Source organism: Haloarcula sp. H-hyl6 (assembly GCF_056934455.1).
In genome coordinates this window covers 434,756-868,448 of record NZ_JBRIIK010000002.1, presented here as the reverse complement: position 1 = coordinate 868,448, position 433,693 = coordinate 434,756, and the positions used below count along the sequence as shown (strand labels likewise).

The 433,693-nt window shown below is 66.6% G+C and carries 472 protein-coding genes, 9 tRNA genes, 3 rRNA genes, 1 other RNA gene and 4 pseudogenes (2 of these 489 cut by a window edge); 212 read left to right on the top strand and 277 right to left on the bottom strand.

Annotation, left to right across the window (positions count from 1 at the left end):
* The 3 genes from Hhyl6_RS18090 to Hhyl6_RS18080 all read left to right on the top strand — a co-directional run.
* On the top strand, nt 1–158 hold the final stretch of the coding sequence (locus Hhyl6_RS18090; protein ID WP_483740641.1) for an ATP-NAD kinase family protein. It extends 916 nt beyond the left edge of the window; only the last 158 of its 1,074 coding nucleotides appear in the window; its start codon lies off the left edge, out of view; the stop codon is at nt 156–158.
* Nucleotides 159–263: 105 nt separating this feature from the next.
* Nucleotides 264–1,298, top strand: a complete 1,035-nt coding sequence (locus Hhyl6_RS18085) for a PhoU domain-containing protein (protein WP_483740640.1) — start codon at nt 264–266, stop codon at nt 1,296–1,298.
* A gap of 74 nt (nt 1,299–1,372) precedes the next feature.
* Nucleotides 1,373–2,734: an NAD-dependent succinate-semialdehyde dehydrogenase gene (locus Hhyl6_RS18080; RefSeq protein WP_483740639.1), complete on the top strand. Its 1,362-nt coding sequence runs from the start codon at nt 1,373–1,375 to the stop codon at nt 2,732–2,734.
* A 24-nt stretch (nt 2,735–2,758) separates the two neighbouring features.
* Here the strand turns inward: Hhyl6_RS18080 and Hhyl6_RS18075 are convergent, their stop codons facing one another.
* Nucleotides 2,759–3,973, bottom strand: a complete 1,215-nt coding sequence (locus Hhyl6_RS18075) for an LEA/WHy family protein (RefSeq protein WP_483740638.1) — start codon at nt 3,971–3,973, stop codon at nt 2,759–2,761.
* Nucleotides 3,974–4,062: 89 nt separating this feature from the next.
* Here Hhyl6_RS18075 and Hhyl6_RS18070 point away from each other — a divergent pair, with 89 nt between their 5' ends.
* The 5 genes from Hhyl6_RS18070 (at nt 4,063) to Hhyl6_RS18050 (ending at nt 6,958) form a co-directional block, all read left to right on the top strand.
* A complete protein-coding gene (locus tag Hhyl6_RS18070) occupies nt 4,063–4,290 on the top strand; it encodes a DUF7525 family protein (RefSeq protein ID WP_483740637.1) in 228 nt (75 codons plus the stop codon).
* Nucleotides 4,291–4,352: 62 nt separating this feature from the next.
* Nucleotides 4,353–4,577 (top strand): DUF7123 family protein, encoded by a 225-nt coding sequence (locus Hhyl6_RS18065; RefSeq protein ID WP_166970245.1) that lies wholly within the window; start codon nt 4,353–4,355, stop codon nt 4,575–4,577.
* Between the two features lie 38 nt (nt 4,578–4,615).
* Complete coding sequence (locus tag Hhyl6_RS18060) at nt 4,616–5,047, top strand: SRPBCC family protein (RefSeq protein WP_483740636.1); 432 nt, start codon at nt 4,616–4,618, stop codon at nt 5,045–5,047.
* Entirely contained in the window at nt 5,044–5,862 is an 819-nt protein-coding gene (locus Hhyl6_RS18055) for a nitrilase-related carbon-nitrogen hydrolase (RefSeq protein ID WP_483740635.1), read from the top strand. Before Hhyl6_RS18060 ends, Hhyl6_RS18055 begins: the two co-directional genes overlap by 4 nt.
* A gap of 79 nt (nt 5,863–5,941) precedes the next feature.
* Complete coding sequence (locus tag Hhyl6_RS18050; RefSeq protein ID WP_483740634.1) at nt 5,942–6,958, top strand: DUF4349 domain-containing protein; 1,017 nt, start codon at nt 5,942–5,944, stop codon at nt 6,956–6,958.
* 215 nt (nt 6,959–7,173) lie between these two features.
* Here the strand turns inward: Hhyl6_RS18050 and Hhyl6_RS18045 are convergent, their stop codons facing one another.
* The gene (locus Hhyl6_RS18045) at nt 7,174–9,294 is read right to left on the bottom strand and encodes a CDC48 family AAA ATPase (RefSeq protein WP_483740633.1); all 2,121 of its coding nucleotides are present in this window, start codon (nt 9,292–9,294) and stop codon (nt 7,174–7,176) included.
* Between the two features lie 85 nt (nt 9,295–9,379).
* On the opposite strand from Hhyl6_RS18045, the gene Hhyl6_RS18040 reads away from it, so the two are divergent.
* Nucleotides 9,380–9,514, top strand: coding sequence for a DUF7128 family protein (locus Hhyl6_RS18040; RefSeq protein ID WP_255491942.1), 135 nt, complete (start codon nt 9,380–9,382; stop codon nt 9,512–9,514).
* Nucleotides 9,515–9,707: 193 nt separating this feature from the next.
* Here the strand turns inward: Hhyl6_RS18040 and Hhyl6_RS18035 are convergent, their stop codons facing one another.
* Nucleotides 9,708–10,139: a DUF5796 family protein gene (locus Hhyl6_RS18035; protein ID WP_483740632.1), complete on the bottom strand. Its 432-nt coding sequence runs from the start codon at nt 10,137–10,139 to the stop codon at nt 9,708–9,710.
* Between the two features lie 93 nt (nt 10,140–10,232).
* Between Hhyl6_RS18035 and Hhyl6_RS18030 the strand changes: the two genes are divergently transcribed.
* Entirely contained in the window at nt 10,233–11,105 is an 873-nt protein-coding gene (locus tag Hhyl6_RS18030; protein WP_483740631.1) for a shikimate kinase, read from the top strand.
* Nucleotides 11,102–11,395 carry a chorismate mutase gene (locus tag Hhyl6_RS18025; RefSeq protein WP_483740630.1) on the top strand — a complete coding sequence of 98 codons (294 nt, stop codon included), beginning with the start codon at nt 11,102–11,104 and terminating at the stop codon, nt 11,393–11,395. Before Hhyl6_RS18030 ends, Hhyl6_RS18025 begins: the two co-directional genes overlap by 4 nt.
* Nucleotides 11,396–11,437: 42 nt before the next feature.
* On the opposite strand, the gene Hhyl6_RS18020 is transcribed toward Hhyl6_RS18025, so the two are convergent.
* Nucleotides 11,438–11,854: an ester cyclase gene (locus Hhyl6_RS18020; protein ID WP_483740629.1), complete on the bottom strand. Its 417-nt coding sequence runs from the start codon at nt 11,852–11,854 to the stop codon at nt 11,438–11,440.
* Nucleotides 11,855–11,987: 133 nt separating this feature from the next.
* Nucleotides 11,988–12,668, bottom strand: a complete 681-nt coding sequence (locus Hhyl6_RS18015; RefSeq protein WP_483740628.1) for a carbonic anhydrase — start codon at nt 12,666–12,668, stop codon at nt 11,988–11,990.
* Between the two features lie 137 nt (nt 12,669–12,805).
* On the opposite strand from Hhyl6_RS18015, the gene Hhyl6_RS18010 reads away from it, so the two are divergent.
* Nucleotides 12,806–13,717 carry a hypothetical protein gene (locus tag Hhyl6_RS18010; RefSeq protein WP_483740627.1) on the top strand — a complete coding sequence of 304 codons (912 nt, stop codon included), beginning with the start codon at nt 12,806–12,808 and terminating at the stop codon, nt 13,715–13,717.
* On the opposite strand, the gene Hhyl6_RS18005 is transcribed toward Hhyl6_RS18010, so the two are convergent.
* The 6 genes from Hhyl6_RS18005 to Hhyl6_RS17980 all read right to left on the bottom strand — a co-directional run bounded on the left by Hhyl6_RS18005 (nt 13,718) and on the right by Hhyl6_RS17980 (nt 19,053).
* Nucleotides 13,718–13,906 carry a hypothetical protein gene (locus Hhyl6_RS18005; RefSeq protein WP_483740626.1) on the bottom strand — a complete coding sequence of 63 codons (189 nt, stop codon included), beginning with the start codon at nt 13,904–13,906 and terminating at the stop codon, nt 13,718–13,720.
* Nucleotides 13,907–13,961: 55 nt separating this feature from the next.
* Nucleotides 13,962–14,900 carry a DMT family transporter gene (locus Hhyl6_RS18000; protein ID WP_483740625.1) on the bottom strand — a complete coding sequence of 313 codons (939 nt, stop codon included), beginning with the start codon at nt 14,898–14,900 and terminating at the stop codon, nt 13,962–13,964.
* A 46-nt stretch (nt 14,901–14,946) separates the two neighbouring features.
* A complete protein-coding gene (locus Hhyl6_RS17995) occupies nt 14,947–15,996 on the bottom strand; it encodes a flippase-like domain-containing protein (RefSeq protein ID WP_483740624.1) in 1,050 nt (349 codons plus the stop codon).
* Between the two features lie 32 nt (nt 15,997–16,028).
* A complete protein-coding gene (surE, locus tag Hhyl6_RS17990) occupies nt 16,029–16,829 on the bottom strand; it encodes a 5'/3'-nucleotidase SurE (protein WP_483740623.1) in 801 nt (266 codons plus the stop codon).
* A 68-nt stretch (nt 16,830–16,897) separates the two neighbouring features.
* A complete protein-coding gene (locus Hhyl6_RS17985; RefSeq protein ID WP_483740622.1) occupies nt 16,898–18,322 on the bottom strand; it encodes a DUF8157 domain-containing protein in 1,425 nt (474 codons plus the stop codon).
* Nucleotides 18,319–19,053, bottom strand: coding sequence for a prephenate dehydrogenase/arogenate dehydrogenase family protein (locus Hhyl6_RS17980; protein WP_483740621.1), 735 nt, complete (start codon nt 19,051–19,053; stop codon nt 18,319–18,321). The genes Hhyl6_RS17985 and Hhyl6_RS17980 overlap by 4 nt, the downstream gene beginning before the upstream one ends.
* Nucleotides 19,054–19,216: 163 nt before the next feature.
* Between Hhyl6_RS17980 and Hhyl6_RS17975 the strand changes: the two genes are divergently transcribed.
* Together Hhyl6_RS17975 and Hhyl6_RS17970 are read left to right on the top strand one after the other, a co-directional pair.
* Complete coding sequence (locus tag Hhyl6_RS17975) at nt 19,217–19,990, top strand: fumarylacetoacetate hydrolase family protein (RefSeq protein ID WP_483740620.1); 774 nt, start codon at nt 19,217–19,219, stop codon at nt 19,988–19,990.
* Nucleotides 19,991–20,062: 72 nt separating this feature from the next.
* Entirely contained in the window at nt 20,063–21,700 is a 1,638-nt protein-coding gene (locus Hhyl6_RS17970) for a GMC family oxidoreductase (RefSeq protein WP_483740619.1), read from the top strand.
* A 9-nt stretch (nt 21,701–21,709) separates the two neighbouring features.
* Here Hhyl6_RS17970 and Hhyl6_RS17965 read toward each other — a convergent pair whose 3' ends face one another.
* From Hhyl6_RS17965 to Hhyl6_RS17955, 3 genes are all read right to left on the bottom strand, one after another.
* Entirely contained in the window at nt 21,710–23,659 is a 1,950-nt protein-coding gene (locus tag Hhyl6_RS17965; protein ID WP_483740618.1) for a methyl-accepting chemotaxis protein, read from the bottom strand.
* A gap of 178 nt (nt 23,660–23,837) precedes the next feature.
* Nucleotides 23,838–24,293, bottom strand: a complete 456-nt coding sequence (locus Hhyl6_RS17960; protein ID WP_483740617.1) for a transporter — start codon at nt 24,291–24,293, stop codon at nt 23,838–23,840.
* 58 nt (nt 24,294–24,351) lie between these two features.
* Nucleotides 24,352–25,050, bottom strand: coding sequence for a chemotaxis protein CheC (locus tag Hhyl6_RS17955; RefSeq protein WP_483740616.1), 699 nt, complete (start codon nt 25,048–25,050; stop codon nt 24,352–24,354).
* Between the two features lie 146 nt (nt 25,051–25,196).
* On the opposite strand from Hhyl6_RS17955, the gene hisC reads away from it, so the two are divergent.
* The 4 genes from hisC to Hhyl6_RS17935 are packed head-to-tail and all read left to right on the top strand — an operon-like array spanning nt 25,197 to nt 27,958.
* Nucleotides 25,197–26,279: a histidinol-phosphate transaminase gene (hisC, locus tag Hhyl6_RS17950; RefSeq protein WP_483740615.1), complete on the top strand. Its 1,083-nt coding sequence runs from the start codon at nt 25,197–25,199 to the stop codon at nt 26,277–26,279.
* Nucleotides 26,276–26,782, top strand: a complete 507-nt coding sequence (locus Hhyl6_RS17945) for an adenylate kinase family protein (RefSeq protein WP_483740614.1) — start codon at nt 26,276–26,278, stop codon at nt 26,780–26,782. The genes hisC and Hhyl6_RS17945 overlap by 4 nt, the downstream gene beginning before the upstream one ends.
* Nucleotides 26,779–27,387 (top strand): CDP-alcohol phosphatidyltransferase family protein, encoded by a 609-nt coding sequence (locus tag Hhyl6_RS17940; protein WP_483740613.1) that lies wholly within the window; start codon nt 26,779–26,781, stop codon nt 27,385–27,387. Before Hhyl6_RS17945 ends, Hhyl6_RS17940 begins: the two co-directional genes overlap by 4 nt.
* A gap of 43 nt (nt 27,388–27,430) precedes the next feature.
* Nucleotides 27,431–27,958 carry a multiprotein bridging factor aMBF1 gene (locus Hhyl6_RS17935; protein ID WP_483740612.1) on the top strand — a complete coding sequence of 176 codons (528 nt, stop codon included), beginning with the start codon at nt 27,431–27,433 and terminating at the stop codon, nt 27,956–27,958.
* Here the strand turns inward: Hhyl6_RS17935 and Hhyl6_RS17930 are convergent.
* Nucleotides 27,955–28,512: a response regulator transcription factor gene (locus Hhyl6_RS17930; protein WP_483740611.1), complete on the bottom strand. Its 558-nt coding sequence runs from the start codon at nt 28,510–28,512 to the stop codon at nt 27,955–27,957. The genes Hhyl6_RS17935 and Hhyl6_RS17930 overlap by 4 nt on opposite strands.
* A gap of 117 nt (nt 28,513–28,629) precedes the next feature.
* Between Hhyl6_RS17930 and tpiA the strand changes: the two genes are divergently transcribed.
* Nucleotides 28,630–29,277, top strand: coding sequence for a triose-phosphate isomerase (tpiA, locus tag Hhyl6_RS17925; RefSeq protein WP_483740610.1), 648 nt, complete (start codon nt 28,630–28,632; stop codon nt 29,275–29,277).
* 4 nt (nt 29,278–29,281) lie between these two features.
* On the opposite strand, the gene Hhyl6_RS17920 is transcribed toward tpiA, so the two are convergent.
* Nucleotides 29,282–31,021, bottom strand: a complete 1,740-nt coding sequence (locus tag Hhyl6_RS17920; protein ID WP_483740609.1) for a helicase HerA domain-containing protein — start codon at nt 31,019–31,021, stop codon at nt 29,282–29,284.
* 143 nt (nt 31,022–31,164) lie between these two features.
* Between Hhyl6_RS17920 and Hhyl6_RS17915 the strand changes: the two genes are divergently transcribed.
* Nucleotides 31,165–31,512, top strand: coding sequence for a hypothetical protein (locus Hhyl6_RS17915; protein WP_483740608.1), 348 nt, complete (start codon nt 31,165–31,167; stop codon nt 31,510–31,512).
* An 8-nt stretch (nt 31,513–31,520) separates the two neighbouring features.
* Here the strand turns inward: Hhyl6_RS17915 and dinB are convergent, their stop codons facing one another.
* From dinB to Hhyl6_RS17900, 3 genes are all read right to left on the bottom strand, one after another.
* The gene (dinB, locus tag Hhyl6_RS17910) at nt 31,521–32,858 is read right to left on the bottom strand and encodes a DNA polymerase IV (RefSeq protein WP_483740607.1); all 1,338 of its coding nucleotides are present in this window, start codon (nt 32,856–32,858) and stop codon (nt 31,521–31,523) included.
* A gap of 69 nt (nt 32,859–32,927) precedes the next feature.
* Nucleotides 32,928–33,449, bottom strand: coding sequence for a hypothetical protein (locus Hhyl6_RS17905; protein WP_483740606.1), 522 nt, complete (start codon nt 33,447–33,449; stop codon nt 32,928–32,930).
* A gap of 222 nt (nt 33,450–33,671) precedes the next feature.
* Nucleotides 33,672–33,995, bottom strand: a complete 324-nt coding sequence (locus Hhyl6_RS17900) for a DUF7964 domain-containing protein (protein ID WP_483740605.1) — start codon at nt 33,993–33,995, stop codon at nt 33,672–33,674.
* A 501-nt stretch (nt 33,996–34,496) separates the two neighbouring features.
* On the opposite strand from Hhyl6_RS17900, the gene Hhyl6_RS17895 reads away from it, so the two are divergent.
* Nucleotides 34,497–35,534, top strand: coding sequence for a tyrosine-type recombinase/integrase (locus Hhyl6_RS17895; RefSeq protein ID WP_483740604.1), 1,038 nt, complete (start codon nt 34,497–34,499; stop codon nt 35,532–35,534).
* Nucleotides 35,535–35,558: 24 nt separating this feature from the next.
* Here Hhyl6_RS17895 and Hhyl6_RS17890 read toward each other — a convergent pair whose 3' ends face one another.
* The 5 genes from Hhyl6_RS17890 to Hhyl6_RS17870 all read right to left on the bottom strand — a co-directional run bounded on the left by Hhyl6_RS17890 (nt 35,559) and on the right by Hhyl6_RS17870 (nt 37,992).
* Nucleotides 35,559–36,188 carry a hypothetical protein gene (locus Hhyl6_RS17890; RefSeq protein ID WP_483740603.1) on the bottom strand — a complete coding sequence of 210 codons (630 nt, stop codon included), beginning with the start codon at nt 36,186–36,188 and terminating at the stop codon, nt 35,559–35,561.
* Between the two features lie 238 nt (nt 36,189–36,426).
* Nucleotides 36,427–36,607: transfer RNA gene (locus Hhyl6_RS17885), tRNA-Trp, on the bottom strand.
* Between the two features lie 54 nt (nt 36,608–36,661).
* Complete coding sequence (locus Hhyl6_RS17880; RefSeq protein WP_483740602.1) at nt 36,662–36,889, bottom strand: DUF5795 family protein; 228 nt, start codon at nt 36,887–36,889, stop codon at nt 36,662–36,664.
* 38 nt (nt 36,890–36,927) lie between these two features.
* Complete coding sequence (locus tag Hhyl6_RS17875; RefSeq protein WP_483740601.1) at nt 36,928–37,815, bottom strand: DUF5794 domain-containing protein; 888 nt, start codon at nt 37,813–37,815, stop codon at nt 36,928–36,930.
* Nucleotides 37,816–37,821: 6 nt separating this feature from the next.
* Complete coding sequence (locus Hhyl6_RS17870) at nt 37,822–37,992, bottom strand: hypothetical protein (protein ID WP_483740600.1); 171 nt, start codon at nt 37,990–37,992, stop codon at nt 37,822–37,824.
* A gap of 197 nt (nt 37,993–38,189) precedes the next feature.
* On the opposite strand from Hhyl6_RS17870, the gene guaB reads away from it, so the two are divergent.
* Nucleotides 38,190–39,674 carry an IMP dehydrogenase gene (guaB, locus tag Hhyl6_RS17865; protein WP_483740599.1) on the top strand — a complete coding sequence of 495 codons (1,485 nt, stop codon included), beginning with the start codon at nt 38,190–38,192 and terminating at the stop codon, nt 39,672–39,674.
* 81 nt (nt 39,675–39,755) lie between these two features.
* On the opposite strand, the gene Hhyl6_RS17860 is transcribed toward guaB, so the two are convergent.
* Nucleotides 39,756–39,980, bottom strand: coding sequence for a hypothetical protein (locus Hhyl6_RS17860; RefSeq protein ID WP_483740598.1), 225 nt, complete (start codon nt 39,978–39,980; stop codon nt 39,756–39,758).
* A 103-nt stretch (nt 39,981–40,083) separates the two neighbouring features.
* On the opposite strand from Hhyl6_RS17860, the gene Hhyl6_RS17855 reads away from it, so the two are divergent.
* The gene (locus Hhyl6_RS17855) at nt 40,084–40,521 is read left to right on the top strand and encodes a GNAT family N-acetyltransferase (RefSeq protein ID WP_483740597.1); all 438 of its coding nucleotides are present in this window, start codon (nt 40,084–40,086) and stop codon (nt 40,519–40,521) included.
* Nucleotides 40,522–40,528: 7 nt separating this feature from the next.
* On the opposite strand, the gene Hhyl6_RS17850 is transcribed toward Hhyl6_RS17855, so the two are convergent.
* Nucleotides 40,529–40,765 carry a hypothetical protein gene (locus tag Hhyl6_RS17850; protein WP_483740596.1) on the bottom strand — a complete coding sequence of 79 codons (237 nt, stop codon included), beginning with the start codon at nt 40,763–40,765 and terminating at the stop codon, nt 40,529–40,531.
* 179 nt (nt 40,766–40,944) lie between these two features.
* A tRNA-Lys gene (locus tag Hhyl6_RS17845) sits at nt 40,945–41,018 on the bottom strand.
* 344 nt (nt 41,019–41,362) lie between these two features.
* On the opposite strand from Hhyl6_RS17845, the gene Hhyl6_RS17840 reads away from it, so the two are divergent.
* On the top strand, nt 41,363–42,823 hold the full coding sequence (locus Hhyl6_RS17840; protein WP_483740595.1) for a DHH family phosphoesterase: 1,461 nt from the start codon (nt 41,363–41,365) through the stop codon (nt 42,821–42,823).
* Here Hhyl6_RS17840 and Hhyl6_RS17835 read toward each other — a convergent pair.
* Nucleotides 42,820–43,125, bottom strand: coding sequence for a PRC-barrel domain-containing protein (locus Hhyl6_RS17835; protein ID WP_483740594.1), 306 nt, complete (start codon nt 43,123–43,125; stop codon nt 42,820–42,822). The genes Hhyl6_RS17840 and Hhyl6_RS17835 overlap by 4 nt on opposite strands.
* Nucleotides 43,126–43,277: 152 nt before the next feature.
* Between Hhyl6_RS17835 and Hhyl6_RS17830 the strand changes: the two genes are divergently transcribed.
* The 3 genes from Hhyl6_RS17830 (at nt 43,278) to Hhyl6_RS17820 (ending at nt 45,319) form a co-directional block, all read left to right on the top strand.
* Complete coding sequence (locus Hhyl6_RS17830) at nt 43,278–43,709, top strand: SRPBCC family protein (RefSeq protein ID WP_483740593.1); 432 nt, start codon at nt 43,278–43,280, stop codon at nt 43,707–43,709.
* 199 nt (nt 43,710–43,908) lie between these two features.
* Nucleotides 43,909–44,586: a metal-dependent hydrolase gene (locus Hhyl6_RS17825; protein WP_483740592.1), complete on the top strand. Its 678-nt coding sequence runs from the start codon at nt 43,909–43,911 to the stop codon at nt 44,584–44,586.
* Nucleotides 44,587–44,632: 46 nt separating this feature from the next.
* Nucleotides 44,633–45,319, top strand: coding sequence for a protein sorting system archaetidylserine synthase (locus Hhyl6_RS17820; RefSeq protein ID WP_483740591.1), 687 nt, complete (start codon nt 44,633–44,635; stop codon nt 45,317–45,319).
* A gap of 3 nt (nt 45,320–45,322) precedes the next feature.
* On the opposite strand, the gene Hhyl6_RS17815 is transcribed toward Hhyl6_RS17820, so the two are convergent.
* Nucleotides 45,323–46,105 carry an alpha/beta fold hydrolase gene (locus Hhyl6_RS17815; protein ID WP_483740590.1) on the bottom strand — a complete coding sequence of 261 codons (783 nt, stop codon included), beginning with the start codon at nt 46,103–46,105 and terminating at the stop codon, nt 45,323–45,325.
* 149 nt (nt 46,106–46,254) lie between these two features.
* Here Hhyl6_RS17815 and Hhyl6_RS17810 point away from each other — a divergent pair, with 149 nt between their 5' ends.
* Both Hhyl6_RS17810 and Hhyl6_RS17805 read left to right on the top strand, forming a co-directional pair.
* A complete protein-coding gene (locus Hhyl6_RS17810) occupies nt 46,255–46,503 on the top strand; it encodes a DUF7127 family protein (RefSeq protein WP_483740589.1) in 249 nt (82 codons plus the stop codon).
* Nucleotides 46,503–48,770 (top strand): CDC48 family AAA ATPase, encoded by a 2,268-nt coding sequence (locus Hhyl6_RS17805; protein WP_483740588.1) that lies wholly within the window; start codon nt 46,503–46,505, stop codon nt 48,768–48,770. Before Hhyl6_RS17810 ends, Hhyl6_RS17805 begins: the two co-directional genes overlap by 1 nt.
* Before the next feature lie 233 nt (nt 48,771–49,003).
* Here Hhyl6_RS17805 and Hhyl6_RS17800 read toward each other — a convergent pair whose 3' ends face one another.
* Nucleotides 49,004–49,762, bottom strand: a complete 759-nt coding sequence (locus tag Hhyl6_RS17800) for a hypothetical protein (RefSeq protein ID WP_483740587.1) — start codon at nt 49,760–49,762, stop codon at nt 49,004–49,006.
* A 241-nt stretch (nt 49,763–50,003) separates the two neighbouring features.
* Here Hhyl6_RS17800 and Hhyl6_RS17795 point away from each other — a divergent pair, with 241 nt between their 5' ends.
* Complete coding sequence (locus Hhyl6_RS17795) at nt 50,004–50,831, top strand: cytochrome c oxidase subunit 3 (RefSeq protein ID WP_483740586.1); 828 nt, start codon at nt 50,004–50,006, stop codon at nt 50,829–50,831.
* Here the strand turns inward: Hhyl6_RS17795 and Hhyl6_RS17790 are convergent.
* Together Hhyl6_RS17790 and Hhyl6_RS17785 are read right to left on the bottom strand one after the other, a co-directional pair.
* On the bottom strand, nt 50,828–51,337 hold the full coding sequence (locus Hhyl6_RS17790; RefSeq protein ID WP_483740585.1) for a DUF7979 domain-containing protein: 510 nt from the start codon (nt 51,335–51,337) through the stop codon (nt 50,828–50,830). The genes Hhyl6_RS17795 and Hhyl6_RS17790 overlap by 4 nt on opposite strands.
* Before the next feature lie 3 nt (nt 51,338–51,340).
* Nucleotides 51,341–53,614, bottom strand: a complete 2,274-nt coding sequence (locus Hhyl6_RS17785) for a DUF6789 family protein (RefSeq protein ID WP_483740584.1) — start codon at nt 53,612–53,614, stop codon at nt 51,341–51,343.
* 168 nt (nt 53,615–53,782) lie between these two features.
* Here Hhyl6_RS17785 and coxB point away from each other — a divergent pair, with 168 nt between their 5' ends.
* The gene (gene coxB, locus Hhyl6_RS17780) at nt 53,783–54,574 is read left to right on the top strand and encodes a cytochrome c oxidase subunit II (RefSeq protein ID WP_483740583.1); all 792 of its coding nucleotides are present in this window, start codon (nt 53,783–53,785) and stop codon (nt 54,572–54,574) included.
* Here coxB and Hhyl6_RS17775 read toward each other — a convergent pair.
* Nucleotides 54,571–55,491, bottom strand: coding sequence for a hypothetical protein (locus Hhyl6_RS17775; RefSeq protein WP_483740582.1), 921 nt, complete (start codon nt 55,489–55,491; stop codon nt 54,571–54,573). The genes coxB and Hhyl6_RS17775 overlap by 4 nt on opposite strands.
* 212 nt (nt 55,492–55,703) lie before the next feature.
* On the opposite strand from Hhyl6_RS17775, the gene Hhyl6_RS17770 reads away from it, so the two are divergent.
* Both Hhyl6_RS17770 and Hhyl6_RS17765 read left to right on the top strand, forming a co-directional pair.
* Nucleotides 55,704–56,261 (top strand): DUF420 domain-containing protein, encoded by a 558-nt coding sequence (locus tag Hhyl6_RS17770; RefSeq protein WP_483740581.1) that lies wholly within the window; start codon nt 55,704–55,706, stop codon nt 56,259–56,261.
* Entirely contained in the window at nt 56,258–56,581 is a 324-nt protein-coding gene (locus Hhyl6_RS17765; protein ID WP_483740580.1) for a ferritin-like domain-containing protein, read from the top strand. Before Hhyl6_RS17770 ends, Hhyl6_RS17765 begins: the two co-directional genes overlap by 4 nt.
* A gap of 82 nt (nt 56,582–56,663) precedes the next feature.
* Here the strand turns inward: Hhyl6_RS17765 and purF are convergent, their stop codons facing one another.
* The 5 genes from purF to Hhyl6_RS17740 form a co-directional block, all read right to left on the bottom strand.
* Nucleotides 56,664–58,106, bottom strand: a complete 1,443-nt coding sequence (purF, locus tag Hhyl6_RS17760) for an amidophosphoribosyltransferase (RefSeq protein WP_483740579.1) — start codon at nt 58,104–58,106, stop codon at nt 56,664–56,666.
* A gap of 12 nt (nt 58,107–58,118) precedes the next feature.
* Complete coding sequence (locus tag Hhyl6_RS17755) at nt 58,119–58,292, bottom strand: 50S ribosomal protein L37e (protein ID WP_004517916.1); 174 nt, start codon at nt 58,290–58,292, stop codon at nt 58,119–58,121.
* The gene (locus Hhyl6_RS17750) at nt 58,289–58,471 is read right to left on the bottom strand and encodes an LSM domain-containing protein (RefSeq protein ID WP_135303005.1); all 183 of its coding nucleotides are present in this window, start codon (nt 58,469–58,471) and stop codon (nt 58,289–58,291) included. Before Hhyl6_RS17750 ends, Hhyl6_RS17755 begins: the two co-directional genes overlap by 4 nt.
* A gap of 97 nt (nt 58,472–58,568) precedes the next feature.
* On the bottom strand, nt 58,569–59,750 hold the full coding sequence (locus Hhyl6_RS17745; RefSeq protein ID WP_483740578.1) for an AI-2E family transporter: 1,182 nt from the start codon (nt 59,748–59,750) through the stop codon (nt 58,569–58,571).
* Between the two features lie 131 nt (nt 59,751–59,881).
* Nucleotides 59,882–60,940 carry a M28 family peptidase gene (locus tag Hhyl6_RS17740; RefSeq protein ID WP_483740577.1) on the bottom strand — a complete coding sequence of 353 codons (1,059 nt, stop codon included), beginning with the start codon at nt 60,938–60,940 and terminating at the stop codon, nt 59,882–59,884.
* A 77-nt stretch (nt 60,941–61,017) separates the two neighbouring features.
* Here Hhyl6_RS17740 and Hhyl6_RS17735 point away from each other — a divergent pair, with 77 nt between their 5' ends.
* From Hhyl6_RS17735 to Hhyl6_RS17725, 3 genes are all read left to right on the top strand, one after another.
* Nucleotides 61,018–61,266: a hypothetical protein gene (locus Hhyl6_RS17735; RefSeq protein ID WP_483740576.1), complete on the top strand. Its 249-nt coding sequence runs from the start codon at nt 61,018–61,020 to the stop codon at nt 61,264–61,266.
* 72 nt (nt 61,267–61,338) lie between these two features.
* The gene (locus tag Hhyl6_RS17730; RefSeq protein WP_483740575.1) at nt 61,339–62,289 is read left to right on the top strand and encodes a zinc-dependent metalloprotease; all 951 of its coding nucleotides are present in this window, start codon (nt 61,339–61,341) and stop codon (nt 62,287–62,289) included.
* A 102-nt stretch (nt 62,290–62,391) separates the two neighbouring features.
* Entirely contained in the window at nt 62,392–63,483 is a 1,092-nt protein-coding gene (locus Hhyl6_RS17725) for a GNAT family N-acetyltransferase (RefSeq protein ID WP_483740574.1), read from the top strand.
* 25 nt (nt 63,484–63,508) lie between these two features.
* Here Hhyl6_RS17725 and Hhyl6_RS17720 read toward each other — a convergent pair whose 3' ends face one another.
* Both Hhyl6_RS17720 and Hhyl6_RS17715 read right to left on the bottom strand, forming a co-directional pair.
* Nucleotides 63,509–63,841 (bottom strand): hypothetical protein, encoded by a 333-nt coding sequence (locus Hhyl6_RS17720; protein WP_483740573.1) that lies wholly within the window; start codon nt 63,839–63,841, stop codon nt 63,509–63,511.
* A gap of 40 nt (nt 63,842–63,881) precedes the next feature.
* Entirely contained in the window at nt 63,882–64,427 is a 546-nt protein-coding gene (locus tag Hhyl6_RS17715) for a hypothetical protein (protein ID WP_483740572.1), read from the bottom strand.
* Between the two features lie 117 nt (nt 64,428–64,544).
* On the opposite strand from Hhyl6_RS17715, the gene Hhyl6_RS17710 reads away from it, so the two are divergent.
* A complete protein-coding gene (locus Hhyl6_RS17710) occupies nt 64,545–64,925 on the top strand; it encodes a DUF2237 family protein (RefSeq protein ID WP_483740571.1) in 381 nt (126 codons plus the stop codon).
* A gap of 8 nt (nt 64,926–64,933) precedes the next feature.
* Here Hhyl6_RS17710 and Hhyl6_RS17705 read toward each other — a convergent pair whose 3' ends face one another.
* Nucleotides 64,934–65,107 carry a DUF7556 family protein gene (locus Hhyl6_RS17705; protein ID WP_483740570.1) on the bottom strand — a complete coding sequence of 58 codons (174 nt, stop codon included), beginning with the start codon at nt 65,105–65,107 and terminating at the stop codon, nt 64,934–64,936.
* A gap of 262 nt (nt 65,108–65,369) precedes the next feature.
* Between Hhyl6_RS17705 and Hhyl6_RS17700 the strand changes: the two genes are divergently transcribed.
* Nucleotides 65,370–68,138, top strand: a complete 2,769-nt coding sequence (locus Hhyl6_RS17700) for an AAA domain-containing protein (RefSeq protein WP_483740569.1) — start codon at nt 65,370–65,372, stop codon at nt 68,136–68,138.
* Nucleotides 68,139–68,391: 253 nt separating this feature from the next.
* On the opposite strand, the gene Hhyl6_RS17695 is transcribed toward Hhyl6_RS17700, so the two are convergent.
* Together Hhyl6_RS17695 and Hhyl6_RS17690 are read right to left on the bottom strand one after the other, a co-directional pair.
* Nucleotides 68,392–69,984: a PH domain-containing protein gene (locus Hhyl6_RS17695; protein WP_483740568.1), complete on the bottom strand. Its 1,593-nt coding sequence runs from the start codon at nt 69,982–69,984 to the stop codon at nt 68,392–68,394.
* Nucleotides 69,981–70,442, bottom strand: coding sequence for a PH domain-containing protein (locus tag Hhyl6_RS17690; RefSeq protein WP_483740567.1), 462 nt, complete (start codon nt 70,440–70,442; stop codon nt 69,981–69,983). The genes Hhyl6_RS17695 and Hhyl6_RS17690 overlap by 4 nt, the downstream gene beginning before the upstream one ends.
* Nucleotides 70,443–70,744: 302 nt before the next feature.
* Between Hhyl6_RS17690 and Hhyl6_RS17685 the strand changes: the two genes are divergently transcribed.
* A complete protein-coding gene (locus Hhyl6_RS17685; protein ID WP_483740566.1) occupies nt 70,745–71,626 on the top strand; it encodes a hypothetical protein in 882 nt (293 codons plus the stop codon).
* A gap of 67 nt (nt 71,627–71,693) precedes the next feature.
* Here Hhyl6_RS17685 and Hhyl6_RS17680 read toward each other — a convergent pair whose 3' ends face one another.
* Nucleotides 71,694–74,444, bottom strand: a complete 2,751-nt coding sequence (locus Hhyl6_RS17680) for an ATP-dependent helicase (RefSeq protein WP_483740565.1) — start codon at nt 74,442–74,444, stop codon at nt 71,694–71,696.
* Nucleotides 74,445–74,612: 168 nt separating this feature from the next.
* Between Hhyl6_RS17680 and Hhyl6_RS17675 the strand changes: the two genes are divergently transcribed.
* Nucleotides 74,613–75,416 (top strand): ArsR/SmtB family transcription factor, encoded by an 804-nt coding sequence (locus Hhyl6_RS17675; RefSeq protein WP_483740564.1) that lies wholly within the window; start codon nt 74,613–74,615, stop codon nt 75,414–75,416.
* A gap of 301 nt (nt 75,417–75,717) precedes the next feature.
* Nucleotides 75,718–76,476, top strand: coding sequence for an MBL fold metallo-hydrolase (locus Hhyl6_RS17670; protein WP_483740563.1), 759 nt, complete (start codon nt 75,718–75,720; stop codon nt 76,474–76,476).
* Nucleotides 76,477–76,479: 3 nt separating this feature from the next.
* Here the strand turns inward: Hhyl6_RS17670 and Hhyl6_RS17665 are convergent, their stop codons facing one another.
* The 5 genes from Hhyl6_RS17665 to rqcH all read right to left on the bottom strand — a co-directional run bounded on the left by Hhyl6_RS17665 (nt 76,480) and on the right by rqcH (nt 82,746).
* Nucleotides 76,480–77,637: a sensor histidine kinase gene (locus tag Hhyl6_RS17665; RefSeq protein ID WP_483740562.1), complete on the bottom strand. Its 1,158-nt coding sequence runs from the start codon at nt 77,635–77,637 to the stop codon at nt 76,480–76,482.
* Nucleotides 77,638–77,758: 121 nt separating this feature from the next.
* Nucleotides 77,759–78,826, bottom strand: coding sequence for an mRNA surveillance protein pelota (locus Hhyl6_RS17660; RefSeq protein ID WP_483740561.1), 1,068 nt, complete (start codon nt 78,824–78,826; stop codon nt 77,759–77,761).
* Nucleotides 78,827–78,865: 39 nt separating this feature from the next.
* Nucleotides 78,866–79,588: a DUF4013 domain-containing protein gene (locus Hhyl6_RS17655; RefSeq protein ID WP_483740560.1), complete on the bottom strand. Its 723-nt coding sequence runs from the start codon at nt 79,586–79,588 to the stop codon at nt 78,866–78,868.
* A gap of 209 nt (nt 79,589–79,797) precedes the next feature.
* Nucleotides 79,798–80,499, bottom strand: coding sequence for a DUF4013 domain-containing protein (locus tag Hhyl6_RS17650; RefSeq protein ID WP_483740559.1), 702 nt, complete (start codon nt 80,497–80,499; stop codon nt 79,798–79,800).
* A 105-nt stretch (nt 80,500–80,604) separates the two neighbouring features.
* Nucleotides 80,605–82,746 carry a ribosome rescue protein RqcH gene (rqcH, locus tag Hhyl6_RS17645; protein WP_483740558.1) on the bottom strand — a complete coding sequence of 714 codons (2,142 nt, stop codon included), beginning with the start codon at nt 82,744–82,746 and terminating at the stop codon, nt 80,605–80,607.
* A gap of 80 nt (nt 82,747–82,826) precedes the next feature.
* On the opposite strand from rqcH, the gene Hhyl6_RS17640 reads away from it, so the two are divergent.
* Nucleotides 82,827–83,873 carry a hypothetical protein gene (locus Hhyl6_RS17640; RefSeq protein WP_483740557.1) on the top strand — a complete coding sequence of 349 codons (1,047 nt, stop codon included), beginning with the start codon at nt 82,827–82,829 and terminating at the stop codon, nt 83,871–83,873.
* A gap of 9 nt (nt 83,874–83,882) precedes the next feature.
* Here Hhyl6_RS17640 and Hhyl6_RS17635 read toward each other — a convergent pair whose 3' ends face one another.
* Both Hhyl6_RS17635 and Hhyl6_RS17630 read right to left on the bottom strand, forming a co-directional pair.
* Complete coding sequence (locus Hhyl6_RS17635) at nt 83,883–84,917, bottom strand: NAD(P)/FAD-dependent oxidoreductase (RefSeq protein ID WP_483740556.1); 1,035 nt, start codon at nt 84,915–84,917, stop codon at nt 83,883–83,885.
* Nucleotides 84,918–84,986: 69 nt separating this feature from the next.
* Nucleotides 84,987–85,697 carry an MBL fold metallo-hydrolase gene (locus Hhyl6_RS17630; protein ID WP_483740555.1) on the bottom strand — a complete coding sequence of 237 codons (711 nt, stop codon included), beginning with the start codon at nt 85,695–85,697 and terminating at the stop codon, nt 84,987–84,989.
* A 183-nt stretch (nt 85,698–85,880) separates the two neighbouring features.
* Between Hhyl6_RS17630 and Hhyl6_RS17625 the strand changes: the two genes are divergently transcribed.
* Entirely contained in the window at nt 85,881–86,708 is an 828-nt protein-coding gene (locus tag Hhyl6_RS17625; protein ID WP_483740554.1) for a hypothetical protein, read from the top strand.
* A 17-nt stretch (nt 86,709–86,725) separates the two neighbouring features.
* Here the strand turns inward: Hhyl6_RS17625 and Hhyl6_RS17620 are convergent, their stop codons facing one another.
* Nucleotides 86,726–87,187 (bottom strand): SRPBCC family protein, encoded by a 462-nt coding sequence (locus Hhyl6_RS17620; RefSeq protein ID WP_483740553.1) that lies wholly within the window; start codon nt 87,185–87,187, stop codon nt 86,726–86,728.
* A gap of 60 nt (nt 87,188–87,247) precedes the next feature.
* On the opposite strand from Hhyl6_RS17620, the gene Hhyl6_RS17615 reads away from it, so the two are divergent.
* Complete coding sequence (locus Hhyl6_RS17615; protein WP_483740552.1) at nt 87,248–87,622, top strand: DUF7994 family protein; 375 nt, start codon at nt 87,248–87,250, stop codon at nt 87,620–87,622.
* A 134-nt stretch (nt 87,623–87,756) separates the two neighbouring features.
* Here Hhyl6_RS17615 and Hhyl6_RS17610 read toward each other — a convergent pair whose 3' ends face one another.
* The 12 genes from Hhyl6_RS17610 to Hhyl6_RS17555 form a co-directional block, all read right to left on the bottom strand.
* Entirely contained in the window at nt 87,757–89,421 is a 1,665-nt protein-coding gene (locus Hhyl6_RS17610; RefSeq protein WP_483740551.1) for a tRNA uridine(34) 5-carboxymethylaminomethyl modification radical SAM/GNAT enzyme Elp3, read from the bottom strand.
* A gap of 107 nt (nt 89,422–89,528) precedes the next feature.
* Nucleotides 89,529–90,122, bottom strand: coding sequence for an FxLYD domain-containing protein (locus Hhyl6_RS17605; protein ID WP_483740550.1), 594 nt, complete (start codon nt 90,120–90,122; stop codon nt 89,529–89,531).
* 73 nt (nt 90,123–90,195) lie between these two features.
* Nucleotides 90,196–91,935, bottom strand: a complete 1,740-nt coding sequence (locus Hhyl6_RS17600) for a cation:proton antiporter (protein WP_483740549.1) — start codon at nt 91,933–91,935, stop codon at nt 90,196–90,198.
* A 48-nt stretch (nt 91,936–91,983) separates the two neighbouring features.
* Complete coding sequence (locus tag Hhyl6_RS17595) at nt 91,984–92,472, bottom strand: cupin domain-containing protein (RefSeq protein ID WP_483740548.1); 489 nt, start codon at nt 92,470–92,472, stop codon at nt 91,984–91,986.
* Nucleotides 92,473–92,513: 41 nt separating this feature from the next.
* Nucleotides 92,514–94,760: an OB-fold nucleic acid binding domain-containing protein gene (locus Hhyl6_RS17590; RefSeq protein ID WP_483740547.1), complete on the bottom strand. Its 2,247-nt coding sequence runs from the start codon at nt 94,758–94,760 to the stop codon at nt 92,514–92,516.
* Nucleotides 94,761–94,825: 65 nt separating this feature from the next.
* The gene (locus tag Hhyl6_RS17585) at nt 94,826–95,089 is read right to left on the bottom strand and encodes a hypothetical protein (RefSeq protein ID WP_483740546.1); all 264 of its coding nucleotides are present in this window, start codon (nt 95,087–95,089) and stop codon (nt 94,826–94,828) included.
* A gap of 24 nt (nt 95,090–95,113) precedes the next feature.
* Entirely contained in the window at nt 95,114–95,746 is a 633-nt protein-coding gene (locus tag Hhyl6_RS17580; protein ID WP_483740545.1) for a YIP1 family protein, read from the bottom strand.
* Nucleotides 95,747–95,785: 39 nt separating this feature from the next.
* On the bottom strand, nt 95,786–96,370 hold the full coding sequence (locus Hhyl6_RS17575; RefSeq protein ID WP_483740544.1) for a thymidine kinase: 585 nt from the start codon (nt 96,368–96,370) through the stop codon (nt 95,786–95,788).
* A gap of 364 nt (nt 96,371–96,734) precedes the next feature.
* Complete coding sequence (locus tag Hhyl6_RS17570; RefSeq protein ID WP_483740543.1) at nt 96,735–97,313, bottom strand: NADPH-dependent FMN reductase; 579 nt, start codon at nt 97,311–97,313, stop codon at nt 96,735–96,737.
* A 51-nt stretch (nt 97,314–97,364) separates the two neighbouring features.
* The gene (locus Hhyl6_RS17565; protein ID WP_483740542.1) at nt 97,365–99,122 is read right to left on the bottom strand and encodes an alkaline phosphatase D family protein; all 1,758 of its coding nucleotides are present in this window, start codon (nt 99,120–99,122) and stop codon (nt 97,365–97,367) included.
* A 45-nt stretch (nt 99,123–99,167) separates the two neighbouring features.
* The gene (locus Hhyl6_RS17560; RefSeq protein ID WP_483740541.1) at nt 99,168–100,106 is read right to left on the bottom strand and encodes an HhH-GPD family protein; all 939 of its coding nucleotides are present in this window, start codon (nt 100,104–100,106) and stop codon (nt 99,168–99,170) included.
* 45 nt (nt 100,107–100,151) lie between these two features.
* Entirely contained in the window at nt 100,152–102,062 is a 1,911-nt protein-coding gene (locus tag Hhyl6_RS17555; RefSeq protein ID WP_483740540.1) for a sensor histidine kinase, read from the bottom strand.
* Between the two features lie 162 nt (nt 102,063–102,224).
* Here Hhyl6_RS17555 and Hhyl6_RS17550 point away from each other — a divergent pair, with 162 nt between their 5' ends.
* A complete protein-coding gene (locus tag Hhyl6_RS17550; protein WP_483740539.1) occupies nt 102,225–102,554 on the top strand; it encodes a ribbon-helix-helix protein in 330 nt (109 codons plus the stop codon).
* Between the two features lie 5 nt (nt 102,555–102,559).
* Here Hhyl6_RS17550 and Hhyl6_RS17545 read toward each other — a convergent pair whose 3' ends face one another.
* A complete protein-coding gene (locus Hhyl6_RS17545) occupies nt 102,560–103,828 on the bottom strand; it encodes an MgtC/SapB family protein (RefSeq protein WP_483740538.1) in 1,269 nt (422 codons plus the stop codon).
* 82 nt (nt 103,829–103,910) lie between these two features.
* Here Hhyl6_RS17545 and Hhyl6_RS17540 point away from each other — a divergent pair, with 82 nt between their 5' ends.
* On the top strand, nt 103,911–105,191 hold the full coding sequence (locus tag Hhyl6_RS17540; protein ID WP_483740537.1) for an AI-2E family transporter: 1,281 nt from the start codon (nt 103,911–103,913) through the stop codon (nt 105,189–105,191).
* Nucleotides 105,192–105,195: 4 nt separating this feature from the next.
* Here the strand turns inward: Hhyl6_RS17540 and Hhyl6_RS17535 are convergent, their stop codons facing one another.
* A complete protein-coding gene (locus Hhyl6_RS17535) occupies nt 105,196–105,471 on the bottom strand; it encodes a PadR family transcriptional regulator (protein ID WP_483740536.1) in 276 nt (91 codons plus the stop codon).
* A gap of 210 nt (nt 105,472–105,681) precedes the next feature.
* On the opposite strand from Hhyl6_RS17535, the gene Hhyl6_RS17530 reads away from it, so the two are divergent.
* A complete protein-coding gene (locus tag Hhyl6_RS17530; RefSeq protein WP_483740535.1) occupies nt 105,682–105,969 on the top strand; it encodes an amphi-Trp domain-containing protein in 288 nt (95 codons plus the stop codon).
* A 223-nt stretch (nt 105,970–106,192) separates the two neighbouring features.
* On the opposite strand, the gene Hhyl6_RS17525 is transcribed toward Hhyl6_RS17530, so the two are convergent.
* Complete coding sequence (locus Hhyl6_RS17525; RefSeq protein WP_483740534.1) at nt 106,193–106,339, bottom strand: hypothetical protein; 147 nt, start codon at nt 106,337–106,339, stop codon at nt 106,193–106,195.
* Between the two features lie 59 nt (nt 106,340–106,398).
* On the opposite strand from Hhyl6_RS17525, the gene Hhyl6_RS17520 reads away from it, so the two are divergent.
* On the top strand, nt 106,399–107,121 hold the full coding sequence (locus tag Hhyl6_RS17520; protein ID WP_483740533.1) for a DUF7117 family protein: 723 nt from the start codon (nt 106,399–106,401) through the stop codon (nt 107,119–107,121).
* Nucleotides 107,122–107,127: 6 nt separating this feature from the next.
* Here the strand turns inward: Hhyl6_RS17520 and Hhyl6_RS17515 are convergent, their stop codons facing one another.
* The 4 genes and pseudogenes from Hhyl6_RS17515 to glyA all read right to left on the bottom strand — a co-directional run bounded on the left by Hhyl6_RS17515 (nt 107,128) and on the right by glyA (nt 110,516).
* On the bottom strand, nt 107,128–107,607 hold the full coding sequence (locus Hhyl6_RS17515; protein ID WP_483740532.1) for an NUDIX domain-containing protein: 480 nt from the start codon (nt 107,605–107,607) through the stop codon (nt 107,128–107,130).
* Nucleotides 107,608–108,501 carry a bifunctional methylenetetrahydrofolate dehydrogenase/methenyltetrahydrofolate cyclohydrolase gene (locus Hhyl6_RS17510; RefSeq protein ID WP_483740531.1) on the bottom strand — a complete coding sequence of 298 codons (894 nt, stop codon included), beginning with the start codon at nt 108,499–108,501 and terminating at the stop codon, nt 107,608–107,610. It lies immediately after the preceding gene.
* Between the two features lie 104 nt (nt 108,502–108,605).
* Nucleotides 108,606–109,107, bottom strand: a pseudogene (locus Hhyl6_RS17505) (hypothetical protein).
* Nucleotides 109,108–109,268: 161 nt separating this feature from the next.
* Complete coding sequence (gene glyA / locus Hhyl6_RS17500; RefSeq protein WP_483740530.1) at nt 109,269–110,516, bottom strand: serine hydroxymethyltransferase; 1,248 nt, start codon at nt 110,514–110,516, stop codon at nt 109,269–109,271.
* Nucleotides 110,517–110,767: 251 nt separating this feature from the next.
* On the opposite strand from glyA, the gene Hhyl6_RS17495 reads away from it, so the two are divergent.
* The 4 genes from Hhyl6_RS17495 (at nt 110,768) to Hhyl6_RS17480 (ending at nt 115,748) form a co-directional block, all read left to right on the top strand.
* Complete coding sequence (locus tag Hhyl6_RS17495) at nt 110,768–112,741, top strand: hypothetical protein (RefSeq protein ID WP_483740529.1); 1,974 nt, start codon at nt 110,768–110,770, stop codon at nt 112,739–112,741.
* 210 nt (nt 112,742–112,951) lie between these two features.
* The gene (gene tbsP / locus Hhyl6_RS17490) at nt 112,952–113,770 is read left to right on the top strand and encodes a transcriptional regulator TbsP (protein ID WP_483740528.1); all 819 of its coding nucleotides are present in this window, start codon (nt 112,952–112,954) and stop codon (nt 113,768–113,770) included.
* A 31-nt stretch (nt 113,771–113,801) separates the two neighbouring features.
* Nucleotides 113,802–115,514 (top strand): YcaO-like family protein, encoded by a 1,713-nt coding sequence (locus Hhyl6_RS17485; RefSeq protein ID WP_483740527.1) that lies wholly within the window; start codon nt 113,802–113,804, stop codon nt 115,512–115,514.
* 81 nt (nt 115,515–115,595) lie between these two features.
* A complete protein-coding gene (locus Hhyl6_RS17480; RefSeq protein ID WP_483740526.1) occupies nt 115,596–115,748 on the top strand; it encodes a hypothetical protein in 153 nt (50 codons plus the stop codon).
* Nucleotide 115,749: 1 nt separating this feature from the next.
* Here the strand turns inward: Hhyl6_RS17480 and Hhyl6_RS17475 are convergent, their stop codons facing one another.
* The 4 genes from Hhyl6_RS17475 to Hhyl6_RS17460 all read right to left on the bottom strand — a co-directional run bounded on the left by Hhyl6_RS17475 (nt 115,750) and on the right by Hhyl6_RS17460 (nt 118,459).
* Nucleotides 115,750–116,898 (bottom strand): DUF63 family protein, encoded by a 1,149-nt coding sequence (locus Hhyl6_RS17475; RefSeq protein ID WP_483740525.1) that lies wholly within the window; start codon nt 116,896–116,898, stop codon nt 115,750–115,752.
* 88 nt (nt 116,899–116,986) lie between these two features.
* Nucleotides 116,987–117,823, bottom strand: coding sequence for an inositol monophosphatase family protein (locus tag Hhyl6_RS17470; protein WP_483740524.1), 837 nt, complete (start codon nt 117,821–117,823; stop codon nt 116,987–116,989).
* Between the two features lie 55 nt (nt 117,824–117,878).
* Nucleotides 117,879–118,079, bottom strand: a complete 201-nt coding sequence (locus Hhyl6_RS17465; RefSeq protein ID WP_483740523.1) for a hypothetical protein — start codon at nt 118,077–118,079, stop codon at nt 117,879–117,881.
* A gap of 296 nt (nt 118,080–118,375) precedes the next feature.
* Nucleotides 118,376–118,459 (bottom strand) — tRNA-Leu (locus Hhyl6_RS17460).
* 103 nt (nt 118,460–118,562) lie between these two features.
* Here Hhyl6_RS17460 and Hhyl6_RS17455 point away from each other — a divergent pair.
* From Hhyl6_RS17455 to Hhyl6_RS17445, 3 genes are all read left to right on the top strand, one after another.
* Nucleotides 118,563–118,781 (top strand): hypothetical protein, encoded by a 219-nt coding sequence (locus Hhyl6_RS17455; RefSeq protein WP_483740522.1) that lies wholly within the window; start codon nt 118,563–118,565, stop codon nt 118,779–118,781.
* 40 nt (nt 118,782–118,821) lie between these two features.
* The gene (locus Hhyl6_RS17450; protein ID WP_483740521.1) at nt 118,822–119,301 is read left to right on the top strand and encodes a DUF309 domain-containing protein; all 480 of its coding nucleotides are present in this window, start codon (nt 118,822–118,824) and stop codon (nt 119,299–119,301) included.
* Between the two features lie 87 nt (nt 119,302–119,388).
* Nucleotides 119,389–120,177 carry a M14 family metallopeptidase gene (locus tag Hhyl6_RS17445; protein WP_483740520.1) on the top strand — a complete coding sequence of 263 codons (789 nt, stop codon included), beginning with the start codon at nt 119,389–119,391 and terminating at the stop codon, nt 120,175–120,177.
* A gap of 10 nt (nt 120,178–120,187) precedes the next feature.
* Here Hhyl6_RS17445 and Hhyl6_RS17440 read toward each other — a convergent pair whose 3' ends face one another.
* Genes Hhyl6_RS17440 through Hhyl6_RS17430 form a run of 3 tightly spaced genes read right to left on the bottom strand, consistent with a single transcriptional unit; the run spans nt 120,188 to nt 121,676 of the window.
* Entirely contained in the window at nt 120,188–120,817 is a 630-nt protein-coding gene (locus tag Hhyl6_RS17440; RefSeq protein WP_483740519.1) for a cupin domain-containing protein, read from the bottom strand.
* Nucleotides 120,814–121,266, bottom strand: coding sequence for a UPF0179 family protein (locus Hhyl6_RS17435; RefSeq protein ID WP_483740518.1), 453 nt, complete (start codon nt 121,264–121,266; stop codon nt 120,814–120,816). Before Hhyl6_RS17435 ends, Hhyl6_RS17440 begins: the two co-directional genes overlap by 4 nt.
* A gap of 32 nt (nt 121,267–121,298) precedes the next feature.
* Nucleotides 121,299–121,676 (bottom strand): DUF5820 family protein, encoded by a 378-nt coding sequence (locus Hhyl6_RS17430; protein ID WP_483740517.1) that lies wholly within the window; start codon nt 121,674–121,676, stop codon nt 121,299–121,301.
* A 296-nt stretch (nt 121,677–121,972) separates the two neighbouring features.
* Here Hhyl6_RS17430 and Hhyl6_RS17425 point away from each other — a divergent pair, with 296 nt between their 5' ends.
* The 9 genes from Hhyl6_RS17425 to Hhyl6_RS17385 all read left to right on the top strand — a co-directional run bounded on the left by Hhyl6_RS17425 (nt 121,973) and on the right by Hhyl6_RS17385 (nt 133,448).
* Nucleotides 121,973–122,131, top strand: a complete 159-nt coding sequence (locus tag Hhyl6_RS17425; RefSeq protein WP_483740516.1) for a hypothetical protein — start codon at nt 121,973–121,975, stop codon at nt 122,129–122,131.
* On the top strand, nt 122,128–124,200 hold the full coding sequence (locus tag Hhyl6_RS17420) for a PrkA family serine protein kinase (protein WP_483740515.1): 2,073 nt from the start codon (nt 122,128–122,130) through the stop codon (nt 124,198–124,200). The genes Hhyl6_RS17425 and Hhyl6_RS17420 overlap by 4 nt, the downstream gene beginning before the upstream one ends.
* Nucleotides 124,201–126,483 (top strand): PrkA family serine protein kinase, encoded by a 2,283-nt coding sequence (locus Hhyl6_RS17415; RefSeq protein WP_483740514.1) that lies wholly within the window; start codon nt 124,201–124,203, stop codon nt 126,481–126,483.
* Nucleotides 126,474–127,787 (top strand): YeaH/YhbH family protein, encoded by a 1,314-nt coding sequence (locus tag Hhyl6_RS17410; protein WP_483740513.1) that lies wholly within the window; start codon nt 126,474–126,476, stop codon nt 127,785–127,787. The genes Hhyl6_RS17415 and Hhyl6_RS17410 overlap by 10 nt, the downstream gene beginning before the upstream one ends.
* On the top strand, nt 127,784–129,817 hold the full coding sequence (locus tag Hhyl6_RS17405) for a SpoVR family protein (protein WP_483740512.1): 2,034 nt from the start codon (nt 127,784–127,786) through the stop codon (nt 129,815–129,817). Before Hhyl6_RS17410 ends, Hhyl6_RS17405 begins: the two co-directional genes overlap by 4 nt.
* Nucleotides 129,818–129,898: 81 nt before the next feature.
* A complete protein-coding gene (locus Hhyl6_RS17400; protein WP_483740511.1) occupies nt 129,899–131,179 on the top strand; it encodes an outer membrane protein assembly factor BamB family protein in 1,281 nt (426 codons plus the stop codon).
* Nucleotides 131,180–131,251: 72 nt separating this feature from the next.
* Nucleotides 131,252–132,517: a histidinol dehydrogenase gene (gene hisD, locus Hhyl6_RS17395; RefSeq protein ID WP_483740510.1), complete on the top strand. Its 1,266-nt coding sequence runs from the start codon at nt 131,252–131,254 to the stop codon at nt 132,515–132,517.
* A gap of 144 nt (nt 132,518–132,661) precedes the next feature.
* The gene (locus Hhyl6_RS17390; RefSeq protein ID WP_483740509.1) at nt 132,662–133,009 is read left to right on the top strand and encodes a hypothetical protein; all 348 of its coding nucleotides are present in this window, start codon (nt 132,662–132,664) and stop codon (nt 133,007–133,009) included.
* Nucleotides 133,010–133,076: 67 nt separating this feature from the next.
* Nucleotides 133,077–133,448 (top strand): HesB/IscA family protein, encoded by a 372-nt coding sequence (locus Hhyl6_RS17385; protein WP_166970632.1) that lies wholly within the window; start codon nt 133,077–133,079, stop codon nt 133,446–133,448.
* On the opposite strand, the gene Hhyl6_RS17380 is transcribed toward Hhyl6_RS17385, so the two are convergent.
* The 8 genes from Hhyl6_RS17380 to Hhyl6_RS17345 all read right to left on the bottom strand — a co-directional run bounded on the left by Hhyl6_RS17380 (nt 133,445) and on the right by Hhyl6_RS17345 (nt 137,405).
* Nucleotides 133,445–133,645 carry a dodecin gene (locus Hhyl6_RS17380; RefSeq protein WP_483740508.1) on the bottom strand — a complete coding sequence of 67 codons (201 nt, stop codon included), beginning with the start codon at nt 133,643–133,645 and terminating at the stop codon, nt 133,445–133,447. The two genes, Hhyl6_RS17385 and Hhyl6_RS17380, sit on opposite strands and share 4 nt — an antisense overlap.
* 46 nt (nt 133,646–133,691) lie before the next feature.
* Nucleotides 133,692–134,351, bottom strand: coding sequence for a DUF2238 domain-containing protein (locus tag Hhyl6_RS17375; protein WP_483740507.1), 660 nt, complete (start codon nt 134,349–134,351; stop codon nt 133,692–133,694).
* Nucleotides 134,348–134,968 (bottom strand): hypothetical protein, encoded by a 621-nt coding sequence (locus Hhyl6_RS17370; protein ID WP_483740506.1) that lies wholly within the window; start codon nt 134,966–134,968, stop codon nt 134,348–134,350. Before Hhyl6_RS17370 ends, Hhyl6_RS17375 begins: the two co-directional genes overlap by 4 nt.
* A gap of 42 nt (nt 134,969–135,010) precedes the next feature.
* Nucleotides 135,011–135,925 carry a metal-dependent hydrolase gene (locus Hhyl6_RS17365; protein ID WP_483740505.1) on the bottom strand — a complete coding sequence of 305 codons (915 nt, stop codon included), beginning with the start codon at nt 135,923–135,925 and terminating at the stop codon, nt 135,011–135,013.
* Between the two features lie 77 nt (nt 135,926–136,002).
* The gene (locus Hhyl6_RS17360) at nt 136,003–136,545 is read right to left on the bottom strand and encodes a mechanosensitive ion channel domain-containing protein (protein ID WP_483740504.1); all 543 of its coding nucleotides are present in this window, start codon (nt 136,543–136,545) and stop codon (nt 136,003–136,005) included.
* A 30-nt stretch (nt 136,546–136,575) separates the two neighbouring features.
* A complete protein-coding gene (locus tag Hhyl6_RS17355) occupies nt 136,576–136,875 on the bottom strand; it encodes a DUF7116 family protein (RefSeq protein WP_483740503.1) in 300 nt (99 codons plus the stop codon).
* Nucleotides 136,876–136,952: 77 nt separating this feature from the next.
* Entirely contained in the window at nt 136,953–137,192 is a 240-nt protein-coding gene (locus Hhyl6_RS17350) for a DUF5816 domain-containing protein (RefSeq protein WP_483740502.1), read from the bottom strand.
* Between the two features lie 69 nt (nt 137,193–137,261).
* On the bottom strand, nt 137,262–137,405 hold the full coding sequence (locus Hhyl6_RS17345) for a hypothetical protein (protein ID WP_483740501.1): 144 nt from the start codon (nt 137,403–137,405) through the stop codon (nt 137,262–137,264).
* A 138-nt stretch (nt 137,406–137,543) separates the two neighbouring features.
* Between Hhyl6_RS17345 and Hhyl6_RS17340 the strand changes: the two genes are divergently transcribed.
* Both Hhyl6_RS17340 and Hhyl6_RS17335 read left to right on the top strand, forming a co-directional pair.
* Complete coding sequence (locus Hhyl6_RS17340; RefSeq protein WP_483740500.1) at nt 137,544–138,902, top strand: bifunctional metallophosphatase/5'-nucleotidase; 1,359 nt, start codon at nt 137,544–137,546, stop codon at nt 138,900–138,902.
* Between the two features lie 32 nt (nt 138,903–138,934).
* Entirely contained in the window at nt 138,935–139,381 is a 447-nt protein-coding gene (locus Hhyl6_RS17335) for a universal stress protein (RefSeq protein WP_483740499.1), read from the top strand.
* Here Hhyl6_RS17335 and Hhyl6_RS17330 read toward each other — a convergent pair.
* Nucleotides 139,351–140,361, bottom strand: coding sequence for a mechanosensitive ion channel family protein (locus Hhyl6_RS17330; RefSeq protein WP_483740498.1), 1,011 nt, complete (start codon nt 140,359–140,361; stop codon nt 139,351–139,353). The two genes, Hhyl6_RS17335 and Hhyl6_RS17330, sit on opposite strands and share 31 nt — an antisense overlap.
* Nucleotides 140,362–140,438: 77 nt before the next feature.
* On the opposite strand from Hhyl6_RS17330, the gene Hhyl6_RS17325 reads away from it, so the two are divergent.
* On the top strand, nt 140,439–141,185 hold the full coding sequence (locus Hhyl6_RS17325) for a proteasome assembly chaperone family protein (protein WP_483740497.1): 747 nt from the start codon (nt 140,439–140,441) through the stop codon (nt 141,183–141,185).
* Nucleotides 141,186–141,310: 125 nt separating this feature from the next.
* Nucleotides 141,311–141,505: a DUF8106 domain-containing protein gene (locus Hhyl6_RS17320; RefSeq protein ID WP_483740496.1), complete on the top strand. Its 195-nt coding sequence runs from the start codon at nt 141,311–141,313 to the stop codon at nt 141,503–141,505.
* Here Hhyl6_RS17320 and Hhyl6_RS17315 read toward each other — a convergent pair.
* Nucleotides 141,502–142,353: an eIF2B alpha/beta/delta subunit family protein gene (locus Hhyl6_RS17315; protein WP_483740495.1), complete on the bottom strand. Its 852-nt coding sequence runs from the start codon at nt 142,351–142,353 to the stop codon at nt 141,502–141,504. The genes Hhyl6_RS17320 and Hhyl6_RS17315 overlap by 4 nt on opposite strands.
* An 88-nt stretch (nt 142,354–142,441) precedes the next feature.
* Here Hhyl6_RS17315 and Hhyl6_RS17310 point away from each other — a divergent pair, with 88 nt between their 5' ends.
* Nucleotides 142,442–142,876: a type IV pilin domain-containing protein gene (locus Hhyl6_RS17310; protein WP_483740494.1), complete on the top strand. Its 435-nt coding sequence runs from the start codon at nt 142,442–142,444 to the stop codon at nt 142,874–142,876.
* Nucleotides 142,877–142,894: 18 nt separating this feature from the next.
* Here Hhyl6_RS17310 and Hhyl6_RS17305 read toward each other — a convergent pair whose 3' ends face one another.
* The 3 genes from Hhyl6_RS17305 to Hhyl6_RS17295 are packed head-to-tail and all read right to left on the bottom strand — an operon-like array spanning nt 142,895 to nt 146,623.
* Complete coding sequence (locus tag Hhyl6_RS17305; protein ID WP_483740493.1) at nt 142,895–144,349, bottom strand: RtcB family protein; 1,455 nt, start codon at nt 144,347–144,349, stop codon at nt 142,895–142,897.
* Nucleotides 144,350–144,397: 48 nt separating this feature from the next.
* Nucleotides 144,398–145,492, bottom strand: a complete 1,095-nt coding sequence (locus Hhyl6_RS17300) for a DoxX family protein (protein ID WP_483740492.1) — start codon at nt 145,490–145,492, stop codon at nt 144,398–144,400.
* 24 nt (nt 145,493–145,516) lie between these two features.
* The gene (locus Hhyl6_RS17295; protein WP_483740491.1) at nt 145,517–146,623 is read right to left on the bottom strand and encodes a DUF502 domain-containing protein; all 1,107 of its coding nucleotides are present in this window, start codon (nt 146,621–146,623) and stop codon (nt 145,517–145,519) included.
* 90 nt (nt 146,624–146,713) lie between these two features.
* Here Hhyl6_RS17295 and Hhyl6_RS17290 point away from each other — a divergent pair, with 90 nt between their 5' ends.
* The 4 genes from Hhyl6_RS17290 to Hhyl6_RS17275 all read left to right on the top strand — a co-directional run bounded on the left by Hhyl6_RS17290 (nt 146,714) and on the right by Hhyl6_RS17275 (nt 149,880).
* Nucleotides 146,714–147,193: a GNAT family N-acetyltransferase gene (locus Hhyl6_RS17290; protein ID WP_483740490.1), complete on the top strand. Its 480-nt coding sequence runs from the start codon at nt 146,714–146,716 to the stop codon at nt 147,191–147,193.
* A gap of 39 nt (nt 147,194–147,232) precedes the next feature.
* Nucleotides 147,233–148,411 (top strand): DNA primase small subunit PriS, encoded by a 1,179-nt coding sequence (gene priS, locus Hhyl6_RS17285; RefSeq protein WP_483740489.1) that lies wholly within the window; start codon nt 147,233–147,235, stop codon nt 148,409–148,411.
* Nucleotides 148,408–149,310, top strand: coding sequence for a hypothetical protein (locus tag Hhyl6_RS17280; protein ID WP_483740488.1), 903 nt, complete (start codon nt 148,408–148,410; stop codon nt 149,308–149,310). Before priS ends, Hhyl6_RS17280 begins: the two co-directional genes overlap by 4 nt.
* Nucleotides 149,311–149,385: 75 nt before the next feature.
* Nucleotides 149,386–149,880: a TspO/MBR family protein gene (locus Hhyl6_RS17275; protein WP_483740487.1), complete on the top strand. Its 495-nt coding sequence runs from the start codon at nt 149,386–149,388 to the stop codon at nt 149,878–149,880.
* A gap of 20 nt (nt 149,881–149,900) precedes the next feature.
* Here Hhyl6_RS17275 and Hhyl6_RS17270 read toward each other — a convergent pair whose 3' ends face one another.
* Nucleotides 149,901–151,001, bottom strand: a complete 1,101-nt coding sequence (locus tag Hhyl6_RS17270; protein WP_483740486.1) for a S1C family serine protease — start codon at nt 150,999–151,001, stop codon at nt 149,901–149,903.
* Nucleotides 151,002–151,081: 80 nt separating this feature from the next.
* On the opposite strand from Hhyl6_RS17270, the gene Hhyl6_RS17265 reads away from it, so the two are divergent.
* Both Hhyl6_RS17265 and Hhyl6_RS17260 read left to right on the top strand, forming a co-directional pair.
* A complete protein-coding gene (locus Hhyl6_RS17265; RefSeq protein ID WP_483740485.1) occupies nt 151,082–151,342 on the top strand; it encodes a hypothetical protein in 261 nt (86 codons plus the stop codon).
* A 57-nt stretch (nt 151,343–151,399) separates the two neighbouring features.
* The gene (locus Hhyl6_RS17260) at nt 151,400–152,119 is read left to right on the top strand and encodes a metal-dependent hydrolase (protein ID WP_483740484.1); all 720 of its coding nucleotides are present in this window, start codon (nt 151,400–151,402) and stop codon (nt 152,117–152,119) included.
* 3 nt (nt 152,120–152,122) lie between these two features.
* On the opposite strand, the gene Hhyl6_RS17255 is transcribed toward Hhyl6_RS17260, so the two are convergent.
* Nucleotides 152,123–153,022: an NAD(P)-dependent oxidoreductase gene (locus tag Hhyl6_RS17255; protein ID WP_483740483.1), complete on the bottom strand. Its 900-nt coding sequence runs from the start codon at nt 153,020–153,022 to the stop codon at nt 152,123–152,125.
* 99 nt (nt 153,023–153,121) lie between these two features.
* Here Hhyl6_RS17255 and Hhyl6_RS17250 point away from each other — a divergent pair, with 99 nt between their 5' ends.
* Nucleotides 153,122–153,517 (top strand): OsmC family protein, encoded by a 396-nt coding sequence (locus Hhyl6_RS17250; RefSeq protein WP_483740482.1) that lies wholly within the window; start codon nt 153,122–153,124, stop codon nt 153,515–153,517.
* A gap of 71 nt (nt 153,518–153,588) precedes the next feature.
* Nucleotides 153,589–154,026: a DUF5799 family protein gene (locus Hhyl6_RS17245; RefSeq protein WP_483740481.1), complete on the top strand. Its 438-nt coding sequence runs from the start codon at nt 153,589–153,591 to the stop codon at nt 154,024–154,026.
* Here Hhyl6_RS17245 and Hhyl6_RS17240 read toward each other — a convergent pair.
* Nucleotides 154,023–154,172: a DUF7557 family protein gene (locus Hhyl6_RS17240; protein ID WP_483740480.1), complete on the bottom strand. Its 150-nt coding sequence runs from the start codon at nt 154,170–154,172 to the stop codon at nt 154,023–154,025. The genes Hhyl6_RS17245 and Hhyl6_RS17240 overlap by 4 nt on opposite strands.
* A 117-nt stretch (nt 154,173–154,289) precedes the next feature.
* Here Hhyl6_RS17240 and Hhyl6_RS17235 point away from each other — a divergent pair, with 117 nt between their 5' ends.
* Both Hhyl6_RS17235 and Hhyl6_RS17230 read left to right on the top strand, forming a co-directional pair.
* Nucleotides 154,290–155,072, top strand: a complete 783-nt coding sequence (locus Hhyl6_RS17235; protein ID WP_483740479.1) for a class I fructose-bisphosphate aldolase — start codon at nt 154,290–154,292, stop codon at nt 155,070–155,072.
* A gap of 2 nt (nt 155,073–155,074) precedes the next feature.
* A complete protein-coding gene (locus tag Hhyl6_RS17230) occupies nt 155,075–156,202 on the top strand; it encodes a hypothetical protein (protein WP_483740478.1) in 1,128 nt (375 codons plus the stop codon).
* Between the two features lie 6 nt (nt 156,203–156,208).
* Here Hhyl6_RS17230 and pfkB read toward each other — a convergent pair whose 3' ends face one another.
* The 12 genes from pfkB to Hhyl6_RS17170 all read right to left on the bottom strand — a co-directional run bounded on the left by pfkB (nt 156,209) and on the right by Hhyl6_RS17170 (nt 167,793).
* Nucleotides 156,209–157,123 (bottom strand): 1-phosphofructokinase, encoded by a 915-nt coding sequence (gene pfkB, locus Hhyl6_RS17225; protein WP_483740477.1) that lies wholly within the window; start codon nt 157,121–157,123, stop codon nt 156,209–156,211.
* Nucleotides 157,120–157,881, bottom strand: coding sequence for an HTH-type transcriptional regulator GlpR (gene glpR, locus Hhyl6_RS17220; protein WP_483740476.1), 762 nt, complete (start codon nt 157,879–157,881; stop codon nt 157,120–157,122). The genes pfkB and glpR overlap by 4 nt, the downstream gene beginning before the upstream one ends.
* Nucleotides 157,882–157,969: 88 nt before the next feature.
* Nucleotides 157,970–158,953 carry an isocitrate/isopropylmalate dehydrogenase family protein gene (locus Hhyl6_RS17215; RefSeq protein WP_483740475.1) on the bottom strand — a complete coding sequence of 328 codons (984 nt, stop codon included), beginning with the start codon at nt 158,951–158,953 and terminating at the stop codon, nt 157,970–157,972.
* A gap of 48 nt (nt 158,954–159,001) precedes the next feature.
* Nucleotides 159,002–159,397: a hypothetical protein gene (locus Hhyl6_RS17210; RefSeq protein WP_483740474.1), complete on the bottom strand. Its 396-nt coding sequence runs from the start codon at nt 159,395–159,397 to the stop codon at nt 159,002–159,004.
* 48 nt (nt 159,398–159,445) lie between these two features.
* Complete coding sequence (locus Hhyl6_RS17205) at nt 159,446–160,063, bottom strand: hypothetical protein (protein WP_483740473.1); 618 nt, start codon at nt 160,061–160,063, stop codon at nt 159,446–159,448.
* Nucleotides 160,064–160,459: 396 nt separating this feature from the next.
* Entirely contained in the window at nt 160,460–161,158 is a 699-nt protein-coding gene (gene leuD, locus Hhyl6_RS17200) for a 3-isopropylmalate dehydratase small subunit (protein WP_483740472.1), read from the bottom strand.
* Nucleotides 161,155–162,576, bottom strand: coding sequence for a 3-isopropylmalate dehydratase large subunit (gene leuC, locus Hhyl6_RS17195; protein ID WP_483740471.1), 1,422 nt, complete (start codon nt 162,574–162,576; stop codon nt 161,155–161,157). Before leuC ends, leuD begins: the two co-directional genes overlap by 4 nt.
* A complete protein-coding gene (locus tag Hhyl6_RS17190) occupies nt 162,573–162,812 on the bottom strand; it encodes a DUF7989 family protein (protein WP_483740470.1) in 240 nt (79 codons plus the stop codon). The genes leuC and Hhyl6_RS17190 overlap by 4 nt, the downstream gene beginning before the upstream one ends.
* Nucleotides 162,805–163,842, bottom strand: coding sequence for a ketol-acid reductoisomerase (ilvC, locus tag Hhyl6_RS17185; RefSeq protein WP_483740469.1), 1,038 nt, complete (start codon nt 163,840–163,842; stop codon nt 162,805–162,807). The genes Hhyl6_RS17190 and ilvC overlap by 8 nt, the downstream gene beginning before the upstream one ends.
* Nucleotides 163,835–164,422 carry an acetolactate synthase small subunit gene (ilvN, locus tag Hhyl6_RS17180; RefSeq protein WP_483740468.1) on the bottom strand — a complete coding sequence of 196 codons (588 nt, stop codon included), beginning with the start codon at nt 164,420–164,422 and terminating at the stop codon, nt 163,835–163,837. Before ilvN ends, ilvC begins: the two co-directional genes overlap by 8 nt.
* Before the next feature lie 14 nt (nt 164,423–164,436).
* The gene (gene ilvB, locus Hhyl6_RS17175) at nt 164,437–166,209 is read right to left on the bottom strand and encodes a biosynthetic-type acetolactate synthase large subunit (protein WP_483740467.1); all 1,773 of its coding nucleotides are present in this window, start codon (nt 166,207–166,209) and stop codon (nt 164,437–164,439) included.
* A 336-nt stretch (nt 166,210–166,545) separates the two neighbouring features.
* Entirely contained in the window at nt 166,546–167,793 is a 1,248-nt protein-coding gene (locus Hhyl6_RS17170) for a LeuA family protein (protein ID WP_483740739.1), read from the bottom strand.
* 111 nt (nt 167,794–167,904) lie between these two features.
* Here Hhyl6_RS17170 and Hhyl6_RS17165 point away from each other — a divergent pair, with 111 nt between their 5' ends.
* The gene (locus Hhyl6_RS17165) at nt 167,905–168,204 is read left to right on the top strand and encodes a DUF5779 family protein (RefSeq protein ID WP_483740466.1); all 300 of its coding nucleotides are present in this window, start codon (nt 167,905–167,907) and stop codon (nt 168,202–168,204) included.
* Nucleotides 168,205–168,219: 15 nt separating this feature from the next.
* On the opposite strand, the gene Hhyl6_RS17160 is transcribed toward Hhyl6_RS17165, so the two are convergent.
* A complete protein-coding gene (locus tag Hhyl6_RS17160; protein WP_483740465.1) occupies nt 168,220–168,912 on the bottom strand; it encodes a VOC family protein in 693 nt (230 codons plus the stop codon).
* A 156-nt stretch (nt 168,913–169,068) separates the two neighbouring features.
* On the opposite strand from Hhyl6_RS17160, the gene Hhyl6_RS17155 reads away from it, so the two are divergent.
* Both Hhyl6_RS17155 and Hhyl6_RS17150 read left to right on the top strand, forming a co-directional pair.
* Complete coding sequence (locus Hhyl6_RS17155; protein WP_483740464.1) at nt 169,069–169,749, top strand: hypothetical protein; 681 nt, start codon at nt 169,069–169,071, stop codon at nt 169,747–169,749.
* A 58-nt stretch (nt 169,750–169,807) separates the two neighbouring features.
* A complete protein-coding gene (locus Hhyl6_RS17150; RefSeq protein WP_483740463.1) occupies nt 169,808–170,218 on the top strand; it encodes a JAB/MPN domain protein-containing protein in 411 nt (136 codons plus the stop codon).
* On the opposite strand, the gene Hhyl6_RS17145 is transcribed toward Hhyl6_RS17150, so the two are convergent.
* Nucleotides 170,219–170,428 carry a ribbon-helix-helix domain-containing protein gene (locus tag Hhyl6_RS17145; protein ID WP_166970745.1) on the bottom strand — a complete coding sequence of 70 codons (210 nt, stop codon included), beginning with the start codon at nt 170,426–170,428 and terminating at the stop codon, nt 170,219–170,221.
* A 45-nt stretch (nt 170,429–170,473) separates the two neighbouring features.
* Nucleotides 170,474–170,641, bottom strand: a complete 168-nt coding sequence (locus Hhyl6_RS17140) for a hypothetical protein (protein ID WP_483740462.1) — start codon at nt 170,639–170,641, stop codon at nt 170,474–170,476.
* Nucleotides 170,642–170,840: 199 nt separating this feature from the next.
* Here Hhyl6_RS17140 and Hhyl6_RS17135 point away from each other — a divergent pair, with 199 nt between their 5' ends.
* Complete coding sequence (locus Hhyl6_RS17135; protein WP_483740461.1) at nt 170,841–170,990, top strand: FmdB family zinc ribbon protein; 150 nt, start codon at nt 170,841–170,843, stop codon at nt 170,988–170,990.
* Nucleotides 170,991–171,004: 14 nt separating this feature from the next.
* Here the strand turns inward: Hhyl6_RS17135 and Hhyl6_RS17130 are convergent, their stop codons facing one another.
* Nucleotides 171,005–172,180, bottom strand: coding sequence for a M24 family metallopeptidase (locus Hhyl6_RS17130; RefSeq protein ID WP_483740460.1), 1,176 nt, complete (start codon nt 172,178–172,180; stop codon nt 171,005–171,007).
* Nucleotides 172,181–172,286: 106 nt separating this feature from the next.
* Here Hhyl6_RS17130 and Hhyl6_RS17125 point away from each other — a divergent pair, with 106 nt between their 5' ends.
* The 14 genes from Hhyl6_RS17125 (at nt 172,287) to Hhyl6_RS17060 (ending at nt 181,285) form a co-directional block, all read left to right on the top strand.
* A complete protein-coding gene (locus tag Hhyl6_RS17125; protein WP_483740459.1) occupies nt 172,287–172,727 on the top strand; it encodes a luciferase domain-containing protein in 441 nt (146 codons plus the stop codon).
* Between the two features lie 72 nt (nt 172,728–172,799).
* On the top strand, nt 172,800–172,940 hold the full coding sequence (locus tag Hhyl6_RS17120) for a hypothetical protein (RefSeq protein WP_483740458.1): 141 nt from the start codon (nt 172,800–172,802) through the stop codon (nt 172,938–172,940).
* 75 nt (nt 172,941–173,015) lie between these two features.
* Nucleotides 173,016–174,302 carry a 3-phosphoshikimate 1-carboxyvinyltransferase gene (aroA, locus tag Hhyl6_RS17115; protein ID WP_483740457.1) on the top strand — a complete coding sequence of 429 codons (1,287 nt, stop codon included), beginning with the start codon at nt 173,016–173,018 and terminating at the stop codon, nt 174,300–174,302.
* Nucleotides 174,303–174,370: 68 nt separating this feature from the next.
* Nucleotides 174,371–175,570 (top strand): chorismate synthase, encoded by a 1,200-nt coding sequence (gene aroC, locus Hhyl6_RS17110; protein WP_483740456.1) that lies wholly within the window; start codon nt 174,371–174,373, stop codon nt 175,568–175,570.
* 1 nt (nt 175,571) lies between these two features.
* On the top strand, nt 175,572–176,198 hold the full coding sequence (locus Hhyl6_RS17105) for a uracil-DNA glycosylase (protein WP_483740455.1): 627 nt from the start codon (nt 175,572–175,574) through the stop codon (nt 176,196–176,198).
* 88 nt (nt 176,199–176,286) lie between these two features.
* On the top strand, nt 176,287–177,027 hold the full coding sequence (locus tag Hhyl6_RS17100; RefSeq protein ID WP_483740454.1) for a TIGR04282 family arsenosugar biosynthesis glycosyltransferase: 741 nt from the start codon (nt 176,287–176,289) through the stop codon (nt 177,025–177,027).
* Nucleotides 177,028–177,067: 40 nt separating this feature from the next.
* Nucleotides 177,068–177,151, top strand: a tRNA-Ser gene (locus Hhyl6_RS17095).
* 156 nt (nt 177,152–177,307) lie between these two features.
* Complete coding sequence (locus Hhyl6_RS17090) at nt 177,308–178,684, top strand: PGF-pre-PGF domain-containing protein (protein WP_483740453.1); 1,377 nt, start codon at nt 177,308–177,310, stop codon at nt 178,682–178,684.
* Nucleotides 178,685–178,744: 60 nt separating this feature from the next.
* Complete coding sequence (locus tag Hhyl6_RS17085; RefSeq protein WP_483740452.1) at nt 178,745–179,044, top strand: DUF5785 family protein; 300 nt, start codon at nt 178,745–178,747, stop codon at nt 179,042–179,044.
* Between the two features lie 70 nt (nt 179,045–179,114).
* Nucleotides 179,115–179,453 (top strand): DUF7344 domain-containing protein, encoded by a 339-nt coding sequence (locus Hhyl6_RS17080; RefSeq protein WP_483740451.1) that lies wholly within the window; start codon nt 179,115–179,117, stop codon nt 179,451–179,453.
* Between the two features lie 116 nt (nt 179,454–179,569).
* On the top strand, nt 179,570–180,139 hold the full coding sequence (locus Hhyl6_RS17075) for a CBS domain-containing protein (RefSeq protein ID WP_483740450.1): 570 nt from the start codon (nt 179,570–179,572) through the stop codon (nt 180,137–180,139).
* Nucleotides 180,140–180,189: 50 nt separating this feature from the next.
* Nucleotides 180,190–180,657 (top strand): GNAT family N-acetyltransferase, encoded by a 468-nt coding sequence (locus Hhyl6_RS17070; protein WP_483740449.1) that lies wholly within the window; start codon nt 180,190–180,192, stop codon nt 180,655–180,657.
* 30 nt (nt 180,658–180,687) lie between these two features.
* Nucleotides 180,688–180,761: transfer RNA gene (locus Hhyl6_RS17065), tRNA-Thr, on the top strand.
* Between the two features lie 119 nt (nt 180,762–180,880).
* Nucleotides 180,881–181,285 (top strand): universal stress protein, encoded by a 405-nt coding sequence (locus Hhyl6_RS17060; protein WP_483740448.1) that lies wholly within the window; start codon nt 180,881–180,883, stop codon nt 181,283–181,285.
* Nucleotides 181,286–181,332: 47 nt separating this feature from the next.
* Here Hhyl6_RS17060 and Hhyl6_RS17055 read toward each other — a convergent pair whose 3' ends face one another.
* Both Hhyl6_RS17055 and Hhyl6_RS17050 read right to left on the bottom strand, forming a co-directional pair.
* Nucleotides 181,333–183,105: a S8 family serine peptidase gene (locus Hhyl6_RS17055; RefSeq protein WP_483740447.1), complete on the bottom strand. Its 1,773-nt coding sequence runs from the start codon at nt 183,103–183,105 to the stop codon at nt 181,333–181,335.
* A gap of 182 nt (nt 183,106–183,287) precedes the next feature.
* The gene (locus tag Hhyl6_RS17050) at nt 183,288–184,325 is read right to left on the bottom strand and encodes a YihY/virulence factor BrkB family protein (protein ID WP_483740446.1); all 1,038 of its coding nucleotides are present in this window, start codon (nt 184,323–184,325) and stop codon (nt 183,288–183,290) included.
* Nucleotides 184,326–184,476: 151 nt separating this feature from the next.
* On the opposite strand from Hhyl6_RS17050, the gene msrB reads away from it, so the two are divergent.
* Nucleotides 184,477–184,887 (top strand): peptide-methionine (R)-S-oxide reductase MsrB, encoded by a 411-nt coding sequence (gene msrB, locus Hhyl6_RS17045; RefSeq protein ID WP_483740445.1) that lies wholly within the window; start codon nt 184,477–184,479, stop codon nt 184,885–184,887.
* A 25-nt stretch (nt 184,888–184,912) separates the two neighbouring features.
* Here msrB and Hhyl6_RS17040 read toward each other — a convergent pair whose 3' ends face one another.
* From Hhyl6_RS17040 to rpl7ae, 5 genes are all read right to left on the bottom strand, one after another.
* Nucleotides 184,913–185,152, bottom strand: a complete 240-nt coding sequence (locus Hhyl6_RS17040) for a glutaredoxin family protein (RefSeq protein WP_483740444.1) — start codon at nt 185,150–185,152, stop codon at nt 184,913–184,915.
* Nucleotides 185,153–185,220: 68 nt separating this feature from the next.
* The gene (gene ndk / locus Hhyl6_RS17035) at nt 185,221–185,679 is read right to left on the bottom strand and encodes a nucleoside-diphosphate kinase (RefSeq protein ID WP_483740443.1); all 459 of its coding nucleotides are present in this window, start codon (nt 185,677–185,679) and stop codon (nt 185,221–185,223) included.
* A complete protein-coding gene (locus Hhyl6_RS17030) occupies nt 185,679–186,011 on the bottom strand; it encodes a 50S ribosomal protein L24e (protein WP_483740442.1) in 333 nt (110 codons plus the stop codon). Before Hhyl6_RS17030 ends, ndk begins: the two co-directional genes overlap by 1 nt.
* Before the next feature lie 2 nt (nt 186,012–186,013).
* Nucleotides 186,014–186,241, bottom strand: coding sequence for a 30S ribosomal protein S28e (locus tag Hhyl6_RS17025; protein ID WP_254271469.1), 228 nt, complete (start codon nt 186,239–186,241; stop codon nt 186,014–186,016).
* Between the two features lie 11 nt (nt 186,242–186,252).
* Entirely contained in the window at nt 186,253–186,615 is a 363-nt protein-coding gene (gene rpl7ae, locus Hhyl6_RS17020) for a 50S ribosomal protein L7Ae (RefSeq protein ID WP_483740441.1), read from the bottom strand.
* Between the two features lie 284 nt (nt 186,616–186,899).
* On the opposite strand from rpl7ae, the gene tmcA reads away from it, so the two are divergent.
* The 3 genes from tmcA to Hhyl6_RS17005 are packed head-to-tail and all read left to right on the top strand — an operon-like array spanning nt 186,900 to nt 189,801.
* Nucleotides 186,900–189,149 (top strand): tRNA(Met) cytidine acetyltransferase TmcA, encoded by a 2,250-nt coding sequence (gene tmcA, locus Hhyl6_RS17015; RefSeq protein WP_483740440.1) that lies wholly within the window; start codon nt 186,900–186,902, stop codon nt 189,147–189,149.
* Nucleotides 189,146–189,640 (top strand): DUF456 domain-containing protein, encoded by a 495-nt coding sequence (locus tag Hhyl6_RS17010; RefSeq protein ID WP_483740439.1) that lies wholly within the window; start codon nt 189,146–189,148, stop codon nt 189,638–189,640. Before tmcA ends, Hhyl6_RS17010 begins: the two co-directional genes overlap by 4 nt.
* Nucleotides 189,637–189,801, top strand: coding sequence for a DUF8014 family protein (locus Hhyl6_RS17005; RefSeq protein ID WP_483740438.1), 165 nt, complete (start codon nt 189,637–189,639; stop codon nt 189,799–189,801). The genes Hhyl6_RS17010 and Hhyl6_RS17005 overlap by 4 nt, the downstream gene beginning before the upstream one ends.
* On the opposite strand, the gene Hhyl6_RS17000 is transcribed toward Hhyl6_RS17005, so the two are convergent.
* From Hhyl6_RS17000 to Hhyl6_RS16960, 9 genes and pseudogenes are all read right to left on the bottom strand, one after another.
* Nucleotides 189,798–190,529, bottom strand: coding sequence for an N-acetyltransferase family protein (locus Hhyl6_RS17000; protein WP_483740437.1), 732 nt, complete (start codon nt 190,527–190,529; stop codon nt 189,798–189,800). The genes Hhyl6_RS17005 and Hhyl6_RS17000 overlap by 4 nt on opposite strands.
* 76 nt (nt 190,530–190,605) lie before the next feature.
* Entirely contained in the window at nt 190,606–190,965 is a 360-nt protein-coding gene (locus tag Hhyl6_RS16995; protein WP_483740436.1) for a DUF8055 family protein, read from the bottom strand.
* Entirely contained in the window at nt 190,965–192,623 is a 1,659-nt protein-coding gene (locus tag Hhyl6_RS16990) for an FAD-dependent oxidoreductase (protein ID WP_483740435.1), read from the bottom strand. Before Hhyl6_RS16990 ends, Hhyl6_RS16995 begins: the two co-directional genes overlap by 1 nt.
* On the bottom strand, nt 192,616–194,271 hold the full coding sequence (locus tag Hhyl6_RS16985; RefSeq protein WP_483740434.1) for an electron transfer flavoprotein subunit alpha/FixB family protein: 1,656 nt from the start codon (nt 194,269–194,271) through the stop codon (nt 192,616–192,618). Before Hhyl6_RS16985 ends, Hhyl6_RS16990 begins: the two co-directional genes overlap by 8 nt.
* 2 nt (nt 194,272–194,273) lie before the next feature.
* Nucleotides 194,274–195,128, bottom strand: coding sequence for an electron transfer flavoprotein subunit beta/FixA family protein (locus Hhyl6_RS16980; RefSeq protein WP_483740433.1), 855 nt, complete (start codon nt 195,126–195,128; stop codon nt 194,274–194,276).
* A 145-nt stretch (nt 195,129–195,273) separates the two neighbouring features.
* Complete coding sequence (locus Hhyl6_RS16975) at nt 195,274–195,603, bottom strand: 4Fe-4S dicluster domain-containing protein (RefSeq protein ID WP_483740432.1); 330 nt, start codon at nt 195,601–195,603, stop codon at nt 195,274–195,276.
* Nucleotides 195,604–195,653: 50 nt separating this feature from the next.
* Nucleotides 195,654–196,571 (bottom strand): alpha/beta fold hydrolase, encoded by a 918-nt coding sequence (locus Hhyl6_RS16970; RefSeq protein ID WP_483740431.1) that lies wholly within the window; start codon nt 196,569–196,571, stop codon nt 195,654–195,656.
* A 45-nt stretch (nt 196,572–196,616) separates the two neighbouring features.
* Nucleotides 196,617–196,820, bottom strand: a pseudogene (locus Hhyl6_RS16965) (Hsp20/alpha crystallin family protein); the annotation flags it as partial.
* Nucleotides 196,821–196,828: 8 nt separating this feature from the next.
* Complete coding sequence (locus Hhyl6_RS16960) at nt 196,829–198,562, bottom strand: glutamate--tRNA ligase (RefSeq protein ID WP_483740430.1); 1,734 nt, start codon at nt 198,560–198,562, stop codon at nt 196,829–196,831.
* Between the two features lie 128 nt (nt 198,563–198,690).
* Between Hhyl6_RS16960 and Hhyl6_RS16955 the strand changes: the two genes are divergently transcribed.
* Together Hhyl6_RS16955 and Hhyl6_RS16950 are read left to right on the top strand one after the other, a co-directional pair.
* Entirely contained in the window at nt 198,691–199,476 is a 786-nt protein-coding gene (locus Hhyl6_RS16955; protein ID WP_483740429.1) for a helix-turn-helix transcriptional regulator, read from the top strand.
* Between the two features lie 71 nt (nt 199,477–199,547).
* A pseudogene (locus Hhyl6_RS16950) lies at nt 199,548–200,426 on the top strand (complex I NDUFA9 subunit family protein); the annotation flags it as partial.
* A 385-nt stretch (nt 200,427–200,811) separates the two neighbouring features.
* On the opposite strand, the gene Hhyl6_RS16945 reads toward Hhyl6_RS16950, so the two are convergent.
* From Hhyl6_RS16945 to mvk, 6 genes are all read right to left on the bottom strand, one after another.
* Nucleotides 200,812–201,741 (bottom strand): ArsA family ATPase, encoded by a 930-nt coding sequence (locus Hhyl6_RS16945; RefSeq protein WP_483740428.1) that lies wholly within the window; start codon nt 201,739–201,741, stop codon nt 200,812–200,814.
* Nucleotides 201,742–201,803: 62 nt separating this feature from the next.
* Entirely contained in the window at nt 201,804–202,844 is a 1,041-nt protein-coding gene (idsA3, locus tag Hhyl6_RS16940) for a geranylfarnesyl diphosphate synthase (RefSeq protein WP_483740427.1), read from the bottom strand.
* A 4-nt stretch (nt 202,845–202,848) separates the two neighbouring features.
* Nucleotides 202,849–204,195 carry an RNase J family beta-CASP ribonuclease gene (locus Hhyl6_RS16935; RefSeq protein WP_483740426.1) on the bottom strand — a complete coding sequence of 449 codons (1,347 nt, stop codon included), beginning with the start codon at nt 204,193–204,195 and terminating at the stop codon, nt 202,849–202,851.
* 265 nt (nt 204,196–204,460) lie between these two features.
* The gene (locus tag Hhyl6_RS16930) at nt 204,461–205,948 is read right to left on the bottom strand and encodes a midas domain-containing protein (RefSeq protein ID WP_483740425.1); all 1,488 of its coding nucleotides are present in this window, start codon (nt 205,946–205,948) and stop codon (nt 204,461–204,463) included.
* A 49-nt stretch (nt 205,949–205,997) separates the two neighbouring features.
* A complete protein-coding gene (locus Hhyl6_RS16925) occupies nt 205,998–206,738 on the bottom strand; it encodes an isopentenyl phosphate kinase (protein ID WP_483740424.1) in 741 nt (246 codons plus the stop codon).
* Nucleotides 206,735–207,718, bottom strand: coding sequence for a mevalonate kinase (mvk, locus tag Hhyl6_RS16920; protein ID WP_483740423.1), 984 nt, complete (start codon nt 207,716–207,718; stop codon nt 206,735–206,737). Before mvk ends, Hhyl6_RS16925 begins: the two co-directional genes overlap by 4 nt.
* A 145-nt stretch (nt 207,719–207,863) precedes the next feature.
* On the opposite strand from mvk, the gene Hhyl6_RS16915 reads away from it, so the two are divergent.
* The gene (locus tag Hhyl6_RS16915; protein WP_483740422.1) at nt 207,864–208,706 is read left to right on the top strand and encodes a hypothetical protein; all 843 of its coding nucleotides are present in this window, start codon (nt 207,864–207,866) and stop codon (nt 208,704–208,706) included.
* Here the strand turns inward: Hhyl6_RS16915 and Hhyl6_RS16910 are convergent.
* From Hhyl6_RS16910 to Hhyl6_RS16835, 16 genes are all read right to left on the bottom strand, one after another.
* Nucleotides 208,703–210,043 (bottom strand): cytochrome P450, encoded by a 1,341-nt coding sequence (locus Hhyl6_RS16910; protein WP_483740421.1) that lies wholly within the window; start codon nt 210,041–210,043, stop codon nt 208,703–208,705. The two genes, Hhyl6_RS16915 and Hhyl6_RS16910, sit on opposite strands and share 4 nt — an antisense overlap.
* Before the next feature lie 69 nt (nt 210,044–210,112).
* Nucleotides 210,113–210,493 (bottom strand): DUF5518 domain-containing protein, encoded by a 381-nt coding sequence (locus Hhyl6_RS16905; RefSeq protein ID WP_483740420.1) that lies wholly within the window; start codon nt 210,491–210,493, stop codon nt 210,113–210,115.
* Nucleotides 210,494–210,546: 53 nt separating this feature from the next.
* Nucleotides 210,547–210,924, bottom strand: a complete 378-nt coding sequence (locus Hhyl6_RS16900) for a DUF5518 domain-containing protein (protein ID WP_483740419.1) — start codon at nt 210,922–210,924, stop codon at nt 210,547–210,549.
* Between the two features lie 99 nt (nt 210,925–211,023).
* Nucleotides 211,024–211,812, bottom strand: a complete 789-nt coding sequence (rpsB, locus tag Hhyl6_RS16895) for a 30S ribosomal protein S2 (protein ID WP_483740418.1) — start codon at nt 211,810–211,812, stop codon at nt 211,024–211,026.
* A complete protein-coding gene (gene eno / locus Hhyl6_RS16890) occupies nt 211,809–213,014 on the bottom strand; it encodes a phosphopyruvate hydratase (RefSeq protein WP_483740417.1) in 1,206 nt (401 codons plus the stop codon). Before eno ends, rpsB begins: the two co-directional genes overlap by 4 nt.
* Nucleotides 213,011–213,190 carry a DNA-directed RNA polymerase subunit K gene (locus Hhyl6_RS16885; protein ID WP_483740416.1) on the bottom strand — a complete coding sequence of 60 codons (180 nt, stop codon included), beginning with the start codon at nt 213,188–213,190 and terminating at the stop codon, nt 213,011–213,013. The genes eno and Hhyl6_RS16885 overlap by 4 nt, the downstream gene beginning before the upstream one ends.
* The gene (locus Hhyl6_RS16880) at nt 213,187–213,387 is read right to left on the bottom strand and encodes a DNA-directed RNA polymerase subunit N (RefSeq protein ID WP_159901306.1); all 201 of its coding nucleotides are present in this window, start codon (nt 213,385–213,387) and stop codon (nt 213,187–213,189) included. Before Hhyl6_RS16880 ends, Hhyl6_RS16885 begins: the two co-directional genes overlap by 4 nt.
* A gap of 12 nt (nt 213,388–213,399) precedes the next feature.
* The gene (locus tag Hhyl6_RS16875; RefSeq protein ID WP_483740415.1) at nt 213,400–213,798 is read right to left on the bottom strand and encodes a 30S ribosomal protein S9; all 399 of its coding nucleotides are present in this window, start codon (nt 213,796–213,798) and stop codon (nt 213,400–213,402) included.
* The gene (locus tag Hhyl6_RS16870; RefSeq protein WP_483740414.1) at nt 213,792–214,229 is read right to left on the bottom strand and encodes a 50S ribosomal protein L13; all 438 of its coding nucleotides are present in this window, start codon (nt 214,227–214,229) and stop codon (nt 213,792–213,794) included. The genes Hhyl6_RS16875 and Hhyl6_RS16870 overlap by 7 nt, the downstream gene beginning before the upstream one ends.
* A complete protein-coding gene (locus Hhyl6_RS16865; RefSeq protein WP_483740413.1) occupies nt 214,226–214,576 on the bottom strand; it encodes a 50S ribosomal protein L18e in 351 nt (116 codons plus the stop codon). Before Hhyl6_RS16865 ends, Hhyl6_RS16870 begins: the two co-directional genes overlap by 4 nt.
* A gap of 24 nt (nt 214,577–214,600) precedes the next feature.
* Nucleotides 214,601–214,685, bottom strand: a tRNA-Leu gene (locus tag Hhyl6_RS16860).
* A 103-nt stretch (nt 214,686–214,788) separates the two neighbouring features.
* Nucleotides 214,789–215,568 (bottom strand): DNA-directed RNA polymerase subunit D, encoded by a 780-nt coding sequence (locus tag Hhyl6_RS16855; RefSeq protein WP_483740412.1) that lies wholly within the window; start codon nt 215,566–215,568, stop codon nt 214,789–214,791.
* A 3-nt stretch (nt 215,569–215,571) separates the two neighbouring features.
* Nucleotides 215,572–215,964, bottom strand: a complete 393-nt coding sequence (locus Hhyl6_RS16850; protein ID WP_483740411.1) for a 30S ribosomal protein S11 — start codon at nt 215,962–215,964, stop codon at nt 215,572–215,574.
* Nucleotides 215,961–216,473: a 30S ribosomal protein S4 gene (locus tag Hhyl6_RS16845; RefSeq protein ID WP_483740410.1), complete on the bottom strand. Its 513-nt coding sequence runs from the start codon at nt 216,471–216,473 to the stop codon at nt 215,961–215,963. Before Hhyl6_RS16845 ends, Hhyl6_RS16850 begins: the two co-directional genes overlap by 4 nt.
* A complete protein-coding gene (locus Hhyl6_RS16840; protein WP_483740409.1) occupies nt 216,473–217,006 on the bottom strand; it encodes a 30S ribosomal protein S13 in 534 nt (177 codons plus the stop codon). Before Hhyl6_RS16840 ends, Hhyl6_RS16845 begins: the two co-directional genes overlap by 1 nt.
* 23 nt (nt 217,007–217,029) lie before the next feature.
* A tRNA-Ser gene (locus tag Hhyl6_RS16835) sits at nt 217,030–217,114 on the bottom strand.
* Between the two features lie 196 nt (nt 217,115–217,310).
* Here Hhyl6_RS16835 and Hhyl6_RS16830 point away from each other — a divergent pair.
* On the top strand, nt 217,311–217,622 hold the full coding sequence (locus Hhyl6_RS16830; RefSeq protein WP_483740408.1) for a hypothetical protein: 312 nt from the start codon (nt 217,311–217,313) through the stop codon (nt 217,620–217,622).
* Between the two features lie 62 nt (nt 217,623–217,684).
* Entirely contained in the window at nt 217,685–218,752 is a 1,068-nt protein-coding gene (locus tag Hhyl6_RS16825) for an Mrp/NBP35 family ATP-binding protein (RefSeq protein WP_483740407.1), read from the top strand.
* A gap of 47 nt (nt 218,753–218,799) precedes the next feature.
* Here the strand turns inward: Hhyl6_RS16825 and Hhyl6_RS16820 are convergent, their stop codons facing one another.
* From Hhyl6_RS16820 to cofD, 5 genes are all read right to left on the bottom strand, one after another.
* The gene (locus Hhyl6_RS16820) at nt 218,800–218,991 is read right to left on the bottom strand and encodes a 30S ribosomal protein S17e (protein WP_483740406.1); all 192 of its coding nucleotides are present in this window, start codon (nt 218,989–218,991) and stop codon (nt 218,800–218,802) included.
* A gap of 187 nt (nt 218,992–219,178) precedes the next feature.
* Nucleotides 219,179–219,766, bottom strand: coding sequence for a DUF447 domain-containing protein (locus Hhyl6_RS16815; protein ID WP_483740405.1), 588 nt, complete (start codon nt 219,764–219,766; stop codon nt 219,179–219,181).
* Complete coding sequence (locus Hhyl6_RS16810) at nt 219,766–220,605, bottom strand: triphosphoribosyl-dephospho-CoA synthase (protein WP_483740404.1); 840 nt, start codon at nt 220,603–220,605, stop codon at nt 219,766–219,768. The genes Hhyl6_RS16815 and Hhyl6_RS16810 overlap by 1 nt, the downstream gene beginning before the upstream one ends.
* Entirely contained in the window at nt 220,602–221,348 is a 747-nt protein-coding gene (locus Hhyl6_RS16805; RefSeq protein WP_483740403.1) for a tRNA-dihydrouridine synthase, read from the bottom strand. The genes Hhyl6_RS16810 and Hhyl6_RS16805 overlap by 4 nt, the downstream gene beginning before the upstream one ends.
* Nucleotides 221,348–222,340: a 2-phospho-L-lactate transferase gene (cofD, locus tag Hhyl6_RS16800; RefSeq protein ID WP_483740402.1), complete on the bottom strand. Its 993-nt coding sequence runs from the start codon at nt 222,338–222,340 to the stop codon at nt 221,348–221,350. Before cofD ends, Hhyl6_RS16805 begins: the two co-directional genes overlap by 1 nt.
* A gap of 154 nt (nt 222,341–222,494) precedes the next feature.
* On the opposite strand from cofD, the gene Hhyl6_RS16795 reads away from it, so the two are divergent.
* The 5 genes from Hhyl6_RS16795 (at nt 222,495) to Hhyl6_RS16775 (ending at nt 226,344) form a co-directional block, all read left to right on the top strand.
* Nucleotides 222,495–223,034: a protein-tyrosine phosphatase family protein gene (locus tag Hhyl6_RS16795; RefSeq protein WP_483740401.1), complete on the top strand. Its 540-nt coding sequence runs from the start codon at nt 222,495–222,497 to the stop codon at nt 223,032–223,034.
* Nucleotides 223,035–223,097: 63 nt separating this feature from the next.
* Nucleotides 223,098–224,321, top strand: coding sequence for an HD domain-containing protein (locus Hhyl6_RS16790; RefSeq protein WP_483740400.1), 1,224 nt, complete (start codon nt 223,098–223,100; stop codon nt 224,319–224,321).
* A 21-nt stretch (nt 224,322–224,342) separates the two neighbouring features.
* Nucleotides 224,343–225,365 carry an amidohydrolase family protein gene (locus Hhyl6_RS16785; protein WP_483740399.1) on the top strand — a complete coding sequence of 341 codons (1,023 nt, stop codon included), beginning with the start codon at nt 224,343–224,345 and terminating at the stop codon, nt 225,363–225,365.
* Nucleotides 225,366–225,400: 35 nt separating this feature from the next.
* Nucleotides 225,401–225,805: an SHOCT domain-containing protein gene (locus tag Hhyl6_RS16780; protein ID WP_483740398.1), complete on the top strand. Its 405-nt coding sequence runs from the start codon at nt 225,401–225,403 to the stop codon at nt 225,803–225,805.
* 65 nt (nt 225,806–225,870) lie between these two features.
* The gene (locus Hhyl6_RS16775) at nt 225,871–226,344 is read left to right on the top strand and encodes a universal stress protein (protein ID WP_483740397.1); all 474 of its coding nucleotides are present in this window, start codon (nt 225,871–225,873) and stop codon (nt 226,342–226,344) included.
* A gap of 11 nt (nt 226,345–226,355) precedes the next feature.
* Here the strand turns inward: Hhyl6_RS16775 and Hhyl6_RS16770 are convergent, their stop codons facing one another.
* From Hhyl6_RS16770 to Hhyl6_RS16755, 4 genes are all read right to left on the bottom strand, one after another.
* The gene (locus Hhyl6_RS16770; RefSeq protein ID WP_483740396.1) at nt 226,356–227,309 is read right to left on the bottom strand and encodes a biotin--[acetyl-CoA-carboxylase] ligase; all 954 of its coding nucleotides are present in this window, start codon (nt 227,307–227,309) and stop codon (nt 226,356–226,358) included.
* Between the two features lie 57 nt (nt 227,310–227,366).
* Nucleotides 227,367–229,214, bottom strand: a complete 1,848-nt coding sequence (locus tag Hhyl6_RS16765; RefSeq protein ID WP_483740395.1) for an acetyl-CoA carboxylase biotin carboxylase subunit — start codon at nt 229,212–229,214, stop codon at nt 227,367–227,369.
* Between the two features lie 118 nt (nt 229,215–229,332).
* On the bottom strand, nt 229,333–229,638 hold the full coding sequence (locus tag Hhyl6_RS16760; protein ID WP_483740394.1) for a DUF8022 family protein: 306 nt from the start codon (nt 229,636–229,638) through the stop codon (nt 229,333–229,335).
* A 2-nt stretch (nt 229,639–229,640) separates the two neighbouring features.
* Nucleotides 229,641–231,191, bottom strand: a complete 1,551-nt coding sequence (locus Hhyl6_RS16755; protein WP_483740393.1) for an acyl-CoA carboxylase subunit beta — start codon at nt 231,189–231,191, stop codon at nt 229,641–229,643.
* A gap of 113 nt (nt 231,192–231,304) precedes the next feature.
* On the opposite strand from Hhyl6_RS16755, the gene Hhyl6_RS16750 reads away from it, so the two are divergent.
* A complete protein-coding gene (locus tag Hhyl6_RS16750; protein ID WP_483740392.1) occupies nt 231,305–231,928 on the top strand; it encodes a uracil-DNA glycosylase family protein in 624 nt (207 codons plus the stop codon).
* A 1-nt stretch (nt 231,929) separates the two neighbouring features.
* On the opposite strand, the gene Hhyl6_RS16745 is transcribed toward Hhyl6_RS16750, so the two are convergent.
* Entirely contained in the window at nt 231,930–232,718 is a 789-nt protein-coding gene (locus Hhyl6_RS16745; protein WP_483740391.1) for a helix-turn-helix transcriptional regulator, read from the bottom strand.
* Between the two features lie 226 nt (nt 232,719–232,944).
* On the opposite strand from Hhyl6_RS16745, the gene Hhyl6_RS16740 reads away from it, so the two are divergent.
* On the top strand, nt 232,945–233,931 hold the full coding sequence (locus Hhyl6_RS16740) for a DMT family transporter (protein WP_483740390.1): 987 nt from the start codon (nt 232,945–232,947) through the stop codon (nt 233,929–233,931).
* A 45-nt stretch (nt 233,932–233,976) separates the two neighbouring features.
* Nucleotides 233,977–234,429: a DUF555 domain-containing protein gene (locus tag Hhyl6_RS16735; RefSeq protein ID WP_483740389.1), complete on the top strand. Its 453-nt coding sequence runs from the start codon at nt 233,977–233,979 to the stop codon at nt 234,427–234,429.
* A gap of 77 nt (nt 234,430–234,506) precedes the next feature.
* Here the strand turns inward: Hhyl6_RS16735 and Hhyl6_RS16730 are convergent, their stop codons facing one another.
* Nucleotides 234,507–234,743, bottom strand: coding sequence for a UPF0058 family protein (locus Hhyl6_RS16730; RefSeq protein ID WP_483740388.1), 237 nt, complete (start codon nt 234,741–234,743; stop codon nt 234,507–234,509).
* A gap of 188 nt (nt 234,744–234,931) precedes the next feature.
* Between Hhyl6_RS16730 and Hhyl6_RS16725 the strand changes: the two genes are divergently transcribed.
* Complete coding sequence (locus Hhyl6_RS16725) at nt 234,932–235,336, top strand: translation initiation factor IF-2 subunit beta (RefSeq protein WP_483740387.1); 405 nt, start codon at nt 234,932–234,934, stop codon at nt 235,334–235,336.
* Here the strand turns inward: Hhyl6_RS16725 and Hhyl6_RS16720 are convergent, their stop codons facing one another.
* The 5 genes from Hhyl6_RS16720 to Hhyl6_RS16700 all read right to left on the bottom strand — a co-directional run bounded on the left by Hhyl6_RS16720 (nt 235,337) and on the right by Hhyl6_RS16700 (nt 237,774).
* The gene (locus Hhyl6_RS16720; protein ID WP_220618593.1) at nt 235,337–235,516 is read right to left on the bottom strand and encodes a DUF7836 family putative zinc-binding protein; all 180 of its coding nucleotides are present in this window, start codon (nt 235,514–235,516) and stop codon (nt 235,337–235,339) included.
* Between the two features lie 93 nt (nt 235,517–235,609).
* Nucleotides 235,610–236,581: a transcription initiation factor IIB gene (locus Hhyl6_RS16715; RefSeq protein WP_483740386.1), complete on the bottom strand. Its 972-nt coding sequence runs from the start codon at nt 236,579–236,581 to the stop codon at nt 235,610–235,612.
* Nucleotides 236,582–236,796: 215 nt separating this feature from the next.
* Nucleotides 236,797–237,102 carry a DUF8036 family membrane protein gene (locus Hhyl6_RS16710; RefSeq protein WP_483740385.1) on the bottom strand — a complete coding sequence of 102 codons (306 nt, stop codon included), beginning with the start codon at nt 237,100–237,102 and terminating at the stop codon, nt 236,797–236,799.
* A gap of 54 nt (nt 237,103–237,156) precedes the next feature.
* Entirely contained in the window at nt 237,157–237,432 is a 276-nt protein-coding gene (locus tag Hhyl6_RS16705; RefSeq protein ID WP_483740384.1) for an ArsR/SmtB family transcription factor, read from the bottom strand.
* Between the two features lie 57 nt (nt 237,433–237,489).
* Entirely contained in the window at nt 237,490–237,774 is a 285-nt protein-coding gene (locus Hhyl6_RS16700; RefSeq protein WP_483740383.1) for a DUF357 domain-containing protein, read from the bottom strand.
* A gap of 102 nt (nt 237,775–237,876) precedes the next feature.
* Between Hhyl6_RS16700 and Hhyl6_RS16695 the strand changes: the two genes are divergently transcribed.
* The 3 genes from Hhyl6_RS16695 (at nt 237,877) to Hhyl6_RS16685 (ending at nt 239,847) form a co-directional block, all read left to right on the top strand.
* A complete protein-coding gene (locus tag Hhyl6_RS16695) occupies nt 237,877–238,917 on the top strand; it encodes an NAD(P)/FAD-dependent oxidoreductase (protein ID WP_483740382.1) in 1,041 nt (346 codons plus the stop codon).
* A 97-nt stretch (nt 238,918–239,014) separates the two neighbouring features.
* Nucleotides 239,015–239,488: an SRPBCC family protein gene (locus tag Hhyl6_RS16690; RefSeq protein ID WP_483740381.1), complete on the top strand. Its 474-nt coding sequence runs from the start codon at nt 239,015–239,017 to the stop codon at nt 239,486–239,488.
* Nucleotides 239,489–239,559: 71 nt separating this feature from the next.
* Nucleotides 239,560–239,847, top strand: coding sequence for a DUF7545 family protein (locus tag Hhyl6_RS16685; RefSeq protein ID WP_483740380.1), 288 nt, complete (start codon nt 239,560–239,562; stop codon nt 239,845–239,847).
* A 6-nt stretch (nt 239,848–239,853) separates the two neighbouring features.
* On the opposite strand, the gene Hhyl6_RS16680 is transcribed toward Hhyl6_RS16685, so the two are convergent.
* Complete coding sequence (locus Hhyl6_RS16680; protein WP_483740379.1) at nt 239,854–240,528, bottom strand: 2,5-diamino-6-(ribosylamino)-4(3H)-pyrimidinone 5'-phosphate reductase; 675 nt, start codon at nt 240,526–240,528, stop codon at nt 239,854–239,856.
* A gap of 48 nt (nt 240,529–240,576) precedes the next feature.
* Nucleotides 240,577–241,035 (bottom strand): hypothetical protein, encoded by a 459-nt coding sequence (locus Hhyl6_RS16675; RefSeq protein WP_483740738.1) that lies wholly within the window; start codon nt 241,033–241,035, stop codon nt 240,577–240,579.
* A gap of 236 nt (nt 241,036–241,271) precedes the next feature.
* On the opposite strand from Hhyl6_RS16675, the gene Hhyl6_RS16670 reads away from it, so the two are divergent.
* From Hhyl6_RS16670 to Hhyl6_RS16660, 3 genes are read left to right on the top strand one after another with little or no spacing between them, the layout of a single operon-like run.
* A complete protein-coding gene (locus tag Hhyl6_RS16670; RefSeq protein WP_483740378.1) occupies nt 241,272–242,555 on the top strand; it encodes a Single-stranded DNA binding protein in 1,284 nt (427 codons plus the stop codon).
* Nucleotides 242,552–244,192 (top strand): RPA family protein, encoded by a 1,641-nt coding sequence (locus Hhyl6_RS16665; protein WP_483740377.1) that lies wholly within the window; start codon nt 242,552–242,554, stop codon nt 244,190–244,192. Before Hhyl6_RS16670 ends, Hhyl6_RS16665 begins: the two co-directional genes overlap by 4 nt.
* A 52-nt stretch (nt 244,193–244,244) precedes the next feature.
* Entirely contained in the window at nt 244,245–244,994 is a 750-nt protein-coding gene (locus Hhyl6_RS16660) for a metallophosphoesterase (protein ID WP_483740376.1), read from the top strand.
* Nucleotides 244,995–244,996: 2 nt separating this feature from the next.
* On the opposite strand, the gene Hhyl6_RS16655 is transcribed toward Hhyl6_RS16660, so the two are convergent.
* A complete protein-coding gene (locus Hhyl6_RS16655) occupies nt 244,997–245,842 on the bottom strand; it encodes a class 1 fructose-bisphosphatase (protein WP_483740375.1) in 846 nt (281 codons plus the stop codon).
* A 69-nt stretch (nt 245,843–245,911) separates the two neighbouring features.
* Entirely contained in the window at nt 245,912–246,682 is a 771-nt protein-coding gene (locus tag Hhyl6_RS16650) for a creatininase family protein (RefSeq protein WP_483740374.1), read from the bottom strand.
* Between the two features lie 89 nt (nt 246,683–246,771).
* Here Hhyl6_RS16650 and Hhyl6_RS16645 point away from each other — a divergent pair, with 89 nt between their 5' ends.
* Entirely contained in the window at nt 246,772–249,606 is a 2,835-nt protein-coding gene (locus Hhyl6_RS16645; RefSeq protein WP_483740373.1) for a DEAD/DEAH box helicase, read from the top strand.
* A gap of 4 nt (nt 249,607–249,610) precedes the next feature.
* Here Hhyl6_RS16645 and Hhyl6_RS16640 read toward each other — a convergent pair.
* Both Hhyl6_RS16640 and Hhyl6_RS16635 read right to left on the bottom strand, forming a co-directional pair.
* Nucleotides 249,611–250,347 (bottom strand): annotated as a pseudogene (locus tag Hhyl6_RS16640) (sporulation protein).
* Between the two features lie 45 nt (nt 250,348–250,392).
* Nucleotides 250,393–251,013 carry a zinc ribbon domain-containing protein gene (locus tag Hhyl6_RS16635; RefSeq protein WP_483740372.1) on the bottom strand — a complete coding sequence of 207 codons (621 nt, stop codon included), beginning with the start codon at nt 251,011–251,013 and terminating at the stop codon, nt 250,393–250,395.
* A 214-nt stretch (nt 251,014–251,227) separates the two neighbouring features.
* Here Hhyl6_RS16635 and Hhyl6_RS16630 point away from each other — a divergent pair, with 214 nt between their 5' ends.
* The 3 genes from Hhyl6_RS16630 to Hhyl6_RS16620 all read left to right on the top strand — a co-directional run bounded on the left by Hhyl6_RS16630 (nt 251,228) and on the right by Hhyl6_RS16620 (nt 254,223).
* Complete coding sequence (locus Hhyl6_RS16630; RefSeq protein ID WP_483740371.1) at nt 251,228–252,022, top strand: twin-arginine translocation signal domain-containing protein; 795 nt, start codon at nt 251,228–251,230, stop codon at nt 252,020–252,022.
* 74 nt (nt 252,023–252,096) lie between these two features.
* Nucleotides 252,097–253,851, top strand: coding sequence for a MutS-related protein (locus Hhyl6_RS16625; protein WP_483740370.1), 1,755 nt, complete (start codon nt 252,097–252,099; stop codon nt 253,849–253,851).
* Between the two features lie 63 nt (nt 253,852–253,914).
* Nucleotides 253,915–254,223, top strand: coding sequence for a DUF6199 family natural product biosynthesis protein (locus Hhyl6_RS16620; protein WP_483740369.1), 309 nt, complete (start codon nt 253,915–253,917; stop codon nt 254,221–254,223).
* Nucleotides 254,224–254,550: 327 nt separating this feature from the next.
* Here Hhyl6_RS16620 and Hhyl6_RS16615 read toward each other — a convergent pair whose 3' ends face one another.
* Nucleotides 254,551–254,859: a hypothetical protein gene (locus Hhyl6_RS16615; protein WP_483740368.1), complete on the bottom strand. Its 309-nt coding sequence runs from the start codon at nt 254,857–254,859 to the stop codon at nt 254,551–254,553.
* Nucleotides 254,860–255,635: 776 nt separating this feature from the next.
* On the opposite strand from Hhyl6_RS16615, the gene Hhyl6_RS16610 reads away from it, so the two are divergent.
* On the top strand, nt 255,636–256,298 hold the full coding sequence (locus tag Hhyl6_RS16610; protein WP_483740367.1) for a halocyanin domain-containing protein: 663 nt from the start codon (nt 255,636–255,638) through the stop codon (nt 256,296–256,298).
* Nucleotides 256,299–256,349: 51 nt separating this feature from the next.
* On the top strand, nt 256,350–256,760 hold the full coding sequence (locus Hhyl6_RS16605; protein ID WP_483740366.1) for an archease: 411 nt from the start codon (nt 256,350–256,352) through the stop codon (nt 256,758–256,760).
* Here the strand turns inward: Hhyl6_RS16605 and Hhyl6_RS16600 are convergent.
* Genes Hhyl6_RS16600 through Hhyl6_RS16580 form a run of 5 tightly spaced genes read right to left on the bottom strand, consistent with a single transcriptional unit; the run spans nt 256,757 to nt 262,706 of the window.
* Nucleotides 256,757–257,947 (bottom strand): zinc ribbon domain-containing protein, encoded by a 1,191-nt coding sequence (locus tag Hhyl6_RS16600; protein WP_483740365.1) that lies wholly within the window; start codon nt 257,945–257,947, stop codon nt 256,757–256,759. The genes Hhyl6_RS16605 and Hhyl6_RS16600 overlap by 4 nt on opposite strands.
* A 43-nt stretch (nt 257,948–257,990) precedes the next feature.
* On the bottom strand, nt 257,991–259,091 hold the full coding sequence (locus Hhyl6_RS16595) for a double zinc ribbon domain-containing protein (protein ID WP_483740364.1): 1,101 nt from the start codon (nt 259,089–259,091) through the stop codon (nt 257,991–257,993).
* Between the two features lie 48 nt (nt 259,092–259,139).
* The gene (locus tag Hhyl6_RS16590) at nt 259,140–260,234 is read right to left on the bottom strand and encodes a PP2C family protein-serine/threonine phosphatase (protein ID WP_483740363.1); all 1,095 of its coding nucleotides are present in this window, start codon (nt 260,232–260,234) and stop codon (nt 259,140–259,142) included.
* Between the two features lie 2 nt (nt 260,235–260,236).
* Nucleotides 260,237–261,469, bottom strand: a complete 1,233-nt coding sequence (locus tag Hhyl6_RS16585) for a protein kinase domain-containing protein (RefSeq protein ID WP_483740737.1) — start codon at nt 261,467–261,469, stop codon at nt 260,237–260,239.
* 52 nt (nt 261,470–261,521) lie between these two features.
* Entirely contained in the window at nt 261,522–262,706 is a 1,185-nt protein-coding gene (locus tag Hhyl6_RS16580; protein ID WP_483740362.1) for a vWA domain-containing protein, read from the bottom strand.
* 127 nt (nt 262,707–262,833) lie between these two features.
* Between Hhyl6_RS16580 and Hhyl6_RS16575 the strand changes: the two genes are divergently transcribed.
* The gene (locus Hhyl6_RS16575; protein WP_220618629.1) at nt 262,834–263,262 is read left to right on the top strand and encodes a CopG family ribbon-helix-helix protein; all 429 of its coding nucleotides are present in this window, start codon (nt 262,834–262,836) and stop codon (nt 263,260–263,262) included.
* Here Hhyl6_RS16575 and Hhyl6_RS16570 read toward each other — a convergent pair whose 3' ends face one another.
* The 4 genes from Hhyl6_RS16570 to Hhyl6_RS16555 all read right to left on the bottom strand — a co-directional run bounded on the left by Hhyl6_RS16570 (nt 263,263) and on the right by Hhyl6_RS16555 (nt 266,635).
* Nucleotides 263,263–263,871: a hypothetical protein gene (locus Hhyl6_RS16570; protein ID WP_483740361.1), complete on the bottom strand. Its 609-nt coding sequence runs from the start codon at nt 263,869–263,871 to the stop codon at nt 263,263–263,265.
* Nucleotides 263,861–264,961, bottom strand: coding sequence for a DUF3179 domain-containing protein (locus Hhyl6_RS16565; protein ID WP_483740360.1), 1,101 nt, complete (start codon nt 264,959–264,961; stop codon nt 263,861–263,863). The genes Hhyl6_RS16570 and Hhyl6_RS16565 overlap by 11 nt, the downstream gene beginning before the upstream one ends.
* A 66-nt stretch (nt 264,962–265,027) precedes the next feature.
* On the bottom strand, nt 265,028–265,672 hold the full coding sequence (locus Hhyl6_RS16560) for an alpha/beta hydrolase (RefSeq protein ID WP_483740359.1): 645 nt from the start codon (nt 265,670–265,672) through the stop codon (nt 265,028–265,030).
* Between the two features lie 123 nt (nt 265,673–265,795).
* Nucleotides 265,796–266,635, bottom strand: a complete 840-nt coding sequence (locus Hhyl6_RS16555) for a VOC family protein (protein ID WP_483740358.1) — start codon at nt 266,633–266,635, stop codon at nt 265,796–265,798.
* Nucleotides 266,636–266,728: 93 nt separating this feature from the next.
* Between Hhyl6_RS16555 and Hhyl6_RS16550 the strand changes: the two genes are divergently transcribed.
* The 4 genes from Hhyl6_RS16550 (at nt 266,729) to Hhyl6_RS16535 (ending at nt 271,619) form a co-directional block, all read left to right on the top strand.
* Nucleotides 266,729–268,825, top strand: a complete 2,097-nt coding sequence (locus tag Hhyl6_RS16550) for a beta-glucosidase (RefSeq protein WP_483740357.1) — start codon at nt 266,729–266,731, stop codon at nt 268,823–268,825.
* A 186-nt stretch (nt 268,826–269,011) separates the two neighbouring features.
* Nucleotides 269,012–270,028 carry an ABC transporter substrate-binding protein gene (locus Hhyl6_RS16545; RefSeq protein ID WP_483740356.1) on the top strand — a complete coding sequence of 339 codons (1,017 nt, stop codon included), beginning with the start codon at nt 269,012–269,014 and terminating at the stop codon, nt 270,026–270,028.
* Between the two features lie 26 nt (nt 270,029–270,054).
* On the top strand, nt 270,055–270,861 hold the full coding sequence (locus Hhyl6_RS16540) for an ABC transporter permease (RefSeq protein WP_483740355.1): 807 nt from the start codon (nt 270,055–270,057) through the stop codon (nt 270,859–270,861).
* Complete coding sequence (locus tag Hhyl6_RS16535; RefSeq protein WP_483740354.1) at nt 270,852–271,619, top strand: ABC transporter ATP-binding protein; 768 nt, start codon at nt 270,852–270,854, stop codon at nt 271,617–271,619. Before Hhyl6_RS16540 ends, Hhyl6_RS16535 begins: the two co-directional genes overlap by 10 nt.
* A 19-nt stretch (nt 271,620–271,638) precedes the next feature.
* Here the strand turns inward: Hhyl6_RS16535 and Hhyl6_RS16530 are convergent, their stop codons facing one another.
* The 9 genes from Hhyl6_RS16530 to Hhyl6_RS16490 form a co-directional block, all read right to left on the bottom strand.
* Nucleotides 271,639–272,001, bottom strand: coding sequence for a DsrE family protein (locus Hhyl6_RS16530; RefSeq protein ID WP_483740353.1), 363 nt, complete (start codon nt 271,999–272,001; stop codon nt 271,639–271,641).
* 128 nt (nt 272,002–272,129) lie between these two features.
* A 5S ribosomal RNA gene (rrf, locus tag Hhyl6_RS16525) occupies nt 272,130–272,252 on the bottom strand.
* A 130-nt stretch (nt 272,253–272,382) separates the two neighbouring features.
* Nucleotides 272,383–275,310, bottom strand: a 23S ribosomal RNA gene (locus Hhyl6_RS16520).
* A 371-nt stretch (nt 275,311–275,681) separates the two neighbouring features.
* Nucleotides 275,682–277,152, bottom strand: a 16S ribosomal RNA gene (locus tag Hhyl6_RS16515).
* The 16S, 23S and 5S rRNA genes sit together here, the layout of an rRNA operon.
* 585 nt (nt 277,153–277,737) lie before the next feature.
* On the bottom strand, nt 277,738–278,034 hold the full coding sequence (locus Hhyl6_RS16510; RefSeq protein WP_166970987.1) for a translation initiation factor eIF-1A: 297 nt from the start codon (nt 278,032–278,034) through the stop codon (nt 277,738–277,740).
* A 154-nt stretch (nt 278,035–278,188) separates the two neighbouring features.
* Nucleotides 278,189–278,425, bottom strand: a complete 237-nt coding sequence (locus tag Hhyl6_RS16505) for a UPF0058 family protein (protein ID WP_483740352.1) — start codon at nt 278,423–278,425, stop codon at nt 278,189–278,191.
* 834 nt (nt 278,426–279,259) lie between these two features.
* Nucleotides 279,260–279,412 carry a hypothetical protein gene (locus Hhyl6_RS16500; RefSeq protein ID WP_483740351.1) on the bottom strand — a complete coding sequence of 51 codons (153 nt, stop codon included), beginning with the start codon at nt 279,410–279,412 and terminating at the stop codon, nt 279,260–279,262.
* Nucleotides 279,413–279,461: 49 nt separating this feature from the next.
* Nucleotides 279,462–280,304: a beta-keto acid cleavage family enzyme gene (locus tag Hhyl6_RS16495; protein WP_483740350.1), complete on the bottom strand. Its 843-nt coding sequence runs from the start codon at nt 280,302–280,304 to the stop codon at nt 279,462–279,464.
* Nucleotides 280,301–280,489 (bottom strand): hypothetical protein, encoded by a 189-nt coding sequence (locus Hhyl6_RS16490; protein WP_483740349.1) that lies wholly within the window; start codon nt 280,487–280,489, stop codon nt 280,301–280,303. The genes Hhyl6_RS16495 and Hhyl6_RS16490 overlap by 4 nt, the downstream gene beginning before the upstream one ends.
* Nucleotides 280,490–280,613: 124 nt before the next feature.
* On the opposite strand from Hhyl6_RS16490, the gene Hhyl6_RS16485 reads away from it, so the two are divergent.
* The 3 genes from Hhyl6_RS16485 (at nt 280,614) to Hhyl6_RS16475 (ending at nt 284,260) form a co-directional block, all read left to right on the top strand.
* Nucleotides 280,614–281,567, top strand: coding sequence for a ring-cleaving dioxygenase (locus Hhyl6_RS16485; RefSeq protein ID WP_483740348.1), 954 nt, complete (start codon nt 280,614–280,616; stop codon nt 281,565–281,567).
* A 9-nt stretch (nt 281,568–281,576) separates the two neighbouring features.
* Complete coding sequence (locus tag Hhyl6_RS16480; RefSeq protein ID WP_483740347.1) at nt 281,577–282,794, top strand: iron-containing alcohol dehydrogenase family protein; 1,218 nt, start codon at nt 281,577–281,579, stop codon at nt 282,792–282,794.
* Between the two features lie 209 nt (nt 282,795–283,003).
* Nucleotides 283,004–284,260: an MFS transporter gene (locus Hhyl6_RS16475; RefSeq protein WP_483740346.1), complete on the top strand. Its 1,257-nt coding sequence runs from the start codon at nt 283,004–283,006 to the stop codon at nt 284,258–284,260.
* Nucleotides 284,261–284,265: 5 nt separating this feature from the next.
* On the opposite strand, the gene Hhyl6_RS16470 is transcribed toward Hhyl6_RS16475, so the two are convergent.
* Nucleotides 284,266–285,690, bottom strand: coding sequence for an FAD-dependent oxidoreductase (locus Hhyl6_RS16470; RefSeq protein ID WP_483740345.1), 1,425 nt, complete (start codon nt 285,688–285,690; stop codon nt 284,266–284,268).
* 48 nt (nt 285,691–285,738) lie between these two features.
* On the bottom strand, nt 285,739–285,867 hold the full coding sequence (locus Hhyl6_RS16465) for a hypothetical protein (protein ID WP_483740344.1): 129 nt from the start codon (nt 285,865–285,867) through the stop codon (nt 285,739–285,741).
* Between the two features lie 91 nt (nt 285,868–285,958).
* Here Hhyl6_RS16465 and Hhyl6_RS16460 point away from each other — a divergent pair, with 91 nt between their 5' ends.
* The gene (locus Hhyl6_RS16460; protein WP_483740343.1) at nt 285,959–286,333 is read left to right on the top strand and encodes a winged helix-turn-helix transcriptional regulator; all 375 of its coding nucleotides are present in this window, start codon (nt 285,959–285,961) and stop codon (nt 286,331–286,333) included.
* Nucleotides 286,334–286,396: 63 nt separating this feature from the next.
* Here the strand turns inward: Hhyl6_RS16460 and Hhyl6_RS16455 are convergent, their stop codons facing one another.
* Nucleotides 286,397–286,582: a DUF7331 family protein gene (locus Hhyl6_RS16455; protein WP_483740342.1), complete on the bottom strand. Its 186-nt coding sequence runs from the start codon at nt 286,580–286,582 to the stop codon at nt 286,397–286,399.
* Between the two features lie 147 nt (nt 286,583–286,729).
* On the opposite strand from Hhyl6_RS16455, the gene Hhyl6_RS16450 reads away from it, so the two are divergent.
* Together Hhyl6_RS16450 and Hhyl6_RS16445 are read left to right on the top strand one after the other, a co-directional pair.
* A complete protein-coding gene (locus Hhyl6_RS16450; protein ID WP_483740341.1) occupies nt 286,730–287,593 on the top strand; it encodes an SDR family oxidoreductase in 864 nt (287 codons plus the stop codon).
* Nucleotides 287,586–288,581: a patatin-like phospholipase family protein gene (locus Hhyl6_RS16445; RefSeq protein ID WP_483740340.1), complete on the top strand. Its 996-nt coding sequence runs from the start codon at nt 287,586–287,588 to the stop codon at nt 288,579–288,581. The genes Hhyl6_RS16450 and Hhyl6_RS16445 overlap by 8 nt, the downstream gene beginning before the upstream one ends.
* A gap of 10 nt (nt 288,582–288,591) precedes the next feature.
* Here the strand turns inward: Hhyl6_RS16445 and Hhyl6_RS16440 are convergent, their stop codons facing one another.
* Entirely contained in the window at nt 288,592–288,891 is a 300-nt protein-coding gene (locus Hhyl6_RS16440) for a HalOD1 output domain-containing protein (RefSeq protein ID WP_483740339.1), read from the bottom strand.
* Between the two features lie 141 nt (nt 288,892–289,032).
* Here Hhyl6_RS16440 and Hhyl6_RS16435 point away from each other — a divergent pair, with 141 nt between their 5' ends.
* The 4 genes from Hhyl6_RS16435 (at nt 289,033) to Hhyl6_RS16420 (ending at nt 290,768) form a co-directional block, all read left to right on the top strand.
* On the top strand, nt 289,033–289,443 hold the full coding sequence (locus Hhyl6_RS16435; protein ID WP_483740338.1) for a CoA-binding protein: 411 nt from the start codon (nt 289,033–289,035) through the stop codon (nt 289,441–289,443).
* Between the two features lie 113 nt (nt 289,444–289,556).
* Complete coding sequence (locus Hhyl6_RS16430; RefSeq protein WP_483740337.1) at nt 289,557–289,862, top strand: HalOD1 output domain-containing protein; 306 nt, start codon at nt 289,557–289,559, stop codon at nt 289,860–289,862.
* A gap of 288 nt (nt 289,863–290,150) precedes the next feature.
* Nucleotides 290,151–290,384 carry a BolA/IbaG family iron-sulfur metabolism protein gene (locus Hhyl6_RS16425; protein WP_483740336.1) on the top strand — a complete coding sequence of 78 codons (234 nt, stop codon included), beginning with the start codon at nt 290,151–290,153 and terminating at the stop codon, nt 290,382–290,384.
* Nucleotides 290,385–290,429: 45 nt separating this feature from the next.
* Nucleotides 290,430–290,768, top strand: coding sequence for a glutaredoxin family protein (locus Hhyl6_RS16420; RefSeq protein WP_483740335.1), 339 nt, complete (start codon nt 290,430–290,432; stop codon nt 290,766–290,768).
* Nucleotides 290,769–290,858: 90 nt separating this feature from the next.
* On the opposite strand, the gene Hhyl6_RS16415 is transcribed toward Hhyl6_RS16420, so the two are convergent.
* Nucleotides 290,859–291,032 (bottom strand): DUF5786 family protein, encoded by a 174-nt coding sequence (locus tag Hhyl6_RS16415; protein ID WP_483740334.1) that lies wholly within the window; start codon nt 291,030–291,032, stop codon nt 290,859–290,861.
* Between the two features lie 211 nt (nt 291,033–291,243).
* Between Hhyl6_RS16415 and Hhyl6_RS16410 the strand changes: the two genes are divergently transcribed.
* The gene (locus tag Hhyl6_RS16410; RefSeq protein WP_483740333.1) at nt 291,244–293,166 is read left to right on the top strand and encodes a beta-CASP ribonuclease aCPSF1; all 1,923 of its coding nucleotides are present in this window, start codon (nt 291,244–291,246) and stop codon (nt 293,164–293,166) included.
* 3 nt (nt 293,167–293,169) lie between these two features.
* On the opposite strand, the gene Hhyl6_RS16405 is transcribed toward Hhyl6_RS16410, so the two are convergent.
* Nucleotides 293,170–294,216 carry a DHH family phosphoesterase gene (locus Hhyl6_RS16405; protein ID WP_483740332.1) on the bottom strand — a complete coding sequence of 349 codons (1,047 nt, stop codon included), beginning with the start codon at nt 294,214–294,216 and terminating at the stop codon, nt 293,170–293,172.
* Between the two features lie 107 nt (nt 294,217–294,323).
* Here Hhyl6_RS16405 and Hhyl6_RS16400 point away from each other — a divergent pair, with 107 nt between their 5' ends.
* Nucleotides 294,324–294,878 (top strand): VIT1/CCC1 transporter family protein, encoded by a 555-nt coding sequence (locus Hhyl6_RS16400; protein WP_483740331.1) that lies wholly within the window; start codon nt 294,324–294,326, stop codon nt 294,876–294,878.
* A 14-nt stretch (nt 294,879–294,892) separates the two neighbouring features.
* On the opposite strand, the gene Hhyl6_RS16395 is transcribed toward Hhyl6_RS16400, so the two are convergent.
* Together Hhyl6_RS16395 and Hhyl6_RS16390 are read right to left on the bottom strand one after the other, a co-directional pair.
* Nucleotides 294,893–295,762, bottom strand: a complete 870-nt coding sequence (locus Hhyl6_RS16395; protein ID WP_483740330.1) for a universal stress protein — start codon at nt 295,760–295,762, stop codon at nt 294,893–294,895.
* An 82-nt stretch (nt 295,763–295,844) separates the two neighbouring features.
* Nucleotides 295,845–298,421, bottom strand: coding sequence for a cation-translocating P-type ATPase (locus Hhyl6_RS16390; RefSeq protein WP_483740329.1), 2,577 nt, complete (start codon nt 298,419–298,421; stop codon nt 295,845–295,847).
* A gap of 86 nt (nt 298,422–298,507) precedes the next feature.
* Here Hhyl6_RS16390 and Hhyl6_RS16385 point away from each other — a divergent pair, with 86 nt between their 5' ends.
* Both Hhyl6_RS16385 and Hhyl6_RS16380 read left to right on the top strand, forming a co-directional pair.
* Nucleotides 298,508–298,798 (top strand): DUF211 domain-containing protein, encoded by a 291-nt coding sequence (locus Hhyl6_RS16385; protein WP_483740328.1) that lies wholly within the window; start codon nt 298,508–298,510, stop codon nt 298,796–298,798.
* A gap of 4 nt (nt 298,799–298,802) precedes the next feature.
* Nucleotides 298,803–299,384, top strand: coding sequence for a VIT1/CCC1 transporter family protein (locus Hhyl6_RS16380; protein ID WP_483740327.1), 582 nt, complete (start codon nt 298,803–298,805; stop codon nt 299,382–299,384).
* On the opposite strand, the gene Hhyl6_RS16375 is transcribed toward Hhyl6_RS16380, so the two are convergent.
* The 8 genes from Hhyl6_RS16375 to Hhyl6_RS16340 form a co-directional block, all read right to left on the bottom strand.
* A complete protein-coding gene (locus Hhyl6_RS16375) occupies nt 299,381–299,830 on the bottom strand; it encodes a pyridoxamine 5'-phosphate oxidase family protein (RefSeq protein ID WP_483740326.1) in 450 nt (149 codons plus the stop codon). The two genes, Hhyl6_RS16380 and Hhyl6_RS16375, sit on opposite strands and share 4 nt — an antisense overlap.
* A gap of 24 nt (nt 299,831–299,854) precedes the next feature.
* Nucleotides 299,855–300,745 carry a universal stress protein gene (locus tag Hhyl6_RS16370; protein ID WP_483740325.1) on the bottom strand — a complete coding sequence of 297 codons (891 nt, stop codon included), beginning with the start codon at nt 300,743–300,745 and terminating at the stop codon, nt 299,855–299,857.
* 327 nt (nt 300,746–301,072) lie between these two features.
* Nucleotides 301,073–302,281, bottom strand: a complete 1,209-nt coding sequence (locus tag Hhyl6_RS16365) for an orc1/cdc6 family replication initiation protein (RefSeq protein ID WP_483740324.1) — start codon at nt 302,279–302,281, stop codon at nt 301,073–301,075.
* Between the two features lie 391 nt (nt 302,282–302,672).
* Nucleotides 302,673–303,386, bottom strand: a complete 714-nt coding sequence (locus Hhyl6_RS16360; RefSeq protein ID WP_483740323.1) for an ABC transporter ATP-binding protein — start codon at nt 303,384–303,386, stop codon at nt 302,673–302,675.
* Nucleotides 303,383–304,216: an ABC transporter ATP-binding protein gene (locus Hhyl6_RS16355; protein ID WP_483740322.1), complete on the bottom strand. Its 834-nt coding sequence runs from the start codon at nt 304,214–304,216 to the stop codon at nt 303,383–303,385. The genes Hhyl6_RS16360 and Hhyl6_RS16355 overlap by 4 nt, the downstream gene beginning before the upstream one ends.
* Nucleotides 304,209–305,435 (bottom strand): branched-chain amino acid ABC transporter permease, encoded by a 1,227-nt coding sequence (locus tag Hhyl6_RS16350; RefSeq protein ID WP_483740321.1) that lies wholly within the window; start codon nt 305,433–305,435, stop codon nt 304,209–304,211. The genes Hhyl6_RS16355 and Hhyl6_RS16350 overlap by 8 nt, the downstream gene beginning before the upstream one ends.
* Before the next feature lies 1 nt (nt 305,436).
* Nucleotides 305,437–306,396 carry a branched-chain amino acid ABC transporter permease gene (locus Hhyl6_RS16345; RefSeq protein ID WP_483740320.1) on the bottom strand — a complete coding sequence of 320 codons (960 nt, stop codon included), beginning with the start codon at nt 306,394–306,396 and terminating at the stop codon, nt 305,437–305,439.
* Nucleotides 306,397–306,404: 8 nt separating this feature from the next.
* Nucleotides 306,405–307,730 carry an ABC transporter substrate-binding protein gene (locus Hhyl6_RS16340; RefSeq protein ID WP_483740319.1) on the bottom strand — a complete coding sequence of 442 codons (1,326 nt, stop codon included), beginning with the start codon at nt 307,728–307,730 and terminating at the stop codon, nt 306,405–306,407.
* Nucleotides 307,731–307,899: 169 nt separating this feature from the next.
* Here Hhyl6_RS16340 and Hhyl6_RS16335 point away from each other — a divergent pair, with 169 nt between their 5' ends.
* On the top strand, nt 307,900–308,727 hold the full coding sequence (locus tag Hhyl6_RS16335; protein WP_483740318.1) for a proline dehydrogenase family protein: 828 nt from the start codon (nt 307,900–307,902) through the stop codon (nt 308,725–308,727).
* Here the strand turns inward: Hhyl6_RS16335 and Hhyl6_RS16330 are convergent, their stop codons facing one another.
* On the bottom strand, nt 308,728–309,447 hold the full coding sequence (locus Hhyl6_RS16330; RefSeq protein ID WP_483740317.1) for a helix-turn-helix domain-containing protein: 720 nt from the start codon (nt 309,445–309,447) through the stop codon (nt 308,728–308,730).
* 161 nt (nt 309,448–309,608) lie between these two features.
* On the opposite strand from Hhyl6_RS16330, the gene Hhyl6_RS16325 reads away from it, so the two are divergent.
* The gene (locus tag Hhyl6_RS16325) at nt 309,609–311,132 is read left to right on the top strand and encodes an aldehyde dehydrogenase family protein (protein WP_483740316.1); all 1,524 of its coding nucleotides are present in this window, start codon (nt 309,609–309,611) and stop codon (nt 311,130–311,132) included.
* Nucleotides 311,133–311,165: 33 nt separating this feature from the next.
* On the opposite strand, the gene Hhyl6_RS16320 is transcribed toward Hhyl6_RS16325, so the two are convergent.
* Both Hhyl6_RS16320 and Hhyl6_RS16315 read right to left on the bottom strand, forming a co-directional pair.
* Nucleotides 311,166–311,768: a class I SAM-dependent methyltransferase gene (locus Hhyl6_RS16320; RefSeq protein WP_483740315.1), complete on the bottom strand. Its 603-nt coding sequence runs from the start codon at nt 311,766–311,768 to the stop codon at nt 311,166–311,168.
* Between the two features lie 88 nt (nt 311,769–311,856).
* The gene (locus Hhyl6_RS16315) at nt 311,857–312,579 is read right to left on the bottom strand and encodes a profilin-fold protein (protein WP_483740314.1); all 723 of its coding nucleotides are present in this window, start codon (nt 312,577–312,579) and stop codon (nt 311,857–311,859) included.
* 98 nt (nt 312,580–312,677) lie between these two features.
* Between Hhyl6_RS16315 and Hhyl6_RS16310 the strand changes: the two genes are divergently transcribed.
* The 8 genes from Hhyl6_RS16310 to katG all read left to right on the top strand — a co-directional run bounded on the left by Hhyl6_RS16310 (nt 312,678) and on the right by katG (nt 322,483).
* Entirely contained in the window at nt 312,678–314,006 is a 1,329-nt protein-coding gene (locus Hhyl6_RS16310) for an APC family permease (RefSeq protein ID WP_483740313.1), read from the top strand.
* Entirely contained in the window at nt 314,003–315,631 is a 1,629-nt protein-coding gene (locus Hhyl6_RS16305) for an ABC transporter substrate-binding protein (RefSeq protein ID WP_483740312.1), read from the top strand. Before Hhyl6_RS16310 ends, Hhyl6_RS16305 begins: the two co-directional genes overlap by 4 nt.
* 126 nt (nt 315,632–315,757) lie before the next feature.
* Nucleotides 315,758–316,000 carry a hypothetical protein gene (locus Hhyl6_RS16300; RefSeq protein ID WP_483740311.1) on the top strand — a complete coding sequence of 81 codons (243 nt, stop codon included), beginning with the start codon at nt 315,758–315,760 and terminating at the stop codon, nt 315,998–316,000.
* A gap of 76 nt (nt 316,001–316,076) precedes the next feature.
* Nucleotides 316,077–317,645 (top strand): SLC13 family permease, encoded by a 1,569-nt coding sequence (locus Hhyl6_RS16295; protein WP_483740310.1) that lies wholly within the window; start codon nt 316,077–316,079, stop codon nt 317,643–317,645.
* A gap of 103 nt (nt 317,646–317,748) precedes the next feature.
* Entirely contained in the window at nt 317,749–318,000 is a 252-nt protein-coding gene (locus Hhyl6_RS16290) for a hypothetical protein (protein WP_483740309.1), read from the top strand.
* Nucleotides 318,001–318,061: 61 nt separating this feature from the next.
* Complete coding sequence (locus Hhyl6_RS16285) at nt 318,062–319,609, top strand: SLC13 family permease (RefSeq protein WP_483740308.1); 1,548 nt, start codon at nt 318,062–318,064, stop codon at nt 319,607–319,609.
* A gap of 77 nt (nt 319,610–319,686) precedes the next feature.
* On the top strand, nt 319,687–320,061 hold the full coding sequence (locus Hhyl6_RS16280; protein WP_483740307.1) for a tautomerase family protein: 375 nt from the start codon (nt 319,687–319,689) through the stop codon (nt 320,059–320,061).
* A 283-nt stretch (nt 320,062–320,344) separates the two neighbouring features.
* Nucleotides 320,345–322,483: a catalase/peroxidase HPI gene (gene katG, locus Hhyl6_RS16275; protein ID WP_483740306.1), complete on the top strand. Its 2,139-nt coding sequence runs from the start codon at nt 320,345–320,347 to the stop codon at nt 322,481–322,483.
* A 252-nt stretch (nt 322,484–322,735) separates the two neighbouring features.
* On the opposite strand, the gene Hhyl6_RS16270 is transcribed toward katG, so the two are convergent.
* The 3 genes from Hhyl6_RS16270 to Hhyl6_RS16260 all read right to left on the bottom strand — a co-directional run bounded on the left by Hhyl6_RS16270 (nt 322,736) and on the right by Hhyl6_RS16260 (nt 324,716).
* Nucleotides 322,736–323,809, bottom strand: a complete 1,074-nt coding sequence (locus Hhyl6_RS16270; protein ID WP_483740305.1) for a DUF7972 family membrane protein — start codon at nt 323,807–323,809, stop codon at nt 322,736–322,738.
* Entirely contained in the window at nt 323,806–324,018 is a 213-nt protein-coding gene (sp36, locus tag Hhyl6_RS16265; RefSeq protein WP_483740304.1) for a Sp36 family protein, read from the bottom strand. Before sp36 ends, Hhyl6_RS16270 begins: the two co-directional genes overlap by 4 nt.
* Before the next feature lie 335 nt (nt 324,019–324,353).
* Nucleotides 324,354–324,716, bottom strand: a complete 363-nt coding sequence (locus Hhyl6_RS16260) for a hypothetical protein (RefSeq protein ID WP_483740303.1) — start codon at nt 324,714–324,716, stop codon at nt 324,354–324,356.
* Nucleotides 324,717–324,901: 185 nt separating this feature from the next.
* Here Hhyl6_RS16260 and Hhyl6_RS16255 point away from each other — a divergent pair, with 185 nt between their 5' ends.
* On the top strand, nt 324,902–325,405 hold the full coding sequence (locus Hhyl6_RS16255; RefSeq protein WP_483740302.1) for a GNAT family N-acetyltransferase: 504 nt from the start codon (nt 324,902–324,904) through the stop codon (nt 325,403–325,405).
* A gap of 48 nt (nt 325,406–325,453) precedes the next feature.
* Here Hhyl6_RS16255 and Hhyl6_RS16250 read toward each other — a convergent pair whose 3' ends face one another.
* Together Hhyl6_RS16250 and Hhyl6_RS16245 are read right to left on the bottom strand one after the other, a co-directional pair.
* Nucleotides 325,454–326,587 (bottom strand): CBS domain-containing protein, encoded by a 1,134-nt coding sequence (locus tag Hhyl6_RS16250; RefSeq protein WP_483740301.1) that lies wholly within the window; start codon nt 326,585–326,587, stop codon nt 325,454–325,456.
* A gap of 125 nt (nt 326,588–326,712) precedes the next feature.
* Nucleotides 326,713–327,501 carry a YihY/virulence factor BrkB family protein gene (locus Hhyl6_RS16245; RefSeq protein ID WP_483740300.1) on the bottom strand — a complete coding sequence of 263 codons (789 nt, stop codon included), beginning with the start codon at nt 327,499–327,501 and terminating at the stop codon, nt 326,713–326,715.
* Between the two features lie 285 nt (nt 327,502–327,786).
* Between Hhyl6_RS16245 and Hhyl6_RS16240 the strand changes: the two genes are divergently transcribed.
* Nucleotides 327,787–328,110, top strand: coding sequence for an amphi-Trp domain-containing protein (locus Hhyl6_RS16240; RefSeq protein WP_483740299.1), 324 nt, complete (start codon nt 327,787–327,789; stop codon nt 328,108–328,110).
* 426 nt (nt 328,111–328,536) lie between these two features.
* Nucleotides 328,537–329,055: a hypothetical protein gene (locus Hhyl6_RS16235; RefSeq protein WP_483740298.1), complete on the top strand. Its 519-nt coding sequence runs from the start codon at nt 328,537–328,539 to the stop codon at nt 329,053–329,055.
* A 44-nt stretch (nt 329,056–329,099) separates the two neighbouring features.
* Here the strand turns inward: Hhyl6_RS16235 and Hhyl6_RS16230 are convergent, their stop codons facing one another.
* The 3 genes from Hhyl6_RS16230 to gvpA all read right to left on the bottom strand — a co-directional run bounded on the left by Hhyl6_RS16230 (nt 329,100) and on the right by gvpA (nt 330,694).
* Nucleotides 329,100–329,756: a helix-turn-helix domain-containing protein gene (locus tag Hhyl6_RS16230; protein ID WP_483740297.1), complete on the bottom strand. Its 657-nt coding sequence runs from the start codon at nt 329,754–329,756 to the stop codon at nt 329,100–329,102.
* Between the two features lie 104 nt (nt 329,757–329,860).
* The gene (gvpO, locus tag Hhyl6_RS16225; RefSeq protein ID WP_483740296.1) at nt 329,861–330,388 is read right to left on the bottom strand and encodes a gas vesicle protein GvpO, halophile-type; all 528 of its coding nucleotides are present in this window, start codon (nt 330,386–330,388) and stop codon (nt 329,861–329,863) included.
* 24 nt (nt 330,389–330,412) lie between these two features.
* The gene (gene gvpA / locus Hhyl6_RS16220) at nt 330,413–330,694 is read right to left on the bottom strand and encodes a gas vesicle protein GvpA (protein WP_483740295.1); all 282 of its coding nucleotides are present in this window, start codon (nt 330,692–330,694) and stop codon (nt 330,413–330,415) included.
* 197 nt (nt 330,695–330,891) lie between these two features.
* Here gvpA and Hhyl6_RS16215 point away from each other — a divergent pair, with 197 nt between their 5' ends.
* The 8 genes from Hhyl6_RS16215 to Hhyl6_RS16180 all read left to right on the top strand — a co-directional run bounded on the left by Hhyl6_RS16215 (nt 330,892) and on the right by Hhyl6_RS16180 (nt 336,284).
* Nucleotides 330,892–331,539, top strand: a complete 648-nt coding sequence (locus Hhyl6_RS16215) for a GvpL/GvpF family gas vesicle protein (RefSeq protein ID WP_483740294.1) — start codon at nt 330,892–330,894, stop codon at nt 331,537–331,539.
* 1 nt (nt 331,540) lies between these two features.
* Complete coding sequence (gvpG, locus tag Hhyl6_RS16210) at nt 331,541–331,792, top strand: gas vesicle protein GvpG (protein ID WP_483740293.1); 252 nt, start codon at nt 331,541–331,543, stop codon at nt 331,790–331,792.
* A 112-nt stretch (nt 331,793–331,904) separates the two neighbouring features.
* Nucleotides 331,905–332,789, top strand: a complete 885-nt coding sequence (locus Hhyl6_RS16205) for a hypothetical protein (protein WP_483740292.1) — start codon at nt 331,905–331,907, stop codon at nt 332,787–332,789.
* Complete coding sequence (gvpJ, locus tag Hhyl6_RS16200; RefSeq protein ID WP_483740291.1) at nt 332,782–333,159, top strand: gas vesicle protein GvpJ; 378 nt, start codon at nt 332,782–332,784, stop codon at nt 333,157–333,159. The genes Hhyl6_RS16205 and gvpJ overlap by 8 nt, the downstream gene beginning before the upstream one ends.
* Nucleotides 333,146–333,514, top strand: a complete 369-nt coding sequence (locus tag Hhyl6_RS16195) for a gas vesicle protein K (RefSeq protein WP_483740290.1) — start codon at nt 333,146–333,148, stop codon at nt 333,512–333,514. The genes gvpJ and Hhyl6_RS16195 overlap by 14 nt, the downstream gene beginning before the upstream one ends.
* Nucleotides 333,507–334,346 carry a gas vesicle protein GvpL gene (gene gvpL / locus Hhyl6_RS16190; protein ID WP_483740289.1) on the top strand — a complete coding sequence of 280 codons (840 nt, stop codon included), beginning with the start codon at nt 333,507–333,509 and terminating at the stop codon, nt 334,344–334,346. Before Hhyl6_RS16195 ends, gvpL begins: the two co-directional genes overlap by 8 nt.
* A gap of 35 nt (nt 334,347–334,381) precedes the next feature.
* Nucleotides 334,382–334,675 carry a gas vesicle protein GvpM gene (gene gvpM / locus Hhyl6_RS16185; RefSeq protein ID WP_483740288.1) on the top strand — a complete coding sequence of 98 codons (294 nt, stop codon included), beginning with the start codon at nt 334,382–334,384 and terminating at the stop codon, nt 334,673–334,675.
* Nucleotides 334,676–334,802: 127 nt separating this feature from the next.
* A complete protein-coding gene (locus Hhyl6_RS16180; protein WP_483740287.1) occupies nt 334,803–336,284 on the top strand; it encodes a glutamate-cysteine ligase family protein in 1,482 nt (493 codons plus the stop codon).
* A gap of 377 nt (nt 336,285–336,661) precedes the next feature.
* On the opposite strand, the gene Hhyl6_RS16175 is transcribed toward Hhyl6_RS16180, so the two are convergent.
* The gene (locus tag Hhyl6_RS16175) at nt 336,662–337,327 is read right to left on the bottom strand and encodes a helix-turn-helix domain-containing protein (protein WP_483740286.1); all 666 of its coding nucleotides are present in this window, start codon (nt 337,325–337,327) and stop codon (nt 336,662–336,664) included.
* Nucleotides 337,328–338,446: 1,119 nt separating this feature from the next.
* Here Hhyl6_RS16175 and Hhyl6_RS16170 point away from each other — a divergent pair.
* The 5 genes from Hhyl6_RS16170 to Hhyl6_RS16150 all read left to right on the top strand — a co-directional run bounded on the left by Hhyl6_RS16170 (nt 338,447) and on the right by Hhyl6_RS16150 (nt 347,285).
* On the top strand, nt 338,447–339,460 hold the full coding sequence (locus tag Hhyl6_RS16170) for a tyrosine-type recombinase/integrase (protein ID WP_483740285.1): 1,014 nt from the start codon (nt 338,447–338,449) through the stop codon (nt 339,458–339,460).
* Between the two features lie 170 nt (nt 339,461–339,630).
* Entirely contained in the window at nt 339,631–340,743 is a 1,113-nt protein-coding gene (locus Hhyl6_RS16165) for a hypothetical protein (RefSeq protein ID WP_483740284.1), read from the top strand.
* A gap of 287 nt (nt 340,744–341,030) precedes the next feature.
* The gene (locus Hhyl6_RS16160) at nt 341,031–342,947 is read left to right on the top strand and encodes a DNA helicase UvrD (RefSeq protein WP_483740283.1); all 1,917 of its coding nucleotides are present in this window, start codon (nt 341,031–341,033) and stop codon (nt 342,945–342,947) included.
* Nucleotides 342,940–343,848 (top strand): RecB family exonuclease, encoded by a 909-nt coding sequence (locus Hhyl6_RS16155; RefSeq protein WP_483740282.1) that lies wholly within the window; start codon nt 342,940–342,942, stop codon nt 343,846–343,848. The genes Hhyl6_RS16160 and Hhyl6_RS16155 overlap by 8 nt, the downstream gene beginning before the upstream one ends.
* Nucleotides 343,845–347,285 (top strand): ATP-dependent helicase, encoded by a 3,441-nt coding sequence (locus Hhyl6_RS16150; protein WP_483740281.1) that lies wholly within the window; start codon nt 343,845–343,847, stop codon nt 347,283–347,285. Before Hhyl6_RS16155 ends, Hhyl6_RS16150 begins: the two co-directional genes overlap by 4 nt.
* Before the next feature lie 71 nt (nt 347,286–347,356).
* On the opposite strand, the gene Hhyl6_RS16145 is transcribed toward Hhyl6_RS16150, so the two are convergent.
* Nucleotides 347,357–347,776: a hypothetical protein gene (locus Hhyl6_RS16145; RefSeq protein WP_483740280.1), complete on the bottom strand. Its 420-nt coding sequence runs from the start codon at nt 347,774–347,776 to the stop codon at nt 347,357–347,359.
* Nucleotides 347,777–347,961: 185 nt separating this feature from the next.
* On the opposite strand from Hhyl6_RS16145, the gene Hhyl6_RS16140 reads away from it, so the two are divergent.
* A complete protein-coding gene (locus Hhyl6_RS16140; RefSeq protein WP_483740279.1) occupies nt 347,962–348,102 on the top strand; it encodes a hypothetical protein in 141 nt (46 codons plus the stop codon).
* A 137-nt stretch (nt 348,103–348,239) separates the two neighbouring features.
* Here Hhyl6_RS16140 and Hhyl6_RS16135 read toward each other — a convergent pair whose 3' ends face one another.
* The 4 genes from Hhyl6_RS16135 to Hhyl6_RS16120 are packed head-to-tail and all read right to left on the bottom strand — an operon-like array spanning nt 348,240 to nt 353,694.
* Nucleotides 348,240–349,295, bottom strand: a complete 1,056-nt coding sequence (locus tag Hhyl6_RS16135; protein ID WP_483740278.1) for a hypothetical protein — start codon at nt 349,293–349,295, stop codon at nt 348,240–348,242.
* Nucleotides 349,295–349,783: a hypothetical protein gene (locus tag Hhyl6_RS16130; RefSeq protein ID WP_483740277.1), complete on the bottom strand. Its 489-nt coding sequence runs from the start codon at nt 349,781–349,783 to the stop codon at nt 349,295–349,297. The genes Hhyl6_RS16135 and Hhyl6_RS16130 overlap by 1 nt, the downstream gene beginning before the upstream one ends.
* Nucleotides 349,784–349,828: 45 nt before the next feature.
* Nucleotides 349,829–351,652, bottom strand: coding sequence for a HEAT repeat domain-containing protein (locus tag Hhyl6_RS16125; RefSeq protein WP_483740276.1), 1,824 nt, complete (start codon nt 351,650–351,652; stop codon nt 349,829–349,831).
* The gene (locus tag Hhyl6_RS16120) at nt 351,613–353,694 is read right to left on the bottom strand and encodes a vWA domain-containing protein (RefSeq protein WP_483740275.1); all 2,082 of its coding nucleotides are present in this window, start codon (nt 353,692–353,694) and stop codon (nt 351,613–351,615) included. Before Hhyl6_RS16120 ends, Hhyl6_RS16125 begins: the two co-directional genes overlap by 40 nt.
* A 270-nt stretch (nt 353,695–353,964) precedes the next feature.
* Here Hhyl6_RS16120 and Hhyl6_RS16115 point away from each other — a divergent pair, with 270 nt between their 5' ends.
* A complete protein-coding gene (locus tag Hhyl6_RS16115; protein ID WP_483740274.1) occupies nt 353,965–355,596 on the top strand; it encodes an ATP-binding protein in 1,632 nt (543 codons plus the stop codon).
* Nucleotides 355,597–355,986: 390 nt separating this feature from the next.
* Here Hhyl6_RS16115 and Hhyl6_RS16110 read toward each other — a convergent pair.
* A tRNA-Arg gene (locus Hhyl6_RS16110) sits at nt 355,987–356,061 on the bottom strand.
* 191 nt (nt 356,062–356,252) lie between these two features.
* Between Hhyl6_RS16110 and Hhyl6_RS16105 the strand changes: the two genes are divergently transcribed.
* Entirely contained in the window at nt 356,253–356,894 is a 642-nt protein-coding gene (locus Hhyl6_RS16105; RefSeq protein ID WP_483740273.1) for an RAD55 family ATPase, read from the top strand.
* 15 nt (nt 356,895–356,909) lie between these two features.
* Here the strand turns inward: Hhyl6_RS16105 and Hhyl6_RS16100 are convergent, their stop codons facing one another.
* On the bottom strand, nt 356,910–357,206 hold the full coding sequence (locus tag Hhyl6_RS16100) for a DUF5798 family protein (RefSeq protein WP_483740272.1): 297 nt from the start codon (nt 357,204–357,206) through the stop codon (nt 356,910–356,912).
* A gap of 79 nt (nt 357,207–357,285) precedes the next feature.
* On the opposite strand from Hhyl6_RS16100, the gene Hhyl6_RS16095 reads away from it, so the two are divergent.
* Together Hhyl6_RS16095 and ffs are read left to right on the top strand one after the other, a co-directional pair.
* A complete protein-coding gene (locus Hhyl6_RS16095) occupies nt 357,286–357,699 on the top strand; it encodes a DUF7548 family protein (protein ID WP_483740271.1) in 414 nt (137 codons plus the stop codon).
* Between the two features lie 63 nt (nt 357,700–357,762).
* Nucleotides 357,763–358,075, top strand: an RNA gene (gene ffs / locus Hhyl6_RS16090) — signal recognition particle sRNA.
* Nucleotides 358,076–358,265: 190 nt separating this feature from the next.
* Here ffs and Hhyl6_RS16085 read toward each other — a convergent pair.
* From Hhyl6_RS16085 to Hhyl6_RS16070, 4 genes are all read right to left on the bottom strand, one after another.
* Nucleotides 358,266–358,913, bottom strand: a complete 648-nt coding sequence (locus Hhyl6_RS16085) for a methyltransferase domain-containing protein (RefSeq protein WP_483740270.1) — start codon at nt 358,911–358,913, stop codon at nt 358,266–358,268.
* Between the two features lie 574 nt (nt 358,914–359,487).
* Nucleotides 359,488–360,369, bottom strand: a complete 882-nt coding sequence (locus tag Hhyl6_RS16080; protein WP_483740736.1) for a mechanosensitive ion channel family protein — start codon at nt 360,367–360,369, stop codon at nt 359,488–359,490.
* Entirely contained in the window at nt 360,369–360,617 is a 249-nt protein-coding gene (locus tag Hhyl6_RS16075) for a YhbY family RNA-binding protein (RefSeq protein ID WP_483740269.1), read from the bottom strand. Before Hhyl6_RS16075 ends, Hhyl6_RS16080 begins: the two co-directional genes overlap by 1 nt.
* 50 nt (nt 360,618–360,667) lie before the next feature.
* Complete coding sequence (locus Hhyl6_RS16070; protein ID WP_483740268.1) at nt 360,668–360,955, bottom strand: ribonuclease P protein component 4; 288 nt, start codon at nt 360,953–360,955, stop codon at nt 360,668–360,670.
* Between the two features lie 93 nt (nt 360,956–361,048).
* On the opposite strand from Hhyl6_RS16070, the gene Hhyl6_RS16065 reads away from it, so the two are divergent.
* Both Hhyl6_RS16065 and Hhyl6_RS16060 read left to right on the top strand, forming a co-directional pair.
* The gene (locus Hhyl6_RS16065) at nt 361,049–362,098 is read left to right on the top strand and encodes a glycosyltransferase family 4 protein (RefSeq protein WP_483740267.1); all 1,050 of its coding nucleotides are present in this window, start codon (nt 361,049–361,051) and stop codon (nt 362,096–362,098) included.
* A 77-nt stretch (nt 362,099–362,175) separates the two neighbouring features.
* The gene (locus Hhyl6_RS16060; RefSeq protein WP_483740266.1) at nt 362,176–363,135 is read left to right on the top strand and encodes a hypothetical protein; all 960 of its coding nucleotides are present in this window, start codon (nt 362,176–362,178) and stop codon (nt 363,133–363,135) included.
* A 4-nt stretch (nt 363,136–363,139) separates the two neighbouring features.
* On the opposite strand, the gene Hhyl6_RS16055 is transcribed toward Hhyl6_RS16060, so the two are convergent.
* Nucleotides 363,140–364,660 (bottom strand): MFS transporter, encoded by a 1,521-nt coding sequence (locus Hhyl6_RS16055; RefSeq protein ID WP_483740265.1) that lies wholly within the window; start codon nt 364,658–364,660, stop codon nt 363,140–363,142.
* On the opposite strand from Hhyl6_RS16055, the gene Hhyl6_RS16050 reads away from it, so the two are divergent.
* Nucleotides 364,565–365,668, top strand: coding sequence for a glycosyltransferase (locus Hhyl6_RS16050; protein ID WP_483740264.1), 1,104 nt, complete (start codon nt 364,565–364,567; stop codon nt 365,666–365,668). The two genes, Hhyl6_RS16055 and Hhyl6_RS16050, sit on opposite strands and share 96 nt — an antisense overlap.
* Nucleotides 365,669–365,690: 22 nt before the next feature.
* Here Hhyl6_RS16050 and Hhyl6_RS16045 read toward each other — a convergent pair whose 3' ends face one another.
* From Hhyl6_RS16045 to gatC, 4 genes are all read right to left on the bottom strand, one after another.
* Entirely contained in the window at nt 365,691–365,891 is a 201-nt protein-coding gene (locus Hhyl6_RS16045; protein WP_483740263.1) for a hypothetical protein, read from the bottom strand.
* 55 nt (nt 365,892–365,946) lie between these two features.
* Nucleotides 365,947–366,126, bottom strand: a complete 180-nt coding sequence (locus Hhyl6_RS16040) for a hypothetical protein (protein WP_483740262.1) — start codon at nt 366,124–366,126, stop codon at nt 365,947–365,949.
* A 73-nt stretch (nt 366,127–366,199) separates the two neighbouring features.
* Nucleotides 366,200–367,483 (bottom strand): Asp-tRNA(Asn)/Glu-tRNA(Gln) amidotransferase subunit GatA, encoded by a 1,284-nt coding sequence (gene gatA, locus Hhyl6_RS16035; RefSeq protein ID WP_483740261.1) that lies wholly within the window; start codon nt 367,481–367,483, stop codon nt 366,200–366,202.
* Between the two features lies 1 nt (nt 367,484).
* On the bottom strand, nt 367,485–367,763 hold the full coding sequence (gene gatC / locus Hhyl6_RS16030; protein WP_483740260.1) for an Asp-tRNA(Asn)/Glu-tRNA(Gln) amidotransferase subunit GatC: 279 nt from the start codon (nt 367,761–367,763) through the stop codon (nt 367,485–367,487).
* A 223-nt stretch (nt 367,764–367,986) separates the two neighbouring features.
* Between gatC and Hhyl6_RS16025 the strand changes: the two genes are divergently transcribed.
* Genes Hhyl6_RS16025 through Hhyl6_RS16015 form a run of 3 tightly spaced genes read left to right on the top strand, consistent with a single transcriptional unit; the run spans nt 367,987 to nt 369,919 of the window.
* Complete coding sequence (locus tag Hhyl6_RS16025; RefSeq protein ID WP_483740259.1) at nt 367,987–368,961, top strand: transcription initiation factor IIB; 975 nt, start codon at nt 367,987–367,989, stop codon at nt 368,959–368,961.
* A 41-nt stretch (nt 368,962–369,002) separates the two neighbouring features.
* Nucleotides 369,003–369,479 (top strand): NUDIX hydrolase, encoded by a 477-nt coding sequence (locus tag Hhyl6_RS16020; RefSeq protein WP_483740258.1) that lies wholly within the window; start codon nt 369,003–369,005, stop codon nt 369,477–369,479.
* Nucleotides 369,480–369,508: 29 nt separating this feature from the next.
* Nucleotides 369,509–369,919, top strand: coding sequence for a universal stress protein (locus Hhyl6_RS16015; RefSeq protein ID WP_483740257.1), 411 nt, complete (start codon nt 369,509–369,511; stop codon nt 369,917–369,919).
* Here the strand turns inward: Hhyl6_RS16015 and Hhyl6_RS16010 are convergent, their stop codons facing one another.
* The 6 genes from Hhyl6_RS16010 to Hhyl6_RS15985 form a co-directional block, all read right to left on the bottom strand.
* Nucleotides 369,920–371,011 carry an asparagine synthase C-terminal domain-containing protein gene (locus Hhyl6_RS16010; RefSeq protein WP_483740256.1) on the bottom strand — a complete coding sequence of 364 codons (1,092 nt, stop codon included), beginning with the start codon at nt 371,009–371,011 and terminating at the stop codon, nt 369,920–369,922. It abuts the gene before it with no gap.
* 3 nt (nt 371,012–371,014) lie between these two features.
* Complete coding sequence (locus tag Hhyl6_RS16005) at nt 371,015–371,701, bottom strand: PHP domain-containing protein (RefSeq protein ID WP_483740255.1); 687 nt, start codon at nt 371,699–371,701, stop codon at nt 371,015–371,017.
* A gap of 278 nt (nt 371,702–371,979) precedes the next feature.
* Nucleotides 371,980–373,203, bottom strand: coding sequence for a TIGR04347 family pseudo-SAM/SPASM protein (locus Hhyl6_RS16000; protein ID WP_483740254.1), 1,224 nt, complete (start codon nt 373,201–373,203; stop codon nt 371,980–371,982).
* On the bottom strand, nt 373,200–373,514 hold the full coding sequence (locus Hhyl6_RS15995; RefSeq protein ID WP_483740253.1) for an Htur_1727 family rSAM-partnered candidate RiPP: 315 nt from the start codon (nt 373,512–373,514) through the stop codon (nt 373,200–373,202). Before Hhyl6_RS15995 ends, Hhyl6_RS16000 begins: the two co-directional genes overlap by 4 nt.
* A gap of 188 nt (nt 373,515–373,702) precedes the next feature.
* The gene (locus Hhyl6_RS15990; RefSeq protein WP_483740252.1) at nt 373,703–375,979 is read right to left on the bottom strand and encodes a nitric-oxide reductase large subunit; all 2,277 of its coding nucleotides are present in this window, start codon (nt 375,977–375,979) and stop codon (nt 373,703–373,705) included.
* Between the two features lie 265 nt (nt 375,980–376,244).
* Nucleotides 376,245–377,396, bottom strand: a complete 1,152-nt coding sequence (locus Hhyl6_RS15985; protein WP_483740251.1) for a multicopper oxidase domain-containing protein — start codon at nt 377,394–377,396, stop codon at nt 376,245–376,247.
* A gap of 205 nt (nt 377,397–377,601) precedes the next feature.
* Here Hhyl6_RS15985 and Hhyl6_RS15980 point away from each other — a divergent pair, with 205 nt between their 5' ends.
* From Hhyl6_RS15980 to Hhyl6_RS15970, 3 genes are all read left to right on the top strand, one after another.
* Nucleotides 377,602–377,979 carry a helix-turn-helix domain-containing protein gene (locus Hhyl6_RS15980; RefSeq protein WP_483740250.1) on the top strand — a complete coding sequence of 126 codons (378 nt, stop codon included), beginning with the start codon at nt 377,602–377,604 and terminating at the stop codon, nt 377,977–377,979.
* Nucleotides 377,976–378,278 (top strand): DUF7521 family protein, encoded by a 303-nt coding sequence (locus Hhyl6_RS15975; RefSeq protein ID WP_483740249.1) that lies wholly within the window; start codon nt 377,976–377,978, stop codon nt 378,276–378,278. Before Hhyl6_RS15980 ends, Hhyl6_RS15975 begins: the two co-directional genes overlap by 4 nt.
* A gap of 89 nt (nt 378,279–378,367) precedes the next feature.
* Nucleotides 378,368–378,658 (top strand): DUF7521 family protein, encoded by a 291-nt coding sequence (locus Hhyl6_RS15970; RefSeq protein ID WP_483740248.1) that lies wholly within the window; start codon nt 378,368–378,370, stop codon nt 378,656–378,658.
* 5 nt (nt 378,659–378,663) lie between these two features.
* Here Hhyl6_RS15970 and Hhyl6_RS15965 read toward each other — a convergent pair whose 3' ends face one another.
* Entirely contained in the window at nt 378,664–379,980 is a 1,317-nt protein-coding gene (locus Hhyl6_RS15965) for a hypothetical protein (protein WP_483740247.1), read from the bottom strand.
* Nucleotides 379,981–380,069: 89 nt separating this feature from the next.
* Between Hhyl6_RS15965 and Hhyl6_RS15960 the strand changes: the two genes are divergently transcribed.
* Together Hhyl6_RS15960 and Hhyl6_RS15955 are read left to right on the top strand one after the other, a co-directional pair.
* Nucleotides 380,070–380,336, top strand: a complete 267-nt coding sequence (locus tag Hhyl6_RS15960; RefSeq protein ID WP_483740246.1) for a DUF2249 domain-containing protein — start codon at nt 380,070–380,072, stop codon at nt 380,334–380,336.
* A complete protein-coding gene (locus Hhyl6_RS15955) occupies nt 380,333–380,611 on the top strand; it encodes a glutamyl-tRNA reductase (RefSeq protein ID WP_483740245.1) in 279 nt (92 codons plus the stop codon). The genes Hhyl6_RS15960 and Hhyl6_RS15955 overlap by 4 nt, the downstream gene beginning before the upstream one ends.
* Nucleotides 380,612–380,615: 4 nt before the next feature.
* On the opposite strand, the gene Hhyl6_RS15950 is transcribed toward Hhyl6_RS15955, so the two are convergent.
* The 4 genes from Hhyl6_RS15950 to Hhyl6_RS15935 all read right to left on the bottom strand — a co-directional run bounded on the left by Hhyl6_RS15950 (nt 380,616) and on the right by Hhyl6_RS15935 (nt 382,125).
* Nucleotides 380,616–381,032 (bottom strand): thiol-disulfide oxidoreductase DCC family protein, encoded by a 417-nt coding sequence (locus Hhyl6_RS15950; protein WP_483740244.1) that lies wholly within the window; start codon nt 381,030–381,032, stop codon nt 380,616–380,618.
* Between the two features lie 119 nt (nt 381,033–381,151).
* Entirely contained in the window at nt 381,152–381,469 is a 318-nt protein-coding gene (locus Hhyl6_RS15945) for a cupin domain-containing protein (protein ID WP_483740243.1), read from the bottom strand.
* The gene (locus Hhyl6_RS15940; protein WP_483740735.1) at nt 381,466–381,702 is read right to left on the bottom strand and encodes a DUF2249 domain-containing protein; all 237 of its coding nucleotides are present in this window, start codon (nt 381,700–381,702) and stop codon (nt 381,466–381,468) included. Before Hhyl6_RS15940 ends, Hhyl6_RS15945 begins: the two co-directional genes overlap by 4 nt.
* A 51-nt stretch (nt 381,703–381,753) precedes the next feature.
* The gene (locus tag Hhyl6_RS15935) at nt 381,754–382,125 is read right to left on the bottom strand and encodes a cupin domain-containing protein (protein ID WP_483740242.1); all 372 of its coding nucleotides are present in this window, start codon (nt 382,123–382,125) and stop codon (nt 381,754–381,756) included.
* A gap of 89 nt (nt 382,126–382,214) precedes the next feature.
* Between Hhyl6_RS15935 and Hhyl6_RS15930 the strand changes: the two genes are divergently transcribed.
* The 5 genes from Hhyl6_RS15930 (at nt 382,215) to Hhyl6_RS15910 (ending at nt 386,905) form a co-directional block, all read left to right on the top strand.
* Nucleotides 382,215–382,775, top strand: a complete 561-nt coding sequence (locus Hhyl6_RS15930) for a DUF7998 family protein (RefSeq protein WP_483740241.1) — start codon at nt 382,215–382,217, stop codon at nt 382,773–382,775.
* Nucleotides 382,776–382,830: 55 nt separating this feature from the next.
* Complete coding sequence (locus tag Hhyl6_RS15925; RefSeq protein WP_483740240.1) at nt 382,831–383,139, top strand: hypothetical protein; 309 nt, start codon at nt 382,831–382,833, stop codon at nt 383,137–383,139.
* Nucleotides 383,140–383,182: 43 nt separating this feature from the next.
* Nucleotides 383,183–383,773, top strand: a complete 591-nt coding sequence (locus Hhyl6_RS15920) for a TetR/AcrR family transcriptional regulator (RefSeq protein WP_483740239.1) — start codon at nt 383,183–383,185, stop codon at nt 383,771–383,773.
* Between the two features lie 65 nt (nt 383,774–383,838).
* Nucleotides 383,839–386,004: a phosphoribosylformylglycinamidine synthase subunit PurL gene (purL, locus tag Hhyl6_RS15915; RefSeq protein ID WP_483740238.1), complete on the top strand. Its 2,166-nt coding sequence runs from the start codon at nt 383,839–383,841 to the stop codon at nt 386,002–386,004.
* A gap of 187 nt (nt 386,005–386,191) precedes the next feature.
* The gene (locus Hhyl6_RS15910) at nt 386,192–386,905 is read left to right on the top strand and encodes a hypothetical protein (protein ID WP_483740237.1); all 714 of its coding nucleotides are present in this window, start codon (nt 386,192–386,194) and stop codon (nt 386,903–386,905) included.
* Between the two features lie 33 nt (nt 386,906–386,938).
* Here the strand turns inward: Hhyl6_RS15910 and Hhyl6_RS15905 are convergent, their stop codons facing one another.
* Nucleotides 386,939–387,130 (bottom strand): DUF7550 family protein, encoded by a 192-nt coding sequence (locus tag Hhyl6_RS15905; RefSeq protein WP_483740236.1) that lies wholly within the window; start codon nt 387,128–387,130, stop codon nt 386,939–386,941.
* A gap of 105 nt (nt 387,131–387,235) precedes the next feature.
* Between Hhyl6_RS15905 and Hhyl6_RS15900 the strand changes: the two genes are divergently transcribed.
* From Hhyl6_RS15900 to Hhyl6_RS15890, 3 genes are all read left to right on the top strand, one after another.
* Complete coding sequence (locus Hhyl6_RS15900) at nt 387,236–388,324, top strand: outer membrane protein assembly factor BamB family protein (protein WP_483740235.1); 1,089 nt, start codon at nt 387,236–387,238, stop codon at nt 388,322–388,324.
* A gap of 82 nt (nt 388,325–388,406) precedes the next feature.
* Nucleotides 388,407–389,222: an imidazole glycerol phosphate synthase subunit HisF gene (gene hisF / locus Hhyl6_RS15895; protein WP_483740234.1), complete on the top strand. Its 816-nt coding sequence runs from the start codon at nt 388,407–388,409 to the stop codon at nt 389,220–389,222.
* Between the two features lie 237 nt (nt 389,223–389,459).
* Nucleotides 389,460–390,320, top strand: a complete 861-nt coding sequence (locus tag Hhyl6_RS15890; RefSeq protein WP_483740233.1) for a hypothetical protein — start codon at nt 389,460–389,462, stop codon at nt 390,318–390,320.
* Between the two features lie 15 nt (nt 390,321–390,335).
* On the opposite strand, the gene Hhyl6_RS15885 is transcribed toward Hhyl6_RS15890, so the two are convergent.
* The 3 genes from Hhyl6_RS15885 to Hhyl6_RS15875 all read right to left on the bottom strand — a co-directional run bounded on the left by Hhyl6_RS15885 (nt 390,336) and on the right by Hhyl6_RS15875 (nt 392,381).
* Nucleotides 390,336–390,620, bottom strand: a complete 285-nt coding sequence (locus Hhyl6_RS15885; protein WP_483740232.1) for a DNA-directed RNA polymerase subunit L — start codon at nt 390,618–390,620, stop codon at nt 390,336–390,338.
* Nucleotides 390,621–390,738: 118 nt separating this feature from the next.
* The gene (locus Hhyl6_RS15880; protein WP_483740231.1) at nt 390,739–391,002 is read right to left on the bottom strand and encodes a DUF7410 domain-containing protein; all 264 of its coding nucleotides are present in this window, start codon (nt 391,000–391,002) and stop codon (nt 390,739–390,741) included.
* The gene (locus tag Hhyl6_RS15875; protein ID WP_483740230.1) at nt 390,999–392,381 is read right to left on the bottom strand and encodes a hypothetical protein; all 1,383 of its coding nucleotides are present in this window, start codon (nt 392,379–392,381) and stop codon (nt 390,999–391,001) included. The genes Hhyl6_RS15880 and Hhyl6_RS15875 overlap by 4 nt, the downstream gene beginning before the upstream one ends.
* Nucleotides 392,382–392,484: 103 nt before the next feature.
* Here Hhyl6_RS15875 and Hhyl6_RS15870 point away from each other — a divergent pair, with 103 nt between their 5' ends.
* Together Hhyl6_RS15870 and Hhyl6_RS15865 are read left to right on the top strand one after the other, a co-directional pair.
* On the top strand, nt 392,485–393,348 hold the full coding sequence (locus Hhyl6_RS15870) for a cytochrome c oxidase subunit 3 (protein ID WP_483740229.1): 864 nt from the start codon (nt 392,485–392,487) through the stop codon (nt 393,346–393,348).
* A gap of 31 nt (nt 393,349–393,379) precedes the next feature.
* Entirely contained in the window at nt 393,380–393,622 is a 243-nt protein-coding gene (locus Hhyl6_RS15865) for a DUF7385 family protein (RefSeq protein WP_483740228.1), read from the top strand.
* Nucleotides 393,623–393,652: 30 nt separating this feature from the next.
* Here the strand turns inward: Hhyl6_RS15865 and Hhyl6_RS15860 are convergent, their stop codons facing one another.
* Nucleotides 393,653–394,438 (bottom strand): metal-sulfur cluster assembly factor, encoded by a 786-nt coding sequence (locus Hhyl6_RS15860; RefSeq protein ID WP_483740227.1) that lies wholly within the window; start codon nt 394,436–394,438, stop codon nt 393,653–393,655.
* Nucleotides 394,438–395,496 (bottom strand): amidohydrolase family protein, encoded by a 1,059-nt coding sequence (locus Hhyl6_RS15855; RefSeq protein WP_483740226.1) that lies wholly within the window; start codon nt 395,494–395,496, stop codon nt 394,438–394,440. The genes Hhyl6_RS15860 and Hhyl6_RS15855 overlap by 1 nt, the downstream gene beginning before the upstream one ends.
* Before the next feature lie 166 nt (nt 395,497–395,662).
* Here Hhyl6_RS15855 and Hhyl6_RS15850 point away from each other — a divergent pair, with 166 nt between their 5' ends.
* The gene (locus tag Hhyl6_RS15850; protein WP_483740225.1) at nt 395,663–396,703 is read left to right on the top strand and encodes an NAD(P)-dependent alcohol dehydrogenase; all 1,041 of its coding nucleotides are present in this window, start codon (nt 395,663–395,665) and stop codon (nt 396,701–396,703) included.
* A gap of 12 nt (nt 396,704–396,715) precedes the next feature.
* On the opposite strand, the gene Hhyl6_RS15845 is transcribed toward Hhyl6_RS15850, so the two are convergent.
* On the bottom strand, nt 396,716–397,012 hold the full coding sequence (locus Hhyl6_RS15845) for a DUF7562 family protein (RefSeq protein ID WP_483740224.1): 297 nt from the start codon (nt 397,010–397,012) through the stop codon (nt 396,716–396,718).
* 294 nt (nt 397,013–397,306) lie between these two features.
* Here Hhyl6_RS15845 and Hhyl6_RS15840 point away from each other — a divergent pair, with 294 nt between their 5' ends.
* Nucleotides 397,307–398,152 carry a DUF6544 family protein gene (locus tag Hhyl6_RS15840; RefSeq protein ID WP_483740223.1) on the top strand — a complete coding sequence of 282 codons (846 nt, stop codon included), beginning with the start codon at nt 397,307–397,309 and terminating at the stop codon, nt 398,150–398,152.
* Between the two features lie 149 nt (nt 398,153–398,301).
* Here the strand turns inward: Hhyl6_RS15840 and Hhyl6_RS15835 are convergent.
* The 10 genes from Hhyl6_RS15835 to Hhyl6_RS15790 all read right to left on the bottom strand — a co-directional run bounded on the left by Hhyl6_RS15835 (nt 398,302) and on the right by Hhyl6_RS15790 (nt 406,750).
* A tRNA-Thr gene (locus Hhyl6_RS15835) sits at nt 398,302–398,375 on the bottom strand.
* 122 nt (nt 398,376–398,497) lie between these two features.
* Complete coding sequence (locus Hhyl6_RS15830; RefSeq protein WP_483740222.1) at nt 398,498–398,911, bottom strand: universal stress protein; 414 nt, start codon at nt 398,909–398,911, stop codon at nt 398,498–398,500.
* A gap of 1 nt (nt 398,912) precedes the next feature.
* Nucleotides 398,913–399,659: an ABC transporter ATP-binding protein gene (locus Hhyl6_RS15825; RefSeq protein WP_483740221.1), complete on the bottom strand. Its 747-nt coding sequence runs from the start codon at nt 399,657–399,659 to the stop codon at nt 398,913–398,915.
* A 1-nt stretch (nt 399,660) separates the two neighbouring features.
* Entirely contained in the window at nt 399,661–400,446 is a 786-nt protein-coding gene (locus Hhyl6_RS15820; protein WP_483740220.1) for an ABC transporter ATP-binding protein, read from the bottom strand.
* Entirely contained in the window at nt 400,439–401,497 is a 1,059-nt protein-coding gene (locus tag Hhyl6_RS15815) for a branched-chain amino acid ABC transporter permease (protein WP_483740219.1), read from the bottom strand. The genes Hhyl6_RS15820 and Hhyl6_RS15815 overlap by 8 nt, the downstream gene beginning before the upstream one ends.
* A complete protein-coding gene (locus Hhyl6_RS15810; RefSeq protein ID WP_483740218.1) occupies nt 401,494–402,381 on the bottom strand; it encodes a branched-chain amino acid ABC transporter permease in 888 nt (295 codons plus the stop codon). Before Hhyl6_RS15810 ends, Hhyl6_RS15815 begins: the two co-directional genes overlap by 4 nt.
* A gap of 5 nt (nt 402,382–402,386) precedes the next feature.
* The gene (locus Hhyl6_RS15805) at nt 402,387–403,703 is read right to left on the bottom strand and encodes an amino acid ABC transporter substrate-binding protein (protein ID WP_483740217.1); all 1,317 of its coding nucleotides are present in this window, start codon (nt 403,701–403,703) and stop codon (nt 402,387–402,389) included.
* 127 nt (nt 403,704–403,830) lie between these two features.
* Nucleotides 403,831–405,399, bottom strand: coding sequence for an SLC13 family permease (locus tag Hhyl6_RS15800; protein ID WP_483740216.1), 1,569 nt, complete (start codon nt 405,397–405,399; stop codon nt 403,831–403,833).
* Nucleotides 405,400–405,451: 52 nt separating this feature from the next.
* Entirely contained in the window at nt 405,452–405,703 is a 252-nt protein-coding gene (locus tag Hhyl6_RS15795) for a hypothetical protein (protein WP_483740215.1), read from the bottom strand.
* Nucleotides 405,704–405,769: 66 nt separating this feature from the next.
* A complete protein-coding gene (locus Hhyl6_RS15790) occupies nt 405,770–406,750 on the bottom strand; it encodes a class I SAM-dependent methyltransferase (protein ID WP_483740214.1) in 981 nt (326 codons plus the stop codon).
* Nucleotides 406,751–406,825: 75 nt separating this feature from the next.
* Between Hhyl6_RS15790 and dph5 the strand changes: the two genes are divergently transcribed.
* Nucleotides 406,826–407,599, top strand: a complete 774-nt coding sequence (dph5, locus tag Hhyl6_RS15785; protein WP_483740213.1) for a diphthine synthase — start codon at nt 406,826–406,828, stop codon at nt 407,597–407,599.
* On the opposite strand, the gene artA is transcribed toward dph5, so the two are convergent.
* The 4 genes from artA to Hhyl6_RS15765 form a co-directional block, all read right to left on the bottom strand.
* Nucleotides 407,596–408,600 carry an archaeosortase A gene (gene artA, locus Hhyl6_RS15780; protein ID WP_483740212.1) on the bottom strand — a complete coding sequence of 335 codons (1,005 nt, stop codon included), beginning with the start codon at nt 408,598–408,600 and terminating at the stop codon, nt 407,596–407,598. The two genes, dph5 and artA, sit on opposite strands and share 4 nt — an antisense overlap.
* Before the next feature lie 144 nt (nt 408,601–408,744).
* On the bottom strand, nt 408,745–411,441 hold the full coding sequence (locus Hhyl6_RS15775) for a DUF7282 domain-containing protein (protein WP_483740211.1): 2,697 nt from the start codon (nt 411,439–411,441) through the stop codon (nt 408,745–408,747).
* 449 nt (nt 411,442–411,890) lie between these two features.
* On the bottom strand, nt 411,891–412,337 hold the full coding sequence (locus Hhyl6_RS15770) for a TIGR04206 family protein (protein ID WP_483740210.1): 447 nt from the start codon (nt 412,335–412,337) through the stop codon (nt 411,891–411,893).
* 78 nt (nt 412,338–412,415) lie between these two features.
* A complete protein-coding gene (locus Hhyl6_RS15765) occupies nt 412,416–413,525 on the bottom strand; it encodes an OBG GTPase family GTP-binding protein (protein WP_483740209.1) in 1,110 nt (369 codons plus the stop codon).
* A 224-nt stretch (nt 413,526–413,749) separates the two neighbouring features.
* Here Hhyl6_RS15765 and Hhyl6_RS15760 point away from each other — a divergent pair, with 224 nt between their 5' ends.
* Together Hhyl6_RS15760 and Hhyl6_RS15755 are read left to right on the top strand one after the other, a co-directional pair.
* On the top strand, nt 413,750–413,950 hold the full coding sequence (locus Hhyl6_RS15760; protein WP_483740208.1) for a VNG_1110C family protein: 201 nt from the start codon (nt 413,750–413,752) through the stop codon (nt 413,948–413,950).
* Nucleotides 413,951–414,113: 163 nt separating this feature from the next.
* On the top strand, nt 414,114–414,602 hold the full coding sequence (locus Hhyl6_RS15755) for a 50S ribosomal protein L11 (protein WP_483740207.1): 489 nt from the start codon (nt 414,114–414,116) through the stop codon (nt 414,600–414,602).
* Nucleotides 414,603–414,685: 83 nt separating this feature from the next.
* Here Hhyl6_RS15755 and Hhyl6_RS15750 read toward each other — a convergent pair whose 3' ends face one another.
* Nucleotides 414,686–416,323: a sensor histidine kinase gene (locus Hhyl6_RS15750; RefSeq protein ID WP_483740206.1), complete on the bottom strand. Its 1,638-nt coding sequence runs from the start codon at nt 416,321–416,323 to the stop codon at nt 414,686–414,688.
* Between the two features lie 149 nt (nt 416,324–416,472).
* On the opposite strand from Hhyl6_RS15750, the gene Hhyl6_RS15745 reads away from it, so the two are divergent.
* From Hhyl6_RS15745 to Hhyl6_RS15730, 4 genes are all read left to right on the top strand, one after another.
* The gene (locus Hhyl6_RS15745) at nt 416,473–417,111 is read left to right on the top strand and encodes a 50S ribosomal protein L1 (RefSeq protein ID WP_483740205.1); all 639 of its coding nucleotides are present in this window, start codon (nt 416,473–416,475) and stop codon (nt 417,109–417,111) included.
* 1 nt (nt 417,112) lies between these two features.
* Nucleotides 417,113–418,156: a 50S ribosomal protein L10 gene (locus Hhyl6_RS15740; RefSeq protein ID WP_483740204.1), complete on the top strand. Its 1,044-nt coding sequence runs from the start codon at nt 417,113–417,115 to the stop codon at nt 418,154–418,156.
* 21 nt (nt 418,157–418,177) lie between these two features.
* Complete coding sequence (rpl12p, locus tag Hhyl6_RS15735; protein ID WP_483740203.1) at nt 418,178–418,522, top strand: 50S ribosomal protein P1; 345 nt, start codon at nt 418,178–418,180, stop codon at nt 418,520–418,522.
* Nucleotides 418,523–418,620: 98 nt separating this feature from the next.
* Nucleotides 418,621–419,847 carry a tripartite tricarboxylate transporter permease gene (locus Hhyl6_RS15730; protein ID WP_483740202.1) on the top strand — a complete coding sequence of 409 codons (1,227 nt, stop codon included), beginning with the start codon at nt 418,621–418,623 and terminating at the stop codon, nt 419,845–419,847.
* Here Hhyl6_RS15730 and corA read toward each other — a convergent pair.
* The 6 genes from corA to Hhyl6_RS15700 all read right to left on the bottom strand — a co-directional run bounded on the left by corA (nt 419,842) and on the right by Hhyl6_RS15700 (nt 424,390).
* Complete coding sequence (gene corA, locus Hhyl6_RS15725; RefSeq protein WP_483740201.1) at nt 419,842–420,819, bottom strand: magnesium/cobalt transporter CorA; 978 nt, start codon at nt 420,817–420,819, stop codon at nt 419,842–419,844. The two genes, Hhyl6_RS15730 and corA, sit on opposite strands and share 6 nt — an antisense overlap.
* The gene (locus tag Hhyl6_RS15720) at nt 420,816–420,986 is read right to left on the bottom strand and encodes a hypothetical protein (protein ID WP_483740200.1); all 171 of its coding nucleotides are present in this window, start codon (nt 420,984–420,986) and stop codon (nt 420,816–420,818) included. The genes corA and Hhyl6_RS15720 overlap by 4 nt, the downstream gene beginning before the upstream one ends.
* Before the next feature lie 52 nt (nt 420,987–421,038).
* Nucleotides 421,039–421,674, bottom strand: a complete 636-nt coding sequence (locus Hhyl6_RS15715; RefSeq protein WP_483740199.1) for a DUF6517 family protein — start codon at nt 421,672–421,674, stop codon at nt 421,039–421,041.
* Nucleotides 421,675–421,721: 47 nt separating this feature from the next.
* Nucleotides 421,722–422,219, bottom strand: coding sequence for a hypothetical protein (locus Hhyl6_RS15710; RefSeq protein ID WP_483740198.1), 498 nt, complete (start codon nt 422,217–422,219; stop codon nt 421,722–421,724).
* A gap of 143 nt (nt 422,220–422,362) precedes the next feature.
* Nucleotides 422,363–423,847: a cysteine--tRNA ligase gene (cysS, locus tag Hhyl6_RS15705; protein ID WP_483740197.1), complete on the bottom strand. Its 1,485-nt coding sequence runs from the start codon at nt 423,845–423,847 to the stop codon at nt 422,363–422,365.
* Between the two features lie 63 nt (nt 423,848–423,910).
* Nucleotides 423,911–424,390 (bottom strand): DUF7523 family protein, encoded by a 480-nt coding sequence (locus Hhyl6_RS15700; protein ID WP_483740196.1) that lies wholly within the window; start codon nt 424,388–424,390, stop codon nt 423,911–423,913.
* Nucleotides 424,391–424,505: 115 nt separating this feature from the next.
* Between Hhyl6_RS15700 and Hhyl6_RS15695 the strand changes: the two genes are divergently transcribed.
* Nucleotides 424,506–424,664 carry a hypothetical protein gene (locus Hhyl6_RS15695; RefSeq protein ID WP_483740195.1) on the top strand — a complete coding sequence of 53 codons (159 nt, stop codon included), beginning with the start codon at nt 424,506–424,508 and terminating at the stop codon, nt 424,662–424,664.
* A 112-nt stretch (nt 424,665–424,776) separates the two neighbouring features.
* Here Hhyl6_RS15695 and Hhyl6_RS15690 read toward each other — a convergent pair whose 3' ends face one another.
* Nucleotides 424,777–426,207 carry an FAD-binding oxidoreductase gene (locus Hhyl6_RS15690; RefSeq protein WP_483740194.1) on the bottom strand — a complete coding sequence of 477 codons (1,431 nt, stop codon included), beginning with the start codon at nt 426,205–426,207 and terminating at the stop codon, nt 424,777–424,779.
* A gap of 148 nt (nt 426,208–426,355) precedes the next feature.
* Between Hhyl6_RS15690 and Hhyl6_RS15685 the strand changes: the two genes are divergently transcribed.
* The 3 genes from Hhyl6_RS15685 to Hhyl6_RS15675 all read left to right on the top strand — a co-directional run bounded on the left by Hhyl6_RS15685 (nt 426,356) and on the right by Hhyl6_RS15675 (nt 429,414).
* Entirely contained in the window at nt 426,356–427,270 is a 915-nt protein-coding gene (locus tag Hhyl6_RS15685) for a helix-turn-helix transcriptional regulator (RefSeq protein WP_483740193.1), read from the top strand.
* Nucleotides 427,271–427,353: 83 nt separating this feature from the next.
* On the top strand, nt 427,354–428,235 hold the full coding sequence (locus Hhyl6_RS15680; protein WP_483740192.1) for a CbiX/SirB N-terminal domain-containing protein: 882 nt from the start codon (nt 427,354–427,356) through the stop codon (nt 428,233–428,235).
* A 93-nt stretch (nt 428,236–428,328) separates the two neighbouring features.
* Nucleotides 428,329–429,414, top strand: a complete 1,086-nt coding sequence (locus Hhyl6_RS15675) for a DR2241 family protein (RefSeq protein ID WP_483740191.1) — start codon at nt 428,329–428,331, stop codon at nt 429,412–429,414.
* 1 nt (nt 429,415) lies between these two features.
* Here Hhyl6_RS15675 and Hhyl6_RS15670 read toward each other — a convergent pair whose 3' ends face one another.
* From Hhyl6_RS15670 to Hhyl6_RS15660, 3 genes are all read right to left on the bottom strand, one after another.
* Nucleotides 429,416–429,973 (bottom strand): DUF7524 family protein, encoded by a 558-nt coding sequence (locus Hhyl6_RS15670; RefSeq protein ID WP_483740190.1) that lies wholly within the window; start codon nt 429,971–429,973, stop codon nt 429,416–429,418.
* 42 nt (nt 429,974–430,015) lie between these two features.
* Nucleotides 430,016–430,210 carry a methytransferase partner Trm112 gene (locus Hhyl6_RS15665; protein ID WP_483740189.1) on the bottom strand — a complete coding sequence of 65 codons (195 nt, stop codon included), beginning with the start codon at nt 430,208–430,210 and terminating at the stop codon, nt 430,016–430,018.
* Nucleotides 430,211–430,410: 200 nt separating this feature from the next.
* Nucleotides 430,411–431,787 (bottom strand): adenylosuccinate synthase, encoded by a 1,377-nt coding sequence (locus Hhyl6_RS15660; protein ID WP_483740188.1) that lies wholly within the window; start codon nt 431,785–431,787, stop codon nt 430,411–430,413.
* Nucleotides 431,788–431,971: 184 nt separating this feature from the next.
* Here Hhyl6_RS15660 and Hhyl6_RS15655 point away from each other — a divergent pair, with 184 nt between their 5' ends.
* On the top strand, nt 431,972–432,277 hold the full coding sequence (locus Hhyl6_RS15655; RefSeq protein WP_254271689.1) for a hypothetical protein: 306 nt from the start codon (nt 431,972–431,974) through the stop codon (nt 432,275–432,277).
* An 18-nt stretch (nt 432,278–432,295) separates the two neighbouring features.
* On the opposite strand, the gene Hhyl6_RS15650 is transcribed toward Hhyl6_RS15655, so the two are convergent.
* Nucleotides 432,296–433,693 carry the 3' portion of a DUF7527 domain-containing protein gene (locus tag Hhyl6_RS15650; RefSeq protein ID WP_483740187.1) on the bottom strand. Its footprint extends 912 nt past the window's final position, so the window shows 1,398 of its 2,310 coding nt (coding positions 913–2,310); its start codon lies off the right edge, out of view; it ends in the stop codon at nt 432,296–432,298.

The following is a 433,693-nucleotide window of genomic DNA, read 5'->3' as shown; positions in this document are numbered from 1 at the left end:
AGTGCGACGTGGAGGTGGTGGCCTCCCGCCGCAAACTCGACGACATCGGAACGCTCCGCGTGGACACCGGCGACCCGGAACTGGACGCCGAGCTAGCGGGGTGGACGAAGGTCCGCGTCGGCCGGTACGAACGCCGCCTCGTCGAAGTCGTGACCTGACCGGGCGTGGACCGAACGTCGGCTGTCCTACGTGATTGTATATGAGGGTCGGCATTAATTGGCGTATAGTGAAGATTAAGGTCGACCGCGTCTAACAAAGGTCATATGGAAACGCGGAAAGTCCAGCGCCTCGGCCCGTCCACGCTCGCGATGACGTTGCCGGCGGAGTGGGCCAGCGCACACGACGTCGAGAAGGGCGACGAGGTGTCGCTTCGGATGGGTGGTAAAGGGACGCTGACTGTCATGCCCGAGTCCGTCCAGACGGAGGAGTCGGAGGCGATAATCCACGCGGAGAACCTCAACGCCGACGCCGTCGAACGGGCCATCGTCGCCCAGTACGTCCTCGGCCGGCGCATCATCCACGTCGAGGCACCGGAGGGCCAGACCCTCGATTCCGCGCACATCAACGCCGTCTACAACGCCGAGACGCAGTTGATGGGACTGGGCGTCATCGAGGAGACGCCACAGCGCATCACGATTCGCTGTTCGGTCGACCCCGAGGACTTCACGCTCGACAACCTGCTCGAACGCCTCGAGTCCACCGGGTCCACCATGCGCAACGAGGCGGTCAAGGCGCTGGCACACGGCAACCCGGACCTCGCTCAGCGGGCGCTGAACCGAGAACGGCAGGCGAACAAGATTTTCGTCCTGTTGCTCCGCCTCATCTTCACGTCTTATCAGAACCCGAACCTCGCCAGAGCGGTCGGCCTCGAGGACGGGTTCCCCCTCATCGGCTACCGCTCCATTGCGAAGAACCTCGAACTGACCGCCGACAACGCCGAGGACATCGCCGAAATCGCGCTGGAAGCGCCCGACCACGCCCTCGACGTCGATAGCTCGACGATGCGTCGCATCCGAGACTTCACCGACGAAGTCAACGAGATTACCGCGATGGCGGTCCAGGCCGCAGTCGACCGGAACTACGACACCGCCATCGCCGTTCGGGAGGCGTACTCGGACATCGGCGACAAGGAACACGACATCCTCAACGACCTGCCGGAGATGGACAACCAGAAACTGCTGCAGGTCCGCGAAGTCCTCGTCAGCCTCCAACAGACCGCCGAGTACGCCGTCAGGAACGCCGAGATAGCGACCAACCTCGCGCTGGACGAGGAGTCCGAACACACGACCATCCAGTAACCCCGCCGCTCTGTCCTCCGCTTCGCGGATGCGCGCCCGACCATTAAACCCGCCGCGGACCAAGCCGACACGTTATGGACGTCACCAATCCCGCGACGGGAGCGCACGTCGAGACGTACCCGGAACACACGGAGGCCGAAGCGGAGGCGGCACTCGACGACGCGACTTCCGCCTTCGACTCGTGGCGGGACCGCCCCTTGCGGGAGCGAACCGCGCTGTTGGCCGACGCGGCCGAGGTGCTTCGGGACCGGAAACGCGAGTACGCAGAGACGATGACCACGGAGATGGGCAAACCCATCTCGCAAGCTGAGAGCGAGGTGGAGAAGTGCGCGTGGGTCTGTGACCACTACGCCGAACACGCCGCCGCGTACTTGAGCGACGAGGCCCACCCGAGTCCGGCGGGGTCGACCGTCAAGACCGTCTACGAACCGCTCGGACCGGTGCTCGCGGTCATGCCGTGGAACTTCCCGTTCTGGCAGGTGTTCCGGTTCGCCGCGCCGTACCTCACCGCCGGCAACGTCGGCCTCCTGAAACACGCCTCGAACGTCCCGGGATGTTCGGAGGCCATCGAGGAGGTGTTCCGGGAGGCTGGCTACCCCGAGGGCGTGTTTCAGTCGCTGCTCATCCCCTCGGACGAGGTGGCCGACGTCCTCGAAGACGACCGGGTGACGGCGGCGACGCTGACCGGGAGCGGTCCGGCGGGCCGCGCGGTCGCCTCCACGGCCGGCGAGAACGTCAAGAAGACCGTGCTGGAACTGGGCGGGAGCGACCCGTTCGTCGTTCTCGACGACGCCGACCTCGACGACGCCGTCGAGACCGGTGCGTGGGCGCGCGTCCAGAACAGCGGTCAGTCCTGTGTCGCCGCGAAACGGTTCGTGGTGCACACGGCAGTCTACGACGAGTTCGTCGACCGCTTCGTCGACCAGATAGAGTCGTACACCGTCGGCGACCCGACCGACGAGGAGACTGACGTCGGTCCGCAGGCCCGCGAGAGTCTCGTGTCCGACCTCCACGAGCAAGTTCGGGACAGCGTCGACGCCGGTGCGGAACTGCTCACCGGGGGCGAGCGACTGGACCGCGAGGGCGCGTACTATCCGCCGACGGTCCTCGTCGACGTGCCCGAAGGCTGTCCCGCCGACAGCGAAGAGGTGTTCGGTCCCGTCGCCGCGGTGTACGAAGTCGAGGACGAGGACGCCGCCGTCGAGAAAGCCAACGACACGGCGTTCGGCTTGGGCGCGAGCGTCTGGACCGAGGACAGGGACCGCGGCGAACGCGTCGCCCGTCGTATCGACGCCGGGTGCGTCTACGTCAACCAACTCGTGAAGTCCGACCCGCGCGTGCCCTTCGGGGGCGTCAAGGAGTCCGGCTACGGGCGCGAACTCTCCGGCACAGGCATCCGCGAGTTCGTCAATCGGAAGACGGTCTGGGTGGAGTGACGAACACACCGAGGACGCGACTGTTCAGCGACCGAGGCCGAGGATACCGTCGTCAGTCTCCGTCTCGGTGGCAGTGCCGCTCTCGGTCGTCGTCGCTGTATCTGTCTGCGTCGGCGTGGCCGTCTCCGTGTCGGTAGCCTCCGGCGTGGCTGTTTCGGTGCCGTCGTCGCCACCCAGTAGACCGTCGTCCGTCGCCGTCTCCGTCTCGGCCGGCGTCCGCGTTCCGGTCTCCGACTCACCGTCCGACTCGGCATCGGTCCCGCCCTCGGCGCTCACGTTCCCGCCGGTCGGGTACTGGGCCTTGTTGCCGAAGATGTCCGTCTCGATGGTCTTCTCGTAGTCGATGGCGTCTACGTCGATGCGGAACTGTTCGCCGCCGCCTTCGAGGACGAGGTAGAAGTCGACGTAGAGGTCGGTCACCTGATTGCGTTCGAGGTGGGTGACCCACCAGCGGTCGAGGTTCTCGTTCTGGATGGCGGTGTCGGCCCCGACGGTCTCCGTCTGGCCGGGTCCGATGGTGTATCCCCTCTCGGTCTCACCCTCCCCGACGGTGACGTCGTTCATCGAGACGGTGTACCCGATTTTCGAGACGGTGTAGGGGTACGACTTGGGGTTGTAGACCGTGAAGGCGAGGTCCATGGGCGTCTCGGACTCGGTGAGGTTCGCCCGGTCCCACGACCCGCGCGTCTCGTTGACGTACAGCACCGGGTCCGAGACGAGCGGTCGGTTGGCCTCTACCGGGCGCGTCTCCGTGGAGTTGAACTGCGAGACGATGTCCGTCTCGATGGTCTCGTCCTGCGTCAGCGAGATAGACCGCCCACCCGCCAGCGAAGACGAGACGTCCGCGTCGATGGTCACCGTCGTTCGCTCGCCGTTCTCGATGTGGGTGTGCCACCACGGCGGAATCTGGCCGTTGCGCATCTCGGTCGAGAAGGGGATGGTGGAGTTGCCCGTGCCGAGGGAGAGGCCGCTCTTCTGGCCGCCGGCAATCGGCACGCCGTTCATCGCGACGGTGTATTCGACCGTCGTTCCGCCGAGTTGGACCCCGACGGGGTTGGGGTTGGCCACGGTGAGGTTCGTGTGAACGGTGGTCGTCTCCTCGGCGACGCCCGCGAAGTGGTTGTCGACCGCTTCGACGGTGGGTGCGCCGACGACGCCGAGGGCGAACGCGCCCCCGCCCGCCACCGCGAGTACGAGGACGACGACGCCGATTAGTTTCAGCCGACCGAGTCCAAACATTACGCGCTCATCTCTCGTGGGTCACAATATGTCCTGTGGCTTACGACGGCCCCGAATGAACTAAGTGCGCAACACGGAAACGACACGCTATGGCGACGCAATCGCAATCTGACATGGGTATCGGCCTCGGACTCCTGTTCGGGGTCGTCGCCGTCGGCGCCGCGGTGCTGATGGCCGTCAACAGCTACAACTACGCGATTCGACACGCACAGGAACTCGACACGGCTGGCCTCCTGTTGAACAGCGGTATCGGCTTCGCCGTCGCGATGGTCGCGGCCAGCCTCGCGCTGGTGGCGATTCACGTTTACGACGCCTGACGAGGGGGTCCGTGGCGATTGGTGAAAGGAACGATTAAAAACGTTCGGCACGTAGTTCTCGTATGGTCGATTTCAGCGAGGAGGACAGACGCATTCTGGAGTACCTCCGGGAGAGCGTCTCGCGGGGTGAGAGTTACTTCCGCGCCAAGAACATCGCCTCACAGCTCGGCCTCTCGTCCAAGCAAGTGGGGGCCCGTCTGCCGCGTCTGGCCGAAGAGGCCGACGAGGTAGACATCGAGAAGTGGGGCCGGGCCCGCTCGACGACGTGGCGAGTGACCACCAGCTAGTCGGTGGATTCATTCCGGCGGGAACCTGAGGGTATCGTATGACTGTCCGGGTCGAGCGGTCGATGACTGTGTCGGCACCCCCCGAGCGCGTCTGGGCGTTCATCGCTGACCCGGACCAGCGGGCACGCCCGATTAGCGTGGTCGAAGACTGGGACGTCGAGAGCGACACCGAAGCGACGTGGTTCATCGCGTTACCGATTCCCATCATCGACCGGACCATCCGAATCGAGACCAAAGACGTCGAGCGACGCGAACCGGAGTACGTGCGCTTCGTCGGCCGGTCGAAAGTGATGAAGGTACAGGGCGAACACGAACTCGAACCGACCGAGGAGGGCGGGACCAAACTGACGAACCGGTTCGTCGTCGACGGCAAACTCCCCGGCGTCGAGCGGTTCTTCAAGCGGAACCTCGACGGGGAGATGGAGAACCTCGAAACGGCCCTCCGGGACTACCTCGAAGTCGAAGTATGAGAGTTGCACTCGCACAGATTGCGGTCGAGAGCGCGGACGTGACCGGGAACGTCGGCCGCGCCGTGGACGCCGTCGACCGAGCGGCGGCCGCGGGCGCGGACCTCGTCGTCTTGCCGGAACTGTTCAACGTCGGGTACTTCGCGTTCGATAGCTACGCCCGACAAGCCGAAGGACTCGACGGCGACTCACTTTCGACCGTCCGCGAGGCGGCGGTAGATAACGGCGTCGCCGTCCTCGCCGGGAGCGTCGTCGAGGACCTCGCGGCGAGTGCGGCCGCTGGCGTCGACGTGCCCGCCGACGACGGACTCGCCAACACGGCCGTCTTCTTCGACCGGGACGGAGAGCGTCGCGCGGTCTATCGGAAGCACCACCTCTTCGGCTACGGGTCGGCCGAGTCCGACCTGCTGGAACCGGGCCAACACCTCCCGACCGTCGATTTCGGCGGCCACACCGTGGGCATCACCACCTGTTACGACCTCCGGTTCCCGGAACTGTACCGGCGACTGGTCGAGGACGGCGTGACGCTGACGCTCGTCCCGAGCGCGTGGCCGTACCCGCGAGTGGAGCACTGGAAACTGTTCCCGCGGACCCGCGCCGTCGAGAACCTGATGTACGTCGCCGCGGCCAACGGCGTCGGGACGTTCGAGGACGCGGAACTCCTCGGCCGGTCGACCGTGTACGACCCGTGGGGGACGACCCTCGCGAGTAGCGACGACGACCCGGCCGTCGTGACGGCGACTGTCGACCCCGACCACGTCGAGGCCGTACGCGAGGAGTTTCCCGCCCTCGAAGACCGTCGACCAGAGTTCCGATAAGTTCAGTCGCTCTTTCACACAAAACGTCGTTTGAGCGTCCGACGACACTATACTCCCGGGCCGCCGATACGTATCCGTCATGTCGTCTAAAAAACTCGTCGTCGCGCTGGCGGTGACGCTCCTCCTCGCAGGGTGTACCGGGATGGGAGGCAACCCCGTCAGTGGCGACGGCGCCGAGATGTCTGGTGGCGGCGGTGACGCCGGTTCGGCGGCCACCGCTAGCGGAGCACAGGAACAGCGTGCCGACACGAGCGGTGGAGGCGCTGAAAGCGTGCAGGTCGACGCCGCGGCACAGCAACGCGCGATAATCAAGACCGGGCGGATGACCGTCGAGGTGGAGAACTTCTCGCAGAGTCGCGCGGCCATCGCCTCGCAGGTCCGACAGTACGGCGGGTACGTGAGCGAATCGAACCAGCACCTCCACCGCTCGGGCAACGAAACCTGGACCTCCGGATACGTCGTCGTCAGGGTGCCGAGCGAACGGTACCGGGCGATGCAGGAGGACGTCGCCGCGGAGGGGACGCTCCTGAACGAAGAGACCAACACGAACGACGTGACTGACCAGTTGGTCGACATCGAGGCCCGCCTGGAGAACCTCCGACAGCGTCGCGACCGCCTGCGGACGTTCTACGACCGAGCCAACGATACGGAAGAACTCCTCCGCATCGAGGAACAACTCTCGGAGGTCCAAGGGCAGATAGAGCAACTGGAGGCCAAACAGCGCTCGCTCCGAGAGCGGGTGGCGTACTCGACGATTCGCGTCGAACTCCGCGAGCCGGAACCCGGCATCAGCCAGATACGGACCCAGTACCACGAGCAGTCGCTCACGGCCGTCTTCCTGCGCTCCGTCGAGGACATCTACGTCTTCGGCCGGGCCTCGCTGGTGACGCTGGCAGCGGTGGCCCCGTGGCTCGGTGTGCTGGCAATTCCGGTACTGGGAATCCGCCGTGCGCTCCGCGGCCGGCAGTTGCCGCTCGTCGGCGGAGGGAACGCCGACGGTGGCGGTGGAGACACGGACGGTGGCGACCCACCGTCCACGGACCAGACTGCGACTGACGAACAGGACGCGACGGCGGACGAAGACGACGAGCGCTAGCCGCCCGACACCGGGCCTTTTTTACCTGAGCACCCGAAAGAATCTCTCGCCGGCAAGGCGCTTTTCACGTCGATGCCGGCGCAACAGCCCGTCTCGCTGCTCGGCCACACGGCGTCGCTCGTCCGCCAAAGGCTGTCCGGACAGCCTTTCACGTCACGCTTCGCCAGTGACGTTTCATCCGTTCCTCTCTTCGCTTTCCGCTCGTTCGACCCGAGTCAGCGGTCCGCTTCACGTTCGAGGGCACGCTCGAAGTGGGCCGCGGTAATCGTCACCTCGTCGGCGCGTTCGCTCGCCTCGGCGGGCCCCATCTCCTCGGCCGCCTCGCGGATGGCGAGCATCGACGCCTCTCTGACGACGGCTTCGAGTTCGGCCCCGGAGAACCCCTCCGTCTCGGCCGCGAGCGCCGAGAGGGAGACGTCGTCGGCTATCGGCTTGCCGTCGGTGTGAACCGAGAGGATGGCCTCGCGTGCGTCGTGGTCCGGGTTCGGCACCTCGACGTGCTGTTCGAGACGGCCCGGCCTGAGGAGGGCGTCGTCGATGATGTCCCGACGGTTCGTCGCCGCGAGGACGACGAGGTTCGGGTTCTCCGTGATACCGTCGAGTTCGGCGAGCAACTGGGAGACGACCCGCTCGGTCACCTCGTTGCCCTGCCCGCGGTGGCTGGCGATGGCGTCTATCTCGTCCAAGAAGATGATGCTCGGTGCGGTCTGGCGGGCGCGCTCGAACAGTTCTCTCACGGCTTCCTCGCTCTCGCCGACGTAGCGGTCCATTATCTCCGGCCCGGCGACGTGGATGAAGTTCACGTCGCTCTCGCCGGCGACGGCCCGCGCTAGCAGCGTCTTCCCGGTGCCCGGCGGCCCGTAGAGGAGGATGCCGCTCGGAGGGTCCGTCTTCGTCGCCGAGAACAGGTCGCCGTACTCCAAGGGCCACTCGATGGCCTCCGTCAGCGTCTGTTTGACCTCGCTCAGCCCGCCCACGTCGTCGAAGGACACCGCCGGCGACTCGGCGACGTACTCGCGCATCGCGCTCGGTTCGACCGTCGCCAGCGCCGCGTCGAAGTCGCTCTGGCGGACCTCCGCGTCGTTTCGCTCCGCGCGGAGCGACGACATCGCCGCCTCCGTCGTGAGCGAGGCGAGGTCGGCACCGACGAACCCGTGGGTCTGGGCGGCGATGCGGTCCAAGTCGACGTCGTCGCCGATGGGCATCTCGCGCGTGTGGACGTCCAGAATCTCGCGGCGGCCGCCTTCGTCGGGGACGCCGATTTCGATTTCGCGGTCGAAGCGGCCGCCCCGGCGCAGGGCCGGGTCGACGGCGTCGACGCGGTTGGTCGCGCCGATGACGACGACGCGCCCCCTGTCTTCGAGGCCGTCCATCAGCGTCAGCAACTGCGCGACGACGCGGTTCTCCATGTCCGCGTCCTCGTCGCGAGACCCAGCGATGGAGTCGATTTCGTCCACGAAGAGGATGGCCGGCGAGTTCTGCTCGGCGCGGTCGAACGCCTCGCGCAGTCGCTCCTCACTCTCGCCCTTGTACTTCGAGACGATCTCCGGGCCGGAGATGGTGTCGAAGTACGCGTCCACCTCGTTGGCGACGGCGCGGGCGATGAGCGTCTTCCCCGTGCCCGGCGGCCCGTGCAGGAGGACGCCGCTCGGCGGGTCGATTCCCAGCCGTCGGAACTCGTCGGGTTCGGAGAGCGGCATCTCTATCATCTCGCGGATGCGGTCCAGTTCCTCGTCCAAGCCGCCGATGTCCTCGTAGCTGACCCCCGTCTCCGTCTCGGCGGGTCTGGCGTTCGCCGTCTCCGTCGGCCCGTCCGAGTCGTCCGCCGCGTCGTCGTCGGAGTCCTCGATGAGCGGGAGGACCGAGACGTCAGTCCGGTCGGTGACGCGAACCGGTCCCTCCGGGTCCGTCGTCAGGACGCGGAACGTCCCCAACCCGTCGATGTGCGTGCGTTCGTCGGCCTGCACCATCTGGTCGACCAGCCGCGACCGCACCATGTGCTCGTACTCGTCGGCACCCGGCAACGGCTCCATCGGCTGAATGCTGATAGACGCCGCCTCGGTGACCGACCCGGCGCGGACCGTCACTGTGTCGCCGATGTTCACCCCGGCGTTCGCTCGCGTGTCGGAGTCGATTCGCACCGTCGACCCGTCGTCGTCGCCCGGCCACACCTTCACGACGGTCATCCGGTCGCCCTCGATGATGACCGGGGACCCGCTCAGCACCCCGAGTTGGCTGCGCACGGACTCCGGCAGGCGCGCGATTCCGCGCCCGGCGTCGCGCTTGTGCGCGCCCTCCACCGTGAGTTCGACCCCGCCATCGCGTTCGCCGCTCATGCCATCGGCTAGCCGTCCGGTCCTCTTGAGGGTTCCCGTTGTGTCGCGGGAAAACAATTTACGCACGGCCGTCAGACAGACGTACATGGTGGTCACCACCGAGCGCGACGAAATGACCTGGTACAAGTGCGAGACGTGCGGGCTGATGTTCGACGACCAGGACGACGCGCGACAGCACGAGGCCAACTGCGACGACGAGGACCCGTCGTACATCCAGTAGCACGCGTCGCGTTTTTCGAGTTCCGTGGGGGGTGATAGCCGCTGGTGTCACCGGCCGTGAGCGGACGGGCGCTCACTCGCGTCACTCCTCCGCCGGCACGATTTCGTAACTCCGCTCGCCCGTCTGGCGTCCACCTTTTTCCGCTCGGGTGGCTCACACCACCCTTCGCGCAAAAACGTGGGCGAAAAAGCGCTCACTCCTCCGCCGGTACGATTTCGTAACTCCGCTCGCCCATCTCGTCCTCCTCGAAGACGAACACGCGGCCGTCGGCCACCTCGAAGTCGACGTCCACCTCGACGCGCATCTGGTGGTCTCGGACCGTCACGCCGGGGAACAGTTCGTCCTCCTCGCCGTCGTCCAAGATGACGCGGCCCACGCCGCTGGACTCGATGATGTCGTCGTGGGTCCGCAGGTCGTTGACGTAGACGAGGATACCGGTCGTCTCCGTCTCGTCCGTGACGAGGACGTGCGTGTCCTTGCCCGGCGCCGTCCTGACGCTCTCCTCCGCTTTCGCCGGGACGCCGTGGTAGAAGGCGGTCCGGCCGTCGAGGTACTCCACGGCGATGCCGTCCTCGGTGAGTTCGATGGAGAGGGTGTCCGGCGCTAGGTCGGAACGGTTGCTCATACCCCTCGTTCCCGCCGCTGGTGGAAAAACGACCCGTTGTCGCGGTGACCGCTTTCGCAGATGGTAAATAGCCCCGGACGGGAGAACTGAGCGATGGAAGGTACGGCAGCAGCACCGGCCGCCGGCACGGTGCTCAACGCACTCGCCACCGGCCGCGGGTCGGCGTTCGCCATCGACGAGTACACCACCGCCACCGTCGAGGTGTCCACCGACGAGGAGGGCGTGACCGGCGAGGTAGCCGGCGCCCCCGACGCCGACACCCGCCTCGTCGAGCGGTGCGTCGAGTTCGTCCTCGACGCCCACGGCGGGGCAGTCGGGACGCCGCCCGCCGTCGGCGGGCACGTCCGCACGGAGAGCGACGTCCCGATGGCCTCCGGCCTCAAGAGTTCGAGCGCGGCGGCCAACGCGACGGTGATGGCGACGTTGGACGCTCTCGGCGCGACCGACCGGATGACCCGGGAGGACATGGCGCGCCTCGGCGTGATGGCCGCCCGCGACGTGGGCGTCACCGTCACCGGTGCGTTCGACGACGCCTCCGCCTCGATGCTCGGCGGCGTCACCGTCACCGACAACGACAGCGACGACCTGTTGTCCCGCGAGGAAGTCGACTGGGACGTGCTCGTCTGGACGCCGCCGGAGCAGTCGTTCTCCGCGGACGCCGACGTGGAGCGCTGTCGCCAGATTGCACCGATGGCACGCCTCGTCGAAGAGATGGCACTCGACGGGGACTACGAGCGAGCCATGACGGTCAACGGCCTCGCGTTCTGCGCGGCGCTGGAGTTCGACACCGAACCCATCTTCGAGGGACTGGGCCACGTCGAGGGCGTCTCCCTGTCGGGCACCGGCCCCTCGTTCACCGCCGTCGGCGAACGCGACGCGCTGGAGGGACTGCGAGACCAGTGGGCCGACCGGCCCGGCACGACGCTGCTGACCACCACACAGACGGAGGGAACCCACACAGTATGAGTTCGAACACGAGCCCCGAGGACATGTCGCTGGACGAACTGCGCGAGGAGATTCGCAACATCGACCGAGAGATAGTCGAGAAGATAGCCCAACGAACCTACGTCGCCGACACCATCGCGCAGGTCAAAGCCGAGAAGGGCCTGCCGACGACGGACGAGGAACAGGAACAGGCCGTGATGGACCGCGCCGGCGAGAACGCCGAACGGTTCGACGTCGACGCGAACCTCGTGAAGGCGATGTTCCGCCTCCTCATCGAGTTGAACAAGGTCGAACAGCGAGAGAACCGGTAACGCGCCGTCTCCGACCAGTCGCCCGTCCGCACGGTCACCGCCTCAGGTCGGCGGGCCGTCGAGCACACCGAGTTGGACGTAGAAGTCGAGCGTGTCCTTTTTGGCCCGCACCGATGCGATGTGTCCGTCCTCGATACGGTAGAGCGCCCACTCCTCGTAGGCCACAGTGTTGCCGGTGGGGTCGATACCCTCGTAGTCCCCTTCGTGCGTCCCGGAGACACGCCAGCGCACGAGGACGGTGTCGCCCTCCGCTACGAGTTCCTCCGTCGTCGCCTCGACGTCAGGAAAGGCGTCGAAGAAGGCCCACTCGGAGTCGATGAGCGCCTCCTTCGGGTGTGTCTCGCCGGACTCCGGGAACGCCAGTACGTCAGCGTACAGGGCGTCCATCTCCTCTCTGTCTCGGTCGTTCCACGCCGCCGTAAGTCGCCGAACGAGGTCTTTGTTGGCTGTCGTCGTCATGATGTACAGCGACGCCGTCGGACGCCGCCGGTGGGTTCGCTCTCTCGCCGCCGAGGAGCTAGTGGTACGTGTTACGCTGACAACCGTAATGAACTAGTCTGTCAGAGCGGGCGTCGAGAGCGTCGCCGCCGTGTCAGTACTCCCAGAGGCGGTCGATTCTGTCTTCGACGTCGGGACACGCCGCACGGAGCGCCTCGACGCTCGTCTCGCCGCCGACGTTGACGACGTGCACCTCACCGCGGCGGCCGCCGTACACGTCTTGGAAGTCGTACACCACGCCGACGACGTCGACGTCGTCGGAGACGTCCTCGCTCTCGAGCAGGTGCTCGACCTGCCGGTCGACGTTGTACTCGACGAGTCGGTTGATGGCTCCGACCCGGTCCACCTCGTCGGGAAGCGCCTCGACGCCGCCTTCGAGGTGCGGTTTCAGCAGGTCGATGCAGTGTTCGATGCCCGGGGGTTCGTCGAGACCGTCGGTCAGCGCGTCGTACGTCGCCGTGACCGCGCCGCACCCGGTGTGGCCGACGACGACGGCCGTCTTTGTCCCCGTGTGTGCGAGCGGGTAAAGCACGTCCCCCGAGACCACGTCCCCCTCGACCGTCCGCTGGACCACTCGGTTCCCGATGTTCCCACACGTAAAGAGATGGCCGGGTTCGTCGTTCCCGAAGATGGCGTCCTGCAGGACCCGCGAATCAGAGCAGCAGACGGTGACCGCCTCCGGATGCTGAGCATCCTGTACGTCGTCGAACCGCGACTGGAACGTCTCGGCGTGGGCGTCGTTGCGCTCCAGTAGGTCGAGGACCGTCTCGTTCATACTCGGAGGACACGACCAGCCGTTTTGGGTTTATCGCTCTCACGGGGGAAACGGGCATCGTCGACTGCCGGTATGAGGGACCCCCCTGCCGAGTATTAACAACCCATAAGCGTCGAATCGTCCAAGCTACGCCAGAGATGTTACACGGCGAGGCGCTCGGTCTCCTCATGGGGGCGGTGGCACTGGGTGCCGTTCACGGTATCGAACCGGGTCACGGGTGGCCGGTGGCGGCATCGTACGCGCTCGACCAGTCGAACAAGTGGCTGTACGGCTTCGCGGCGAGTCTGCTCATCGGCGTCGGTCACCTAATCAGCAGCATCGCGATGGTGGCCGTGTTCTTCTACGCGAAGTCCTACTTCGAACTGACGCAGGTCAACGAACCGCTGACACTGGTACAGGGTGTCCAGATAGGCGGCCCGGTGAGCATCGTCGCCGGCGTCCTCTTGATAGCGCTGGGTATCCGCGAGTACAGACACGGCCACTCCCACGACCACAGTGGACACGGCCACGAAGAGGGGGAACACGCTCACGGCGAACACGGCCACTCTCACGACCACGCCGAGGGGGGACTATCGAAGTTCGACGACGGTCGACACGCTCACGACCACGGGCGAGCAGGCGGTCACGAGCACGCACACGAGGGCGCACACGGCCACCACGACCACGGTGAGAGCGGCGGTGTCCTCGGCAGAGTGGGAGCGGCCCTCCCGTTCGTCGGCGGCCACTCTCACTCCCACGGTCACGGCTCCTTCGACGACGCCACCGACCGCGGGATGCTCGGCATCGCGTGGTTCGCGTTCCTCCTCGGGTTCGCCCACGAAGAGGAGTTCGAGATAATCGCGATGTGCGCCGGGTCGAACCACTGTCTCGAGTTGATGAGCGCGTACGCGCTGACGGTCATCGTCGGCATCGTCGGCTTTACCCTCCTGTTGCTGGCCGGCTACCACCACTTCGAGGAGACAGTCGAGCAGTACACGGGTTATCTCCCGGTGTTCTCGGCCGTCGTCCTCGTGGTGATGGGCCTCGGGTTCGTGGTCGGCCTGTTCTGATTAGGGGGCCGTCGCGAACCGGTACGTGTCGTAGCCGGCGTACGAGACGAGGGCGACGCTCGTGACGATGCCGGCAAGCCCGGCGACCAGTCCCAACCGCCAGTAGGTCCAGATGCCGGCCCCGAGCAACGCCCCGGCGAGGAGGAACAGGACTGCGAGTCTGACCGCCCGTGCGATGTCGGTGTTCACGGAGTGGCCTTCGGGAGACGGCGGCAAATAGCTTCGGCGGCCGTCGTGGGACCACTCACCGACCCGGGAGGAGGCCGGCGACGCGGTTCCAGACGGGGCTGAGTTCCGTCGCGAGTGCCCGCCGTTTCAGCAGGACGAACCCGCCGAAGATGAGGAGGAACCCGACCACGTCGAGCAGTTCGAGCGTCTCTTCCAGCGCTACCCACCCCGCGACGGCGGCGAATATCGGCGCGGCGTAGGAGACGAGGTTGATTTCGATGGCACCGAGTCGAGCCAGCAGGTCGAAGTAGACGACGTACCCCATGGCGCTGGCGAAGACGGCCAGATAGACGAGGGCGACGACGCCGACGAGGGTGAACTGGGCGTCCCCGAGGGACTCTGTCGGCAGGCCGAAACTGATAGCGTGGAGCAAGGCGGCACCGAGGACGTTCGACCACGCCACCATCCCCTCCGGCGAGATGTCGCCGTCGATGCGCTGGACGAGGACGCTCCCGAGTGCCACTGAGGCCGCCGCGAGGAGGACCAATCCGGGCCAGATGGCCTCGTTTCCCAGTAGGTTCGACGGGTCCGGGCGAGCGACCAACACGACGCCCCCGAAGCCGAGCAGCAACCCCACGGTTCCGACCGCGGTCAGGCGTTGGTCGGGGAGGAACAGCCGAGAGAACACCGTCGAGAGGATTGGGCTCATCCCGACGAGGATGGCGGCGACGCCACCGGTGACGCCCGTCTCCCCGACGAAGAGGAAGGCGTTGTACAGCGCGATGATGAGCGTCCCCTCGACGAGTAGCGTGAGCCAGTCCGCCCGGGTCCGGGGGAGCCAGTACTCCGAGGTGACGGCGGCGTAGCCGAGCATCAACGCGGCGGCCACGTCGTACCGGACCGCGGCGAACAGCACCGGCGGGAACGCGTCGAGGCCGGCCTTGATGGCCATGAACGACGTGCCCCAGACGGCGGCCAGAAGCGTGAACAGGACGGCAGACCGACGCTCGCTCATATCGGAGGGTACCGCGGCGAGCGGATAACGCTGACCATCCCGGAACTCAGTCCAGGGCGTGCCACACCGTCGCCGAGAGGTACAGCGACGCGACCAACCCCACGGAGACGACCAGCCAGTAGGTCGCGAGGCGGTAGAGGACGACGCCGGCCGCGGCGAGTTCGGGGGGCGCACCGGTCAGCACGCTCAGGACGGCCGTCAGTCCCACTTCGGTACTCCCGAGACCGCCCGGCGTCGGGAGCAACGTGGCGAGGCCGCTGGCCGGCGTCAGAAACAGCGCGAGGCCGACGGGCAGGTCGACGCCGACGGCGGCGAACCCGAACAGGAGCGCGTACGAGAACGCGAGCCACCCCATCACCGCGAGCGTCGAAGCCAACACGAGGCGGCGGGTGTCGTCCGTCGCGGCCCCGAAGGCGGCGAGGAACGACTCGACGCCGTTCTCGACCCGCCGCGGTGCCAACGTCCGGTCGACTCGGGTCGAGACGCGGCCGACGGTGGCCCGGACCAGCGCGGCGGTGTGTTCGACCAGCGCGGCGACGAGGTGCCGCCGGTACGCGAGGACGGCCCCGCCGACGACGAGAGCGAGCACCGCAGCGGCCAGCATCGAGAGGACGAGTGGGCCGTCGAGGCCGGGGAGGGGGCTAATCAGTAGCGCCGTCAACCCCATCGTGGCCACGCCCAGCGACCCGGCGAACACCAGCAGTTCGCTCGCCGTGACGGCGGCGAACACCTCCCGAAAGCGCCTGTCGAGGTCCTCCGCGAGGACGTACGCGAGGATGGCCGACCCGCCGACGTTGCCGAGCGGCAGGACCTGCTTGCCGAACGTTCCGGAGAGGTAGCCCAACTGGACGCGGTGGCGGGGCAGCGACCCGTCGATGCCGTCGATGACGGCCGCCGTCGTGAGGCTCCAACAGAGCTGTGCCAGCAGCGCAACGAACGCGGCGAGGGCGACCAGCGCGGGGTCGGCGTCGGCCACTGCCGCCGCCGTCGCGGAGACGTCCAGCGAGAGAGACAGGGCTGTAAACAGCGCGAGGGCCACCCCGACGCCGAGGAACAGCCGCCGCGAACCGGTCTGTTCGGCCGTGACGGTCGCCATCGGGTTACGTTCGACCGCGGGCGGGTATCAATCTACGGGCGGTCGTCGCGCTCGTAGGTCTGGGCCAACGCGTCCAGCGCCTCGTGGTGTTCGGTCGTGTGCGGGGCGGTCAGCGGCGAGACGCTCACCTTCCCGTCGACGACGGCGCGGCGGTCAGTCCCCTCGGGGTCGGGGATGTCGCCGTCGGCCATGCGCTCCCAGATGCGGTCGTGGAGCGTCACGGCGTCCCCGTCGCGGACGGCGTCCATCTCGTACAGGCGGGACGGGCGGGTCACTTCGATGGGGGCCGCGCCCCACTCCGCAACGGGGGCGTTGACGTTGAGGTAGTCGCACTGCTCGAAGACTCCCGCCCCGAGCGCGTGGTCCGCGAGATACGAGGTGGCGCGGACCGCCTCCTCGTAGCTGTCGCCGTCGGCCTCGATGTCCGAGAAGGCGGCGTCCTCCCTGACCGGGATGTACATCGAGACGGCGATGGCGGGCACGTCGAAGAACGTCGCCTCGACGGCGGCGCTCACCGTGCCCGAGCGCCCGAGGACGTACGCGCCGAGGTTCGCACCGCGGTTACAGCCCGCGACCACGAGGTCCGTCTCCGGGACGAGCGCTTCGAGGCCGGCGACGACGCAGTCGGCCGGCGTCCCGTCGACGACGTACCCCATCTCGTGGTCCCGGACGTCCACCTCGTGTGAGATGGCGCGGCCCACGGCGCTCTGGTCTTCGGCCGGCGCCACCGCGGTCACGTCACCGACCTCGGACAGACCCTCGTACACCGCTCGCAACCCGACGCTCTCGATGCCGTCGTCGTTCGTCAGCAGGATGGTCGGCTCGTCGTCCATGGGACGTCTGGGGCCGTCGGCGAGAAAAACGTACTGCTCACGTCTCTCTGGCCGCCCGTCGTCGGGTCCTACCGCGCTCGGTCCACCGTCGTCTCGCCGTCGACGACGACGTTGTACGCCTCCTCGTCGTCGTTCCAGAGGACCAGCGCGTTCTGGAGCGAGAGGAGGTCGCCGTAGTCGGCGTCTCCGAGGTCGTCGTTCAGGAGCGACGGTTCCGTGACGACGGCGAAGTGGTCGACCGTCTGGCTCCCGTCGCCGAGGAGGTACAGCGGGTTCGACCCCGCCTCTGAGAGGTCGTGACTGAGCTTCAGTGCCAGCAGGTTCACGCGGTCGGTTACGTAGCTCTCCGCGTCGGCCATCGGCGCGTGGGTGCCGCGGTCGGGCGTCATCTCGATGCTCCGCTCGTCGTCCTTCCGGAGGACGCTGTAGGCGTACTGGACGTCGACGTTCACGAACTCGCCGGTCCCCCCGGCGACGTCGTCCAGTCGCCGCTGCATCGGGGGGACTTCGAGGTCGGGTTTGCGGTCGAACGACCACGACTCGCTCTCCGGGGATTGGTGGGGCCACAGACGGACTGTCGGGCCGTACACCGTCGCCGGCCCCTCGTCGGCGACGGCGCGCTCTATCTCGCGCAGTCCCGTCGCGGTGTTCCGGTCGGCGGGTTCCAGCGCTACCACCGTCCCGTCCTCCGCAACGGCGTCGAGGTGTCGCTCCACGACGGCCACCGGGTCGCCCAGTTCGTTCAGGACGTTCCCGAACAGGACGAGGTCGAACGGGCCGTCCGCCTCGACGGCGTCGTCGAGGTCGAACGCCTCCGCCGTCTCCCGGTGGACGGTGACATCGACGTTCGGACCAGCCTCGTCGAGAAGCGACTCCAGTACGTCCGCGGCGGCGCTCGGTTCGACCGCGTGGTAGTCCACGAGCGCGTCGTCCGGCAGGAGGTCGAGGAGTCCGAGCGCCGGGCCGCCGACGCCGGCACCCACGTCGAGGACGCGCAGTCGGGACGGGAGCAACCCGTCGGCCAGCAGGTCCGCGAGGACGTACTGCGCCACGGCGTAGTAGTCCGGCAGGTGGTAGACGGCGTAGCCGAGGGCGGTCAGGTCGTCGTAGGTCACGTCGTCGCGCTGGAGGTATCGCTCTTTCACGTCGCGGATGCGCTCGCGCAGGCGGTCGCCGCTGTCGCCGCGCTCCCAGTCGGGGCCGTAGGCGTCGGTGAGCAGACTCTCGACCCGCCGGACGTACTCCTCGGGGAACCGCTCGACCCCGTGGAAGGGGGCGTCCGGCGAGAGGGGGCCATCGGGTGCCGGGACGAAGGTGCCGTCGCCCTGTTCGACGAGTCCGAGCGAGACGGCCTCCTCCCGGAGCACCTGTCGGACGACCGCCGGGTGTGGCTGGCCGTCGACGTACTCGAATATCTCCTCGGGGTCGACGGGTCGGACGTTCCGGAGGTACTGTGCGTTCTCGCGTATCTGCTGGCGCGTCTCGCTGTTCATGATAGCTCCTCGTACAGCGCGGTGAACGCCTCGGGGTCGGCGTCGGCGATTTCTCGGGCCGCATCGGCGACGCTCTCTGCGCCCTCGAACGTGCGCTGGATGTCGGCGTAGACGTGCGCGTCGCCGCCCGTCACCTGTTTGACGAGGTCCGCGAGGCCGCCGGAGACCGGCGTGTGGAAGCGCTCGGGGACGTCGTCGGCGGCCATCGCGTACGCGAGGACGGCCGCGTGTGCGCCGGCCTGTACCGTCTCCATCGCCTGGTCGTGTTCGGCCGCGGTCGTCTCGAAGACGTCGTTGCCGGCCGCCGAGAGCGCGCCCAGCAGCGTTTCGAGCGCCGCGCCGTCTGCGTCCATGACGACGGCCACGTTGCCGGGCGCGTTCTCCGGGGCGAACAGGGGGTGGAGGCTGGCCCGCGCCGCGTCGGGTGCCGCCTCCGCCATCGCCGCCAGCGGGTCGGTCATACTGCCGGTCACGTCGACGACGGCGTCGGTGGCGAGCGGGGCGTACTCGGCGACCACGTCGGCGGCCACCGGCATCGGCACGGCGACACAGACCACGTCGAAGGGTTCGTCTGTGCCGCGTGGCACGGTCCGACCGTCGACGGCGTCGGCCGCCCGTTCGGCCGCGTCGCTGTCGGTGTCGGTGAAAGCGAATGTCGCGTCGGCGTGGTCGCGCAGGGTCCGGGCGACCCACTGCCCCATCGACCCGGCGCCGACGACGAGGACGTTCATGCGACGAGCGTAGCCCGGCGCCTCTCAAAAGCCGTTCGGTCACTCCCCCGCGCCGAGCCGTTGGACAACTGCCGATGTCGGCGTAGACGTGCGTCGAATCGCCAGCCGGCAGGCGGCCCACCCCTCCTAAACGCTTATCCGTCGGCCCCGAGTCGTCAGAGGCATGAAGCGCGTTCGATTCCGCGACTCGGCGGGGAACGTCCGCGGCGGCCGCTGGACCGTCGAGGACGGCGAACCAGTCGTCACCGCGGCCGCAGGCCCCTACGGTCGCATCGCCTTCGGGGACGAGACGTACGCTCCCGAGGACGTGGACATCCTGCCGCCGTGTGAGCCGACCAAAATCGTCTGTATCGGCCGCAACTACGCCGACCACGCCGACGAGATGGGCAACGACGTCCCGGACCGGCCGATGCTGTTCCTGAAGGCTCCGAACTCCGTCGCCTCCCACGGCAGTCACCTCACGCTCCCCTCGGGGAAGGAACGCATCGACTTCGAGGCGGAACTCGGCGTCGTCATCGGCGAGCAGTGCAAGAACGTCAGCGAGTCGGGCGCGATGGACGTCGTCGCCGGCTACACCTGTCTCAACGACATCTCGAACCGCGACGACCAGAACGTCGAACAGAACTGGGTCCGCGGGAAGGCCTTCGACAACTCCTGCCCCATCGGCCCCCTCGTGGCGACGCCGGAACACGTCCCCGAGGACGCGACAATCGAGAGCCGCGTCAACGGCGAGGTCAAGCAGTCCTCCTCCCGGGACCACCTCATCTTCTCCGTCGAGGAACTAATCGCCGAGATAACCGAATACATGACCCTCGAACCCGGCGACGTCATCGCCACCGGGACGCCGGAGGGCGTCGGTCCGCTCGAAGACGGCGACGAGGTGGAGATAGAGGTAGAGGGCATCGGCACGCTGAAACACTCCGTGAAGATTCCCTGACTCTCGGCCCCGTCCGCCCGCCCGTTCTGCGATGACAACGCCTAAGTTTAGGCTCGCCTAACCGCTGGCGAGATGGACCGTACGCCGGAGTCACGGGCGGACGTCTGCGTCGTCGGTGCCGGACCGGCGGGGGCGCTCGTCGCCAGCAGACTCGCCAGCGACGGCCGCGACGTGGTCGTTCTGGAGGCCGGTCCGCGGTTCGACGCCGACGAGCGAGAGCGACGGATGGAGGAGGCAATCCGGCCCGCCCACGGCGGGTCCGTCTGGGACATGGGCGGGCCGCGGGACGCGTTCTCGGCCAGCGGCGAGCAGTACTACCCGCTCAACGCCGCCCGCGTGAAGGGCGTCGGCGGGTCGACGCTCCACTGGCAGGGGATGGTGATGCGCCTCCACCCCACCGACTTCGACGGGGGCCACGACAACGACGACCCGGCGTGGCCGATTAGCTACGACGACCTGCGGCCCTACTACGCCGAGGCGGAGCGAGCGATGGGCGTGGCCGGCGACGCCGACAACCCGTTCGCGCCGCCCCGAGATGGGCCGTACCCACTCCCGGGATTCCCGCCGTCCTACAGCGACTCGCTGTTCGCCGAGGCCTGCGAGTCGCTGGGTATCTCGATGCACGCGGTGCCCAACGCTCGCAACTCCGAGTCCTACGACGGACGCGGACCCTGTGTCGGGTACGGCACCTGTCAACCCGTCTGTCCCTCGGGGGCGAAGTACGACGCGAGCGTCCACGTCGAGGACGCCGAATCGGAGGGCGCGACGGTCGTCGACAGGGCCCCTGTCCAGCGCCTCGAAACTGACGGTGAGGGCCGCGTGACCGCCGCCGTCTACGCGACGCCCGACGGGACCGAACACCGACAGGCGGCCCGCGAGTTCGTCCTCGCGGCCGGCGGCGTCGAGATTCCCCGTCTCCTCTTGCTCTCGCGTTCGGCGGACCACCCGGACGGCCTCGCCAACTCCTCGGGCCTCGTCGGTCGGTACTTCATGGACCACCTCTTCGTCGGCGCGGGCGGAACGCTGGACCAGCGCACCCGGCAGAACCACGTCGGGTTCATCACGAGCGAGTGCCACCAGTTCTACGACGACCCCGGACAGGCCGTCGAACGGGTCGCAGACGGCGAGACGGTGGTTCCGGGCACCACAGACCCGCTTTCGCCCATCAAACTGGAGTTCCTGAACTACGCCGGCCCCTCGCCCGTCGAGTTGGCCCTCTCGGCCGACGAGTGGGGCGACGCGTTACTGGGCGGTCTCCGCGACGCGTACGGCAACAGCATCGCCATGGGCGGACTCGTCGGCCAACCGCCCAGAAAGGAGAACCGCGTGACCCTCGACACGTCGACGACGGACGACCACGGCAATCCCGTGCCCGACATCGAGTGGTCGTGGGGAGGACGAGTCCGGCGGTCGATGGGCCGTGCCAACGACGTCCAGCACGCGATTCTCCGCGAACTGGGCGTCGATATCTCGTGGACCGCCGGCCCGGACGGCGAGGGGTCCGGCCCGGCCTACCACCACATGGGGACGACTCGGATGGGGACCGACCCCGAGACGAGCGTCGTGAACCCGCAGTTACGGACTCACGACGTGGCGAACCTCTCTGTGGCGTCGTCGTCGGTATTCGTCACCGCCGGGTCGCTGAACCCGACGCTCACCATCGGGGCTCTCGCGCTGAAGTGCGCCGACCACGTCGCCGAACGGCTCTGAGCCGGGTCGTCACTTCCGTTCGCCGCCGTCTTCCACCACGGCCGTCGCACGACTACCGGGTTCTCGCTGGGTACCCGTCCCGACGTCGAACGACGCCAACAGCGTCCGGAGACGGTCGGCCTGTTCGCTGAGCGACTCGACGTTCGCGCTCACCTGCGACATGGAGGCCGCCTGTTCCTCGGCGGCCGCGGAGGCGTTCTCCGCCTCGGTGGCCGTCGTCTGACTGATGTCGGTGACCTCCTCGACCATCGAGGCCGCCTCCTCGGTGCTCGCGGCTTGGTCCTCGGTCGTGTCGCGTATCTCTTGGATGCCGTCGTCCGTCTCCTCGGCGTTCTCGGCGACCTGTCCGAACGCGTCGAGGACGTCCTGTACCGCCGTCACGCTCTCCTCCATGTAGCGGTCGGCCTCTCGCGCGCGTTCGACCGTCGTCTCTGTCTGCCTCTGGGTCTGCTCGATGAGTTGCTCTATCTCGGTTGCGGACGCCTGGGTCTCCTCTGCCAACTGCTTCACCTCGTTCGCGACGACGGCGAAGCCGTTTCCGCTCCCACCGTCGCCGGCGCGTGCCGCCTCGATGTTCGCGTTCAGTGCCAGCATGTTCGTCTGCTCCGCGACGTCGCTGATGAGTTCGATGATGTCCCCGATTTCTGCCATCTGTTCTTCGAGGGCCTCGACGTTCTCAACCGTCGCGTCGATTGCGTCCTGCACGTCCCGGGCGTCCTCGATGGCGTCGGTCGCCGTCCGCTCGCCGTCTTCGGCGATTTCGGTGGTCTCGTGGGACCGCTGTGCGACCGTCTCGGCGGAGGCGGCGACCTCCTCGACCGTCGCCGACAGGTCGGTCATCTCCCCGGATACCTGTTCGAGCATCTCCCGCTGTTCGGTCGCCCCGCCGGCTATCTCTTGGATGGCCTCTCCCACTTCCTCACTGGCCTGTCGTGCCTCTGCGGTCCCGGTGTCGGCTTCCTCGCTCGTCGTCGTGACCGTCTCGGCGAACGACTGTATCTCCTGCATCGCCGACGCCGTCTCGTCGAGCATCTCGTTGAACGACTCCGCTATCTGGCTCATGGCCTCGCTCTCGCTCTCGGGGTCCAACCGGACGGTCAGGTCACCCTCGGCGGCCTGTGCCATCGCGGCGCTGTAGGCGTCGGCCTTCGTTTCGAGGTGGGTGACCAGTTCTTCGACCTCCGCCTGTCTGGCCTCGGCCTCGGCCTTCAGTTCCTCGGCCTCGGCCTTCTCGGCGGCTATCTGCTCGCGCTTGGCTTCGAGGTTCTCGACCTGTTCGGTCTTCTCGCGCACCTCTGCCAGTTTCTGCTGGGCCTCCTCGCGGGACTGCTCTGTCGAGTACCAGTGGGCCATCAGCGCACCGGCCAGTCCCAGAACGAACACGCCGTGGATGAGTCCCCACACCCACGGGTTTTGGATGGCCGCCGTGTGGTTGTACACGCGTTCGGGGTTTATCATCCCGAAGATGCCGTGCGTGAGGACGACGTAGCCGATGCCGAGCGCGAACGGTACCCAGTCCTCGTAGACGGCGATGACCGCCATCCCGACGAAGAAGTAGAAGTGTGCCTCGATGAACCCGCCAGAGAAGTGGACGAGGACGACGGAACAGGAGAGGAGGGCCGTCGACGCCAGTGCGGTCCGGACCCGCCGTCCGAGGCGCGGGAGGGTCGCTAAGCCGGCGATGCCGACGACGATGCCGAGTTCGAACAGGACGGTCGTCAGCGGAATCGCCGGAATCGTCGCCCCGGTGACCAGCGACTCCGTCCCTTCGTACAGTCCCAGCAACAGGAGAAACGGTACGTTGAGGAGAATGAACAGGAGGATGTTCCGGTGACGGTTTCGCCACGTCTGGTCGGGAATCGTGTCGCCTGCCGGAATGTATCGCACGAACTCCCGAACTCTCCCTGCCGAGTTACCGCCGCCTAGACGGTCGGTCGCTGGACTGGTCGTATCGCTCATACGTGTTCCGCGGATAGCGTGAAGAAAGTTGTTTCTGCCCCACTATCACAGGTAGTAATGGTATTGTTGTCAATTTTATACTACGGCAGTCTGGAGTGGCAACATGGGAATCTACGGCTGGTCTACCCCGCTTCCGTGTTCCCGAGCCACCTCCGCAGAGCGGGGTTCGCTGGTGCCCTCAGTAGTACAGGCCGAGGATGGCTCCGGCGTTGACGAGGAGGAGGACGGCGACCAGCGACGCCCCGAGGAGGAACGGCCGGGCGTTGCGGGCGGGTTCTCGGACCTTCTGCTGTGCGAACCCGTCCGAGAGTTTCGACGTCCCGACTTCGACCAGTCCGGCCAGCGCGAACCAGAGGACGACCATCGTGACGACGAGGTGTCCTTTGCCGGTCCCCGTCAGCGACGTCGGCGTGTACCGCGTCGCGGCGAGGTGGCCGCCGGTGACGAACAGTAGGAGGGCGCTGGCCCGCGAGACGGTCTGCAGTTTCCCCGTCACGGTCGACAGTGGGCCGGGCCGTGTGTTGCCGTCCATCGCCGTCGGGAGGACGGCGTAGGTGGTGAACAGTACGCTCCCGGACCAGAGGCCCGCGAAAATCAGGTGCGTCGCGAAAACCGCGGCGTCGACAGCGCTCATGCTCGTGGGGTTGGACGCGGGGGTCTTGAACGCCCCGAAATCGGCAGGCGTCCAGCCGTCAGGAACCGTCGAAGGCGTCCTCGAAGGCCTGCACCTCGCCGCCCATCTCCAGGTCCCGTACGTCCGCCGTCTCGGCGGTCGTCGGCCGACCGCCCTCGGCGTCGCGGTCCAACTGGTCGATGAGATGGACGAACGACCCCGGGTCCGGAACGAGGAAGATGCGGAGCGAGAAGGCCACGTCGCTGTCCTCGATGTCGACCAGCGAGTCCAACACGATGGTCAGCGAGTCCCGGCGGACGTGGGAGAGAGCGTCGTCGGCGACGGCCGTCGCCTCGGCCTGTTCGACGGTGGGGGTACCCATGTCGATGGTCGTCTCCAACGTGTTCGCGATGCCGTCGATGAACCCGGAGGTGAGGATGTTACACATCTCCTGCATCGCCGACTCGTGGAGTTGGGTGAACTCGGACTCGACTTCCATCCCCGTCATCAACTGGGCTATCTCGGCGGCCGTCTCCGTCGAGAACGTCATCATGAAGACGCCGTAGGGCGGTTCGGCGAGTCTGACGCGAGCGCTGTATATCTCCCCGCTCCCCATCTCCGTGGGGATGTCACCGGGTTGGACGAACGAGAGGCTCTTTATATCGACGGCGGCGTCGACGCCGGCCAGCGTCGACAGTGAGTCCGCCACGCTCTCGGACCCCTCCTTGATGAGGCGGTTGATGACGGTCAGTTTCCGGACGTCGATGAGGAGTGGCATCGCCTATCGCCATGTCATGGTACACCGTATTATTGTCTTTCGGTGGCCCTGAAACGAACGCGGTGCGTCGCGGACGAGGCGAGTTGACCGGTCGCCGGCCTCGACAGGTGGGCACGCTTAAGCCGCCCCACCCGCTTGGCACATCCATGGAACCACGGGACCTCTCCGCTCACACTGTCTACCGGGCGGGCCGCGGTATCGAGGAAGTCGCCCGGGAACTCGGTCTCGACCCGGACGAGATGGTGAAACTCGCGTCGAACGAGAACATGTTCGGCCCGAGTCCGCGGTCCGTCGACGCCATCCGCGACGCCGCCGAGCGAATGCACTCCTATCCGAAGTCCTCTCACGCGGACCTCGTCGAGGAACTCGCCTCGAAGTGGAACGTGGACGCGGAACAGGTGTGGCTCTCGAACGGCGGCGACGGGGCGCTCGACTGTCTCGCCCGGGCGATGCTGGAACCCGGCGACGAGGTACTCGTCCCGGACCCCGGCTTCGCCTACTACGCGATGAGCGCGCGCTACCACCACGGCGAGGTCAACGAGTACTCGCTGTCGAAGGCCGAGGACTTCGCACAGACGGCCGACACCGTGCTGAAAGACTACGACGGCGAGCGCATCGTCTACCTGACCAGCCCACACAACCCGACGGGCGCGGAGTTCGCCACCGACGCGGTCCGGACCATCGCCGAGGAGACGGACGAGGAGACGCTGGTCCTCGTCGACGAGGCCTACGGCGAGTTCAGCGACTCGCCGAGCAAGCGGTCGCTACTCGACGAACGGGACGACGTGGCGCTCCTGCGGACGTTCTCGAAGGCGTACGGACTGGCCGGCGTCCGCCTCGGCTACGCGCTCGTCCCTGATGCGTGGGCCGACGCGTACGCCCGCATCAACACGCCGTTCTCGGCCAGCGAACTGGCCTGCCGGGCCGGCCTCGCGGCCCTCGCCGACGACGAACACGTCGAGCGCTCCGTCGAGACAGCCGCGTGGGCCCGCGAGTACATCCACGACAACTTGGCGGCCGACACGTGGGACAGCGCGGGGAACTTCGTCCTCGCGGAGGTCGGTGACGCGTCGGCCGTCGCCGAAGCCGCACAGGAGGAGGGCGTCATCGTCCGCGACTGCTCGTCGTTCGGCCTCCCCGAGTGCATCCGCATCACCTGCGGCACCGAGGAGGACACCGAACACGCCGTCTCGGTCCTGAACGAGGTCATCGAGGTGGTCGAGGCGTGAGAGTCGCTGTCACCGGGACACCGGGCACGGGCAAGACGACGGCGACGGACCTGCTCGAGACGGACCTCGACGTGCTCCACCTCAACGAGGTCATCAAAGAGGAGGGGTTCTCGACGGGCCGCGACGAGGAGCGCGGGAGCCTCGTCGCGGACATGGACGCCGTCGCCGACTGGCTGGACGGTCGCGACGACGTACTGTTCGAGTCGCATCTGGCCCACAACTTCGAGGCCGACCGCGTACTCGTCCTGCGGGCCCACCCCGACACCGTCGTCGAGCGGTTGCGCGGACGGGGCGACTCGGACTCGAAGGCCTACGAGAACGCCGAGTCCGAGGCGCTCGACGTGATTCTCTCCGAGGCCGTCCACCGCCACGGCACCGAGAACGTCTACGAGATAGACACGACCGACCGCGACCCGGACGAGGTGGCCGACGCCGTCGAAGCGGTCCTCGCGGACGCGGTCGAACCGAGCGCCGGCACCGTCTCCTACGTCGACTGGCTATGACGCTGGACAGGTTCCGCTCGGTCGCCGACCGTGCGCTCGGCCCGTTCGTCGGGGCCGCGAAGTCGGTGGGACTCTCGCCGAACGGCGTCAGCGTCATCGCGTTCCTCCTCGCCGGGGCGGCCGGCGGCGTCTACGCCCTCGCCTCGGGTGACTCGCTCCTCTACCTCGCCGGTGCCGTCCTCGTCTTCCTGAACGGGTGGCTGGACCTCGTCGACGGTGCGCTGGCACGCGAGATGAACGTGGCCTCCGACGCAGGGGACTTGCTGGACCACGTGTTGGACCGCTACGCCGACATCGTCATCATCGTCGGTCTCGCGGCCGGTCTGGACCGGTGGGTGCTGGGCATCGCCGCCGTCACGGGCGTCCTCATGACCTCTTACCTCGGGACGCAGGCGCAGGCGGTCGGTCTGGACCGCGTCTACGGCGGTCTGCTCGGTCGAGCGGACCGCCTGGCCCTCGTCGGCGTCGTCACCGGCGTCGCAGCGTTCGTCAACCCGTCGGTGCTCGCCCTGACGCTCGTGGGTTGGCTCCTCGTCGTCTTCGCCGTCGTCGGACACGTCACCGCGCTGCAGCGGTTCTACTACTCGATGCAGGCGCTGGACTGAGCCCAACGCACCATTTATACCGTGCCCTCTCCAACCCCGCTGTATGGTACAGTGCGAGATGTGCGGGAAGGAGGTCTCGTCTCCCAACCGCGTGAAAATCGAGGGCGCTGAACTCGACGTCTGCGACGAGTGTACCGACTTCGGTACCGAGGTGAAGACGCAGGACTCCTCGTCGTCCACGTCGACCAAGTACTCGACGTCGTCGAGTAGCGGGGGGTCGTCCTCGTCTTCGTCGTCTTCGTCGACCTCCTCGTCCGGCGGCGGTCGCCGGCGGGACATGTTCGACGAGATGGACGAGATAGCACAGGACTTCGACGACCAGATTCGACAGGCACGCGAGTCGAAGGGGCTGAGTCAGGCCGACCTCGCAAAGCAACTCAACGAGAAGGCCAGCCTCATCCGAAAACTCGAACAGGGCAACTCGCTGCCCAGCGACGACGTCCGCGAGAAGATAGAGCGCGCGCTCGGCATCGACTTGAGCGCCGGCGGTGGGACCGACGACACCGAGTGGTCGGGGGGCAGCAGCAGCGGGGAGTACACCCTCGGAGACGTGGTCGAGCGGAAAGACTAGAGCCGAAGGTCCTGCTCTTCGACGTCTAACTCGGCGGCGAGCGCGTCGACCCGTTTCTCGATGTCGGCTATCTCCGACTGGAGTCGCTGGTACTGCTCGCTCCCGTCCAGTTCGGTCTGGGTCTTCTCGACCTGCAGGACGTTGCGCTTCAGTTTCCGCGAAGTGAGCTTCTGGAGTTGGTCGTTGTAGGTCGCAATCTTGTCCAGTCGCTCGACCACGTCGGTCAGGTCCTCGCGGGTCACCGGCTTGACGAGGTAGTCGTCGACGCCCATGTCGATGATGTCGAAGTCGGGGTTGACCGCGGTCACCATCGCCACTCGGCACTCGAGGCCGCGCTCCTCGATTTCGGCCAGTACCTCGTTGCCGGAGACGACCGGCATCCGTCGGTCCAGAAGCACCACGTCGACGTCGGACGACAGCATGGCGATGCCCTCCTCGCCGCTGTACGCCGTCTGGACGTCGTACCGGTCGGTGAGGTAGTCGGTGTAGAGGTCCGCGAGGTGCTGTTCGTCTTCGACGATGAGTACAGTCGGCGTCTCGTCCCCGGAGGTCACGGCTTGTCTCTCGGGGTCTTTCGAGTCCAGCGTCTTAACGCTCACTCATGCCGTCTGGCGGACCGTGCCAATCCCTCGCTCGCAACCTATTTGCCGCCGGCCTCCGGTGAGGTGTGTATGTTCGTACTCGTCAACCTCAAAGCGTACCCGTGCGACCCAATCGAAGTAGCAACCGCCGCGGCCGACGTCGCCGACGACTCCGGCGTCCGCGTGGCCGTCGCGCCGCAGGCTGCCCACATCGACGCCGTGGCCGACACGGGCGTCGAGACGTGGGCCCAGCACGTCAGCCCGAACGAACACGGGAGCCACACGGGCAGCACCCTCGCCGAAGCGGTCGCCGACGCCGGCGCGGTCGGGACCCTGCTCAACCACTCCGAGAACCGCCTCAAACTCGCCGACATCGACGCCTCGCTGGACGCGGCCGAGCGGGCGGACCTCGAAACCATCGTCTGTGCGAACAACCCCGACCAAATCGGCGCGGCCGCGGCCCTCGGCCCGGACGCCGTCGCCGTCGAACCGCCGGAACTCATCGGCACCGGCACGCCCGTCAGCAAGGCCGACCCCGACATCGTGACCGGTGCTGTCGACGCCGCCGCGCGCGTCGACGGCGACGTGGACGTGCTCTGCGGGGCCGGCATCTCGACCGGCGAGGACCTCGTCTCGGCGTCGGACCTCGGTGCGACCGGCGTCTTGCTGGCCAGCGGCGTCGCGAAGGCGGACGACCCGCGGGCCGCGCTCGAAGACCTCGTCGAACCGCTGAACTGACCGGTCAGGCCTCGTCCTGTCCGTCGAACGCCTCGCGCTCGATTCGCGCGGCGTACTCCTCGATAGTCTCCTCGTCCAGCGTCGCCTCGCTCTCCTCGCTGACCAGCGCCCGGAGTCGGTAGTCGTACTTCCCCCGACCGACGTGCTCGACGAGGCCGCGCAGTCGCAGGGTCCGGTTTCGCGCGTACGCCGCGGTCCGGTCGCCCGACCCGCCGGCGGAGAAGTGCGCGTTCAGGGGCGTCCCCGGCCCCTGTTCACGGTAGTAGGCGAGCATCCGCCGGGTCTTCCCGCCCATCTCGCGGAGGTCGGCGACGACGTCCGCGACGACCGCCGGTCGGCCGGTATCCTCGTCGTCCGCCGAATCCGCCTCGTCTTCCTCGTCCTCGATTGCCGCCACCGCGGCGGCGAGTGCCGCGTCGGCGTCGCTCTCCTCGCCGGCGTGGCCGTTCGTCGCGGCCCCGTTGGCCGTCGACCCGTTCGTGGCGGGCCCGGCGTCGTCGCTCCCGCCGTTCATCGCCACCCCGTCGTCTGCGAAGGCGCTGAACGCGTCGCCGAATCCGCCGCCGGAAGTTGCGTCCGCCGGCGGGTCGGGGGTTTCCGTCGTCGCCGAGTCCTCGGACGCCTCGGCCGGCGTCCCCGACAGGCGCTCGCGCTGGCGGCGCATCTCCTCCTGTGCGGTGCGCCCCGGATTGTACCCCTCGACGTGGCCGACCAGCGCCTCGGTGAACTGCTCGGCCATCCGTTGGAGGTCCCGGGCGTCCTGCAGTTCCGTCTCCAGTTCGGCGATGCGGGAGTTCTTCTTGTCCAGTTCCTCGCGGAGTTCCTTGATGCGGTTCTCCGTGGCCTGCTTCTCCTCGCTGATGGTCTCCAGTTCGGAGACCAAGTCGTCGCTGACGGACTTCAGTTCCGGGCGCTCGAAGTCGTCGAGGCCCGGCGTCGCGCCCGCGTCGAACGTCTGTTTGCGGTGGAACTGGACCCTGCGGACCTGTTCTGCCCAGTCGGTCATCATGAACGCCTCGCCGTCGTCTAAGTCCTCGACGGCGTCCGCGTAGTTGTTGTCGAGGATGCGTCCGACGACCTTCGTGTCGTTGTTCCACGTCAGCCTGTGCCACACTAACCAGTCGCACTGGGTGATATAGTCCTTCTTGACGTCGGCGGGTCGCTGGCTGATGCCGACGATTCCGAGGCCGTGCTTGCGGCCCCGCTTGCCGATTTTGATGAGCATCTTGCCCACCTCGCCCATCCCGCCCTTCTCGGGAATCCACTCGTGGCACTCCTCGACGAGCATCAGGAACGGCTGTTTCTGCTTTTTCGCCTTGGCGAACAGTTGCCGGGAGACCGCGGTCAGGAGGGCCTCGGCCTCCTCCTCGTCCAAGAACGAGGAGACGTCGAGGATGATGGGGACGTTCTGTTCGAGCGCCAGCGAGGCTATCTTGCCGGCGTGTTCCTCGGTGACCTGAATGTCGCACTCCTCGTCGCCGCCGACGTGGAGAATCTCGTACTCCTCTTTCAGACCGTAGTACTCGCCGTCGATGTCGACGATGAGGAGGCCGAAGCCGTTGTCGAGCAACTTCTCGGCGACGACGCTCGCGGTGTTCGACTTCCCCGACCCTGACTTGCCGGTGATGAACCCCCGACCGGTCAGCAGTTCCACCACGGGAATGTCGACAGACTGGCCCGCGTCCTCCGTCCCACCGGGACCCGCACTCGTGTCCGCGACGGTGATGTGTTCAGTCTCTGCCATGCGTTCTTGTGGAGACAGACCACCGCACGGCCCATAACTCTCCGTCAGACGCTAGTCAGCCGTTCGACCAGTCCACCGTGTGAAACGTGAGCAAGGGCTATCTGGCTGGCCGTCCACCGTCCGATAGCGGCCGTGACCACCGCATGACGCGCTACGACACCCACGTCGAGGACGGCGTCGTCTACGTCGGGAGCGGTGACGGCCCCATCGAAGTGGCGGCGCTCGCGGACGTCCTCGACGCCGTCGGGGGGCCGGCGTGGACGATTAGCTACAGCGACGCCGAGAAGGAGCGGTACCCGGAGATGGAGACGGACGACGAGGGGATGGTGGTGGACGTGGTGGACATCTGCAACGCGATGACCCACAGCGAGCGGTTCGTCCAGACCCTCGCGGCCCACCCCCGTGCGGTCGGCGACGAGGACACGCTCTCCCCGCGAGCGGGCCTGTTCGTCGGGAAGTTGCTGGAGAACCTCGAAAACGGCGTCTCCTGAGCGGCGGGTCAGTCGAAGTCGCCCAGCGAGGCCTGCCCGTCAGGGCCGTCGGGGGCCCGTGTTTCGGAGTCGGTGGCCGTCGACGCGTCGCCCTCCCCGGCGTCGAAGTCGGTCAGCGCAACCTGCCCGTCCCCATCCTCGTCGTCCCGCCCCTCGCCGCGGGTACGGCAGGTATCGGCCACGGACCCGGACGAGTCTGCCCCGTTGAAGCCGGTGAGACTCGCCTGCTCGCCGGCGGAGAAGTCGAGGTTCGAGACGCGGACCCCGACCTTGCGCACCGGGTCGTCCTCGAACTCGGTCAGTAGGTCCAGCGCCACCGATTCGACGAGGGCCGCGTCGTCGACGGGGCCGGGGAGCGACCGAGCGCGGGTGTTCACGTCGAACGGCGGTTCGACCACCTTGATACCGATGGTCTGGTAGCGAGCGCCCTTGCGGTGGGCGCGGTCGGCGACGGCCTCTGCCAGCGTCCTGACCTTCCGTCGCTTCTCCTCGCCGCCGGTGACGGCCTCCGTGAACGCCGACTCCCGGGAGAGGCTCTTGGGGTCGCCCTTGGGCGTGACCGTCCGGGTGTCCTCGCCGCGGGCGTAGCGCCGAATCTCGCGCCCGCGCTCGCCGAACCGCGCGGCGAGCGTCTCCGGGTCGGCCGTCGCTAGGTCACCTGCGGTCTCGACGCCCAGTTCTGCGAGTTCTCGGGCCGTCACCGGGCCGACGCCGTGGACTTCCTCAACAGGCAGGTCAGCGAAGAAGTCGGTGACTTCGCCGGGCCTGACGACCACGAGGCCGTCCGGTTTCTCGCGGTCGCTGGCCACCTTCGCGGCGCTCATCGTCGGCGCGACGCCCACGCTCGCCACCACCCCCACCTCGGACTCGATGGTGGCTTTCAGGTCGGCGGCCCACGACTCGACCTCGTCCCAGTCCACGTCGTCGGTGACGTCCAGGTACGCCTCGTCGATGCTGACCTCCCTGACTACGTCGGCCACGTCGTGGAGAATGGTCTTCACCTCGGCGGCGACGGACTCGTAGTGGTCCATGTCCACCGGGCGGTAGAACCCCGCCTCCTCGACGGACAGTTCGGGGTCGTCGGCCGCCTCGACCTTCCGGGGCAGCCGCTCCAGCGCCTCCGAGATGGCCATCGCCGACTCCACGCCGTACTCGCGGGCCTCGTAACTCGCCGTGGCGACGGCCCCGTGCGTCGCTCCGTTCTCGTAGCCCATGCCGACGACGAGCGGTTCGCCTTCTAGCGCGGGTTCCCGACGGCGTTCACAGGCCGCGTAGAAGCAGTCCATGTCCACGTGTGCGACCACCTGCTCCGTCGCAGGCGTCCCCGGTAGCCGCGACCCGTCCATACCGACGAGTACACGGCCGGGGTCAAAACCTCTCTGCCCGACTCCCCTTCGTCACCGTCGTTGGCTCGCTCACTCTCTGCCTTCGTCGGCCGTGTAGACGCGGGTCGCCCCGGCTATCCGGTCGAGGTTGTCCCGAACGGCGCGCTCCTGTCCGGCCGTCGCCGCGGGCGTGAGCGTCGCCGTGACCTGTCCGTCGAAGGAGTGAGCCTCCAGTTGACTCCGAGCCTCGAACAAGCGCCCGTAGCCGTCGCTCCCCCACTGGACGTCGGAAGTGAACACCATCGCGGCGAAGTCCCGGTCGTAGTTCGCCTCGGCCTTCGTCGAGAGTGCGTCCAGTCGTTGGCCCACCGACGAGAGGGCCCGGGCCTCGGGAAGCGCCAGCAACAGGTCCGTCACCGGGTACGCCGGCGCCGCCTCGAAGTCCGGCGCGTACGACCCCGGAACCCGGTCGAGTTCCGGTCCCTCCGTCACGCGGTACGCGACCAGTCGGGGTAGCCCGCCCGCGTACAGGTGGGCCTCCACGCGGGGGACCAGCCCCGCGCCCAACGGCGGCGTCTCACCGACTCTGAGAACCGCACTCAGGACACTCATACTGTGGCTCTCGGTCGAGATACACCTGAAGCTACCGACGGAGTTTCGGAACGAGAAGCACGCCGGCGGGGTGGCCAAGCCACGCCGGCGATGGTTGGCCGCCGATGCCAATCCCGGAAGCTACGGCGGTCGTTCCCGCCGGGAGCTCGGGGCTCCATGCTAACGTTTCACACGACGATACTTCAATCTTGTTCAGACTGAGTGATAGGACTGCGGCGGTCGTCACGCCACGTCGTCGAACTCGACGGTCTCTTGCGTCACGTCGTCCCAGTCGTCACCCATCCACGCCCTGAGCCGGTCCGTGACCCCGGCGAAGTCGTCGCCGTCCTCGAACTGCTCGACGAGGACCCACCGTTCTGCGTCCCTGTCGAAGCCGAGACTGTAGCCGCGTTCGCCCTCCACGATGACGACGAACGCCGTCACCACGTCCAGTTCCGGGAAGAAGCCGACGGGCGCGACGCCGTAAGAGTCGTGTTGCGCTTCGAGCGCCTTCACTTCCGTCGTCGACAGAGGCCGCTCGGGGAGGGACTCTCGTACTGTGGTCATCGGTTCAGTGTCGCCACAGGACGCCCTAAGCCGTTTCGGGACTCGTCGCAAGTGTCGTTCCACCGCCGCGACGGCGTCTTCGGGACTTCGAGATACGGCGTGGTGGGACGGGTCTCGACAGAAAGGGGAACTGGCGCACTATACCACAACCAGGTCCCCACTCACCACCAACTGGAGGTGCCCAATCAGTGTTCTGGTTCGGCGAGTCGACTGCCGACGACCGCAGACCGACCCGATTACCGGCAGGTCGCTGGACTGACGGTGACGCGGCGTTACGAACGATGAGAGAGGAATGGGGTCGGAGGGATTATTCACCCCCGACGCTCGCGCCCGCACGCTGTGCGAACGCTCGCGGGGTGAACTCGCTCGCGGCGTACCGGACGCCGCTCACTCGCCTCCGACCCCATGCGCTCACTTCCGTTCGCGCAGGAGTCTCCGGCCCGGCCTGTCTCCAAGGTCGCGCCTTTGGCCACCAGTGGAGCCGTCGCGGTGGAACCACAGATGGACTTCAGCCCAAATCCAGACCGCGAACCGTCAGAGGTAGTACAGCTACGGAAGGCCCGACGAGACTTCCTGACACACAAACAGAAGACGCAGAAAGAGTCCACAGCTCGCGCGTACAAATACCCGACCGAGAGTTTCGTCGAGTTCTGCGAGAACCACGGCGTCGAAGTCACGGGCGAAATCGGTGGCTTCCTCATTGAGAAGTGGAAACAGAAACGTCAGAACGAGGTGAAGCCCATTACCGTCCACAACAACGTCAAACACCTTCGGGTGTTCATCAAGTGGCTGGAAAGCGCCGACCTCGTGGAGTATGGAACCTACGACAAAATCGAGGTTCCTGCCGTACCCGGTGATGGCAAGGTGAGCGACGAGGTTCTGCGAGCCGGAGAAGCCGAGAGTATCTTGGCCTACATGGACACCTACCACTACGCCAGCCTGTATCACGCGCTGTTCCAGACGATGTGGTTCACTGGCTGTCGGATTAGTGGGGCCATGTCGCTCGACGTTGACGACTTCGAGCCGCGAGACCACGGTGATAACGTCCTCCGATTTCGGAATCGGGAGTCAGCAGGAACGCCGCTCAAAAACGGAAACAAGAGCGAGCGGGCCATTACTATTCGGGACTCGTTGGCGACGACGCTGAACGATTATATCGCTATGCGGCGAGAAGGCACGACCGACGACCACGGACGCGAGCCATTATTCACCGTCCCGAGTGGTCGGCTCTACCGCCAGCGGGCCTACAAGAACATCGTTGCCATCTCGAGACCGTGCGTTCACGGCGGGAACTGCCCGCACAGCCGAGTAATTGAGGACTGTGACGCGGCACAAAAGAAGGAAAGGTCGCCATCGTGTCCGTCGTCCGTCTCACTCCATCCCGTCAGGCGCGGCTCCATCACTGACCATATCAATAGAGGGTGGCCGAAAGAGAAACTCTCGGAGCGCGTCGATGTTTCGGTCGAGGTACTGGACAAACACTACGACGCTCGGACGGAGGAACAGGCGCGGAAGAATAGGCGACAGTATCTCGAATAGAGATTGATGTAACCGAAGAAGCTACTATCTCTCATACCATTCCTTTCTAAGTTCTCTTTCAGGCCCACAAATCAGAACGTAATTAACATCGTAACTAATCTGACTCTCTTCTCTCCTTGTCTCTGCCAGCGGCCACATCAGTCCTTGATACTGGTATGAGTCGTCTCGCTTTGCCGCACGTACAGACTGAATAATATGACTTCTAAGTCCCCAATTGTCCACGGATGTATCCCCTCGAAAGTGTATTCCGTTTTGCTCTCCGGAGACCTCGATATATTTCTCCCCATCAATCTCGCTTTCAAATGGCACCGTCATTACCTCACAGGAGAACCGATACAATTGGTTCAGTTCCAGATTATCTCTCGACACGTCAGCTACATCAGGAATATCATTTGAAGACATGAGGCCGTTGGCTAACTTCTTGGCTTTACGCATATCATCGTCAAAGTTGATTTTCTTAATTTCCGCTTCTGTTAGCTCGCCCGAAAATTCTCCGGAAATCGTGGCTAAGAGTTTTCCTAATTTCCCCTTTGCCGTTCCTGTAACGCTTGTCCCCGATTCAATCAGAAGCTCATCTACATCACCATACAATTCCGAATAGACTTGCTCCACAGCCCCTTTTGAAGCATACATTACGTGCTGATACTCCACCATCGCTAATCTAACTCACATAGCACAGGAGTACATAATAGGATTACCCGAATTAATCCACTTGAGGTAGGCTCACCCGAAATATTATTTGAGTCAATATCGAATCCACACTACCGCAGGACGGCACGCTGGCGGAAACGAGAGCGTTCAAATCACCCGGAGAAATCTCGCTCTCTGTTTAAATACCACCCTCCGGAAACCTACTGCTGGATGGTGGTTTCGCTCCGCGAAAAGTTGGCAGTGGGGTCGGAGGGATTTGAACCCCCGATCGGCTGATATCTCCGTCCTGTGCCTCGGAACTCCAGAGGGTCATCGTCGCGAACCGATGATCAGTCGGCCGCTCAGTATATCAGCCCTTGGAGTTTCGTCCCAGGCACGTGGCCTCTGGAGTCAGCCGCCTTCCCGGACTAGGCCACGACCCCGCACTCCGTCGTTTGCCGAGTTCCCCTAAAGGGATTTCGATTGCTTGCCGGCGTTTAGTCGCGGTCGGTCTCCGACCAGTCACACTCTTGGCACTTGTACCCGGTGACGAACTCCAGCGCCGAGGGCATGTACCCGACGGAGAGAACGTTCTCGCCACACTCCGGGCACTCTCTGTCGGCGTCTTCTATCGGTTCCGCGTCCATCACGCTCTCGCCCTCGATGAGTTCGGCGAGGCTCTCGGGGGTCTGCATCCGACCCTGAACCACGCGATTGTCGGCCATACCGGAACGCAGAGCGTCAACGGCCTAAACGTTCCCCATCAGAGCCACGGCGCGCGTTCCTGGTCGGGTTCGTACTCCACCGTCGCGCCGTCGTCGGTTCGCTCGTCTGCGGCGACGCCTTGGGACGCCCCGCCGTCGGCGAACGCCGCGGTCAGGTCCACCGTGTCGGGGTGGTACTCGGCGTGTCGCTCCCGGGCGTTGTCGGGGTCGAACGACAGGAGCGCCGTGACGGCGAGGACGGCCAGTGCGACTGGCGCCGTCGTGGGCATCAGGCCCAGCACCGAGAGGGCGAGGACGCCCAACGCGACGGCGCTCCCGAAGCGGAAGCGGTCGATGTCGACGGCGTTGCGGAGCCACGGGCTGGCGAGGGCGACGACGAGGGCGAAGCCGACGCCGATGCCGGCCGTCCCTGCGGCCCGAATCAGGGTCGGCACCTCTGCCTCGACGACCAGCGAGGCCCCCGCGGGGTCGAGGCTCGCGAGCAGTCCGAGACCGACGATGACCGCGGGACGGGGCAGTATCTCGCCGATGCGGGCGCTCGCCGTCTGCGCCGCGATGGCCATGATGACGATGCCGGCGAAGCGCTCGAAGATTTCGAGGCGGACCACGCCCGCGATAGTCGGTGCGATGGCCGCTTCGAGGACGGCGATGGGCACCAACACTGCGCCGATGAGGAGGACCGTCTTCGCCTGTTCGCGGGGGCCGCCCTCCAACTCGGCGAGGACGACGGCGACCATCGCGGACCCGCCGAAGACGAGGAGGCCGACTTCGAGCATACCCGTCCACGTCGTCAGCGCGCCCGCGAGGACGAGAACGGGGAAGATACCGTCGACTAACGGGAGTCCCATGACGGTCGCCAGCAGGCGGCCGCCACGACCGACACGTCGCTCTATGTCGAGTGCAACCGGATGTCTGGAGCTACTCATCTCGTGCTACGGACGGGGATACCCCTGTTCCCGATGGGTGTCTACGGTGCCGACCCGGTCGGCGGTCGAACCCCACCCGTTCCGTTTCCCGAAACCCACCCAAAATGTGTTCGTCGCCGCCGTCGAGCACGTCGCTTGCCGGCCGATGGCCTCGAAGGTGGGTTCGGTGAGACGCATGTCTGTAACTATCTTTCATCAGAGTATAAACGTTGTGTGAGATTCGTCCCCACACCTCGTGAAACGTGCGAATCAACGCCATGCAACTGGACGTGCGTGTCGCGCTCGGCCACATCATCGAACACCCCCCTGTGCCATTCGTCCCCAGTCTCGGCGAGTCTCGCAACGTTTTTGCCCGGGCGTCATGGACGACTTACATGGCGAACGATTCCGAGCCTTTCTCCGAGAAACTCCGCGTTCCGGAGGCCTTGACCTTCGACGACGTACTGCTGCGACCGAAAGAGTCCCGCGTCGAACCCGACGAGGCCGACACCGCGACACGGGTCTCGAAGAGCGTCCAACTCAACGTCCCCGTCCTGACCGCCGCGATGGACACCGTCACCGAGAGCGACATGGCCATCGCCATGGCGCGACAGGGCGGCCTCGGCGTCCTCCACCGCAACATGGACGCCGACGAGATGGCCGCCGAAATCGAACGCGTGAAGCGCGCGGACGAACTCATCATCCGCGACGTCGTCACCGCCAGCCCCGAGCAGACGGTCCGGGAAGTCGACGAGATGATGGACCGGCAGGGCGTCTCCGGCGCCCCCGTCGTCGACGACGACAGCGGCGAAGTGCTGGGCATCATCTCCGGGACCGACATCCGCCCGTATCTCGAAGTCGGCGAGTCCGACGCCGTCACGGAGGCCATGACCGACGAAGTGGTCACGGCCCCCGAGGACGTGACCCCGCGGGAAGCGCTCGAACTGATGTACGACCACAAGATAGAGCGCGTCCCCATCGTGGACGACGAGAACCGACTCGTCGGCCTCGTGACGATGAAGGGCGTCCTCCAGCGCCGCGAGTACGACGAGGCCGCCCGCGACGAGAACGGGAAACTGCGCGCCGGGGCCGCCGTCGGTCCGTTCGAAGTCGACCGAGCGCAGACCGCCGACGAGGCGGGTGCGGACATCCTCTTCATCGACTGCGCCCACGCGCACAACGCGAACGTCATCGACAGCGCCCGCGAAATCAAGGGCGAGGTCGACGCCGACGTCGTCGTCGGCAACATCGGGACCCGCGAGGCCGCCGAGGCGGTCGTCGACTTCGCCGACGGCGTGAAAGTCGGCATCGGCCCGGGCTCTATCTGTACGACGCGCGTCGTCACTGGCTCCGGGATGCCCCAGATTTCGGCGGTCGCACAGGTGGCAGACGTCGCCAGTCAGCACGACGTCCCGGTCATCGCAGACGGCGGGATTCGCTACTCCGGCGACGCCATCAAGGCCATCGCCGCCGGTGCCGACGCGGTGATGCTCGGGTCGTACTTCGCCGGCACCGACGAGGCACCGGGCCGCGTCATCACGATGAACGGCAAGAAGTACAAGCAGTACCGCGGCATGGGGAGCGTCGGTGCCATGAACGAGGGCGGCGGCGAGCGCTACCTCAAGGAGGACGACGAGAACGAGGAGTACGTCCCCGAGGGCGTCGAGGCCGCGACGCCGTACAAGGGGTCGCTGGAGTCCGAACTCCACCAACTCGTCGGCGGGATGCAGTCCGGCATGGGCTACGTCGGCGCGGAGACGATTCCGGAGTTCAAGGAGCGCTCGGAGTTCGTCCGCGTCTCCGCCGCCGGTCAGCAGGAGAGTCACCCCCACGACGTGATGATTACCGACGAGGCGCCCAACTACAGCCCCGACAGCTAACCCGGGCGTCCGTCACGAGATAGGTCGAGAGGCTCGTTTTCGCTCGGCGTCACCGCACCTCGAGGGGGACAGTCGTCGGTTTCAGTCGTAGAAGTCGTCGTCCAGCGGCAGGTCCACGTCGACTTCGCCGACCGTCTCGACCGGCGCGGAGAGCGCTAGCGTCTCGCTACACTCCGGGCACACCGTCGCCACGTCGACGTAGAGGCGACCCTCCCGCTCGTAGATGTCGAGGACCTCAGCGTCGGCGGGATAGAGGTACTCGGCCGCCACCTCGTGCTCGTGGTCGCTGACGTACTCCGATGGCATACACGCGACCGTACGCCGGCGACCGAGTAGTCGTTTTCGCCGGTTCCCGCTGGTCGGGACGCCAAACGCAAGATACTCCGACGGGAAGTCGCTACTGCCGAGCATGCGTTCCTACGAGTGTCACGTGGGCACCGACGCCGAGGTGGGCGACTGGGCGCGGTCGGTCCGACGGACCGTGTTCATCGAAGAACAGGGCGTCTCGGAGGCCGAGGAGATGGACGACAAGGACTCGGAGGCCACCCACGTCGTCGTGACGGACGACGGCGACCCGGTCGCGACGGCCCGGTTCAGGTTCCCCGAGGAGACGACGGTCCGAATCGAGCGAGTCGCCGTGCTCGAACCGTATCGCGGGGAGGGCCTCGGCGTCCGCGTGATGGACGTCGCCGAGGAGGCGGCCCGAGAAGACGGGGCGACGTCGGCCTTCCTCCACGGACAACTCCGCGTCCGGGAGTTCTACGAGCGACTGGGATACGAGGCCCACGGAGAGGAGTTCGAGGAGGCCGGCATCCCGCACGTCGAGATGGTCAAAACGTTCGACTGAAGCGGTGCTAGTCGCGGGCGACGACGAGATAGGCGACGATGACGATTATCCCCGGAATCAGCCCGATGAAGAACCCGAGGGCCGTCAGGAGCGCCCAGATGACCGCGTTGTCGTTGCCGCGACGCTTCGCGTCGGTGTACACCCAGTACGTCGCGCCGACGAGTATCACCAGTCCGATGACGAAAATCAGCAGGACGATGAACAGTTCCGCCGCACCCGGTAACTGGAGGAGGGGCAACGCCATACGTCGGTCATCTCGGGAGAGTGGTAAATCCTTTCGGGTGGCTGACCCCGTCGCGTCCGGTGTGACATCGAGTCGCCGAGCGAGGGTACCGATGGTCCCGGGGAGAATCGAGCCCGTGGACATCGCACGAACCCAGCGATAGCGGCTTCGCTCTCCGTGAACAGTTGGACGCAGGAAAGCGGGCCGGAAGGGATTTGAACCCTCGACCGACGGCTTAAGAGGCCGTCGCTCTGCCAGACTGAGCTACCGGCCCTGCACTCACTTCTTGCGGAGGGGTTTGTAAATACGTTTCCTTTCGAACCGGGGGACAGAACCGACCTACCGCGGTCTGTTCGGGTTAGCTTTAGTCGGTGACGAGGTGAGCACAAGTTTCGGATGGAGCGTCTTATCGGTGCGTTCTCCATTTGACCACGTCGAGGGGCGTAATCGCGGCGGGGACGTCTTCCGAGGGAGGACGACGTGAACACCGGCGGCGTGGAGGGCTGGACCGACGAGGGAAGCGTCGGCGTCGACGAACTGTTCGAGGGGGCCAGCGGCGTCAGAAGACTCACCGAGACGGTGTGATATAAGTATGTCCCGGCCGCACTCACGAATCATATGAGTGCAGCCAGCGGCATTACGATGGCCTCGATGTCTACCTACGCCATCTTGGGGTGTGGAAGCGTGGGCCACGCCGTGGCAGAGGAACTCGTCGACGAGGGGAAGGACGTCCTCATCTTGGACGCCGACGAGGGACGAGTCGAAGCACTGCGCGACCAGGACCTCAACGCACAGCAAGCCGACATCGCCGAGGAACACGTCGTCGAGACGGTCAGGGAACGGGACGTCGTCCTCATCATGTCCCCGGACGTGAACGCCAACGCCGAGGCGGTCAGGAACATCCGGTCGTCGGACGGCGAGCAGTTCATCGTCGCCCGTGCCGACGACCCGGTGTCGGCCGACGAACTCACCGAACTCGGCGCCGACGTGGTCATCAACCCGTCGGCAGTCATCGCCGACTCCGCGCTGCGGGCGCTGGAGACGGGCGAACTGGAGTACAAGGCGTCCCAACTGGGCGACGTCATCGACGCCACCGAGGACCGGATGGCGATTCTCATCCACCGGTCGCCCGACCCCGACTCTATCGCCTCTGCGGCCGCACTCCGAGCCATCGCGGAGAGCCGCGACGTCGAGGCGGACATCATCTACGAGGGGGAAATCGGGCATCAGGAGAACCGCGCGTTCGTGAACCTCCTCGGCATCGAACTCGCCTCGCGCGAATCGGTCGCCCTGAGCGAGTACGACACGTTCGCGCTGGTCGACGTGGCGAAGGGGGGCGAACCGGACGTGGACGCCGTCGACATCGTCATCGACCACTACGAACACGACCACGACCACGACGCCGCCTTCTCGGACATCCGTCCGAACGTCTCGGCCACCTCGACCATCCTCACGAAGTACATTCAGGAACTCGACCTGACGCTGGACCAGACCGTCGCCACGGCGCTGCTGTACGGCATCCGCGCGGAGACGCTGGACTTCAAGCGCGACACGACGCCGGCCGACCTCACGGCGGCGGCGTACCTCTACCCCTTCGCCGACCACGACACCCTCGAACAGGTCGAGTCCCCGTCGATGAGTCCGGAGACGCTGGACGTACTGGCCGAGGCCATCCGGAACCGGGAGGTACAGGGGAGCCACCTCGTCTCGAACGCCGGGTTCATCAGGGACAGAGACGCACTCTCCCAGGCCGCCCAACACCTCCTCAACCTCGAAGGCATCACGACGACGGCGGTGTTCGCCATCGCCGACGACACCATCTATCTCGCGGCCCGGTCGAAGGACATCCGCATGAACATCGGCAAAGTGCTCTCGGACGCCTTCGGCGACATGGGCGAGACGGCCGGCCACTCGACGGACGCCAGCGTGGAGATTCCGCTGGGCATCTTCACTGGACTGGACACGAGCGACGACAACCGCGATACGTTACTGGAACTGACCGAGGAGGCCGTCAAAGGAAAACTGTTCGAGGCGATGGGCGTCGACAGTTCGAGCGGTGAGAGTGCGAACGGAAACTAGGCCGGAACTTCCTCTTCCTCGTCGTCGCTGTCGGGCTGGCGGAGTCGTTCGACGATGTCGTTGATGATGACCACGTCGCCGACGGCCTGCACCCAGCGGTACGGGACGATGACGCCGCGAGCGGACTTGGCGTCCGCGCTGAACAGTTCGTTGTTGAGTTGGTGTAGCGCGAGGCCCGTGACCGACTCGTGGTCCAAGTCGAGACGGATGTCCTCGATTTCACCGACGAACACGCCGTTGTTCGAGTACACCTCTCGCCCGACCAGCGTGGTAATCTCCTGTGGAGCGCTCTTGTGGTCCATACAGCACTGCTCGGACGGACGGGTCTTAAACTTTCATTGCGCGTCAGACGCTCGCGTCTGTGGTCCGGAGACGCCGGTCTTGGGTCGTCGAGTGACTCGCCGTCTCCGTGGACGCGCGAGACTTTTGAGGGGCGCTTCCTAACGCACGGTAGATGCCGGAGGTTTCCGCCAGTATCGACGTCCCCACGCCCCCGAGCGTCGTCTGGAACGTGCTGACCGACGTAGATGCGTACCCCCAGTGGAACACGCTCCTGGCCGTCGAGGGGGAGTGGGTTGTCGGCGAGTCGGTGTCGGCGACGCTCTCTGTCCCCGGGTTACCGGTGGTATCGTTCTCGCCGCAGATTACGGTCGTGGACCCACCGAGCGAGATACGCTGGCGCTCCAGGCTCTTCGGGGTCGACGCCGAACACCGGTTCGTACTCGAACCGACCACCGATGGGACAACTCGGTTCCTGCAGCACGAGACCATCGACGGCCCCTTCGCCGGGCGAATCGTCGACCGCCTCGGCCGACGGATTCGACGGGGGTTCGAACAGATGAACCTCGGTCTCCGTCGCCGCGCCATCGAAGTCGCCGAGGAGTGACGGCTAGCGCCGGTCCGACTCGACGTCGACGGAGCGATGGCGGCGTTCGTACGTTCGGCCTTCGACCGCGCCGCGGACGAGGGCGTAGACGCCGTCGCCCTCGTTCGTCCCCACCTCGGAACGCCACCCGAACGACGGAATACACGCGTTCTGGACGAGCCACCACAACACTCATCCCGGTCGTGACATAGGTGAACGTATGCCATCGCTGGTCGTCCACTACGCGTTCGTGGGCCTGTTGGCGGCGACGCTACTGGGCGCGGCTTTCGACCGGCGCTCGCTGTTGCTCTCGCTCGTAGTCGTGACTATCCCGGACGTGGACTCGTTCATCGCACTGTTCTCGCAGTACGGCCACCGGACGGCAACGACGAACCTCGTCATCCCGACGCTGTTGGCCGGAGTGCTGGTCGTCGACCTCTACGTGCGCGAGGAGTCGTACGTCCGGCGTCGGTGGGGCGCGTACGGCGTCCGCGTGGCGTGGTTCTGCGTCCTCGTCTACGCCGTCGGACACGTCCTGTTCGACGCCGTGGCCGGCGGTGCCAACCTCTTCTGGCCCATCCACGACGAGTTCTACGTCTTCCGGGGGAAACTCGAACTCTCGACTCAGCGCGGCATCGTGCAGACGTTCGTCGAGTGGGAATCCGAGTCCGCCGAGGTGGGTGCTGGCGGTGGCGGTCCCTCGCTGCGGTCGCTGGGCAACACCAGCACCGTCCAGATGGACACCGGCATCGACCCGAACCCGGGACGGGCCGAACCGGAGAACGTCGACCGGATATTCCCGGTCGCCCGCGGCGGGTGGCAACTGTACCTCCTCGTGGTCGGGACGCTGACGACGGCGGCCCGATTCGTCGTCGGGCACGACCTGCCGGAGGAGTGACCGCGCTTTCGACTCTTTCATGTAGGCGGTGGCCCACCGGGCAGGCATGGGATTCGAGGTGCACCGCAGACTCAGTGTCGCCGACGCCGTCACGCTCGTCAACGCCGTCGTCGGGTTCGTCGCCGGCGCCGTCGCCTTCACGGACCTCCACCTCGCCGCTCGTCTCCTGCTCCTGTCGGTCATCGTGGACGCCCTCGACGGCATCGTCGCCCGGAGTGGCGACAGTTCGGACGTCGGGCCGCTGTTGGACTCGATAACCGACGTCGTCTCTTTCGGAGTGACCCCCAGCCTGTTCGTCTACGTGGTGTTGACAGACGCCTTCGGCGGTGTCGGGGCCGGGTCGCCCGCGGTCTACGTCGGCCTGGTCCTCGTCGCCTCCCTGTACGCGGTCCTCTCGGTGGTCCGGACGGCGTTCTACTCGACGTACTTCGACGCGCCCGACGAGCGCCCGGGCATGCCGAACTCGCTCGGCGCGATACTGCTGGCGACCGCGTATCTGGCCGGAATCACGGACCCCGTGGTCGTCGCCGCTGGCATGACCGTGGTGGCAGTCGCCCAGATTTCGCCCTTCGACTACCCCAAACCCGGCGTCGAGACTGTCCTGCCGATGGGCGTCGTGCTGTTCGGGTCCGTCGTCGCTCCGACGGCATTCGGTCGGGCCGCGCCCCGACTCATGCTCGGCATCGGGCTCCTCTTTTTCGCGTTGGGCCCACGGTACTACTGGGCGGACTGACGCTCAGTCGTCGAGGCGCGAGGCCAGGAAGTCGGCGACGGCCTCGTTGAACTGCGCCGGCCGCTCCAGCATCGCGAGGTGGGCCGCGTCCGCTATCACGCCGAACTCGCCGCCGGGTATCTCGCTCGCCAGTCGCTCGTGATAGGTCCGAGGCGTCAGCGTATCGTGTTCCCCACACAGGGCGAGCGTCGGGCAGTCGACGTCTCCGAGACTGTCGGTGACGTCGAAGCCGTGACAGGTCGCGAAGTCCCGGCGCGTGACCGCCTGTCCGGTGGCCTGCATCTCCTCGCGAGACCGGGCAGTGAGGTCCGAGTCGGCGTCGTGGAAGAGGCGGTCCCGGCCGTGGAGGAACTCGACGGCCCGGTCGAAGTCCGTCTCCAACCACTCCCGTAGCCCCTCGAACACCGGCAACGTCGGCCCGGTTCCGAGCAAGACGAGAGCCCGAGGGTTCCAGTCGGACTCCAGTGTCACCCACTGGGCGACGGCACCGCCCAGCGAGTTCCCGACGAGGACGTCGGCGTCGACGGCGCGCGCCACTGCAACCACGTCGTCCGCGTAGGCCCGGAGCGTCTCGGGCCCGGCGGGTGTGTCCACGTCGTCCGACTCCCCGTGGCCGCTCAAGTCCAAAGCTACGGCGGGGTGTGCCGGTCCACTCGGGGCGTACTGGTTTGCCCACACTCGGTGGGTGCCACCGCTCCCGTGGACGTAGAGGACCACGGGTCCGTCCGCGTCGGTCCCGGCCACCCGATACGCCGTCGTCCGCCCCTCGTGGGCGACTGCCTCCATGAGTTCACGGACGCGTGCCCGGGGAATAAAGCCACCCGGCCGCGATGGAAACGGTGTGAACCGCAAACAAGCAATTCTTCCTAATTCTACGCCGTATAGCGAATTTTGGCGAAATATTTATATACTTGTGTTACTTACTCGTGGTTAGGATGAATTCAGAACAGCAGTTGTTCGACGAGACGCCGCTCCGCCGGTTCGAGTACGACGACGGCGTCGTGTTGGCGGCGGACGTGGGTGCCCTCGACGACCCCACCGTGGACGTCGTCGACGGGACGGTAATCGTCGTCGCGGGTGACGAGCAGTACGAGCAGGACCTCCCCGACGCCGTCGGCGCAAGAGCGTTTATCAACAACGGCGTCCTCACTATCGAACTGTCAGACGAGGAGGGAGACAACTGATGAAACTCACCGTCAAACCGCTCAAACAGAAGGACGCCGGCCGCGGACTCGCCGCCATCGATAGGGCCGCTATGGACGAGATGGACCTCGAGAACGGCGATTACATCGTTCTCGAAGGGAAGCAGGGTAACCGCGCCGTCGCGCGCGTCTGGCCGGGCTACCCCGAGGACGAGGGGCAAAGCATCGTCCGCATCGACGGGCAACTCCGACAGGAGGCCGGCGTCGGCATCGACGACGGCGTCACCGTCGAGAAGGCCGACGTCAAGCCAGCCACCACCGTCACCGTCGCGCTACCGCAGAATCTGCGCGTGCGTGGCAACGTCGGTCCGATGATTCGGAACAACCTGAGCGGGCAGGCCGTCACGCAGGGTCAGACCGTCCCCGTGAGCTTCGGCCTCGGCCCGCTCTCCTCGATGTCGGGCCAGAAGATTCCGCTGAAGATAGCGGAGACCAACCCCTCGGGGACCGTCGTCGTCACCGACTCCACCGAGATTCAGGTCAGCGAGAAGCCCGCCGAGCAGATACGAGGCGAGGAGGGCGCGGCCGACCGCGGGTCGCCAGACGTGACCTACGAGGACATCGGCGGCTTGGACGACGAACTCGAGCAGGTCCGGGAGATGATAGAACTCCCGATGCGCCACCCCGAACTGTTCCAGCAGTTGGGCATCGAACCGCCGAAGGGCGTCCTCCTGCACGGCCCGCCGGGCACCGGGAAGACGCTGATGGCGAAGGCCGTCGCCAACGAGATAGACGCACACTTCACGACCATCTCCGGCCCGGAGATAATGTCGAAGTACTACGGCGAGAGCGAGGAGCAACTCCGCGAGGTGTTCGACGAGGCCTCCGAGAACTCGCCGTCCATCGTCTTCATCGACGAGATAGACTCCATCGCCCCCAAACGCGGCGAGACGCAGGGCGACGTCGAGCGTCGCGTCGTCGCGCAACTCCTCTCGCTGATGGACGGCCTCGAAGAGCGCGGTCAGGTCATCGTCATCGGCGCGACCAACCGCGTCGACGCCATCGACCCGGCCCTGCGCCGTGGCGGCCGCTTCGACCGCGAAATCGAAATCGGCGTCCCCGACAAGGAGGGTCGCAAGGAGATTCTGCAGGTCCACACCCGCGGGATGCCGCTGGCCGACGAAATCGACCTCGACAGCTACGCCGAGAACACCCACGGGTTCGTCGGCGCTGACCTCGCCTCCCTGACCAAGGAGAGCGCGATGAACGCTCTCCGGCGCATCCGCCCGGAACTCGACCTCGAATCCGAGGAGATAGACGCGGAGGTGCTGGAGAAGTTGGAGATAAGCGACGACGACGTCCGCGACGCGATGAAGGGCATCGAGCCCTCGGCGTTACGCGAGGTGTTCGTCGAGGTGCCCGAAGTCACGTGGGACTCGGTGGGTGGCCTCGAAGACACCAAAGAGCGCCTCCGCGAGACTATCCAGTGGCCCCTGGAGTACACCGACGTGTTCGAGTCGATGGACCTCGATGCCGCGAAGGGGGTCCTCCTCTACGGCCCGCCGGGCACCGGGAAGACGCTGCTGGCGAAGGCCGTCGCCAACGAGGCCGACTCGAACTTCATCTCGGTGAAGGGCCCCGAACTGCTGAACAAGTTCGTCGGCGAGTCCGAGAAGGGCGTCCGTGAAGTGTTCAGCAAGGCCCGCGAGAACGCCCCGACGGTGGTGTTCTTCGACGAGATAGACTCCATCGCCACCGAACGCGGTGGCGGGCAGACCGACTCCGGCGTCGGCGAGCGCGTCGTCTCGCAACTGCTGACGGAACTCGACGGCATCGAGGAGATGGAGGACGTCGTGGTCGTCGCGACCACGAACCGGCCGGACCTCATCGACAGCGCGCTGTTGCGCCCCGGCCGACTGGACCGCCACGTCCACGTCCCGGTGCCCGACGAGGATGCTCGGCGGGCCATCTTCGACGTCCACACCCGCGAGAAGCCGCTGGCCGACGGCGTCGACCTCGACAGCCTCGCCCGACGGACGGAGGGCTACGTGGGTGCGGACGTCGAAGCGGTCTGCCGCGAGGCGTCGATGGCCGCGACCCGCGAGTTCATCAACAGCGTCGACCCCGAGGACATCGGCGACTCCGTCGGGAACGTCCGCGTGACGATGGACCACTTCGAGCAAGCGCTCGACGAGGTCGGACCCAGCGTCACCGACGAGACCCGGGACCGCTACGAGGAGATTGAGAAGCGGTTCGACACCGCCGAACCCGAACTCGAAGAGGACAGGGTCAGCCGGACGTTCCAGTAGGCCCCCCTCTCGTTACCACCGTCCACCGGAGCGGTACTGTATTCGAGAGTGCTTTTGACGATATCTGGGTATGAGCCATCTCGCTGGAACGGCTCGGGTCGTTTCGCGGGGTTTAACCCCTGATTTAGACACGATTTATCGTGAGGTGCACAGCCCCCGTCGTGTAGAATCGGTGAGAGTGCGTGTTTCTCGACCGCGGCGCGTCAGACCGTCTTCGGTCCCGAGCGAGCGGTTTAGGCTCGGCTCGAGGTCCAGTTGAGCACGATGCTCGTCCCGGTGTCGACGCGTTCGGTGGGCGTCACCTGAATCACTCGGGCCCACGTCCCGCCACTCGGGGCGGTGTAAATATCGCCGCCGCAGTAACAGTCGACCTTCACAGCCGGATTCTCTTCGTCGTGGCCGTCGTGCGGATAGCCGGTGCGCGACCACGCGCTCCAGTCGAACGTCTCGCCGTCGTGGCGCGCGACGAGTGTGACCTTCAGCGGTTCACCGATGGTCGTCGTCCCGTAGTGGATGTCCTCCCGGTCGGTGTCCACGGTGTCGAGCGCCTGCGGGGAGTCGGGGACCAGGTCGACCTCGGAGAGCTCCTGCGTGTCGTAGGTCTTCGTGGCTTGTATCTCGGCGTCGTCCGGGGCCTGATACACCTCGGTCGTGAACGGAAGCGACGAGTCCTCGAGGCGAAAACCGATGAGGACCTCGTCCGACGGCACCGACGTCGCCTCGACCAGCGTCGGATGGACCTCCTTGGGGTTCTCGAGGAACTGAGCGTCGTCCGGGGCCTCGGCGGACGTGTCTTCGTGCGTATGTTCGTCTGTATGTTCGGTAGACGTGGGTTCTTGGGTCTTCGTTCCCGTCGGTGTCTCCGTCTCGTTCTGTGTCGTCTGTTCCTCTGGGTTCGAGGACCCCGACGTACAGCCAGCGAGACCGGCGATTGCGACGCTGCAGATTGACTGGATGGCTCTACGCCGAGTGTGATTCGTCTCCTCGCTCATGGTCGAAGCTATCGTCGGGCCCTCTTAGACACCCGTGACGGTTCACGCCAAAACCATTCTCTTACCACCTGTCTAAACCCGGCGTTTTTCGCCGCCGCCACGGCGTCCGGCAGTCCGGACGATACGTCTACCGATGCCGAACTCTGTGACACCACGAGAGAACGCTATCCACAGACGGCTCCCGGACCGAACCGACGCCGCCGGGCCACTTATTTAACGACCGCGGCCGCACCCTTCCCCAATGGCCGGTTCCACAGACGTCGCGACCGAACACGCTCCAGAGGACCACGAGGAGGAACACGAACACCGGAGCAAGTGGCCGCTCGTCGCCGCTATCGGCGCCGCGTCGCTGTATCTCGGCGCAGGTCTCTTCTTCGTCGGCGGCGGCCTCGTTCCGTCAGCCATCCCGACGGCGCTCGTCCCCCTCGGCACCGCGGGGTTGCTCGTCGGACTCGCTGGCTGGGCGAACGAGGCGTTCATCGCGGACTATCGTCGCTCGCGCGGCGGGGAGTCGGACCTCTATACGACCACGATGATACTCTTTCTCGTCTCCGACGTGGCGACGTTCTCGGCTGGGTTCATCTACTACGCGTTCATCCGGGCCGGTGCGTGGCCGCCGGAACATCTCCCGCCGTTGCTCGGTTCGCTGGTCCTCGTCAACACGGCGTTGCTGGTCGCCAGTAGCGTCACGCTCCACTACGGCCACGAGGCCCTCGAAGGCGGAAACCGCCGGCGCTACCTCGGACTGCTGGGGGTGACGCTGCTCCTCGGCGTCGTCTTCCTCGTCGGGCAGAGCGTCGAGTACTACGAACTCGTCGTCGAGGACGGCTTCACGTTCTCCAGCGGTATCCTCGGCAGCGCCTTCTACGGCCTGACGGGTCTGCACGGCCTGCACGTCGCACTCGGGGTGGTGCTCATCGCTATCGCGTTCGGCCGGTCCCTCCGGGGCCACTACTCCGAAGACCGGGACACCGCCATCCAGACCACCTCGCTGTACTGGCACTTCGTCGACGTCGTCTGGCTCGTCCTCGTCGTCGTCCTCTACGTCGGGTCCACGCTCACGGTCTAGTCCGCCGACTCCTCTAACGCCACCAGTTTCCGGTACAGCGGCGGCGTCAGGATACCGATGACGCCGAACGCGATGGCGAAGACGCCGAGTGGGAACTGCAGCGGCGACGCGTCGAAGCACGGGTTCTCGGAGACGGTGGTGACGTAGTGTCGCTCACCCTCGTAGGTGACGAGCGACCCGTTTCGGAACGACTGCGCGTTGGGGAAGTCACCCGTCACGTGGGCCTCGTTCCGCGGGTCCACCAACGCCTCCTCGAAGGCCGTCTGTTCGGCCGTCGAGAGCTCCTCGAACTGGAACCGGGCCACCTGCGGCGGCGAATCGTCGAACCGCTGTGCGGTCTCCTCGGGCCCCTCGACGGCGATGGTCGGCTCGCCGCAGGTGCTTATCTCGTCCTGAATGAGCGCGTACCCGCCGGGGACGGCCCCACCGATGCCGACGGCGACCAGCAACACGCCGAGGAACGGCGCGACGTACGTGAACAGAATCGACTCGGGCTGGTCGCTCACCGTTCAGCCCTCCATCTCCCGTGCCTTGCGCCGCCGTGAGCGGAGGTACTGGAACGTGACGGTCAGGCCGAGGCCGTACGCCCAGTGTGCGACGAGGACGAACGCCAGATAGCCGACGAGTGCGAGGCCCTGCTGACCGGTGTAGAAGGCGATGGAGAACCCGGTGGAGATGAGCGTCGCGAACACCAGTCCCGTCTCGAACATGAGGCGGCCGGGCAGGTACTCCTGGAAGGCGAGGAACAGGAGCGGCCACGTCACCGTCCCGCCGACGAGGAACAGCGCGGCCCCGATGAGCGGGTCCGAGGAGAGGCCGACGAGTTCGGCAATCTCACCGAAGGACCCCGGGTCGAGGACGTCGACGATGACTGCGGTCCCGATACCGCCGGTCATCAGCACCGTGCCGACGAAGCCACCCGCGGCCGCCATCCACGCGTTCCGGTAGACGTTCTCCGCGACGGTGCCGACGCCGCCGAGCAGTCCGAGCGGTTCCATCTCCGGGGCGTAGGACCGGCGCGTGGTCTCCGGTTGGGCCGGTTCGAGGTCGTACTTCTCCATCATGCGCTCCTCGAACCACTGCCACTCGCGGGTGAACTGGTTGGTCGCTTTCAGCCCCCACGGGTCGGTGGTCTGGACGACGTCGCCACGCCAGTACGACACCAGCATGTTGTAGAGCCACATGAGGGCGCTGAGGCCGATGACGTAGGCGCCGACGGTCGCTATCTGCTGGGCGAACTGGTACTCCGGCGGGTAGATGGCCTGTCGCCGCGGGAGTCCGAGGCCGCCGATGACCAGCATGGTCATGAACGTCACGAACGACCCGAAGACGATGAGGGCCGCTTGGAACTTCGCGAGTCTGGTGTCGTACCAGCGGCCGGTGATGAGCGGGTACCAGTAGTAACTCGCGGCTATCATCAGGAACGGGATGATGCCGACGACGATGAGGTGGAAGTGGCCCACCACGTAGTAGGTGCCGTGGTACAACACGTCGATGGGGATGACCGCGAGGAAGACGCCGGTGACGCCGCCGACGATGAACGTCGAGATGCCGCCGGCACAGAGGATGAACGGTGCCGTCATGCGGACGTCCCCGTCCCAGAGGGTCGTTATCCAGTTGAACACCTTGATGGCGCTGGGCACGGCGATGGCGATGGAGATGGCCATGAAGGAGGCCTTGATGCGCGGGTCGACGCTCGTCGTGAACATGTGGTGTGCCCAGACGCCGAACGAGAGCACGCCCAGACCCAGCGTCGAGTAGACGACGAACTTGTAACCGAACAGTTTCCGGCCGACGAACTTCGGGAGGAGCGTACTCATCAGGCCCGAAGCGGGGAGGAAGAGGATGTACACCTCCGGGTGTCCCCAGAACCAGAACAGGTGTTGCCAGAGGATGGCGCCGCCGCCCTCCGTCGCGAAGAACGTCGTCCCGAGGTTCCGGTCCAGCAGGAGCATCACCAGTGCGCTCCCCAAGAGCGGGAACGCGAACAGGGCGAGGCCGCTGGTCACCAGCATGTTCCACGAGAAGATGTCGAGGTTCGCCCACGTCACGTCGTCCGCTCGCTCGTAGACCACGGTCGATATGAAGTTGATGGCACCCACCGTCGTGGCGATACCCGAGAGGTGGAGTCCGAGCAACAGCAAGTCTATCTGCGGGTTGGGTTGTTGGACCGACAGCGGCGCGTAGAGCGTCCACCCGACGCTGACCTCGCGGACGGTGAGGAAGAAGGCGATGGTGTCCTCGGGGAGGAACAACCGCAGTACCTGTCCGCCGACCTGCACCAACAGCCCCATCCGGACCATCAGGAGCGCCGGCGGCAACAGCCAGAAGCCGATGGCGTTCACGCGGGGGAACGCCATGTCGTCGGCACCGATGAGCAAGGGCAGGACGTAGTTGCCGATACCGAAGAACACCGGCAGGACGAAGAAGATGAGCATCGTCAAGCCGTGGGTCGTGAACAGCGCGTTGTACGTCTCCGGGGACCAGATGTCCGCCGGCGGACTGAGTAGTTCCGTCCGCAGCATCATCGCGTCGACGCCGCCCCACAGGCCCGCGATGGTACCGAACGCGATGTAGAGCAACCCGATGTCCCGGTGGTTCGTCGTCGTCAGCCAGCGGTAGACCTGTGACTGGAGGCGGCCAATCTCGAATCGAATCTCCTCGCGTGTCGTGTACCCGCCGTCACTCTCGGGGCGGGCGGCGCGGCGCGCGTGGAACCAGATGCCGAGGATGCTCACCGCGAGCAACGCCAGCGCCGACCCCTCGATGACGGCCCTGTTCATCGTCGCCCGCCCGTTTGGGCATGGACAGTCAGGGGCCGAGCAGTCCGGTCTTCCATTGCCAGACACTGGCAGTCCCACGCTGATAAAACTACCCGAGGACGGAGGGGCCGGGCCGCCGCCGTACCCGCTGGCCAAGCTATATGAGGGGTCCGCGGGAAGGGCCAACCAATGCGTCTCAGTCGCGTGCTGGCGTGGCTCTGTGTCGCCACCGCCGGCGCCGTCCTCTTCACGTCGCCAGTCGCCGCTCAGTCGGTGAACCGCGCGGCTATCGACGACCTGAACGAGCAGTTGCTGTACGTCGCGCTCCCCCTGACCCTGTTCGTCGAACTGACCCTCGTGTACGCGATTTACCGGTTCCAGAACAACGACAACCCGAAACCGACCATCGACGACCCGGCGCTGGAGATTACGTGGACGGCGGCGACGGGAGCGATTCTGGTGTTCGTCGGCATCTCGGCGTTCTTCGTCCTCTCGAACCCCTACATCACGCCCGCCGCGGCGGGCCCGACTGACGCCGGCGGCGAACTCCAGAGCGACACGGAAATCGAGGTGCTCGCCTACCAGTGGGGGTGGGAGTTCCACTACCCCGAGGAGAACGTGACCACTCAATCGCGTCTCGTCATCCCCAAGAATACGGACGTGAAGTTCACGCTCAGGTCGGCAGACGTCATCCACTCGATATACATCCCGCAACTCGGTATCAAACAGGACGTGTTCCCCGGCCAACAAACTGTGGCGCGGACGAAGGCGACCAAGACCGGGTCCTACCGGCTCTACTGCGCGGAGCTCTGTGGGTCGGGCCACTCGCGAATGCACGCCACCGTCGTCGTCATGAACCAGTCAGACTACGACGACTGGGCGGCCGCGCGGCGCAACGGTTCGACCGCCGGGACCAACGCGACGGAACGGACCTCGACGGCGGGGAATCAGACCGCACGGGTCGCGGCCGCCGGTCGCTAGCTCAGGTAGCCGAGTTGTCGTAGGTGTTCGTCCGTGTCTCGCTCCACCTCTCGCTCCGGCGGCACCAGCGTCGGTTCGAACGTCCGCCTGTCCGTGGCGGTCGTTTCGGCCCACGGGACGCGCCGCACCTCCGGTACCGGCACGGCGTAGCGGTGCATGTACATCCCCCACTCGCCGTATGCGTTCCCGTGGTCGGCGCTCAGGACGACGCGCTCCGCGTCCACGTTCTCCAGCAGTATCGCGACTTCGTCGAGGACCCACCGGAGATTGTCGAGGTACGCGTCCCAGACCTTCTGGTAGTCGCCGCCGTTCTTGAGGTACTCGAACGGCTCACCCTCCCACGGTTCGAGCGTCTCCCGACCCTCCGCAATCGCCCGCGCCGTGAACGGGTGGTGTGGCTGTTCGTAGTGGACGACGAGTCGGTCGGGGTCCATCTCTCGGCCGACGCTGACGGCCCGCTCCGTGACCGGTCGCGGGAGCGTCAGTCCGACCGGCGGCGGGTCGGCGTACTTCCACGGCTGGTCGACGTACGCGAAGTCCTCGGGGTACACGGTCTGCCAGTTCGTCCACGAGAGGCCCCGGCCGTCCTCCGGGAACTCCCTGTTGCGCAGGACGCGTTCGGTGAACGCGTTCGCCGAGACGAGCGCCGTCTCCGCCACGGCCGCTCTGTGACGTTCGGTAAACGTCTGGGCTATCCACTCGGCGGAGGCCGACCCGACCGACCAGATCGCGTCTACGTCCCCGACGAAGTCGTACTCCGGGGCCACCTCCCTGAGTGCGTCGACCCGACAGGTGTCGAGGATGACCAGCAAGTCCCAGTCCCGGTCGTAGACGTTCGTCCCGACCGGGTACCGAGACAACACCGACATCGCGGCCCCGACGTACTGGTAGTAGGCCCGCTTGAGTATCGATTCCACACGCCACACTCGGGGCGGTGTCGACATTGTAAATCGCAGGTAAGGGGGTATAAGCTCAGCTTATCGAGCAGTTCGGCCTCATTCCGGGGAACTCGCTGTGGGTGTGAGCGAGACAATAGCGGGGTACGCCCCACACCACAGGACCGCGTCCCAAAGACGTGCCACCGGGCGCTGTCACAACCCACATTATCGAGAGGCGCTAAGGCTACGGCATGATAGAGGTGCGAGAGCGCGTCCCCGAACTGACTGGACTGTTGACCGTCGTCTCACTGGCGCTCGTGTTCGGTGCCGTTCTCGGCGCGATTCCGCGGGCCGTCCTCCCGCGGGCACCGGAGTCCGTCCTCGCGGCCATCCCCCACGTCAACGCACTCGTGAGCGCCGCCGCTATCGTGACTATCCTCACGGGCGTCCGCTCGATTCGGAACGGCGACGTGCGGCGGCACCAGCAGTTGATGCTCGCGACGTTCGGCCTGTTCGGCACGTTCCTCGTGCTCTATCTCTACCGGGTGACCCTCGAAGGGCCGACGGAGTTCGCCGGTCCCGCCGCCGTGGAGTCGTACGTCTACCTCCCGCTGTTGGCCGTCCACATCCTCCTCGCTATCCTCGCCATCCCGGCGGTGTACTACGTCCTCCTGTTGGCCGCCAGCTATCCGGCCGCCGAACTGTCGGCGACGAACCACCCGCGGGCCGGGAAAGTCGCCGCGACGCTGTGGCTCGTCTCCTTCTCGCTCGGCATCGTCGTCTACGCGATGCTGTATCTGGTGTGGTGACGGGCGGCGTCGAAGAGTCACTCGTTCGATTCGACTCGGCAACCCACAGGACGCCCGCTATCGAGGGCCACGTCGAGTACGCGTACGGCGACGCGTACGAGTCCGGGGTCGAAACCGTCGACGACCTCCTCGGGGTCGCCGCCGTCCTCGAAACCACGGGCGTCTCGGCGTACGACGGCGCGATTGCGCTCGTCGACAACCCGGAGCTCCAGACCGCCGGCGCGACCATCGCGACCGTCGAAGCGCGCCACGCGTCGTACCTGAACCTCGTCGCCGGCACGGACTCGTTCCCCGCCGACCAGTTCATCGACGGGTGGTAGTCCCAGCGGCCGGGATGGAACTGACTCTCTCGTCGCGCACTGTTCGTGAAAAGCGAGACCACTCGGGACGTCGACCGTCGCCCTAGTCGTCCGCGAACGTCGGTTCGCCCCCGATGTCGGGGCGGGTGACCTCGCGGTCGGTCTCCTCGCCCTCGATGTCGTAGGGGTACTCCCCCGTGACGCAACCGAGACAGAGGTCGGTCTTGCTCGTCTCCAGCGTCTCGGCGATGGCGTCGATAGAGAGGTACGACAGCGAGTCGGCCTCTATCTCGTCGCAGATGTCGTCGACGGACTGGTCGCCGGCGATGAGTTCGTCCCGGGAAGCCATGTCGATGCCCATGTAACACGGAGCCACGATGGGCGGCGCGCCGATGCGGACGTTGACCTCCTCTGCGCCGGCGTCTTTCAGCAACTGGATGAGTTGCGTCGAGGTGGTCCCGCGGACGATGGAGTCGTCGATGATGGTGACTTTCTTCCCCTCGATGGTGGACTTGATGGGGTTGAGTTTCAGGCGGACGGCCCGTTCCCGTTCGTCCTGCGTCGGCATGATGAACGTCCGGCCGACGTAGCGGTTCTTCATCAGCCCCTCGGCGAACTCGATGTCCGACCCGTCGTCCTGTGCGGCCTCGGCGTACCCGGAGGCGAACGCGCGTCCGGAGTCGGGAACGGGCAAGACGACGTCGGACTCGACGCCCGACTCCTCCCATAGCTTGCGGCCCAGTTCGCGCCGGACTTCGTACACCAGACTCTCGTCGATGGTCGAGTCCGGACGGGCGAAGTAGACGTGTTCGAAGAAGCAGTGGGCCGTGTTCTCCTTCTCGATGAGTTGATACGTGTCGTAGCCTGTCCCGTCGGGATGCAGGACGACCAGTTCGCCCGGCTTGACGTCGCGGATGAGTTCGCCGTCCAGCGTGTCGATGGCGGCCGACTCCGACGTGAGGACGTAGCCGTCGTCCAGTTCGCCGATGCACAGCGGTCGGTTGCCCTCAGGGTCTCTGACCCCGAGGACCGTCTCGTCGTGCATGATGGTCAGCGAGTACGACCCGTGGATGCGCTCCATCGTCCGCTTGACGGCGCGGACGAGGTCTTCTTCCAGCAGGTTACGCGCGAGGTCGTGCGCGATGACCTCCGTGTCGCCGTCGCTCGTGAAGGCGTGGCCGAGGTCGGCCAGTTCGTCGCCTATCTCGTCGGCGTTGACGAGGTTGCCGTTGTGCGAGAGGCCGAGCGACCCGGACTTGAACGAGACGGAGAACGGTTGGGCACAGCAGGCGTTGACGCTTCCAGCGGTCGGGTAGCGGACGTGGCCGATACCGTTCGAACCGTTGAGCGATTCGAGGTCACCGGGCCCGAACGCGTCGCCGACGAGGCCCATCTCGACGTGGCTGTGTTGCTGGAAGCCGTCGTGCGTGACGATGCCGGCGGATTCCTGACCGCGGTGCTGGAGGGCGTACAGGGAGTAATAGAGGGGTCGGGCGGCGTTACGGTCCTCGAGAGAGATGCCGACAACGCCGCACTTCTCGTGCATGGTAGGGGAGTGTTATTCGCCGGCTTTCGACTGCCACTCGTAGTCTCGTCGCTTGGCCGACTTGCCGAAGCCACACGACGAACAGACTTTCTTTTTGGTGTGATACGACTTCTCGCCACACCGGCGACACTTCGTGTGTGTCGTGGTGTTCTTCTTGCCCTGGCTCGGGGTTCCTGCACCAGTCATGGGTTAATCGAGACGACGTTATCCCCGCGTATAATCGTTGTGTCTTCGTCTTCGATGACGAGGTTCATGTGCTGGTCGTACCCAGTCAGTTCGCCCTCGAATATCTCGCCGCCCTTGAGTTGTACGGTGACGTCCTCACCGAGCGAAGCTTCGAGAACGTCAAGCGGTCGTCCACTCATGTTCGGTTGGGATAGTGACTGCCGCTTAAACGTACCGCTTGCGCGCCCCGAACCAGACAGGCGATAGACAGGAACGGACGGCGATGGACGGACGTGTCTACGCCGGGTCACCGTCGGGCGGGTCGTCTGTCCCCTCCGTCTCGGTGGCGTCGACGTCCACCGACTCCTCGGGCGGGACGGGGGCGGTCCCGCCGGTCGGCACGGGCGACTCCTCGTCACCGGCTCTCGCCACGAGTTCCGGAAGGACGAGTCGAGCGAAGTGATACACCACGACCAGCACCAGCGGCCCGAGAAAGAGGCCGTACCACCCGAACAGGAGCGGTCCGATGATGTACGCTATCATCACGAGACCGACGTGGAGGTTCCGACCGGAGACGTACGGTCGGAGCAGTAAGTCCGGGATGAAGTCGACCAGCACCACCGTCGCCACGACGAACACGAACGGGAACCACAGCGGGTCGCCGTCGAACAGAGCGCGTGCGAACAGGCCGACGGCCACGGGAACGTAGACGAGTTTCATCCCGACGACCGGAATCAGACTCGCGGCCCCGGCGAGCACCCCCAGCAGCGCCGGATACGGGATGCCCTCGGTCGGGGCGAAGACGTTCAGGACCGTGTAGACGACGACGGCGACGACGGCGACGACGAACGCGTTCAGGATGTTGCCGAAGAAGACGCTCCCGAGGTCCTCGTCGACGGCGTGGACGTAGCCCTCGAAGACGCCGGCCTCGTCGCCGAAGGTGCCTCGGAACCACCGTCCGAGTCGCGGGCCGTCCCGGAGGAGGTAGAACGCCACGGCGAGGGCGAGAAACAGATTGATGACCGCCGTCCCGACCAGCGGGACGTAGTCGAGGACGCCCTCGGCGAGCAACTGGCCGGCGTCCATCACGTCGGGGTTCCGGAGGAGCACCTCCGGGTCTTGGACGACGCCCGAGACGTCGACGTACGGTTCCGCACGTTCGGCCAGCGGTCCGAGGTCGACCGTCTCTGCGAGGCGCCCCAGTTCCTGTACGGCGATGGCGAGCGTGTAGCCGACGAGGAGGACCACTGGCACGGCGAGGACGAGTAGGGCCGTCGCCGCGGCGACGCTCGGGCGAAGCCGCGAGCGGAGTCGTCGGTGAACCGGCCGCGTCACGTAGTAGAGGAACAGGCCGAGGACGAAGGTGCCGACGTAGCTAGCGAGGACCCACGCGACGACGGCACCGGCCGCGAGAGCGGCGACCCACCACGCCGTCCGGTCCCGGGAGGGGGGGAACTCCATGTTACGCCTGACGGTCACGCGACCGTCGGTACCGGCGGTCCGTTACCTGTTCCGGAGGGGACGACGCGACGCTCGCCATACCGCACCGCTCGGCGTCTGCGCGGTTCGTTATACCCCGGATACCCGACCCGGGCGTCGGTAAGCGCGGCTTAGACCTCGACGGAGAACGGGGCGCTGTCCGTCGCACTGACCGCGAACCCGGCCAGTAGGTCCGCCAGCGCGTCGATGTCCGTCGGGTCGATGACCTCGACTGGGGTGTGCATGTACCGGTTCGGCAGGCCGACGTTGGCGGCGGGGATGCCCCCGCGTGCGGTGAAGAAGGCGTCCGCGTCGGTGCCAGTCCGGATGCCCGTCGCCTGCAACTGGAGGTCTATCTCCGCGCTCGCACCGGCCTCTCGGAGCGTCTCGACGACGACAGGGTGGTTGGCGCTCCCGCGGGCGACGACCGGGCCCCCACCGAGTTCGACGCCGTTCGAGCGCTTCCCCGGGGAGTCCGGGTTGTCCGTCGCGTGGGTCACGTCGACTGCGAGGACGGCGTCGGGGTCGAGGTCGAACCCCACCATCTTCGCGCCCTGCAGGCCGACCTCCTCCTGCACCGTCGAGACGGCGTGGACGGTGGCGTCGACGCCCTGTTCGGCGGCCCGGCGGAGGCCCTCGGCGGCGGCCCAGATGCCGATGCGGTTGTCCATCCCGCGCGCGGCGAGGCGGCCGTTCTGGAGTTCGCTGAGGGTCTGCTGGAAGGTCACGGGGTCGCCCCGGTCGACCAGTTCCTCGAGTTCGTCGCCGTCCGCCGCGCCTACGTCGACGTGCTGTTCCGCTACCTCCGGGACGCTCTCGTCGTCCGGGTCCCGGAGGTGGATGGCAGTCTGGCCGACGACGCCGGACACCGGCCCGTCTTCGGTGTGTACGGTGACGTGTTGGCCCCGTGAGACAGTCTTGTCCGACCCGCCGATGCGCTCGATTCGCAGGAAGCCGTCGTCGGTGAGGTCCCGCACGATGAACCCGATTTCGTCCCCGTGACCCGCCAGCGCGACCGACGTGTCGTTCCCGTGGATGGTCGCGACGGCGTTCCCGTAGTCGTCGGTCCGAACCTCGTCTGCGAACTCGCTCACGTACTCGACCCACACCCGTTGCCCGTCGGCCTCGTACCCGGAGGGAGCCGGGGTAGTCAGGAGCGATTCGAGGAACGCCCGTCGTCGTTCGTCCATACCCGGCCTTAGCCGGCATCCGTGAAGAATCACGGGGCCGCCACAACGGATAAAAGCCGGGACGGCGAAGTATCAGCATGGCGAAATTCACGTTCCTCGAACTGCACTTGGACGGCGCAGAGTTCACCGCGAACGCCCCCGGAAGCGGACGCGGCGGCGACGAGGCACAGGACGTCTCGGACGAGGACGCGGCGGATGGCGAATCGGGCGGCCGCGGAGCGCTTGTCGCGGTGCTCGCGCTCCTCGTTCTCGCCGCCGTCGCGGTGGCGGGCAAGAAACTGCTGGGCGGCGGGGCGGACGATGAGGACCTCCCGTCGGTCGAATAGACGGACCCGCCGCGTCGAACCGACACCCCGCGCGGGGAGAAGGACTATGGCCGCCCGTCCCCTTCTTCGGGTATGGGATTGTATCACAGCGTCCGCGCCGTCGCCGGCGCCTCGGGCGACGGTCCGATAGACTGGACTGCCGTCGCCGAGGCCGCGAAGGCGTCGACGGACCCCGGTGACCTAGACGTCTCCGCGGCCGAGCGTCGGGGCTACGCGAACGACGTCCGGGACGCCCGGGACCGAGTCCGAGAGGTCGGTGCCCTCGACTTCGACCTCCCGGATACGGTCGAGATTCAACACCGACACCACTGGATAGACGCCAACGTCGCCACCTTCGAGCGAGTGATGGCCCCCATCGAACAGCAGGCCGAGTACATCCCCGGCGTCGCCCGCGTGGTCAACACGGGGTCGATGGCGTTCGCGCTCTCGTTCCTCGGGAACAACGTCCTCGGGCAGTACGACCCCCTCCTCCTCGCCGACGGCGACGACCACGCGCTGTACTTCGTCCGCCCGAACATCCGGAAGGTGGCCGACCAACTCGACGTCGACCACGACCGCTTCCGCCGCTGGATAGCGTTCCACGAGGTGACACACGCCGCCGAGTTCGGGGCCGCACCGTGGCTCTCGGAACACATGGAGGAGACGATGGAGGAGGCCATCGACCGCCTGACCGACGGCGATTTGGACCGCACGTCGCTGGGTGAACTGGACACGACCATGACCGCCGTCGAGGGGTACGCGGAGTTGCTGATGGACCGCGCCTTCGACGACGAGTACGACGACCTGCGCCGGAAAGTCGACGAGCGGAGGAAAGGCAGGGGGCCGGTCGCACAACTGGTCCGCCGGGTCCTCGGACTCGGGATGAAGCGCCAGCAGTACGAACGGGGGAAGGCCTTCTTCGAGGCGGTGGCCGACGCTCGCGGCGTCGCGGCCGCCGGTCGCGTGTGGGACTCGCCGGAGACGCTCCCCACCGACGAGGAAATCGACGACCCGGCGCTCTGGTTGGCCCGCGTCGACCCGTAGGGACCAGACTGCCGTCTCGTCGACTCTCTACTGCCGATTCCACGACTTACCGCCCGAAAGTTCACCATTACCTTACGGTCACTTCGAGTAAGCCAGTCCCAGATGCAACTCGCCAGTCGTATCGCGTCCGGAGTGAGCGCTGGCCACTCTGTGCGAACTCACGGGTCGAACCTCGAAGTCAGCGTCCACGACTCGGTTCGGGACGTGCCGAGCGCCGAGTGGAACGACGTGGTCGACCACGCCAGTCGCGGGAGCGTCTTCCACCGCTACGAGTGGCTCGACGCCGTGGAGGCGGGTCTCGACCGCGCTCCGCGTCACCTCGTGGTTCGAAAGGACGGGAACCTCGTGGGCCTCTTTCCGAACTTCCGCGCGCCGCTGGAGGGGGCGTCCCGGTCGCCCTTTCGCCGCCTGACCTCCATCGACCCCGGTTTCGGCGGCCCGGTGATGACCACCGACATCGACGCCGTCCTCTCTGCGACGCTGGCCGCGGTGCCGGACCTCCTCTCGGCGCGGACCATCGTCCACGAGATTCGCGCACTCGACCCGAGCTATCTCCGGTACAACACCGTCCTGCAGGCACACGACTACGAGCCGAACCGCCGCCGATGCCGGTTCTTGCTCCACCTCTCGCGCGGGTACGAGGCCATCCTCGCCGACATGAGTCGGTCGCGGCGCCGCGGCATCGAACGCGCCCGCGAGTCCGGTGTTCAGGTCGTCGAAGAGCCGGTTACGTGGGACTCGTTGGACCGCTTCTACCGGACCTACGAGCAGGTGATGGCCCGCATCGGCGTCGACCCCTTCCCGTTCGAGTTCGTCGAGGAACTGCTCGGGATGCGAGAGCGCCTGCTCCTCGTCACGGCCCGCGTCGACGGGCAGTACGCCGGCGGACTGTTGGAGATTCTGGACGACGAACAGTCCTCGGTCCACGGCTACCTCTCGGCGGTTCCCGAGCGGTTCTTCGACTACCACACATCGGAGCGGTTGTACGACTACGTCCTCCAGTGGGGCATCGACCACGGCTACGACGTCTACGACCTCGGGACCACGAAGCCGGACTACGAGAACGGCCTGTTCCGGTACAAGGAGGGGTTCGGCGGTCAGCCGGTGCCGACGCTGGTGTGGGAGCGCGGCGACAACCCGGTCTGGAGCGCCTTCCACAGAGGGCGCTCCCTGTACATGAAACACTTCGGGTGAGCGTGCGGAGGTGCGCGGGGGAGCGTTACTCGCGCTTCGAGCGGCGGCCGTCGCCGTCCGCCGCTCGCGTGAGGTCGTCGTCGTCCGACCGTCGCTCCTGCGTCCGGACGCCGGGTTTCGGCCCCCGTTCTCTGTCGTCCTCGTAGGGCGTGTCCGCGATGCTGTCGGGGAACGTGAACTCGGCGAGGACGCGGCCCACGACGGCCGTCCCGAGGCCGATGCCGAGTACGACCGGGATGTCGGCCCCGCCCCACAGCGTGACGAGAGCCATGGACCCGCCGACCAGCAGGGCGAACCCGATTTTCAGTTGCTTGAGGAACTTCTCGCGGTCGGCCCGGGTGATAGAGGGGCCGACCATCAGGCTTCACCTGTCCGGTCGGTACCGCGTGGGGGTGTCATCAGTGGAATCCTCGCTGCACGTCTTCCTCGACGACGTCCTCGAACTCCTTGTCGAGCAGTTCCTCGGCCTCCTCGAACGTCGTCGAGAGGTCGTCCATCCGGTCCGGCCGGTCGTACTGGTCGAACTCCATCGGCCCGTACGCCGGGGAGTCGACGGCGTCCATCACGTCTTCGAGCATGTCCCGCGGCGTCGTCGGCGCGTCGGCGTGGGTTTCCAGCACCGTCTGGAGGTTCTTGGCCTTCTCCTCGGCGTCGTCCTCGTCCTCGGGTGCCTGCTGGACGCCGAACAGGCCCGACCCGTCCTCGGGGAACAAGGGGTCGATGTCCTCGTCGATGCGGCGGGCGACCCGTGAGCCCACACCCTGTACCTCGAAGGGGTTCTTCGCGTACGTCTTGAGTTGGTAGACGCCCGCGGAGGGATGACCGATATAGAGGTCCTCGCCGATGCCGTTCGCGCGGTCGCCGCCGACGGCGCGCCACCCGCCGGGGTCGGCGCTGCTGTCCATCACGTCCTCGATGATGTCCTGCCAGTCACGAACGCGCATTGTCGTTCGAGGGTTGCATCCGCGGCAGAATGAAGGCATCGGTCCGTGCGACACGCGCCCACGCTGGTCCGTCGGTCGGAGCCGAACCCATTTACACCGGTGGACGGACCTAGCGGTATGGAGAGCGAGTCCAACGTGTTGGGCGGCGACCTCGAAAGTTGCTCGCAGGACCCGGTGACGGGGTTCATGCGCGACGGCTACTGTTACCCCCTCCAGCGCGACCCGGGTCGGCACGAAATCTGCGCGGTGATGACCGACGAGTTCCTCCAGTACAGCAAGGCGGCCGGCAACGACCTCGTCACGCCCCGCCCCCAACTGAACTTCCCGGGCCTCGAACCGGGCGACCGGTGGTGCGTCTGCGTGCCGCGCTGGATAGACGCCCACGAGGACGGTCACGCGCCGCCGGTGGTCCTCGACGCGACGAGCGAGGACGTCCTCGAAGACGTATCTCTGGAGACGTTACGGAGCTACAGTCACGAGAACGAGGCGGAGACCTGAATCGCGGGCTATCGCCACTCAGAGAGCGACGCTGCGGCGCTCGTCGGAACCGACAGCCACGCCTCGTCGGTCGTGACGTCCGCGACGATTAGCCGACGCTGTCCCTCCGTCTCGTCGACGGCGGCGACGACGTGTGGCGTATCGACGGACCGACTCTCGACCGACTCGGTTTCTGCGCTCATATTCAGTCGTTCTCTCTCCCACTAAATGAACGTGGCGAAATAGAGGAGGTAAGCTATACAATACACGACTGCTGTCGCAGTTATCGGCAATATATTTCCGTTATCCGGGACGGAGGGAAACACTCTATCTGACCGACACTATCGCCGGGTAGGGGGGACAGCGAGACGGTCGTCCGACACGGACGAGACGTCCAGCGGGTCAACGTCGCTCTCAGTCGTGGTGACCGACAGCGTTTTTCCGGGGCCACGCGTGCAGTGGGACGTGCAACTTCGCGGCGTCGTCGTGGACGTAGGGGACCCGAAGACGGTCAGCACGCAGTACGGGGAGAGCGACCTCGCCGAGGTGACCGTCCGGCCGGAACGCGGGGCCGGAGAGCCGACGACGGTCACGCTCTGGGGGAAGTGGACCGAGACGGCCGAGGTGCTGGAGACGGGCATGGAACTGGCTGTCTACGACCCCGACGAGCGACAGTATCAGGGGGAGACGCAGTACTCGGTTGGGAGCGACGCCACCGTCGTCGTGGAACCGGGCTTCCTCGTGGACGTGACCGACGTCCGCGCGTGGGTACAGTGCCCCCGGATGTACTACCTCCGGAAACTGGACGGCGCGGACCTCGCGTACCCACTCGTGAAAGGGACCGTCGTCCACGAGGTGTTCGGTGACCTCCTCCGGGGCCGGGACGTCGAGGCGGCCATCGACGAGCAAATCGAGGCCGCCGGACTGGACATCGGCTTGCTCGGCCGGGAGGCCGACGAGGTGGCCGGGGACGTGCGCGACCACGCGAAGGCCATCGAGGGGTGGCTGAATCAGGGGACGCTGACGGACACAGACGAGTGGCGCTCCGAGATGACGCTCATCTCCGAACGCTACGGGATGAAGGGGCGGGCCGACGCCGTCCGACGCGGGATGCCGGTCGAACTCAAGACCGGCAAGAACACGAAGCGCGAACCGCGCTTTCAGGACAAGATTCAGGCGGCGGCGTACGCGCTGATGCTCGGCGAACGGGCGGCGAACTCGCTGGACGCGAGCGCCGTGATGGCCGGCGACGGTGGCGAGACGACGCCCATAGAGGCCGCACCCGACACCGGGACGCTCCTCTACACCAAGAACGCCGCCGTCGACCGGAACGAGGAGAGCGGCGACCTCTCGCCCGCCAAGGAGTTCTCCATCGGGTCGGGCCTGCTGAACTACGTGATTCGGACCCGCAACGCCATCGCGGCGATGGAACACGACGCCAGCGTTCCGACGGGGTACGAGGCCAACGCCAAGTGCGAGTACTGCTTCGAACAGGACACCTGCATGGCCGTCTCGGGCCGTCTGGACCAGGAGTCCAAAGCCGGACAGGTCGGCGTCGCCATCCCCGAGGAAGAGCGGGACTACTTCGAGCGGTTCTACGAGGCCATCGAGGCCGAGCGACGGGCGGTCCACCGCGAGTACGCGAAACTCTGGGAGCAGACCGCCGAGGAACGGGCCGACGACGACCGGGCGCTCGTCGACCTCGAACCGGTCGGGCGCACGGAACTCGACAGCGGCCGCTGGGAACTGCGTGCGACGGGAACCGGCGCCGTCTCGAAGATTCGGGAGGGGGACCTCGTGATGGCCAGCGACGGCGACCCCGTGACTGGGAACGCGGAACTGGCCCGCGTCGAGCGCATTAGCGAGGCGGGAAGCGCCTCGGAAGACGCGAACGGTGAAACCGTGAGCAGCGGCGAGGAGATAGTGGTCACCGCCGACGAACCGCTCGATTTGCGGCGGCTGGACGTCTACCCCTCGGAACTGACGACCGACCGCCTCCAGAACGCGCTCCACGACGCCCTGTTGACCCAGTCGCCGGACGAGAAAGACGTGCTGTTCGGGCGACGGGACCCCGAGTTCGAGACGGTCGAGGAGACGTTCATCGACAACAACGACGCTCAGAACGAGGCTGTCAAGTTGGCCGTCGGGGCCGAGGACTTCGCGCTGGTCCACGGCCCGCCGGGGACAGGCAAGACCTACACGCTCGCGCGGATGCTCAGGGCGTTGGTCGACCGGGGAGACCGGGTCCTGCTGTCGGCCTTCACGAACCGCGCCGTCGACAACGCCATCGAGGCGCTTGAGGAACAAGGTTTCACCGACGTCGTCCGCGTCGGCACCGAGAGCGGCGTGCGCGAGGACATGCAGAAGTACAGGCTGGAGCAGTCCGGCGACCCGAGCGAGTGTGCGGGGACCCTCCAGAGCGCACAGGTGGTGGCGGCGACGACGGCCACCTGCGGGGGCACCGCGATGCAGAGCCAGTCGTTCGACGTGGCCGTCGTCGACGAGGCGGGGCAGTTGACCGAACCCGGCACGCTCGCGGCGACGACGCTCGCCAACCGGTTCGTCCTCGTGGGCGACCACCAGCAACTCCCGCCGGTCGTCCAGTCCGAAGACGCCACGCTCTCGACGTCGCTGTTCCAGCGACTCATCGAATCCCATCCGGACGCCGGGGTGATGCTGGACCGACAGTACCGGATGGCCCAGCACATTCAAGCGTTCGCTTCGCGGGAGTTCTACGACGGCCAGTTGCGCCCGGCGACGGGCGAGGTGGCCGCCCAGCGCATCGACGACCTGCCCGACGTCTCGATGGACGCACTCCCCGCACAGCTCCGTGACAGGGTGTCGTTCGTCGACCCCGACGGGTCCCAGACGGGCAACACCAACCCACAGGAGGCGGACGCCGTCGCCGAAGTGGTCTCGGCCTACCGCGAGGCCGGCGTCCCAGCCGACGCTATCGGCGTCATCGCCCCGTTCCGCGCGCAGGTGGCGGAACTCGACCGCCGACTCCCGTCGGTAACCGTCGACACCGTGGACCGCTTCCAAGGGTCGAGCAAGGAGGTCATCGTCGTCTCCTTCGTCGCCACTGAGACCCTCGAGGGCCCAATCTTCGAGGACTATCGCCGCATCAACGTCGCGATGACGCGAGCGAAGAAGGCGCTCGTGCTGGTCGGTGACGCGGAGGCGCTCGCCGCCGACGAGGTGTACGGCCGGATGGTCGAGTGGGCCCGGAACTGACCCGACCTTGCATTGTTAGCGACGTGATTTAAACCGCTGTAGCCGATATATCGGAGCGAATGACCGACTGCCCTGACTGTGGGTTCCCGCTGGCGGCCGAACAGGAACTGTCCGAGGAGACCCTGTTCGAGTGCCGGCAGTGTGGTGCCAAACACGTGGACTGAAGTCGTCCGGACCTGTCCCCGTGCCCACTCGTCCACTCCGACCCCGCCCGAGCATCGCCACCCGAACGCGGCGTCTCCGACCGGTGAGCCTACCCGCCGCCTCGTTTTCGCGCCAGCAAGTCCGTGTAGAGCCGTCTTCTGAGTTCGGACCGCAACTCGGTAGCCGTCGATTCGTCGACGTCGTACGCCGTCGCCGACCCGCCGAGGAGACTCGCCGTACTGGCGGTGTCGGCCGTGACCGTCGCGAGGTTTCGGCGGCGCTGGAACGGCGACCGGCCGACGAACACCGTCTGAATCCGATAGTACGGGACGATTCGGGTCGTCTGTGACCAGAACCCGGACCGGGTGACGAACGCGTCGTCGTCCAGCGCGAACCCGCGGTGGCGCCACCGGAGGTGGGCCGCCGCCGGGACCAACAGGAACAGACCCAACAGGGCCCACCAGTACCCGGTCTCGAGTAGGAACCTATCGACGGCGTACCCAGCCCCGGTGAGGAGGGCGGCGACGATGCCGAACCGCACCGCGTACCGCCGCCGGGCGCGTGTCGGCGCCTGCTCGAACTCGACGGTCCCGAACGGTTCGACGTCCCGGGCGAGTTCGTACACCTCCTCTCGGGGGGCCATGGGAACGGCGACGCCCTGCGAGGACTGCTGGTCGCCGCCGCTGTATCCGGCCGTCTCGACGACGAGCGTCGCGTACCCTACCCGGCGCATGAGGACGTTCTCCTTGACCGAGACGGTCTGGACCTTCGAGAGCGGGATGGTGCCGCTGTACCGGCGCACGAGACCCCGCTGGTACCGCAGGTCGTCCCCCTCGCGGAACAGGCGGAAGTCGTAGTACTCGACGACGGTGAGGACGAGACTGACGACCAGCGCCGCCAGCAGGAACTCGACCAGCGTCAAGAGACCGAGCGCGACCAACCGCGGCGGCCCGAACGTCTCCAGCACCGACGGCGTCAGTGCCGGGTCGCCGCCGACGACGGTGAGGTTGAACCGGAGGACGGTTGCCACGAGGTCGCCGCCGAGCGGCAGGCCCGCCAACGTCAACACGGGAGCGGCCGGGCGGACGGAGACGACGGCGTAGGTCAGCAGGTCGCGCCACGAGAAGGCGAACAGTTCTGTCACCCCTTCGTCGGCAGACTCGTCCACCCTCCGAGGTGTCTCTCCGAGTGGTTCGGACAGCCCCGTCGTCGACTCGGTCGTCGGCCCGGACGCCTCGGGTCCGTCCTCGTCGGCAGGGGTCGACTCCCTGCCGGAGCGCTGGACGAGACGCCGGAGTCTGTCGGCCTCCGCGGCGTCGACGGCGTCCAGCGACGCCTCCGTCGTACTCCCGCCCGCCGTCTCGAAGTCCACGACGGTCAGCCCGAGCAACCTGTTGAGGACCCCCTGTCTCAGGTCGACGTTCTGAATCCGACCGAGGGGTATCTCTCTGGACTGCCGCGCGAACACGCCGGACTCGACGGCCAGCGTGTCGCCCGCTATCTCGTAGCGGAACCGGTAGTAACGCAGGAGCGCGTATCCCCCGGTGAGCGTCGCCCCGAGGGGTGCGAGCGCCGGGCCGGCCCACGCCGGGAGACCGAGCGACCCCGCCAGCGCGGTGCCGGCGAAGAAGCCGAAGACGACCCCCTGCACGGCCGCCCGACCGACGCGCAGGACCGCGCTCCGCGGATGGAGTCGTCTCATACTGCGTCGGTCGCCTCGCTCTCGCTGGCGAGGTCCCGGAGGCGTTCGCGCAGTTCGGTCGCTCGTTCCGGCCTGAGGCCGGGGATGGTGATGTCGGCCCCGCGCGACCCGGCGGTGTAGACGACCACGCTGGCGAGGCCCGCCGCCCGCTCGACCGGGCCGCGCGTCGTATCGACGTGCTGGACTCTGACGTACGGAACCGAGGTGTCCGTCCGCGTCAGCACGCCGCGGACGAGAAAGAGGGCGTCGTCCTGCAGAGCGAACCGCCAGATTCGATGGGCGAAGACGGCGTGGACCGCGCCAAGGACGACGAGGACGGCCCATCCGGCGACGACGAGTTCGAGCGGTACAGAGACGAACAGACGGTCCGCGAGGACCGCGAGTCCCAGTAGCACCGACGTGACGACGACCGTTCGCCCGGCCCACAGCACTCTCACTCGCGGGTGCAACGACTCCATAGGTCCACCGTGGGGCGAGACGCTGATTAAGTGTGGGGACGGGATGTCGAGCATCCGCCGCTGCCGGCGATGTGTCGACCCAGATACGCCGGACCGACGCGGTCGCTCACCGGTCTCGGGTAACGGAATCGTGCCCGGTAACCCTCACCTCAGCGGGACGAGGGTGCAGAGTAGCGGAGAATTACCTCGACGCATCGTCGGCGAACGGACGGTACTCTCGGCTACCGAATTGTTAGATATTCATAACTAACTGGCGGCGCCGCGTGAGTCCCCGCCGGGTGACACACGTCACCCGGATTCAGATGTCAGACCAACCATCCGACACCGGACTGACGCGCCGCGACGCGCTCAGGCGGGGACTGGCGACGGGCACTGTCCTCACCGTAGGGTCGCTCGCAATCGGGAGTCCGACCGTCTCGAAGCGGGCGGCGGCACACCCGAAACCCGAGACTCACGACGTCGTCTGGGGCGACGACGTGGACTACCTCGACGGAGTGGTACAGACGTACGCCACGACGAACCCGCAGGGCAACCTCTCGTCGCTCGGCGTCTACATGGACGCCGACGCGCTGGTGGCCTTCGACGAGGACGCGCTGGGCGTCCACCTGGGACTGCCCGCGTCGGTCGACACGCACCAGTTCACTTTCGTCGGGTTCCACTACAACCCCGAAGGGCACCCACCGCCGGACGTGTACACCGTTCCACACTACGACTTCCACTTCTACACGGTTCCCGAGGAACTGGTCGAGGGTATCCTCGGAGGGCCAGCGACCTACGAACTCCCCGATGCACAGATACCCACTGACTACCAGCGACTGCCCGAAATCGACAGCGACGGCGACGGCGAACCCGACGCCCCACTCGTCGAACCACACATGGGCGAACACCTGGCTGACCTGAGCAGTCCGGAGTTCCAGCCAGACGGCTCGTTCACGCACACGATGATATACGGCGCGTACGACCCAGACGGCGACGGCACCGGACAGTTAATCTTCGTCGAGCCGATGGTGACGGCCGAGTTCATCGACGGGCTAGGGGAACGTCTGGCGGTCGAGATGAAGACGCCAGCGGTGTACGCCACCGCCGGCGAGTACCCCACGCAGTACGTCATGCGGCCGTCTGTGCGCGACGGACTGTTCGTCTCCATCGACGGATTCACCGAGTTCGAGGGGCTGAGCGGCTGAGACGGAGTCTGCGGCCTTCGGCCCCCTCGATGACTCTTCCCACCGGCACAGACCGTTCGGTACCTGCTCAGTCGTCCGTGGCCGCCGACCGCCCGACGTCCGCCTCGTCATCGATTTCGTCGAGGACCCGTCGGTGGAACTCCGCCAGCACGGCGGACTCGTCCTCGGCGAGGACCACGTCGCTGGCCAGCAGGGTCGCCAGTCCGAACGCCCGGGGCGAGGGCGAGTCCACACGTATCGACTCGACGTCCACCGCGCCGCGTTCGACGTCCGACAAGACGTCCTCGATGCCCGCGACGTTCAGTTTGTCCTCCAGTATCTCCCGGTAGGTCTCCTCGACGACGGCGAAGTCCCCGAGGTTCTCGGCGAACCCGAGCAACATCTCCGAGGAGACCTGCTGTTCGCTGGCGGACTTCTCGTAGCCCTTGTAGCGTTTCAGTATCATCAGCGAGCGCGTGGCGTTGATGCGGAAGTACCGCTGGAGGAGGTCGGTGCCGTCGAGACTCGCCCGCAGGTCCTCGCGCACGTCCTCGGGGTCGATACCTTCGATGATGCGCTGGACGTCGACCTTGCGGTTCAGCGGCATCGAGAGCGTGAAGCCGTTGTCGGCGACGGCGACCTGCACGTTGGCGTTGGCCGCCTGCGCGACGCGGTAGGCGAGCAGTCGCGAGAGACCGTCGTTGAACCGACGGCCGTAGTTCGAGTGGACGTAGTAGCGCCGTTCGTACTCGTCGTGGTCCATCGCCTCCTCGACGACCAGACGCTCGTCGGTGGCGACGCTCTCGGACCCGGCGTAGGCCACTTGCTCCCGGAACATCCGAGCGACGGCGCGGACGGTGTTCTCGTCCAGCGGGAAGTCTCGGAGCCAGTTCCGGACCTCCGACATGCCGCCGCGTTCGAGTTTTCCGAGCAGTTCGCGCTGGAAGGCGAGCACCTCCCGTCCGAGGTCGTACGACAGCGGCAGGCGCTCGGAGAACCACGACGGCACCGTCGGCCGGGCGCTCGTCGGGTCGACGTACACCTTCGACCCGCGCCGGTAGCGGTACTCGTAGTTCGACCCCCCGAGGACGAACACGTCGCCCTGTTCCAGCGTGTCCAGATACGCCTCGTCCAGTTGCCCCACCCACTCGTCGCCGCTTCGGGTGAACACGTCACAGGTGAACGAGTCGGGGATGGTCCCGATGTTGGTCATGTAGATGACCCGGGCGAGACGGCCCCGCTTGCCGACGAGCGGTTCGCCCACGTCGTACTCCTCGTAGTGGTACTCGCCGTCGGGCGGGTCGTTCTCGTCCCGCCAAATCTTCGCGTAGACGTTCCGGTCCTCCATCCCGGGGTAGTCCGCCGTCAGGTAGCGACACAGTTGCGCCCACGACTCGTCGGCGTAGTTCCGGTAGGGATAGGCCCGTTCGAGGATGCCGCGGACCTCCCGTTCGGGCCGAACCTGATTGATAGCCATGCCGTAGACGTGCTGTGTCGCCACGTCCTGTGCGTTCTCGGGGACGAACACCCGGTCGACGAACCCCTCCTCGGCCTTCTTCAACATCACCGCACACTCGACCAGTTCGTCCCGGTCCAGCGCGACCACCCGGCCCTCGACGGTCTGGCCGAGTTGGTGGCCGGCGCGGCCGACTCGTTGGAGGAGCGAGGCGACCGATTTCGGGGACCCCACCTGCACCACGAGGTCGATGTACGGCATGTCGATGCCCAGTTCCAGACTCGTCGAGGTGGTCACCACGTCCAACTCGCCGTCCTTCAGCGCCTGTTCGATGCCCTGTCGCTTCTCCTTCGAGAGCGACCCGTGGTGACACCCGGAGTTGGTCTCGTCGTACTCGTCGTAGCGCTCCCGGAGGTTCTGGAGGACGCGTTCGGCCCCAGACCGGGTGTTCGTGAAGACCAGCGTGTTCGTGTGGTCCTGAATCTGCTCGTGGAGCTCCCGGTAGAACCGCTCGGTGACGACGTCGCTGGGCGTGTCGATGAGGTCGTCGGTCGGGCAGGTCAGTTCGACGTCGAAGTCCCGCGCGAACCGCGTGTCGACGATTTCGTACGGACGGGACTCGCCCCCCGGTTCCTCGCGGCCGACGAGGAACTCCGCGACGGTGTCGAGCGGTTCGACGGTGGCCGAACAGCCGATGCGCGTGGGCGAGGTCTCGGCCATCGCCTCCAGTCGCTCCAGCGACACCGAGAGGTGGGTCCCCCGCTTGTTCTCGGCGAGGCTGTGAATCTCGTCGACGACGACGTACTCGACCGTCTCCAGTTTCTCCTTGAATTTCGGGGAGTTCAGCAGGATGGCGAGCGTCTCCGGCGTCGTGTTGAGGATGTGCGGCGTCGTCTCCAGCATCGCCTGTCGCTCGCTGTCGCTGGTGTCGCCGTGGCGGATGGCGTGGCGAATCTCCACGTCCTCGCCGCGTCCGTCGAGTTTGTCGGTGATGCCGTCCAGCGGCACCTCCAGATTCCGGTGGATGTCGTTGGCGAGCGACTTGAGCGGCGAGACGTACAGACAGTAGACGGAGTTGTCGAGTTCGTCCTCGCGGGCCTTCTCGAACAGTTCGTTGATGATGCCGGTGAAGGAGGCCAGCGTCTTGCCCGACCCCGTCGGCGCACAGATGAGGGCGTTCTCTCCCTCGTGGATGAGCGGGATGGCCTCCTTCTGGGGCGGCGTGAAGAAGCCACCGTTCCCGGGGACGTACTCGCCGAACTGCTCGACCCACCACTCCCGTACGACCGGGGCGAGGCGGTCCAGCACGTCCGCGTCGTCGATGGCGACCGACTCCGGGTCGAACGCCGGGTCGGTCGCCGCGAGGCGCTCTCGTCCTCCCATTGGCTCTGGTGGTTCGGTGGACCCGTGAGGGGAAGTGGGTTCCGCCACGATAGTTAGGTACCGGGCGAAACTGGTCGGTTAACACAGAGTTAGCCGGCCCGCCCAGACAGTCAAATACGCGTCGGAGTCTCCACGAGATTCATTACGCTGGACTTCGGTGAGTGGAGTATGTCCCTGCTGCCCTCGCGTGGCCCCGACGCGAGCGCGTCACAGGACGGGGAACTCCAAATCGTCGGTGTCGACGACGACGTCTCCGCTGTCCTCGACGCGCTCTCCTCCGAGACGGCCCGCGAGATACTCAACGCCGTCTACGACGACCCGGGAACGCCCTCCGAACTCGCCGACCGACTGGGGATGTCCATCCAGAAGGTGTCCTACCACCTCGAAAAGCTCGAAACAGAGGAGCTCATCACCGTCGCCGGGACCCAGTACTCCGAGAAGGGTCAAGAGATGAAGGTGTACGAACCCCCGGACGACCCCCTCGTGCTGTTCGTCGGCACGCAAGACCGCAAGCGGTCGCTGAAGTCCCTCGTGAAACGGCTGATGCCGGCCGTCGGCATCCTGACCGCCGCGAGCGTCGTGATGCAGTTCCTCCTCGGTAACCTCCCCTTGCCGTTCGGGACGAGCGCCTCCGGCGACGGGGCCCAGAGCGGGGGCGGCGGTGGGGACGGCGGACAGGTCTCCTCACAGGGAAGCGAAGCGACCCCGACGCCGACGGAGGTGGCGACGGAGACGGAAGCCGCGACGACGTCGGGCGACGGCGGCGGCGTCAGTATCGCCGAGGCGACCGAGACCCCGACTCCCACCGACGTTGCGACGGAGGAACCCGAGGCCCTCGACGCGGCCACGGAGGTGGCCACCACCGCCGCGAGCGGTGGCGGGTTCGACGTCGACCCGGCCGTGACCTTCTTCCTCGGCGGCTTACTCGTCGTCGCCATCGTCGCCGTGACGCTGGCGTACACCGACTACTGACCGCCGGCCCCGGTTTTCGGTCGCTCAAAACTCGTTTTGAGCCTCAGATGGACTTTTTGTACACCCCTTGCTATCACTAAGTGCGCCGTCGCGGGGCGACCCGGTTCACTACGGTCCGCCCTGACCCGGTGACGCACTCCCCCGTCACCGCCCCACCGGTCCCCGCCGGCGGCCACCTGCCTGCCCACCCCTCCGCTGACGCGCCCTGTGCGGTCCCCGCTCTCCCCACCCTCCAACGCGGTCCGCCCCTCCCCCGCTGACGACACCAATACCTTTGCCCCTCGAAGCGGTGGTCCCCCCTATGCGACTCACGTTTCTCGGTACCGGCAGCGCCATGCCCACGGGCACCCGCGCCCAGTCGGGGTATCTGGTCGAATCAGGTGACGACGCCCTCCTCGTCGACTGTGGCAGCGGCGTCCTCTCGGCGCTCGCCCGCACCGACCGCGGCTACGAGGGGGTCGACACCGTCCTCTTGACCCACCACCACCTCGACCACGTCTCCGACCTCGACGTCCTGCTGAAGGCCCGGTGGCTGGCCGGAGAGACGGACCTGACCGTCGCCGGTCCCCCCGGAACGACGGCACTCGTGGAGGACCTCCTCTCGGTCCACGAGTACATGCAGGGGCGACTCGACCTCACGCTCAGGGACGTGGACGGGCAGTTCTCGCTTGCCGGATTCGACGCCGACCGCGTCGAGACGCGTCACTCGATGCAGTGTTTCGCCTATCGGCTCACCCCCGACGACGGCGGGCCGACGATGGCCTTCAGCGGCGATTCGGAGGCGTTCGCCGACCTCGTCGAGTTCGCCGGCGGTGCCGCAGTCCTCGTCCACGACTGTTCGTTCCCCGACGACGTGGACGTCTCGAACCACCCGACGCCGTCGTCGCTCGGCGAGGCGCTCTCGGCGGCCGACGCCGAGGTGGGCCGCGTCTATCTCACTCACCTGTACCCGCACACCGAGGGCCGACACGAGGAGATGCTGGCGTCGCTCGGCGAACGCTACGACGGCGACGTGCGCTTCGCGGAGGACGGCCTCACGATAACCGTCGACGGACGCTGACCCTCAGACTCGCTGGAGCGTCACCCGGAAGTCGGCCCCGCCCAGTTCGCTGTCGCCGACGCTGACGCTCCCCCCGTAGGACTCCGTCAGCGCGCGGACGAACCCGAGGCCGAACCCGCTCCCCGAACTGTCCGGTCCCTTCGCCCCCATCTCGAAAATATCCTCGCGGAGGTGTTCGGGGACGCCGCTCCCGTCGTCGGCGAACCCGACGACCACCTCGTCGGCGCCGTTCTCCTCGGCGTAGACCCGCATCTGCACGTCGCCCTCGTTGTGGACGGCGGCGTTCGAGACGAGGTTCGTGAACACGGAGTCCAGCAGTTCGCCGCCGTACACCCGGTAATCGAACGCCGTCGGGTCGAACGACACCGAGAGCGAGTCGTAGTTCGCCTCGACCTCCGTGAGGGTCGTCTCCAGTATCGCCCCGAGGTCGCGGGGTTCCGGTTCGTCCTGCTCTTCGAGCGTCGAGACGAGCGAACCCACCCGTTCGATGAGGTCGGCCGAACTCCGGGCGGCCCGCTGAATCTTCCCGACGTACTCCTCGGCCTGCCCGTCCACCTCCATCGCGACGGCGTCCGCAAAGCCGGCGATGACCTGCAGGTCGTTCCCGAGGTCGTGTCGCAGGAGGCGGTCGTACATCTCTATCATCTCCTTGCGCGTCTCCAAGTCCTGCCGCGCCCGTTCGAGGCGCTCCCGCGAACGGATGTTGCTGATTGCCGTCGCCGCGTGCGAGGCGAGAATCTCCAGCGGACGGCTGTCTTCCTCACCGAAGGAGTCCACGGACGTCGACCGCGTGACGAGAATCGCCGTCACCTCGCCGCCCACCTGTGCTGGCACGGCGAGCGTCGCAGTCACGTCCGAGTCGGCAGTCATCCCCGCCTCGTCACCGGTAGCCACGACTGTATCCCCCTCCGCGAACGCCCGTTCGGCGACGTCGCTCGGTTGGGCCCCCGGCCCCAGTCGCGGGTTCGTGCTGTGGACCACGCGCGGCTCCCCGTCACGGACCTCCACGAAGGTCGAGTACGAGAACTGAAAGAGCAGCGACATCGCTTCGAGCGTCATCGAGACGACCTCCTCGACGGTCCCACAGCGGTTGAGCGCCTGGCCGTACTTGTTCAGGTCGGCCACCTGTCGCGCGAAGTCTGGTTGTTCTTCGAATACCATCCGAACCCACCCTCACCAGGAGTGTATCGGAGACTCAGTGGGACAGCGGAAAAACCGTTTCGGACGATTACTAAAAACGATACTACCGATTCAGCGGCCAGCGACGCAGTCGAGTGCCCGCTCACTCGAGCCGATACCGCAACAGCGCCGCGATGCCACCGAGATTCGAGAGTTGCTGGCCGGGCGCGAACTCGGCCGAGAAGACGGTCACCGACCCGCCCTTCTGCTCCGAGGTTTCGATTATGTGGTCGACGTCGACGTCCCAGTCTCCCTCACCGGACCGCTCTTCACGCAGGCGGTCGTCGAGCACCAGTAGCGTCTCGATAGCGCCGAAATCGGCGGCTTTGGCGACCTCTTCCGGTCCGTACGCCACCTCGCTCCCCTCGCCGATGCGGGCCATCAGTTCGTCGATGAGGTCGGCCTCTTCGGCGATGCGAGTCTGCTGCTGGACGTCCTCGACGGCGCCGCGCTTGAGCACTTCGTGGACCCCCCTGTCGCCGACGGCCGACGTGTCCACCACGGTCATCTGCTCGGCTATCTCGGGAATCTCGTCCTCGAAGTAGTCCAGTGCGTCCTGTTTCGTGAATCCCGGTCCAGCGAGGATGTACGCGTCCACGTCCTGCCGCTTCAGGACGGCGGCGAGTTCGGCGAACAGTTCCTCTCGTGGGCGGGCGTACTCGCCTTTTCCCGTCGTCGACGTGATGGACGCGCGTTCCTCGGTGCCGTACTGGGCGACGGTGTGGACGTGGGCCTCGCCCTCCTCGACGGTGGCGATGGCCACGTCCGGGTTTTCGGTGGCCTCGACGGCCTCCTCGAGTCGCGCGTTCTGGTCCGGTTTCCACCGCTTCTCGATGGTCAGTTCGGTGTGTTCCTCGACGTTGAGCGTGTGGTGGAAACCGAGTTGGTCCTCGCGCGAGCAGTCGATTATCTCCCCGCCGACCCGGAGTCGGTTGGCGAACTTGGCGAACTCCACGTCCGTCACCTCGATTTCGAGCCACATCGGTTCGCGCTCCCCGCCTTTATCTCGGAGGGTGTCGTCGTTGCGCTGGATGCGCCGCGTGGTGTCGCCGGAGACGTGGTCGCCGGGTTCGACGACGTGCGAGAGGTGCCAGAGGTCGTCCAGCGTCTCGGGGACCACCTCGACGCGTTCGCGACCCTCGCCGGTGGCCTCCCGGCTCTTTATCTGCATAGCGGAAGGTGTGCCGTCCGGCCTCAAGTGCCCTGCTATTCACACCGCCGCCTGCCCCGCCGTCGCGTCCTCGTCCGTCTCCTCGGGCAGGTCCAGGTCCGCGACGCCCGCCCCGATGGCGTACGCGGCGGCGACGTTGCCGTAGAACACGACGAACGGCACGAGGAGAGCGCCGATACCCGTGGCGGCGACGGCCCCCGAGAGGACCTGTGCGAGGAAGCCGATAGCGACGGCGACGACCCACGCCGTCGCGTAGCGCCCGTCACCCGCCACCGGGCGCAGTTGCCGGGGCGAGAACGCCGCGCCGAACCGTCCCGTTCGGGCGAAGGCGGCCACCGCCGCCGGGAACAGGTACAGCGCCGCCAGCAACAGCAGGAGCGTCACGGCCAACACCGCGAGGGCGAGTACGAGACCGGCGACGGCGAGCAGTCCCGACCGCGGCCCGGCCCCACCCTCGACGACGGCGACGGGAAAGAGGAACAGGGCCGCTGCGACGGCGATAGCTATCGCGGGCACTAGCAGGTACACGAGCGAAATTACGAACGCGACCACGCCGTCAACGAGGAGGTCACCCCAGTCGTCGAACTCCGGTGGGGCCTCCGTGTCGCCCGCCGCCACCTGTCGGATGACCCGGACGAGGTATCCGTACACGAACAGGAGCGGAACGAACAGGAACCCCAACAGACTCAACACGCCGCCGACCAGTAGCGTCTCGACGTTCTTCTCGCCTTTCCACGGGAATCTGAGTGCGTCTTCGAACATGGTTGTCTCCGTCACCGCCTCCGTCAGCGGCGCGAACGAGTGCGGTCGGCGTCGGCCCGGCGTGGCAGTAACGTGGTAGTGTTGGACTGCCGAGGGGATAAACACAGGCTGACAGGACCTCACAGGTCGCACGCCAGACGCTGACGGGATAGATGTCACTCGCGTACAGGTCGCTACAAAACAAAACTCGAACAGAACCGGTCAGTCGCTCAGGCCGCCGGTTGGCTGGCGGGCGCGTCGGGACCCTCCTCGACGGCGGGCATCTCCCGGACCGCCGAGCCAATCGCGTGGGCCCCGGCGACGTTCGCGTAGAACGTGATGAAGGGGGCGAGGATGGCACCGATGACGACGACGTTCAGCACGCCGATGACGATACCGCCCAGCAGGCTGATACCGAAGGCGACGGCCCATCCAGTCGCGTAGGTTCGGCTGAAGGCCATCGGGCGGAGTTCCGCCGGCGAGAACGCCGCGCCGAGGCGCTCGGTGCGGACCCACGCGACGACGGCCGCGGGAATCACGTACGCGATGAGCAGCGAGACGAGGGCCACGAGGAGCGCCGTCACGATGGCGATGAGACCGATTGCCAGTCCCGTGCCGCCGTTGTTCCCGCCGATGCCGGCGGTGATGCCGGTGGCGAACACCGCCACGAGGGCGATGACGGTGGGAATCAACGCGTAGACGAACCCGATGGCGAACACCTTCAGGCCGTCGACGAGCATCTCACCCCACTCGTCGAACTCCGGCGGTTCCTCGACGCCGCTCATGACGCTCCGGAGGGTCCGGGCGAGATACCCGAACACGAGGAACGTCGGGACGAGCAGGAAACTGACGAACAGCAGTAGCCCGCCGATGGCGATGTTCTTGACCGCGCTGTCGCTGTTCCGTGGGTAGTTTATGGCTTCTTGAAACATTGTGGGCTCCCGAGACACGGCCGGAGTGCCGGTCTGTCCGTGCGGCGCTCCGTGTATCTTCACCTATACTACGGCCGACAAGTATATCAACTTGCGTGAGCCGTGCTACTCGTCGACCATCCGACTCCCACCGGGCGGGAGGAACTCCTGAATCTTGTCGGGGCTGGCGACTTTCCGGACGAACGTCTCGTCGGCGAAGCGGTCCTTGAACTCCCGGTAGAGCCGTTTCGCGATGTCGTTCTGCGCGAACTGGCCGGGTTCGACGGTGACGCTCGTCGCCGCCGCGGGCCGGATGGCCGCCGGCGGGCCGCCGATGACCTGCGTCTGGTCCTCGCAGGTGATGCCGACGGCGACGCCGACGGGCGTGTCCTCGAAGTACGTGCGGTCGCCGCGGACGGCGAACCCGCCTTTCTCCAAGAACTCCCCGCTCTCGGGCGTCTTCGACACCTGCTCCGGGTCGACCATGTACACGTCGCCGGCGAACTTCCCGTCCTTCCAGACCGAGGAGTACGACACGGCGAACTGCGCCGCTTCCTCCAGCGAGGAATCGGGGAAGTCGACTTCCTTCGCGGGCTCGCTCGGACCGGTAGCCTTGAGAACGGTGACGGGGCCGCCGTGGGCCTGTGCGTGGAAGAACTTGTCACCCCGCTCGCAGTACTTCTGGACGAGTTCCTCGTTGTCGTCGGCGTCCCGGCCGCCGATGACGAGGTAGCCGTCGGACGTGTGGAACCAGCGGAACTGCTCGTACCACTGCTCGTTCTTGCGGATGGGGATAGACGGTTCCGAGAGCCAGTCGGTGGGTTCGTCCTCGTCGTCTTCGTCCGATTCGGCTTCGGCACCGACCTCGGTGTCGTCCGCCTCCCACTCCTCGCGGCGCTGTTTCACGTCTTCGAGGTCCTCGCGCGTGTCCTCGATGGCCGCCATCGCGCCCTCCTTCTTGCCCTCGATGCGCTTCGCCTCCTGGTAGAGTTCGTCGGCGTTCTTCTCGACGCCCTGACTCGCGTCGACGGTGACGCGGGTCCCGTCGACGTCCAGCGTGACGGTCCCCTCGCTGCCGTCCACGCCGACGACGGCCTCCGCCGCCGGGATGCCGCGCTCTGCGCCCTCCGCGAACGTCGACTCGATTTCGTCCCACGGCACGTCGTCCGCCCGGGCCTGCTGGACCGTCGAGAGCACCTCGTCGACGAGGTCGTAGCGGGCGTACAGCAGTTCCGCCTTCTCGCGCTCGGCCTCGGCGTCGGCCTCGAAGTCCTCGATAGCGCCCTCCTGTTGCTGGATGATGTGTTCGTACTTCGATATCTCCGCCTCGAAGTCCGGGCGTTGTGGTTCGCCGCCCTCGACCTGTTCCTCCCGCTGGAAGTTGAAGAAGTAGTCGTCCAGCGCGTCGTTGAACTCGTCGAAGCGTTCGCTGTACAGGTGTTCGTACTCCGCCAGCGGGACGGGCGTGACGTCGACGCGCTGGCGGTGCTCCTCGGTGTCCTCGACGCCATCCGGCGTGTCGTAGTACACTCGCGGGTCGAGGTCCCCTTCGTGCAACCGGGTTCCGAGGTCCGTGACGATGTCGTAGAGGCGTTCGAGTTGCTCGTCGGTCACCTCCTCGACGGGGACGTTGTACTCGATGTCCGCCCGCGTACACAGTTCCTCGCCGTAGAGGCCGCCGAAGTTGAGTTGCGTGGCGAGGGTGCGGACGATGTCCGAGTCGGAGTCGCGGATGCGCGCGACGAAGCCCTTGTAGTCGACGGTCAGCGGGTTGAACCGCGCCGACGGGAACTCGTAGGGCGCCCCGGGCGCGACGGTCCGGGACTTCAGGCGCACCGTCTCCAGACAGTCGATGACCTCGCCGTAATCGTCCAGGACGGCGACGTTCCCGTCGCCGAACAGTTCCGCCACGATGGTCGTAGAGCCGTCCTCGCGGTCGAACTCCAGTTCGATGATGCGGTCGAACTCGAACTGCTCGACGCGGACGAGGTCCGCCCCCGACAGGCGGTTCCGCAGCATCATCGCGAAGTCCGGCGGCCGTCCCGGTGCGTCCGGGACGTGTTCGGCCGCCGCGACGTGCGCGCGCTTGACGTCTCCGACCTCTATGAGGAACTCGACCCGGCCGCGGTCGAAGTCCCGCATCTTCAGTCTGACGAGGTCGTCCTCGGCGTAGAGGTACGCCTTGTCGAGTTTCGCGCCCTCGTAGTCGGCGAGTTCGCCTTCGAGAGCCGCGAGGTCGACGCTCGTCAGTTCCCGCTTCGTGTCCATGTCGGTGGCTGTCGGCGCCGACGCAAAGTCCTGTCGGGACCGGTCGAAACCGATTACGGTCAGGAGGGCAACCGGCGAGTATGGACGACGCGTCTGCCTCGCCGCCGGCGTCACGACGGCGGTTCCTCGCGGCGGTCGGAGCGGCCCTCGGGAGCGCCCTCGCTGGCTGTCCGGGCCGGCGTGGCCGTGCTTCGACCGGGACCGAGTCGGTCACGCCGGCACCCGTCCCCACCGGCGACGGGTCGGCGAGTCGAGGGGCGTCCGTCGGCGGCGTGTCGTGCCCCGGTTTCCCCACCCCCGTCGAGGACGTGACGCGCCTCTGTGGCGCGCGCGCCGAGTCCGCGGACCTCCCTCTCGGCCTCGTCGTCGAGAGCGTCTCGGGCGGGGCGGGCGCGCCGACGCTCCCGCGTGCCGCCCTCACGTTCCGGTTCTACACCGGGCGCGACCTCTCCGTCTCCGGCCTCCATCCGCCGTGGTCCCTCCAGAAGTACGTCGACGGCCAGTGGCACAGGCTTCGACCGACCACCATCGACACGGAAGCGGAGTTCGACGCGACGGGCGGCCGCGAGCGTCGGCGGTGGGAACTCGCCATCGACAACGGGTCGGCGGCACGTCTTGACCCGCGAAACGAGTCGACCGGCATCCAACTCGACGGGTCGGTGACCCGCGTTCCCGTCGCCGGCCTCGGGGGCGGCGTCTACGCCTTCGTCGTCGCCGGGTGGCTGGACGACGCCGAGACCCACCGCCCGGTCGCCGTCGGGTCGCGCTTCCGACTGCAGGGCCCTTCGGTCGCACTCACTCCGACCGAATCCGTCGAGCGCATCGACCGCGATGGGGGCGTCGCTACCGTCGAGGCGGACCCCGGACTCGGGTCGCCCGTCACGTACGTCCTCGAACCGGTGCCGGACTGGGTCTCCGCACCGCGAATCCTCCCCGAGCAAGCAGTCGTCAACCCCCCGTTGCGGAACCTCCTCGCCGCCTACGACTCCGACGTGACGAACGTCGTCCTGCACACCCGGCAACACCCGTCCTATCCGGAGTTCGGGGTTCGGACCTTCTCCTTCGAGGGGACGGGCTACCGGGTCGGGGTGCGGTCGGGCGAGCACACGATCACGCAGACTCCCTGAGCGGCGGTCTCAGAGGGTCGACGAGATGTCCGCTCCGGTATCCAAGCCGTTGCGAACCGCCGCGTGGAGTCGTGCCTCGCCCGCCACCCAGTCGCCGGCGAAGTAGAGGTCGTGGTCGGCACCGCCCGTCAACGCGCCGTGGTCGACCCTGTCCTCCGGTTGGGAGTAGCGCCAGTGCTGATAGTCGGTCCAGTCCGGGTCGGTCAGGCGCTCGTCGTCCAGCAGGTGCGCGGTTCGCTCGGCGATGGCCGACAGCATCTGGTCGGGTCGCTCGTCGTAGTTGGCGACCGACCACGGCTCGTTCATCTGGACCAGCAACAGCGATTCGCCGTCGGGGACGTGGCCGTCCTTGCACTCCTCGCGGGCAATCCACCCGACGTCGTGGTCCATGTCCGCGTTGACCGCGGCGTACCACGGGACGTCCAGTTCGAACGGGTAGTGGAACACGCCCGCGATGACGGTGCGGTAGGGGACCGAGGCGATGGCCTGTCGCATGTCCCGGCAGTCGTCGTGGTCCCACTGGGCCTGTCCCAGCAAGTCGGCCGTCTGCGGTGCCGGTGGCGTGAGGAGGACGGCGTCGTACCGCCCGCGGTCCGTGCCTTCGTCGTCGACGACCCGCCACCCGTCGTCCAGTCGGTCGAGGGTCTGGACGCGGACGCCGTTGTGGACCGTCGCGTCGGTTTCGGCGAACAGGCGTTTCGCGAGTTGCGTGATACCGTCCTCGTAGGTCCACTTGTGGTCCTCCTCCTCCCGGCCCTCGTTGATGCCGCCGGTCCGGTCGAAGGCGTACACCGGTTCCTCGACGTCCACGAGGCCGTCGGTCGGGAGCGTCTCCGTCACCAGTTCAGCGACGCGGTCGTCGTCGTCCTTGAGGTAGTTCGCGCCGTACTCGTAGGTACAGTCGCCCTTTCGACGGGTGGCGGCGCGGCCGCAGACGCCGCCGCTCTTTTCGAGCACCGTGACCTCGACCGGTTCGTCTCTGAGGGCGTAGGTGGCCGCGGCGCCGGCCCCGCCGGCACCGACGACTGCCAACTGCGCTGTCATATACAGACGGACGGTCGGCGCGAGTAAATAACCACACCCACACCACGTCGGCCCCACGCCGCGGGGTGGTCAGACGGCGGCCGCGAGGGCCTCGAGAGCGTCGTCGCCGTCCGCCGTCAGGGGGTCCCCGTGCCCCATCGCCGCGATGTCGAACGGCGGGATGCGCGCCGCGAGGTCACCGACGCTCCCTCGGAGGCGGTCCATGTCGTAGGAGTCGCCCCAGAACGGCGTCGTCAGGCCGCCGTCGTCCTCCCAGACGAGGTCGCCGAGGAACGCCGCCGAGGCGTCCGCGTGGTGGTAGACGACGTGTCCCGGGTTGTGGCCCGGCGTGTGGTAGGCCGTGAACCCGCCGACGGCGTCGCCCTCCTCGACGGGTTCCAGCGCGAGGTCCGGCAGGGGAAAGAGGCGCCTGCTGGCGCGGTGAAAGAGCCCCTTGTGGTGGAGCAGTGCCGGGTCCGAGCGACCTTCGAGTAGCGCGAGGTCCTCGCTCCCGACGGACACCGGGCCGGTGAACTCCGGGACGAGTCGGTTCAGGCCGCCCACGTGGTCGAGGTCGTAGTGGGTCAGGAGGACCCGGTCGACGTCTGCCGGGCCGTAGCCGACGGCCGCCAGTTCGTCGACGATTGTGGGTTCGTTCCACCAGAGACCGGTGTCGACGAGGACGAGGGCGTCGCTCTCCCCGTCGAAGGCGCTCTCGTCGACGAGATAGGCGTTGGACGCGAGGGGCGCTACGAGTCCGAGTTCGAGTAACCACACCCCCTCGCCGAGACGACGAACCATACGTGTAACAGGTCGCCGAACGGCAAAACGGCACGGAATCGTGTGAGAATATGCCTCCCATGACCGGCCACGGGCGAAATCGATACGTCGGGAGGCGGCAGGTTGATAAGCCGACCTTATTCGAAACCGCCCGACGATAGTCGCTGATTGTTTATTGAATCGTGGTGTGTGCCGAGTCACCACATGCCTGAAGAATCGAACGATGGGTCGATGTCCCGGCGAGACGTCCTGCGGGCCTCCGGTGGCGTCCTCGGACTCTCCGCGGGGGCGAGTTCGACCACGACCCGGAGCATCTCGTTCACGCGAGGGTGTCCCGACGCCACGACGCGACCCGCGATGCGCGACTGCGACGGGTCGACGATGGCCGGTTGTGCCGACGACCATCCGCGGACCCGGGAACTGCGCGACGCCGTCGGCGAGGCGCTGGACAGCGAGTTCGACACCGTCGGCGCGCTCCTGTCCGGCGGGTTCGTCCCGTACTTCGACCTGCTGACCGACGGCGACGAGGGCGGGTGGTCCCACTGGCTGAACCCCCGATACGTCGGCGACGACTCGATACTCGACGCGGCCCGACCGGCGGCAATCATGGTCGACAACAAGTGGTGGCGACCGATGGGCGCGATGTTCGTCGCGACCCGCGAGGGCGAGCGGTTGGCCGACCCGCCGTCGGTGTACGGCGACGACGAAGACGACGAGGAGCGGTGTTCCCCGTGGCACCACCACGTCGGTCTCCCGGGCCGTTACGCGTGGTGGAAGTTCCAGCAGGTGTGGGGCGACGGGGGCGACACCGGGTTTCGCCTCCCCTGTCGGACCCCCTGTATGATGCACGTCTGGACGCTCCCCAACCCCCACGGCGTCTACGCGCACGGCCCGCCGCCACGCGGGAGTCGGGGTGGCCCACCCGCCGAACCGGCCGGGTTCGAGACGTCTGCGACCCCTGGTGAGGACGAACTGGGCGTCGACGTGTTGGCCGAGGAACTGCTGAACAGTTCGGTCGCAGAGCGGTCCTGATTCCCCGATATCGGGACTCAGTCGTCGAGGAACCGACGCCAGTTCTCACCTTCGGCCAGTTCTTTCAGCGCCTCGGCGTGGTAGTCGACGAGTCGGCGCAGGCGGTTGCGAGCCACGGGCGTCCCGAGACGGCCCAGCGGCCCGAGAGGCATCGTAAAGCGGACGTCGTCGGTCATCAGCGTCCCGCCGTCGGCGGACTCGAACGTGTGTTCGTGCGAGAGCGACCCGAAGACGCCGCGCCGCTGTACGTCACGGAACCGCGCCGGACGCTCGAACTCGACCACCTCGGCGGTGAGTTCGAACGGGACGCCGAACTGCGGCGCTCGGAAGGTCACCGTGTCGCCGGGGCCGAGCAGACCGCTCCCGGCGACGGCCTCCTCGTTCGGCATCGTGGCGACGTGCGCCTCGACGTGTCGCGCGAGGTCGAACACTCGCTCTCTGGGCGCGTCGACGAACGTCTCCCGGTGGATTCGGGCCATCCATCGGTTCGTCCGGGCCGAAGCCGCATCGGATTTCCGACTCCGGCCCGATGGGCAGGCGTGGCGAACCGCCTGAACCTGCTCGCTGGGCTCCTCTGTCTGGCCGCGGTCGGTCTCCTCGCCGCCCTGTTCGGACCGGGCGCGCTGACGGCCGGCCCCGGCGCGACGGCGTTCGCAGGCCTCCTCGCGCTCGCCGGGTGCCTGTTCCTCCTCGCCGCAACCGACCGCACCGTCGTCATCGGTGGCCACCGTCTCGACCTGCACGACTGCAGCGGTCTCGGCGACGTCGCCGTCGGCTTCGCTATCTTCGGGGGGCTCGCGAGCCGTCCGCCCGGTGCCGAGGGACTGCTCTACACGGCGCTGGTGGTCTTCGGCGGCCTGAGCGCGGTGCTGTTCGGGATAGCTGGACTCGGAGAGAAGTACGGGAGAGTGTGAGTCGTTCCAACCGCTTCGAGACGTACGGGCCGTCGCTGCCACATTTTTGTTCCTCGGGTACGCTCCCCACGGTCGCGAACCACTCGTCGAAAAACGTGGGCGAAAAAGCGGGTCTCGTTCCACTCGACCCGTCCTCACTCCAGTCGCTTCGAGACGTACGGGCCGTCCTGCACGTAGTCGAGTTTGTTCCGGTAGTACTCACGGACGCCGATGCCCGAGATGACGGCAATCTTCGAGAAGCCCGCGTCGAGTGCCAGTTCCTCCGCTTTTCGGAGGAGTCGCTTGCCGTAGCCACGGTGCTGGTGGTCGTCGTCGCCCGCGGCCTGACCGACGCCGACCGAGTTCCCGTAGACGTGGAGTTCCCGGACGAGGGCGGCGTCCCGAAGTTCGCGACGCACGGGGTCGTTCGGGAACCGCAGGCGACAGAACCCCACGAGGACGTCGTTCTCGAAGTCCTCGAACGAGATGAAGTGCTCCGTGCCGCCGCAGGCCTCGTAGGTCATCACGTCTAGTTCCACGTCCTCGGCCACCTCGTCGCTGTGGCCGGCCTCCCGACAGCGGATGCAGTCGCAGGACCACCCGTGTTTCTCCATCTCCTGCCACGCCAACTGCCGGAGGTTGGACTTCCAGACGCCGCCCTCGATGAAGTCCGCGGGAATGTCCCGCTGTACCCGCTGGAGGCGGGTGTAGCGGGGAATCATGTCCTTGATTTCGGCGACGAGTTCGGCCGCCTCCTGATTGTCCAGCGGGTCGAAGTCGTTCTTCTGCCACCAGTCGTAGGTGACGGTGCCCGGAACCACGAGCGTCGGGTAGATTTTGAGGTAGTCCGGTTTCCACCGCGACTCCGAGAAGATGCGCCGGAAGTCCTCCAGACACATCTCCTTGGACATCCCCGGTTGCCCGGGCATCATGTGGAAGCCGACCTTGAACGCCGAGTCACGCAGGCGGCGGTTGGCGTCGATGCTCGCCTGCACGCCGTGGCCGCGGTGCATCTCTCGGTTGATGCGCTCGAACGTCGTCTGGACCCCGACTTCGACCTTCGTCCCGCCGAGGCGGAGCATCCGGTCTATCTGCTCGGGGTCACACCAGTCGGGTTTGGTCTCGAACGTCGTCGCGACGTTTCGCACGTCGGCCGTCTCGTTCTCGGCGACGACGTCCTCCAGATAGCGGAACTCGTACTCCTCGGGGTCCTCGGCGAAACTCACGTCCTCCGCCGGCGTGGGTTCGGCGTCCACGTCGAAGTCGTTCATCGCCTCCAAGGCCCGCTTGACGAACCACTCCTGATAGTCGTGGCTCCGGGCGGTCATCGTCCCGCCCATGATGATGAGTTCGGCCTTGTCGACCGGGTGGCCGATTTCCCGCAGTTGGTTCAGTCGGAGGGTGACCTGCCCGTAGGGGTCGTAGTCGTTCTGCTCGCCCCGGGCGGCGGCCGGTTCGTGCCCGGTGTAGGACTGCGCGGAGGAGAACTCCGAGTCCGGGCCGCCGGGACAGTACAGACACTTCCCGTGGGGACACCGCTCGGGCGAGGTCATGATGGCGATGGGGGAGACGCCGGACGCGGTGCGCACCGGTTTGCGCTGGAGCACCTCCTCCAGCACCTCGCGGTGCTCCTGTGGCGCGTAGTCCAGCAGTTCGGAGTTCTTCGGGACCTTCGGGGCCGAGAACTCCCGACAGACCTCCATCTTGGCCTGTTCGACCTCGTCGCGTTCGACGTCGCCGGCGAGGATGCGGTCCACCAGCTCCGCACACACCTGCTGGAAGGCCTCCGTCTCCTCTGTGTCGGGCGTCTCCGTGCTCATCGGCGTTACGCCACATCGTCGTCTCGGGCGAATAAGCGTGTCGCTCGGCTCTGCACGACTCGACGCCCGGGCGAGCGAGGCGCCCGGGAACGGCCGACGAAACGGCGTCAGGTACTCGTCTCCGTGGCGGTCCCGTTCTCGGTCGCCGTCCGCGTCTCGGTCCCGTCGACGTTCACCGTCTCCGTTCCCGCGGAGTCGGTCCCCGACTCTCCGCCAGCCGTCTCGACGTCCACGTCGATGACGTAGCGCATCGAGTCGGTGAGCTCCTCGTTCTGGAACGTCACCCAGAACCGCCACTGGAGGCCCGGAACCAGTTTCTCTACTTCCTCGGCGGTCGTGTCGACGAACCGTGAGACCCGTTCGTCGCCGTCCATCAGGTCGACCGTGACCGTGACGTTCGTGAACGCTTCGTCCCCCGTGTTCTCGACGACGCCGGTCACACCGACGTTCTCCGCCGTCTCGTACGCGGAGTGGCTCAGTAACGTGACGCCGTTCCCGAGGTCCTCCGGGGAGTCGCCCTGCATGTTGACGGGGTCGAACTTCTGGTCGACGCTCGCCGTCGTCTGCGCCTCCGTTCCGGTGGCCTGTGTCTCGGTCTGGTCCTCAGCCTCGCCGCTTCCGCCGTCGCCCGAACACCCAGCGAGACCGACTGCGGCAGTCGAGGCACCGAGCGCTCGGATGAATCTTCGTCGCGTAGTCATGGTGAGAATCCCATCGGAGTACAACTCGCCGAAGGGAAGTGACTGCGGCCTGTGTGTGCAAGGTCGCCGGCCCCTACGTCTCGTCGGCCGCCCCGTCCGAACCACCACCGTCGGCGTCGCCGGACTCGCCGACCGAGAGGCCGAACTCCTCGGCCCGATGCCGCCAGAACTCCTCGTACCCCTCCTCTCGCTCCGAGACAGTCCGCTGGCCCTCTTGCACTCGGTCGAGTTTGAGGTCCACCTCCTCAATGAGTTCCTCGGCGGCGTCGCTGGAGACGACGCCGGTGCGCATCGAGTCCATGAGGGCGCTCTTCTCTCGCTGGAGGATGCGGCGTTCGCCCGCCAGAATCTGCTCCTTGCGCAGTTCCGGGTTCTGCCCCATCAGCGTCGCGATGGCCTCGTTCAACTGGGCTTTCTCCTCCTCGTACTCGGCCGTGAAGTCGTCGTACACGTTCTGTGGAATGTCGCCGCTCTCGTGGAGGTCCTCGACGGCCGAGAGGGCGGCGTCCACGGCGCGAGCGCGGCCGACGAGCAGTTCGAACAGTTCCTCAGCGTCGCTCTTGGTCACGATGTCCAGCGCGTCCAGCAGATTCGACATCGTCAACCCCTGTACGACGAGCGAGAACGCCGCGACGCCGAACACCATGGCTCGGAGTTCCGTCCGCATCGGCGTGGACGGCGGCAGTCCGAGGACGAGCGCGATGGGTATCGAGGCGTGCAGTCCACCCCAGACCATCACGTGCTGATAGTTCAGCGGCACGTCGGGGTTCGTAAACCGATTGGTGACCGCAGAGAGCGGGTAGACGACGGCGGCCCGGGCCGCGAGGACGAGGGGGATGGCCGCGGCGATGAGGTACGCGTTGTCGAGCAAGTCGCCGAGCGGCGTCGTCACGCCTATCATGAGGAAGATGAACGTGTTGACGATGAACGCCGCCGTCTCCCACGTGTTGAAGATGGCTATCTTCGTCTGCGGACTCATCGCGGACTCGGCACCGCGGTTCCCGACGAACAGGCCGGCGACGACGGTGGCGATGACGCCCGAGAGGTGGAATCCGAGGACGTCGGCGGCGTAGTGTTCCGCCAGCAGAAACGCCCCGTAGGCGAGGATGATGGTGAGGATAATCTCGGTCATGTGGTCGTCCAGCGAGGCCATGACCGAGTACGCGAGGACGCCACCGGCCAACCCGACCAGCAGTCCCCCGCCCGAGACCAGCATGATGTCGGCGAACAACTCCCCGAGGCCCGAGAGCGTGAACAGTTCCGACCCGTTCCCGCCGGTCGACCCCACGTAGCCCAGAAGCGCCGAGAACACGACGACGCCGACGCCGTCGTTGACGAGGCTCTCGCCCTCCACCAGCGTCGAGAGTCGGTCGGGTGCGCCCAGTTCCTCGAACAGCGCCAGCACCGACACCGGGTCCGTCGGCAGTATCATCGCCGCGAACAACAGCGCCACCAACAGGTCGAACCCCGGGAACAGTCGGGCCCCGACCACCCCGACCACCGTGATGGAGGCCAACAGTCCGACGACTGCCAGTAGGAGTATCGGGAAGAGGTTCCGGCGCAACCGTTCGAGGTCTGTCGTGGCCGCCCCCTCGAACAGGAGCGGAGGTAACAGCACGAGCAGAATCAGGTCGTGCGAGAGCTCTATCTCCACCGTGACGCCGATTATCGAGGCCAAGAAGCCCGCGATGAGCAGGGCGATAGTGTAGGGGAACCGGCCTACCTTGGCGACGAAGATGCCGACGCCGGCCGCGATGATGAACACCGCGAGCAGGTCGGCCAACAGGGCGACGGAGATACCACCAGTTGCCATTGGGAACGGTTTCGGCGTGGGCCTGTTAAATAGTGGCCCGGCACTGGACTACTCGTCCCAGTACTCCATCTCGGCGTGTAAGTCGAGGTACGTCGAAATCGTCCGCTCGTCGCTGTCGCCGCCCGGGGCCGCCCCCGCGTACAGGCCGACCATCTCCTTGTCGGGGTAGACGGTGATGTCCGGTTCCTGCATGGTGGAGACCATCAACAGGCGGAGGCCGTCGTCTCCCGCCTCGATTTCGTGGGCAGACGCCTCGCCCGCCGGGAGCGCGACGTAGTCGCCCGCTTCGAGCGCGTGTTCCTCGGCGTCGGCGCCGAGCCACAGCGTCCCCGTCCCCGATTGGACGAGTATCGCCTCCTCGTTGCCCTCGTGGTAGTGGCGAAGCCACAGGCGCTTGCCCGGCGCCACTTCGTAGAGACTCGCGCCGAGTGTCTCGCCGCCGGCGGCGTCCCCGAGTTGCTTGCGCTTGAACGCGCGCCGACCGTGTTCGTAGTCCGTCCACTCCACGTCGTCGACGTTGACGGGACCGTCGGGCATAGCTACGTCTCCGCCGCCCCCGGTAAAAAGTACTGCCGTCGTTACAGGTCGTCGCTGAGAGCCGTCAGCGTCGCGTCGAGCACCGCGGACTGCTCGCCGGCGAGGTAGCGGATGGAGCCTTCACGCACGCTCCGGGTCGCCACGCCACCCTCGGGAACGGCCGCTTCGACGGCGTCGACCAGTTCGTGGAGGTCCACGTCCGCGTCGGTGCGGACGTACAGCGTGTCCGTCGCCACGCCGACGACGGCGTCGACGTCGTCGCGCATCTCCCGGTGGAGTTCGTCCAGCAGGAGCGTCTCGGGCGGGAACTCGTACTGGTGGGAGTAGGCGTCCGTGTCGAGGACGGCTATCTCGCTGCCCGCGACCGTCTGGACGTCGACGTTCGCGCGGGCCGTCGACACCTCCTCGTCGACCTTCTCGCGGAACTGCTCGGCGACGTGGCCGGCGAGTCCGCCCACGTCGTCCTCGTCGTCGCCGAAGACGAGGTCGGTGATGAGTTCGCGCTTGTCCTCGTAGGACTGGTAGTACGCCTCCAGCGCGACGGCCTCGCGCAGTTGCGTGACGGCCGTCTCGTCGTAGCCGGCCTCGCTGGCCGCGTCGAGGTACGCCTCGGGGGCTTCCTCCCAGACGCTGACGGCGGGCAAGTGACGCAGGTCCTCGCGCACCTCGTCGTTGACGTGGGCCGCGACGTTGGCCGCGAGCGCCGTCGCCGTCGTGTCGGGCGCGTCGGCGAGACTCGGCGAGACGACGGCGTCGACAGCGGCCGTGACTTCGTCGTCGACGTCGATGTCGTCGACCACGACGGTCGGTGCGCCGTAGACATTCAACAGTTCGAAGCCGTCGAGGCTCTCGCGGGTGCCGCCGGCGGCGACGAAGACGAACAGGGGGAGCGTCTCGTCGTGGCGCGCCCGGTTGTCGAGCATCGTCGTCGTGTCCTTCGTCGCGTCGTCCATGTCGTAGACGCCGCCCTCCAGCGGTCGGCGGTCGAAGTAGTGGTACTGCGCGTCGGACCGTCGGTGCTGGTCGGTGACGAGGGGGAGCGTCGCGCGTTCGAGGGCGCTCCCGGCGAGGTAGCCGTCGGCGGTGTTGGCGTGCCTGACGATGACGGGGCGGTCGGTCAGGACCGCCTTCCGGATGTGAGTCGCCGCCTCGACGAGGTCCTCGGAGAGAGCCTCCGCGGTGGCGTCGTCGGTGAGCGGTTCGACGGCCTCGGGACGGGCCTCGTCGTCGAGCGCGTCGGCGAGTCGCTGTTCCACGGCCTCGCGCTCCGCTGCTTCCAGGACGGTCAGGCTCTCCGTCTCGACCTGAATCTCGCCGCGGCGTCGGCGCACCTCGCCGTCGAGGCGGACCACGTCGCCCTCCTCGACGTCGGGGTAGGCGCGGACGCCCGCCTCGACGAAGGCGGCACAGTCGACGGTGCCGGTCTCGTCTTGCAGTTCGAAGACTGTCGGGCCGGACGTCTGCCGGACGCCGACGACTTCGCCTTCGAGGCGCAGGTCCTCGCCGACGTGGTCGCCGAGAGCGGTGACGGCGACGGTCTGCCGGTCTTCGGTCGCCTCTGCCGCCGTCTCCTCGCTGTCAGTCTCCTCTGCTTCGACGACCGCAGCGTTTGCGCCGCCGGCCGACGCGCCGTCGGTCTCGGCGTCCTCGCTGGACTGGCCGACGGTCCCGCCGGCACCGTTCACGCGGTCGGCGTCGCCGGTCTGACTCACGGCACCGGCGGTCGCCTCCGCGCCCTCGTCGCCCGCGTCCGTCGCGTCCTCGCCGTTCTCGTCGGCGGCGTCGGCGGCCATCTCGGCCCCGTCGTCGCTCGCTTGCGAGGGGCCGTCGTCGGTCGCCTCGGGGGACTGGGACGACCCCGCGTCCCCGTCAGCGTTTCCCGACTCGTCGGCCTCCGCCTCGTCTTCGAGGAGCGTCGAGTGGCCCACGTCGGGGTCGTCGACGAGGACGCCGCGGAACTCGCGCTCGGACTGGCGAATCGACCAGCCGAGGTCGACGTTGCCGTTGTCGCGGACGTTCTTCACCTGCACGAACACCTCGTCGCCCGAGTCCCAGTCGAGGGAGTCGAGGCGACGGTCCAGTTCGCTCCGGTGGAGGAGACCGGTGACGCTGTCACCGATGTCGACGAAGACGCCGAACTCGGCGAAGCCGTCGACGCTGCCGCGGTAGTAGCGACCGACCGAGAGCTGGTCGGGACTGGTGCCTCTGAACTCGAATACGGCGTCCTCCTCGTGGAGGTCACAGATGCGTCCTTCGACAGACGTGCCGCAAATGATACACGAACCCATTGCCCGGACGAAGCATTTCGGGCCTAAAACGGTTGTCGAATTACGCGCGAGGGTGTGGCCGCCTCTCAGTCGAACATCTCGCTCTCCGATTCGAGGAGTTCCAGCCCCTCTGCGACCGCTCTAGCCTGTTCTGGGAACAACGCGACCTCTATCTCGCTCCCCTGTTCGTCCTCGAAGGCGAGTTTCACGCGCTTGTCGCCGTACTCCCGAACGTCGACGCCCTCGACGTCGTACATCTTGATAGTCGCCTGCTTGTTCGACGGGCCGACGTTCTTGAACGCGCCGTCTTTCAGTTCGAGCATGAACTGCTCGATGTCGAGACTGAGCATGGCGGCACTGAGCGCCGCCGATACCTAAAAGCCACCAGTACCGAGGAGACGCGTGGCGGCGTCGAACCCGCGGAACCCGTAGCCGAAGACCACTGCCGCCGGGAGCGCCGCCACGACGGCCGCGACGCCGACGCGCAGGTCGTGGACGACTGCCGTGCCGACGACGTACAGCGCCGCGCCCCACGCCGTGACGAGGACGCGCAGTTCGGGCGAGGGCAGGCCCGCCAGCAGGCACGGTGCCATCGCGTAGCACATGACCTGCACGGTCTCGCTGACGCCCGCGCGGTCCGGCGCGACGGGCAGCAACAGGAGCGTCTGGAGCGCCGCCGTCAGGTGAACCGTCGCCGGCGTGACGAAGACGATGATGCCGAGCAACGCGAGCACCGCGATGCCCGGCGTGAAGTCCCCGATAGCGGGGTACGGGAACGGCCCCGTCGAGACGACGCCGCGGCGCGCGAGGTCCACGACGAGGAACCGACTGGCCTCCTCGACGAGGACGACCAGCGCCGCGAACACCAGCCCCGGCGCTTGGTCACCGGGCGCGACCCCCGTGCGGAAGAAGCGGCGGGGCCGCACCAGAATCTCGGCCCACGCGCGAACGAGTGCGCTCGGTCCCCGGTCGCGCCCGCCCGTCGGGTTCTCGACCCACTGTGTCACGTCGCTCCCTACTGACTCGCCGAGTAAGACGGTTGCGAGTCAGTCCCGCCGGAGCGTGTGACACTCCCGACAGCGCGCCTCGTAGGACTCCCTCGCGCCGACGAGGATGGTCGGGTCCTCGACGTGGGCGGGGTCGCCGTCGACGAGTCGCTGGTTCCGTGTCGCGGGTTCGCCACAGTTCGCGCAGATGGCCTGAAACTTCTCGACGTACTCCGCGAGGGCGACGAGGTCCGGAAGGGGGTCGAACGGTTCGCCCCGGAAGGTCTGGTCGGTGCCGCTGACGACGACGCGGCGGCCCTCGTCGGCGAGCGTCTCGCAGGCGTCGACCAGCGACGCCTCGAAGAAGTTTGCCTCGTCGACGGCGACGACGTCCTCGCCGTTCAGCGCCGCACGCATCTCCGGGAGGGGGTCCTCGGGGTCCACGACCGTCGCCTCCCACTGCCGACCGTCGTGTGACCCGATACTCGCCTCGCCGTAGCGGTCGTCTATCGCGGGCGTGAACGCCGCGACGGACTGGCCCGCTATTTCCGCCCGTCGAAGCCGTCGGAGCAGTTCCTCGGTCTTCCCCGAGAACATACAGCCAGTGACCACCTCGACCCACCCGCTCCGCGTGATAGCGTGCATCCTGTCAGTTCGGGGGACGGGGGCGAAAAATCCGTTTCGGTCCGCTCGGTCAGGCGTCCGCACCTTCGCCCCGGACGCTCACGGCTCGCACACGCTCTCGCGGTCCTCGCGGTTAATCGTCCGCACCTTCGCCCCGGACGCTCACGGCTCGCACACGCTCTCGCGGTCCTCGCGGTTAATCGTCCGCACCTTCGCCCCGGACGCTCACGGCTCGCACACGCTCTCGCGGTCCTCGCGGTTAATCGTCCGCACCTTCGCCCCGGACGCTCACGGCTCGCACACGCTCTCGCGGTCCTCGCGGTTAATCGTCCGCACCTTCGCCCCGGACGCTCACGGCTCGCACACGCTCTCGCGGTCCTCGCGGTTAATCGTCCGCGCCGACGTTCTCCGTGCTCTCGAAACACGGCGGGTCGGGTTCGATGTTCGCGTACTGCACCGCTTCCTCGCCGAGCGTCGCCACGCGCTCCTCGACGTCGGGGTCGACTATCCGACCGTCCTCGACGCTGTTTCTGGCTCGCGGGATGGCGGCCTGATGCGGGATGACCCAGCAGTTGAGCGCGCGACAGACCGACCGGAGGTGTTCGAGCGCGGTGATGGGGAACCCGCCGCCGGCGACGGCGAGCAACCCGACCGTCTTGTGTTCGAACTCGTCGAACCCGCAGTAGTCGAGCGCGTTCTTCAGCGGGGCCGAGTACGACCCGTGATACACGGGCGTCCCGAGGACGATGGCGTCGGCCTCGCGGACTCGGTCGGTGAGTTCGACGGCGTCGCCCGCCTCCCGGTCGTCTGGGTCGAACACCGGGAGGTCGAACTCCCGCAGGTCGAGCAGTTCGGTGGTCGCGCCCGTCTCCTCTGCGGCGTCGAGGGCACGCGCGACGCCGATGCGGGTGTAGCTACCGTCGCGGAGACTGCCGGTGATGCCGACGACGTGCGGTCTGGACATATTCGGGACAGACGCTCGGCGGGTAAAGTGATAGCGGAACCGGGAACCGGCCTACCCCTCGCGGTACTGGTCGGTGACGTCCTGGAGGTTGACGACCCCCTCGGGGACGCGGTAGGCGGCGACGACGGACTTCTCGGCGTCCATCGAATCGACCGTCTTGTCGACGCCGTAGCCGACGTAGGTGCAGTCCTCGCGAGTGAACTCGACGACGGAGTACCCCCAGTTGTGGCTGTCGAAGAACTCGATGTGCGGGTTCATCGCCGTCACGAGTTTGGTGAGGAGGGGTTCGGTGATGCGCCCGCGCAGGCCGCGTGTCAGGTGGAGTGCTTCAGCGACGTTGAGCGACGTGACGGCCGGCGTCATGAACTCGACGCCGATTCGGTCGCCCTCGGCGGCGCCCTCGCCGCCGGTGACTCGTCCGGGATAGGAGGTCTGCTGGTAGCCGGCGACGTAGCAGTGCATGTCGCCCGTCAGCGTGACGTAGTTGTCAACGTCGGCGGCGCCGATGGCCTCCGAGATGCGCTGGCGCTCGCGAGTGTAGCCGTCCCACCCCCCCTGCACGGGGTAGAGCGACAGGGGCCCCGACCCGATGCGGAACGGGATGGTGAGGACCTCGTCGGCCCACACCGTCCACGTCGTCTCCGACCCGGTGATGGTGTCGACGAGCCACTCGCGTTGCTCCTCGCCGAGCATCGTCCGGCCGGGCGGTTCGCGGTGGGGGCCGACGTTGTCCGGCGTGGGGATGGCCTCCCGTGGCGGGTCCCGGAACAGTCGCTCGTCGGTCAACGCGAGCGTCACGAGGTCGCCGAACTCGACGGCACGCCAGAGTTTGAACCGGTCCTGAAGCGACTCGCCGTTGGGGTCGTACTCGACGCGGGCGGGCATGTACTCCCACCACGAGTGCATCGCGTCGGCGACGAGTTCCCGCATGAACTGGGGGTAGTCGGCCTTCGGGTGGTCGCCGGACGGCGCGTGGGTTCGGGAGTCCCAGTAGACGTCGTTGACCATCTCGTGGTCGTCCCACCCGGCGACGAGCGTGTGCGACTCCATCGTCCGCTGGAGGAACCGGTCCGAACGGTACGTGCGGTGGAGGTAGCGATAGTCGGCGAGCGTGTGCGCGCGGTCGTAGCCGCTCGGGAGCGATAGCTCACGACCCTCGTACTCGTAGGAGCCGATGCCCTTGAAGTGGCCGTCGTCGGACTCGTAGATGAAGTCCCCGAGGTGGACCACGAAGTCCACGTCCTCTTCGGCCACGTGGCCGAGCGCCGGGAAGTAGCCGTTGAGGTAGTTCTGGCAGGTGAGGACGGCGACGCGGAGCGACTCGGGCGAGTCGTCGGGGTGCGGGAGCGTCCGACAGCGGCCGGTTCGGGACGCGACGCCGTCGTAGACGAACCGGTAGTGGTACTCGCTGTCCGGGTCGAGGCGGCCGTCGAGGTCGACTTTCACCGTGTAGTCGTGCGCCCGGACGCGGTCCGGGTCGGTGACGACGCCGTCGTAGACCACGTCCTCGAAGTCGGGGTCGGCGGCGACTTCGACGCCGAGAGGCGTCTCCGAATCGAACCGGTCGGGTGAGACGCGCGTCCAGAGGATGACGCCGGACGGCGTCGGGCCGCCGCTGGCGACCGACTGGGGGAACACCTCGTCCGGGTCGCCGTCGGCGTCCACTTCGAGAGCGTCCGAGTCGCCCGCTTCGACGAGGTCCATCGCCAGCGCGAGGTCGTGGGAGTCCAGTTCCGAGAGCAGTTCCGCGTGGTCGTCGCTGGCCCGCGACGGTTCGTCGAGGCCGTCAAGCCCGCCCTCACCCGGCATGGAGGGGCGTATGGCGGGAGTCGGTATGCCGGTTTCGGCCGTCGCTCACCGGTCCAGCGCGACGACCGTCTCGCCGTCGCCTTCCCCGACCGAGACGAGGCCGTCGTCGGCGAGGTCGGTCACGAGGTCACGGAGCCACTCGCGGCCGTTCTCGCCGTCCGGGGCGTAGTCCACGCGGACCCGCGGCCCGAGTTCGTCGAGTGCGAGTTCGTCGTACTCGTTGAGGACGTTGACCACGCGGCCGCGGAACTGCCGCCTGCTCCCCTCGAACTCGGGTTGGGTGGGCACGTCGGGTGCCGTGAAGTCACCGGTCTGGTAGGCGTGACACCACTCGCGCCACGGGCAACCGGCCTCGTCACACCGTGGTTTCTTCCCGCAAGCGACGCCGCCGAGTTCCATGATCGCGTTGTTCCAGATTCGGGACTCTCCGGCCGGCATGAGGGCGTTCGCAACCGTTTCGTAGTCCGGATCGTCCGCATTATGGATTTCTGCAAATGCGCGGTACAGCACGCGTTTGACGTTCGTGTCGACGACGGCGTCCCCGTTGTCGAACGCGAAGGAGGCGACGGCGTTGGCGGTGTAGGGACCGACGCCCATCAGTTCGGAGAGTCCCTCGGGGTCGCGGGGCCACTCGCCGTCGTGGTCCTCGACTATCTGTCGGGAGGCCTCGTGGAGGTACTTCGCGCGGTTGTTGTACCCCAGCGAGTGACTCGTCCAGAAGCCGACGACGTCGCCCCGGTCGGCCGCCGCGAGGTCGGCGGTCGTGGGCCAGCGGTCCAGAAAGTCCCGCCACGCGCCGACGACGCGGTCGAGTTGGGTCTGCTGGCTCATCACCTCGGAGACGAGAATCTCGTACGGGTCCTCCGTCTGTCGCCACGGGTACTCCCGGTGGTCCGACTCGTACCACTCGACCAGCGCCCGCTGGACCGGTTCGAGGTCCGCCGGCAGGTCACCCGGCGCGTCCGTCGCCGACTGCTCGCTCATTGGGCACTCGTTCGGGCCGTTCCGATTTGTGTGTGGTGGTTACGGTCAGTCGTCGTCGGCCGACACCCACTCGAACGACGACTCCTCCCACCCGCTGTCGTCGCGGTCGAACACGTCCGAGAAGACGAACATGGCACCGTCCTCGTACGTCGTGTCGACGTAGAGGCGCCAGCCGTGGGCCTCGGCGATGGTCTTGACGATGGAGAGGCCGAGTCCCGTTCCGCCCTCGCTGGCGGTGTGTCCGTACTCGAAGATGTCGTCGACCGCGTCGTCCGGGATACCGGGGCCGTCGTCGGCGACGTAGAACCCGTCACGCAGCGTCCCCACTTCGACGGTCGCCCCGGCCCCCACGTGGTCGACGGTGTTTCGAAACAGGTTCTCGAAGGCCCGCAGGAGACGCGACCGGTCGGCCTCGATGGGGCGACTCGCCGTCACTACGAGGTCGGCGTCCTTGCTGTCGACGGTCGACCACGCGTCGCGGGCAACGTCGCCGAGGCGGACTCGCTCCGTCTCTTCGACGCTCGCGCCCTCCCGGGTGAGCGTGAGGACGTCCTCGATGATGGACTCGATGCGGTCGTGCGCGTTCTCCAGTTTGTCCACGTGACGCTGGAGGTCGTCCGTCTCGACGCCCTCGGTCGCGAGTGCGTCGAACTCCGCCGAGAGCAGTTCCGCGTGGCCGCGAGCGACCGTCAGCGGGTTGCGGAGGTCGTGTGACAGGGTCGATGCGAACTGGTCGAGGCGGTCGTTCTGGCGTTCGAGTTCGCGGCGGGACTGCTCTGCGACCTCCCGGGCCTCGTGGGCCTGCCGCAACTGCTCGCGTGTCCTGTCGCGCATCTCCTCGACGGCGGCGTACAGTCGCCCCACCTCGTCCCTTCGGCCCGTCGAGAGGTCCGCGTCGAGGTCACCGCGTCCCATCGCGCGCACTCGACGGGTCAGTCTGGTGACGGGCCCGACCGTCCACCGGGTGAGGAACACGCCGACGGCACCGAGCGACAGGGCCGTCACCGCGAGTATCGCGGCCGCGGTGAGTCCCGCGAATCGCGTCGGTCGGGCGAGAACTGACCGTTCGGCGGCCGTGGCGACCACCCACGGCGCACCCTCCACCGGCGCGTACGCCACCACCGCGTCGTCACGAGTCGCGGTCACGGCGGTTCGGTCGGAGACGGTATCGACCCGCGACTCCGGAACCGTCTCGGGGACGGCGCCGGAACCGGTCGTAAACACCGCCGTCCCCGTCTCGTCGAAGACGGTTAGCGGCGCCGTCCCACCGCCCAACCGGCGTTCGTCCACCGCTCCGACGACGAGGAGGACGGCGCCACTGTCGGGCACCGGACTCGCGAACGCGAGCGAGAGTCCGTCCGCCCCCTCGTAGGCCTGTTCCGAGTGGACGACGCCGTCCTCGTCGCCAGTGGCCGTCGCCGCTGCCACGACAGAGCGCCACGCCGACTGCGTGCCCGCGAGCGTCCCGCCCGCTACGGACTCGTCCGTGCTGGCAGCGACGGTGGTCCGGACGCCCGAGGTGTCGACGTAGTGAACCGCCGTCACGTCGGCGGGCGCGCCTACGGCCTCGTTCCGGAGGAACTCCCGAATTCGCGTCTCGTTCCCCGAGCGGACCGCCGACGCGTCCGAGAGCGTGCGAGTCCGGACGCTGAGCGCGGAGTGCCACCCACCGACCGCTTCGGCCTGTACCGTCGCCGTCGACCGCAGGTCGGCAGTCCTGTCGGACCCGGCGGTCTGGTGAGCGACCGCGTAACTGCCGACGCCGACTGCAGCGACGACGAGGACGACGAGACCGAACAGGACGGCGACGGTGGTGCGATATCGGCTCGTGACAATCGGAAGGGAACGTCCCTCGTCGAGGGGCGGGTCTGCGCGGTCGCTCTCCGGTCCGTTTCCACCCCCTGTCTTCCCGTTCCGAGCGCCGGTCCGGCGCTCGTCGTCGTCACGTCCTGTCATGCAAAGTCGCGCCCTCCGGGCCCCCGACCCGAACGTTACGTCCATCCACACGCGCTACCGTGTATAAGATTTTGTATTCCAGCGCCGATATCAACCGCGACTCGTCGGCCAGCGTCCCGTCGAGTCGCAAAGCGTTTCCCCGCCCTTCGCCACAGTCGGGACGTGACTCTCGAAGACCTACAGGACGACGTCGAAGCGGAGTACGCCGAGTTCGGCGACGAACTCGCCGTCGGGTTGGACCGCGAGACGCGGAACGAACTCGCCATGCTCTCCGTCGCGTTCGACCCGGACGGCGCCGACGAACTCGTCAGGCGCGCCGTCCACGCCTTCTTCCAGTCCACGGTCGAACGGGGGACGCTAGACTTCCACCTCCGGTCGGGCTACGACTGCACCTACGACGAGTACCTCTCTGGGATGACGTTCGACGAGATGACGGGCGCGAACCAGTTCCCACAGCAACAGGACAACGACGACCGGCGGTACCAGTTCTAAGCGTCTCACAGCAGCATCGCGACGGCGGTCAGACTCGCGCCGGTGAGGACGACGGAACTCCAGAGCGCCACGCGGGAGGCGAACTGCCGGTTCGACCCCGGGGCCGTCAGCGCCGCTTTCACGACGATGCTGGCCGCCGTCGCGACGAGAATGGCTATCATCGCCGTCTGCTCCCCGATAGCGCCGCCGCGGTACAGGAGGACCGCCGAGGTGGTCGCACCCGCGCTGGAGACGAGGCCGCTGAGCGCCGACGTGACGTAGAGGCCCGCCGTCCCGAAACGCGCGCTCGCGATACCGCCGATGACGACCACCAGCAGGAACACGCCCCCGAAGGCGAGGGCGTTCTGCAGGGAGAACGGGCTCTCCATGTCCATCTCGACCGTCTCGCTCCAGTCGGCGGTGTACGCCGCGACCACCACGCTCCCGACGATGACCGCCGAGAGCGGGACGACGGCCGCGAGCAAGACGCCGTTCTCCAGCGAGAACACGACGGCGATGAGCAGGTTCCGGAGGGCCATCGCGGCGTCGGCAAGCAGGATGGCGGCGACGGCGTAGGACGTGGCGTCCGGCCGCTGTTTGACGTGGTCGAGCATCGTCCCGACGACGGCCGTCGACGAGGCGAGGCCGCCGAAGAAACCGGTGATGGCGATGCCCCGCCCGCCGTAGCTCTGGACGACGGCGTAGTTGACGATGCCGATGCCGGCGACGAACACGACCATCAGCCAGATGACGCGGAGTTCGACGGCGATGTCGAGCAGACCGCCCGGGACTTCCACGGGGTCGGCCGGCAGGAGCGGGTAGATAACGAACGCCAGAATAGCGAACTCGGTGGCCGACCGCAACTCCTGCCTGGAGAGCCCCCCCGCGAAGGTGTGCAGTTCCCGCTTGAGGACGAGCAACAGCGACGAGAGGACGGCGACGGTCACGCCTTCGAGGGTGTAACCGCTGGCGATGAGCGCACCGACACCGTAGGCGACGAGCATCGACACCGAGGTGGTCAGCGAGAGCGCCTCCTCCTCCTGCAGGAGACCCTGCACCGCGAGCAAGACGCCCTGAACGATGACGAGGACGCCGCCGACGACCAACAGCGTCTCGCTCTCGACGATGGTGAAGACGGCTGCGAGGAGGCTTATGAGCGCGAATGTACGGATTCCTGCCGACTTCTGCGACCACTCTCGCTCCATCCCGAGGAACATCCCTAGGGCCCCGGCCAACAAGATGCGAAGAACGGCCGTGTCCACGGGAAACGACGACAACTGAATCGGAACAGTCACACTACCGCTACAAGGTGAGGGGATAAAACACTCTGGCCGGCGACAGCACACCTTTTTGCCGACCGGTGTGAAACCGGGACCCATGGCGCAGTACGACGTGGACGTTGACTGGCCCCGGGCCTTCTGGATTGGGTTCGGGACCGTACTCGTGGCGACGCTCCTGTTCGTCCTCTACACGTTCATCGGCACTTTCGTCTTCGGCGTCTTCCTCTACTACGCGACGCGACCGCTGTACCGGCGTGTCTACCGGCGGGTCCGACAGCGAACGCTCGCGGCACTCCTCTCGCTGTTCCTCCTCGCCTTCCCCGTCATCGCGCTGTTGTACTACACAATCGCCATCGCCCTCCAGGAGTTCGAGCGGTTCGCGGACACCGCCGACATCGGTCCCTACGCCGACGTCGTGGAACCGTACCTCAACGTCTCCGACGTCGTCCAGAACCCGCAGGCGCTCCTCTCCGACGCCGCCGGTCCCGGCACGGTTGTCGATACGCTCGGCCAGTTCGTGAACTACCTCGGGTTCGTCGGCACCGGCCTCGTCCACGTCTTCGTGATGTTCGCGTTCGCGTTCTACCTGCTCCGGGACGGTCCACGACTCGCCGAGTGGGCGAAGAACTTCCTCGACCACCGCGGCGTCCTCGACCGGTACTTCCACGAGGTCGACCAGAGTTTCCACAAGGTCTTCTACGGGAACATCCTCAACGCCATCGTCACCGGTGCCATCGGTGCGATTGCGTTCAGCGTCGTCGACTTCGTCGCACCCCCGGGCCTCTCGGTTCCCTACCCCGCGCTGACCGGTCTGCTCGCCGGGGCCGCGAGTCTCATCCCCATCATCGGGATGAAAATCGTCTACGTGCCGATGGCGGCCTACCTCGGTGTGCAGGCCGCGTTCGGGCCCGGAGAGTGGTGGTTCGTCGGCCTGTTCGTCGGCGTCGCGTTCGTCGTCGTCGACACCATCCCGGACCTGCTCGTCCGCCCGTACGTCTCCAGCGGTGCGTCGTTCTCTCTGGGCCGGTTCGGCGCACGGGACGCCGACGAGGAGGTCCAACCGGGACTGCACACGGGGACGCTGATGTTCGCGTACATCCTCGGGCCGTTCCTCTTCGGGTGGTACGGTATCTTCCTCGCGCCGATGATTCTGGTCCTCGTCGTCCACTTCGCACGGTTCGTCCTCCCCGAACTCATCGAGGGGGAGCGGATTCGGCCGCAGGCAGTCGACCCGACGAACCTCATCGGCGAGGAAGTCGGCGACGTGGAAGAAGATAGAGCAGTGGCCGAGAGCGAGCACACGACGGCCAGCGCGACCAGCGGGTCTGTGAGCGGTTCGACGCCGCCAGCGGGGTCGGACGACCCCGAAGCCGGGTGACGCGTCAGAGGTCGACGTACTGGTTCTCCCAGTCGCGCCGGGCGTCTATTTCCCGACGGCCGCGCCGCGTCAGGGTGTAGAAGTTGGTCCGCCGGTCGCGCTGCCCTTTCTCGACGAGGCCCTTGTCGACCAACGTGTCGAGGTTCGGGTACAGTCGACCGTGATGAATCTCTTTCTCGTAGTACGCCTCTAGCTCCTCCTTTATCGCGAGCCCGTGTGGCTCTTCTCGACCCGAGATGACGTAGAGGAGGTCACGCTGGAAGCCTGTCAGGTCGTGCATCGCTCTGTTCTATACTACTATTATTGTCTAAATCGTTTAAATGTGTCGAATCGGAGGGTTTCGCGAGCTACTGGAACACGTCCCTCGCGTATTCGGCCGTTTCGACGTTTTTGAATCGCAATTTATCCTCACGAGATTCGAGTCAACATTACATCATACCGTCGGAGGTGATGCCGACGATATTATTTGTCGTCGCCGCCAAGACAGAGTATGCCAGAAGAGATTCTGTTCGAGACGGAACAGCGCATGAGCAGAGACGCCGTCGCCGACTACCTGCGGTCGCTGGCCGATTCGATTGGGGCCGGCGGCGACGTGACGCTGCGCGCCGGCGACCAGTCCGTGTCGCTCGACCCACCGGCGGACGTGGAGTTCGAGGTGAAGGCCGAACGGGAGGGGCCGACGGACGGCAACGGCGAACTGAGCATCGAAGTCGAACTCGAATGGCCCGAGGACGCCTCCGGCGGCGAAGCGGGCGCTGGCGAGTTACACATCGAGTGAGGAACGCGGAACGTGGCTGTCGCTTTTCTCGTGTTGTGCAGCGAAGTAAGTGGAAAGCGGTCGCGAAAAACGCGACCGCTTGCCGCCCTGAATTGGTCCCCGCTGACGCTTCGGCCCTCCAAGCGAAGCGTCACTTGACACGAAGAGGGTGATGAACTTAAAAGTACCGGCACCCGCTCAGTGGTGTTAGTTACCAAACTCGAGCCGCGCGGAATAATCGTACTCAGATGTGTTCTTCCTCCAGTACCCACCCCAGCGCCCGCTTGTAGTGGGTGAACATCATCCTGACTCGCTCGTGACGCATCTCGTCACTCGCTAACTGTTCGGCGAGGAACTCGTACTGGTCGCGCACTTCGTCTTCCGAGCGCATGGGGTGGTCCTACGAACCGCTCGCGGAACAAACTTGAGGGCGGCGAGCGGAGAGACCGTATGAAGATTCGCGGGGACCGGGAGTGCCAGTCCTGCGGGACCCGGTGGTCGTACTACGACACCGGTAGCGTCGCGTGTCCGGACTGCGGGAGCGTCCACAGCGTCGGCGTCGACGAACGAACGGAACACACCGACGCGCCCGTCTCGCTGGACCTGACCCCAATCAGGAACCGTATCGACGAGGACCCGTTGGAAGACGTGGCCACCGCCGCGGCCGAAACCTGCCGCGAGTACACCCGCAAGCGCGGGTTCATCGACACGGGAACGCTCGAACCGCTCGACGAGACGTACGTCGCGGCGGTCGAACTGCAACACGTCGCCAGCGCCGTCGCCCGAGAGATGCGCCCGAGCGACGCCGCCGAACTGTACTTCTTCGACCTGTTGGGCGGGGCCGACGCCGGTGAACGACCCGGGGCCGACGAGGTACCGACCGAACTTCGGACGGCCTTCGGACTGGCGATGGCCACCGCGGTCGAACGGTATCAGTCCGACGTGCGACGGTATCTCGACGACCACCCCAACGAGCAGGGCCGACAGCTATCGGGTCGCATCCGCGACCACCGGAAGCGCGTCGAGGCGCTGGACGGCGACGTAGACCCCTCGAACGCGAACCGCTTGCTCCACGCCGCCCGTGACCTCGGCCGGTTCGTCGGACAGGGCGACGAGAGCGCCTACGTCACCGCCGACAACTGGTTGAGCGGGCTCGACGGCGACGGGGACTGAGGGCTGTCACCGGAACCGCTGGAGTAGGCGGCGGTCCATGCAGTTCTCCGGAACCGTCTCTCGCCACGCGACGCGCTCGATGCCCTCGTCGGCGAGTCCGGGGTCCGCCGCGAGCGTCGTGTCCGCCGGCGTCGCCCAATAAGTCCCGAAGTGGAACTGCGTCTCGCGGGTGCCGTCGGTGAGCGTCACCTCGGTCACTGCGAGCAGTTCGCCGACGGAAACGTCGACGCCGGCCTCCTCCCGCACCTCACGGACCAGCGCCGTCTCGCGGGTCTCGCCTGTTTCGACGCCGCCGCCGGGGAGTTTCCACGTCTCGTCCTCGTAGACGAGGAGGAGACGGTCCGCGGTGTCCTCGACGAGTGCGCCGACGCCCCACTCCAGTCCGCCCTCGACGCGGCGCTGGAACGACTCGAACGCGGGCGTCGCGACCCGTCTGGTGACCGCCCGGGTGAACGCATCGTCCTCGAAAGCGTCCAGCGATGGCATCTACGGGAGGTCGACCTGAACGTCGTGCTGAAGGCCCGCCGCCTTGACCGTGTTGTAGAGGAGCATCGCCCGCGTCATCGGGCCGACGCCGCCGGGGACGGGCGTGATGGCTCCCGCCACCTCCTTCGCGCTCTCGTACTCGACGTCGCCGACCAGTTCGTACCCCTTCTCGGTGTCGGCGTCGACGCGGTTGATTCCCACGTCGATGACCGTCGCCCCCTCGCCGACCATGTCGCCGTCTATCATCTCGGGGACGCCGGCCGCAGCGACGAGGATGTCGGCGTTTCGGGTCTTCTCCGCGAGGTTCTGGGTCCGGGAGTGACACACGGTGGTCGTCGCGTTGCCGCCCGGCGCCTTCTGGATGAGGAGGTTCGCCATCGGCTTGCCGACGATGTCCGACCGGCCGACCACGACGGCGTCCTTGCCCTCGGTGTCGACGCCGGCGGACTCGATGAGCTTCTGGATGCCGTGGGGGGTACAGGGCTTGTAGCGAGCGTCGCCGGCGACCAGTCGGCCGACGTTCTCCGGGTGGAAGCCGTCGACGTCCTTCTCGGGGTCGATGGCCCGCAGGACCTCGCGGTCGGAGACGTGGTCCGGCACCGGCATCTGGACGAGGATGCCGTTGACGTTCTCGTCGTCGTTCAGGTCGTCGATGGTGTCGTACAGTTCGCTCGCGTCGGCGTCGGGGTCGATTTCGATGTCGATGGCCTCGATGCCCACTTCCGCGCAGTCGTCCTGCTTCATCGAGACGTACGTCTCGCTGGCCGGGTCGTCGCTCATCAGGACCGTCGCCAGCGACGGCTGGACGCCTTCGTCTTCGAGTTGGTCGATGGCCGTCGAGAGGCCCGAACGGACGTCCTCGGCGACGGCGTTGCCGTCGATAATCTCTGTCATCACGTGGAGAGGGACACGGAGGGGCCAAAAACGTCACTATGACGTACCCGTCACAGCGGGCGGGAGCGCCCGCAAGACCTCCTCGGGACACGTCTCGGCTTCCCTCACGGACCCGCCTCGGCATCGACCTGCCGGCGTTCGCGCCCCTGAGAGACGGCCCGCGTCGCGCCGCTCGGGACGCTCACGACCATCGCCTGCCCGCCGTAACCGTGGGTCTGGTCGTGCCCACGGACCACGACACCGGCTCCGGGACGGCGACGGTCTCCGACCGGGTGAACGGCGCCGTCGAGTGAGCGTGTATCAGGTCGCGCCGCCCGAGTCGGTCCCCGTCGAGGGTCTCGACCTGCCACCAGTTCGCGTACCCCTCCTCGCCGTCGTCGTCCTCAGAAATCTCTGATTTCTGATGGGGTGCACAAGAGCGACGCTCTTGTGAACGTCGTGGTACAGCGTCACGTCGAAGCGGTACTCGCCGCCGCCTTCGTCGGCGAGTTCGACGGCGGTGACGTTGGCCTCGCGGAGGTCGAGCGTCGGCGTTCCCGTCCCCGGGGTAGTGGTTACGGCAGACGAGTCGCCCGTGGACGTGTCTGCCGGGTCGCCCGTTCCCACACTGTCCCCGTCGGTTCCCGAACTGCCAGCGGGCGTCTCACCGCACCCCCTACTGTCGAGGCGACGCCGACGGCGGCAGTCAGGACGCTACGGCGAGACGGCATACGTGACTGTTCGGAGCGAGAGAAGAAAAAGAATCGGCGTGCCGTCAGCGGTGCCGCTCAGTCGTAGAGGGTGTACTCGTCGGTGAGTTCGTCGACGCGCTGACTGACCTCGGCGACGACGTCGTCGTCGTGGGGCGCGTCGACGACCTCGTAGATGAGGTCGGCGACTTCCCGGCAGGCCTCCTCGTCGAACCCGCGGGTCGTGAGACCGGGGGTGCCGGCGCGGATGCCCGAGGGGTTGAACGCCGACCGCGTCTCGCCGGGGACGGTGTTGGCGTTGAGGACGATGCCGGCCTCCTCCAGACTCTCCTCGACTTCCTTGCCGGTGGTGTCCGGGTGGGAGGGGCGGAGGTCGACGAGGACGAGGTGGTTGTCGGTGCCGCCCGAGACGAGGTCCAGACCGTGTTCCTGCAGACGGTCGCCGAGGGCCTTCGCGTTGGCGACGGTCTGTTCGGCGTACTCCTCGAACCCGGGGTCCAGCGCCTCGCCGAAACCGACGGCCTTGCCCGCGACGTTGTGCATCAGCGGGCCGCCCTGCGACCCGGGGAAGACGGCCGCGTCGATGTCGCTGGCGTACTCCTCGTCGCACATGATGATGCCGCCGCGGCCGGCGCGGATGGTCTTGTGCGTGCTCCCGGTGACGAAGTCGGCGATGCCCACCGGCGACTCGTGGACGCCGGCGGCGACCAGTCCGGTGATGTGAGCGATGTCCGCGAGGTGGTAGGCGTCGACGGCGTCGGCCGTCTCCTGAATCCGCTCGAAGTCGACTTCGCGCGGGTACGCGGAGTAGCCCGAGACGATGATGTCCGGGTCGTACTCCTCGGCGTGTTCGTGGAGGCCTTCGTAGTCGATGTAGCCGCTCTCCTCGTCGACCTCGTACTGCTCGACCTCGTAGACCTGCCCGGCGAAGTTCGCCGGGTGGCCGTGCGAGAGGTGGCCACCGTGGGTCAGGTCCAGCGAGAGAATCTTGTCGCCGGGTTCGAGGACGCCGAGGTAGACGCCCATGTTCGCCTGCGACCCGGAGTGGGGCTGGACGTTGACGTGTTCGGCGCCCCACAGTTCCTTCGCGCGGTCGATAGCCAGTTCCTCGACGTCGTCGGCGTACTCACAGCCACCGTAGTAGCGCTCGCCGGGGTAGCCCTCGGCGTACTTGTTCGTCAGTTCCGAACTCTGGGCCTCCATGACGGCCTCGGAGACGTGGTTCTCGCTCGCAATCATCGCCAGCGTGTCGTTCTGGCGCTCGCGCTCGCCTTCGAGTGCGTCTGCTACGGCGGGGTCCGTCTCGCGGACGGTGTCGTAGGTCATATGGTGGCTTCGGGGACCCCCGGTCAATAATCTACCTCTTGCCCGAGAGCGTGTGACCCACTGTCAATAGCTCGGTCCGGCACGCCCCCGCGCGGTCGTGTCACCACAGTTATCAGTATATATATGGTGCATAAGGTCACAGTCCATATCACATGGTCACCTGGGGGGTGACGGGTCGGCGCGTTTCTGGGGAGAACCGCACACCCGTCAGCGACGGTGGGTCGAGACACCGAAGCGTACTGCTAGAACAGTTGACTGACCCGCGAGAGCGGACCGAGGACCCGATTCCGCGGTCGACTGACGAAAGCTACACCGGGGAGACGGCGCGACTCGCCTTGCCCAGCGAGGACGTCACGGTCACCGCACTAGACTGCGACGCACAGTACCACCTCGCCACCGCCTCGGAGTTGCCCGACGGACCCTTCCTCCTGAGCGGCACCGTCGAAGTGACACCCGAGTGTGCCACCGACGACCCGCTAGCAGCAGAGCAAGTCCGACTGTACGTTCGGTTCGACGGTCCGGCGTCGCTCCGACCGACCTGCGACGGTACGGTCCTCTCGCTGTGGGAGTCGAAGTCGGTCACGGTCGGGTTCGCGGAGACGACGGCGGACCGCCCGCGCGTACAGGTTCCCGAGACGGTAGCAGGCCTCGCGACCGGCATCTCCTGTCTGAGCGCGGCCCACCACACCACAGCGCCCTCTCGGTCCCACCCGACACAGCGGGACCACCCGCCCCTGCTGACGACGGGCGAGACGGTGTCGATTCCCGCCGCCGTCGGGACACAGCGCCCCGATACGGGCGTCGAACTCCGCCTTCCGTCGACCGTCGAGTCGCTGTTCGTCGCGGCACCGCTGGCGTACTACCTCGGTGCCGAAGTCTGCGCCGAAGAGCGCGACCGAGCGGTGTTGACCGCCGCGGGGACCGACATCAGGCGAGAGTTCGACCCCTTGCCGACGTTCCAAGAGGAGGTTGCCGACCTCCTGCGGACGGTGTTCTACCTCGACTGTCTGGTCCGTCGGTTGCACCCCGAGTCCGCACCGGAGGTTCTCGACGCCTGTTCGCTCGACCCGGACGCGGTGCGAGCGCTGTCCCCAGCGGGGCGACTCGAACGGTACCTGTCGGTGCCGACCGAGACGGTGCGGGAGGCGGCCCCCGAGTGGCACCTCTCGACGCACGCGCGCCCCTCGCTCGACCGGGCGCGGTGTCTCCCCTTCCTGCTGGACAAACTGAGTCTCGTCTTCCTACCCGAGGCGGCCGAACTCGACCGGTGTGACCTCCTCGACAGGACGCTCTCGGACGCCTACCCGACCCGCGGCACCGCCGGGGGACCGACGGTGATGGACCCGGGGCGCGGGACCGGACGGGTGCAGGCGTGGTTGGCCCCCGGAACGCCCATCGACGCGTTCAAGACGACGCCGACGGCCTACGAGAACCGCTACCGGTTCCGAGAGCGAGACACCGACCGGTTGCAGGTCTCGGTCGTCCTGAACGACACCGCCATGTCCGACGAACACGACACCGTCACGGACATCTACCGGGCGGCGGACCTCCCGATGGACGTGACCGTCACCGAGGGGCTGACGCGGGCCGAACTGGCCGACGTCTTCGAGAGCGAGAACGACTTCGTCCACTTCATCGGCCACTGCGAGGACGACGGCCTCGAATGTCCCGACGGGCCCTTGTCGGTCGCGGACATCTCCGCCGCTCGGACGCGCACCTTCTTCCTCAACGCCTGTGGCTCCTACGACGAGGGGTTGGCGCTCGTCGAACGCGGGTCCGTGGCCGGAGCGGTGACGTTCAACGACGTCCTCGACCGCCACGCGGCGATGGTCGGGACGGCGTTCGCGCGACTGCTGAGCAACGGTTTCAGCATCCAACGGGCGCTGCAACTGGCCCGGCGACGAATCATGATGGGCAAAGACTACGCCGTCGTCGGCGACGGGACGTACGCGCTGTTGCCGAGCCCCGCAGAACCGGTCGTCGTCTGGGTGAGCGAGACTGCGGACGGCTACGACCTCGTCTGTGAGGTGATGACCCTACAGGCCGGCGAGAGCTACGCGCTCCCGTTCGAGGACGAGGTCGCGCTGAACGGGCGGCGAACCGAACTGTCCGTGTCGGCGGACACGCTCCGCGACACGCTCGAATCAATCTCGGTCCCGGTCATCTTCGAAGGGGAGTTCCACTGGTCCGAACACCTCGTCGACCGTCTCGGCGAATCGGCGTGAGACCACCACCATTATCAACGAGGCGAACTGGGAGGCGAATAGCGGCACTGAACGGCTACGAATAGCCCCCTCTAGTTTCGTTTTTTGATAGTCGGAACGGCACCTATATTTAGTGCGTCGAAACGGTGCCTGTGGCCGAATATTCAAGAATTCAACTCGAACCGGCCGATGAAATTAAATGGTTCAAAGCACAATACATACATTGGGACAATGAGTGCAACCCTACTGGACGACGACGTCGGAGCCACGCTGTCGTCGGTGTTCGACGGCGCCGACACCCCGGTGTACGTCGTCAACCCAGACCGAGACACCATCTCGGCGCTCGTGACGACGCTGGACGAACAGGACGACCCACCGGAGGTCAGATTACTCGCGGACGAACGAGCGCTGAAAGACGTCATGGACGACTTCCTCGTGGCGAGTACGGCCGCCGACCTCGTCGAGGCCGGCGACCTCTCGATGCGCCTCCTCACCGACGTACCGACCCACTCGGTCGCCGTGAGGGACGACGCCGTGTACGCGCTGGTGACGATAGGCGACGCCGTCGGCGGACTGGGCACCGACGACGGCGACTTCGTCGACGACGCGTACGGCTACTACGAGACGGCGTGGGACGACGCCGAGACGTACTCGCTCCGGACGCCGCCGATTTCGACGGTCCGTAGCACCCTCGAATCGGAAATCGGAGCGGAGGCCGCGGCCGACTTCGACAGCGTCCTCGGGTCGCTGGCGACGGCGCGGGGCGACGGCGACGGACTGGACGAAGTCACCATCAGTCTGCTGGTCGCCGCGAAGAACGGCGAACTGCTGTACGACATCAGTAAGTGGGGCGAGGACGTCGGCCTCGCGAGCAAGGCGACGTTCTCCCGGACGAAGACCAAACTCGAAGACATGGGCCTCATCGACACGGAGAAGGTGCCAATCGACGTAGGCCGACCGCGACTCCGCTTGATGCTCGGCGACGAGCGACTGGAGGACGCCGACGCCGACGAACTGGCGACGGTCGCACAGAGCCTGCTGGCCGCATAGGTTTTTCCGCCCCCTCCGTGTTTGCCCGGACATGACCACTGTCGAAGTCGTCGGTGACGGCCCGGCCGTCGAGTCGCTGGTCGCGGCGCTGTCGGACGCGCCCGTGGATGTGGTCCGCCGTGACGACCCGCTGACCCGAACGGTGGACCTCGGCGTCGTCGTCGGGCAGGTCACGTCGGACCTGTTCGACGTCGCGGACGAACGCGCGAGAACGACGGACACCCCGTGGGTCGCCGTGGAACTCGGCGGCATCGGCGGCGTCCCCGTCGTCGACGCCGCAGTCTCGGGATTCGGGCCGCAGACCGGCTGTTACGACTGCTTGCGGAATCGGGTTCGAGCGAACGTCGACCGACAGGACGACCCCGCGGAGGCCCCGGCAGGCGGGACCCAGCGGTTCGCCGGTGCAGTCGCCGGTCGTCGGGTGGCGCAGGCCCTCACCGGCGAGAGCGTCGTCGTCGGCACCGTCCTCGAACTCCCCTATACCGAGCGCCAGTTTCTCCCGGTACCGGGATGTGACTGCACCGGCGCGTCGCGGTGGGGCCTCGCGCACACGGGCGAGAGCGACCACGAACGCGAAGCGCTCGCTCGGGCGGAGGCGGGACTGGACGAACGCGTGGGCGTCGTGCGCAACGTCGGGGAGGCCGAGTCCTTCCCGGCACCGTACTACCTCGCGTCCCTCACGGACACCGAGGGGTTCAGCGACGTGACGGCCCCCCAACAGGCCGCCGGCGTCGCGAGCGACTGGGACTCGGCGTTCATGAAGGCGCTCGGCGAGAGCTACGAGCGGTACGCGGCCGGTGTCTACCGAGCGGCGTCGATGCCGTCGGGCACCGCCGAGGCCGTCGAGGACGCGCTCGACCCGTCCGAGTTCGTCGCACCGAGCGACGGCGAGTGGGGCGGCGGGACCGAACTGCCGTGGGTGCCCGTCGAGAACCTTGCTACCGGCGAGCGACGGCACGCGCCGGCCGAAGTCGTCGTCTATCCCCCGCCGTCCCGGTCCGTCCGCCCGGCCACGACCACCGGTCTCGGGCTGGGGAGTTCGGAGACGGACGCACTGCTGTCGGGCCTCTACGAGGTGGTCGAACGCGACGCGGCGATGCTGTCGTGGTACTCCACCTACGACCCCCTAGAGGTAGTCGTCGAGGACCACGAGACGTTCGACGCACTGCGACGGCGGGCGCGCTCGGAGGACCTCGACGTGACGACGCTGTTGCTCACGCAGGACGTCGACGTCCCCGTGGTCGCAGTCGCCCTCGAACGGGAGACGTGGCCGAAGTTCGCGCTGGGGTCGTCGGCCCGACTGGACCCCGCGGCGGCGGCCGCCGGTGCGCTCGAAGAGGCCGTTCAGAACTGGATGGAACTCCGAGGGATGGGACGGGAAGAGGCACGAGACGCCGACGGTGCCATCGGACGGTACGCCGACCGGCCGGACGACGCAGCCTCGCTCACCGAGACGGAGGCCGCCGTCCCCCTGTCGAGCATCGGCCCGAAGTCGCCTCCCACCGGCGCGGCCGAACTCGACGCACTCGTCGACCGAGTGGTCGAAGCGGGACTCACTCCGTACGCGAGTCGCCTCACCACGCCGGACGTAGCGCAGATGGGCTTCGAGGCGGTGCGCGCGTTCTGCCCGACGGCCCAACCGCTCTTCTTCGACGACGGCTACTTCGGGGCACGTGCAGAGCGAGTGCCCGAGGACCTCGGGTTCGAACCGCGACTCGGTCGGGCGCACCATCCGTTCCCCTGAGGTGGGGCACCGATTCGTTTATTCCGGTGGGGGCGGTAGTTACTGACGCGTGTGAGTCGGTAGCACGCGACACGACAAGCAATGGTAACCGAGTTCGAACTCCCGTGTAGCGATTGCGGACACGACCTCGTCCGCGTCGAGACGACGGCGACGGACGGGTCGCCGTTGACAGTCGCGGAGTGCCCGAACTGCGGGGTCCGACACTACCCCGAGTCGGCGCTGCGTCAGTTCTGAGTCAGATGGCGAACGTGGCCCGCAACATGTCGCGCGTCCCGGGACCGAGTCCGACCGCGGTGACGGCGACGAGCAACAGCAACGCGTAGCGAGGACTCTCCTCCATGAACTCCTCGTTGAACAGCCAGACGACCAGCGACGCGACGACGAGTTTCACGAGGAGGAACGGCCACGACGTCCCGACAGCGGCCGTCAGCCCCGCCGGTTGGAGCGCTTCCGTCGTGGCGATGATGAAGGCGTTCGCTGGGTGCTTCGGGTAGTAGGTGAGCGGGACGTTCAGCACGTCCAGCCAGTCCGCGAGGACGACGTTCGCCACGCCGTCGATGGCGTGACCCCAGATGACGACCAGACCGATGTAACCGGTCCCGTCGTTGACCTCCGGCGCGTAGGCCTCGAAGGCGCGGTAGAGCCCGTAGGACAGCACCGTCGCAATCCCGACGGTCGTGAGCAGGACCGAGGGGTACAGCGTCGAGTACTCCGTCGTCAGCGCAACCCCGGTCAGATAGAGGAGCGTCGCGACGACGAGGACGGTCCCGACGGTCGCCGTCGCGCGGTAGTAGCTGTCGACGTATCCCTCGCGGTCCAGTCGGAGACAGACCACGAGCGTCACCAGCGTCATGACGAACAGCGTCCCGTAGATGACCGGGCTGATGATGAGCGAACTGAGCGGGTAGTCGACGATGGGCGCGAACCCGGCGTCCAGCGCCCGGTCGGTCGCGTCCTCGACGGTCCGGAGCGCCCCGCCGAGCAGCATGAACGGGACGAAGGCGAAGTACAGTTTCGGGTCCTCGGCTATCTCCAGACGGTCCAAGAGGAGGTAGACGCCGACGAGCATGTACACCAGAATCAGCATGTACCCCACCTCGGAGACGACGGTGTAGCCCGGTTCGGCGACGATGCGCCCGCTCTCGACGGCGGCCGTACAGCCCTCGTAGAGCGGCTCCGGGCCGCTCTCGGTCAGGACCGCACAGCTCGCGGCCATCGCGTCGGCGTACACCGGCCCCCAGAAGTAGTGCCAGAGGAACTGGTCCCAGACGACGCGGGGGGCGGCGAGAACCGCGCCGAACCCGACCACGATGACGGCGACGAACGACGCGACCCAGAGCCGTCCGGCCCCGTACTCGTCGACGACCTGCTCGAACGTGTCCATGGGCCAGTGACCGTCGTGCGTCGGTTTCAGGTTTCCGGTCGCGTGCGTCGGACCTGCGACACCGCACCGCCTGTTCGGGGCCTGCCGGTCACTCCAGCGCCTCGGTGCCGGCGGCCACCAGTTCGTCGTGTGCCTCCCCGTTGGAGGCGACGAGCGTCTCGCTCTCGTGGGACCACCGCTCGCCGTCGAGGTCCGTCACCGTCCCGCCGGCCTGTCTAACCATGTGGACGCCGGCGACGGTGTCCCACGGGTACATCGGCTTCGTACAGACTGCGCCCTCCAGGGCACCGTCGGCGACGAACGCGAGCGTCGCCTGAAAGCTCCCGAGGCGCCGCATGTCGCCGAACCGCTCGACGACGGCCGTGCAGAGGCGACCGAACTCCGCCCGGTCGTCGCGGTCCCACCACCCGACCGGCGCGACGGCGAACGTCTCGGGGTCGGACCGCTCGCTCACCGTCAGCGTCGCCCCGTCGCGGGTCGCGCTCTCCGGGCCCGCGGCGAACAGGTCCCCGGCCGCCGGCATGTAGGTCGCCGACCCGACGGGTTCCCCGTCTTGGACCGCGGTGACACTCGTCGCCCACGTGCGGTTGCCTCGAACGAAATTCGCGGTCCCGTCTATCGGGTCGACGACCCACGCGACCCCACTGTCCGGAATCTCGTCGAGGACGGTCGGCGTCGTCTCGCCGGTCTCCGGCCCGCTCAGCGCGACAGCCTCCTCCTCGAGGACGAACGCGTCGCTGGGGAACTCCTCACGGACGGTGGCGACGACCTGTGCCTGCGCGTCCCGGTCGGCCTCGGTCACGAGGTCGTTCTTGTTCGTCTTGGTCTCGACGGCGAGGTCACCGCGGAACGCTTGGCGGGCGACGACGCCCCCGGCCCGGGCGGCGCGTTCGGCCAGCGCCGCTCGGTGATGTGCATCCGACATGCCCGAGGGTGACAGTCCCGGCCCCTTTACCACCTCGGTATCCAGCAAACGGTGGCTACGTCTCGCCGTCGGCCTCGTCGACGGCGTCGAGGATAGAGCGAGCGATGTCTCGCGCTTCCTCCGGCGTGTACAGTACCTGATTTCCGAGCGACTGCTCGATGCGGACGTAGTCGTCGTCCGCCTCGATGGAGAAGAACGCCGTGTTCTCCAGCGGTGGCACTCGGATACCCGAACCGTCTGCTTGGTCGGTAGCCATGTGTGTCATTATCTCACGTCGCCGTATAAAGCTACTCATATGTTAGAGAACGGCAGACGTACCCAGAAGCGTGAGAGCGCGACACACAGTATTCTGGAGTTTTTGAGCGCTGAATTCGCCGGAGTGCCGGTGAGGCTATGCCGTGGTCCGAGTCGGCGCTCCGTGACCATTCGTCGGGCGGTATCCGAGCGCCGACAGACGCCTCTCGACGGGTTCTGGTCGGAGAGTTGCGAGGGAAGACCGCTCCGTGCGAGTCTTCCGGCACTGTGTGCGAGGGACCGCGGTCGGTCCAACAGTGCGAGGGAAGGGATTTGAACCCTTGGACCCCTACGGGAGCGGATCTTGAGTCCGCCGCCGTTTCCTGGCTTGGCTACCCTCGCACGCGTGTCTCGCATTCCGTTCTGACGGCGGTGTGGTATAAATGTCGTACGGAACGGACCGCAGGGGCAAACGCCTAACAGCGTGGAACGAGAGAGTCGGCGTATGGCGTCTCCCACCGTCCTCTTCCAACTGGGCGGGGCCCTGCCGGTCGTCGGCGTCCTTCTGACGTTGCTCGTCGTCGCCCTCGCCGTCTACGCGCTTCGGGACGACGAAGGGTACCACGACCCCGGTAGCCCGGACGGGACCGTGGTCTGTCCCCGCTGTCACCACTCGACGGCCGCCACCGAGAGCGTCTGCCCCGAGTGTGGGGAGACGCTCTGAGGACCGGTGGATTGACCCATGCAGGCCTCGAACGTAAGCCATGGACGAACACACGCGGGACGCCAGCGTCGGCCCGCCCGAGGGTGACCCGGCCGGGTGGCGGGCGGACGGGCAGTGGGAGCACGCGACGCTGCGACGGGCCGTCGTCCACGGCGTCCGCCTGTACAACGCCGGGGAGTTCCACGAGTCACACGACTGCTTCGAGGACGAGTGGTACAACTACGGCCGCGGGTCCACGGAGAGCAAGTTCCTCCACGGGATGGTGCAGGTGGCCGCCGGCGCGTACAAACACTTCGACTTCGAGGACGACGACGGGATGCGCTCGCTGTTCCGCACCTCCCTGCAGTACTTCCGCGGGGTGCCCAACGACTACTACGGCGTGGACTTACTCGACGTCCGGACGACGGTCAACAACGCCCTGAACGACCCGAGCGTCCTCGACGGATGGCAGATACGACTCGACGGCGGCTACCCGGTCGCCGACGAGACGGACTTCGCGTTCGCCGAGGAGTTGGACTGACACCGTTTCCCCGTTCGGGGCGGCCGCCCACGACCTACCGAGCGGAATCCACACGACTCTAATGGCCGGGCACACAACTACCGTCGAATGCGAGTGGAACAACTGGGTGACGGTGAGGCGAAGGTCGCCGTCGTGGGCAGCATCCACGGCGACGAGCCGTGCGGCCGGGACGGCATCGAGGCGGTGCTCGCGGACCCGCCGGCCGTCTCGCGGCCGGTGAAGTTCGTCGTCGCGAACGAGGAGGCCCTCGACGCCGACACGCGATACCTCGACACCGACCTGAACCGCGTGTTCCCGGGCGACCCGGAGGCCGACAGCCACGAGAAGCGACTGGCCGCCGACCTGACAGAGGAACTGCGGGACTGCACCGTCCTCTCGCTCCACTCGACCCAGTCCTACGAGGGGATGTTCGCCCTCGTCGACGAGGTGACGCCGATGGTCCGTGACGTCTGCCCGAAACTCTCGGTCGACGCCGTCGTCAAGACCCGCGGTGCCAACGAGGGTCGCATCTTCGCCGCGGCCCCGGACACCGTCGAAGTGGAGTGTGGGTATCAAGGGTCCCCCGAGGCCAGCGTCAACGCAGAGCGGGTCATCCGCGAGTTCCTCGCCGCGACCAACGTCACCGACGACCCGGTCCCGCCCCGTACCGACGCCCTCCCGCTGTTCCAGTTGGGCGACCCGATTCCGAAGGCCGCGGCCGACCAGTACGAGGTCTACGCCCGGAACTTCGAGGAACTCGCCGCGGGCGACACAATCGCCGCGGCGGACGGCGAGCGCGTCGTCGCGGAGGAACCGTTCCACCCGGTCCTCCTCTCGGCCGAAGGCTACGAGGACGTCTTCGGCTACACGGCGACCCACGTCGGCGCTCTCGACTGACCGGCCGGCGTCACTCGCTCGACGGCGGGAGATACTCGGGGTAGCGGTTGTCGTACCCCGCGGCCCGGCCCACCATCGCCGTCGTGCGAACGCCGAGCGACTGTAGCCAGAGCGGGAGCGACGCCAGAAACAGCATGTCGTCGTACTCGTCGAGGAGGACCCCTAGTCTGAGGAGGTTGAGCGGCATCCCCGAGGGCGTGACGGGCGCGCCGTCCCGAGCCAACCCGTACGTGACCCGCATGAACGCCTCGGTGCGGAGACCGGGCGTCACCGACCCCTGGACGTGAAGCACGTCGTCGCCGGCGTTCCAGAACCGGTGGACGTCCCCGGCGGGAACCACGGCCGTTTCGCCCGCCGCTAGCATCCGTCGCTCGCCCTCGTGGACCACACCCATCGACCCGGACTGCACGGACAACCGCTCGACTTGTTCGGGATGGACGTGGCGCATCGGGCCGTGTGACCCCTCGGCCGCGAGCCACATGTCGAATCGGAGCGGGTCGCTCGCCGGGTCGTCGGGCCGCTCCAGAAACCGGACCACCTTCCCCGCGGGCGGACTCCCGAGGGTATCGTCGTCGAGGAAGTGCGTGCGGCCGAACGGCGACTGCTCGCCGTCGCCACCCGGGCCCACCGGGGCGGTCACGCGTCGTCGGGCGCGTCGAGTTCGACCAGCGTGAGGTCCCGGTCGAGCATACAGTAGTCGTGTGGCGGGTCGCCGACGACGTCCGCGATGCGGTACTCCTCGTCGAACTCCGCGCCCATCGGTTCGCAGTACTGGTGGCTGGGACACTCCGTGTGTGGACAGGGGCCCGCGAGAGACGCCTTACTGCCGGCGTAGGCACCTTTCGTCGGGACGTTCGCTCTGACGGATGCAGGTTCGACTTCGACGGCGCGAACGCCGGTGTCGTGGACCGCACAGTCGAGGGTCTGGCCGCTCTCGCGCACCTCGGTAACACGGTAGCGGCGGCCCGGCGTGAGGTTGAGACACTGGGTCTGGTACGGACACCCGGCGCAGGCGTCCGCCTCGCCGTGGTAGACGAACTCCTCGCCCACCGACGCGAGACGAGTCCCGACGAGCGTAACGGTAGTCATAGAGAGTCGTACGCCCGGGCGGAATTTAAGCGTCAGGCCCGGCCGGTCATGTCGTCGAGTTCGTCGAGGTAGTCGTCGCGTGGCACCTGATACAGCGACCGGTAGTCGAACTCGCCCGACGCGAAGCGGTTCGCGAGGTCGACGGCGGCGGCGACGGCCGTCTCGCGGTCCTCGAAGGACTCCGCGCCGTAGTCCACCTCGGGTTCCAGATACAGCGTGACGTACCAGTCCTCGCCCGTCCGGTCGACGCCGGGACGACGGGTTCGCTTGCCTCGCGTGAGGTAAATCGTCGGGAGACAGGGCGCAGGGAAGTTCTGACTGTCGAAGACGTCCGGACGGTACGCGAGGACGAGTTTCTCCTCGGTCTCGTTCCAGACCGTCCAGTCGTCGACCAGTCCGTCGAGGTCCATACGCGAGGGTGCGTCTCGCCGGCCAATACTCTGTCGACTGCCGAGTCGTCCCCCGCTTTCGCACGCCTACTTATAAACTAGTCGGCGGATAACTTCCGTGTCAAGGTGTGCCTCAGCGATGCCGTCCCCGTGTTAGGAGGTGACTTCGGCCGTCGAAAACCCGGCGTTATATGGGTATCGGGAAAAGGCTCTTAATGTTGAAGCACTCATGTGTTAAATAGTATCGGAAACAGTAACCCACTGTCACCCGTTACCAATGGGGTGGGACCGTCCCCGCAACCACCCGGCCTGCACACATGGCATGGTACGACCACCGACCCGCGAACACGGGTCCCATCGCGGCCGCCCGCTTGCACGCACGGAGCGGCAGTTGGTGGCACGGGTGTACTGCGTCCGAGACGGAGGCCCCGCGTGGCCGCGCGCTGTCGCGTGCCGAACTCACCGAGATAGCATGAGCAAGAACAAAGAGACACTCGAAGCGCTGAGCAAGGAGTACCAAGACACGATACCGGCCGACCTCCGGACGACGCGGAGTTTCGACTGGTATCTCGACCAACTGTACGACGAACCGCGAATCGCCCGCAACGCCCATCAGCGCGTCGCGGACATGTTCGACTACTACGGGACGGACTACGACGAGGACGCCGGCGTGGTCGAGTACAAAATCGCCAGCGAGGACCCGCTCCACGACGGCGAGAACACGTTCTACGGCCGCGAAGTCCACGAGGCGATACACGAGTTCGTCAACAAAGTCAAGTCCGGGGCGCGAGGGCTGGGACCCGAGAAACGCATCAAACTGCTCCTCGGTCCCGTCGGGTCCGGGAAGTCCGACTTCGACCGGCAGGCTCGCCGGTACTTCGAGGACTACACCCGCCGCGACGAGGGGCGGATGTACACGTTCCGGTGGACGAACCTCTGTGACGTCGTCGGGGACCAGGACCCCGCCGACGACGTCGTCCGCTCCCCGATGAATCAGGACCCGATGGTGTTGCTCCCGCAGGACCAGCGAGACAGGGTCATCGAGGACATCAACGAGGAACTCGACGCCCCCTACACCATCCGGAACGAACAGGCGCTGGACCCCGCCTCGGAGTTCTACATGGACCGCCTGCTGGCGAACTACGGCGACGACCTGCAGGCAGTGCTGGAGAACCACGTCGAGATTATCCGGTTCGTCGCCGACGAGAACCAGCGACAGGGTATCGAGACGTTCGAACCCAAGGACAAGAAGAATCAAGACGAGACGGAACTGACCGGCGACGTCAACTACTCGAAGATAGCCATCTACGGCGAGAGCGACCCCCGAGCGTTCGACTACTCCGGGGCGTTCTGTAACGCCAACCGGGGTATCTTCTCCGGCGAGGAACTGCTGAAACTCCAGCGGGAGTTCCTCTACGACTTCCTGCACGCCAGTCAGGAACAGACCATCAAGCCGAAGAACAACCCGCGTATCGACATCGACCAGGTCATCGTCGGCCGGACGAACATGCCCGAGTACCGGGACAAGAAGGGCGACGAGAAGATGGAGGCGTTCAACGACCGGACGAAACGCATCGACTTCCCGTACGTCCTCCAGTACGAGGAGGAGGCGAAGATATACAACAAGATGCTCCGGAACGCCGACCTACCGGACATCCACGTCGAACCCCACACGCTGGAGATGGCCGGCCTGTTCGGCGTCCTCACCCGTATCGAGGAACCCGACACGGAGTCCGTCGACCTGATTCAGAAGGCGAAGGCCTACAACGGCGAGATAGACGAGGCCGACGACATCGACGTGAAGAAACTCCGGGACGAGGCCGCCACGACGGCCGACATCGGCGAGGGGATGGACGGCGTCTCGCCGCGGTTCATCGGCGACGAGATAGCCGAGGCAATCATGGACTCGATGCACCGGGACCGGCAGTTCCTCTCGCCGCTGACGACGTTCAACCACCTCGAAGGCAACCTCGAGAACCACGGTTCCATCGACGAGGAGTCGTTCGACCAGTACTACCGCTTCCTCGAACTGGTCCGCGAGGAGTACAAGGAACGGGCCATCGAGGACGTGCGCCACGCACTCGCCTACGACATGGACGAGATTCAGCGGCAGGGCGAGAAGTACATGGACCACGTCATGGCCTACATCGACGACGACACCGTCGAGGACGAGTTGACGGGCCGCGAACAGGAACCGGACGAGCAGTTCCTGCGCTCCGTCGAGGAGAAGCTCAACCTGCCCGAGGACCGGAAAGACGACTTCCGGCAGGAGGTGTCCAACTGGGTCAGTCGGCGCGCCCGCGAAGGGGACACGTTCAATCCGCAGGACAACGACCGACTGCGCCGCGCGCTGGAGCGCAAACTCTGGGAGGACAAGAAACACAACATCAACTTCTCCGCGCTGGTGTCCAGCGGCGAGATGGACGACGACGAGCGCAACCAGTGGATAGACGCGCTCATGGAGCAGGGCTACTCCGAGGAGGGCGCCCGTGAAGTGCTCGAGTTCGCCGGCGCGGAGGTCGCCAAGAGCGAGATGGAGGACTAGATGAGCGGCGAGGAGTACATCGGACGGGCGGACGAGTCTCTCGACGCCACCTACGAGGCCCCCATGAGCCTCGCAGATTACGTCGACACCGTCCTCGAGACGCCCGAGATAGCCGCACACGCCTCGAAGTACATGCTCTCGGCCATCGAGGCGGCGGGCACACGGACCGTCATCGAGGAGGGCGAGGAGAAGGAGCGCTACCGCTTCTTCGACGACCCGTACAACGACGGGGAACACGCCATCCTCGGCAACACGGAGGTTCTGAACGCCTTCGTCGACGACCTGCGCTCCATCGCGGCCGGCCGCGGGAAAGACGAGAAGATAGTGTGGCTGGAGGGCCCCACCGCGACGGGCAAGTCCGAACTCAAGCGGTGTCTCATCAACGGCCTCCGGGAGTACTCCAAGACGCCGGAGGGGCGGCGCTACACCGTCGAGTGGAACGTCGCCGGCGCTGGCGAGAGCGACAGCGCCCTCACTTACGGCGACGCGCCGATAGAGGACGAGGACGACTGGTACGAGAGCCCCGTGCAGGTCCACCCGCTGACCGTGTTCCCGCCGGACGTTCGCGCGGACCTGCTGGCGGACCTCAACGAGCGACTGGACGACCACATCGAGATTCACGTCGACGGGGAACTGGACCCGTTCTCACGCGAGGCCTACGACTACCTCGAAGAGCAGTACCGCCGGCAGGGCGCCGAAGACCTGTTCTCGGCGGTCACCGACCCCGCGCACCTCCGGGTGAAGAACTTCGTCGTCGACGTGGGCCACGGCATCGGCGTCCTCCACTCCGAGGACGAGGGGACGCCCAAGGAGCGACTGGTCGGGTCGTGGATGCACGGGATGCTCCGCGAACTGGACTCCCGGGGCCGGAAGAACCCGCAGGCGTTCTCCTACGACGGCGTCCTCTCGCAGGGCAACGGGTTACTGACCGTCGTCGAGGACGCCGCCCAGCACGCCGACCTGCTCCAGAAACTGCTGAACGTCCCGGACGAGAGCCGCGTCAAACTGGACAAGGGCATCGGGATGGACGTCGACACCCAACTGGTCATCATCTCGAACCCCGACTTGGAGGCGCAGTTGAACCAGCACGCCGACCGGGAGGGCCAGGACCCGCTGAAGGCGCTGAAGCGGCGGCTGGACAAACACGAGTTCACGTACCTGACGAACCTCTCGCTGGAGGCCCAGTTGCTCCGGCGAGAACTCACCAACGAGACGACGGTGTGGGACCCCGACTCGTGGGAGGAACTGGAGACGTGGATTCAGGACCCGGTGACCGTCTCGGTGCGCGACGACGTGGCGACGGCCACCGAGAAGGAACTGGCCCCGCACACGATAGAGGCCGCGGCGCTGTACGCCGTCGTCTCCCGACTCGACGCCGCCAACGTTCCGAACGGGCTGGACCTCGTGGACAAGGCCCTGCTGTTCGACCGCGGCTACCTGATGGAGGGCGACGAGCGCATCGACATCGACGACTACGACTTGGAGACGACCGACCGCGACGGGGACCACGGCATCCCCGTCACGCACGTCCGAGACGTGGTCGCCGACCTCCTCCACGAGACGCAGGACCGCCACCACCCCGACCTGCCGGTCGAACACGTCATCATGCCCCGCGACGTGCTGAACGCCGTCGCCGAGGGGATGGCGGACGCGCCGGTGTTCTCCTCGGCGGAGGCCACCGAGTACGAGGAGCGGGTCGTCCCGGTGAAGAACCACGTCTTCGGCGAACAGGAGCGCGACGTACTGGACGCGATGATGCGCGACAAGCGCGTCGACGCGGCCACCGTCGAGGAGTACATCGAACACGTCTACGCGTGGGCCTCCGACGACCAGATAGAGAACGAGCGCGGCGAGTACGTCGACCCGGACCCGCTGAAGATGAAGGTGTTCGAGATAGAGCACCTCGGCCGGTTCGACGAGCAGAACTACGACGAGAACGACCCCGACGAGGCCGTCGAGGCGTTCCGCACGGACAAGATAATCACGGCGCTGAACCGCCACGCGTGGCAGCGCCGCGACGAGGAGTTCCGGGTGACCGACGTCTCACCGAAGGAGATACCGGTCATCAAGACGGTGCTCGGCAGTCACGACTGGGACGACGTCAAGCGGACCTACGAGGACTTCGACCCCCGACAGTGGGACGCCCCGCCATCCAACACCGAGACGGCCCGTCTCAAGGAGATGACTATCGAGAACATGGTCGACATGCACGGCTACAGCGAGGCGACGGCCGAACTGACCAGCCGACACGTCATGAATCAGGTGAGCTACAGATGGGACTGAAAGACGACCTCGAACGGTACCGCGAAGTCGGCGAGGAGCGTAGGCAGGACCTCGCGGAGTTCATCCAGTACGGCGACCTAGGACAGTCCCGCGGCGACCAAGTCCGCATCCCCATCAAGATAGTCGACCTGCCGGAGTTCGCCTACGACCAGCGCGACAAGGGCGGCGTCGGACAGGGCGACGGCGCCGAACCCGGCGACCCGGTGGGCCAGCCACAGCCCCAGCCGGGCGACGGCGACGAGGACGGGGAACCCGGAGAAGAGGGCGGCGAGCACGAGTACTACGAGATGGACCCCGAGGAGTTCGCACAGCAACTCGACGAGCAACTCGGGTTGGACCTCGAACCGAAGGGCAAGAAGGTCATAGAGGAGACTGAGGGCGACTTCACCGACATCACGCGCACGGGCCCGTCCTCGACGCTGGACTTCGAGCGCCTGTTCAAGCAGGGGCTGAAGCGAAAGCTCGCGATGGACTTCGACGAGGACTACGTCCGCGAGGCGCTGAAAGTCGACGGCTGGGGACCGGCGACGGTGTTCGAGTGGGCCCGCGGGAAGAACATTCCCGTCTCGAAGGCGTGGATAGAGGACGCCTACGAGGACGTCCCGGCCGACGAGAAGGGGACGTGGGACTCCATCGAGGAGATGGAGGACAACGTCGAACAGGTGGACGCCCCGGCCCGAATCCGCCGGGAGGGCGTCGACGAAATTCCGTTCCGCCGGGAGGACGAGCGCTACCGCTACCCCGAAATCGTCGAGGAACGGGAGAAGAACGTCGTCGTGGTCAACATCCGCGACGTCTCCGGGTCGATGCGACAGAAGAAGCGCGAACTCGTAGAGCGGACGTTCACCCCGCTGGACTGGTACCTCCAAGGGAAGTACGACAACGCCGAGTTCGTCTACATCGCCCACGACGCCGACGCGTGGGAGGTCGAACGCGAGGAGTTCTTCGGCATCCGGTCGGGCGGCGGGACCCGCATCTCCAGCGCCTACGAACTGGCCGCCGAGCGGCTGGAGGAGGCGTACCCGTGGAGCGAGTGGAACCGATACGTGTTCGCGGCGGGCGACAGCGAGAACTCCTCGAACGACACCGAGGAGAAGGTCGTCCCGCTGATGGAGCAGATTCCGGCGAACCTCCACGCCTACGTGGAGACCCAACCGAGCGGGAACGCCATCAACGCCACCCACGCCGAGGAGGTCGAACGGACCTTCAGGGACAGGGACAACGTCGCCGTCGCGTACGTCTCCTCGCCGGAGGACGTGGTCGACGCCATCTACGAGATACTGAGCACGGAGGATAACGGATGAGCACCGACGACAGATTCGCCAAACAGCGCATCGCCGACGACCTCGAGGAACCGGTCCGCGAGGCGGGCAGACTCGCCCGCCGACTGGGCCTGTCACCGTACCCGGTGAACTACTGGGTCGTCGACTACGACGAGATGAACGAACTCATCGCCTACGGCGGGTTCCAGAAGCGGTACCCGCACTGGCGCTGGGGGATGCAGTACGACCGCCAGCAGAAGCAGGGCCAGTTCCTCGGCGGGAAGGCGTTCGAAATCGTCAACAACGACGACCCGTCCCACGCCTTCCTCCAGGAGTCGAACACGCTGGCCGACCAGAAGGCGGTCATCACCCACGTCGAGGCCCACGCCGACTTCTTCGCCAACAACCGGTGGTTCAAGATGTTCAGCGACGGCGCGCCGCGGTCGGCGACCGAGGAGGGTCGCGACAGAGGCCCCGACGCCGCCGGCATGCTGGCCCGACACGCCGACGCCATCCGGGAGTACATGCAGGACCCCGAGATAGAGCGCGGTGCCGTCGAGCGGTTCGTCGACCACGTCCTCTGTCTGGAGGACAACATCGACCAGCACCAACCGTACAGTCCCGTCGAGACGGCCGAAGAGCACTTCGAGGACATCGAGGGCGTCGACGTCACCGAGCAACTGGACGAACTGGACCTCTCCGACGAGGTCAAGCGACAGGTGTTCGACGACGAGTGGCTGGACGCACAGAGCGACGACGGCGAGGGCGTCTCGTTCCCGGCCGAACCCGACAAGGACGTCCTCGGCTTCCTCCGCAAGCACGGGATGGCCTACGACGAGGACGCCGAGAAGGCCGTCGAGATGACCGACTGGCAGAAGGACGTCCTCGAGATGTTGCGCCGCGAGGCGTACTACTTCGCCCCGCAGAAGATGACGAAGGTCATGAACGAGGGGTGGGCCGCCTACTGGGAGTCGCTCATGATGACCGGCGAGCGGTTCGCCGGCGACGACGAGTTCGTCCTCTACGCAGACCACATGGCGCAAGTGCTCGGGTCCCCCGGACTGAACCCGTACAAACTCGGCATGGAGATATGGGAGTACGTCGAGAACACGGAGAACCGCCGGGAAGTCGTCGAGCGGTTGCTCCGCGTCGACGGCGTCACGTGGCGCACCTTCGGCGACGTGGTGGACTTCGCCGAGGTGCAGGCGGCCCTCGAACCGCCGGCGTGGCTCACCGACGTCGCCGGCCACCTCGACGAACTCGACCCCGAGGACCCGCGCGTGGACGCCGAAGGCCTCGAAGCGGCCCGCGACGGCGAGTTCGACGTCGAACGCTACCCGTGGAAGGTCCTGACCTACGAAGGGTTGGCCCAGCGGCACTACTCGCTGGTGAAGCCCCAGTACCGCGGGTTCGTCTCCCGCGTCGGGCAGGAGGAACTGGAGCGGGTCTCCCGCTACATGTTCGACGATTCGCGCTACGACAGCGTCGCAGAGGCGCTGGCCGACGTCGACTACACGCGGGGCTGGGAGCGGATGCGCGAGATTCGGGAGAGCCACAACGACGTGACCTTCCTCGACGAGTTCCTCACGCAGGAGTTCGTCGACGACAACGACTACTTCACCTACGAGTACACCCACGCCTCCGGCGACTACCGGGTGACCTCCACCGACCACGAGGACGTCAAGAAGAAGTTGATGCTCAACTTCACCAACTTCGGGAAGCCCACCGTCGTCGTCGAGGACGGCAACTACCGGAACCGCAACGAACTGTTGCTGGCCCACCAGTACAACGGCGTGATGCTGGACCGAAGTCAGGCCACGTCGGTCCTGAAACGGGTGTTCGAACTCTGGGGCCGGCCGGTGAACCTGCTGACCATCGTCAAGGAGTTCGACGACCACGACATCGAGGTGGCGAAACGCCGCGACCGCGAACCCGAACCCGAGGAGGTCGGGAAGCGCCTGCGCTACGACGGTAGCGAGGTCACCGTCGAGGACGTGCCGTGGAGCGACGTCGAACACCTCGCGGCGACGGACATCGACTACAACACCAAGCCCGACGAGTGGCTTGCCTGACCGGCCCCTCCCCGCCTCGTCGCTCAAACCGCCGTCGAAGTTTTCAGAAGGTATGTGCCCTCGTACTCGGGAGCATACTGTATGCCCTCCAGACGGACGTTCCTCTCGCTGGCAGCGACCACAGCCGTCGCCGGATGCCTGAACGATAGGTCACCCAGCGGCGGGTCGGGCACGGGGTCCGACGAGCAAAGCGGCGACGGTGGGACGGGTACCGACGGCACAGACGCCGACCCGACAGACGCGCGGGCGGCGGCCGAACACGTCGCGTGGGCGCAGTCACTCGACGGGACGGTGACGAACCGACCGGCCCTCGACGGTGACCGCCTGTTCGCCGGGACCGCTACCGGAACGCTCGCGTCGCTCGACGAGACCGACGGCCGGCGACTGTGGACCTACGACGCCGAGCGAAAGATACAGTCATCGCCAGTGGTCGGCGGCGGAACCGTCCTCGTCGTCGCTGGGGATGACGGCCTCCAGTCCGGCCACGCCGTCCACGCCGTCGGCGGCGACAGCGGGGACCGCCGGTGGACGTTCTCGCCCACCGATTGGTGGCTCGATGTCGTCGGCATCGACGGCGACACCGCCTACGTCGCCACGACGGACGACCACGTCCAGTCCTCGGGGCAGACCCTGTACGCGCTCTCGCTCGCCGACGGGACCGAGCGGTGGTCGGTCGAAATCGGCGACCCCCGCGGCGGCCTCGTCACCGACGACCGGGTGTACGTCCCCGCCTACGGCGTCCTCGACGTGTTCGGGCGAGACGGGACGCGAGCGTGGCAGTACGAAGTCCCCGAGTACCAGTATCGAACGCTCTCGGTCGCCGGCGACACCGTCGCCCTCGTGAGCGCCGCGGACCCGCGCGAACCGGTCGTCCACGGCGTCGACGCCGCGACGGGCGAGCAGTTGTGGACCTTCGACGACTGGAACGCGTACACGACGCAGGCTGTCGGGGACCGATTGCTCGTCGGCGGCGAGTCGGTGGCGAGTCTCGACCCCGCGAGCGGCGAGGTCCGGTGGTCCGCCGACGTGAGCGCGACCATCTACGACGCGCCACACGCCGAGGGGACGCTGTACGTCGTCAACGAGGACGCGGCCGCCATCTCGCTGTCGGACGGCACGGTCGAGTGGCGGACGCCAGTCGACGCGTACATCGCTCGGCCCTCGGGACTGCTCGACGGCCAACTGGTGATACAGCGCTCTGAGAGTCGAGACGACCGGAACCGACACCTCCTCGCCTTCGAGGCGGCTACCGGCGAGGCGGCGTGGACGTTCGCCGGCGAGTCCCGGCTCACACGCCTGACGGTCGGCGACGGCCTCGCGTTCGCCGGTGAGGGCGAGTCGGTGCTCGCACTCGCGCCCTGAGCGGTCGGGACGACCGTCTCGGCGTCCGGTGCGAAGGGAAACCCGTTTTTCCGCCCGTCACGTTGAGCGGGTATGAACGTACGCAGTGTCGCCGACCTCGGCCCCGACGAGCGGTCGGCCCTGTTCGACCGGGACGCGGGCGTCGACGCGGTCAGGGACGACGTGCGGGACATCGTCGCGCAGGTCCGCGAGGAGGGGGACGTGGCGCTCCGCCGATTCGCCACCGAGTTCGACGACGTGGAGGTCGGGAACGTCGACATCACCGACGCCGCAGAGCGCGCCTACGAGGAGATAGACGACGACGTCCGCGCGGCCATCGAGGACGCCGCCGAGAACGTCCGGGCGTTCCACGAGCGACAGGTGCCCGAGGACTGGCGCGAGGACTTCGAGGGCCGGGAACTCGGTCGCCGGTACCGACCGCTGGACAGCGCCGGTATCTACGCCCCCGGCGGCACCGCCGCCTATCCATCCAGCGCGCTGATGGGCGTCATACCCGCGAAGGTGGCCGGCGTGGAACACGTCGCCGTCGCCACGCCGCCCGCCGACGACGTGAACCCGGTCACGCTGGCGGCCATCCACGTCGCCGGCGCCGACGCCGTCTATCAGGTCGGGGGCGCGCAGGCCATCGCCGCCCTCGCGTACGGCACCGAGACGGTCACCGCGACGGACATCGTCGTCGGCCCCGGCAACCGCTGGGTCACCGCCGCGAAGGCCGAAGTCCGGGGCGACGTGGCCATCGACTTCCTCGCCGGCCCCTCGGAAATCATGGTCGTCGCGGACGGCGAGGCCGACCCGGAACTGGTCGCCGCGGACCTCGTCGCACAGGCCGAACACGACGAGAACGCATCCGTCGTCGCCGTCACCGACGACGAGGAACTGGCCGAGGCGGTCGCCGCGGCCGTCGAGGAACAGGCGGACGACCGTGACCGCGAGTCGGTCATCCGGGGCGCTCTCGCCAACGACGCCTCCGGCGTCTTCCTCGCCCGGTCGATGAGCGAGGCGGTGCTGTTCGCCGAGGAGTACGCCGCCGAACACCTCTCGATACAGGCCGAGGACGACGAGGCCCTGCTGGACCGTATTCCCTCCGCGGGGTCCGCGTTCCTCGGCCCGTACAGCCCCGTGGCGGCCGGCGACTACGCCGCCGGTACGAACCACGTCCTCCCGACCGGCGGGGCCGCACGGGTCACTGGCGGCCTCTCGGTGGACACCTTCGTCCGGTCGACGACCGTCCAGCGCCTCTCCGAGGAGTCGCTGGGGGACCTCAGAGAGACCATCACGACGCTGGCTGAGGCCGAAGGGTTAGAGGCGCACGCCGAGAGCGTGCGAAAGCGGTTCTAGCGGGGTCGTGTGCGGAGCGGCGTAAGCGAGAACCGGCCCCGGACGAGAGCGGCGAAGCGAGGCGACGCCGGGTTGGTAGCGGAGAGACACACCCGGAGTGAGCAGGGCACCCACTTTTCTGTCGAGGGCGAGCAGTCCCTAGTCATGACCGCTTACGACGCGACGCCAGTCTCCTACGACGGGACGACGACCGAGGAGTGGCACATCCCCGCAGAGGCGGACTTCGAGACGGACGACCTCTCGGAGATAGCCGACCACTTCGTGGTGTCGGCGAGTGGGTTCCCACCCGAGACGTTCGGCGACCTCGCACTCCCTGTTGTCGACCCCGACGGCGACCTCAACTTACACGCTATCCGGAGCGCCTACGAGGGCGACCACAGCCTCGAAACCATCGCCGGCCTCGACGAGAAGACCCGTGCGAAGGCCAAGAGCATCCTCCAGGACCTCTCGAGAGAGGGGTTCAACGTCCGTCTGGACACGGAGATGGGCTGAAAGTGTCTCCGCCCGCTCGCTCCCGACCGGCGTCAGTGTTAACACGTTCGGGAGCACATCTATCCGTATGAGCAGCACCGTCGACGGTGAGCCACAACTCGGTGGCGAGGACGTAGGCGTCACCGAGGAAGCCGCCGAGGAAGCGATAGCGCTCCTAGAGAGTGAGGACATGGACACCGACGTCGCCGGCCTGCGGCTGTTCGTCCAGCAGGGCGGCTGTGCCGGCCTCTCCTACGGGATGCGCTTCGACCACGAACCGGAGGAGAACGACACCGTCTACGAACGCCACGGCCTGCGCGTGTTCGTCGACGGCGCCAGCATCGACTACATCGAGGGGTCGGTCCTCGACTACGAAGGCGGACTGCAGGGCGCCGGGTTCCACGTCGAGAACCCGAACGTCGTCAGCGAGTGTGGCTGTGGCGAGTCCTTCCGGACCTAGTCTTCGAGTTCGAAGGCCACCGTCACCTCGGCTTGGTACTCGCGGCCCTCGACGCTCGCTATCTCGACGCCGAGTTCGTCCACCTCGACCCACTTCAGGTTGTCAAGCGTCCGCTCTGCGCGCTCGATGGCGTCGTCGGCGGCGGCGTCGAAGCTCTCCGAACTCGTTCCGATGAGTGTGATTTTCTTGAAGACCATAGCGTGCTATCGAATCGCACGGACCGAGCTTAAAGCTACGGCCTGACTACCCCGTCCGAGTCTCCAGCCACCCCTCGACGTGACCGACGACGTCGGTGAGGTGTGCGGTGCCCCAGACGGCGACGACGACGGCACCGATGGTGTCGAAGACGAGGTCCAGCATCGTGTCTTCGAGGCCGTACTGCGTGAGGATGGTGTCGTTGCCCGTCGACTCCGCGACGAGCGTGATGGTGAACTCGATGACCTCCCAGAACACCCCGAAAGCCATCACGAACAACAGGATGAACACGAACACGAACCGGGGCGGGAGGTAAATCTCCTCCGAGTGGCGGTCGAGGGCCCGGACCGTCGTGTAACCCACCGCGGCGACCAGCGACGACGAGAGCGCATGTGTCACGTGGTCCCACCACCAGATACCGGCGTAGAGGTTCGTCTCGGACCCCGGGAGGCCGAGGACGCCGAACGCGTGTAAGAAGACGGCACCAGTTATCCACAGGGTCAGACCGGGGTCGAGTGTGATACCGAAGTCCCGTTCCAGTACCGGCGGGAGTTGCGTGACCAGCAGACCGATGCCCGTGTTGACCATGACGCCCGTGCTCCCGCGTTCGAGGCCGATTGCGAAGATGCCGACCATCGCGAGGGTCATCGCCCGCGAGGCCTGCCGCTGACGCCGCGGCGTGATTCCGAGGTAGTCCCGAAGCCTCATAGCTCCGGTTGCACCTCCTCGGGTATCCGCTCTGTCCCGAACTGCCGGCGCACGTAGTACGCGAAGACGATACCGGCGCCGATGCCCGCGATGGTCGAGGCGACGAACTCCCACATCAGCGCACGCTCGATGGCGTGTTCCGTCAGCGCGGGGTCGAGGATGAACGTCGTCCCCAGTAGTCGGTCGGCCGCCCAGCGGACGACGGCCCAGACGCCGGCGGTGGCCATCGTCGTCACCCCGACGAAGACGACGGCGAAACGCGGGGTCATCTTGACCGGCGTGAACACGTGGAGTTCCACGGCGACGATGAGCGCGATGGCGGCGACCGAGAGGTACGTCGCGAGATTGCCCGTGACACGAACCGTCGCGAACAGGCGACCCACGACCGGGAGGGCGGCGAGCAGGAGAATCTCCCACGGGAGCATCGCGTCGCGGTTCCAGAGGGACACCGGCGGCAGGACGGCGAGGGCGGCGACGGTGGCGGCGAAGGCCGCCCAGAGCAGTTGCCCGTCCAGAACGCTCCCGGCGACCACGGCCAACAAAACGACGACGACGGCCCAACTGACGAGCGCGTTGGTCCGCCGGTCGCGCAACAGCGCCGTCACGTCAGCATCCATATCGTGCAGATGCGGCCCCGCGAAGAAAACCCTATCGGCGGGTCAGAGAACGCCGTACGCGAGGGCGTACGCCAGCGCCGCGACGGTGACGGCGGCGAGACCCGTCACGGCCGTCTCCAGCCAGTCGACCCGACGACTGAACGGACGGACCGGCGCTCCGACGACGCCGATAGCGAGGACGCTGAACACGAAGTGTGCGGACTGCTCCAGCGTCGGCGCTGGGAGCACGATTGCCGCGACGGCGTACCCGGCCCCCAGCGACGCCCGGGGGTTGACGAGCGCGGGCAGGCGATACCCCGAGAGGCGGGCGTACGTCCAGAGCGCGAGCCAGACAGTGCCGAGTTCGACGGCGAACGCCGCGAGCAAGTGGCCGGTCGGGTCCGGGTGGAGCGCGATGCGCTCGGCGACCAGCGTCACGTCGAACGGGTAGAGCAGGGCCGGCGGCGACCCGGTGAACAGGTCGCCGAACGGGTGGGACAACAGGCCCACGAGTGCGGCGGCAAGCAGGGAACGACTTCCGACGTCGAACTGTCGGGCGTAGACGCCGACACCCAGTCCGGCCAGCACGAACACGAGGACGACCACGCCGCCGACGGTCCCGCTGACGGCGGCCGCGACGGCCACGAGGAGGGCGACGAGCGACAGCGACGCGGTCCGAGCGGCACGGGTATCGACGGCCCACAGTGCGACGGCGACGGCGAGTGCGGCCCCCATCACGAGCGAGTGGGTCGGGCCGCGGTGGATGACGTTGGCCGTCTCCCAGAAGACGTCCGGACCGACCGTCTCCACGGACCGGAGGAGTAACCCGACGGGAGCGTAGACGACGTCGACGTCCGGCACGGCGGCGAACAGGCCGGCCACGACGCCGAGTTGGAGCGCACGCTCCGGGGCGACGTCGAACCGTCTGGCCGCGAGCGCGGTGATGGCGAACGCGACCAGTGCGTGTCCGACGAACATGGCAGCCATTTCGTCGTCGGCAGGTATAAGTATCGCGTGTCAACGGGTGTGCAATCCCACGCGCAGGTAGGCCGATACTACCTCACACGGTCCCCGTCTGCCACTTTCGTCCACCGTTTCTCGATGTCGGCGTTGGCGCGGACCACCGTGTCGCCGTCCACGTCGAAGCGCGTCTTGCGGAGTTCGATGGCCGTCACCTCACCCGTCGTATCGCCCGCCGTGACCGTATCGCCCGGGTTGAAGTCAGGGTCGCGCAGGAGGTAGACGCCCGCGACGGCGTCGGCAATCATCCCCGAGAGCGCGTAGGAGACGCCGAGTGCGAGAAAACCAGTCGCCGTCCCCAGCGAGGCGGCGATGAGGGTGAGGCCGACGATGGAGAGGAAGGAGAGAGCGACGGCGAACCACAGGAACACGAGGACCACGGTGGCGATGAACTGTCGATACACTGGCGCTTCTCCCGGGAGCGCCCGTCGCAACACGGCCCGAACCACCACCATGATTGCCTTGACCGCCGCGGTGGCGATTGCGAGGAAGACGAAACCGGTCAACAGGTCCGGAAGAACGTTCTGGACGTCGGTGACGAACTGTTCGAGCGCCGCGGCTATGATACTCGTCTGCACGCTCGGACGTCGGGGGGACGTCCCTAAGTGTTACTGGGGGTGTACGACGTCGTACCCGCCGTCCTCACGGACGCCGATGACCGCCCAGTCGTACTCGACGTCCATCCGTGTGAGCCGTCGAGCGAGCGTGGCCGTCTCAGACGACCACGTGACGAAGCAACGCAAGTCTCCTGTCTCCGGAATCGTCTCGTCGTCTTCGAGCACTGTGACGGAGACCACCCGCCACTTGTGCTCTGCCCGCAGTCCGGTGTCGGTGCGCGACACGGTGTACCCGATATCGTCGAATATCGACTGGGCCTGCTCGCCGAGTGATGTGGTAACGGCCCCCATCTGTGAGTCCGTACCAGTGGCGGGTGCATAAACGTTCCCACTCGACAATCGAACGACAGAACTGGCACCCCGGCGGGTTACTCGTGGGCGGCGTCCCACTCCTCGGCCTTCCGGAGGTTGCTGCACTCGTTACAGCGGATGCGTCCCATCGAATCCATGGCGTTGTTGAACGTCTCGCAGTTGCCACAGAAGTACCCCCATCTCTGCTCCCGGTCGGCGTCCCGGTAGACGACGAAGAAAGGTCCCTTCGTGCCGATGTCCCCGTCCTCGCGGTCGACGTAGAGCGTGGTCCCGTCCGGACCGTCGCGTTCGTCCATACGGCGTGGTACGAACCCAACGGCTAAACCGCTGTGGTAGCGTCAGTCTCGTCCGCCCCCGGTCGCGCGCTACCGGTCGAGGTAGGCCTCGAAGCAGGTCGGACAGTACTCCAGTTCCCCGGCTAGCGGAAGCACGCTTATGAGTCGGAACGGCTTCTCACAGCCGAGACAAATAGTTGGTTCGACGTCACCTCGTGGGTTCGCGCCACTCATGGCCCCGATACAGTACCCCGGTTTATAACTCTCGCGGATAGTGTTGTTCGGTCAATAATTACGAGCCGCCGGAGCGGCCGGCCCGCCACCTCGCCCACCCCGGAACCGATTTCCCGCTCCACCCCACTACTGAGAGTGATGGGTCCCCGACTCGTCCACTACTCGGACGTAGAGAGCGCGTACGACGACCCCGACCGAATCGGTCGGTTAGCGGGCACGCTGGCGGCGCTAGACGGGCCGGACTCCCTCTTGGTCGGGACGGGAGACAACACCGCACCGGGCGTCCTCTCGCTGGTGACGAACGGCCGGCAGGCGCTGGACCTCTTCGAGGCCGTCGAACCGGAGTTCGAGACGTTCGGCAACCACGACTTCGACCACGGGTTAGACGCCACCGAACACCTCGTCAGGGCGTCGCCCCAGACGTGGCTGACGGCCAACGTCCGCGACGGCGACGGTCGGTTCCTCGCGGACGCCACCGAGTCGTGGGCCGTCCGCGAAGTGGCCGGCACGCGGGTCGGGTTCGTCGGCGTGACCGACCCCGATACTGGGTCGGCGAATCCCGCCGCGGAACCGCTGACGTTCGCCGACCCCGTCGACGCGGTGGCCGAGGCGGCGTCCGCACTCCGTGACCGGGGTGCCGACCAAGTGGTCGTCCTCTCGCACCTCGGTCGGGCCGACGACGAACTCGCCCGCCGCTGTGACGTGGACGTGGTTCTCGGCGGGCACGTCCACGAGCGCCGCATCGAGCGAATCGACGGGACGCTGTTGGCCCGGCCGGGGTCGAACGGTCACACCGTCGTCACGGTGGCGCTCGACGGCGACTCGCCGACCGCCGAGTTCCGCCGCGTCGACGACGCCGACCGCGTCGAGGCCGTGGCGACCGCGATAACGGGTCGCCTCGCCGAGACGGGCCTGAACGAGACGGTGGCCCGCGTGGACGACCCGATTCCCCGCGAGCGCATGGCTACGCTGGGCGGGGAGAGTCGCATCGGCAACTTCGTCGCCGACGCCTACCGGTGGGCGACCGGCGCGGACGTGGGCCTCCAGAACGCCGGCGGGGTCCGGACCGACGAGACGCCGCTCTGGGGGGACGTGACCGTCGCCGACCTCGTGGCCGTCGTCCCGTTCGAGGAACCGGTCGTCGTGGCCGACCTCACCGGCGCGGAACTCCGGACGCTCTGCCGGCAGGCGAGCGGTCGGGTCGTCGACTTCGGTGAACCTGAGTGGTGGCACGCGCACGTGAGCGGCCTCGAAGTGGTCTGGGACCGCGAGTCCGAGACGGTCGAATCCCTCCGCGTCGACGGGTCGCCGGTCGACGAGGAGGCGACCTACTCCGTCGCGACTACGGACTACCTCCTCCACACCCCACAGGAGTTTCCCGTCCTCACGCAGGGTCACCGCGTCGACGTCGCCGCCCTCCAGTACGAGGTGCTCGCAGAGTACGCGCGGGCCGAGGGCATCGACCCGTCGGTCACCGGTCGCGTAGTGCGTCGCTAGGGATTTAACCCCGGCCGCCGAACCGGTTCACGATGCCACAGGTCGTCGTCCCGGTCCGGTATCCCCTCTCGGAGAACTCGCGAGCGACGCTCGCGGAGGCCGTCAGAGTCGCCGACGAGGAGGATGCGGACCTCACCGTCCTCCACGTGAACCTCTATCAGGGCGGGCACAAAGTCTCCCGGGCACAGTTGAAAAGCGCCGTCGAACGCGAGTTCGGCCACCTGCCGCGGACCCGCTACGTCGTCCGCTCCGGGATGCTCGTCGAGGAGACGATTCTCGACGAGGTAGCGGCACAGGCCGCCGACGTGGTCGTCATCGGGAGCAAGCAAGTCAGCCGCTGGCGGTCGATGATACGCCGTCTCGTGGACGACCCAGACATCGAACACTTCCTGCGCGAGGAACTGGACTGTGACGTCGTCACTGTCAGCCCCGACAGTCAGCCGTCGTCCTACTCGGCCTCGCGGTCCCCGGGGAACTGAGCGTCCGCGCCGGGGCCCTCGACCTCGTTCCGCACGGCGACCTGCATCTCGCCGCTCGTCTCGTCGAAGTACAGGTGCGAGTGGGGATACGCTATCTCGACGTCCGCCGCTTCCAGTGCGTCCCAGACGTTGGTCTGGACCTTCGACCGGGCGGCCAGCAGTTTGTACGGTTCCGTCACCCAGTACCGGAGGGTCAAGCGGACCCCGTGGTCGGCGAACTCGTTGATGTAAGCCGTCGGCGCGGCGGGGTAGCGGGCCGCCCCGACGCGGATGTTCGGTCCGCCCTCGATGACGTTGTCCACGTCCCGGGCGGCGCGTTCGGCCAATTTACGCGCCTCGGGGATGTCGCTCTCGTAGGTGACGATGAGGTCGAGCGAGAGTCGCGTCCGCGGGTCCTCCGCGGAGTAGTTGACGACGTCTCGGTCCCGCATCGACCCGTTCGGGATGACCAGGAAGGTGTTGTCGAGGGTGAAGACCTTCGTGTGCCGGAGGGTGATGTCCTCGACGAACCCGCGCTGGCCCCGGTCGGCCAGTTCTATCATGTCGCCTATCTCGTAGGGTTGGTCGGCAAGCAGGAAGACGCCGGAGATGAAACTCCCGACGATAGGTGCGACGACGACACCCACCACGGCGGAGAAGACGGCCACCGAGAGACCGATATCTCCGATACCCAGCCCGTAGATGCCCATGATGGTCAGCAGGGCGAAGACGTAGACGCCGACCCGGATACCCCGGAGGACCGTCCGGGTCAGACTGGGGCGACGGAACCGCTGTGCGACGCGCCGGCCGAGCAAGCGGACGAGGAGGCGCGAGGCGCCGAACGCGAGTGCGATGACGACGAGCGAGGTCAGCAGTTGGGCGGCCCACACGGGGACTTCGAACGGGAGCCACGAGAACAGGGACTGGGTCGCCTCGGCGGCCGTCGGCGTTGGCGAGTCAGTTCCCGTCGCCTGAAACAACACGACGTGGCCGGGACGCATGGCACAGAGTGAACAGTCCCACGAGAAAAACGTTCCCCTCCCAAACCGATTAGACGGCGGCAGACGAGGAGGAGACCATGGACTCCGCTGGGACTGACCGACCACGCTTCGAGTTGACCGCCGAACTGCCGGACGTCGACACGCTCGTCGTCGGGTTCACGGAGTACGGCCTCGCCGGTCTGACCGCCGTCGACTACCTCGTGGACCAGTTGTCGATGGAGCAGGTCGGCTATCTCGTCGACAGCGGTCCGCCGACCATCACGCCGTTCGAGGACGGCGTCCCGCGCCACCACACGCGCCTGCACGTCCACGAGGCCGCGTCGCTGGCCGTCGTCATCAGCGAACGGTTCGTCCCGTTGCAGGCCGCCGAGTCCTTCGCTGACGCCGTCGACGACGTCTACGCGCAGTTGACGCCGACGAACCTCACCGTCCTCTCGGGCGTCCCCGTCGCCCACGGGCCGGAGGACCACGTCCCGTTCTACATCGCCACGGAGGACTACCGCGAGCGCTACCTCTCCGACACCGACATTCGGCCGATGGGGACGGGGTTCCTCGACGGCGTGACGGCCGAACTGGTCGCCCGCGGCATCGCCGACGACCAGCGTCCGGTCGGCGTGTTCACGACGCCGGCCCACCCGCAGGCCCCGGACGCCGCCGCGGCGATTCGACTGGTCGACGCCCTCTCGACGACCCACGGCGTCGACGTCGACACCGAACCGCTGGCCGAGTTCGCCGCCACCGTCGAGGCGCAGTACCGGGCGCTCGCCGAGCGTATCGAGGCCGCCAACGAGGAGACGATGCCCGACGACAGAATGTACATGTGAACACTCCGTACGCGAACGTATCACTCGGTAGTGAACGGTTGTCAGTGACAGACGTCGCGTTCTTCACTGAATAATTAAACAGATTGCCAACAAATACTTCCGACTCGGGCTCGTGACTCTAGTCGATGACCTCCATCGAAACCCGCCCGATGGACGCCCCCGGCACACAGCGGTCGCGCCCTCGGCGCTCGAAGGGCGTGCTGTTCTGTCCGACCTGCGGTCACGAGAGTCCTATCGGCGGGGACTGGCACGTCGACGGCCGCGGCGACACGGCGACTCGTCGCTGTCCGGACTGCCGAACCGTCCTGAGCGACCGCTAGTACTCCCGTATCCCTTCGTCCGTCACGACTGAATCGAGCAGCGACGTCGGCGTCGCGTCGTAGGCCGGATTGGCCACGTCGAACCCCTCGGCCGGTTCCCTGAGCACCTCCGCCGGCGAGCGGAACTCGTTCTCGAAGGCGAACGCGCCGTCCACGAACTTCGCGTCCGCGCCGACGACGGTCATCGGTACGCCCGTGTCGTCGGCCGCCGTGGCGATGGGGTAGGTGCCGATGCGGTTGTACAGCGTGTCCTCGACGATGCAGTCCATCCCGACCAGCACGCGGTCGCACTCGGACATGAAGTGGCCGGCCGCGCTGTCCACGATGAGCGTCACGTCGACGCCGTCCCGCTCCGCCAGTTTGCGCGCGTTCTTCCGCCCGAGGAACCGGGGACGTGACTCCGTAGCGTACACTTCGAAGGTGTTACCGGCCGCTAGCGCGTCGTCGATGGCCGTCAGCACCGTCGAGGAGAAGTCGTGCGTCAACAGCGTGTCGTCGTCGGCGATGAGGTCCGCCGCCCGCGCCGCCGCGCGGTCCTTCGCCGACTCGACTTCGTCGACGACGGACTCGATGGCCTCGACGGTGACCCGTTTCGCCGTCGACACGTCGTCCGGGTCGGCGTCCCGGACCGACTCGACGATGTCCAACTGGGTGGTGTGCAGCGACGCGTGAGAGGGGTTGGCCCGCCGGAGCGCGTTGCTGTTTCGCTCCAGCGTCCGGAGGTACTCCTCTACTGTCGGGAACTCCCGGTCAGTGAGTGCCCGGAGCGCCTTCGCCGCCTTCACCGCCACTGTCGAGGAACTGTGTGTCTGCATCTCTTCGATTTCCTCGACTGTCTCGTCTATCATGTGGGGGGCTGTGACCCGAACCGATATGTGCTTTCCCCTCACCGACAGCCGAACAGCATTTAACGACGTCAATCCATGTCCCGACAGGATGGGTGGCCGAAGCCTCAGCGACGACACGGTGGGGATGTCCGAGTCGATAGGTGTCGGCGTCCTCATCGCGCTGACCGTCTTCGTGACGGCCATCGTCGGCCTGAACGTAATGGTCGTCGACGAGGACGCCAACGCGGGTCCACAGGCCAACTTCACCTACGACTACGTCGACGACAACGAACTCCTCCTCGTGACCCACAGCCGCGGTGACGCCCTCAGAGCGGGCAGCGTCGAGTTCGAGGGTCCGGGGGGAACCGTCACGTGGGCCGAACTCGCCAACCGGAACAACACGTCGATGGTCGAACCGGGAGACATCACGCAGTTGAGCAGCGGCAACGCCTACGGCCGCCGGGTGAGTGCGCGCGATACGGTCACAATCTACTACAACCGGAGCGGCAACCGAACCAAGCTAGACGAGTGGAGCGGCGGTTGATACCGCTGGCCGTCCGCCTCACCCCTTGATGTTGCAGACGGGGAACGTCCGCGCGACTCTGTCCCCGATACCCAGCGCGTCAGACACCCGGACCACCTCGTCTACGTCCTTGTAGACGCCCGGTGCCTCCTCTGCCACCGTCGCGCCGGACTGGGCCTTCACGTAGACGTGGTCGCGTTCCCGCAGGTCGTCGCGCACGTCCTCGCCCCAGTACTCCTGTTTCGCCTGCGTCCTGCTCATCAACCGGCCGGCACCGTGTGCCGTCGACCCGAACGTCTCCGCCAGCGAGTTCTCGCCGCCGCGGAGGACGTACGACCCCGCGCCCATGCTCCCGGGGATGATGACCGGTTGGCCCACGTCGGCGTAGGCCTCGGGGAGTTCCGGCCTGCCGGCGGGGAACGCGCGGGTCGCCCCCTTCCGGTGGACGTAGAGTTCGCGCTCCTCGCCGTCCACCTCGTGGACCTCCTTCTTCGCGATGTTGTGGGCCACGTCGTACAGCAGTTCGAGGGCCGACCGGTCGACGTCGAAGACCTCGGTGAACACGTCCCGCGTCCGGTGCATGACGAGTTGGCGGTTCACCCACGCGAAGTTGATGGCCCCGCACATCGCCCGGTAGTACTCGTCGGCCAGTTGCGACCCCGCCGGTGCCGCGGCGAGTTCCCTGTCGGGGAGTTGCGCGAGCAAGTCGCCGTGGCGTTGCTCTATCTTCCGGAGGTAATCGGTACAGACCTGGTGGCCGAGGCCGCGGGAGCCACAGTGGATGAGGACGACTATCTGGTCCGGTTCCAGTCCGAACTCCGTCGCTACGTCCTCGCGGTAGACGTCCGTCACGCGCTGGACTTCGAGGAAGTGGTTGCCCGACCCTAGCGACCCGACCTGTGTCTGTCCCCGTTGTTTCGCCTTCTCCGAGACGACGCTGGCGTCGCTCTCGGGGCGGTAGCCCTCGTCCTCGCAGTGTGCCAGGTCCGCCTCGGTGGCGAACCCCTGTTCGAGCGCCCAGTCCATCCCGCGTTCGAGGATGGCGTCGACGTCTTCGAGGGACCCCTCGTAGACGCCGCCGGCACCCAGCCCCGAGGGGATGGCCTCGAACAACCGCTCGACGAGTTCCTCCTCGTGGCCCTGCACGTCCTCGTAGTCGAGCGGCGTCGTCAGCATCCGCACGCCGCAGTTGATGTCGTAGCCGACCGCTCCGGGAGAGATACAGCCGTCCTCCGTGTCGATGCCGGCGACGCCACCGACGGGGAAACCGTACCCCTGATGTCCGTCGGGCATGCACAGCGTGTGCTTGCGGACCCCCGGGAGGTGCGCGGAGTTCTTGAGTTGTTCGAGCGTCTTGTCCTCGCTAATCTCGTCTAGCAACCGTTCGCTCGCGAGGACGCGCGCCGGAACCCGCATCCCCTCGGTCGGCGGAATCTCCCAGACGTACTCTCGGACCCGTTCGAGCGTGACCGAACCAGCCTCGTATGTCACCATGTGTGAACGTCGGGCACGGACGGGCAAATGTGTATGGTCGGACCTCGGTCAGTCGGCGGGCACGACCGGTTCGTCGCCCTCGACCGCCGGGCGTCCGAACCAGTGGTCGAACGAGAGCGGCCCGGCACCCATCGTGAAGACGGCCGAAGCCATCCCGAACAGGGTGATGTGGGCCAGCACCGGGTCGTCCGGCAGACCGAACAGCGTGGTCGTGAACAGGACGAACGACGCCGCGGCCGCCCCGCGGGTGAAGAACCCGGCTATCAGCGCGCAGCCCACGGCGATTTCGGTCACGCCCGCGCCGACCACCCACATCCCGGGGTCCACCGGCACGACGGCGGTGAGGTCGTACTTCTCGACGACCAGCAGGCCGCTCCCCGGGTCCGCGAGTTTCTGGAACAGGCCGAGGTAGACGAAGGAGACGCCCATCCCGACCCGGAGCATCGTCGGGACGTACCGGCGGAACGGGTCGGTCGCGTCGTCGAGGAACGCCTTCAGGTGGTGGACGGGGTCGACGCGACCGTAGTAGGTCCCGTCGGTGCTCGCGACTTCCTGTAACATGTCGTCGGCGCTCGGCCGGCCGCCGCCGACGACGAGCAACGAGAGAAAGCCGGGGACGTACTCCAGCGCGAGGACGACGCCTGGGTCGACCGTCAGCGCCCACGCGTAGGTGAGCAGACCGATTCCGGTGACGATGCGCGTCGCCAACCCGAACAGGATGCAGAAACCGAGACCGATGAACAGCACCCTGACGGCAGGGTTGGCGCTCGGGTCGAACGTGACCGTCGGCGCGAACAGGTACCCCTGAAAGCCGGCCCCGACGAGCGGGAGGCCCACGGCCAGTCGGAGCATCCACGGGACGAGGTCCGCGTAGCCGGCAAGTGTCTCCCGCAGGATGACGATGTCGGCGATAGTCGGCTTGACCCAGAGGTAGGCGGCCAGCCCCACGACGCCCGCGAGCGTCGCACCGCCGAAGAGGGCAGCGTTCAGCGGGTCCGAGAGGACGTCCAGCAAGAAGGCGAGCGCGTCGAGTGCGTCTCCCGGTCCATCCGTGACGTAATCGACGTGTGCGGCGGTCGGTCGACTGAAAAACGCGACCGAGACCACCCACACTACCCCCATCCGTATCGAACGGCGAACCATACCCAAACTTGGGTCAGCAGATACCTAACCCTGTCCGTCTCCCGCCGCGTCGCCGTCGCGTTCGAGTTCCTCCGGCGTGCCGACATCGGTCCCTACGGTCCCCTCCGAGCGCTCGATTTCGTCGGGGTGGTCGCTCTCGTCGCCGATGGTCCCGTCGCCTCGCTCCAGGTCGTCCGGGCTGGCACGCTCGTTTCCGATGGTCCCGTCACCGCGCTCCAAGTCGTCCGGGTGGGTGACGTCCCGACCGAGGTCCGCCTCCCCGATTCGACCCCGAGCGACCCCGTCGGGCGTGTCCGCGTGTTCGGGGTCGATGTCGTCCGTGTAGGCGGCCTCACGGTCGGTGCGGTCCGTCTCCGGCATCGGTTCGCGCATCGCCCCGGACGGCTGGTACTGGGCCTGTGCCGGGTGCCCGGCGCTGGCCGTCGTCGCGCCGGCACCGATGGGCGTCGAGACCGAGCCTTCGCCGATTGCGACGCCGCTGGTCACGATGGAGCGGACTCCCTCCTCTACGGTCATGTCGACGTCGTACACCCTGTCGATTTCGACGTGGATGACGTACCCGCCCATCACCGGGTTGGGGGCCATCGGCATGAACAGCGTCACCATGTCCTCCTTGCCCGTCGCGTCCTCGATGTTCTCGGGCGTGCTGGCCGTGACGAAGGCGACGGTGAACGACCCCTCGGTGGGGTACTCGACGAGGACGACTTGCTTGAAACTCTGTGTATCGCTGTCCAAGAGCATGTCGCTCATCTCGTCGAAACTCGTGTACAGCGAACCGATTCCCGGGAGGCGCTTCATCATCGTGTCGAACGCCGACTCGATGCGGCCGTTGCCCGAGCGCTGTTCGGCCACGAGTCCGATACAGAAGATGCCGACGAAGAGGACGACCAACGCGAGCACCTTCAACAGGAGCGGCGACGTCTCCGAGGGTCGTATCTCCGACCCGGTCATCTGGAAGGTGAAGGCGACTATCGGGTCCAGCACGTTCGACAGGGCGTTGACGATGAAGCCCATGACGAGCAACGTCACCAACAGCGGAATCGTCAGCGCGAAGCCCGTGATGGCTGCCTGCCGGGCCGTCGTCCGAACGGCGGCGGGCGAAACCCGACTGGAGACCCTCCTATCACTCATGCCGACGAACACGACCGGGAGTCGGAAAAAACTGTACCTCAGTGTATCGGGCGGTGGAATTATATTCGTCCCCCTACTACGTGAGTGCCAGTGAGCGTCAACATCGAAACACGAGTCGTCGACCGGGGGAGCGACGAGTACGTGGACGCCGCGTGGCGACTCAAGGAGGGCATCAGAGAGGCGGACGGTGTGCTCCGACAGCGACGCGGGTTCTTCCGGAACGCCTACCGCCGGTCGACGGTCTACCTCTACATCGACCGCTCTGCTGACTGTCTCGTGGGGTTCGCCGCCGTCCGCCGGGACGGGTACATCCTCTTTCTCGCCGTCGACGACGAGTACCGCGGTCACGGGTTCGGAAAACGCCTCGTCGCCCGCGTCGCGGAGGACTACGGCAGCGTCACCTGTCACGCTCGGTCGACGAACGAGGCGGCGCTGGGCTTCTACAAGCACATCGGCTTCGAGATTCGACGCCGCATCGACAACTACTACGAGGACGGCGGCGACGCGTACTACCTCAAACTCGGCGACGAGACCATTACGGACAAACTATCGAAGTTTCTGCGCGGGTAGGAGAACCCTTTTGAACGGGTCCCCCCAACCGAGTCACCGATGGAAGCGCGGACCCTCGAGTATCTCCGTGGCCGTTTCGGCGACCACTACCGTCGCACCTCGATAGCCCCGCCGCCGGCCGCCAACGAGCGCGAGTGGGGGTTCATCCCGTGGACCGAAGGCCCCGGCGAGACGATGGTGCGCCATCGCTCGCTGTTGGACCTCGGAGACGTCGAGGAGTTCCTCGGACGGAAGAAGCCCCGCCACGTCTACTTCTCGGCGGGCCGCTACGACGACCCGAGCGCCTCGACGATGAGCGACAAGGGCTGGCGGTCCTCCGACCTCGTCTTCGACTTGGACGCCGACCACCTCCCCTCGGTCGTCCTCGGCGAGGACTCCTACGCCGAGATGCTTGCCAAGTGCAAGGACGCCCTGCTCAGACTGCTGGACTTTCTGGAGGACGACTTCGGGTTCGAGGACCTGACAGTCGTCTTCTCCGGGGGGCGAGGGTACCACGTCCACGTCCGCGACGATGGCGTCCGCGGCCTCGAACGGGACGCACGCCGCGAAATCGTCGACTACGTCCGCGGCATCGGACTGGAGTTCGAGGAACTGGTCGACGTCGAGACCGTCGCGGGGACCGCCGGTCGGTCGAGTCCCGCCGAGAAGCGGACGCTGACGACCGAAGGCGGGTGGAGTGCGCGCGCGCACCGACACATCCTCTCGGAGGTCGGCGAGTTGCTCGACATGGAGGAGGACGCGGCGCTGGAGCGACTCCAGCGGTACGACGGCATCGGCGAGGGGAAGGCGAACGCCGCGTTGAACGCCGCCCGGAACAACTACGACCAGTTGGCCGCCGGCAACATCGACGTCCACTCGGCGTTCTACCAGATTTCGCAGGTGCTGGTCCACGAGGTGGTGGCGAACGACAACGCCCCCATCGACGAACCGGTGACGACGGACACGAACCGACTCATCCGGTTGCCGGGGAGCCTCCACGGCGGGAGCGGCCTCGAAGTCCAGCGCATCGACCGCGACGCTATCGCCGACTTCGACCCTCTCGTCGACGCCGTCCCCGAGACGTTCCGCGGTCACGACATCACCGTCGAGGTGACCGACGGCGGCGTCGTCGAACTGGGCGGGGATAGTTTTACGGTGGAGGCGGGTAATCAGACAGTACCAGAGCACGTGGGCGTGTTCCTGATGGCCCGCGGCCGTGCGGAGAAGGGGGTAGAATGAAACTCGACGAACTACAATCGGTCCAGTCACGCGAGCGCCAGACCGACCAGCTACAGCAGTTGCGCTCGACGTTCTACGAGGAGGCCGGCCAGTTCGTCAACCAACTCCGCGAGGAGCGAGAGCGCGCGGCCGAGCGCGCAGACGACCCGTTCGACTCCCCCGAGGTCAACCGTCTGACCGACGACATCAAGACGGCCGAACAGACCGTCGAGGCCATCTACGAGCGGCGAGTCGGCAAGATAGTGAAGATGGCCTCGCTCGCGGCGGCGGACATGCCCACCGAGGACGACGGCCTGACCCAGGAGGAACGCCACCTCTTCGAGACGATGGTGAGCGCCATCCAGGAGAACCGCGAGCACGTCCTCGACGTCATCGCGGGCGAGGCGCCCACCGGCGCCGTCGGCGACGGTGAGAGTTCGACGACGCCGAGTCCGTCGGGGACTGACGACGCCAGCATGCCTTCGGCGGACGCCTCACCGGGACCGCCGTCGGACATCGTGCCGGACGCCCCGGAACGGACCGACGGCACCGCGGAGTCGGGCGTCGACGCGGCGGACCTCATGGGTGGTGGCGACGACTCGGCGTCCTCGAAGGACGCACCGCCTGCCGACGAGGAGAGCGGAGCGGCACCTCCCCCACCACCGGACGAACCCGCTCCGGACGGACCCGTGGACGACGCCGCGGCCGCCGACGAACCCAAATCCGCCCCAGCGGGCGAGTCAGAGGACCTACACGCGAGCGACGTCGACCGCAAGACCGTCCGCATCACCGACGACGTGGGCGAAATCTTCGGCGTCGACCAGCGCGAGTACGACCTCTCGACGGACGACGTGGTGACCCTGCCGGCGGACAACGCCGACCCGTTGGTCGAACGCGACGCCGCCGAACCGCTGGAGTAGCGCCCCTTTTCCGCACCGGTCCGGCAACAGTCGACCGGGCGTACCTATACGTCGGCGCCGCACCGAGTGTGAGGCATGACCGCGACACGTACTGCGTCGCTCGGCCGTGATGACCTCCCCGGCGTGCTGGCGGCGATTCTCCTCGTCAACGTCGTCGGGGCGACGCCCGCCGCCCTCGGCGGCCCGGACACCGCGTGGTTCCAGAGCCTCGTCAAGCCAACCATCTACCCGCCGCCGTGGCTGTTCGGTGTCGTCTGGACCACGCTCTTCACTCTCATGGGCGTCGCGCTCTACCTCGTCTGGCGGTCCGAGAGTGGACGGGAGCGGCGTCTCGCACTCGGCCTGTTCGTCGCACAGATGGCGTTCAACGTGGCGTGGACCCCCGTGTTCTTCCGCGCGCGGAACCTCACGCTCGCCCTCGGCGTCATCCTCGTCTTGCTCGCGCTGTTGGTGCCGACCGTCCGAGCGTTCTGGCGGGTCCGTCGCCGGGCCGGCCTCTTGCTCGTGCCGTACCTTCTGTGGGTGGCGTTCGCGGCGGTTCTGAACTACCGCTTCGTCGCGCTGAACTGAGGGGCGACGGGCGGGCGAACTCAGGGCCGTGGCCGTCGGCCCAGTTCGAGTTCGACCGTCCGCGTCTCGCCGTCGCGAACGAGTCGCACGTCAACCGTGTCGCCGGGGCTGGTCTCCAGGGCGAGGAACGTCGCCAGCGCCTGTCGGGTCGGTGTCCGCGTGTCGTCGAGGCGGCGTATCACGTCGCCCCCGACGGGGACTTCGGCGCTTTGGACGGTCCGAACCCCGTCGCTACCCCGCAGGACGCCGTCGGAGGGCGCGCCGTCGACGACGGTGTCGATGTAGACGCCGGAGGCCCGCCGCAGGTCGTTCGCCTCGGCGAGCAACGGAGTCACGCTCTGGAGGGTCACGCCCATGTAGGAGTGGCGGTAGCGCCCGTCTTCGACGAGTGCCGGGACGACGCGCTGTGCGAGTTGCGCCGAGATGGCGAACGCGACGTTGTCCCCGCCGCCGGCGTTGATGACGCCGACCACGTCGCCGTCGAGGTCGACGAGCGGTCCCCCGCTGTTGCCGGGGTTGACCGCGGCGTCGGTCTGGATGGCGTCGGCGATCGAGAAGTTGTTCGCGCCCCGGAGGGTACGGTCGACGCCGCTGACGATACCTTCGGAGACAGACCCCGACAGACCGAACGGGTTGCCGATGGCGACGACTCTGGTGCCGACAGGGGGGTCGCTGTCGAGGAACGAGAGCGGGGAGACACCGTCCGGACGGTTACGGACGCGCAACACGGCGAGGTCGCTGTACACGTCGGTCCCCACCACGGAGACTTCCCGCCACCCGGTGTCGGCAAAGCGGACGTAGAACGCGTCGCCGCCGGAGACGACGTGTTCGTTCGTGACGATGTGTCGGTCGTCGACGAGAAAGCCGCTCCCCTGGGACCCGCGGCCGAGTTGCGAGTAGACGCGGATGGAGACGACGGCGTCCGCGACGTCGCGATAGACGTCGGTGTAGACGCTCCCCTCGGACTGCGTCGGTGCGGACTGCTGGCGCTTCGCGCCGGTCGCGACGTCCGCTTCGGACTGGCTCTCGACTTGCCCCGGCGACTGGCACCCTGCGGCCCCGGCGACGGCGACGCCGACAGCGCCGAGAAACCCCCGGCGCGACAGGCTGTCGTGTGGCATGCGTACCTGTTAGGAGAGCGACCGAATAAAGCCACGGTCGGGGGCACAAGCTACTATATCGGGGCCGCCGAACTTGCGGTATGGCTGACGCATCACGCGACTCGTCTCCCTCACCGGGGTTCGTGCTCCCGGGCATCAGGTGCGCCGTCGAGATGGCGCTGGTCGGTATCGTCGTCGCCCTCCTCGGACTCCCCACCGAGGAGCCGATGGTCCTCGGCGTCGTGTTGCTGTCGGCGCTGGTCGGGATGGTCGTCGTCCTGTTCTGGGCGCTGAACCGACACATGCGCCGCTGGATTCGCTACGCGCAGGGCAAGCCCACGACCCTCGGCGCCTTCGACTGACCGCAACGAGTTGCGGTGTAGTCTTAAGTACGAGCCGAGAGTATTCCAGACCGACTCATGGAACTCACATGGCACGGCCACTCCACGTGGCACGTCAGCGTCGACGACACGGACCTCCTCATCGACCCGTTCTTCGACAACCCGCACACGGACACCGACCCGGAGGAACTGGACCCGGACTACGTCCTGCTGACACACGGGCACGCCGACCACATCGGTGACGTGGACCGCTACGAGGGGACCGGCCTCGTCGCCACGCCGGAACTCGTCGAGTACTGCGAGGACAACTTCGGCGAGTTCGACGCCGTCGGCGGCATGGGGATGAACCTCGGCGGGACCGTCGAAATCGGCGACGCGTTCGTGACGATGCACCGGGCCGACCACACCAACGGCATCGACACCTCCTACGGAACGAGCGGCGGAATGCCCGCCGGCTTCGTCATCTCGGATACGAAGCCCACGCAGGTCAGCGACGCGGAGTCCACGACGTTCTACCACGCCGGGGACACGGGGCTGATGACGGAGATGCGCGAAATCATCGGCCCGTACCTCGAACCGGACGCCGCGGCGCTCCCCGTCGGCGACCACTTCACCATGGGACCGTGGCAGGCCGCCATCGCCGCCGACTGGCTGGACGTCAACTACGCGTTCCCCATGCACTACGACACGTTCCCGCCCATCGAAATCGACACGGACGACTTCGTGAAGGAGGTGAAGGCGACAGGGAGCGACGCCGAAGTGGTCGTCTTAGAGGGCGACGAGACCTTCGAACTGTAACCTCTAGTCCTCTCGTACCCGCACGTCGGCCATCTCTTCGAGCGGTTTCACGACCGCCGCGATGTCCTCGTCCCCGTAGCCGCGGGCACGCGCCGCGCTGAACGCCTCGCGGGCCGCCGCCGTCTGTGAGAGCGGGACGCCGACGTCGCCCGCGCGGTCCAGCGCCAGCGAGAGGTCCTTGTACTGGTAGTCGACGGGGAAGCGCGACTCGAAGTCGGCGGCGGCGATGGCCGCGCCCTTGCCGTCGAACAGCGGACAGTTCAGGCCGCCGCTCCCGACGACGGTCCGCATGTCCGCGACGTCGAGGCCGTTCGCCCGGCCGAAGACGAGCGCCTCTGCGTACGCGTTCATCGCGTTGCCGAGCAGGAGGTTGACGAACAGTTTCATGTTCGTCCCCTGCCCGACCTCGCCACAGTGGACGACCGGGTCACACATCGCCGCCAGCACCGGGCGCACCGACTCGACTACGGCCTCGTCGCCGCCCACGAGGCCGACAAGCGTCCCCTCGCGTGCCGGCCCGACCGTGCCGGAGACCGGCGCGTCGACGAACCGGCCGCCGGCCGCCGCGACCAGTTCGGCGGCGGCGAGCGTCTCCTCGTAGGCGACGGTGCTCATCTGAACCACCGTCGTCTCCGCGTCCACCCCCTCGAGGACCCCGAGGTCGCGTTCGAGTACCTCGGCGACGGCGTCGCCGTCGCTCACCATGAGACAGACCACGTCGGCCCGTCTGGTCAGGTGTTTCGGCGAGTCCGCGACCGAGACGCCCGCTTCGTCGAACGGTTGCTCGCGGTCGGTCGTCCGGTTGTAGACGACGACGTCGAACCCCGCGTCGTCGAGGTTCCACGCCATCGGCGTTCCCATCGCGCCGAGACCGATGAAGCCGACAGTCGTCATACGGAGCACCTTCGTCCGGCGGCGTCTTCAATCCGCTGTCGGTTCTCACTCCCAGGGACACTCTATCAGACAACGTTTAGGTTACCGGGGTGAGAGACCCCGAGTGCTATGGCAGACATCGAAGTCACCAGCACGTGCGAGGAAGGGTACACGGTCGAGAGCGTCATCAACGGCGAGTGGGAACTCGTCGTCGACGCCCTGAGCAACGACGGCCCGTCGGCCAACGAGGTTCTCGCGGCCGACTACGCGTCCTGTTACATCCCGGCGTTCCGCGTCGCCGCAGACCAACACGGCTACGATGACGTGGGTAACATCGAGGTAGACGTCGAGGCGGAACTCGACGACGACGACGACCTCGTCTCGATTTCGTTCCACATGGAGGTCGAAGAGGACCTCGGCGACGACGAACAGGCCATCGTCGAACTCGGCGAGGACATCTGTCACGTCCACTCGGCGCTGCGCGAGGGACTCCACGCCGACATCTCCATCGAGTCCGGCGTCTGAGGCCGTCGACCGACCCGTATTTCTTCGGCGACCGGGAAACGCTCATGGGTGAGGGCCCCGAACGGACGGACATGAGCGACAACGACTGGACGGACCGCATCGCGGGCGAGCGGATGGAAGTGGACCGGTTGTTCAACGACCAAGTCGAGGCCTCCTCGTTCTCCAGCCAGCAGTGGGGACTGGTCATGACGGCCGTCGAGTTCGAGATAGAGGGAGCCGACGACCCCGAGACGGCCCGCATCGTCGCTGACACGTCGAAACTCCCGAGCATCATGCCGGAACTCGACCGCATCGACCAGCAGACGGGGATGGGCCAGCAAGCGGGCGGCGGTGGCGGCGGAGGTGGCCTCTTCTCCGGCGTGAAAGACGCACTCGGACTCGGCGGCGGCGGGTCCGACCAACGGACCGACGAGGCCGCCGAACTGGCCCAGCAGTACGCCGACAAACTACAGGAGAAGCTGGAGTCGAACGGCCGCTGGCAGGCCGTCTGTAAGCAGGCGCAGGCCTAGTACTCGTCCCCGCCGTGGAACAGCGTCAGTTCCTCGGCCTCGTAGATGTTGATGAGTTCGGTCACTACTTCGTCGTAGGACTCGTCTTCGACGCGCAGGTCGTCGAGTCGCTCGATGGTCTCCGCGTCGAGTTCGACGGATGGCATACCAGCCGGTTCCCTTGGCCGCCACTTAACCTTCGGGGCCGTGCAGAAACGAACTCGGACAGTAGTAAAAAATCACAACCGAAAACTGTTAATGTGCGTTCTGGGTAGATTCCCCGTATGCGACCACTGGGAGACTCACCGCTCGTTCGCAACGACAAGACGCTGGTACTGGCCCACGACCACGGCCTCGAACACGGTCCCAAGCAGTTCAGCGGTGTCGAGGAGCGCCTCGACCCCCGTGAAGTGTTCGAGATGGCGACCCACGACGCCGTGACGGCGCTCGCCGTCGGCAAGGGCCTCGCCGAGACGTACTACCCCAGTTACGAGGACGACGTGAACCTCCTCGCCAAACTCAACGGCGGGTCGGACCTCTGGATGGGCGACCCGTACTCCCCGCAGAACTGGTCGGTGGAGTACGCCGCCGAACTCGGTGCCGACGCAATCGGTTACACCATCTACCCCGGCGTGAACCGCGAGACGGACATGTTCGAGGACTTCCGGCCGGTGCAGGAGGCCGCCCGCGACGAAGGCCTCCCCATCGCCATGTGGTCGTACCCGCGCGGACAGGCCGTCAAGGAGCACCGGAGTCGCGACATCATCGCGTACGCGGCCCGCATCGGCCTGGAACTCGGCGCCGACTTCACGAAGGTCAAGTATCCCCGGAGCAAGGAGGCGATGGCTCACGCCGTCGACGCCGCCGCCGACAATCGCGTCCTCCTCTCTGGCGGGTCGAAGACCTCGGACCGCGACTTCCTCGAACTCGTCGCTGACTGCATGGACGTCGGCGTCTCCGGCCTCGCAGTCGGGCGTAACGTCTGGCAGCGCGAGGACCCCTACGACATCCTCGACAAACTCGACGAGGTCGTCTTCGAGGGCGCCAGCGCCGACGACGTCCTGTAGGGATGGACGAGGCAACTCGACGGGCCGTCGCGGAGGCGCGCGAGCAGTTCCCCGACGACGAGGCGCTTCCCGAGGCGGTCGACCGCGGCCGCGTCGTCTTCGGCTTCGACGGGTACCTCGACCGCGTCCGCGAAGTCGTCGCGGACCGGACGGACCCGGAGACGTACGAGCGACTCGCGACGATAGCCCGATTCGGAGAGCGGGTGGAACGGTCCGTCGCCGCCGACAGTTCCCTCACCTTCGAGTGGCTACAGCAGGGCAGTCGGACCGGCGGCCACACCTGCCACCTCGCACGCGCGTTCGGCACGTGGGCGTTCGACCCCGTCCTCGTGGGGATGTACGGCGACCCGGTCCACGAGGCGTTCGGGGCGGAGTTCGGCGAGTACGACCTCAACTCGATGGGAGCGCCCGGCGTCACGGACGCCGTCGAGTTCGACGACGGCAAACTGATGCTGAGCGAAATCGGCGACACGATGCACCTCGACTGGGAGGGCATCGACGAGCGCTTCGGGCACGACAGACTCCTCTCGCGTCTCGACGGTGCGGACCTGTTGGGGATGGGGTACTGGTCCGAGGCCCCGAACCTGCCCGACATCCTCGACGGCCTCTGTGACGTCTGGGGCGACGTCGAATCGCCCCCGGGGAACGTGTTGGTCGACCCCGGCGACGTGCGGAAACTCGACGCGGAACGCCTCCGGGCGGGGCGGAAGGCCATCGGCCGCCTCGACGAAGTGACCGACGTGGTCGTCTCCTCGAACCGCGCGGAGACAGGTGTACTCGCCGACGCCTTCGCCGGCGAGGCGGACCGAACGTTCGAGGCGGCGGCCGAGGCCGTCCACGACGCGCTCGAACCGACCTTGTTCGTCGGCCACGGCGTGGACCGCTCGGTCGTCGTCTCGCCGGACGGGACCCACAGCGTGTCCGTCCCGGCGGTCGACGACCCCGAACTGACGACGAGTTCCGGCGACCACTTCAACGCCGGCCTCGGCCTCGGTCTGGTGAACGACTTCTCGCCGGCGGCGGCCGTCGTCGTCGGCAACACCGTGGCCGGCCACTTCGTCAGGACCGCGGACCAGCCGTCGCTGCGCGAGGTCCGGGCGTTCGTCGACGACTACGGCGAGAAGTTCTGAGTCGGGTCAGGCGTCCAGTTCTCGGACGCGGACCCGGTCTCGTCGCTCGGTCACGTCGTCGAGCGACGGCACCGCCGTCCCGGCCTGTTCGACGAGACGCGAGGAGACGGCGACGCCGTTCTTGAGCGCCGTCGCGTCGTCCGCGCCGCGCTCCAATCCAGCGAGGAACCCGGAGAGGAGCGCGTCGCCCGCACCCACGGTGCCGACGACGTCGATGTCGAGTGCCTCCGCGTGCAACAGCGTAGACCCGGTTGCCAGTACCGCGCCGTCGCCGCCCATCGACGCCAGCACGCGGTCGAACCCGCGGTCGCGGAACGCGGCGGCCGCGCGAGCGCACCCCTCGACCGTGGAGACGTCGGCGCCCGTCGCCTCGCCGAGTTCTTCCCGGTTCGGTTTGCAGAGCGCGTACTGCTCGTCGAGTCGCCGGAGGGCGTCGCCCTCCATGTCCACCACCGTCTCCCAGTCGCCCGCGGCGGCGACGGCGTCGACGTCGTCGAGGGACACGCCCGGCGTGAGACTGCCGCTGACGACGACCCGGTCGGGGTCGTTCGCGCGAACCTGTTCGACGGTGGCGTCGACGGCGTCGCCGTCGACCGTCGGTCCGTCGTGGTTGAGTTTGTACTCGGCGTCCGTGGCCAGTGCGGTGGTGTTCAGGCGCGTCGTCCCCTCGACGTCGACGAAGGCCGTCTCGACACCGTCGGCGTGCAGTTCGTCGCGGATGAACTGGCCGGTGAACCCGCCGAGGATGCCGGTCGCGACACAGGGTGTGTCGAGCGCCGTGAGGTACTGGGCGACGTTGATGCCCTTCCCGGCCGCGTCGAAGCGGGCCGCCGTGGCCCGCATGACACGGTCGGACGCCATCGGTTCGTCGAACTGAATCGTCTGGTCGACTGCTGGGTTGAAGGTGACTGTGACAATCATGTGCTGACTCCTTCGACGACGACGTCGGCCTCGTCGAACGCGGCGGCGAGGGCCGGCAACGGGTCCGCGTCGGTGACGACCATGTCCACGTCGCCTAGGTCCGCGAACGAGACGAAACTCCGCTCGCCGAACTTCGAGGCGTCGGCGACGAGGACCACCCGACCGGCGCGCTCGACCATCTGCCGCTTGACCGCGGCCTCGTCCTCGTTGGGGGTCGAGAGGCCCGCCTCGGCGTCAAGCGCGTTCGTCCCGAGAAAGAGGAGGTCGAAGTTCGTCCGTTCGAGGAACGACTCCGCCGTCGGGCCGACGAGCGCCCGTGTCCGGGCCCGCAACGCCCCGCCGGTGGACTTGACGTCTATCTCCCGGTCGGACAGTTCCATGGCCAGTTCGGGCATGTTGGTCGCCGCGACGTAGCCGCCGTCGGGGGCCGCCCGCGCGACCTCCATCGTGGTCGTCCCCGCGTCGAAGAAGACGACCTGCCCCTCGCGTATCTCGTCGCTGGCGCGGGCCGCGATGGCCTGTTTGGCGTCGAGACGCTCCACCTCGCGCTGGTCGTAGGACCGCTCGGTCCCCACGGACGACGCCGGTACGGCCCCGCCGTGCGAGCGCTCGATGCGCCCCTCTGCCTCAAGGTCGCGGAGGTCGCGCCGGATGGTCGCCTTCGAGAACTCGAGTTCGTCGGCGAGCACCGCGACCGAACAGCCGTCTCGTTCTGTCACTAGCTGGACGATAGTCCGCTTGCGTTCGGCCGGGAGCATACTGTTTTCCGTGATTGTTTCGCTTCGGTTTTACCACTTTCTATCGACTGGTGCGCGTTTGTGCGCGAAAAGAGGGGCGGGTCGAGGACTACAGTTCGTCGACGATGGCCGCCGTGACCTCGTCCGTCGCGGCGTCGCCGCCGAGGTCGGGCGTCCGCGGGCCGGATTCGAGGACGCTCTCGACGGCGTCGCGCACCCGGTCGCCCTCCTCGTCGTAGCCGAGGTGGTCCAGCAGCATCGCCGCCGAGAGGACCATCGCCGAGGGGTTGGCAACGCCCTCGCCGGCGATGTCCGGTGCGGACCCGTGGACGGGTTCGAACAGCGCGTTCTCCGCGCCGACGTTCGCCGACGGGAGCAGTCCGAGGCCCCCGACGAGGCCGGCCGAGAGGTCCGAGAGGACGTCCCCCGCGAGGTTCGGGCAGACGATGACGTCGTACTCCTCCGGCGTCATCACGAGGTGCATGGCGAGCGCGTCCATCAGCGCCGTGTCGTAGTCAGCACCGCGTTCCTCCGCGACTGCCTCCGCGGTTTCGAGGAACAGGCCGTCCGTCTCGCGCATGACGTTGGCCTTGTGCGCGATGGTCACGTCCTCGTAGCCGTTCCGCTTCGCGTAGTCGAAGCCGAACTCGGCGATGTCGCGGGAGGCTTCCTCGGTGACGACGCGGGTGAGCGTCCGGACGCCCTCGGTAATCTCGCTCTCGATGCCAGAGTAGACGCCTTCGGTGTTCTCGCGGATGAACACGATGTCCGTGTCCGGTTGGACGGCGTCGAGGCCGGGGTACGAGCGGGCGGGGCGGACGTTGGCGAACGACCCGACGACGTCGCGCAGGGGGAGGATGACGTCGGCGGCCGTCTCGCCGGCCGCGCCGAACAGCGTCGCGTCCGCGTCGGCGGCGACGTCGCGCGTCTCTTGGGGGAGCGCCTCGCCGGTCTCTGCCTTCACGGCGTCGCCCGCGTCGCCCTCCACGAACTCGAAGTCCACCGTCTCCAGCGTCTCCAGCACCTCGACGGCGGCGGGCGTGACCTCCTGCCCGATACCGTCGCCGGGGATGACCGCAATCTCGTGTGTCATGTGCGCCGAGAGGCGGGCGCCCGGTGAAAGTGGTTCGGTTCGCGGGCGTCAGAGCGTCACGCGGTCGCCGGGCCCCGACCAGAATCGGTCGACTGCGAGCACGACGGCTATCGCCACCGGGAACGCGGCGAGCCACGTGTAGACCTGCGTGAGTGGGTCCGGGAGGCCGACGACCCCGACTACCAGCAACGTGACGACGCTCCCGACGGCGACGGTTCGCGCGGCGACGTAGCGGCGTCCCGGGTCGCGGCTTCGGTCGTGTCGGCGGCGAAGCGCGTACAGCGTCAGTAGGAACACGGGGTACGTGACGAGTGCGAGCAGCCCCCACCGCCACGGACTGACCTCGCGCGAGGCCGCGTCGAGAGCGACCCAGCAGACGAGCGAACCGACGGTCGTCAGCAGAACGAGTAGCGGGACGGCGGGGAGGAGGGCGTCGAGGAACACGACGGATACCTCACGGACACCGGCGATAAGCCTCGTGGTCGGGCCCGCTCAGTCCTGACGGGCCAGCGAGACCCCGATGTCGTGTTCGACGAACAAGAAGACGGCGAGGACGGCGAGGCCGACGACCGACGGGTCGACGGCACCGAAGCCGACGGCTTCGAGGACGCCACTGAACTGAGGCCCCTCGAAGACCAGCAACAACCAGACCGTCGCGCCGATACCCTCCACGAGGCTGAAGCCGACCGTGCTGAGGTTGAACGTCTCCGAGAGCGGTGCCCGCCCTCGGAGGACGTTGTGCTCCACGCTGTGTTGTGGGACGAGCAACACCGTGAGCAAGACGCCGGCGATGAGCACGCCGTTTACGCCGCCGATTCGGTGGGCGATTCCCAGCCAGACTGCCCAGAGGAGCGCCTCGGAGGCGGCGACCCCGGCGAGGCGAGCGAACGGAAGCCGAAGCGAGAGACCGTTGACCGTCACGTCGGTCAGGACGTGCTCTACGACCAGACCGACCGTCAGCACTGCCAGCGCGATACCCGAGGCCCGTGAGATGAGCGGCGCGCCCTCCGCGAGCGCCAACCAGAGCCCCAACGTGACCGTCTCGACGAGCGTGAACCCCACCATGAGGAGTGTCCGGACCGTGGCCCGGAGCCCTGTCAGCGATTGCATCTGCGATGCGTCGAACGTGGCCATGGACGTGCTGTGCCCGGGCCACATTTAGTTAGGTATCTGCTAAACTCCGTCTCCGGACCTCACGAGGGTGTCGGCGCTCGCGCCCGCCGGCGGTCCCTCGCTGCTCGATGGTCCCACGGTACGCGCTGTCGTACTGTACCAAAGAGCGACATCGAACCGACCTAACGTGTCGTTACTGTCGGAAGACGAGCTAGTAAGGTGCTCCTCCGTAGGGGGTGGTCGCTCTCGTCGGAACGACCGCGCGAAACGAGGTTCCGCGGTCAGTCGTCCGCGAACCAGACGCTTACGCCGGAGCGAGTGAAACGCTCCGTAGTTAATCGTCTGCGTCTGCGAACCAGACGCTTACGCCGGAGAGAATGAAACGCTCCGTAGTTAATCGTCTGCTTCGACGTCGGAGCGGGTCTGGTCGAGATAGGGCAACTGTTCGGCCGTCTCCTCGATGGCGTTTCGGTTCGCCTTCATCAGCGCCGTCGTGTCCCAGATGCCCTCGACGAGCGCCTGTCGCTGGGCGTCGTCGACGGAGACGTTGATTTCGTTGCCGAGCGCAGAACTCTCCGAGTCCTGCTCTGCTCCGGAATCGGACGATTCCGGAACGCCGTAGCGGACCGTCTCGGCCGCCACGTCGACTTCGATTTTCCCGTCGGGGTTGTCGTCGACCCACTGCTGGAGGGCGTTGATGCTCTCGTGGTCGGCGGTGACCGTCGGGATGCCCAGCGCGAGACAGTTACCCGCGAAGATTTCCGCGAAGCCCTCGCCGATGATGGCGTCGATGCCCCAGCGCATCAGCGCCTGCGGGGCGTGTTCGCGGGAGGAGCCACAGCCGAAGTTGTTGTTGACCACCATGACGTTGGCGTCCTGGAACCGCTCCTCGTTCATCGGGTGGTCCTTCTGGTTGTCCTCGTCGTCGAACCGCAGGTCGAAGAAGGCGAACTCGCCCAACCCGTCGAAGGTGACGACCTTCATGAACCGGGCCGGGATAATCTGGTCCGTGTCGATGTCGTTCCCGCGGATGGGGATGCCGGTCCCCTCGACGTAGTCGACCTCGGGAATCTCCTCGGTGGGGTCGCTCATTGCAGAGCCACCTCCTTCAGGTCGCGCACGTCAGACACCTCGCCGGTGATGGCCGCGGCGGCCACCATCCGGGGGTTCATCAGGACGGTGCGGCCGTCCTTCGAGCCCTGTCGGCCGACGAAGTTCCGGTTCGACGAGGAGGCACAGGCCTCGTCGCCCTCTAGCTGGTCCTCGTTCATGCCCAGACACATCGAACAGCCGGCGTTGCGCCACTCGAAGCCGGCTTCCTCGAAGACGTCCTTCAGGCCCTCCTCCTCGGCGGCGCGCTGGACGCGCTGACTGCCGGGGACGACGAACGCGCGCACGTCGTCGTCGACCTGTCGGCCCTTCACGATGCGGGCCGCACGGCGCAGGTCGGGCAGGCGGGCGTTGGTACAGGACCCGAGGAAGGCGACGTCGATGTCGTATCCCTCCATCGTCTCTCCCGGTTCGACGCGCATGTGGTCTTGCGCGCGCCGAGCGGTGTCCTGCTTGTCCTCCGGGAGGTCCTCGGGGGCCGGAATCGGGTCGTCGATGCCGATGCCCTGCCCGGGGGTGGTCCCCCACGTGACGACGGGGTCGAGTTCGCTCGCGTCGATTTCCACGACGTCGTCGTACTCGGCGTCGTCGTCGCTCTGGATGGACTCCCAGTACGGCTTCAGTTCCTCGAACTTCTCGGGGTTCTCTCGGAAGTAGTCCGTGTCCTTCAGCCACTCGAAGGTGGTCTCGTCGGGGTTGACGTAGCCCGCGCGAGCGCCGCCCTCGATGGACATGTTACAGATGGACATCCGCCCCTCCATGTCGAGGTTCTCGATGGCCTCGCCGGCGTACTCGTAGACGTAGCCGACGCCGCCCTCTGTTCCCAGACGGCGGATGATTTCGAGGATGATGTCCTTGGCCTCGACGCCCTCGCCGAGTTCGCCGTTGACCTCGATTTTCCGGACCTGCTGTTTCTCCATCGCGATGGTCTGGGTCGCCAGCACGTCGCGAATCTGGCTGGTCCCGATACCGAACGCCAGCGCGCCGAAGGCGCCGTGGGTCGAGGTGTGGCTGTCACCGCAGACGATGGTCTTGCCGGGTTGGGTGATGCCCTGCTCCGGGCCGATGACGTGGACGATACCTTGGTCGCCCGTCGTCGGGTCCGAGAACTGGATGCCCGCGTCGCGGACGTTCTCCTCGAGTTCCGACATCATCCGTTCGGCGGCGTCGTCGGCGTACGGGCGGTCCTGGTTCGCCGTCGGGACGATGTGGTCGACCGTGGCGTGCGTCAGGTCGGGCCGCGCGACTTCGAGACCCCGCTCTTGGAGCATGCCGAACGCCTGCGGACTGGTGACCTCGTGGATGAGGTGGAGACCGACGAACAACTGGTCCTGCCCGTTCGGCAGTGTGGTGACTTTGTGCCGGTCCCATACCTTGTCGTACAGGGTTCCCTCGCTCATACTGTCTCGTCCCGTCCTTCGGTGCCGCGCTCGTAGGCGCGGGAGACGCCCTCACCGGGCGCTTCGTGGTCTACGTCTTCCATCGTCTCCTCGGTCGCCTCGTCTTCGGCGTCTGCTTCGCCGCCGTCGGCGGCCACGGTCGGACCCCGCTTGAACGCCGCGCCGAAGGTGTCGTTCGTGTGTGGATGCGTGTGGTCCACGTCGCCCATCGTGTCGTTGGTGCTGTCGTCAGTCATCTGCTGGTGCTTCCTGTTCCTCTGTCTGCTGGTCGGCGTCTTCGCCCCACGCGAACAGTTCGCGCAGGCCGGCGCCGACCTCCTCTATCTGGTGGTTCTGTTCTGCGTCGCGGTACTGCTTGTAGGCCGGCCGGTGGGCCTGATTCTCCGAAATCCACTCGCGAGCGAACTCGCCGTTCTGGACCTCTTCGAGAATCTTCTCCATGCCCTCGCGGTCGATGACCTCCTCACCGCGGGTCAGACCGCCGTACTCGGCGGTGTCGGAGACGGAGTTCCACATCCCCATGTGGCCGCCTTCGTACATCAGGTCGACGATGAGTTTGAGTTCGTTCAGGCACTCGAAGTAGGCCATCTCCGGCGCGTAGCCGGCGTCGACCAGCGTCTCGAACCCGGCCTTGACCATCTCGGTGACGCCGCCACAGAGGACGGCCTGTTCGCCGAACAGGTCGGTCTCGACCTCCTCCTGGAACGTCGTCTCGATGACGCCGGCGCGGGTACAGCCGATGCCCTTCGCGTAGGCCAGCGACTCCTCCTTGGCGTTCCCCGTCGCGTCCTGATAGACGGCGATGAGTCCGGGGGTCCCTTCGCCGCGCTCGTAGGTCCGGCGGACGAGGTGGCCGGGGGACTTCGGCGCGACCATCGTCACGTCCACGTCCTCCGGGGGCTCTATCTGGCCGTAGTGGATGTTGAAGCCGTGGGCGAACTGGAGCGTGTCGCCGGCGTCGAGTTCGTCCTCGATGGCCTCGTAGACGGCCGGCTGGACGGTGTCGGGGACGAGGAGGACGACGCGGTCGGCCTCGCGGGCCGCCACGTCGGGCGTCTCGACGCGCAGGCCGGCGTCCTCGGCGGCCGAGCGAGACGAGGAGTCCTCGCGGAGGCCGACGACGACGTCGACGCCGGAGTCGTGGAGGTTCAGCGCGTGGGCGTGGCCCTGTGAGCCGTAACCGAGTACGGCAACTGTCTCGTCGTCGAGTGTCGATACGTCTGCGTCGTCGTCGTAGTAGACTTCGGTCGTGAGTTCGTCAGTCATCTTTATCGAGTGTCGTGGGGCCTCGTTCCAGTGCGGCGGCCCCGGTCCGCACTATCTCCTGCACGTCGAACTGCCGGAAGGCGTCGACGGCGGCGTCTATCTTCTGTTTGCTACCCGTCACCTCGACGGTCACCGAGTCGGTGGAGGCGTCGACGGCCTGGCCGCCGTACATCTCCGCGACGGCGTTGACGTCGTCGGGTTTCTCCCCGCCGACCTTGATGAGCGCGAGTTCGCGCCGGACCGCCTTCGGTTCCAGTTCCATCACCGAGATGACCGGGACCAGTTTCTCCAGTTGCTTCTTGGCCTGTTCGATGCCCGGTTCCGGCTCCTCGATGAGGATGGTCATTCGGGCCGTATCGTCCTCACTCGTCGGCCCGACGGTGAGGCTTTCGATGTTGAACTGGCGGCGGCTGAACAGCCCGGACACTTCCGAGAGCACGCCCGGGCGGTGTTTGACCAGCGCCGACAGCACCGCCTGCCGCGGTTCGTGGGTCACTTCGGCCTCGGGGTCGACGCGAATCCCTTGCGAGTTGCGTCGGCCCTCGGGGCGCATCCGTTCGTCCGGTGCCGGGCCTGGCATTCCTCCGGTCATGGTTAGAGCATCTCCAGATGGTCTTCTTCCAGTGCGAACAGACCGTTGTCGCCGCCGCTCGGGACCATCGGGAAGACGTTCTCCCCGGGGTCGATGTGAGCGTCGATGACGGACGGCCCGTCGTAGTCGCGGGCGGCCTGGATGGTGTCCTCGACGTCGTCGTACTCTTCGAGGCGGAACCCGCGGGCTCCGAAGGCCTCTGCGAGCTTGTCGAACTGCGGAATCCACGGGTACTCGGAGGCCATCCGACGGCCCTCGTAGAACCCGTCCTGCCACTGGCGGACCATCCCGACGGCCTCGTTGTTGAGGATGACGTAGGTGATGTCGAGGTTCTCCCGGACCGCGACCGAGAGGCCCTGCACCGTCATCAGGAACGACCCGTCGCCGTCGAAGCAGACGACCTCTTGGTCCGGTGCGGCCAGTTTCGCGCCGATGGCCGCGGGCACGCCGTAGCCCATCGTCCCGAGGCCGTGGGAAGACACCCACGTCCGGGGCTCGGTGTACTCCCAGAACTGGGAGGCCCACATCTGGTGTTGGCCGACGCCGGTACAGACGATGGTGTCGTCCGGCGTCACCTCCGAGAACGTCTCGACGACGTACTGCGGCTTCAGCGGTTCGTCGTCGGGCGTCTCGTACTCCATCGGGTACTCGTCTTTCCAGTCCTGACACTGCTGGCGCCACTCGTCGACGTCCGGCGCGCGCGGCATCGCGTCGAACAGTTGGCGCAGGACCGCGCGAGCGTCCCCGACCAGCGGGTAGTCGGCGTAGACGTTCTTGCTTATCTCCGCCGGGTCGATGTCGACGTGGACGATGTCGGCGTCTGGGGCGAAGGAGTCGACCCCGCCGGTCAGGCGGTCGTCGAACCGCGTCCCGATGGCCAGCATGCAGTCGGTGTTCGTGATGGCCATGTTGGCGTAGCCGGTGCCGTGCATCCCGGCCCATTCGAGCGAGAGTTCGTGGTCCTCGGGGAAGCTACCGATGCCGGGCATCGTCGTGATGACCGGAATCTCGTACTCCATGGCGAACTCCCGCAACGCCGACGAGGCGTCGGCCTTGATGACGCCGCCACCGGAGAGGATGACCGGCCGGTCGGCGTCGGCCAACACGTCGGCGGCCTCCTGAACGGCCTCGTCGTCGGCCTCCTCGGGCACGTCGTAGGTGTCGGGCGTGGACGGCGCCATCGGTTCGACGTCCGTCTCGCCCTGCGTGACGTCCTTCGGGAGGTCGACGAGCGTCGGTCCCTGTCGGCCGGCGTCGGCCAGCGCGAACGCCTCGCTCACGTCGTTCCCGACGGTGTCGGAGTGGTTCGCGAAGTAGCTCTCCTTGGTTATCGGCTGGGTGATGCCGACGGTGTCCGTCTCTTGGAACGCGTCGTTGCCGACGAAGTCCGTCGGGACCTGCCCCGTCAGCGCAATCATCGGGTCGGAGTCCATTGACGCGTCGGCGATGCCGGTGACGAGGTTCGTCGCGCCCGGCCCGGACGTGGCGAAACAGACCCCGGGGTCGCCGGTGACGATGCCATACGCGTCGGCGGCGTGGGAGGCCCCCTGCTCGTGAGCCATCGTGACGTGGGTGATGTCCGAGTCGTACAGGGCGTCGTAGACGGGCATGATGGCCCCGCCCTGCACCCCGAAGATGTACTCCGCGCCCGCGTTCTCTAGCGCGCGGACCACTGACTGAGCGCCGGTGGTGACCGGGGCCTGTTCCGCCGTCGCGTCGTCTGTCTGGTCCTCTGTGGGTTCGTCTTCGGCGGGGACGGACGCACGTTCGCTCATGCTGTCCCCCCGTGTGACGGTCGATACCGCGGTGGTGTGTGTGGTGTGTGCATAGCTGGAGTCTCCGATGGGTGGTGGGTAGTCGATTCGGCCGGCGACGAAAGTGGGTAGTGAGGGGCTAGACAGCCCCTACAATACGCTCGTCGCGAAGAAGGAGCGCGCCGCTGGACGGTCTGCGAGTCCGGTGTCCAGCGCGCGCTGTCATCACGTCGAGAGTCTGTCGGCCACGCATAATAAACGTTCTGTGAGAGGTGCTGGCGCACGCCTCGGCGACCGAGACGTGAGACTGCGCACCGCTGGTGGCGGTTCGTCGCGGCCGGAGGTGCGGTCATCGGCCTACGCGCGGACCTCCTCGGTCTCCTCGTCGACGCCGACTTCCTTGGCGAACCGCTCCAGTTCGCTCATCGTGACCTGCTGTTTCTCCGCGCCGTAGTCCTTGACGCGGCGGGTCACCTCTCGCACCTCGGCGTCGGTCGGCGCGTAGCCCGCGTCGACCAGTCGCTCGCGTACCGAGTGCGCGCCGGTGTGTTTCCCCAACACCAGTTCTCGCTCGGCACCGACCATCTCGGGGGTCATGACGCCGGGTTCGAACGTGTCGGAGTTCTCGATGACGCCGGCCGCGTGGATGCCGCTCTCGTGGGAGAAGGCGTTCCGTCCCACGATGGGCTTGTTGGCCGGGACCGGGATGTCGGACTTCTCCTCGACCAGCCGCGACAGCTCCGTGATACGGGTGGTGTCGACGCCGGTGTCGACGTCGTACAGCGACTCCAGCGTCATGACGACCTCTTCGTAGGCCGCGTTCCCGGCGCGTTCGCCGATGCCGTTGACCGACACCTGCGCCTGACTCGCGCCGGCCTCGAACCCGGAGATGGCGTTCGCAGAGGCCAGTCCGAAGTCGTCGTGTGCGTGGACGTCGATGCGGGCGTCCGTGTGCCCGTCGACCTTCTCGATGAGGTCGTAGAACCGCCGCGGCGTCGCGACGCCGCACGTGTCAGGGATGTTTATCCAGTCCGCACCCGCCTCGGACGTCGCCTCGATGACGTCGACGAGGAACCCCTCGTCGGTCCGGGTGGCGTCCATCGGCGAGAACATGCACTCGGCGCCGGCCTCGACGATGCGCTCGACGGACTCGACGGCCGAGTCCAGCGCCTCCTGCCGGGTCGCGTGCATGGAATCCTGTAACTGTACGTCCGACGTCGAGACGAAGGTGTGGACCATGTCCACACCCGAATCCAAGGCCGCCTCGATGTCTTTCTCGACCACACGCGCCAGTCCGCAGGTCGTCACGTTCGTGGACTCGGCGATGTCGCGCACTGCCTCGAACTCCGCGTCGGAGTTGACGGGGAACCCGGCCTCGATGACGTGGGTGCCCATCTCGTCGAGTACAGCGGCTATCTCGCGTTTGTCCTCGTAGTTGAACGACGTGCGCGGCGATTGCTCTCCGTCGCGCAGTGTGGTGTCGAAAATCCGTGCGTCTGTTATCTCAGACGTGGAATCCAGTGTGCCCTGGAAGAACTCGATCCGCCGGAGATTCCGACGTGCCCTCGTTGTTGGACATAAGCACCTGTATCTGGACACTTGCAGTACTTATAGTTGTCCATCGGGCCGGTTCTGGGCGGTCGGTCACTTTCAGTCGGCCGACAGGCGTCTGACGCGGGCCGAGGATTTTTGCCGTCGCCGCGTCTGTACGCGGGTATGAGTGATTTCGAGGGACTGGACCTGCAGGCCGTCGAGGACCAGATGGAGGCCGACGCCGACGCGGCCGGGAGCAACCGCGTCGTCCTCGGCGTACTGGACGGGACCACCGAGGACGAGGAGTGGTTGGAGACCATCGAGGACGGCGCCGTCCTCGTGTTGAACGTCGACGGCGACCTGAACGACCTCGCCTCGGGGTTCGCCCGGCCGGTCAAGGAGTCAGGTGGCGAACTGATGCACTTCCGCGGCTTCCTCGTCGTCACGCCGCCCGGCGTCAGCATCGACACCGACCGCCTCTGAGCCGCGTTCTCGCCGCTAGTTCCCCTCGCCCACCAGCGTCAGGTAGTGACCGTCCGGGTCACGGACGCGGGCGCCCTCGTCGACGGACGTCACCGCCAGCGCGTCGTCGGCCACCTCGCGGGCGACCGACTTCGGGTCCTCTGCGGCGACCCCGAAGTCGACGTGGACGCCGCCGCGGGCGTCGGCGATGCCGAGACGCGGCGACCAGAGTTCGAGGTCGAGTTCGCCGGTCGTCAAGCGTACGCGGCCGTCTTCGCGCCCGTCGTCGACCATCTCGAACCCGAGCGTCCGGTAGAACTCGACGGCCGCGTCGAGGGCCTCGACTTCGAGGACGAGTTCGAACAACCCCGTCACGCCGTGCCCGTCGTGGGGGCGCTCGCCGAGTTCGACGCAGTTGCCCTCGGGGTCGTAGAAATACAGCGACCGCTGTCCGCCGAACGTCTCCTCCACGAGGTCGAAACGGTCGTCGAGTCGGTCCCACCAGTCGTCGTACGCGCGCTCGGGAATCGTTAGCGCGTAGTGGGTGTGGAGGCCGCCGCGGGGGACCGGCCCCGGCGACCGAAGGCGGAGTTCGGTGTCGCCCGCGGCCAGCACCGCCTCCCGGTCGTCCTCTCTGACCACGTCCATCTCGAGGAAGGCGTCGTAGAACGCCGTCATCCGGTCCGTGTACTTCACTTCGAGCGTGAGCCACTCCGGGTGCGAGAGCATGCTCTAGCGTTTGCGGGCGACGGTGAAAACTCTCGGCACTGTCGTCGTTCAGTTTCCGACCGGTCACCCCACTCCGTCTGCACTTCGGTCCGTTCCTCGTTGTCGTCGGTGGCCGCGTTTCGAGCATTTATCCACGCCGAGGCCCTACGGAGTGCTATGCCGATGAAAGGTTCCGGAGCGGCGACGACTTGGGAGGAGACGAACCGCTGGGACCGGGGGGCGAGTTGGCTCGCGTATCCCCACGAGACGATGCAGCGGGCGAGCCACGTCCTCGATACGGACGCCGGCGTCGTCGTCGTCGACCCGGTGGACGCCGACGGTATCGACGACCTGTTCGCCGAGTTCGGCGAGGTGGCCGGCGTCGCAGTCCTGCTGGACCGGCACAAGCGCGACAGCGCCGCCGTCGCGAACCGACACGACGCCCCCGTCTACGTCCCGGAGTGGATGTCCGGCGTCGAGTCGGAACTGGACGCGCCGGTCGAGCGGGTCCGGCGTCAGATTCCCGGGACGGACTACGGCGTCCACAAACTCGTCAAGAACCCGGTCTGGCAGGAAGCGGCCCTCTACGGCGACGACGACGACACGCTCGTCGTGCCCGAAGCGGTCGGGACGGCCGACTACTTTCTCGCCGGCGACGAGCGGTTGGGCGTCCATCCAATGCTCCGCCTCACGCCGCCGTCCAAACTCAACCGACTGGACCCGGACCGCCTCCTCGTCGGCCACGGGCACGGCATCATGGAGGACGCGAGCGAGGCGCTGACCTACGCCCTCCGCGGGTCCCGCAGTCGGACGCCGGGGCTGTACGCGAAGAACCTCAAGTCACTCGTCCTCGGTTGAGACGGGAAGAGAGACGCTTGGGCGACGGGATTATACGTTCACCGCGCCAACAGGACGTGTGGTCTACGTCACACGCGGCCTCGTCGAGACGCTGTTGCGGTTGGCTCGGGAGGCAGAGCCGGACGACGTGACGATATCGCTGGCGGTGACACCGGCGGCGGACCTCCCCGACGCCGACTTGGACCCCGAGACGCCGGTGTTCACGGACTTTTACCTCCCGTCGGCCGGCAGTTCGGTCAACGCCGTCTTCGGGATGGACCTGGGGACGCCGGCCGGCCAGACGCAGGGCCGGTTCGTCTCCCACTCGGACGGCTACATGGGCGTCAGCAAGACGGACGACCTCCACGCGGTGGTGTTCGTCGCCGTCCCGCCGTGGGACGAGGCATCGTTCGCCGCGTTCGACCGGTCCGGCCGGAGGCAGGAGGTCACGGTTCTGGACGTCGAACCGCCCGAAGAGTCGCTCGCCTGACTACTCCAGGTAGCCGAGGTCGCGGAGTTGGTCCGCGATGTCCTGAAACTCCGCCTCCGTCAGTTCGCCCTCTCGCTGGTGCTGAACGACGATGCTCCGGAGCAGGAACCTGACGAGGTCCGACGTGCTGGAGAAACTGGTCCCTTCGATTGTCCCCTCGACGCGCTCGGCGAGGTCCTTCGGTATCGAGACGGTCGTGTATTCGGCCATGTTCGAGGGGAGGCTATCCGGAAGGAAAACGGTTGTGTCCCGGCGTCAGCGGTGGTCGTCCGCCTCGGTGTCGAACTGTCCGGCGGTCGCCGAACTGGTCGGTGAGAACATCATCTGTGCGCCGGCGGACCGAGAGCGCCGTGCGCTGTCGAACGTCGGTGTCTCTGTCGGATACACGTCGTCGTCGGTGGGAGTCGTGATTCGTGTGGTCATCCTGGGGGTCGTGTGGGTCGTCTGGGGTAGTCGATGGTCGATTCCGAGTCGGCGCGTGCGGCGCGTGCTTTGGGTACAAGCATAGGCTACCACCTCCTTTTCCCCCATCCATCATAAATGTTCATGACTATCTCGGCGGGGGACTGTCGGTGGCAAGACCTTTGTTAACGTACGCCAAACTTCGGCACGGAGGAACACGATGGGCCTCCTCTCACGCCTCAGAGGCATCGGCAGCAACGACACGGACGAAGCGGTCGAGATGGGCTACGAGTGTGTCGTCTGCGGCGAACAGACGGAACTGCCGGAAGCCGCGTGTCCGAACTGCGGTGGGCAGATGGAGAAACTGTAGGGCGGCCTGCCCACCTACACCACCAGCCGTTTTTCGTACTCCGTGAAGTTCTCGTAGCCGTCCTCGGTGACGACGGCGATGTCCTCGATGCGGATGCCACCCACGTCCGGGTCGTAGAGACCGGGTTCGATAGTGACGACGTGACCCGGTTCGAGTTCCCCGCCGTTCGGTGAGAGACGCGGGAGTTCGTGGACGTCGAGACCCACGCCGTGACCGGTACTGTGGATGAACCCCGTCTCCGTTCGGTCGTCGCTCCGCAGAGTCGCGTGGCCCGCGTCCTCGTAGACGTCACAGACGGCGTCGTGGACGTCCTCGCCGGTGGCACCGGGTTCCAGCGCGTTGAAGGCCGCGTCCATGGCTCGCTCGGTCAGGTCGTACCACTCCCGGACCGTCTCGCTCGGCGTGCCCTTGCAGAACGTCCGAGTCATGTCGGCGTGATACTTCGTCGCCTTGTCCTGCGGGAAGATGTCGACGATTATCGGCTCGTCGGCCGTCAGCGGTCCGCTCCCCCGGTCGTGGGGGTCGGCGGCGTCGGCACCGCAGGCAACGATAGTCTCGTCCAGCGAACAGCCGTGACGCAGCAGCGTCACCTCTATCTCCTCTTTGACTCGCTCGCTGGTCAGCGCCTCCCCGTCGTACTGGAGCGTCCCGTCGTCCGCGACGGAAGCCGCTGCCAGCAGTTCCTCGGCGGCCGCCATCGACGCCTCGTTCGCTCGCTGTGCGGCCCGGACGTGGTCGAGTTCTTCCGGGGTCTTGGTCGCGCGAATCTCCGTGAGGACGCCGTCGGTGTCCGCGGTCACCTCGACGCCGCGGGCCCGCAGACCGTCGGCCGTCTCGAGCGGGAACCGCGGCGGAACTGCGACGCTCTCCACGTCGTACGAGGAGAGGAACGCCGCGAGCACGTGCGAGACGGCTTCCTCGGGCCCGTGCTCGTCGACCAGTTCGGCGTGGTCGAAGTCGACGTACCGCTGGACCGAGTCGGCGCGGGCCTCCCGCTTGGCCCGTCCGAACTCCAGACTGCGCGGGAACAGGAGGTGCGTCTCGCCGTCGTACAGCGTGACGAACGGGTCCGGCGCGTCGAACCCGGAGAGGTAGTACTGGTCCGAGTCCTCCGAGTCGGCGTCCAGCAGGTAAGCGTCGGTGTCCGTGTCGTCGAGATACTCGTCGAGTGCCGAGAGGTCGGGGTCCATACCCTGTCGTCCGAGCGGCGACGGCAAAGGGCTACCGCCGTCCGAATCCGACGGTCGCTACCGCCGCGAGATGCGAGGTTATGCCCGTAGAGCGCGTAGCGCAACCATGCAGGCAGACAGAGACACCATCGAACAGACCGTCGAGCGCCTCGTCGACGACGTGAGCGAGTGGCCCCACGTGACCGTCGGTGAACACCGCTTCGGCGGCACCGAGTTCCGGGTGGGTCCCCGCGAAATCGGCCACGTCCACACGTGGGGGATGGTCGACATCGCCTACCTCCGGCGACTCCGTGACGTCCTCGTAAACGCGGGAGAGACGGGTCCCCACCACCTCCTGACCGAGTCGGGGTGGACGACCTACTACGTCGAGTCCCCCGACGACTACGGCCACGCGCGGTGGCTCCTCCGCCTCTCGTATCTCTACCACGTCGACGTCCTGAAGGGGACGCCAGCGGGGGCCGAGGAGTTCGCCGACGTCGACGTCGAGGACGAGTTGGCGGAACTGGCCCTCAGCGACGACGTCCGCGCGGCGTTCGAGCGGCGCTGAGCGCGTGACAGTCCCATAGTAACCGCGGCCGCAGTAGCGAATTTAAGCTCCGAGACAGCGCCTAGAGTCCGCATGGCAACAGTCACGTCGCGGTACCCGATGGCACAGAGCGCCGGCGAACTCACCCGCAGGACCACGCCCGGCGTCCTCGTCGCGTTGCACGTCGTCGCCGTGCCGCTGGTGGCGTTCGTCGTCGGCGCAGTTCGGCGCTGAGCGAGCCGTCAGATCCGTTTTCGCTCGGTTCCCCAGAGCGGTAGCCTCTTGTCGCCCGCCCGCAATCGCCCGGACATGGACGTCACGATACGCGAGTCTGCGGTCGCCGGGACCACGCAGGCCCCGCCGTCGAAGAGTTACACGCACCGGGCCATCCTCGCCGCCGGATACGCCGGGGGTGCGACCGTTCACGACCCACTGGTCAGCGCGGATACGAAGGCGACGATGCGCGCAGTCAGCGCCTACGGCGGCACCGTCGACCGGAGCGACGAGAGCGCCATCGCCGTCTCCGGGTTCGACGGCCGCCCCGAGACGCCCGACGACGTCATCGACTGCGCCAACAGCGGCACGACGATGCGACTGGTGACGGCGACGGCCGCGCTACAGGACGAACTCGCCGTCCTCACCGGCGACGACTCGCTCCGCTCCCGGCCGCAGGGGCCGCTACTGGACGCTATCGGGCAACTCGACGGCCGAGCAGAGAGCACGCGCTCGAACGGGCAGGCCCCCCTCGTCGTCGGCGGCGGTATCGACGGCGGCACCGTCGCTATCCCCGGCGACGTCTCGTCGCAGTACATCACCGCCCTCCTGATGGCCGGCGCAGTGACCGAGACGGGCATCGACGTGGAACTGACGACCGAACTCAAGTCGTCGCCGTACGTCGACATCACGCTCGAAGTGTTGGAGGACTTCGGCGTCACCACCGAGCAGACCGACGACGGCTACACGGTCGCCGGCGGCCAGTCCTACGACCCGGCCGACGGCACCTATCACGTCCCCGGCGACTTCTCCTCGATGAGCTACCTGCTCGCGATGGGGGCGCTGGCGGGCGACGACGCGGTGACGGTCACCTCGGCGTTCCCGAGCGCACAGGGCGACTCCGCCATCGTCGACGTCCTCGAACGGATGGGGGCGACGCTCGACTGGGACCGCGAGGACGGCGAGATTACCGTCGAACGGTCGGCGCTATCGGGCGTCGAAGTCGGCGTCGAGGACACGCCGGACCTCCTGCCGACCATCGCGACGCTCGGCGCGGCCGCCGACGGCGTCACGCGAATCACGGACGCCGAACACGTCCGGTACAAGGAGACGGACCGCGTGAGCGCGATGGCCGAGGAACTGACGAAGATGGGCGCCGAAGTCGAGGAGGAGCAGGACGAACTGATAGTCTACGGCGAGGACACCGAGTTGCGTGGTGCGACCGTCGACGGCCGGGCCGACCACCGCATCATCATGTCGCTGGCCGTCGCCGGCCTCGTCGCCGACGGCGAGACCACCGTCACGGGGGCCGAACACGTCGACGTCTCCTTCCCGAACTTCTTCGACGTGCTGTCGGACCTCGGCGGGGCCGTCGAGCGGTAGCGACCGGACGGGGACCCCGTCGCGCGCATCTACAAGGTTCAAATGCCCCCGCCTCCGAAACGTTGCTAATGAACGGCAACGAGTTCGGTCGTCTCTTTCGCATGACGACCTACGGCGAATCGCACGGGGAGGCGATGGGGTGTACGGTGTCCGGCGTCCCCGCCGGCGTCGAACTCTCCGAAGAAGAGATTCAGAAGGACCTCGACCGGCGGAAACCCGGCCAGTCGATGATTACGACCTCTCGAGGAGAGCCGGACAAGGTGAAGGTCAACTCCGGGATTCAGGACGGGTACACGACGGGGACGCCCATCGGGATGGTCATCCAGAACAAGGACGCCCGCTCGGGGAAGTACGAACCGTTCATCACGGCCCCGCGCCCCTCTCACGGCGACTACACCTACTCGGCGAAGTTCGGGACGCGAAACTGGGGCGGCGGCGGCCGCTCCTCGGCCCGCGAGACGGTCAACTGGGTCGCCGCCGGCGGCGTCGCCAAACAGGTCCTCGAACAGTCCGACTACGACGTGACCATCAAAGCCCACGTCTGCCAGATAGGCGACGTCGAGGCGGACGACGTGACGTTCGAGGAGATACTCGAACACTCCGAGGAGAACGAGGTCCGCTGTGCCGACCCAGAGGCCGCCGAGGAGATGCGGGAACTGGCCGACAAGTACCAGAAAGAGGGCGACTCCATCGGCGGCGCCATCTACTTCGAGTGCCGCGGCGTCCCATCGGGTCTGGGCGCGCCGCGATTCGACAGTTTCCCCTCCCGACTCGCACAGGCGATGTACTCCATCCCGGCGGTCAACGACTTCGAGTACGGCATCGGCCGCGAGGCCCGGACGACGGCCGGCAGCGAGTACAACGAGGACTGGGCCTTCGACGAGGACGGCCACCCGGTGCCGGAGGGGAACGACCACGGCGGCATCCAGGGCGGCATCACGACCGGTCAGCCGATATACGGCGAAGTTAGCTGGCATCCGCCGGTCTCCATCCCGAAGACCCAGACGACCGTCGACTGGGAGACGGGCGAGGAGAAGGAGATTACCGTCACCGGGCGTCACGACCCAGTCCTGCCGCCGCGCGCCGTCCCGGTAGTCGAGGCGATGCTGTACTGCACCGTCTTGGACTTCATGCTGCTGGGCGGCCGCATCAACCCCGACAGGTTGGACGGCCGCCCGGGCGAGTACGACACCGACTACCACCCATCCAGCCCCCAGAACGACCCCGAAGACGCCGAGACGCACGCCAAGACCGTCGACGAGGACTAACATGGACGCCAATCAGGAGTCCATCGCGAACCCGTTCGGGATGGACGAGGACTGTCAGAACTGCCCGGCCCTCTGTGAGACCCGGGCGAACGTCGTCCACGGCTACGGCGACGTGGGCGCGGAGTTCGTGGTCCTCGGTGACTCGCCGAGCGAGGGGGCAGACGAGTCCGGCATCCCCTTCACCGGCGAGACGGAGCGCGAACTGCTCGACGTCCTCCACGCGGTGGACATGGTCGCGGACCCCGACGCCGCCGAACCCGAGATGAAGAACGCCTTCCTCACCTACGTCACCCGGTGTCGCCATCCCGACCGGCCGGCGACCGGCGAGGAAGTGCTCAACTGCGAACCGTACCTCAACAGCGAGATACGGATGATAAACCCCGAGATTCTGCTCCCCGTCGGCCAGCGGCCCCTCGAAGAACTGGCCTTCGAGTACACCACGCTCTCCGAGGACGAATTGGACATCGAGGAACGACACGCCACCACTATCCGGGGGCGAGGCTTCGAGATTCTGCCGATGCTCCCGCCCGCCGAGCAGACCGACGCCGAACGCGAGGCGTTCCTGGAGCACTTCAGCGACGTCCTCGGACAGGACTACCGCCAGACGAAGGGCCGTCGCGGTCGGTAGCGCTCCCGTCTCCCGTCTCTCGTCCGCCGTTTCGAACGCCCGTGCCCAGAACGGAACCGACTAACCACAGACGGCCCCAGAGGGAGGTATGACCACGGTCGCAGTGCTCGCGGACCCCCCTGTCGAGGGGTTCGTCCTGCCCGAACTGGCCGCGGGACCGCTCGACGAACCCGAAGCGGCGGCCCTCTACACCGCTATGCTGGGCGACGTCTGCCGGGCCGTCGAGGCCAGCGGCGCAGAGTTGCTCGTCAACTACCGGGCCGCCGAACAGGTCCCCGACGGCGTGGACCCGGAGGCCGCCGTCAGGGAACCGCTGGACGAGGCGCTCCAGCGCCCCGATGAAGCGCGGTACGAGGTACAGGTCGGGTCGACGTTCGCCGGTCGGGTCGGGAACACAGTCACCCACCTGCTGGACCGCGAGGGCGTGGCCACCGTCGCCGCCGTCGAACCGACCGCCGGCCTCCTCGCCCGCCAGCAGATAGACAGCGCGGCGATGAAACTCCGCTCCAGCGACGTCGTGCTCGGCCCGGCCACCGACGGCCGGGTGTACTACGCCGGGTTCGGCGAACCGCTGGACTTCGAGGACGCCTACGCCACGCCCTCGGTCCAGACGCTCGTCGGCCGGGCGGAGGACGCCGGCCTCGACGTCGACTTCCTCCCGACGGTCCCCACCGTCGAGACGCCGGCCGACCTTCGAACCGTCGTCCCGCTACTCCGCGCCCGTCAGCGGGCGGGCCGGGTGGTCCCGCCGCGGACGACCGGTCTCGTCGACGCGTTCGGCCTGCGCGTCCGCGACGGGGAGGACGGCCCCGAGTTGGTCCGCGAGTAATCGACAGGCCTTAGAGGAGTCCACCGTTAGCACTGCCTGCGGTGGGGTGGCAGAGTGGCCTATTGCGCCTGCCTTGAAAGCAGGTATCCTCACGGATTCCTGGGTTCGAATCCCAGCCCCACCGTTTTGCTCCGAGCGATTCGGGAGCGGAACGAGCGGGTATCTCGGACGGCCCCGAACGCCCACGATAGCTGAAAACATCGTGGAAGCGAACGGTCGGTTTTAAGCCGCTGGTGGGGCTCAGAAAGACGTGATGCTGCGATTCATTCGGTCCCCAGGGGTGTCTGGAACGCGCGGGTTCGCGGTCTGTATCGCTCTCCTCCTCGTCGCCGGTTCGGTGGTCGGGCCGGCGGCCGCCGCCCCCCGACTCTTCGTCAGCGGCGGGTCCCTAGAGTCGGGGACGGCAATAGCCGGCGAGGACTTCGACGTGACCGTCACCGTCAAAAATACCGGCGACGACGGCGGTGCGCTCACCGTCTCCGTCACCCGGAACGGGTCGGGAATCGCCGAACGCCGCGTCGTCGTGGACAGCGACGAGAGCGTTCGCTTCACCGAGACAATACAGTTCGACGACCCCGGACGCTACGTCATCGAGGCCGAGGGTCGAGAGTTGGGCACGGTCCGCGTCGAGCGAGCGAGCGCGGCCGTCACCAACGAGACGACGGACCAGCGGACGGTAGAGGTACGCGCCGGTGCGGTGCCGACCACGGAACCGTACACCCTCCAGTTCCCGAACGCGTCCGACCGCTCGATGGCCGTCGAGTCGTGGACGGTCGAGGCGAATCGAGGGCAGTTCACCCAGCAGGTGACCGAGTACACGGTGCCGAATGCCTCGGACGCGCGACTGCCCGGCGACGCGTCGGCGACGGTCCTCGGGGTCGTCACCGTCGGGTCCACCGACGGCATCGACGCGGCGACGATGCGGGTCGCCGTCGACCGAGCGCGTCTGCGGGAGACGGGCCTCGACGCGACAGAGGTGAGCGTCTACCACCAGAACGAGTCGACGTGGGAGCGGTTGAACACGACGGTCGCCGAGGAACGGGCCGACGCCGTCGTCTTCGAGGCCAGAGCCACCGACTTCTCGACATTCGCCGTCGGTCGCATCGAACCCGAGTTCTCCATCGTGAATACGAGTTTCCGGTCGGTGAACTCCGCAGACGGCCAGCGAATAGTCCTCGAAGGCGTCGTCCGGAACGACGGCGGCGTCGCTGGTGAGTACGACGCCCGGATGCTGGTCAACGACGACGAGGTCAACGCCACGACGGTCCGGGTGCCCGCGAACGACGAGCGGTCGGTGACGCTGTCCCACGACGTCACCGAACCGGACACATACGAGATACGCTTGAACGACGAAGACGCCGGGAGCCTCGTCATCAGTCAGAGTCAGGTCGAGACCGAGACGCCGGACGCCGAACGGACGACGGCCGACCCCGACAGCGAGAACGCCGACCGCCAAGGCGAAACCACCGACGCCGGCCCGCCCCTCGGGGACACCAGTGACCTCCTCCCCGAAGGCGTCCCCGGGACGGTACTCGGCATCGACACCGTCTACCTTGCCGGCGGCGTCGGCGTCGCACTGGTCGTGTTCTTCGGCGTCGTGGCGTTGCTCCGGCGAGGCGGCGGCGGGGGCAACAGCGGCGGGTTCGAGCAACTGTAAGGTCGGTTCCCGGACCGCCGGAGAGCAATCCTTTTTGTGTCGGTGTTCCCAGATTCCGGTATGGACTGGCCGCACGACCCAGACGGAGAAGAGGGCAGCGAAGGCCGCCGCAAGTACGGACACGCGGTTCTCGCGAAGAAAATCGACGAGGACGAGGACTTCCCGCTGACCGCCGAGGAGTACGTCGAGCAGTACGGCGACCACCCGATTCGCATCGACTACGAGACAGTGGTCAGCGTCGCGGACATCTTCGAACACGTCGACCAGGAGACGTTCGAGGACTTCCCGGACTTCCACAAGGCCCTCGGCCGGGCACTCCGGGAGGCCGACCTCTGGCCCTACCGTCTCGAACACGCCTGACCGCCTGGCCGTGCACCGTGGGGTGTGTATGCACGACACATACTTGTAGGGGTGTGGCGTACGCCCCAGTATGGCGACACGAGGCTCAGACACCGATTCCGACCCAGGCGACCTCCCGGAGACCGTCGTCAGCGACCTCCTGTCGGCGGATAGCCGCCGACTCGCGCTCTCGATTCTCGACGAGCGAGGGGAACCGATGGTCGTCTCCGACCTCGCGAGCGCCGTCGTGGCCGCTCAGCGAGACGTCCCAGAGACGGCAGTGTCGGCGGGGGAACGGGAGGCGATGCGAGAGGAACTGTTTACCGAACACATTCCGAAACTGACGGCGACCGGGGTAGTCGAGTACAACTCCATGGTCGGCACCGTCGAACTCAAACGCCGCGGCATCGTGGGGCGGGGACGGGCCTGACGTCGCTGTCACCGGCCCTACCGGAGCCCAACCGCAGACCAATCTTGTCCTTCGATACCACGAGGCATAAGCGTAGTGGAGGTATCTTTTAGACCGCCCGTGCTATACGGTCACATATGAACGACCCGGTATCAGTTCGGGAGGTGATGAACCGCGAGTACGTCGGTGCGAGCGAATCTGACGACCTCCTCGAGACGACCGAACTCCTCGTGCGGGAAGACGAGACCACCGCGTTGGTCCTCCGTGGAAACGACCCAGTCGGCGTGGTCACACAGCGAGATATCCTCGGCTATCTGATTTCCGAGGGGTATCCCGACTCCGCGACGGTCAGCGAGGTGATGACGGAATCTGTGCCGTCGATTTCGCCGGACGCGCGCCTCCACGAAGCGCGCGACCAGATGGCCGCGTGGTCTACCGAGTGGGTCCTCGTCACGGAGGACGGCGACCCCATCGGGACGCTGACTGAACACGACATCCTCTCGACGGCGCGATTAGAGAGCGAGACCACCGAACAGGTCGAGGAAGACGCACAGATGGCCGCGACGGGGCAAGGGATGGGGACGGAAGCAACCGCCGCCGAGGACTCCTTCGAGGAACAGGGTATCTGTTCCGCCTGCGGGACGTTCACGCGAAACCTCGCGTCGTTCAACGGGCAGTTACTCTGTACCGACTGCCGAGACGTCTGACCCTCCCGCTGGGCACCAACTGTTTTGCGTCCGCACGTCGGACGTAGCCCGTGGAGACAACGCCCGCCGCGGCCGACGACGTAGACGCCGTCGTCGACCTCTGGGTCGAACTCGCCCGGGACCAACAGGAGTACGGTTCCCACCTCCTCGCCGACGAGAACCGCGCCGCAATCCGTGAGGCGGTCCTCCAGCGCGTCGTGAACGACGAACTCGTCGTCGCCCGCGTCAGGGACTCGCTGGTCGGGTTCGTCATGGTGACTATGGAGCGGGGCCGGTACGAACAGACGCTCGCCCGCGGCCTCGTGGAGAACATCTACGTCCGACCGAACTACCGTCGCGAGGGCGTCGGCAGCGCCCTCCTGCACGCCGGGGAGACGATTCTGGCCGAGAAGGGCGCCGAGGTAGTCGGCCTCGAAGTCATGGCCGAGAACGATTCGGCCAGACGGTTCTACGCCAGCCACGGCTACGCACCCCATCGCCTCGAACTCGAAAAGCCGACGGAAAACGATACCCTCTAAACGGTCCCCCCGCAACGAACGAACGCGAGCGCCAGGGGAGCTTGGGTGGTCCAAGCACTCGACTTGTAATCGAGAGTTCGTGGGTTCAAATCCCACCCCTGGCTTCCTTCTCTGAAATCGTCTCCGGGACGGTCAGCAGCACCGCCACCACTCTCGTTGGGACTGCGGCCCGGTAGGCCAGACGGTTACCCACGTTTTTATCGGACCGGGCCGAACGACCGGTATGGTAACATACCTCGTAGGGACGGACGGCGAAGGGACCAGCGAGCGTCTCTGTGACTACCTCGAACAGTACGTGAGTGGGGGCGACGAGGTAGAGGCCGTCGTCGTCGCGCGCGAAGCGGAGTTCGAGGAGGCGGGGTTGCAGAGCGCACTCGACGTGTTCGAAGACAGGTTGGGAGAGCGCGCGTCAGTTCACACCAGACGCGTCCATCGAGGGCGCAATCCGGCCGACGAACTGCCGAACCTCGCGGACGAAATCGACGCCGACCAGTTAGTCGTCGGCCTCCGCCAGCACTCCCGGACAGAGCGCATCGTCTTCGGGAGCGTCGCGAGCGAACTCCTCGAACGCGTCACTCGTCCGGTCGTACTCGTCCCCCTCCCGGAGGGAGCGACGCCGGCCATCTGAGTTCCGCGACCGGCGGGCGTGAATCCCAGAGGAGATGACGAGTTCCGTCAGCCGCCGTCTTCCGTCTCCGTCGCTGTGTCGGTCGCCGTGTGACCGGCAGCGTCGGTCACCGTGAGTTCCACTTCGTACGCGTGCCCGTTGTTCTCGTCGTGTTTGGCGGTGAGTCCCGTCGACCCGGTGGCCACCGACCCGCTCACGTCGACGCTCGCAGTGTCTTCGGTGCTCCCCGTCTCGGTGTCGGTGAGGGTCAATTCCACCGCGTCGAGGTCACCGTCGCCGTCTCCGACCTCCCACGCGGCGTCGAAATCCGCGTGCGGGCTTCCGCCGCTGTTGTCCTCGTTCAGCGAGAGCGCGTCGACGGTGACGGCGCTCTCGGTGTTGTCGGCCGTGACGCCGACGGTCGCGCTGGTCGAGTTGCCGGCCGAATCCGTCGCGGTGGCCGTCAGCGAGTGGTCGCCGTCGGCGAGGCCCGTCGTGTCCCACGAGTCCTCGTAGTACCCCGACGAGGAGTCGTACGTCGTCGTGCGCGCCGTCCCGCCGTCGACAGCGTACGTCACGTCGAGTGAGTCGTCCCCGTCCTCGCTGTCGCTGGCGTCGATTTGGACCGTCACGGTTCCGGACACCGTCGCCCCGTCGCTGGGCGTGACCCACGAGACCGTCGGCGCGCCGTCGGTTGACCCGGACACCGCGGCCTCGACGTCCAGCAGACCGCTCCCCTGCTTACTGCCGGACAGACCGATGTCCTCGGCCGTGTCTTTCAGTCGGGTGCGAGCGTCGGTGTGTCCGTAGCCCTGCGCCATCAGTTGCCCGCCGGCACCGCTGACGTGCGGGCAGGCCATCGACGTGCCCGAGAGCGTGTCGTACCCGCCGCCGACGTACGTCGAGTAGATGTCCACGCCGGGCGCGGCCAGTTCGACGTCGCTCCCGTAGTTCGAGAAACTCGCGAAGTCGTCGGTCGCGTCCGTGGCGCTAACCGCCATCACCGTCGAGTAAGTGGCCGGCGCGGAGCCTTCGACGTCGGTTCCCTCGTTGCCCGCGGCGGCGACGAGGAGGACGCCCCTGTCGTAGGCGTACCGGCACGCGTCTTCGATGGTGTTCGACGTCGGCCCGCCGAGGCTCAGACTCCCGACGTCGTGTCCCTCGTCGGCGACCCACTTGATGCCGGCGGCGACGTCGGAGTACGCACCGCTCCCGCTGCTGTCGAGCACTTTGACGGCGTGGAGCGTCGCCTCGGAACTCACGCCGACGACGCCCTCGCCGTCGTTCACCGCGTCGGCGATACCGGCGCAGTGGGTCCCGTGTCCGTTGTCGTCGTCCCAGTTCTCGGCGTAGGGACCCCGTGCGTCCACGAACGCTTTCCCCGTTCCGAGGTTCTGCTGGAGGTCCGGGTGGTCCGAGTCGATACCGGTGTCGACGATAGACACGTCCGCACCGGACCCGGTCGCCCCGTCGGCGTGTGCCTTCTCCGCGTCGACCCTATCGACGCCCCACGGGACCTCCGCGTCCCCGGAGTCGATGCTGATGGCCCGCATCTCGCCGTCGGTCTCGACGTATCGCACGTTCGGGTTCCGACGGAGGTTCGCCAGCGCCTCGTCCGAGAAGCGACCCGCGACGGCCTGACCGATGCCACCGAAGTCGAGGACCCGATGGACCGAATCGGCCCTGCGCCGGGCGTCGTCCGTGGCGGCCTGTGTGCTCGTACCGACGACGTGCCGGTCTGTGTCGGTTGCCCCGGCCGTGCCCGTGCCGAACAGTGACCCAAGTCCGAGAACCCCGATGCCGTACAGCAGTTCGCGCCTGAACGCCTCCGAGTGACCCATGGTTGCTAGTCACAAACGAGGTCCTTAGAGGTTCCCACTCAGTTAGCCCCCAGTACAGTTCGTCCGGCCGTCCGTTCGGCGCTCGGAGGTCCCCTTTCGCGTACCGTCTCCTGTCGGAGTGGCGGCCGTAGCTATCGCCCGTCAGTTGCGGAGTGCCACTCGCGGACCCGGTGGGCGGTGTCTCAGTCGTCCTCGGGCCACCATCGGAGCGTCATCGCCACCGAGTCGTCCAGCCCGAACACGCTGTTCTCGCGGTCGACGGTGGCCGTCTGTGGGGCGACGAGCGTGACCGTCTCGTCGCCGACGGTGACCGTCAGCGTCTCCTCACCCTCGACCAACCGGTCGGCGAGGTCGTCTAAGTCGGACAGCAGGACCGTCCGGCCGACGGCCGCGGTCCGACTGGTCGCGTGTTCCTCGACCCCGCCGACGACCGGGGAGATGTCGACGTCCATCGAGCGGTTCGAGAGGACGGCGTTGACGACCGCACCCAACAGGACGACGAGGCCGATGATGTAGAGCCACGTCAGGAGGACGAGGATGCTGGCGACGAGGTTCGTGCCCGCCCCGCCGGACTTGAACGTGGTGAACAGCGCCTGGGCGACGGTCAGACCGACGGCGGCGAAGGCCGTCCCCGGGACAACCTCGGCGACGGTCACGTCCGTGTCCGGGAAGATGTAGTACATGGGGTAGAACACGACGAACAACCCGACGGCCGTCGCACCGCCGCGGAGGACTGTCCCGAGGAGGCCGGTACCCGACACCGAGACGAGGCGGCCCACGACGCTGACGCTGACGATGGCGAGCGCGACAGTAGCGAGCAACAGGAGGCCGTCGAAAATCTGGTCGCCGAACGTGTTCTCGCTGCTGGTCTCGTAGATGTCCGAGAACGCGGTGTCGAGGCCCCGGAAGATGCGGAGCGCTCCCCAGACGAGGAACGCGAGGCCCAACAGCGAGACGGAGGTGTCGGCCTCGCTCAACCCCTGCTGGATGAGTTCGCTCGACTGCTCGGTCAGGACGGCCTGCATGATGCCGACGACGGAGTCCTGCACGGCGAGATTCTGCGTTCGCTGGACGAGCGTCAACACGAGCAACAGGAGCGGGAGGATGGAGATGAAGGCGTGGTAGGCGATGGACCCGGCCATGAAGGTGAGCTTCTCGACCCTGACCTCGTGGACGATGGCCCGCAGTAACTCCTCGGCGCGGGCGGCGGTGACGGCCATACCGCGGCTTCGACTCCCCCGAGGAAATACCCAGCGTCCGGCCGCACTCGACCCGACGCCGACCACGAAGTCCCGCCGACCGGTCGACGGCGGACGACTGAGCGCCCGGTTCTGACGGGGGCTTAAGCCGCTCCAGCCCCTACGGGAGTCCATGAGCGAACAAGAGGGCGACCTACCCGAGAACGACGAGGAGTGGCGCGAGATACTGACCGAGGAGGAGTACCGCATCCTCCGCGAGGCCGGGACGGAACCGCGATTCAGCAGCGACCTGCTGGACGTCGAGGGGAAGGGCGTGTTCACCTGCGCCGGGTGTGGCACCGAACTGTTCGACAGCGACGAGAAGTTCGACTCGGAGACGGGGTGGCCGAGTTTCTGGGACGTCTACGACGAGGGGACCATCGAGACGCGCCTCGACGAGAGCCACGGCATGCGCCGGACAGAGGTCGTCTGTGCCTCCTGCGGCGGTCACCTCGGTCACGTCTTCGACGACGGTCCCGAACCGACCGGGAAGCGCTACTGCATCAACGGCGCGGCGCTGGACTTCGAACCCGACGAGAACTGAGTCGAGCGGTCGTCGAAGTCGCCGGTCAGGCGTAGCTCTGCTCGGCGAACTCCAGAATGCGCTCTGACTCGGCCATCGTGACGCCGTAGTCGTCGTCCACGAGGACCGGGACGCCGCGCTGGCCCGAGACGCGCTTGACTTCGTCGCGGTCGGAGTGGAGCGCGTCGACCCAGACGCTCTCGTACTCGACGTCGAGTTCGTCCAGTCGGTCGGCCACTTTCTCGCAGTACGGACAGCCGTCCAGTTGGTAGAGCGTTCGGCTCACACCCCGGCGTACGGCGGCGAGGCTCAAAGAACGTGCGGTCGAACGCGGAAAAGCGGCGAAAGCCCGGCTTACTCGTACAGCCAGGTCTCGTCGACCTGTTCCCAGTCGACGAGTTCCTCCTCGTCGAAGAAGAGGTCGATTTCGCGCTCGTTGGCACCCTCGTCCTCGTGGTCGGAGCCGTGGATGACGTTCCGACCGAGGTCGAGACCGTAGTCACCGCGGATGGTCCCGGGCGCGGATTCGGCGGGGTCCGTCTCTCCCATCATGTTCCGGACCTGTCGCGTGGCGTCCTGTCCTTCCCAGACCATCGCGAAGACCGGGCCGGACGTGATGAACTCCACGAGGCCGTCGAAGAACGGCTTGTCCGCGTGTTCGCCGTAGTGTTCCTCGGCGAGTTCCTGGTCTATCTGCATGAACTTGCCGGCGACGAGCTTCAGACCGCGGTCCTCGAAGCGGGAGACGATGTCCCCGACGAGGCCGCGCTGGACGCCGTCAGGCTTGACCATCACGAAGGTTCGCTCGGACATCAGGCCTCGGCCTCCTCGGCTTCCTCGTCGTCTTCCTCGGCGTCGGACTCCTCGACCTCTTCCTCGGCGGCTTCGAGGTCGGGGGCGGCGTCTGCCGCCTCGTCTTCCGTCTCGTCGGCCGTCTCCTCGACGCTCTCCTCGGTCTGCTCCTCCGCGCCACCGCGGCCGGACTCCGTCCAGCCGAGGTTGCGGGCCTCGCGGCCGAGGTCGGCGTTGTTCTCGCACTTCGAGGAGCAGAAGTGGATGGTCGAGCCGTCGTTCCGGACGAACATCGTGCCCGTGCCGGGCTCGATGTCCGCGCCGCAGTAGTCACAGTCTCGCGTTCGCGGCATCGTTATTGCCCTCCGATGGAGTCGGCTTCGCGGGCCGTCTCGCGGAGCTGGAGCACGTCGCCCTCTCGGACGGGGCCCAGGACGTTGCGAGTGATGATACGCCCCTGGTTCTCGCCCTCTCGGATGCGGCACTTGACCTGCATGGCCTCGCCGTGCATCCCAGTTTTGCCGACGATCTCGATGACCTCGGCGGGCGTGGAGCCGCTGCCTTCGGATTCCTCAGCACTCATCCGTGGTCACCTCAGCGAAGCTCCTCGACCTTCGCGGCGATGTCCTCGACGTCGCTCTCGGCCTCGCCCGAATCGACGATGGCGGCGGCGGCGGAGCCGACTTCGAGGCCCGCGGCGTGGCCCAGGTCGTCTTGCTGTTCGACGAAGATGAAGGGGACGCCCTTCTCGTCGGCCAGCTCGGGGATGTGCATGACGATTTCCTCGGGCTGGACGTCCTCGGCGACGTAGACGAGTTCGGCGGAGCCGCGCTCGACGGCCTTGGTCGTCTCGTTGGTACCCTTCTTTACGCTGCCTGTGTCTCGTGCGACTTCCAGCGCCTCGAGGGCGTCGTCCTCGAGGTCGGCCGGAACGTCGAAATCTACGTATACTGGCATTTGTATGGTCACCTCCTGCACGCGGGCTCAGGCTCCCCCGCCGTCACGGGCGTTCCCGCGGCGCACCGCGGCGGTGCGCGTAGTCCTAAAATGGCTGGGAGCATCATCAACCCGGCGCAGGCTGTATCCAACTCTGGGCCACCGGCCCTAAAAGCAGTTTCGAAGCCGAAACGGCGTGCGAACGCAGTGCATAGCTGTCGCCGGGGAGACCGTTCGACCGCCGTCGCGGGGGAACCGCCGGCGGAACCGTCACGCCCATGACTGCGCCGGTTCGACACCTCGGTATGGACCTCGCACGGTCGCTCCGGGAGGAAGCCCGCCGCTCGAACGAGCGCCGACTGCTCGTGCTGGCCGGGGACCCCGAACTGACGCGCGACCGTGCCGCGGACGCCCTCGACGCCGCCGAGGTATCCCGTGAGGAGACCACGCTCCTCGGTCCCGACCCGTTCCTCGACTCTGAACGCCACGAACAGGTCCGGGCCGGAGAACTGCTCGGCCGGACCCGGACCGCCGTGGTCGTCGACGCCCACGACGAACTCCGACCGAACGCGCTCGGAACCGCCGTCGGGGCCGTCGACGGCGGCGGCCTCCTCGTCCTCCTGACGCCGCCGCTGGACGACTGGCCCGACCGGCGTGACGCCTTCGACGAGACGCTCGCTGTGCCGCCGTTCGGCGTCGACGACGTGACCGGCAACTTCCGACGCCGACTGGTCGAGACGCTCCGGGCCCACCGTGGCATCGCCGTCGTCCACGTCGAGGCCGGGGGCGACACCGTCGAGCAGACGGGACTGACGGACCCACCACCTCGCCATCCGTCAGCGACCCCGACCGCACCCGACGACGCCGCGTTCCGCTCGGAGACCTACGAGGCCTGTCTCACCGACGACCAGGTGGACGCCGTCCGGGCGTTCGAGGCGCTCCGCGACCCCGGACACGCCGTCGTCGTGGAGGCCGACCGGGGCCGCGGGAAGTCCAGTGCGGCGGGGCTGGCCGCCGCGAACCTCGCGCTGGACGGCACGGACGTCCTCGTGACCGCGCCGCAGTACCGGAGCGCCGCCGAGGTGTTCGTCAGGGCGATGGCGCTTTTCGAGACGCTGGGCGTCGCGTTCGAGCGTGACCGAGCGGACGCCCCGCACGAACTCACCGTCGGGAGCGACGGCGGCGGCCGAATCAGGTTCGCGAAGCCCGCGAACGCCGTCGAACTGCCCGACGACCCCGACGTCGTCGTCGTCGACGAGGCGGCCGCGCTCCCCGTTCGTCGTCTCGAATCCTTCCTCGACGCTCCGGCCGTCGCGTTCACGACGACGGTGCACGGCTACGAGGGGGCGGGTCGCGGGTTCTCGGTCCGCTTTCGGGACCGGTTGAGCGAGAGCGGCCACGCGGTGGCGGACGTGACGATGGCGACGCCGATTCGCTACGCCGACGCCGACCCGGTCGAGGTGTGGGCCTTCCGGGCGCTGTTGCTCGACGCCCGACCGCCGGTCGACCAGTTGGCCGCGGACGCGACGCCGGAAACGGTCGACTATCGCCGCCTCTCCTCGGAATCGTTGCTCGCCGACGAACACCTCCTGCGGGAGGTGTTCGGACTGTTAGTGCTGGCCCACTACCGCACCGAACCCGCCGACCTCGCCCGTCTGCTCGACGCGCCGAACCTCTCGGTGCGGGCGCTGACACACGAGGGGCACGTGGTCGCCGTCGCCCTACTGGCGCGGGAGGGCGACCTCTCGGCGGAGACGCGGGCGACGATGTACGAGGGCGGGCGCGTCCGCGGGAACATGGTCCCGGACGTGCTGACGACGCAGTTGCGCGACGAGAGCGCGGGCGTCCCGGTGGGTCAGCGCGTCCTCCGCATCGCCACGCACGCCGCCGTCAGGTCACGGGGCCTCGGGTCGCGCCTCCTCCGTGAGGTCCGAGCGGAGTTCGGCGACGAGGTGGACTGGGTGGGCGTGGGCTACGGCGCGACGCCGGAACTCGTCAACTTCTGGCGGGAGAACGACTACGGAACCGTCCACCTCTCCACCTCGCGGAACGACACGAGCGGCGAGTACTCCGCCGTGATGGTCGACCCATGTTCCGAGGTCGGAGCGGAACTGGCCGCTCGACACGCCGGGTGGTTCTGTGACCGGGCCGCCGCGGTGCTGTCGGACACGCTGGACGACTGCGACCCGGACGTGGTCAGGGCGGTGCTTCGGGCCGTCGACGCGACGCCGGACCCGACCCTCTCCGAGTGGGAGTGGCGTCTCGTCGCCGGCGTCCCGGGCGGCGCGGCCATCCTCGACACCAATCCCGCGCCGTTCCGCGCGTTGTCGGTACGACATCTGGTCGCACCCGCCGACGGCGAGGCGCTGACGGACCGGGAGGAGCGACTGCTCGTCCGCAAGGTGTTGCAGGCCCGACCGTGGGACGACGTGACCGACGAACTCGACTTCGTGTCCCGTCGGCAGTGCATGCGGGCGTTGGGCGGAGCCGTCGAAAGATTGACACGGCTCTACGGCGAGGAGTGGGTACAGGAGGAACTGGACCGCCACACATGACGCCGGGACTGGAACTGCTGTTGGTCGTTCTCGCCTTCGCCTTGCTGGTCGCCGGCGTCGTCGGCAGTCTGATTCCACAGATGCCCGGTGCCCCGGTGTCGCTCGCCGGCGTCTACCTCTACTGGTTCGCGACCGGCACGACCGAACCCGGCGTGTTCCTGCTGGCCGTGTTGACTGTCGTGGGCGTGCTGACGTGGGTCGTCGACTTCGTCGGCGGGGCCGTCGCGGCCCGCGTCGGCGGCGCTTCGAACACGACGGCCGTCCTCGCCGGACTCGTCGGACTGGTTCTGTTCTTCGTAACCGGACCGCTGGGCATCGTCCTCGGCGTCGCCGCGACGGTGTTCGCCGTCGAGTTCTACCGGCAGGAGGACGCCCAGAAGGGGCTGAAAGCCGCGCTCGTGACCACGGCCGGGATGCTCGCCTCCGGCGTCGTACAGGCGATGCTCACCGGGTCGATACTGGTGACGATGCTGGTGGTCGCGCTCGTATGACCACCTGCGAGGAAGCGGACTGCGAGAACGAGGCCGCGGTGGAGCTACACGTCCCGTGGACCGACAACATGCTCGTCTGCACCGCACACGCCCGCGTCTGGGCCCAGAAGGACGGCGTTGTCCCCGAACCACTGGAAGGCAGTGGCGACGACTGGCGCTAGAGTTCCCTCGCCAGCATCACCTCGTCCGCGTAGTCGTCGCCGAACTTGTAGTGGTCCTCGCGGACGGCCTCCGTCTCCCAGCCGTGCGATTCGAGGAAGTCGATTGCGTCCTGATTGGTCGACGGGACGGAGTTGTACAGTTTCTCGTAGCCGTGGTCTCTCGCCCACTCGGTCCCCCGTTCGAGGAGGTGCTCGCCGATGCCCTGTCCTCGGTACTGGACGAGGACGCCCAGCGTGAGTTCGGCGGTGTGGCTGAGCTTCTCGATTTCCGGGTGTTTGAGGTGGACCCAGCCGACCACGTCGTCGTCGACGCAGGCGACGAAGAAGATGCGCGACTCCAGTTCGTTGTGTCGGAGCAGGACGCCCTCGCTGTCGATGATGTCGGCGAGCGTCTCGGCGTCGACGTAGGCCCCGCTCCCGATGGCGGCCCGGATGGCCCCGACGAGGCCCTTCAAGTCCTCCTGTCTGGCCTGCCGGATGGTGTACTCCACCTCCTCCGTTTCGAACTCTTGGGTGTCCGCGTCCTCGTAGGCGATGCGGAGTTCGTCGCCGTCTCGCTCGACTTTCCCGGTGCGCTGGAGGATGGCGACGTGGTGGCCGAACGGCCGGGGTTCCATCTGGAGGGACCGCCGGACCGTCTCGGCGTCCACTCGCCCGTGGGATTCGACGTAGTCGTAGATGTCTCGCCGGTCGGGGTGGTCGAACTGCAGCGGCTCTGTTAGCTCCATGTGTTCTGTTACCACTGACCAGTATTTAATAGTTTGTCACGATTCCCCCGCGGGGAGAACGCGGGGAAAACGCCCCTTACCGCTCGGGAACGCCCGTGAGTACCGTCGCGACGTCCCCGATATCGTGCGTGTCCACGAGCAGTTCCGCGGCCGACCTGATGGAGTAGGTCCCGTCTAAGTCGACGCCGTAGCAGGCGGCGTAGAGGTCGAGCCACCGGTTCAGCGTCCCTTCGAGGCGGTCGAACGTCGCCTCGTCGAAGCGGACCCACTGCCCGCCGGTCCGGGCCTCGCAGTACAGCGACACCGTCGGGCCGACGCCCCGACGGAGGAGGTCCATCGCTCGCTCCTCGTCCGGCGGGTCCGGGTCGAAGTCCGCGGCGGCCTCGTCGGCCCGGCGTTCCAGCGCCCGAATCCGGTCGCGGTACTGGTGACTCATCAGCCCTGCTTGAACTCGACCCCCTTGCCCCCGGCGGGGTGTTCCCACTCGGTGTCGGCGACCACGGCGCAGGTCCCGCACTCGACGCACGGTTGCGTGTCGAGACTGACGAGGTGTTCCTCGTGTCCGTTCGTCTTGACCATCTCGTCTCGGTAGCACCCGCCGCCGAAGTCCTTCGCGCTGACCGGGCAGGCGGTCACGGCCGTCCCCGACGCCTCGAAGGAGTTGTCGACGAGTTGGATGTGGGGGTCGCCCACGTCGTAGGTCAGGTCGCCGATGCGGTCGTCCAGTTCGGGGGGTTGGACGTGGTTCTCGTCGGTCACCTCCTCGCCGAGTTCCTCCGCGATGACAGTCGGCAGGGTGACGTAGGGCAGTTTCGTGTCGGGAATCATCGAGACGAGCGTCGGCGAGTTGTAGGCTCGTTCGACCAGCCCCGACGCCGCGCGGACGCCGAAGCGCCCCAGCGCAGACTCCGCGACGGCGTTCGTGACGCCGTCTATCGGCCCGATTTCCCCGAGTCGCCCGACCGTGCTGTAGCTCCGCGGTCGGAGTTTGTCCATCACGCCCTCGTCGTGGAGTTTCTGCTCGTAGAGTTCGCCCGCACGGTGGGGGTCGCCCCGAGAGCGGGCGTCGGCGAACGCCTCGGCGGCCAGCGCACCCGCCGTGACGGCGTGGTTCATCCCCTTGATGATGGGGCCTTGGGCCTGCATCTGGCCGGCCGCGTCGCCGACGAGGACGAGGCGGTCCGCGTGCGGCGAGGTGTGGGCCACCTTCTTCGAGTCGGGGACGAGTTTCGCGCTGTACTCCAGTTCGGTGTAGTCGTCCCCGAGCCACTGGGCCATCAGCGGGTGGGTCAGCAGACCGTCCAGCAGTTCCTGGGGTTCAGCGCGTTCCTCCGCGATGGAGTCCAAGTGGAACACCGTCCCGATGGACAGCGACGCCTCGTTGGTGTAGAGGAACCCGCCGCCCCGCACCCCGTCGAAGAGGTCGCCCGAGAACAGGTGCGCCTCGCCCTCGTCCTCGTCGATGTCGAATCGCTCGTCGACGACGTCGGGGTCCATCTCCGCGACGGCTTTCACCCCTTGGAACCACTCGTCGGGGTCCTCCCAGTCCATCAGGCCGGCGTCGCGGGCCAGTTCCGAGTTGACCCCGTCGGCCGCCACGACGACGTCGGCCTCGATGGGGTCCAGTTCCTCCGTCCGGACGCCGACGATTTCGCCCTTCTCACGGAGGAGGCCGGTGACGTGGACCTCCGTCAGGAGGCCTCCGCCGGTCTCGCGGGTAAGTTCGTGGACGCGCTCTGCCAGCCACGAGTCCATCCGCCGCCGGAGGACGGAGTCGGCCCACGCCGTGTCGTGGTGGTGCAGGTCGCCGATGTCGAACGTCTTCACCGTGTCGCCGGCGACGTTGTGGATGTAGTTCTCCGTGACCGGCCGCTCGGTCGCGGCCTCGCGAAAGTCCGGGAACAGGCTGTCGATGGTGTACGGCGCCGACTCCTCGGCGTAGATGAGTCCGCCCGAGACGTTCTTCGACCCGGCGTCGACGCCCCGTTCGAGGACCAGCGTCTCGACGCCGTTTCGCGCGAGGTTCGCCGCCGCGGCGGCCCCGCCGGGACCGCACCCGACGACGACGGCCTCGTAGTGTTCGTGGTCAGTCATCGCTCACCTCCACGGCCGCGGCCAGTTCACCCTTCTCGACGGCCTCGGTCAGTTTCGGGAGCACCTCGAAGAGGTCGCCCTCGATGACGTAGTCCGAGAAGTCCCGGATGTCCGCGTTCGGGTCGGTGTTGACGGCGATGATGGTGTCCGACTCGTCACAGCCGACCTTGTGCTGGATGGCCCCGGAGATGCCGGCGGCGATGTAGACGTCCGGTTCGACGACCTGCCCGGACTCGCCTATCTGGCGCTCCTCGGTGACGTACTGCTCGACGTGGCTGTCGAACGCGTACGAGGACGTGATGACGCCCCGAGAGAGGCCGAGGTCGGCGTCGTCGAAGGCGTCGACGAGGTCCAAGGCCAGTTCGATGCCCGTCGTGGGGTCGTCGCCGATGCCCCGGCCGACGGCGACCACCACCTCGTTGCCGGTGAGGTCGACACCGCCTGACAGGCGGTCGAACTCCGTGACGTCCACCTCGAACCACTCGTCGTCGAGGTGCATCTCGTACTCGACGACTTCGGCCTCGCGGTCGTAGTCCGGGTCCGGAATCTCGAAACTGCCCGGAATCACGGACGCCCCCTGCGGGTGGAAGTCCCGGTTGGGCTTGTCGATACAGAGGATGGTCGAGTACTCGAACCCGGAGAAGTCCGGCCGCTTCATGTGCAGGACGCGCTCGAACTCCTTGTTGTCGCCCGCGTTGCCGACCTTCGCGGGGTTGGAAATCATCGCGTTCTCGATGTACAGCCCCGAGCAGTCGGAGGCTAACCCGGAGTCTAGGGCCCCCTGCACGAGCGCCGAGAGGTCCCGACCGTTGTTCGTCGCCGGGAAGATGGTGTAGCGCGGTTCGTGGTAGTCCTTCCAGTCGACGTCCTCGTGGCCCTCGCTGGCGAGTTCGCCGCCGGCCCGCGACATGTCGGTGACTATCTCGGTGTAGGGCGTGTGCCGGAACCGTTCGAGTCTGTCGTCTTCGAGGTACACGACGAGGTCCGCGCCGTAGGCGGTGACGTCCTCGACGTGGTCGCTCGCCTCGTCGCCGACGAGGACGGCGACGACGCGTTCGTCCTCGCCGTAGTCCTCGTTGTACTGGTCCATCAGTTCCCGGGCCTTCCCGAGCATCTCCTTCGAGACGTCGACCAGTTCGCCCGCTTGGGTTTCGCAGAACACCCACATGTCGCGGTACTCCGCGCCGACGGTGCCTTCGACCCACTGCTTGTCGTTGGTCGGGTGGTCGAGGTCGGGGTACTTCTCCTCGGGCGGGACGTACTCGACTTCCCCGCCCTCTTCCTCTTCGCTCCCCTCGACAGAGTCGATGCGGTTCTCTATCTGCGTGATGGCCGACGAGCGGTCCTTGCCTTCGCGTTCGCGTTCGAGGACGTCACGGAGGACGTCGGCGTCGTCGACGCCCCGGACCATGTTGGCGATGTCCGCGACGGTCATCTCCGTCAGGTCGACCGTCTCGGGGTCTACGTCGCCGTCGTCCTCGGCCTCGACCTTCTCGATGCGGTCCTCGATGAGCGTCTTCACCGGGACGCGGTCCTCGCCGTCCTCCTCCAGTTCCAGCATCTCGCGCAACTCGTCGGCGTCGTCGACGTCCTTTATCTTCGGTCCGAGTTCGGCTATCTCGTACTCCGTTGGGTCTATCTCTGGCATCGTCAGTCACCTGCCGCGTACGGCGTGAGTTCGTCGAGCACCGATTCCATCCCGGCCGTGTCGTCCCCGTCTATCACCGTGGCCTCCCGTTCGGAGGGGGCCTTCGGAATCGGGTCGACGCCGGCGACGATTGTCGGCGACCCGTCGAGGCCGATGTAGTCCGGGTCCAGATTCAGGTCATCGTGGTCCCAGACCGTGAGGACGTCCTCGTACTCCTCGGCCCGTTCCTGGGTCTCCTCGCGCAACTGCTTGTGTTCGAGGCGGTGGCTGGCCTTCCGGTAGGTTGGTTCGAACTCGGGGTCGGCGACGACGAAACAGGGCATCGGCGCTTCGACGGTCTCTATCTCGCTCACGTCGCCGTCGACCAGTCGTTTCGCCCGCAACAGACCGGCCTCCTCGTCGATGTCCAGCGAGACGACGTGCGTGACCATCGGCCAGTCCAGACAGTACGCAGTCTGGGGGCCGGTGTGGCCCGTCTCCCCGTCCGCGGTCTTGAAGCCCGCGAACACGAGGTCGGGTTCCGTCTCGAGGTTCTGGATGCCGGTGGCGACGGTCATCGCCGTCGCCCACGTGTCGGCCGCACCCATCTCCCGGTCCGAGAGGAGGTACAGGTCGTCGGCGTACACGTCGGCCATCCCCTCCTGTAACACCTCCTGATACCCCGGCGGCCCCATGCTCATCAGCGAGACGTGGCCGCCGTTGCGCACCCGCGTCTGGAACGCCGCCCGGAGCGCGTGCTTGTCGTTCGGGTTCATCACCGTCGGCGTCTTCCCACGTTCGAGGTGGCCGTCCTCGTCGAAGGAGACCTGCCCCTCACGGAAGTCGGGGACGCCTTTCGTCAGAACTACAGTGTGCATGTGTGTCACGAACCTCGTCAACGTACCTCATCCCGGGTCGAACATAAATGTATGTTCACAATAACTGGTGACAGTTTCGGGGACGGGGTGGCGAGAGCCGTCGCTCCACCGAACGGAGTGACCGGAAAATCGCAGTCCAGACGCGTCAGATGCGGCCGGCGCGGCCCGGGTCTACGTCGATGGCGTCCACGGGGCAGACGTCGACACACAGCATGCAGTCGATACACTGGTCCTCGTGAGCCGGGTCGGCCTTGATTTCGCTCTCGGGGTGTCCCGGCGTGTCCACCCACTCGAACACGTCGACGGGACAGTCCTCCAGACAGGCCCCGTCGGCCAGACAGATGTCGAAGTCGACGGCGACGTGGGTGCCGTGGATGCCGAGTTGCTCCGGTTCCTCCACGGGGCCCCAGACGTTGTGGCCGTCGTGTTGTTCCACAACCTCGCGATTGTCCTCGAACTCGGGGTCTATGGCCATTGGTATCTAACCCCACTCAGCGATGATACTTAAACTTTCGACCGACGACGTTACCGTCGCGGTTCCTCGCGGCCGCGAGGCGGGCCACTGCCGGGCGGTTTCCCGGGCCCGCCGCCCGCGGACGGGTCGGGACTCCCGCCCTGTGGCCCGTCCGTGACGCCGACGTGTCGGCCGAGGAACTCGACGGTGCGGTCGTAGACGTCGTCGTAGAACGCGCCGTTGAACGGGAACGCGTGGCCGCCCGGAACCGGTTCGTACGCCACCGTCGTCACTGGGTCCAGCGCCTCGGCCAGCAGCGCCGACTGGGACGGCGGAAGCACGTCGTCGTCCTCGCCGTGGAGCAGGAGCGTCGGTGGCATCGAGACGTCCGCTTGAGCCACCGGCGAGGCGAGGTCGTACGCCTCGGGCATCTCCTCGGGACCCCCGCCGAGATACTGCGTGTGAACGTCCTCGTGGTCCGCCGGGTCCTCGGCGTCCATCGCTCGGAAGTCGTAGACGCCCGCGTAGCCGACGACAGCGGACAGTTCCGCGGAGGCCCCGGGATACAGGTCCGGTTCGAAGGCGGGGTCGTCGCCCGTCGCCGCCGCGAGGACCACCAGATTTGCGCCGGCGGAGTGGCCGACGCCGACCACTCGCTGCGGGTCCGCGCCGTAGTCGGTGCCTTCCGCGCGACACCACTCGATAGCGGCCTTCACGTCGACGAGCGGTGCCGGGAACGTGTGGTCGGGCGCGAGTCGGTACTGCGGTTCGACGACGAGATAGCCGTCTTCCGCGAGGTCGATGGCGTGCCGGGCGAACTCGCCTTTGTCGCCGACGGTGAACGCGCCCCCGCGAACGAGGACGGCGACCGGTTTCGGGCCGCTACCGGCCGCCGACTCGTACACGTCGAGGCGGAGCGTCTCGCCGCCCGCCTCGTGGAACGGCACGTCTCGCTCTACGGTGACCGTCGTCGAAGCGCGCTGTGACACGTCTCGTACTGCGATTTGCGGGAATAAAAACGCGTCGGGGGCCGGTTAGCTCTCGATGGGAATGTGCTTGCCGCGAGTGACGGCACCCTCGGAGACGGGCAGGCGGACTTCGAGGATGCCGTTGGTGTAGCTCGCGGCGATGTCCTCGTCGTCGACCCGTTTCGGGAAGCGGAACCGCCGGTGGTAGGTCCGCCGCTGGTTCCGCTGTTCGTCCTCGTGTTCGGCGGCGACGTTCGCCATGCAGTCGTCTACACGCCCTAGGGATGCGCGAAGTACGCGACCGACTCGCCGGCCGGGTCCACGTCGTCCACGCGGGCGAAGCCGACGCGCTCGAACTGGAGCATGTCGTCGGCGTCGTAGTCGAGGACGCCCGGTTCGGCGACGCCGGTCACGTCGCCGTCCATCGTCCGCAGTCGGAGTTCGGGGCCGTCGGCCGGTGCCCAGTGGACGACGTCGACGCCCTCCTCGCGCACAGCCGAGATGTCGTCGCCGACGTACTCGAAGGCGTCGCGGGTGTGCCGGACACAGCCGAACCCCTTCAGCCAGACTCGCTCGCCGTGTCCGGGCAGGTCGTCGCCCTCGACGGCGACAGTCCCCGTGACCGATATCTCCCGCCGCCCCCGGTCCTCGTGGTCGGGGTGGTACGGCGGTTCGCCGGCGTCCGGGCCGCCGACTACCTGTCGCTCGACCAGTCCGCCGTGGTCCTCGCTGTCGCGGACGAAGAACGCGCGGTCCGTCTCGTCGTCTATCAGGTCGCGGTTGTTCGCGTACACCGACGACATCGCCAGGTCGACGTTCGAGGTGGAGGTACCGAGTTCCACCATGGCGTCCACGAGCGCTTGCCCGCGGATGCCGCGCCGCTTGAGACTCGCCACCGTCGGCGCGCGCGGGTCGTCCCAGCCGTCGAGTTCGCCCTCGGCTATCAACTCGGCGATGGTGGAGGTGGACATCTTCACGTCGTACTCGTCGACCTGTACGTGGCCCCAGTGGATGACCTCCGGGTACTCCCAGCCGAAGTAGTCGTAGACGAACTGCTGGCGCTTCGCGGAGTCCTGCAGGTCGATGCCGCGGATGATGTGCGTGACGCCCAGCAGGTGGTCGTCGACGCCGCTCTGGAAGTCGAGCATGGGCCAGCAACGGTAGTCTGCGGCCTCCTCGCGCGGGTGGGGCGTGTCTATCATCCGGAACGCGACGAAGTCGCGCAGGGCCGGGTTCTTGTGCGTGATGTCCGTCCGCACGCGGAGGACCATCTCCCCGCTGTCGTACTCGCCGTCGACCATCGCGTCGAACTCCTCGTGGACCGTCTCGACGTCCTTCTCTCGGTGCGGGCAGGCCTCGCCGCTGTTCTTCATGTCCGAGAACTCGCCCTGCGGGCAGGAACACGTGTACGCGCCACCGGCGTCGATGAGTTTCCGGGCGTACTCGTAGTACGTCTCGACTCGGTCGCTCGCCTTGCACACGTCGTCGGGTTCGAAGCCGAGGTAGTCGATGGCGTCAAGGATGGCGCCGTACGCGTCGAGGTCGGGGCGCTTCGTCTCGGGGTCGGTGTCGTCGAACCGGCAGACGAACTCGCCGTCGTACCGCTCCTTGTACGTCCCGATGACGGCGGCCATCCGCGCGTGGCCGATGTGCCACGGGCCGTTGGGGTTCGGCGCGACGCGCATCCGAACCGTCTCGTACTCGTCGGCGTTGGGCAGGTCCGGGAGCGGGTGGTCGTCGCTCTCGTCCTCGGCCTCCAACTCTTCGAGCTTCTCGGGTGCGAGTTCGGCCAGGCGTTCCCGTCGCTCGTCGGCGTCCATCCCGTTGACCCGGTCGACCACCGGCGCGATGACGCCCGGAATCTCGTCGCCGTGCTCGCGGAACTCCGGGTTCTGTCCCATGAGCGGCCCCATGATGGCCCCGACCTGTGCCTCGCTGTCGTGTTTGACCGCGTTGAGGAGGGCGTTCGTCTCGGCGGCCTCCTCGATACGCTGGCGTAGCGCGTCGTCCATGGTCGAAGCGTGCGGCGGGAGGCCCCAAAACGCCGTCGGGTTCGCTCGGCGTGGGCAGGCGTCGGGGTCCGCGTCGAGGCGTCGGCCGGCCCGTCACGGTTATTTTCCCGGGCGTCGGACCGTCGGGTATGGCAACCGACGCCGCCCGGTTCCTCGCGGACTCTCCGGACCGACTGGCCCTCCTCGAACGGTTGCTGGCGTCTCCCGGGTCCCCCCGTGACCTCGCCGCCGACCTCGACCAGTCCCGGCGGAGCGTCCAGCGGAACCTGTCCGCCGTCGCCGACCGCGGGTGGGTCGAGAAGCGCGACGGGGACTACCGCGTGACGACGACCGGCGAACTGGTCACCCGACGCCACCGCGAGTACGTCGACGCGCTGTCGGCCATCGACGCCAACGAACCGCTGTACGCACACCTGCCGACGGACGCCGCGCCCGACCCAGCACTGCTGGCCGACGCCACCGTCGTCCTCGCCGAGTCCGACCAGCCACAGGCGCCGGTCAGCCACTACGTCGACGTCGTCGAGGCGGCCGCCACCGACCGCGTGCGGATGGTTTCGCCGGTGCTGAGTCGCCTGTTCCACGACGCCCACGCCGGGCAGGTACTCGCCGGCGTCGAGACCGAACTACTGCTGGACGGCGAGACGATACAGCGGGCCCGGCAGAAGAACCCCGCCGAGTTCGCCACGGTGGTCGGCGTCCCGCCGTTCACGCTGTACCGCCACCCCGAACCGTTGTCGTTCGGACTGACGCTGACGGACGACAGAGTGCTCTTGCTGGCGTACGACGACGACGGCCAACTGCGGGCCTGCGCGGACGGCACCGACGCCGACCTCTACGAGTGGGGCGCCGACGTCTACGACCGGCACTGCGAACGGAGCGACCCGGTGTCGGGACTCGACGCACTCGGGTCCTGACGTCCACGACAGGGGGTGGCCACGACGACGGTAGCTGACGTAAACTCCCCCGCGAGGCTACGTCGACCCGTATGCGAATCCTCCTGCTCGGCGGCACCGGCTTCGTCGGCCGGCGACTCGCCGTCGAACTCGACGCGCGAGGGCACGACGTGACGGCCCTCGCTCGGTCCCCCGACGCGACCGCCCTCCCGGACGGCGTCCGAACCGTCGCCGGTGACGTGACGGACCCGGACTCGCTCGACGCGGCGTTCGACGGACAGGACGCCGTCGTCAACCTCGTCGCTCTCTCGCCGCTGTTCGAACCCGGCGACGGCGAGGAGGCCCACGAGCGGGTCCACCTCGACGGGACGAGACACGCCGTCGCCGCGGCCGAGCGCCACGGCGTCGACCGGTTCGTTCAACTGAGCGCGCTCGGCGCCGACCCGAACGGGCCGACCCACTACGTCCGAGCGAAGGGGCGGGCCGAGAGTGTCGTCCGCGAGTCGTCGCTCTCGTGGACCGTGGTCAGGCCCTCCGTCGTCTTCGGCGACGGCGGGGAGTTCGTCTCGTTCACACGCCTGTTGACGACGCCGTACGTCACAGGCCTCCCGGGCGGCGGGCGGACGCGCTTCCAGCCAATCTGGGTCGACGACCTCGCCGGGATGCTGGCCGACTGCGCCACCGACGACGCCCACACCGAGCAGACCTACGAACTCGCCGGTCCGGAGGTGTTGACTCTCGCCGACGTGGCCCGCGCCATCTACCGCGCCGAGGGCAGGCCGCTGGTCGTCTTCCCAGTGCCGATGGCGCTGGCGAAGGTCGGACTCACTGTCGCCGGGTCGGTGCCCGGCGTGCCGATGGGGGTGGACCAGTACCGCTCGCTGACGTTCGACAACACCGTCACGGACACCGACGTGACGGCGTTCGGCGTCGACCCGGGGTCGCTCCGAACGTTCGAGGACTACCTCGGTGCCACCGTCGAGCGCTCGCCGGGCCTGCTTACCGACCCGGTGACGCTGGTGCTGTTCGCGTACTTCGCACTCACGACGTACCTGCCGACGTTCGTCGACACGGCGCTCGCCCCGCTGGCACCGGCCCTCGTCGAGACGTACGTCGCGCCCGCCGTGACGGCGCTGTACGCCCCGACCTATCTCCTGACGATACTCGTCTACGACGCGCCGTGGGGGCTTGAAAACGTCGTCTACGTCGTCGAGTCGCTGTTCGGGACGCAGGCGACCGGCCTCTACGACGTCGGCCTCCTCCTGACGTACTTCGCCTGTGCCGTCGTGTTCGCGTGGGTCGGCCGGGCCGTGCGGTCGGTCGCTGGCCCTCGCCACGGGTGAGCGCGACCCGCCCTCAGACGGGGAGGTGCGTCCCGACGCGGCCCAGCGCGTCCAGTCCGGTCACCTCTCCGGACTCGTCCGGAACCGTCCACAGGTCGAGGTCGGGCAACGATTCACGAAGTGCGTCGAGTGACTCCTCCTGCACCGCCCGCTTACCTCGGCACCGCTCGCAGTCGCCCGGGTCTTCGATTAGCTTGTTCACCACGAGCGTCGTCACGGGCACCTCGAACTCGCGCAACTGGGCGACCAGTCGCTCGCTCTCTCGGACCGCCATCGTCTCCGGAACCGTGACGACCCGAAACGCGGTCCGGTCGGGGTCTCTGAGGACGCTCCCGACTCGCTCCATGCGCTCGCGCATCGCAGTGAAGTCGTCCCGTTCCCCGTCTCGCCGACTCGCCATCGGCCCGAACAGCATCGTCCGCGTCGTGTTCACCTTCCGTCGCACTTGGTCGCGCAGGTCCAGCGCCGTCGCCATCCCGCGGTCGAGTACCGACGGGAGGTCGAGTAGTCGGAGCGTGTGGCCGGTCGGTGCGGTGTCGAACACGACCCGGTCCCACCGGTCGTCGTCGACGTACGTCGCCAGTCCCTCCAGCGCGGCGAGTTCGTCGCTGCCGGGCATCACGCCCGACGTGAAGAGGTCGGTTATCTCGTCTTCGTCGAGGCGGATACCCGCGCTGGCGAACTCCTCGGCCAGCGCCTCGAACAGCGCCCGGTAACGGTCGATGCCCGCCTGCGGGTCCACCTCGACGCCCCAGAGGTTCTCGCGTATCTCCACCGGGTCGCCGCCGACCGTCGCTTCGACGGCGTCGCCCAGCGAGTGGGCCGGGTCCGTCGAGACGACGAGCGTCTCCTGGCCCCGTCTTGCGAGCGAGAGCGCGGTCGCCGTCGCGATGGTCGTCTTTCCGACCCCACCTTTCCCGCCGTAGAGGACGAACACAGTCACGACTCCACGTAGGTGTCAGATCGGCTTAACGCTCGGGTGCCAGTGTGGAAAACGCGACAGGGTCAGTACTCGCGCTCGACGAGGTAGTTGGCGATGCCGTCGAGCAGGTCGCGGGCCTCGTTGTCCGGGAGGACTTCGAGGTTCTCTTTCCCGCTGGTGACGAGTTCCTGCGCCCGGTCGCGGGCGTATTCGATGGACCCCGCTTCGCGGAGCGTGGCGACGGCCTCGTCTATCTCGGCCTCCGACACCTCGTCGACGGAGTCGGTGTCGACGAGGTTCTCCACGTCGACGCCCTGCTGGCGGGCGTGCAACGTCACGAGGGTCTGCTTGTTCTCGACGAGGTCCGAGCCGCGCTGTTTGCCCAGTTTCTCGGATGGCGTCGTCAGGTCCAGCAGGTCGTCCTGAATCTGGAACGCCCGGCCCACGTCGAGTCCGTGGTTGTAGAGAGCACGGACCGTCTCGTCGTCGGCCCCCAGCAGGGTCGCCGGGATGGACGCGGCGGCCCCGTAGAGGACGGCCGTCTTCAGTTCGACCATCTCCAGATACTCGTCGGGCGTGACCGCGTCGCGCTGTTCGAACTCGATGTCCAGCGACTGCCCCTCGCAGATGCGCGTACACGTCGTCGCGAGGCGTTCGTTGGCGGCGACGGTCCGGTCGTCGGCCGCGCCCGTCGACAGGAGGAACTCGAACGCTTTCGAGTACAGCGTGTCGCCGGCCAGAATCGCCGTCGAGAGGTCGTACTCCTTGTGGACGGCCGGGACCCCGCGTCGGAGGTCGTCGTCGTCCATGATGTCGTCGTGGATGAGCGTGAACGTCTGGATGACCTCGATGGCCAGCGCCGCCGACAGCACGTCGGCCTGCCCGCCGTCGAGCGTCGGGAAGTCACGGTAGTCGACCGAGAGCGGCTCGACGTCCAGCAACGACTCCGCGACCAGCAACAGCACGGTCGGGCGGAGTCGCTTGCCGCCGGCGTCCAGCAGGTAACGAGCCGCCTCGTAGAGATGCTCGGGCCGCGTCACTGGAAGCTCCTCGGGGAGGGCCTCGTTGACCCGCTCCCGGCGGGCGAGGATGGCTTCTTCGACCTGCTGATAACCTTCGGACATGTGGTTATTCCGTGAGCTGAATCATGTTGCCGTTACGCGTCACGTGCAGGTCGCGGCCGACCTTGTAGCCCATGTCCTCGGCGAGGTCCACGTACGGGGCGAACCCTTCGAGGCTCTGGTGGGCCGGGATGACGTTCTGGGGCTGGAGCGCGTCCAGCATCTCGTAGTGGCCCTCCTGACGCAGGTGGCCCGAGACGTGGATGTCGTCGTAGATGCGGGCCCCCTGCATGCCCAGCAGTTTCTCGGACTGGTAGCGCTGGCCCTCGTTGGTCGGTTCCGGGATGACCCGGGCCGAGAAGATGACCTTGTCGCCGTCGTCCAGTTCGTAGGGCGTCTCGCCGCGGCCCATGCGGGTGAGCATCGCGCGCGGTTCGCCCTGGTGACCCGTCACGATGGGCAGGAAGTTTTCCTTCCCCTCGTTCATGATGCGCTTGAAGGTGCGGTCGACGGACTTGCGGTGGCCGTACATCCCGAGGTCCTCCGGGAAGTCCACGAAGTCCAGTCGTTCCGCGGTGCCGGAGTACTTCTCCATCGAGCGACCGAGCAGAACCGGCTGGCGGCCGATGTCGTCGGCGAACTCCACCAGCGACTTCACGCGGGCGATGTGCGAGGAGAACGTCGTGGCGACGATGCCGCCGTCGTAGTCCTCGACGCTGTACATGACGTCCTTGAGGTGGCGGCGAGCGACGGACTCGGAGGGCGTGCGGCCCTTCCGGCCGGCGTTCGTACAGTCCTCGATGTAACAGAGGACGCCGTTGCCCTCGCGGCCGATTTCCCGGAACCGCTCCATGTCGATGGGGTCGCCGATGACCGGCGTGTGGTCCATCCGCTTGTCCAGTCCGTAGACGACCGACCCTTCGGGCGTGTGGAGGACAGGGTTGATGGCGTCGATGATGGAGTGGGTGACGTTGACGAACTCCAGTTCGTTGCGCTCGCCGATGTTCATCGTCTCGCCGGCCTCCATCTTCACGAGGTCGTTCTGGACCCCGAACTTCTCCTCGCCCTTTATCTGCTGTTTGACGAGTTCGATGGTGAACGGCGTCGCGACGATGGGTGCGTCGTAGCGGTGGGCGAGTTTCGAGATGGCGCCGATGTGGTCGAGGTGGCCGTGGGTCGGCACGATGGCCTTCACGTCACCTTCGAGGTCGGACATGACCCGGTCGTCCGGGATAGCGCCCATGTCGATGAGGTCGAGCGAGTGCATGCGCTCGGTCTCGACGTTGTCGTGAATCAGTACCTTCGAGAGGTTCAGGCCCATGTCGAAGATGACGACGTCGTCACCTGCACGGACGGCCGTCATCTGACGGCCAACTGCCTCGTATCCGCCGATTGTTGCGATTTCGACTTCCATGGTTGTAGGTCCGAGTGGAAGCCGTCCGCGGGCCCGCGGTTGTGGCTGGCGACGACGGCACCTGTCGAAACGGCGTCTCGATTCCGGTGGGCGACGAGGCCGTTCGGGTACACCCGTAGCCTCGCTACCCGCAGTGGAAGGGACTCGCGTCCCGACGACTCTACCCGTCGTCTGCCGGCCGCCGAACCGCGGTCCGCGGGCGGCCGTGCGCTCGGTTACGGGGAGATACAACGCCGCTTCTTAAAACGGTGTGGGTTCCGCTCCGTCACTCGTCGTCCAGCGCGTCCGACAGCGGGTCGCTGTCCGAATCCACGTCGAACCCGCTGACGCCCTCGTCCGCGAGCGTCTCGTCCTCGTCCGTCACCTCGTCGGCGGACCCCGCGTCGGTAGAGGTGGCCTCGTCGTCTCCGTCCTCGATTATCCGGGTCTCTCTGGACTCGATGGTTCCGAACAGGTCGTCCGCCGGGTCGTCCGTACCGTCGTCGCCGAACAGGTCGTCGGTCGTCCGGGGTTCGTCGGGCGACGTACCGGCGGACGCCCCACCCGCCGGTTCCTCCGTGGGTTCTGTCGCCCAGTCGGACGGCGCGTCGGTCGTCTGTGTCTCAGTGGTGGCGTCGGTGCCGTCCTCGGAACCGGCCCCGTTCTCTGGCGGTGTCGCCGCGGACTGTCCATCGTCCGGTGGTCCCTCGCTCGTGTGGGCGTCTTCCTCGTCGGCGGACGCCGCCGGTCGCTGGAACTCCGCGGGGTCCGGCGGCGACCACTCCTGCGGTTCCGTCTCGGGCGACTCCTCCTGAGAGGACTCAGTGTCCCCCTCAGACGGCTCCTCGACGGGGTCGGCCGGCCCGTCGTTCGGCCCGCGTTCGGTCGCTGGCCCGCCGAAGACGTCGTCGTACTCGGGAGAGTCTTCGGTCGCTTGGTCCGTCTGCTCGTCGGACGTCTCGACCGGCGTCGCCTCGGCCGCCTGCGGTGGCTGGTCGTCGGCGGGGCCTCCGAAGATGCCCTCGTCGGTAGACTCGTCAGCCGACTCTCCGGCGGGTTCGTCGCCGTCGTCGGCAGACGCCGTCGGTGACGGGGACGGGGCGGAGTCGGGGTCGTCCGACGAGGCCTCCTTCCGCGTGGTCGTCCCGGTTCCGTCGTCTGGCGCGTTCGAATCGGCCGCCGGTTCCACCGGGGGGGCCTCGTCGGACGAGCGGGGGGACGGTGGTTCGGACTGGGTCTGGGCGTCCTCTGCCGTCTCGTCGGTCGTTCCGGGCGTCACCTCCGCCCCATCGTCACCGACACCCCCGTCGAGCGGGTCGTCGTCCCGTCGAGTCTCGGGTTCTGCCGCGGTGTCGCTCGGCTCCTCGCCCTCGGATACGTCGTCGGACGACTGTGCCGCGGTTCCGGCGGCCGCCGCGGCCGAGGTCGCCTGCTCGGCCGATGCCGCTCCGGACTCCGCGTCTGTCGGCTCCCGCTCGTCCGTCGCCGTCGACTCCCGTGCCGCCACGCCCGCTGCGGTGCCGACCATCGCCGCGTCGGCGACGAGTTTGTGGAGGAGGCCGAACAGGCCAGAGAGCGTGAGGAGGACGCCGATGGCGGCCACGGCCACGCCGAGGAGCGCCCGGTTCGTCTCGACGGATTGCGAGGCGCTGGGCGAGGCCCCGAGGACCAGACCGATGCCGACGAACGCGCCGCCGACGATTGTGACGACCAGCACGTAGCCGACGAAGCGAGCGCCGTATCGGTAGACGTCTGGCAAGCTAACAGCAGACATGAATTTACAATTAGTAACGGCGGTGAAATAGGTTACGACGGTGGTAGGCCTACCGCTCCGCCCCAATCGTCGTTCCGGGGGCGTCGCCGCCGACGAACGCCCCCAACGACTCCGGCCCGAACACGACGGCCGTGGTGTCCAGTTCGAGGAGAGCGCGGACCTTCCCCGCCATCCCGCCGGAGACGTCCGTCGCGTCGCTCCCGCCGAGGGCGTCGGCCACGTCGGCGAACGCCTCGATGCGGTCGATTACGTCCCCCCCTTCGTCGAGGACGCCCGGAACCGTCGAGCAGACGCCGACGCGGTCCGCGGCGACGGCGGGAGCGAGTTCGACGACGAGTTCGTCCCCGCTGAGCACCGTCGCCCCCTCCCCCGCGTGAGCGACGAGGTCGCCGTGCAACACGGGGACGAAGCCCTCGCCCAGCAGGGTCCGGACCTGTCCGGTCGGGAGCGTCAGGTCCCCCTCGGCGTCGCGGGCCGCGGCGGAGAAGGGATGGACCGGGACGGCTGGCACCCCCCGTTCGGTCAGCGCCTCGACAACCGCGGCGTTCAGGCGCGTCATGGCACCGTGGATGGCCTGCACGCCCGCCACGTCGTGTGTGCCTTCGGTGGTACTCACGCCGTACTCGGCGGCGTGGTGGTGGCCGAAACTCCCGCCCCCGTGGACGACCACCAGCTCCTCGTCGCTGGCGGCGACGGCGTCCGCGGCGGCGGCGAGTGCGTCCTCGTCCACCGTCTCCGGCGTCTCCTTCTCGGTGACGACGCTCCCGCCGAGTTTGAGGACGACCGTCATTCCCGCCGGACCCCGTCGGTGTCCAGTTCGGCCCGGAAGGCCTCCTCACACCCCGGCGTGTACTTTAGCGCGGTCAGCGCGTCGTCGGAGTCGTCCAGCGCGACGATGCACCCGCCGCCGCCGGCCCCGGTGAGTTTCGCGCCCATCGCCCCGGCGTCTCTGGCCGCCCACACCATGGTATCGAGCGACCGCGAAGAGACGCCCAGCGCCGACAGGAGGCCGTGGTTGAAGTTCATCAGGTCGCCAAGCGTCCCGTGGTCGTCCGACCCCAGTATCGACTCGCCCTCGCGTACCACGTCCCCGATTGCTCGGACCGTGTCGGCCGCGAAGTCGTACTCCGCCCGGAGGTCACGGACCCCCGCGACCAGCGCCCCGGTGTCGCCCGCACCGCCGTCGAACCCGATGACGAAGGGGAGGTTCCCCACGTCGTCGAGGGTCCGACAGTCGTCGCCCTCCACCCGAACTGCGCCGCCCATCGCCGAGCAGAACGTATCGGCCCGCGAGGCCTGTCCGTCCTGTACCGCCGCTTCGACCTGATACGCCCGTTCGGCGATGGCTTCCGGCGATAGCGAAACGCCGAGTTCCCGTGTCGCCGCGTCGATGGCGGCGACGACGACGGCCGCCGAAGACCCGAGGCCGGCCCCCAGCGGAATGTCGCTCTCTATCTGTATCTCGAACCCCGCGCCGGGCGCGTCGGCGGCGTCGCGGACCTGCGCCACCGCCTCGTTGACGTATCCCATCGCCGCTTCCAGGAGCGGTTCCGACGCGTCCACGTCGGGTCGCCCCTGTCCGTCCCCCTCGTACTCGACCGTGAACCCGTCCAGTTTGAGGTCCTCGGAGTGGATGCGCAACCCCTCGTCAATCTCCGTCGCCGTCACCCGGGCCCGGCGCTCGATTGCGCACGGGACGGCCGGTTCACCGTAGACGACAGCGTGCTCCCCGAACAGATACACCTTCCCGGGAGCGCTCGACGTGACCATACCCGCCCGTGCGGGCCGCGGGGGTTAGGTGTTTTCGGAGCCGAGTTGTGCCAAACCGGCGGACCGAGCAGGTCCGGAGACCAACGTTACAACCCCGCTTTTAGCCACCTGGAAGCCCTTTACGCTGACTGGAGTACCGGCGTCCATGAACCGCCGACGTCTCCTCACCGCCCTCGGGGCGGCACTCGCGACCACCGCTGGCTGTCTCTCGGGCCCGTCGTCCACGGGGGCGAGGACGCCGGCCGACCAGCCGTCAGACACGCCGGCACCCGAGCCGACGGAAACGCGGCCCACGCCGCCGACGGCTTCGGCAATCGAACTGGGCGACGTCGTCGTCCGGAAGGCCATCAGGTACGAGTCGAGCATGGGGTCCGGTGGCGTCCTGACCGAACAGGACCGACAGTACGTCGTCGCCTCGCTCGCGGGGACGGAAGGCCCCCACGAGTTGGCGTTCACCTTCGAGACGGCGGGGGAGTCGTGGGACAGTGGACTCCCCGACACATTCGGTGCGCGGAACCACTCGGTCACGGGCCACGGACGGCCCTACGTCGCGTTCGCCCTCCCCGCTCCGCTGTCGGCCTCGCACCCGCGGATACGGCTGGCGAACGACGGGAGCGAGTGGCCGTTGCCGGACGACGCGCGACGGACGCTCGCGATGCCCGCTCCGCGGTTCGAACTGGACGACCTGCGCGTCCCCGACACGGTCAGGCAGGGCGACCGACTCCCCGTCTCGCTGACGGCCACGAACGTCTCGGAGACGGACGGGCGCTTCCTCGCGGCCCTCTACTGGCCGACGGAGGGTATCGCGGACGACGACGAGTCACACGTCGTCGACCGGACCGTCGGAGCCGGCGAGTCGGTGACGGCGTCGCTCGACGTCGACACCCGATACACCGTCAGAGAGAGCGGTCCGGTCACCCTCGCCCTCAGGGGCCACGTCACGGCGGAGCGAGAGGTGCAGGTGACTGGGGCCGGCACCCCGGCCTAGGTCCGCTCACGCACGCGCATCGACATCTCCTGTCGTGGGTGGGCCGTCAGCGAGGGCATCAGTTCCAGCGGCGTCTGTCCGAGGAACTCCAGTCGGTACCGCTGTGCCGCCGTGGCGACGATGAGTTGGGCCTCCAGCATGGCGAGGTGCTTCTCGATGCAGTGGCGCGGCCCGCCGCCGAACGGGAAGTACGCGAACCGCGGCCGTTGGCTCGCGCGGTCGGGCCGCCAGCGCTCGGGGTCGAACTCGTCGGGGTTCTCGTAGAACCGCGCGGAGCGGTGGACGCCCCACTGCGGGAGCATCAGCGTCGTCCCCGCTTCGACGGGGTAGCCCGACAGTTCCACGTCTTCTGTCGGTTCCCGGAAGATGGTGTACACCGGCGGGTAGAGCCGCATCGCCTCCTGAATCACCCACTCCACGTAGTCGAGGTCGCGGACGTGGTCCATGCCCGGCGTCTCGTCGCCGACCACTTCGTCCAGTTCCTCGTGGACCTTGCGCTCGGCCTCGGGGTGCTCCGAGAGGAGGAACCACGTGTAGGTGAGTGTCAGCGCCGTCGTGTCGTGGCCCGCCAGCAGCATCGTCATCATCTCGTCGCGCAACTGCTCGGGCGACTGGTTGCCGTCGTCCCGGGCGCGGAGCAACACCGAGAGGAAGTCCATCGGCCCGTCCTCGTCGGTCCCCTTCGTCCCTTCCCGAACGGCGACGACGTCGTCCAACACGTCGTCCAGCGTCGCGACGGCCCGGTCGAACGCCGCGTCGTCGGGCATCGGCAACCAGTCGGGCGCGGCGAACCGTATCGGGTCGGGTTCGAACCGCTGGCCCAGCGGTATCAGTTGCTCCTCGATGGTCTGGACCCGTCGGTCGGACAGTTCGACGCCCATCATCAAATCGAGGATGACGTCGAGCGTCGTCCGCGTCATCGCCCGTTCGACGTCGACGACGTCACCCTCCCGCCAGTCGGCGATGCGGTCGGCGGCGTGGCCCGTGATTCGGTCGGCCATCCCCGACAGGCGGGCCATCGAGAACGCGGGCGTGGCGAGTTTCCGCTGGCGCTCCCACGTCTCACCCTCGCTCAACAGGAGGCCGTCGCCGAGCAAGTCGCCCAGCGCGTCCCCCTGAAAGTCCGGCTTTCGGAACAGGTCGGCCTCGGAGACCAACACTCGCTCGATTGCCGTCGGGTCACACAGCATCAGGGTGTCCATCGGCCCCATGTCGAACCGAGCGACGTCGCCGTAGGCCCCCTCCAGCGTCGAGATGAACCGGAACGGGTCCTCGGCGTACGTCCTGCTACTGCCGAACAGCGGTTCGCCTTTCGGTCCAGGCGGCGTTCCTGCCATCGCTCGGCGTTAGGACCGGACACGTTTGAATCGCATGCCAAACCAGTCGGTAACGGCCCCAGCGCGGGGTCAGAGCCAGCGCCCCGGGTCGAGGTTCCACGTCGTGTGCCGCGCCACCCACGTCCCGCCGAGTCCGCCCAGTGCGCTCAGTCCGACGGTGTACGCGAGGAAGAACGCCAACACGAGGGCGAGAAAGAGGTCGTACGCCGGCGAGGAGGGCGGGATACCGAACCCGAGAGCGCCGGCGAGAGACAGCGCCGGCACGAACAGCGCGAGCAGTGGAACCATCGCACCGACCCCGGCCAGCAGTCCGAGCCACGCCCCGCGGGCGTAGCCGCCGCCGTCCCGGGTGGCCGCCACCGCGCCCCCCACGACCGAGGAGAACGGGACGAACGAGAGGACGACGGTCACCAGCGCACCCCACCCCGCGTCGGTCAGCGCCTCTCGCATCTCACCTGCTGCTGTCGGGGGGCGGGGTAATATACGTGGCTCCCGCCGTCGGCTCAGTTGCCGACGTCGGTGTCGTACTTCACGTAGTTGCCGAGCCATCCGCCGAGGGCGCTCAGGCCGACCACGTAGACGGCACCGAACAGCGCCGCCACGAGGAAGAAGAGCGCACCGAACGCGCCCATCCGAACCGGCATCCCCCCGAGGAGGAACCCGAGGAAGACGACGAACACGAAGAAGAACACGACGAGAGTGAACAGGAGGCCGATGACGCCAGAGACGAGGCCGACTCGGAGGCCGTCGTTCCGGTCACCCCCTTCCAGATAGCCGGCGAGTGCCCCGCCGAAGACGGGTGCGAAGGGGACGAAACTACTCAGGACTGCCGTCGCCACGGCCCCGATGACCGCGTTGAGGAGGGTATCATGTTCTGCCATCGGAGGCAGGTACACGTGGACGGGTCCTATGTCTTGTGTCGCCGCTCATCGGGTTGACTCGGTGGTGACGGACGCGAGAAAGTGAATCGAATGCGGGCCTCAGATTTCGGACTCGAAGTCCTCGAGACCGTAGGCCGGTTCGGCACCGCGGCGGTCGAGCGTCTCGTTGGCCAGCAGCCAGTAGACGACCGACAGCGCCTTTCGCCCCTTGTTGTTCGTCGGGACGACGAGGTCCACGTTGGACGTGGTGTTGTTGGAGTCGCACATCGCGATGACAGGGATGCCGACCGTGATAGCCTCCTTGACGGCTTGGGAGTCACCGATGGGGTCGGTGACGACCACGACGTCCGGTTCGATGTAGCCGTCGTAGTCCGGGTTCGTCAGGGTACCGGGGATGAACCGGCCCGTGCGGGCCCGCGCACCGACGGCCTCGGCGAACTTCTCGGCCGGGAACCGGCCGTACTGGCGCGACGACGCCACGAGAATCTGCTCGGGGTCGTAGTTGGCCAGGAAGTCCGCGGCGGTGCGGATGCGCTGGTCCGTCATCGAGACGTCCAGCACGTAGAGCCCGTCGGTCCGGACGCGGTGGATGAACCGCTCCATGTCCTGGGTCTTCTGCTGGGTCCCGATGTGGACGCCGGCGCCGAGGTAGTCCTCGACGGGGATGAGGAGGTCGGCCTCCGACTGCTCGTCGGGCATGACGTCCTCGTCTAGCTGGGGTCCGGCGTCTTCGTCTTCGGTTGTCTCTGCCTCGGCCGCCTCGTCGGCGGCGTCGGCGGGCTGTTCGGCTTCCGTCTCGGTCTCTGCGTCGACCGCCTCGTCGTCCTCCTCGGACGGGTCGAAGTCGGACTCGGACGCGTCGAGACCCTCTTTTTCGTTCCCGCTCATACTGCGTTGTCCTCGATACGGATGAGTTCGTTCAGCTTGGCTGTGCGCTCGCCGCCGACCGCGCCCGTCTTGATGAACGGGGCGTCGGTCGCGACGGCGAGGTGTGCGATAGTGGTGTCCTCGGTCTCGCCGCTCCGGTGGGAGACGACGGACTCGTAGCCGTGTCGGGTCGCCAGTTCGATGGCGTCCACGGCGTCGGTGAGCGTCCCAATCTGGTTGGGTTTGATGAGGATGGAGTTCCCGGCACCGGCACTGATGCCGGCTTCGAGGCGCTCGACGTTGGTGACGAACAGGTCGTCGCCACAGACGAGCGTCTGGTCGCCGACCCGGTCGGTCAGGTCGGCGAAGGCCTCGTAGTCGTTCTCGTCGAGGGGGTCCTCGACGTAGACGAGGTCGTACTCCTCGACCTTCTGGGCGATGTACTCTATCTGCTCGTCGGTCGACTTCACGCCGTCGTCGTAGACGTAGCCGCCCTCGTCCTCGTCGTACAGTTCCGCGCCTGCGACGTCGAGGCCGAACGTGATGGCGAAGCCGAAGTCGTCCGCGACGGTCTCGACGGCCTCCTCCATAATCTCGAACGCTTCGTCGTCCGAGACCGAGGGAGCCCACGCGCCCTCGTCGCCCTTGCCCGCTGGCAGGTCACGGTCGGCCAGGATGTCGTGGACCTCCTGGTGGACCGCGGCGTTGGCGAAGACGGCCTCCTCGACACTCGGTGCGCCCACGGGGGCCGCGAGGAACTCCTGAATGTTGGTGGCGTCGGCGGCGTGTTCGCCGCCGCCGATGATGTTGCCCAGCGGCGTCGGGTACTCGTTGCCCCGGAAGGTGCCGCCGAGGTGCTGGAACAGCGGCGCGCCCAGCACGTCGGCACCGGCCTTGGCGGCCGCCATCGAGATGGCGACGGCCGAGTTGGCCCCGATACCCGAGAAGTCGTCCGTGCCGTCGGCGGCGTGGAGCGCCGCGTCGACGTCACGCTGGTTCCCGGCGTGGACCTCACCGACGAGGCGAGGGACGGCGTCCTCGCGAGCGTTCGCGATGGCCTCCTGAGCCGGCAGTTCGATAGCCTCGTACTCGCCGGTGCTTGCGCCGCTCGGTGCCTTGCCGCGGCCGAAGCCCCCACTCTCGGTGAGGACGTCGGCTTCGACGGTCGCGTTTCCACGCGAGTCGAGGACGCGGCGGAGTCGTACGTCAGTGATGAGCGTCAATTGTGGTCACCTCGTTTGACCGTGAACGGAAGCACCCCGGCGTCGTACTCCTCGGCGGCGATGAGGATGGGCTGGGTGTGCTCCGTCTCGATGAGCACGGGAGCACCGTGAGCCAGCTGCAGCGCTCGTGCGCCGAGTTTGCGAGCCTTCTCGTAGCGGCTTTCCTGTGCGTTCATTGGTAGGGTGCGACGATGTCGACGAGGTCTTTGTGCGAGACGAGCATCCGGCGACAGCAGTGCCGCTCGACGCCGAGTTCGTCGAGGACCTTCTCCGGGTCCTCGGGCTCTTCGGCTTCGCGGGTGCGGGCCTTGAACTCCTCCCAGTGCTCGCCGACGACGTTACCACAGGTGAAACACCGGACCGGTACCATCATACCTGAATCACCTCAGCGGTAGGACTTCTGGTAGCGGGCCCGAGCGCCGGGGCCGCCCCACTTCTTGGGTTCGGACTGGCGGACGTCGTTGACCAGCAGCGAACGGTCGAACTCCATGAACGCGTCGCGGAGTTCCGCGTCGTTCGTGAAGTCGACGAGCCCGCGAGCGATGGCGGTTCGGGCGGCGTCTGCCTGTCCCATGACACCGCCACCTTCGACGGTCACGTCGACGTCGACGTCGTCGCGGAGGTCGTCCTCCGCGATACGGAACGGCTCCAGCATCTTCAGCTGGGCCAGTTCCGGGTCGACCAGTTCGACCGGGTGGGAGTCGATACGCACGCGGCCCTCGCCCTCGCGGATGGTCGCGCGGGCGACGGCGGTCTTCTTCTTACCAGACGTGTTCGTTACCATGTCTTGTTCGCTCCGAGTGACTCGCTTATGTCGCCAAGCGAGACGAACTTGATGTTCGACAGTCGGTCCAGCGACGTCCCTTCGAGGACGTCGCCGTCCTCGTCGTGGGGGTTGCCGACGTAGACGCGGACGTTCTCGAACGCCTCGCGGCCGCGCTGCTTCTTGTGGGGCAGCATGCCGCGAATCGAGCGCTTGAGGATGCCGTCCGGGCGCTTGGGGTAGAAGTACCCGTTGTCGTTCCCGATGTCGACGCGCTTCTTGTACTTCTCGGTTATCTGCTCCTCTCGGCCGGTGATGACGGCTCGCTCGGCGTTGACGACGGCGACGGACTGCCCGTCGAGCGCCTTCTCGGCCACCTCGGACGCGACGCGGCCCATGATACAGTCACGGGCGTCGACGACGACGTCGGCGTCGAATTCTGCGAGGCTCATCGAATCACCCGCACGTGGGAGCCTTCGGGGTTGTTCTCGATTGCCTGTTCGAGCGATACAGCCTCTCCGACCTGCTCGATCTTCTTCTCGGCGGTGCCAGAGAAGTCGACTGCAGCGACGGTGATGTCCTTCTGCAGGACACCGGAGCCGAGCACCTTGCCCGGCACAACGACGGTCTCGTCTTCCTGCGCGTATCGTTCGATACGCCCGAGGTTGACTTCCGCGTGTGTGCGCCGTGGCTTTTCGAGTCGCTCGGCGACGTCGCCCCAGACGTTGCCACCCGCATTGCGGGCGGCCGACTTCAGGTCGGCGATGAGACTACTGAGTCTCGGGTTCGTCTTGCTCATAGAGTTCCTCCTTTGTAGGAAAAGTGCAGGGAGCAGGATTTGAACCTGCGGACCCCTACGGGACAGCGCCCTGAACGCTGCGCCGTTGGCCAGACTTGGCTATCCCTGCTCGCATTGTTGCGTTTTGCGTGCCCCGTAAAACCCCTTTCGGTCCTCGCGCTCGGGGGGCGGGCGGTCATCGGCGTCGAATGGGTGTTTCGGGGCATGTGGCGTTACAGTTGGACTGCGTCTTTCAGTTCGGTCGCGCGGTCACGCAGCGTCTCGACCGCGCGCAGGACCAGTTCGTCGGTGGTGAACGAGCCGTCGGTCTCGACGTGGAACACGAAGGCGTTCTCGACGTCGGTGACCTCGACCTCCTTGCCCGGATAGCGCTGGGTGAGGTCGTTGCCGAACTCGTCGGTCGGGACGAGGTCGCCGTCCGTCGCGTCGACGGCGGCGTGTTCGGCCGCACCCTCCTCGATGACGCCGCGGAGGATGTTCGGCTCGTCGTCCTCGAACTCGCCTTTCTCCCCGACGACCTCCGTGCGCTGGAGGTGTCGGTAGCCGACGGCCACGCCGCCCTGATGTTTGGCGTGTTCTTTCCCCGTATCGAGGACGGCGTCGGCCTCGACTTCGAGGCGCTGGCCGTCCTTCAGGTCGATGATGGGGACGTTGTCGTCGGCCGGTTCGACGAGTCCGTCGCTGGAGACGAGGTCGCTGGAGTAGGCCGTGGCCGGCCCGTCGACCGAGAGCGACAGCGTGACTTCGTCGCCGACCTCGAAGTCGTCGAGGTCGGTCGTCAGCGGGACCAGCCCCAGTCGGAGGCCGATCTGCTCGTTGAACATCACGCTGGTGTTCTCGATGACGCGGACCGTGTCGATACTGAACGTGGGCACGTCGGCAATCATCGCCCGGCGGATGCCGTTGGCGAAGGCCGGCGTGATGCCACGAATCAGTACGAGCGACTCCCGCTCGCCGCGTTCGACGAACTCGACCTCGTAGTCCTGTGTCATGGGTTAGAATCCGGAGTTTTTCGGTGCGCGAGTGCCGTCGTGTGGCGTCGGCGTGACGTCCTCGATGCGACCGATTTCGAGGCCGGCGCGGGCCAGCGCTCGGATGGTCGCCTGCGCGCCCGGGCCGGGGGAGGTCTGCTGGTTCCCACCGGGGCCGCGCACGCGGACGTCGACGCCTTCGACGCCGCGGTCGATGGCCTTCTCGGCGACGACTTCGGCCATCTGCATGGCGGCGTACGGCGACGCCTCGTCGCGGTTCTGCTTGACGACCGTCCCGCCGGAGCTCTTCGCGAGCGTCTCCGCGCCGGTCTGGTCGGTGATGGTGATGATGGTGTTGTTGAACGATGCGTGGACGTGGGCGATGCCCCAGATGCCGTCGTTCTCGGATTCGCTCATTCTTGGGCCTCCGCGCGCTCAGGGTGCAGTTCGTCCGACAGCGAGCTGTTCTCGTCGAAGCCGACGGTGTCCTCGACCGCGACCTCGACCTTCATCGACGGGCGCGTGACGCGCTGGTCGTCCAGCACGATGTGGCCGTGGACGATGAACTGGCGGGCCTGCTCGGGCGTGTTCGCGTAGCCCTTGCGGTAGACGACCGTCTGGAGTCGGCGCTCGAGGACGTCGGTGACGTCGAGCGACAGGACGTCGTCGAGCGTGTCCTGCTCGCTGAGGATGCCGTAGCGCTTGAGTCGGGCGAGGAACTCGTCTGCCTCGTCCGTCTCGGCGGTCTGGCCGAGCAGTTTCCGGGCCTCGCGGCGGTAGCCACGAAGCTCGGACTGCGCTCGCCAGAGCTCCTCTTTGTTCTTCAGGCCGTAGCGGCCGAGGAGGTTGCTCTCGTCGGCGATTCGCTCGCCCTGGAACGGGTGGTTCGGCGTCTCGTAGAACTTGGTGTTAGAGCCCAGCGCCATTATTCGTCATCCTCCCCGGCGGCTTCCTCTGCCTGCTCTTCCTTGATGGCCTCGACGTTGACGCCGATGGTCCCCTCGGTACGACCGGTGGACTTCGTGCGCTGGCCGCGGACCTTCTGCCCGCGCTTGTGACGGACCCCTCGGTAGGAGTCTATCATCTTCATGCGGTTGATGTCCTGCCGGCGGGTGAGCTGGAGGTCGTTCCCGGTCTCGTGGGTGCTCTCACCGGAGAAGTAGTCCTTCTGGTGGTTGGTCATCCACTCGGGGACCTCGTCGGCGAAGTTCTCGACGGCGTCGACGACGTTGTCGATGACGTCGTCGTCGAGCTTACCGAAGACCGCGCGACGGTCCACATCAGCCTGCTGGGCGATGATGCGGGCGGCGCGGTGGCCGATGCCGTTCAGTTCTGTCAGTGCTCGCTCGACGGACTTGGTGCCGTCGAGGTCGGTCTGTCCGATACGGACGAAGTAGCGGATGTCCTCCTCTTCCTCGGCATCCGCGTCGTCGCCCGCGTTGGGGTCTTCTGCACTCATATATGGGTAATCGGTTGGGTGAGCGTCGTGGCTGGGATTCGAACCCAGGAGGCTGTACGCCACAGAGTTAGCAACCCTGCGCCTTGGGCCAGGCTTGGCTACCACGACACGTGCTTGCTGATACTCGCGCCCGCGCCATCGCGGACTCGGGGGCCGGTCCCCCTACACGAGTCTGTCCGTGACTATTCCGGGGTTGTATAAAAACGCAACGGAAGGCGTTCTCCCCGTGACGACGGCGCATGCGTGAGGACGCCGCATACACCGACGGCGTAACTGCTTCCCGGTTGGCACCCGCAGGTAGCCCATGGGACACGTTCCGCACGCGGACGGCGGCACCGCTGTCGACCCGACGGACCGAGCGACCCTCCACGCTAATCTCGAACGTTTCGCCGGTGCGAACGGCGTCATCGAGAGCGACGACGGGACGCTGACCGTCGAGTTCGGTCGGTCGACGTCCGTCTCGGTCGGTCCCGAGGGCCACGTCACGACGGGGATGCCTCTCCACGCGTTCGATGCCCCGGCCGACCGCCTCGTCTTCGACCACGAGGCCGGCGAACTCCACGTCGATGCGGGGTCGGGAGCCGACGCCGTCGCCTACACCTTCCGACGCCCCTGACACCTGTTCGAGCCGGGGTTCTGTCACAATCCTTATCGCACCTCCGGGGCCTACCCGAAACTATGAACGAAGACGACGTCCGTGAGCGACTCCGGGTCGTACAGGACCCGGACCTCGGCGAGGACATCGTGTCGCTGGGACTCGTAAACAGCATCGAGGTGACCGACGAGGAGGTACGCATCGACCTCGCGCTCGGCGCACCGTACTCTCCGACGGAGACGAGCATGGCCAACGAGGTCCGGGAAGCCCTCTCGGACCTCGACCGGGAAGTCGACCTCTCGGCCAGCGTCGACCGCGGCGTCCCGGAGGCCGAGGACCCGCTTCCAGAGGTCAAGAACGTCATCGCCGTCGCCTCCGGCAAGGGTGGCGTCGGGAAGTCGACCATCGCGGTGAACCTCGCGGCCGGGCTCTCACGGCTAGGTGCCCGCGTGGGCCTGTTCGATGCCGACGTGTACGGTCCGAACGTCCCGCGGATGCTGGACGCAGACGAGTCCCCCCGCGCCACCGAGGACGAGGAGATAATCCCCGTCGAGAAGTACGGGATGAAGCTCATGAGCATGGACTTCCTCGTCGGGAAGGACGACCCGGTCATCTTCCGCGGTCCGATGGTCGACAACGTGCTCACCCAACTGTGGGACGACGTGCTGTGGGGGAGCCTCGACTACATGGTGGTCGACCTGCCGCCGGGCACGGGCGACACGCAACTGACGATGCTCCAGCGAGTGCCCGTCTCCGGCGCCGTCATCGTCACGACGCCGCAGGAAGTCGCGCTGGACGACGCCCGCAAGGGCCTGCGGATGTTCGGCCGGCACGAGACGCCGGTCCTCGGCATCGTCGAGAACATGTCGACGTTCGTCTGCCCGGATTGCGGCGGGGAACACGACATCTTCGGCAGCGGCGGCGGTCACGAGTTCGCCGACGAGACGCAGATGCCGTTCCTCGGCGAAGTCCCTCTGGACCCGGACGTCCGAGAGGGCGGTGACAGCGGCCAACCGCTCGTCTTGGACGAGGACAGCGACGTCGGTGAGGCGTTCCGCGACATCGCCGCTCGCACCGCGAACATGCAGGGCATCATCCACCGCAAGCGTCAGTCCGACTCGCGGACTGCCGAGACCGGTCCCGAACAGTAGGCCGGCGCGGCCGCTAAGGGAGCGGGGCAGTAGAGAGAAAGGCCGTCTTACGCTTCGACCGGGTTGTTCTGCTTGCGCGTGACGTAGCCGGCGATGCGGTTGCGTACGCCCTTGGACTCGATGTTCGTCACTTCCTCGACGACGTCCTTGTTGTGCTCGAAGTCGGCACCGAACGCGTCGGGGTATCGCTCCATCAGCAGTGTTCCGGTCTTCTTGACGTAGGCGGGCTTGATTGCCATGCGTGCATCTTGCTAGGTGGCGTTCAAAAAGGGTTCGACTTCCACGCCGGGACGCGAACCCTTATCACTCAACACGGGACCAGAGGCCCCGTGCGCTGACCAGTGTGGTGGCGTGGTCGCGGTAGTGCGACACACCACGCCACCGTTCGACCGGCGGTGTCGCCGAGCCACCAGTGTCGCCTGTTCGCTACCAATCCGCGTCGACGAGGTCACGGACCCGTCGGAAGGCGGTCCGTTCGCGCTCGCTACCGGCCGTCTCGACGACGGACTCGAAGTACCGGAGTCGCTCCAGCATCCGCTCGCGGTCGTAGGTCGGTACGTCCAGCCGAGAGGCCGCCACCGTCGCCTCGACGACTGCGGCGTGCCCGCGGTTCGTCGTCGGGACCGCCCGTCGGCGGACCTCGACCCCCTCCGGGCGGAGCGCCCACTCGACCCACTGCGTGGCCCCCTCTTCGCCCTCGGCCAGTCGCTCGACGCTGACCCGGACCCACGCGTCGGCGCTCTCCAGTACGGGGTCCGCCTCCTCGCGGACCGACAGGGCCGCCTCGGCGAAGTCGACGGGGTCCCGAGTGAACTGGACGTACCCCTCTCCCCGCTCACGGAAGTTCCGCCACGTCCGGGTTCTGCCCCACGTCGTCGCCGTCGCCGGGCCGTCGCCCTCGGGCGCCTGTACTCCGAGCGCCGCGACGTTCCACAGGCCGTTCGGCCCGCACGTCGTCACGACCGTCTCGGTGACGCCGGCGAGTTCGACGGGCCAGTCGGCGTCGGCGGCCATCAGACCACCAGCCCCCGTTCGAGGGCGACGAACAGAGCGCCTGCGACGAGGTCGGCCGTGGTTCCGGGGTTGACGTCGCGTGCGACGAGTTCCTCGGCCAGTTCCGTCGCGCTTTCCTCGCCGTCCAGCGCTGCCCGTGCCCGCCGCTGGACTTCCTCGGCCGTCTCGCGGTCGTTCCGCGTGACGACGAAGGTGTCCGGTTCCGCCGCGAGCAGTCGGAGGAAAGCGCGCGATGCGCGGTCCGCCACCGGCCCGTGGTCTGTCAGTATCTCCTCGGCGGCGCCGAACACGCGTTCGAACCCGTTCGCCCACTCGGCCGCCACCCCGTCCACCTCCGCACTCCGTTCCATCACGTCGTACAGCGTCAGGCCCCGTTCCTCCAGCGTCGGTATCGCCTCGCTCCCGTGGCGCACGTCCAGCGGTTCCAGACCCTCCGGCGGGTCGTCGACTGCCACGTCGACGTGCTCGAACGCGCGGTAGAAGTCGGCCGCGTCGGCGACGGTCGTCTCGCGGACGACGGCGTCCACTCCGTCGGGGGTCAGGTCGCCCTCGCTCGCGGCCGCGACCAGCGGCGTCAGCACCAGTAGCGCGCCGAACTGGGTGTTGCCCGCCGACTGGCCGGCCATCCCCTCGACGGCCTGTTCGAAGGCGCGGCCCACGCGCTCGCCCCCAGCGGCCAGTTCGAGGCCGGGTCGCGCTCCCACCGCACCCGCGAGAAAGTGCTCGAACCGTAGGTCGTCGTACTCCCGTTCGCGGTCCACGTTGCCGGGTTTCGGCGTGCCGGCCACCTCCAGCAGGAGCGCCAGTTCGGCGTTCTGGACCGCGGTCCGGTCGCTCATCGACTGACCTCCCGCGCGGTCCAGTCGTCGGCGGCGGCACGCACCTCGCGGAGCACGTCGAGGTCGTCGCTCGCCCGACCGACGCTGACCGCGTCCGCGCCGTGCTCGAAGTACTCGGCGGCCGTTTCGCGGTCGCGGACGCCGTTGTTCGCCACGACGAAGCAGTCGGTGGCAGCGACCACCTCTGCGACGACGGACTCCGAGTCCATGGCGTCCACGTGGACCACCTCGGCGCCTGCGTCCTCGACGGTTCGAGCCACGGCGGGGAGGTCAACCCCGTCGACCTCCGTGCGGACCTTCACGGAAACGACCGCACCCGCCTCGTCCGCGGCGGCGACCTGTTCGGCGAGTCGGTCGGCGTCCCGAAGGAGCGACTCGCCAGCCCCCGCCGTGCACATCTCCTCCTGTCGACAGTGGGCGTTCACTTCGAGGAGTGCGTCGTGGTCCCGACAGACCCGGGCCGCGCGTTCGACCGGGCCGACCGTACTGCACCGGACGTTGAACGCCGGCCGGAGCGGCGCGTCGGCGAGCGCCGCGAGTTGCTCGTCGACGAACGCGACGGGGTCCTCGGGCAGGAACTCCGAACGGTCCCTATCGACCATCTCGCGGGCGGCCGCCCGGGTGGGGCCGTCCAGCGCGATACCCCCGAGGAACGCGCATCCGACGTGGTCCTCGACGGCCCGCGCCCACGCGGCGTCCGCCTCGCCGCTGAGACTCGCCAGCGCGACCCGCGGTCGAAACATCAGGCCACCTCCGCGAGGGCGTCCGCTACCGCACGGGCGACCCGGTCGGCGTCCGCCGGGCCGTCGAGCGTCGTATCCGTGCGGACGACCGGTCTGTCGAGGTCGGTCCCGTCCTCGGAGTCGAGGACGAACGCGTCCGCGAAGGGGTAGCTCTCCGCGACGCCGGCCGTGCTCGGGTCGCGGCCGACGCCCGCCATGAGGTCCCCGGCGGGGCCGGAGAACACCTCGTCCTCGACGAACGGCGAGACGGCGACGACCGGCGTCTCGGCCAGAGCGTCCCGAATGCCCTCGACGGCGAGCATCGGTCCGAGCGAGGTGACGGGGTTCGAGGGGCCGATTACCACCGAGTCCGAGAGGGCGGTCAGGACGGCGTCGGTCGCCGTGGCCCTCTCCCGCCCCCGGAACTCGACATCCTCGACGTCGGGCTCGCCGCCACGGCCGACCCACCACTCCTGAAAGTGCATCGGACCCCGTGGCGTGTGGACGAGAGTCGCCACCGGGTCGTCGCTCATCGGCAGGAGCGTCCGGTCGAGGCCGAAGGCGTCGCCGAGGACGCGCGTCGCCTCCGTCAGCGAGTGGCCCGCGTCCAGTAGCGAGGTCCGCGTGACGTGGACCGCTCTGTCCCGGTCGCCGATGTGCATGAACTCGGCGACGCCCGAGAAGCGCCGCCAGCGGGCGATGTCTCGGCCCGCCGTCTGTGCGTCGTCGGGGAGGTACTGCGGCCCGGTCGGTAGGTCAGCGGCCTCGGCCAGACCGTGGAGTTCGTCGTGGGTCTCGGCCGTGTCGTCGGCGATACCCCACCACGTCTCCCGGTCGAGTTCGCCCCCGTCGAGGAAGAGCACCGTGTCGAGGTCCGGGCAGACGAGGTGGCCGCCCAGTTCCACGTCGTCGCCGGTGTTGGCGACGACCGTGGTGGCCGCGGGTTCGAACACGTCGTCGGCGCCGGCGAGGAGTTTCGGCGTCCCCGTCCCGCCGGCAAGGAACGTCACCATACGCCGACGTAGGGGGAACTGGCGGTATAAACGTGGCCCTGACCGGCCGCCCGGTTCGAGCGGCACGGTCGTATCAATCGGGTGAGAATCACTCGTGAAAACTGAGCGGGTAGACTCAAGTCGGTGGGCTGTGAGCTACCGCGTAACAGGTGTCATGCGCACCCTAACCGCCCACCGATTCGCCCCGGCAGCCCCCGACGAGGAGTACGTCTTCGGCGCCTGTGCCCCCGGTTGGCACAGCGCCGCGGGCCGCGACGCCGCCGTCGCCGACTGGATTGCCTCCCTCCGAGACTGTGGAGTCGAGCGCGTCTGTTGTCTGCTCGCCGGCACGCGACTGGACACCGAAGACGCGGTCCTCGACCAGTACGTCGACGCATTCGGCGAATCGAACGTCCTGCACGCGCCGGTCCCCCAACGCCGTCTCGTCTCAGAGTCCCGACTCCGCGACGAGATACTGCCCTTCCTCGCGGACGCCCGCAAAGCGGAGTCCCGAACCGTCGTCCACTGTCTGGACGGCCTCGGCCGGACGGGGCAGGTACTCGCCGCGTGGCTCGTGTACAACCGCGATTACGGGCCGACCCGGGCCATCGAGACAGTCGAGGGTGTGGGACGTGACCCGAGGGCCGCCGTCGAGCGCGGTCCCGCCGAGGAGGGCGACCTCGTCGAACTGCTGAGCGCGGTCGCCCGCCGCTGACGAACCGCGTGCCCCGCGAAACCGGCAGTACCGTTTTGCCGACGGCTACCGAATCGGTGACCGATGACCACCATCAAGGACAGCGTCCACGACCACATCGCGGTCGAGGGCGTCGCCGCCGACCTGCTGGAGACCCCGCCCGTCCAGCGCCTCCGCCGGGTCAAGCAACTCGGCACCGTGACGCTGGTCTATCCCTCGGCCAACCACACGCGCTTCGAGCACTCGCTGGGCGTCTACCACCTCGCCGACCGCGCCCTCTCGCACCTCGGCATCGAGGGCCGGCAAGCCGAGCGGGTGCGTGCCGCGGCCCTCCTCCACGACGTGGGCCACTCCCCGTACAGCCACAACGTCGAGTCGGTCATCCACCGCCGGACCGGGAAGTACCACGACGACGTCCACGAACTGCTGGACCGCGGCGAGGTGGCCCGGGTCCTCACCGACCACGGCCTGAACCCCGACACGGTCGCGGACCTCGTGGCCGGCGACGGTGAACTCGGTCAACTCGTCTCGGGGGAACTGGACGTCGACAGGATGGACTACCTCGTCCGGGACGCCCACCACACCGGCGTCCCCTACGGCACCATCGACCACGAGCGACTGGTCCGGGAGTTGCGCTTCGTCGACGGCGAACTCGTGCTGGACGAGGGGAACGTCCAGACCGCCGAGTCGCTGTTGCTGGCGCGTGCGCTGATGAACCCGACCGTCTACGCCCACCACGTGGCCCGCATCGCCAAGACGATGCTCCGCCGCGGCACCGAACGGTTGCTCGCCGCGACGAACGTGACGGCTTCGGACCTCCGGCGATGGGACGACAACGACCTGCTGGTCCGCCTGCGCCAGTGCGACGAGACGGCCGAGTACGCCCGCCGACTGAGCGAACGGGACCTCTACAAGCGGTCCGTGTGGGCCGAACGCACCGCGGTCCCGGACGACCTGCTGGACGCCGACCACCGAGACGTGCGGACGATAGAGTCCGCCATCGCGGCCGAGGCGAGCGTCGACCCCGACTCCGTGGTCCTCGACGTCCCCTCGGAACCCTCGATGACCGAGTCGAGCAGTCGCGTCCTCGTCAACGGCGACGTCCGGCGTCTCGGCGAGCAGTCGACGCTCGTCAACGCCATCCGGGCCGCGCAACGCGACCAGTGGCGCCTCGGCGTCTACGCGCCGGAAGCCGACAGCGAGCGAGTCGGCGACGTGGCCATCCGCGAACTCGGCCTCGACCTCGACGGCGCGCGGGTGCGGGACGTCCGACCCGGCATCCACGCGACCCTCGACGAATTTAACTGAGCGTCGAGTGGAGACGGATACATGATTATCGAAGGGACCGTTCTCCGCGGCCGCGCGTTCGAACCCGTCGAAGGGCGGGTCGTCGTCGAGGACGGCGAGATAGCCGCCGTCGAGGAGGACAGCGTCGAGAGCGACGCCATCGTCTGTCCGGCGTTCGTCAACGCCCACACGCACATCGGCGACTCCATCGCCAAGGAGGCCGGCGAGGGCCTCTCGCTGGAGGAACTGGTCGCGCCGCCGGACGGCCTGAAACACCGTCTGCTTCGTGAGGCGGACCGGACCGAACTCGTCGAGGGGATGGTCCGCTCGCTGTCGTACATGCACCAGTCCGGAACGGCCGCCTTCGTCGAGTTCCGCGAGGGCGGCGTCGAGGGGGTGCGGGCCATCAGAGCAGCGCTCGCGGACTCCCCGCTCCGGAGCGTCGTCCTCGGGCGAGAGACGGTCGACGCGATGGAGATGGCCGACGGGTTCGGTGCCAGCGGTGCGAACGACGCCGAGTTCGCCTCCGAACGGCGCGCGACCCGCGCCGCCGGGAAACTGTTCGGCATCCACGCCGGGGAGGTGGACAGTTCCGACATCAACCCGGCGCTGGACCTCGACCCGGACTTCCTCGTCCACATGGTCCACGCCGAACCGCTCCACCTCGAACGGGTCGCAGACAGCGAGATACCCGTCGCCGTCTGTCCGCGCTCGAACCTCGTCACGGGCGTCGGCCGTCCGCCGGTCGAGGAACTGCTCCAGCGGACGACGGTGGCGCTCGGGACGGACAACGTCTTCCTCAACAGTCCGTCGGTGTTCCGCGAGATGGAGTTCACCGCGAAGCTGTACGACGTCTCCGCGCGCGACGTCCTCCGGATGGCGACGGTCAACGGCGCGGAGCTGGCCGGCCTCGACTGCGGCCTCGTCGAGGAGGGGCGTCCGGCCAGTCTACTCGTCCTCGACGGCGACTCGGACAACCTCGCCGGCGCCCAGAACGCCGTCCGCGCCGTCGTCCGCCGGGCGGAGACCGCTGACGTCGAACGGGTCGTCGTGCCGGACCCGTAGCCACGCTTATCGGGCGCGGGCCGCAACTCCCCCGTGTGTCCCCCACCACAGACCGCGCCCTCGGCACCATCGGCCGCCTCCTGTTGGGCGGCATCGCACTCGTCGTCGCCCTCACCGTCGCCGCCGCTGTGCTCGCGTTCCTCCAGAACGTGCTGGCGGCGCTCCTGACTCTCCTCGTGACCGGCCTCCTCGTCGCCGGTGCGGGGTACGCCGTCTACTGGGCCGCGTCGACCCTCTCCGGAGGCGACGACTCCTCGTCGGCGTCGCCATCCTCGTTCGAAACGGCCCCGGACACGGAGTCGGACGCCGTCGAGCGACTGACCGAGAAGTACCGCGAGGGCGCACTCACGGAAGCCGAACTGGAGCGGGAACTGGAGCAAGTGATGGGTGGCGACGAGGACGACAAGCGGGAAGACGACGTGGAGTCGGAACTGAACTGAGCCATACCGTGGTGTGTGATATCACGTGCCAAATAACTAAGCACGCCGACGGCCTACCTCTCCGTATGTACGACCGGATACTGGTGCCGACTGACGGGTCAGACGGTATGCGCCGGGTCGTCGAACACGCCGTCGAACTCGCGAACTATCACGACGCCGAGGTCCACGGCCTCTACGTCATCGACACCGGAAGCTACGCGACGCTCCCGGTCGAGACGACGTGGGACGGCGTCACCGAGATGCTCCGCGAGGAGGGGGAAGCGGCACTCGAAGCCCTCGAAGCGATGACCGGCGACCTCACCGTACGGACGGCCGTCGAGGAGGGGTCGCCGAGCAAGCGAATCGTCGAGTACGCGCGCGAGACCGAGTGTGATACCATCGTGATGGGGACCCACGGTCGGGGCGGCATCGACCGACTGTTGCTCGGGAGCGTCGCCGAACGCGTCGTCAGGTCCTCGCCGGTCCCGGTCGTGACGGTTCCGGTCAGCGACGCGCCCGACCGGTCCGAGAGCGAATCGCAGGCCGGCGTCCCGAACTGACGGTCGGGCACCTACACCGGTCGGAGGTGCTCGCAGTCGCCCGCCGAGACCGTCTCTCTCCCGTCGTCCGTCTCCACAACCAGTCGGCCGGGGAACTCGACGTCTGTCGCCTCGCCCTCGACGACACCCCCCGGCGTCTCGACCCGCACTCGCTTCTCGAGCGTCGTCGCGTACTCCCGCCACGCGTCCAGCACGCCCTCCGGGTCCCGACGCAGTTCGTCGAACGTCTCGACCAGTCGCTGGGTGAACGTGCGCCTGTCGACCGGTCGCCCGCGGACGGCTTCGAGACTGGTCGGGTTCGCCTCGGCGGGTAGCGACTCGGGGTCGACGTTCGCGTTGACCCCGATGCCGACGACGACCCACGAGACGCGGTCGGCTTCGCCCTCCATCTCGGTGAGGATGCCGACGAGTTTGCGCTCCGCGCCGTCGTCCGCCCCGTCGACGCTCACGAGGACATCGTTGGGCCACTTGATGCGCGCCTCGACGCCCGCCTCCCGTGCCGCACGGGTCGCCGCGACGGCCGCCGCGAGGGTGAACACGGGCGCGTGAGCCATCGGCACGTCGGGCCGGAAGAGCATCGAGAGCCAGACGCCCCCGCTCGGAGAGTGCCACTCGCGGTCCAGACGGCCGCGCCCGCCTGTCTGTTCGTCCGCGAGGACGACCACGTTCTCGGCACCCTCCGCCGCGAGGTCCCGGGCGCGGGCGTTCGTACTCGGGATGCTGTCGTAGTACTCCACCTCGAACGGGGCGTCGAGGCCGTACTCGACGGCCGGACCGCCGAACTCCGGAACTGACTCCAGCGTGTAGCCGTCGTCCCCGCTCCCGATTTCGAACCCCGCGTTTCGGAGCGCCTCGACGTGCTTCCAGACGGCAGACCGCGAGATGCCGAGGTCATCGGCGAGCGCCGGCCCCGAGACTGGCCCCGCGGAGAGCGCGTCGAGCACCCGGTGTCGCGTCTCGTTCATACACCCGAGTCGCACGGAACGGCAAAAAGTCGGTCGGCCCGCGTTCGCTGTCGGCCGTTACTCGGACCCGATGACGAACAGGAGGTCGCCCATGTCGACCGAGTCCCCCTCGCCGATGGCGACGTCGTTGATGACGCCGCCGCGTTCGGCCACGATGTCGTTCTCCATCTTCATCGCCTCCAACACGCAGAGGACGTCTCCGGACTCGACCTCGTCGCCCTCGTCGACGGCCACTTCGAGGATGGTCCCCTGCATCTCGGCGGTGACCTCCTGCCCCTCGGCGCTGGACCCGCCGCCACCGCCGCCACCGGACCCGCCGCCCGGTCGGTCGGGCCGGTCACTGCCGCCCGCTGCCTCCACGTCGCCCACGTTGATGGGCGGCGCGCCGCGTTCCTCCAGTTCCACGTCGAATCGCTTGCCGTTGACCTCGACGGTGAACTCGCGTTCGACGACCTCTTCGTCGTCCTCGGCGCTCGTCTCCGCCTCCGTGCCCCAGCGCTCCTGTGCCGCCTCGATGCGAGACTTCTCGAGCGTCTCGTCCAGATACTTCGTCGTGTGCGTCGACTCGACGAACGCCTCGTCGGTGAGCATCAACCGGTGGAACGGGATGACCGTCGGGAACCCCTCGACGTCGAACTCGGCGAGCGCTCGCTTGCCGCGCTGGATGACCTCGTCGCGGTCCGACCCGTGGACGATGAGTTTCGCTATCATCGAGTCGTAGTCGGTGACGAGGTCGTCGCCCTGTCGGAGGGCGTCGTCCATCCGGACGCCGATGCCCCCCGGCGGGTCGTACGTCTCGAGGGACCCGCTGTTCGCTGGCGCGAAGTCCTTCGCCGCGTTCTCGGCGTTGATGCGGAACTCCATCGCGTGGCCCTCGATTTCGACCTCCTCCTGCTCGAAGGAGAGGACCTCGTCCTGTGCGACCCGAATCTGCCACTTGACGATGTCGATACCCGTAATCTCCTCGGTGACGCAGTGCTCGACCTGAATCCGCGTGTTCACTTCGAGGAAGTAGAAGTTCGTGTCGGGACCCAGCACCTCGTCGGCCTCCCGGTCGGGGTCCTCCTCGACGAGGAACTCGACGGTCCCGGCGTTGTAGTAGTCCGCCGCGCGCACGCCGCGACGGGCCGACTCGCCGATTTCCTCCCGGAGTTCGTCCGATAGGGCGGCGGAGGGGCCCTCTTCGATGACTTTCTGGTGTCGTCGCTGCAGGGAGCAGTCGCGTTCGCCCAGATGCCGGACGTTGCCCTCGTGGTCCGCGATAATCTGGACTTCCACGTGCCGGGGGTTCTCCAGATACCGTTCGAGATAGACCGAGTCGTTCGAGAAGTACGCCTCCCCCTCCCGTTTCGCGGACTCGAGTTGTTCCTCGGCCTCGTCCGGGCTCTGGACGATTTTCATCCCGCGGCCGCCGCCACCACCTTCGGCCTTGATGGCGACTGGGAAGCCGTGCTCCTCGCCGAACTCGACGACTTCTTCGGGGTCCTCGACGGGGTCGGTGGTTCCGGGGACGATGGGCACGTCGGCCGACTGCATGATTTTGCGGGCCTTCGTCTTCTCGCCCAGTTGCTCCATCGCGTCACCGGCCGGGCCTATCCACGCCACGCCGTCGGCCTCCTCGACCTTGCGGGCGAAGTCGGCGTTCTCGGCGAGGAAGCCGTAGCCGGGGTGGATGGCGTCGGCACCGGCCTGTTGTGCAGCGTCGAGTATCGCGTCTTGGTCCAGATAGGAGTCGGCCGCACGGGCGGGCCCCACGTTGTACGCCTCGTCGGCGTACCGGACGTGGCCCGAGTGTTTGTCCGCCTCGGAGTAAACTGCGACCGTCCCGATGCCCAACTCCTCGCACGCGCGCATGACGCGCACCGCGATTTCCCCGCGGTTGGCGACGAGCACCTTGTCGAACATACCCCCTCATACCGAGAGTTACCCCATAAAACTATGCGGAGCGCGGCATCCTTCGAACGGGACACGGTACCGGCCACTCACCTCCTCCGGACCGGCATCGACGCACGCCGAACGGGCGTTACATCCGGTCCGTCCGGCCCGCGGCGCTCCACGGGTCTGTCGGGGCCTCGTCGCGGACGCGGACGTGGCGCTTCTGCGTGCCCTCGACGCGCTCGGAGAAGGTCCACTGCTTGCCGTCCCACGACTCCTCGTCCCGGGCGGCGGCCGCCGCCGCGGCCGCGGCGACCCGCTGTCGGTCCGTGACGTGCGCGCCGACGGCGACGGCGATGGCTGCCGCCTCGTCCACGGAGGCGTCCGGCAGTTGGGCGGCGATACTCGCGACCAGTTCTGCGTCTGCCGTCTCTGCGGCGGTGTCGGTGGCCATCGTTAGAGTGGGATGTTCCCGTGTTTGCGGTCCGGTTGGTCCGCTCGCTTCCCCCGCAACAGGTCCAAGTCCTCGACGAGCCGCGGTCGGGTGTCCTTCGGTTCCAACACGTCGTCGACGAAGCCGCGTTCGGCGGCCGTGTACGGGTTCGCGAAGGCGTCGCGGTACTCGTCGATGAGTTCCTGCCGGCGGGCCTCCACGTCGTCTGCGTCGGCGAGTTCGTCGTCGTAGAGGACGTTCACCGCGCCCTGTGGCCCCATCACGGCGATTTCGGCGGTCGGCCAGGCGTAGTTGGCGTCCGCGCCGATGTGCTTCGAGGCCATCACGTCGTAGGCGCCGCCGTAGGCCTTGCGCGTGATGACTGTCAGCAACGGCACCGTCGCCTCGCTGTAGGCGTACAGCAGTTTCGCGCCGTGGTTGATGATGGCGTTGCGCTCTTGGTCCTTGCCGGGCATGAACCCCGGCACGTCGACGAACGTCAGAATGGGGATGTTGAACGAGTCACAGAAGCGGACGAACCGCGCCCCCTTCCGCGAGGCGTCGATGTCGAGCGTCCCGGCGTTCACCCGCGGTTGGTTGCCCACGACGCCGACGCTGTGGCCGTCGAGTCGGGCGAACCCGGTGACGATGTTGCGGGCAAAGCCCTCGGCCACCTCGAAGAACGAGTCCTCGTCCAAGACGCCGTCTATCACGTCCACCATGTCGTACGGCTTCTGTGGCTCGTCGGGCACCGTCTCGACGAGGCTCTCGTCGCGGCGCTCCGGGTCGTCCCACGGGTCCACGCGCGGCGGGTCGGCGACGTTGTTCTGCGGGAGGAACGAGAGGAGATAGCGGATGTCGTCCATCGCCGCCTTCTCGTCGGCGGCGGTGAAGTGGGCGACGCCCGATTCGGTGGCGTGTGTCTGTGCCCCACCCAGTTCGTCGAAGCCGACTTCCTCGCCGGTGACCGTCTCGATGACGTCCGGGCCGGTGATGAACATGTGGCTGGTCTCCTCGACCATGTAGACGAAGTCCGTGATGGCCGGTGAGTACACCGCGCCGCCGGCACACGGCCCCATGATGGCCGAAATCTGCGGGACGACGCCGCTTGCCTGCTGGTTGCGGTGGAAGATGTCGGCGTACCCCGCCAGCGAGTCGATGCCCTCTTGAATGCGCGCCCCGGCCGAGTCGTTCAGTCCGATGATGGGCGCGCCGTTCTCGATGGCCTTGTCCATCACCTTACAGACCTTCTGTGCGAAGGCCTCGCCGAGCGACCCGCCGAAGACGGTGAAGTCGTGGGCGAAGACGTAGACGCGTTCGCCGTTGACCTCGCCGTAGCCGACGACGACGCCGTCGCCGGGGACGTGCTTCTCGTCCATGTCGAAGTTGGTCGAACGGTGTTCCCGCAGGGCGTCTATCTCGACGAACGTGTCGTCGTCGAGGAAGTAGTCGATTCGCTCGCGAGCAGTGAGTTTCCCCTTCTCGTGTTGGGCCTCGATGCGCTCTTCGCCACCGCCACGTTCGGCCTCCGCCTTCCGTTCGCGGAGGTCCTCGACGCGGTCGTCGTGGTTCACGCGACATCACGGCTCCCGGACCTGAGCATACCCGTCCCGTCGGGGGCATCCGAAAAAAGCGTTGCCCGCCCGATACCGTCGGAGTTTTGCCGACCAGCCACCACGCTACCCTCGTGAAGAACATCACGGCAACGCAGCACAACCCGTTTGGCTTCGAGCCGCCGTGTGAGCCGTTCGTTCCCGGGTACGGGGACGCTAACGCCGACTTCCACGTCGTCGGCGACCACCCGGGCGTCCACGGCGGCAGCGAGTCGGGCATCCCATTCACGGGGACCCCTGCCGCCGAGCGACTCCAGCGCGCACTCGTCGACGGCGGCCTACTGAAGGAGGCGGGAACGCCGCCGACCGTCGACAAGACGTACCTCTCGTACCTGTTCCTGTGTGGCGACCGCGTCCCGACCGAGGCCGACTACGCGGACCACGAACCGATGTTCGATACCGAGGTTCGGGCCATCACCTCCCACGTCCTGCTCCCTGTCGGCGAGCGCGCGACCAAGCACGTCTTCGCCAACATGACGGCCGAACCCGCCGACGAGGTGGACATGGAGGCGCTCCACGCGACGGAGGTTCGGGGGAGCGGGTGGCTCGTCTACCCCATCAAGGACCCCGCCGAGTGGACCGACGGCGACGAGGACGCTCTCGTGGCCGCGCTCAGAGCCCTGCTGGCGACGGACTACAGACAGGAGGCGGAACTGGGCCGGTTCCTCCCCGGCGACGAGGTGTGGCGGGTCCGCTAGGTCACGGCGAGAGGTCCGCCGCGGTGAGCGGCGTCGACTCCGCTTCGTACCGCTCGAACCGACGGTCGGCCCACGACCGGACCGCCGGGTCGTCGGTGTCGACGGCCGCCTGTAACACGCCTCGCTCGTCGCGGACCAGCAGGTTCACCACGTCGTCGGCGACGGTCACTGCCAGCGGTATCTCCCCGTCGTAGACGCGCACCGACGCCGTCTCGGTGTCGAGGAGGGCGCGCAGGCGGCCGCGGAGCGTCTCGTCCCCGGTCAGTGCCTCGACGGCGCTCCGTGAGAGGACCGCGCGGAACTGCTGGTCGCCGGCCCTCTCGGCGGCCACCGCGAGGCTCTGGTCGTTGAACGCGTGCGAGAACGCCGTCACCGCGTCGGCGTCGCGCATCAGGGAGAGGAGCCGCTGGAGCGGCGCGTTCGGGCGCGTCTGGGTCGGCGTCGTTATCGTCGCGTCGGCGAGGTGACGCAGGTCGAATCCAATCGCGTCCGTCGGCAGGTACTCGACGATGCCCCGGAGGTCACGCTCCGTCGACAGGATGTCGAGGAGGTCCCTGAAACCCTCGGCGACGAGTCGGCCGGTCGCGGTGGCTTCGTAGCCGCCCGCTGTCCGCTTGACCCACTTGCGGTCCTCGAAGTCCCCGAGGATGCGACCCAGCGTCGCCTGCGAGGCTCCCGTCTCCGCGGCGAGTTCCGACCGCGTGTGCCACTCCGACGCGAGGAGTTCCAGCACCGCGACCCGGTTCGGCGAGAGCGCGAGGAACTCTATCTCCGAGAGGGACTCGTCCATACGTGCGCTTGCGGTCCCAGGCGGATACCGCTTTCGCGTCGTGAAATATTTGCACGCTGTGAAATCTCGCCGTGCCGCGTCGCCGGTTTCCCGTCGTGTAACATTTTCTGAACGAGACTATAAGTCCCTTACTCGTACCACAGAGTACGATGATACAGCCGCTCTGTGCGATTCTACTGCGTGTCTCGGTGTCCGGTCAGCTCTCCGACGAGGTAGTAGTATAACGATGGTGTCACGACGTGTACTCGCGCTCGGTGTGGCCGCGAGCGTCCTCTTCGGCGGTACGTTCGTCGCGGCGAAGGCCGGCCTCGACCACTTCCCTCCCCTCCTGTTCGTCGCGCTCCGGTTCGACATCGCCGCCGCGGCACTGTTGGGATACGTGGCGCTCACTCGCTCGCGCGCCGAACTGCTCCCGCGGACTCGCGCCGACGCGTTCGGCGTCCTCGCGACGGGCCTCCTCGCACTCGGTCTGACCAACGCCCTCCTGTTCGTCGGTCAGCAACACGCCACCAGCGCCGTCGGCGCCATCGTGTTCAGCCTCAACCCCATCCTGACGCCCGTGTTCGCGGCCCTCTTGCTGGCCGACGAACGCCTCTCGAAGCGCGGGGCGACGGGACTGCTCGTCGGTCTGCTCGGCGTGGCGCTGGTCGTGAACCCCGACCCGGCCACGCTGGTCGGCGGCGGAGAGGGCAAACTGCTCCTCTTCGGCGGTGCCGTCACCGGTGCGCTCGGGAGCGTCCTCGTCCGGTGGAGCGACAGCGACCTCTCCAGCACCGTTCGGACGGGGTGGGCCCTCCCGTTCGCTGCCGCACTCAGTCACGCGCTTAGCTGGTGGACCGGCGAGTCCGCCGCGGCGATTAGCTGGACGCCCGGAGCGCTCGCGGCGCTGTTCTACGTCGGCGTCTTCGCCGGGGCCGTCGCCTACGTGGCCTACTTCGGCCTGCTGGACGACGCCGGCGCGACTCACGCGAACCTCGTGTTCTACGTGGTGCCGGTCGTCTCGACGCTCGGCGGGTGGGCGCTGCTGGGCGAGTCCATCTCCGAACTGGCCGTCGTCGGGTTCGCCACCGTGTTCGCTGGCTTCGTCGTCCTCGGTAGCGAGTCGTTCTCTCTGCCCGTTCGCTCCCTCGGTGCGTCCCTCCGGAACGACCCGACTGGGTCCGTCGACAGTCTCGGCGTCGGCGAGGACGCGACGGGGTTCGAGTCCGACTGAGCACCCGGGCTAACCTTCATTATATAGGCTAGCAAACACTCCGTTATGGACTGCAGAGTTGTCGTCGAGGCAGCCGTTCCCGTCTACGACGTGGCCACAGCGGACGAAGCGGTCCGAATCGCTATCTCGAAGACGGGGGAGATGCTCAACCCGGACCTCAACTACGTCGAGATAAACATGGGTGAGCGGAGCTGTCCACACTGCGGCGAGGAGTTGGAACCCGCGTTCATCGCCGCCGACGAGAGCCTCGTCGCCCTCGAACTGGAGATGACCGTCTTCAACGTCGAGCGCGACGAACACGCGGCCCGCATCGCCCGGAAGGAGATCGGGCAACGGCTGGAGAACATCCCGCTCGACGTACTCGAAATCGAGGAACTCCCGGAGGAGGACGACGAGGGAGACGAACCGGCAGATAGCGACGAAGAGACGGCGGACGGAGACGAGGGGACGGACGACGACGACGTCCTGCCCGAGTTCGAAGAACTCATCGACGAATAGCCGGGCGACCGCAGTGCAGTCCGTTCTCGCGGGTGCAGTCGCTCGGTAGCGGCGCTGTCGGGGAGGAAGGGAGGGGTTCAGTCCGCGGCGGCAGAAACAGGCTCTTTCTCCTCGGCGGTCATCTCCGAGGTGATTCCGTCGGCGATAGCGAAGACAGCGGCCTTGTGGTCGGTCTTCGACTTATGAATCGATGTGGGCTTGACGCCCAGTTCGGCGTACTCGTCGTGTTCGACGGTGGAACCGGACTCCTGTTCGTAGTGGGTCTGTACCTGTGCAAGCAGGCCGTGAAGGTGAATGAGCTCCTGCTTCTTCATGGTCAACACACGCTAGAGACCGTAGGGTTATAGTACTACTCTGACGGAGGTTAACACACCACTCCGCCATGATAGAACGTGAAGGAGAGGCGCACAGACCCCCGAATTCGACACCCGAATCCGAATCCCGTCACGGCGCGTGTACGCGGTTGAAAGTTTTTTGACCACGGGGTCCGCCACTGTCGCGTATGGACTACGACGATATGCTCGACCGGGCGATGTCCGAGACGCCCGAGATAGCGGGGTCGTCAGAGCGGTTCGAGGTTCCCGACCCGGAGGTCAGACAGGAGGGCAACGTCACCGTTGTCGAGAACTTCCAGTCGCTGTGTGACCGTCTGGACCGCGACCCGGACCACGTCCTGCAGTTCCTCCAGACGGAGATGGGGACGAGCGCGCACATTGACGAGAGCGGGCGGGCGCGTCTCACCGGGTCGTTCGGGGCCGACCGTCTGGGCACGGCCATCGACGAGTACGTAGAGGAGTTCGTCCTCTGTTCGGAGTGTGGCCTCCCGGATACGCGGCTCGAACGAGAGGGCGACGCGCTGTTGCTCCGCTGTGAGGCGTGCGGGGCGCGCTCCGCGACAAACGGCTAGTTACTGGAGCCCCTTCAGCGTCTGTAAGTCGCGGTCGGTCCGTGTGAACTCGGCGAGGCGGCGGCTCGCGTGACAGTTCGGGCAGTGAAACAGCGTGTCGTGTGTCGGTAACTCGCTCGGCGTCGACTCCCAGTCTTTCGTGCATTCGGGACAGAGCAACCGGACGTACGCTTCCTCCATGTGTGCTGTTGACACACACCGAGGGTGGAAAAAGGTTGGCGTCACCCCACTCCCCTGCCTCAGACCGTCTGGTCAGTGGTCCGACCGGTCTGTCTAGGCAGGGACGTCCTCGGCTTCGAGGAGTTCCTTGTACCGGTTGCGGATGGTGACCTCGGAGATGTTGGCCACCTCGCCGACCTCGCTCTGGGTGACCTTCTCGTTGGTCAGGAGGGCGGCGGCGTAGACGGCCGCGGCCGCGAGTCCGACCGGCGACTTCCCGGAGAGCAGGCCGGCGTTGCGGGCCCGGTCGATGAGTTCGCGGGCCTGCCGCTCCGTCTCGTCGCTCAGGTCGAGGTCCGAGACGAACCGCGGGACGTACTGCTCGGGGTCCGCCGGTTGGACTTCGAGGTTCAGTTCGCGCACGATGTAGCGGTAGGTCCGCGTGAGTTCCATCTTGTTGACCCGGGAGACGACCGCCATCTCGTCGAGCGACCGCGGACTGCCGGCCATGCGGGCCGACGCGTACAGCGCCGACGTCGCGACGCCCTCGATGGAGCGGCCGGGGAGCAGGTCTTCGTCGAGCGCACGGCGGTAGATGACGCTGGCCGTCTCGCGGACGTTCTGCGGGAGGCCGAGCGCGGAGGCCATGCGGTCTATCTCGCCGAGGGCCTGCTTGAGGTTGCGCTCCTTGGAGTCGCGGGTGCGGAACCGCTCGTTCCACGTGCGCAGACGCTGCATCTTCTGGCGTTGGCTGGACGAGAGCGACCGCCCGTAGGCGTCCTTGTTCTGCCAACCGATGTTGGTCGACAGGCCCTTGTCGTGCATCATGTTCGTCGTCGGCGCGCCCACGCGGGACTTCTGGTCGCGCTCCGCGGAGTCGAACGCGCGCCACTCCGGCCCGCGGTCGATGCTGTCCTCTTCGACGACGAGGCCGCAGTCCTGACAGACCATCTCGCCGTGTTCGCTGTCCGTCGCGACGTCGCCGCCACACTCGGGACAGACGTCTTCCCGTTCCGTCGTCTCCTCGTCGAGTTCGCGCTCCTGAACGTTTTCTTCCGTCGTGTTTCGTACTGTGGATTCACTCATGATTTTGATGTCACCGACTGCCGGGTGCGTAATGCTAAAGAACCCTTGCTGGGCTTCTCTTACCCATAGTTAGTTCGTCAACTATTTAAACCTTTCCCCAATTTCGACCAGAAACCGCACGATAGCGGCGTGGTACCGTGCATCACGGGCCCCTATCCAGACTACTTAACTCTGCCGTCGGGCCGGCCGACGTATCGACTTCGTACGGGAGTCGGTCAGTCCCACGTGACCCACGCGAGCACCGCGAGGCCGACCGTCTCCAAGACGTGCAGGACGACCATCGCCTGCCACGCCGGGTTCGGAACGGCTGTGCTGAACCACTGTGCCAAGAGCGGGTCCAGCAGATAGAAGTACAGAGCGGAGGCGTTCTCCCCGAGGAGGAACACCGCGAACAGGAGCAACCCGAGCGTGTGCTTCGAGCGCAGCTCGTAGTAGTTACGCCCCCACACGTAGACGAGCACCGCCAGTAACAGCACGTTGACGGTGACAGCGACACGTGCGACGTCAATCCAACCGACCATTGGTCCTCCCTTTCAGACTGTCGCCGATATACTCTTTCCCAAATTCAACCATACTCACTCCGCTGCCTCCATTATCTCCTCGACCGTGTCCCAGTAGTTTCGCACCCGGTCGGTGGGCAGGTACACCGCACCGTAGTCGTCACCGCTGTCGGTGACGATGTCGTTCTCCGCCAGAACGTCGAGGTGGTGCCGGACCGTCTTGTAGTCGAGGTCGAGCGTCTCCGCGAGTTTGTTCGCGTTCCGAGGCCGGTCGGCGAGCGCGCGGAGGATTCGGATGCGGTTCGTTCCGCCCCGCGTGCTCGTCAAGACGTACCACAGCACGGCCTCCATCGTCGTGTCAGACTCGGGGCGGCTACGTAAGCCCACCGCATGCCCCACACGAGGGCGTCACTGCGTGAACAGATGCCCTTCGGTGGGCACGTCGAACAGGCCGATGCGTGCGCCCGCGTCCAGCCACGCGTGCCCGTAGGAGAAGGAAGCCAGCGCGTTGACGAGGTCGTCCTCCTCGCGGAAGTGCCGGCCGTCCTGCAGATACGACGACGCCATCTCCTCGCAGTCGAGGGCCGCGTCGTGCATCGGCGTCCCCTCTGGCGGTGCAATCTCCGCGGCGTCCAGGGCTTCGGCGAGCAGTCCCTCGTAGCGGTCGGTCTTCTCCGCTAAGTCGGCGGCCATAGCCGGAGCGAGCGACGGCGAGCGTGTAAGCCTGTCGGCGTGGCCGTGTAGCGTCGACACGACAGCGCAAGGTAAATACGCCGTTGTGGAGTAACACGAGTAATGACAGACACCGAGGAACACCGCCGACTCGTCGTCGCTGGGACCGGTATCGCCGGCCTGACCGCCGCCATCTACGCCGCCCGCAGCAACAACGACCCCCTCGTCTTCGAGGGGGACGAACCGGGCGGCCAACTGACACTCACGAGCGAAGTCGAGAACTACCCCGGGTTCCCCGAGGGCATCTCCGGCCCGGACCTCATCAACGAGATGAAAGCACAGGCCGAGCAGTTCGGCTCCGAACTGAAGCACGGCGTCGTCGAGGACGTGGACGACTCAGAACGCCCGTTCCGCGTCGAGCTCTCGAACGGCGACGTCTACACCTGCGACGCCTTCGTCGCCGCGTCCGGCGCCAGCGCCCGGACGCTGGGCATCCCCGGCGAGGACGACCTGATGGGCTACGGCGTCTCGACGTGTGCGACCTGTGACGGCGCGTTCTTCCGCGGCGAGGACATGCTGGTCGTCGGCGGCGGCGACGCCGCCATGGAGGAGGCCCACTTCCTCACGAAGTTCGCCGACACCGTCTACATCGCCCACCGCCGCGAGGAGTTCCGCGCGGAGGACTACTGGATAGACAAGGTCCAGAAGAAGGTCGAATCGGGCGAAATCGAAATCATGCGCAACACCGAGGTACTGGAGATGCACGGCAGCGCCGAGGAGGGCGTCGACCACGTCACCCTCGCCCAGAACGAGTCGGGCTATCCCTCCGAGAACCTCGACGACGAGGAGACGGAGGTGTTCGACTTCGACGTCGGTGCGGTGTTCATCGCCATCGGCCACACGCCGAACACGGAGTACCTCGAAGGTACGGGCGTCGAACTCGACGAGACGGGCTACATCCAGACGCAGGGCGGCAAGGGCGGGAACCAGACCGCAACCGACGTCGAAGGCCTGTTTGGGGCCGGCGACGTCGTGGACTACCACTACCAGCAGGCCGTCACCGCCGCCGGGATGGGCTGTAAGGCCGCCATCGACGCCGACGGCTACCTCGAAGACCTGGAGGAGTCAGAGACCGAAGCCGAAGCCGCCGAAGCGGACGACTGAGCGAGGCGACGGCGAACTGTTTTCTTGCCGTCTCGAAGCTCCCCGTGTGCACTCATCTCAGTCCGTCTTTATCGTCTCAGCTGGCGTCTCAGTGCGTATGCGAACTATCGAGACCACGACGGACATCGACGCGACGCCCGACGCCGTCTGGGCCGCGCTGATTGATTTCACCGCCTACCCAGAGTGGAACCCGTTCATCACCGCCGTCGCTGGCGCACCGACCGAGGGGGAACGCCTCGACGTCCGCATCGAACCACCGGAGGGACGGGCGATGAACTTCGAGCCCCGAGTCACGGCCGCCGTCCCGAACGAACGGCTGGAGTGGCTCGGGCGACTTGGCGTCCGGGGACTGTTCGACGGCCGCCACGAGTTCACGCTTGAACCGCTCGGGGAGGAGCGCACTCGGCTCACCCACCGCGAGTCGTTCTCGGGGCTGCTCGTGAGAATCTTCCTGAACGAGGCGAACGTCCGGTCCGGCTTCGAGTCGATGAACGACGCGCTCAAACGGCGCGTCGAATCGTCCGCTCCGCCGGCGACCGAGACATCCGACGATGAGAACGCCGTGGCGTGAGTCCCGGCGGCGTGGCGGCAAGCGGACAAGAACCCGACAGACCCTTCCGTCAGGTAGGCGAACGGGCTGTCATGGCTGACGATACCGTCACGCTGACCATCGAAGGCGACGACGCGAGCGACGAACTGACAGTCCCCAGCGGCCTGCTGGACCTCCTCAGGGAGGAGGCCGACGAGACGGACCCACAGGTCGTCGGTGACATCGCGATGTTCGGCCTCGCCCAGCGAATCCACGGTGCCGTCCACCACAGTCAGGGCGAACCCGACGAGGAGATAGCCGCGCTGGAAGAACTCACGCTGGACCTCTTCGAGGAGCGCTTCGGCGCGTCCTTCGCGGAACTGACCGGCCACGACCACTGAGCGCGTTCAGTCGGGTCGCCCCTCGACCGACCACGACAACAGGACGCCGTCGTCGAGTCGTTCGACGCCGGTGAGCGACAGTTCCGGGAAGTCCTCGACGAAGCCGTCGCCGTCGGCGAGCGTCGGTGCGTCCCGACCGCCGAACACCGCCGGGCCGACGAACACCGAGAGTTCGTCGACCAGTCCCTCCTCGAACAGGCCGAAGATGAGTTCGCCGCCTCCCTCGACCATCAGTTGGTCGACCCCCTCCCCTTCGAGTTTCGCCAGCGCCGTCGTCAGGTCGACCCGGTCCTCGCCGGCGGCGACGACGTAGGCACCCGCGGCCTCCATCTCCTCGACGAAGTCCGTCGGCGCGGCCTCGCTGACGAGGAGATACGTCTCCGCGGCACCGTCGAGGACCCGCGCGTCCGGCGGTGTCCGAATCCGCGAGTCCGCGACGACGCGGGCGGGGTTGGCGGAGTCACCCCGTTCTTCGCGCGCCTCCCGCCGACTGGCGTCGTCGACGGTCAGCGAGGGGTCGTCGGCGAGTATCGTGCCGACGCCGACCATGACGGCGTCGCTGTCGGCGCGTAACTGGTCGACCCTGTCGAAGTCGTCCGGACCGGAGATGGCGACCTGTTCGCGACGCCGCGAAGAGAGCTTTCCGTCGGCGCTCATGGCGGCGTTGACGACTACGTGCATACAACCGGGCAGGCGGGTATCGAGGAAACGGGTTTCGGTTCCGAGGGGTCAGGCCCGCTTCGTGTCCGGCCGCTCCGCGAGTTTCTGTACGTCGAGTGACTTCCGGTCGCCGGACGCCGTGCGGAGGCGAAGGGTGGTCCCGTCGAGGACGAGTTCGTCCACGTCGACGGTCGTCTCCGTCGTCCATCCCTTCAAACGGACCACGCCGGCGTCGTCTATCTCGACGAAGGTCCGTGGTCGCTCGGAGGCCCCCATCGTCCACGTCTCGTCGCCGAGCGTCACCTCCTGTCCACCGCTTTCCGCCCAGCGGAACACGCAGGCGTGCTGTTTCCGCGGTTCGTCGCCGCGGTCGTGGTCCACCCGCTCCCACTCCTCGTAGTCCACCCCGAAGTGGGCCGCCCACAGTTCCAGATACTCGAAGTCGAAGCGCTTCGTCCCGTCGCCGTCGCGGCCGCTCCGCCAAATCACGTGGGCGTCCGAGGGCTTCGACCCGAAGACGCTTCCCACGTCAGACCACCCCCAGAGAATCAGTGTCGATGTCACGTATGTCGACAGAGTTCTCCCCCGAAAACCGTGTAGAAACCCCCGTTATCCCACTATAACGACACATTCGACACATAATCCAACGCAAGACATTATCGGCAATAAAAATGGTGGCCACGTTGTCCCCGAGTGACAGGAGCGTCGACGCCGGCCGGCGCTCCCACAAACCCTTTTGAACGCCCCCGACGAACGCTCGGTCGATGTCTCTCGAAGACCATGCCGAGGAACTCGCCTCCGACCTCGGCGTCGACAAAGAGGAGGTCAAACGCGACTTAGAGAACCTCGTCGAATACTCCGTTCCGATGGACGAGGCCAAGCAGAGCCTCCGCCGGAAGTACGGCGACGGCGGTGGCGGCGGGGGCGACGGCACCCCGTCGAGCAAGGCCATCGGCGAGGTGTCCACCGACGACTCGAACGTGACGGTCACCGCCGTGGTGCTCACATCCGGTCGCCGGTCCATCCAGTACAACGGCGAACAACACGTCATCCGCGAGGGGGAACTCGCCGACGAGTCGGGCACCATCTCCTACACGGCGTGGGACGGGTTCGATGCCGACCTCGAACCCGGCCAGACCCTCCAGTTGGGCAACGCCGGCGTCCGCGAGTGGGACGGGAAGCCAGAACTCAACCTCGGCGAGAGCACGCAGACGACCGCCGTCGACGAGACGCTGGACGTCGACGCCGAGGTGGGCGGGGACTCAGCCCTCGCCCACATCGAACCCGGCGACCGGGGCATCACCGTCGAGGTGCAGGTTCTCGAGTGCGAGGAGAAGGTCATCGACGGTCGCGACGGCGAGACGACCATCCTCAGCGGCGTCCTCGGCGACGAGTCGGGACGCCTCCCCTTCACAGACTGGGAGCCACACGACGCCATCGAGGAGGGCGCGTCCGTCCGCATCGAGGAGACGTTCGTCCGCGAGTTCCGCGGCGCACCTTCGGTCAACGTTTCGGAGTTCTCCACGGTGACGCCGCTGTCCGAACCGGTCGCTGTCGCCGAGGACGCACCCCGGATGACGATTCGGGAGGCCGTCGAGAGCGGCGGCCAGTTCGACGTGGAACTCGTCGGCAACGTCATCGAGATACGCGACGGGTCGGGCCTCATCGAGCGCTGTCCGGAGTGCGGCCGCGTCATCCAGAACGGCCAGTGTCGCTCCCACGGTGCCGTCGACGGCGAGGACGACCTGCGGACGAAGGCGATTCTGGACGACGGCACCGCCACGGTCACCGTCATCTTGGACGACGAACTGACTGCGGCGGTGTACGGTGGTGACTTGGACGACGCCCGCGAACACGCCCGCGACGCGATGGACAAAGAGGTCGTGGCGGACCGCATCGCCGACCACGTGGTCGGCCTCGAATACGTCGTCCGCGGGTCGCTGTCCGTCGACGAGTACGGTGCGAACCTGAACGCGAGCGAGTTCGGCGAGTCCGAGGACGACCCCACCGAACGTGCGAGCGCCCTCCTCCGGGAGGTGGAGGCATGAGCGAGTCAGAAGACAGCGGACCGGGCCGCCGCGAGGTCGCACACCGCCTTTTCGCCGCGGAGTTCGACGACTCGGACTTCTCGTACTCCGAGTCCGACGAGGAGCGAGCGCCGAACTACGTCGTCACGCCGACCGGTGCGCGGGTCAACCGCCTGTTCGTCGTCGGCGTCCTCACGGAGTTAGAGCGGGTCAACGAGGAGGTGCTGCGTGCCCGCATCGTCGACCCGACGGGGCCGTTCGTCGTCTACGCCGGCCAGTACCAACCTGACGCACTGGCGTTCCTCGAATCGGCCACGCCGCCGATGTTCGTCGCCGTGACCGGGAAGGCCAGAACGTTCGAACCGGAGGACGGCGACCGCGTGTTCACCTCCATCCGGCCGGAGTCCATCAGCGAGGTGGACGCCGACACGCGGGACCGGTGGGTCGTGCAGGCCGCCGAGCAGACCATCGACCGCGTGGGGCGGATGGCCAGCGCCAAGCAGTCCGGACTCCCGGGCGACGAACTCCACGCCTCGCTGGTCGAGTCCGGCGTCGACGAGAGTATGGCGGCGGGCATCACCCTCGGGTTGGACCACTACGGGACCACCGGCGACTACCTGCAGGCGGTCCGCGACCTCTCGCTCGACGCGGCCCGCGTCGTCGCCGGCGAACTGGACGAGGCCGAGTCCCTGTCGCTCTCGCCCGGCGACGGCACCGACGACCCCGTTCCGACCCTCGCAGCGACGGACCTCGACGCCGCCGCTGTCGAACCCGAGGTGGGTGATGGCTCCGCCGGTGAGGCGGGCGCGACGGATACGACGACCGAGGTCGAGACGGAAACGGCAAGTGGAGACGCCGACACACCGACTGCCGAGGCCGAGAGCGGGCCGACCGAGACGACTACCGCCAGTACCGGCGAGGAAACGCCCGACGTGGGGGCCGACGACGAACTCGGCGACTTCGAGACGGACGCCGAGAGCGTCGGCACCGCCGACGCGACGGCCGACGAGGGCGAGACCGTGGAACCGACAGACGCTCCGACCGAATCGGCCCCGACGGAGACGGCGGCCGACGACGTGGGTGCCGACGACGGCGACGAGGTCGGCGACTTCGACACCGAGTTCGAACTCGACGAGGACGAACGCGAGGAGATTGAACAGGAGTACGGGACCGACTTCCAGAGCGGGACGGAGGTCGACGACGCGGGTGAGGCCGACATCGAGACGCCCGACCCCGACGAACTGGCCGAGGCCGCGGACGCCGGCGCACCGGCCGGGGCCGCCGACGCCGAGACCGCGCCGGACTCACCCGCCGCGCCGGCCGGCGACGAGTCGGTCGAACCGGACGCCGAAGCCGCGACGAGCGACGCGCCCGTCGAGACGCCGGAGACGGCGACCGACGCAGGGGCCGACGAGACGACCGCCGGCGAGTCGGGCGCGGACGACGCGCCGGACGCCGAGGACGTCGACCTCGAAGACGCCGTCATGGACGTGATGACGGAGTTGAACGACGGCAGCGGTGCCGACCGCGAGGCCGTCCAGTCGGCCGTCGTCGAACGGTACGGCGCCGACCCCGACGCCGTCGAGGACGCCATCCAGGACGCGCTGATGGGCGGGCGCTGTTACGAACCCGAAGACGGGAAGCTCACCCCCATCTGAGCGGGTATCCGAGCCGCGTCGCTTTTCTTCCGCCGTCGCTAACCCGACAGCGATGCGCGTCGAACCGCTCCCGGGCGCACCGGCGGCGACCGTCGAGGCCGACGGAGAGCGACTGCTGACCGTCGCGGACTACCACGCCGGTATCGAGGCGGGCCTCCGGTACGACGGCGTCGAACTGCAGTCCGCCGCCGACCGGCGACGGGAGCGACTGCTGGACCTGCTCGACCGCTCGGCGGCGGACCGACTGGTCGTCCTCGGCGACCTCGGTCACGCCATCGGGTCGCCGTTCGACGACGAACGCGACGAACTCGCGGCGCTGTTCGACGCCGTCGACGTGCCCGTGACGCTGGTGAAGGGGAACCACGACGGCGACCTCGAAGGAGTGCTCGACGAGGTGGCACCGAGCGTCGAGGTGACGCCGGGTCACGGCACCCGTATCGGTGACGTGGGGTTCGTCCACGGCCACACGTGGCCCGCGCCGGACGTACTGAAGGCCACGGTGGTCTGCGTGGGCCACGAACACCCCGTCGTCAGGTTGGAGGACGAAGTCGGCGGCGCTCGCAAAGAGCGGGCGTGGCTCCGCGGGTCGCTGGTCGCCGACCCGTTCGCCGACCACTACGGCGTCGACGTCGAGACGAGTGCGGACCTCGTGGTCTTCCCGGCGTTCAACGACCGGTCGGGCGGGACGTGGGTCAACGTCGAGGGACAGGACTTCCTCGCGCCCTTCCTTCCGGAGGGGATGACCGACACGGAGGCGTTCCTGCTCGACGGGACGCGACTCGGGCGGTACCGGCGGGTCTGAGACTACTCGCTCAGCGCCGCCTCAGTCCGGTCGACGAGTTCCGTGTTGCCGAGGAACGTCGGGGTCCGGTCGTGGAGGCCGTCGGGGTCGACGTCGAGCAAGGACTGTTCGCCGTCCGTGGACCCGCCGCCGGCCGCCTCGACCAAGTAGGCCAGCGGCGCGGCCTCGAAGTGGACGCGGAGTTTGCCGCCGGGATAGGTCTCCGTCGCCGGGTAGCCGAACAGCCCGCCGTACTCCAGCACCTGCGCGAGGTCGGCGACGGTCGCCCCGCCGTACCGGAGTTTCAGTTCCCGCGAGAGCTGCTGGGCGAACTCGTTCACCCGGTCGGCCCGCTCGTTCGTCTTGCCGGCGATGCCGACGACTTCCGGTTCGTCGGGCAGGGCAAAAGTGCCCCACCGCTCGCTGTGGCCGTCCCGGAGGAGGTACTCCTGCACCACGTCGCGGTCCCCGCGGGCGACGGTCATCGTCGTGTAGGGGCCGTACAGCACCATCATGGACGCGACCATGTCGCGGCCGCTGGCGGGCAACTCGCCGTCGTAGACGCCGACGATGGTGCCCACGGAGTTGTTCGACGCGAGGTTCGCAGAGCCGTCCAGCGGGTCGATGGCGACGGTGTACCCCTCGCCGCAGTCGACCACGTCCTCGCGTTCCTCGCTGGCGTAGCCGCCGACCCCGTCGACGTACGAGAGGGCGTCGAAGAACAGGTCGTCGGCCCACACGTCGCCGCCGACCTGTTGCTCGCCGCTCGGGTTCTCGGTCCCGGAGCGGTCGGCGTAGTTCGCGAGGTTGCTGCTGACGTAGTGGGCCGTGTCCTTGACCGCTCGCTCGATGTCGTCCAGCGTGTTCACCGCTCCGTCCTCCGTGGTTCGCCGCTGTCGTTCATCTCACCGGGAGGTCGGACGGCCACCGACATAAGGCTACACGTGGTCTCTCGGCAGGAGGTCCGCGAAGGGCTGGTCGTCCAGCCACTCACAGAGGTGACAGAGGTTCGAGAGGGCCGCCTCGAACAGTTCCTCGCCAGCCTCCGCGGAGGCGTCGGTCTGGTCGCCCAACACACCGTTCTCGGTGTTGTCGATGGCGTCGTAGAAGGTCCGAGCGCCGTGGACGCGCCCGGTCGACTCGTCGAACTCGCGGAGGCCGCCGTCCCGCGCGTCCTCGATGCGGTCCTCGTGGACCAACTCGGGGGCGAGGTACTGGACGAGCGACGTCTCCTTCGGGCCGCCGTGGGGCCCGGGCGTCTCGAACGTCTCCTCGACGAGCGGCGTGATGCTCTCGTCCCACATCCACTCGACGGCGTACATCGTCCCGTCGTCGCGCAGTCGACGCCCGACCTCCCGGAGATGTTCGACGTTACCGCCGTGGGCATTGACGAAGACGACGCGGTCGATGCCGTGGTACGAGAGGTTCCGCGTGAGGCTCTCGACGTAGTCCCGGAACGCGGGCGCGTCGGCCCACATCGTCCCGTGGAACTGGCGGTGGTGCGGGCTGACGCCGACGTTGATGGTCGGCGTACAGAGGTAGCCCGTGTCCTCGGCGGCGGCCCGCGCGAACGACTCGGCGATGAGGTGGTCCGTCGCCTCGGGCAGGTGCGGGCCGTGCTGTTCTGTCGACCCCAGCGGAACCAGCGCCAGCGACTCCGACTCGAAGTACGATTCGAGGTCCGGCCACGCCTCGTCGGCGAGATACATACGCGGTAGTCCGGGCCCCGGTGCCTTCAACGTGTGCGACAGTCGGTGACACAACGTGTTTAACCCGATGTAGTCGCTAGACAGCCTCGATGACCGACGGGGTGACGCAGGGCCACGACGCCTTCACGGCGCTGGGCGACGACGTTCGGGCCGCCCTCTCCGAGCGCGGGTTCACGACGCCGACGGAGCCACAGCGGAAGGCCATCCCGACGCTCGCCCGCGGCGACGACGCCCTCGTGGTCGCCCCCACCGGCACCGGGAAGACGGAGACGGCGATGCTCCCGGTGCTGGACGCACTCGTGCAGACCGAGGACCGGTTCGGTATCGGCGCGCTCTACATCACGCCGCTTCGGGCGCTGAACCGCGACATGCGCGAACGGCTGGAGTGGTGGGGCGAGACGCTCGGCCTCGACGTCGACGTGCGCCACGGCGACACCACCGACTATCAGCGACAGAAGCAAGCCAACGACCCGCCGGACGTGCTGGTGACGACCCCGGAGACCCTGCAGGCGATGCTCACCGGGTCGAAACTCCGCGTCGCTCTCGAAGACGTCGCCCACGTCGTCGTCGACGAGGTGCACGAACTGGCGGCGGCCAAGCGGGGCGCACAGCTGACCGTCGGTATGGAGCGCCTGCGAGAGGTCGCCGGGCGGTTCCAGCGAATCGGCCTCTCGGCGACCGTCGGGGACCCCGACGAGGTGGGCCGGTTCCTCACCGGCGGCGGCCCCTGTTCGGTCGTCGAGGTGGACATCGGGAGCCGTCTCGACGTCGAGGTGGTCCGCCCGCAGGTGACAGACCGGGACGAGCGCCTCTCCAGCGAACTCGTCACCGACGCCGAGACGGCCAGCCACGTCCGCTACATCGACGACCTGATAGCCGAGAAAGAGTCGGTCCTCCTGTTCGTCAACACCCGGCAGACCGCCGAGGCGCTCGGGTCGCGGTTCAAGGAACTCGGGACGGACCTCGGGGTCCACCACGGGTCCCTCTCGAAGGAGGCCCGCATCGACGTCGAGGACCGGTTCAAGGCCGGCGAACTCGACGCCCTGCTGTGTACCTCCTCGATGGAACTGGGCATCGACGTGGGCCACGTCGACCACGTCGTCCAGTATGGGAGTCCGCGGCAGGTGTCTCGACTGGTCCAGCGGGTCGGCCGCGCCGGCCACCGCCGCGACGTGGTGTCTTCGGGCACCGTCGTCACCACGCACGCCGACGACACGCTGGAAGCGCTGGCCATCGCCCGGCAAGCCCAGGACGGCGACGTCGAACCCGCGCAGATTCACGACGGGAGCCTCGACACCGTCGCCAACCAGATTGCCGGCCTCGTGATGGACACCGGCGAGGTTCGGGCGATGGAGGCCTACCACGTCCTGACGCGGGCGTATCCGTTCCGTGACCTCGGGGAAGCCGAGTTCAAGGAGGTCGTCCGGGAACTGGCCGAGAACAACGTCGTCTGGCTGGACGAGGAGCGCGACACGCTGGAGAAGCGCCGCGGCACGTGGCAGTACTTCTACCAGAACCTATCGATGATTCCCGACGAGGCCACCTACGAGGTGGAAGACGTGGCGTCGGGCAAGCAGGTGGGGACCTTAGACGAGCGGTTCGTCGTCAACTTCGCCACGCCCGGCGAGGTGTTCGTCCAGCGCGGCGAGATGTGGCGCATCACCAACATCGACGAGGAGGAGGAAGTGGTGACTGTCTCGCCTATCGAGGACCCCGCCGGCGAGGTACCGTCGTGGACCGGGTCCGAGATTCCGGTGCCACAGGCCGTCGCACAGGAAGTGGGCGAGTTGCGTCGCGTGGCCGGGCGTCAGTTGCAGGACGGCGCACCGGTCGACTCGGTCGTCGGACACGTCGCCGCCCGCTACGACGGCGACCACGAGACGGTCGCCGACGGCCTCTCGCAACTGGACGGTCACGAGGGGGCGATTCCCGACGACGGGACCGTCCTCGTGGAGTTCCACGGCCGCGAGGTCGTCGTCAACGCCTGTTACGGCCACACGGTCAACGAGACGCTCGGTCGGATTCTGTCCGCACTACTGGGACAGCGGGCGGGGTCCTCCGTCGCGATGGAGGTCGACCCCTACCGCATCGAACTGGAGGTGCCGCGGCGCATCACCGCCGGCGACGTGGTGGAGGTCTTAGAAGACACCGACCCCGACCACATCCCCGCGCTCGTCGAGTTGAGTCTGAAGAACGCCGACGCGCTGAAGTTCAAACTCGCGCAGGTCGCGACCAAGTTCGGGTCGCTGAAGCGCTGGCGGGGCCGCGGGTCGACGGACTTCGGCCGGGACCGCCTGCTGGCCGCGCTGGAGGACACCCCGATGTACGAGGAAGCACTTCGGGAAGTTCGCCACGAGGACCTCGCTATCGAGGCGACGGCCACACTGCTGGAACGCCTCCAGTCCGGCGAGGTGGCGCTGGAGACGGTCGCAGAGCGAACCCCGGTCGGCCTCGGCGGTCGCTCGTCGGGCCGGGAACTGCTCTCGCCGGAGAACGCCGACGCGAGCGTCATCCAGACGGTCAGAGAGCGCATCCAGAGCGACCGAGTCCTCCTCGTCTGTCTCCACTGTAAAGAGTGGGACCGGAAACAGCAGGTCGGCCGGGTCCGGGACCAACCGGAGTGCCCGAAGTGCGGGTCGACGCGGGTCGCCGCGCTGAACCCGTGGGCCGACGAGGTGGTCTCGGCGGTACGGGCCGACGAGAAGGACGCGGAACAGGAGAAGATGACCGAACGCGCCTACCGCGCCGGCTCGCTCGTCCAGACCCACGGCAAACAGGCCGTCGTGGCCCTCGCCGCCCGGGGCGTCGGGCCGCACAACGCTGCGCGCATCATCAACCGCCTACGTGAGGACGAAGACGAGTTCTACCGGGACATCCTCCGGCAGGAGCGGGAGTACGCCAGAACGCAGTCGTTCTGGGGCTAGGCAGTTAGCTCAGGTCCCGAATCGCCTGCGCCAGCGACGGTTCGATTGCCGACGGGTCGGCGCGCTGGACCGTAAAGGAGGTGTGGCGTTCGTCCATGTCCATCGCCTCCGAGAGCAGACCGCCGCGGCGGTCGACCTCCACGTGAACGGTCAGACCGCCTTCGTCGTACACCGGGATTAGTTCGACTTCGTCCACCTCGCCGGAGAACTCGCCGCGCTGGGGGCGGAACTCGAACTCCTGAACGAAACTCGCCGACGTGGAGAGGATGCCACCGGGCCGGGCCTCACAGGACGAGGAGCGCAGGGAGAACCCGAGGTTCTCCAGCGCGTCGAAGACGGCCTGCAGGCGTTCGGTCGGACGGACCTCGATGCGGTCCTCGTCCTCCGGGTCGACGGCCATCGAGATGTCCAGTCCCGTCTCTATCTCGACGGCGACGGACCCGACGGTCACGGGGGTCCGACGCGGGACGTCGATTGTCGTCTGGAAGCGGCGTTCCTCGCCAGCCTCGATGGTGAACGGCTCGGTGAGTTGCCACTTGTCGACGATGGCGTCGGCGTACCCTCCTCGGTGCGGTACTCCGTCTCCAGCGCGAAGTAGATGGCGTCGACGTCCTGGTCGGTCGAGCCACCTTCGACGTGGACTTCGGCGTCGACGGAGTCGCCGGCGCGGACCGTACTGGAGGGCAGTATCGTGTCGACACGCGCGGAACCAATTCCGATGCGGGAGAGCACGTCTTTCATGCCATCAGCCGATGGCGGCGCCTTCCGGTATAAACTTCGTGGGGGTCAGGGACCGTCCTCGTCGGCGTCCTCCTCCGCCGGGCCGATACCTGCGCGCCGATGGAGCGGACCGGGGTCACCTCGCGCCTGTCTGGCGGCGCGGGCCGCGACGCGTCGAGCGAGCAAGAGCGCGGCGACTGCGGGCACGGCCAGTAGCGTCGCCACGAGACCCGTCCGCCGAGTGACGAGCGACGGGCCACCGCTGGCCGCGTCGTACGCGAGGGCGAGGACGACGGTGCCGACGCCGACGACGACCAGATAGAGGCCCCGCGAGAGGGCCGCACTCGGCGTCGGGAACCGAGCGAGGTAGGCGGCCGGTGCCAGCCACCCGGCCAGCGCGAGAGCGACGACGGCGAACAGCGGCAGGTCGCCGAGTGCGATGACCGCCGCGTACGCCACCAGCGGGGCGATGGCGATGCCGAGCGCCAGACCGGTCAGGGCCACGGCCCACGCCGGGGCCGCCGTCCCCTCGCGTGCGAACGCCGCAGCCATCCGCTCGTCCAACGCGGCGAGTTGCTCGTCGGAGAGCAGTCGCTCACCGCACTCGGGACACTCGACGCCCACGGAGTCCAGCGCCGTGCCACAGGCGGGACACGTCGGCTCGTCGGCCTCGGACCGCGCTGCCATACGCCCTGCTTACTTCGCCCCGTGCTTCAGTGGACCGGTGACGCGACCGGAACGGGAGGCGCGGCCTCTACCGGCGCTACGACGCCCCTAGAGGTGTCAAAGGAGGACTTTCCGCGAGACGGCGTCGCATTCCGTGTCGGTAACGCAGTCTTGTCGACGGCCCTCGCCGTCAGTGTGCTTGTTAACAAAGTACGACGGCCGCGGACGGGCGGACATGGTCCAGCCACCAACGGACTCCTCGCGACGCGACGTGATGAAGGCGCTCGGTGCCGGCGCAGTGCTGTCGGGACTCGGCGGTTCGGGCGCGGCACAGACCGACGAGGGCCAACAGGACGGCGACGGCAGCCAAGAGACAGACGGGCGCGGAACCGTCCACGAAGTCGAGACGCTCATCAGGGGCCCGTCGACGAATCCGGACCGCCCGCTCGACTTCTTCTACCAGCCGACGGGACTGCACGTCCAACCGGGCGACGTGGTGAAGTTCGTGTTCACGACGCCCGACCACAACGTCGTCGCCTACCACCCCGCGTTCGGGATGCGGCGGCGGGTGCCGACAGGCGTGGAGGCGTACTCCTCACCACTGCTCGGATGGCGGCCGGAATCCATCGCCGACGACCAGATAGAGCCACCGGGCGAGATGGACGGCGAGGGTGAAGCGGTCGGAGACGGCGGTGCCGACGACGGTGGGGAGCAAGCGGGCGGCCCCTCGGGGCCAGTCCCGGACACGTGGCTACTAGCTCTCGATACCCCCGGCGTGTACGACATGCTCTGTTCCCCGCACGAGGCGTTCGGGATGGCGATGCGCGTGGTCGTCGGGGACGTGACCGAAGCGCCCTTCGAGACGTCGAATCCCGAGAACCTCGCCGAACCCCGCGCCGGACCGGTCGGCCTCGCCCGCGCGACGCTCACCGACCCGGCGCTCCAGCCGTCGGCAATCGTAGAGCAGGGCACGGTCGACTGGGGGTCCCTCGAAGCCAATCAGGCGCAGTCCGGGCAGTCAGAGGGGTGACGCGAGTGTCCGCCATCGACGGGCCAGAGAGACCATGATAAACGACTAAGCCCGGGCCGCCCGTCGGCCCGCCCATGCGACTGGAGGAGTACTGGGGTATCGGCCCGAAGACGTCCGACTTGCTGAGCGAGGAACTGGGCGTCGAACGGGCCATCGAAGCCATCGAGTCGGCGGACACGCGTGCGCTCACGGCGGCCGGCCTCTCGCGGGGTCGGGCCACGCGCATCCTCCGGCGGGCGACGGGGGCCGAGTCCATGGACCTGCTAGCGACTCGGGACACGCGCGACGTCTACAAGGAACTGCTGGACCTCGCCGAGGAGTACGCGGTCACGCCCGACGCGGCCGACAAGGTTCGCGTCCTGACGCCGCTCCCGACCCGCGAGGCGATGGAGGAACGCTTGGACGACGTGCTCGCGGCCAGAGACACGTGGGCCGACCTCTCGGAGGCCGACCAGCGGGCCGTCCTCGACGCCTTCGAGGGGTACGAGGCGGGCGGCGAACGCGCGGCCGTCGAGACGGCGCTCGCCCTCCAGGAGACCAGCGTCTCGGAGGGCGTCTTCGAACCCGTGGCGGCGCTCGACGGTGAGGCGCTGACGGACGCGCGGGCCGCGCTGGCCGGCCTCGCCGGCGAGGGCGACCGTGTCGGCGAAGGCGCCGACGAGCAACTCGACCGCCTGCGGACCCAACTCGGCCAAATCGAAGACCTCGCGGCCGCGACACCCGAGGTGGTCGAGGCGGTACAAGAGGGCGCGCGCCGTCCCGACGAGTTTCAGGACGCGCTGGTCCGGCACGTCACCGACGAGACGGGCGTCGACGGGACGCGCGTCCGCGACGCGATGCCGCGCGAGGCGACGGACGCGCAGGACTTCGTTGACGCCGCGCTCCGCGAACTGCGGTCCTCGCTCCGGAGCGCCGTCGAGGAGCGCGAGCAGACCGTCGCAGCGAGCCTCGAAGACGACCTCGCGGCCGCGCGGGAGGACGTGGACGCCGCCGTCGACACCGTGGGCGACGTCGCCCTGTCGGTGTCGCTCGCGCGGTTCGCCATCGCCTACGACCTGACCCGACCGACGTTCGTCGACCGCGAGACAATCGCCGTGCGGAACGCCCGGAACCTCGCGCTGGCCGACGCCGACGACGTGCAACCAGTCACCTACGCCGTCGGCGACCACACGCTGGCGGTCGGCTCGGCCGACGCCCCGCCGAGCGGCGACCGGGTGGCCGTCCTCACGGGGGCGAACTCCGGCGGGAAGACCACGCTGTTGGAGACGCTGTGTCAGGTGCAACTGCTCGCACAGATGGGGCTGCCGGTCCCCGCCGAGGCGGCCGAGGTCGGACTGGTCGACACCGTCGTCTTCCACCGCCGGCACGCCTCGTTCAACGCCGGCGTCCTCGAATCGACGCTCCGTTCGGTCGTCCCACCGCTGACCGGCGGCGACCGGGCCCTGATGCTCGTCGACGAGTTCGAGGCCATCACGGAACCGGGTTCGGCGGCGAACCTGTTGCACGGCCTCGTCACGCTGACCGTCGACCGGGACGCACTGGGCGTGTTCGTCACCCACCTCGCGGCGGACCTCGAACCCCTCCCCGAGGAGGCCCGCACGGACGGCATCTTCGCCGAGGGGCTGAATCAGGACCTCGACCTGCAGGTGGACTACCAACCGCGCTTCGGCACGGTCGGGAAGTCCACGCCGGAGTTCATCGTCTCCCGACTCGTCGCCAACGCGAACGACCCGGTCGAGCGGAGCGGGTTCGAGACGCTCGCCCGCGCCGTCGGCGAGGAGGCCGTCCAGCGGACCCTGTCGGACGCGCTCTGGACCGAGGGCGATTGAGCGGGCTTCGAGGTGTCGTGGCCGGGCGAGGCTTCAGGTGGGTGGGCGACTAAGGTCCAGACGATGATACGGCGACTCCTCCCACTCGGGTACACGTGGATGGTCGGACAGGGACTGCTCGCGGTGTTTCTCCCGCGACAGGCCATCAAACTGAACGCGAAGTTCCTCCTCTCCGGGTACGAGAACCCCGGTGACCTCGAACCCAAAGACTGGTACGTCCGGTCGACCCGCATCGCCGGCGTCGGGATGCTCGTCACGGGCCTCACGGGACTGCTGGCCGGCGAACTCGACGCCGAGGACGAGGCGGAACCGGTCGAAATCGAGAGCGATGCAGGGGACGAAGACGACGAGGAGACCGACTCGTCGAACTGAGCGCGTTCTCACGGTCGCTTTCTCCGACCCCGGTCGGGGGTATCCGCTCGGCGGTGCCGCTCCGCCGCTGGACGATGGAGCGACTGCGCTACGACCGCGGTACGCGCCGCTCTCGCGTCGAAACGGCCAGAAACCCGCGGGGTTACCGACGGCGGGTGCGTCGGCGTCTGTCGTCGCGGTCCTTCGCTGTTCGTCGCTGTCTCGCGATGGCGAGTAGGTACGTGGTTCGCATGGGTGCTCCTCTCCCCGCCGGGGGTCGAACCCGGACCCGGACGCGACCGGGGTCCGCCAGTGGACGCGGGGAGGCGGGAGGGCTGACGCGGACCGTCACGCCGTCTCGACGACGACGCCCTCGACGGCCGTGATGCCGAACCCGTCGGCGAGGCGCTCTGCCACCGCCGTCTCGGGGTCACTCTCGTCGGGGACGGCGACGCTGAGGGCGACGTCGGCGTCCACCCGGATGTCCGTGAACGTCGGGCGAACGCTCGTCACGCGGTCGACGGTGACGGCGGTGACGCCGTCCACGCCCTCGATGACCGCGGCGACGCCGCTCTCCAAGTCTTCGGTCCCGCCGCGGGGGACCCGGAGCGAGACGTCGGCCGATGCGTCGACGGGGGCAGTCGCATGGAGCGACATACGCCGGCGGCCGGAGTCGAACCGGCCCCGGGGTGGGGGCTCGCCGGTCGAGCACGTCGGCACGAGCGACGGGAGCGTCGCTCGGCGGAGAGACGTCTCTGGAGTCGGTGCGCCGTTCCCAGCATCGACGGCCGATGGCTCGGGCCATCGAAGTTCGATACCGTCGTAGGTATCATCCGCGCCTGCGTGACCAGCGAACCACGCAGAGTCACGGCCGACGCTCTCGTCGGTGTCGGGAAGTGATATCGAGGCGCCACCGCAGTGGGTGTCCGCGCGACCGGACGACCGTCCCACGGTGGCGTTAAGCCCTACGCTGCGGGCAGAAAGCGACGGGCGTCCACCCGCTCACTCCAGCCCCCAGCGACAGGCGCCGGACCTGCGGCGGCGATGCCGGGTCCGGCGGCCGGCCGTCCGCCGGCGGACCGGCGGGCGGCAGGCACGGGCGATAGGGATGGAGTGGTACGGGTCATGTGAACACCACGTCGGTGAGAGTGACGTATCTACACCATCAGGAGGTGACATATTAAAACTATTGCACGGTTGACACCGAATAGCATGGTCTTTCGAGACGTTCTCTCGAAGGAAACGGCTCTCCGGTGGCGCTGTCGGGACCGCCGACGGTCGGTCACCAAGCATCAGGCGTCGGTGCGAACGTCCGCACAGCGTTCCTACGGTGTGAGAACGCACTTCGGTATTTACCCCCGTGTACCGCAGACTGATGGATAGGGACGACCGGTTCCCAGCGGCCCGGACACCGCGTCGTCCGCGAGACCACCATGACTGGTTCGTTGACACGACGACAGTTCGCACAGGCGACCGCAGGCGCGGTCGCACTGGGCGCTACGGCGACGGCATCGGCACAGCAGGGTCCAGATTACGGCGGGTGGTTCGACGACGTGTCGAACTACGACGGGACCGTCGACAAGACGGGACAGGACACCGTCGAGATAACCGTCGGTGCCGAGGGGAACAACGGCGCGTTCGCCTTCAGTCCGGCGGCGGTCCGCGTCTCCCCCGGCACGGAGGTCGTCTGGACGTGGACCGGCGACGGCGGCGGGCACAACGTCGTCTCGGAGGGCGACGGCCCGCTGGACTCGGGCGGACTGGTCACGGAACAGGGCGCGACGTACAGCCACACCTTCGAAAGCGAGGGCGTCTACAAGTACGTCTGCGAACCGCACGTCGGACTCGGTATGAAGGGGGCCGTCGCCGTCGGGTCGGCATCCGGCGGCCAGAGCGGCGGCGGTGCGGCGGCGACACAGACCGCGACTGCCGAGGCGTCGAGTGGGGGCGAGAACGCGACCGGCGGGGCCGGTGGTGGGTCGGCGAACGGCACCGTCACGGCGCTCGCGGCCGTCATCGCGATGGCGTTCCTCTCGCCGCTTGCCTTCGCCGCGTTCATGCGGCGGAAAGCGGGCCAGTCCGGCGGGCAACGGTAGCCCGTTCGGTCGACCCGTATCCCTTTCTTCCCGGCGACCCCACTCACCACTATGCCGTTCGACCTCCGGGAACACACGGCGGACGTCGCCGTCGAGGCTACCGGCGAGACGCTGGGCGAGACCTTCGCCGCCGTGGCTGACGGCCTCGCGGCCGCGATGTGCGAGACCGTCGGCGAACAGGGCCAGCGGTTCGAGCTATCCGTCGAAGCGGAATCGCGGGAGGCCCTGCTGTTCGACTATCTCGACCAGCTAATCTACGAGCGCGACGTGCGGAACGTCCTTCCGGTCGACCACGCCGCGACAGTGACCGAGACAGCGGGCCGGTGGCGCGTCGACGCGAGCGCTCGCGGCGTCCCGCTCTCGACGCTCACGGCCCGCGAGGTCAAGGCCGTCACGTACTCCGAGATGGCAGTCGAGGAGACTGAGAGCGGGTGGCGGGCCTACGTCGTCTTCGACGTCTAATCGAGGCGCTCGCCGCAGTTCGGGCAGTACGCCACGGTCTCGTTCGCGGGAATCGTCTCGCCACACGCTCCACAGGAATCGGGTCCGAGCGAGTCGGCCCGGTCGGGAGAGAACACCGCGGTATCGTCTTCCCACCCGTCGTCCGTGCCATCGTCGTCCGGGGATACGCCGTCGACGGCGGCCACCTCAGTCGGCGCGTCGCTCGCCTCGTCTGTCGGCTGGTCGGGCGTGAAGACGCGGGTGTGGGAGTGGTCGTCATCAGATTCGGACTCTGCCGTCGCATCGGCTTCGGGTTCGCCGGCGTCTGTCGCGTCTGTCTCGTCGCCCGCCTCCGCTGGGTCGGCGGTCCCGGCGTCTATCGAGTCGGCGCGGTTCACGGGCGGCATGATGGGGAACCGTTGGCCCGGCCGACGAGTCGGATTGGTGAGCGGTGCGCGCAGTCGGACGACGGTACCCGCGGCCAGTTGGACGGCGAGGTACCCCGTCGAGGCGACGGCCGGGACCAAGACGAGAGCGGCGAGAGCCGTCTCGGGTCCGACGCCGACGACGGCGAGACCCGTCTCGACGGCGGAGGGGACGCCCGCCCGAGCGAGCAGTCCGCCCGGGAGCCCCGTCGATTCGGCGAGGAGCGAGGCGTGGACGAGCCACCCCCCTGCGAGCGCGCCGCCGGCGACGGTCAGGAGGAGGACGAACAGACGCGGGACCGAGAGCGTGTAGACCCGGTAGCCGTACGCGACGGTTCGCACGAGCAGGTGCGTCCCGGCGACCAGCGCCACCGCCGTCAGCGCTGCCGACCGGCCCGCGCTGAGCGTCGCCGCCAGACAGCCCAGCATGACGACTCCCGGCGGGGCGAGCAAGAGACTCGGGTGGTCCAGCCGATACCGGTTCGCGAGGTTGCCGTGGTCGTTGACGAAGCGCTTCCCGACGAGCCACGAGACGGTCAGTCCGGGGACGAACAGCCACAGCACCACTCCCGCCGCGGTCAGTCCGGTGACGCCGACGCCGTTCACGCTCGTCAGGGTCGCCGTCGAGAGTCCCGGCAGGACGGCACCAATCGTCACGCCGGTCCCGACCACCCACGCGCCGTAACAGAGGTACCCGAGGAGGCCCCCGACGAAGACCCACCACTCGCTGGTCACGAGCGAGACGGACCGTCGAAACTCCGAGACTGGAAGGCCGTCGGACATTACGTGTGCATCTCCGAGGGTGGGCTTAACTCGTGTGGTGCGGTCAGGGCGCGCGAACGGTGACGGTAGCGACGCCGGAGAGTTCGAGTTCGTCGCCGGGGCCGACCGGTTCGCGGTCGCCCTTCTGGAGGGGGCGACCGTTCAGGCTGGTCGGGTTGTCGCCGAGGTCCACGAGGTAGAACGAGTCGGTCTCGCGGACGAACCGGACGTGTTCGCGGTGGATTCGGACCGCCTCGTCCTCCGGGCGGCCGGCGTCGGTCAGCGCCGCACGGACCTCGCGGCCGACCGTGTCGCCGTCCGCGACCTGAACCGTCTGGCCGCGCACTTCGAGGACCAGCGAGTCGGGCACCGGGTCGGCCTCGGTCTCCTCGTCGCCGGACTGTGCCTCCAGCGCCTCGATGGGGTCCTCCGGCGAGTCGTCGGCCTCGTCCCGTTCGTCGGTCGCTCCCTCGTCGGCCTCCGCAGACTCGCCCGCGTCGCCGCGGTGGGCATCGAGGTTCTCGCCGCATTCGACGCAGAAACTGTCAGTCTCGCCGACCTCGGTTCCGCAACTGGGACACTCGGTCAGCGGTGCGTCCGGTTCGACGTCGCGCACGTCGGTCCCGCACTCGACGCAGAAGTTCGCGTCGGCGTCGAGTTCCGTCCCGCAGTCCGGGCAGTCGATTGTCGCCGGTCCGTCCTCTCCGTCGTCCAGTTCGGCCGCCGTTTCGCCGGCCACGGTCTCCTCGTCGTCAGAGTCGGGCGTCTCGGCGTCCCCCGACTCGTCGACGCTCTCGGTAGCCCCAGTCATCAGGTCGGGGGCCTCGCTCGTCGCGTCGGCCGTCTCGCCGCTGGACTCGGGTTCGCTCTCGGCCGCTGTCTCTGCGGCCGGGCCGTCCGGGCTCTCCGCGTCGTTCGCGGGTTCGTCGGCAGAGTGGTCCTCGTCACCGTCGTCATCGGCGGCCTGCGAGAGGAGGTCGTCGTCACCGTCGTCCGCGGCGGACGGTGCGGCCCCCCCGTCGACCGGTCCGTCGGTGGCCCCGTCGTCCGTGTACTGCCACTCACCGCAGTCCGTGTTCGTACACCACCCGCCCGCGACCGTCGGGTCGAACGCCTCCCCACATATCGGGCACTCCACCGTCTGTCCGGTGTTCGCGTCTGTCATAGTCGTTCGTGAGCGGCTTTTACGGGGAGAAAGAAAACAGTTGCCCCGTCACTCCTCGGACATGATGACCGTCTCGCGGTCCGAGACGTCAACGTCGGGGTCGACGGCGCGAACCGGTAAGCCGCCGCTACTGGGCGTCTCCGGGAGCGCGGGGTCCTCGAACAGCAGTATCGAGATGTTGTCTTTTCCGCCGCGGTCGTTCGCCAGCGAGACGTACTCGTCGGCGGCGGCGTCCAGCGAGTCGGCGTCGAGCACCACGTCCCGAATCTCGTCGTCGGTCACGACGGCCTCGCGGACCGCCTCGGCCACGTCCTCGGCCTTGCCGGAGTCGACGTACCGCTGGTAGAGGTCCGGGGCGTCGGTCTGTGCGTCGACGAGGCCGTCGCTGGTCGCCAGTACCGTGTCCTCGGCGAACAGACGGACCGTCCGCGTGTCTACCTCGACTGTCGCTCGCTCGGGGTCTTCGTGGGCCGACCCACCGAGCGCGCGGGTAATCTCGTTGCTGTTGGGGTGGACGTGGGCCTCGACGGCGTCTATCTCCCCGGCGTCCTCCCACTCCTGTACGACGGCGTGGTCCTTCGTCAGGCGGACGAGTTCCTCCCGGGCGTGGTTGACGAGGTAGGCGCGACTGTCCCCGACCCACCCGAGGTGGAGTTTCCCGTCGGCGTAGACGCCGGCGACGACGGTGGTGTACGACTGGGTCCCCGACTCTCCGGCGTAGCGGAGTATCTCGCGATGCGCCTCGACGACGGCCTCCTCGACGGCCGCCTGCACGTCCTCCGGGCCGAGTGCGTCCGGCAACACCTCGGGACTCACGTCCACGTCGAAGCCGTCGGGGTGACTCCTGACCGCGCGGATGGCGACGGGCGCGAGACGCTCCGCGACGACGGTGGTCGCGACGTAGGAGGCGGCGTCGCCCGCGTCGTGACCGCCGGCACCGTCCGCGAGGACGAACACGCCCGCAGAGCGGTTAGCGGGGCGTTCGGTCCGGTCGTCGGCCTCCTCGTCACCGGCCGGTGCCCGTGTCTGTCCCCGGTACCCCTCTCGGTGGCCCTCCTCGAAGACGGTCAGCGAGAGGCTGTCCTCGTTGATTCCCTGTCCGCGCTTCCGGTCGCCGATGTCGTAGGTGGTTGCGTATCGCATGGTTACTCCGTGGTGAACTCGAAGGTGACGCCGTAGGTCGGGTGGACGAGCGAGACGAGGTCGCCGTCCCGCAGGCGAATCGACTCCGGTGGTACCTCGCCGTGGCGGTCCGTGGGGTCCTCACCCTCGCTCCGGAGGCGTTCGCGGCCCGCCTCGCACAGCACCCGCTGCCATCCGGACCCCTTCTGGACGAACGTGCCGTTGAGGCTCCGGTCGACGAGATACCAGTCGTCGCCCTCCGTGTCGAACTGGACCTGCACCGAGGAGATGTACTCCCCCTGCGGGTCGTCGATGGTGATGGAGGCCGGCGGGCCGTTCGCCCCCGCCCGACCGATGGTGTCGCCGGGTTCGACGGTGAACCGCTGGTCGGCCTGCACGTACCGGACCGAGGCCGTCGCCGGCGGCGTCGGGTCCTTCGCTTTCAGTACGTCCCGCAGGACCGTCGCGTTCCGGTAGCGCTGCCGGTAGTCCGACTGGGTCGCCCGTTCGACGATGTCCGCGAGGTAGTCCTCGCAGTCGGCGCCGAAGTCCTGCGGGTTGACGCCGTCCTTCTTCGGGACGCTCCCCTTCAGCAGGAAGAGCAGAATCTTCCCAATGGAGTAGACGTCGGACCACGGTCCCTGTCGAACGTCGGTCCGACTCGCCTCCGCGACCTCTCTGGGCTTGAACGGCCCGAGAATCGTCGTCCCGGAGTTGCCCGTCGACGGGTCGCCCGTCGCGTCGAACCCCGTGGCCGTGTTGAAGTCGATGAGCGTCGGCGTGATGTCGGGGGTCAGCATCACGTTCTCCGGTTTCAGGTCGCGGTAGACGATTTCGTTCTCGTGGATGAACCCCATCGCGTCCGCGAGGTCGATGCCTATCTGGCGCACCTGTTCGGTGTCCTCGATGGGGCCGTGCCGGTCGATGACCTCGTCGAGTTCGATGCCGCCCTCGACGAGTTCGACCACGAGGAACGGCGTCCCGTTCTCCTCGACGGTGTCGTACAGCGCCATCACGTTCTCGTGGCCGCCCGCCGCGGCGATGCGTTCGAGCGACTCCGCCTCCTTCTCGAAGTACTCCTCGATGACGCTCCGGTCGTTCTGTGACTCCGTGTAGTTCGGGTGCTTCAGGACGACGCTGTCCCCAGTCCGGGTGTCAAGCGCTCGGTAGGCCTTCGCGAACCCGCCCTTGCCGAGGAACTCCGCGAGTTCGTACCGGTCCGCGACGACGTCGCCGGGTTCGGGTTCCCACACCATGCTCATGGTCCGTCGGTCGGCCCTCGCCCGCCGTCGTCCGCCGAGGCCGCCGTCACTTCTGGACGCCCTCGTCGGTGACTATCTTCGTCGCCTTGCTCTGTTCCTCTCGCCCGCCCTCCATCACCAGTCGGGTCTGGCGCTCGGCCGACTCGACGGCCTCCGCGTCCGCGCCGTGGACCTGCGTCATCCGCTCGATTTGGGTCTGAGCCTCCGCGACGTTGCCCTTCCCCAGTTCCGTCTTGATGACCGTCTGGCGGTGGTCGACGTCCACCTCCTCGTTGTGCTCGCCGAGTTTCTCCGGGTCGTCGGTGTACTCGACGGTGATGGCACCGGTGGCCGTCTCGCCGTCGGCGGTCAGCGTCACGTCCGCAAGCGTGACTTCCTGTCCGATGTCTCGGGCGGGCGCGTGGACCTTAAGAACGACGCGCTGTGTCTCGCGGTCCAGCAGGTCGGGCAGTTTGACGACCGTCGTGTTGGCGTCCCACTCCGGCGTGACCTCTTGGGTCTGCGGGAGCGCGCGGTACACCTCGCTCACCTCCACGCCGTCGGCCACGTCGAGTTCCAACCGGGCGTCGGGGGCGACGACGGTGCCGGCCTCCTCGACGGCGTCGCCGAAGAAGTCCTCGATGTCGCCGGCCGCTTCGAGGTGGGTCCACTCCCCGCGAGCGACGCTCCCCAGCGTCCGGATGGTCTCCTCGCGGTAGTCGCTCCCGATGCCGGCGGACTTGATGCGGATGCCCTCGCTGTCTATCTCCCGGGCGAGCGTCTCGAACTCCGGCGTGTCGTGGGTGTTGTCCTTCCCGTCCGAGAGGAGGAGGACGCGCCGGGCCGTGTTGTCGTCGTCGGGGAGTCGGCGCAGCGAGTCCGCCGCCGCGGCGAGGCCGCGGTACATGTCGGTCCCGCCGCCGGCCGCGACGTCGTTCACCCGGTCCATCGCCGCCTCGCGGCCGATGTCGCCCCACCGCGTCGCCTCCAGCACGACGTGGACGTCGCTGTCGAACGCGATTATCGAGACGTAGTCGTCGTCTTCGAGGAGGCCGAACACCCACTCGGCGCCGGACCGGGCCCGCGCTATCTCGTCGCCGGCCATCGACCCGCTAGCGTCGATACACAGCGCTATCTGTCGCGTCGGACGCGCGTCCTGCTGACCCGGCTCGACCTCTATTTCGGCGGTGAGTTTCGCCCCGGACCCCGGGACGTACGGCCGGTTAACGTCGGTCACGACGTTGGCGGTCATACTGTTAGGAGGGTCTTACGACCTAATTATAAGTTTTCCCCAGCCTGTAACTGGTGAACACGGTGCCGGCGGCCGGTCCCGAGCCGGTTCGATAATCCTTAATAGTTTTCGACCGCTCAGTTAATACATGACCGTTGTCAGCGTCTCCATGCCGGAGTCGTTACTGGAGCGCATCGACCAGTTCGCCGAGGAGCACGGCTACACCGGCCGGAGCGAGATTATCCGCGAGGCCAGTCGGAACCTGCTGGGCGAGTTCGAGGACAAGCGACTGGAGGGCCGGGAACTGATGGGCATCGTCACCGTGCTGTTCGACTACGACACCACCACCGTCGAGGAGAAGATGATGCGCCTGCGCCACGAACACGAAGGGCTGGTCGCCTCGAACTTCCACAGTCACGTCGGCGAACACCGCTGTATGGAACTGTTCGTGCTGGAGGGTGACCTCGAAGAGATTTCGACGTTCGTCGGGAAGATTCGCGCGACGAAGGACACCCTGAACATCGACTACTCCGTGGTCCCGGTCGACGAGTTCGGCACGCTGGCCGACGTGGAGTAGTCAGACGGCGTCGGGGTCCACCTTCGTCCCGACCCACAGCAACGTCCCGACCAGTGCGAGCGCTGCGAACGGGACGAGCCACTGGAACACCGTGAGGACGGTGGCGCTAGCTTGTAACCCGACTACCAGCAGTATCGTCGGCCCACAGCAGGCGAACCCCGAGAGTAGCCCGGGGAGGCCTGCGGCCGCCCCCGCACCGGGTCCGATTTTACACGCCTTCGGGCCGCGATACGCGACCACCGAGACGGCGAGGTTCACGGCGACCAGCGTCGCCAGCGTCGCCCCGAGTGCGACGTTCAGCGGCGAGACGAGGAGTTCTATCGGTCCGGCCACCACGAGTGCGACGGGCTCCCACTGGAACGGACTGACCATTCTGGTCGCCCGAGCCAGCGGGTCTGCGACCACGGACACCTCGAACCCCCACGGTCCGAGGCCGAGATGCCGCAGTCCCACGAGGTAGACGAGGAGGTAGGACACGCCCGCCGCCGCGAACGTCGCCTTGCCGTCACGGCGGGAGAGCGCACCTCGAATCGCGAGGCCGGTCTGTCGGAGGAGTCGCTGGATGCCGCCGTCGGACGGCGTCGCCTCCGTCGAGACGTCAGCGGACATAGCCCACCCCGGGGTAGAACCCGGCCCACGCGAACCACATGCCGTCGAAGGCAAGCGACCGTTCGAGCGGGAGCGAGTCGGCCGCGTACGTCTCGCCGTCGACTTGGTACCCGTCTTCGACGGCCGTCACCGAGACGGTGTCCGGGTTCGCGTAGACGTACCCCGTCGAGAGCGCGTCGTCGGCCACGGCCACGTACTGGGTGTTCTCGATGGCACCGGTGAGCACCCGTTCGGTCAAGAGCGTCTCCTTGTCGAAGGTGAGTGCACCCTCGGTGGTCCGCGTCCCGATGACTACGCGCTTGGGGTGGGCGCGGTCGTCGGACGTCAGGGGCGAGAACAGCGTCCGACCGCTGGCGTAGTAGCCGGCGACCGGGTTGTACCCGCCGTAGGGGTCGCTCCCGTAGCGGCGCTGGAACCCGGTGTCCTCGGTGAGGACGACGGTCTCGGGGTGTTCGGTTCGCCACGCTTCCCACGTCGTCCAGACGACCCGGAACTCCCGGAGCGTCGCCCCCGTCATCTCGCCTCGGACCGCCGTCGCGAGCACCTGCGGCCACCAGCTATCGGTCCCGCGGTCGTACATCGTCAGGTTCGAGTTGACCAGACGGCCGGAGACGCCGAACTCGACGGGGCCGCGCTCGAACCCCTGTGCAGTGCCCGTCAACGGGCAGTAGGTCACAGCTACCGGGTCGCCGGCGACGGTGTCGTTGACTATCTCGTGGTGGACGAGGATGCGCTGGGGGTACGCCTTCGCCTCGCCGTCGCGGACCACGCCGAACACCGGGTCACCCGGCGGTAGCGTCGCCTCGGCCGCCGGCGCGAACGTCGGGTCGTCGATGGCCGGGATGCCGTCCTTCGGAACGCCGCCGCTGACGACGTTGTTCGAGACGTGTTCGACGTCGTGGCCGAGGAAGAGCGCTCGCTCCGCGGTTGGCGGTCGCGGTCCGGCCGCGTCGGTCTGGCCCGTGACGCCGCCAGTGTCGCCCGGCCGGTCGGTTCCGTCGTCCGAGCCACCGGTTCCGCTACACCCGGCGAGACCGACGACGCCGAGTGTGCCGACCGCTCGGAGCCACTCGCGGCGCGTCACGTCCATCCGGGACGTACGCGCTCGTGAGCCAAAACCTCGCGGTGAGCCGTCAGTAACCGTGTCTGTCGACGCTCACTGGAGCACGTCGGCGACGATATCGGCGACGGCGTCGAGTTCGTCTTCGTTGACGCCGTGGCCCATCCCCTCGTAGATTCGCTCGTCCACGTCGCCGTTCAACCGCTCGAACGCCTCGGCTGTCTCGTGGACGCGCTCCAGCGGGATGTGCGGGTCGACGTCGCTGCATCCGACGAACACCGGCGTCCGCTCTACGTCGCCCTCGTACGCCGTCGGGTCTACGGTCTCCCCGATGAGGCCGCCGCTCAGCGCCGCCAGCCCTCCGTACCGCCGCGGGTTCCGCGCGACGAACTCGCTGGCGAGACACGCGCCCTGTGAGAACCCGAGCAGTATCACCCGCTCCCGGCCGATGCCGGCTTCCACCGCCGTCTCCACGGCGTCGCTGACGGCCCGAAGGCCGGAACTCCGGCCGGGTTCGTTGTCCTCGACTGGCGCGAGGAACGAGTTCGGATACCACGTGTTGCGGGCCGCCTGCGGCGCGAGGAGGGCGAGGCCGTCCTCGTGGACCTGCTGGCCCATCTGGACGATGCTCCGTGCGGTGGCGCCGCGCCCGTGGACGAGGACCATCGCCGCGTTCGCCTCCGTCAGCGGCGTCCCCGCGGTGAGGAGTTGCTGGCCTTGGTGCGGGCCGTCCTCGCTCATGTCGCCCCCCAGACCGCCGCGGCGTTCGTCGTCCGACGCTGGGCTTCGTGGACAGCGCTCGATGCCATACCGCCGATAGTGCGCCGGCCCTCTTGAGTGGCCGGTAACACCGACACAACCGGCTCACGAGGTCAGACGGTGCGTGACGCCGTCGCCGTCGGTCACCGTCACGTCGCCGTCCGCGCGCGTGACCTCGTAGCCGGCCTCCGAGAGTCGGTCGGCGGCCGCCTCGACCGCCGGCCGGTCGGGCAGGACCAGTTCGAACCACGCGAGTCCCCGACCGCTCGCCGGGGCCGACCGGCCGTTCCAGACGTTCGCGCCGACGTGGTGGTGGTACTCGCCCGCCGCGAGGAACAGCGCCCCGTCGTACGTCGTCCGGACGGTCATACCGAGCGCGTCGACGTAGAACGAGCGCGCTCGTTCGAGCGAGGTGACTTCGAGGTGGACGTGGCCCACGTCGGTCCCCGTCGGTACCCGGTCCGCCCCCGTCGCCGCCGCCCGGACGCCGTCTTCGTCGAGCGGGTCCGTCGCCATCTCCACCCCACCGTCGGCCGTCTCTCCCCACGTCTCGCGCGGCCGGTCGCGGTAGATTTCGACGCCGTTTCCCTCGGGGTCCCGGCAGTACAGCGCCTCGCTCACGAGGTGGTCCGAGGCCCCCGTGAGTCGCCACTCGGCCTCGACGCGCGTCAGCGCGTCGCCCAGCGCCGCCCGCGACGGCACCCGGAACGCCGTGTGGAACAGGCCCGCCGCCGAGGCCGGCCGTTCCGGCACCTCGGGGTCCTCGTGGAGTTCGAGTAGCGGCACCGTCCCGTCGCCGAGGACGGTCACGTCACCGGTTCGCTCCTGTATCGACAGCCCCACCACGCGCTCGTAGAACTCGGCCACCTCGCCGGCGTCGCTGACGGTCAGCGCGACGCGTCCGATACTCGTTCCGGCCGGGAGTGTGCCAGTCTGGTCGGTCATGACGGCAGTTCGGTGGAGACCCAGATAGCGGTTGTGCCGCCCTATCGACCGTGCGAACGTTTTACTCTACACGGGCCGACCCCTTCGTATCCAATGACCCGGACCACACCCGACGTGGAGGCGCTGGTCGCCCGCATGGACCGCGCGGAGAAACTGTCGCTCGTCCGCGGGACCCGCGACCCCGAGGGGACCGCGACGGGCTACCTCCCGGGCGTCGAGCGACTCGGCGTCCCGCCGTTCAGACTGGTCGACGGCCCCCTCGGTATCCGCGCCGAGGGGAAACGCGCGACGGCGTTCCCCGCCTCCATCGCGACGGCCGCGGCCTTCGACCCAGAACTCGCACGCGAACAGGGGGCGGCGATGGGGCGGGAGGCCCGCGCGCACGGTCAGCACTCGCTGTTGGCCCCCGGCGTCAACGTGATTCGGGTGCCCCACTGTGGTCGCAACTTCGAGTACCTCTCCGAGGACCCCGTCCACGCGAGCCACGTCGGACGCGCCCTCGTCGTCGGCGTCCAGTCCGAGGACGTCGTGGCGACGGTGAAACACTTCGTCGCCAACAATCAGGAGACCCACCGGACGACGGTCAGCGCCGACGTGGACGAACGGACCCTGCGCGAACTGTACCTCCCGCCGTTCCGTGCCGCCGTCGAGGCCGGCGTCGGATCGGTGATGACCGGCTACAATCGGGTGAACGGCACCCACATGAGCGACCACGCCCGCCTCGTCGGCGACGTGCTGAAAGACGAGTGGGGGTTCGCCGGCTACGTCGTCTCGGACTGGTACGGACTGGCGACCACCGTCGGCGCGGCCACCGCCGGGTTGGACGTGGAGATGCCGGGCGTCCCGGCCGGCGGAGACCGAGACCTCGACGACTTCGAGTGGCCCGACGGCATCCCCGACGCCACGCGCGCCGGCCTGTTCGGCGACCCCCTCGCGGCCGCTATCGACGCGGGGAACGTCCCGGCAGAGCGTCTGGACGACATGGCGGCCCGAGTCCTCGGACAGATGGCACGCGTCGGACTGTTCGCGGACGCGGACCGAACCGGGGAACTCGACAGCCAGCGCCACCGAGACGTCGCCGAGCGTGTGGCCGTCCGCGGGACCGTCTTACTGGACAACGATGGGGTCCTGCCGCTCTCTGACGACGCGGACGTGGCACTCCTCGGCCCGCACGTCCACGAACCGAAACTCGGCGGCGGCGGGTCCTCCGAGACGACGCCGTTCCACTCGGTGAGTCCGGCCGAGGGCGTCGAATCGCGGGCAGACGGGACAGTGACCGTCGCCCCCGGCGTCCCACAAATCGAGGACGTCTCGCTGTTCGACCTGTTGCCGTTCGTCGAGGGCGGTCACGACAGCGGCGACGAGTCCGCCCCCGACGCGGACCCCTCCATCGACGACGCCGTCGCCGCCGCCTCGGACGCCGACGTGGCGGTCGTCGTCGTCAGGGACGCCACGACGGAGGGCCGCGACCGAGACTCGCTCTCGCTACCGGGTCGACAGGACGAACTCGTGGCCGCCGTCGCCGCCGCCAACGACCGGACGGTGGTCGTCCTCCGCACCGGCGGTCCGGTCGAGACGCCGTGGCGCGACGACGTGGCGGCCGTTCTCGAACAGTGGTACCCCGGGCAGGCCGACGGGTCGGCGCTCGCGTCGGTGCTCTACGGCGACCGCGACCCCGGTGGCCGCCTGCCGGTCACCTTCGCACCCGAGGACGCCTACCCGACGAGTGACGAGCGACGGTTCCCCGGCGTCGACGGCGTGGCCCACTACGACGAAGGCCTGTTCGTCGGGTACCGACACTTCGACGCGGGCGACCAGGACCCGACCTACCCCTTCGGCCACGGCCACTCCTACGCGACGTTCGAGTACGGCGAGGCGGTGGCGACAGACGATTCGACCGTCGACGTGACCGTCGAGAACACGGCCGACCGTTCGGGCCGCGACGTCGTACAGGCGTACGTCTGCCCGCCGTCCGCCGACGACCCGGACCGCCCTCTCAGGGAACTCGCCGGGTTCGAGTCCGTCTCGCTGTCTCCCGGTGAGTCCCGTACCGTCTCTCTGGACCTCGACGCCCTCGCGTTCTCGCGACACGACCCGTCCGCGGGATGGACCGTGGACGGCGGCGCGTACACCGTGGACGTAGCGCGGTCCGCCGACGACGTGCGCGCTACCGTCGGCGTCGACCGCTGAAGTCGGCGTGTCCGTTACCGGCCTATTTTGCCACCAGCTACGACGCCGTTACATCGGTACGTGGCCGGATATTGGCGTTTGAGGGGGAATCGCGGTCGAAATTCGGATTGTCGCTCGTTCGAGGTGGCCGACGCTTTTGACGCTGCCTCTGCGTATAAACCGCCGAATCGGTTACGACCAGTACTCGTGACTGACCAGCCAACACTCTCTCGACGTGCGTACCTCGCGGGCACCGGCGCTGCTGCGACTGTCGGTCTCACCGGTTGCCTCGGTGCCAGCGGTTCGAGCGGACTCGACACGCTCTCGGTCGCCTACATGCCAATCTTCCCCGACCTGCAGTACTTCGTGATGGAACAGGAGGGGTACTTCGACGAGGTCGACGCAACCATCGAGGGCCGCGAGTTCACCGACGGTCCCGCCATCGTCCAAGCGTACGGCGGCGGCGAACTCGACGTGGCGATGTTCGGTATCGTCCCCTCGATGATAGTCATCGACCGCGGCATCCCGGCGAAGGTGACCGCCGCGAACATCAAAGAGCCGATGGCCATCCTCGCCCACGAGGAGTTACAGGCGCTGTGGGACGACCACGGGTCCGACGCCTTCTCCGTCTGGGAACAGGAGAAAGGGCGGAAGTTCCGCTTCGGCACCTTCCCGCAGGGTTCGGTCCCCGACGTGCTCCTCCGGTACTGGCTTCAACAGGAGGGCGTCGACACCTCGGCCGTCGACATCCTCGAAATCAACGGTGCCAACGCCGTCTGGCAGGCCATCGCCAACGGCGAGATAGACGGCACCTCCATCATGGAACCCGTGCCGACCCGGGCCGACCAAGCGAACGTCCCCGTCTCGACGTTCAGACTGGCCAGCGATGTGATGCCTGGCCAACCCGCCGCCGTAACCCTCATGAGCGACGCGGTTCGTGACTCCGACGTCGCGGGCCAGTTCCTCGAACAGCACGTCCGAGCCACCGAGTTCATCGGTTCCAACCCCGAAGCGACGGCCGACATCGTCGAATCGAGCATCGGCATGGACGCCGAGCAAGCCCTCTCGGCGCTGCAGGGCCCCCTCTCGAACTTCGTCACCGACCCGCGGGAAATCGAGAACGGGACGAAGATATTCTCCCGGTTCGCCAACCAGAACGGACAGATAGAGAAACAGCTGTCACTCGACCAGATATTCGACTACGGCGTCTACGACAGCCTCTAAGTTCCCCCACTGACACTCCCAACACAATGGCTATCGACGTGACTGAGGAAGTCGACCAGACCGACGGCAGCGTCGGCGGCGCGTTCGCCGACGTCGACGCCACACGGGCCCTCCGGGGCCTCGCCGGCGTCGTCGGGTTCGTCCTCGTCTGGTGGGCGGCCTCGCTCGCACAGCCCTCGTACGTACTCCCGTCTCCCCTCGCCGTCGGCGCGACGTTCTACGCCGAGGCCGCGAGCGGCGCGATGTTCGTCGCTCTCGGCAATAGCGTCCTGCACTGGATTCCCGGCGCCGTCTTCGGGACCGGCCTCGGCATCGCCGCCGGCATCGCCCTCGGGTGGAGCCCCCTCGTCGACGACGTGACCTCTCCGGTCGTCCGAGTCCTCCGTCCCGTTCCCCCGTTGGCTCTCATCGGGTTCGCTATCGCGTGGTTCGGCATCAACCACGCCGGCGCCGCGTTCATCATCGCCATCGGCGCGTTCTGGATCAACTTCTACGCCACCTACGGCGGGGTCGAGGGCGTCTCCGAGGACCTCCTCGACGTCGCACGCAGTCTCGGCGTGCAGGGCGACATCGAACTCATCCGGGCCGTCGTCGTGCCGGCCTCGCTCCCCGAGATTACGACCGGCATCCGAACCGGCATCGGCCGCTGTTGGATGCTCGTCGTCGCCTCCGAGATTTTCGGCGTCGCCGGCATCGGACGGCGCATCCTCCGCGCCTCGAACAACCTGCAGGTCGACGTCGTCATCACCTACATCCTCGTGTTGAGCCTGATGTTCCTCGTCGTCGACGTGGCGTTCCGCGCACTGCAACGGAGGGCTCTCGCGTGGCGTTGACGTCTGACACCGAGACGCCGCGCGTCCGCATCGACGACGTCGGGAAGCGATACGACAGCGCACAGGGACCGGTACAGGCCCTCGACGACGTGTCGTTCGACGTCTCCCCCGGCGAGTTCGTCTGTATCGTCGGTCCCTCTGGTTGTGGGAAGACGACGCTGTTTCGCATCATCGCCGGTCTGGAAGCCGCGACCAGCGGGACCGTCGTTCTCGACGGGGACCCCGTCGACGGACCGGGGCCCGACCTCGGCCTCGTCTTTCAGGAGTACCACCTCTTCCCGTGGCGCACCGTCGCGGGCAACGTGGGGTTCGGCCTCGAAAAGAGCGGTGTCGCCGATACGGCACGAGAGCGACGGGTGCAGGAACTCCTCGACCTCGTCGGCCTCGACGGGTTCGAGGACAGTTACCCGCGTGACCTCTCGGGCGGGATGAAACAGCGTGTCGCGCTCGCGCGCGCCCTCGCCGTCGACCCCGGCCTCCTCCTGATGGACGAACCGTTCGGGGCAGTCGACGCCCAGACCAAGAAGATGTTGCAGGACGAACTGCTCGACATCTGGGCCGAGACGGGCAAGACCATCCTCTTCGTGACCCACGACGTCGAAGAAGCGGTCAAGCTAGCCGACCGCGTCGTCGTCATGGCCAAAGAACCCGGCCGCGTCCGGGACATCGTCGATGTCGATATCGAGCGGCCCCGGAACCGCTCCGACGACGCCTTCGGCACCCACTACCAGCGGATTCTCGACCTCATTCAAGAGTGACTACGGCCTGACGTAGGCGTCACCGGACCTGTCGCCGCGTCAGTTCCCCCATCGCCGTCGGAACGACCCGGACGCCGTCGACGAGTGTGTCCGCGTCGTGGCCGCCGCTATCGAGCGAGTTCTGACAGGCACACACGTCTACGCCTCGTTCGACGAGCGTCCGGACACGGGTTGCAGTCGCCGCAGAACGCAGGAGGTGCTCGACACCACCGCCGTTACAGACGACGGTGACGGCACTCGTCAGCGTCTCGTCGTCCAACAGGTTCTCGACGTTCCTGAACGCTCGCTTCGCGTACTCCGAGTCGCCGTCGGGGACGTGAACGACTGTCCCGAACCGCTCGCCCTCACCGTCTGTCACGGCGTTTCGCGGGTTCGTCGACATATCGTGTGCTCACGGGGCGCGGTCGAAAAACCTTCCGCCGGACAGCCCCGCCGCTCTCTGTACGTGCAACGAGCCCCGCAGAGAGATGACTCTCCGCGAGGCTCTATGAATGAGTGAATGAATATGAATGGTGGCGGCGAACCGAGTTTCCCAGAGGCTCGCGCACTCCAGTACTCACCGGAACGCTGGTGGGCTTATCTTCCGTGTTCGGGATGGGTACGGGAGGCAACCCCACCGCTATGGCCGCCTAACGCCGAGTCACGGAATCGAACCGTGATACACCAGTCTCGGTCGGTCAACCTTGCGTACGTGCGATCCAGTTTGCGCCTGGACTCGTTCAGCGCGACGAGCAATCGTCGGTGAATCGAGTCACAGTGCGTATGAATGATGGCTTCGAGTTGTTAGTTCTCGTGGGCTCAACACTTCGTTACCTCAGTGCGTACACCCCGAGTCTATCGACCGCGTCTTCTACGCGGACTCTCTGCGGTGTCTCTTTTCCAGGTGGGTTTCGAGCTTAGATGCGTTCAGCTCTTACCCCGTGCCGCGTGGCTACCCGGCGACTGCCCTCTCGGACAACCGGTACACCAGTGGCGGCCAATCGTAGTTCCTCTCGTACTATACGATCGTTCCCGTCAGACACCATGACACACCCAATAGATAGCAGCCGACCTGTCTCACGACGGTCTAAACCCAGCTCACGACCTCCTTTAATAGGCGAACAACCTCACCCTTGCCCGCTTCTGCACGGGCAGGATGGAGGGAACCGACATCGAGGTAGCAAGCCACTCGGTCGATATGTGCTCTTGCGAGTGACGACTCTGTTATCCCTAGGGTAGCTTTTCTGTCATCAATTGCCCGCATCAAGCAGGCTAATTGGTTCGCTAGACCACGCTTTCGCGTCAGCGTTCCTCGTTGGGAAGAACACTGTCAAGCTATCTTTTGCTCTTGCACTCTTCGCCGGGTCTCTGTCCCGGCTGAGATAGCCTTAGGGCGCGCTCGATATCTTTTCGAGCGCGTACCGCCCCAGTCAAACTGCCCGGCTACCGGTGTCCTCCTCCCGGAGTGAGAGTCGCAGTCACCGACGGGTAGTATTTCACTGATGCCTCGGTGGCCCGCTAGCGCGGGTACCTGTGTAATGGCTCCTACCTATGCTGCACATCGGCGACCACGTCTCAGCGACAGCCTGCAGTAAAGCTCCATAGGGTCTTCGCTTCCCCTTGGGTGTCTCCAGACTCCGCACTGGAATGTACAGTTCACCGGGCCCAACGTTGGGACAGTGATGCTCTGGTTAATCCATTCATGCAAGCCGCTACTGATGCGGCAAGGTACTACGCTACCTTAAGAGGGTCATAGTTACCCCCGCCGTTGACAGGTCCTTCGTCCTCTTGTACGAGGTGTTCAGATACCTGCACTGGGCAGGATTCAGTGACCGTACGAGTCCTTGCGGATTTGCGGTCACCTATGTTGTTACTAGACAGTCCGAGCATCCGAGTCACTGCGACCTGCTCCGTTCCGGAGCAGGCATCCCTTATCGCGAACTTACGGGACTAACTTGCCGAATTCCCTAACGTCGGTTGCTCCCGACAGGCCGTGGCTTTCGCCGCCATGGACACCTGTGTCGGTTCTCGGTACGGACATCATACTCGTCTTTTCACGGGCCCCAGGTTGAATCACGTTTCCCTATCCCGCCGTTCGTCCGCTTCCTGCCGTTACGGCTTCCACGGAGTTGGACGGTTCGACCGGGCGAAAGCCCGGTGTGATCGACCCCAGGGCGTCGACTTTCACTGTATGATGGCACGGGAATATTAACCCGTTTCCCATTTCGTCTCAGTCGAGTTGCGGTGAGACTTAGGACCGGCTAACCCTCAGCTGATCAGCAGTGCTGAGGAACCCTTATCCATAAGGCCGTCGGGGTTCTCACCCGACTATCGCTGCTACTATGGCCAGGATTTTCGTCACTCATCGGTCCACAGGAGTTCTCACCCCTGCTTCCATCCAATGAGAGCGCCAATCTACTCGGTCACCCTGTGACGGGTGCGGGCAGGTCTCGGTGGTGGATTTGAGTCCCGATCATTTTGGGCGCCTCAAACCTCGGCCGGTAAGCTGTTACGCTTTTCTTAGAGGGTAGCTGCTTCTAAGCTCACCTCCCGGCTGTCTAGGGCTCGAGACCACCTTCAGAGGATTACACTTAATCCACACTTGGGGACCTTAACCTACCTCTGGGTTGTTCCCCTCCTGGTGCACAGGCTTACCCCGCACACCGGAATCCCCGCGTCGACGGCGTTCGTAGGTTTGGAGTTTGACAGGTGTGCCGACTCCTCTCGGAGGCGGTCACACCAATCGGTCGCTCTACCCCACGAACTACCTCGGCGGAGGTCATGCTTCGACATGTTTCGATTGGAACCAGCTGTTGCCGGACTCGATGGGCCTTTCACCCCTACACATAGATCACGAGAGGGTATTGTAGGACACCAACTCTAACAGGCCTCCACGTGCCTTTCGGCACGCTTCACCTTGTCCATGCGTAGATCGTCCGGATTCGGGTCGTGTCCGAGTGGCTCCCCGCCCTTGAAGACGGCGGCCCTCGCCGTGAGGCTGCGGCCATGTCGGTTTCCCTGTGCCTCCCCGGATGCTCCGGTTAGACTTGCCAATCAGACACACTCCCTGGCTCGTTTTTCAAAACGTACGACAGAACATCGGCTTCCCGTGAGTCTTACTGTGTCCTCGCGGACAGGTCATTCGTCACGGGACCTTGTATGCCCCGTCGCTCCATCGCCAACTGAGTTCAAGCTCTATTTCACCTCCCTTCTGAGGGTACTTTGCAGCGTTCGTTCACACTACTTGTGCACTATCGGTCTCGAGGAGTGTTTAGCCTTCGCAGTCGATGCCTGCGACGTTCGCGAGGGATATCCAACCCCCGCTACTCCGGAACTGACGCACGCCGTACTGGTCTCAATTACGGGGTTGTCACCCTGTATCACGCCCTGTTCCAAGGGACTTCATTGAGACGGTCGAGCGATGAGAGTCAGTCCAAACACCACATTGGTCGTGAGACCTTCGGTTTGGGCTGTATCGCGTTCACTCGCGGTTACTGACGACATCACGTTGCGTTTTCTTTTCCTCCCGATACTGAGATGTTTCAGTTCTCGGGGTTCCTCATTGCGCGAAGCAATTGCTGAGGAGATTCTCATTCGGACATCCTGAGTTCTTCGCCTCCGTGCGGCTCCCTCAGGCTTTTCGCAGCTTGGCACGTCCTTCTTCAGCTCTCGAGCCGAGCTATCCACCAGCTGGCATAGTAGCCAACGTCGTTGTGACTCGCTAAACTGAACGAGTCCAGTGGACGCCTGGATCGCACGTACACACGGTTTCATCCTCGCCCCCAAGGTGGTAGATGGTAGGCGAATCGACCCTTCCCAGCCGCGGTTTCACCCGGGCTGGTGCATCAGTCGTCGTACCGTGTTCGAACGCTGGCCCACACTTAAGGGGCGTGGTTCGAACGCGGTACGCAGTACGGACCGGCCGGGAGTTGCACCCGGCGTCCCGTAAGGGACTCCGTCTCGGAGTGGTCTCGTGAGCCCAGCGGGCCCATACAGTTGTCAGTGTACGCGCTGACGGTGCGGGTGACTTGTGGTCACCAGTCAGTTAAGGTGGGCTGAGGCAGAGCCTCAGTCCCGGTCTGTAGGAGGTGATCCAGCCGCAGATTCCTCTACGGCTACCTTGTTACGACTTAAGCCCCCTTGCGGAGCCCAGATTCGACCAGCGCCTGCTGGCCTCATCCGGACCCCACTCGGGTGCTTTGACGGGCGGTGTGTGCAAGGAGCAGGGACGTATTCACCGCGCGCTTCTGACACGCGATTACTACCGAATCCAGCTTCATGCGGGCGAGTTTCAGCCCGCAATCCGAACTACGACCACGTTTGGAGATTAGCTTCGCCTCTCGGCGTCGCGTCCCACTGTCGTGGCCATTGTAGCCCGCGTGTTGCCCGGTCCATTCGGGGCATACTGACCTACCGTTGCCCGTTCCTTCCTCCGCTTTAGCAGCGGCAGTCTCCGTAGTGTACCCGACTACCTCGAGGGTATCGCTGGCAACTACGGATGCGGGTCTCGCTCGTTGCCTGACTTAACAGGACGCCTCACGGTACGAGCTGACGGCGGCCATGCACCTCCTCTCAACAGCTCGAGTAAGGTCGTCAACCTGACTGTCGTGACTGTTGTCGGGACCGGTGAGATGTCCGGCGTTGAGTCCAATTAAACCGCAGGCTCCTCCGGTTGTGGTGCTCCCCCGCCAATTCCTTTAAGTTTCATCCTTGCGGACGTACTTCCCAGGCGGCTCGCTTATCGTCTTCACTACGGCACATCACGCACTCATGGTGCGTGACATACCTAGCGAGCATCGTTTACAGCCAGGACTACCCGGGTATCTAATCCGGTTCGAGACCCTGGCTTTCGTCCCTCACCGTCGGGTCCGGTCTCTCGACGTGCTTTCGCCATTGGTGGTCCGTCCAGGATTACAGGATTTCACTCCTACCCCGGACGTACCCGTCGAGTCTCTCGGCCCCAAGCCGTGTAGTTTCCGCTGGACGCCGACGCGTTGAGCGCGTCGATTTCCCAACGGACTTACACAGCAGGCTACGGACGCTTTAGGCCCAATAATATCGGCCATCACTTGGACTGCCGGTATTACCGCGGCGGCTGGCACCGGTCTTGCCCAGTCCTTGTTCCTGTACCACCTTACGGTACAGAAAAGCGAGGACTATATGCCCTCGCACTCGGAGTCCCCCTATCGCACTCTCGTGCAGTGTAAAGGTTTCGCGCCTGCTGCGCCCCGTAGGGCCCGGTATCTTGTCTCAGATACCGTCTCCAGGCTCTTGCTGTCACAACCTGTACCGATTATGGGCATGGTGGGCCGTTACCCCACCATCTACCTAATCGGCCGCAGCCACATCCTACAGCGCCGGAACGTTTCTCACTCTCGGCACTCCAGCGTGAGAGTGATATCCGCTATTGGCCTCAGTTTCCCGAGGTTATCGCGGTCTGTAGGGTAGTTTGGCCACGTGTTACTGAGCTATACGCCGCGAGTCTAAACTCGCGCGACTAGCATGGCTAAATCGGACTCCGATAGCAATGGCCTCCGGCAGGATCAACCGGAATGTGCTGACATGGGTCAGCGGCGGAAGTGGTTGCACTCCGTCGGAAGCGTAACCCATCGACTCCTACGTCGATGGTGACTACTGTATGGGTCCGTGGGCTCACATCAGATTCCATCTTGACGGCGGACCGCAGGGGTGGAATCCTCATGTTGGGTGACCCGTCGCGGGTGGCGACGAGTCGTGTCGGCCCGGGGCGACCCGGGGCGACCTTCGCATCATATCCGATGGGAGGGGTATACTTAAATGACTCGTCTCGGGGACGCCCTGTGCAGGCGGCACATGGCGCACACGTGACGTGATGTCGTCACGTACCGAATCACAAGATAGAGCCGATTTTTCACACAGAGTGATCGTATTTCTGACCAGACGGTCGAACGGCTGACATCTCGGAACGGGCTGCTCGGAGCTACATAGCGGTCATAGCTCTCCGGAGTCCACCGTACGGGCGCGCCCGAGTGATGGACTGGACCAGCGGTACCGCACCGCGCGCCCGCACGGGAGATAGACTACCGCCGGCGCGTCCGCTACGGGACGAGAGAGAAAATACGCTCATGGGGACTCAGCGCGCGGCCGCAGAATACGTCAATCAGGCAGTCAGGGAGTCGATGTGGCCCTCGGCTCGGAGCTGGTCGGCGTCCTGACCCTTGTAGCGCCACTCGATGTTCGCCTTCTCGTCTTGCCAGTCCCACGGTTCGGCGAGGACGATGTCGCCCTCGTTAATCCAGGTCCGGTACTTCATTCGGCCGGGAATGCGACCCATGCGGTTCTCGCCGTCCTCGCACTGGATTCGGACGTGGTTGCCGCCGTTGTGTTCCGTTACGACCGCGAACAGTTCGTCGTCGTTAGGCATCCGGAGATTCCGTCGCCCTGTTTCTTCACTCACACACGAAGTAGGGGCCCTCGCCGTATAAAGGAACTGCGAGTTGCGATACCGCGTACCATACGGAACCGGAAAAGAAGGGTAGCGGAAGCCGTCGGATAGAACGGCGGCGGAGGCCCTGAACGGATGGGGCGACACCGCAAAACGTCGTCTCGACTCAGTCAGCGGTGAGAGTCAGCGGCTCGTCGCTCTCTGCGACCATGTCCGAAGTGAGGCCGTCGGCGAGGGCGAACACGGCGTCCTTGTGGTCGGTCTTGGACTTGTGAATCGACGTCGGCTTCACTCCGAGGTCGGCGTACTCGTCGTGCTGAACCGATGTCCCGGCTTCTGTCTCGTAGTGGTGCTGTACCTGTGCGAGGAGGCTATGGAGGTGAATGAGCTCTTGCTTCTTCATGGATAGTACGGGGTAATAGACGAGGGGTTATAGTATTATCTTGCCACTTATTACCAAGATCTGCTCCGGAGTGGCCCGCAGGCTCCGTCTATCCGACGGTCGTCGTATCGTTCGAGTGTCACCAATCCGTATGCGTGGTCGGTCGTAACCGTACCCCGTGAACTCCGGCGACAGGCTTCCGCTTTGGTGGGCGCTCTGGAAGGCCACACGCCGGGCCGAGTCGCGCTCGACCTTCTCGTGTAAGGAGGTATCGGGATAGGACGTGGGCTCGGCTCGACGTCGCTCATCCCGTGGCAGTCGATACTGGCCGATACTGGACTCCTCCTCGCCGTGGCGGGGAACGTCCACCACGCGAACGAGTCCGCGGACGCCGAAACGGACCGATTGACACGGCAGTCGCTGTTCCCTACGCGACGGCGTTGATAGTCGTGTACGCGTGTGCGAGTACGGGCGCGTAGTACGCGCGATGCCGTAAAGGAGGTAGTGTCGACAGAGCCAGACAAAAGTGTGAATTCTGATAAATAGACTATCGGTGAGCGGTCGAGAGACGGAGTGGAAGATAGATTGTGTAGTTTGGCGCGTGAGGACGATTTTCAGGGCAAAGTTGTTGTCCATGAACGACCACGACATATTGTCAGAAGACGAATAGTTTTTACGCCCAGAGTGTGTACCGTTGAGTACAATGAACTGGAAGCACCCACGAGACGAAACGCGGGCAGCAGCGAAGCAGCGCGAGGCCAACAGCGGGACGCGATGGTCGTTCATCGCCGCCGCCGGCATCGTCGCGTAGACAGAGACCACTTCTTTCCGAGTCCGAGGACGACAGCGGACGTGCTACTCCTCGACGGCGTCGTGGGGCCCGACCGGCCCGTGGTTCGGACACGCGCCGGCGATGGGCGTGTCGTTGAGACAGCAGTGACGACGTTGCGTCGCGAGGAGGCCGGTCGTCAGCGGTTCCCCGCAGCGCCGACAGCGGAGCGTACCCATACGGTCGCTACGGGGCACGGCGTTGTAACGTCTGTCCGTGGTGGACGTATCAGAGACCCAGTATCTCGCGGGCCTCGTCCGTCTCAGCCACCGGGCGTCCGAGTTCGTCGGCGACGCGGACGACGCGTTCGACGAGTTGTGCGTTGCTCTCGGCCAGTTCCCCGCGCTGGAAGTACACGTTGTCCTCCAGACCCACGCGGACGTGGCCGCCGAAGAGGATGCCCATCGTCGCGAACGGCAACTGGTGGCGACCGAACCCGAGCGTGTTGAACGTCGCGCCGTCCGGCAGGTCCGAGATGGCCGTGAGGAAGTGCTCCGGCCGTGGTCGGGTCAGCGTGCCCGGCCCGAAGATGAGCGTCGCGTAGACGGGGTCCGCGAGGTCGCGCCGCTCCAACAACCCGTGGACCTCGTTTCGGTGGCCGTCGTTGAACACCTCCAGCTCGGGCTTGATGCTCCGGTCGACCATCTCGGCGTGTAGCGAATCTACTAGTCCGCGGGTGTTCTCGCTGGTGAGGTGGTCGTACCGGTTCAGCGGTCCCATGTCCAGCGACGCCATCTCCGGTGGCGGGTCCGTCCGTAGCGGGAGGTGCCGGTCGGCGTCTGGGGCCCCCGTGCCGCCCGTCGAGTGCTGGATGACGACGTCGTCGGTGTATCGACGCACGGCGTCGTCTATCTCCTGAAACCGCTCGGTCTGGAAGCTTCGCTCGCCGTTGGGCCGGCGGGCGTGGAGGTGGACCACGGACGCGCCGGCGGCTTCCACCTCGGCGGCGGCCTGCCCTATCTCCTCGGGCGTCTCGGGGAGGTTCGGGTTCGCCTCCTTCCCGTGAACGCCGCCGGTCAGCGCCGCGGTGACGACGACCGGGTCGCCGTCGAGGAACTGCTCGTAGCTCACTCGCCGCCCTCCGCGTTCGCACGGAATAGCTCGCAGTGTGCGGCGTGGTCGAGGGCGTACCGGTCGTTACAGATATCGGCCCGCATCGGTTGGACGAACTCGTCGACGACGATGCAGAACGCCCGTGCCTCGTCGAACGACTGGTCGCCGGTCGCCGTGCGGTACTCCAGATGGGGACAGGCCATGCCGGTGGTAGTCCATCGACCCTGTTAACGGTTCACTTGCGGACGGTGACGTGGTTACCCCGATGTCTCCCGGTGACGCCAGCGTGAGCAAAGGACCACAAGCACCGGCACCCTACGACCGAATATGGCACCCGATACGGCCGGACTTCACCACGTCACGGCTATCGCCGGCGACCCACAGCGCAACGCCGACTTCTACGTCGGCCTCCTCGGATTGCGTTTCGTCAAGCGGACCGTGAACCACGACGACACGGGGACGTACCACTTCTACTTCGGCGACGGCGAGGGGACGCCGGGGACGAACGTCACCTTCTTCCCGTGGACCGACCGGGGCCGAGACGGGGCGTTCGGGGCCGGGCAGACGCGCGAGGTCGCGTATCTCGTCCCCGAGGCGTCGGTCGAGTACTGGGCGGAGAGGCTCGAATCCGACGGCGTCGACGTCGACCGGACCGAGCGATTCGACGAGACGGTCCTCCAGTTCGAAGACCCGGACGGCATCGGACTGGAACTGGTCGCCGCCGACGCCGAGACGGAAGCGGTCCCCTGGGAGGACGGACCGGTCCCGAGCGATCACCAGTTGCAGGGGCTCTACTCGGTGACCCTCGCCGTCGAGTCGGTCGAACCGACCGCGGAGATACTCACCGCGGTACTGGGCTACGACCACGAGGCGACAGCGGACGGCCGACACCGCTACCGGAGCGCCACGGGCGGGTTCGGGTCCGTCGTGGACCTCGTCGAGACGGACCAGGGACGCGGTCGGATGGGCGTCGGGACGGTCCACCACGTCGCGTTCCGCGCGGAGGACGTCGCCGAACTGGAGGCCTACCGGGAGGCCTACGAGGAACGGGGCCTCGGCCCGAGCGACGTCATCGACCGCACGTACTTCACGGCGCTGTACTGCCGCGAACCGAACGGCGTCCTCTTCGAAATCTCGACGACGGAACCGGGCTTCACCGCCGACGAGAGTCTCGACGAACTCGGGGAGTCGCTCACCCTACCCGAGTGGCTGGAGGACGAGCGCGAGGAAATCGAATCGCAACTCCCCGCGTTCGAGGGGCCGAACGTCCCCGAGGAGTGACCGCGACGGATGTCAGACCCCACCCACGACCGTTCGACACCGTTCCGCTTCGAGTACGACCCGGCGACCCTGCGCTACGGACCGAACTGCGTCGACGGACTCGCCGAGGAACTGGCCGCTATCGACTGTGAGCGAGCGCTGGTCGTCACCGGGTCGACCGTCGGCGAGACGGAGTCGGTGATGAACCCCGTCAGGGACGGACTGGGCGACCGACTGGCCAGCGTGTTCGCCGAGACGACGCCGGCGAAGCGCCTCGGGACGGCCTACGACGCGCTGGAGCGGTTCCGCGCCGTCGAGGCCGACGCGATAGTCGCCGTCGGCGGCGGGAGCAGCCTCGACGTGGCGAAGGTGCTCGCGACGCTCGCGGCCACCGACCGGGACCCCGACGCGGTGGGTGCCGAGTTCGCCGAGACGGGAACGATACGGGTCCCCGCGAACGGCCTCCCGCCTGTCGTCGCGGTGCCCACGACGCTCGCCGGGGCCGACCTCTCGATGGTCGCCGGCGTCACGGCCGCGCCGGACACGTGCCCGGTCGGGGAGCAGGCGAGCGGCGGTATCTCCGGCCCCGCCCTGATGCCCGCCGCGGTGTGCTACGACCCCGAGCTAGTCGCGACGACACCGCGGCGTGTACTGGCCGCATCCGCGATGAACGGCTTCGACAAGGGCGTCGAGACGCTGTACGCGAGCACCGCGACGCCGATGACCGACGCCACGGCGATGCGGGGCCTCGACCTGTTGCAGGATGCGCTACTGGCCTTCGGCGACGGCCGTGAGGACGACGCAGTGTATCAGATGCTCACCCAAGGCATCGCGCTCGTCCAGTACGGCATCTCCCGACCGGGCGTCACGACCCTCTCGCTGATTCACGCCTTCGGGCACGGACTCACGCGCACGTACGAGGTCCAGCAGGGTGCCGCCCACGCCGTCATCGCGCCCCACGCGCTCGAGTACCTGTTCGACGCCGTCGACGGACGGCGGGCCCTGCTGGCCGACGCCTTCGGGGTGACGGACGCCGAGGACCCCGCGGCGGCCGTCGTCGAGAGCGTGGCGGAGATAGCCGCCGCGCTGGACCTCCCGACGCGCCTCCGCGACGTCGACGGCCCGACACGCGAGGAGTTCCCCGATGTAGCCGACGCCGTCCGCTCGGACGCGTTCATGGCGAACTCGCCAGCGGGTCTGGACCCGACGCGCGACGACATCGAAGGTGTGCTCGACGCCGCGTGGTAGTCCACCCGTGATTACCGGAGGTAACTGGGTTACGAACCAGTTAGCAGAGGTTGATTGCGAAAGGGTTGGAGTTTCCGTGTAACCGTCATGCTCGACAGAGACTCGTCAGGGCCGGAACGGACGCCGTACGACTGCTCACCAACCCCAGCCACGGTCGACGCCGGAGCAGACACTGCCGAGGGGGAGCGGTCCGTGGACGAGACGCATCGATGACGGCAGAGACAACGGACGAGACGGCGGGAACCGAAACTCCAGCGACAGACGGACGCTGGCGGATGCTCGCGCTGGTCGGCGTCGCTGAGCTACTGGCGATGTCGCTGTGGTTCAGCGCCTCTGCGGTCGCGCCGGAACTGACCGCGCAGTGGAACCTCACCCCGACGGAGTCGGCGTGGCTCACCAGCGCCGTCCAGATAGGGTTCGTCGTCGGCGCGGTGCTCTCGGCGGTGTTGACGCTCTCCGACACCGTGCCGGCCCGCTACCTGTTCGCAGTCTCGGCGTTCCTCGGCGCGGGACTCACCGCGGCGCTGGGACTGGTCGTCGAGAGCGCCGCTCCCGCCATCGCGCTCCGCTTTCTCACCGGTGTCACTCTCGCCGGCGTCTACCCGCCCGGGATGAAACTCGTCGCCGGATGGTTCCGGGGACAGCGCGGCCTCGCCATCGGCGCGCTGGTCGGGGCGCTGACGCTCGGGTCCGCGCTCCCTCACCTCGTCAGGGCCGTCGGCGGCGTCGGCCGCCCGCAGTTCGTCCTCCTCGTCGCCGCCGGACTGGCCGCTGTCGGCGGACTGCTCGTCCTCGGGGCACGGCCGGGACCCTACCAGTCGCCGGCCGCGCCCTTCGACCCGAGTGCGGTTCGGCGCATCGTCACGGACCGCCCGACGATGCTGGCGAATCTGGGGTACTTCGGCCACATGTGGGAACTGTACGCCGTCTGGACGTGGATACCCGTCTACCTCGCGGCGAGTTTCGCCACGCGCGAGAGCGCGCTCGCGACGCCGACGCTGGCCGCGTTCCTCGCGTTCGGCACCATCGGCATCGGGAGCCTCGGCGCACTCGTGGCGGGCCGCCTCGCCGACGGCCTCGGCCGGACCACAGTCACCGGCGCGAGCATGGTCGTCAGCGGGAGTTTCTCCGTGCTCGCCGGCGTCGTCTTCGACGCGCCGCTGGCCGTCCTCGTTCCCTTCCTCGCCGTCTGGGGGTTCACAATCGTCGCCGACTCGGCGCAGTTCTCGGCCTGCGTGACGGAACTGGCCGAGGAGAGCTACGTCGGCACCGCGCTGACCCTGCAGACGGCCGTGGGGTTCCTGCTCACCATCGGCTCTATCCAGTTGCTCCCGATGGTGGCCGAACAGGTCGGCTGGCAGTGGGCCTTCCTCCCGCTGTTCGTCGGCCCGCTCGTCGGTACGCTGGCGATGTGGCGGCTCAGAACCCTCCCGGCGGCCAGCGCGCTCGCCGGCGGGAACCGCTGAGCCCCCTACTCTAGCTTCCCGCGGAGCACCTTCGCCGCGACGAGAATCGGGTCCCACACCGGGCTGAACGGCGGCGCGTACGCGAGGTCCAATCGTTCGAGTTCGGCCACCGTGAGGTCCGACTCCAGCGCCGTCGACAGCGTGTCGATGCGGATGGCCGCCCGGTCGCGGCCGACGATGGACCCGCCGAGGACCCGTCCAGAGTCTCGGTCGGCGGTCAGCGTCACCGTCGTCTCGTCGCCGCCGGGATAGTACCCCGACCGCGACCCGGCGTCGATAGCCACCGAGACGGGGTCGAACTCGGCGTCACGGGCCGCGTCCTCGTGGACGAGTCCGACCCGGCCACACTCCAGTTCGAACGCCTTCACGACGGCGGTGCCGGCCACGTCGCCAACCGGTTCCGGGTCGCCGGCGACCGTCTGTCCGATAGCGCGCCCGGCCCGGTTCGCGGTGAGGCCTAGCGGCACCCACGTCGACTCGCCGGTGACTGCGTGGCGGGCCTCCGCACAGTCGCCGGCGGCGTAGACCGTCTCGACGTTCGTCCGGCCGTAGTCGTCGACGGCGACGGCCCCGGAGTCGCCGAGTTCGACCGGAGTGTCCGAGAGGAGTCCCGTGTTCGGCGCGATACCGATACCGACCAGCACGAGGTCGACGGGCACGCGCCCGCCCTCGTGGACGACCGCTTCGACGCTGTCGCCGCCGTCCAGTTCGGAGACGGTGGTGTTCAGGTGGAGGGAGACGCCCTGCTCGCGGAGGTGCTCGGCCACGCGCTCACAGACGGCGTCGCCGAACGGCGGCAGGAGGTGGGCCGACCGCTGGAAGACGTGCGTCTCAAGCCCGTGTGCGCGGAACGCCTCGGCCATCTCGATGCCGACGTACCCCCCGCCGACCACGGCGACGCGTTCCGGCGGGTCGCGGCCCGTGTACCGCTCGACGAGGTCGGCGTCGACGTACTCGACGGACGTGTCCACCCACCGCTCCCCCGCCGGAGAGAGCGCGGCCCGGACCGCCGCCGCGGAGTCCAGACCGTGCATCGTGAACGCCATCTCGCGGTGGCTCCCCGGAATCGGGTCGGTGATAGCGTGGGCGCCCGTCGCCACGAGAAGGTCACCGTACGACTGTTCGAAGCGGTCGCCGTCCACGGCGCGCTCTACTGTCACCGTCTCGGCGTCCGTGTCGACGCCCACCACCTCGTGTTCCCGCCGGAGGTCGATACCCCGGTCGGCGGCCGCCTCGGGCGACAGCGAGAGCAGGTCCGTGAGGTGGTCGACCTCCCCCTTGACGTAGTACGGCGTCCCGCAGTGAGCGTAGGAGACCCACTTGCCCTTCTCGAAGACGACGACGTCGCCGTCCGGGTTCTCTCGGGCGTACTTGCTGGCGGCGCTGAGGCCGGCGGCGTCGCCGCCGACGACTACGAACGGGTCCGACATAGACGGAGTGTCGGCCGGCGGGCACCTAATAGTTCAGTTACGTCGGGGTTAGGCGGGTGTCGGGGACACAGCGAACGCGTCGCCGACAGCGACGCGGTCCCCGTCGCGCATCTCGTTCGCGGGCACCGAGGGGACCGGTCGGTCGGCGTGCGGAACGCCGTCGGGTCCGCGTGTCATCGCCCGGGTCCGAACGGTGGGACAGTTGGTAACTATCTGTAAGTCGATTACGTACCGTAACTATTAGTCGCTGGACCGCCATCGTCCCCGTATGGACGACGGTCCCGAGAAACTCGAAGTGTGGTGTGCCGGGGAGGACTGGTGCCCCATCACGACGACGGCGACGCTCATCGGGAAGAAGTGGCACCCAGTCATCGTCCACCGACTCCTCGACACCGGCCCCTCGGGGTTCAACGAACTCAAGGAGGACGTGGACGGCATCTCCTCGAAGGTGCTCTCGGACAGCCTCGAAGACCTACAGGAGAAGGGCCTCGTCGAGCGAGAGGTCATCAACGAGCAACCGTTCCGAGTGCAGTACTCGCTGACCGACCGCGGCGCGTCACTGGAACCGGTCATCACCGCCATGGCCGAGTGGGGCCAAGAGAACCTCCGAGAACCGGAGACGGAGGACGGTGGCGTTCGCTGACGAGCGGCGTCGAACGCCCGGAATCGGGTAAAATATCGGTACTGCGGTCGTCTCGCCGAGCGTCTATCGCCAGTCGTCGAGGGCCAACGACGTCTCGGCCTGTATCCACGCGTCTTCGGACTCCGTGTCGTAGATAATCGACCCGTCGCCGGTCGTGACGTGTCGGTATCGGTCGTACGATTCCATATCCGGCCCCGTCGTGGGGAACCGCTCGGCGGGGTCGTTCGTATCGCTAGTTCTCGTGGCCATTGGGTGTGGTGATTCCTACCGCACCCTAGCGGTCGGTTACGTATAGTCGCTCGGTAACCGCGACGTTACCCGAACGCTCGTCGTCACGCTCCGCCGTGGGGGAAAGTTAATGCGGAGGGTGACGACGTTACAGCAGAGTGATACGCCGTGACTGACTCCGAGTTCGACCTCAGCGCCCCCGAACTGACGCACGACGACTTCCTCGTCCTGTCGGACCCGTACTTCGAGGCCGACACGGTGGCCGTCGTCACCGGTGCGGCCTCCGGCATCGGCCGCGCGACGGCGGTGGCGCTAGCGGCGAACGGCCTCACCGTCGTCGGGACCGACATCGACGGGGACGGACTCGACGAGACGGGCGACGTGGCCGCGGACTGCGGCGTCGACGGGACGTTCCACGGCGTCGAGACTGACCTCACGAACGACGAGGACGTGGAGGCCGTCGTCGACGCCGCCGCCGAGGAGGGCGACCTGCGCTTCGTCGCCAACATCGCCGGGATGCAACACATCGCCAGCATCCCCGAGTTCCCGATGGAGAAGTACGACCTCCTGACGGACGTGATGCTCCGGTCGCCGTTCAAGATGGCCCAAGCCGCGATGCCGCACGTACGCGCCACCGACGACGGCGTCGGCGCAATCGCCAACATGTCGTCGGTCCACGGCCAGTACGCGACGAAGGACAAAGCCGCGTACATCACCGCGAAACACGGCATCACCGGGCTGACGCGGGCCATCGCCGCCGAGGGCGGGGGGACGCTCCGCGGGTTCTCCGTCAGCGTCGGCTACGTCCTGACCCCGCTGATGGTCGACCAAATCGAGGACACCGCCGAGGAGCGGGGTATCTCCGAACGGGAAGTCGTGGAGGACGTGATGCTCGGGCAGGCTCGCACGAAGGAGATGATGGCGCCAGCGGAGGTGGCGAACCTGTTCGTCTTCGGGTTCTCCAGCCACGCGAAACACCTCAACGGGGGTGACCTGCTGTTCGACGGCGGTTACACCCACACTTATGAGTGAGGGCGAGAGCGCGGCGTCGGCCGACGCCGACCCGACCCGGGTCGCCATCGCCTGTCAGGGCGGCGGGAGCCACACCGCCTTCACCGCCGGCGTCCTCTGTCGCTTGCTCGACGACTGGGACGAGGGGTACGACCTCGTCGGCATCAGCGGGGCCTCCGGCGGCGCGTTCAACGCGCTTGCGGTCTGGTACGGACTGCTGACCGGCGGGCCGGAGACGGCGGCCGACGTCGTCTCGTCGGTGTGGGACGACCTCGCCGCGACGGCCCCGGTCGACCGCGCCACCAACGACTGGGTGACCGGCCTCAGTCGGTTGGAGAGCGCGGGGTTTCCGCTCCCGCAGGTCAGCCCCTACCAGATACCCGGCCCCGAAGTCGGGAAGGAGCGAATCCGGACGGTGCTCGAAGGGTACGTGGACTTCGAGCGGATTCCGGACCTCTGTACGGCCGACGCGCCCGAACTCGTCGTCGGGACGGTCAACCTCAACGCGGGCCACTTCGAGACGTTCACGAACGAGGCCGTCACCGTCGAGGCGGTGTTGGCCTCGGCGGCGGTCCCCACGCTCTTCGAGGCCGTCGAAATCGACGGGCACCTCCACTGGGACGGCCTGTTCTCGCAGAACCCGCCCATCAACGACCTGTTCCACGTCCCGCCGTCGCGCAAACCCGAAGAGCTCTGGATAGTCCAGATAAATCCGCAGGCGTTCGAGGGCGAACCACGGAGCGCGGAGGCCATCGCGGACCGGCGGAACCAGTTGTCGGGCAACCTCTCGCTCAATCAAGAACTGCGGTTCATCGAACGGGTCAACGACTGGGTCGCGGACGGCACCCTCCCCGAAGGAAAGTTCACGCACACCGAGGTTCGGCGCATCGAGATGGGGCAGCAACTCAGCTCCGCGACCAAAGTCGACAGGACGCCCCGCTTTCTCGACGAACTGCGGGCACTCGGACGCGAACGGGCAGAGGAGTTCCTCGCCGAGCGTATCGAGTGAGCGGCGCGAGTCAGTCCGTGGCCCCGGTCCGTCGCTGGACGAACAGGTAGCCGTCGCTGTCGAGGTGGACTCTGACGTCGGTGTACGTGAACGATAGCTGGACCGTCTCGTCTGACGTTCTGGTCAGTATCCTCTCAAGCGCCTCCGGGTCGATGGCGTCGTTCAGCGGCGGGAGGTCGCCGACTTGCTCGCTGGTCTCCTCTGCGACAGCCTCCAGTAGCGACGTCGTCAAGTCGTCGACGGAGGACCACCGTGAGGCCTCTGCGTCCCCGAACCCGGCATCCTCCCCCGACCGTTCGTCTTCGTGCATGGTGTCCAATGAGCGGATGTTCCGTCGCTGCGCGGCGATACGTGTCTGTTCGGCGACCGGCCGTAAATCAGTTGCGTGCGAGTGGCCACGGCCGCGCCAGACCCCGTCCCGCTTTTCCCGCCGGGGCGCGTACGGCCGACCATGCCCGTCACCGACGACGAGGAACTCCGCGAGATACTCGGTCTGAACCGCGTCGCCGTCGTGGGGTGTTCGGCCACACCCGGCAAGGACGCCCACGAGATACCGAAGTACCTCCTCGAACAGGGGTACGACGTGGTTCCAGTCAACCCGTTCGCCGACGAGATATTCGGTCGAGAAGCCTACGACTCGCTGGCGGACGTTCCCGGCGATATAGACATCGTGGACGTGTTCCGTCCCAGCGAAGAGGTCAGCGACATCGTCGACGCCGCGTTGGCCCGCGACGACGTCCAAGTCGTCTGGTTGCAACTCGGCATCCACGACGACGAGGCCGTAGAGCGCGCCGAAGCGGCCGGCCGTCGGGTGGTCCAGGACCGCTGTATGAAGCCGACGCACCAGCGACTACTCGGTTAGGCTCCGGACGCCACCACGTCGAAACCGGCCCACGCGACCGGTTGTTTCAGAGTGTGAAAACGGTACTCTCTTTTCATTAGGTAGGCGTTCAAATCGTACTATCAGGACACCACATGACGAGTATCGAACGTGCAGACGATAGAACTGCTGCTGTCGACGTCGACGAACCGGTTCGACACCGGTTCGACTGGTCCGAAATCCCTCCGAGTGAGGCGGTCTGTCGGGTCATCGGCGTGGCGCTGAATTGTGAACCAACTCAAATCGGACCGCTGTACGAGACGGTCGACCTCGAAGCCATCGACGGGCTCCTTCTCCCCGCCGACGCGAGCGACGACGTCGAACTCTCTTTCCGACACGAGGGACTGCTGGTGGTTCTCCGCGGCGACGGCGAAATCGTCGTCAAGCCCGTCGCGAGTTGAGCACCGCTCCACCGGGGGTAGAGTCGAACCCTCTCCGACGCCGTCGAGGCCGAGCGGTCGTCTCAAGCGTGCACCAAGCCGAGTGCACGACTTCTTGTTGGCCTGCTGAACACCTGCTAGGTATCTGAAGGAGTGGCGTGCCACTGTCCCGGCACGACAGGCGCACGTTCGTCGAGGGACTCGCGCTCGGACCGTCGGCCTCGGACTCGCCCCGGCGTCGACGTCCCGTCGTCGCGTCCCCGTGTGCGGAAGCCAACTGTTTTCCTCGGCGGGGACCTCACGCCGAGTATGGACGCCGACGAAGTCGCGGCCCTCATCGAAGCGGAGATTCCGGATGCCGAGGCGACGGTCACCACGCCGCGCGACCCGGACGACGACAAGCACTACGCCGTCGAAGTCGTCTCGCCGGCGTTCGAGGGGAAGTCCCTCGTGGACCAGCACCAACTCGTCCACGACGCTCTCGGCGAACACCTCACACGGGACATCCACGCCATCGAACTGACCACGTCGACGCCCGAGTGACTCGCCGGCGGTAGCCATTTCACTCCTGACCTGTTACGGGGACCCATGAGCTTCGAACCCGAGGAACTGTCCCGCGAAGAGGTGCAGGAGAAAGTCGACGAGACGATAGCCAACAACGAAGTGGCGCTGTTCATGAAGGGGACGGAACTGATGCCCCAGTGTGGGTACTCCCGGAAGGCCGTCGGCCTCATCCAGCAGTACCGCGACGACGTGGCCACGGTGAACGTCCTGACTGCCACGGAGGCCTACCGCGAGGCGCTCTCGGAGTACAGCGGCCGCGAGACGATTCCGCAGACGTTCGTCGACGGCGAGTTCGTCGGCGGGAGCGACATCCTCGAGCAGTTGGACGAGAACGGCGACCTCGAAGCGACGCTGAACGCCTGAGAACGCCGCCGCTATCCGGTTCTCCGGGCCCGCTATTCCGCTTCGAAAAACGTCACGAACAGTCGCTACCGCGGTGTCCGTCGTGGGTCGCTACTCGCTGTCTTTGATGTCGCCGAGTTTGTCGACGAGGTCGCTCGTCGACGCCTCGGTGTCGAACGAGACCTCGCCGTCGTGGTCGTTCTCGTGGACTGTGACGCCGTCGCTGTCGTCTGTGTCTACGTTCTGGTCTTTCTGCTCGGACTCGTCGTAGCTACCAAAACCCATGTCTAGACCACGGGTCGGCGGCCACTAAAAACGGACGGTAGGGGCCGCTCGTCGGCGTACGGTATCGCGTCACACGGCTGGGTTGGGTCGTTTCGAGCGCCGCGTCGGGAAGCAAAGGTTCTTATCCGTGGTCGCGTATCCCCTAGATAACGACATTCGATAGCCGTTGTTCTTCGACGGCCGAAGTCTCCAATCGCAGTTTCCCGCATACATGAGTACCGCAGACGAGACGCTTGAGAAGATTAAAGCACAGGTCGAGGCAGAGACACCGGAGGACATCACCATCTCCTCGGTGACGTTCGAGGGGCCGGAACTGGTCATCTACACCCCCGACGCCAAGGAAGTCGCCAACAGGGACGGTATCGTCCGGAACCTCGCACAGACCCTCCGAAAGCGCATCAACGTGCGTCCGACGGCTGACGCGCTGGTGCCCCAGAACGAGGCCCGCGCCCGGATAGAGGAGACCATCCCCGAAGACGCAGGGGTGCAGAACCTCGATTTCGACGACGACACGGGCGAGGTGTTCATCGAGGCCGAGAAACCGGGCCGAGTCATCGGCCGCCACGGCGAGACGCTGGACCAGATTTCCGCCACCGTCGGGTGGACGCCCGAAGTCGTCCGCACGCCGCCGATGGAGTCGTCCACCGTCTCGAACGTCAGGAACTTCCTGAAACAGGAGCGCGACGAGCGACGGGACATCTTAGAACGGGTCGGTCGTCAAATCAACCGGCCGACGACGGCCGACGACGACTGGGTTCGCCTGACGACGCTCGGGTGTTGCCGAGAGGTCGGTCGCGCGTCGTTCATCCTCTCGACGCCCGAGTCCCGCATCCTCATCGACTGCGGGGACAAACCCGGCGCCAAAGGGGAAGTCCCCTACCTACAGGTCCCCGAGGCGCTCGCGGCCGGGCCGAACTCCATCGACGCCGTGGTGTTGACCCACGCCCACCTCGACCACTCCGCGCTCATCCCCATCCTGTTCAAGTACGGCTACGACGGCCCCATCTACACCACCGCGCCCACGCGTGACCTGATGGGCCTGCTCCAACTGGACTATCTCGACGTCGCCGCCAAAGAGGGGCGCGCCCCGCCCTACGAGAGTCAGCAGGTCAGAGACGCACTGAAACACACCATCCCGCTGGAGTTCGGCAACGTCACCGACATCGCGCCGGACGTCAAACTCACGATGCACAACGCCGGCCACATCCTCGGCTCGGCGGTGTGTCACTTCCACATCGGCGAGGGCCGGTACAACGTCGCCTTCTCCGGGGACATCCACTACAAGGACACCCGACTGCTCGACGGTGCAGTCAACGACTTCCCGCGGGTGGAGACGCTCGTCCTCGAATCCACCTACGGCGGGAAGAACGACTACCAGACCGACCAGGAGGACTCCGAGCGGGTCCTCCGGAAGGTCATCAACGAGGCCTACGAGAAGCAGGGGAAGATACTGATTCCGGCCTTCGCCGTCGGTCGGTCGCAGGAACTGATGCTCGTCCTCGAGGAGGCGATGCGCGAGGGCGACATCCCGACGATGCCAGTGTATCTGGACGGGATGATTCGGGAGGCCACGGCCATCCACACCGCCTACCCCGAGTACCTCCGCGAGAGCCTCCGCAACCGAATCCTCTACGACGACGAGAACCCGTTCCTCGCCGAGCAGTTCCAACAGGTCGACGGCGGGGAGGAGATGCGACAGGACATCGCCGACGACGAACCCGCAATCATCCTCACCACTTCCGGGATGGTCACCGGCGGCCCCGTCATGTCGTGGCTCCGTCTCCTGGGCGGGGACCCGGACAACACGATGGTGTTCGTCGGCTATCAGGCCGAGGGGACCCTCGGACGGCAGATTCAGCGCGGGCAGGACGAGATATCCATGTCCGACGGGAGCGGTCCGCGCGCAGAGCGGGTCAGCCTGAAACTCGGCGTCGAGACGGTCGACGGGTTCTCCGGGCACGCCGACCGGCAGGGGTTAGAGACGTTCGTCGAGACGATGCACCCGCGTCCCGAGAAAGTGCTCTGCGTCCACGGCGACGAGAGTTCGACCAACCAGCTCTCCTCGGCGCTGTACCAGAAGTTCAACATGCGGACGTTCAACCCGAAGAACCTGGAGACGTTCCGTTTCGTCTGAATCTCAGTCCTTCTCGTCGCCGTCCTTGCCGCCGGACTCCTCGCCGTCCTTGATGTTCAGCGCCGCGAGTAGTCGGGCGTTGATGACCTGTTCGACGATGTCCACCAGTACGGCGTCGTCGCTGGTGTAGTCGGAGAAGATGCCGAGCGGAACCTCCGCGCCGGCCATCTCGCGGTGGCCACCCCCACTTCCCACGTCGTCGAACGCCTCGTCGAGGACGTCGCCGATGTGGAGGCGGGCGTCCGTCGTCCGGGCGCTGAGTTGAATCGCGTCCTCGATGATGCCGAAGACGATGGCCGTCTCGATGCCCTCCAGCGTGGCGAGGTAGTCGGCCGCCTGCGGGAGCGCGTCTCGCTCGCTCGTCCGACCCACGTGGGAGATGAGGACCGATCCCCGGACCGTGCGGTTGTGGATGGCGTCGGCGATGGCGTCCACCGTCGCGCCGCTGACCGCCGGGGTCGACAGTTGCCGAAGCAGGTCCGCCTCGGCGTAGTCGTGGAGGTAGGCCGCGGCCTCGTACTCCTTGCGGGTCACGCCACGGAGGAAGCCGAGCGTCTCCCGTCGGATGGCGAAGAGGAGCGCGGTTGCGACCCGCGAGTTCGGGTCCATCGGCAGTTCGCGGACGTACTCGGCGAGGATGGTCGCCGTCGCGCCCACGTCCTCTCGGTGGTCGACGAACGTCGCGTCGACGTCCTCTGCGGGGTGGTGGTCGACGACCACGTCTATCAGAGTCCCCTCCGGGACGCGGTTGTTCTGGCCGGGCAGCGAGTGGTCGACGAACGCCAGCAGGGACCCCTCCGGCCGGTTCTGAATCAACTCCGCGTCGAACGGCCGCAGGTCGACGTCCAGCAGGTTCACGAAGGCCCGGTTCTGCTGGTGGGATATCTCGCCACTGTAGAGGATGCGCCGTTCGTCGATGCCGGCGCTGGCGGCTATCTGACCGAGCGCAACGGCGCTCGCGAGACAGTCCGGGTCCGGGTTGTTGTGACAGACGATGGTCAGTTCGTCACTGTCAGCGAGGAGGTCCCAGAGCGTCTGTGCGTGGCTCATCGTCCGTAGTTGTCCCTCACGATACAAGCATCTACTGGCGGGAGCGCCCCGTACGTCGGTCTGCATCGACACCGGGATTGACAACGGAGCCCCCCGCAGTGAGTCACATGTTGACTGAGTTACTCGACGGCGGCGTCGAGGACGCCGGCGGCTACATCGCGGAGGTGGTCTACGGCGCCAACGACGGCATCATCACGACGTTCGCCATCGTCGCCGGCGTCGCGGGGGCGGCGCTCGACCCGGGTATCGTCCTCATCCTCGGCTTCGCGAACCTCTTCGCCGACGGCTTCTCCATGGGGATGAGCAACTTCCTCAGTCAGCGGTCGGCGATAGATTACGAGGCCGCACAGACGGGCACCGCCACGAACGCCAAACCCCCGTCGTGGACGGCTCTGACGACGTTCCTCGCGTTCGTCTTCGCCGGATGGATGCCGCTGTTACCCTACGTACTGGCCCTCGTCCTCACCGACCCCTTCGGCGGCGTCTCGACGTTTCAGGTGTCCGTGGTGGCGACGGCAGTGGCCTTCTTCGCCATCGGCGCGAGTCGGAGCGTCGTCACCGACCGGGAGTGGCCGCTCGCGGGGGGCGAGATGCTGGCCGTCGGGTTACTCGCGGCGGCCGTCGCCTTCGTCGTCGGTACCTTGCTCGGCGGACTGGCCTGACGCCGCCCGGCCAGTCAGTCCTCGGGTTCCCGCGTCATCACGAGCGGAACGGGCGAGGAGCGGACGAGTTTCGAACTGACGCCGCCGAGGGCGTACCAACTGAAGTTGGTCCGCCCCTGCGTCCCGAGGACGAGGAGGTCGACGCCCTCCCGTTCGACGTACTCCCGAATCTGTCGGTGCGCCGTTCCGTACTCGAGTGACCCGACCACCGAGTCCAGCGACGATTCGGCGAGTTCGACGGCCGCGTCGAGCGTCTCGCCCGCGTGGTCTTCGAGTTGCGTGTCTTTCACCACGGAGCGAGCGTCCGGGCCGAGCGCCCCCGTCTCGACGACGTGGAGGACGTGCAGGGTCGCCCCCGTCGCCGCCGCGATGTCGATACCCTCCGCGAGCGCACGCCGGGCGGCGGGACTGCCGTCCGTCGGCACCAGTAGGTTCTCGCAGGGGTACCGGTAGTCCGCGTCCTCCGCCGGGTTCACGACGAGGACGGGCACCGGCGCGGCGTTGAGGACGCGTTCGGTGACGCTCCCCAGCAACACCCTTTCGATACCCCGACGGCCGTGGGTCGGCATCAACACGAGGTCTATCCCGTACCGCTCTGCGTACTCGACGATGGTGCGCGACGGGTCGCCCTGTACCACGTCCGTCTCGACCGGGACGCCGCGCTCTCTGACCCGGTCTGCCGTCGCCGCGACGATTCGCTCGCCGGCCCGTTCGAGGACGTCCACGATTTCCCCGCGAACGTCGGTGACGCTGTCGCGGTTCGTGTCGGCGACGTGGAGGACGTGCAGGGTCGCGTCGTGTGCCGTCGCGACGTCGAGTGCGTAGTCGAGTACCGATTCGGCCGTGTCGCTCCCGTCCGTCGGAAAGAGGATGTGGTCGTACATGGCTGACGGTGACTGGCGAGCGTTCGCCCACTGGAGATGTAGGCGTGGCGAGAGGATAAAGCGCGGGGCCGGTCGAAGACGGTTATCGGGGCGTCAGGAACCAGCGGTCGACGGTGTACGCGACGGCGACGTAGACCGGGAACGCGACGGCGACGACGGCACCGATGAGGCCCCAGTCGCCCACTTCGAGGGCCACGGTGCCGAAGTACTCGTTCAGCGGCGTGTACAACACCGCCAGTTGCATCAGGGCAGAGACGCCGACGGCCGCCGCCAGCCACGGGTTCGAGAGCGTCGGCGTCTCCCTGAGCCACCGAATGACGTACAGTTTCTCGAACTCGATGGCGACGAACCCGGTGAACACCATCGTCATCGCGTAGGGCGTGACCGAGGCCGCGCCGTCGAGCGTCAGTACCAGTAGGCCCAGCATGACCGCGGTAGAGACGGTTCCCATGCCCGCCATCAGACCGAACATCCCCCGGTCGACGATGCCCCGGTCCGGGTCTCGCGGCGGTCGCTCCATCACGTCGCCGCTGGACGGGTCCGCGCCGAGAGCCACCGCCGGGAGGCCGTCCGTCAGGAGGTTTATCCACAGCAACTGCACCGCCGGCAAGACCAGATAGCCGAACAGCGAGGCGATGAAGACGATGGTCACCTCGGCGACGTTGGCGCTGAGGAGGTACGCCACGAACTTCCAGACGTTGTCGAAGATGGCCCGCCCCCGCTCGATTGCGCGTTCGATAGTCGCGTAGTTGTCGTCCAACAGGACGATGTCGCTGGCCTGCTTCGCCACGTCCGTCCCGCGAATCCCCATGGCGACCCCGATGTCCGCGTGTTTCAGCGCCGGGGCGTCGTTGACGCCGTCGCCGGTCATGGCGACCCGGTGGCCGTTGGCCTGCAAGGCCCGGAGTATCCGTACCTTGTGTTCGGGGGCGGTCCGGGCGAAGACGTCGACCTCTTCGACGCGGCGGCGGAGCGTCTCCTCGTCCATGCCGGCGAGTTCACGGCCCTCCATCACCTCGGTATGCATCCCCAGCGACCCGGCGATGGCGGCGGCAGTCCGGACGTTGTCGCCGGTCACCATCTTCACGTCGATGCCCGCCCGCTCCGTCGCCGCGATGGCGTCGGCCACCTCCTCCCGCGGCGGGTCGATGAGGCCCGCGAGGCCGACGAGGACGAGGGCTTCGTCGGTCGCTCCGTCCCCGTCGAGGTCACCCTCGGTGTAGGCCACCGCGAGCACTCGGAGGGCGTCGTCGGCGAAGGTGCGGACCTGTTCGCGGACGCGGGCCGCGCCCTCGTCGGTGAGCGGTTGCGGGCCGTCCGGCGTCAGGACGTGGTCGGCCTTCGAGAGGACGACCTCCGGCGCGCCCTTGAGGTACGCGCGCTCCTCGTGGACCGTCCCCATCCACTTGCGCTCCGAGGAGAACGGTATCTCGTCGGTCCGCGGGTGGTCGTCCCTGAGCGACGCCACGTCGATGCCCGCCGCCTCGGCGGCGTCGACGAGGGCCTGTTCCGTTGGGTCGCCCCCCTCACCGTCCGGCGTCGCGTCGCTACACAGCGCGGCGGCCCGCAACAGCAGTTGGACTCTGTCGCGGTCCGCCGGTCGGCCGTCGACGTCGACCACGCTGTCGTTGACCCACACCCTGCTGACGGTCATCTTGCCGCGGGTGAGCGTCCCCGTCTTGTCCGTACACACCACGTCCACGCCGCCGAGCGCTTCGACCGCCGGGAGTCGCCGAACCAGCGCGTTCTCGTCGGCCATCCGCCGGACCCCGAGCGCCAGCGTGAGCGTCACCACGGCCGGCAGTCCCTCCGGAACGGCGGCGACGGCGAGCGACACCGCCGTCAGCGCGGCCTGAAAGAGGTCCGTCCCCTGAAAGAGGAGGAACGGGACGACGAGTGCGGCCAGGACGACCACGCCGAGGCCGAGCGTGCGCCCGAGCGAGTCGAGTTCGCCCTGCAACGGCGTCTCCGTCGCCTCCGTCCCGGCCAGTTCCCGCGCGATTGCGCCGACCTCAGTGTCCATCCCCGTCGCGGTGACGACGGCGACGGCCCGGCCGCGGGTGACGTTCGTCCCCTTGTACGCCATCGAGGTCCGCTCTGCGAGGGGCGTGTCCGCATCGACGACGTCGGCGGCCTTCGCCACGGGCGCGCTCTCGCCGGTCAGCGCGGCCTCGTCGATTTCGAGTCCCACCGTCTCGACGAGGCGACAGTCCGCCGGCACCACGTCCCCGCCCGTGAGTTCGAGGACGTCGCCCGGCACCAGTTCGGTGGCGTTCACCTCTGTTGCGGCCCCGTCTCGTCGGACCATCGCCGTCGGCGCTGTCAGTTCGCGGAGCGCCGCGAGACTCTCCTCGGCGCGATAGTCTTGGACGAACCCGAACAGGCCGTTGGCGACGACGATGACCGCGATGAGGACGGCGTCGACGGCGTGGCCCGCCCAGATAGAGAGGGCGGCCGCGACGACGAGGACGTAGATGAGGACGCTCCGGAACTGTGCGAGGAGGATGCTCAGCGCCGACCGGCCGGCCTCCCGGGCTACTTCGTTCGGGCCGTGTTCGGCCTGCCGCTCTCTGACCTGTGCCTCCGTGAGACCGTCCGTGTCGGTGTCGAGTGCATCGAACACCTCGGACTCGGACTGTGCGTGTGCAGGCGGGTCCACACCGGGAGTGACTCGTCCCGGGACCAAGTGTGTTTGCCGTTGACAGGAGCCGCGGATTTACGTACCGGCCGTCCGGAGTGAGTGACATGGCCCCAGTCCGCCGCCTCGTCGTCGACGTGTTGAAACCCCACGAACCGCCGATGCTGTCGTTCACCGAACGCGTCACGGAGACCGAGAGCGTCGAGGCCGCGACCACCACGTTGGTCGAACTCGACCAAGAGGTCCAGAACGTCAAGGTCACCGTCGAGGGCGCGGCACTCGACGTCGAGGCCGTCGAGACGACCATCGAAGGGTTGGGCGGGACCGTCCACTCCGTCGACCAAGTGGCCTGCGGCGACCGGGTCGTCGAGGACCGGCCGACCCCACAGGACGGGTGAGAGCGTGGTCTCCGCCCGCGAGTTACTGGGTCGCCTCCTCGGGAAGGAAGACGTCCTCGCCATCTCTCGGCGCTACTTCATCTCCAACGGGTTCGACGGGACGCTGACCTGCATCGGCGTCGTCATCGGTGCGGTGCTGTCGGGCGTGCCCGACGGCGTGACGGTCGTGAAAATCGGCCTCGGAGCGGCCGTCGGGTTGGGGACCTCGGCCGTCTGGAGCGTCTGGGAGATAGAGCGCGCCGAGACGCGGGCGCAGATTCGCCGCCTCGAACGGGCGATGCTCACGGATTTGGACGACACGCGCATCCAGCACGAACAACGCGGCGCACGGCTACTGCACGCGGCGATGAGCGGTCTCGGGCCGACCGTCGGCGTGTTGATACCGCTGTCGCCGTTCCTGTTGGAGGGGGCGCTGTTGACGATGACCGAGGCGGCGGTCGTCGCCGTGGCTCTCGGCATCGCCATCCTCGGTACGTTCGGTGCCTACATGGGGTCTATCTCCGACCAGCGGTGGTACGTCGCGGCGGCGCGGATGGCGCTCGCGGGCCTCGTCGTCGCCGCCGTCAACCTCCTGTTGCCCGGTTAGGTCCGGCCCGGCGACTCGACGCGGCCGGTCAGGTTCTCGGGGACGAGGCGGTAGAACTCGAAGTCGACCACCCGCGTCGGTTCCTCGAAGATGTCTATCAGCGGAATCTCGACCCTATCGAGGCCCTCCAGCGTCTCCGTGGCAATCGCGGACTCGTCGATGTCCTCCAGTCGACCGGTGGCGACGACGCTGTGCCACCGCTCGTCTTCCTGCCGGTGGACGACGAACGAGACCGGTCGGTGGTCCAACTCCGTCTTGGAACTCTCCGGTCCCACGGCGAGGCGGAAGTAGAACGTCTGGTCCTCGCCGTCGTAGCCGTACGAGACGGGGACAGCGTGTGGAGGCGTCTCCGCCGACGTCGACAGCGAGAGCACGCCGGTCCCGCCCCTCCCGAGGAACTCGTCCACCGACTCCTCGTCCATCGACACGGGGTTGTCTGTCGCCATGGACAGACAGTTCGGTTGGACAGATTATAAGTCCTGACCGGCGCGCACCGTCATCACCGGGACCGGTGACCGGCGGACGAGTCGCTCGGCGGTGCTGCCGAGTAAGACCCTGTCGAGACCGGTGTGACCGTGCGTCCCCATGGCGACGAAGTCGACGTCCACGTCCTCGACGTAGTCCAGCAGCACCTGTCCCGGATAGCCGGTCTCGACGGCGGTGACCGCCTCGACGCCGGCCTCGCGGGCGGCGTCTGCGACGTCCCCGACCGCCGCCTCGGCGGTCTCCTCCAGTTGTTCGAGCAGTCCCGGCGGGATGCCTATTTCCGTCCCCGTGGCGAGGTCACCGAGGTTCACGACGCTGACGGCGTGGACGCGCGCCCCCGTTCGCTCGGCGACGGCGACGCCGTGTTCGACGGCCGCGGCCGCCTGTTCGCTCCCGTCGGTCGGCACCAGTATCTCCTCGTACCCCTCCTGAACCTGACTCCGGTCGGTCGCCCTGACCGTCACGACCGGGACCGGTGACCGCCGCAGGACGTGTTCCGCGACGCTCCCGGTGAGGAAGCGAGAGATACCCGACCGTCCGTGCGTCCCCATGGCGACGAGGTCCACGCCGTGGTCCTCGACGTAGTCGAGAATCGCCCTCGACGGCTGGTCGGTCACCACGTCCGCCCGCGTCACGTCCGCGTCCGAGACGGCGGCCGCCGTCGTGTCGAGGAGCGACTCGCCCCCCGATTCGAGGCGCGCCACGAACTCGTCGTCGACGCCGCCGGCGGAGAACGGACCGCTGGCGGCGTTGAGGTCCACCGCAGTGAGGAGGTGGACCGTCGCGTCGAAGGCCTCGGCGAGGTACGCCCCGTGTTCCGCCGCTCTCAGCGCGTGGTCGCTCCCGTCCGTCGGGACGAGGATTGTGTCGTACATCGCTACCGTGAAAGTACGCCGCCAACGGTGATAGTTCTACGTCACTACCGAGGTGTGTCGGGGAGTGTGCGCTTCGGACGGTCGGACCGGTGGTCGAGGCCCCCCACCCCACCGTGTCGAGTGTTCTCGTGGGGAGTGGGGTGGGAGCGATGGGACGGGGGTGTCGGCGGCTTGCAGTCGGACTCGACAGCGCACGCTACGCGCACCGGAGACCGGGACAGTAAGCAGTTACGGGGGTCCCCCACCCCACCGTGTCGAATGTTCTGGTCGGGGAGGGGTCCCCCGAGACAGAGAGTGCGACGCGAACGGCCGGACGAATCAGAGCGTCTAGATGTGCCGGGCGACGATGCTCGGCGTGGCGATGTCGTCGAGTTCCCGGACCACGTCACACACGAGGTCCAGTGGCACGTCGAACTCGTACTCGTGGTACTGCCCGCCGGCCCGCCCCTCGTTGCGGACCGTCCGCTGGAGGATGCCGACCATGGCGAGGTCGGCGAGGTGGTCGTGCATCCGCCGGCGGACCAACGGGTCGGTCCCCGACTGGTCGGCGACCGTCCGGTAGACCGGATAAATCTCGCGGACGCGGGCGGGCATCGACTCCTCGAACGCCAGCGAGAGCGTGGCGATGAGCGTGAGGTGGCCGTGGTGGGTCAACTCACGCATCCCGTGACGTATCTGGCCGCGCTCCAGTTCTTGGGACGCCTCACGGACGTGTTCCTCGACAATCGGCGGGTCCCCGTGCGTGCGGGCGATGTCACCCGCTTTGTAGAGGAGGTCGAGTGCCTGTCGCGCGCTCCCCGTGTCCTGTGCGGCGATGGCCGCGCACAACTGGAGGACGCCGGGCGAGAGGGCGTCCTCTTGGAGGGCCCCGTCGACGCGCTGTGTCAGTATCGACTCCAGTTCCGGGGCCTGATACGGCGGGAAGTGAATCTCCTCCTCGCAGAGCGTGTCCTTGACCTTCGGCGAGAGCGTCTCGCGGAACCCGAAGTCGTTGCTGATGCCGATGACACCGGGTTTGACGGAGTCGAGATAGCCGTTCGAGCGGGCCCGCGGGAGTTCGTAGAGGATGTCGTCGTCCTCGCCGATGTGGTCTATCTCGTCCAGGACGAGCAAGACCGTCCCGCCGACGTCCTCCAGTTCCTCGTACAGCATGTCGAAGACGGTCTGCTGGGGGTAGCCTGTCGTGCTTATCTGCTGGTTCGCGGGCCGGAGGAGGTTCACGAGGTTCGCCGCGACCTGATACGACGAGGAGAAGTTCGTGCAGTTCAGCCAGTACACCGAGAGGTCGACGTCGTCGTACTCGGCGACGTCCTGTTTCAGGTGCGAGAGCAGGAACCGCGTCACCGCCGTCTTCCCGACGCCGGCCTTCCCGTAGAGGAAGATGTTGCGCGGTTGTGCGCCGTTGATGACCGGTTGGAGCGCGTTCTCGTAAGCGGCCAGTTCGTCGTCCCGCGCGGCGATAGAGTCCGGCTGGTAGTCCTCCCGCAACATGTCCTCGTCGCGGAACACTTCCTCGTCGCGGGTGAACCTCGCCATTGCCCCACCGTATGGACAACCGGCTTATAAAACCACCGTGTCGACTGCGTCGAGTGAAGGGGATTCACACCTCTGAATCCACCCCACCGCGTCGAGTGTTCTCGCGTCGCTCGCTGCGGGGTCGGAAGGTGGAATCGAGTGACCGTCAATGGTCCGCTTTCGAACGGCTAGACGGCGGAATCTGTATCGGACGCGGCACCGCTCGTCCCGCCCCCGGAGGATGAAGCAGAACACTCGACGCGGTGGGGTGGGACTGCCGGCCGCCGGCCGAGCGACGGCCCGACCGGTCAGTCCGAGAACACTCGACGCGGTGGGGTGGGAGTGCAGACGTGTGCGGAGAATACGGGCGGGGTCCGCCCCACCGTCCCCAGTAGCACCCGTCCCGTTCAGCCTACCCGCCCAGGTACAGTTTCGAGACGTCCTCGTTGTCGAGCAGTTCCGAGGCGGTGTCTTCGAACCGGACCGTCCCTTGGTCGAGGACGTAGCCACGGTCCGAGATGCCCAGTCCTTTCTTCGCGTTCTGTTCGACCATGAGGATGGCCGTATCCAGGTCGTTGACCGCCTGCACGTGGCCGAACACCTCGTCGGCGGTGTTCGGGGCGAGTCCGGCCGACGGTTCGTCGATGAGGAGGACGTCGGGTTCCATCACCAACGCCCGCGCGAACGCGAGCACCTGCCGTTGCCCCCCCGAGAGCGTCTTGGCCTTCGCCTTCCGCGTCTCGTCCAGTAAGGGGAATCGCTCGTACAGTCGGTCGATGACCTCGTCGAGGCCGCTCTCTCGGGCGACGCCGCCCATCCGCAGGTTCTCCTCGATTGTGAGCGTCCCGAAGACGTTGTCCGTCTGGGGCACGTAGCCGATTCCCTCGCGGACGATGTCCTCGGGGGCCAAACCGCCGATTTCGTCCCCGTGGTACGTGACCGACCCCTCCCACGGCGTCAGCATCCCGAACGCCGTCTTGAGGACCGTCGACTTCCCGGCCCCGTTGGGTCCGATGAGACAGACGATTTCGTCGGCGTTCAGGTGGAGCGAGAGGTCGTCCAACACCTGCACCTCGCCGTACCCGCTGTCGACGGCCGACAGTTCCAGTACGGTGTCCTCGCTCATGGACTCCCTCCGAGGTAGGCGTCGATGACGCGCTCGTCGGACTGTACCTCCCTCGGCGTCCCCTCCATGAGGACGCTCCCTTGGTCCAATACGATGACCGGGTCCGCGAGTTTCATGACGAAGTCCATGTCGTGTTCGATGAGCAGGAACGTCGTCCCCTGCTCGTTGAGGCGGCGTATCTGCTCGGCCAGTTTGTTCCGCAGCGTCGGATTGACGCCGGCGGCCGGTTCGTCGAGCAAGAGCAGTTCCGGTTCGGCCAGCATCGCGCGGGCCAACTCGACGAGTTTCATCTGGCCGCCCGATATCTTGGTCGCCGGTTGCGTCGCGAGGTGGTCTATCTCGAACTCCTCGAGGATGCGCTCGGCCTCCGCTAAGTTCGCGCCCTCGCGCTCACCGACCTCGCCGGGTCTGAAGAACAGGTTCAGGAACGACTCGCCGGGCTGTTTCCGCGGCCCGACGAGCATCGCTTCCCGCACGGTCATTCCCTCTAGCTTCCGCGGCGTCTGGAAGGTGCGGATGAGGCCGTGGTCGGCGATTTCGTACGGTTCCATCCCCGTGACCTCCGTGCCGTTGACTTCGACGCGGCCCCCGTCCGGTTCGTAGAACCCCGAGACGAGGTTGAACAGCGTCGACTTCCCGGCCCCGTTGGGACCGATGAGGCCCGTGATGGTACCCCGCTCCACCTCGAAGGTGGCGTGGTCGGTCGCGGTCAGCGCACCGAAGGACTTCTGGAGGTCCTCGACGCGGAGCACGACGTCTTCGTCCGCCGCATCGTCGGCCTCCACGTCAGTCGCGGTGGCGTCTGCCGCCGCCGCGTCGGCGTCAGTCATCGCCACCACCCGCCTTGGCCTCGCGGACGCCCCTGTCCGGCCTGTCGGGGGCCTCGTCGACGACGCTCGGCCAGATGAGTTCGCGCTGCGGCGGGAGGACGCCCTGCGGCCGATACCGCATGAGGACGACGATGAGGACGCCGATGAGCAGGAAGCGAAGCGGCGCGACGTTCTCGGAGAGCCACCCCAAGTCGAACTGCAAGGCTACGACGCCGAGGTCGAGCACGAACCCGCTGATACCGCTGAGGAAACGAGTCCCCTCGCGGATGGTGACGATGACGACGCCGCCGAACAGCGCCCCGCGGTTCGACCCGCTCCCGCCGAGGATGACCGCGACCCAGACGTAGAACGTCGTCACCGGGTCGAGGTCGCCGGGACTCACGTACAGGTTCAGGTGCGCGTAGAACACGCCCGCGAGCGCCATGATGAGGCTCCCGAGGACGAACGACTGCATCTTGAAGCCGTAGGTGTTCTTCCCCAGCGCCCGGGCTAAGTCCTCGTCGGACCGGATGGTGCGCAGGACGCGGCCCCACGGCGAGCGGTGGGCGCGCCGGAGGATGGCGTAACTGCCGCCGACGAACGCCAGCACGACGACGACGTTCAGCAACGCGCCCCAGAACGGCGTCTCCAGTACGATACGCGTCCCGGGGAGTGGGCGTATCACCAGCCCCGGCATCGTTTCGGGGAGCGTCGCCAGCACGGGCCACCCCTCGAAGAACGGGGGGATACCCCGGACACCGGCGCTCCCGTTGGTGACCTGCCGTTCGTTGAGAACGACGAGCCTGACGACTTCCGCCAGACCGAGGGAGGCGATGGCGAGGTAGTCCGCCCGGAGACGCAGGGTCGGAATGCCGATGGCGAGCGCCAGCACACCCGCGACGACCAGCGCGACGACGAGGCCCACGACCGGCAGCAAGTCCCCGGCGATGGGAGAGTTGCTGGCACTCATCAGCGCCGTCCCGTAGGCTCCGATGCCGAAGAACGCGGCGACGCTGAAGTTGATGAGGCCGGTGAACCCCCACTGGGAGTTCAGGCCGAACGACAGCAGGGCGTACATCCCCGCCAGACCGACGAGGTAGAGGAAGTACGTCGGCGCGAGCGCCCCCGTGAGCAGGCCCACGAGCAGGAGGCCGGCGAACGCGAGGACGAAGCCGACGACCCCCCGTTCCGCGGTGGTGAGGTCCGCCCAGTACCCACGCGGGTCGGTGAGGACGCTCATCTCAGGCCGCCTCCCCGGCGATGCCGTTCGGTCGAATCAGCAACACGGCCACCATGATGACGAACGCGATGGCGTTGGCATACTCGATGCCGATGGTGATGCCGAAACTGTCGGGCACCAGCGGCAACAGCGCCCCCATGTCGGTCAGCAACGCGATGTCCGACAGCACGGGCGTCAACTGGTTTATCATCCCGATGAGGAACCCGCCGAGCATGGCCCCGTAGACGGAACCGATGCCGCCGAGGATGACGGCGGCGAAGATGAGCAAGAGGAGGTTGAAGCCCATCCGGGGCGACAACTGGTTGTAGAGACCGAGGAAGACGCCGCCGGACCCCGCGAGGCCGGCACCGATTATCCACGTCCAGAGCTTCACGCGGTCGGTGCGGATGCCGCTGACCCGCGCGAGGTCCGGATTGTCGGCCATCGCGCGCATCTTCCGCCCGAGGTCGCTGTACTGTAGCAACACGTGCAGACCCCCGACGAGGACGACTGCGGAGACGACGATGGCCACGTCGTGTTCGGTGACCCGAATCCCGTAGGGGAGCAGTGCCTCGATGGGCCGTAGCGTCTGGACCTCGTAGCGCGTGAAGTCCGCGCCGAACCCTATCTGGATGAGTGCGCGGTAGATGAACGCGATGCCGATGGACGTGATGAGGAGTTCTATCGACCCGGCGTTCATCCCCTCGTACACGACTTTCTCCGTGAGTACGGCGACCACCGCCGCGACGGCGATACCGGCCACCAGGGCCACGAAGAAACCGAGCGGGAGGCCCAAGACGCTACCGCCGAGGCCGCCGACGGCCCCGAAAGTGACGAACGCCGCGTACGCGCCCACGGTCATCGTGTCCCCGTGCGCGAAGTTGGCGAAGTCCGCGATGCTGTAGATGAGCGACAGGCCGATGCTACCCAACACGATGATACTGCTGAACACGAGACCGCTTGCGAGATAGTCGAAGACCATGGCCCGGCTCAGGATTCGATGAATCCGGTGCCGACGTAGTCGTGGTCCTCGACGGTCAGAATCTGGAGGAAGCCGACCGGGTCCCCGTTCTCGTCGAGGTCGATGGGGCCGCTGACGCCCTGATAGTCGACGTCGCTCGCGCTCCCACCGTCGGCGAGAATCTGACTGGCGGCCTCGAAGGACGTGACTTTCTCACCCTCCGGCCGCGTCACGTCGCGAACAGTCTCCTGGAGCGCCGCCCCGGTGAACTCGTCGGCGGCCTGAATCGAGAGCGCCGCGGTGACCACGCAGTCGTAGGCGTAGGCAGACCACGCCGTCGGTTGCTCGCCGTAGGCCTCCTCGAAGGACGACGCGAACTGCTGGTAGTTCTCCTCCTCCACGGGCGCAGAGGGGACGACGATTTTCATCCCCTCCATGCTCCCCTCCGGCGTGTTCTCGATGACGTTGTCGCCGGAGACGGAGTCGGCGCCGTAGAACTGCGCCTCGTAGCCGCTGGAGTACACCTCGTTGACCATCGTGGCGAACTCCGCCTGATAGGTGACGAACAGCCACGCTTCCGCGCCCGAGGAGTTCATCTCCGAGACCACGCTGGAGTAGGACTGCTGTTCTTGGTCGTGTGAGTTGTTGTACGCTATTTCGCCGTCCCACGCCTCGACGAAGGCGTCCGCGAGGCTCTGGCCGTAGTCGTTGTTGACGAAGGTCAGCGCGACGGAGTCGTAGCCGTCCTCGGCGATGATGTTCGCCAGCGCCGTCGACTGGGTCCGACCCGTCGGCGACATCCGGAGCAACCCGGGGAACTCCGTGAGCGAGAGGCCCGTGGAGTTCTGGCTCAACTGGACGACGTCGGTGCCCTGCACGACGCTCTCGTAGATGGCCAGCGAGACGCCCGACCCCACCGCGCCGATGAGGAAGGGGACCCCGTCCTGATTGACGAGTTTCTGGGCCGCGGAGACGCCGCCCTGATTCTCGCTCTCCGAGTCCTCGACTGTGATGGCCAGCTCGCGCCCGTCGATGCCAACCTCGTTGACCGCCTGCAGGGCCAGTTCCTTCCCGCGCTTGTTCCGCTCACCGAACGCCGACAGCGACCCGGTGAGGGAGTTTATCATCCCGATGGTGTAGGGACCGCCACTGCCGCCGTCGCCGCCACCTCCATCGCCCTCCGTGTCGGTACCGCCGTCGGTGCCACCGTCGCTCCCGCCGCCGTCACCGCCGTCACCGTCGCCCCCGTCGTCGGTGGTGCTGACACACCCCGCCAACGAGGCGAGTCCGGCGAGGCCGGACGCTCTGAGAACTGTTCGACGGTCGAGCTTCTTCGAGGAATCGTCTGACTCCATGTCTATGTGCCTCATGGCGCAAGGACCCCCGTTAACGATGACCCGACCATGGACGGGACGCGGCGCTACCCGGGGATACGGCGCGATTTCGCCAGTTGAATCCATCCCAGTGTTGGTGAAAAATTTGGTCGGGGGCCGTTATAGGTGGGTATGGGACTTTCGGCAGTACATGCTCCCACCTATCGCCAGCAACTTCGTCGCGGGCGAGACGGCGTCGGCGGCGATGGACCACGTCGACGACCTGAACGACCGCGGCGTACACGGCATCCTGAATCTGCTGGGCGAACACTACGACGACCGAGCGGACGCGGACGCGGACACGCAGGCGTACGTCGAACTCGTGCGAGCGCTCGCAGCGCGGGACACCGACGCCTGCATCTCCGTCAAGCCGAGTCAGATAGGACTTGACGTCGGTGACGAAGTGTTCGAGGAGAACCTCGCTCGCATCGTCGACGCCGCCGACTGTCTGGTCTGGATAGACATGGAGGACCACACGACGACGGACGTGACGCTGGACGCCTTCGAGCGGCACGCCTGCGAGACGGACGGGAACGTCGGCGTCTGCGTGCAGGCGAACCTCAAGCGCACCCGCGAGGACCTGCGGCGTCTCGCAGACCTGCCGGGCAAGGTCCGACTCGTCAAGGGGGCCTACGACGAACCGGGCGACATCGCTTACCGCGAGAAGGCCCGCGTCGACGAGGTGTACCGCGAGTATCTGGAGTTCATGTTCCGCGAGTTCGACGACGGGGTCGCCGTCGGGAGTCACGACCCGGCGATGATTAGCCTCGCGCGTGACCTCCACGCGGAGTACGGGACGCCCTACGAGGTGCAGATGCTGACCGGGGTTCGGGAACGCGCGCAGTTCGACCTCGCAGACGACGTCACGGTGTACCAGTACATCCCCTATGGAGAGAAGTGGTTCTCGTACTTCTATCGGCGCATCAGAGAGCGCAAGTCCAACGCCCTGTTCGCCCTGCGGGCCGTCGTCGGGCGGTGACTACGGGTCGAGTAGTTTCGCTTCGGCCTTCCGGAGGTGCTCCAGTAGCGTCGTCTTCGATAGGTCGAGGTCCTCGGCCAACTCCCGCGTGGACGTCTCTCGTGGCCACTCGTAGTACCCCGAGTCTCTGGCGTGTTCGAAGACGTTGCGCTGGGCGGCCGTCAACGAGTCCCGACGCTGGCCGCGTTCGGACGCGTTCGACTCCGAGGTGGTGATGGCGGCGACGCTGACCTCCGCGCCCGCCTGTTCGCGCACCCCTTCGAGGGCCGGTTCTATCTTCGAGCGCTCGTCGGCGAAGCAGACCTGCCACTCCTCGCGGCCGTCCTCGATGCGGACGGGGGCGCTGTGGACGAAGCCGTGTTCGAGCAGGGTCGGGCACACCATGTCGTCCGGGTCGTACTCCAGGAAGAACTCCCGGACGACGTTGCCCGGCGCGTTCCGCTGGCGGCCGAACCGCTCCTGCAGTTCCTGCAGTTCCCCCGCACGGTCCGACTCGCTAATCGCCGTCAGCAGTCGCTCGACTTCCGACTCCGTCTCGCCGAAGGCAGTGAACAGACCGTTGACCGACGACGGCATCTCGCCGCTCGCCGCCGGCGAGTTGTAGATGGCGTGCGCCAACACCCCGCCCCCCGTCTGTTCGGTCGCCTCGATGGCCCAGCAGTTCGGATGCCACAGGTCGAGCGTCAGTCTCGTCCCCGGTACCTGTTTCTCGACGCTCATGGATGCGTTAGTCACTGTTCGGGTTTGTACGTGACGGTTTCACAAACCCCCGCCGACCATGGTCGGGACCTCCCTACACCGACCGTAGCGTCGGCCCTGAATCGTCCACCCGTCCATGGTCGGCGGGGGCTATTGGCAGTCCCTCGGCGTAGCGAGACGCAATGGCAGCGACACATCAGCACTACATCGACGGCGAATGGGTCGACGGCGACGGCACGGAGACGTTCACGAGCGAGAACCCCGCGACGGGCGAGACGCTGGGCGAGTTCCACCGCGGAACGCCCGAGGACGTAGAACGGGCAGTCGAGGCCGCCGACGCGGCCTACGAGGAGTGGCGGGAACTCTCCCGCATCGACCGCGCGGAGTACCTCTGGGACGTCTACCACGAACTGAAGACGAACGTCGACGAGTACGGCGAAATCGTCACCCGCGAGTGCGGCAAGGAGATTAGCGAGGGACGGGCCGACGTGGTCGAGGCCGCACACATGGTCGAGTGGGCCGCCGGCGACGCCCGCCACCCGAGCGGCGACATCGTCCCCTCGGAGATTCCCGCCAAGGACGCCTACATGCGCCGCAAGTCCCGCGGCGTCGTCGGGTGTATCACCCCGTGGAACTTCCCCATCGCCATCCCCTACTGGCACATGGCCGTCGCGCTGGTCGAGGGGAACACCGTCGTCTTCAAACCGGCCGAGCAGACGCCCAAGTGCGCGAACGTCATCGCGGAACTGTTCGACGAGGCCGGCATCCCCGACGGCGTGTTCAACATGGTGCAGGGGTTCGGCGACGCCGGGAACGCAATCGTCGAGTCCGACGACGTGGAGACGGTCCTCTTTACGGGGTCGGCCGAAGTCGGGCACAAAATCGCCGATTCGGTCGGCGGCGTCTCCGGGAAGCGCGCCGCCTGCGAGATGGGCGGGAAGAACGCCGTCGTCGTCACCGAGGAGGCCGACATGGACGTCGCCGTCCACTCGGCGGTGATGTCCTCGTTCAAGACGACCGGCCAGCGCTGTGTCTCCTCCGAGCGCCTCGTCGTACACACGGACGTCTACGACGAGTTCAAAGAGCGGTTCGTCGACGTAGCCTCGAAAGTCGCCGTCGGCGACCCCCTGCAAGAAGACACGTTCATGGGCCCGCTCATCGAGGCCGAACACCGCGAGAAGGTCACGGAGTACAACGACCTCGCCCGCGAGGAGGGCGTGAACGTCCTCGTCGACCGCGCGGAACTCGACCCCGAGGAGATTCCGGAGGGCCACGAGGACGGCCACTGGGTCGGGCCGTTCGTCTACGAGGCCGACCCCGACGCCGACCTGCGCTGTACCCACGAGGAGGTCTTCGGCCCCCACGTCGCCCTGTTGGAGTACGACGGCGACATCGAACGCGCCGTCGACATCCAGAACGACACGCCCTACGGACTGGCCGGGGCCATCGTCTCCGAGGACTACCGCCAGATAAACTACTACCGGGACCACGCGGAACTCGGCCTCGCCTACGGGAACCTCCCCTGCATCGGCGCGGAGGTGCAACTCCCCTTCGGCGGCGTCAAACGCTCCGGGAATGGCTACCCGTCGGCCCGCGAAATCATCGAGGCCGTCACCGACCGGACGGCGTGGACGCTCAACAACTCGAAGGACATCCAGATGGCGCAGGGTCTCTCCGCGGACATCATCACCAGCGACGACGACTGAGAGCGGGACGCCGACATCCCGCCGTCCGCTCTCTCACTCGGCGGCCCGGAACACCCTGACCGTGTCGCGTTTCCGTTCTTCCGACCGGACCTCAACGAACCCGCGAGCCGTGAACACGCGGTTCCAGTCGCGGTAGTACAGCGGGACGTCCTCGTCGACGTAGTTCACCTCGCCGTGGTCGCCGCTCTCGTTCTCGACGGTCACCAGCAGTTCGCCCGCGATGCGCGCCACCTCGTCGAACACCCACTCGACGTCCGGGTGGATGTGTTGGAGCGTCTCGACGGAGTAAACGGCGTCGTAGGCGTCGTCCTCGACGTCGGTGACGAACGCCTCGATGGCCTCGGCGTGGAACGTTCCGGTCTCGGCCAGTTCGGGGTACGTCTCAGCGAGGACGGACAGGGCCTCCTCGTTCACGTCGACGCCCGTCAGGTCGCCGAACCCGGCGTCAGCAAGGGCGGCGAGATGTCGGCCGACGTTACACCCCAGCTCCAGCACGCTGGCGTCGCGCCCGACGCGTTCTTCGAGAACCGACTGCAGCAACTCGCTCGTCTCGTCCGGGCCGTAGTGGGCGTAGTAGGTCGGCGAGTACTCGCCGGACCGGTTCGCCCACTCGTCTCGGACGTCGTTAGAATCCACGTCGGAGAAGGCGCGCGGACGCGTATAGGTCTACCGACACCTCGCCCCGAGCGTGCGGGCCGCGGTGGTCTGGGACCGTCGCTCGCCCCTACAACTCGACGGTAGCGAGGTCCGACTCCAGTTCCTCGACGTGGTCGTTGTACGCCTCGACGAACCCGCGGAACCGCGGCGCGTACTCGCGGATGTCGGCCGCCGAGGGCGGTTCGTACTGCGAGAGGAGGTAGAGACCGCCGGTCCCGCCGACGCGGAGGTACGACGCTCTGGCACCCTCCCACTTCAGTTCCCATCGCGTCCCGTCGACTCTGGTGGCGTACGTCCCGTAGTCGCCGCCCTCGTACCGCTGAAGTTCGCCGGCGATGCGGTCACAGACCTCGCGGACTCCGTCGAGGACGCGGTCCCGTTCTGCGACGACGCCGTCGGTGGTCCGCACCTCGGGGAACTCCGTCGAGACGTCGTCGAGGACGCCGTCCAGCGAGTCGACGTAGTCGCCGAACCCCGCGACGAAGGCCGAGTAGTCCGCCAACGCTTCGGCCAGCGGACCCGGCTCCGGGGGTTGTTTCGTGGAGACGACGTACACCTCGCTCCCCCGGTTCGGGTCGTAGCGGAGGTACTCCAAGTCGCCGCCCTCGTACTTGACCGTCCACTCGCCGCCGTCCGTCTCGACGGTCGCCTGTCCGTAGTCTCCGCCCTGCAACCGGGCCAACTGGTAGGCGATTTGCCCGGCGTGGTCCCGCACCGCGGCGACCAGTTCGTCGCGTCGTTCGGCGACCGCCGTGGCGTCCGCGGGGTCGGCCGGTGGCCAGTCTGTCACACCCGTCCCAGTACCCAGAGGGCAATAACCGGACCGGTCGGGCGGCTTGCAGATGCAACGACAGGCCTCACCCGACACAGGCGACAAGGGGACCCCAAATGAGTCAGCTAGGGCTCAAGGAGGCCGTCGCGATGTCCCTCGGTGGGATGATCGGTGGCGGCATCTACTCTGCGTTCGGTCTCGTCGTCTCGATATCTGGCACCGTCGCGTGGCTTGCGTGGTCGCTCGCGGGCCTCGTCGCGCTCTGTGCGGGATACAGCTACATCAAACTCAACGGGTTCGTCGAGGAACAGGGTGGCGCGCCGACGTTCATCCAGTCGCTGGTCGGCAACCGCACGCTCGCAGGCATCACCGGGTGGACGCTCCTGTTCGGATACGTCGGGTCGATTGCGCTGTACGCGTACGCCTTCTCGCAGTTCTTCGCCGAACTGTTCGGCCGACTGCACGTCACGTCGGTCCCGGTGGCGAATCTGGTGTCGGTGGCGCTGATCGCCGTCTTCGTCGGCCTCAACCTCGTCGGCGTCTCGGAGACGGGGAAGGCCGAGGACGTGCTGACGTTCGTCAAGGTGGCCATCATCGGCGTCTTCGGCGTCTGGGGCGTCGTCTACGCCACGAGCGGGCACACGCTGCGACTCGGACTCGGCCACGTCGCGAGCGTGAGTCCAATCATGGGCGCGGCGATGTCGTTCGTCGCCTTCCAAGGCTGGCAGTTGCTGCTCTACGACCAAGGGAAGTTCAGCGACCCCGAGTCGCAGATTTCGAAGGCGATACTCGTCTCCATCCCGGCGGCGACGCTTCTGTACGTCCTCGTGGCGCTGACGACGGTCAGCCTCCTCCCGCTGTCGGAGATTAGCGTCGCGCCGGAGGTGTCGCTCCTCTACGCCGGCATCCAGTTCATGGGGCCGGTCGGCGCGCTGGTTATCGGGCTCTCGGCGCTGTTCTCGACGGCCAGCGCGGTGAACGCCACGCTGTTCAGCAGCGCCCTGTTCTCCAACCGGCTCATCGACATGGGCATCCTCCCCGACCGCTTCGGGGGCGACGACGGAGACCAAGAGATTCCGAGCACGGTCGTCGTCGTCATCGGCGTCCTGTCGGCGGCGTTCGCCGTCTTCGGAAGCCTCACGAGCATCACGTCCTTCGCGTCGCTGGCGTTCATCGCCACGTTCGGCGGGATGAGCTATCTCGCGTGGGACCGCCGCGCGGACATCGACGGCATCGTGTCTGTCGTCCCGCTCGTGGGCCTCCTCGGCTGTGGCCTGTTCTTCCCGCTCCTCCTGTACAACCTCTACATCACCAGCCCGACGACGTTCTACCTCGTCCTCGTCATCGCGGTGGCCGTCCTCGGGAGCGAACTGCTCTACTTCGAGCGCGAACCGATTCAGGAGACGTTGCCGTGGCTCACGCCGCACGGGGGTGACGACTCGTGAGCGACGACACCGGCGGAGCGGACCTGTCGCGCAGAGCTTTCCTGAAGGGTCTCGCCGGCGTCGGGGCGGCGGGCAGTCTCGCCGGGTGTACCGGCGACGCCGTTTCGCAGGTCGACCTTCCGGGCACGTACAAGGGAGGGACGTTCCGGTACGGGCAGGTGCTCCCGCCGATATCGCTCGACCCGGTCGAGGTGGACGACCCGTGGTCCATGCAGGTCGTCCGGCGGCTGTTCCAGAGCCTCTACGCGTACGACCGCCAGTTGAACCTCGTGCCCGTCCTCGCCGACGGCGACCCGGAGGTAAGTGCGGACGGGACGACCTACACCGTCTCGCTCCGGGAGGAACCGACGTTCCACGACGGGAGCGGGCTCTCGGCAGACGACGTGAAGTACTCCTTCGAGGCCCCGAAACGGGAGGACACGTCGAATCGCTGGAAGGTGAACATGGTGGAGGAGATAGCGACGCCCGACGACTCGACCGTCGAGTTCACCCTCTCGTCACCGTACCCGAACTTCGAGCACTCGCTGACCCAGCCAATCGTCCCCGAGACGGTCCGCGAGGGGAACGCGGAGGCGTTCGGGAAGGAGGTCGCCGTCGGGACCGGTCCCTACACGTTCCACACCTTCAGCGAGGGGCAATACGCCCTCTTGGAGCGGTGGGACGACTACTGGGGACCGGAGCGTCCAGCGGTGGACTGGCTCAAGTTCGGCAGCGTCCACTCCGGACTCGCCCGGACGACGAGCCTCAAGACGGGACAGAACGAGGTCGTCGAGCGCGTCCAACCGCACTTCTGGGACGCTACCGAGGAGTTGGCCGACTCGTCCGTCGTCACGACGCCGAGTTACACCAGCTACTTCCTCGGGTGCAACACGACCACGAAACCGCTGGAGAGTCCTCGCGTGCGAGAGGCCATCGACTACCTCGTCTCGATGGACGAGTTCGTCGAGGAAGTCGTCGGCGAAGCGGGCCGGAGACAGTACGGGCCGGTCCCCCCGCAGATGGCGTCGCAGTGGGACTTCCCCACCGACGAGTGGGCGAGCGTTCCACACAGACAGAACACCGAGCGCGCACGTCACATCCTGCAGTCGACGTTCTCGGAGATGGGTATCTCGGGATGGTCGCCCACGGTCGTCGCCCCGCACGACGACTACGTGGCCCAGAAACTCGCGAACACGGTGGCCCACGAACTCCGGTCCATCGGCTTCCGACGCACTCGGGCGGACACGTACCACTGGCGGGAGTTCCGGGAGAAGATTACGTCGGGCAACCGGAGCGACTACTCGCTGTTCGTCACCCCCTACGCCGGCGGCCCCGACCCGGACACCTTCCTGTACCCGCTGGTCCACGAGAACATGCAGGGCGTGACCAACGGCACCTACTACAACGAGCAGACGGTGATGCGACACGTCTCCGCCGCCCGAGAGACGCGCGACCGAGCAGAGCGCAAGCGCCACTACGAGCGTGCGATAGGGACGTTGCTCGAAGACCGCCCGCTCATCCCGGCGTTCACGCTCGACGACAGTTTCGGCGTCAAGCGCCGCGTACGTGGCTTCGAGCCACATCCGCTGGCGTCGTACAACCCGATGACGCTCACACCCGACGGCGCTCCGTCTCTGCGGCGGTGACCCGACAGGAGGTCCGGAAGCAGAGAGGGGCGACTGGGCATCCGGTTCCGCGACGAGTGAGCAACTGCCGGCGAGAGCCTCGTGAAGCGGATAGCCTTTTGTTTCCCATTTCGTACGTGTCGAGAGATGGCAACTTCGGAGCACGACCTCGACGCGATTTCGCCGATGGCGTGGCGGTTGCTCCGCGTCGCGTCCGGATTCAGCCAGCGGGACGTCGAGCGCGAAGTCGACGAACTGATGCAGGCCCACCTCTCCATGCTCGAAAGCGGTTCTCGTGGCCTCTCTGCGCCGCGACGGCAGGTGCTGTTCGAACTCTACACGGCAGGACTCGACCAGCATCAGGTCCACGCAATCGTCGACAACTTCTGAACGCTGGGGCGTGGTAACACGCGGTGTATCAATGATAACGATTATAATGAACCATCAGTGACGTAGGTGTGTATCAATGATACAGCGCCTCACAAGCACGGCACGCGGCAGAGTCGCCCTGTTCGCGGCGATTCTACTCGGGACCGCACTCATCGCGTTCGGCCCGTCGCCGGACGGGTTGACGGTCCGTGGCCAGTACGCAATCGCGACGATGTTCTTCGCGGGCGCCCTCTGGGTGACGGGAACGTTGCCACTGCCGGTGACGGCACTCTCGATACCGGTACTGTTGACGGCGTTCGGCGTCTACGGTGACATCGACCCCGCCCTCGCGGGGTTCGCAGACCACCTCATCTTCCTGTTCATCGCCGGGTTCATGTTGGCGAACGCGCTCCAGAAGTACGACATCGACCGGCGAATCGCGCTGCGAATCATGAGCCAGATGGGGACGTCGCCGCGGAAACTCATCGCGGCCATCATGCTGGCGACGGCGTTCCTCTCGATGTGGGTGTCCAACACCGCCACGACGGCGATGATGACCCCCATCGCGCTCGGCGTTCTCGGGCAGGTCATGGGCCGGGAACAGGTCGTCGAGGAGGGCGCATCCGAGGACGCGTTCTACAACATGCAGATAGCGACGCTCCTCGGCACGGCCTACGCGGCGAGCGTCGGCGGCGTCGGGACGCTCATCGGGACGCCGCCGAACGCAGTCGTCGCGACGCAGGCGAACGCGATTCTAGGGTACGAAATCGGATTCGTCGACTGGTTGCTCATCGGACTCCCCGTCGTCGCCGTCACGCTCCCTCTCGTCTGGTACATCCTCACCTATCGGCTCTACCCGCCCCAGATTGACGACGTGAGCGACGCACGGCAGGAGGCACAGCGATACCTCGAAGAAGAGGGGGCGCTGAGTGTGCGCGGTCGGCGCGTCGCCTACATCTTCACTGCGACGGCGGGCCTGTGGGTCCTCGGTGGGCTGGATATCCTCTTCGAGGGTACTATCCCCACGGTCTGGTTCAACACGCTGTTCGGCACCAGCGAAGGCCAGACCGTCTTCGGTGTCGCAGGGCACGAGGGGCTACTCTACTACGTCATGGTCGGGTTGTACGCCATCCCGGCGCTTGTGCTCGCGGACACCGTCGAGTGGGACGACATCGTCGACATCGACTGGGGGACCATCCTGCTGTTCGGTGGGGGCATCGCCCTCGCAGACGCGTTCGCCAAGACCGGTGCGACCGAGTGGCTAGCGAGCAGTATCTTCGGGAACTTGACCAGCGCCCCTATCGTCCTGGTCGTCGGCGCTATCGTCCTCCTCGTCATCTTCCTGACGGAGATGACATCGAACACCGCGACGTCGACCATCATCGTCCCCGTGCTCATCGGAATCGGTGGGGTATTCGCGTCGACGCTCGGCCTCGCCGAAGTCTCTGCCAGCATCTTCCTCGCGGTCAGCGGGGCGATAGCGGCGTCGTTCGCCTTCGCACTCCCGGTTGCGACGCCGCCGAACGCCATCGTCTTCGGGAGCGGCCACCTCAAGCAAGACCACATGATGCGGGCGGGGGTCGTCCTCAACGTCGTGATGACCCTCGTCCTCACGGGCCTCATCTGGCTGCTGTTCCAGTTCGTCTGGCCGATGTTCCTCTGGTGAGTCGCCCTCTCGGGTCGCTCGGAGCGTCCATTTTCCGAACCTCGGCGTTTCGCGCGTAGACGAACAGTTATGTGCATCGGTGCGATGGTGACACTATCGACAGATGAGAGGCGGTGGGTCGGACGACGTGGCCCTCGATGAGATATCGGCGCTCGGGTGGCGACTCCTCCGAGTCGCCGCCGGATTCGGCCAGCGAGACGTCGAAAAGGAGATAGACGACATCATGCAGGCGCACATCTCGATGCTGGAGAGCGACACTCGAAGCCTCTCGGAACAGCGCCTCGAACAGTTGTTCGCCCTCTACCGGGCGGAACTGACCGACGACCAAATCGACGCCATAGTCACCAACTTCTGAGCATGGCATCACTCGACGCACCGACGAGGCGACGGCCCCGTGAGACCCGACGGAGCGGACGATGAGGGGGGCCACACTGTCGGCGGGCCGACGAACCGCGCTCTCCATCGCTCTCGCCGTCGTGGTGACGGCAGTCATCGCCACCGCACCGTCGCCGGCCGGCCTCGACAGAGCGGGGCAACTGGCGCTGGCGACGATGGCGCTGGCGGCGATTCTGTGGGTGACCAAGGCGCTCCCGCTCCCGGTGACGGCGCTGCTCATTCCCGTTGCGCTGACCGTCTTCGGCATCTACGACGACATGGAGGCGGCGCTGTCGGGCTTCGCCGACCCGCTCATCTTCCTGTTCGTCGCGGGGTTCATGCTCGCCAAGGCGCTACAGACGCACGACATCGACCGGCGACTCGCTCTCTCCCTCATCAACTGGCTGGGGCGGTCACCGAGGCTGCTCGTTCTGGCCATCATGCTGGCGACGGCGGTCCTCTCGATGTGGGTGTCCAACACCGCCACGACGGCGATGATGCTCCCGGTCGCGCTGGGGGTTCTCGCGGAGGTCGTCGGCCGCGAAACGCCCGACGACGAGGTGTCGAACATGCGCGTCGCGACGCTTCTGGGGACCGCCTACGCGGCGAGCGTCGGCGGGGTCGGGACGCTCATCGGGACGCCGCCGAACGTCGTCGCGGTCGCCTTCCTCGACCAACTGCTCGGCTTCGAAATCACGTTCGTCCAGTGGCTCACCGTCGGCCTCCCGGTCGTCGCGGTGACGCTTCCGCTGACGTGGTACGTACTGACGTTCTGGCTGTACCCGCCGGAAATCGACGACGTGAGCGACGCTCAGGCACAGGCCGGCGCGTTCCTCTCGGAGCAGGGGCCGCTCTCGGCCCGGGCCCGGCGGGCGACGTACATCTTCGCGGCGACGGCCGGCCTGTGGATGCTCGGCGGTCTCGGGTTCCTCTTCGAGGGGGTCCTACCGCCGGCGTGGCAGGTGACGCTGTTCGGAGGAGAGGGGACCAACGTGTTCGGTATCGAGGGACACCGTGGCGTCCTCTACTTCGTCGTGGTCGGTCTGCTGGCCATCCCGGCGCTCGTCTTGGCCGACGCGGACGACTGGGGGAACCTCGTCGACATCGACTGGGGGACCATCGTCCTGTTCGGCGGCGGTCTCTCACTCGCCGATGCGCTCGGCAACACCGACGCCACCGCGTGGCTCGCGGAGTCGCTGTTCGCTACCGTCGTCGGGGCTCCACTGGTCCTCGTGGTGTTCGTCGTCGTCGTCTTCGCGGTGCTGATGACGGAGGTCACCTCCAACACCGCGACGGCGACGATACTGGCACCGATACTCGTCGGCCTCGGGAGCGTCCTCGCCGAGACGCTGGGTATCGCCGTGGTTCCGGCCGCGGTGTTCCTGACGGTGACCGGTGCCATCGCGACGAGTTTCGCGTTCGCACTCCCGGTGGCGACGCCGCCGAACGCCATCGTCTTCGGGAGCGGCCACCTCGACCAGCGCGACATGATACGCGCCGGCGTCGTGTTGAACGTCCTGATGACCCTCGTGTTGACCGCGCTGGTCGTCCTCCTGTTCTCGTTCGTGTGGCCGGTCGTCCTCTGGTGACCGGCGGCCGCCGAGGCGTGTGCCATCTCGTCGCACGCCGGCAGAACGTAGAAGAGAGAGACGGGCGGACGTAGCGTATGCCCCTGTTGCAGTTCGACACGACGGCGACGCTCTCCGACGAGGAGAAGCGGTCGTTCACCGAGCGGATGACGGAGCTATACACGAGCGAGATGGCGACCACGAGCGGACACGTCGCCGTCGTGCTCCGCGAGCACGAAGCGGCGAACCTCGCCCTCGGCCGGTCCGTCCCCGGGCCGCTCCTGTTTCTCGACGCCGAGATTCGCGGCGGGCGACCGTTCGAACGGAAACGAGCCTTCGCTCTCGCGGCGATGGGGTACGCCGGTGACGCACTCGACGTCCCCGACGAGAACATGAAGGTGGTGTTCACGGAACACCGCGGGGAGGCGATGATGGGAGTCGACCGCGTCGGGGGCGAGTGGAGCGAGGAGTAATCTGTCATCGACGGCCAGCCAGACCGACCCGTCTCGGCCGGTCGCAGAGGTCGGTACCGGCGCTGCGGGGTTCGACCGTCGTTCGAGCGGTCGTTGCGGTGGTACGGCGTTCGCTCGCAGCGGCGGTCGTAACCGGGCAGAACCGTTCCGAGAGAACTACTGGATAGACGTCTTGAGCCTACCGCTAACGGAAGTTTACAGTGTCTGAAGGTTGCTTGACTGGAAAGGCAGTATCGCTTTTGGATAGACAAACTTAACATCCGGAAACGAGAAACCGCCGAGCGTGAACGGGTCCAACCAAGACTGGTGGCCGAATCAGTTGAGCCTAGATATCCTCGACCAGAACGCCCGGAATGTCGAACCGATGGACGAGGAGTTCGACTACGCCGAAGCGTTCGAGCAACTAGACCTCGAAGCCGTGAAGGCGGACATCGAAGAGGTGATGACGACGTCCCAAGATTGGTGGCCGGCCGACTACGGCCACTACGGGCCGCTCTTCATCCGGATGGCGTGGCACAGCGCCGGCACGTACCGCACCAGCGACGGTCGCGGCGGCGCGGCCGGCGGGCGACAGCGCTTCGCGCCGCTCAACAGCTGGCCCGACAACGCGAACCTCGACAAGGCGCGCCGACTGCTCCAGCCGGTCAAGCAGAAGTACGGCCGCAACCTCTCGTGGGCCGACCTGATGATTCTGGCCGGGAACGTCGCCATCGAGTCGATGGGCGGCAAGACGCTCGGCTTCGCCGGCGGCCGCGAGGACGCCTTCGCGCCCGACGAGGCCGTCGACTGGGGCCCCGAAGCGGAGATGGAGACGAACGAGCGCTTCGACGAGGCCGGGGAGATTCAGGAGGGGCTCGGTGCCTCCGTCATGGGGCTCATCTACGTGAACCCGGAAGGCCCGGACGGTCAGCCCGACCCGGAGGCGTCGGCGAAGAACATCCGACAGACGTTCAGCCGCATGGCGATGAACGACGAGGAGACGGCCGCGCTCATCGCCGGCGGCCACACCTTCGGGAAGGTCCACGGCGCCGACGACCCCGAGAACCTCGGCCCCGAGCCCGAAGCGGCCCCCATCGAGAAGCAGGGCCTGGGCTGGGAGAGCGACTACGAATCGGGCAAGGGTGCTGACACCATCACCAGCGGCATCGAAGGGCCCTGGACCCAGTCACCTATCGACTGGGACCTCGGGTACATCGACAACCTGCTGGACTACGAGTGGGAACCGGAGAAGGGTCCCGGCGGCGCGTGGCAGTGGACGCCGAAGAGCGAGGAGCTAGAGGACACGGTTCCGGACGCCCACGACTCCTCGGAGACGCGGACGCCGATGATGCTCACGACGGACATCGCGCTGAAGAAGGACCCGGACTACCGGGAGATAATCGAGCGGTTCCAGGACAACCCGATGGAGTTCGGCATCAACTTCGCCAAGGCCTGGTACAAGCTGACCCACCGCGACATGGGCCCGCCCGAGCGGTTCCTCGGCCCCGAGGTCCCCGACGAGGAGATGCTGTGGCAGGACCCCATCCCCGACGCCGAATACGGCCTCATCGGCGAGGAGGCCGCCGCCGACCTGAAGGCGGAGATTCTCGACTCGGACCTGTCCGTCTCCGAACTGGTCCAGACCGCGTGGGCGTCGGCGTCGACGTACCGCGACAGCGACAAGCGCGGCGGCGCGAACGGAGCGCGCATCCGCCTCGAACCGCAGAAGAACTGGGAAGTGAACGAGCCGGAACAGTTGGCCACCGTGCTCGACACGCTCGAAGGGATACAGGAGGAGTTCAACAGTTCGCGGTCCGACGGGACCAGAGTCTCGCTCGCCGACCTCATCGTTCTGGGCGGCAACGCGGCCGTCGAACAGGCGGCGGCGGACGCCGGCTACGACGTCGACGTCCCGTTCGAACCGGGCCGAACCGACGCGTCGCAGGAACAGACCGACGTCGAGTCCTTCGAGGCGCTCAAGCCGGAGGCAGACGGGTTCCGTAACTACCGCTCGGACGAGGCCGACCAACCGGCCGAGGAGATGCTCGTGGACAGAGCGAGCCTGCTGGACCTGACACCGGCCGAGATGACGGTGCTGGTCGGCGGCATGCGAGCGCTCGACGCGACCTACGGCGACGCCGACCACGGTGTCTTCACCGACCGGCCGGGGACGCTGACCAACGACTTCTTCGTGACCCTGCTCGACATGGACTTGGAGTGGGAACAGGCCGACGACTCCGAGAACCTGTACGAACTGCGGGACCGCGATACGGGCGAACTCGAGTGGACGGGGACCCGTGCGGACCTCATCTTCGGGTCGCACGCCCGGCTTCGAGCCATCACGGACGTCTACGGCAGTGACGACACCGAGGAGAAGTTCGTTCGCGACTTCGTCGACGCGTGGCACAAAGTGATGACCCTCGACCGCTTCGACCTCGAGTAATTCGCGACACACCGGGTCCGTGGGCCGTGTCGATTGCCTCGACGCGAGGGGACACGGCCCGCGTCCGGTTTCTCTAACCGATGTCGGTCGTCTACTGCAGAGACTGTCGCCAGCGGGCGCTGCGAGTTGGACGGCCCACGAGATTCGCACCGACAGAGAGAGCAGCCGTATCGGAACCGGTCGAGCAACTGTCGCGTCCGTGTTCGCACGGGTGAGTCCGTACCGGAAGACGGCCGCGTCTCCTCGGAGCGCTCACCGTTGGGAGTCCCTGAGGATGAGCGGGCCGATGGCCAGCGTCCGTTTCGCAATCGTCGCGATTCGCGCGATGTAGGAGACCAGAAGCAGGAACGGAAGCAGCGTCACGGTCAACGCGACGGAGACGAGCAGCGTCACGTGCATGACGCCGAACGTCGACCCGACGATAGACGTGCTGTCGACGAACGTGAGCATCGACCCGGCGACGACGAGTGCAGGAACGGACATGTACAGGATGAGTTGGGAGAGGTTGATGAGCGCCCACTCGAAGTAGAGCGTCTTGATGTGTTCACGGGCGGGCCCGAACATAGAGAGAGTCGTCTTCAGGCCGTCGAGGAGTTCGCGCTCTCCCTCGGTGAGGCTCCCATCGTGGTCGTGTGCAATCCGCTCGACCTGGAATATCTTCCACCCGTAGTTGTAGTTGAGCGCCGCGAACAGGACGTGGAACGTACCGAACTTCGCGCCGTCCAGTTGGTCCTGCACCTGTTGTGCGTTCTCGAGGAGACTGCTCGTGAACTCGTCTATCTCTTCACGCAACTCGTCGTCGTCGTTTTCGGTGACCGTCTCTCGTAACTCCCGCGCGTACCCCTCGGACGTACTGACGATGTGCAGGAGGAACGCCGACGGGTCCGCTGGGACCGGGCGCTCTATCAGTTCTCGGGTGTACGACCGGACGTCCATCGTCCTGCTCATCCGCTCGTGCTGGTCGCCCAGCGGGCCGTTCTCCTCCGAGATGACGAGTTGGCTGATAGTGACCACGAGCGTCGTCCCGGTGATGATAGCACCGATCATCGTGGCGAACGTTCGCTCGATAGTCCGCGTCGACTTCAACGCCGTTATCCCCGGCGGATAGAACTCGGTCCCGACGGCGACGAAGACGCCGCAGACGACACACGCGAGGAGTCCAGTGATGAGCAGGCGGTTCGCACCGAGCATGACCCAGAGTTTGAGTCGACTCTCGTTCGCCCGCTCGCGCATCGTGTTTGCCGTCCCGATGTCGGTGTCGGCATCTGAGTCGACTTCAGTGTCGATGTCGACGTTCGCGCCCGTCTGTCGGTCGCCCTTTCTCATCGTGCAGCGCTCCGCTCCGAATCGGCCGGACGCTTGAACAGCAGGTATTTCGTCCCGCCGCCGGTGTACTCGACGGTTTCTACGAGTTCCCAACCGGCACGTCCGAGTTCGTTGAGCTCCGCTTTCGGGTCGGCAGACTCCTTCTGGGTCGCTTCCTTCGGAACCTGAATCGTTTCGTACTCCCAGCAGTCGTATTCACTACTCGCCATCGATACCTCCGGCGAATTCGTCGATAGACGGTACCGCTCGGTCGCCTTTCCGACGAGACACGCCCAGAGAGGTATCGGATGTCGCTATCCACACACTGGATACACGACGCAATACGTTATAGCACGACTGCTTTCAGGTACAGGCAGCGTCTGTCGTACGCGTCGATTGTGGTGGTCTCGTCCGTCGAACGACCGAGCACGATTTCGCACGACGCCGCGGCCCTCACGACCCTCGTCTGAGACGGGCTCTCTGCTTCGCCGCGACCGCGCCGTAGTGACCGTGTGCAGACGCCTCTGCGGGTTGGGAAACAGTGTAACTGCGGCGGGAGAGACCCCTATTCGTTCGAGGAGCCGTCTTCGGACGTGGCAGTATCACCGCTGGCCCGTCGACGGCGTCGAACGAGATACGCCGACGACGCGAGCGCACCGAGAGTCAACAGTCGTCGTCCAGTGGAGCTGGAAGACGACTCGGTGGCTTCCGCGGAGTCGGACTCGGATTGGGACTGGACCCCGGATTGGGCGTTCTCGCCACCGTGGTACTCCTCGAGTCCTTCTCTGACGCCCTCTTTCACCGCCGACTTGATGTCGTCGCGGTCGGGACGGTCGGACCCGTCCGAGCGACCCTGCTGGGTCGCCTCCGTACCATTCGACACTATCGGTCGCAGCGCTTCCGTAATCTGTGACGTTGCCTTCGACATTGCAGGTGGATATCCGTCTCCCGCGGGCAAAGCGGCTGGCCCTGCACATACAAGGGAGTGCGAGCGGGGGAGAGAACCGGACGGGGCCGACGTGAAGCGCCGGTTCCGGTGCGCTCCTCGTCGGAACCGACCGTCCCTGCGTTTGCAGGGACAGTTCACTTCCAGTCTGCCACCGAGCAAAGGGTATGGAGATTCGTCCCGCTAGGGCCGACGACAGCCGAGAAATCGAAGAGATAGTGTGGCGCTCGCTCCGCTCCTCGTACGTCCTCAGTCCGGCGAAGATAGCGGCGATTGTCGACGACGAGTTCGCCTCGGAATCGCTCCGCGCCCGAATCGACGGCCGGGACCGGCAGGTCCTCGTCGCCGAGGACACGGCCACCAACAGGGAGTTCTCGCTGCTGGGCTTCGGCGAAGTCGACGACGAAGCGACGCTACGGTGGCTCCACGTCCGTCCCAAAGTCCGAGGGAGAGGGCACGGTCGGTCGCTCGTCGAGCGACTCAGAAGCGAGAGCGACACCCGGTCGAACCAGTTTAGCGCCCGCCCGCTCCAGAGCGCCCGGGAGGGGACCCCGTTCCTGGAGCGGTTCAGCCTCTACGCGTGTCAGAACGACCCGGTCGAAATCGGCGGCGAACGCTTCACCGAGCAGTTGTACACGCGGGACGGACGACGACCGGACGACGCCGAATAGGTCGACGCCGCTTTCGACCCCGTGTCGGCGGCGACCGGAGGGGCCGGTTCAGGGCTCCTGTCGTTCGACGGGGACCGTCTCGCTCTGTTCGGCCTCGGACCGTTTGCCTTTCAGTTCGAGGACGTTGCGTTCCAGCGTCTCCAGTGCCGCCGAGAACGCGTCGGCCGCACCGTACTCCTCGCCGGTCCCCGCGAGTTGCTCCGTGTCGGTGAACAGGCGGACCTGACACCGCATGAGCGACAACCCGCGGTGGTTCTCGTCGTGTTTCTGGAGCACCACACGGGCGTCGAACACGTCCAGATCCTGATACTTCTCGGAGACGGCTTCGATGCGCTCGGCGACCGCTTCGCGCTCCTCGGTGCGGAAGTACTCCGGATTGACCACCTCGACTTCGAGGTCCGGCGTTTCGACGCCGGTCAGCGCCCGGAGGACGTCCGTCTTCGTGACGATGCCGGCGGGTCCCGCCGTCGAATCGTCCTCGACCACCATGCCGTCGTACTCCTTTTCGAACATCGTCTCTACGACCGATTCGACCGTCGCAGACGGCGTCGTCGTCTCCGCGGGTCGGCTCATCACGTTCTCGACGGGGAGGTCCACGAGCGTCGATTTGTCCCCGCCCCTACTGCCGTTGGTCGTGGTATCAGTTCCCCGAACGACGAACTCGACGAGGTCGTCCGTCGTCGCGATGCCGACGAGTTCGTCGCCGTCGACGACCGGTAACCGGGAGACGCCGTTCTCACGGAGCGTGTTGACGACTTTCCCCATCTCGGTCTTGCGGTCGGCCGTTATCGGGTCCTTCGTGTAGACGTCCGACACCTCCACCGCTTCGAGGCCCTCCCTCGCCTCTTCGAGGAGGCTGTCGCGAGTGACGACGCCGACGATGCCCGTGTCGTCGACGAGTGGCGCGACAGTCGTCTCGTTTTCCACGAGCACTCTGGCTATCTCGCGGACGCCGGTCTCCGGGTCCAGTTTCGGGACCGTACCCATGACGGCCTGTGCCTGTGCGTCGTCACTCAACCGCGACCGAAGCAGGTCTCGCGGGAGGACGGCACCGAGGACCTCTCCCTCGTCGACGACGAGAACGGCCGCCGTGGACGCCTTTTCGAGCGTCGACCGCAGTTTTCCAGCGCGTGCGTCCGGCGCGGCAATCTCGTACTCCTCCGTCAGTATCGCTCTCTCCATCGGTGACTCCCTGTGGGGGCCCAGCGGGAATCAACGACTGGCCTGTATTCGAAGGCCGGACCCGTCTCGCTGCCGGAACGGACGGCAACCGGTCTCGTCCCGATTCGGCCCGTCGACGAGTTCGGTTAGCTGTCGAACATGTACCACTCTTGCTCCGCTTCGATGCGGTCGGCCAGATGTGCGTTCAGGACGACGCCCAAGACGATAGCGAGTCCGACGACGTACAGCCACGTGAGGACGAGCAGTACGGCACCGACGAGGCCGTAGAGGTCGACGCTCTTCGAGACGCTGACGTACAGTCGGAGGCCGATGGCCGACACCGTCCAGCCAAGCGCCGCGACAGCGGTTCCGGGGACGACTTCCCGCAGGGTCACCCCGCCGCCGGAGAACGTGTAGTACAGGGGGAGAAACAGGATACACAGCGCCAGCCACAGCAACACCGGTCCGACGACAGTCCACAGCAATCCGGGCGCTCGGAACAGAAAGAGCGACCCGACGAATCCCATCACACCGATTGCCAACGTCACCGACACCCACACGAAGAGACTGTTGACGAGGTGGCGGCCGAGCGAGCGCTCTTTCCGGATGTCGTATATCTCCGAGAAGACGCCCTCAAGCGCTCGGAACAACCGTAGCGAACTCCACGTGGAGATGAGACCCGCCAGCACGATGGCTCGCCCTCGGCCGGACGTGTTACCCCCGACTCGCCCGACGAGTTGGCGGAACTTCTCCCCACCGACGCCCGTGAGGAGACGGAGCGCCTCCACGAGTGCGTCGCTGCTCTCGAACTGCGTCAGCACCGCGTAGCCCAACACGACTAGTGCGACGAACACGTCGAACGCGTAGAACGCGAGACTCGCCGCGTTCGCGGTGACGCGCTTCTCCCGAGCGAGGGCGACGAGGTTGCGTGCCAACGCCTTTCGCCTCACGACGTTCTCACCCGACTCTCTATCTCTGCCGGGACGTATGCTGTACCGACTGTGAATTCACTAATCATCTCAGTTGCCCCCGCCGGCGTCGCCCACGAGTGGTTCGGACGGGCGACGAGCGTTGGTGTCTGCGGTCACGCTACATCGTCCCCGCCCCTCCACGTTCTGTCTGCAAAGGCAAGCCCGCAGTCCGACCGAATCCGAGCACGCTCTCGTATTTGCAAGCAGGGCCCTCATTGCTAGTAGGACCCAGTCTTTAGACGGTTCAACATGAGCGCACTCGAATCACAAGGAGAGATGACGCGGACCGAAATCGCCGAGTACCTCCGTTCGTTCGCCTCGCAACTCGAAACCAGCGAGAGCGGGTCAGCCCTGACACCGGACACCGACTCGGACGAGGACACGCGAATCACGTTCATGGTCGGCGAGGACAGCCAGACTATCGACCCGCCGGAGACGGTGACGTTCGACGTGGCGGCAGAGTCGGACTCGTCGTTCGTCGGCTCTCAGACCGAACACGAGGTCGAGTTCGAACTCAGTTGGCAGAGCGAGACGGGGGACGAGGACAGCCGAACAGAGCTGGAGTTCGAGTAACACTCCCGCGAGGCTTCGAACGGGACCCCGAAAGTGCGAACGACGTCACGGTCTCCGACGCTCTTTTCGACGAGTCGCCCGTCGATGTCGACGCACGCCCAGTCCTGCGGCGCTTCAGTCGGCGCTCGGGCCGGCGTCCGTCTCTGACTCGCTCACGTTGTGTCACCGACCGTTCGCAAGCCGCGGCGGTTCCACTGTTGCTTGCACAGACAACCCGGTGTCGGCCTCTCGTGTGGCACGGCGTGGCCCCTCAGTCCGACCGCTCTCACGGGTCACGTCGTCGGAGCGCGCCGGGTTCGGCGACGTCGCCGCGGGATACCGTCGAAGCGGGGCGAAACAGGAGTCGCCGTCGTGTCCGCCGTTGCACCGCCGCTTGCACTCGAAGGCCAGAGCCGTATCCGCGCCGCGCACCGTTGTTGTCGTACGATGAGTGACGCTCCCGTCGACACCAGAGTCGAACGCCTCGAACAGACCCTCGACGCCGTGTTCGCCGCCGACGTCGTCAAAGAGATATTTCAGGCGGTCGACGTCGAGGCGATACTGGACGACGAACCAGCCAGAGACCCCGTCGACGTCGACCACCTCGCCGAGGCAATCGGTCGGCCGGTCGGACGACTCCTCGTCTCGCACCTACTCAGCGGGAGCGGGCCGACCGGTCTCGCGAAGAAGACGATTGGGAGCGAACTCGGCAGTCGTGTCGCGGTCAAGACGTTCCGCGTCGCCGTCGAAAACGTCGACGTAGAGGTCGTCGCCGAGACGCTCGTCGAACTGGACGAGGAAGCGCTCCCCGGGCCGCCGCTACGAGAGACCATCGAACCGTATCTCGGGGAGAGCGGCGTACTCGCATCCGAAGTCGGCGACCTGCAAGACGACGCCGGTCCGGACGCCGGCGGTATCAACGACGCTGGTGGTGGCGACCACACGGGACCACTGGACGAGGACTAACCGTCGGCGGCGGTCGGAGAGACACGCCCGACCGAGGGCTCACGTCAGGTCGAGTCGGTCCCGACGATGAGCGTGTCCTCGACGAGCGATTCGACTGCTCGGTGGAGTCGCTCCGAGAGCGCCTGATGGGTGATGTCGAGTTGCTCGGCCAGTTCCTCGAGCGTCTGTTCCTGCGGGACCGAGTAGTACCCTTCTTCCGCGGCCAACACGAGCGCCTGATACTGGCCGTCGGTGAGGCCGAACCGGGCGGCGGGCTTGTCCTCCATCTCGCGAATCGAGTCGACGTCGTACGTGAGGCCGTGTTCGTCGCAGAAATCGTGGGTCATCGAGAACTTGTCCCGAGTCGGGAACATGACTCGAAGGTTCCACTCGTCACGTCTCCCGTAGGCGTCGAGGACGGTCGCTTCGGAGTTCGTAATCATGTTCAACAGGAGTTCGATGCGGCTTATCCAGTCCATCCGGTAGAGCAGTTCGTCGTCGAACTCGGCGAGGGGGCGGACGTTGTCGACGCTCTGGTCCTCGTCGAACGCCGCTTCGAGTTCCGCCGCATCGACGTTGCGCGCCCACAGTAACGGCATGACCGCGTCGTCGCCGCTCTTGATGATGCGCTCACACTCGAAGTGGACGTCGGGGAGCGCCTCGAGCGTGTGAGCGAGCGCGAACTCCTCGGCGGGCACCGACCCCGTGACAATCGTCGCCACGGGTTACCGCACCTCCAGGCGTTCGGTCCGACGACGCGTTCGGCCGACGACCGAGGGTGGCCGTGAACACGAACAGCCGCTACGCGCCGTAATCGATGGAGTCGTCATTCGATTGGCTCCTGTTGGTCGGTGTCGAGCCGACGGTATCGCGAGCGTCGCTGATAGCCGGTCACTGTCCCGGCGTCGTCGAAGGTGAGTTCGTACCGTCCCAAGATGTCTTGGGTGTCCGGAATCGCCCGGCGTTCGACCACTTCGACGACCGCCAGCCATCCGCCGTCGCCGCCCTCGCGGACCTCGACGACCCCGTCTAACGGCCGCTCGATTAGTTCGGCGGCGACGGCTTGGACTTTCCGACGAATCTCGACGAGCGGGCCCACGTCCACGACGGAACCGCTCCCGTCGCCGTCTGCAGAACCGGAGTCGTCCGCTGACTCGGTCGTCTCCTCCGCCGCTCCGCCGTTCGAACCCGCCTCGGATTCGCCCGATTCGCTGGACGACTCCCGGTCGACGGTGGAATCCGACTCGTCGTGGTGATGACAGAACTTGCCGTCCGTGGCCGAGTGCTGGCACTGGTCGCCGTCGCTGGTGAGCGCCTGACACTGGTCAGCCGACTCGGCGTCTGTTTGGGACATAGCTACAGTTGTGATACCCGACCGTTACTGAGTCGGTGCCTGCTGGTAGTTGTCCGGGCGAGCGGGTTTCTCTATCTCGATGTCTTTCATGTCGTCGAGGTCGCCAGACTGACTGGCCTGTTCTATCTTGGTGATGTTCTCCGCGTAGTGGAGGAACGTGTCCACGGAGGCCGCTACGACCCGGGCCTCGACGGTGAGAATCTCGATACCGACCACCGAGACGCGTGCCCAGATGTCGACGACGAGTCCTTTGTCGAGGATTCGGTCAAGCACTGCTGCGAGACTACTGGAGTCTGGTTGTGCCATACCTACTAACCGAGGCAAAGTTACCTGACGTTGCTGCTTGCGACGGCAACCACCCGGAGGCCCCTCCGTTCGTCTTCGGTAGTCCCGAGCGGCGTCGCCGAGAAACCCACGCGGCTTTATCCGCACCACAGCGCGGGAAATCCCCCTTGCAACTGCCGGCAGTAGGAATACTACACTATACCGAGAATAACGGTCCAATGGGAGCCGACCAACCCGCGGCAGGGGACAAACTCTACGTGTACGGTGTAATCGAAGACGAGTCAATTGACGTCTCGACGACCGGCGTCGAAGGTGCGAGTGACGTGTACACGGTCGCACATCGCACCCACGCCGCGGTCGTCACCGACATCGACACGCTCGACCCGGACGAGACCGACGAGAACGCCCGTGCGCACGACGAAGTGCTCCGCGAAGTGATGGACGCAGGTGACGGGCGAGGCGTCGTCCCGATGCGTTTCGGGATGGTGTTCGAGTCCGAACGAGCCCTGAAGAACGTCCTCCGGAACAGCAGCGTCGAACTCAGAGGGTCGCTCCGGCAGGCCGACAGCCGCGAAGAAGTCGGCATCAAGGTCCTCGTCCCCGAAGAAGGGATTGCCGACGCCGACTCGGTGCAGACGGCTATCGAGACCCAACTTGACGACAAGGCGGCGGCCGTCTCGGAGGGGGACCTCTTCAGCGACCGATTACTGATGAACCGGTCCTACCTCGTCGACCGCGAGGAGCGCGAGACGTTCGACGACGCCGTCGACACCGTCCGCGAGGCCCACTCGGACCTCACGGTGCAGTACTCGGGTCCGTGGGCCCCGTACAGTTTCGTCGACTTCACCATCAAGAAGGAGGGGTGAGATGTTCCTCATAGACGACCTCTTCCTCAAGCCGTGGGTCTCTCTGCTGTCGGTCATCCACGACATGGCCCTCGAAGAGCGGTACGACGTCGAGGGAATCCGCGAGGACCTCAAGGAGACGCACCTGCTGTACGAGGTCGGTGACCTCGACGAGGCGGCGTTCGAGCGCCGCAAAGAGACGTTGCAGGCCGAACTGGACGTCGCCCGAGAGGCCCGCGAGCGCCTCAGCGACAGGGTCGAAATAAAAGGATGACGAGGGCACGAACGCGCTCACGGACGGGCGGCCACGCCCTCACAGAACCGACGACGAACGAGTACGCGGGCGACGAGAGACGGCGGACCTCGACGAGACGGACACTCAGACAATGACAGAACGGAACGAGACAGCGCCGACAGTAGAGTCCCTCCTCGAAGGTGTCGAGGAGATGATAGAGAAGGCGGAACACGCGGTCGAGGGTCACGACACCGCCGAGGAGACAGTCGAACGCTTAGACGACGTCCACGACGTGGCCGACAACGTCGAGGACCTGCTCGACACCGTCGACGTGACCGACCTCCTCGGCGAAATCGACTGGGAGAACCTCCCCGCCGCCGTCGAGTTGGAGGACGTCCCCGACGCCATCGAGGACCGCAACCCTCGGACAGCGGTTCGGTTGCGAAAGCTGCTGTCGGTGTCGGACATGGCCGACGTGTGGGATAACGTCGACGCCAGAGAGTTCTGGCGACAGTCCCGGGAACTGGACGGCGAACTGGACGACGTCTCCGAAGACGAGTCGGCGTCCGAGGAGTCGTTCTTCGGGGAGTGTTCGCTGGACACTCCGCTCTCCGACGAGGAGGAGAGCGACGACTCTGACGGGGGCTTCTTCTCCGACGACGGCGACGACAGGGCCCCGAGTGAGACGAGCGACGATAGTCTCGAGGGACTTGGGCCCTCGGACGGGGGTTTCGATGCCGAGTCGCTGGAGAACGCCATCCAGTCCCGCATCAGCGATTCGGTCCGAGAGTTCCGAGAGAGCATCCTCGACGCGCGTGCACGGTTGCAACAGAGTCTGGAGGAGAATCGCGACCGTCAGGGGTCGAACGAGACCAACTCGCGCAATCCGACTGCCGTCTCGACGCTCCCCTCGCGAGACGCCGGCGTCGGTCGAGCCACGTTCTCCACGGTCCCCGAAGAGACGCGATACTCGACCGCGCCGAACAGACGCCGCATCTACGGTTCCCGGTTCGGGGACGGTGAGAACGATGCCTAACGCGGGACCGACGCGTGCCTCCGCCGACCTCGCCGACGTGGTCGAACTCCTGTTGGACAAAGGGCTCGTGGTGAACGCGGATATCACGGTCTCCGTCGGCGATACGGAACTGCTCGGGATACAGATTCGGGCGGCAGTCGCCTCCTTCGAGACGGCCGCCCAGTACGGCCTCGAGTTCCCCGAGGGGACCGACGAGGAGCGTATCGAACAGGTCGCGAACCGGAACCGGTTGGGACCGGCGTCCGAGGGCAGGTTCCAGACGGTCGACGACGTCACCGAGACGCCGAACCCCGAGATACCGAACGACGAGGACGACCAGACGCGAGCGGCCGAGACCGTCGAGGGAGGCGACGCCGGTGACGACGATTGACGTCGACGGTGAGGACGCGAGCGACGGGTTGCTCTCGCTCGTGGTCGCCGTCGTCGAGTTGCTCGTCGAAGCGATGGAGCGCGAGGCGATTCGGCGGATGGAGTCCGGCCAGCTAACCGACGACGAGATAGAACGACTCGGACAGCAGTTGCAAGCTATCGAGGCCGAGATAGACGACATCAAGGCGACGTCGGGGATAACGACGGAGGTCGATTCCGTGCGGGAGAACCTCGACGGCCTCGTCGCCGACGCCCTCCGAACGATAGACGTCGACACACCGAGCGGCGATGTCGGTGAGGCCACCGGCACGGCCGCCCCACGAACGCCCGACAGCGAGACAGGAACCCATGACTGACGAACTCGAAACGACCGACGGCACGGACGACGACGGACGATACCTCTACTGCATCGTCGACGTCTCAGACGTCCCAGACGTTGCCACCGGGACGCCCCTCGAGACGGACGGCGTCGACGGCGAACAGCCGACCCTCGTCGTCGAGGACGGTATCGCGGCGGTCGTCCATCGACGCGCCCGACCCTACGACTCCTCGGACGAGGCGACCATCAAACGGTGGCTTCTCCAGCATCAAGGTGTCGTCGACGCCGCTCACGACCGCTTCGGAACGCCGCTCCCGGTCCGTTTCGACACGCTCGTCGACGGTGGCGACGACGCGCTCACCTCGTGGCTGGACCGGCAGCGGTCGACGTTGCGGCCGGCGCTCGACGCGTTCGCAGGTCTCAGCGAGTACCGTATCGAACTCCGATGTGACGCCGACGCCTTCGAAGCGGGTGCCGTCGCGGCCGACGACCGCCTCGGCGAACTGCAGGCCGCGGCGGACGAGCAGAGTACCGGGACCGCGTATTTGCGAGGGAAACAAGCAGACAGACGCGAGCGGTCGCTCGTCGCGAACCAGTGGCAAGAGACCACGGCGACCGTCCGGCAGTCGCTCGCCGACCACGCGGCGGACGTCCAGACCGTCGACCGACCCGCCTCGTCGCTCGCCGAGGCCGACCGCTCCGACGACGCCGACTTCGAGACGACGTTCGCCATCCTCGCGGACGAACAGGGAGCGAGTGCCATCGGTGAGGGACTCGACGAGGTCGCGGGACGACCCGGCGTCCGAGTGCGCTACACCGGCCCGTGGCCGCCCTACACGTTCACGCCGGACCTAGAGGGCAACCAATGAGATTGGGCCGCGTCAGAGCGGCGATGGAGTGACCGGTGGAGCCAACTCGTGACGGGGACGCCGTCGTCGACCTGCTGGACGTACTCCTGCGGGACGGCGTCGTCCTGCAGGCCGACGTCATCGTCACGGTCGCGGACGTCCCGCTAATCGGCATCAGTCTCCGTGCGGCGGTCGCCGGGATGACCACGATGCGGGACCACGGCTACTTCGAGGACTGGGTCGGTGACACCGAGCGAGGCGTCACCGCCGGCGACGCTTCCGAGGACCACCACGCCCGGAGCGACCGGGAAGCACGTACTGCCCCCGAAGAGAGTCAACAGCGGGGCTGAGTCCCCCGTCCGAACCGCTGAACGCGTGCGGGTTCCCCGTCGGTTTTCGCGCACCGGTCCCGTCGCCGTACCGCAGTTCTGCATATACAAGCTCTCCGTTGAGGTGGTTGGGACACGATTGTTCGACATGGACACCGCAGAACTGGCCTCGAAGGTCGAGACAATCTGTACGCGTGACCCCTCGGAGTTCGATTCGCGGGTCCAAGATGAAGCCGCTTGGCTCGTCTCCGCCATCGAGGCGGGGGAGTTCGACAGCGAAATTACGACGACGGGGCTGGAGTACGAGTACTACGTCGTCGACAGCGAGGGCGCACTCACCACGCTGCCACAGCGCATCGCAGAGTTGCCGGGCTGTGACGAGGAGGTCGGCCGCCACCAGATAGAGTTTCAATCGAGCCCGCAGCCGTTCACCGCCGCGGGTATCGAAACCGTCGCGTCCGAGATGCGGGCGCGGTTCGAAGCGGCGGACGACGCCCTCCTCGAATCGGGGGAGCAACTGGTCAGCGACGGCATCTGGACCATCCCGCCGCAGTACGAATCGACCCTCGAGTACCTGACTGCACACGCCGGCAACGACGGTGCCGTCCTCGCGGAGAACATGAACGACACCGTCAGATACCACGTCCAGAGCCAGTCGTCGGCCACCAAAATCGACACGCCCCACGTCACGTACGAGGGCGAGACGGTGCTGTTGAACAGTTTCACGACGTCGATACAGCCACACTTCGTCGTCCAGTCGGCGACGGACCTCCCGGAGTACTTCCGGTACGCGCTTCGCGTGGCCGGACCGTTGCTCGCGCTCGGCGTCAACTCGCCGCTGTTCCCGCCCGACCTGTACGACGAGGCAGACGGCTCGACGGTCATCGACGCCGCCCGCATGGAGAACCGAATCGGCGTCTTCGAGACGGTGATGAACGCCGAGGAGTCCCCCGCAAAGGTGACGTTCCCGGAGGACATCGACTCGGTTTCCGACGCCGTCGACTCCATCGCCTCGGACCCGACCATCATCCCACGAGTCTTCGACGACACGTCGAAGCTCAGCCACTTCACGCACAAACACGGCTGTTACTGGCGTTGGATTCGGCCGGTCTTCGACGAGGGACTCGCCGGCGAAGCGAACGTTCGCATCGAGTTCCGCCCGCTCCCCGGCCAACCGACGCTGCAAGGCAGTATCGGGTTCGTCGCCCTCTTCGCTGGCCTCCTGACCGATTTCGCCCGTCGAAAGCATCCGGTCAGGGAACTCGACTGGGAGGACGCCCGGTCGAACTTCTACGCGGCGGCGGCGGACGGACTGACGGCCGACTTCGAGTGGATCGACCGCCACGGCGACCGCGTGTCTTCCGTCGACCGGGTGTACGCGGACGTCTTCGAGTGTGCCCGGCGTGGGCTCCGTGCGGCCGGGTTCGACCGCTCTCGCGTGGACAGACACGTCTCCCAGTTCGAGTCGCGGGTCAGAAACCGGCGGACGCCCGCGCGGTGGAAGGTGAATCAGGTCCAGACACGACTGGACGATGGCGCACCGTTCGAGCGTGCCGTCCACGACACGCAACGCGAGTACGTCCGCAACCAAGCGGCGACGTTCGAACGCGGTCAGTTCCGCTCGTGGTGACCGGCCCGGACAGCACAGGGTTCGCTGTCCCAGTACGCGGGCCACTATCGGGCCGGCCTCGGCCGACCTTCGGACGGCGGTTTCACCATCTCGACAAAGCAGAGACAGTCCCCACACTACCCGTGGTTCGGTGGGTGAGAGGAGGCGACGGACGACGCGGAGAGCCGTCGCACATCGACCGCACCCCTTTTCGGGCGTGGAGGGGCCGAATTCGACGGTTTCCCCTCTCGCTCTTGTGTGACTTTCTCGGTCGATTTGCCGACTCACGCTGCACACGCAACGCGTCTCGGTCACGACACCTGCCTCGTCACGCTGACGGAGACACAAGTCGCCCCCTCGAGGTGCCGTCGTCGCTACTGCCCCCGAGTAGCCGTCGGTCAGTCTGGCTTCTCACTGCCGTCCATCAGGGACGATACGATGAGTCGCTTGATTCCACGTCGGAGGAGACCACTAGCCGCAGGTTGAGAGATACCCAGATCGGCGGCGACCTCGCTGAGAGTCGCGTTCCGCGGTTCTTCGAAATATCCTGTTTCGAACGCAAGGAGGAGCGCTTCTCGTTGGCTGTCGGTCAACCCAGCGTCCGTGTCACTCAAACTAGCGTATTCGTTCACGCGGAGTAACTCGATGTCGACGTCGTTCTGTTGTGCGTAGTCCCAGAGGTGTATCAGATTCGTTCGGTCGGGCAGCCAGATCGTGAAGTTCCAAGCCTCCCCATCGTTCTCCATTTCGAGGATGACACCATTCGCGGTCGAGATGACCGGTGAGAGGACCTTCGCTTCGTCCGTATACTCGAAGCTATAGATCGCTTCCTGGTTTCTGGTTTCAGTAACTCGCTCGAATTCGCCGACGGTGTTATCACTCCGCAATCCGTCCTCGAACCGAGAGAAGTCTGACGACTCTATGTGATAGAAGAACTTTCCCGATGTTGGGTCAGTTCCGGCCTCCGACACCGACCTGACTTTCGAACTCCGGTCGTGAGTGACTGTCTCTGTGAGCACTATGTCGGGATGCTTGACTCGAACGACCGCCTTAATATCGGTCATCGTTCCATGGGGAAGTAATATTCGATGGATGGAGTTTTGCAATCAACTGACTTCGAGACGGTTGGTGAAAATCGATATTGCAACGCTTGCTATCTGGGTCGTAGTGTGCCCCGTGGTAGCTTAAGCGAGTCGGTTGGTCCCGCTTTCGGAGACGGAGACACTGTTCATGGACGTCCATCTCGTGCACGTCGACCAATCCAGGAGAGCCAGTCAGATAGTGACACAACCTATCTGAGCCGACTGTTTCGACGCAGTCGTTCGCAGCTATGTCGACGTTTCGATGCCATGATTGAACAGCGTCGACCAGATCCGCTCCAACCCGCTGACTACGAACGACGGGTCGGACCCGGCGGGGAGATATAAATCCGTTTCAATAGCCCTGGCTCGATCGTCGACACGGTTTCTCTGTGTCATACGAGTGAATTGGCGACCCGTGACCGCATTGTTCTGTAGCTTAATCGTATAACCTGTTTATACCGACCCCGGAAGAGTCCCTGCGTTGCGGACTCTTTCGGCACGTCGTTCTGGGTCAGCGTATCACTCGTTCTGCGTCGCTCTCCGATGTTACCTCTCCGGCCGCCACCGTCTCACTGACCCACAGAGCGGGTCCCGACTGCTGAACGCACCTGCTGTATTCGCCACGAACCAGATGACAGAACCTGAGACGGTTGGAAATTGAGGCAGGCTCGCTGACACGACCGATGGCAGTACGTCAATCGACGATTGGTCTTTTTCGCGGTGACCAGTGGATATGTAGGCGAATCACCGAACGGCGCGACGTCGTTCGGAACCGTCTGGCCGCCGAACGGAAAGCAAGCCCCATTCCGTCCATTAAAAATATCTCTCCCCCGACGTCTTTTGGTTTGGAACGTGAAAACCGGCTACGGGCGCTGAGGGATTTGAACCGGATGAAGACTCGCTTCGCTCGTCTTCTAGGGCTCAAATCCCACAGCCGACGCTCCTCAGCGCTCACTGTCGTTCGCGCAGAATTCACGGGCGCTGAGGGCTTCAGCGACGTTTCGTGACCGCACCCCCTTTTGGCTGATCTGACTGCTGTGTCGGCAAGTCAGTGTGGGTCGGTCGTCGTGCGTTGCGCGGTTCGCGCACGAGAACTCAATCATGAGTCTTGAACCAATCGATCCGGAAACCGCGCTCGAACTGTATCTGGCAGACAAAGAAAACGACTTGGCGGAAGCATCGCTGGAGGCGCACAGGTATCGGCTCCAGCATGTCGTTCGCTGGTGTGACGAGAAGGGCATCGAGAATCTGAACACGCTCACTGGTCGACAGCTCCACGAGTACCGGCTCTGGCGTCGGAACGAGGGTGACCTCGGTAAAGTGACGGAGAAAACGCAGATGGACACGGTCCGCGTATTCATCCGATGGCTGGAATCGATCGATGCCGTCGAACAGGACTTGAGTGAGAAGGTTCTGTCACCGTCGATCACGCCGTCGGAAAATTCTCGTGATGTGATGCTCGATACTGACCGCGCAAGCGAGGTTCTCACGCAGCTTGAGAAATTCGAGTATGCTTCGGTCAAGCACGTCGGAATTGCGATTATGTGGCATACGATGATGCGCGTTGGGGGTGCGCATGCGCTTGATGTCGAGGATTATGACTCCGAGGAGCAGTTCCTAGAAGTCCATCACCGACCGGAGACCGGGACACCAATCAAAAATAAAGCTGATGGCGAACGCCTCGTTGCAATCTCTGAGTCGTTATGTGACTTGATCGACGACTGGCTCGCCTCGCAGCGACCCGAAGTCACTGATGACTATGGACGTCGTCCGCTACTGGCATCACGTCAGGGGCGAACTCGCAAGAGTACACTTCGCAGCTATGTCTACCGCTGGACTCGACCATGTGCTCTCGGCAGCGAATGCCCACACGGCCGTGATCCCGATGAGTGCGAAGCGATGGAGCACGACAGAGCGTCAAAATGCCCATCTAGCGTGAGCCCTCACGCGATTCGACGCGGGAGCATCACGCATAGCCTCAATAGTAACATGCCTGACAAGGTGGTTAGCGACCGTGCAAATGTCACTCAGCGCGTGATCGAACAGCACTACGATCAGCGAACTGAGCGAGAGAAGATGCAACAGCGTCTGATAACGACGACACTCAGACAATAGAGGACGCACCGAAAGACCGTATCACGCTCTCTCTGCGAGGATATGATGAGTCGACAGTTGATACTCTGTCTCAAATGACTGATTTTGATGCGACGGTGTCAAAAGACACACTCAGTACAACGCCAGATGCCTTCCAACGGTACTCACAACAGGTATTTGACGTGCCGACGATGCACCTAACCGAGGACAACGAGCAGCTCAAATTCCATTATGACGGGACGGTCTACCGCGTAACACAACCACCAACTGATCCAGAAGCCGTTGACGAGGCCTTGGAGGAAATCGAGACGTACTTCGCCACGGTAGACGAGTACGGGAATTCGAATAACCCCACCGCGGTGAAGGCACACATGTACGAAGCCCTCCTCTGGTTCTTTTGGGCACCATTCGTAAATCGACAAGCAGCGTTTTACCAAGAACACGGAATCAATCTGGATAAGGCGTTACCGTCGCTGTATATTTTCGGCGAATCCAATGGAGGGAAAGGAACATTCTGTCGATTCGCCCTGTCGCTTATCAGCGCGAATCGGGTTGAAGCACCGGTTGATGCTGATGAAATCGGAAAGAGGAAAGTTCGGAATCTACGGTCAGCTCATACCTCATTCCCGGTTGTCGTTGATGACATCACAAAACAGAAAGTGAACTCACTGGATACGCTGCGAAACTATTGGAGTGGCTGGACTGGTGAAACAACCTACCCGCTGTTCGCGTTCATCTCCAATGACAAACGACCAGGCGAGTGGTTCCGGAACCGAGCCAAGATACTTCGATTCGACGTAAACTTCAGGACGTCACATCAGGGAGAAGCGAAAGTAAACCGCCTCATCAACACCGAAAACCCCCTATTCCAGTGGTTTGGGCATAAGTATCTTACACGCGATCTTGAATTAGGGGAGGACTCAGATGCACTCCGTGAGGTTAGAGCCACGATGAAAGATCTCTATGATTTTGCTGAGCGTGAGATACCTGACTACTTCCCTGAAACACCGGCTGAGCAGGCTTACGATACGGGTCGTGAACGATGGCGAAATCTCACTAATCACGATGATATCGAGATTACGGAAGACGGAGAAACGCTGAAAGTCTCGTTCCCGGAGTCCATGAGCTTCGAACTTCACGAATACAAACGCGATCCACCGATGACAGTCCGAATAGAAAAACGTGGACTAGATCTTATCATCAAGACTCCGGACGAGTTCTTTGATTGGCTTGGCGAGTCTGCCACTGACCACAACGCAGGTGGGCTCCTGTCACGTGCCCGGGACTATTTCACAGGTGTCTGATCGTGACCGACTTGCACTGCATCGGCCAGTCCTGGATTGTGGCTGTGGCGATGAATTAATTAACCAGTTAAGATGATTAGACCTATGTCCTTCTCTCATATCGAATATATGGATTCTCATGGGCGGGGAGAGGCGCAATGAGCACAAGAAGAGACTTGGAAGGGGAGCTTATCTCAGTCCCATTCGGCCAGTCTGAAACGGAATCGGCAGTTCGGGACGCTTACCAGGAGTTGCGTGATGAGCACGGGTCTGAGAACGTACTCGTGCTAACGGGGTCCCCGACGAGCATGGACACATTTGAGGAAGTGATCGGTCCGGAGGTTCCGGGGGCTAGAGTGCCGCGTGTCTCGTCGCTCGTGGTGCACGCGACCGACGTGGTGAACGCGGTAACTGACGAGGTGATCCTGTCGGATATGTTGCGGCGGGAGCTCGTGCATCGGTTCCTCGCTGACAAGGAGTGGGAGTCGGAGTATTTCGAGACGGCTGCTGAATTAGATTCGTTTGCCGGAGACGTGGCGCAACTCATGGAGACGGCGACGTGGCAAGACGCGACGCTTGATACGACGCGGGAACTAATTGAGGTCGAAGAGGCTATCGGCGAGTTCCAAGCGTGGCTCGCTGAACACGGGCACATCGAACGTGGGCAGTTGCTGTCGACCGCAATTGAACAGCTCGGTGAGCCTGAGCAGCGAGAGATCGCGGTTGATGTTGATGCGGTCCTCGCTGTCGAGTTCGAGGAGTTCTTTCCGCTTGATCGGCGGTACTTGGCTGCACTGACCACTGACCTTGAGTTGGTCTGTGTGCGTGAGCGAGCGAGTAGCGTTCGCCGCACTGGCGTCGAGACAGGCCCGGTAACAGACTACGTCTCGCTGACCGACAGTACCTCCGAGATAAAGAAGGCACCAGCGTCGCGGCCGGCGGCTACAGCCCGGTACTTGGCGACCGGGGACGTGCTGGACGACCCGGAGAGTGGTGCTGTTACGGTGATGAGTGCTGAGTCTGGTGATGAGCAGTTTGACCGGATTGCTGATGAGATCGAGCGGCTCCGGGAGGTTCACGGGTGGCAGTATGACTCGTTCGCGGTCGCAACCGGGCACGGGACTGATGGGGTATCGGACGCGATTCATGCACTCACGCAGGCAGGTATCCCGACTGAATCGACGACTGTCACGGGGTTCGGTGATGATCCGGCGATTCTGGAACTGTTGGAAGTCACGCGGTACTACGCTGCTGAGAGTGAGGGTGAGGAGACCCTGTCTGTCGACGAGAGTGAGTTCGATACGGCGCTGCTGTCGACGATTCGTGCAGAGGAGGATTCGCTTGCGGATGTGTTGCGTCGGTGGGCGACGGCGTCGGGGTTGAAAGATCGGATTGCGACGCGAGCGTCGCCGCTGGACGCGCGGTCGCAGTTCGGGAATGTCCGACGGGTGTTTTCGATGGCCGAGTTCATTGAGGACACGGAGTTCATCGAGGCGTCGTGGCCCGTATTCGTTGAGATGTTGGAACGCGCTCACGAACACGCTGACTCAGAAACGCGAACGAGTTCAACGGACCTCGACGGCGGCGTTCGCGTCGACCGGCTGGAGTCACTGAAAAACGGGTCGTGGCGAGCCGTCTTCGTTCCTGACGTTGTCGACCAGGCGTTCCCGGGTGAACCGTTCCTGACGCGATTGTTCCCGCAGGACCGCGTCGTAGAGATGCCTGATTTCCCGGGTGTAACGGACGTGACGGGGAGTGAGGTCGCGGCGACGTTCCAGACGCAATCGACGGCGTCGAGTGATCCGCTCATGCAGTATCATGTCGAGCAATCCCGGCGGCGGTTGGCGGTCGGTGCGAACGCCGCGTCGGAACGACTGTACTTCTGCCTGTACGACCACGAGAGCAGCGCGCTGGACGAGAAAGTACAGCCGTCACGGTTCCTCACCGATGCGTATCGGCAGTTGCCGTGGATCCAAGGCGAGTCCGATGACGAGATTCGGAGCGAACGGCGCGCCGAAGAGTTCGTCCTGTCGCGCATCGACCGCGCGTTGGCCGACGTGCGGCGAACGCAGAGTCGTGAGATGACGGTGTCCCTCGACGACCTGTCGGATGATCTCGGTGAGATTCACCGCGTCCTCGATGAGAGTGGAGAGCGGGGGGACGCGATGCGGGAGGCGTTGCAGGCGCGTGTTGACTTTGCGGCCGGGAGGGTGCGCCGTGAGTGACGTCGTGTCCGTGTCGCCGACGCGACTCGCAACGTACGCGACGTGTCCGCGCCAATACGAGTACAAGCACGTCCAGAGTGTCTCCTCGCCCGACGAGACGAAATTGTACCTCCATCAGGGGAAAGCGTACCACGAAATGATTGAGCGCGTCTGTGACGCTACAGGCCGCGACGATGACCCTGGAGTCATATACGAGCGAGCGATGGACGTGTTCGATTCGGCGTGGACCAAGCACATCGACCCCGAGGACTACGCGTCGAACGCCCACCAAGAGTATCAACGTCGGGAGACACTCGCCGGCATCAAATCGTTCTTCGATCCCGAGGACGGCGACGGAATCGAGCACGCACAGAAATCGGTGGCGACGGAGAAACGAATCCAGTGCGAACATGACGACATCGGACTACACGGGTACACGGACAACGTGTTGCGTGACGGTGACACGTTGCATCTGATTGATTACAAGCGGAACGTCAGAGGTGTGCTCGGGTCTTGGAGTGCTGACAGGCTCGAAGAGCACCTGAACGAGGAAGCCCACGAGGCCCAACGAGTCAAGAACGCGTTCCAGACCGCCGCGTACACAGAAGGCATCAAAGACTCCTCGCTGTACGAACCAGGGATGTCCGTTCGGTTCAGCTTCTACGGGTTGTTGCACTCGACGGAGAAACAGAGCACTCCAGCCGGGTACACCGTGACGGCGAGCGGCCGGGAACGGGAGACGACCGAAGCGTACGAGGAGTATTACGAGACGGTTTGGGACCTCATCAGCGCCGCGCACGAAGGTATCACAACTGGACGGTTCGCCCCGGACCCGTTTGACCTCATCCGGGCGGAAGCCTGCGACGATTGTGATTACCAGTCGATGTGCGCGGATTACATCGCCACGGAGGTTCAGCAATGACCGACAGCGAGGGCAGCCTGCCCGTGTGGCTCCCCACTATCGAGGATGACGTTGACCCGAAGGACCAGCAAAAGAAGATTATCAGGTCGGGCGAGTACCCGATGCGAGTGTTGGCGGGTGCAGGGACCGGGAAGACGTTCACGATGGTCCGGAAAATCGAGCATCTCATCGACGAGGAAGGCGTGTCCCCGGACCGGATTCTCGCGTTGACGTTCACGAACAACGCGGCCGATTCGATGCAGGAAAAACTGCAGGAGAAACTTGGGACCGCCGGGTACGACATCGACGCGTACACGTACCACTCTATCTGTAACGCAATTCTGCAGGACTACGCGTACACGGCCGGGATCGACCCGGATTTCGACGTGGCAACGGACGCCGAGAAGTACGCCGTGGCACTGGAAGTGCTCGATGAAATCGAGTACCGGACAGTTAAGCCGAATGTCTACGGACCGAACTCACACGGCAGCGGTGCAGCTGACGCACTCACCGGCTTCATCAGCTCGATGAAACGCAGCGGTATCGACCCGGACGCTATCGACGCGTATCTCGGCTCGGCTGACCGATTGTACGAACTCGCAGACATCCCGGAAACCATCGAAGACGCCGCGAGCGATAACCTCGGCGGGCGGTCGGTCTCTACAGTACTCGACGGACTGCCGGCAGTCCGGGAAGCACTGGTAGAGGCACGCGAAGACATCGGTGACGACGGCGTCGAGGCAAGCATCTCGGTTTTCCTCGACGGTGCCACCGCGGTGTGTGACTCGCTCATTGCAGCGTTCGAAGCCGCTGAGTCTGGCGACCGTGACCTGCCGGAGAACGCACACAAGATTCCGAAGTACCTGTTCGGCGGGTACGCCAGTGGCGCGCCGAAAGGCATCCCGGAGGTCGGGCTCGAACTCCCGCAGTATCTCGCTGACTTCCTGGACGATTGCCTGCAGGCCCGCGACCTTGTCGCCGGGTACGACGCGTACGAACAGGAACTAGCCGAGCGTGGACTCCTCGATTACGACGACCTCGTCGTCGAGACGGTCAAGCTCTTAGAAACTAATGCGGTCGACGACATTGCGGGTCGATGGGACTACGTGTTCTGTGACGAGTTCCAGGACACTGACCAGTTACAGTTCGACCTCGTCACGTCCCTCGTCAGCAACGAGAACCTGTTCGTCGTCGGTGACGACGACCAGGCGATCTACGAGTGGCGGGGCGCGAACGTCGCCAACATCACCAGTGAACTCGACAGCGAGTTCGGCGACGCACTCGCCGACGAGCCTCTCGAACAGAACTTCCGCTCCCGGCAACCCATTCTTGACCTCGCCAACGCCGCACTCGACGAACTTGACGAGCGGAAAAGCGAGAAGACACTCACGCGCGTCGACGAGCCGAACTACGACGGCGACAGCGTCGTCACAGTCGAAGAGGCTGAGGAGGAAGCCGATCGGGCCGACCAGCTTGTCGCCGTCGTCCAGAACATGCTGTCAGGTACTGCTAATGAACTCGACCGGGCGTACGACCCCGGTGATATCGCGTTACTCGTTCGGAAGAACAAGCACGCCGAACCACTTGTTGAACGGTTTGAGGACCTCGGGATTCCGTACGAAGTAGCTGGTGACCTAGCAACGGATTCTGTCGGTGTGGGCACGGTCATCGCGTATCTCAAGGCACTCGCTCGACCAGAGGACGATGAAGTCAGTTGGAACCGCGTGTTGACGATGCGGTACCGCCTCGCTGACGCGGACCTCCGGGACCTCAACACGCGAGACAGCGCTCTCGTCACAACCCTGCTTGAGACACCGCTATCGGAGTTTCAGGAACCAGACCGCGTCGAAACCGCGAGAACCCACGTATCGCATCTACTGGAGCTTCGAGATAGCGCGTCACTTGCGCGCCTTTACCGCGAATTGAAGGACCTGACCGACATCGAATGGTATCTCAGCGAACAGGACCGCCGGAGCCTCGACCAGTTAGAGGACGTCATCGAACAGTTCGGAGAGGACGCGGTGCAGCCGTCACTAACCGGGGAGTTCGTGGAAGCACTCAGACACCACGACGAGGTGTTCGCCGAGAACGGTGGAACACCAACCGATCAACCAGAATTAGCCGACGACGCCGTCAACGTCATGACCATCCACAAAAGCAAGGGACTGGATTTCCCCGTCGTCTTAATGCCGCGACTCACGGCCGACGAGTGGGGGCCGCGCGGCCGGTCCTACGACGCGCTGGAAGCGTCACTGACTGACGGCCCCGAAGCGGCGTTCTCACAGGACTTCGTCGCCAACGATGCGCGGGAAACGCGGCGTGTCCTCCACGTCGGTCTGACACGCGCCGAGGACGTACTCGTTCTGCACGGATCGAGCGAAGACGATGACGCGAGTGACGATGCAATGCAGGACTTCCTCCGGGAAACACTCTCACCAGGACTGCCGTGGGAACCGGACGCCGACCATCTCCCTATCTGGCGGGACATCCAGCACTGCCTCCCGCCGGAAGCCGCCGATTGGACCGACTCACTGGCCGCGACTGTCCTCGGCGACCTCGGCGGGACGGTGACGCACAACGGCGACGCTATTAGCCCCGAAACGGCCCGAGAGGAAATCCTCACACTCGGCACCGATCTGGCAGCAGGAGCCGTGGAACGCACTGCACCGTCTCGACTCACGCTTGAGTCGCTTACCGGCGCACCCGACGTTGCCCCGGAGATCCAGCACAGCTATACGTCGCTCAAATCGTTCGAAGACTGCCCGCGGCAACACTACCTCGATTACGTCGTCAACGCCTTCCGGGATTACACGTCAAGCGATGAGGCGTGGACAGAGAACGACACCGGCCCGTCACAGCAAACCGTCGGGATACTGTTTCACGACACGGCCGAAATCGCGGCCGACGAGAACGCGTCGTCACCAGCCGAGTGGTACGAGATCTGTGAGCGACTCGCTAATCAAAAGCGGGCCCTCGACGCACTCCCCGACGCGAAGGCGTGTATCGATCGGTACTTCGAACTTGAGCTCAGCGAGTGGGATGTCGTTGACGCGGAACGCGAGTTCGCTATGGAACTCGACGGCGAGGAAATCGTCGGATACATCGATGCCGTCTACCGGACCCCTGACGAAGATCTCGTCGTTATAGACTACAAGGCCACTCAACGCGAGCGCGACATCGAAGGCAATCGGCAGTTACCGCTGTACCTGCTCGCGTGCCGTGACCTGTACGACGAACCGGTTCACCAAGCCGGCTACGCGTACGTCGGACCACTTGGACCGGCCGTTGAGACAAAAACGTTCTCCGAGACCGACTTGGAAGACGTCCAGACGGAAATCCGAGAAATGCTCGCAACGATTAGCGAGCTATCGTACGACGACTTCGTCGCGGACTCTCACTGTCGATGGTGTACGCACAACGAACTATCGTGTGCGGCACCAGTTGGAGTGGGAAAATAATCTTAAGCAGTAATTTGAATGGCTAGTTAATTCAAACTTGATCAATTCTAATCATCGTGGCAAGATACAAATTAATCAACTTTGTTGAGATACTCTGCCTCAGCCGAGGACTGATCTCGGCCGTATGAAGTTATTTTATCGCTAATTTTGTCACCTGAAGAAGTATCTTCAGGGCAACCATCTACAAAAATAACAAATCCTTCTTTTTTACAGACAGCTGTTTTTATACCAGAGTGGTGGGCTTTGATACTTTTGACACCGACATCAACAATATCGCCGATATCCACAGGTGGAGATCTATTTTTTGCCTGCTGGTGAGCTTTTTTTGATTGTTCTTTTTCATATTCTTCTTGAGCTTCGTGACGCAATTGATCTTTGATTTCTTCCTTAACTTCCTCATCAATTTCTTGTTCTTTTTCTTTTTTTTTTGCCCTTAGATTTGCCCTTTTTGTATATCCCATAACCAACGGCTCCTGCTGCAGCGATGCCAACAACAACTGGTGCGACCATATGTTAAGTGTATTTTCATCAATATTAATACCTCCTCATAGTGCTATCAAAGATGACATAAATGCAGGTTTTATTTACAGACAAAAATGGGAAAAATATCTCCAATAGTATTATACGGGTTTATACCAATTTTTAATCCATGGAGTGTCATAATTGTGGGACATCTATGAGTGGTAAGGTCGAAAAAGTAGATGACCCGAAACCGGGAGAAGGTGAAAAAACCGTTGTTAATCATGAATGCCCCAAATGTGGAACACGAATAGAGAAGAAATATGTTACTCTCGCAGAAGCAAAAAGGAATCTCTAAAAGTTAGTAGAATCGGGTTTGTCGGAAACATCTTCTCTCTCATATATTTACTACTAAGTCTACCTAATCTTTAGTACAATCGTAGTTCGGATTTGGAAGTACCATACACCCAATTTATCAGCTGTCGTTTCGCCGAATTATTGTTGCGCCCGGTGAGTTTCGACGATTGGCTGATCGCGTTCAAGAATAGCCGCTAGCTTCTCACTTCGCGTGTCGATGTCGATTTCTTCGTGTTTCCAGTTGCGTTCGGTCTTGCCGTTCCACACGCCATACAGCGTCGCTCGTGGAAGGACCAGCACACCGAAGAGCACAGCGAGTTCGTAGAGCAACGTCGCTATCTGCCCCCATGTCCCGGTGATGCGGCGTGGGAAGTCGATGCTGAAATCGACGTGGACGGCCGGGACTTTCCGCTCGCGTGCCTCATCGATGAACCCGTAGTCGTTTGAGAACAGGATGACGCCAGTGGGTTTGTCGGCGTAGTACTCCGCGCAGCCGTCGATGATGTTCGTATCACCAGTCTCCGTAGCGACGATGTCGTGCGGTCTCGTCTCGCGTAACCGACGGAACTCTCGGAGTCCGAGCCGCGTTTCCCGGTTGTCCTCGGTTGGTTGGCCGGCAAGTCGCTCGTACTCGGAGCCGAACGCATCGGCCAGTGCGGAAGCGGGCATCGCGTTCTTGCCGTACCGGTAGCTGATGCTCAGCTCCGACTCGACGCCCGCGGCCAGAGCGTACCCGTCGACCGGTGCTCTCCCACCTTGTTTCGTGTGTAACACCGGGTCGATACCGAGGACGTCGTGCATCCGCCACGGCAGGATATTGGTGTCGAAACCAGCGTATCGCGGCGGATGCCCTTCCTGCAGATCTTGGTATCCGTACCGGGTGATGAATTTGTCGAGCTCCTCGCGGTTCTGAATATCGACGAGCCCGCTGGCGGTGACGGCTTTGACGTACGCGGCTTCGTTCGGGAGTTCTTTGCGAATCGTCGGACCGTGCTCGCGTTCGATCTCATCGAGTGCGTCCTCATACGTCACAGCACCGGTGGTCATGCTGACCGTGCTGTCCGTAGCGTCGCCGAGATTGACACGAAACAGCTCCCCCATTTCTTCGGACGGATGATCCACCGAGAAGGATTCCTCACCGAGCTCGTAGAGGCCGTTCAACAGGAGTATCAAGTCCTCATGTGCGAGTTCCATTAGAGTATCTCCGTGAAATCGAACAGTTTCGCTGCTGTGCGTGGTATCTCGGGGTAGATGCGGCTGAAGTAGTCGCTTGATTCCAGGTAGAAGTAGAAGATGTGGTCAGCGTCGTAGGTCATCCCGGCGTTGAACGCGATGACGGACATGAATTTCCGGCCGGGCGTGACGTCAACGGCGACGTTCGCAGCTGCGTCGCGTGCTTCGGTGATTGCCTCTTGGAAGTGAGTCGCAATTCCCTGGAAGTCCGTCTCGTGATCAACGTTCCCCGTTTTGATCGTCGGGCTCTCGACACCGTACTGCTCCAGCAGCGTCCGGGTCAGGACCTTCGTATCGGACAGCGCATCGCCGAGTCCGGGGTTGTCGAGGAAATACACGGTGTCGGGCACAAATGTATTATCCAAGCCGTCCCCGGCGCACGCCGCGGCTATGGGGTTCACCATCGCCTCGACGGTCGTACTCCCCGAACTCACCCACACATTATTCATCATGCCTATCACGTCACCACATTATGATAAGCGTTCACCTGCACGTTACTCCTCCAGCCGTGAGAGCGCCCACGAGGCTCGGGCCCGCACGCCTTTGTCGGCGTCTTCCTGCAGGCATTCTCGAAGCGCGTCTTCGCTGTCTGTGGCGCGGAGATAGCCGAGTGCCCAACACGCGTTCTCCCGAACGGCCGACTCATCGTCAGCCAGTAGGTCGACGAACGTCGGTGTCACGTGCTCGATGGCTGCCGGGAAGTCCCCTGCTACGCGAGCCAGCGTCCCGCTCGCGTTGGTTCGCGTGTAGGCATCCTCGACGGTAAGCAGGTCGGCGATGTCGTCAGCGAACGGTTTGACGACATCGGTGTGGACCGCCGAGACGTCGAAGAGCAGCGCGACCGCGTTGTTTCGAAGCCGGGGGTTCTCCGCAGCCAGCAACTGTGCGACGTCATCGACAATGTCGACTGCGAGGCTTGGTTCCGTCTCGACAGCACGGCCGAGCGCAGCGGTCGCGCACAATCGAACATTGTCTGGCTGTGACTCGTCCAGTACAATCGACCCGAGCGGGTCTGCGGCCGGGACGACGGCGTCCGGGTACTCGCTCGCAATATCGGTAAGTGCAGCAACAGCATCGTGGGTCCCGTCAGCACGGTCTTCGATAACTGTCACTAATCCCGGGACGGCATCCACTACATCGCTCGGGGCTGCTGACGCGATGTGTGCGATACACGCAGCCGCTTCACGACGAGCCGACACGCGGTTAGAGTCGAGATACGGGGTAATCTCTCCCGTCGCCGGCGCAATCGTACCGGGACGCTGCTCGCCAATCGAACTGAGTGTCGCCAGGGCATCGCCCGGCGAAACCAAATCCGACCGGCCCAACAGCGACCGAAGAATCGGAACCGCCGGCGTACAGTCTTCGGGACGGACCGTTGCGATCGATCGGAGCGCCTGCAAGGCTTCTCGCTGCAGGAGTGGACTCGTCTCCGTTCGATCTAACAGCGACAACACAGCCGAGACACGGACGATCGCAGGGTCGGCCGCTGCCAGTCGTCGAAGCAGGGTCGCCTCTGCAGTCAGCGTCTCCGCTTGCGAAGTGAGTCTCGGAACGATGTCAGCCGAGAGATCGACAGCAGATACCTGTTCGATCGCCTCGATACCGACAATGAACTTGTCCTCACCCGGTGCGAACGGCGTACAGATCACCCCGGGTGCTTTCGACGGTTCTTCGAGAAATACAGCGTCAACCGAGATGCTCGACAGGAGTATTGTTGACTCACCGTTGTCGTCGGTGTACGTGAGTTCGAAGCCCGGGGCTGACCGGTGCTTGCTGAGCCACGATGAGAGGTGTGATGCATCGACGGGAGCGACGCCGGCAGTCACAGGCTGACCTCCGTCCGTGACCGGATCACCCGCCCACGGCAGTGCCGGGTCGATATCGCCTTGCTCGACGGCCGGAACGAACTCCCACGCGTGATAGTGCTCCCACTCGGCGACGTCACTTAGGTCGAGGTCGTCAATGACGATATAGCCGTCCGCGTCCGGGTGCAGGTCCGCGATGAGTGCGAGTCGCTCCCGACGCAGCGGGAACTGTTCGTAGTACCCGTCGGGTTGTTTCTCACCGAGCCATTCGTCCCACGAGTCGTCGTGTCGACCGACGATGTCGACGACGCCGGGAATCGCTGCTTCCTCCGCGAGGTCCTGATTCCCGATGGCGTACACGGCGTGGTCAGTCTCGTGTGCGAGGTGGCGGACCCACTCCAGTGGAACGGCTTCGTGCCGCGGGTGCGCGTTCACGTCGACAGTCCAGTCCCGGTCGAACGCAAAGACCAGGCTCACTCCGAAACCTCCGCCTCCCGTACCGCCGGCCGGCACAGCATGTCGAGTAACTCCAGTTCCTGCTGGAGCGACTCGTCACCGACGGCCTCCATCTCCTCGACAAGGTACGTCCGCAGACTGTCGAACCGGGCGGTGTACTCGTCGGGGACGGCCAGCGGGACGGACTCGCGCTCGTGTTCGCCGCGCTGGTTGGGAAGTAGCCAGTCGTCGACGCCAGTCGCTCCGTCAGCCCTGTCGTGAACGTCCCGCGCCCACGTGCGGAGTTCACGAGCATACCGAGCGAGCGCCACAGCCTTCCGGACCCCGCCGTGTGCGAACGACTCTGGTGCACCTGGCATCGAGACGGCCACGCGCTCGGTCTCTTCACTCCCATCTCGTTCTGTCCACGACGCTTGCAGTTCGAGCGTCCCGTCCGATGCTGTCTCGGTGAGTCGAACGAGGACGACCCCGCCACGCGCCTCACCGTCCTGCTTGGCGGAGGGGAACAGCGTTCCGACGTGCATCAGTTGGTCACTCGCACCGTCGACCGACGGAGAGCCGTGGACTGCTTCTACCTCGTAGCCCGTCGCGTCCAGCTCCAGGTCGAGGTCGTACACGAGCGGTGTCACCATGTAGTCGAACTCTTCGCCGAGTCGCTGTTCGAACTCGTCGGCGGAGTGGATGAAGTAGTGGTTCGCCCCGCGAATCCCCGAGACAGTGTCGGCTAACTCAGCGTTCGCGTCCAAGCCCATGCCAATGAAAGTCGTGTGAATCCCGTCGGCGGCAGCCCCGGCGAATCGCTCGGTCAGCTCGTTCGCGCCGGTCCGCCCGGTGTTGGGCATCATGTCGGTCATGAAGATGACGCGGCGCTCGACATCGTAACTGGTTGTCCCATCGGCGAGCATATCGACGGCTGCCTCGAACCCGTCTTCCATGTTCGTGCTGCCGCCAGCGGCGATGTCACGGATGTGCTGTCGAATCGCGGGCATGTCCGTCGCACCGACATCCCGGAGCGGCTTCGCCACGTGGGCACGGTGATTGTACAGCACGACGCCGAGTCGGTCCTCGGCGTGGAGTTGCTCGGTGAGCGCGCACAGTGACTGCGTCGCCGCGGCGAGTTTCGTCTGGCTGTCAGCCTCGGCTTCCTGCCGGTTCCCTTGCTCGTCGTAGTAGTACTGGTCAAACGCGCTGCTCATGGACCCGGACACGTCGAGGACTGCCACGAGATCGAGGCGCGGGCGTTCGAACGCGTCAACAGACAACGTCGAATCCAGGCCGACCGAGAGGTACTGTTCAGTCTCGCCGTTCAGCGTGTGGTTGCTGACAGCGGCCGCGTACCGCGGTGCGAACAGCGAATCCGTCGCAGTCCGCTCACCAGTTTCGAAGTAGTAGTCGTAGAACAGCCCCTCATCGCTGATTGCCTCGGGCTCCGGCGTGTACCCATTCCGGATGTTCTCCCGGAAGTTGGTCACGTCTTTCGCACCGCCGGCCGCGAGCCCGACCGTCTCCGGACTCGCCATGTTGTTCTGGAAGCTACCCATCATCGGCTCCGCATGCGCCTCGTCCACGACAGCGTGGTTGCCCCGGTGAAGATCCCTCTCGTCGATATGACGGCCACATGACGTGCACACGAAGTCAGGTGTCTCGACCGGTTCGTCGTCTTGCATCGGGAGCCAATCGTCGACAGTCCCGGACCCGTCATCGACGGGCGTGATGGACGAGGTCTCGTCGAGGATACCGAACCGCTTGTCGAGATCGAGTTGCGCCGCTGCGTCAACGATTTCGGAACCGGCAGTGTCTATGGCCTCCCCCGCTCGGAGCGTATCGCCACAGTGTGGGCACTCGTGCGCGACTGCTGGTGACCCATCGACGGGATCGGCACCGAGCAGCCCGGTAACCTCGTACGTTCCGCCGGTTTCGAGATGCCACAGCGAGTCGCTCTCGGGCGCGGCGAGTATGCTGAACTGGTTGCCTGCCTGGTCGGCGACAAGCAGTCGGAACACCGTCGCGCCATCGCAATCGAGTGGTCGTTTAGTGATGAACTCGACCGAGAGGTCGAGTCGTGCGCCGGGTCGTGCGTCCGCGAATATCCCATCCATTGTTCGTTGATGGCTGCCGCTCACCCGGGCAGCCTGCGGGCCCCTTAATTACAGTACACGCGCCTTCCTCGCGTGCAACGAAGTAAGCACCATTACAGTGGCGCTTTTGTCACACTTACACCCAACATTATGTCTCATGGTGGCATAAATGTTTCGTCTAAATGCACTATAGAGACTTATTTGTCTCCACAAACTACAATGCGATGGCGTTTATTCTATATCGGTAGGAGAATTGGATATTAGGCGGAGTTCTGACTCGGAAACCACACGTTGCGGCGCAGAGTAAACGGGCGTAACAATCATTGCGATGGCGCTCAAGGACTAAGCAACAGTTCAATGTCTCTCGATGCTGGTGACACCTTAGTCGAGTCCCTCCGGGAACACAACCCCTGGTGGGACGATGGTGCCGACGCCTTCGACCTGCCGGCTCGTCAAAAAAGCGATTTCTACCACCTCGCGCGTCCGAACGAGGCCGGGAGCCAATTCGAGGACCAATCCATGCTCGCCCTCGTCGGGCGGCGCGACGTCGGGAAAACCACGCTCCTCCACCAGTTCATTCACCACCGAATCGAAACCGGTGACGCCCCCGAACAGTTCCTCTATCTGCCGTTCGACGCTGACCCGCTATATCAGCTCCAGTCCGACGAGCAACTCGCGCGCGCGGTCCGATACTACGAAAGCCGCGTCTACGGTCGCACACATGACGACGGACCACAGTTCATCCTCTTGGACGACATCCACCAGATCGAACACGCGAACAAACCCACAATCGACGGATGGGGTGCACCCGTCGCCGAACTCATCGATCACGCACCGGACCGGCACGTTATCATGACCGCCAGCGCCGAAGTCCAAATCGAACGAGAACTTGCCGACAGCGGTGTCTCTCCAGACGTCTACGACGTGCAGCCGATTCTCCCTGAGAAGTTCCGCGACTACCTGTTCACCCTCTACCCCGACCTCGAAGCCGAAGGTACCCGTGTCAGCCCGAGTTCGATACGCGCAGGCGATTACAGCCTCCCGGAAGCGATAGCCAAAGAGGATACAACGGCACTCATTGAGGAACTGCAGCACAAATACGAGAAAGTCGGCGATGCGGAACGCCGGATCCAGTCGCAAGTCGTCGAGTACCTGACGATGGGCGGCATCATCAGTTACGAACACGACGGAGCCGTCGAATCAGCCAGCGACCTCACCGCGAAAGACTACGCGCGACTCCGTGACAACGTCAGGGCAGCTCTGTATCAGGATGTTCCCGGTTTCGAATCGATTCAAACAATTGCCGATCTCGAACGCCTCTGCGCGTTGGCCGCTCGGAATCGCGCCACAGAATCGTTCCGCTACCAAGAACTCGTCGAGTTGTTCGACGTCGACCGTCGCACAATCGCAGATAGCTACTTGCCCGCACTCAGCGAACTGTACGTACTCACGGGCGTCACGGAATACGACAACAGTCGCCCGCGCGGTGTCCGACTCTATCTTCGTGATACTGGCCTCGCAACGGCACTATCGGACGGCGACGCATCGGCGGTACGCAACGACTTCCAGCGCGAAGCAGAACTCGCCCGCGTCGCCGCCTTCGACCACACGATGCGCTTCGCCTACGGCGTCAACGCAGCACAAGGAAACGACCCAACACCGAGTGTCCAGTACTGGCGCGGCCGAGAGGGAGAAGTCGACTTCGTCTTCGAAATTGATGACACACCAGTCCCGATTGCACTTGCGTATCGGTCGCGCGACAGAGACACAGCACTTGCCGCCGTCCGGGAATTCCAAGCCGAATACGACGCGCCGGTAGGTTTCCTCCTCGCAGGCGACACGGTTCGCGGCTTAGAACCAATCCAGCGGATCGACGACAGTGTCATCCAGTTGCCGTACTGGCTGTATCTTCTGCTCTGCTGACGAGCGTATCAGTCAGAGCAGCCTTCTCTATCCCACACGAGATAGAATCACCTATACCGTACCAAGTGCGGCAATGAGATTGATGCGTCTTGAACTGTTTCGCCTTCTCCGTCGCTAAAACCAGAATTTCGCCACGGAATGGGAAGCAGAGCTATCGGACAAACGTATCGAGACCATGGAACAAGCGAAGGAGAGTCTCGAAGACGAGAGTGACTAAACATGGCACCACACCACAAGCTATTTGCCGCTGTTCTGTCATCTAAATCTTAGCGAATCGCAAGACGCCGTCGACCCCGTTACGCAGCGTAACGAAATCAAATCGGCTGGAGGGGATGTGGTTTATAAACGTCGTACTGCCGTCTGCCAAATGTGGACCGTCACAAAACGGGACGGGCGCTGAGGGATTTGAACCCCCGACGGTTTGGTCCGAAGCCAAGCACTCTGTCCAGGCTGAGCTAAGCGCCCTACGTCATACGTAATTCGGTGTTGTGGTTTAAACCAACCGGTTCCGTCTCGCGTTCGTGAATCGACACCACGCGTGTAGCGGTGACGCGGTCTCACTGTCACCTATAGGACAACGCATATACGCCTGTCGGCAGACGGTACTGCTAGCCGTCCGACGTGGCCGTTCGACACCTATCAGAACTACCATAGGTATGTACTGTCTCGGTGAGGCGTGGCCCGACGTTCCCCTGGACCCCGGCACGAACGTACTCGTCGCGGGGCCGCCGATGAGCGGTGCGCGGCGACTCGCGATGACCGCGGTGGCAGAGGGGACCCGAAGGGGTGACGAAACCCTCGCCGTGACGACGCGTGACACCGCCGACAGGGTCCGCACGGACTACCGGGCGTGTCTCCGCGACGTTGAGGGGGACGTACCGCCGTTGTACGTCGTCGACGCCGTCACGGAACAGAACGGGGGCGACGCCGACGACCACCGGCACACGAGGTACGTCGACTCGCCGAGAGCCGTGACCGACATCGGACTCGCGTACTCCGAGTTCGTGCAGTCCGCCTACGACGCCGGGGGCATCGAGCGAACGCGCGTCCTCGTGGATTCGCTGTCGCCGGTACTGGTCTACTCGACGCTCCAGACCGCGTTCCGATTCGTCCACGCGTTCACGTCACGCGTCGAGAACGCCGGTGCGCTCGGCGTCTACACCATCTGTTCGACGGCACACGACGACGACGCAGTGGAGACGCTCGCTCAACTGTTCGACGGGACCGTATCCGTGACCCGCGAGGGACGGGCGACGGTGAGGCTCCCAGGGGCCGACGACCGGACCGTCGACCTCTGACGGACACCGTTACCGCTAGGTCTGTGTCGACCCGGACTCGTCCGTTCGGTCAGCGTCCGCAGACTCCGCGTCGTCGATGTGTTCGGCGGCGAGCACCGAATCGACGTCGACGCCCTGTTCCTCGGCGAGGGCTTCGAGCAGCGCTCGCTGTTCGGCTAGCTCGCGGTCTACGTCGTCGACGCGGGCGTTGGTGTCCTCGACCGTCTCTCTGAGCTCCTGTAACTGTGCTTTGAGTTCGTTGACCTTCGTGTAGAGGTCGTCGGCGACGTCGGCCACTTTCTGTATCTTCTTCGCCGTCGAGCCAAGTCCCATGGCGCAGGCTACTACGGGCGTCCATTTCGTCGTTACGCTCGAGCGTCGGCGTTAAGACGCCGCCGACCGGACGACCGATATGGACGACTTACGGACCGCCCCGACCGTCGGTATCGTCGGCTGTATCCTCTATCTCCTCGCTCTCGCGGTACCGTTCATCCTCGTCGAGACGACGTCGGCCGTCGGCGCGTACTACGACGCCGGCGGCGTCACGCCCGCCATCCCGGCCGTCCTCTCGCTGGTGGCCGTCATCGTCCTCGCGGCAGGTCGCGAGGGTCGGACGGACCCCGGCGTCGCCGCCGGGGCCGCACTCGTCTTGGGGCTGTTCATCGTGGGCCTCAGTCTGCTGTGGGCGGCGACGGTGCCCAACAGCCTCGTCCTCGGTCTGTCGGAGGCGACGCTCATGGAACACCACCGGTGGGCAGTCGTCCTCGCCAGCGTGCCGGTGCCGATTGGGGCCGCGTGGTTCGCTCGCGCGCTGGGTCTGTTCTGACCGCGTCCCCGCGCGGTCCCCGGATGTTCCGAAAGGCCCTTATGCGGCGGCGGCGGACCATCGAAGTGGACTAGGTCGGGGGGCTTGGCCCCCCTCCTCGCCCGCACTGTGGTCATGAGCGGGGACCGAACTCCGGGTGCGTCCGGTCAGACGGACGTGGACCCCGTGAGCCAACGTAGAAGCCTCGTCCCACGGGGACGGCGGTCCACGTGGTCGCATCTGCAGGGATGCGCCCTCGTGGTTGATCGATGGCAGCCCGTCAGGCACGGAAGTGAGCAGCGGACCATCGGACACCCGTCGCTCGTGGGGTCGCGGGGTGGAGGAGGCAAACGGGATTACCCACGTCCGAACGTCGGGCAATCCCGGCCGTCCACCCATTCATACCTGAGTACTGTCTTCTACAGAGGGTTCCGTGGCCCGCTCGCGGCCTGCGGGAGTGCTACGACGGCGTGACGAACACGGTCAGAACCGGGGTCGCGTGCCGACGGTGGGAAGCGACAGTCTTCGTTTCACACGTACGGTACGCGGACGAGACAGCGAGTACACGGCACAGCGGCGAGCGTGGGTTATCGTTCGACGAAGATGAAGGGCCGGTCGGCGACCCACTCCGCGGCGTCTATCTCGGAGCGAATCGATTCTTGGAGCCGGTCCGTCTCCTCGGCGGCGTACGAGAAGCCGTTCGACCGAAACTTCTCGATCCAGTACTCTCGTGGTGCCTCGTTTACGTGGTGTGTCCCTCGGTGTCCGGGTGGGGCGGCGGTGAAGATTACGCGCGGCGCCGCGGCCGTGACGGTCTCGACGAGGGTGTCTGCGAATCGTGGCGGAATGTGTTCGGCGGTCTCGATACACAGCGCCAAATCGTACCGGTCGTCGAGTACCAGCGGTTCGCGGAGGTCGTGGATGGTGAGCGCGTCGGTCGGTATCTCGGCGTGGTCTCGGGCCTCTGAAAAGCCTTCGACGCCGTGGACTGTGGCGCCGTGGGCCTGGAACCCGGTGAGGTACCTGCCGAGCCCACACCCGAAGTCTATCACGGAGTCAGGCTCGTACTCTCGATAGAGGACGTCGGCGACTGCGTGGGCTTCCTCGGTCGGCGTGAAGGACACCAAGCGAAGCCAGCGGTCGCCGAATCCATAGATAACGTCGGGAGTGGCGATGCCGAGTTTGTCGGCCTTGACGAGCATCCATTTGCCGACTGTGGTGATGACCGAGCGCATACCGTGACATTCGAATCGGGATACATCACTACATGTTCCTTACCCGCCGTTATCGTCCGCTATTCGACAGACGACAGTAGGTCTGAAGACACCGAACCACCGGCGGGAGTCCCACCTCGGTCGCCCACGGCCGTAAGCACGTCCTTATCGGGTATTGGATACGCCTCCGGTCGATTTTCCCGACACGCCCGCCAGCCTGAAGCGCTCGTGTCTCCAGCGAGCGCCCCGTCTTAATCTGTCGATGTCCGCACCATTCAGCGACCTGCTGAGAGCAGTACCGGGAGTCAGTAGATTTCCGGGAGGTCGATGCGCATAGCTGATTCCTCCCATCCCGCGATAGCCAACGAGGCCAGAACACCTACGAGCGGTACGAGCGGTCTGTCGCTCCGAGCGGCGGTTTCGGCCGGGACCGGTCTCCCGGGGCCGCAGTCCGAGATTCCGGCCGTCGCCCCATCTTGGCGATAGTGAGGGACCGCCGACCGCTCGCACCGTGCGAACGGGCGACTCGTCGACCGTGGGCAGGGAGGTTCCCGCAGGCCCGAAGGCCCAAGGACGTCACCGCACCGAGAGGTGGTTAGTCGTCGGCCGGTTCCACGACGCCGTCGAGGCCGGCGAGTTCGAGGCCGCCGCCGATGGTGCGGTTCGGGTAGGGGATGTCGATGCCCTCCTCGTCGAACCGCTCTTTGACCGCCTGCACGTACTCGCCGCGGGTCTTCACGAAGTCCGAGCGACTGGGGTTGTCTATCCAGATGCGGGACTGGAGGCCCACGGAGGAGTCGCCGAGTTCGACCAGTCGGACCGAGGGCGCGGGGTCTTCGAGGATGCCCGCGTGCTTCTGGGCCTCTTCGAGGATGATGTCAGTTGCTCGGTCGATGTCGTCGTCGTAGCCGATGCCGAAGACGAACTTCAGGCGGAGTTGGTCCTTCGCGACGGGGTTCTTGATGACGCCGTCGGTGAGTTCGGAGTTCGGGACCGTCAGCAGTTCGTTGTCGAACGTGCGGACGCGGGAGACGCGGAGGCTGATGTCCTCGACGACGCCGGCGTTGTCGTCCCACTCTATCCAGTCGCCGATGCGGAACGGTTTGTCGGTGAAGATGAAGATGCCCGCGACGAAGTTCGAGAGGACGTCCTGCATGGCGAACCCGATTGCCAGCGTCGCCGCGGCGGCGATGGTCGCGAGGGACTGCAGAAAGTCGCCGTACTGCGCCAAGCCGAACGCCGTCGCGATTGCGACGAAGACGATGACGAGACTCGTCAACTTCTTCAGCGGTTTCCGGGCGTGTTCGTCGAGGTCACGGGACTGCAGCGACCGGTCGACGATGGGGATGACGACGGCTTTGCCAACCAGATAGACGAGGACGGCGACCAGCACGAACACGATGGCCTGCGCGGCCGTGGTGGCGAGGCCGGTCGGAAGGAACTGTTCGAGGAAGTTGGCGATGGGAGCGACCTGCATCATCGCTCGAACACCGCTGTATGCCCGCGAACGCGGACGACGGAGGCCCCTGCTTGCGCGGCGAGTTCGTCGGCGAGTGCCTCACTCGTCGTCCCGCCGCGGGCCGACCGGAGGAACTTCACCTTCACGAACTCGCTGTTGTCGAGTTGCGTCTTCAGTTCGTCGGCGACCGGGTCGATACCGTTCTTCCCGACGCGGAGCGTCGCGTCGAGGTCGTGAATCCGCTGCTCGCGAGATGTATCAGGCATGTGGCCGACCAAAGGGCGTCACAGCCTTAAAACCAATAGTCGTGGTTCCCTCACTCGTAGGGGTAGCGAGCGTGTGACCCGCACTCACAGGAGACGACGACGTGACCCGACTGCGTCCGAACGCGCGCGTTTCGACCGGGGACGAGGTACGTGTCACAGGACCGGCAAATCGAGCGCTCGAACGCCCGGGGGAGACGGAGGCGGTGGCGCTCTGCGATGCGCCGAGCGCGTCGAACGTACGTCCGGGCGCGGTCCTCGCGCCCCTCGCGGACGGCGTCGCGGGCCATCGACTGGAGTCGCTCGATGCGCTCTCGGGCGATGGTCGCCTCGTCTGTCATCACCGACTGTCCGGTCGGAAGCTAAAAACGCCTTCCGGACCGCGGTGACGCCGAGTCGGTACAGTTTTGCTCGCGGCCCCGGTCCGACCGCCCGTGCGCGTCCTGAACTACCTCGAACTCGCCGACCGCTTGGACCGGTCGGGCATCGGCACCTCCGTCGACCACCAGCGGCAGGCGCTCGCAGACACCGACGTCGGTGTCCTCACGTCCCCGTGGACCGACGGCCACCCCGGATGGGCCTTGGGCGGGAACCTCGCCTTCGACGACCCGGTGTTCCGCGAGTACGACGTCGCCCACTGCAACATGATTGGACCGGGGTCGGTCGCCGTCGCCCGTCACGCCACACGCAACGACATCCCGTTGGTCCTCCACGCCCACGTCACCCGGGAGGACTTCCGCGGCAGTTTCCGCGGGTCGAACCTCGTCGCGCCCGCGCTCGGCGAGTACCTGCAGTGGTTCTACTCGCAGGCGGATATGGTCCTCTGTCCCTCCGAGTACACGAAGGGCGTCCTCGAAGAGTACCCCGTCGACGCGCCCATCCGCCCCGTCACCAACGGCGTCGACACGGCCCCGCTGGAGGGGTTCGAGTCCTTCCGCGAGGAGTACCGCGAGCGGTACGACCTGGAGGGGATGGTCGTCTTCGCCGTCGGGAGCGTCTTCGAGCGGAAGGGGTTGACCACGTTCTGCGAACTGGCCCAGCAGACGGACTACGACTTCGCGTGGTTCGGCACCTACGACGACGGCCCGCACGGGTCCAGCGAGGTGCGAACGTGGACCTCCGACCCGCCCGAGAACGTCACGTTCACCGGGTGGGTCGACGACATCCGCGGGGCCTACGGCGCGGGCGACGTGTTCCTGTTCCCCTCCAAGGTGGAGAACCAAGGTATCGTCGTCCTCGAAGCGATGGCCTGCGGGAAGGCCGTCGTCCTCTCGGACATCCCCGTGTTCCGCGAGTACTACGAGGACGGCCACGACTGTCTCATATGCTCGGACGAGGCCGAGTTCCGCGAGGCCCTCGAACGCCTCGAAGCGAACCCGGACCTCCGGGAGCGACTGGGCGAGAACGCGACGGAGACGGCCCGCGAACACGGCTTGGACCGGGTCGGGGAACGACTCGTCGAGACGTACGAGGAACTAGTCTGAGCCGGAGCAAACCGCTCACTCAAACTCCGGTTTGAGCCACCGGTCGCTACTTACTCTGGGGGGCTGACAGACCAGCTATGGACCGCCGTTCGTACCTCGCCGCCGTCGCGGCCGCCCTCCCCACCGCTGTCGCCGGGTGTACCAGCCCCGCCGGCTACGGCACGAGTGGGAGTCTCGCCGCAGAGGTGCCGACCGCCCGCGTCGAGATGACGCCCGTCGACGACGCCGAACTCCCCGAGAAGGTACTCTACACCGTCGAGACCGAGAAGCCGGACGACCGGGCCGAGACGATGGCGGCTATCGTCGACGGCGGAGCGACCGTCGAGCGACTGGACCCGCCGTTCCCCGAGGACCGGCACCTCAGCTACGGCGACGCCGTCTACCGCCTCGACTACGACGTGGTCTCCGAGACGCCGGCCACCCTCTACTCGGTGAAGGTCGACATTTTGGAGACGGACCCGCCCGACAGCGCGACGGTGCAGTTCTCGGACCTCCCCGCCGTCGACCGCGAGGCGTTCGCCGAACACGGCCTCGAAGACGGCGACCCGGTCGGTATCGGGACGACGTTCCGCTACACCGATTCGGAGCGCGAGCGGTCGGCGCTCGTCCCCGAATCCGACTACGAGGCCGTCACGTGGGCGAACGGGGCGAAGGCCGAGTGGGTCGTCGACGACGCGTACGACCGCACGCTGAAGACCTATCGGTACGGTGCCGACCGGGTCGCGTCGGCCCGAGCGTACGGGGGGCGGATGCGCGAGCGGTTCGCCTTCGAACTGACCGACCTCACGGACGCGGAGCGAGACGTCGTGACGACGGCCATCAGCGAGGACGGCTACGTCGTCGGCCCGGACGAGACGGCACCGGACGCCGTCAGGTCGCTCGTCGAGCGGTTCCGGGCGCACGAGTCGCCTCACTCGCTCGCCGACAGCGCCGAGGACGAGGGCGGGAGCCTCTATCTCGTCGACTACGACGGCGAGGTGTATTGGACGCGCGCCCACGTGCGAGCGTCACCGCCGTCCGAGACGACGACCGAGTGAGCGGTCAGTCGGTCGTCGGTGCGGCGCTCGACAGTCGTCGCCCCTCGCGCCGCCAGAGGACGGCGACGATTGCCGTCCCGACGAAGACGAACCCGCCGGCGACGCCGAACGCCAGCGTGAACCCGTAGCCCGCGAGCCATCCCCCGACAACCGACCCGACGCCGCTCGCTAGCCCGGAGAACGCCGTGTAAAGACCGAGTGCCTCGCCGCGGATGGCGGAGGGGGCGAGGCGCGTGACGATACTGGCCGCGGTGACCGCGACGAGCGCCCACGCGACGCCGATGAGAGCGAACACCACGCCGTTGGTCAGGAGGGCCAGCGACGCAACCGGGACGAGGCCGCCGACGACGGCGACGGTTGGGTGGAGTACCGACCGGGCCAGCAGGCCACCGGTCTGGACGCCCGCCGCGTCGTACCGTTCCGCAAGCCGACCGGCCCCACCGTAGAACAGCGCCGACCCGAGGCTGGACGCCAGATACAGCGCGAATATCGTTCCCGAGTCGTAGCGGAGCGTTCCGGCGAGATACGAGGGGAGCGGCCCCCAGAACACCCCGAAGCCTACGAAGACGGCGACGACGGCGGCGAAGTACAGGGACAGCGTCGGCGTGAGTCGAGCGAGGACCCGCCGGGGGTGGAACGACCGCGTGAGCCAGTAGACGCGCCCCGGTCCGACCGGGAAGGTCGCACTGCGAACCGGCAGTCGACGGGTGCGGGTGAGCGCCCGAGCGAGACGGCTGGGACGGGGACTGTCCGCCAGCGTCGGGTCCGGCGGGAGCAATCGACCGACGAGGACGGCCGCGACGGCGGCCACCCCGGCACAGACCCACAGCAGGACCTGCTGAGCGACCGTCGCACCGAGCGGTCCCGAGAGGACCGTCGTCCACACGAGTCCGAGGACGAGGCCACCGGCCCAGCCCCACCCCTGATAGCGGTTGAGCGTCGCGAACCGACCCGGCCAGTCCCGTTCGACCGACCCGACGGTGACGAGGAGAGTGAGCACCGGCGCGGCGGCGCCGGCGGCGAACCACAGCAGGCCGTTGCCGAGGATGACGAGCCACGCCGATTCGGTCAGCGAGACGAGAACGAGCGACCCCGCGGCGAGCCCCATCGCGGCGAGGACGAGCGAGCGCCGCCTGCCCGTTCGGTCCGCGAGGCGGCCGAAGACGAGCGCACCGGGCGCGCCCGCCGCGGCGGCGACGCCGGCGAGGACGCCGAGCAACAGCGTACCGCCGCCGATTGTCACGAAGTACAGGGGGACCAACAGCGACGCCGCACCGAGCGCGACGGACCCGAGTGCCCACGCGTACAACCACCGGTCCGAAGCCATTGGCAGGTGGACAGGTCGGGGAGTGAAAAACGCACCGACCCTCGGCACCCTCGTCGGGCCCAATGGCAAGGGTTTACTCGTTGGTCTGTTTACGCCGCGTCGATGGCACTGCCGCAGGTGGCCGCGTTCACCGACACGTACCTCCCGACCGTCAACGGCGTGACGTACACGGTCAAGACGTGGCGGGACCGCTGGCACGCCCGCGGCGGCCGCATGGACGTCGTCTACCCCAAGAGCGACCACGACCCCGCGGACGGCGAGTACCCCGTCAGGAGCTTCCCGTTCCCGTTCTACGAGGGGTTCCGCCTCGGGATGCCCCAGATTCCCGACGCCGTCTCCGATGCCGACGTCGTCCACGCCCACACGCCGTTCAGCCTCGGGATGGCGGGCCAGCGTCTCGCCCGGAAACTCGACGCGCCGCTGGTCGCCTCCTACCACACGCCGACCGGCGAGTACGCCGAGTACGTCTCCTCGAACACAACCGTCGAGTCGGCGGTCCAGTCCAGCGCCGAACACTACGAACGGTGGTTCTTGGACCACGCCGCCGTCGTCGTCGCCCCGAGCGAACAGGCCGCCGCCCACGTCCGGGAGACGGTGGAGGCGGACACCGCCGTCGAGGTCATCTCCAACGGCGTCGACGTCGACTTCTTCGCGCCGCGACCGGACAGCGACTTCCGGGCGCGTCACGGCCTGCCGGAGGGCCCCCTCGTCGGCTACACCGGTCGGCACGGCCACGAGAAGTGTCTCGAAGACATCGTCACCGCCTGCGAGGGACTCGACGTGACCGTGGTCTTCGGCGGGGACGGCCCGGCCCGCGAGGGCCTCGAAGCGATGGCCGCCGAGACGGACCTCGACGTTCGGTTTCTGGGCTTCCTCGACCGCGAGGAACTCCCGGAACTGTACGGCGCGCTGGACGTCTTCGCGTTCCCCAGTCCCGTCGAGACGCAGGGACTGGTCGCGCTGGAGGCCAACTGCTGTGGGACCCCGGTCGCCGGCGTCGACGCCGGCGCGCTCTCGGACACTATCGACGACGGCGAGACGGGCTACTCGTACCCGGAGGGAGACATCGACGGGTTCCGACGCGCCATCGAGCGGACGCTCGACGAGCGCGAGCGCCTGCGGGAGACCTGCCTCGCCCGCCGGGAGCAGGTCAGCGTCGACCACGCCGTCGACCGACTAGCGACCGTCTACGACGCCGTCCTGTAGGTCAGAGGTCCGAGAGGCTGGCCTATCCCGACGGCCCGTCGTCGCCGTCAGTCCGACTTCGGCCTCGGTTCGAGAACGAACAGCGACGGCGCACCGACGGGTCCGAGAGCGCTTCCTCGGCCCGGTCCGCGAGGTCAGCGAACAGTCGGCTCGCCCGCGTCGCCTCGTGGTCGTAGTCGACCACCGGAGAGTGGGAGTCCTCGCCGACGACCACGTCGCTCACAGTGTCGGTTCGTCGCTCCCGGGCAAAAGCGGGACGCCTGATTATCGGGGTATCACTACTGAGAGTGTGACCACCCGACGCCGAACGCGAGACCGTTCACGAGCCCCAGCGTCATCCCGAACACGAAGTCCTCCAGCATCAGTGCGAGGATGAGGCCGACGCCGACGCCGACGGCGGCCCCCTTCGCCATGGTCGGCCAGTGAATCCACGCGAGTCGTCCCTCGTCGTCGCTCATACCCGACCGTGGAGACGGAGTGACAAAAGCGTCTCTTTCGGGCCAGCGCACTGCCCGCCCGGATGCTCGTGCGCTACGCTAACGCACTGCCCGCCCGGATAATCGTCCGCTCGCCGAACGCCGGTCCGACGAGTTGCAGACCGACTGGGAGGCCGTCCTCGGTCTCGCCGGCGGGCACCGAGATGGCCGGGAGGTTCGCGAGGTTCACGGGGGTCGTGTTGGCGTCGGCCAGATACATCGTCAGCGGGTCGGACAGACTCTCGCCGCGTTTCATCGGCGGGACCGGCATCGTCGGCGACGCCAGCACGTCGGCCTCCGAGAGCGCCTCGTCGAAGTCCTGCTTGACCCACGCGCGGGCGTCCTGGGCCTTCTTGTAGTACTTGTCGTGGTAGCCGGCCGAGAGGGCGTACGTCCCCAGCAGGACGCGGCGCTTGACCTCCTCGCCGAAGCCCTCCTCGCGCGAATTGGCGAACGACTCGTTCCAGTTGCCCTCGTAGCCGCCCGACTGCCCGTACCGGACGCCGTCGAAGCGGGCGAGGTTCGAGGACGCCTCCGACATCGCGATGACGTAGTACGCCTCGACGGCGTGTTCGACGCTCGGGAGGTCGACCTCGTGGTAGGTCGCGCCCTGCGATTCGAGGTCGGTCATCGCGTCCCAGAACGTCTCGACGACCTGTTCGTCCGCACCGTCGAGCAGTTCCGTCGGGACGCCGACGGAGAGACCGTCGACGTCGCCGTCGGCGGCGTCGGCGAACTCGTAGTCCTCGACCTCCTCGCTGGCGTCCCGCGTCGTGCCGTCGCGCTCGTCGGGGCCGGCGATGACTTCCAGCAGTTCGGCGGCCTCCTCGACGGACGGCGCGATGGGGCCAATCTGTTCGAGGCTGTTGGCGTACGCGACGAGGCCGTACCGGGAGACCAGTCCGTAGGTGGGTTTGATGCCGACGACGCCGCAGAACGCGGCGGGACATCGAATCGAGCCACCGGTGTCGCTCCCCAGCGCCATGTCGGCGTCGCCCGCCGCGACGACTGCCGCGGAACCACCGGAGGAACCACCCGGGACGCGTCCCTCGGCGACGGGGTTCTCGACGGGACCGTAGGCCGAGGTTTCCGTCGTCGTCCCCATCCCGAACTCGTCCATGTTGGTCTTTCCGGGGATGGTCGCGCCGGCCTCCTTCAGGCGACGGACGACCGTCGCGTCGTACGGCGGAACGTAGCCGTCGAGCATCGCGGACCCGCAGGTGGTCTGGACGCCCTCGGTGGAGATGTTGTCCTTGACGGCGACGGTGCGGCCGGCGAGGGGGCCGTCGTCGGCCCCCTCGATGGTCTCCGTGGCGATGTAGCCGTTGTAGTCGGTCATCTCACGACACCTTCGGCCCTTTGAACTGGCCCGCCTCCGTCTCGGGGGCGTTCCGGAGCGCTTCCTCCTGACTCAGGCCCTCGCGGACCTCGTCGGGGCGCATGACGTTCGCGAGGTCGGCCTCGCGGTCGGTCTCGGGCACCTCGTCCAGCGCCTCGAACGCGGCCAGAATCTCGCCGAACTGCTCGGTGAACCGCTCGACCTCGTCTTCGTCGAGGTCGATGCGGGCGAGGTCGGCGATGTGGCGCACCTCGTCCGGGTCGACGGTGTTGTCGCTCATGTCCGGGCGGAGTAGTGGACCGGCGGTAAGCGTTTCGAAACCGGGGTCCAAACTGTTTGGGGCAGTTCTCGCAACGGAAGGGAATCGGACAGAACTGGCAAGAGTGTTTTCCGAAACGCCAACTTCAGCTTTGCAAATCGGGAAAGGTTTTAAGTTGCTCCGGCCACAACAGAAGGGTACAAGAGACGTTTTTCGGGTATCCAGACCCGTCAGTTCGCAACCAATGACAGATACCACCATCCGCCGATACACGAATGAAACGGAGACCGACGTCGAGGAGACAGCAGACGAGGAGGAAGAGAGCCTCATCTGTCCCGAGTGTGGTGGCTCCCTGCTCTCCGACAGTGAGCGTGGCGAGACCGTCTGTGAGGACTGTGGCCTCGTCGTCGAGGAGGACGAGATAGACCCCGGCCCCGAGTGGCGCGCGTTCGACTCGAAGGAGAAAGACCAGAAGTCCCGCGTGGGTGCGCCGACGACGAACATGATGCACGACAAGGGCCTGTCGACCAACATCGGCTGGCAGGACAAGGACGCCTACGGCAACTCCCTGTCCTCGCGCCAGCGAGAGAAGATGCAGCGTCTGCGCACGTGGAACGAGCGGTTCCGCACCCGCGACTCCAAGGAGCGCAACCTCAAGCAGGCCCTCGGCGAAATCGACCGCATGGCCTCCGCGCTCGGCCTGCCCGAGAACGTACGCGAGACGGCCAGCGTCATCTACCGCCGTGCGCTCGACGAGGACCTCCTCCCGGGACGGTCCATCGAGGGCGTCTCGACGGCGTCGCTGTACGCCGCCGCCCGACAGGCCGGTACCCCGCGCTCGCTCGACGAGATTTCGAACGTCTCCCGGGTCGAGAAAGACGAGATCGCCCGCACCTACCGCTACGTCGTCCGGGAACTGAGCCTCGAAATCCAGCCCGCCGACCCCGAGAGCTACGTCCCTCGCTTCGCCTCGGACCTCAACCTCTCCGAGGAGGTCGAGCGCCGGGCCCGCCAGCTCCTGAAGAACGCCAAGGCGGAGGGCGTCCACTCCGGGAAGTCGCCGGTCGGACTCGCGGCCGCGGCCGTCTACGCGGCCTCCCTGCTGACCAACGAGAAGGTCACCCAGAGCGAGGTCAGCGAAGTCGCGAACATCTCGGAGGTCACCATCCGCAACCGCTACCACGAACTGCTGGAAGCCGAGGACAGCGTCCACCCCTGAACTCCGTAACGTAGACTTGGTCGGGTCCCCTCGGCGGTCGTATGGAGACCACTCGCCACTTCGTCGCCACCGTCTACGCCGTGAGCGACGGCGCTGTCGCCCTGCACGAACACGACAAGCTCGACATGTGGCTCCCGGCCGGCGGGCACGTCGATAGGGACGAACTCCCCCACGAGGCCGCCCTCCGGGAGACGCGCGAGGAACTCGGGATGCGCGTCGACCTCGTCGCCCCGCAAGAGGGCATCGAGAGCGAGACGGTCCGGTCGATTCCCCAGCCACAGCACTTCCTGCTGGAGGACATCAACGTCGACGAGAGCGGCGAGGTGGGCCACCAGCACGTCGACTTCATCTTCTACGGCGACGCGCCGTCTCGTGACATCGACCCCGGGCCCGGCGAGCAACCCGCCGCCGACTGGACGTGGTTCACCCCCGACGAACTGGCCGCCCGACGCGGCGAGATTCCGGCCGACGTCGTGGAGATAGGGACGCGGGCAATCGAGACGGTAAGCGGTCTGTAACTAACGCCGCGAGACCCGTCGCGGGGGCCATGTATCAGGTGTTACTGCCGGTGGACGCGAGCGAGGAGCGAGCGACCGCGCAGGTCGCCGCGACGACGGCGCTCCCGTACGCCGACGAGGAGGTCGAAGCGACCGTGTTGCACGTCTTCGACGACGAGGAGACCGCCGAGAAGACGACGGTCGAACAGACGCCAGCGGGGAAGGCGATGGTCGAGCAGTTGCGGGACGCGGGCGTCTCGCTGCAGACACAGACCACCCACGGCGACCCGGAAGAGCGAATCGTGACCGTCGCCGAGGACCACGACGTCGACATGATTATCCTCGGCGGTCGGAAGCGGTCGCCGCTCGGCGCGCTGGTGTTCGGGAGCGTGAGTCAGGCGGTCATCCTCGACTCGGAGCGACCGGTCGCCGTCACCGGGAGCGGCCCGGCCGAGGAGTAGTTACTCGACTAGCGACTCGACGTACTTGGTGACGTGGTCGTCCATCCGCCGCTTGTAGCCGGCCTGCCGGGCCAGTCGGTCGAGTTCGCGGGCGGCCAGCGACCCGTACTGGGCGGCCTTCTTGTCTCGCGTGGCGACGGCCGCCGGGAGCGACCCGAGGGCCGCCCGCCGGAGCGTCCACTTTCGCGTCTCGCCGTCGACGAGCATCCGGTCGTCCAGTCGCAGGGCCGCCGCCACCACGCGGTCGTGGAGCAGCGGCGTCACCGGTTCGACGCCGGCCGCCCGGAGGGCCAGTACGTCCCGCGAGAGTTGGTCGGGGAGCGTCGAGACGACCTCTCGCTGGGCACCCCGGACCGTACTCGCGTCGACGCGCGGGTCGTCGGGCGCCTTCGCCACCTTCGCGTACCCGCCGAACAGTTCGTCAGCGCCCTGTCCGAGCGCGAGGTAGTCGAACCCGTCGGCGGCCACGCGCTCCGCGGTCATGTACAGCGGCAGGGCTATCTGGACCGCCATCGCGTTCGTCCGCCCGGTCGCGGCGACGATTCGGGGGACCGCCCGCTCGATTGCGTCGTGGGTCAACTCGACGACGCGCACCTCGCGGTCCATGAGGTCGGCGGCAGACCGGGCCGCTTCGACGTCGTGGCTGTCGGGGAACCCGGCGACGTACAGCGGCGCGTCCAGTCGCGCGGCGAGCAACGCGGAGTCGACGCCACCGGAGAACGCGACGGCCAGTCCGTCGGCGTCGACGGCGTCGACGCTCCGCTCGACGGCCTCACGGACCTCGGCGACCGCCGTCTCGCGGTCTGCGAACGGTTCGGGAGTCGGAAGCCGCCACACCTCACGGGTCCCGTCGGCGTCGCGGACGTGGCCCGCGGGGAACGGCGTCGGGTCGTCGAGGTCGGTGGGGGCGGCACTCCAGTCAGCGTCGGCCACCCGACCCTCGGCCGCGTGGGACTCGACGAACAGCGGGTACCGCCCGAGGACATCGCGAGCGAGTGCACCGTCGACGGACCCGGCGAACCCGGCGGTCCCGGGAAGCGGGTCGGCGGAATCGAGCGCCGCACGGACGGTCGCGGGGTCTGCGCCCTCCATCGCTCAGTCCAGAAAGCTCCCGAGTCTGCTCACCACGCGGCGCTTGGCGCCCCCGGCGGCCTGCCGGAAACTGATGCGCCACGGCGTCCGCTCGCCCTCGACCGTGGTTCGGCCCTTGCCGATGGCCTCCAGGATAGCGTCGACGGAGCGTTCGTCGGTGTCGACTTTCGTGACCGCCTGCCCGACCATCTCGGCGATGTGGGCGTCGCTCCCCGCCGTCATCGGGAGACTGCGGCGGCGGGCGAACCGCTCGGCCTGCCGGTTCGACCGCCCGGTGAGCAGGCGGGAGTTGTACACCTCGATGGCGTCGGCCGTCGCCAGTTCGTCCTTCGTAATGTGTTCGAGGACGCCGTGGCGCGACTCCTGAAACGGGTGGGGGACGACGGCGAGGCCGCCTTGGTCGCGGATGCCGTCGATGGTCTCGGCGAACGAGAGGCCCGGCGGAATCGGCTCCTCGATACCCAGCGCGAGGACGTGCCCGGCAGAACAGGTGACCTCCATCCCGGGGATGCCCACGAGGCCGTACTCCGGCGCGAGTTCGGCGGCCTCCAGACTGGCGTCTAACTCGTCGTGGTCCGTGACTGCGAGCGCGTCGAGGCCGACGGCTTCCGCCTGCGCGAGCAGTAGCTCGACCGGGTCGCGGCCGTCGTGGGACAGCGCCGAGTGCGTGTGAAGCTCGACCGACAGCACGACCAGTCATAGAGGTGGGTCGGGCAAAAACGCCCCGGTACAGCCGACAGACTGTCAGGAAAGGAGAACACCCGAGGACCGCCCGTGCCCAGCGGGCGGTCTGCGGCCCGAACGAACCGTACCGCGTTCCCACGAGACTGGCGTTACGGATACGATACGCCGCGACCGTCGGTGCGACGGCCGCACTCGAAGGTACGGGACGGCCCGGATTGAGGGGGCGGCCTCAGTTCGGAGGGGGTTCATACGGCGAGGTTTCGAGAGAGGGCGCACCGCCGGCGTCAGTCCGCCGGACTGGTCGCGTCGCCACCGGCGAAGGGTTCGGGGCCCCGTACCTCCTCGTCGTCGAGGTAACACTGCGGGTCGGGGGCGAACAGGTCGTCCTCGACGGTGAGCGCCCGGAGTCGAGACGCCCCGCGGCAGATGCTCGCGTAGCGACAGTCCGCACACTTCCCCGACAGTCGGTCCTCCCGCCGCCGAAGCGACCGCAACAGCGGGTTCGACTCGTCCTCCCAGATGTCCCCGAACGGCCGGTCGCGGACGTTGCCCAGCGAGTACCCCTGCCAGAACTGGGTGAGGTGGACGTTGCCCTGGTAGTCCACGTCGGCGACGCGTTCCCCGGTCGGGTCGCCGCCGTTGACCCGGAGGTACTCGTACACCCGGCGGGCCTGTGCCTCGCCCATGTGCTCGCGGGCGTACTCGACGAGGTAGGCCGCGTCGGCGTAGTTCCCCACCAGCAGCGTCTCTATCTCCTCGCCCCGGTCGTGGTACTCGCAGGTCATATCACACACCCGCTTTACGGCCTCACGGCGCTCGACCGGGGTGAGGTCGGCGTCGACGATTTCGGTCCCGCGGCCGCCGTAGTCCAGATGGTAGAAGCAGAAGCGGTCGACGCCTACGTCGGTCAGCAGGTCGACGACCCCCTCCAAGTCGGGCGCGTTGCGCTCCGTGATGGTGTAGCGAAGGCCCGTCTTCAGGCCGGCGTCCAGACAGTTCCTGATGCCCTGTACCGCGCCGTCGAACGCGCCGTCCATCCCCCGGAAGTCGTCGTTGCGCTCCGGGAGACCGTCGACGGAGACGCCGGCGTACTTCAGCCCCGCCGCTTTCAGCGACGCCGCACGCTCCTCGGTGATGAGGGTGCCGTTGGTCGAGAGGACCGGACGGACCCCCACATCGTCTGCGTACGCGACGAGTTCTTCGAGGTCCTGCCGGACGAGCGGTTCGCCGCCGGAGAACAGAATCACCGGCGCACCGTAGTCGGCGAGGTCGTCGAGCAGGGCCTTCCCCTCCGCCGTCGTGAGTTCCCCGTCGGCGATGTCGGTGTCGGCGGCGGCGTAGCAGTGGTCACAGTAGAGGTTGCACTGCTTGGTGACGTTCCAGACGACGACCGGACGGCGCTGTTTCTCGTCGCGAATCTGTGACTTCGTGGACTCCTCGGCGGCGTCGTAGCGCAGGCCGTCGCCCTCCGCGTCGAGGTCCGTCAGCAGTTTCGAGACGGAAATCACTCCTGTTCACCCCGAAGCGTCTCCGCGTGCATGGCCTGTTCGTCCATCGTCGCGTCCGCCTCGTCCGACGCCGGGTCGAGCGCCAGCGACTCCGCTTGCACCCGGACCGTCTCGTCGGCCGGGCAGAGCCACAGCGCCTCGGCGGCGTGGGCGAACAGTTGGGTCGCCTGTTCGCGGGCGATGTCCGCCGACGGGGCGCTGACGCTCCCGACGTGCGTGAGCGCGTCCGCCGACGTCTCCCGACAGAACACCTCCCACTCGCGGCTAGTCGCGCCGCGAGGGGCGTCCACCTCGTGGTCGAGTTCTCCCATACCCGTCACTTGTCTGCCCTACAAAAAACGGGTCGAGCGTGTTCCCACGGGTTGGGAACCGGACCGAACCCGTCCGGATTCGATATAGTCGCATCCCGTTTATCTCAGAAAAAGCGGCTCTCGGCACGAACCGTGGCTATCGGGTCGCCATCTCTCGAAAGAACGGGAAGCGGACGGCGCGCGGTCGCTCAGTCGTCGGAGACGACCGGGTCGGACACCGGCGCGTCGTCGGCCAGCACCGACCGGAGGGAGAACCGCTTGCGGAACACGTCGGCGGTGAAGATTGCCGTCCCGAGGATGATGAGCGTGTCACCGGGCATCCGGGCCCAGAACAGCAGTTCCACCAGCGGGCGCTCGTAGAACGCGACGCTCCGGGCGGCGGCGTAGCCCTCGGTGAACGCCACCTCCAGTTGGAGGAAGCCGACCGGGGTGACGGAACCGAGCACCATCAGCGCGAGGCCGACGTTCCAACACCAGAACGCCGCGCGGAGCCACGACCCGTCCCACTGTCCGGGGTCGACGCTGATGCGGAGCATGTAACTGGCCATCCCCAGCGCGAGGAAGCCGAACGCGCCGAACATCGCCGCGTGGGCGTGGGCGACGGTGAGGTAGGTGCCGTGCTCGTAGTAGTTGATGAGCGGCAGGTTGATGAAGAACCCGAGCACGCCGGCCCCGACGAAGTTCCAGACGCCGGAGGCGACGATGAACATGAACGGAATCGTGTACGGGAAGCTCTCGCCAGCGGTGGCCATCGCCCGGTACTCGTTGATGGCCTCGTAGAGGATGAACACCAGCGGGACGAGCTCCAGCGTGGAGAAGGCGCTCCCGAGGGGCACCCAGATGTCGGGCATCCCTATCCACCAGTAGTGGTGGGAGACGCCGATGACGCCGGTGCCCATCACCAGAAGCGCCTCGAACATCACGGCCTTGGCGGCGCTCTGCCGCTTCAGGAGGTTCATCGACACCAGCGTGATGCCGACGATGGCGACGATGAAGAACTCGAAGGCGCCCTCGACCCACATGTGGACGACCCACCAGCGCCAGAACTCCGTGACGGCCATGTTCGTCTTCGGAGTGTACAGCAGGCCCGCGGTGAACAGCAGGGCGATTGAACCGCCTGCGTAGAGGATGAGATGCGAGAGGCCGTACTTCGGTTCGTCGTCCAGCAGCGGTTTGAAGCCGCGGTAGGCGAGACCGGCCCAGATGAGGAAGCCCGCGAGCAGGCCGAGTTGCCAGACGCGGCCGACTTCGAGGTACTCCAGTCCCTCGTTGCCGAGCCACCACCAGAGGTCGCCCTCGAAGAAGCCCTGCATGCCCAGCCAGATGCCGACGAGGCCGCCGACGACGACGACCACGAGCGCACCCAGCAGGACGTTGACGAGGGTGCCCTGTCGCTCGGGTTCGTGACCGGTCAACAGCGGCGGGAGGAACAGCCCCGCACCGAGCCACAGCGTCGCTATCCAGAGGATACCCATGTCGATGTGCCACGTCTTCGCGATGGCGAACGGTAGCCACTGGAGGACGTTCACCCCGACGAGTTCGCCGAGGCCGAAGAACGACGCCCGCTCGATGTAGAAGTGGGCGAGCAGACCGCCAAGCAGCACTTGCCCGAGGAACAACCCGGCCGCGATGGGGATGAACCGCGTCGCCGCCCGCTGCCCGGGGAACAGCGCCACCTCGTCGGGTTCGGGCACGTCGATACCTTCGACTTCGGGTTCGGGCAGGTCGATACTGCGGTAGAGCCACACGGCCGCGCCCGCGCCGGCGACGAGCAACACCATGGCGACGACGCTCCACGTCATCGCCGCGGCGGTGGCGTCGTTACCTGCACCCGGCGCGTAGGGCCACTCGTTCGTGTAGGAGTGGTCACCGGCCGGCCGGTCGGCGTGGGAGAACCACGCCGTCCAGAGGGCGAAGTCGGCGAAGTCACGGGCGGCGTCCTCGCTGGCAATCATCCCCTCGGGGACCCCGCGCTCGTGACTCCCCTCGTGGTAGCGCTCGACGTACTCCTGTCGAATCTGCTGGTGGGCGTACACCTCGGCGGCGGAGTAGCGCACCACGTCGCCCCCGCCCTGCCGGTCGAGGCGCTGTTCGACGCGCGTCTCGATGGCGGCCTGTCGCTCCGCCGAGAGCGCGTCGAAGTCCGTCCCGTAGTCCTCCCGGGCGTGGTACTGGCGCATGTACTGGACCTTCAGGTCCAGCGTGTCGGCGGTGTAGTCGACGCCATAGTACGCGCCGTTGCCCAGAATCGACCCGTGGTTCATCAGGCCGTCCTTCTGGAACGCCTCCTTGCCGTGCTGTACGTCCTCGGCGGTCGCTATCGTCTCGCCGTCGGGCCCGGCGATTCGCTCGGGGATGGGCGGCGCCTTCTCGTAGGCGAGTGCGGCGCCAGCGCCCATCACCACGAGGTTCACGACGAACGCGGCGACGAGCAGTTTCGCGAGCGTCTCTCGACTCACTTGCATACAGGTGGGCCTGCGCCCTCGGTGGGTTTGTACCCCCGAGCGGGTTCCCGGCCGGCGACGACGGGGGCGAACACGTTCGACCGAAGACCGACGTTATTTAGGCGAGCCTAGAAAGAATCGGGCTGCGTCCGTTTCGCGAGTCGCCTCCGTAGAAAGCCGTCTGTTTGGTCTCGTCAGCGCGCGGCGAAAACCAGACTCCGTTCAGTCCTCGTGGCCCGAGGGTCGCTTCACTCCCCGTTCGCCTGTTCCGAGGGTTTCGCTCCGCTCAACCCTCGTACCCCGCGTACTCCATCAACTTCTTGAAGATGTCCGTGTTCATCGCTTCCTTGTAGACGAGGCCGGTGAGCATCCCGCCGGGGTAGGCGTTGCCGTTCATGACGTGGTTGACCTTGTGGCAGTGCATGAGGTAGATGCCGGGGTCGGCGTCCGCCGTGAACTCGACGGTCCGACGGCCCGCGGGCGGAATCGAGCAGACGTCCTGGTCGTGGCGAGCCACCTCCGGAATCTCGCCGCCGTCCTTGTGGGTCACCTGGAAGCGGTGGTTGTGGATGTGCATCGGGTGGTCCATGTAGCCCGCGTTGAGCATGTGCAGGCGGACCGTATCGCCCTGCTCGACGATGATGGGCGACCCGTCCTCGGGGTGGAGCGTCCGCGGTGCGGACTTGCCGTTGACCGTGAACGTGTCGGGCTGGCGGTTCCGCGGGTCGTAGGTGGCGTCCATCCCCGCCATCTGGCGGTTGAGCCGGGAGTCCCACTCCTTGAACGAGAGGAAGTACTCCTTGTCGGCCGGTTCGTACCCTTTCGGGTCGACGCGGAAGATGCCGTACATCCCCATGTCGAGGTGCCGCGGGGTCTGGTAGTGGCAGTGGTAGAGGTGCGTGCCGGGCACGTCCGCGGGGATGGTGTAGGTGTGGCTTTCGCCGGGGTCGACGCGGATGCCCGTCGTCGTCGGAACGCCGTCGTCCTCCCACTTCTTCGAGACGGCGTGGAAGTGCAGCGTGTGCGGGCGCATGCCGTCGGTATTGTCCAGCGTCACCTCCATGTCCTCGCCCTCCGTCGTCCGAAGGATGGGGCCGGGGACGCTCGGCTTGCCGTCGTCGGCCTTGAACGCCCACACCTGCGGGAGTTCGACCGGACCGCCCATCGACTCGCCGGGGTGGGCCGAGTGGCGGGCGGGAACCGACGAGAGCGTCACTTCCCCGCCCTGTTCGTCCACGTTCACGACCTCGGGCGGGGACGTCGTCGGCAGGTCGCCGCCGGTCTGACTGGCGTTCGTGGCCGACGACGCGCCGACGGACTGCTGGGGGTCTCCGGGGGCCGCACAGCCAGCGAGCGCAAGCGTGCCGCCGAGGCCGGACGCCTTCACGAAATCACGACGCGAGATACCTGAACCGGGTGCACCGACTCGTTCACTCATTACGCTTCCACCTTTGGAGTGTGCATATATACCCCCGTAGGGGAGTTCTCAGGCCGGCAGAACCGTTCTCAGTGGCCGGGAATGGGGCTCCAGAGTCAATATAGGGCACCCAGAATATTTTGGGGTTCGAGGTAGAACCGCTGAATCACCCGTTCGCCGCAAGTCGGTTAGGTTAAAGGTCGCGGGAGATGAGTTCTGGCTAAGGATGGTCCGGGACCCGTTCGCTGACGACGACACCCCCGAACTAACGACGGTTCTCGACGCACTCGACGACGAGGACTGCCGGGAAATCGTCAGCGTACTCGAAGAGCCCATGACGGCCAGCGAGATTTCGGAGGAGAGCGACGTACCGCTGTCGACGACGTACCGTAAGCTGGAGTTACTGACCGAGTCCTCCCTGCTCTACGAGGGGGTCGAGGTCCGTCCCGACGGCCAGCACGCAAGTCGGTACGCCATCGACTTCGAGGAAGTCGTCATCGCGCTCGACGAACAGCGGGCGTTCGAGGTGGACATCACCCACCGCGCCCGGTCGCCGGACCAACGGCTGGAGAACCTCTGGTCCGAGGTGCGAAAAGAAACATGAGTCCACACATCCCCAGTTCACAGGTCGGTATCGTCGTCTCGAAGACCCTCATCCTCATCATCGGGGGCCTCATCACGTACTACTCCTATCAGGCCTACGACCGCACGGGGTCGCCCGAGCACAAGTGGCTCACGTACGGGTTCGGGGTGGTCACATTGGGGGCGATAGTGGGGGGCGTCCTCGACATCATCGTGGGTCGCCTGTTCAATCTGGACCTCATCTACACCAGCGTCTTCCTCTCCAGCGGAATGACCGCCGTCGGCCTCGGCATCATCCTCTACTCGCTGTACGTCCGCTGAGCGGGGCAGTCTCGGCACCGACCGGGGTTCTCACTCGCTGGCAACGCGAGGCGGGTTATATTTTACAGCGTCGGCCAGCAGTCGGTACGATGCACCCGAGCACGGTCCTCCTCGTGGCGGCCAAGACGGTGACGCTCGTCTGCGGGGTCGTCCTCACGACGTTGACGTACCGGGCGTACCAACGAACGAAGGCGACGGCGATGCGGGCCCTCTGGGTCGGTATCGGCCTCGTCACCGCCGGCGCGCTACTGGCGGGGAGCCTGCATCAAGTGCTGGAGTTCCCGGTGGCGACCAGCACCGCCGTCGAGAGCGTGTTCACGGCCGCCGGGTTCGCCGTCCTGACCTACTCCCTGTACACCGAGCAACCGAGCGAGGAATGAGGCGTCTACGGGTCCGAGTCCGCGAGGAACCGGCCGCCGACGAGCGCCGACAGCGACTGCGGACTGTGTTCGACGAGGACCCCGAGGAGGTTCGCGGCGAACGACGCGGCCCCGACGAACGCGAGGACGCCCGCGAGTACCCCCGTACCCGTAGGCATCCACAGGGCGTCGCCCGCGACGGCGAGCGCCGTCGCCGCCGCGAGACAGGCACCGTCGGCGACTGCCAGTCGGCCGTCGTACAGGTCGTCTATCATCGGCACGTCCTCGAACCCGAGGCGGTCGCTGTACCGGTGGACCCAGACGATGAACGGGACGACGTGGTATAACGTGCCGAGGACGACGAAGCCGACGCCGCCGACGAGAAGCAGCGTCCCAGCGGCCGGGTGGCCGAACAACGCGCCGTACGCCAGCGGGTCGGACCACCACGCCCACGCCGAGAGCGGGGCCCAGAGGACCAACGACACGGCGGCGACGGCGTAGCGGGTGAGCATCGGCGTCCGCTCGACGCTCGCGGCCACGAGGCGACGGGCCAACAGCAGTCCGACCACGGCGACGCCGCCCGCGACGAGGACGCCGCCGAAGCGGGCGAGCCACGGATTGCCGACCAGTCGACCCCCAGCGAGGGCGAGGACGCCGAGCGGATAGCCGACCGTCTCCGCTCGCTGGAGGTGGACGCCGAGTCGAGTGCTCTCCGTCTGCGTAAACATGGGTGCAAGTTGGGCGAGCGCGCCCGCCACCGTCGTCAGGACCGCGCCGAACACCGCGAGCGTCGCGTGTGCGAGCAGGAGGTGTCCCCGCGAGACGCCGAACGCGGGGAGGACGCCGACGGCGTGGTCGAGGGCCAGTCCGAGGCCGGCGGTCGTCACGAGAACGAAAAAGACCAGCGCGGCGGCGAAGTGGGCAGTCGTCACGTCCCACTCGGCGGCCGCGAGCGTCCGGCCGAGCGTGTAGACGAACGTCCAGACGCCGGCGAGGGCGAGTGCGCCCGCCACGGGGAGGACGGCGGTGAACCCCGTCAGGAGACCGCCGGCGAGTCCGGCGAACCCCACGGCCGCGAGGGGCAATTGCGCCGCCGCGAGGCGGCGGGAGTGCAGGGGGACCCCGGACCAGACGGGGACGAACTGGGTCATCGCGCCCATGATGGTGAGACAGACCCATCCGGCCACCAGCAGGTGGACCTGCGCGAGGTGGCCGCCGCGGCCCCCGGCCGCACCCACCGCCACGCCCGCGACGAGAAATGCCAGCGCGACGACGAAGTGGCGAAGGGGGACCGTCATCGGTGGGCCGGCGTCCGTATCGACGTCTCCGGGTATCGCGCTCATCACCCTGTGGTTGGAGCGCCTCCCTGCTGTCGGTGTGGCCGAACGTGTTCGGGGAAACCGTCGGCGCGTAGGGGGACGAACCATCGGGTATGCCACGTGCGACCGACGCCGTCCTCGCCCAGACGGACGCACCGACCGACGCCCCGACCGAACGACTCGACGTGCGCGAACTGGGGCCGCCGAAACCGCTGGCCGAGACGCTGGAACTGCTCGTCGAACTCGACGACGACACGGTCCTCTTCCAGTACAACGACCGCGCGCCACAGCACCTCTACCCGAAACTCGCAGACCGCGGATACGACTACGAGACCGTCGAACGCGACGACGCCACCGTGACCGTCATCTGGAAGCCATGAGCGTGAACGACGACACCCAAGAGACGACGGCCGACGTGGAACAGGCTATCGGACAGATGGAGGCCCGAGCCGCCGAGGTGCGGGCCGAGCAACTCGAACAGGCCCTCACGCAGTTGCGGGCACAGGGCGACCTGACCGACGAGCAAGCGGCCGCCGTCGAACGTCTGAGCGAACGCCTCGCCGAGCGACTGCTCGCGGTGCCTCGGGAGAGCCTGCGACAGTCGAGCGTCCGCCGGGAGGCCGCCGTCGAGACGGCCGTCGACCTGTTCGGCTGACCGCTCAGTCGAGGAATCGGTCGGTAACGTCGTCGTCGGGCACCATACACCGGTCCTTGCGCCCGAACCAGTCGTACCGGTTCTCGGCGACGACGTCGTAGGCGGCGTCGCGCAGTCCCTCGGGGACGAGTCGCCCGACGCTCACCAGACTGTAGGGCCACCCGAGCAGTTCGGCCACTCTGATGGCCGCGGCCGACTTCCGGTAGACGTCGTCGCCCTCGACGAGGACGACCGACTCCATGTCGTCGGTCGGCAGACCAACCCGCTCCAACAGCGCCGCCCCCGTCTCGGACTGGAGCGGCGCGAATCTGAGGATTCCCGTGGGGTCCCGCGGGACGACGAACTGGACGACGCCGTTACAGAGGTTACAGACCCCGTCGAACAGCAAAACCGGCGCGTCAGTGGTCTCGTCGTCGGTCACGCCGTCCCCTCCCCCCGAGTCCGTGGCGCACTTCGCGTGTGGTCCATGTTGGAGCGTAGGTGGGCGGGTCGGAAAACGTCGTTCGTCCCGGCCCCGCCACGGCGGTTGACCGGCCGCGCTCACGTCGACTCGGCGAGGACCAGCAACGCCTCGCAGTCGGTGACAGCGGCGGGCGAGATGTCCTGTTCGCCGTCGAACCGCACCACGTCCCCGGTAGACAGCGACAGCGTCGTCTCGCCGAGCGTCAGGTCCACCTCGCCGTCGAGCACGTGAAAGACGATGTCCCGGCCCGGATGCTGGTGGGGCGGCACCTCGTCACCGGTCGACAGCGTCAGTCGGACCGTCTTCGGTTCGCCCTCGAACAGGCGCGCGCGGCCCGACCCGTCGAGGTCCGACAGCGAGACGCGTTCGAGGCCGGCCGCGTCGGCCTCCCTCATGCTTTCTTCGGGAGGTCTGCGACGTACTTGCCCTCCTCCTCCTTGCGGCAGTCGTAGCGTTCGGCGTCGAACGCTTCCACCTCGGCCTGCAGTTCGTAGAACAGCGGCTTCGGTTCGTGGTCGTTGACGATGCGGAGCGTCTCTCCCGGGTCCAGCGCTTCGAACGCAGAGTGGATGGTGGGGTGTCGCTCGGGCGGTGCCATGTCGCGCAGGTCGAGTTTCGCGGCGGGCATCACCCGACGGTTCGCCATCGCCGCTGGAGGGGCTTCTCCCGAATATGTTCGTTACTCGGGGTCGAACTCGCCACGTTTCAACCCCCGACGGACCGGGTCGTGTTCGGCGTCCGTCGGCGGGGGCGCGGTGACGAGCGTCGCCTCCAACCGGCCGCCCTCGGCCCGGATACCCCTGTCTTCGCCGGCGGGGACGGCGACCACGTCCCCGGGGCCGACGGCGTGTTCCTCGTCGCCGTCGCGGACCGTTCCCTCGCCCGCGACGACGGTCATCGCCACGTCGCTTCCGGGCGCGTGGACCGGGATGAACTGGTCGGGTTCGAAGTAGCCGAGGACGACCTTCTGGCGCTCCGTCTGCTGAATCGTCTGCGCCGAGAACCGGTCGTCGTCGTAGCTCCGCTCGGCGTCGAGGCTGGTGGTGACCATCACGTAGTGGTGGACGCCGTTCGGCGGAGGGGCTTCCGCCGAACGTGTTCGGGGCCAGCGTCTGTGGGGTGTGGCCCGTACGTCCGCCCATGAGTTTCCTCTCCGGCATCCGCGGCGGCGACGACACCGGGTTCGACGACTACGACGCGTTCGTCCCCGAGCACGTCCCCGACCCCGGCGCGTTCCTCGACGGCCACGACGTGTTGACCGACGCCGACCACGCCGCGTTCCACCGCCTGACGATGGGCCTGTTCGCCGAGCGCGGCGTCTACGACATGACGTTCGGCTACAACCTCGCCCGCCTGAACCTGGACCACCGACACCCCGACGCCGGGTTCCGGTACGCGCGCGAGGCCGACGACCCGGCGGTCCTGCGCGCGGAGTTCACGCCGACCACGGAGTTCTGCCCGCAGAGCGACACGCTCACCGTCGGCGCGTTCCGCGCGTGGAACGGCCTCGCGGAGCGCCACGAGTACGACCTCGTGACGGTCCGCGTCGACTCGATGCACCACCAGAGCGTCGCCATCAACGGCAAACTGTCCCAACTGGAGGAGACGTATCGCGAGACGGGCGAGATACCGAAGGACGTGGGCGGTTCGGACGACGGTGACGACCTGCCCGAGGAGACCGACGTGGAGACGCCGTTCTGAGCGGGCGAACACCTTCGGGACCGGTCACTCCCGGACGGGGAGCGAACCCACGCGTATGTCCGACCGTGCCGAGACAGTCCGTTCGCTGGCTGCCGACCTCGCCGCTCGCCCAGACGTCGCCGACGCGTGGACGGCCAAGAGCTTCACCGACCGACTGCTCGTCGTCGAGCTCCCGGCCGACCGCGACCTCCCCGACGGCGTCGTGGAGACGCTCCGCGCCCGTGGGTTCGTCGGCGCCGACGAGGTGTACGACGCCGACGGGGCCGACGACGCGGCGTTCGCCGGCCAGTTGACCGACGCGCGGCGCTACCGGTTCGTCGACGTCGAGAGCCGCGCCGAACACCGCTCGTACGTCGTCGAGTGAGGCGGTGCGAAAGGCTGAAGCGAGTGAGTACTCACTCGAAGGTATGCCGGAGATGGACGCCGACGCCCGGGCCGAAGTCGCCCTCGCGGTTCGGCGAGCGCTGGCCGAACACGGGTACGAACGGCTCACGACGGCGAAGATAGCCGAACACTACGCGAACAGCGAGGCGAGCCTCTACTACTACTTCGACAGCAAGGACGAGATGATTGCCGCGTTCCTCGACCACGCGGCCGGCGGGTTGGCCGACGAACTGGCGGCGCTTTCCGCCGACGGTCCAGAAGCGGAGTTGCGGGCGGCCTGCGAGTCGCTGTTTCTCTCGCCGGACGACGCGGGCGCGGGCGTCCACGTCGCCATCATGGAACTGCTCTCGCACGCGCCGTACAACGAGACGCTCCGAGAACCGCTCCTCGCGCTCGAATCCGCCACGCTGGACGAACTCGAACGAATCGTCGCCGAGGGCGTCGAGGAGGGCGTATTTCGGGACGTGGACCCGCGAGCGACGGCCGCGTTCCTGCTGGCCGCGGCCGACGGGTCGACCGGGTTTCACATCGCACTGGGGATGGACGTGGGAGCGGACCTGCGGGCCGGGTGGTCGGCGTATATCGACGGTCTGTTAGCGCCGCCCGAGGCGTGACGAGCGCACGCGACGACGCGCCCGCATGGAAAGCGATTTAGCCGGCCGGAGGCACCGACCACCTAATGAGCCTGTCCGACGCTGACCACGACGTCGTGGTCGACGAAATCGGTCGGGAGCCAACCCGGGCGGAGGCCGCTCTCTTCGAGAACCTCTGGAGCGAGCACTGCGCGTACCGCTCCTCTCGGCCGCTCCTGACCGCGTTCGACTCCGACGGCGAGCAAGTCGTCATCGGCCCCGGCGACGACGCCGCCGTCGTCTCGCTTCCGAGCCACGGCGACGGCGAGGAGATGTACATCACCATGGGCGTCGAGTCCCACAACCACCCCTCCTACGTCGACCCGTTCGACGGCGCCGCCACCGGCGTCGGCGGCATCGTCCGCGACACCCTCTCGATGGGCGCGTATCCCATCGCGCTCGCGGACTCGTTGTACTTCGGCGACTTCGAGCGCGAACACTCCCGTTACCTCTTCGAGGGCGTCGTCGAGGGCATCTCCCACTACGGCAACTGCATCGGCGTCCCGACGGTCACCGGGTCGGTGGCCTTCCACGACGACTACGAGGGCAACCCCCTCGTCAACGTCTCCTGTATCGGCCTGATGGAGCCAGAGCGCACCATCACCGCCGAGGCGCAGGAACCGGGCAACAAACTCGTCCTCGTCGGGAACTCGACGGGTCGGGACGGCCTCGGCGGGGCCTCCTTCGCCAGCGAAGACCTCGCGGAGGACGCCGAGACGGAGGACCGCCCGGCCGTGCAGGTCGGGGACCCCTACACGGAGAAACTCCTCATCGAGTGCAACGAGGCGCTACTGGACGAGGAACTCGTCGAGTCCGCACGTGACCTCGGGGCGGCCGGCCTCGGTGGGGCGTCCTCCGAACTCGTCGCCAAGGGCGGTCTCGGCGCCGAAATCGAACTGGACCGCGTCCACGAGCGCGAACCGAACATGAACGCCATGGAGTACCTGCTGGCCGAGAGTCAGGAGCGCATGGTGTACGAGGTCGACCCCGAGAACGTCGACCGCGTGGCCGAACTCGCCGACCGGTACGACCTCGGCTGTTCGGTCATCGGCGAACTCACCGAACCCGGGACGAACTACGTCTGCACGTTCGAGGGGGAGACGGTCGTCGACGTGGACGCGGAGTTCCTCGGGGACGGCGCACCGATGAACGACCTCCCCGCCGAGGAACCGCCCGAACAGGAGCGCGACCTCCCGACGGTCGACCTCTCGGAGGCGTTCGAGCGCATCGTCGCCAGCCCCAACACCGCCTCCAAGCGGTGGGTCTACCGCCAGTACGACCACGAGGTGCAGGTCCGCACGAGCGTCCTACCGGGCGACGACGCTGCCCTCCTCGCCATCCGGGAGGCCGGCACCGGACTGGCCTTCTCGGCCGGCGCGGACCCCAACTGGACCGACGCCGCGCCCTACGAGGGCGCCCGCGCCGTCGCACTGGAGAACGCCACCAACGTCGCCGCGAAGGGGGCCGTGCCCCACGCCGCCGTCGACTGTCTGAACGGCGGCAACCCCGAGAAGCCCGACGTGTACGGCGGCTTCAAGGGCATCGTCGACGGTCTCGCCGACATGTGTAGCGACTTAGACGTGCCCGTCGTCGGCGGCAACGTCTCGCTGTACAACGACTCGAACGCAGGTCCCATCCCGCCGACGCCGACGCTCGCACTCGTCGGCGTCAAGGAGGGCTACGACGCCCCGCCGATGGAACTGTCGGGCGAGGGCACCCTCGTCGTCGTCGGCGACGCCGCCCTCGAAGGCGAGGCCGACCCGCGTCTCGGTGGCTCCGAGTACACCGCACAGTTCGGCGGCACGGACGCGTTCCCCGAACTCCCGGCTGACCCGACGGGCCTCGTCGACACAATCGCCGAGGTTGCCGACGATGACCACGTGCTGGCCAGTCACGACGTGAGCCACGGCGGCCTCGCCGTCGCCCTCGCCGAGATGGTCCACGAGGACGCCGGGGCCAGCGTCGAGATAGAGACGGTCGAACGCGGCACGCGCAAGCGCCTCCTGTTCAACGAACGGCCGGGCCGCGTCGTCTTCGAGACGACCGACCCCGACGCGGTGTCCGAAGCGTTCGACGGCGTCGCCCCCGTGACGGAACTGGGCGAGGCCGACGGCTCGAACCACCTCTCGCTCACCGTCAACGACGACACGCTCCAGTACCACGCGAGCGAAATCGCCGACCTCCGGTCGACCATCGACGACGAACTGGCCTGAGAAGGCATCGCCGAACACCGTTTTCACCGTTCGAACCGTGAGTATACGCCGTCTACGAGTGGTAAGTGTCTGAATACTAAATGAACTAACACTTCTGGCGGTAGGCACCTGCGTTCCCCGCACCGGACCGGGACACGCTGTGACTGCGCCGGCCCGGATTGGAGTGGGGGTCGTGGGGGAGTGAACGATGCAACGACGCGACTATCTCAAGACGATTGGCGGAATCGCAACTGCAACCACCGTGGGCGGCGCCGGACTCATCGCCGCGACGGGCGGAGCGACAGCGACTGCGGGAGGGTCCATCGACAACCCACCGGAAGTGGAAACGGACGACGGTTCCATCAAGTGGGTCGCGACCCAGACGACCGGTCGACTCACGTGGGACGGGTTCGACACGCCCGTCGCGAAGGCACGTATCATGGTGTACGTGACGCTGAAGCGAAACGGGTCGACCATCTGGGGCGAGAACCTCATCCACGACACCGGGATGTTCGAATTGACCGACAGTTGGGGAGGCACCGGCGAAGACGTCGGCCTGAGCGGCGACAGCAGCGACGGACAGGAGGGGTACATCGCCTCCGACGCGGACTGGGGCATCCTCCAGAAGAACGGGAACCACATCTACAACGACGGATACGGACTCCCAAAGAACCCAGGCCCCGTGGCGCCGCTGTTCGCGGATGCCGACGGGTCCGAGACAGCGACGAAAGTCGTCCTCCGGAGCGAGTACCTGCTGTTCGACGCCGACGGCAACGAACTCACGGGCCAGAGCGGCTACCCCGACCGGCCGACGACCAAGTCTTCGTTCGTCGTCACCGTCAACAACCAGACGGCGACGGCGGGATTCGGTGACGAGGACGGCGACGGCGACACCAGCGACTCTGCGACTGTCGGAACGTAATTCGACCCGACTCCACAATTTTTTGGAGAACCCTCAGACGAGCGCGAACGCGATACCGAACGTGAGCGCCAGTCCGACGAGCGCGACCACAGCACCCTTCGACACCTGCGACATCGTGAAGTCGCTCTGTGGCGCCGTCTCTCGGAGCGGCGGTTCCTTCGATGGCAGGTCGACGTTCTCGGGGTCGAACTCCGGTCGGTCCTCGGCGTGGTGGTCGTCTCCCATGTACGGGCGTTCTAACAGCGGCTACCTGTAACTGTCGGATTCGCTCGGTCAAAGCCGGGTTTGAGCTACCTGAAGGCATTTTCCGGTACCGAGTCGATAGCGGCTATGGAGTACACGCGACGACGTCTGTTGGCGACGGTCGGCGGCCTCGGCGCCGCGAGCGTCGCCGGTTGTCTGGACCGAGTGACCGGCCGGCGCCACGAACGCATCGACTGGCACGTCTCGACGGAGGGCACCATCGGTGCGCTCGCCTTCCGGGACGGAACGCTGACCCTCCTGACGATGTGGCGCGCGCTCTCTTTCGACACCGGCGGAACCGAACGCTGGCGCGTTCTGCTGGACGACCCCGACGACACCGTCTGTTACGATTCGGGTCTCGCCGTCGGAGACGCCGACAGCGACGGCTTCGTGTACGTCTCTGGCTGTGCGAGCACGCAGGCGTTTGCGAGCGCCGACGGCACGCAGGTCTGGGAGACGCCGGACGTGGCGTCACAGGAGTCCATTACCGCGGTCGGCGGGACAGTCTACGTGAGCGGCGGTGGGCTGACGGCCCTCGCCAGCGCCGACGGGTCCGTCCGGTGGACGGCGCTCGACGACGCCGACGGACTCACGCCCCCGGGGGCGACGGCGGAGACTGTCGTCGTCGGGAGCGACCACGGCACCGTCTACGCGCTGGACGCCGCCGACGGCTCCGAGCAGTGGCGAACCGACCTCGGGGACGACCGGACGCAGACGCCGACACTCACCGACGGCACGGTGTACGTCGCGACGAGCGTCCCGGACGAGGACCGAGGCGAGTTGGTGGCGCTGGACGCGGCCGACGGGCGCGAGCGCTGGCGAGTCGACACCGGACAGGCGCTGGCCGACAGTCGGCCGGTTCTCTCCGACGAAACCGTGTTGCTCGGCACGGCGAGCGGGTCCCTACACGCCCACCGCCGAGACACCGGGGACCAGCGGTGGCGCTTCGACGCCGACGACTGGCTGGTGACCCAGCCAGCTATCGCCTCCGACCGCGGGACGGCCTACGTCGGGAGCAACGACGGCAACTGCTACGCGGTGTCGATGACCGACGGGAGCGAACGCTGGTCGGTCCCGGTCGGGTACAGTTCCGCCACGCCCGTCGTGGTCGGCGACCGACTCGTCGTCGGCAGTCACGACGGCCTGTTCGCGCTCCGGCGCGGCGACCTGAACTGACCCCCGGCCCAGTGGCGGGCCTCCGAGACGTTGCACCAGTCGAAACCGTCAAACGGCCCTGTGGCAAAGGTTCGAGTATCAGATGACCCTCACCAAGCGCATCATCCCCTGTATCGACGTCGACGTCGACGAGAACGGGGAGGCCGCCGTCTACACCGGCGTCAACTTCGAGGACTTGGAGTACACCGGCGACCCGGTGGAGATGGCCAAAGCCTACAACGAGTCCGGGGCCGACGAGTTCGTCTTTCTGGACATCACCGCCTCCGCCGAGGGGCGCGAGACGATGCTCGAAACCGTCTCGGCTGTCGCTGACGAGGTGTTCATCCCCCTCACGGTCGGCGGCGGCATCCGCACCCGCGAGGACATCAAGGAGACCCTGCGGGCGGGCGCCGACAAGGTGTCCATCAACTCCGGCGCCATCGCGGACCCCGAACTCATCGAGGAGGGGGCCGCCGCCTTCGGCAGTCAGTGTATCGTCATCTCGCTGGACGCCCGCCGGCGCTTCGACGACGAGGGCGACCACTACGTCGAGGTGGACGGCGAGTCCTGCTGGTTCGAGTGTACGGTCAAAGGGGGCCGCGAGGGCACCGGACTCGACGCCGTCACGTGGGCCAAAGAGGCCGAGGAACGCGGTGCCGGCGAAATCTTCGTCAACTCCATCGACGCCGACGGGACGAAGGACGGCTACGACATCCCGCTGATGAAAGCCGTCTGTGACGCCGTCTCGACGCCCGTCATCGCCTCCTCCGGGTGTGGCAGTCCCGCCGACATGGAAGAGGTGTTCGTCGAGGCGGGTGCCGACGCCGGACTGGCTGCCTCCATCTTCCACTTCGGCGAGTACTCCATCGCGGAGACGAAAGAGTATCTGGACAGCAAGGGGATTCCGGTCAGGTTGTAGGACGGGTCGGAGCGAGCATCGCGAGCGACGACGCGCCTTTTTCGCCCACGTTTTTGCGGCGAGTGGTGCGCCCGTGGCGCACCCGAGTCGGAAAAAGGTGGGAACGGGGTATCTGGACAGCAAGGGGATTCCGGTCAGGTTGTAGGACGGGTCGGGGGCCGTCGCGGACGCTGACTCTCACACAGTCGAACGCCGGTTCCGCGTACTCTTTGTAGCTCGGTCACCTACGGTTACCCAATGGAATGGCGGTGTGAGTGGTGTGGCAAGCCGCACGAGGAGAACGACCCGCCCTGTGACAACTGTGGCCACGGCACCTTCGAGCGGGCGGTCCAGCCCGTCGGCCCGGACCGGACCGACGACGGCGAGGCCCACGGCGGCTCCGTCTGGGTCTGTCAGGACTGTGGCCGCCAGCACCAGCGCAACTCCCCGCCCTGCAGACGGTGTGGGGGCGCGGACTTCGAGCGCGAACCGGTCGCCGCTACCGACCCGCTCGCGGACATCGGCACGAGTTGGCGAGACATCCTCGAACCGAAGTACGTCGCCGGTTACGCCGCGGTCGCTCTCCTGCTGGGCGTCGTCCTCCTGAGCGTCCTCGGCGTCGTCACGCTTCCGGGGTTCGGCGGGGCGACGGCGGCCGGGCCGCCCGCGATTCCCGACGCGCCCGGGAGTGCGGACTCGGTTGACGGCCTCTCGCTGGCCGCGACCGAAGACGCCTACGTCGAGGCGCTGAACGAGCGTCGGTCGAGCGAGGGAGCTAGCGCGCTGAGTCGGAACGCCACGGCCGACGACGCCGCGGCCTACTACAACAAGGCCATCGTCGCCGCCCGCGCCGGCGACGGGTCCGGGCCCGAGCAGGACGCGTTCCAGCGGTTCGACCTCGCCTGCGAGCGCCCCAGCGTCGTCGCCTATCAGGTGGCCTACGACCGGACCGGGCGGTCGGTGAGCGACTTCGACGGCGAGGCGGCGCTTGCGTCGGCGCTGGTCGATAGCTACGTCGAGCGCGGGAACCGCTTCCGCGCCGCAGAGTCGGGCACCGTCGGCGTCGACGTCCACGTCGCGCCGGACGGGAGCGTGTTTGTCACCTACGTCGTCTGCTGAGAGGAGAGAGAAACGTTACGCGGCGGCTTCGAACGCTTCGGTGAGGCTGTCGGCCTTCTCGATGACGCGGTCCGTCCCGTCCTCGAGGGCGTCCAGCGCGTCCACGTCGGCCTCCGTCTTGATGGTGAGGACGGGGTCGGTCTGTCCACCGGACTGCTCGGGGTTCACGTCGTACGTCGCCGCGGTGACCCCCTCGGTCTCCAGCAGGGCCCCCTTGATGACGTTCATGAACGTGTGGTCCTCGCCCGCAATCTCGATAGAGAGTTCCGTGTCGGATTTGTCGATGACGCGAAGGTCCATGCCTACGTGTACTGGCGCTGGCACCCATCAACGTGTCGCTTCTCCGTAGTTGGGCGCGGCGTCGTGTGACCTCTCCCACTCCGAGCAGCCGACCGGACGGAACACGGGCCAATCGTACTCAGACGAGGGCGTATATCATCAGGAGGACGAAGTATATGGCCACCAGCGCACCCAGCGCCTGCAGGCGGAACGAGGCCAGCGCATCTTCCTCCTCGTCGTGGGCCTCGCGGAACGCCGCCACTTCGTCGTCGTCGAGTTCGCCGGGGTGGTCGAGGCCGCGGTGGAGCGCCACCCACTCCTCGCGGGCGAACGGGCGGCCGCAGTAGCCACACTCGTAGGGCGATGCGTCGGCGGGCACGTCGTACTCGTGGTCTGCTGTCATAGGTGGGGAAGGGGCACCTCCGGGCGCGAGACGACCCACAGGCTGGTCATCGTGTAGAACACCATCACGGCGACGAAGGGGTACTGCGAGCGGATGGCCTGCAACCGGGCGGGAAAGAGGTCGAACGCGGCGGCGTGGGCCACCCAGATGGCGACGAGGTGGCCGACGATGACCGCCGCCAGTGCGAGGCCCCCGAACCAGCCCGGCAGTTGGTAGACGGGCACCGACGCGGGGTCGGCGAAGGGGCCGACGAGCGCCGTCCCCAGCGCCGGTGCGAGAAAGAGGAAGTACCCGAGGTAGTGCGCGAAGTGGTAGCCGGCGGCGATGGCCAACAGCGGCGGGGCGAACCGCTCGGCGAGTTCGTCGGGTTCGAGGTACGTCTCGGCCGTCCGCGTGCTCACTCGCACCGCGAGTCGGTAGACGCCGAGAAAGAGGCCGAACCCGAGGAGGAGGGCGAGCGGATACAGCAGGTGCGGCGGGAGGCCAGCGTCCACCAGCGGCCTCGTCAGGTCGCGCCACGCCGGCGTCGTCACGAGGCCGTCGTAGGTGGTCACCCACAGGAGCGCGACGACGAACGCCACTTCGTCGCGCCCGTCGACGAGTCGGGGGGTCGAGAGGGCCGTGCCGGGCAGTCGAATGCGGAGGTTGCCCGCCTCGTCGCGGCCGACGGGGGCGACGCGGCCGTAGTAGCGAAAGACGCGCTCGACCGGGTCGGCCTCGGCGAACCACGTCTCGCGGCCGAAGACGACGCTTCCGGCGAGCGTCAGGACGCTGTATCCGAGGACGGCCGTCGCCAGCAGTCTCGCGTCGTCGGCCAGCGGACTCACCACCTCCAACCAGACGAGCGCCAACAGACCGACGACACTGGGCCACGCGCCCAGTCGGTCGGGGTACGGCCGGTCCAGCGACGGGAGGGCCAGCGCGATGGTCGAGAGCGGGTTGAGAACCCGCCAGCTATTGCCGACCAGATACGTCGTCATGGCGAGGCCGGCCCACCACCCCACCCACACGAGCAGGATTGCGAGGTTCGTGCGCGGCGTCGTCGGGCCGAGAAAGCCCACGACGAGGACGGCGGCGAGGCCGACGAGTCCGACGGCCCGGCCGACCAGCCTGGGAATCCGGACGCCGCCGTCGACTATCGGGGCGCCCCACGCGTGGACCCGTTCGACGAACGAGCGGTCCGTGACGAACGACGCCAGCAGGAACGACGCGCCGACGGCCGCCCCGCCCGTCGAGAGGAACAGCCACGTTGGAATCGTCAGCGACTCGCGCCCGCCGGTGGCCAGACTCCCGCCGTGGGCGCTCGCCGTCCCGGCGGCGAACAGCCAACAGAGCGACGCGACGACCATCGCGGCGACGCGGCGTCGGCGTGCTGTCATCGGCGGGGCTAGGACCTTCGGGGCCGTGTAGTTTCCGACATCGGCCTCCGTCGGGCGCGCGGAATTGGATGGGCTTTTAGTAATCGCTTCGCAAGGGACCGGTATGAGCCAGATTGAAGAACACACGGAGAGCGGACACGGGGACCACCACCTCCCGGCCACGGAGGACTGGCCCCGCGGTTTCGGCGAGGCGAGTTGGTGGCCGTTCGTGACCGCAATCGGCGGGTCGGGCATCTACATCGGGGCGGCACTGCTCGTCCTCTCGGTGGGCGAGAACGCACTCGTGAGTACGACTATCGGTGCCGGCGCGACAGTCGCCAGCGTCGGCCTGTTCCTCGTCGGGATATACGGCTGGCTCTACCACGCGTTCGTCTCTGACTTCTGGGAACGCGGCACGAATCACCACTCCGGTCGGACGCTGAAGTTCGCGATGTTGCTGTTCCTCGGGTCCGAGGTGGCGACGTTCGGCGCCGGCTTCGTCTACTACTTCATCGTGCGCGGGACGGACGTGTGGACTCAGGCCGCCATCCCCCACGTATGGGGCTCGCTCGTCGTCGTCAACACCGTCATCCTGCTAATCAGTTCGGTGACGCTGCACTACAGCCACGTCGCCCTGCTCAACGGGGACCGCTCGCGGTTCATGAAACTGCTCGGTCTGACGCTCCTGCTGGGAATCGTCTTCATCGGCGGGCAGGTGTACGAGTACTACGAGTTCATCGTCCACGAGAACTTCACTATCGCGGAGGGTATCTACGGTTCTGCGTTCTACGGCCTGACCGGCCTACACGGACTCCACGTCACGATGGGGGCCGTCCTGCTGGGCATCGTCTTCGTCCGGGCGTACTACGGCCAGTACTCCCCGGAGCGGCACACCTCCGTCTCGACGGCCTCGATGTACTGGCACTTCGTGGACGTCGTCTGGGTGTTCCTCGTGGTCGTCCTCTACATGGGCGCGAACCTCGTCTAAGGTTTAAGCGACTCCCTTCCCTCCGTTCTCTATGGACCGACTCGACGTCAGCGACGGCTTCGACGTCCACGACTACCGCCACGGCATGAAACTCCTGAAACAGGACCGTGGCACGTTGACGCTGGAGAACCGAGACGGGTTCGCCTGTCCGGCGTGCGACGAACCGTTCGAGCGTCTGTTCGTCACCGAAAACCGGACCAGCACGTTCGGGAAACCCGGGAGCCCGTTCTGTCTCGTCCGCACCGACGAACAGATACTGGTGTTGACACACTGACGGCGGGACAGAAGCGGGTCTCCGGCCCCGTCAGTCCCGGTCTAGTTTTGCCCGTCTGGACTCGTTCAGCGCGTCACAGACCGCGCCCTGCCCACCGACGTTGACGCTCGCCAGACGGGTCCGCTTCTGCATCGTCTCGAACTGCTCGACCGGAATCGGGTCCCCGTCTTGGGTACGGAACAGGCGGTCGTCGGCGTCTGTCACGTGGCCGCTGGCCCGCGCCTTCTCCAGATACTCGGCGACCGGGGACCGCTCGACGACGACGTTGACGCCGTCAAGTCCGACCACGGCCCCGGTCTCGGTCAGGTCGACGTCGCCGCGTCTGAGACCGACTATCTGCTCGGGAGAGAGGCCCGCCGCACGGCACGCCGAGACGGCGTCGTGTTGCCGGGCGAAGCGGGCCTTGTCGTCCAGCGTGGCCCGGACGGCGTCCACGCCGCCGTCGGCGTCGGGGAACACCGACCCGAACGAGTCGCGGGCGTTGACGCCCCGGGTTATCTCCTCGCCGTGCATGTGGTCGCGGAGTTCGATACGCACCGACTCGGTCTCGGGGAGGTCCTCGATTTCGTCGCGAGCGTCGGTGGCCATCATCCACGCGAACGCCGGCGAACACCACGCCGTCGGAAGGGTGAACGCGACGTCGACCGCCCCGTCTTCGACGTCGACCCGGTCGACGTAGTCCAGTTCGACGATAGAAGCGTCGAGTTCGGGGTCGTCCACGCGGTCCAGTCGGTCCCAGACCGCATCTCGGGGCGGGTCGGTGGTCGCGGCGGCCGACGAGGTGCCCGCCGAGCGCTCGGGCGAACTCCCCGACATCAGTCTGCGGCGGCGTCCGGAGCGCCGTAGTGGTCCGAGAGTCCGAACTGGTCGGTGATGTCGTCGTTCTGGAACGTCTTCTTTTTGGCCTCGATGTCGATGTCGTACAGTTCCGCGGCGTTCTCGCCCATTATCTTCTTCATCACGTCGATGTCGAGTTCGACGCCGTACTCGTCTCTCTGCTCGTCGGTCATCTCGGCGTTCATCACCGTCTCGACCAGCCAATCCGGGTTCCAGAGCGCGTAGTCCGACCCGAACAGGATGCGGTCCTCGCCCAGCCAGTACAGCAGTTCGCCCATTATCTCGCCGAACTTCCGGGGCCGGTTCTGGGCCATCGGCGCCGCGACTGCCAGCCCCCCGTAGACGTTCGGTTCCTGTGCGGCTATCCAGCAGAAGTCGTCGAGTCGTGGGAGGCCCACGTGTTCGACGACGAAGTCCAGTTCGGGGTAGGAACTGGCGGCGTCGTCGACGTCGGCCACGTCGAAGGCGTCGCGGTTGAGCGGGCGAATCGTCGGCCCCTTGTGCGCGTGTATCTTGTCGATACCCAGTTCGGCGCACTTGTCGAGGAACTCGAACGACTCCTCGCTGTCCAGCCGCCACCCTTTCGAGTCGCCGTTCCACTCGGCGGTGTACAGTTTCACGCCCTCGATGTCGTACTGCTCTTTCTGCCGTTCGAGGTCGCGAAGGCCCGCCTCGCCGTCCCGGGGGTCGAACCGCCCGTTGTTGACGAACCGCTCTGGGTACTTCTCGGCCAGTTCGGCGTTCTGGTCGATGGTGTTGAACCCCTCCTTGTAGAAATCAGTGAGGTAGGACGGCTGGAAGATGCCCATGTCGACGGCGGCGTTCTCGAAGAGGTCCCGAACCATTCGGTCGGCCCCGTACTTCCGGTACTCTTCGAGCGTCCACTCTCGCTCTTCCGGTGTGAACCCCGTGTGATAGTCGTAGAAACACTGGATGAACTGCTCACCCCCCTCGTGCTTGATGTTCTCCTCGGACGCGTCCCACAGGTGAACGTGTCCGTCGATGACGAATATCTCCTCGCCGTTTGCCTCGTACATACAGCCACGAATGAGGACGCAACCCAGATAACTATCATTGAAAATAATTAGGTAATACTGTGGGGCTGTCGTTTAGATGTTATTTACCGACGCCATATGTCGGTCATCGATGTGATGTATAATTTATAATGTATGTTTATGATGGTGTCTGCCGCAGATTGATGCGATGCGCGCAGCGAGACTCCACCAGTACACGGACGACATGGCACACGGCCTCTCGATAGACGAGGTCGACGCGCCACAGGTAACGAACAGCGGCGACGTCGTGGTCGACATCGAGGGCGCTGGCTGGTGCCAGACGGACAACCACATCATCGAGGGGATGTGGACCGACTACGTCGAGCAGACGCTCCCGCTGACGCTGGGTCACGAGAACGCGGGCACGGTGGTCGAGACGGGCGACGAGGTGACGATAGTCTCGGAGGGCGACCAGGTCATCTGTCACCCCGTCCAGACCTGCGGGACCTGTCGCCCCTGCCGGCAGGGCGAGACGATGTACTGCGAGAATTCGGCGTTCAACGGTCTCACGGTCGATGGCGGCTTCGCCGACCAACTCCACACCAGCGAGCGGTCGGTCATCCCGCTCCCCGACGGCGTCGACCCGGCGGCCATCGCCCCGCACGCCGACGCCGGCATCACGGCCTACCACGCCGCGAAGAAAGCCGTTCGCGGGCTGAACCCCGGTGACACGGCCGTCGTCGTCGGCATCGGTGGTCTCGGTCACATCGGCCTCCAGTGCATCGACGAGATGAGCGCCGCCGACATCGTCGCCGTCGACATCAAACAGGAAGCCCGTGACCTCGCCACAGACCTCGGCGCTCACTACACCGTCGACCCCCAGAGCGAGGACGTGGCGAGCGAGATAGCCGACATCACCGACGGCGTCGGCGCGGCGCAGGTGCTCGACTTCGTCGGGGCCGACGAGACGACGGCGCTGGCCCCGGACATCTGTGCCGCGGGCGGCGACCACCACATCATCGGCTACGGCGGCCACATCCACGAACCTGCACAGGCGCTCGTCAACGGCGAGTTCGCCTATCAGGGCAACATCGTCGGCCAGTACACCGAACTGCAGGAACTGGTGGCACTGGTCGAACGCGACGCCGTCCAGTTACATACGACCCAGTACGAACTGGACGAAATCAACACCGTGGCCGAGAAACTGGAACACGGCGAAATCGAGGGCCGGGCGGTCATCACGCCCTGACTGCTGGGCGGGTCAGCGCCGGCCCTCGGGTGCCTCGTCGCGCGCGAGACCACAGTACCGCCGGAGGAAGGTCTCCCGGTCGGTCGTTCCCGCGCCGGCCTCGACCAGTCGCTCTTCCAGCCCTCGTCGCGGACTGTGACAGCACTCGCGGTAGCAGGGCTTACAGAGGAACTCGAAGGACTTCTCCTCGCGGTTCCAGCGGTCGCCGTGCTTGTCGTACTCGCGGGCGTCGTCGCGTGCCACCGATTCGCCGCAGGCGAGACAGGTCACCTCGCCGCCGTCGCGGTGCCACGCGTTCCGATACGACACGGCTCAGTCACCTCCGCTCCGCACGTGGTCGTCGGGCGTCTCGGGCCGTCTGTGAGTGCGTCGTGACATCGGCGCTCGACCTGTCCTTCGACCGCACTGCGAGTCTGTCTACTGCACCACCTGTGAGGGACGTTTATACCGCGCTCGTGACGGTGGGCGCTCGTCCCTCTGCGGCGCTGTCGTGCTATCACACGCCTCAGCCACCTATTTCTCGCCTCCGCGACGACTAGCACACGAGCGACGATGTCCCTAGAGTCCACTCACCACTCGGCGTCGGAGCACCAGACACGACGGGTGTCACGTCGAACCGTCCTGCTCGGTCTAGCGGCCGCCGTGGTCGGTACCGTCCTCGCGGCAAAGCACCGGCTAGCGTCGCGCACGACGCGACTGACGGCCGACCTGCGTGGCGCGTCCGATGGGGGCGCCGGTGTCGTCACCGAAAGCGACGTCGCCGACCTGCCGGACCCGGTCCGCCGGTACTTCGAGACGGTCCTCGGCCCCGGGACACCCCACGTCCGCACCGCGAGACTGACCCAGCGAGGCGAGTTCCGCCTCGGCGACGCCGACTCGGCGTGGTACCCCTTCGACGCCACGCAAGCGTACGCCGTCGACCCGCCGGGGTTCGTCTGGGACGCGACGATACGGTTGGGGTCGGTGCTGCCGGTACACGTGGTCGATAGCTACGTCGGCGGGACGGGGTCGCTCGCCGCCCACCTCCTCTGGACGGTTCCCGTCGCCGACGCCGACCCGTCGCCGGAACTCGACGCCGGCGAACTGACCCGCTATCTCGCCGAGGCCGTCTGGTTCCCGACGGCGCTCCTGCCCGAGAGCGGCGTCGAGTGGACGCCCGTCGACGACAGCACCGCGCGGGCCACCATCACCGACGGCGACCTCTCGACGTCGCTCGACTTCCACTTCGACGAGGACGACCTAGTCGACCGAGTGGTCGCCGACGAGCGATACCGCGCCGTCGACGACGGGTTCGAGACGGCACGCTGGACCGGGTACTTCGGGGACTACGCCGAGCGCGGAGGGATGCTCGTGCCGACGCGTGGGACAGTCGAGTGGAACCTCCCCGAGGGTGACCTGCCCTACTGGCGCGGGGCGATTACCGGGTTCGAGTTCGAGACTGCGGAGTAAGGGCGCGACGATAGCGACGTTACTGACGGCTAGTGTCGAGAGACACAAGCCGGTGGAGGGGATTGTGTACCACGGTCGGAGTAAAGCCCTCCCTGATTCAAATCCCGCCACAGAGGTCTCTCTCGACCTCGTGGTACTCGGTCAGAAAGAGCCGGTGGAGGGATTTGAACCCTCGGCCTAATCCTTACGAAGGATTCGCTCTGCCAGTCTGAGCTACACCGGCGCGGGCACACACTGCCAGACGCACGTTGCGACAACTCGTCTCGGGTGTGCCTGTCTGCAACCCTTACTTGCAGCGATAACCGCAATAAGGATTGCGAATCGGGGCCGTCGAGGGACGCGTTCTCACGCCTCGCGGGCGCCGACGACGGTGACCGGGACGTCCGACTCCAGCAACACCTGCTGGGCGACGCTCCCGAACACGACTTTCCCCGTCGGCGAGCGCTTTCGGGACCCCATGGCGATGTGGTCGACGTCGAACTCCTCTGCCAGTCCGAGGATGCCGTCGGCCGGCGGCAGACTGCCCTCGGCCAGTTCGACGGCGATGTCGCGCTCTTCGAGGTAGTCGCGGACCAACCGGACGGTCTCGACGCGGTCGACCGACTGCAGTTCTTCCGGTGCGTCTATCTCCTCCGGGGTCAGCGCGTGGGTCACTATCGCTTCGATGTTCTCCGCGGCGGTCGGCAGTTCCGCCACGAAGGCGGCCTGGCCGCGGGCACGGTCCGGGTCGGCGTCGACGGGTACGAGTATGCGGTACATGTTAGCCACCGAGGTAGAGTCGTCCGACCTCCTCGTCGTTCAGGAGTTCGGTGCCGGTGCCGGTAAACTTTATCTCCCCGCTGGCGAGGACGAACCCGCGGTCGGCGACCGAGAGGCCCTTCTCGGCGTTCTGTTCGACGAGCAGGATGGTCGTCCCGAGGTCGTTGAGTTGCTCGATGCGCTCGAACACGTCGTCGATGAACCGCGGTTCGAGACCGATAGACGGTTCGTCGAGCATCATCAGGTCCGGGTCGACCATCAGCGCACGGGCCAGTTCCAGCAGTCGGCGCTGGCCCCCGGAGAGGGTGCCGGCCTTCTGCTGGCGGATGTCGCCCAGCACCGGGAACTCGTCGTACAGCACCTCGGCGCGCTGGGCGGCCTGTTCGTCGTCGTCGAAGACGTAGCCGCCCATCAGCATGTTCTCCTGGACGGTCATGCCCGGGAACACGCTGGCGTCCTGCAGGACGTAGCTCATCCGGTTCTTGAGGTTCTCCTGGGGCGAGCGCCCCGTAATCTCCTCGTCCCGGAACGTGATGGTCCCCGACTGCACGTCGGCGAAGCCGTAGATGCTCTTCATCAGCGTGGACTTCCCAGACCCGTTCGGGCCGATGAGACACGCTATCTGTCCCTCCTCGACGGACATGCTGACGTCGTGGAGTACGGTCGTGTTGCCGTACCCCGAGGTCACGTCGTCCATCGAGAGTATCGGGTCGGTCGTCGTGGTGGTGTCTGTGTCTGTCGTGGCCATCTCACTCCCTCCCGAGGTACGCGTCGAGGACGCGCTGGTCGTTCTGAATCTCCTCCGGCGTGCCCTCGGCGATGCGCTCGCCGTGGGCGAGGACGTAGATGCGGTCCGCTATCTCCATCACGAAGTCCATGTTGTGTTCGATGAGGAAGATGGTCGCCTCCTCGTCCTCGTTGGCGGTGCGGATGTACTGTATGAGGTTCTCCAGCATGGAGGGGTTGATACCCCCCGCCGGTTCGTCCATCAACAGCAGGTCCGGTTCGGCCATCAACTCCATCGCGAACTCGATGAGTTTCTGCTGGCCGAAGCTCAGTCGACCCGCGCGAGTGTCCGCGAGGCCGCCGAGGTCGACGTAATCCAGCAGTTCTTCGGTCCGTTCGAGCAGCGAATCGTCGGGTCTGCGAAGCAGGTTCCCGACGTTCGCACCGCCCTCCTGGGCGGCCAGTAGCAAGTTCTTGCGGACGGTCATGTCCCCGAAGATGCGCGTCTCCTGGAACATCCGCCCGAGACCGGCCCGTGCAATCTTGTACTCGGGCCAGTCGGTGACGTCCTGTCCCTGCAAGTAGACGCTCCCCTCGTCGGCGTTGAGCGTCCCGGTGATGCAGTTGAACAGGGTCGACTTGCCGGCCCCGTTCGGGCCGATGAGACCGACGATTTCGCCCTTGTGTACCTCGACGTCGACGTCGTCGACGGCGGTGAGGCCGCCGAAGCGTTTGGTGACGCCGTCGGTCCGCAGAACTGCGCGGTCGCCCTGCGGGTCGGTCGCAGCGGCGTCGGTCGCCTTACTCATCCTCGTTCACCTCCTCACCGCTGTCGGTGGCGGCCATGCCACCGCGCTTGTAGTAGTCCATCTGGCTCGCGTACTCCCGGAGGGTGCCGACGAACCCCTCGGGGAACCCGATGACCGTCACGATGACGACGACGCCGAGCAACACGAGTTGCCACCCGACGAAGGCCGTCTCCACGATTTCGATGACGGTGTGGAGGCCGAACGCACCGATGACCGGGCCGGCGACGGTGCCGGACCCGCCGAGCAGCGCCATGGCGATGAGTTCGACGTTCCACGCGCCGTTGTAGGCCGTCTGTGGGTCGATGAACGTGTTGAACAGGCTGTAGGCGCCGCCAGCAAGCCCCGTGAAGAGGCTGGCCAGCATCCACGCCGCCGTCTTGTAGTAGGTCGTGTTGAACCCCATGGCAGTGGCCTTTTCCTCGTCGTCGCGGATGGCGTTCAGGATGAAGCCAAAGCGCGTGTTCGAGAGGTAGTAGACCACTGCCATCTCGGCGACGAGGACGGCGAAGAACAGGTAGTAGAAGACGGTCCCCGACGGGACTTCGAGCAGAATCTTCCCGCTCGCACCCCCGGTGATGTCGAGGTTCCGGGATATCTGCTGGGCCGCGAGCAGGACGCCCAGCGTCGCGATGGCGAAGTAGTGGCCCCGGAGGCGCAACACGACGGCGCCGATGACCGCCGCGAAGGCCACGGCGACGAGGCCGGCGACGACGAGTGCGACCGGGAACGAGACGGCGAAGTCCTTGACGAGGATGGCCGTGGTGTACGCACCGATGCCGAAGAAGGCCATGTTCCCGAAACTCGGGTAGCCGGTCTGTCCACCGACGATGTCCCACGAGAGCGCGAGGATGCCGAACAGGAACATCTCCGAAACGACCGTCATGTAGTACCCCTGCTGGAGGCCGAGCACCGGCGGGAGCGCGCCGACCACCGCGCCGGCCGCCAGGAGCTTCCAGCCGTGAGCGCCACAGACGTCGAACAGCCGGTCCACCTGGTCCGGCGGGAGGATAGAGCGGAGCAATCCGCTGCTCGACTCCGACTCCGCACTCATTGTTCTGCCCCCTCACCGAACAGGCCCTGCGGTTTGACGACGAGCAGGACTATGAGCAGCGTGAAGCTCACCGCCAGCGTCCACTTCGAGGAGATGAACCCCGCGGTCAGTTCCTCGACAGACCCCAGTAGCAGCCCGCCGACGAGGGCACCGGGGATGGAGCCGACGCCGCCGAACACGACGATGACGAAGCTCTTCAGCGTGTAGATGAGCCCCATCTGTGGCTGGATGTTCAGGATGGTCGCGATGAACGCGCCGACGCCCCCGGCGATGGCCGAGGAGACGCCGAACGTCACCGCGCGGGTGTGTTCGACGTCGATGCCGACCAGCGCCGCGGCCTCCGGGTTCTGTGAGACGGCGCGGATGGCCCGCCCCGTCCGGGTCCGCTGGAGGAACACCCACAGCAGCGCCGTCAGGACGATGGCGCCGACGAACGCGACCAGTTTCATCTTCGGGACGACGAGCCCCACCACCGTGAACGACGGGTCGGCGAAGCTGACCTGAATCGACCGCGGGTTCGCCGACCACGCCTGCAACGCCAGTTGCTGGATGGCGATGCTGATGCCGAACGTGACCAGCAGGGTCAGGAAGATGTCCGTCCCGATGACCCGCGAGACCAGCGTCCGCTGGAGCGCGTAGCCGACGCCGAACAGCACCAGGATGGCCACCGGGATGGTCGCGAGGAACAGCAACGGCGACCCCTCGGCGTTGCCGGTGATGAGGGACAACACCCAGTAGGAGGTGTAGCCGCCGAGCATCACCATCTCGCCGTGGGCGAGGTTGATGATGTCGACGACGCCCCAGATGAGCGCGAACCCGACGGCTACCGCCGCGAACAGAGCTCCGATGAGCAGGCCGTTGACGACGAACTGCGTGAACGGCATCTGTCTCAGCGCTCACTCCAGTCTGGCATCGGGTAGATGGGGTCGGACTGGGCGACGTTCTCGGGGTACGTAATCTGGAGTCCGGGGTCCGGCTGCCACTGGTAGACGAGCATGTTCTTGTCGATGACCCCGCTGTCGTCGAAGGCGACGTTGCCGTACACCGACGAGAAGTCCGACTTCCGAATCTGGTTCCGGACCGGCGTGGGCCCGAGTTCGCTGACGTTCTTGAACGCGTTCATGAACGTCAGGATGACGCCCTCCCCGGCGGCGCTGTGGTAGTCCGGCGTGTAGCCGTAGTTCTCCTCGATGGCGGAGACGAAGTCGCCCGTGGTGCCGAAGACCGGGTCCTCGAAGTCGGCGTTGACCGCCCACGAGGAGGGGCCGTACATGTAGTCGCCGTTCGGGCCGACCTCGTTCTTGAACGACTCGTTGAGGCTGCCGACGGTCCCCATCGCCGCGTCGACGTTGACGTTCTGGCTCTCCATCTGGTTGGCCAGGATGATGTTGTGCTTCTGGTGGGCACACAGCAGGAGGATGTCGGCGTCCTGGTTCCGGACCTTCCCGAGGTTCGTCGAGAGGTCCGACGTATCGGACGGGAACGTCGCGTCGACGACGATTTCGAGGTCGGTGTTCGAAATCTTCTGCCGTGCCCCCTCGGCGGTGGACTGGCTGAACGTCCCGTCCTCCGCGAGGATGGCGATGGACTCCGGCGCCTGGTCCTGCGCGAGGCACATGTCGATGAAACTCTTCGCGTACTTGTTGGCCGTCGGCAGGAGGCCGAATATCCACTCGTTGCCCTGACTGAAGATTTCGGGGCTGGCACCGCCGCCCTCGACCATCGGCTTCTGGTTCTGTGCGGCCACCGCGCTGGCCGGCAGCGTCACCGTACTGGAGTACGGCCCCAACAGATAGTCGATGTTCTCCCGGTCGATGAGTTCCTGGTAGATGGACTTCGACGCCGAGGCGTCCGTCCCGTCGTCGCGCAACACCATCTCCAGTTCGTACGTGTTGCCGTCGCCGGCCTCGAACCCGCCCGACTCGTTGATTCGCTGGATGGTGAGTTCGTACGCGTCCTTGTACAGTTTCCCGAGGTCGGCGTTGTCGCCGGAGAGACTCATCGACCCGCCGAGGCGGATAGTGTTCGTCCCGCCGCTGCCGTCGCCGGTGGAACCACCGTCGCTGCCGCCGTCGCCGCCCTCGCCGCCGTCACCGCCACCGCCGTCGCCGCCATCACCGGAACAGCCAGCGAGTCCGGTCAGTCCTAGCACGCCTGCGCTCCCCGCAACCTTGATAAACTGCCGTCGGTCGTGTTTTCGGGTCATTGGTTTGTGTAGCGCGTGTATCAGTGATACACGCTCTGTACGGGCCAATGTGATGGACTCTATTAAACATTAAGGATTGCTTGGCAGTCGGTGCCGAGGGACACCGAGTCGCGTGGGCTGTGGGCCCTCACCAGAGGACGGTCGGCCACAGCACCGAGAAGAAGACGACGAGCAACAGCGTGAGGACGACCGTCATCAGGACGTTCAGGACGACGCCCGCGCGAATCATGTCCCGCTGTTCGAGGTGGCCGCTCCCGAAGACGATAGCGTTGGGCGGCGTCGCCACGGGGAGCGCGAAGGCGAAACTGGCGGCGATGGCGCCCGTCACCGTGAGGAACACCGCCGCCGGGACCGGGTCGACGCCGAGCGTCCCCGCGAGGACGCCCCCCAGGCCGACGAGAATCGGCGCGACAATCGTCGTCGTGGCCGTGTTCGAGGAGAGTTCGGTGACGAGGATGGTGAAGACGACGACCGAGAGGACGACCAACACCAGCGGCGCGCCGACGACGGCGTCGAAGACGCGCCGGGCCAGCCACTCCGTCGCGTCGGTCTCGGCCAGCGCGTCGGCCAGCGAGATGCCCCCGCCGAACAGGACGATGGTCCCCCAGTCGATGTCGACGAGGTTCTCCCAGTCGTCCGCGTCGGCGAGCACCAGCGCGGGGATGGCCAGCAGACCGACGACGACGAAGTACAGGACGCCCCGGTGACCGGTCAACCCGAAGACGCTCTCGCCCTCGCCGCCGAACAGCGTCACGAACCACGGGTCCGGGAGGACGCCCTCGAAGAGGAACCCCAGGCCGCCGAGAATCCACAGGCCGGCCGTCGCCGCGAAGATGTAGGCCGCACGCCGGCCCCGCGAGGAGAGGGCGCCCTCCTCTTCGAGGTACGTCGCCGCCTGCTCCTGTGCGCCCTGCACGCTGTCGATTTCGGGCGGGTACAGCCAGAAGGTCAGGACGTACCACGTCAGTGGGAGCGTGACGACGACGACCGGGAGGCCCACGGCGAGCCACTGCGCGAAGGATATCTCGACGCCGACCAGTCGGTCGAGGAAGGCGACCGCGACGACGTTCGGCGGCGTCCCGATGAGCGTCCCGACCCCGCCGACGCTCGCGGCGTAGGCCGTCCCCAGAAGCGTCGCCACACGCATGTTCGACACTTCGCCGTCGGGGGACTCTCTGCCGACCACCTGCGCGAGGACGCCGAGCGCGACGGGCGTCATCATCGCCGTCGTCGCGGTGTTCGACACCCACATCGACATGAACGCCGTCGCGAGCATGATGGCGAGGATGAGCAGACGCGGCGACCGCCCCATCCGGTTGATGAGTGTCAGCGCCAGCCGGCGGTCGATGTTGTGTGTCTGGAGCGCCTTCGCGAGCATGAACCCCGCGACGAACAGGAAGATGAGCGGGTCGGCGAAGCCCGACAGCGCCCGCTCCATCGAGTCGTAGATACCGAAGGTGGTCAGCGCCACCGGGATGAGCAGCGCCGTCACGGGTAACGGGAGCGCCTTGGTCACCCAGAGGATGGCCGCCAGCGCCATCGTCGCCAGCGCGTACTGGGCCGCCGGGTCCAGTCCCGACGGCGCCGGTGCCCCGGCGACGAGCGCGGTGACGACGACAGCGGTGCCGAGTGCGGCGGCGAGGCGCCGGGGCCGCGCGTGTCCGTTCCACGTCACCGCCGACACCCCCAGCCGCATCGTTCTCTCGTCCCTCTACCCTCCGTCGGCCGCGTGTGTACCCCCGTCATTCTCAGAAGTTCTCCACCAGTACGCACAGCTGTTCGTCGGTCATCTCGGCGCGATACAGGTCGAACAGTTCCTCCAGTCGCGCCTCCGAGAGGCTACGGGTGTCGCTCTCGAGCATCGAGACGTGTGCCTGCATGATGTCGTCGACTTCCGCCTCGACCTCTCGCTGTCCGAACCCGGCCGCGACGCGGAGTAGTCGCCACGCCATGGGCGAGATGTCACGAACGTCGATGTCGTCGGCCGCGCTCACACCCATCTGTCGCTAGTTCGCACCACCTGCCCGACCCACATAACTGTTCGTCACAGGCCGGCCGGGAGGCGGTCACCGGCGGAGTCGTACGTCCAACACGACGTTCTGTTCGCCCGGCGCGTACGACCGGACGGCCCGGCGCGTCTCGACGGACACCTCGTACTCGGGTTCGGCCGCGGCGCGTATCGCCCGCTCTCCGGGGCCGTACAGGTCCTCGTCGGGTTGGATGTCGTAGTAGTGGACCACGCAGTCGTCGCCCGCCAGTCTGACCGCCGTGTCCACGAACTCGTCGGCGCTGTGCGGGAGATTCATCACGACGCGGTCGGCCCACCCCTCGTACTCTGCCGCGACGTCGCGGACGTCCCCGCAGATGGCCGTGATGCGGTCGGCGACACCGTTGCGTTCGGCGTTCCGCCGGAGGTACTCGATGGCCGCCTCGTTGATGTCCGTCCCGACGCAGGTGGCCCCGCGCTTGGCGAACGGGACGACGAACGGCCCGACGCCTGCGAACATGTCGAACGCCTGTTCGCCCTCGCGGACCTGTTCGACGACGCGGTGGCGTTCGGTCGCGAGACGGGGCGAGAAGTACATCTTCGCGAGGTCCAGTTCGAACGCGCAGCCGTACTCGCGGTGGAGGACTTCGGTGGTGTCGCCCGCCAGCACCTCCCAGTCCCGGACCCGCTGTTCGCCTTTAATCTTCGAGGCGCGGTTCAGCACGCCCTCGACTGGCAAGTCCGAAGACACGATGGCGTCGGCTATCTCGCGTGCCCGCTGTGGGTCGTCTTCGTCGACGATGACGATGTTCCCGATGCGCTCGTAACTCGGGTCGAAGCCGAGGACGTCCGCCGGCATCGTCTGGCCTTCGCGGACCGGCGCGTCGAACTCCACGACTGCGAGGTCGTCGGGGACGGCCGTCGGGTCGGTGACCGGGATGTACAGCGACCCGTCCTCGACAGTGATGTCGTAGCCGTCCTCGACGAGGCCAGCCTCGGCAAGTCGCTTGCGGGTCGCCTCGCCGTCCTCGCGAGCGACGCGAACGCAGGGAACGCCCATACGCTCTCTCCCCGACCACGGGCGGTAAGCCTGACGCTTCGCGCCCTTTATCCCCCGCGGCGACCGACGGAGGGTATGCTCACCTTCGTCGGACTCGGCCTCTACGACGAGCGGTCCGTCACCGTCGCCGGGCGGGACGCCATCCGGGACGCCGACCGCGTCTTCGCGGAGTTCTACACCAGTCGGCTGGTCGGCACAGACCTCGAATCGCTGGAAGCCTACCACGACACGACCATCGAGGTTCGTGACCGCGCCGGCGTCGAACAGGACCCCGAACCGGTTCTCGACGCCGCGGAGACGGCAGACGTCGTCTTCCTCACCGCCGGTGACACGATGGTCTCGACGACCCACACGGACCTCCGCCTGCGCGCCGAGGAGCGCGGCATCGAGACCCGCGTAATCCACGGGACCACCGCACAGACCGCCGCGGCGTCGCTGACCGGCCTCCAGAACTACCGCTTCGGGAAGGCGACGACGCTCCCGTTCGAACAGGCCCACGGCGGCGACGGCGTCCCCGACAGCGTCGTCCGAACCATCGAAGACAACCGGTCCCGCGACCTCCACACGCTGGTCTATCTGGACATCAAGGTCGACGACCCCCACTGGGACGACAGCGACGACACGTACATGACCGCCGACCACGCCGCCGGGTTACTCGCGCCGGAGTTCCCCGAGACGCTGGGCGTCGTCGTGGCCCGCGCCGGCAGCCCCGACCCGACAATCGTCGCCGACACGCTCGACGAACTCGCCACGCAGTCCTTCGGCGACCCGCTTCACATGTTGGTCATTCCGGCCGAGCGCCACCCGATAGAGGAGGACGCCCTGAGCGCCATCGCCGGCGCTCCCTAGTCGTCGCCCGGTGCGGCCGCCGTTTCCGTCTCCTCGGCGTCGGTAGCGAACGCGCTCTGGAGGTCGTACTCCGTCCCCGTCACGAGGAAGAGCAGGTCTTCGACGAGCACGGTTATCTCCGGTAGCTCTCGGACGAGGAGCCACGTGATGACGACCAGCACCACCACCGACCCCGTCTGTGCGAGGATGCGGTCGGCGACGTAGTACGACACCATGCGCGGGTCCGAGAGGCCGAACAGCGAGATGATTACCCCTTCGAACCACTGCATCCGCTGCTGGCCGAACGAGATGGCGATGAAGACGTTTCTGAACAGGTTCAGGACGTAGATGACCGGCACCGTCACCGCGAGCGCCCGGAGCTTTCGGCGCCACGGCGCCGACACAGCGAGGATGCCGCCGGCGAAGATGGAGATACTGCCCATGCCCGTACACGCAAGCAGGATGTTGTACGTGATTGGGCCCTCCTCGTGTTCGAACCAGAACGTGCTCTCGTAGGGGTACTGCTTCGTGGCGATTCGGATGCCCTCGTGCGTGAAGCCGTCGACGACCAGCGGGTCGACGCCGACCAGCGACAGCAAGAACGCCGTCTGGTCGGTGACCAGTTCGACCAGCCACTGTCGCAGCGGGTCGACGGTGATGAACGGGACGTAGACGATACCCATCAACCCCACCGCTCGCGTCAGCACGAACAGCGAGTCCCGCCCGTTCCAGAGCAGGTAGCCCGCGTACAGCGACAACGGCACGGCCGCCAGCCCCCCCACGCCTTCGATGGCGCTCTTCTGTGTCAGGATGAAGTGCGGTGCGAGCACCAGCCAGAACACGGCGAACAGTCCCCACCCCGTGACTGCGACGCGGCGAGCCCACTCCTCGTCGTACCGGTGGAGGACGGCACTTCCGAGAAAGGTCGCGAGTACCAGCCACATCAGGGGCTCCGACCACACCAGCGGGTCGAACGACAGCCCACCGAGCGAGACGGTAGACTGCAGGACGGGGGGACGCATTGTGCCTACGTTGGCTAATACTGCCTATATGCTTTGTCGTTGCGCCGACGTGTGGCCGCCGTTCCCACCCGTGGCGCCGGTGCTGCCGCTACCGACGTACCGCGCGAAAGAAAGGGCGAAAGTCAGGGACGGGAACTGTTCCCGTTAGTTGTCGCGGCGGACCGCGAGGAGCGCAGCGGCGACGAGCGCGACGAGCGCGATGACGGCAGTGAAGCCGGGGCCACTGTCACCAGTGGTCGTCTCTTCGGTCTGCTCGGTGGTCGGCTCTTCGGGCTCTTCCGTGGTCGGCTCCTCGGTGGTCGGCTCTTCCGTGGTCGGCTCTTCCGTGGTCGGCTCTTCCGTCGTGGTACCGTCGTCGGAGACGATGGTCACGTTGGCAGAGTCGGTCACAGCGGAGCCGTTAGCCGTGTACGGGCCGTCGTTGGACGGGAAGTCGTACGTCTGGTCACCGTCAGTGTCGAGGTGCGGCATGGCGACCGCGGTGAAGTCCTCGTCCTGCGTGGTGTTCAGCGTGACTTCGACGTCCTCGTGGCTGCCAGCTTCGAGGTAGCTGGAGGCCCCGATGACGTCACCGGAGGCGGAGCCCTCGTGGATGGCGATGAAGCCGCCCTCGGACAGCGTGGCGCTGTCGACGACGACCGTGTCACCGTTGGACTCCTGGTCACTGATGCTCACGGAGGCAGAGGCTGCCTCGGTGATCTGACCGTCGATCTCGTCGTCCGAGATGCCGGACGAAACCGTGAAGTTCGTGCCGGGGCTGCGGTCGCTGAAGTCGGCGACAGCGGTGAAGCTACCGTCGGCCTGAACGATGGCTTCGGGCTGGAGTAGGAACGGACTGTTGTCGTCCGAGCTGCGGACCTGGATGGTGACTTCAGTACCGGGTGCGACGTTGGTCGTACCGGTGATCTCCTGCCCGCTGGCAGCCTGCACCGTGATGTCTTCGTCCTCGTTGAGCGTGGACGTGCGCTCTTCGACGGTGAAGGAGTCGTTCACTTCGACCGTGTCCTCGACGTTGTCGAGGTCGTCTTCGGCGGTGAAGTTGGCGACGTATTCCTTACCGTCGGCGATGTCGAGACCCGCCTCGTCGATGACGACGAAGTGGGTGTCGTTCTGCTCGTCGTAGATGACGTGGACGTTCTCGTTGTTGATGTCCGTGCCAACGCGGAAGTCGTTCGCGTTAGCGTTCGGACCGGCGTCGGCCTCTTCGAGCGTGAAGTTGACCGTACCAGTCGCGTTGTCGAGCGCCTTGTACGTGGACGTGGCGTTCAGGTCGCTCTGGGCGTCGTAGTACTGGAAGGCACCCTCGAAGCCGGAGGCCTGAACCTGAACGATCGCGAGGTCGTCCTGCGCGACCGTTTCGGACTGCGTGATGTTGTTGGTCGAGACGAAGTCGTAGACGTCGGCGGCTTCAGCGTCCTCGTTGTTGAGGTCGCTCTCGATGCTGCCGGGGGCCGTCCAGACCTGGGCGCTGTCGACGGAGCTCTCCTGCAGGGAGAGAGCCGCGACGTCGTCCTCGTCCGTGACGAACGTGGTGTGACCCGCCGTGACGTTCATGTCGTACTCGGTCGGGTCGAGCATGTTGCCACCGAAGGACGGGCGGTCGAAGCCGTCGTTCAGGGTACCGTCACCCGAGCGGACGAACTCACCGGCCTCGTTCTGGACGGTGACGTCGTCGTCGCTGTCGTTAGCGACGATGACGGCGTCGTAGTTGCTGGTCGAACCTGCGGAGAAGGTGTTGAACAGCACTTCGACGCGACCGTCGTCGTTACCGTCCTCGACCTGCACCGTGATGTTGTAGTTGTCGTTGACCCGGTTCCCGATGTTCAGGGTAGCCTGGTCGGTGTTCTCGAGTTCGATCGGGATGGACGCGACGTCACCCTGGTTCTCGGTGACGACCGAGGAACCGAAGGAAGCCTGACCTGCCTGGGCTTCGGTGACGTTGATCTGGTCGGTGGTGACCGTGGTACCGGTGTTGTTGTCGGTCACGTTGACCGTGTACGAACCGGCTTCGTCGTCCGTGAAGGTGAACTCGGTCGTGACCGTCTGGCCACCGGTCATGGAGACCGTGTTGGCCTTGACGACGTCGCCGTCCTCGTCGATGAGTTCGGCGACGGCCGGGCCACCGCGGTTGGCGGTGACGTCGACCTCGAGGGTGTCGTCAGTGGTCAGTTCCGTGTCCTGGGCTTCGGCGCTGAGGCCGAGGCTGGTCACGTTGAAGTACTGCTGACCGGTGCTGGAGCCACCGTAGCGGACGCGGTACGTCTCGCCGGTGTCCAGGTCGTCCGTGTCCAGAACGAACACGTTACTACCGGAGCCGGTCGTGGTGCTGATGGTGGTGCCTGCACCGTTGATGGTGAGGTCCGTGTTGTCACCGCTCGCCACGATGGCGACCGGGGCACCACGGCGGACGATTTCAGCGGACGACTGGTCGCCACTGGTGCCACCCTGCTGGATGACGTTCGCGGACACGTCGATGTCCTGGGCGACCTCGCCGTTGCTGAATTCGACCGTCAGGTTCTGGTTCGGGGTAACGTCGATGTTGCTACCGCCGGCCTGAACCTGGAACTCCTTCGTGTTGCCGTTGTTCACGACGTTGGCGGCCGTGAAGGAACCGGCGGAGTTCGAAGTCTCACCGTCGATGTACACTTGCGAAACCGATACGCCACTGGCAGACTGGTCGAAGACAACTTCGACGTTGCCAGAATCGAATTCCACAGCGTCCTGGACTGCGTGGCTCGACGCTGCCGCACCGCCAGCGAACGCGGTGCTCATCGCGAACACCGAGAAGACCATCAGCGCTGTCAGGAACAGGCTGCGGATTTTTTCGTTAGTATCTGTCATAGTTTGTTGGTTGCTATCGGGCGGCGTCAGCCGTTTTCCACGTGGTCGGTACGCGGCCACGGTGACCGCGCATAGACCGAACCGGTGTACTCACTTCTGGCGCCATGGGTAGGGGTACGATGTAAACCTATGCCGGATGTTATAAATGCTTTGTGGTCAGACGAGATGCATGAGAGCAAGTTACACACTGCATAACGGGCCGTAGAAGCGATTTCGGGCGGGTATAAGCACTTTGTGGTTCATCTCAGAACTGTGTCATGCGACTGTCTGACATCCACGGTTACTAATCAGGGAATGTTCGTTCAGACACGAGCGCTGTATCCACGTAGTCTGCACCAGTTGACTGACTCTAACCGACGGAGGAGAGACGGTTATGTTGAGGAGGATACGGATTGAGAGGTCGTGTACGTCGCCATTCACTACCTTCGAGGGCTTCGGCGAACGCACGATTACTCCGAACCAGCGAACGTAGGTGGCCGGACGAGCGGCCAGTAGTACCACCACGCGAGCGCGGGCAAGACGACGGTCGCGACCGGGAGTGCGACGTAGCCGAGACGCCTGTTGAACCCAAGTGCCACCCCGAGTTGGGAGAGGCCCGCACCGGCGAGCGCCAACGCTGTGATGCGGTGGTCCTCCCGCCAGAGGACCCCCGAGACTGCGCTCCCGAGTGCGAGGAGGTACAGCAGGACGCCCGTCCCCCACGATTCGATGAACCGCGGGAGGCCGTCGGTGAACCGGAAGAAGAAGTCGTACACCGAGACCACCTGCGGGGGGTTCGTGTTGAACAGGCCGAACGTGAACACCAGCGTCAGTTCGCCGCCGACGACGAGGACCGTCCACGGGACGAGACCGGCGACGACGACGGCAGCGAGGCGACGGCGAGGGCCAGCGACCATGGTTGCGTGCAGGGCCCGGTGGCAAAGAGTACAGTCATTCGCGCACGCACGGTGGCTGCACCGACCGCCCCCGGCGCGTCACTTTCGAGCGACGATTCGGAGGACGTCCTCGTCGGCCAGTTCGTGGTCGCGGCCGACCTGCTGTTCGTCGTGCTTGGCGCTCGGGCCGGTCACCCGCGCGAAGCGGAACCGCTCGTCGAAGCTCCCGCCGAGTTTCTCGCAGGCGTCGTCGACGGTGTCGCCCTCCCGGAGGATGAGCGGTTCCTCGTAGTCGACGCCGCGGCCGGGCTTGTCCATGTAGATGCGGATGAGACCGAGTTCCTCCCAGATGCGCTCTGTGAGGCCGTCGAGTCCCTTTTCCTCCTCGGCGCTGATGAAGATGGCCTCCTCGGGGTCGATGTCCCGCTCTTTCAGTTCGGCTTTCACCGTCGGGAGGTAGTCCGGTTCGATGAGGTCGGCCTTGTTGACCGCGACGAGGGAGGGGACGTACTCGCGGTTGTCCATCACGCCGTCGATGAGTCTGTCGAGGTCGACCTGTTCGCCGATGGTGACGTCGGCGTTGACGTAGCCGTGTTCGCGCAGCACGCTCTTGATGGTCTCTTCGTCCAGTTCGAGGTCGACGGAGCTGTTGACCGTCAACCCGTCCTTGGCCTTCTTCCGGATGTTCACGCGCGGGGGTTCCGTGTCGAGGCGAATCTTGTTCTCGTACAGTTCCTCGCGCAGGCGGTCGTACTGGTCTATCTCGAAGACGGAGACCATGAAGACGATGAGGTCGGCGGTCCGGACCACCGACAGCACCTCCTTGCCGCCGCCGCGACCGCCGGCCGCCCCCTCGATGAGACCCGGGACGTCCAGAATCTGTATGTTCGCGCCCTTGTGCTTGAGCATCCCGGGATAGACGTCGAGCGTAGTAAACTCGTAGGCGCCCGTCTCGGACTCCGCGTTCGTCAGGGCGTTCAACAGGGTGGACTTCCCGACGCTGGGGAACCCGACGAGCGCCACCGTCGCGTCGCCGTGCTTCTCCACGCCGTACCCGCCGCCGCCGCCGGAGCCGGACTGTTGTTCGAGCTTCTCCTTCTTCTCCGCGAGCTTCGACTTCAGCCGTCCGATGTGGGCCTCTGTCGACTTGTTGTAGGGCGTGTCCGCTATCTCGTCTTCGAGTTCCTGTATCTCCTCTTCGAGCCCCATTAGTTGTACGTCGGCCGCTCCCACCGAATAAGGCTTTCTTCCCTTTCCGAACAGGTCGGTCACCACCTGCTGTCAGCGACGCCCCGCCGCGAGCGGTGACGCCCCGAGTATCGCGAACGAGAAGCCCACGGGCGCCGTCTGTGGACACTGCGGTCCGCGAGCGGACCGACCGTCACTCGGGGATTCCGACACACCTATACGAGCGCCGCTATCAAAATCCGATAATGGCTGGTGCTGATCGGTTTCGTGACAGCACGCAGATTCTGTTACCTGCTGGTGCGCTCGAAGGCATCAGGGAGGAACTCGAGACCCGGTTCATGGTCACCGTCCGGAAGGAAGACGGACGGGTTCGAATCATCGGCTCTCCCGTCGAAATCAAGGACGCTGGCGACTTCCTCGCGATGAACGGCGTCACGTTCGCCTGAGGTCGCCAGACGACACTCCAGCCGGTTTTTCACGTGTGCTGATTACCGGCGTGCTCGGGTCGGCCGACGGTGCGTAGCTATCTCCGCACGGCACCGTGTGTGGACCTCACGCGGAGATGGCTGAAACGCAATCCTTTAAACTGCCGGGACGGTTTGACCGAACATGGCTGGAACTATCGAAGTGCTCGTCCCCGGCGGGCAGGCCAACCCTGGCCCGCCCCTCGGCCCCGAGCTGGGACCGACGCCCGTGGACGTGCAGGCAGTCGTGCAGGAGATTAACGACCGGACAGAGGCGTTCGACGGCACCGAGGTCCCCGTCACCATCGAGTACGAGGACGACGGCTCCTTCTCCATCGACGTCGGTGTCCCGCCGACGGCCGAACTCGTCAAGGACGAGGCCGGCTTCGACACCGGGAGCGGCGAACCCCACGAGGAGTTCGTCGCCGACCTCACGGTCGACCAAGTGATGCAGATTGCCGAGCAGAAGCAGTCCGACCTGCTCGCGTACGACCTGAAGAACGCCGCGAAGGAAGTCGTGGGCACCTGCACCTCGCTGGGCGTCACCATCGAGGGCAACGACCCCCGCGAGTTCAAGAAGCGCATCGACGAGGGCGAGTACGACGACGAGTTCGCCGAAGCCGCCGCGGCTTGAACGCGGGCAGCAACTCACACAGCGATTTTGCGGTCTCCTCTCCGTGCCGAGTGCCGACAGGGGTCGGAAGCGCAGAGCGCCACCTATCCCTCGTCGTCCGGGTCGGCAGGCATCCGGACGGTGACCGTGGTCCCGCCGTCGTCCGGCGTCGAGACGGCTATCGACCCGTCCAACGAACCGACCAGCCACCTGACCAACCAGAGGCCGAGACCGTTCCCGTGGGCCGTCGGCGTCTCCTCGCGGTCCCCGACCAGTAACTCCCGTTCGGTCTCGGGCATCCCCGGCCCGTCGTCACTGACGGCGATTGCGACCATCTCACCCTCTCGACGCACGTCGAACGTGAGATGGCGTGCGTCGGATGGGTGGTCGCTGTGCGCGATGGCGTTCTCCCCGAGTTCGGTGAGGACGAGGGGGAGTCGCCGCCCACCGTTGACGACTGCAGTCTCAGCCACGGACACCGCGACGGACGCGTCGGGATAACTCGTCCGGAGCGAGTGGGCCACCTCCTCGACGACGGTCGACACGTCGGCCGGAATTGGAGCCGACGGCCCCCCGTCTAAGAGTTCGTCGTGGATGGCCCGGGCGTGTTCGGTCGTCGCCATGAACGACTCCGCGCGGTTGTAGATTCGCTCGGCCGCGCTCTGAACCGATTCGGGGGTGTCTTCGGCGGCCATAATCTGTTCGGTCGAGAGCATGATGACCGACATGTCGTTTCGGAGGTTGTGTCGGAACACCCTGTTGAACACCGACAACTGGGACTCCCGGCGGTCGAGCGTCGCCGCGAGCGCGTCGAACTGGTCGCTGATTCGCCGCCACTCCGTCGCGGGGCCGAGGTCCAGCGACGTGTCGTACTCGCCAGCCTCGAGCGAACCCAACCCTTCGGAGAGCCTCTCTATCTGCCGAATCGTCCGTCGTGAGGCCCAGACGCCGAGGCTCGCGACGACCAGTAGCGTCGCCAGTATGGCCCCGGCCTGTAGCCCGGTCGACTGGCGCAGGCGCTGCTGGAGGGGCGTCCGGTCGGCGGTGACAGCGACGTGCCATCCCGTCGACTCGACGGTCGCCGTGGCGGTGAGCGGCGACTGGAACCCCCGTGGCTGGTCGTACAGCGTGGTCCCCGACCCGGTGACGATGCGCAGGGAATGGCCGGAGGGAAGCGTGTCAGTCGACCGCTCGAAGAAGTCCGTCGCCGTCAGGTGGAAGGCGGCGTTGAGCGTCCCGACGACGGTCCCGTTCGCGCGGATGGGGGCCGACAGGATGACGACGAAGTTGCCGCTCTCGGCCTCGAACGGGGCGCTGATGTACGACTTCCCCCGGAGCGCCGTCCGCACGTACGTCCGGTCACCGAAGTCCTGCCCGACCAGCGTGGCTCGGTCCGCCAGCGAGGCATCCGCCGCGTCGAAGGCGGTCATCGTCCCGTTGGCGGCCACCACGGACGTCCCCTCGAACACCGTCTGGCGACGGAACGTCCCGACCGCTCGCTGTTGGTCGACGGACCCGTGGTCGGCGACGGCGTCGTTGCTCGCCCACAGGGCGACCGTCGAGCGCTTCTCGCGCAACCGGGTGTCGATGTCGGCCGCGACGGTGCGCGCGTCCGATTCGAGTGCCGCTCGCTCCTGTGTCGTAATCTCCGAGCGGTGGAGGGCGAACCCGGCGAGCACGACCGTCGACAACACGAGGGCGACGACGAACAGCACGCCGAGGAACCCCGACCGGAGACGCATTACATCGACCCATTGCCCGTCGCGTAATAAACCGTGGGAGTGTCGGTTCGACGGCTTTAAGTGTCGCATTGGCCTCTTGCCGCACGAGACAGGCATCCGCCTGTTTCACTGACCCGTAGAAGCCGTTTGGCGTACTACGGAGGTGAACAATGGCAGACCAGGAAATAGAGAACGCAGTCTCTCGCGCACTCGAGGACGCACCTGAGCGGAACTTCCGCGAGACGGTCGACCTCGCAGTCAACCTGCGCGACTTAGATCTTAACGACCCGTCGAACCGCGTCGACGAGTCCGTCGTTCTGCCTGCCGGCACCGGTCAGGAGACCCGGATTGTGGTCTTCGCCGAGGGCGAGACAGCCCTTCGTGCCGAGGAGGCAGCAGACGACGTACTCGACGAGGACGAACTCGAGGAACTGGGTGGCGACGACGACGCCGCCAAGGACCTCGCCGACGAGACCGACTTCTTCATCGCAGAGAAGGACATGATGCAGGACATCGGTCGATATCTCGGTACCGTCCTCGGCCCGCGCGGGAAGATGCCGGAACCGCTCGACCCCGACGACGACGTCGTCGAGGTCATCAACCGCATGAAGAACACCGTGCAGCTCCGCAGTGGGGAGCGAAGAACCTTCCACACGCGGGTCGGCGCCGAAGACATGTCCGCAGAGGACATCGCCGACAACATCGACGTCATCATCCGTCGACTGCACGCCGACCTCGAGAAGGGGCCGCTCAACATCGACACCGTCTTCGTGAAGACGACGATGGGCCCCGCCGTGGAGGTGGCCTGATATGAGCGCCGAATCCGAACGCAAGACAGACACCATCCCACAGTGGAAACAGGAAGAGGTCGACGCCATCGTGGAGATGGTCGAGTCCTACGAGAGCGTCGGCGTCGTCAACATCGCCGGGATTCCGTCCCGACAACTGCAGGACATGCGCCGCGACCTGCACGGTACCGCAGAGCTCCGGGTCTCCCGGAACACGCTGCTCCGACGCGCCCTCGAAGAGGTCGACGACGGCCTCGAAGACCTGACGCAGTTCGTCAGCGGGCAGGTCGGCCTCATCGGCACGGACAGCAACCCGTTCTCGCTGTTCCAGGAACTCGAAGCGTCGAAGACGCCCGCGCCCATCGGCGCCGGCGAAGTCGCCCCGAACGACATCGTCATCCCCGAGGGCGACACCGGTGTCGACCCGGGTCCGTTCGTCGGCGAACTGCAGGCCGTCGGTGCGGACGCCCGCATCCAGGAGGGGTCGATTCAGGTCCTCTCCGACTCGACGGTGCTCGACGCCGGCGAGGAGGTCTCGCAGGACCTCGCGAACGTCCTCAACGAACTGGGTATCGAACCCAAAGAGGTCGGTCTCGACCTGCGCGGCGTCTTCGCCGACGGCGTCCTCTTCGAACCCGAGGAACTCGAACTGGACGTCGACGAGTACGAGCAGAACATCCGTGCGGCCGCCGGGCAGGCGTTCAACCTCTCGGTCAACGCCGGCTACCCGACCGCACAGACCGTGCCGACCATGCTCCAGTCCGCCCGTGGCGACGCCAAGAGCCTCGCGCTCCAGGCCGCCATCGAGGACCCCGAGGTCGTCCCCGACCTCGTGAGCAAGGCCGACGCACAGGTCCGCGCGCTCGCCTCGCAAATCGACGACAAAGAGGCTCTTCCTGAGGAACTCCAGGACGTGGAAGTTTCGCAGGCCACCGAGGAATCGACCGACGAGCAAACCGAGGACACCGCATCCGAGGACGACGCCGACGACGCCGAGGCCGAGGCTGACGAGGCCGAGGACGACGACGACGAAGACGCCGGCGACGCGCTCGGAGCGATGTTCTAACACTACCACCACTACAGAACAATGGAATACGTTTACGCTGCACTCATCCTGAACGAATCGGGCGAAGAAATCAACGAAGACAACCTCACCGACGTGCTCGACGCCGCCGGCGTCGACGTCGAGGAGTCCCGCGTCAAGGCCCTCGTCGCCGCCCTCGAGGACGTCGACATCGAGGAGGCCGTCGAGGAGGCCGCTGCCGCGCCCGTCCCCGCCAGTGGCGGTGCCGCCGCGCCCGCCGAGGGTGACGAGAGCGCCGACGAAGGCGACGAGGACGAGGCCGAGGAAGAGGCCGACGACGACGGCGGCGACGACGACGACGAGGACGACGACGCCAGCGGTGAAGGCCTCGGCGAACTCTTCGGCTAACTCGGCAGGCGCCAGACTTCATTTCTTTCACGCGCCGCTCCGATAGCGGCCGCGCCGTCGACCGGACGTTGAAGTAGGAAGCCGGGACCAGCGAGCGTATGCTCCCGGTCAGACTGACGGCGGACCCGCTGGCAGTCGCGGGAGTGTTGGTTGCAATCGCAGGCGGGGTCTGTCTCGGGACCCTGAGCGGCCTCGTCCCGGGACTGCACGCCAACACGCTGGCGCTGTTGCTCGCGGCGACGGCCGCCGAGGTACCGGGGCCCCGCGTGCTGGTCGGGGCCGCCATGCTCGCGGCGGGCGTGACCCACACCTTTCTGGACGTGGTACCGGCGCTGACGCTGGGCGTCCCGGACCCCGCGATGGCGGCCGGGGCACTACCGGGCCACCGCCTCGTCGTCGAGGGACGGGGGCGGGAGGCCCTTCGTCTGTCAGCGCTCGGAAGCGGCGGGGCCGTCGTCCTCGCGGCACCGCTCGCGCTCCCGGTGACGGGGGCCATGACGCGGCTCTACCCGCTCGTCTCGGCCAACCTCCCGCTCGTCCTCGGCGGCGTGGCGCTCCTCCTCGTCGCGACCGAGCGGGGACTGCGGCGGCGAGTCGGGGCAGTCGTCTCACTCGCGGCCAGCGGCGGCCTCGGCCTCGTCTTCCTCGACGCCGCCGTGTCGAGCGTGCTGCCGGTCGCCGACGTTCTCGTCCCCCTGTTCGCGGGCCTGTTCGGTGCACCGGTGTTGCTCGCGGCCATCGAGGGCGACGGCGTCCCGCCGCAGGCGGACCCGTGCGTGACGACGCCGCCCGGTGCCGTGGCGAAGTTGGCGACCGTCGGGACCCTGTGTGGCGCCGTGGTCGGCTACCTCCCCGCCGTGTCGAGTGCTATCGCGGCGACGCTGGCACTCGGCGTCACCTCCGGCCGCGGGCCGCGCGCGTTCGTCGTCGTGACCAGCGGAGTGAACACGGCGACGGCGGTGTTCGCGCTGTTCGCGCTCCTCACCTTCGGCGACCCGCGGACCGGCGTCCTCGTCGCACTGAACCGGGCCGCAGTCCCACTCGACCTGCCGATCCTGCTGACGGCGGTCGGTGTCGCGTCCGTCGTCGGCGCCGTCCTCGTGCCGGTTGTCGGCGACCGCTATCTCCGAACCGTCGGCCGTCTGGACCCCGCGTGGCTCTCGGTTGCCGTGTTGGCCGGTCTCGTCGGCCTCTCGGCCGTGTTCGCCGGTGCGGTCGGCGTCGCCGCGTTCGGCGCCGCAACGCTCGTCGGCCACCTCCCGCCACGGTTCGACTGTCGCCGGGCCGCGTCGATGGGCGTCTTGCTCGTCCCCCTCTGTTTATAGGTAACCCCGACGGCGAAAGTGAACGAGCATCACCGCGACCATGAGGGCCATCCCGAGCACCGTCGCGGGGTAGGCGAACGTCCAGCCGAGTTCCGGCATGTTGTACGCGCTCTCGCCGAAGTTCATGCCGTAGACGCCGACGACGAACGTGAGCGGGATGAAGATGGTGGCGACGACGGTGAGCACTTTCATCACCTCGTTTGTCGACTGCGAGAGCGTGTTGAGGTAGATGTCACGCGCGCCCGAGACGAGGTCGCGGTACGTCTCCGTCAGGTCCACTATCTGGACGAGGTGGTCGTGGACGTCCCGGAAGTACTTCTCAGTCGCGCCCTGAATCTGGGCCGGGTCGCCGCGGGCGAGGACGCCCACGGCCTCGCGGGCGGGCCACACCTGCTTGCGGAAGGAGAGCAGATCCCGGCGCACGTCGTTTATCTTCTCCAGCGTCTCGATGTCCGTCGAGACGAGCACCTCCTCCTCTATCTCCTCGATGTCCGTCTCGACGTCGTCCAGCAGGTCGAAGTAGGCGTCGACGACCACGTCGACGACGCGGTAGGCCGTGAAGTCCGGGCCACGGTGGAGGAGGCGTTCGTCGCCGCGTTCGACCGCGTCCATCACCCGGCGGACCGGGGCCGCCGGACCGAGCGAGAGGGTGACGACCCAGTCACGCCCGACGAAGATGCCGATAGGGGAGGTCCGGACCTCCTTCTCGAACGTGGTCTCCCCCGCTGTGAGGGTGGCACTCTTGACGAGAACGAACGTGTGGTCGGTGTACTCCTCGGTCTTGGCTCTGACGTCGCCTCGGAGGTCGTCGATAGCCAGCGGATGCAGGTCGAACGCCGAGGCGATGGCGTCTATCTCGGCGTCCGAGGCGTCGGCGGCGTGGACCCACGTGGTCCCGACGGCGCGGCGGGCGCTGTCGAGGTCGTCGTAGGCGACCGCGGTCTGGTCGTGATAGACGAGCGCGGAAATCACGGCGACCCCTCCGCTCGCCCGGACCGCCCGACCGCCAGTGCCGTCAACCCGACCATGAGCGCGGTCAGCGAGAGCGCCCGGCCGGGATAGGGGGTCGCGACGCCGACCACGTACCCCGCTAGACCGGCAGCGGTGAGGACCGCGCCCGCGAACGAAACGGACTGCATGGCCAAGCAATCACGCTATCGACAAAAAAGCGTACCCCCGTCTGACGCGCGGTCAGTCGCCGCTGTGAGTGAGGCCGCCGAACATCGCGTCGACCTTCGCTCGCTCGTCGACCTGTTCGGGGTGGACGGCGACCACGATGATGACGTCGCCCTCGTGTTCGAAACTGGCGACGTGCATGGTCACGTCGAATTCCTGTCCTTGGACCGTGGTCGTTCCCGAGAACATCCCCACGTCGCGCGGTTCGCCGAGCGCCTCGACGGTGCGGTTCTGCTCCAACTGGACGTCGCTGACGCCACCCGCGCGGCCGGCGAACTGTTCGACGACGCGGCGATTCGACCACTGTGCGGCGGGGTTCAGCGTCTGGCCGGCGACCTGTGCCCCCGGCGTGGAGACGACGACGAAGCGGGCGAGTTCCACCGTCCCGAGCGGTCCGAGGTCGACCCCGCGCTGGTACTGCGAGACGTGGTTGACGACCCGAATCGTCCGCTCCTGCCCGGCGAACGTGACGTCACGGGTGATGTTCTGTTCGGTCGCGTTGGTCAGTTCGTAGCCGGTCGACTCCAGCGTGCTGTCCTCGACGGCGGCGGGAGCGGCTTCGAACGCTACCGTCTCGCCCGTGATGAGGCCCATACACCCCGAAGAGACGACGAGGAGGGCGACGAGGGCGGAGAGTAGTGCCTTGCGCATGCGTGTTAGATACGAGGCGATGCCGCGTGAAAAGTCTATTCGCCGGTCTACCCGAACAGGCTGACGAGCGTGTTGATGACGACCCACTTCACCGCGTTGACGGGGCCGAGGCCGTCGATGGTGATGTCACCGCCCGTGATGGCGTTCTGGAACACTCGGGCGGGCGTGTCGGACTCGACGATGCCGGTCAGCGTCTCCCGGTCGGTGGTCATCTTCATCGTCGCGTCGTCGCGACTCCCCTGCTGGAGGTCCTGAATCTGTAGGTCAGCGTCCATCCGGAAGGAAGCCGTCGCCTGCGTCCCGTTCGAATCCGTGACGACGAGGTTCACCGTCTCGCCCTTCAACTGGTCGCCCGCGACGCCGAGGTCGCTGGCGTCGACGTTCTCGTTGTACGTCCCGACCATCCCCTCTAGCTCTGTGAACATCTCGTCGCCCCACTCGGGTTGGTCGCTCTGGGCGGCGACCGGGGCGGCCCCTGCCCCGAAGACGAGCGCGAAAACCAGCGTGAGCGTCACTAACCGGGTATCGAGTGGTACGATAGTCATAGCTAACATATAGTTATCTCGAGAGGAGATAAAGACATACTGTCGGGAGATAGCACGTCTTTACGCTCCTCTCTCGGAAAACTAGAACTCAATTTGACACACGGGCTCGTCCCGGACACGGCCGGACCGGGCGCTCCCGACAGTCAGAGCCGGTAGGTCGGGCCGTCGTCGGTGTCCTGCACCTCGACGCCGAGAGCTTCGAGTTCGTCGCGCAACTCGTCGGCACGCTCGTAGTTGCCGTCCGCGCGCTCCCGTTCGCGCACGTCGAGGACGATTTCCACGAGGTCACCGGCGAGCGAGACGTCGCTCTCGCCGCCCGCGTCACCGAAGGAGAGGCCCAGGATACCGCGGCCGAACTCCTCGAACGTCTCGACGGCCCGGCGGAGGCCGCGGTAGTCGTACGCGTCCTCGTGACCGTCGACGTGGGTGTTGACCGCGCTGGTGAGGTCCAACAGGGCCGTCGTCGCCTCGCGGGTGTTGAAGTCGTCGTTCATCGCGGCCTCGAAGTCCGCGCGGACGTCGTCGACGGCCGCCCGGAGGGATTCGTCGGTCACCTTCGCGTATGCGTCGACGCTGTCGCAGGCCTCGACCGCTCGCTCGTACCCGCGCTGGAGGCGGTCCCAGCGCTCCTCGGCTTCGCCGATGGTCTCCTCGCTGTAGGTGGCCCGCGAGGAGTACGCCGTCGAGAGCAGGAAGGTGCGGAGCACGTCGGCGCCGAACTCCTCGACGGCGTCGGCGACGGTGAAAAAGTTCCCCAGCGAGGAGGACATCTTCTCGCCTTTCGTCTCCAGCAGTCGGACGTGCAACCAGTAGTCGGCGAAGCGCTGGCCGGTCGCGGCCTCGCTCTGGGCCACCTCGTTCTCGTGGTGGGGGAAAACGAGGTCCTGCCCGCCGACGTGGACGTCGATGGTCTCGTCCAGATGGGTCATCGACATGGCCGAACACTCGATGTGCCAGCCCGGTCGTCCCTCGCCCCACGGCGAGTCCCACGTCTGGGCCGTCTGGCAGGCTTCTTCGGCGGGAGCGGCCTCCGGGTGCTGGTGGTCCTCGATGTCCTCGGGCGCGACGCCGTCGGCCTTCCAGAGCGCGAAGTCGGCGGGGTGGCGCTTCTCCGACTCGGCGTCTTCGCCCTGTGCCTCGATGTCCTCGACGGTCTGGTTCGAGAGTTTGCCGTACTCCTCGAAACTCGTCACGTCGAAGTACACCGACCCGTTGGCCTCGTAGGCGTGCCCGCCCTCGACGAGTCGCTCGACCAGCGAGATTATCTCGGGGATGTGCTCGGAGACGCGCGGGTAGACGTCGGCCCGGTCGAGGTTGAGCGAGCGCATGTCCTCGATGACCTGCCGGACGTAGTGGCGGGCTACGCTCGCCTCGCTGTCCCCGTCTTCGCCGACCCGGGCGACTATCTTCTCGTTCACGTCGGTGAAGTTCTCGACGTGGCGCACGTCGTACCCGAGCCACTCCAGCCAGCGGCACATCACGTCGACGTGGACCCAGCCCCGGGCGTGACCGAGGTGGGGCGGGTCGGACGTCGTGAGACCGCAGTAGTACAGGAGAACGGAGTTGGGGTCGCGTGGCTCGAACGGCTCTGTCTCGCCGGTCAGCGTGTTCGTCACGCGCAGCGTCATTGTCGAATCAGACTGTGTGGGGCCGCTTCAAGGCGTCGGAACCGCGCGGTTGTGGGACGGGACTCAGTGACCGACGGCGCTCTCCGCGACCCTGACGGCGTCGGGACCGTGACGGCGTTCCACCACGACGACGAGGGTCCCGTCGCAGACGCCGGCCGCTTCGACCGGCACGTCGGCGGCCCGCAACCGTCTCAACACGTCCCCGAGGGCCGCCGGCGAGAGGTCACCGCTTGCGACGATGCCGGTGAGCGACCCCGAACCGTCCACGAAGGCGACGCCGCCGACGGTGAGCACGGCGTCCTCCGCGTCTGACGCCGCTCGGCCGAGCCCACTTCGCATCGACACGCGGGCCTCGCTCCGGTGTGCCGGGTCGTCGGACAACTCGTCGGCGAAGCGGCGCAAGGCCGTGGCGACGGCCTCGGTGTCGCCCTCGACGTCCAGCGTCCGCGCGGCGGCGGTGTAGTTGACGACGCCCGCCCGGAGTGCGTCGTAGAGGAACGGACGACTCCGGACCGCGTCGCGAGTGGCGGAAGCGAGTGACATGGTACACGGTCGCGGCGGCAGGAGCAAAAACGGTTCTATCGCCCCTCTCAATTGCTGGGAATCGTCCTATCGTTTTGAGACGAGAGGGCCCGTCTCTCTACGTGAGGGAAGACAGATGGCTGTAGCACAACGAGAGCGGAAAGCCTTCGGGCACCCACTCACACAGATAGAGCGTACCGTCGCCGGACTCGTCCTCGCAGTCGGCATCGCGGGTCACGCCGCACTGGTCGGCACCGCCGTCACGCTGGCGTTCCTGCTCGTGACCGCGCTGTAACCACCGGTGTCGTCGACGCACGACACACCGGCCACTTCTTGCAGCGAGAGCATCGAACGCGGGCGAGTGACGCGGCCTCACCGCGAACGCCGGTTCGCGTCCAGGGAGAGCACTACCCGCTTCGTTCTGTGCCGTCACCGGCCGGTTCCGACGGCTTCACGTTCTGATTCAGCGCGAACACGTTCGTCGGGTCGTACGCGTCTTTCACCGCGACGAGTCGGTCGTAGGCCGACCCGAAGGTGGTCGCCATCGTCTCGTCGTTGTCCTCCAGAAGGCCCGGGAAGTTCAGGTACACCGACCCGTCCGAGAACTGCCGCATGTCGTCGAGGCAGTCTCGGACCCACTGGACGTTCGCGTCGTCGGCCGCGGGGTCCTCCCAGTTCGCTTCCACGCCGAGGAGGAAGGGCGCGTGTCGGCCGGCGAAGGCGCTCTCCTCGACGCCGGTGTCGGTGATGGCACCGCCGAGTTCCCAGACGTCGACGGTCGACAGCGGCGAGGGCGACTGCTCTCCCCAGTACGCGATGCGGTCGACGGCCGACTCGGGGAGGGCGTCGAGGTACAGCGACTTCCAGTAGTACCGCATCCCCTCGGGGTAGTCCGCGTCGAGCATCCGCTGGAACTCGGTGTAGGGCCGCACCGCGCTGAAATCGGCGATGGGGTCCCCGAACTCCCGAAGCGGGGCCAGTACGTCCTCGCCCTCGTCCGGTGGGCCGGCGTAACACCCCATGACCGCGAACTTCAGGTCGCCGACGACGTCCGATTCGAAGAGGTCCTCGTCGTACATCACGCCCGTCGACGTGAGCGTGCTCACCTCGTCGGGTGCCGTCTCGACGTACTCCCGATACGCTCGCAGACACGATTTCGCCGCCGACCCGTGGTAGAAGACGAACGCGGTCGCCACCTCGGGGCCGACCGGGTGGAGGTCGAACTCGAACGCCGTGACGACGCCGAAGTTCCCGCCGCCGCCCCGGAGTGCCCAGAACAGGTCCGGATGCTCGTCCTCGCTGGCCGTCAGGAACTCCCCGTCGGCCGTGACGAGTTCGACCGACCGGAGGTTGTCGCAGGTCAGTCCGTGACGACAGCGGAGGTGACCGATGCCGCCGCCGAGTGTCAGGCCCGCGACGCCGGTGTCCGAGACGACGCCGCCGGGGGTCGCCAGTCCGAACGCCTGCGTCTCGTGGTCGACGTCGGCCCACGTCGCGCCCGCCTGCACCCACGCCGTTCGCTCGTCGGGGTCGACGCGCACGGCGGTCGTCTCCGAGAGGTCACAGACCACGCCGTCGTCACAAACGGCGGTTCCCGCGACGTTGTGCCCACCGCCGCGAATCGCGAGTGGGACGTCGGACTCGTGCGCGAATGCTATCGTCGCGACGACGTCTGCGACGCCGGCACACCGGACGACGAGGGCGGGGCGCTTGTCTATCATCCCGTTCCACACCGCACGGGCGTCGTCGTACCCCTCGTCTGTCGGCCGAATCACGGTCCCGCGGACGCGCTCGGCGAACTGTTCGGTTCCCGGGACCGTCTCCTGCTCCCGATTCATACTCGAACTGACGCCGTGCGGTCTGTTAGCCTCATTCGTGACCGAGCGTTCGACCGTGTGAGGACCGTTTCACCCCGTGAAACACGGTTCACGTCGCGGCGGAGCTAGAGTTACTACTGTGGACGACCCACCCTAGCTAGAGAGTACCATGACGACGCACCAGAGGGACGAGACGGGCGACGACGCGTCCGAGGGCGGTGACCTGCCGCCGGGGTCCCCGGTACTGGAGTCCCTCCTCGAGAACGCGCGGACCCGCCGGTATCTCGGGGAGCGGCTCGCGTCGGCCGACGAACGCTTCGGAACGGACTACCTCGGCGACGTCGTCCGCCACGGCCCGGTCCTCGAAGCCCTCCTCGAACGACCGCTGGACCGCGGCGAGATAGAGGAGCGACTCGGGGTTTCGCGGGCGACCAGCCACCGGTTCACGCAGTGGCTCGACAGTCAGGGGTTCGTCGAGAAAGTGGACAGTCGCTTCCGACTGACCGGCCGCGGCGAGGCCGTCGCGGAGGAAGTCCTCCGGTTCGAGGCGAACGTGCGGACCGCCCATCGCCTGTCCCCCCTGCTGGACGCTATCTGTGACGACCATCAGGAGTTCGTCATCGAACCGTTCGTCGACGCCAGCGTGACGACCGCTGCGCCCGAGGACCCATATCGACCGGTCGAGCGGTTCGTCTCGCTCGTCCGGGGTTCGGAGACGCTCCAAGGGTTCAACACGACGCACATGGCACCGCTCGTCCTCGGCGAGTTCCACCAGCAGGTGTTCGAGGCGACGGAGACCGAGATTATCTACCTGCCCCACATCGCCGAGAAACTGTTCGAGACCTACCCCGACCGGGCCAGCGAGGCCGTCGACCGCGGCCACCTGACGCTCCGCACCCGCGAGGACCTACCCTACGGTCTAGCGATATTCGACGAGCGAGTGGGTATCGGCGGCTACGACGAGCGGACCGGGCTGATGGAGGTGTTCGTCGACACCGACGACCCCTTCGCCCGCGAGTGGGCCAAGCGCGTCTTCGACTCTGTCAGGGCCGACTCGGAACCGCTGGCGACGCGCCCGGAGTGACCTCCCGGGTGGGTGGCGAGGAGACACCGGCGGCGTGGCCCGCCAGCGAAGCCCCTAAGAGCGGTTCGTCCCAACGGCGGGGTATGGAAGAAGCGCTCGTCATCGCGGCCCACGGCTCGCACCTCAACGCCGAGTCGAGCACGCCGACCTTCTCGCACGCGGACACCATCCGAGCGACCGGCGCGTTCGGCGAGGTTCGCGAAGCGTTCTGGAAGGAAGAGCCGTCCTTCCGGGAGGGTCTGCGCACCGTCGACGCCGAGGAGGTGTACCTGGTGCCGCTGTTCATCTCGGAGGGGTACTTCACCGAACAGGTCATCCCGCGGGAGTTCCGCCTCGCGGAGTGGGACCCCGACCTGTGGGACTCCGACGGGACGAGCGCCACGCACGCGACGCTGACCGCCGAGGACACCGGGCAGACCGTCCACTACTGCGGGCCGGTCGGCACCCACGACTCGATGAGCGACGTCATCGTCCAGCGCGCGAAGTCCGTCACCGGCGACGACGGCGTGGGCGACGGGTTCGGCCTCGCCGTCGTCGGCCACGGCACCGAGCGCAACGAGAACTCCGCGAAGGCCATCGAGTACCACGCCGAACGCATCGGTGAGATGGGGCGCTTCGACGAGGTACAGGCGCTGTTCATGGACGAGGACCCCGAAGTGGACGACGTCACCGACCACTTCGAGAGCGAGGACGTGGTGGTCGTTCCGCTGTTCATCGCCGACGGCTACCACACGCAGGAGGACATCCCTGAAGACATGGGCCTGACCGACGACTACCGGACTGGGTGGGACACCCCGGAGACCGTCGACGGGCACCGCATCTGGTACGCCGGGGCCGTCGGCACGGAACCGCTGATGGCCGACGTGGTGCTCGAACGGGCCGCCGACGCGGGGGCCGACGTGAGCGCGGCTATCGAACAGGTCCGCGAGGAGACCGGCGGCGGGAACCCGGCGGCGGGCGACTGAGCCGTCTACTACGAGCGACGCCCGATATCCGGAACAATCGGCAACAGACGGGCGAACCGGCTAACTTTTTTCGCGGGAGTCCTGTTGTCAGGTATGCACGAGGACCCGGCGGACGCGTTGGTGGCCACAGCGCCGGACGGTATCGACTTCGACGGCCTCGACGTCGGTCGAGAGGAGGACCGCTACACGTTCGAGACGCCGGCGGAGTCCCATCCGGAACTCGACGAGGAGGACCTCCGGTCGGTCGCACGAGACTCGCTGTACGTCGCCAACTGGTACTTCTGGCACGCGACGGCGCCGCAGGCCGAACCCCGGTGGGCGTTCCTCAGGTGGCTCGAGGGTGCCGACTCGACGCCGTTCCCCGAGCGGACCGGCGCGCTCGCCGGCGGTCTGACCACCGAGTGGGGCGAACTCGCCATCACCGTCTCGCTGGCCGAGACCGGTGAGCGGGTGTACGACCTCCGGCACGAGGGTGACCTCGGAACGGCGGTCGAGGACCTCGATTCGTACGCAGACCCCGTGGCCGCCCGTGACCTCGCCAAACACGACGACGACGGCCGCTACCGCCCGCTCAAGACCGCTCCGTCGCTCCGGACGGGGTGGGTATTCCCGTCGCTCGACCCCGCGGCGCTCGTCGAGGCGGTCCACGCGTTCTACCCGGCGACGGTCCAGAACTGGCACCGGGAGCGCGAAGGCGAACTCGACGTGACCCACTGGCACGAGACGGTCGAGCGGCAAACCGGCATCTACGGCGTCGTCAAGACGTGGGACCGCGGCGAGGGGCACGACCACGTGAACTGGGTGGCCGAGGCCTGCTGTGACGACTCCCAGTGTCTGAAGCGCCGGGAGTGGCAGTACGACGAGGACACCGACCTCGACGTGGACGCCGGCGTCGGCGAGTTCCCTTGCAGGGAGCCGTGCTCTCTCGTCGTCTCGGCCGCGCGCAAGTGGACCAAACTCGAAGCCGAGGAGCCACGGAGCTACGAGTTCGAGTTGACGCCCAGCGAGAAAGAGCAGTTGGAGACGATACTCGACGCCGTCGCCGAGGGGCGGACGGGCGACATCCGCGAGGCGGACACGTCCGACGGAGCCAACCGCTATCGGGCGCGCTTCCTCCGGGCGAAACTGGTCGACGACGACGGGAACCTCTGTGGCGTCGAGACGGAGCCAGAGGTCTGAGCTACGCGGCCAACACGACGTAGACGGCGACGAGGACGCCGACGACGACGACGAGCGACGCCAGCAGGACGACGACGTTCTGGAAGAGGAACGCGGCCGTGACGGCGGCGACCATCGCCACCGCGCCGACGGCGAGAACCGGGAGGTCGGGAACCTCGGCGAGGACCGACCGGGACCCGGTGTCCGGCTTCGGTTGTGGTTTCGCCAGTTCCTCGTCCACCTCGACGGGTTCGTCGGTCGTCTCGGGTTCCGTGACGATGACGTCGACGTAGCGGGTGGTCGCCCCGTAGGCGGTGACGACCTTCAGTTTTCCGCGCACTGCGCCGTCCCGCGTCAGCGTCACGCGGACCCGCCGCTCGCTGTCCCGACCGACGTGGTGGTTGGTCGCCTCGATGGTCGCGAGGCCGGAGAGCGCGTCGTCCAAGTGGAGGTGGACGTGGGTCGACTCTCCGTGGTTGACGAGGCGCACGTCGAAGCTCTCGCTCGTCTCGAAGGACGTGGGCACCTCTAGCCCGTGGAGTTCCTCTCGGTTGACGTGGACGGGCAGCGATTCAGGCACGTGCGACCCTCGGCGGGGACACGCAAAAAAGGTTCAGGAGTCTCAGGCCGGGGCCTCGTCTCGCATGTCCGGCGGGAGGAGGTTCGGGATGCCGTCCTCGATGGGGAACGCCTCGCCACACTCGGTACAGACCAACCGGCCGGACAGAATCTCCTCGTCGTCCCGTTCGTCGACTTCGAGGTCGAGGTCGTGTTTGTCCAGCGGACAGCAGATGATGTCCATCAGGTCCTCTTTCATACCCGAGCGTCGGTCCGGTAGCCCTAAAAGCGTACTGACTGGCGTGAGTCACCGAGAATTTGCGAACCCCCCAGCGACAGTTTCCGACCGCCGCCGTCGCGGACCACCGCGACGCGGCCCTGCGCGAACGGCGCGGCCGGGGACGACCGAGAGGCGGTGCTGTCGGCCGTGGCTGACCTCGAAGCGGAGATACTGGACCGCTAGAAGGGTTTCTCGCGAACGATGGTCTCACCGCGACCGGGGCCGACGCCGATGGCGTAGGCCGGCGTGTCGAGTTCGTCCTCGACGTACTCCACGTAGGTCCGTGCGTTCTCAGGCAGGGCCTCGTAGCCCTCCTCGGCCGTCGTGGCGGGGTCGAACTCGTCCCACCCGTCGAAGGTCCGGAGGTTCGCCTCGCATCGGGCCCACTGCTCGGTCGTCGCGGGCATCGATTCGATTTCCTCGCCGTCGAGCGTGTACGTGTGGCCGACCTTCACCTCGTCCAACCCGGCCAACACGTCGAGGTGGTTGATGGCGAGTCCCGAGAACCCGGAGACGCGCGTGGCGTGTCGGAGCATCGGCATGTCCAGCCAGCCCACCCGCCGAGGGCGGCCGGTCACAGTGCCGTACTCGCCGCCTTCCTCGCGGATGTAGTGCGCCAGTTCCTCGTTCTCGCCCTCGCCTTGCTCGTCGTAGCCGGGCGTGTCGCCGACGACGCCGCCGAGTTCGGTCGGGAGCGGGCCGCTCCCGACACGCGTGAGGTATCCTTTGACGATGCCGATGACTTCGCCCCCGCCGACGACGCCGGGGCTGACACCCGTTCCGACGGCCGCGCCGCCGGCCGTCGGGTTCGAGGACGTGACGTAGGGGTAGTTGCCGTGGTCGATGTCGATGATGGTCCCCTGCGCCCCCTCGAACATGACGTTCTGGCCGTCTGCCATGGCCTCCGTCAGGAAGGCACCGGCGTTGACCGTCATCCCCTCCTCCTCGAAGCGGCGACCGAACTCGCGGAACTCGGAGAAGAGGGCGTCCACGTCCAGCGCCTCGGGGTCCTCCAGGTCCTCGACGTCGAGGCCGTAGACGTCCTCGACGACGGCGCGCTTCTGCGGGACGACGTACTCCAGTCGCTCGCGCAGGACGTCAGGGTCGAGCAAGTCGCCGACGCGGACGCCTCGGCGGCCGGCCTTGTCCTCGTAGGTCGGGCCGATTCCTCGTCCGGTCGTCCCCACCTCGTCGCCGGACTCGCTCTTTACCTCCTCCTCGATGCCGTCGAGCACCCGATGGAACGGGAGGATGACGTGGGCGCGTTCGGCCACGCGCACGTCGGGGTCGAGCCCGCGGTTCTGCAACGTGTCTATCTCGTCGAACAGCGTTCGCGGGTTGACGACGCACCCGTTGCCGAGGACGCCGACCTTGCCGCGGATGGCTCCGCTCGGGACCAGGGAGAGTTTGTACTCCTCGCCCTCGTGGACGACGGTGTGGCCGGCGTTGTCGCCGCCCTGATAGCGCGCGACGACGTCCGCGTCGTCGCCGTACAGGTCGACGATGCCGCCCTTCCCCTCGTCGCCGAGCTGCGAGCCGACGATGGTTACGGTCATCGCCCGGACGTTCCGCCCACCGTGATAAACAGATTACGGTCCCACGCCACCCCTACGTGGGAGACAGTGTGCCATGTGAGACGTTACGACGCTTTTAATACCGACCGCTACGGAGGTAAAAACCGGCAAAGACGGGTGGACGAGGGCAACTTTTAAATCCTGCAAACACAAGTTAACAATTGCCATGATAGACAGGCTTGAGAAGGAAGTCGACATGCTGGAGCGTCACCTGCAAGTGCTCCGCATGGTTATAGAGAACGAGCCTATCGGTATCGTGAAGATGTCCAACGAGACTGGCTACCCCCACCACAAGGTGCGCTACTCACTGCGCGTCCTCGAAGAGGAGAACCTCATCGAGCCCTCCAGTCAAGGCGCCATCACGACCGAACAGACGAGCGAGTTCGTCGACGACCTGGACGAGAAGATAGACGAGATAATCGAGAAGCTAGAGGGCATGAAGATAGAGGACGCGGCCGAGATAGAGAGCTAAGACAGTCTCGCTGTGACTTCAGAGTTCCGGCACCGCGAGGTGGAACTCTTGATTTCTCGCTTCGAGGAGGCAGAGGTGGTAGCCGTCCTTCCGTGAGAGGTTCACGAAGCTCTTGCGCTTGTCGCGACTGAACAGACCGCTGGAGGTCGCTTCCTCCGCCGTCTCGAGCGCCTCTGGTTCGAAGAAGCTACTGGTGACGAGGAACGCCGACGCCAGCGACGCGGAGGCGTTGCCGACTCGCTCCGCGTTGCGGACGATGTCCGTCATCTGCCCGTCGGTCGCAGGTTGGCGCGAGTCGTTGATGTTGGCGACGATGAGGGGGTTCCCCATCCGGTCGCGCACGACGACGTCGAACTGCTCCTGCGAGCGGTGTTGCTGGCCGTCCTCGGTGTAGGTCACGGAGACGTTGCCGTTCAGTTCCGCCCGGTCTATCTCCGGCAGTGCGTCGTACAGCACCTGCATCGCGTTCGCGTGGCCCGTGTCCCGAATCTCGTACAGGAGGTTCCGAATCAGCCACTCGACGAACCGGTAGTGGATGCTGTCCTGTAGGAACGCCTCGAACTCCGTCCCGTCGACGACGGCGTCGCTGGCGTCGAACTGGGTGTGGTACTCCAGTCTGAGGTTCTCCTCGACCTGCGACGGGTCTGCGTTCCCGTCGTGAGCCTCCGAGAGGGTCGCCTCGCCCTTGGAGTGGTACCTGACGAAGAGGTTCGTCCCGTCGATGGCCTCCGCTGGCGAGAGGCGCGACCCGGCGGGCGGCCCGTCGTCGCTACGTGCCGTCTCCAGTTGACTTTCGAGGCGGTTGACCTCTGCTCGCGCCTCCTCCAGTTCCGACTGCAACTGGTCGCGTTCGGTCCGCAACTCCTCGGCCGTCTCGGAGAGGTCGTCAACCTCCGATTCGAGGCGGGCGATTTCGGCCTCCTTGCCGTCGAGTTCCGATTCGAGGTCGGCCACGCGGTCGCTCGCCTCCGGTCGGTCCGTCGACGCCTGTGGGGGGCGCTCAGCCGGTCGTTCACTCGCCGGCGACGACCCGGTGGTCCGTTCCTCGGGGGACCGCCGTGCACTCGGCGACGACTCCTCACTCCTGGTCGGCCGTGGCGACTCCTCGACGGAGACGTCCGGCGTCGAGGCGGACCGCTCTGGGTCCAGCGACGGAATCGACCGCGTTTCGAGGTCCGCCGTCGTCGCGGCCGCCGTCGTCTCGCTCCCGCGCTGCGAACTCGGCTGTGACGCCGGCGAGTCCCCACGTGCTGTGGTCGCAGGTTGTTCGGTCGGCGCGTTCGGCGGTTGGCTCGACCGGTCCGACGGGGCGGCCGATGCGTCGACCGTCTGCTCACGCTCGGTCGCGCTCTGACGGGGGTTAGCTGAACCCGACGCTGTCTCGGTCTCGACCGACGACTGTGCCCGCTGCTCTTC

Coding starts and splice junctions, on each gene's coding strand:
- Hhyl6_RS18085 (WP_483740640.1), top strand. CDS start 264: ATGGAAACGCGGAAAGTCCAGCGCCTCGGCCCGTCCACGCTCGCGATG.
- Hhyl6_RS18080 (WP_483740639.1), top strand. CDS start 1,373: ATGGACGTCACCAATCCCGCGACGGGAGCGCACGTCGAGACGTACCCG.
- Hhyl6_RS18075 (WP_483740638.1), bottom strand. CDS start 3,973: ATGTTTGGACTCGGTCGGCTGAAACTAATCGGCGTCGTCGTCCTCGTA.
- Hhyl6_RS18070 (WP_483740637.1), top strand. CDS start 4,063: ATGGCGACGCAATCGCAATCTGACATGGGTATCGGCCTCGGACTCCTG.
- Hhyl6_RS18065 (WP_166970245.1), top strand. CDS start 4,353: ATGGTCGATTTCAGCGAGGAGGACAGACGCATTCTGGAGTACCTCCGG.
- Hhyl6_RS18060 (WP_483740636.1), top strand. CDS start 4,616: ATGACTGTCCGGGTCGAGCGGTCGATGACTGTGTCGGCACCCCCCGAG.
- Hhyl6_RS18055 (WP_483740635.1), top strand. CDS start 5,044: ATGAGAGTTGCACTCGCACAGATTGCGGTCGAGAGCGCGGACGTGACC.
- Hhyl6_RS18050 (WP_483740634.1), top strand. CDS start 5,942: ATGTCGTCTAAAAAACTCGTCGTCGCGCTGGCGGTGACGCTCCTCCTC.
- Hhyl6_RS18045 (WP_483740633.1), bottom strand. CDS start 9,294: ATGAGCGGCGAACGCGATGGCGGGGTCGAACTCACGGTGGAGGGCGCG.
- Hhyl6_RS18040 (WP_255491942.1), top strand. CDS start 9,380: ATGGTGGTCACCACCGAGCGCGACGAAATGACCTGGTACAAGTGCGAG.
- Hhyl6_RS18035 (WP_483740632.1), bottom strand. CDS start 10,139: ATGAGCAACCGTTCCGACCTAGCGCCGGACACCCTCTCCATCGAACTC.
- Hhyl6_RS18030 (WP_483740631.1), top strand. CDS start 10,233: ATGGAAGGTACGGCAGCAGCACCGGCCGCCGGCACGGTGCTCAACGCA.
- Hhyl6_RS18025 (WP_483740630.1), top strand. CDS start 11,102: ATGAGTTCGAACACGAGCCCCGAGGACATGTCGCTGGACGAACTGCGC.
- Hhyl6_RS18020 (WP_483740629.1), bottom strand. CDS start 11,854: ATGACGACGACAGCCAACAAAGACCTCGTTCGGCGACTTACGGCGGCG.
- Hhyl6_RS18015 (WP_483740628.1), bottom strand. CDS start 12,668: ATGAACGAGACGGTCCTCGACCTACTGGAGCGCAACGACGCCCACGCC.
- Hhyl6_RS18010 (WP_483740627.1), top strand. CDS start 12,806: ATGTTACACGGCGAGGCGCTCGGTCTCCTCATGGGGGCGGTGGCACTG.
- Hhyl6_RS18000 (WP_483740625.1), bottom strand. CDS start 14,900: ATGAGCGAGCGTCGGTCTGCCGTCCTGTTCACGCTTCTGGCCGCCGTC.
- Hhyl6_RS17995 (WP_483740624.1), bottom strand. CDS start 15,996: ATGGCGACCGTCACGGCCGAACAGACCGGTTCGCGGCGGCTGTTCCTC.
- surE (WP_483740623.1), bottom strand. CDS start 16,829: ATGGACGACGAGCCGACCATCCTGCTGACGAACGACGACGGCATCGAG.
- Hhyl6_RS17985 (WP_483740622.1), bottom strand. CDS start 18,322: ATGAACAGCGAGACGCGCCAGCAGATACGCGAGAACGCACAGTACCTC.
- Hhyl6_RS17980 (WP_483740621.1), bottom strand. CDS start 19,053: ATGAACGTCCTCGTCGTCGGCGCCGGGTCGATGGGGCAGTGGGTCGCC.
- Hhyl6_RS17975 (WP_483740620.1), top strand. CDS start 19,217: ATGAAGCGCGTTCGATTCCGCGACTCGGCGGGGAACGTCCGCGGCGGC.
- Hhyl6_RS17970 (WP_483740619.1), top strand. CDS start 20,063: ATGGACCGTACGCCGGAGTCACGGGCGGACGTCTGCGTCGTCGGTGCC.
- Hhyl6_RS17965 (WP_483740618.1), bottom strand. CDS start 23,659: ATGAGCGATACGACCAGTCCAGCGACCGACCGTCTAGGCGGCGGTAAC.
- Hhyl6_RS17960 (WP_483740617.1), bottom strand. CDS start 24,293: ATGAGCGCTGTCGACGCCGCGGTTTTCGCGACGCACCTGATTTTCGCG.
- Hhyl6_RS17955 (WP_483740616.1), bottom strand. CDS start 25,050: ATGCCACTCCTCATCGACGTCCGGAAACTGACCGTCATCAACCGCCTC.
- hisC (WP_483740615.1), top strand. CDS start 25,197: ATGGAACCACGGGACCTCTCCGCTCACACTGTCTACCGGGCGGGCCGC.
- Hhyl6_RS17940 (WP_483740613.1), top strand. CDS start 26,779: ATGACGCTGGACAGGTTCCGCTCGGTCGCCGACCGTGCGCTCGGCCCG.
- Hhyl6_RS17935 (WP_483740612.1), top strand. CDS start 27,431: ATGGTACAGTGCGAGATGTGCGGGAAGGAGGTCTCGTCTCCCAACCGC.
- tpiA (WP_483740610.1), top strand. CDS start 28,630: ATGTTCGTACTCGTCAACCTCAAAGCGTACCCGTGCGACCCAATCGAA.
- Hhyl6_RS17920 (WP_483740609.1), bottom strand. CDS start 31,021: ATGGCAGAGACTGAACACATCACCGTCGCGGACACGAGTGCGGGTCCC.
- Hhyl6_RS17915 (WP_483740608.1), top strand. CDS start 31,165: ATGACGCGCTACGACACCCACGTCGAGGACGGCGTCGTCTACGTCGGG.
- dinB (WP_483740607.1), bottom strand. CDS start 32,858: ATGGACGGGTCGCGGCTACCGGGGACGCCTGCGACGGAGCAGGTGGTC.
- Hhyl6_RS17905 (WP_483740606.1), bottom strand. CDS start 33,449: ATGAGTGTCCTGAGTGCGGTTCTCAGAGTCGGTGAGACGCCGCCGTTG.
- Hhyl6_RS17900 (WP_483740605.1), bottom strand. CDS start 33,995: ATGACCACAGTACGAGAGTCCCTCCCCGAGCGGCCTCTGTCGACGACG.
- Hhyl6_RS17895 (WP_483740604.1), top strand. CDS start 34,497: ATGGACTTCAGCCCAAATCCAGACCGCGAACCGTCAGAGGTAGTACAG.
- Hhyl6_RS17890 (WP_483740603.1), bottom strand. CDS start 36,188: ATGGTGGAGTATCAGCACGTAATGTATGCTTCAAAAGGGGCTGTGGAG.
- Hhyl6_RS17880 (WP_483740602.1), bottom strand. CDS start 36,889: ATGGCCGACAATCGCGTGGTTCAGGGTCGGATGCAGACCCCCGAGAGC.
- Hhyl6_RS17875 (WP_483740601.1), bottom strand. CDS start 37,815: ATGAGTAGCTCCAGACATCCGGTTGCACTCGACATAGAGCGACGTGTC.
- Hhyl6_RS17870 (WP_483740600.1), bottom strand. CDS start 37,992: ATGCGTCTCACCGAACCCACCTTCGAGGCCATCGGCCGGCAAGCGACG.
- guaB (WP_483740599.1), top strand. CDS start 38,190: ATGGCGAACGATTCCGAGCCTTTCTCCGAGAAACTCCGCGTTCCGGAG.
- Hhyl6_RS17860 (WP_483740598.1), bottom strand. CDS start 39,980: ATGCCATCGGAGTACGTCAGCGACCACGAGCACGAGGTGGCGGCCGAG.
- Hhyl6_RS17855 (WP_483740597.1), top strand. CDS start 40,084: ATGCGTTCCTACGAGTGTCACGTGGGCACCGACGCCGAGGTGGGCGAC.
- Hhyl6_RS17850 (WP_483740596.1), bottom strand. CDS start 40,765: ATGGCGTTGCCCCTCCTCCAGTTACCGGGTGCGGCGGAACTGTTCATC.
- Hhyl6_RS17840 (WP_483740595.1), top strand. CDS start 41,363: ATGAGTGCAGCCAGCGGCATTACGATGGCCTCGATGTCTACCTACGCC.
- Hhyl6_RS17835 (WP_483740594.1), bottom strand. CDS start 43,125: ATGGACCACAAGAGCGCTCCACAGGAGATTACCACGCTGGTCGGGCGA.
- Hhyl6_RS17830 (WP_483740593.1), top strand. CDS start 43,278: ATGCCGGAGGTTTCCGCCAGTATCGACGTCCCCACGCCCCCGAGCGTC.
- Hhyl6_RS17825 (WP_483740592.1), top strand. CDS start 43,909: ATGCCATCGCTGGTCGTCCACTACGCGTTCGTGGGCCTGTTGGCGGCG.
- Hhyl6_RS17820 (WP_483740591.1), top strand. CDS start 44,633: ATGGGATTCGAGGTGCACCGCAGACTCAGTGTCGCCGACGCCGTCACG.
- Hhyl6_RS17815 (WP_483740590.1), bottom strand. CDS start 46,105: ATGGAGGCAGTCGCCCACGAGGGGCGGACGACGGCGTATCGGGTGGCC.
- Hhyl6_RS17810 (WP_483740589.1), top strand. CDS start 46,255: ATGAATTCAGAACAGCAGTTGTTCGACGAGACGCCGCTCCGCCGGTTC.
- Hhyl6_RS17805 (WP_483740588.1), top strand. CDS start 46,503: ATGAAACTCACCGTCAAACCGCTCAAACAGAAGGACGCCGGCCGCGGA.
- Hhyl6_RS17800 (WP_483740587.1), bottom strand. CDS start 49,762: ATGAGCGAGGAGACGAATCACACTCGGCGTAGAGCCATCCAGTCAATC.
- Hhyl6_RS17795 (WP_483740586.1), top strand. CDS start 50,004: ATGGCCGGTTCCACAGACGTCGCGACCGAACACGCTCCAGAGGACCAC.
- Hhyl6_RS17785 (WP_483740584.1), bottom strand. CDS start 53,614: ATGAACAGGGCCGTCATCGAGGGGTCGGCGCTGGCGTTGCTCGCGGTG.
- coxB (WP_483740583.1), top strand. CDS start 53,783: ATGCGTCTCAGTCGCGTGCTGGCGTGGCTCTGTGTCGCCACCGCCGGC.
- Hhyl6_RS17770 (WP_483740581.1), top strand. CDS start 55,704: ATGATAGAGGTGCGAGAGCGCGTCCCCGAACTGACTGGACTGTTGACC.
- purF (WP_483740579.1), bottom strand. CDS start 58,106: ATGCACGAGAAGTGCGGCGTTGTCGGCATCTCTCTCGAGGACCGTAAC.
- Hhyl6_RS17755 (WP_004517916.1), bottom strand. CDS start 58,292: ATGACTGGTGCAGGAACCCCGAGCCAGGGCAAGAAGAACACCACGACA.
- Hhyl6_RS17750 (WP_135303005.1), bottom strand. CDS start 58,471: ATGAGTGGACGACCGCTTGACGTTCTCGAAGCTTCGCTCGGTGAGGAC.
- Hhyl6_RS17740 (WP_483740577.1), bottom strand. CDS start 60,940: ATGGACGAACGACGACGGGCGTTCCTCGAATCGCTCCTGACTACCCCG.
- Hhyl6_RS17735 (WP_483740576.1), top strand. CDS start 61,018: ATGGCGAAATTCACGTTCCTCGAACTGCACTTGGACGGCGCAGAGTTC.
- Hhyl6_RS17730 (WP_483740575.1), top strand. CDS start 61,339: ATGGGATTGTATCACAGCGTCCGCGCCGTCGCCGGCGCCTCGGGCGAC.
- Hhyl6_RS17725 (WP_483740574.1), top strand. CDS start 62,392: ATGCAACTCGCCAGTCGTATCGCGTCCGGAGTGAGCGCTGGCCACTCT.
- Hhyl6_RS17720 (WP_483740573.1), bottom strand. CDS start 63,841: ATGGTCGGCCCCTCTATCACCCGGGCCGACCGCGAGAAGTTCCTCAAG.
- Hhyl6_RS17715 (WP_483740572.1), bottom strand. CDS start 64,427: ATGCGCGTTCGTGACTGGCAGGACATCATCGAGGACGTGATGGACAGC.
- Hhyl6_RS17710 (WP_483740571.1), top strand. CDS start 64,545: ATGGAGAGCGAGTCCAACGTGTTGGGCGGCGACCTCGAAAGTTGCTCG.
- Hhyl6_RS17705 (WP_483740570.1), bottom strand. CDS start 65,107: ATGAGCGCAGAAACCGAGTCGGTCGAGAGTCGGTCCGTCGATACGCCA.
- Hhyl6_RS17695 (WP_483740568.1), bottom strand. CDS start 69,984: ATGAGACGACTCCATCCGCGGAGCGCGGTCCTGCGCGTCGGTCGGGCG.
- Hhyl6_RS17690 (WP_483740567.1), bottom strand. CDS start 70,442: ATGGAGTCGTTGCACCCGCGAGTGAGAGTGCTGTGGGCCGGGCGAACG.
- Hhyl6_RS17685 (WP_483740566.1), top strand. CDS start 70,745: ATGTCAGACCAACCATCCGACACCGGACTGACGCGCCGCGACGCGCTC.
- Hhyl6_RS17680 (WP_483740565.1), bottom strand. CDS start 74,444: ATGGGAGGACGAGAGCGCCTCGCGGCGACCGACCCGGCGTTCGACCCG.
- Hhyl6_RS17675 (WP_483740564.1), top strand. CDS start 74,613: ATGTCCCTGCTGCCCTCGCGTGGCCCCGACGCGAGCGCGTCACAGGAC.
- Hhyl6_RS17670 (WP_483740563.1), top strand. CDS start 75,718: ATGCGACTCACGTTTCTCGGTACCGGCAGCGCCATGCCCACGGGCACC.
- Hhyl6_RS17665 (WP_483740562.1), bottom strand. CDS start 77,637: ATGGTATTCGAAGAACAACCAGACTTCGCGCGACAGGTGGCCGACCTG.
- Hhyl6_RS17660 (WP_483740561.1), bottom strand. CDS start 78,826: ATGCAGATAAAGAGCCGGGAGGCCACCGGCGAGGGTCGCGAACGCGTC.
- Hhyl6_RS17655 (WP_483740560.1), bottom strand. CDS start 79,588: ATGTTCGAAGACGCACTCAGATTCCCGTGGAAAGGCGAGAAGAACGTC.
- Hhyl6_RS17650 (WP_483740559.1), bottom strand. CDS start 80,499: ATGTTTCAAGAAGCCATAAACTACCCACGGAACAGCGACAGCGCGGTC.
- rqcH (WP_483740558.1), bottom strand. CDS start 82,746: ATGGACACGAAGCGGGAACTGACGAGCGTCGACCTCGCGGCTCTCGAA.
- Hhyl6_RS17640 (WP_483740557.1), top strand. CDS start 82,827: ATGGACGACGCGTCTGCCTCGCCGCCGGCGTCACGACGGCGGTTCCTC.
- Hhyl6_RS17635 (WP_483740556.1), bottom strand. CDS start 84,917: ATGACAGCGCAGTTGGCAGTCGTCGGTGCCGGCGGGGCCGGCGCCGCG.
- Hhyl6_RS17630 (WP_483740555.1), bottom strand. CDS start 85,697: ATGGTTCGTCGTCTCGGCGAGGGGGTGTGGTTACTCGAACTCGGACTC.
- Hhyl6_RS17625 (WP_483740554.1), top strand. CDS start 85,881: ATGCCTGAAGAATCGAACGATGGGTCGATGTCCCGGCGAGACGTCCTG.
- Hhyl6_RS17620 (WP_483740553.1), bottom strand. CDS start 87,187: ATGGCCCGAATCCACCGGGAGACGTTCGTCGACGCGCCCAGAGAGCGA.
- Hhyl6_RS17610 (WP_483740551.1), bottom strand. CDS start 89,421: ATGAGCACGGAGACGCCCGACACAGAGGAGACGGAGGCCTTCCAGCAG.
- Hhyl6_RS17605 (WP_483740550.1), bottom strand. CDS start 90,122: ATGACTACGCGACGAAGATTCATCCGAGCGCTCGGTGCCTCGACTGCC.
- Hhyl6_RS17600 (WP_483740549.1), bottom strand. CDS start 91,935: ATGGCAACTGGTGGTATCTCCGTCGCCCTGTTGGCCGACCTGCTCGCG.
- Hhyl6_RS17595 (WP_483740548.1), bottom strand. CDS start 92,472: ATGCCCGACGGTCCCGTCAACGTCGACGACGTGGAGTGGACGGACTAC.
- Hhyl6_RS17590 (WP_483740547.1), bottom strand. CDS start 94,760: ATGGGTTCGTGTATCATTTGCGGCACGTCTGTCGAAGGACGCATCTGT.
- Hhyl6_RS17585 (WP_483740546.1), bottom strand. CDS start 95,089: ATGCTCAGTCTCGACATCGAGCAGTTCATGCTCGAACTGAAAGACGGC.
- Hhyl6_RS17575 (WP_483740544.1), bottom strand. CDS start 96,370: ATGCACGCTATCACGCGGAGCGGGTGGGTCGAGGTGGTCACTGGCTGT.
- Hhyl6_RS17570 (WP_483740543.1), bottom strand. CDS start 97,313: ATGTCCAGACCGCACGTCGTCGGCATCACCGGCAGTCTCCGCGACGGT.
- Hhyl6_RS17565 (WP_483740542.1), bottom strand. CDS start 99,122: ATGCCGGGTGAGGGCGGGCTTGACGGCCTCGACGAACCGTCGCGGGCC.
- Hhyl6_RS17560 (WP_483740541.1), bottom strand. CDS start 100,106: ATGAGCGAGCAGTCGGCGACGGACGCGCCGGGTGACCTGCCGGCGGAC.
- Hhyl6_RS17555 (WP_483740540.1), bottom strand. CDS start 102,062: ATGACAGGACGTGACGACGACGAGCGCCGGACCGGCGCTCGGAACGGG.
- Hhyl6_RS17540 (WP_483740537.1), top strand. CDS start 103,911: ATGGCGCAGTACGACGTGGACGTTGACTGGCCCCGGGCCTTCTGGATT.
- Hhyl6_RS17535 (WP_483740536.1), bottom strand. CDS start 105,471: ATGCACGACCTGACAGGCTTCCAGCGTGACCTCCTCTACGTCATCTCG.
- Hhyl6_RS17530 (WP_483740535.1), top strand. CDS start 105,682: ATGCCAGAAGAGATTCTGTTCGAGACGGAACAGCGCATGAGCAGAGAC.
- Hhyl6_RS17525 (WP_483740534.1), bottom strand. CDS start 106,339: ATGCGCTCGGAAGACGAAGTGCGCGACCAGTACGAGTTCCTCGCCGAA.
- Hhyl6_RS17520 (WP_483740533.1), top strand. CDS start 106,399: ATGAAGATTCGCGGGGACCGGGAGTGCCAGTCCTGCGGGACCCGGTGG.
- Hhyl6_RS17515 (WP_483740532.1), bottom strand. CDS start 107,607: ATGCCATCGCTGGACGCTTTCGAGGACGATGCGTTCACCCGGGCGGTC.
- Hhyl6_RS17510 (WP_483740531.1), bottom strand. CDS start 108,501: ATGACAGAGATTATCGACGGCAACGCCGTCGCCGAGGACGTCCGTTCG.
- glyA (WP_483740530.1), bottom strand. CDS start 110,516: ATGACCTACGACACCGTCCGCGAGACGGACCCCGCCGTAGCAGACGCA.
- tbsP (WP_483740528.1), top strand. CDS start 112,952: ATGAGTGCAACCCTACTGGACGACGACGTCGGAGCCACGCTGTCGTCG.
- Hhyl6_RS17485 (WP_483740527.1), top strand. CDS start 113,802: ATGACCACTGTCGAAGTCGTCGGTGACGGCCCGGCCGTCGAGTCGCTG.
- Hhyl6_RS17480 (WP_483740526.1), top strand. CDS start 115,596: ATGGTAACCGAGTTCGAACTCCCGTGTAGCGATTGCGGACACGACCTC.
- Hhyl6_RS17475 (WP_483740525.1), bottom strand. CDS start 116,898: ATGGACACGTTCGAGCAGGTCGTCGACGAGTACGGGGCCGGACGGCTC.
- Hhyl6_RS17470 (WP_483740524.1), bottom strand. CDS start 117,823: ATGTCGGATGCACATCACCGAGCGGCGCTGGCCGAACGCGCCGCCCGG.
- Hhyl6_RS17465 (WP_483740523.1), bottom strand. CDS start 118,079: ATGGCTACCGACCAAGCAGACGGTTCGGGTATCCGAGTGCCACCGCTG.
- Hhyl6_RS17455 (WP_483740522.1), top strand. CDS start 118,563: ATGGCGTCTCCCACCGTCCTCTTCCAACTGGGCGGGGCCCTGCCGGTC.
- Hhyl6_RS17450 (WP_483740521.1), top strand. CDS start 118,822: ATGGACGAACACACGCGGGACGCCAGCGTCGGCCCGCCCGAGGGTGAC.
- Hhyl6_RS17445 (WP_483740520.1), top strand. CDS start 119,389: ATGCGAGTGGAACAACTGGGTGACGGTGAGGCGAAGGTCGCCGTCGTG.
- Hhyl6_RS17435 (WP_483740518.1), bottom strand. CDS start 121,266: ATGACTACCGTTACGCTCGTCGGGACTCGTCTCGCGTCGGTGGGCGAG.
- Hhyl6_RS17430 (WP_483740517.1), bottom strand. CDS start 121,676: ATGGACCTCGACGGACTGGTCGACGACTGGACGGTCTGGAACGAGACC.
- Hhyl6_RS17425 (WP_483740516.1), top strand. CDS start 121,973: ATGGCATGGTACGACCACCGACCCGCGAACACGGGTCCCATCGCGGCC.
- Hhyl6_RS17420 (WP_483740515.1), top strand. CDS start 122,128: ATGAGCAAGAACAAAGAGACACTCGAAGCGCTGAGCAAGGAGTACCAA.
- Hhyl6_RS17415 (WP_483740514.1), top strand. CDS start 124,201: ATGAGCGGCGAGGAGTACATCGGACGGGCGGACGAGTCTCTCGACGCC.
- Hhyl6_RS17410 (WP_483740513.1), top strand. CDS start 126,474: ATGGGACTGAAAGACGACCTCGAACGGTACCGCGAAGTCGGCGAGGAG.
- Hhyl6_RS17405 (WP_483740512.1), top strand. CDS start 127,784: ATGAGCACCGACGACAGATTCGCCAAACAGCGCATCGCCGACGACCTC.
- Hhyl6_RS17400 (WP_483740511.1), top strand. CDS start 129,899: ATGCCCTCCAGACGGACGTTCCTCTCGCTGGCAGCGACCACAGCCGTC.
- hisD (WP_483740510.1), top strand. CDS start 131,252: ATGAACGTACGCAGTGTCGCCGACCTCGGCCCCGACGAGCGGTCGGCC.
- Hhyl6_RS17390 (WP_483740509.1), top strand. CDS start 132,662: ATGACCGCTTACGACGCGACGCCAGTCTCCTACGACGGGACGACGACC.
- Hhyl6_RS17385 (WP_166970632.1), top strand. CDS start 133,077: ATGAGCAGCACCGTCGACGGTGAGCCACAACTCGGTGGCGAGGACGTA.
- Hhyl6_RS17380 (WP_483740508.1), bottom strand. CDS start 133,645: ATGGTCTTCAAGAAAATCACACTCATCGGAACGAGTTCGGAGAGCTTC.
- Hhyl6_RS17375 (WP_483740507.1), bottom strand. CDS start 134,351: ATGAGGCTTCGGGACTACCTCGGAATCACGCCGCGGCGTCAGCGGCAG.
- Hhyl6_RS17370 (WP_483740506.1), bottom strand. CDS start 134,968: ATGGATGCTGACGTGACGGCGCTGTTGCGCGACCGGCGGACCAACGCG.
- Hhyl6_RS17365 (WP_483740505.1), bottom strand. CDS start 135,925: ATGTTCGTCGGACACGCACTGGTCGCGTTCGCCATCACCGCGCTCGCG.
- Hhyl6_RS17355 (WP_483740503.1), bottom strand. CDS start 136,875: ATGGGGGCCGTTACCACATCACTCGGCGAGCAGGCCCAGTCGATATTC.
- Hhyl6_RS17350 (WP_483740502.1), bottom strand. CDS start 137,192: ATGGACGAACGCGACGGTCCGGACGGGACCACGCTCTACGTCGACCGC.
- Hhyl6_RS17345 (WP_483740501.1), bottom strand. CDS start 137,405: ATGAGTGGCGCGAACCCACGAGGTGACGTCGAACCAACTATTTGTCTC.
- Hhyl6_RS17340 (WP_483740500.1), top strand. CDS start 137,544: ATGGGTCCCCGACTCGTCCACTACTCGGACGTAGAGAGCGCGTACGAC.
- Hhyl6_RS17335 (WP_483740499.1), top strand. CDS start 138,935: ATGCCACAGGTCGTCGTCCCGGTCCGGTATCCCCTCTCGGAGAACTCG.
- Hhyl6_RS17330 (WP_483740498.1), bottom strand. CDS start 140,361: ATGCGTCCCGGCCACGTCGTGTTGTTTCAGGCGACGGGAACTGACTCG.
- Hhyl6_RS17325 (WP_483740497.1), top strand. CDS start 140,439: ATGGACTCCGCTGGGACTGACCGACCACGCTTCGAGTTGACCGCCGAA.
- Hhyl6_RS17320 (WP_483740496.1), top strand. CDS start 141,311: ATGACCTCCATCGAAACCCGCCCGATGGACGCCCCCGGCACACAGCGG.
- Hhyl6_RS17315 (WP_483740495.1), bottom strand. CDS start 142,353: ATGATAGACGAGACAGTCGAGGAAATCGAAGAGATGCAGACACACAGT.
- Hhyl6_RS17310 (WP_483740494.1), top strand. CDS start 142,442: ATGGGTGGCCGAAGCCTCAGCGACGACACGGTGGGGATGTCCGAGTCG.
- Hhyl6_RS17305 (WP_483740493.1), bottom strand. CDS start 144,349: ATGGTGACATACGAGGCTGGTTCGGTCACGCTCGAACGGGTCCGAGAG.
- Hhyl6_RS17300 (WP_483740492.1), bottom strand. CDS start 145,492: ATGGTTCGCCGTTCGATACGGATGGGGGTAGTGTGGGTGGTCTCGGTC.
- Hhyl6_RS17295 (WP_483740491.1), bottom strand. CDS start 146,623: ATGAGTGATAGGAGGGTCTCCAGTCGGGTTTCGCCCGCCGCCGTTCGG.
- priS (WP_483740489.1), top strand. CDS start 147,233: ATGGAAGCGCGGACCCTCGAGTATCTCCGTGGCCGTTTCGGCGACCAC.
- Hhyl6_RS17280 (WP_483740488.1), top strand. CDS start 148,408: ATGAAACTCGACGAACTACAATCGGTCCAGTCACGCGAGCGCCAGACC.
- Hhyl6_RS17275 (WP_483740487.1), top strand. CDS start 149,386: ATGACCGCGACACGTACTGCGTCGCTCGGCCGTGATGACCTCCCCGGC.
- Hhyl6_RS17270 (WP_483740486.1), bottom strand. CDS start 151,001: ATGCCACACGACAGCCTGTCGCGCCGGGGGTTTCTCGGCGCTGTCGGC.
- Hhyl6_RS17265 (WP_483740485.1), top strand. CDS start 151,082: ATGGCTGACGCATCACGCGACTCGTCTCCCTCACCGGGGTTCGTGCTC.
- Hhyl6_RS17260 (WP_483740484.1), top strand. CDS start 151,400: ATGGAACTCACATGGCACGGCCACTCCACGTGGCACGTCAGCGTCGAC.
- Hhyl6_RS17250 (WP_483740482.1), top strand. CDS start 153,122: ATGGCAGACATCGAAGTCACCAGCACGTGCGAGGAAGGGTACACGGTC.
- Hhyl6_RS17245 (WP_483740481.1), top strand. CDS start 153,589: ATGAGCGACAACGACTGGACGGACCGCATCGCGGGCGAGCGGATGGAA.
- Hhyl6_RS17240 (WP_483740480.1), bottom strand. CDS start 154,172: ATGCCATCCGTCGAACTCGACGCGGAGACCATCGAGCGACTCGACGAC.
- Hhyl6_RS17235 (WP_483740479.1), top strand. CDS start 154,290: ATGCGACCACTGGGAGACTCACCGCTCGTTCGCAACGACAAGACGCTG.
- Hhyl6_RS17230 (WP_483740478.1), top strand. CDS start 155,075: ATGGACGAGGCAACTCGACGGGCCGTCGCGGAGGCGCGCGAGCAGTTC.
- pfkB (WP_483740477.1), bottom strand. CDS start 157,123: ATGATTGTCACAGTCACCTTCAACCCAGCAGTCGACCAGACGATTCAG.
- glpR (WP_483740476.1), bottom strand. CDS start 157,881: ATGCTCCCGGCCGAACGCAAGCGGACTATCGTCCAGCTAGTGACAGAA.
- Hhyl6_RS17215 (WP_483740475.1), bottom strand. CDS start 158,953: ATGACACACGAGATTGCGGTCATCCCCGGCGACGGTATCGGGCAGGAG.
- Hhyl6_RS17205 (WP_483740473.1), bottom strand. CDS start 160,063: ATGCAATCGCTGACAGGGCTCCGGGCCACGGTCCGGACACTCCTCATG.
- leuD (WP_483740472.1), bottom strand. CDS start 161,158: ATGAGCGACCCCACCGAGGAGATTCCCGAGGTCGACTACGTCGAGGGG.
- leuC (WP_483740471.1), bottom strand. CDS start 162,576: ATGAGCGAGGGAACCCTGTACGACAAGGTATGGGACCGGCACAAAGTC.
- Hhyl6_RS17190 (WP_483740470.1), bottom strand. CDS start 162,812: ATGACTGACGACAGCACCAACGACACGATGGGCGACGTGGACCACACG.
- ilvC (WP_483740469.1), bottom strand. CDS start 163,842: ATGACTGACGAACTCACGACCGAAGTCTACTACGACGACGACGCAGAC.
- ilvN (WP_483740468.1), bottom strand. CDS start 164,422: ATGCCAGGCCCGGCACCGGACGAACGGATGCGCCCCGAGGGCCGACGC.
- ilvB (WP_483740467.1), bottom strand. CDS start 166,209: ATGAGCGAACGTGCGTCCGTCCCCGCCGAAGACGAACCCACAGAGGAC.
- Hhyl6_RS17165 (WP_483740466.1), top strand. CDS start 167,905: ATGAGTGATTTCGAGGGACTGGACCTGCAGGCCGTCGAGGACCAGATG.
- Hhyl6_RS17160 (WP_483740465.1), bottom strand. CDS start 168,912: ATGCTCTCGCACCCGGAGTGGCTCACGCTCGAAGTGAAGTACACGGAC.
- Hhyl6_RS17155 (WP_483740464.1), top strand. CDS start 169,069: ATGCCGATGAAAGGTTCCGGAGCGGCGACGACTTGGGAGGAGACGAAC.
- Hhyl6_RS17145 (WP_166970745.1), bottom strand. CDS start 170,428: ATGGCCGAATACACGACCGTCTCGATACCGAAGGACCTCGCCGAGCGC.
- Hhyl6_RS17140 (WP_483740462.1), bottom strand. CDS start 170,641: ATGACCACACGAATCACGACTCCCACCGACGACGACGTGTATCCGACA.
- Hhyl6_RS17135 (WP_483740461.1), top strand. CDS start 170,841: ATGGGCCTCCTCTCACGCCTCAGAGGCATCGGCAGCAACGACACGGAC.
- Hhyl6_RS17130 (WP_483740460.1), bottom strand. CDS start 172,180: ATGGACCCCGACCTCTCGGCACTCGACGAGTATCTCGACGACACGGAC.
- Hhyl6_RS17125 (WP_483740459.1), top strand. CDS start 172,287: ATGCAGGCAGACAGAGACACCATCGAACAGACCGTCGAGCGCCTCGTC.
- Hhyl6_RS17120 (WP_483740458.1), top strand. CDS start 172,800: ATGGCAACAGTCACGTCGCGGTACCCGATGGCACAGAGCGCCGGCGAA.
- aroA (WP_483740457.1), top strand. CDS start 173,016: ATGGACGTCACGATACGCGAGTCTGCGGTCGCCGGGACCACGCAGGCC.
- aroC (WP_483740456.1), top strand. CDS start 174,371: ATGAACGGCAACGAGTTCGGTCGTCTCTTTCGCATGACGACCTACGGC.
- Hhyl6_RS17105 (WP_483740455.1), top strand. CDS start 175,572: ATGGACGCCAATCAGGAGTCCATCGCGAACCCGTTCGGGATGGACGAG.
- Hhyl6_RS17100 (WP_483740454.1), top strand. CDS start 176,287: ATGACCACGGTCGCAGTGCTCGCGGACCCCCCTGTCGAGGGGTTCGTC.
- Hhyl6_RS17085 (WP_483740452.1), top strand. CDS start 178,745: ATGGACTGGCCGCACGACCCAGACGGAGAAGAGGGCAGCGAAGGCCGC.
- Hhyl6_RS17080 (WP_483740451.1), top strand. CDS start 179,115: ATGGCGACACGAGGCTCAGACACCGATTCCGACCCAGGCGACCTCCCG.
- Hhyl6_RS17075 (WP_483740450.1), top strand. CDS start 179,570: ATGAACGACCCGGTATCAGTTCGGGAGGTGATGAACCGCGAGTACGTC.
- Hhyl6_RS17060 (WP_483740448.1), top strand. CDS start 180,881: ATGGTAACATACCTCGTAGGGACGGACGGCGAAGGGACCAGCGAGCGT.
- Hhyl6_RS17055 (WP_483740447.1), bottom strand. CDS start 183,105: ATGGGTCACTCGGAGGCGTTCAGGCGCGAACTGCTGTACGGCATCGGG.
- Hhyl6_RS17050 (WP_483740446.1), bottom strand. CDS start 184,325: ATGGCCGTCACCGCCGCCCGCGCCGAGGAGTTACTGCGGGCCATCGTC.
- msrB (WP_483740445.1), top strand. CDS start 184,477: ATGAGCGAACAAGAGGGCGACCTACCCGAGAACGACGAGGAGTGGCGC.
- ndk (WP_483740443.1), bottom strand. CDS start 185,679: ATGTCCGAGCGAACCTTCGTGATGGTCAAGCCTGACGGCGTCCAGCGC.
- Hhyl6_RS17030 (WP_483740442.1), bottom strand. CDS start 186,011: ATGCCGCGAACGCGAGACTGTGACTACTGCGGCGCGGACATCGAGCCC.
- Hhyl6_RS17025 (WP_254271469.1), bottom strand. CDS start 186,241: ATGAGTGCTGAGGAATCCGAAGGCAGCGGCTCCACGCCCGCCGAGGTC.
- rpl7ae (WP_483740441.1), bottom strand. CDS start 186,615: ATGCCAGTATACGTAGATTTCGACGTTCCGGCCGACCTCGAGGACGAC.
- tmcA (WP_483740440.1), top strand. CDS start 186,900: ATGGACCTCGCACGGTCGCTCCGGGAGGAAGCCCGCCGCTCGAACGAG.
- Hhyl6_RS17010 (WP_483740439.1), top strand. CDS start 189,146: ATGACGCCGGGACTGGAACTGCTGTTGGTCGTTCTCGCCTTCGCCTTG.
- Hhyl6_RS17005 (WP_483740438.1), top strand. CDS start 189,637: ATGACCACCTGCGAGGAAGCGGACTGCGAGAACGAGGCCGCGGTGGAG.
- Hhyl6_RS17000 (WP_483740437.1), bottom strand. CDS start 190,529: ATGGAGCTAACAGAGCCGCTGCAGTTCGACCACCCCGACCGGCGAGAC.
- Hhyl6_RS16995 (WP_483740436.1), bottom strand. CDS start 190,965: ATGAGTCACCAGTACCGCGACCGGATTCGGGCGCTGGAACGCCGGGCC.
- Hhyl6_RS16990 (WP_483740435.1), bottom strand. CDS start 192,623: ATGACTGACCACGAACACTACGAGGCCGTCGTCGTCGGGTGCGGTCCC.
- Hhyl6_RS16985 (WP_483740434.1), bottom strand. CDS start 194,271: ATGCCAGAGATAGACCCAACGGAGTACGAGATAGCCGAACTCGGACCG.
- Hhyl6_RS16980 (WP_483740433.1), bottom strand. CDS start 195,128: ATGCACACTGTAGTTCTGACGAAAGGCGTCCCCGACTTCCGTGAGGGG.
- Hhyl6_RS16975 (WP_483740432.1), bottom strand. CDS start 195,603: ATGGCCATAGACCCCGAGTTCGAGGACAATCGCGAGGTTGTGGAACAA.
- Hhyl6_RS16960 (WP_483740430.1), bottom strand. CDS start 198,562: ATGGACGACGCGCTACGCCAGCGTATCGAGGAGGCCGCCGAGACGAAC.
- Hhyl6_RS16955 (WP_483740429.1), top strand. CDS start 198,691: ATGGCAACCGACGCCGCCCGGTTCCTCGCGGACTCTCCGGACCGACTG.
- idsA3 (WP_483740427.1), bottom strand. CDS start 202,844: ATGTCCGAAGGTTATCAGCAGGTCGAAGAAGCCATCCTCGCCCGCCGG.
- Hhyl6_RS16935 (WP_483740426.1), bottom strand. CDS start 204,195: ATGGAAGTCGAAATCGCAACAATCGGCGGATACGAGGCAGTTGGCCGT.
- Hhyl6_RS16930 (WP_483740425.1), bottom strand. CDS start 205,948: ATGTCTGCTGTTAGCTTGCCAGACGTCTACCGATACGGCGCTCGCTTC.
- Hhyl6_RS16925 (WP_483740424.1), bottom strand. CDS start 206,738: ATGACGGTCGTCCTCAAACTCGGCGGGAGCGTCGTCACCGAGAAGGAG.
- mvk (WP_483740423.1), bottom strand. CDS start 207,718: ATGGTCACGTCGAGCGCTCCCGGGAAGGTGTATCTGTTCGGGGAGCAC.
- Hhyl6_RS16915 (WP_483740422.1), top strand. CDS start 207,864: ATGAACCGCCGACGTCTCCTCACCGCCCTCGGGGCGGCACTCGCGACC.
- Hhyl6_RS16910 (WP_483740421.1), bottom strand. CDS start 210,043: ATGGCAGGAACGCCGCCTGGACCGAAAGGCGAACCGCTGTTCGGCAGT.
- Hhyl6_RS16905 (WP_483740420.1), bottom strand. CDS start 210,493: ATGCGAGAGGCGCTGACCGACGCGGGGTGGGGTGCGCTGGTGACCGTC.
- Hhyl6_RS16900 (WP_483740419.1), bottom strand. CDS start 210,924: ATGGCAGAACATGATACCCTCCTCAACGCGGTCATCGGGGCCGTGGCG.
- rpsB (WP_483740418.1), bottom strand. CDS start 211,812: ATGAGCGGGAACGAAAAAGAGGGTCTCGACGCGTCCGAGTCCGACTTC.
- Hhyl6_RS16885 (WP_483740416.1), bottom strand. CDS start 213,190: ATGAACGCACAGGAAAGCCGCTACGAGAAGGCTCGCAAACTCGGCGCA.
- Hhyl6_RS16880 (WP_159901306.1), bottom strand. CDS start 213,387: ATGATGGTACCGGTCCGGTGTTTCACCTGTGGTAACGTCGTCGGCGAG.
- Hhyl6_RS16875 (WP_483740415.1), bottom strand. CDS start 213,798: ATGGTAACGAACACGTCTGGTAAGAAGAAGACCGCCGTCGCCCGCGCG.
- Hhyl6_RS16870 (WP_483740414.1), bottom strand. CDS start 214,229: ATGAGCCTCGCAGAATTCGACGCCGACGTCGTCGTCGACGCCCGTGAC.
- Hhyl6_RS16865 (WP_483740413.1), bottom strand. CDS start 214,576: ATGAGCAAGACGAACCCGAGACTCAGTAGTCTCATCGCCGACCTGAAG.
- Hhyl6_RS16855 (WP_483740412.1), bottom strand. CDS start 215,568: ATGACACAGGACTACGAGGTCGAGTTCGTCGAACGCGGCGAGCGGGAG.
- Hhyl6_RS16850 (WP_483740411.1), bottom strand. CDS start 215,964: ATGAGCGAATCCGAGAACGACGGCATCTGGGGCATCGCCCACGTCCAC.
- Hhyl6_RS16845 (WP_483740410.1), bottom strand. CDS start 216,473: ATGGCGCTGGGCTCTAACACCAAGTTCTACGAGACGCCGAACCACCCG.
- Hhyl6_RS16840 (WP_483740409.1), bottom strand. CDS start 217,006: ATGAGTGCAGAAGACCCCAACGCGGGCGACGACGCGGATGCCGAGGAA.
- Hhyl6_RS16830 (WP_483740408.1), top strand. CDS start 217,311: ATGGGACACGTTCCGCACGCGGACGGCGGCACCGCTGTCGACCCGACG.
- Hhyl6_RS16825 (WP_483740407.1), top strand. CDS start 217,685: ATGAACGAAGACGACGTCCGTGAGCGACTCCGGGTCGTACAGGACCCG.
- Hhyl6_RS16820 (WP_483740406.1), bottom strand. CDS start 218,991: ATGGCAATCAAGCCCGCCTACGTCAAGAAGACCGGAACACTGCTGATG.
- Hhyl6_RS16815 (WP_483740405.1), bottom strand. CDS start 219,766: ATGGCCGCCGACGCCGACTGGCCCGTCGAACTCGCCGGCGTCACCGAG.
- Hhyl6_RS16810 (WP_483740404.1), bottom strand. CDS start 220,605: ATGAGCGACCGGACCGCGGTCCAGAACGCCGAACTGGCGCTCCTGCTG.
- Hhyl6_RS16805 (WP_483740403.1), bottom strand. CDS start 221,348: ATGTTTCGACCGCGGGTCGCGCTGGCGAGTCTCAGCGGCGAGGCGGAC.
- cofD (WP_483740402.1), bottom strand. CDS start 222,340: ATGGTGACGTTCCTTGCCGGCGGGACGGGGACGCCGAAACTCCTCGCC.
- Hhyl6_RS16795 (WP_483740401.1), top strand. CDS start 222,495: ATGCGCACCCTAACCGCCCACCGATTCGCCCCGGCAGCCCCCGACGAG.
- Hhyl6_RS16790 (WP_483740400.1), top strand. CDS start 223,098: ATGACCACCATCAAGGACAGCGTCCACGACCACATCGCGGTCGAGGGC.
- Hhyl6_RS16785 (WP_483740399.1), top strand. CDS start 224,343: ATGATTATCGAAGGGACCGTTCTCCGCGGCCGCGCGTTCGAACCCGTC.
- Hhyl6_RS16775 (WP_483740397.1), top strand. CDS start 225,871: ATGTACGACCGGATACTGGTGCCGACTGACGGGTCAGACGGTATGCGC.
- Hhyl6_RS16770 (WP_483740396.1), bottom strand. CDS start 227,309: ATGAACGAGACGCGACACCGGGTGCTCGACGCGCTCTCCGCGGGGCCA.
- Hhyl6_RS16765 (WP_483740395.1), bottom strand. CDS start 229,214: ATGTTCGACAAGGTGCTCGTCGCCAACCGCGGGGAAATCGCGGTGCGC.
- Hhyl6_RS16760 (WP_483740394.1), bottom strand. CDS start 229,638: ATGGCCACCGACACCGCCGCAGAGACGGCAGACGCAGAACTGGTCGCG.
- Hhyl6_RS16745 (WP_483740391.1), bottom strand. CDS start 232,718: ATGGACGAGTCCCTCTCGGAGATAGAGTTCCTCGCGCTCTCGCCGAAC.
- Hhyl6_RS16740 (WP_483740390.1), top strand. CDS start 232,945: ATGGTGTCACGACGTGTACTCGCGCTCGGTGTGGCCGCGAGCGTCCTC.
- Hhyl6_RS16735 (WP_483740389.1), top strand. CDS start 233,977: ATGGACTGCAGAGTTGTCGTCGAGGCAGCCGTTCCCGTCTACGACGTG.
- Hhyl6_RS16730 (WP_483740388.1), bottom strand. CDS start 234,743: ATGAAGAAGCAGGAGCTCATTCACCTTCACGGCCTGCTTGCACAGGTA.
- Hhyl6_RS16725 (WP_483740387.1), top strand. CDS start 234,932: ATGGACTACGACGATATGCTCGACCGGGCGATGTCCGAGACGCCCGAG.
- Hhyl6_RS16720 (WP_220618593.1), bottom strand. CDS start 235,516: ATGGAGGAAGCGTACGTCCGGTTGCTCTGTCCCGAATGCACGAAAGAC.
- Hhyl6_RS16715 (WP_483740386.1), bottom strand. CDS start 236,581: ATGAGTGAATCCACAGTACGAAACACGACGGAAGAAAACGTTCAGGAG.
- Hhyl6_RS16710 (WP_483740385.1), bottom strand. CDS start 237,102: ATGGTCGGTTGGATTGACGTCGCACGTGTCGCTGTCACCGTCAACGTG.
- Hhyl6_RS16705 (WP_483740384.1), bottom strand. CDS start 237,432: ATGGAGGCCGTGCTGTGGTACGTCTTGACGAGCACGCGGGGCGGAACG.
- Hhyl6_RS16700 (WP_483740383.1), bottom strand. CDS start 237,774: ATGGCCGCCGACTTAGCGGAGAAGACCGACCGCTACGAGGGACTGCTC.
- Hhyl6_RS16695 (WP_483740382.1), top strand. CDS start 237,877: ATGACAGACACCGAGGAACACCGCCGACTCGTCGTCGCTGGGACCGGT.
- Hhyl6_RS16690 (WP_483740381.1), top strand. CDS start 239,015: ATGCGAACTATCGAGACCACGACGGACATCGACGCGACGCCCGACGCC.
- Hhyl6_RS16685 (WP_483740380.1), top strand. CDS start 239,560: ATGGCTGACGATACCGTCACGCTGACCATCGAAGGCGACGACGCGAGC.
- Hhyl6_RS16680 (WP_483740379.1), bottom strand. CDS start 240,528: ATGCACGTAGTCGTCAACGCCGCCATGAGCGCCGACGGAAAGCTCTCT.
- Hhyl6_RS16670 (WP_483740378.1), top strand. CDS start 241,272: ATGTCTCTCGAAGACCATGCCGAGGAACTCGCCTCCGACCTCGGCGTC.
- Hhyl6_RS16665 (WP_483740377.1), top strand. CDS start 242,552: ATGAGCGAGTCAGAAGACAGCGGACCGGGCCGCCGCGAGGTCGCACAC.
- Hhyl6_RS16660 (WP_483740376.1), top strand. CDS start 244,245: ATGCGCGTCGAACCGCTCCCGGGCGCACCGGCGGCGACCGTCGAGGCC.
- Hhyl6_RS16650 (WP_483740374.1), bottom strand. CDS start 246,682: ATGTATCTCGCCGACGAGGCGTGGCCGGACCTCGAATCGTACTTCGAG.
- Hhyl6_RS16645 (WP_483740373.1), top strand. CDS start 246,772: ATGACCGACGGGGTGACGCAGGGCCACGACGCCTTCACGGCGCTGGGC.
- Hhyl6_RS16635 (WP_483740372.1), bottom strand. CDS start 251,013: ATGGCAGCGCGGTCCGAGGCCGACGAGCCGACGTGTCCCGCCTGTGGC.
- Hhyl6_RS16630 (WP_483740371.1), top strand. CDS start 251,228: ATGGTCCAGCCACCAACGGACTCCTCGCGACGCGACGTGATGAAGGCG.
- Hhyl6_RS16625 (WP_483740370.1), top strand. CDS start 252,097: ATGCGACTGGAGGAGTACTGGGGTATCGGCCCGAAGACGTCCGACTTG.
- Hhyl6_RS16620 (WP_483740369.1), top strand. CDS start 253,915: ATGATACGGCGACTCCTCCCACTCGGGTACACGTGGATGGTCGGACAG.
- Hhyl6_RS16615 (WP_483740368.1), bottom strand. CDS start 254,859: ATGTCGCTCCATGCGACTGCCCCCGTCGACGCATCGGCCGACGTCTCG.
- Hhyl6_RS16610 (WP_483740367.1), top strand. CDS start 255,636: ATGACTGGTTCGTTGACACGACGACAGTTCGCACAGGCGACCGCAGGC.
- Hhyl6_RS16605 (WP_483740366.1), top strand. CDS start 256,350: ATGCCGTTCGACCTCCGGGAACACACGGCGGACGTCGCCGTCGAGGCT.
- Hhyl6_RS16600 (WP_483740365.1), bottom strand. CDS start 257,947: ATGTCCGACGGCCTTCCAGTCTCGGAGTTTCGACGGTCCGTCTCGCTC.
- Hhyl6_RS16595 (WP_483740364.1), bottom strand. CDS start 259,091: ATGACAGACGCGAACACCGGACAGACGGTGGAGTGCCCGATATGTGGG.
- Hhyl6_RS16590 (WP_483740363.1), bottom strand. CDS start 260,234: ATGCGATACGCAACCACCTACGACATCGGCGACCGGAAGCGCGGACAG.
- Hhyl6_RS16585 (WP_483740737.1), bottom strand. CDS start 261,469: ATGGTGTGGGAACCCGAACCCGGCGACGTCGTCGCGGACCGGTACGAA.
- Hhyl6_RS16580 (WP_483740362.1), bottom strand. CDS start 262,706: ATGACCGCCAACGTCGTGACCGACGTTAACCGGCCGTACGTCCCGGGG.
- Hhyl6_RS16575 (WP_220618629.1), top strand. CDS start 262,834: ATGACCGTTGTCAGCGTCTCCATGCCGGAGTCGTTACTGGAGCGCATC.
- Hhyl6_RS16570 (WP_483740361.1), bottom strand. CDS start 263,871: ATGTCCGCTGACGTCTCGACGGAGGCGACGCCGTCCGACGGCGGCATC.
- Hhyl6_RS16565 (WP_483740360.1), bottom strand. CDS start 264,961: ATGGACGTGACGCGCCGCGAGTGGCTCCGAGCGGTCGGCACACTCGGC.
- Hhyl6_RS16560 (WP_483740359.1), bottom strand. CDS start 265,672: ATGAGCGAGGACGGCCCGCACCAAGGCCAGCAACTCCTCACCGCGGGG.
- Hhyl6_RS16555 (WP_483740358.1), bottom strand. CDS start 266,635: ATGACCGACCAGACTGGCACACTCCCGGCCGGAACGAGTATCGGACGC.
- Hhyl6_RS16550 (WP_483740357.1), top strand. CDS start 266,729: ATGACCCGGACCACACCCGACGTGGAGGCGCTGGTCGCCCGCATGGAC.
- Hhyl6_RS16540 (WP_483740355.1), top strand. CDS start 270,055: ATGGCTATCGACGTGACTGAGGAAGTCGACCAGACCGACGGCAGCGTC.
- Hhyl6_RS16530 (WP_483740353.1), bottom strand. CDS start 272,001: ATGTCGACGAACCCGCGAAACGCCGTGACAGACGGTGAGGGCGAGCGG.
- Hhyl6_RS16505 (WP_483740352.1), bottom strand. CDS start 278,425: ATGAAGAAGCAAGAGCTCATTCACCTCCATAGCCTCCTCGCACAGGTA.
- Hhyl6_RS16500 (WP_483740351.1), bottom strand. CDS start 279,412: ATGGGTACGCTCCGCTGTCGGCGCTGCGGGGAACCGCTGACGACCGGC.
- Hhyl6_RS16490 (WP_483740349.1), bottom strand. CDS start 280,489: ATGGCCTGTCCCCATCTGGAGTACCGCACGGCGACCGGCGACCAGTCG.
- Hhyl6_RS16485 (WP_483740348.1), top strand. CDS start 280,614: ATGGCACCCGATACGGCCGGACTTCACCACGTCACGGCTATCGCCGGC.
- Hhyl6_RS16480 (WP_483740347.1), top strand. CDS start 281,577: ATGTCAGACCCCACCCACGACCGTTCGACACCGTTCCGCTTCGAGTAC.
- Hhyl6_RS16475 (WP_483740346.1), top strand. CDS start 283,004: ATGACGGCAGAGACAACGGACGAGACGGCGGGAACCGAAACTCCAGCG.
- Hhyl6_RS16470 (WP_483740345.1), bottom strand. CDS start 285,690: ATGTCGGACCCGTTCGTAGTCGTCGGCGGCGACGCCGCCGGCCTCAGC.
- Hhyl6_RS16465 (WP_483740344.1), bottom strand. CDS start 285,867: ATGACACGCGGACCCGACGGCGTTCCGCACGCCGACCGACCGGTCCCC.
- Hhyl6_RS16460 (WP_483740343.1), top strand. CDS start 285,959: ATGGACGACGGTCCCGAGAAACTCGAAGTGTGGTGTGCCGGGGAGGAC.
- Hhyl6_RS16455 (WP_483740342.1), bottom strand. CDS start 286,582: ATGGCCACGAGAACTAGCGATACGAACGACCCCGCCGAGCGGTTCCCC.
- Hhyl6_RS16445 (WP_483740340.1), top strand. CDS start 287,586: ATGAGTGAGGGCGAGAGCGCGGCGTCGGCCGACGCCGACCCGACCCGG.
- Hhyl6_RS16440 (WP_483740339.1), bottom strand. CDS start 288,891: ATGCACGAAGACGAACGGTCGGGGGAGGATGCCGGGTTCGGGGACGCA.
- Hhyl6_RS16435 (WP_483740338.1), top strand. CDS start 289,033: ATGCCCGTCACCGACGACGAGGAACTCCGCGAGATACTCGGTCTGAAC.
- Hhyl6_RS16430 (WP_483740337.1), top strand. CDS start 289,557: ATGACGAGTATCGAACGTGCAGACGATAGAACTGCTGCTGTCGACGTC.
- Hhyl6_RS16425 (WP_483740336.1), top strand. CDS start 290,151: ATGGACGCCGACGAAGTCGCGGCCCTCATCGAAGCGGAGATTCCGGAT.
- Hhyl6_RS16420 (WP_483740335.1), top strand. CDS start 290,430: ATGAGCTTCGAACCCGAGGAACTGTCCCGCGAAGAGGTGCAGGAGAAA.
- Hhyl6_RS16415 (WP_483740334.1), bottom strand. CDS start 291,032: ATGGGTTTTGGTAGCTACGACGAGTCCGAGCAGAAAGACCAGAACGTA.
- Hhyl6_RS16410 (WP_483740333.1), top strand. CDS start 291,244: ATGAGTACCGCAGACGAGACGCTTGAGAAGATTAAAGCACAGGTCGAG.
- Hhyl6_RS16405 (WP_483740332.1), bottom strand. CDS start 294,216: ATGAGCCACGCACAGACGCTCTGGGACCTCCTCGCTGACAGTGACGAA.
- Hhyl6_RS16400 (WP_483740331.1), top strand. CDS start 294,324: ATGTTGACTGAGTTACTCGACGGCGGCGTCGAGGACGCCGGCGGCTAC.
- Hhyl6_RS16395 (WP_483740330.1), bottom strand. CDS start 295,762: ATGTACGACCACATCCTCTTTCCGACGGACGGGAGCGACACGGCCGAA.
- Hhyl6_RS16385 (WP_483740328.1), top strand. CDS start 298,508: ATGGCCCCAGTCCGCCGCCTCGTCGTCGACGTGTTGAAACCCCACGAA.
- Hhyl6_RS16375 (WP_483740326.1), bottom strand. CDS start 299,830: ATGGCGACAGACAACCCCGTGTCGATGGACGAGGAGTCGGTGGACGAG.
- Hhyl6_RS16370 (WP_483740325.1), bottom strand. CDS start 300,745: ATGTACGACACAATCCTCGTCCCGACGGACGGGAGCGACCACGCGCTG.
- Hhyl6_RS16365 (WP_483740324.1), bottom strand. CDS start 302,281: ATGGCGAGGTTCACCCGCGACGAGGAAGTGTTCCGCGACGAGGACATG.
- Hhyl6_RS16360 (WP_483740323.1), bottom strand. CDS start 303,386: ATGAGCGAGGACACCGTACTGGAACTGTCGGCCGTCGACAGCGGGTAC.
- Hhyl6_RS16355 (WP_483740322.1), bottom strand. CDS start 304,216: ATGACTGACGCCGACGCGGCGGCGGCAGACGCCACCGCGACTGACGTG.
- Hhyl6_RS16350 (WP_483740321.1), bottom strand. CDS start 305,435: ATGAGCGTCCTCACCGACCCGCGTGGGTACTGGGCGGACCTCACCACC.
- Hhyl6_RS16345 (WP_483740320.1), bottom strand. CDS start 306,396: ATGGTCTTCGACTATCTCGCAAGCGGTCTCGTGTTCAGCAGTATCATC.
- Hhyl6_RS16340 (WP_483740319.1), bottom strand. CDS start 307,730: ATGGAGTCAGACGATTCCTCGAAGAAGCTCGACCGTCGAACAGTTCTC.
- Hhyl6_RS16335 (WP_483740318.1), top strand. CDS start 307,900: ATGCTCCCACCTATCGCCAGCAACTTCGTCGCGGGCGAGACGGCGTCG.
- Hhyl6_RS16330 (WP_483740317.1), bottom strand. CDS start 309,447: ATGAGCGTCGAGAAACAGGTACCGGGGACGAGACTGACGCTCGACCTG.
- Hhyl6_RS16325 (WP_483740316.1), top strand. CDS start 309,609: ATGGCAGCGACACATCAGCACTACATCGACGGCGAATGGGTCGACGGC.
- Hhyl6_RS16310 (WP_483740313.1), top strand. CDS start 312,678: ATGAGTCAGCTAGGGCTCAAGGAGGCCGTCGCGATGTCCCTCGGTGGG.
- Hhyl6_RS16300 (WP_483740311.1), top strand. CDS start 315,758: ATGGCAACTTCGGAGCACGACCTCGACGCGATTTCGCCGATGGCGTGG.
- Hhyl6_RS16295 (WP_483740310.1), top strand. CDS start 316,077: ATGATACAGCGCCTCACAAGCACGGCACGCGGCAGAGTCGCCCTGTTC.
- Hhyl6_RS16290 (WP_483740309.1), top strand. CDS start 317,749: ATGAGAGGCGGTGGGTCGGACGACGTGGCCCTCGATGAGATATCGGCG.
- Hhyl6_RS16285 (WP_483740308.1), top strand. CDS start 318,062: ATGAGGGGGGCCACACTGTCGGCGGGCCGACGAACCGCGCTCTCCATC.
- Hhyl6_RS16280 (WP_483740307.1), top strand. CDS start 319,687: ATGCCCCTGTTGCAGTTCGACACGACGGCGACGCTCTCCGACGAGGAG.
- Hhyl6_RS16270 (WP_483740305.1), bottom strand. CDS start 323,809: ATGAGAAAGGGCGACCGACAGACGGGCGCGAACGTCGACATCGACACT.
- sp36 (WP_483740304.1), bottom strand. CDS start 324,018: ATGGCGAGTAGTGAATACGACTGCTGGGAGTACGAAACGATTCAGGTT.
- Hhyl6_RS16260 (WP_483740303.1), bottom strand. CDS start 324,716: ATGTCGAAGGCAACGTCACAGATTACGGAAGCGCTGCGACCGATAGTG.
- Hhyl6_RS16255 (WP_483740302.1), top strand. CDS start 324,902: ATGGAGATTCGTCCCGCTAGGGCCGACGACAGCCGAGAAATCGAAGAG.
- Hhyl6_RS16250 (WP_483740301.1), bottom strand. CDS start 326,587: ATGGAGAGAGCGATACTGACGGAGGAGTACGAGATTGCCGCGCCGGAC.
- Hhyl6_RS16240 (WP_483740299.1), top strand. CDS start 327,787: ATGAGCGCACTCGAATCACAAGGAGAGATGACGCGGACCGAAATCGCC.
- Hhyl6_RS16235 (WP_483740298.1), top strand. CDS start 328,537: ATGAGTGACGCTCCCGTCGACACCAGAGTCGAACGCCTCGAACAGACC.
- gvpO (WP_483740296.1), bottom strand. CDS start 330,388: ATGTCCCAAACAGACGCCGAGTCGGCTGACCAGTGTCAGGCGCTCACC.
- gvpA (WP_483740295.1), bottom strand. CDS start 330,694: ATGGCACAACCAGACTCCAGTAGTCTCGCAGCAGTGCTTGACCGAATC.
- Hhyl6_RS16215 (WP_483740294.1), top strand. CDS start 330,892: ATGGGAGCCGACCAACCCGCGGCAGGGGACAAACTCTACGTGTACGGT.
- gvpG (WP_483740293.1), top strand. CDS start 331,541: ATGTTCCTCATAGACGACCTCTTCCTCAAGCCGTGGGTCTCTCTGCTG.
- Hhyl6_RS16205 (WP_483740292.1), top strand. CDS start 331,905: ATGACAGAACGGAACGAGACAGCGCCGACAGTAGAGTCCCTCCTCGAA.
- gvpJ (WP_483740291.1), top strand. CDS start 332,782: ATGCCTAACGCGGGACCGACGCGTGCCTCCGCCGACCTCGCCGACGTG.
- gvpL (WP_483740289.1), top strand. CDS start 333,507: ATGACTGACGAACTCGAAACGACCGACGGCACGGACGACGACGGACGA.
- Hhyl6_RS16180 (WP_483740287.1), top strand. CDS start 334,803: ATGGACACCGCAGAACTGGCCTCGAAGGTCGAGACAATCTGTACGCGT.
- Hhyl6_RS16175 (WP_483740286.1), bottom strand. CDS start 337,327: ATGACCGATATTAAGGCGGTCGTTCGAGTCAAGCATCCCGACATAGTG.
- Hhyl6_RS16170 (WP_483740285.1), top strand. CDS start 338,447: ATGAGTCTTGAACCAATCGATCCGGAAACCGCGCTCGAACTGTATCTG.
- Hhyl6_RS16165 (WP_483740284.1), top strand. CDS start 339,631: ATGCACCTAACCGAGGACAACGAGCAGCTCAAATTCCATTATGACGGG.
- Hhyl6_RS16160 (WP_483740283.1), top strand. CDS start 341,031: ATGGACACATTTGAGGAAGTGATCGGTCCGGAGGTTCCGGGGGCTAGA.
- Hhyl6_RS16150 (WP_483740281.1), top strand. CDS start 343,845: ATGACCGACAGCGAGGGCAGCCTGCCCGTGTGGCTCCCCACTATCGAG.
- Hhyl6_RS16140 (WP_483740279.1), top strand. CDS start 347,962: ATGAGTGGTAAGGTCGAAAAAGTAGATGACCCGAAACCGGGAGAAGGT.
- Hhyl6_RS16135 (WP_483740278.1), bottom strand. CDS start 349,295: ATGGAACTCGCACATGAGGACTTGATACTCCTGTTGAACGGCCTCTAC.
- Hhyl6_RS16130 (WP_483740277.1), bottom strand. CDS start 349,783: ATGAATAATGTGTGGGTGAGTTCGGGGAGTACGACCGTCGAGGCGATG.
- Hhyl6_RS16120 (WP_483740275.1), bottom strand. CDS start 353,694: ATGGATGGGATATTCGCGGACGCACGACCCGGCGCACGACTCGACCTC.
- Hhyl6_RS16105 (WP_483740273.1), top strand. CDS start 356,253: ATGTACTGTCTCGGTGAGGCGTGGCCCGACGTTCCCCTGGACCCCGGC.
- Hhyl6_RS16100 (WP_483740272.1), bottom strand. CDS start 357,206: ATGGGACTTGGCTCGACGGCGAAGAAGATACAGAAAGTGGCCGACGTC.
- Hhyl6_RS16095 (WP_483740271.1), top strand. CDS start 357,286: ATGGACGACTTACGGACCGCCCCGACCGTCGGTATCGTCGGCTGTATC.
- Hhyl6_RS16085 (WP_483740270.1), bottom strand. CDS start 358,913: ATGCGCTCGGTCATCACCACAGTCGGCAAATGGATGCTCGTCAAGGCC.
- Hhyl6_RS16080 (WP_483740736.1), bottom strand. CDS start 360,369: ATGCAGGTCGCTCCCATCGCCAACTTCCTCGAACAGTTCCTTCCGACC.
- Hhyl6_RS16075 (WP_483740269.1), bottom strand. CDS start 360,617: ATGCCTGATACATCTCGCGAGCAGCGGATTCACGACCTCGACGCGACG.
- Hhyl6_RS16070 (WP_483740268.1), bottom strand. CDS start 360,955: ATGACAGACGAGGCGACCATCGCCCGAGAGCGCATCGAGCGACTCCAG.
- Hhyl6_RS16060 (WP_483740266.1), top strand. CDS start 362,176: ATGGACCGCCGTTCGTACCTCGCCGCCGTCGCGGCCGCCCTCCCCACC.
- Hhyl6_RS16050 (WP_483740264.1), top strand. CDS start 364,565: ATGGCACTGCCGCAGGTGGCCGCGTTCACCGACACGTACCTCCCGACC.
- Hhyl6_RS16040 (WP_483740262.1), bottom strand. CDS start 366,126: ATGAGCGACGACGAGGGACGACTCGCGTGGATTCACTGGCCGACCATG.
- gatA (WP_483740261.1), bottom strand. CDS start 367,483: ATGACCGACTACAACGGCTACATCGCCACGGAGACCATCGAGGGGGCC.
- gatC (WP_483740260.1), bottom strand. CDS start 367,763: ATGAGCGACAACACCGTCGACCCGGACGAGGTGCGCCACATCGCCGAC.
- Hhyl6_RS16025 (WP_483740259.1), top strand. CDS start 367,987: ATGACAGATACCACCATCCGCCGATACACGAATGAAACGGAGACCGAC.
- Hhyl6_RS16020 (WP_483740258.1), top strand. CDS start 369,003: ATGGAGACCACTCGCCACTTCGTCGCCACCGTCTACGCCGTGAGCGAC.
- Hhyl6_RS16015 (WP_483740257.1), top strand. CDS start 369,509: ATGTATCAGGTGTTACTGCCGGTGGACGCGAGCGAGGAGCGAGCGACC.
- Hhyl6_RS16010 (WP_483740256.1), bottom strand. CDS start 371,011: ATGGAGGGCGCAGACCCCGCGACCGTCCGTGCGGCGCTCGATTCCGCC.
- Hhyl6_RS15995 (WP_483740253.1), bottom strand. CDS start 373,514: ATGGGAGAACTCGACCACGAGGTGGACGCCCCTCGCGGCGCGACTAGC.
- Hhyl6_RS15990 (WP_483740252.1), bottom strand. CDS start 375,979: ATGCAAGTGAGTCGAGAGACGCTCGCGAAACTGCTCGTCGCCGCGTTC.
- Hhyl6_RS15985 (WP_483740251.1), bottom strand. CDS start 377,396: ATGAGTGAACGAGTCGGTGCACCCGGTTCAGGTATCTCGCGTCGTGAT.
- Hhyl6_RS15980 (WP_483740250.1), top strand. CDS start 377,602: ATGGTCCGGGACCCGTTCGCTGACGACGACACCCCCGAACTAACGACG.
- Hhyl6_RS15975 (WP_483740249.1), top strand. CDS start 377,976: ATGAGTCCACACATCCCCAGTTCACAGGTCGGTATCGTCGTCTCGAAG.
- Hhyl6_RS15970 (WP_483740248.1), top strand. CDS start 378,368: ATGCACCCGAGCACGGTCCTCCTCGTGGCGGCCAAGACGGTGACGCTC.
- Hhyl6_RS15965 (WP_483740247.1), bottom strand. CDS start 379,980: ATGAGCGCGATACCCGGAGACGTCGATACGGACGCCGGCCCACCGATG.
- Hhyl6_RS15960 (WP_483740246.1), top strand. CDS start 380,070: ATGCCACGTGCGACCGACGCCGTCCTCGCCCAGACGGACGCACCGACC.
- Hhyl6_RS15955 (WP_483740245.1), top strand. CDS start 380,333: ATGAGCGTGAACGACGACACCCAAGAGACGACGGCCGACGTGGAACAG.
- Hhyl6_RS15945 (WP_483740243.1), bottom strand. CDS start 381,469: ATGAGGGAGGCCGACGCGGCCGGCCTCGAACGCGTCTCGCTGTCGGAC.
- Hhyl6_RS15940 (WP_483740735.1), bottom strand. CDS start 381,702: ATGCCCGCCGCGAAACTCGACCTGCGCGACATGGCACCGCCCGAGCGA.
- Hhyl6_RS15935 (WP_483740242.1), bottom strand. CDS start 382,125: ATGGTCACCACCAGCCTCGACGCCGAGCGGAGCTACGACGACGACCGG.
- Hhyl6_RS15930 (WP_483740241.1), top strand. CDS start 382,215: ATGAGTTTCCTCTCCGGCATCCGCGGCGGCGACGACACCGGGTTCGAC.
- Hhyl6_RS15925 (WP_483740240.1), top strand. CDS start 382,831: ATGTCCGACCGTGCCGAGACAGTCCGTTCGCTGGCTGCCGACCTCGCC.
- Hhyl6_RS15920 (WP_483740239.1), top strand. CDS start 383,183: ATGCCGGAGATGGACGCCGACGCCCGGGCCGAAGTCGCCCTCGCGGTT.
- purL (WP_483740238.1), top strand. CDS start 383,839: ATGAGCCTGTCCGACGCTGACCACGACGTCGTGGTCGACGAAATCGGT.
- Hhyl6_RS15910 (WP_483740237.1), top strand. CDS start 386,192: ATGCAACGACGCGACTATCTCAAGACGATTGGCGGAATCGCAACTGCA.
- Hhyl6_RS15905 (WP_483740236.1), bottom strand. CDS start 387,130: ATGGGAGACGACCACCACGCCGAGGACCGACCGGAGTTCGACCCCGAG.
- Hhyl6_RS15900 (WP_483740235.1), top strand. CDS start 387,236: ATGGAGTACACGCGACGACGTCTGTTGGCGACGGTCGGCGGCCTCGGC.
- hisF (WP_483740234.1), top strand. CDS start 388,407: ATGACCCTCACCAAGCGCATCATCCCCTGTATCGACGTCGACGTCGAC.
- Hhyl6_RS15890 (WP_483740233.1), top strand. CDS start 389,460: ATGGAATGGCGGTGTGAGTGGTGTGGCAAGCCGCACGAGGAGAACGAC.
- Hhyl6_RS15885 (WP_483740232.1), bottom strand. CDS start 390,620: ATGGACCTTCGCGTCATCGACAAATCCGACACGGAACTCTCTATCGAG.
- Hhyl6_RS15880 (WP_483740231.1), bottom strand. CDS start 391,002: ATGACAGCAGACCACGAGTACGACGTGCCCGCCGACGCATCGCCCTAC.
- Hhyl6_RS15875 (WP_483740230.1), bottom strand. CDS start 392,381: ATGACAGCACGCCGACGCCGCGTCGCCGCGATGGTCGTCGCGTCGCTC.
- Hhyl6_RS15870 (WP_483740229.1), top strand. CDS start 392,485: ATGAGCCAGATTGAAGAACACACGGAGAGCGGACACGGGGACCACCAC.
- Hhyl6_RS15865 (WP_483740228.1), top strand. CDS start 393,380: ATGGACCGACTCGACGTCAGCGACGGCTTCGACGTCCACGACTACCGC.
- Hhyl6_RS15860 (WP_483740227.1), bottom strand. CDS start 394,438: ATGTCGGGGAGTTCGCCCGAGCGCTCGGCGGGCACCTCGTCGGCCGCC.
- Hhyl6_RS15855 (WP_483740226.1), bottom strand. CDS start 395,496: ATGTACGAGGCAAACGGCGAGGAGATATTCGTCATCGACGGACACGTT.
- Hhyl6_RS15850 (WP_483740225.1), top strand. CDS start 395,663: ATGCGCGCAGCGAGACTCCACCAGTACACGGACGACATGGCACACGGC.
- Hhyl6_RS15830 (WP_483740222.1), bottom strand. CDS start 398,911: ATGTACCGCATACTCGTACCCGTCGACGCCGACCCGGACCGTGCCCGC.
- Hhyl6_RS15825 (WP_483740221.1), bottom strand. CDS start 399,659: ATGGCCACGACAGACACAGACACCACCACGACGACCGACCCGATACTC.
- Hhyl6_RS15820 (WP_483740220.1), bottom strand. CDS start 400,446: ATGAGTAAGGCGACCGACGCCGCTGCGACCGACCCGCAGGGCGACCGC.
- Hhyl6_RS15815 (WP_483740219.1), bottom strand. CDS start 401,497: ATGAGTGCGGAGTCGGAGTCGAGCAGCGGATTGCTCCGCTCTATCCTC.
- Hhyl6_RS15810 (WP_483740218.1), bottom strand. CDS start 402,381: ATGCCGTTCACGCAGTTCGTCGTCAACGGCCTGCTCATCGGAGCTCTG.
- Hhyl6_RS15805 (WP_483740217.1), bottom strand. CDS start 403,703: ATGACCCGAAAACACGACCGACGGCAGTTTATCAAGGTTGCGGGGAGC.
- Hhyl6_RS15800 (WP_483740216.1), bottom strand. CDS start 405,399: ATGCGGCTGGGGGTGTCGGCGGTGACGTGGAACGGACACGCGCGGCCC.
- Hhyl6_RS15795 (WP_483740215.1), bottom strand. CDS start 405,703: ATGGGTGTGAGCGCGGCCGACGACATCGACGTTCGTGACATCTCGCCC.
- Hhyl6_RS15790 (WP_483740214.1), bottom strand. CDS start 406,750: ATGGGCGTTCCCTGCGTTCGCGTCGCTCGCGAGGACGGCGAGGCGACC.
- dph5 (WP_483740213.1), top strand. CDS start 406,826: ATGCTCACCTTCGTCGGACTCGGCCTCTACGACGAGCGGTCCGTCACC.
- artA (WP_483740212.1), bottom strand. CDS start 408,600: ATGCGTCCCCCCGTCCTGCAGTCTACCGTCTCGCTCGGTGGGCTGTCG.
- Hhyl6_RS15775 (WP_483740211.1), bottom strand. CDS start 411,441: ATGACAGATACTAACGAAAAAATCCGCAGCCTGTTCCTGACAGCGCTG.
- Hhyl6_RS15770 (WP_483740210.1), bottom strand. CDS start 412,337: ATGGTCGCTGGCCCTCGCCGTCGCCTCGCTGCCGTCGTCGTCGCCGGT.
- Hhyl6_RS15765 (WP_483740209.1), bottom strand. CDS start 413,525: ATGGGGCTCGAAGAGGAGATACAGGAACTCGAAGACGAGATAGCGGAC.
- Hhyl6_RS15760 (WP_483740208.1), top strand. CDS start 413,750: ATGGCTGGTGCTGATCGGTTTCGTGACAGCACGCAGATTCTGTTACCT.
- Hhyl6_RS15755 (WP_483740207.1), top strand. CDS start 414,114: ATGGCTGGAACTATCGAAGTGCTCGTCCCCGGCGGGCAGGCCAACCCT.
- Hhyl6_RS15750 (WP_483740206.1), bottom strand. CDS start 416,323: ATGCGTCTCCGGTCGGGGTTCCTCGGCGTGCTGTTCGTCGTCGCCCTC.
- Hhyl6_RS15745 (WP_483740205.1), top strand. CDS start 416,473: ATGGCAGACCAGGAAATAGAGAACGCAGTCTCTCGCGCACTCGAGGAC.
- Hhyl6_RS15740 (WP_483740204.1), top strand. CDS start 417,113: ATGAGCGCCGAATCCGAACGCAAGACAGACACCATCCCACAGTGGAAA.
- rpl12p (WP_483740203.1), top strand. CDS start 418,178: ATGGAATACGTTTACGCTGCACTCATCCTGAACGAATCGGGCGAAGAA.
- Hhyl6_RS15730 (WP_483740202.1), top strand. CDS start 418,621: ATGCTCCCGGTCAGACTGACGGCGGACCCGCTGGCAGTCGCGGGAGTG.
- Hhyl6_RS15720 (WP_483740200.1), bottom strand. CDS start 420,986: ATGCAGTCCGTTTCGTTCGCGGGCGCGGTCCTCACCGCTGCCGGTCTA.
- Hhyl6_RS15715 (WP_483740199.1), bottom strand. CDS start 421,674: ATGCGCAAGGCACTACTCTCCGCCCTCGTCGCCCTCCTCGTCGTCTCT.
- Hhyl6_RS15710 (WP_483740198.1), bottom strand. CDS start 422,219: ATGACTATCGTACCACTCGATACCCGGTTAGTGACGCTCACGCTGGTT.
- cysS (WP_483740197.1), bottom strand. CDS start 423,847: ATGACGCTGCGCGTGACGAACACGCTGACCGGCGAGACAGAGCCGTTC.
- Hhyl6_RS15700 (WP_483740196.1), bottom strand. CDS start 424,390: ATGTCACTCGCTTCCGCCACTCGCGACGCGGTCCGGAGTCGTCCGTTC.
- Hhyl6_RS15695 (WP_483740195.1), top strand. CDS start 424,506: ATGGCTGTAGCACAACGAGAGCGGAAAGCCTTCGGGCACCCACTCACA.
- Hhyl6_RS15690 (WP_483740194.1), bottom strand. CDS start 426,207: ATGAATCGGGAGCAGGAGACGGTCCCGGGAACCGAACAGTTCGCCGAG.
- Hhyl6_RS15685 (WP_483740193.1), top strand. CDS start 426,356: ATGACGACGCACCAGAGGGACGAGACGGGCGACGACGCGTCCGAGGGC.
- Hhyl6_RS15680 (WP_483740192.1), top strand. CDS start 427,354: ATGGAAGAAGCGCTCGTCATCGCGGCCCACGGCTCGCACCTCAACGCC.
- Hhyl6_RS15675 (WP_483740191.1), top strand. CDS start 428,329: ATGCACGAGGACCCGGCGGACGCGTTGGTGGCCACAGCGCCGGACGGT.
- Hhyl6_RS15665 (WP_483740189.1), bottom strand. CDS start 430,210: ATGAAAGAGGACCTGATGGACATCATCTGCTGTCCGCTGGACAAACAC.
- Hhyl6_RS15660 (WP_483740188.1), bottom strand. CDS start 431,787: ATGACCGTAACCATCGTCGGCTCGCAGCTCGGCGACGAGGGGAAGGGC.
- Hhyl6_RS15655 (WP_254271689.1), top strand. CDS start 431,972: ATGATAGACAGGCTTGAGAAGGAAGTCGACATGCTGGAGCGTCACCTG.